Source organism: Pseudomonas sp. LBUM1676, assembly GCF_059695605.1.
The window spans coordinates 175,172-636,544 of record NZ_CP166777.1 but is presented as its reverse complement, the minus strand read 5'-3'; the positions used below and the strand labels follow the sequence as shown (position 1 = coordinate 636,544).

394 protein-coding genes, 4 tRNA genes, 12 pseudogenes and 1 riboswitch (2 of these 411 only partly in view) are annotated in these 461,373 nt (G+C 59.8%); of the genes and pseudogenes, 192 read left to right on the top strand and 218 right to left on the bottom strand.

The window, feature by feature from the left end:
- The 3 genes from purD to ACA041_RS02855 all read left to right on the top strand — a co-directional run.
- Positions 1–572, top strand: partial view of a phosphoribosylamine--glycine ligase gene (gene purD / locus ACA041_RS02865; RefSeq protein ID WP_497439802.1) — the final stretch only. The gene continues 724 nt to the left of window position 1, outside the view; only the last 572 of its 1,296 coding nucleotides appear in the window; the start codon falls outside the window, past its left edge; it ends in the stop codon at positions 570–572.
- 99 nt (positions 573–671) lie between these two features.
- Positions 672–3,449, top strand: a complete 2,778-nt coding sequence (locus ACA041_RS02860) for a hybrid sensor histidine kinase/response regulator (protein WP_497439801.1) — start codon at positions 672–674, stop codon at positions 3,447–3,449.
- A 63-nt stretch (positions 3,450–3,512) separates the two neighbouring features.
- On the top strand, positions 3,513–4,109 hold the full coding sequence (locus ACA041_RS02855) for a MarC family protein (RefSeq protein WP_497439800.1): 597 nt from the start codon (positions 3,513–3,515) through the stop codon (positions 4,107–4,109).
- Between the two features lie 68 nt (positions 4,110–4,177).
- Here ACA041_RS02855 and ACA041_RS02850 read toward each other — a convergent pair whose 3' ends face one another.
- The 6 genes from ACA041_RS02850 to cobG form a co-directional block, all read right to left on the bottom strand.
- Positions 4,178–4,786, bottom strand: a complete 609-nt coding sequence (locus tag ACA041_RS02850; protein WP_497439799.1) for a hypothetical protein — start codon at positions 4,784–4,786, stop codon at positions 4,178–4,180.
- 56 nt (positions 4,787–4,842) lie between these two features.
- The gene (locus ACA041_RS02845; RefSeq protein WP_497439798.1) at positions 4,843–5,655 is read right to left on the bottom strand and encodes a hypothetical protein; all 813 of its coding nucleotides are present in this window, start codon (positions 5,653–5,655) and stop codon (positions 4,843–4,845) included.
- A 185-nt stretch (positions 5,656–5,840) separates the two neighbouring features.
- Positions 5,841–7,544 carry a precorrin-3B C(17)-methyltransferase gene (gene cobJ / locus ACA041_RS02840; RefSeq protein ID WP_497439797.1) on the bottom strand — a complete coding sequence of 568 codons (1,704 nt, stop codon included), beginning with the start codon at positions 7,542–7,544 and terminating at the stop codon, positions 5,841–5,843.
- Positions 7,544–8,275 carry a precorrin-2 C(20)-methyltransferase gene (locus tag ACA041_RS02835; protein WP_497441997.1) on the bottom strand — a complete coding sequence of 244 codons (732 nt, stop codon included), beginning with the start codon at positions 8,273–8,275 and terminating at the stop codon, positions 7,544–7,546. The genes cobJ and ACA041_RS02835 overlap by 1 nt, the downstream gene beginning before the upstream one ends.
- A complete protein-coding gene (locus tag ACA041_RS02830) occupies positions 8,275–8,901 on the bottom strand; it encodes a precorrin-8X methylmutase (RefSeq protein ID WP_497439796.1) in 627 nt (208 codons plus the stop codon). The genes ACA041_RS02835 and ACA041_RS02830 overlap by 1 nt, the downstream gene beginning before the upstream one ends.
- Positions 8,894–10,201 carry a precorrin-3B synthase gene (gene cobG, locus ACA041_RS02825; RefSeq protein WP_497439795.1) on the bottom strand — a complete coding sequence of 436 codons (1,308 nt, stop codon included), beginning with the start codon at positions 10,199–10,201 and terminating at the stop codon, positions 8,894–8,896. The genes ACA041_RS02830 and cobG overlap by 8 nt, the downstream gene beginning before the upstream one ends.
- A gap of 131 nt (positions 10,202–10,332) precedes the next feature.
- Here cobG and cbiE point away from each other — a divergent pair, with 131 nt between their 5' ends.
- The 18 genes from cbiE to ureC all read left to right on the top strand — a co-directional run bounded on the left by cbiE (position 10,333) and on the right by ureC (position 27,163).
- The gene (cbiE, locus tag ACA041_RS02820; protein WP_497439794.1) at positions 10,333–11,544 is read left to right on the top strand and encodes a precorrin-6y C5,15-methyltransferase (decarboxylating) subunit CbiE; all 1,212 of its coding nucleotides are present in this window, start codon (positions 10,333–10,335) and stop codon (positions 11,542–11,544) included.
- Positions 11,537–12,634: a cobalt-precorrin-5B (C(1))-methyltransferase gene (locus ACA041_RS02815; RefSeq protein ID WP_497439793.1), complete on the top strand. Its 1,098-nt coding sequence runs from the start codon at positions 11,537–11,539 to the stop codon at positions 12,632–12,634. Before cbiE ends, ACA041_RS02815 begins: the two co-directional genes overlap by 8 nt.
- Positions 12,631–13,350, top strand: a complete 720-nt coding sequence (locus tag ACA041_RS02810; protein WP_497439792.1) for a cobalt-precorrin-6A reductase — start codon at positions 12,631–12,633, stop codon at positions 13,348–13,350. The genes ACA041_RS02815 and ACA041_RS02810 overlap by 4 nt, the downstream gene beginning before the upstream one ends.
- 253 nt (positions 13,351–13,603) lie before the next feature.
- Positions 13,604–14,002 (top strand): DUF2946 domain-containing protein, encoded by a 399-nt coding sequence (locus tag ACA041_RS02805; protein ID WP_497439791.1) that lies wholly within the window; start codon positions 13,604–13,606, stop codon positions 14,000–14,002.
- A 48-nt stretch (positions 14,003–14,050) separates the two neighbouring features.
- Complete coding sequence (locus ACA041_RS02800) at positions 14,051–14,530, top strand: copper chaperone PCu(A)C (RefSeq protein ID WP_497439790.1); 480 nt, start codon at positions 14,051–14,053, stop codon at positions 14,528–14,530.
- A 21-nt stretch (positions 14,531–14,551) separates the two neighbouring features.
- On the top strand, positions 14,552–15,007 hold the full coding sequence (locus ACA041_RS02795; RefSeq protein ID WP_497439789.1) for a DUF2946 domain-containing protein: 456 nt from the start codon (positions 14,552–14,554) through the stop codon (positions 15,005–15,007).
- A 176-nt stretch (positions 15,008–15,183) separates the two neighbouring features.
- The gene (locus tag ACA041_RS02790; protein ID WP_497439788.1) at positions 15,184–16,557 is read left to right on the top strand and encodes a PepSY-associated TM helix domain-containing protein; all 1,374 of its coding nucleotides are present in this window, start codon (positions 15,184–15,186) and stop codon (positions 16,555–16,557) included.
- 326 nt (positions 16,558–16,883) lie between these two features.
- Positions 16,884–18,149, top strand: a complete 1,266-nt coding sequence (urtA, locus tag ACA041_RS02785; protein WP_497439787.1) for an urea ABC transporter substrate-binding protein — start codon at positions 16,884–16,886, stop codon at positions 18,147–18,149.
- Between the two features lie 164 nt (positions 18,150–18,313).
- Positions 18,314–19,816 (top strand): urea ABC transporter permease subunit UrtB, encoded by a 1,503-nt coding sequence (gene urtB / locus ACA041_RS02780; protein WP_497439786.1) that lies wholly within the window; start codon positions 18,314–18,316, stop codon positions 19,814–19,816.
- A complete protein-coding gene (gene urtC, locus ACA041_RS02775) occupies positions 19,816–20,895 on the top strand; it encodes an urea ABC transporter permease subunit UrtC (protein ID WP_497439785.1) in 1,080 nt (359 codons plus the stop codon). The genes urtB and urtC overlap by 1 nt, the downstream gene beginning before the upstream one ends.
- The gene (gene urtD / locus ACA041_RS02770) at positions 20,892–21,764 is read left to right on the top strand and encodes an urea ABC transporter ATP-binding protein UrtD (RefSeq protein WP_497439784.1); all 873 of its coding nucleotides are present in this window, start codon (positions 20,892–20,894) and stop codon (positions 21,762–21,764) included. Before urtC ends, urtD begins: the two co-directional genes overlap by 4 nt.
- A gap of 140 nt (positions 21,765–21,904) precedes the next feature.
- On the top strand, positions 21,905–22,603 hold the full coding sequence (urtE, locus tag ACA041_RS02765; protein WP_497439783.1) for an urea ABC transporter ATP-binding subunit UrtE: 699 nt from the start codon (positions 21,905–21,907) through the stop codon (positions 22,601–22,603).
- 30 nt (positions 22,604–22,633) lie between these two features.
- Complete coding sequence (locus tag ACA041_RS02760; RefSeq protein WP_497439782.1) at positions 22,634–23,473, top strand: urease accessory protein UreD; 840 nt, start codon at positions 22,634–22,636, stop codon at positions 23,471–23,473.
- Positions 23,474–23,632: 159 nt separating this feature from the next.
- Entirely contained in the window at positions 23,633–23,935 is a 303-nt protein-coding gene (gene ureA / locus ACA041_RS02755; protein ID WP_497439781.1) for an urease subunit gamma, read from the top strand.
- Positions 23,936–23,944: 9 nt separating this feature from the next.
- The gene (locus tag ACA041_RS02750) at positions 23,945–24,478 is read left to right on the top strand and encodes a GNAT family N-acetyltransferase (RefSeq protein WP_497439780.1); all 534 of its coding nucleotides are present in this window, start codon (positions 23,945–23,947) and stop codon (positions 24,476–24,478) included.
- Positions 24,479–24,484: 6 nt separating this feature from the next.
- Entirely contained in the window at positions 24,485–25,018 is a 534-nt protein-coding gene (locus tag ACA041_RS02745) for a GNAT family N-acetyltransferase (protein WP_497439779.1), read from the top strand.
- Entirely contained in the window at positions 25,018–25,323 is a 306-nt protein-coding gene (locus ACA041_RS02740) for an urease subunit beta (protein ID WP_007937136.1), read from the top strand. Before ACA041_RS02745 ends, ACA041_RS02740 begins: the two co-directional genes overlap by 1 nt.
- A gap of 139 nt (positions 25,324–25,462) precedes the next feature.
- Positions 25,463–27,163 carry an urease subunit alpha gene (gene ureC, locus ACA041_RS02735; RefSeq protein WP_497439778.1) on the top strand — a complete coding sequence of 567 codons (1,701 nt, stop codon included), beginning with the start codon at positions 25,463–25,465 and terminating at the stop codon, positions 27,161–27,163.
- Positions 27,164–27,227: 64 nt separating this feature from the next.
- Here ureC and ACA041_RS02730 read toward each other — a convergent pair whose 3' ends face one another.
- Positions 27,228–32,471 carry an NEL-type E3 ubiquitin ligase domain-containing protein gene (locus ACA041_RS02730; RefSeq protein WP_497439777.1) on the bottom strand — a complete coding sequence of 1,748 codons (5,244 nt, stop codon included), beginning with the start codon at positions 32,469–32,471 and terminating at the stop codon, positions 27,228–27,230.
- A 219-nt stretch (positions 32,472–32,690) separates the two neighbouring features.
- Between ACA041_RS02730 and ACA041_RS02725 the strand changes: the two genes are divergently transcribed.
- Positions 32,691–33,812, top strand: a complete 1,122-nt coding sequence (locus tag ACA041_RS02725) for a sensor histidine kinase (RefSeq protein WP_497439776.1) — start codon at positions 32,691–32,693, stop codon at positions 33,810–33,812.
- 184 nt (positions 33,813–33,996) lie between these two features.
- Positions 33,997–34,929 (top strand): RHS repeat-associated core domain-containing protein, encoded by a 933-nt coding sequence (locus ACA041_RS02720; protein ID WP_497439775.1) that lies wholly within the window; start codon positions 33,997–33,999, stop codon positions 34,927–34,929.
- Positions 34,930–35,000: 71 nt separating this feature from the next.
- On the opposite strand, the gene ACA041_RS02715 is transcribed toward ACA041_RS02720, so the two are convergent.
- On the bottom strand, positions 35,001–35,306 hold the full coding sequence (locus ACA041_RS02715) for a chaperone modulator CbpM (RefSeq protein ID WP_497439774.1): 306 nt from the start codon (positions 35,304–35,306) through the stop codon (positions 35,001–35,003).
- A 23-nt stretch (positions 35,307–35,329) separates the two neighbouring features.
- Positions 35,330–36,277 carry a DnaJ C-terminal domain-containing protein gene (locus ACA041_RS02710; RefSeq protein WP_497439773.1) on the bottom strand — a complete coding sequence of 316 codons (948 nt, stop codon included), beginning with the start codon at positions 36,275–36,277 and terminating at the stop codon, positions 35,330–35,332.
- A gap of 298 nt (positions 36,278–36,575) precedes the next feature.
- Between ACA041_RS02710 and ACA041_RS02705 the strand changes: the two genes are divergently transcribed.
- Positions 36,576–37,850, top strand: coding sequence for an Hsp70 family protein (locus tag ACA041_RS02705; protein ID WP_497439772.1), 1,275 nt, complete (start codon positions 36,576–36,578; stop codon positions 37,848–37,850).
- 114 nt (positions 37,851–37,964) lie between these two features.
- Here ACA041_RS02705 and ACA041_RS02700 read toward each other — a convergent pair whose 3' ends face one another.
- From ACA041_RS02700 to ACA041_RS02690, 3 genes are all read right to left on the bottom strand, one after another.
- A complete protein-coding gene (locus ACA041_RS02700) occupies positions 37,965–38,978 on the bottom strand; it encodes an AI-2E family transporter (protein WP_497439771.1) in 1,014 nt (337 codons plus the stop codon).
- Between the two features lie 247 nt (positions 38,979–39,225).
- Entirely contained in the window at positions 39,226–39,531 is a 306-nt protein-coding gene (locus ACA041_RS02695; RefSeq protein ID WP_497439770.1) for a PsiF family protein, read from the bottom strand.
- A 72-nt stretch (positions 39,532–39,603) separates the two neighbouring features.
- On the bottom strand, positions 39,604–40,392 hold the full coding sequence (locus tag ACA041_RS02690; protein ID WP_497439769.1) for an AraC family transcriptional regulator: 789 nt from the start codon (positions 40,390–40,392) through the stop codon (positions 39,604–39,606).
- 95 nt (positions 40,393–40,487) lie between these two features.
- Here ACA041_RS02690 and ACA041_RS02685 point away from each other — a divergent pair, with 95 nt between their 5' ends.
- Positions 40,488–41,375, top strand: coding sequence for a DMT family transporter (locus tag ACA041_RS02685; protein ID WP_497439768.1), 888 nt, complete (start codon positions 40,488–40,490; stop codon positions 41,373–41,375).
- A gap of 114 nt (positions 41,376–41,489) precedes the next feature.
- On the opposite strand, the gene ACA041_RS02680 is transcribed toward ACA041_RS02685, so the two are convergent.
- Positions 41,490–42,380, bottom strand: coding sequence for an esterase/lipase family protein (locus tag ACA041_RS02680; RefSeq protein ID WP_497439767.1), 891 nt, complete (start codon positions 42,378–42,380; stop codon positions 41,490–41,492).
- A gap of 293 nt (positions 42,381–42,673) precedes the next feature.
- Here ACA041_RS02680 and ACA041_RS02675 point away from each other — a divergent pair, with 293 nt between their 5' ends.
- The 5 genes from ACA041_RS02675 (at position 42,674) to ACA041_RS02655 (ending at position 46,635) form a co-directional block, all read left to right on the top strand.
- On the top strand, positions 42,674–43,204 hold the full coding sequence (locus ACA041_RS02675) for a ferritin-like domain-containing protein (protein WP_497439766.1): 531 nt from the start codon (positions 42,674–42,676) through the stop codon (positions 43,202–43,204).
- 162 nt (positions 43,205–43,366) lie between these two features.
- Positions 43,367–44,125: a hypothetical protein gene (locus ACA041_RS02670; RefSeq protein ID WP_497439765.1), complete on the top strand. Its 759-nt coding sequence runs from the start codon at positions 43,367–43,369 to the stop codon at positions 44,123–44,125.
- 206 nt (positions 44,126–44,331) lie between these two features.
- Positions 44,332–44,940, top strand: a complete 609-nt coding sequence (locus tag ACA041_RS02665; protein WP_497439764.1) for a hypothetical protein — start codon at positions 44,332–44,334, stop codon at positions 44,938–44,940.
- Positions 44,941–45,121: 181 nt separating this feature from the next.
- Positions 45,122–45,880: a hypothetical protein gene (locus tag ACA041_RS02660; protein ID WP_497439763.1), complete on the top strand. Its 759-nt coding sequence runs from the start codon at positions 45,122–45,124 to the stop codon at positions 45,878–45,880.
- A 74-nt stretch (positions 45,881–45,954) separates the two neighbouring features.
- Positions 45,955–46,635 carry a hypothetical protein gene (locus ACA041_RS02655; RefSeq protein ID WP_497439762.1) on the top strand — a complete coding sequence of 227 codons (681 nt, stop codon included), beginning with the start codon at positions 45,955–45,957 and terminating at the stop codon, positions 46,633–46,635.
- 83 nt (positions 46,636–46,718) lie between these two features.
- Here ACA041_RS02655 and ACA041_RS02650 read toward each other — a convergent pair whose 3' ends face one another.
- The gene (locus tag ACA041_RS02650) at positions 46,719–48,788 is read right to left on the bottom strand and encodes an AsmA family protein (RefSeq protein ID WP_497439761.1); all 2,070 of its coding nucleotides are present in this window, start codon (positions 48,786–48,788) and stop codon (positions 46,719–46,721) included.
- Positions 48,789–49,173: 385 nt separating this feature from the next.
- On the opposite strand from ACA041_RS02650, the gene ACA041_RS02645 reads away from it, so the two are divergent.
- From ACA041_RS02645 to ACA041_RS02615, 7 genes are all read left to right on the top strand, one after another.
- The gene (locus ACA041_RS02645) at positions 49,174–49,728 is read left to right on the top strand and encodes a WD40 repeat domain-containing protein (RefSeq protein ID WP_497439760.1); all 555 of its coding nucleotides are present in this window, start codon (positions 49,174–49,176) and stop codon (positions 49,726–49,728) included.
- Between the two features lie 172 nt (positions 49,729–49,900).
- Positions 49,901–50,533 (top strand): TetR family transcriptional regulator, encoded by a 633-nt coding sequence (locus ACA041_RS02640; RefSeq protein WP_497441996.1) that lies wholly within the window; start codon positions 49,901–49,903, stop codon positions 50,531–50,533.
- A 195-nt stretch (positions 50,534–50,728) separates the two neighbouring features.
- The gene (gene ureE / locus ACA041_RS02635; protein ID WP_497439759.1) at positions 50,729–51,229 is read left to right on the top strand and encodes an urease accessory protein UreE; all 501 of its coding nucleotides are present in this window, start codon (positions 50,729–50,731) and stop codon (positions 51,227–51,229) included.
- Positions 51,226–51,900, top strand: a complete 675-nt coding sequence (locus ACA041_RS02630) for an urease accessory protein UreF (protein ID WP_497439758.1) — start codon at positions 51,226–51,228, stop codon at positions 51,898–51,900. Before ureE ends, ACA041_RS02630 begins: the two co-directional genes overlap by 4 nt.
- 22 nt (positions 51,901–51,922) lie before the next feature.
- Positions 51,923–52,537: an urease accessory protein UreG gene (gene ureG, locus ACA041_RS02625; RefSeq protein WP_461961545.1), complete on the top strand. Its 615-nt coding sequence runs from the start codon at positions 51,923–51,925 to the stop codon at positions 52,535–52,537.
- A gap of 34 nt (positions 52,538–52,571) precedes the next feature.
- A complete protein-coding gene (locus tag ACA041_RS02620; protein WP_497439757.1) occupies positions 52,572–53,144 on the top strand; it encodes a HupE/UreJ family protein in 573 nt (190 codons plus the stop codon).
- A gap of 208 nt (positions 53,145–53,352) precedes the next feature.
- Positions 53,353–54,480, top strand: a complete 1,128-nt coding sequence (locus tag ACA041_RS02615) for an AGE family epimerase/isomerase (RefSeq protein ID WP_497439756.1) — start codon at positions 53,353–53,355, stop codon at positions 54,478–54,480.
- A gap of 137 nt (positions 54,481–54,617) precedes the next feature.
- On the opposite strand, the gene ACA041_RS02610 is transcribed toward ACA041_RS02615, so the two are convergent.
- From ACA041_RS02610 to amaB, 8 genes are all read right to left on the bottom strand, one after another.
- Positions 54,618–55,388, bottom strand: coding sequence for an SDR family oxidoreductase (locus ACA041_RS02610; protein ID WP_497439755.1), 771 nt, complete (start codon positions 55,386–55,388; stop codon positions 54,618–54,620).
- A gap of 843 nt (positions 55,389–56,231) precedes the next feature.
- Positions 56,232–56,948, bottom strand: coding sequence for an ABC transporter ATP-binding protein (locus ACA041_RS02605; RefSeq protein ID WP_497439754.1), 717 nt, complete (start codon positions 56,946–56,948; stop codon positions 56,232–56,234).
- Positions 56,945–57,817: an ABC transporter ATP-binding protein gene (locus ACA041_RS02600; RefSeq protein WP_497439753.1), complete on the bottom strand. Its 873-nt coding sequence runs from the start codon at positions 57,815–57,817 to the stop codon at positions 56,945–56,947. The genes ACA041_RS02605 and ACA041_RS02600 overlap by 4 nt, the downstream gene beginning before the upstream one ends.
- Positions 57,814–59,097 (bottom strand): high-affinity branched-chain amino acid ABC transporter permease LivM, encoded by a 1,284-nt coding sequence (livM, locus tag ACA041_RS02595; RefSeq protein ID WP_497439752.1) that lies wholly within the window; start codon positions 59,095–59,097, stop codon positions 57,814–57,816. The genes ACA041_RS02600 and livM overlap by 4 nt, the downstream gene beginning before the upstream one ends.
- Before the next feature lie 3 nt (positions 59,098–59,100).
- Positions 59,101–60,015, bottom strand: coding sequence for an ABC transporter permease subunit (locus ACA041_RS02590; protein ID WP_253435635.1), 915 nt, complete (start codon positions 60,013–60,015; stop codon positions 59,101–59,103).
- A 171-nt stretch (positions 60,016–60,186) separates the two neighbouring features.
- A complete protein-coding gene (locus tag ACA041_RS02585; protein ID WP_461961550.1) occupies positions 60,187–61,320 on the bottom strand; it encodes an ABC transporter substrate-binding protein in 1,134 nt (377 codons plus the stop codon).
- 364 nt (positions 61,321–61,684) lie between these two features.
- Positions 61,685–62,968, bottom strand: a complete 1,284-nt coding sequence (gene amaA / locus ACA041_RS02580; RefSeq protein ID WP_497439751.1) for an L-pipecolate oxidase — start codon at positions 62,966–62,968, stop codon at positions 61,685–61,687.
- Positions 62,969–63,110: 142 nt separating this feature from the next.
- Positions 63,111–64,601, bottom strand: coding sequence for an L-piperidine-6-carboxylate dehydrogenase (gene amaB / locus ACA041_RS02575; protein ID WP_497439750.1), 1,491 nt, complete (start codon positions 64,599–64,601; stop codon positions 63,111–63,113).
- Between the two features lie 175 nt (positions 64,602–64,776).
- Here amaB and ACA041_RS02570 point away from each other — a divergent pair, with 175 nt between their 5' ends.
- The 3 genes from ACA041_RS02570 to nadE all read left to right on the top strand — a co-directional run bounded on the left by ACA041_RS02570 (position 64,777) and on the right by nadE (position 67,985).
- Positions 64,777–65,688 carry a LysR family transcriptional regulator gene (locus ACA041_RS02570; protein WP_497439749.1) on the top strand — a complete coding sequence of 304 codons (912 nt, stop codon included), beginning with the start codon at positions 64,777–64,779 and terminating at the stop codon, positions 65,686–65,688.
- 229 nt (positions 65,689–65,917) lie between these two features.
- Positions 65,918–67,153, top strand: coding sequence for a nicotinate phosphoribosyltransferase (pncB, locus tag ACA041_RS02565; RefSeq protein ID WP_497439748.1), 1,236 nt, complete (start codon positions 65,918–65,920; stop codon positions 67,151–67,153).
- A 4-nt stretch (positions 67,154–67,157) separates the two neighbouring features.
- Positions 67,158–67,985 carry an NAD(+) synthase gene (gene nadE / locus ACA041_RS02560; RefSeq protein WP_497439747.1) on the top strand — a complete coding sequence of 276 codons (828 nt, stop codon included), beginning with the start codon at positions 67,158–67,160 and terminating at the stop codon, positions 67,983–67,985.
- Positions 67,986–68,148: 163 nt separating this feature from the next.
- On the opposite strand, the gene azu is transcribed toward nadE, so the two are convergent.
- Positions 68,149–68,595 carry an azurin gene (gene azu / locus ACA041_RS02555; RefSeq protein ID WP_497439746.1) on the bottom strand — a complete coding sequence of 149 codons (447 nt, stop codon included), beginning with the start codon at positions 68,593–68,595 and terminating at the stop codon, positions 68,149–68,151.
- Positions 68,596–68,936: 341 nt separating this feature from the next.
- Here azu and ACA041_RS02550 point away from each other — a divergent pair, with 341 nt between their 5' ends.
- Positions 68,937–69,524: a cytokinin riboside 5'-monophosphate phosphoribohydrolase gene (locus ACA041_RS02550; RefSeq protein WP_497439745.1), complete on the top strand. Its 588-nt coding sequence runs from the start codon at positions 68,937–68,939 to the stop codon at positions 69,522–69,524.
- Between the two features lie 68 nt (positions 69,525–69,592).
- Positions 69,593–69,781, top strand: coding sequence for a hypothetical protein (locus ACA041_RS02545; protein WP_128874310.1), 189 nt, complete (start codon positions 69,593–69,595; stop codon positions 69,779–69,781).
- A 218-nt stretch (positions 69,782–69,999) separates the two neighbouring features.
- Here ACA041_RS02545 and ACA041_RS02540 read toward each other — a convergent pair whose 3' ends face one another.
- From ACA041_RS02540 to ACA041_RS02525, 4 genes are all read right to left on the bottom strand, one after another.
- Entirely contained in the window at positions 70,000–70,890 is an 891-nt protein-coding gene (locus ACA041_RS02540; RefSeq protein WP_497439744.1) for a transglutaminase family protein, read from the bottom strand.
- Positions 70,890–73,376, bottom strand: a complete 2,487-nt coding sequence (locus ACA041_RS02535) for a circularly permuted type 2 ATP-grasp protein (protein ID WP_497439743.1) — start codon at positions 73,374–73,376, stop codon at positions 70,890–70,892. The genes ACA041_RS02540 and ACA041_RS02535 overlap by 1 nt, the downstream gene beginning before the upstream one ends.
- Positions 73,377–73,464: 88 nt before the next feature.
- Positions 73,465–76,740, bottom strand: a complete 3,276-nt coding sequence (locus tag ACA041_RS02530) for a transglutaminase family protein (protein WP_497439742.1) — start codon at positions 76,738–76,740, stop codon at positions 73,465–73,467.
- Positions 76,741–77,134: 394 nt separating this feature from the next.
- Complete coding sequence (locus ACA041_RS02525) at positions 77,135–79,438, bottom strand: YgiQ family radical SAM protein (protein WP_497439741.1); 2,304 nt, start codon at positions 79,436–79,438, stop codon at positions 77,135–77,137.
- 464 nt (positions 79,439–79,902) lie between these two features.
- Here ACA041_RS02525 and ACA041_RS02520 point away from each other — a divergent pair, with 464 nt between their 5' ends.
- Positions 79,903–81,747 carry a hypothetical protein gene (locus ACA041_RS02520; protein ID WP_497439740.1) on the top strand — a complete coding sequence of 615 codons (1,845 nt, stop codon included), beginning with the start codon at positions 79,903–79,905 and terminating at the stop codon, positions 81,745–81,747.
- Between the two features lies 1 nt (position 81,748).
- Positions 81,749–82,867, top strand: a complete 1,119-nt coding sequence (locus tag ACA041_RS02515) for an NEL-type E3 ubiquitin ligase domain-containing protein (protein ID WP_497439739.1) — start codon at positions 81,749–81,751, stop codon at positions 82,865–82,867.
- Positions 82,868–82,915: 48 nt separating this feature from the next.
- Here ACA041_RS02515 and dnaB read toward each other — a convergent pair whose 3' ends face one another.
- The 7 genes from dnaB to rnr form a co-directional block, all read right to left on the bottom strand.
- Entirely contained in the window at positions 82,916–84,310 is a 1,395-nt protein-coding gene (dnaB, locus tag ACA041_RS02510) for a replicative DNA helicase (RefSeq protein WP_033055553.1), read from the bottom strand.
- Between the two features lie 120 nt (positions 84,311–84,430).
- Entirely contained in the window at positions 84,431–84,877 is a 447-nt protein-coding gene (gene rplI, locus ACA041_RS02505) for a 50S ribosomal protein L9 (RefSeq protein ID WP_003197251.1), read from the bottom strand.
- Between the two features lie 19 nt (positions 84,878–84,896).
- Complete coding sequence (locus ACA041_RS02500; RefSeq protein ID WP_497439738.1) at positions 84,897–85,790, bottom strand: hypothetical protein; 894 nt, start codon at positions 85,788–85,790, stop codon at positions 84,897–84,899.
- A 36-nt stretch (positions 85,791–85,826) separates the two neighbouring features.
- Entirely contained in the window at positions 85,827–86,057 is a 231-nt protein-coding gene (gene rpsR, locus ACA041_RS02495) for a 30S ribosomal protein S18 (protein WP_002551829.1), read from the bottom strand.
- A 28-nt stretch (positions 86,058–86,085) separates the two neighbouring features.
- Positions 86,086–86,508, bottom strand: a complete 423-nt coding sequence (rpsF, locus tag ACA041_RS02490) for a 30S ribosomal protein S6 (RefSeq protein WP_003217491.1) — start codon at positions 86,506–86,508, stop codon at positions 86,086–86,088.
- 310 nt (positions 86,509–86,818) lie between these two features.
- Positions 86,819–87,586, bottom strand: coding sequence for a 23S rRNA (guanosine(2251)-2'-O)-methyltransferase RlmB (rlmB, locus tag ACA041_RS02485; RefSeq protein WP_497439737.1), 768 nt, complete (start codon positions 87,584–87,586; stop codon positions 86,819–86,821).
- A complete protein-coding gene (gene rnr / locus ACA041_RS02480) occupies positions 87,583–90,225 on the bottom strand; it encodes a ribonuclease R (protein WP_497439736.1) in 2,643 nt (880 codons plus the stop codon). The genes rlmB and rnr overlap by 4 nt, the downstream gene beginning before the upstream one ends.
- 226 nt (positions 90,226–90,451) lie before the next feature.
- On the opposite strand from rnr, the gene ACA041_RS02475 reads away from it, so the two are divergent.
- From ACA041_RS02475 to ACA041_RS02460, 4 genes are all read left to right on the top strand, one after another.
- Positions 90,452–90,538, top strand: a tRNA-Leu gene (locus ACA041_RS02475).
- A 167-nt stretch (positions 90,539–90,705) separates the two neighbouring features.
- Positions 90,706–90,792: transfer RNA gene (locus ACA041_RS02470), tRNA-Leu, on the top strand.
- A gap of 283 nt (positions 90,793–91,075) precedes the next feature.
- Complete coding sequence (locus ACA041_RS02465; RefSeq protein WP_497439735.1) at positions 91,076–92,086, top strand: iron ABC transporter substrate-binding protein; 1,011 nt, start codon at positions 91,076–91,078, stop codon at positions 92,084–92,086.
- A complete protein-coding gene (locus ACA041_RS02460) occupies positions 92,086–93,651 on the top strand; it encodes an ABC transporter permease (RefSeq protein ID WP_497439734.1) in 1,566 nt (521 codons plus the stop codon). Before ACA041_RS02465 ends, ACA041_RS02460 begins: the two co-directional genes overlap by 1 nt.
- Positions 93,652–93,770: 119 nt before the next feature.
- On the opposite strand, the gene ACA041_RS02455 is transcribed toward ACA041_RS02460, so the two are convergent.
- The 12 genes from ACA041_RS02455 to ACA041_RS02400 all read right to left on the bottom strand — a co-directional run bounded on the left by ACA041_RS02455 (position 93,771) and on the right by ACA041_RS02400 (position 108,752).
- Complete coding sequence (locus ACA041_RS02455) at positions 93,771–95,705, bottom strand: methyl-accepting chemotaxis protein (RefSeq protein ID WP_497439733.1); 1,935 nt, start codon at positions 95,703–95,705, stop codon at positions 93,771–93,773.
- A 138-nt stretch (positions 95,706–95,843) separates the two neighbouring features.
- Positions 95,844–97,133: an adenylosuccinate synthase gene (locus tag ACA041_RS02450; protein ID WP_497439732.1), complete on the bottom strand. Its 1,290-nt coding sequence runs from the start codon at positions 97,131–97,133 to the stop codon at positions 95,844–95,846.
- 54 nt (positions 97,134–97,187) lie between these two features.
- Positions 97,188–98,375 (bottom strand): ATP phosphoribosyltransferase regulatory subunit, encoded by a 1,188-nt coding sequence (locus ACA041_RS02445; protein ID WP_497439731.1) that lies wholly within the window; start codon positions 98,373–98,375, stop codon positions 97,188–97,190.
- Positions 98,376–98,674: 299 nt separating this feature from the next.
- Positions 98,675–99,544: a protease modulator HflC gene (gene hflC, locus ACA041_RS02440; protein ID WP_497439730.1), complete on the bottom strand. Its 870-nt coding sequence runs from the start codon at positions 99,542–99,544 to the stop codon at positions 98,675–98,677.
- Entirely contained in the window at positions 99,544–100,716 is a 1,173-nt protein-coding gene (gene hflK, locus ACA041_RS02435; RefSeq protein WP_497439729.1) for an FtsH protease activity modulator HflK, read from the bottom strand. Before hflK ends, hflC begins: the two co-directional genes overlap by 1 nt.
- A 96-nt stretch (positions 100,717–100,812) precedes the next feature.
- Positions 100,813–102,114 carry a ribosome rescue GTPase HflX gene (gene hflX / locus ACA041_RS02430; protein WP_497439728.1) on the bottom strand — a complete coding sequence of 434 codons (1,302 nt, stop codon included), beginning with the start codon at positions 102,112–102,114 and terminating at the stop codon, positions 100,813–100,815.
- 12 nt (positions 102,115–102,126) lie between these two features.
- The gene (hfq, locus tag ACA041_RS02425; RefSeq protein ID WP_497439727.1) at positions 102,127–102,393 is read right to left on the bottom strand and encodes an RNA chaperone Hfq; all 267 of its coding nucleotides are present in this window, start codon (positions 102,391–102,393) and stop codon (positions 102,127–102,129) included.
- A 95-nt stretch (positions 102,394–102,488) separates the two neighbouring features.
- Positions 102,489–103,460 carry a tRNA (adenosine(37)-N6)-dimethylallyltransferase MiaA gene (gene miaA / locus ACA041_RS02420; RefSeq protein ID WP_497439726.1) on the bottom strand — a complete coding sequence of 324 codons (972 nt, stop codon included), beginning with the start codon at positions 103,458–103,460 and terminating at the stop codon, positions 102,489–102,491.
- Positions 103,460–105,370, bottom strand: a complete 1,911-nt coding sequence (gene mutL / locus ACA041_RS02415) for a DNA mismatch repair endonuclease MutL (RefSeq protein WP_497439725.1) — start codon at positions 105,368–105,370, stop codon at positions 103,460–103,462. The genes miaA and mutL overlap by 1 nt, the downstream gene beginning before the upstream one ends.
- Positions 105,367–106,794, bottom strand: coding sequence for an N-acetylmuramoyl-L-alanine amidase (locus tag ACA041_RS02410; protein WP_497439724.1), 1,428 nt, complete (start codon positions 106,792–106,794; stop codon positions 105,367–105,369). The genes mutL and ACA041_RS02410 overlap by 4 nt, the downstream gene beginning before the upstream one ends.
- On the bottom strand, positions 106,795–107,265 hold the full coding sequence (tsaE, locus tag ACA041_RS02405) for a tRNA (adenosine(37)-N6)-threonylcarbamoyltransferase complex ATPase subunit type 1 TsaE (RefSeq protein WP_497439723.1): 471 nt from the start codon (positions 107,263–107,265) through the stop codon (positions 106,795–106,797). It abuts the gene before it with no gap.
- Positions 107,253–108,752, bottom strand: a complete 1,500-nt coding sequence (locus tag ACA041_RS02400; protein WP_497439722.1) for an NAD(P)H-hydrate dehydratase — start codon at positions 108,750–108,752, stop codon at positions 107,253–107,255. The genes tsaE and ACA041_RS02400 overlap by 13 nt, the downstream gene beginning before the upstream one ends.
- A 63-nt stretch (positions 108,753–108,815) precedes the next feature.
- Here ACA041_RS02400 and queG point away from each other — a divergent pair, with 63 nt between their 5' ends.
- The gene (gene queG / locus ACA041_RS02395) at positions 108,816–109,880 is read left to right on the top strand and encodes a tRNA epoxyqueuosine(34) reductase QueG (RefSeq protein WP_497439721.1); all 1,065 of its coding nucleotides are present in this window, start codon (positions 108,816–108,818) and stop codon (positions 109,878–109,880) included.
- A gap of 105 nt (positions 109,881–109,985) precedes the next feature.
- Here queG and ACA041_RS02390 read toward each other — a convergent pair whose 3' ends face one another.
- The gene (locus ACA041_RS02390) at positions 109,986–110,597 is read right to left on the bottom strand and encodes a trimeric intracellular cation channel family protein (protein ID WP_497439720.1); all 612 of its coding nucleotides are present in this window, start codon (positions 110,595–110,597) and stop codon (positions 109,986–109,988) included.
- Positions 110,598–110,831: 234 nt separating this feature from the next.
- Complete coding sequence (gene orn, locus ACA041_RS02385; protein ID WP_150743909.1) at positions 110,832–111,374, bottom strand: oligoribonuclease; 543 nt, start codon at positions 111,372–111,374, stop codon at positions 110,832–110,834.
- 107 nt (positions 111,375–111,481) lie between these two features.
- On the opposite strand from orn, the gene rsgA reads away from it, so the two are divergent.
- A complete protein-coding gene (rsgA, locus tag ACA041_RS02380) occupies positions 111,482–112,513 on the top strand; it encodes a small ribosomal subunit biogenesis GTPase RsgA (protein WP_497439719.1) in 1,032 nt (343 codons plus the stop codon).
- A gap of 88 nt (positions 112,514–112,601) precedes the next feature.
- Here the strand turns inward: rsgA and motB are convergent, their stop codons facing one another.
- Together motB and motA are read right to left on the bottom strand one after the other, a co-directional pair.
- Complete coding sequence (gene motB, locus ACA041_RS02375; RefSeq protein ID WP_497439718.1) at positions 112,602–113,624, bottom strand: flagellar motor protein MotB; 1,023 nt, start codon at positions 113,622–113,624, stop codon at positions 112,602–112,604.
- Between the two features lie 3 nt (positions 113,625–113,627).
- Positions 113,628–114,479 carry a flagellar motor stator protein MotA gene (gene motA / locus ACA041_RS02370; RefSeq protein ID WP_497439717.1) on the bottom strand — a complete coding sequence of 284 codons (852 nt, stop codon included), beginning with the start codon at positions 114,477–114,479 and terminating at the stop codon, positions 113,628–113,630.
- Positions 114,480–114,645: 166 nt separating this feature from the next.
- On the opposite strand from motA, the gene ACA041_RS02365 reads away from it, so the two are divergent.
- The 3 genes from ACA041_RS02365 to asd are packed head-to-tail and all read left to right on the top strand — an operon-like array spanning position 114,646 to position 117,928.
- Positions 114,646–116,190 carry an HDOD domain-containing protein gene (locus ACA041_RS02365; protein ID WP_497439716.1) on the top strand — a complete coding sequence of 515 codons (1,545 nt, stop codon included), beginning with the start codon at positions 114,646–114,648 and terminating at the stop codon, positions 116,188–116,190.
- Between the two features lie 43 nt (positions 116,191–116,233).
- A complete protein-coding gene (rhdA, locus tag ACA041_RS02360) occupies positions 116,234–117,049 on the top strand; it encodes a thiosulfate sulfurtransferase (protein WP_497439715.1) in 816 nt (271 codons plus the stop codon).
- A gap of 18 nt (positions 117,050–117,067) precedes the next feature.
- Positions 117,068–117,928, top strand: coding sequence for an archaetidylserine decarboxylase (gene asd / locus ACA041_RS02355; protein WP_497439714.1), 861 nt, complete (start codon positions 117,068–117,070; stop codon positions 117,926–117,928).
- A gap of 55 nt (positions 117,929–117,983) precedes the next feature.
- Here asd and ACA041_RS02350 read toward each other — a convergent pair whose 3' ends face one another.
- Positions 117,984–118,385 (bottom strand): lectin OAA family protein, encoded by a 402-nt coding sequence (locus tag ACA041_RS02350; protein ID WP_497439713.1) that lies wholly within the window; start codon positions 118,383–118,385, stop codon positions 117,984–117,986.
- A gap of 225 nt (positions 118,386–118,610) precedes the next feature.
- On the opposite strand from ACA041_RS02350, the gene ACA041_RS02345 reads away from it, so the two are divergent.
- Positions 118,611–120,398, top strand: a complete 1,788-nt coding sequence (locus ACA041_RS02345; RefSeq protein ID WP_497439712.1) for a cyclic-di-GMP receptor FimW-related protein — start codon at positions 118,611–118,613, stop codon at positions 120,396–120,398.
- 130 nt (positions 120,399–120,528) lie between these two features.
- Here ACA041_RS02345 and serB read toward each other — a convergent pair whose 3' ends face one another.
- Entirely contained in the window at positions 120,529–121,743 is a 1,215-nt protein-coding gene (serB, locus tag ACA041_RS02340; protein ID WP_497439711.1) for a phosphoserine phosphatase SerB, read from the bottom strand.
- A 134-nt stretch (positions 121,744–121,877) separates the two neighbouring features.
- Here serB and ACA041_RS02335 point away from each other — a divergent pair, with 134 nt between their 5' ends.
- A complete protein-coding gene (locus tag ACA041_RS02335) occupies positions 121,878–123,407 on the top strand; it encodes an AhpA/YtjB family protein (RefSeq protein ID WP_497439710.1) in 1,530 nt (509 codons plus the stop codon).
- 235 nt (positions 123,408–123,642) lie between these two features.
- On the opposite strand, the gene ACA041_RS02330 is transcribed toward ACA041_RS02335, so the two are convergent.
- From ACA041_RS02330 to ACA041_RS02290, 9 genes are all read right to left on the bottom strand, one after another.
- Complete coding sequence (locus ACA041_RS02330; protein ID WP_497439709.1) at positions 123,643–124,356, bottom strand: PqiC family protein; 714 nt, start codon at positions 124,354–124,356, stop codon at positions 123,643–123,645.
- Positions 124,357–124,532: 176 nt separating this feature from the next.
- Positions 124,533–126,800, bottom strand: coding sequence for a DNA topoisomerase IV subunit A (gene parC / locus ACA041_RS02325; RefSeq protein WP_497439708.1), 2,268 nt, complete (start codon positions 126,798–126,800; stop codon positions 124,533–124,535).
- A gap of 7 nt (positions 126,801–126,807) precedes the next feature.
- A complete protein-coding gene (locus tag ACA041_RS02320; RefSeq protein WP_497439707.1) occupies positions 126,808–127,332 on the bottom strand; it encodes a retropepsin-like aspartic protease family protein in 525 nt (174 codons plus the stop codon).
- A complete protein-coding gene (locus ACA041_RS02315) occupies positions 127,329–128,318 on the bottom strand; it encodes an esterase-like activity of phytase family protein (protein WP_497439706.1) in 990 nt (329 codons plus the stop codon). Before ACA041_RS02315 ends, ACA041_RS02320 begins: the two co-directional genes overlap by 4 nt.
- Positions 128,318–130,222, bottom strand: a complete 1,905-nt coding sequence (gene parE, locus ACA041_RS02310; RefSeq protein WP_497439705.1) for a DNA topoisomerase IV subunit B — start codon at positions 130,220–130,222, stop codon at positions 128,318–128,320. Before parE ends, ACA041_RS02315 begins: the two co-directional genes overlap by 1 nt.
- 42 nt (positions 130,223–130,264) lie before the next feature.
- On the bottom strand, positions 130,265–130,873 hold the full coding sequence (locus tag ACA041_RS02305; RefSeq protein WP_497439704.1) for a YqiA/YcfP family alpha/beta fold hydrolase: 609 nt from the start codon (positions 130,871–130,873) through the stop codon (positions 130,265–130,267).
- 215 nt (positions 130,874–131,088) lie between these two features.
- Complete coding sequence (cpdA, locus tag ACA041_RS02300) at positions 131,089–131,904, bottom strand: 3',5'-cyclic-AMP phosphodiesterase (RefSeq protein WP_497439703.1); 816 nt, start codon at positions 131,902–131,904, stop codon at positions 131,089–131,091.
- A 105-nt stretch (positions 131,905–132,009) separates the two neighbouring features.
- Positions 132,010–132,462 (bottom strand): DUF1249 domain-containing protein, encoded by a 453-nt coding sequence (locus ACA041_RS02295; protein ID WP_017336229.1) that lies wholly within the window; start codon positions 132,460–132,462, stop codon positions 132,010–132,012.
- On the bottom strand, positions 132,453–133,070 hold the full coding sequence (locus ACA041_RS02290) for an NUDIX domain-containing protein (protein WP_497439702.1): 618 nt from the start codon (positions 133,068–133,070) through the stop codon (positions 132,453–132,455). The genes ACA041_RS02295 and ACA041_RS02290 overlap by 10 nt, the downstream gene beginning before the upstream one ends.
- A 206-nt stretch (positions 133,071–133,276) precedes the next feature.
- Here ACA041_RS02290 and ACA041_RS02285 point away from each other — a divergent pair, with 206 nt between their 5' ends.
- On the top strand, positions 133,277–134,023 hold the full coding sequence (locus ACA041_RS02285) for an RsiV family protein (protein ID WP_497439701.1): 747 nt from the start codon (positions 133,277–133,279) through the stop codon (positions 134,021–134,023).
- Here the strand turns inward: ACA041_RS02285 and cytX are convergent.
- Together cytX and thiC are read right to left on the bottom strand one after the other, a co-directional pair.
- Positions 133,992–135,284 (bottom strand): putative hydroxymethylpyrimidine transporter CytX, encoded by a 1,293-nt coding sequence (gene cytX / locus ACA041_RS02280; RefSeq protein WP_497439700.1) that lies wholly within the window; start codon positions 135,282–135,284, stop codon positions 133,992–133,994. The two genes, ACA041_RS02285 and cytX, sit on opposite strands and share 32 nt — an antisense overlap.
- Before the next feature lie 151 nt (positions 135,285–135,435).
- The gene (thiC, locus tag ACA041_RS02275) at positions 135,436–137,325 is read right to left on the bottom strand and encodes a phosphomethylpyrimidine synthase ThiC (protein ID WP_497439699.1); all 1,890 of its coding nucleotides are present in this window, start codon (positions 137,323–137,325) and stop codon (positions 135,436–135,438) included.
- A gap of 163 nt (positions 137,326–137,488) precedes the next feature.
- Positions 137,489–137,594: riboswitch (TPP riboswitch) on the bottom strand.
- 190 nt (positions 137,595–137,784) lie between these two features.
- On the opposite strand from thiC, the gene ACA041_RS02270 reads away from it, so the two are divergent.
- A complete protein-coding gene (locus ACA041_RS02270; RefSeq protein ID WP_497439698.1) occupies positions 137,785–139,218 on the top strand; it encodes a TolC family outer membrane protein in 1,434 nt (477 codons plus the stop codon).
- A gap of 72 nt (positions 139,219–139,290) precedes the next feature.
- On the opposite strand, the gene waaA is transcribed toward ACA041_RS02270, so the two are convergent.
- Together waaA and ACA041_RS02260 are read right to left on the bottom strand one after the other, a co-directional pair.
- The gene (gene waaA, locus ACA041_RS02265; RefSeq protein WP_497439697.1) at positions 139,291–140,568 is read right to left on the bottom strand and encodes a lipid IV(A) 3-deoxy-D-manno-octulosonic acid transferase; all 1,278 of its coding nucleotides are present in this window, start codon (positions 140,566–140,568) and stop codon (positions 139,291–139,293) included.
- The gene (locus tag ACA041_RS02260; protein ID WP_497439696.1) at positions 140,561–141,481 is read right to left on the bottom strand and encodes a LysR family transcriptional regulator; all 921 of its coding nucleotides are present in this window, start codon (positions 141,479–141,481) and stop codon (positions 140,561–140,563) included. The genes waaA and ACA041_RS02260 overlap by 8 nt, the downstream gene beginning before the upstream one ends.
- A 103-nt stretch (positions 141,482–141,584) precedes the next feature.
- On the opposite strand from ACA041_RS02260, the gene ACA041_RS02255 reads away from it, so the two are divergent.
- The 4 genes from ACA041_RS02255 to ACA041_RS02240 all read left to right on the top strand — a co-directional run bounded on the left by ACA041_RS02255 (position 141,585) and on the right by ACA041_RS02240 (position 145,110).
- Positions 141,585–141,917 carry a DMT family transporter gene (locus tag ACA041_RS02255; protein ID WP_008027887.1) on the top strand — a complete coding sequence of 111 codons (333 nt, stop codon included), beginning with the start codon at positions 141,585–141,587 and terminating at the stop codon, positions 141,915–141,917.
- Between the two features lie 210 nt (positions 141,918–142,127).
- Positions 142,128–143,303 carry an NAD(P)/FAD-dependent oxidoreductase gene (locus ACA041_RS02250; RefSeq protein ID WP_497439695.1) on the top strand — a complete coding sequence of 392 codons (1,176 nt, stop codon included), beginning with the start codon at positions 142,128–142,130 and terminating at the stop codon, positions 143,301–143,303.
- Positions 143,300–144,112, top strand: coding sequence for an aldo/keto reductase (locus tag ACA041_RS02245; protein ID WP_497439694.1), 813 nt, complete (start codon positions 143,300–143,302; stop codon positions 144,110–144,112). The genes ACA041_RS02250 and ACA041_RS02245 overlap by 4 nt, the downstream gene beginning before the upstream one ends.
- A gap of 32 nt (positions 144,113–144,144) precedes the next feature.
- Positions 144,145–145,110, top strand: a complete 966-nt coding sequence (locus tag ACA041_RS02240; protein WP_497439693.1) for a metal ABC transporter ATPase — start codon at positions 144,145–144,147, stop codon at positions 145,108–145,110.
- A gap of 152 nt (positions 145,111–145,262) precedes the next feature.
- Here the strand turns inward: ACA041_RS02240 and hldE are convergent, their stop codons facing one another.
- From hldE to ACA041_RS02225, 3 genes are all read right to left on the bottom strand, one after another.
- Positions 145,263–146,684, bottom strand: coding sequence for a bifunctional D-glycero-beta-D-manno-heptose-7-phosphate kinase/D-glycero-beta-D-manno-heptose 1-phosphate adenylyltransferase HldE (gene hldE, locus ACA041_RS02235; protein WP_497439692.1), 1,422 nt, complete (start codon positions 146,682–146,684; stop codon positions 145,263–145,265).
- A 229-nt stretch (positions 146,685–146,913) separates the two neighbouring features.
- Positions 146,914–148,722, bottom strand: a complete 1,809-nt coding sequence (gene msbA, locus ACA041_RS02230) for a lipid A export permease/ATP-binding protein MsbA (RefSeq protein WP_497439691.1) — start codon at positions 148,720–148,722, stop codon at positions 146,914–146,916.
- 15 nt (positions 148,723–148,737) lie between these two features.
- A complete protein-coding gene (locus ACA041_RS02225; RefSeq protein WP_497439690.1) occupies positions 148,738–149,910 on the bottom strand; it encodes an O-antigen ligase family protein in 1,173 nt (390 codons plus the stop codon).
- A gap of 150 nt (positions 149,911–150,060) precedes the next feature.
- On the opposite strand from ACA041_RS02225, the gene ACA041_RS02220 reads away from it, so the two are divergent.
- The gene (locus ACA041_RS02220) at positions 150,061–150,627 is read left to right on the top strand and encodes a lipopolysaccharide kinase InaA family protein (RefSeq protein WP_497439689.1); all 567 of its coding nucleotides are present in this window, start codon (positions 150,061–150,063) and stop codon (positions 150,625–150,627) included.
- Here the strand turns inward: ACA041_RS02220 and ACA041_RS02215 are convergent.
- From ACA041_RS02215 to glnE, 16 genes are all read right to left on the bottom strand, one after another.
- Positions 150,622–151,719 (bottom strand): glycosyltransferase family 4 protein, encoded by a 1,098-nt coding sequence (locus ACA041_RS02215; RefSeq protein ID WP_497439688.1) that lies wholly within the window; start codon positions 151,717–151,719, stop codon positions 150,622–150,624. The genes ACA041_RS02220 and ACA041_RS02215 overlap by 6 nt on opposite strands.
- A 48-nt stretch (positions 151,720–151,767) precedes the next feature.
- Positions 151,768–152,529: a glycosyltransferase family 2 protein gene (locus tag ACA041_RS02210; RefSeq protein WP_497439687.1), complete on the bottom strand. Its 762-nt coding sequence runs from the start codon at positions 152,527–152,529 to the stop codon at positions 151,768–151,770.
- A 56-nt stretch (positions 152,530–152,585) separates the two neighbouring features.
- The gene (locus ACA041_RS02205) at positions 152,586–153,542 is read right to left on the bottom strand and encodes a glycosyltransferase (RefSeq protein ID WP_497439686.1); all 957 of its coding nucleotides are present in this window, start codon (positions 153,540–153,542) and stop codon (positions 152,586–152,588) included.
- Positions 153,539–154,969, bottom strand: coding sequence for a PIG-L deacetylase family protein (locus tag ACA041_RS02200; protein WP_497439685.1), 1,431 nt, complete (start codon positions 154,967–154,969; stop codon positions 153,539–153,541). Before ACA041_RS02200 ends, ACA041_RS02205 begins: the two co-directional genes overlap by 4 nt.
- Before the next feature lie 8 nt (positions 154,970–154,977).
- Positions 154,978–155,874, bottom strand: coding sequence for an antimicrobial resistance protein Mig-14 (locus tag ACA041_RS02195; RefSeq protein WP_497439684.1), 897 nt, complete (start codon positions 155,872–155,874; stop codon positions 154,978–154,980).
- The gene (locus ACA041_RS02190) at positions 155,874–157,004 is read right to left on the bottom strand and encodes a glycosyltransferase (protein WP_497439683.1); all 1,131 of its coding nucleotides are present in this window, start codon (positions 157,002–157,004) and stop codon (positions 155,874–155,876) included. The genes ACA041_RS02195 and ACA041_RS02190 overlap by 1 nt, the downstream gene beginning before the upstream one ends.
- Positions 156,988–158,745, bottom strand: coding sequence for a carbamoyltransferase family protein (locus ACA041_RS02185; protein WP_497439682.1), 1,758 nt, complete (start codon positions 158,743–158,745; stop codon positions 156,988–156,990). The genes ACA041_RS02190 and ACA041_RS02185 overlap by 17 nt, the downstream gene beginning before the upstream one ends.
- A 174-nt stretch (positions 158,746–158,919) precedes the next feature.
- Positions 158,920–159,255, bottom strand: a complete 336-nt coding sequence (locus ACA041_RS02180) for a YceK/YidQ family lipoprotein (RefSeq protein WP_497441995.1) — start codon at positions 159,253–159,255, stop codon at positions 158,920–158,922.
- A 241-nt stretch (positions 159,256–159,496) separates the two neighbouring features.
- Entirely contained in the window at positions 159,497–160,948 is a 1,452-nt protein-coding gene (locus ACA041_RS02175) for a lipopolysaccharide kinase InaA family protein (RefSeq protein WP_497439681.1), read from the bottom strand.
- Positions 160,948–161,700 (bottom strand): lipopolysaccharide kinase InaA family protein, encoded by a 753-nt coding sequence (locus ACA041_RS02170; protein WP_497439680.1) that lies wholly within the window; start codon positions 161,698–161,700, stop codon positions 160,948–160,950. The genes ACA041_RS02175 and ACA041_RS02170 overlap by 1 nt, the downstream gene beginning before the upstream one ends.
- A complete protein-coding gene (locus tag ACA041_RS02165; RefSeq protein ID WP_497439679.1) occupies positions 161,697–162,431 on the bottom strand; it encodes a lipopolysaccharide kinase InaA family protein in 735 nt (244 codons plus the stop codon). Before ACA041_RS02165 ends, ACA041_RS02170 begins: the two co-directional genes overlap by 4 nt.
- Positions 162,431–163,237, bottom strand: a complete 807-nt coding sequence (rfaP, locus tag ACA041_RS02160) for a lipopolysaccharide core heptose(I) kinase RfaP (RefSeq protein WP_497439678.1) — start codon at positions 163,235–163,237, stop codon at positions 162,431–162,433. The genes ACA041_RS02165 and rfaP overlap by 1 nt, the downstream gene beginning before the upstream one ends.
- Complete coding sequence (locus tag ACA041_RS02155) at positions 163,237–164,358, bottom strand: glycosyltransferase family 4 protein (RefSeq protein WP_497439677.1); 1,122 nt, start codon at positions 164,356–164,358, stop codon at positions 163,237–163,239. The genes rfaP and ACA041_RS02155 overlap by 1 nt, the downstream gene beginning before the upstream one ends.
- Entirely contained in the window at positions 164,358–165,419 is a 1,062-nt protein-coding gene (waaC, locus tag ACA041_RS02150) for a lipopolysaccharide heptosyltransferase I (RefSeq protein WP_497439676.1), read from the bottom strand. The genes ACA041_RS02155 and waaC overlap by 1 nt, the downstream gene beginning before the upstream one ends.
- Before the next feature lies 1 nt (position 165,420).
- The gene (gene waaF, locus ACA041_RS02145) at positions 165,421–166,455 is read right to left on the bottom strand and encodes a lipopolysaccharide heptosyltransferase II (protein ID WP_497439675.1); all 1,035 of its coding nucleotides are present in this window, start codon (positions 166,453–166,455) and stop codon (positions 165,421–165,423) included.
- Positions 166,456–166,504: 49 nt separating this feature from the next.
- The gene (gene glnE, locus ACA041_RS02140) at positions 166,505–169,444 is read right to left on the bottom strand and encodes a bifunctional [glutamate--ammonia ligase]-adenylyl-L-tyrosine phosphorylase/[glutamate--ammonia-ligase] adenylyltransferase (protein WP_497439674.1); all 2,940 of its coding nucleotides are present in this window, start codon (positions 169,442–169,444) and stop codon (positions 166,505–166,507) included.
- Positions 169,445–169,827: 383 nt separating this feature from the next.
- Here glnE and aceE point away from each other — a divergent pair, with 383 nt between their 5' ends.
- The 5 genes from aceE (at position 169,828) to msrA (ending at position 179,832) form a co-directional block, all read left to right on the top strand.
- Positions 169,828–172,473, top strand: coding sequence for a pyruvate dehydrogenase (acetyl-transferring), homodimeric type (gene aceE / locus ACA041_RS02135; RefSeq protein WP_497439673.1), 2,646 nt, complete (start codon positions 169,828–169,830; stop codon positions 172,471–172,473).
- A gap of 11 nt (positions 172,474–172,484) precedes the next feature.
- A complete protein-coding gene (aceF, locus tag ACA041_RS02130) occupies positions 172,485–174,443 on the top strand; it encodes a dihydrolipoyllysine-residue acetyltransferase (protein WP_497439672.1) in 1,959 nt (652 codons plus the stop codon).
- A 280-nt stretch (positions 174,444–174,723) separates the two neighbouring features.
- Positions 174,724–176,118, top strand: a complete 1,395-nt coding sequence (locus tag ACA041_RS02125) for an alkaline phosphatase D family protein (protein WP_497439671.1) — start codon at positions 174,724–174,726, stop codon at positions 176,116–176,118.
- Positions 176,119–176,309: 191 nt separating this feature from the next.
- Positions 176,310–179,003, top strand: coding sequence for a sensor domain-containing phosphodiesterase (locus tag ACA041_RS02120; RefSeq protein ID WP_497439670.1), 2,694 nt, complete (start codon positions 176,310–176,312; stop codon positions 179,001–179,003).
- Positions 179,004–179,184: 181 nt separating this feature from the next.
- The gene (gene msrA / locus ACA041_RS02115) at positions 179,185–179,832 is read left to right on the top strand and encodes a peptide-methionine (S)-S-oxide reductase MsrA (RefSeq protein WP_497441994.1); all 648 of its coding nucleotides are present in this window, start codon (positions 179,185–179,187) and stop codon (positions 179,830–179,832) included.
- Between the two features lie 149 nt (positions 179,833–179,981).
- On the opposite strand, the gene ACA041_RS02110 is transcribed toward msrA, so the two are convergent.
- The 3 genes and pseudogenes from ACA041_RS02110 to putP form a co-directional block, all read right to left on the bottom strand.
- Entirely contained in the window at positions 179,982–180,821 is an 840-nt protein-coding gene (locus ACA041_RS02110; RefSeq protein ID WP_497439669.1) for a 23S rRNA (adenine(2030)-N(6))-methyltransferase RlmJ, read from the bottom strand.
- A 122-nt stretch (positions 180,822–180,943) separates the two neighbouring features.
- Positions 180,944–182,902, bottom strand: a pseudogene (locus ACA041_RS02105) (RHS repeat-associated core domain-containing protein); the annotation flags it as partial.
- A gap of 279 nt (positions 182,903–183,181) precedes the next feature.
- A complete protein-coding gene (gene putP / locus ACA041_RS02100) occupies positions 183,182–184,666 on the bottom strand; it encodes a sodium/proline symporter PutP (RefSeq protein WP_497439668.1) in 1,485 nt (494 codons plus the stop codon).
- Positions 184,667–185,130: 464 nt separating this feature from the next.
- On the opposite strand from putP, the gene putA reads away from it, so the two are divergent.
- Together putA and ACA041_RS02090 are read left to right on the top strand one after the other, a co-directional pair.
- Positions 185,131–189,084 carry a trifunctional transcriptional regulator/proline dehydrogenase/L-glutamate gamma-semialdehyde dehydrogenase gene (gene putA, locus ACA041_RS02095; RefSeq protein ID WP_497439667.1) on the top strand — a complete coding sequence of 1,318 codons (3,954 nt, stop codon included), beginning with the start codon at positions 185,131–185,133 and terminating at the stop codon, positions 189,082–189,084.
- A 260-nt stretch (positions 189,085–189,344) separates the two neighbouring features.
- Positions 189,345–191,147 carry an acyl-CoA dehydrogenase gene (locus tag ACA041_RS02090; protein ID WP_497439666.1) on the top strand — a complete coding sequence of 601 codons (1,803 nt, stop codon included), beginning with the start codon at positions 189,345–189,347 and terminating at the stop codon, positions 191,145–191,147.
- A gap of 121 nt (positions 191,148–191,268) precedes the next feature.
- On the opposite strand, the gene ACA041_RS02085 is transcribed toward ACA041_RS02090, so the two are convergent.
- The 4 genes and pseudogenes from ACA041_RS02085 to ACA041_RS02070 all read right to left on the bottom strand — a co-directional run bounded on the left by ACA041_RS02085 (position 191,269) and on the right by ACA041_RS02070 (position 193,851).
- On the bottom strand, positions 191,269–192,000 hold the full coding sequence (locus ACA041_RS02085; protein WP_497441993.1) for a methyl-accepting chemotaxis protein: 732 nt from the start codon (positions 191,998–192,000) through the stop codon (positions 191,269–191,271).
- A 132-nt stretch (positions 192,001–192,132) separates the two neighbouring features.
- Positions 192,133–193,176, bottom strand: a pseudogene (locus tag ACA041_RS02080) (HAMP domain-containing protein); the annotation flags it as partial.
- A gap of 145 nt (positions 193,177–193,321) precedes the next feature.
- Positions 193,322–193,624: a cell division protein ZapA gene (locus tag ACA041_RS02075; protein WP_497439665.1), complete on the bottom strand. Its 303-nt coding sequence runs from the start codon at positions 193,622–193,624 to the stop codon at positions 193,322–193,324.
- Positions 193,621–193,851 (bottom strand): hypothetical protein, encoded by a 231-nt coding sequence (locus tag ACA041_RS02070; RefSeq protein ID WP_095127466.1) that lies wholly within the window; start codon positions 193,849–193,851, stop codon positions 193,621–193,623. The genes ACA041_RS02075 and ACA041_RS02070 overlap by 4 nt, the downstream gene beginning before the upstream one ends.
- A 324-nt stretch (positions 193,852–194,175) precedes the next feature.
- On the opposite strand from ACA041_RS02070, the gene ACA041_RS02065 reads away from it, so the two are divergent.
- Genes ACA041_RS02065 through selO form a run of 3 tightly spaced genes read left to right on the top strand, consistent with a single transcriptional unit; the run spans position 194,176 to position 200,815 of the window.
- Positions 194,176–195,918 (top strand): potassium/proton antiporter, encoded by a 1,743-nt coding sequence (locus ACA041_RS02065; protein ID WP_497439664.1) that lies wholly within the window; start codon positions 194,176–194,178, stop codon positions 195,916–195,918.
- Between the two features lie 34 nt (positions 195,919–195,952).
- Complete coding sequence (gene mscK / locus ACA041_RS02060; protein ID WP_497439663.1) at positions 195,953–199,303, top strand: mechanosensitive channel MscK; 3,351 nt, start codon at positions 195,953–195,955, stop codon at positions 199,301–199,303.
- Positions 199,304–199,351: 48 nt separating this feature from the next.
- On the top strand, positions 199,352–200,815 hold the full coding sequence (gene selO / locus ACA041_RS02055; protein WP_497439662.1) for a protein adenylyltransferase SelO: 1,464 nt from the start codon (positions 199,352–199,354) through the stop codon (positions 200,813–200,815).
- A gap of 6 nt (positions 200,816–200,821) precedes the next feature.
- Here the strand turns inward: selO and ACA041_RS02050 are convergent, their stop codons facing one another.
- Positions 200,822–201,223: a helix-turn-helix domain-containing protein gene (locus tag ACA041_RS02050; protein ID WP_497439661.1), complete on the bottom strand. Its 402-nt coding sequence runs from the start codon at positions 201,221–201,223 to the stop codon at positions 200,822–200,824.
- Positions 201,220–201,516: a type II toxin-antitoxin system HigB family toxin gene (locus ACA041_RS02045; RefSeq protein ID WP_497439660.1), complete on the bottom strand. Its 297-nt coding sequence runs from the start codon at positions 201,514–201,516 to the stop codon at positions 201,220–201,222. Before ACA041_RS02045 ends, ACA041_RS02050 begins: the two co-directional genes overlap by 4 nt.
- 198 nt (positions 201,517–201,714) lie before the next feature.
- Here ACA041_RS02045 and trxC point away from each other — a divergent pair, with 198 nt between their 5' ends.
- Entirely contained in the window at positions 201,715–202,149 is a 435-nt protein-coding gene (trxC, locus tag ACA041_RS02040) for a thioredoxin TrxC (RefSeq protein WP_497439659.1), read from the top strand.
- A gap of 114 nt (positions 202,150–202,263) precedes the next feature.
- Here trxC and ACA041_RS02035 read toward each other — a convergent pair whose 3' ends face one another.
- The gene (locus ACA041_RS02035) at positions 202,264–203,034 is read right to left on the bottom strand and encodes a ParA family protein (protein WP_497439658.1); all 771 of its coding nucleotides are present in this window, start codon (positions 203,032–203,034) and stop codon (positions 202,264–202,266) included.
- Positions 203,035–203,387: 353 nt separating this feature from the next.
- Between ACA041_RS02035 and ACA041_RS02030 the strand changes: the two genes are divergently transcribed.
- From ACA041_RS02030 to ACA041_RS01940, 19 genes are read left to right on the top strand one after another with little or no spacing between them, the layout of a single operon-like run.
- A complete protein-coding gene (locus tag ACA041_RS02030; protein WP_497439657.1) occupies positions 203,388–204,113 on the top strand; it encodes a beta-ketoacyl synthase chain length factor in 726 nt (241 codons plus the stop codon).
- The gene (locus ACA041_RS02025; RefSeq protein WP_497439656.1) at positions 204,089–204,898 is read left to right on the top strand and encodes a lysophospholipid acyltransferase family protein; all 810 of its coding nucleotides are present in this window, start codon (positions 204,089–204,091) and stop codon (positions 204,896–204,898) included. Before ACA041_RS02030 ends, ACA041_RS02025 begins: the two co-directional genes overlap by 25 nt.
- Positions 204,879–205,139: a phosphopantetheine-binding protein gene (locus ACA041_RS02020; protein ID WP_497439655.1), complete on the top strand. Its 261-nt coding sequence runs from the start codon at positions 204,879–204,881 to the stop codon at positions 205,137–205,139. Before ACA041_RS02025 ends, ACA041_RS02020 begins: the two co-directional genes overlap by 20 nt.
- A 9-nt stretch (positions 205,140–205,148) precedes the next feature.
- The gene (locus ACA041_RS02015) at positions 205,149–205,403 is read left to right on the top strand and encodes an acyl carrier protein (protein WP_497439654.1); all 255 of its coding nucleotides are present in this window, start codon (positions 205,149–205,151) and stop codon (positions 205,401–205,403) included.
- On the top strand, positions 205,400–205,945 hold the full coding sequence (locus tag ACA041_RS02010) for a COG4648 family protein (protein WP_497439653.1): 546 nt from the start codon (positions 205,400–205,402) through the stop codon (positions 205,943–205,945). Before ACA041_RS02015 ends, ACA041_RS02010 begins: the two co-directional genes overlap by 4 nt.
- On the top strand, positions 205,942–207,624 hold the full coding sequence (locus ACA041_RS02005; protein WP_497439652.1) for an ApeI family dehydratase: 1,683 nt from the start codon (positions 205,942–205,944) through the stop codon (positions 207,622–207,624). Before ACA041_RS02010 ends, ACA041_RS02005 begins: the two co-directional genes overlap by 4 nt.
- A complete protein-coding gene (locus ACA041_RS02000; RefSeq protein ID WP_497439651.1) occupies positions 207,617–208,351 on the top strand; it encodes a glycosyltransferase family 2 protein in 735 nt (244 codons plus the stop codon). The genes ACA041_RS02005 and ACA041_RS02000 overlap by 8 nt, the downstream gene beginning before the upstream one ends.
- Complete coding sequence (locus tag ACA041_RS01995; RefSeq protein WP_497439650.1) at positions 208,348–209,289, top strand: lysophospholipid acyltransferase family protein; 942 nt, start codon at positions 208,348–208,350, stop codon at positions 209,287–209,289. Before ACA041_RS02000 ends, ACA041_RS01995 begins: the two co-directional genes overlap by 4 nt.
- Entirely contained in the window at positions 209,270–210,814 is a 1,545-nt protein-coding gene (locus ACA041_RS01990; protein ID WP_497439649.1) for an HAL/PAL/TAL family ammonia-lyase, read from the top strand. The genes ACA041_RS01995 and ACA041_RS01990 overlap by 20 nt, the downstream gene beginning before the upstream one ends.
- The gene (locus tag ACA041_RS01985; protein WP_497439648.1) at positions 210,807–211,232 is read left to right on the top strand and encodes an acyl-CoA thioesterase; all 426 of its coding nucleotides are present in this window, start codon (positions 210,807–210,809) and stop codon (positions 211,230–211,232) included. The genes ACA041_RS01990 and ACA041_RS01985 overlap by 8 nt, the downstream gene beginning before the upstream one ends.
- Positions 211,229–211,831 (top strand): outer membrane lipoprotein carrier protein LolA, encoded by a 603-nt coding sequence (locus ACA041_RS01980; RefSeq protein ID WP_497439647.1) that lies wholly within the window; start codon positions 211,229–211,231, stop codon positions 211,829–211,831. The genes ACA041_RS01985 and ACA041_RS01980 overlap by 4 nt, the downstream gene beginning before the upstream one ends.
- Positions 211,815–214,154, top strand: a complete 2,340-nt coding sequence (locus ACA041_RS01975) for an MMPL family transporter (RefSeq protein ID WP_497439646.1) — start codon at positions 211,815–211,817, stop codon at positions 214,152–214,154. Before ACA041_RS01980 ends, ACA041_RS01975 begins: the two co-directional genes overlap by 17 nt.
- On the top strand, positions 214,151–215,311 hold the full coding sequence (locus ACA041_RS01970) for a cation:proton antiporter (RefSeq protein ID WP_497439645.1): 1,161 nt from the start codon (positions 214,151–214,153) through the stop codon (positions 215,309–215,311). The genes ACA041_RS01975 and ACA041_RS01970 overlap by 4 nt, the downstream gene beginning before the upstream one ends.
- Complete coding sequence (locus ACA041_RS01965; RefSeq protein WP_497439644.1) at positions 215,298–216,545, top strand: NAD(P)/FAD-dependent oxidoreductase; 1,248 nt, start codon at positions 215,298–215,300, stop codon at positions 216,543–216,545. The genes ACA041_RS01970 and ACA041_RS01965 overlap by 14 nt, the downstream gene beginning before the upstream one ends.
- Positions 216,546–216,600: 55 nt before the next feature.
- Positions 216,601–217,083, top strand: a complete 483-nt coding sequence (locus tag ACA041_RS01960) for a hypothetical protein (RefSeq protein WP_497441992.1) — start codon at positions 216,601–216,603, stop codon at positions 217,081–217,083.
- Positions 217,080–218,276, top strand: coding sequence for a beta-ketoacyl-[acyl-carrier-protein] synthase family protein (locus ACA041_RS01955; protein ID WP_497439643.1), 1,197 nt, complete (start codon positions 217,080–217,082; stop codon positions 218,274–218,276). Before ACA041_RS01960 ends, ACA041_RS01955 begins: the two co-directional genes overlap by 4 nt.
- A complete protein-coding gene (locus ACA041_RS01950) occupies positions 218,273–218,737 on the top strand; it encodes a hotdog family protein (protein WP_497439642.1) in 465 nt (154 codons plus the stop codon). The genes ACA041_RS01955 and ACA041_RS01950 overlap by 4 nt, the downstream gene beginning before the upstream one ends.
- Positions 218,730–219,458, top strand: coding sequence for a 3-oxoacyl-ACP reductase FabG (gene fabG / locus ACA041_RS01945; protein WP_497439641.1), 729 nt, complete (start codon positions 218,730–218,732; stop codon positions 219,456–219,458). The genes ACA041_RS01950 and fabG overlap by 8 nt, the downstream gene beginning before the upstream one ends.
- Complete coding sequence (locus tag ACA041_RS01940; RefSeq protein WP_497439640.1) at positions 219,458–220,684, top strand: beta-ketoacyl-ACP synthase; 1,227 nt, start codon at positions 219,458–219,460, stop codon at positions 220,682–220,684. The genes fabG and ACA041_RS01940 overlap by 1 nt, the downstream gene beginning before the upstream one ends.
- Before the next feature lie 173 nt (positions 220,685–220,857).
- Here ACA041_RS01940 and ACA041_RS01935 read toward each other — a convergent pair whose 3' ends face one another.
- Positions 220,858–221,760 (bottom strand): LysR family transcriptional regulator, encoded by a 903-nt coding sequence (locus tag ACA041_RS01935; protein WP_497439639.1) that lies wholly within the window; start codon positions 221,758–221,760, stop codon positions 220,858–220,860.
- Positions 221,761–221,912: 152 nt separating this feature from the next.
- Here ACA041_RS01935 and ACA041_RS01930 point away from each other — a divergent pair, with 152 nt between their 5' ends.
- The 3 genes from ACA041_RS01930 to ACA041_RS01920 all read left to right on the top strand — a co-directional run bounded on the left by ACA041_RS01930 (position 221,913) and on the right by ACA041_RS01920 (position 225,139).
- On the top strand, positions 221,913–223,157 hold the full coding sequence (locus ACA041_RS01930; protein WP_497441991.1) for an MFS transporter: 1,245 nt from the start codon (positions 221,913–221,915) through the stop codon (positions 223,155–223,157).
- Between the two features lie 78 nt (positions 223,158–223,235).
- Entirely contained in the window at positions 223,236–224,501 is a 1,266-nt protein-coding gene (locus ACA041_RS01925; RefSeq protein WP_497439638.1) for an AAA family ATPase, read from the top strand.
- Entirely contained in the window at positions 224,498–225,139 is a 642-nt protein-coding gene (locus tag ACA041_RS01920; protein WP_497439637.1) for a retron system putative HNH endonuclease, read from the top strand. The genes ACA041_RS01925 and ACA041_RS01920 overlap by 4 nt, the downstream gene beginning before the upstream one ends.
- A 102-nt stretch (positions 225,140–225,241) precedes the next feature.
- Here the strand turns inward: ACA041_RS01920 and ACA041_RS01915 are convergent, their stop codons facing one another.
- The 23 genes and pseudogenes from ACA041_RS01915 to ACA041_RS01805 form a co-directional block, all read right to left on the bottom strand.
- On the bottom strand, positions 225,242–225,673 hold the full coding sequence (locus ACA041_RS01915) for a type II secretion system protein M (RefSeq protein WP_497439636.1): 432 nt from the start codon (positions 225,671–225,673) through the stop codon (positions 225,242–225,244).
- Positions 225,670–226,776, bottom strand: a complete 1,107-nt coding sequence (gene gspL / locus ACA041_RS01910; protein WP_497439635.1) for a type II secretion system protein GspL — start codon at positions 226,774–226,776, stop codon at positions 225,670–225,672. The genes ACA041_RS01915 and gspL overlap by 4 nt, the downstream gene beginning before the upstream one ends.
- Positions 226,773–227,624 carry a type II secretion system protein GspK gene (locus ACA041_RS01905; RefSeq protein ID WP_497439634.1) on the bottom strand — a complete coding sequence of 284 codons (852 nt, stop codon included), beginning with the start codon at positions 227,622–227,624 and terminating at the stop codon, positions 226,773–226,775. Before ACA041_RS01905 ends, gspL begins: the two co-directional genes overlap by 4 nt.
- On the bottom strand, positions 227,621–228,163 hold the full coding sequence (locus ACA041_RS01900) for a type II secretion system protein GspJ (protein ID WP_497439633.1): 543 nt from the start codon (positions 228,161–228,163) through the stop codon (positions 227,621–227,623). Before ACA041_RS01900 ends, ACA041_RS01905 begins: the two co-directional genes overlap by 4 nt.
- Positions 228,156–228,539 carry a type II secretion system minor pseudopilin GspI gene (gene gspI / locus ACA041_RS01895; protein ID WP_497439632.1) on the bottom strand — a complete coding sequence of 128 codons (384 nt, stop codon included), beginning with the start codon at positions 228,537–228,539 and terminating at the stop codon, positions 228,156–228,158. Before gspI ends, ACA041_RS01900 begins: the two co-directional genes overlap by 8 nt.
- Positions 228,532–228,999: a type II secretion system minor pseudopilin GspH gene (gspH, locus tag ACA041_RS01890; protein ID WP_497439631.1), complete on the bottom strand. Its 468-nt coding sequence runs from the start codon at positions 228,997–228,999 to the stop codon at positions 228,532–228,534. Before gspH ends, gspI begins: the two co-directional genes overlap by 8 nt.
- A gap of 3 nt (positions 229,000–229,002) precedes the next feature.
- Positions 229,003–229,457, bottom strand: a pseudogene (gspG, locus tag ACA041_RS01885) (type II secretion system major pseudopilin GspG).
- A 3-nt stretch (positions 229,458–229,460) separates the two neighbouring features.
- On the bottom strand, positions 229,461–230,672 hold the full coding sequence (gene gspF, locus ACA041_RS01880; RefSeq protein ID WP_497439630.1) for a type II secretion system inner membrane protein GspF: 1,212 nt from the start codon (positions 230,670–230,672) through the stop codon (positions 229,461–229,463).
- A gap of 3 nt (positions 230,673–230,675) precedes the next feature.
- Complete coding sequence (gspE, locus tag ACA041_RS01875; protein WP_497439629.1) at positions 230,676–232,157, bottom strand: type II secretion system ATPase GspE; 1,482 nt, start codon at positions 232,155–232,157, stop codon at positions 230,676–230,678.
- Positions 232,154–234,082 (bottom strand): type II secretion system secretin GspD, encoded by a 1,929-nt coding sequence (gspD, locus tag ACA041_RS01870; protein WP_497439628.1) that lies wholly within the window; start codon positions 234,080–234,082, stop codon positions 232,154–232,156. Before gspD ends, gspE begins: the two co-directional genes overlap by 4 nt.
- Before the next feature lie 8 nt (positions 234,083–234,090).
- Positions 234,091–234,615: a type II secretion system protein N gene (locus ACA041_RS01865; RefSeq protein ID WP_497441990.1), complete on the bottom strand. Its 525-nt coding sequence runs from the start codon at positions 234,613–234,615 to the stop codon at positions 234,091–234,093.
- A gap of 176 nt (positions 234,616–234,791) precedes the next feature.
- Positions 234,792–236,258, bottom strand: a complete 1,467-nt coding sequence (gbpA, locus tag ACA041_RS01860; RefSeq protein ID WP_497439627.1) for an N-acetylglucosamine-binding protein GbpA — start codon at positions 236,256–236,258, stop codon at positions 234,792–234,794.
- A gap of 298 nt (positions 236,259–236,556) precedes the next feature.
- The gene (hemE, locus tag ACA041_RS01855; RefSeq protein ID WP_123366933.1) at positions 236,557–237,624 is read right to left on the bottom strand and encodes a uroporphyrinogen decarboxylase; all 1,068 of its coding nucleotides are present in this window, start codon (positions 237,622–237,624) and stop codon (positions 236,557–236,559) included.
- A gap of 251 nt (positions 237,625–237,875) precedes the next feature.
- The gene (locus ACA041_RS01850; RefSeq protein ID WP_497439626.1) at positions 237,876–239,294 is read right to left on the bottom strand and encodes an FAD-dependent oxidoreductase; all 1,419 of its coding nucleotides are present in this window, start codon (positions 239,292–239,294) and stop codon (positions 237,876–237,878) included.
- 33 nt (positions 239,295–239,327) lie between these two features.
- Positions 239,328–243,773, bottom strand: coding sequence for a glutamate synthase large subunit (gene gltB / locus ACA041_RS01845; protein ID WP_497439625.1), 4,446 nt, complete (start codon positions 243,771–243,773; stop codon positions 239,328–239,330).
- Between the two features lie 349 nt (positions 243,774–244,122).
- Complete coding sequence (locus tag ACA041_RS01840) at positions 244,123–245,709, bottom strand: SPOR domain-containing protein (protein WP_497439624.1); 1,587 nt, start codon at positions 245,707–245,709, stop codon at positions 244,123–244,125.
- 9 nt (positions 245,710–245,718) lie between these two features.
- Positions 245,719–246,819: a 3-dehydroquinate synthase gene (aroB, locus tag ACA041_RS01835; protein WP_497439623.1), complete on the bottom strand. Its 1,101-nt coding sequence runs from the start codon at positions 246,817–246,819 to the stop codon at positions 245,719–245,721.
- Positions 246,820–246,969: 150 nt separating this feature from the next.
- Positions 246,970–247,488, bottom strand: coding sequence for a shikimate kinase AroK (gene aroK / locus ACA041_RS01830; protein WP_222589435.1), 519 nt, complete (start codon positions 247,486–247,488; stop codon positions 246,970–246,972).
- Positions 247,489–247,492: 4 nt separating this feature from the next.
- Positions 247,493–249,571: a type IV pilus secretin PilQ gene (locus ACA041_RS01825; RefSeq protein ID WP_497439622.1), complete on the bottom strand. Its 2,079-nt coding sequence runs from the start codon at positions 249,569–249,571 to the stop codon at positions 247,493–247,495.
- A gap of 13 nt (positions 249,572–249,584) precedes the next feature.
- Positions 249,585–250,112, bottom strand: a complete 528-nt coding sequence (locus tag ACA041_RS01820; protein WP_497439621.1) for a pilus assembly protein PilP — start codon at positions 250,110–250,112, stop codon at positions 249,585–249,587.
- Complete coding sequence (gene pilO / locus ACA041_RS01815; protein WP_497439620.1) at positions 250,109–250,732, bottom strand: type 4a pilus biogenesis protein PilO; 624 nt, start codon at positions 250,730–250,732, stop codon at positions 250,109–250,111. The genes ACA041_RS01820 and pilO overlap by 4 nt, the downstream gene beginning before the upstream one ends.
- The gene (locus ACA041_RS01810) at positions 250,729–251,292 is read right to left on the bottom strand and encodes a PilN domain-containing protein (protein WP_497439619.1); all 564 of its coding nucleotides are present in this window, start codon (positions 251,290–251,292) and stop codon (positions 250,729–250,731) included. The genes pilO and ACA041_RS01810 overlap by 4 nt, the downstream gene beginning before the upstream one ends.
- Positions 251,292–252,356, bottom strand: a complete 1,065-nt coding sequence (locus ACA041_RS01805) for a pilus assembly protein PilM (protein ID WP_497439618.1) — start codon at positions 252,354–252,356, stop codon at positions 251,292–251,294. Before ACA041_RS01805 ends, ACA041_RS01810 begins: the two co-directional genes overlap by 1 nt.
- Positions 252,357–252,573: 217 nt before the next feature.
- Here ACA041_RS01805 and ACA041_RS01800 point away from each other — a divergent pair, with 217 nt between their 5' ends.
- Positions 252,574–255,018 (top strand): penicillin-binding protein 1A, encoded by a 2,445-nt coding sequence (locus ACA041_RS01800; RefSeq protein WP_497441989.1) that lies wholly within the window; start codon positions 252,574–252,576, stop codon positions 255,016–255,018.
- A 72-nt stretch (positions 255,019–255,090) separates the two neighbouring features.
- Here the strand turns inward: ACA041_RS01800 and ACA041_RS01795 are convergent, their stop codons facing one another.
- The 3 genes and pseudogenes from ACA041_RS01795 to rpmE form a co-directional block, all read right to left on the bottom strand.
- Entirely contained in the window at positions 255,091–256,359 is a 1,269-nt protein-coding gene (locus tag ACA041_RS01795; protein WP_497439617.1) for a malic enzyme-like NAD(P)-binding protein, read from the bottom strand.
- Between the two features lie 225 nt (positions 256,360–256,584).
- Positions 256,585–256,687 (bottom strand): annotated as a pseudogene (locus ACA041_RS01790) (thermonuclease family protein); the annotation flags it as partial.
- A 14-nt stretch (positions 256,688–256,701) separates the two neighbouring features.
- The gene (rpmE, locus tag ACA041_RS01785) at positions 256,702–256,935 is read right to left on the bottom strand and encodes a 50S ribosomal protein L31 (RefSeq protein WP_071552309.1); all 234 of its coding nucleotides are present in this window, start codon (positions 256,933–256,935) and stop codon (positions 256,702–256,704) included.
- 292 nt (positions 256,936–257,227) lie between these two features.
- Here rpmE and ACA041_RS01780 point away from each other — a divergent pair, with 292 nt between their 5' ends.
- The 10 genes from ACA041_RS01780 (at position 257,228) to ACA041_RS01735 (ending at position 270,293) form a co-directional block, all read left to right on the top strand.
- A complete protein-coding gene (locus ACA041_RS01780; RefSeq protein ID WP_497439616.1) occupies positions 257,228–259,447 on the top strand; it encodes a primosomal protein N' in 2,220 nt (739 codons plus the stop codon).
- A 239-nt stretch (positions 259,448–259,686) separates the two neighbouring features.
- Positions 259,687–261,423, top strand: a complete 1,737-nt coding sequence (gene argS, locus ACA041_RS01775; protein ID WP_497439615.1) for an arginine--tRNA ligase — start codon at positions 259,687–259,689, stop codon at positions 261,421–261,423.
- Between the two features lies 1 nt (position 261,424).
- A complete protein-coding gene (locus ACA041_RS01770; RefSeq protein ID WP_497439614.1) occupies positions 261,425–262,132 on the top strand; it encodes an SPOR domain-containing protein in 708 nt (235 codons plus the stop codon).
- A 289-nt stretch (positions 262,133–262,421) separates the two neighbouring features.
- Entirely contained in the window at positions 262,422–262,952 is a 531-nt protein-coding gene (hslV, locus tag ACA041_RS01765) for an ATP-dependent protease subunit HslV (protein WP_305447873.1), read from the top strand.
- Between the two features lie 55 nt (positions 262,953–263,007).
- Positions 263,008–264,348: an ATP-dependent protease ATPase subunit HslU gene (hslU, locus tag ACA041_RS01760; protein WP_497439613.1), complete on the top strand. Its 1,341-nt coding sequence runs from the start codon at positions 263,008–263,010 to the stop codon at positions 264,346–264,348.
- Positions 264,349–264,490: 142 nt separating this feature from the next.
- Positions 264,491–264,868 carry a gamma-butyrobetaine hydroxylase family protein gene (locus tag ACA041_RS01755; RefSeq protein ID WP_497439612.1) on the top strand — a complete coding sequence of 126 codons (378 nt, stop codon included), beginning with the start codon at positions 264,491–264,493 and terminating at the stop codon, positions 264,866–264,868.
- Between the two features lie 258 nt (positions 264,869–265,126).
- Positions 265,127–266,806: a class II poly(R)-hydroxyalkanoic acid synthase gene (gene phaC, locus ACA041_RS01750; protein WP_497439611.1), complete on the top strand. Its 1,680-nt coding sequence runs from the start codon at positions 265,127–265,129 to the stop codon at positions 266,804–266,806.
- A gap of 155 nt (positions 266,807–266,961) precedes the next feature.
- Entirely contained in the window at positions 266,962–267,816 is an 855-nt protein-coding gene (gene phaZ / locus ACA041_RS01745) for a poly(3-hydroxyalkanoate) depolymerase (protein WP_497439610.1), read from the top strand.
- A 114-nt stretch (positions 267,817–267,930) separates the two neighbouring features.
- Positions 267,931–269,613, top strand: a complete 1,683-nt coding sequence (phaC, locus tag ACA041_RS01740) for a class II poly(R)-hydroxyalkanoic acid synthase (protein WP_497439609.1) — start codon at positions 267,931–267,933, stop codon at positions 269,611–269,613.
- Positions 269,614–269,672: 59 nt separating this feature from the next.
- The gene (locus ACA041_RS01735) at positions 269,673–270,293 is read left to right on the top strand and encodes a TetR/AcrR family transcriptional regulator (protein ID WP_497439608.1); all 621 of its coding nucleotides are present in this window, start codon (positions 269,673–269,675) and stop codon (positions 270,291–270,293) included.
- 176 nt (positions 270,294–270,469) lie between these two features.
- On the opposite strand, the gene ACA041_RS01730 is transcribed toward ACA041_RS01735, so the two are convergent.
- From ACA041_RS01730 to ACA041_RS01720, 3 genes are all read right to left on the bottom strand, one after another.
- Positions 270,470–271,306, bottom strand: coding sequence for a phasin family protein (locus ACA041_RS01730; RefSeq protein ID WP_497439607.1), 837 nt, complete (start codon positions 271,304–271,306; stop codon positions 270,470–270,472).
- 10 nt (positions 271,307–271,316) lie between these two features.
- Positions 271,317–271,739 carry a phasin family protein gene (locus tag ACA041_RS01725; protein WP_497439606.1) on the bottom strand — a complete coding sequence of 141 codons (423 nt, stop codon included), beginning with the start codon at positions 271,737–271,739 and terminating at the stop codon, positions 271,317–271,319.
- Positions 271,740–271,983: 244 nt separating this feature from the next.
- Positions 271,984–272,259, bottom strand: a complete 276-nt coding sequence (locus ACA041_RS01720) for a polyhydroxyalkanoic acid system family protein (RefSeq protein ID WP_497439605.1) — start codon at positions 272,257–272,259, stop codon at positions 271,984–271,986.
- Positions 272,260–272,414: 155 nt separating this feature from the next.
- Here ACA041_RS01720 and ubiE point away from each other — a divergent pair, with 155 nt between their 5' ends.
- The 9 genes from ubiE (at position 272,415) to ACA041_RS01675 (ending at position 278,476) form a co-directional block, all read left to right on the top strand.
- Positions 272,415–273,185, top strand: a complete 771-nt coding sequence (gene ubiE, locus ACA041_RS01715; protein WP_007948968.1) for a bifunctional demethylmenaquinone methyltransferase/2-methoxy-6-polyprenyl-1,4-benzoquinol methylase UbiE — start codon at positions 272,415–272,417, stop codon at positions 273,183–273,185.
- A complete protein-coding gene (locus ACA041_RS01710; protein WP_497439604.1) occupies positions 273,185–273,808 on the top strand; it encodes a ubiquinone biosynthesis accessory factor UbiJ in 624 nt (207 codons plus the stop codon). Before ubiE ends, ACA041_RS01710 begins: the two co-directional genes overlap by 1 nt.
- Entirely contained in the window at positions 273,805–275,409 is a 1,605-nt protein-coding gene (gene ubiB / locus ACA041_RS01705) for a ubiquinone biosynthesis regulatory protein kinase UbiB (protein ID WP_497439603.1), read from the top strand. The genes ACA041_RS01710 and ubiB overlap by 4 nt, the downstream gene beginning before the upstream one ends.
- Positions 275,410–275,490: 81 nt before the next feature.
- Positions 275,491–275,892 (top strand): phosphoribosyl-AMP cyclohydrolase, encoded by a 402-nt coding sequence (hisI, locus tag ACA041_RS01700; protein ID WP_497439602.1) that lies wholly within the window; start codon positions 275,491–275,493, stop codon positions 275,890–275,892.
- A complete protein-coding gene (locus ACA041_RS01695) occupies positions 275,885–276,217 on the top strand; it encodes a phosphoribosyl-ATP diphosphatase (RefSeq protein ID WP_007899279.1) in 333 nt (110 codons plus the stop codon). Before hisI ends, ACA041_RS01695 begins: the two co-directional genes overlap by 8 nt.
- A 25-nt stretch (positions 276,218–276,242) precedes the next feature.
- A complete protein-coding gene (locus ACA041_RS01690) occupies positions 276,243–276,521 on the top strand; it encodes a twin-arginine translocase TatA/TatE family subunit (RefSeq protein ID WP_150796909.1) in 279 nt (92 codons plus the stop codon).
- A gap of 10 nt (positions 276,522–276,531) precedes the next feature.
- Positions 276,532–276,981 (top strand): Sec-independent protein translocase protein TatB, encoded by a 450-nt coding sequence (tatB, locus tag ACA041_RS01685; protein WP_497439601.1) that lies wholly within the window; start codon positions 276,532–276,534, stop codon positions 276,979–276,981.
- Positions 276,978–277,772, top strand: coding sequence for a twin-arginine translocase subunit TatC (tatC, locus tag ACA041_RS01680; RefSeq protein WP_150796907.1), 795 nt, complete (start codon positions 276,978–276,980; stop codon positions 277,770–277,772). The genes tatB and tatC overlap by 4 nt, the downstream gene beginning before the upstream one ends.
- Complete coding sequence (locus ACA041_RS01675; RefSeq protein WP_497439600.1) at positions 277,769–278,476, top strand: 16S rRNA (uracil(1498)-N(3))-methyltransferase; 708 nt, start codon at positions 277,769–277,771, stop codon at positions 278,474–278,476. Before tatC ends, ACA041_RS01675 begins: the two co-directional genes overlap by 4 nt.
- 107 nt (positions 278,477–278,583) lie before the next feature.
- Here ACA041_RS01675 and ACA041_RS01670 read toward each other — a convergent pair whose 3' ends face one another.
- From ACA041_RS01670 to pip, 7 genes are all read right to left on the bottom strand, one after another.
- The gene (locus ACA041_RS01670; protein WP_497439599.1) at positions 278,584–279,318 is read right to left on the bottom strand and encodes an amino acid ABC transporter ATP-binding protein; all 735 of its coding nucleotides are present in this window, start codon (positions 279,316–279,318) and stop codon (positions 278,584–278,586) included.
- Positions 279,311–280,270 (bottom strand): amino acid ABC transporter permease, encoded by a 960-nt coding sequence (locus ACA041_RS01665; protein ID WP_497439598.1) that lies wholly within the window; start codon positions 280,268–280,270, stop codon positions 279,311–279,313. Before ACA041_RS01665 ends, ACA041_RS01670 begins: the two co-directional genes overlap by 8 nt.
- Before the next feature lie 131 nt (positions 280,271–280,401).
- Positions 280,402–281,199, bottom strand: coding sequence for a transporter substrate-binding domain-containing protein (locus ACA041_RS01660; RefSeq protein ID WP_497441988.1), 798 nt, complete (start codon positions 281,197–281,199; stop codon positions 280,402–280,404).
- 314 nt (positions 281,200–281,513) lie between these two features.
- Positions 281,514–284,084: a glucans biosynthesis glucosyltransferase MdoH gene (gene mdoH / locus ACA041_RS01655; RefSeq protein WP_497439597.1), complete on the bottom strand. Its 2,571-nt coding sequence runs from the start codon at positions 284,082–284,084 to the stop codon at positions 281,514–281,516.
- Positions 284,077–285,897: a glucan biosynthesis protein gene (locus ACA041_RS01650; protein ID WP_497439596.1), complete on the bottom strand. Its 1,821-nt coding sequence runs from the start codon at positions 285,895–285,897 to the stop codon at positions 284,077–284,079. Before ACA041_RS01650 ends, mdoH begins: the two co-directional genes overlap by 8 nt.
- 318 nt (positions 285,898–286,215) lie before the next feature.
- Positions 286,216–286,653 (bottom strand): D-aminoacyl-tRNA deacylase, encoded by a 438-nt coding sequence (dtd, locus tag ACA041_RS01645; protein WP_497439595.1) that lies wholly within the window; start codon positions 286,651–286,653, stop codon positions 286,216–286,218.
- Entirely contained in the window at positions 286,650–287,621 is a 972-nt protein-coding gene (pip, locus tag ACA041_RS01640) for a prolyl aminopeptidase (protein ID WP_497439594.1), read from the bottom strand. The genes dtd and pip overlap by 4 nt, the downstream gene beginning before the upstream one ends.
- 109 nt (positions 287,622–287,730) lie before the next feature.
- Between pip and ACA041_RS01635 the strand changes: the two are divergent.
- Positions 287,731–287,817: pseudogene (locus ACA041_RS01635) on the top strand (outer membrane lipoprotein carrier protein LolA); the annotation flags it as partial.
- A gap of 26 nt (positions 287,818–287,843) precedes the next feature.
- Here ACA041_RS01635 and hutG read toward each other — a convergent pair.
- The 11 genes from hutG to hutC form a co-directional block, all read right to left on the bottom strand.
- Complete coding sequence (gene hutG, locus ACA041_RS01630) at positions 287,844–288,644, bottom strand: N-formylglutamate deformylase (protein ID WP_497439593.1); 801 nt, start codon at positions 288,642–288,644, stop codon at positions 287,844–287,846.
- A complete protein-coding gene (hutI, locus tag ACA041_RS01625) occupies positions 288,637–289,860 on the bottom strand; it encodes an imidazolonepropionase (protein ID WP_497439592.1) in 1,224 nt (407 codons plus the stop codon). The genes hutG and hutI overlap by 8 nt, the downstream gene beginning before the upstream one ends.
- A gap of 101 nt (positions 289,861–289,961) precedes the next feature.
- A complete protein-coding gene (hutH, locus tag ACA041_RS01620) occupies positions 289,962–291,494 on the bottom strand; it encodes a histidine ammonia-lyase (protein WP_497439591.1) in 1,533 nt (510 codons plus the stop codon).
- A 117-nt stretch (positions 291,495–291,611) separates the two neighbouring features.
- Entirely contained in the window at positions 291,612–293,135 is a 1,524-nt protein-coding gene (gene hutH, locus ACA041_RS01615) for a histidine ammonia-lyase (protein ID WP_497439590.1), read from the bottom strand.
- Between the two features lie 154 nt (positions 293,136–293,289).
- Positions 293,290–294,120: a quaternary amine ABC transporter ATP-binding protein gene (locus ACA041_RS01610; RefSeq protein WP_497439589.1), complete on the bottom strand. Its 831-nt coding sequence runs from the start codon at positions 294,118–294,120 to the stop codon at positions 293,290–293,292.
- Positions 294,117–294,968, bottom strand: a complete 852-nt coding sequence (locus ACA041_RS01605; RefSeq protein ID WP_030129253.1) for an ABC transporter permease — start codon at positions 294,966–294,968, stop codon at positions 294,117–294,119. Before ACA041_RS01605 ends, ACA041_RS01610 begins: the two co-directional genes overlap by 4 nt.
- 70 nt (positions 294,969–295,038) lie before the next feature.
- The gene (locus ACA041_RS01600) at positions 295,039–296,007 is read right to left on the bottom strand and encodes an ABC transporter substrate-binding protein (RefSeq protein WP_497439588.1); all 969 of its coding nucleotides are present in this window, start codon (positions 296,005–296,007) and stop codon (positions 295,039–295,041) included.
- Between the two features lie 69 nt (positions 296,008–296,076).
- On the bottom strand, positions 296,077–297,549 hold the full coding sequence (locus tag ACA041_RS01595; protein ID WP_497439587.1) for a purine-cytosine permease family protein: 1,473 nt from the start codon (positions 297,547–297,549) through the stop codon (positions 296,077–296,079).
- Between the two features lie 165 nt (positions 297,550–297,714).
- Positions 297,715–299,397, bottom strand: coding sequence for a urocanate hydratase (gene hutU / locus ACA041_RS01590; protein WP_403103351.1), 1,683 nt, complete (start codon positions 299,395–299,397; stop codon positions 297,715–297,717).
- A gap of 522 nt (positions 299,398–299,919) precedes the next feature.
- Positions 299,920–300,489, bottom strand: coding sequence for a HutD/Ves family protein (locus tag ACA041_RS01585; RefSeq protein WP_497439586.1), 570 nt, complete (start codon positions 300,487–300,489; stop codon positions 299,920–299,922).
- Positions 300,490–300,498: 9 nt separating this feature from the next.
- Complete coding sequence (hutC, locus tag ACA041_RS01580) at positions 300,499–301,167, bottom strand: histidine utilization transcriptional repressor HutC (RefSeq protein WP_497441987.1); 669 nt, start codon at positions 301,165–301,167, stop codon at positions 300,499–300,501.
- Between the two features lie 200 nt (positions 301,168–301,367).
- On the opposite strand from hutC, the gene ACA041_RS01575 reads away from it, so the two are divergent.
- Entirely contained in the window at positions 301,368–302,732 is a 1,365-nt protein-coding gene (locus ACA041_RS01575; RefSeq protein ID WP_497439585.1) for a formimidoylglutamate deiminase, read from the top strand.
- Positions 302,733–302,851: 119 nt separating this feature from the next.
- On the opposite strand, the gene ACA041_RS01570 is transcribed toward ACA041_RS01575, so the two are convergent.
- Together ACA041_RS01570 and bamE are read right to left on the bottom strand one after the other, a co-directional pair.
- Positions 302,852–303,421 (bottom strand): lipocalin family protein, encoded by a 570-nt coding sequence (locus ACA041_RS01570; protein WP_497439584.1) that lies wholly within the window; start codon positions 303,419–303,421, stop codon positions 302,852–302,854.
- A gap of 31 nt (positions 303,422–303,452) precedes the next feature.
- Positions 303,453–303,707, bottom strand: coding sequence for an outer membrane protein assembly factor BamE domain-containing protein (bamE, locus tag ACA041_RS01565; RefSeq protein ID WP_497439583.1), 255 nt, complete (start codon positions 303,705–303,707; stop codon positions 303,453–303,455).
- 284 nt (positions 303,708–303,991) lie between these two features.
- On the opposite strand from bamE, the pseudogene ACA041_RS01560 reads away from it, so the two are divergent.
- Positions 303,992–305,026 (top strand): annotated as a pseudogene (locus ACA041_RS01560) (HAMP domain-containing protein); the annotation flags it as partial.
- A 93-nt stretch (positions 305,027–305,119) separates the two neighbouring features.
- Positions 305,120–305,884 carry a methyl-accepting chemotaxis protein gene (locus tag ACA041_RS01555; protein WP_497441986.1) on the top strand — a complete coding sequence of 255 codons (765 nt, stop codon included), beginning with the start codon at positions 305,120–305,122 and terminating at the stop codon, positions 305,882–305,884.
- Between the two features lie 117 nt (positions 305,885–306,001).
- Here the strand turns inward: ACA041_RS01555 and ACA041_RS01550 are convergent, their stop codons facing one another.
- From ACA041_RS01550 to ACA041_RS01530, 5 genes are all read right to left on the bottom strand, one after another.
- Positions 306,002–306,604: a DUF924 family protein gene (locus ACA041_RS01550; RefSeq protein WP_497439582.1), complete on the bottom strand. Its 603-nt coding sequence runs from the start codon at positions 306,602–306,604 to the stop codon at positions 306,002–306,004.
- A gap of 2 nt (positions 306,605–306,606) precedes the next feature.
- The gene (locus ACA041_RS01545; RefSeq protein ID WP_497439581.1) at positions 306,607–307,617 is read right to left on the bottom strand and encodes a class 1 fructose-bisphosphatase; all 1,011 of its coding nucleotides are present in this window, start codon (positions 307,615–307,617) and stop codon (positions 306,607–306,609) included.
- Between the two features lie 239 nt (positions 307,618–307,856).
- Complete coding sequence (locus ACA041_RS01540) at positions 307,857–309,224, bottom strand: DUF3999 domain-containing protein (protein WP_497439580.1); 1,368 nt, start codon at positions 309,222–309,224, stop codon at positions 307,857–307,859.
- Positions 309,221–312,442 carry a DUF2339 domain-containing protein gene (locus ACA041_RS01535; protein ID WP_497439579.1) on the bottom strand — a complete coding sequence of 1,074 codons (3,222 nt, stop codon included), beginning with the start codon at positions 312,440–312,442 and terminating at the stop codon, positions 309,221–309,223. The genes ACA041_RS01540 and ACA041_RS01535 overlap by 4 nt, the downstream gene beginning before the upstream one ends.
- A gap of 203 nt (positions 312,443–312,645) precedes the next feature.
- Positions 312,646–315,096, bottom strand: coding sequence for a glycogen/starch/alpha-glucan phosphorylase (locus ACA041_RS01530; RefSeq protein WP_497439578.1), 2,451 nt, complete (start codon positions 315,094–315,096; stop codon positions 312,646–312,648).
- A gap of 259 nt (positions 315,097–315,355) precedes the next feature.
- Between ACA041_RS01530 and ACA041_RS01525 the strand changes: the two genes are divergently transcribed.
- A complete protein-coding gene (locus tag ACA041_RS01525; protein ID WP_123596660.1) occupies positions 315,356–315,796 on the top strand; it encodes a YkgJ family cysteine cluster protein in 441 nt (146 codons plus the stop codon).
- Positions 315,797–316,015: 219 nt separating this feature from the next.
- Here ACA041_RS01525 and typA read toward each other — a convergent pair whose 3' ends face one another.
- Positions 316,016–317,836 (bottom strand): translational GTPase TypA, encoded by a 1,821-nt coding sequence (typA, locus tag ACA041_RS01520; RefSeq protein ID WP_149416752.1) that lies wholly within the window; start codon positions 317,834–317,836, stop codon positions 316,016–316,018.
- A gap of 139 nt (positions 317,837–317,975) precedes the next feature.
- Positions 317,976–319,430, bottom strand: coding sequence for a tRNA uracil 4-sulfurtransferase ThiI (thiI, locus tag ACA041_RS01515; RefSeq protein WP_497439577.1), 1,455 nt, complete (start codon positions 319,428–319,430; stop codon positions 317,976–317,978).
- Positions 319,431–319,762: 332 nt separating this feature from the next.
- Here thiI and glnA point away from each other — a divergent pair, with 332 nt between their 5' ends.
- From glnA to ntrC, 5 genes are all read left to right on the top strand, one after another.
- Positions 319,763–321,169 (top strand): glutamate--ammonia ligase, encoded by a 1,407-nt coding sequence (gene glnA, locus ACA041_RS01510; protein WP_497439576.1) that lies wholly within the window; start codon positions 319,763–319,765, stop codon positions 321,167–321,169.
- A gap of 298 nt (positions 321,170–321,467) precedes the next feature.
- Entirely contained in the window at positions 321,468–321,983 is a 516-nt protein-coding gene (locus ACA041_RS01505; RefSeq protein WP_497439575.1) for a DUF4124 domain-containing protein, read from the top strand.
- Entirely contained in the window at positions 321,980–322,600 is a 621-nt protein-coding gene (locus ACA041_RS01500; protein WP_497439574.1) for a DUF4124 domain-containing protein, read from the top strand. Before ACA041_RS01505 ends, ACA041_RS01500 begins: the two co-directional genes overlap by 4 nt.
- Before the next feature lie 230 nt (positions 322,601–322,830).
- Positions 322,831–323,916, top strand: coding sequence for a nitrogen regulation protein NR(II) (glnL, locus tag ACA041_RS01495; RefSeq protein WP_497439573.1), 1,086 nt, complete (start codon positions 322,831–322,833; stop codon positions 323,914–323,916).
- The gene (ntrC, locus tag ACA041_RS01490) at positions 323,913–325,349 is read left to right on the top strand and encodes a nitrogen regulation protein NR(I) (RefSeq protein WP_497439572.1); all 1,437 of its coding nucleotides are present in this window, start codon (positions 323,913–323,915) and stop codon (positions 325,347–325,349) included. The genes glnL and ntrC overlap by 4 nt, the downstream gene beginning before the upstream one ends.
- Positions 325,350–325,967: 618 nt before the next feature.
- Here the strand turns inward: ntrC and ACA041_RS01485 are convergent.
- Complete coding sequence (locus ACA041_RS01485; protein WP_497439571.1) at positions 325,968–326,408, bottom strand: hypothetical protein; 441 nt, start codon at positions 326,406–326,408, stop codon at positions 325,968–325,970.
- On the opposite strand from ACA041_RS01485, the gene ACA041_RS01480 reads away from it, so the two are divergent.
- The gene (locus ACA041_RS01480) at positions 326,407–326,862 is read left to right on the top strand and encodes a tRNA (cytidine(34)-2'-O)-methyltransferase (protein ID WP_007949025.1); all 456 of its coding nucleotides are present in this window, start codon (positions 326,407–326,409) and stop codon (positions 326,860–326,862) included. The genes ACA041_RS01485 and ACA041_RS01480 overlap by 2 nt on opposite strands.
- A 128-nt stretch (positions 326,863–326,990) precedes the next feature.
- Here ACA041_RS01480 and secB read toward each other — a convergent pair whose 3' ends face one another.
- Genes secB through ACA041_RS01465 form a run of 3 tightly spaced genes read right to left on the bottom strand, consistent with a single transcriptional unit; the run spans position 326,991 to position 328,185 of the window.
- Positions 326,991–327,476, bottom strand: coding sequence for a protein-export chaperone SecB (gene secB / locus ACA041_RS01475; protein ID WP_064675449.1), 486 nt, complete (start codon positions 327,474–327,476; stop codon positions 326,991–326,993).
- 39 nt (positions 327,477–327,515) lie between these two features.
- On the bottom strand, positions 327,516–327,770 hold the full coding sequence (grxC, locus tag ACA041_RS01470) for a glutaredoxin 3 (RefSeq protein WP_008149430.1): 255 nt from the start codon (positions 327,768–327,770) through the stop codon (positions 327,516–327,518).
- Position 327,771: 1 nt separating this feature from the next.
- Positions 327,772–328,185: a rhodanese-like domain-containing protein gene (locus tag ACA041_RS01465; protein ID WP_497439570.1), complete on the bottom strand. Its 414-nt coding sequence runs from the start codon at positions 328,183–328,185 to the stop codon at positions 327,772–327,774.
- Positions 328,186–328,339: 154 nt separating this feature from the next.
- On the opposite strand from ACA041_RS01465, the gene gpmI reads away from it, so the two are divergent.
- The 5 genes from gpmI (at position 328,340) to ACA041_RS01440 (ending at position 335,020) form a co-directional block, all read left to right on the top strand.
- Positions 328,340–329,869: a 2,3-bisphosphoglycerate-independent phosphoglycerate mutase gene (gene gpmI, locus ACA041_RS01460; protein WP_497439569.1), complete on the top strand. Its 1,530-nt coding sequence runs from the start codon at positions 328,340–328,342 to the stop codon at positions 329,867–329,869.
- 228 nt (positions 329,870–330,097) lie between these two features.
- Positions 330,098–331,390, top strand: coding sequence for a murein hydrolase activator EnvC family protein (locus ACA041_RS01455; protein WP_497439568.1), 1,293 nt, complete (start codon positions 330,098–330,100; stop codon positions 331,388–331,390).
- Between the two features lie 34 nt (positions 331,391–331,424).
- A complete protein-coding gene (locus ACA041_RS01450) occupies positions 331,425–332,744 on the top strand; it encodes a S41 family peptidase (RefSeq protein ID WP_497439567.1) in 1,320 nt (439 codons plus the stop codon).
- Position 332,745: 1 nt separating this feature from the next.
- On the top strand, positions 332,746–333,522 hold the full coding sequence (locus tag ACA041_RS01445) for a divergent polysaccharide deacetylase family protein (protein ID WP_497439566.1): 777 nt from the start codon (positions 332,746–332,748) through the stop codon (positions 333,520–333,522).
- A gap of 115 nt (positions 333,523–333,637) precedes the next feature.
- The gene (locus ACA041_RS01440; RefSeq protein ID WP_497439565.1) at positions 333,638–335,020 is read left to right on the top strand and encodes a Vps62-related protein; all 1,383 of its coding nucleotides are present in this window, start codon (positions 333,638–333,640) and stop codon (positions 335,018–335,020) included.
- Here ACA041_RS01440 and ACA041_RS01435 read toward each other — a convergent pair.
- The 6 genes from ACA041_RS01435 to hisB all read right to left on the bottom strand — a co-directional run bounded on the left by ACA041_RS01435 (position 335,001) and on the right by hisB (position 338,883).
- The gene (locus ACA041_RS01435; protein ID WP_497439564.1) at positions 335,001–335,756 is read right to left on the bottom strand and encodes a substrate-binding periplasmic protein; all 756 of its coding nucleotides are present in this window, start codon (positions 335,754–335,756) and stop codon (positions 335,001–335,003) included. The two genes, ACA041_RS01440 and ACA041_RS01435, sit on opposite strands and share 20 nt — an antisense overlap.
- Positions 335,757–335,833: 77 nt before the next feature.
- On the bottom strand, positions 335,834–336,604 hold the full coding sequence (gene hisF / locus ACA041_RS01430) for an imidazole glycerol phosphate synthase subunit HisF (RefSeq protein ID WP_007972752.1): 771 nt from the start codon (positions 336,602–336,604) through the stop codon (positions 335,834–335,836).
- A gap of 9 nt (positions 336,605–336,613) precedes the next feature.
- The gene (gene hisA, locus ACA041_RS01425) at positions 336,614–337,351 is read right to left on the bottom strand and encodes a 1-(5-phosphoribosyl)-5-[(5-phosphoribosylamino)methylideneamino]imidazole-4-carboxamide isomerase (RefSeq protein ID WP_008041005.1); all 738 of its coding nucleotides are present in this window, start codon (positions 337,349–337,351) and stop codon (positions 336,614–336,616) included.
- Positions 337,352–337,393: 42 nt separating this feature from the next.
- Complete coding sequence (locus tag ACA041_RS01420) at positions 337,394–337,651, bottom strand: DUF2164 domain-containing protein (RefSeq protein WP_008005317.1); 258 nt, start codon at positions 337,649–337,651, stop codon at positions 337,394–337,396.
- Positions 337,652–338,290: an imidazole glycerol phosphate synthase subunit HisH gene (hisH, locus tag ACA041_RS01415; RefSeq protein ID WP_497439563.1), complete on the bottom strand. Its 639-nt coding sequence runs from the start codon at positions 338,288–338,290 to the stop codon at positions 337,652–337,654. It lies immediately after the preceding gene.
- Positions 338,290–338,883, bottom strand: a complete 594-nt coding sequence (hisB, locus tag ACA041_RS01410) for an imidazoleglycerol-phosphate dehydratase HisB (protein WP_007897437.1) — start codon at positions 338,881–338,883, stop codon at positions 338,290–338,292. Before hisB ends, hisH begins: the two co-directional genes overlap by 1 nt.
- Positions 338,884–339,331: 448 nt before the next feature.
- Between hisB and ACA041_RS01405 the strand changes: the two genes are divergently transcribed.
- From ACA041_RS01405 to ACA041_RS01390, 4 genes are all read left to right on the top strand, one after another.
- Positions 339,332–341,548 (top strand): AsmA family protein, encoded by a 2,217-nt coding sequence (locus ACA041_RS01405; RefSeq protein WP_497439562.1) that lies wholly within the window; start codon positions 339,332–339,334, stop codon positions 341,546–341,548.
- Positions 341,545–342,612: an A/G-specific adenine glycosylase gene (mutY, locus tag ACA041_RS01400; RefSeq protein ID WP_497439561.1), complete on the top strand. Its 1,068-nt coding sequence runs from the start codon at positions 341,545–341,547 to the stop codon at positions 342,610–342,612. The genes ACA041_RS01405 and mutY overlap by 4 nt, the downstream gene beginning before the upstream one ends.
- Positions 342,609–342,881 (top strand): oxidative damage protection protein, encoded by a 273-nt coding sequence (locus ACA041_RS01395; protein ID WP_064675437.1) that lies wholly within the window; start codon positions 342,609–342,611, stop codon positions 342,879–342,881. Before mutY ends, ACA041_RS01395 begins: the two co-directional genes overlap by 4 nt.
- Positions 342,882–342,984: 103 nt before the next feature.
- A tRNA-Phe gene (locus ACA041_RS01390) sits at positions 342,985–343,060 on the top strand.
- A gap of 111 nt (positions 343,061–343,171) precedes the next feature.
- Here the strand turns inward: ACA041_RS01390 and ACA041_RS01385 are convergent.
- A complete protein-coding gene (locus tag ACA041_RS01385) occupies positions 343,172–343,621 on the bottom strand; it encodes a carboxypeptidase regulatory-like domain-containing protein (RefSeq protein ID WP_497439560.1) in 450 nt (149 codons plus the stop codon).
- A 261-nt stretch (positions 343,622–343,882) separates the two neighbouring features.
- Here ACA041_RS01385 and ACA041_RS01380 point away from each other — a divergent pair, with 261 nt between their 5' ends.
- The 4 genes from ACA041_RS01380 to ACA041_RS01365 all read left to right on the top strand — a co-directional run bounded on the left by ACA041_RS01380 (position 343,883) and on the right by ACA041_RS01365 (position 346,894).
- Complete coding sequence (locus ACA041_RS01380; RefSeq protein WP_497441985.1) at positions 343,883–344,932, top strand: PDDEXK nuclease domain-containing protein; 1,050 nt, start codon at positions 343,883–343,885, stop codon at positions 344,930–344,932.
- Between the two features lie 77 nt (positions 344,933–345,009).
- Positions 345,010–345,981, top strand: coding sequence for an alpha/beta hydrolase family protein (locus ACA041_RS01375; RefSeq protein WP_497439559.1), 972 nt, complete (start codon positions 345,010–345,012; stop codon positions 345,979–345,981).
- Between the two features lie 37 nt (positions 345,982–346,018).
- Complete coding sequence (locus tag ACA041_RS01370; protein WP_497439558.1) at positions 346,019–346,435, top strand: hypothetical protein; 417 nt, start codon at positions 346,019–346,021, stop codon at positions 346,433–346,435.
- Positions 346,436–346,441: 6 nt separating this feature from the next.
- Positions 346,442–346,894, top strand: coding sequence for a hypothetical protein (locus ACA041_RS01365; RefSeq protein WP_497439557.1), 453 nt, complete (start codon positions 346,442–346,444; stop codon positions 346,892–346,894).
- A 74-nt stretch (positions 346,895–346,968) separates the two neighbouring features.
- On the opposite strand, the gene gabP is transcribed toward ACA041_RS01365, so the two are convergent.
- On the bottom strand, positions 346,969–348,360 hold the full coding sequence (gene gabP / locus ACA041_RS01360; protein WP_497439556.1) for a GABA permease: 1,392 nt from the start codon (positions 348,358–348,360) through the stop codon (positions 346,969–346,971).
- Between the two features lie 561 nt (positions 348,361–348,921).
- On the opposite strand from gabP, the gene ACA041_RS01355 reads away from it, so the two are divergent.
- From ACA041_RS01355 to ACA041_RS01325, 7 genes are all read left to right on the top strand, one after another.
- A complete protein-coding gene (locus ACA041_RS01355) occupies positions 348,922–349,695 on the top strand; it encodes an ABC transporter ATP-binding protein (RefSeq protein ID WP_007897462.1) in 774 nt (257 codons plus the stop codon).
- A gap of 13 nt (positions 349,696–349,708) precedes the next feature.
- Complete coding sequence (locus ACA041_RS01350) at positions 349,709–350,455, top strand: ABC transporter substrate-binding protein (RefSeq protein WP_497439555.1); 747 nt, start codon at positions 349,709–349,711, stop codon at positions 350,453–350,455.
- Positions 350,456–350,533: 78 nt separating this feature from the next.
- Positions 350,534–351,229 (top strand): ABC transporter permease, encoded by a 696-nt coding sequence (locus ACA041_RS01345; RefSeq protein WP_497439554.1) that lies wholly within the window; start codon positions 350,534–350,536, stop codon positions 351,227–351,229.
- On the top strand, positions 351,226–351,915 hold the full coding sequence (locus ACA041_RS01340) for an ABC transporter permease (RefSeq protein ID WP_497439553.1): 690 nt from the start codon (positions 351,226–351,228) through the stop codon (positions 351,913–351,915). The genes ACA041_RS01345 and ACA041_RS01340 overlap by 4 nt, the downstream gene beginning before the upstream one ends.
- Positions 351,896–353,125 carry a methyltransferase gene (locus ACA041_RS01335; RefSeq protein ID WP_497439552.1) on the top strand — a complete coding sequence of 410 codons (1,230 nt, stop codon included), beginning with the start codon at positions 351,896–351,898 and terminating at the stop codon, positions 353,123–353,125. The genes ACA041_RS01340 and ACA041_RS01335 overlap by 20 nt, the downstream gene beginning before the upstream one ends.
- Before the next feature lie 297 nt (positions 353,126–353,422).
- Complete coding sequence (locus ACA041_RS01330) at positions 353,423–354,664, top strand: nucleoside deaminase (RefSeq protein ID WP_497439551.1); 1,242 nt, start codon at positions 353,423–353,425, stop codon at positions 354,662–354,664.
- A gap of 129 nt (positions 354,665–354,793) precedes the next feature.
- A tRNA-Thr gene (locus tag ACA041_RS01325) sits at positions 354,794–354,869 on the top strand.
- Positions 354,870–355,051: 182 nt separating this feature from the next.
- On the opposite strand, the gene ACA041_RS01320 is transcribed toward ACA041_RS01325, so the two are convergent.
- Positions 355,052–355,693 carry a BRCT domain-containing protein gene (locus ACA041_RS01320; protein ID WP_497439550.1) on the bottom strand — a complete coding sequence of 214 codons (642 nt, stop codon included), beginning with the start codon at positions 355,691–355,693 and terminating at the stop codon, positions 355,052–355,054.
- A 136-nt stretch (positions 355,694–355,829) separates the two neighbouring features.
- Here ACA041_RS01320 and ACA041_RS01315 point away from each other — a divergent pair.
- Positions 355,830–356,174, top strand: a pseudogene (locus ACA041_RS01315) (tyrosine-type recombinase/integrase); the annotation flags it as partial.
- Positions 356,175–356,650: 476 nt separating this feature from the next.
- Here the strand turns inward: ACA041_RS01315 and ACA041_RS01310 are convergent.
- The 5 genes from ACA041_RS01310 to ACA041_RS01290 all read right to left on the bottom strand — a co-directional run bounded on the left by ACA041_RS01310 (position 356,651) and on the right by ACA041_RS01290 (position 359,292).
- Positions 356,651–357,007, bottom strand: a complete 357-nt coding sequence (locus tag ACA041_RS01310) for a hypothetical protein (RefSeq protein ID WP_497439549.1) — start codon at positions 357,005–357,007, stop codon at positions 356,651–356,653.
- Positions 356,973–357,371 carry a carboxymuconolactone decarboxylase family protein gene (locus ACA041_RS01305; protein WP_497439548.1) on the bottom strand — a complete coding sequence of 133 codons (399 nt, stop codon included), beginning with the start codon at positions 357,369–357,371 and terminating at the stop codon, positions 356,973–356,975. Before ACA041_RS01305 ends, ACA041_RS01310 begins: the two co-directional genes overlap by 35 nt.
- 293 nt (positions 357,372–357,664) lie before the next feature.
- Positions 357,665–358,375: an SDR family NAD(P)-dependent oxidoreductase gene (locus ACA041_RS01300; protein WP_497439547.1), complete on the bottom strand. Its 711-nt coding sequence runs from the start codon at positions 358,373–358,375 to the stop codon at positions 357,665–357,667.
- A gap of 42 nt (positions 358,376–358,417) precedes the next feature.
- Entirely contained in the window at positions 358,418–359,074 is a 657-nt protein-coding gene (locus ACA041_RS01295; protein WP_497439546.1) for a DsbA family oxidoreductase, read from the bottom strand.
- Positions 359,071–359,292, bottom strand: a complete 222-nt coding sequence (locus tag ACA041_RS01290; protein WP_138963756.1) for a tautomerase family protein — start codon at positions 359,290–359,292, stop codon at positions 359,071–359,073. Before ACA041_RS01290 ends, ACA041_RS01295 begins: the two co-directional genes overlap by 4 nt.
- A 603-nt stretch (positions 359,293–359,895) precedes the next feature.
- On the opposite strand from ACA041_RS01290, the gene ACA041_RS01285 reads away from it, so the two are divergent.
- The gene (locus ACA041_RS01285; RefSeq protein WP_497439545.1) at positions 359,896–360,189 is read left to right on the top strand and encodes a DUF3077 domain-containing protein; all 294 of its coding nucleotides are present in this window, start codon (positions 359,896–359,898) and stop codon (positions 360,187–360,189) included.
- A gap of 284 nt (positions 360,190–360,473) precedes the next feature.
- Here ACA041_RS01285 and ACA041_RS01280 read toward each other — a convergent pair.
- The 4 genes and pseudogenes from ACA041_RS01280 to ACA041_RS01265 all read right to left on the bottom strand — a co-directional run.
- Positions 360,474–360,703 (bottom strand): annotated as a pseudogene (locus ACA041_RS01280) (DeoR/GlpR transcriptional regulator); the annotation flags it as partial.
- Positions 360,704–360,708: 5 nt separating this feature from the next.
- Positions 360,709–361,023 (bottom strand): type II toxin-antitoxin system YafQ family toxin, encoded by a 315-nt coding sequence (locus ACA041_RS01275; RefSeq protein ID WP_497439544.1) that lies wholly within the window; start codon positions 361,021–361,023, stop codon positions 360,709–360,711.
- Entirely contained in the window at positions 360,989–361,279 is a 291-nt protein-coding gene (locus ACA041_RS01270; protein WP_497439543.1) for a type II toxin-antitoxin system RelB/DinJ family antitoxin, read from the bottom strand. Before ACA041_RS01270 ends, ACA041_RS01275 begins: the two co-directional genes overlap by 35 nt.
- A 323-nt stretch (positions 361,280–361,602) precedes the next feature.
- On the bottom strand, positions 361,603–362,889 hold the full coding sequence (locus tag ACA041_RS01265; RefSeq protein ID WP_497439542.1) for an OprD family porin: 1,287 nt from the start codon (positions 362,887–362,889) through the stop codon (positions 361,603–361,605).
- Between the two features lie 435 nt (positions 362,890–363,324).
- Here ACA041_RS01265 and ACA041_RS01260 point away from each other — a divergent pair, with 435 nt between their 5' ends.
- The gene (locus ACA041_RS01260) at positions 363,325–365,418 is read left to right on the top strand and encodes a TonB-dependent receptor (RefSeq protein WP_497439541.1); all 2,094 of its coding nucleotides are present in this window, start codon (positions 363,325–363,327) and stop codon (positions 365,416–365,418) included.
- A 190-nt stretch (positions 365,419–365,608) separates the two neighbouring features.
- Here ACA041_RS01260 and ACA041_RS01255 read toward each other — a convergent pair whose 3' ends face one another.
- From ACA041_RS01255 to ACA041_RS01240, 4 genes are all read right to left on the bottom strand, one after another.
- A complete protein-coding gene (locus ACA041_RS01255) occupies positions 365,609–365,821 on the bottom strand; it encodes a hypothetical protein (protein ID WP_497439540.1) in 213 nt (70 codons plus the stop codon).
- Positions 365,822–366,066: 245 nt separating this feature from the next.
- The gene (aguA, locus tag ACA041_RS01250) at positions 366,067–367,173 is read right to left on the bottom strand and encodes an agmatine deiminase (protein WP_497439539.1); all 1,107 of its coding nucleotides are present in this window, start codon (positions 367,171–367,173) and stop codon (positions 366,067–366,069) included.
- 5 nt (positions 367,174–367,178) lie between these two features.
- Positions 367,179–368,057, bottom strand: a complete 879-nt coding sequence (gene aguB, locus ACA041_RS01245; RefSeq protein WP_497439538.1) for an N-carbamoylputrescine amidase — start codon at positions 368,055–368,057, stop codon at positions 367,179–367,181.
- A 300-nt stretch (positions 368,058–368,357) separates the two neighbouring features.
- The gene (locus ACA041_RS01240) at positions 368,358–371,270 is read right to left on the bottom strand and encodes an aminotransferase (RefSeq protein ID WP_497439537.1); all 2,913 of its coding nucleotides are present in this window, start codon (positions 371,268–371,270) and stop codon (positions 368,358–368,360) included.
- 255 nt (positions 371,271–371,525) lie between these two features.
- Between ACA041_RS01240 and ACA041_RS01235 the strand changes: the two genes are divergently transcribed.
- The 3 genes from ACA041_RS01235 to ACA041_RS01225 are packed head-to-tail and all read left to right on the top strand — an operon-like array spanning position 371,526 to position 375,221.
- On the top strand, positions 371,526–373,334 hold the full coding sequence (locus tag ACA041_RS01235) for a sensor histidine kinase (protein ID WP_497439536.1): 1,809 nt from the start codon (positions 371,526–371,528) through the stop codon (positions 373,332–373,334).
- Positions 373,331–374,725 carry a sigma-54-dependent transcriptional regulator gene (locus ACA041_RS01230; protein ID WP_497439535.1) on the top strand — a complete coding sequence of 465 codons (1,395 nt, stop codon included), beginning with the start codon at positions 373,331–373,333 and terminating at the stop codon, positions 374,723–374,725. Before ACA041_RS01235 ends, ACA041_RS01230 begins: the two co-directional genes overlap by 4 nt.
- 40 nt (positions 374,726–374,765) lie before the next feature.
- Positions 374,766–375,221, top strand: a complete 456-nt coding sequence (locus tag ACA041_RS01225; protein ID WP_497439534.1) for a thioesterase domain-containing protein — start codon at positions 374,766–374,768, stop codon at positions 375,219–375,221.
- A 160-nt stretch (positions 375,222–375,381) separates the two neighbouring features.
- Here the strand turns inward: ACA041_RS01225 and cysQ are convergent, their stop codons facing one another.
- Both cysQ and nudE read right to left on the bottom strand, forming a co-directional pair.
- Positions 375,382–376,209, bottom strand: coding sequence for a 3'(2'),5'-bisphosphate nucleotidase CysQ (gene cysQ / locus ACA041_RS01220; protein WP_497439533.1), 828 nt, complete (start codon positions 376,207–376,209; stop codon positions 375,382–375,384).
- Positions 376,206–376,772, bottom strand: coding sequence for an ADP compounds hydrolase NudE (nudE, locus tag ACA041_RS01215; RefSeq protein ID WP_497439532.1), 567 nt, complete (start codon positions 376,770–376,772; stop codon positions 376,206–376,208). The genes cysQ and nudE overlap by 4 nt, the downstream gene beginning before the upstream one ends.
- 90 nt (positions 376,773–376,862) lie before the next feature.
- Between nudE and yrfG the strand changes: the two genes are divergently transcribed.
- A complete protein-coding gene (yrfG, locus tag ACA041_RS01210) occupies positions 376,863–377,525 on the top strand; it encodes a GMP/IMP nucleotidase (protein WP_497439531.1) in 663 nt (220 codons plus the stop codon).
- A 112-nt stretch (positions 377,526–377,637) separates the two neighbouring features.
- On the opposite strand, the gene lysM is transcribed toward yrfG, so the two are convergent.
- Positions 377,638–378,087 carry a peptidoglycan-binding protein LysM gene (gene lysM, locus ACA041_RS01205; RefSeq protein ID WP_497439530.1) on the bottom strand — a complete coding sequence of 150 codons (450 nt, stop codon included), beginning with the start codon at positions 378,085–378,087 and terminating at the stop codon, positions 377,638–377,640.
- 127 nt (positions 378,088–378,214) lie between these two features.
- Here lysM and ACA041_RS01200 point away from each other — a divergent pair, with 127 nt between their 5' ends.
- The 4 genes from ACA041_RS01200 (at position 378,215) to ACA041_RS01185 (ending at position 383,229) form a co-directional block, all read left to right on the top strand.
- On the top strand, positions 378,215–379,102 hold the full coding sequence (locus ACA041_RS01200) for a LysR family transcriptional regulator (RefSeq protein WP_497439529.1): 888 nt from the start codon (positions 378,215–378,217) through the stop codon (positions 379,100–379,102).
- A gap of 92 nt (positions 379,103–379,194) precedes the next feature.
- The gene (fdhD, locus tag ACA041_RS01195; protein ID WP_497439528.1) at positions 379,195–380,049 is read left to right on the top strand and encodes a formate dehydrogenase accessory sulfurtransferase FdhD; all 855 of its coding nucleotides are present in this window, start codon (positions 379,195–379,197) and stop codon (positions 380,047–380,049) included.
- Entirely contained in the window at positions 380,046–382,394 is a 2,349-nt protein-coding gene (locus ACA041_RS01190) for an FdhF/YdeP family oxidoreductase (RefSeq protein WP_497439527.1), read from the top strand. Before fdhD ends, ACA041_RS01190 begins: the two co-directional genes overlap by 4 nt.
- A gap of 355 nt (positions 382,395–382,749) precedes the next feature.
- Complete coding sequence (locus tag ACA041_RS01185) at positions 382,750–383,229, top strand: glycine zipper domain-containing protein (RefSeq protein ID WP_497439526.1); 480 nt, start codon at positions 382,750–382,752, stop codon at positions 383,227–383,229.
- Positions 383,230–383,297: 68 nt separating this feature from the next.
- Here ACA041_RS01185 and ACA041_RS01180 read toward each other — a convergent pair whose 3' ends face one another.
- The 3 genes from ACA041_RS01180 to ACA041_RS01170 all read right to left on the bottom strand — a co-directional run bounded on the left by ACA041_RS01180 (position 383,298) and on the right by ACA041_RS01170 (position 387,153).
- On the bottom strand, positions 383,298–383,717 hold the full coding sequence (locus ACA041_RS01180) for an acyl-CoA thioesterase (RefSeq protein ID WP_497441984.1): 420 nt from the start codon (positions 383,715–383,717) through the stop codon (positions 383,298–383,300).
- Between the two features lie 107 nt (positions 383,718–383,824).
- On the bottom strand, positions 383,825–385,051 hold the full coding sequence (locus ACA041_RS01175) for a 3-hydroxyacyl-CoA dehydrogenase (RefSeq protein ID WP_497439525.1): 1,227 nt from the start codon (positions 385,049–385,051) through the stop codon (positions 383,825–383,827).
- 167 nt (positions 385,052–385,218) lie between these two features.
- Positions 385,219–387,153 carry a RecQ family ATP-dependent DNA helicase gene (locus ACA041_RS01170; RefSeq protein WP_497439524.1) on the bottom strand — a complete coding sequence of 645 codons (1,935 nt, stop codon included), beginning with the start codon at positions 387,151–387,153 and terminating at the stop codon, positions 385,219–385,221.
- 267 nt (positions 387,154–387,420) lie between these two features.
- Here ACA041_RS01170 and ACA041_RS01165 point away from each other — a divergent pair, with 267 nt between their 5' ends.
- The 3 genes from ACA041_RS01165 to ACA041_RS01155 all read left to right on the top strand — a co-directional run bounded on the left by ACA041_RS01165 (position 387,421) and on the right by ACA041_RS01155 (position 389,625).
- The gene (locus tag ACA041_RS01165) at positions 387,421–388,494 is read left to right on the top strand and encodes a S8 family peptidase (RefSeq protein ID WP_497439523.1); all 1,074 of its coding nucleotides are present in this window, start codon (positions 387,421–387,423) and stop codon (positions 388,492–388,494) included.
- A gap of 271 nt (positions 388,495–388,765) precedes the next feature.
- Positions 388,766–389,098, top strand: a complete 333-nt coding sequence (locus tag ACA041_RS01160) for a hypothetical protein (protein WP_497439522.1) — start codon at positions 388,766–388,768, stop codon at positions 389,096–389,098.
- Between the two features lie 230 nt (positions 389,099–389,328).
- The gene (locus tag ACA041_RS01155) at positions 389,329–389,625 is read left to right on the top strand and encodes a hypothetical protein (protein ID WP_497439521.1); all 297 of its coding nucleotides are present in this window, start codon (positions 389,329–389,331) and stop codon (positions 389,623–389,625) included.
- Positions 389,626–389,693: 68 nt separating this feature from the next.
- Here the strand turns inward: ACA041_RS01155 and ACA041_RS01150 are convergent, their stop codons facing one another.
- The 3 genes from ACA041_RS01150 to ACA041_RS01140 form a co-directional block, all read right to left on the bottom strand.
- On the bottom strand, positions 389,694–390,275 hold the full coding sequence (locus ACA041_RS01150) for a PP2C family serine/threonine-protein phosphatase (protein WP_497439520.1): 582 nt from the start codon (positions 390,273–390,275) through the stop codon (positions 389,694–389,696).
- A gap of 83 nt (positions 390,276–390,358) precedes the next feature.
- On the bottom strand, positions 390,359–391,060 hold the full coding sequence (locus ACA041_RS01145) for a nucleotidyl transferase AbiEii/AbiGii toxin family protein (RefSeq protein ID WP_497439519.1): 702 nt from the start codon (positions 391,058–391,060) through the stop codon (positions 390,359–390,361).
- Positions 391,057–391,851 (bottom strand): MarR family transcriptional regulator, encoded by a 795-nt coding sequence (locus ACA041_RS01140; RefSeq protein ID WP_497439518.1) that lies wholly within the window; start codon positions 391,849–391,851, stop codon positions 391,057–391,059. Before ACA041_RS01140 ends, ACA041_RS01145 begins: the two co-directional genes overlap by 4 nt.
- A gap of 180 nt (positions 391,852–392,031) precedes the next feature.
- Here ACA041_RS01140 and ACA041_RS01135 point away from each other — a divergent pair.
- Positions 392,032–392,187 (top strand): annotated as a pseudogene (locus ACA041_RS01135) (DUF1493 family protein); the annotation flags it as partial.
- Positions 392,188–392,327: 140 nt separating this feature from the next.
- Here ACA041_RS01135 and ACA041_RS01130 read toward each other — a convergent pair.
- From ACA041_RS01130 to ACA041_RS01120, 3 genes are all read right to left on the bottom strand, one after another.
- The gene (locus ACA041_RS01130) at positions 392,328–393,869 is read right to left on the bottom strand and encodes a phosphoenolpyruvate carboxykinase (protein ID WP_497439517.1); all 1,542 of its coding nucleotides are present in this window, start codon (positions 393,867–393,869) and stop codon (positions 392,328–392,330) included.
- Positions 393,870–394,050: 181 nt separating this feature from the next.
- Positions 394,051–394,953: an Hsp33 family molecular chaperone HslO gene (gene hslO, locus ACA041_RS01125; RefSeq protein WP_497439516.1), complete on the bottom strand. Its 903-nt coding sequence runs from the start codon at positions 394,951–394,953 to the stop codon at positions 394,051–394,053.
- A 182-nt stretch (positions 394,954–395,135) separates the two neighbouring features.
- On the bottom strand, positions 395,136–395,543 hold the full coding sequence (locus ACA041_RS01120; protein WP_497439515.1) for an RNA-binding S4 domain-containing protein: 408 nt from the start codon (positions 395,541–395,543) through the stop codon (positions 395,136–395,138).
- 116 nt (positions 395,544–395,659) lie between these two features.
- Between ACA041_RS01120 and rimA the strand changes: the two genes are divergently transcribed.
- From rimA to rimK, 3 genes are read left to right on the top strand one after another with little or no spacing between them, the layout of a single operon-like run.
- A complete protein-coding gene (gene rimA, locus ACA041_RS01115; protein ID WP_497441983.1) occupies positions 395,660–396,439 on the top strand; it encodes a S6 modification regulatory phosphodiesterase RimA in 780 nt (259 codons plus the stop codon).
- Positions 396,440–396,455: 16 nt separating this feature from the next.
- On the top strand, positions 396,456–396,935 hold the full coding sequence (gene rimB, locus ACA041_RS01110; protein WP_064675392.1) for a retropepsin-like aspartic endopeptidase RimB: 480 nt from the start codon (positions 396,456–396,458) through the stop codon (positions 396,933–396,935).
- Positions 396,932–397,837, top strand: a complete 906-nt coding sequence (gene rimK, locus ACA041_RS01105) for a 30S ribosomal protein S6--L-glutamate ligase (RefSeq protein ID WP_064675391.1) — start codon at positions 396,932–396,934, stop codon at positions 397,835–397,837. Before rimB ends, rimK begins: the two co-directional genes overlap by 4 nt.
- A 157-nt stretch (positions 397,838–397,994) precedes the next feature.
- Here rimK and ACA041_RS01100 read toward each other — a convergent pair whose 3' ends face one another.
- On the bottom strand, positions 397,995–399,308 hold the full coding sequence (locus tag ACA041_RS01100; RefSeq protein ID WP_497439514.1) for an ATP-binding protein: 1,314 nt from the start codon (positions 399,306–399,308) through the stop codon (positions 397,995–397,997).
- Positions 399,309–399,422: 114 nt separating this feature from the next.
- Positions 399,423–400,163: an osmolarity response regulator transcription factor OmpR gene (gene ompR / locus ACA041_RS01095; RefSeq protein ID WP_007903084.1), complete on the bottom strand. Its 741-nt coding sequence runs from the start codon at positions 400,161–400,163 to the stop codon at positions 399,423–399,425.
- A gap of 360 nt (positions 400,164–400,523) precedes the next feature.
- Here ompR and ACA041_RS01090 point away from each other — a divergent pair, with 360 nt between their 5' ends.
- The 7 genes from ACA041_RS01090 to tauD all read left to right on the top strand — a co-directional run bounded on the left by ACA041_RS01090 (position 400,524) and on the right by tauD (position 408,820).
- Positions 400,524–402,848 carry a Tex family protein gene (locus ACA041_RS01090; protein WP_497439513.1) on the top strand — a complete coding sequence of 775 codons (2,325 nt, stop codon included), beginning with the start codon at positions 400,524–400,526 and terminating at the stop codon, positions 402,846–402,848.
- A complete protein-coding gene (locus ACA041_RS01085) occupies positions 402,848–403,231 on the top strand; it encodes a PaaI family thioesterase (protein ID WP_401356833.1) in 384 nt (127 codons plus the stop codon). The genes ACA041_RS01090 and ACA041_RS01085 overlap by 1 nt, the downstream gene beginning before the upstream one ends.
- A 289-nt stretch (positions 403,232–403,520) precedes the next feature.
- Complete coding sequence (gene gshA / locus ACA041_RS01080; protein ID WP_497439512.1) at positions 403,521–405,104, top strand: glutamate--cysteine ligase; 1,584 nt, start codon at positions 403,521–403,523, stop codon at positions 405,102–405,104.
- Positions 405,105–405,321: 217 nt separating this feature from the next.
- Complete coding sequence (tauA, locus tag ACA041_RS01075; RefSeq protein ID WP_497439511.1) at positions 405,322–406,299, top strand: taurine ABC transporter substrate-binding protein; 978 nt, start codon at positions 405,322–405,324, stop codon at positions 406,297–406,299.
- 16 nt (positions 406,300–406,315) lie between these two features.
- Positions 406,316–407,110 carry a taurine ABC transporter ATP-binding subunit gene (gene tauB / locus ACA041_RS01070; RefSeq protein ID WP_497439510.1) on the top strand — a complete coding sequence of 265 codons (795 nt, stop codon included), beginning with the start codon at positions 406,316–406,318 and terminating at the stop codon, positions 407,108–407,110.
- A complete protein-coding gene (tauC, locus tag ACA041_RS01065) occupies positions 407,107–407,940 on the top strand; it encodes a taurine ABC transporter permease TauC (RefSeq protein WP_497439509.1) in 834 nt (277 codons plus the stop codon). Before tauB ends, tauC begins: the two co-directional genes overlap by 4 nt.
- Positions 407,941–407,977: 37 nt before the next feature.
- Positions 407,978–408,820 carry a taurine dioxygenase gene (gene tauD / locus ACA041_RS01060; protein ID WP_497439508.1) on the top strand — a complete coding sequence of 281 codons (843 nt, stop codon included), beginning with the start codon at positions 407,978–407,980 and terminating at the stop codon, positions 408,818–408,820.
- Positions 408,821–408,964: 144 nt separating this feature from the next.
- On the opposite strand, the gene mgrA is transcribed toward tauD, so the two are convergent.
- Complete coding sequence (gene mgrA, locus ACA041_RS01055) at positions 408,965–410,002, bottom strand: L-glyceraldehyde 3-phosphate reductase (RefSeq protein ID WP_497439507.1); 1,038 nt, start codon at positions 410,000–410,002, stop codon at positions 408,965–408,967.
- 116 nt (positions 410,003–410,118) lie between these two features.
- Here mgrA and ACA041_RS01050 point away from each other — a divergent pair.
- Both ACA041_RS01050 and ACA041_RS01045 read left to right on the top strand, forming a co-directional pair.
- A pseudogene (locus ACA041_RS01050) lies at positions 410,119–410,328 on the top strand (SDR family oxidoreductase); the annotation flags it as partial.
- Positions 410,329–410,386: 58 nt separating this feature from the next.
- Positions 410,387–410,647, top strand: a complete 261-nt coding sequence (locus ACA041_RS01045) for a hypothetical protein (protein ID WP_497439506.1) — start codon at positions 410,387–410,389, stop codon at positions 410,645–410,647.
- A gap of 24 nt (positions 410,648–410,671) precedes the next feature.
- On the opposite strand, the gene betT is transcribed toward ACA041_RS01045, so the two are convergent.
- Both betT and epsC read right to left on the bottom strand, forming a co-directional pair.
- Complete coding sequence (gene betT, locus ACA041_RS01040; RefSeq protein WP_497441982.1) at positions 410,672–412,627, bottom strand: choline transporter BetT; 1,956 nt, start codon at positions 412,625–412,627, stop codon at positions 410,672–410,674.
- A gap of 425 nt (positions 412,628–413,052) precedes the next feature.
- A complete protein-coding gene (epsC, locus tag ACA041_RS01035; RefSeq protein WP_497439505.1) occupies positions 413,053–413,979 on the bottom strand; it encodes a serine O-acetyltransferase EpsC in 927 nt (308 codons plus the stop codon).
- A 191-nt stretch (positions 413,980–414,170) separates the two neighbouring features.
- Between epsC and ACA041_RS01030 the strand changes: the two genes are divergently transcribed.
- The 12 genes from ACA041_RS01030 (at position 414,171) to ACA041_RS00975 (ending at position 426,537) form a co-directional block, all read left to right on the top strand.
- Complete coding sequence (locus ACA041_RS01030; protein ID WP_497439504.1) at positions 414,171–415,163, top strand: D-cysteine desulfhydrase; 993 nt, start codon at positions 414,171–414,173, stop codon at positions 415,161–415,163.
- A 234-nt stretch (positions 415,164–415,397) separates the two neighbouring features.
- Positions 415,398–416,192, top strand: coding sequence for a cystine ABC transporter substrate-binding protein (tcyJ, locus tag ACA041_RS01025; protein ID WP_497439503.1), 795 nt, complete (start codon positions 415,398–415,400; stop codon positions 416,190–416,192).
- Positions 416,192–416,857: a cystine ABC transporter permease gene (gene tcyL / locus ACA041_RS01020; protein WP_497439502.1), complete on the top strand. Its 666-nt coding sequence runs from the start codon at positions 416,192–416,194 to the stop codon at positions 416,855–416,857. The genes tcyJ and tcyL overlap by 1 nt, the downstream gene beginning before the upstream one ends.
- A gap of 4 nt (positions 416,858–416,861) precedes the next feature.
- Positions 416,862–417,617: an L-cystine ABC transporter ATP-binding protein TcyN gene (tcyN, locus tag ACA041_RS01015; RefSeq protein ID WP_497439501.1), complete on the top strand. Its 756-nt coding sequence runs from the start codon at positions 416,862–416,864 to the stop codon at positions 417,615–417,617.
- A 484-nt stretch (positions 417,618–418,101) separates the two neighbouring features.
- On the top strand, positions 418,102–418,866 hold the full coding sequence (locus tag ACA041_RS01010) for a hypothetical protein (RefSeq protein WP_497439500.1): 765 nt from the start codon (positions 418,102–418,104) through the stop codon (positions 418,864–418,866).
- 379 nt (positions 418,867–419,245) lie between these two features.
- Positions 419,246–420,487 (top strand): SfnB family sulfur acquisition oxidoreductase, encoded by a 1,242-nt coding sequence (locus ACA041_RS01005; protein WP_497439499.1) that lies wholly within the window; start codon positions 419,246–419,248, stop codon positions 420,485–420,487.
- Positions 420,488–420,526: 39 nt separating this feature from the next.
- Positions 420,527–421,720: an SfnB family sulfur acquisition oxidoreductase gene (locus tag ACA041_RS01000; RefSeq protein WP_497439498.1), complete on the top strand. Its 1,194-nt coding sequence runs from the start codon at positions 420,527–420,529 to the stop codon at positions 421,718–421,720.
- Entirely contained in the window at positions 421,721–423,073 is a 1,353-nt protein-coding gene (locus ACA041_RS00995) for an LLM class flavin-dependent oxidoreductase (protein WP_497439497.1), read from the top strand.
- Between the two features lie 129 nt (positions 423,074–423,202).
- Positions 423,203–424,012, top strand: coding sequence for a MetQ/NlpA family ABC transporter substrate-binding protein (locus tag ACA041_RS00990; RefSeq protein WP_497439496.1), 810 nt, complete (start codon positions 423,203–423,205; stop codon positions 424,010–424,012).
- 2 nt (positions 424,013–424,014) lie between these two features.
- Positions 424,015–425,136 carry a methionine ABC transporter ATP-binding protein gene (locus ACA041_RS00985; RefSeq protein WP_497439495.1) on the top strand — a complete coding sequence of 374 codons (1,122 nt, stop codon included), beginning with the start codon at positions 424,015–424,017 and terminating at the stop codon, positions 425,134–425,136.
- The gene (locus tag ACA041_RS00980; RefSeq protein WP_134101297.1) at positions 425,126–425,770 is read left to right on the top strand and encodes a methionine ABC transporter permease; all 645 of its coding nucleotides are present in this window, start codon (positions 425,126–425,128) and stop codon (positions 425,768–425,770) included. The genes ACA041_RS00985 and ACA041_RS00980 overlap by 11 nt, the downstream gene beginning before the upstream one ends.
- A gap of 137 nt (positions 425,771–425,907) precedes the next feature.
- Entirely contained in the window at positions 425,908–426,537 is a 630-nt protein-coding gene (locus tag ACA041_RS00975) for a class I SAM-dependent methyltransferase (RefSeq protein ID WP_497441981.1), read from the top strand.
- A 40-nt stretch (positions 426,538–426,577) separates the two neighbouring features.
- Here the strand turns inward: ACA041_RS00975 and ACA041_RS00970 are convergent.
- The 4 genes and pseudogenes from ACA041_RS00970 to ACA041_RS00955 all read right to left on the bottom strand — a co-directional run bounded on the left by ACA041_RS00970 (position 426,578) and on the right by ACA041_RS00955 (position 434,154).
- Positions 426,578–428,836: pseudogene (locus ACA041_RS00970) on the bottom strand (glycoside hydrolase).
- 100 nt (positions 428,837–428,936) lie between these two features.
- Entirely contained in the window at positions 428,937–431,990 is a 3,054-nt protein-coding gene (locus ACA041_RS00965; protein ID WP_497439494.1) for an efflux RND transporter permease subunit, read from the bottom strand.
- Complete coding sequence (locus tag ACA041_RS00960; RefSeq protein WP_497439493.1) at positions 431,987–433,054, bottom strand: efflux RND transporter periplasmic adaptor subunit; 1,068 nt, start codon at positions 433,052–433,054, stop codon at positions 431,987–431,989. Before ACA041_RS00960 ends, ACA041_RS00965 begins: the two co-directional genes overlap by 4 nt.
- On the bottom strand, positions 433,051–434,154 hold the full coding sequence (locus ACA041_RS00955; RefSeq protein WP_497439492.1) for an efflux RND transporter periplasmic adaptor subunit: 1,104 nt from the start codon (positions 434,152–434,154) through the stop codon (positions 433,051–433,053). Before ACA041_RS00955 ends, ACA041_RS00960 begins: the two co-directional genes overlap by 4 nt.
- A 180-nt stretch (positions 434,155–434,334) precedes the next feature.
- Here ACA041_RS00955 and ACA041_RS00950 point away from each other — a divergent pair, with 180 nt between their 5' ends.
- Positions 434,335–435,495, top strand: a complete 1,161-nt coding sequence (locus ACA041_RS00950) for an AAA family ATPase (RefSeq protein WP_497439491.1) — start codon at positions 434,335–434,337, stop codon at positions 435,493–435,495.
- Positions 435,496–435,517: 22 nt separating this feature from the next.
- Here the strand turns inward: ACA041_RS00950 and ACA041_RS00945 are convergent, their stop codons facing one another.
- From ACA041_RS00945 to ACA041_RS00910, 8 genes are all read right to left on the bottom strand, one after another.
- A complete protein-coding gene (locus ACA041_RS00945; protein ID WP_497439490.1) occupies positions 435,518–436,612 on the bottom strand; it encodes an RHS repeat-associated core domain-containing protein in 1,095 nt (364 codons plus the stop codon).
- Positions 436,613–436,823: 211 nt separating this feature from the next.
- Complete coding sequence (locus ACA041_RS00940; RefSeq protein WP_497439489.1) at positions 436,824–437,606, bottom strand: MetQ/NlpA family ABC transporter substrate-binding protein; 783 nt, start codon at positions 437,604–437,606, stop codon at positions 436,824–436,826.
- A gap of 235 nt (positions 437,607–437,841) precedes the next feature.
- Positions 437,842–438,771: a sigma 54-interacting transcriptional regulator gene (locus ACA041_RS00935; RefSeq protein ID WP_497439488.1), complete on the bottom strand. Its 930-nt coding sequence runs from the start codon at positions 438,769–438,771 to the stop codon at positions 437,842–437,844.
- A gap of 67 nt (positions 438,772–438,838) precedes the next feature.
- A complete protein-coding gene (locus ACA041_RS00930; protein WP_497439487.1) occupies positions 438,839–439,420 on the bottom strand; it encodes an alpha/beta hydrolase in 582 nt (193 codons plus the stop codon).
- A gap of 179 nt (positions 439,421–439,599) precedes the next feature.
- Positions 439,600–440,895, bottom strand: a complete 1,296-nt coding sequence (locus ACA041_RS00925; protein WP_497439486.1) for an NAD(P)/FAD-dependent oxidoreductase — start codon at positions 440,893–440,895, stop codon at positions 439,600–439,602.
- A gap of 53 nt (positions 440,896–440,948) precedes the next feature.
- The gene (locus ACA041_RS00920; RefSeq protein WP_497439485.1) at positions 440,949–441,680 is read right to left on the bottom strand and encodes an amino acid ABC transporter ATP-binding protein; all 732 of its coding nucleotides are present in this window, start codon (positions 441,678–441,680) and stop codon (positions 440,949–440,951) included.
- On the bottom strand, positions 441,677–442,336 hold the full coding sequence (locus ACA041_RS00915) for an amino acid ABC transporter permease (RefSeq protein WP_497439484.1): 660 nt from the start codon (positions 442,334–442,336) through the stop codon (positions 441,677–441,679). The genes ACA041_RS00920 and ACA041_RS00915 overlap by 4 nt, the downstream gene beginning before the upstream one ends.
- A gap of 72 nt (positions 442,337–442,408) precedes the next feature.
- A complete protein-coding gene (locus tag ACA041_RS00910) occupies positions 442,409–443,167 on the bottom strand; it encodes an ABC transporter substrate-binding protein (RefSeq protein ID WP_497439483.1) in 759 nt (252 codons plus the stop codon).
- A 369-nt stretch (positions 443,168–443,536) separates the two neighbouring features.
- Between ACA041_RS00910 and ACA041_RS00905 the strand changes: the two genes are divergently transcribed.
- Positions 443,537–444,376: an IclR family transcriptional regulator gene (locus ACA041_RS00905; protein WP_497439482.1), complete on the top strand. Its 840-nt coding sequence runs from the start codon at positions 443,537–443,539 to the stop codon at positions 444,374–444,376.
- A gap of 383 nt (positions 444,377–444,759) precedes the next feature.
- Complete coding sequence (locus ACA041_RS00900; protein WP_497439481.1) at positions 444,760–445,071, top strand: hypothetical protein; 312 nt, start codon at positions 444,760–444,762, stop codon at positions 445,069–445,071.
- Between the two features lie 63 nt (positions 445,072–445,134).
- Here ACA041_RS00900 and ACA041_RS00895 read toward each other — a convergent pair whose 3' ends face one another.
- Positions 445,135–446,208, bottom strand: a complete 1,074-nt coding sequence (locus ACA041_RS00895; RefSeq protein ID WP_497439480.1) for a fatty acid desaturase — start codon at positions 446,206–446,208, stop codon at positions 445,135–445,137.
- Positions 446,209–446,308: 100 nt separating this feature from the next.
- Here ACA041_RS00895 and ACA041_RS00890 point away from each other — a divergent pair, with 100 nt between their 5' ends.
- Positions 446,309–447,313, top strand: a complete 1,005-nt coding sequence (locus tag ACA041_RS00890) for an AraC family transcriptional regulator (protein ID WP_497439479.1) — start codon at positions 446,309–446,311, stop codon at positions 447,311–447,313.
- Between the two features lie 146 nt (positions 447,314–447,459).
- Here ACA041_RS00890 and ACA041_RS00885 read toward each other — a convergent pair whose 3' ends face one another.
- A complete protein-coding gene (locus ACA041_RS00885) occupies positions 447,460–447,825 on the bottom strand; it encodes a response regulator (RefSeq protein ID WP_497439478.1) in 366 nt (121 codons plus the stop codon).
- Between the two features lie 70 nt (positions 447,826–447,895).
- Entirely contained in the window at positions 447,896–448,582 is a 687-nt protein-coding gene (locus ACA041_RS00880; protein ID WP_497439477.1) for a Crp/Fnr family transcriptional regulator, read from the bottom strand.
- An 84-nt stretch (positions 448,583–448,666) separates the two neighbouring features.
- Between ACA041_RS00880 and ACA041_RS00875 the strand changes: the two genes are divergently transcribed.
- Positions 448,667–449,185 carry an Mpo1 family 2-hydroxy fatty acid dioxygenase gene (locus tag ACA041_RS00875; protein ID WP_497439476.1) on the top strand — a complete coding sequence of 173 codons (519 nt, stop codon included), beginning with the start codon at positions 448,667–448,669 and terminating at the stop codon, positions 449,183–449,185.
- A 112-nt stretch (positions 449,186–449,297) separates the two neighbouring features.
- Here the strand turns inward: ACA041_RS00875 and ACA041_RS00870 are convergent, their stop codons facing one another.
- The 6 genes from ACA041_RS00870 to dibA form a co-directional block, all read right to left on the bottom strand.
- Positions 449,298–450,287: a sulfate/molybdate ABC transporter ATP-binding protein gene (locus ACA041_RS00870; RefSeq protein WP_497439475.1), complete on the bottom strand. Its 990-nt coding sequence runs from the start codon at positions 450,285–450,287 to the stop codon at positions 449,298–449,300.
- Between the two features lie 3 nt (positions 450,288–450,290).
- A complete protein-coding gene (cysW, locus tag ACA041_RS00865) occupies positions 450,291–451,160 on the bottom strand; it encodes a sulfate ABC transporter permease subunit CysW (protein WP_497439474.1) in 870 nt (289 codons plus the stop codon).
- A gap of 12 nt (positions 451,161–451,172) precedes the next feature.
- Positions 451,173–451,991 (bottom strand): sulfate ABC transporter permease subunit CysT, encoded by an 819-nt coding sequence (cysT, locus tag ACA041_RS00860; protein ID WP_462020291.1) that lies wholly within the window; start codon positions 451,989–451,991, stop codon positions 451,173–451,175.
- A 69-nt stretch (positions 451,992–452,060) separates the two neighbouring features.
- Complete coding sequence (locus ACA041_RS00855) at positions 452,061–453,074, bottom strand: sulfate ABC transporter substrate-binding protein (protein ID WP_497439473.1); 1,014 nt, start codon at positions 453,072–453,074, stop codon at positions 452,061–452,063.
- Positions 453,075–453,223: 149 nt separating this feature from the next.
- Positions 453,224–453,406 carry a sulfur starvation response protein OscA gene (oscA, locus tag ACA041_RS00850; RefSeq protein ID WP_007945260.1) on the bottom strand — a complete coding sequence of 61 codons (183 nt, stop codon included), beginning with the start codon at positions 453,404–453,406 and terminating at the stop codon, positions 453,224–453,226.
- A 330-nt stretch (positions 453,407–453,736) separates the two neighbouring features.
- Positions 453,737–455,656: a phosphodiesterase DibA gene (gene dibA, locus ACA041_RS00845; protein ID WP_497439472.1), complete on the bottom strand. Its 1,920-nt coding sequence runs from the start codon at positions 455,654–455,656 to the stop codon at positions 453,737–453,739.
- Positions 455,657–455,803: 147 nt separating this feature from the next.
- Here dibA and desA point away from each other — a divergent pair, with 147 nt between their 5' ends.
- Complete coding sequence (desA, locus tag ACA041_RS00840; protein WP_497439471.1) at positions 455,804–456,988, top strand: delta-9 fatty acid desaturase DesA; 1,185 nt, start codon at positions 455,804–455,806, stop codon at positions 456,986–456,988.
- 235 nt (positions 456,989–457,223) lie between these two features.
- Positions 457,224–458,213 carry a GGDEF domain-containing protein gene (locus ACA041_RS00835; RefSeq protein WP_497439470.1) on the top strand — a complete coding sequence of 330 codons (990 nt, stop codon included), beginning with the start codon at positions 457,224–457,226 and terminating at the stop codon, positions 458,211–458,213.
- A 48-nt stretch (positions 458,214–458,261) separates the two neighbouring features.
- Here ACA041_RS00835 and ACA041_RS00830 read toward each other — a convergent pair.
- The 3 genes and pseudogenes from ACA041_RS00830 to gabD all read right to left on the bottom strand — a co-directional run.
- Positions 458,262–459,474: pseudogene (locus ACA041_RS00830) on the bottom strand (HDOD domain-containing protein).
- A gap of 141 nt (positions 459,475–459,615) precedes the next feature.
- Complete coding sequence (gabT, locus tag ACA041_RS00825; protein ID WP_007899625.1) at positions 459,616–460,893, bottom strand: 4-aminobutyrate--2-oxoglutarate transaminase; 1,278 nt, start codon at positions 460,891–460,893, stop codon at positions 459,616–459,618.
- Between the two features lie 186 nt (positions 460,894–461,079).
- Positions 461,080–461,373, bottom strand: partial view of an NADP-dependent succinate-semialdehyde dehydrogenase gene (gabD, locus tag ACA041_RS00820; protein ID WP_497439469.1) — the end only. 1,149 nt of this gene lie beyond the right edge of the window; the window shows 294 of its 1,443 coding nt (coding positions 1,150–1,443); the start codon falls outside the window, past its right edge; its stop codon occupies positions 461,080–461,082.

Below are 461,373 nucleotides of genomic sequence, written 5' to 3'. Positions count from 1 at the left end.
TGCACCAGCGCGTCATGGACCTGGTGATCTGGCCGACCGTGCGTGGCATGGCCGAGGAAGGCAACGTTTACACCGGGTTCCTGTATGCCGGCCTGATGATCGACAAGGCAGGTAACCCGAAAGTCATCGAATTCAACTGCCGTTTCGGTGACCCTGAGACCCAACCAGTCATGCTGCGTCTGCAGTCGAGCCTGGTGCTGCTGGTCGAAGCGGCCCTGGCGCAGGCTCTGGACAAGGTCGAAGCACAATGGGATCCACGTCCGAGCGTCGGCATCGTGCTGGCCGCTGGCGGCTATCCTGGTGATTACGCCAAAGGCGCGGCCATCAGGGGTCTGGATGCAGCCGCGGCACTGGAAGGCAAAGTCTTCCATGCCGGTACTGCACTCAAGGACGGTCAAGTGGTGACGGCCGGTGGTCGGGTGCTCTGCGCCACGGCCATGGGCGCCAGCGTCGATGCGGCTCAGCAGCAGGCTTACTCGTTGGCGGCCAGGATCGAGTGGGAAGGCTGTTTCTATCGAAAGGACATTGGCTACCGTGCCATTGCCCGCGAGCGCGGCGAAAATCAGGAATAAGCCATCCATTCGGCAGGGCAAGGGCGTCAGGCCCTTGCCGGGCTGTTCCGGCGCCGCGCATAGTTATATTCTGGCATCAACCTACGAAGGGATTTCGCCGTGCGCTGGCTCAGGATTGCCATAGGTTTCACTGTCACTCTGCTGACTTTGCTCTGCCTGCTCCCGGCCATGGCCGCGCAAGGCAGTGGCTGGGCGGTATTGCTCGACGAACAGGGCGACCTGCAGCTGAGCGACATCCGTTCCACTCGCTATGCCAATCAATTCAGCCCCATCGAACTCGATCACATCACCGCGGCCGAGCCCGATGGTGCGATATGGCTGCGATTCAGGCTCGCGCCCGGCAAGCATGAACAGTTGCTGCGGGTGTTCGCTCCCGACCTTTCCGACCTCGATCTTTATGTACTGGACGGCGACACGCTGATCGAGCAGTTGGACAGCGGCTCGCAACAGCCTCAAGCTGAAAGGCCACTACCCAACAGCGACTTCATGTTGCCGTTGCCCCAAAGCGACAACCCCCTCGACGTCTACCTGCGCCTGGTTTCCGAACACCAGATGCGGCCCTACATCACCCTGCAATCGGCAATCATGACCGCGGCCAATCAGAGCCAGACCCTGATCTACGGTCTTCTGTTCGGCTGCCTCGGGATGCTTATCCTGCACAACCTGATCCGCTACGCCTATACCCGGTCCCGCAGCGGACTTTGGCTGGCTGGCTGTGAAGCATTGTTGATGCTCAGCCTGGTGCTGCTGCTGAACCTCGCAGGCCCCTGGTTGCCGGACTGGCATGCGGTACAAACGCCTGGCGCTTATCTTGCCCTGCTGCTGACAGCACCCTGCGGCCTGATGTTTGCGTATCGCTTCTTCGCCCCGCTCGGCCCGCACCCGCTGAACAAGCTGTTACTGGGCAACATTGTGTTCATCATCGTCTGCGGTCTGCTGCTGTTGTTCGTCAACACGCTGCCGCTGAACATCATCACCTACGCCCTGGTCGCTCTTGCTGGCCTGAGCATGTTGTTCGTCAGCGCCCACCACTGGCAAAAAGGCTATCGTCCCGCCCGCCTTTTCGTGCTGGCAATGGTGGTATTCAACGTCGGTACACTGATTATTCTGCCCGCGCTGCTGGGGCTGACCCTGGTAGAGCCGCAAGGTCTGATCACCGCCCTGCTGGTGTTCATCTGTATCAGCGGCCTGCTGATGAGCATTGCCTTGAGTGAGCGCCAGCGCAGCATCACCGAGGACCGATTCAGCCTCAGCCGCGATCTGGCCGCCAGCAACGCCGAGATTAACGCCAAGGCCGAGTTCCTGGCAAAGATCAGCCACGAAATCCGTACCCCGATGAATGGCGTGCTGGGCATGACCGAACTGCTGCTGGGCACGCCGCTCTCGGTCAAGCAGCGCGACTACGTGCAAACCATCCACAGTGCCGGCAACGAACTGCTGACGCTGATCAACGAGATCCTCGACATCTCCAAGCTCGAATCCGGGCAGATCGAGCTGGATGACGTTCAGTTCGATCTCAATGCGCTGATCGAAGACTGCCTGAGCATCTTCCGCGCCAAGGCCGAACAACAGAACGTCGAGCTGATCAGCTTTATCCAGCCGCAAGTCCCGCGGGTTATCAGCGGTGATCCGACGCGCCTGCGCCAGACGCTGCTGAGCCTGCTGGAAAACGCCCTGAAGAAAACCGATGAAGGCGAAATCCTGATCGTTGTCGCCCTCGATGAGCGCAGCGCCAAACCGCGCTTGCGCATTGCCGTTCAGGACAGCGGCGAGCCGATGGACACCGAAGAGCGCGACGCGCTGATGCACGCCGAACTGCACAGCAAAAACTTCCTCTCGGCGACCCGTCTGGGGGGAAATCTGGGGCTGGTGATCGCCCGTCAGTTGATCCGCTTGATGCAAGGGGAGTTCGGCATCAAGAGCGGCAGCACCCAGGGCAGTACTTTGTGGCTGACCTTGCCACTGGACGCCGACCGCCTCGAACACCCGACCTCCGACCTCGATGGGCCGCTGCAGGGCGCACGGGTGCTGGTGGTGGACGACAACGACACCTGTCGCAAGGTATTGGTGCAGCAGTGCACTGCCTGGGGCCTTAACGTCAGCGCCGTACCTTCCGGCAAGGAGGCCCTTGCGCTGTTGCGCACCAAGGCCCACTTGCGCGACTACTTCGACGTGGTCCTGCTCGACCAGAACATGCCCGGCATGACCGGCATGCAACTGGCGGCCAAGATCAAGGAAGACCCGAGCCTCAACCACGACATCCTGCTGATCATGCTCACCGGCATCAGCAATGCGCCGAGCAAGATCATCGCGCGCAATTCCGGGATCAAGCGCATCCTCGCCAAACCGGTAGCCGGCTACACCCTCAAGACGACACTCGCCGATGAGCTGAACCAGCGTGACAAGGGCCTCGTCGCTACGCATCACCTGCCTCCCGGCCCGACCCTGCCGGTCAAGGTGCCGAGCGACTTCCGCATTCTCGTGGCCGAAGACAACAGCATTTCGACCAAGGTGATCCGCGGCATGCTGGGCAAACTCAACCTGCAACCGGATACCGCCAGCAACGGCGAAGAGGCCTTGCAGGCGATGAAGGCTCAACGCTACGACCTGGTACTGATGGACTGTGAAATGCCGATCCTCGACGGTTTCTCCGCCACCCAGCAATTACGTGCCTGGGAAGTCGGCAACCAGCGAACTCGCACCCCCGTGGTAGCGCTGACCGCGCACATCCTCGCCGAGCACAAGGAGCGCGCACGCCAGGCCGGCATGGATGGGCACATGGCCAAACCGGTCGAGCTGTCGCAGTTGCGTGAACTGATCGAACATTGGGTTGCCGAGCGCGATCAGCAGAACCGGGCGGCGACGCAAACGTCCTGAGCCGACAGAGCCCGCAGTGCCTGATAGACTCCCCCCGACTTCCCTCGCCAGTGAGCTTGCACCATGCTCCACGTGTTGTTCAGCGTTTACCTGAAGATGCTGGTGCTTTACAGCCCATTCTTCGTATTGTCCTGCTTCATCAGTCTGACCCGCGGTTATTCGCGCAAGGAACAACGCCGGCTGGCCTGGAAAGTGGCGACTGCCACGCTGGTTTCCAGCGTCTTGCTGTATCTGTTCGGCAGGGTGATTTTCAATGTCTTCGGCATCACCGTGGACGCCTTTCGCATCGGCGCCGGCAGCGTGCTGTTCATCTCGGCGCTGGGCATGGCCCAAGGCAAGTCGGCGGTGCAGACCGACAACGTGCAACAGGACGTGACCATCGTCCCGCTGACCATCCCCCTGACGGTCGGCCCCGGTACTATCGGCGCATTGCTGGTCATGGGTGTGAGCCAGCCACACTGGGACGACAAGCTCACCGCCATCCTCAGTATTGCCTTGGCCAGTTTTACCGTCGGCGTGGTGCTTTATCTGTCCAATCGCATCGAACGTATTCTGGGTGATCAGGGCTTGCAGATTGTCAGCCGGTTGATGGGGTTGTTTGTGTGTGCCTTGGCGGCGCAGATTATTTTTACGGGGGTAAGAGGCTACCTGGTGCCTTAGTCGGCGTTGCGAAAAAAGACAGGGCCTTGTACTAAACCAAAGCCCTGCCTTGTCGCCCGGCCCCTGACTCAGAGCTTCAACTTCTGCACGAGAGCCTTTTCGGAGTAGGCATCAATTTTCTCGTGAATCCGTGCACGGTAGTTTTCGAACAGGTCTCGATCAAAAGCGAAAACCGCGCCATCCGGAATGATGACCACCTCTTTTTCGAAGTCGCTCCAGAAAAAGAAATCTTGCTCGACCACTGTGGTGCTGTAGCGCATCCCGTAAAGGCAGACAACCGTTTCACCAGAATCCAGACGTTCGCAGGGTGCGCACTTCAGAAGGCCTGAGCCAACCCGCGCAATATTGCCGCGAAAAAAGTCCCAGGCAAATTCGTCCAGCTTTAAAGCACTGTAAGCCTCCTCGATCAGCTGCCCCAACCGCTCGGCCCCCAACCGGCCGATAAGCGTATGACTGATTTTCATCAGTTGCTCGATATTCGACACTCTGAATGGCTCGGAGGGGACAATCGCTTTCAAAGTGAAACCCGCCTTTAATAATCGGCCCTGGTAATAATCAAACCAGCGTTTCCTGGATACCTGCTCTGGATACTTGTCATTTGCTGCCAGCTCTGCATATAGCAAGCAGTCTTGTATGTCCTGCTGTTCTTGTGAACGAACCGTTCGAGCAAAAGACAACAGGCACCCACCCACCACAACGGCATCGCCAAGTGCTGAAAAGTTTTCTCGCCGCCTCATAGCCCGGTTAGTTTTTTGAACGCGCCATCATCATTCTGATCAATAAAATCATAAACCTTCTGACGCTTTCGATCGAATGCCCGCTTATTGAACTTGCGAATTCCGGCTGCTTGAAAAAGGTGCACACCTTCCGTATTGAAAGTAAAAAACAGGAAGTCGCCATAAAAGTTTTTGCTATACACATCCAGACCGCCCATGACCATTGCCATCCCGCCACCTGGAGCGGCAATGCAAGGCACAGCCTTGAAGCTGACAACCTGGCTACTTTTGCTCCCTGCGTCCACAATTTTCAGCGCAGCCTTATCGCCCTTCAGCTTTTCCAGGCCGGCGGCCACCAAACTCAATACGTTGCCCGCCCCTGCGCTGACAACCGTTTCAAGCACCTGTAAAAGGGCATCGTTCATCGTCAACGTCAGCTTTTTGGAGTCATACTTTTTGCGGGTGTAGCTTTCCGTCACCCAGCCAATTGCCGACAGAGCCTCGTTATAGGCGGCATAGCGCTGTTCCTGTGAGGTTGCGCCAGGTAACTTGCGGACAATGGTTTCGGCGAAAGCCTGGCTATCCAATGCATCCTGCTTATCGTCTTCGCTGAGTTGTTCTTCAAACACAATAAGGGACTGACCAACGATCGAAGCATCATTGTCCCCTGTCGTCCGGTTAGCAACCAGGCTATCCGCTGCCGAAAACATCCTTATACGAGAACGTTCAGGCACTTCGGCCAGTTGGGTTTCGATGCACTCAAAGTATTTATCCTGCATCGCCTCGTCGAAAGGGAGATCCGGCACACTATTGACGATCTGGCTATCCATAAAAATTCCTTATAAAAAAAACCGCTCCATGCGGTACAAACAAACCTAAAATACATAAACCAAAGCGTCAATTCACAATCAAATAAACTTCATACCAACAATTACAACCTTACTTAAAACCACGTGCAGACTAATAGAGTTGCCCCCTCTGATTTTAAACGACCTCAGAACGAGGTCGCTGTTATTCAGGACACTGGCTTGGTGTCATACCAGCGCGGGGTATATACCCACTGCCCCCCATCGGCCCGGGGAAATACGCATGTCATGGATGAACCAATCAGCACCATGGTTCGCATATCGACCTGATCGGGGGTCAATTGCCCGAGTGTGGTAACGCGCAAGGTCTGACCCGGACGGCCGATGTCCCTGCCCAGCACCACCGGTGTTTGTGGCGTACGGTGCCGGGCGACGATGTCCAGTGCCTTAGCTAATTGCCATGGGCGTGAACGCGAAATCGGATTGTAGAAAGCCAGAGCCAGATCAGCCTGGGCGGCCAGATCCAGACGCTTCTCGATGATTGCCCATGGTTTCAGGTTGTCCGACAGCGACAGCACACAGAAGTCATGGCCCAACGGTGCACCGGCCTGGGCAGCTGTTGCCAATGAAGCAGAGACGCCTGGCAGAATCTCCAGATCAACGTCGTGCCACGCTGCATCGGTGGACTCATGCAAGGCTTCCAATACCGCAGCAGCCATGGCGAAAACCCCCGGGTCACCAGAGGAAACCACCACGACTGACCGCCCTTGCGCGGCCAGTTCAAAAGCATGCCGTGCCCGCTGCATTTCTTCGCGGTTATCGGTGCAATGCAGTATCTGATCGCTGCGAAATGGTCCAGCCATGCGCACATAGGTTTCGTAGCCCAGCACATCGCTGGCCTTGGCCAGCTCTGCCTTGACCGCCGGCACCATCAATTCGGCAGCACCAGGGCCGAGACCGATCACCGCCAGACGACCTCGGGGTCGACCTATCTGCGACGGATCCAGCGGCTGTTCGGCGACCGCGATAACTATCTCATCGTCGCCGAAGATAGAAACAGGCTGCCCGATGGCATTGGCAGCCAGCTTATCGACAGCGCCTGCATCGCCGGAAAAACGCAACGGCACGCCCAGTTCGAGCGCCGCTTCGCGCAATGTCGGGTTGGCCACCTCGGTATCGGCGGCCAGCAGACAGGCCACCGATTGCAGCGCTATTTTTGCCTGATGCAACGCGTGGCGAATGGCAACCGGCAAACTGGCCGTGGAGGCACCCACCGCAACTACAACATTGCGCGGATAGATCAACAGTTCATTATTTGCAGGCTGGCGCTCGGTATGCCCAACGTGAACGGTCAGCCGCGCTTGCGAATTTTCAGGTAATTGCGCGTGGGCCAACCAGGGCGCTGCACCTTCGATGCGCACCGATTCACCGGCCAGCAAATCGGAAACAAAGCGTTTGCCCTGTTCCAGGTCGCCCAAGGCATAACCACTGGGCGGATTGAGCAGGCACGTGCCGAAACGCAATTCACCGCTGGTGGTGATAGCCGCCGCTACATCCAGAGCAGCCGCCATCTCCCGCGCCATAACGTTCACGCCGCTCAATCCACCGAGCAGCGGCACCACCGCGCTGCCGTCTTCGGCAACGGCCAGCACCGGCGGTTCGACGCCCTTTGCAAGAAGCAACGGCGCCAGTGTGCGGATCACAATGCCAGCCGCGCACAGGGCAATGATCGGTGTGTCCTGTCCATAGAGTTCACGCAAGGTCGTGCCGAACTCGTCATAGACACGGTCCGCCCCCTCGACCCGCCCGGCCAGGCCATGGATCAGGGCGCCCGGGTACAACTGTTGAATGGTTTGCGCGGTAGCGAGGCTGCCGTTGCCGAGAATGACGATTGCCGGAGCTGGACGTGTCATCAGCCTTGCCACCTTTCACCAGGAACGATGATCAAAGAGAAGTATGGCGAGGACATCGGTTCGACTTGATCCATTGGAACGATCTTCTGATTGGCCATGGTCGCACGCTCTACATACAGCGCACGACCGGCCAGGCCAAGTTCCTCAAGTACTTGTCGGACCTTGGGGAAGTTGCGTCCCAGCTTCATGATCACCGCCGCGTCGGCATCGGCAAGACGGCGTTTGAGATCTTCGTGCGGCAGCACTCCGGACAACACCGAGAGGCTCTGGTTGCGGTACACCAGCGGTGCACCCAACACCGAGGCACCGCCGAGCATGGAGCAGACACCGGGCACGACTTCGGCTTCGTAGCGTTCGGCCAGGCGATCATGCAGATACATATAGGAGCCGTAGAAGAACGGATCGCCTTCGCAGATCACTGCCACGTCACGGCCGGCATCCAGATGCGCGGCCAGTTCTTCGCCAGCCGCATCGTAGAAGTCGCTGATGACCTGTTCATAGGACAACGGTGCAGGCAATGCCTCTGTGGTCACCGGGTAAACCAGCGGCAGCAAGGTTTGCGCATCCTGCAGATGCGCCTCGATGATACCGAAGGCATTACCCTTTTTTCCCTTGGCAACGAAGTATGCCACCACGGGCGATTCACGCAGCAGGCGCAGGGCCTTGACGGTAATCAGTTCGGGATCGCCAGGGCCAACGCCAAGGCCGATCAAACGTCCAGGTTGCTGCATCATTCGATCTCCGTGGCGAGGGCATTGACGGCGGCGGCGGCCATGGCGCTACCGCCCAGCCGGCCTTGCATGATGACGAAGGGCACACCGCGACTGTCAGCGGCGAGTGCGGCCTTGGATTCGGCGGCACCAACGAAGCCCACCGGAAAGCCGAGGATCAACGCCGGTTTCGGGGCACCGGCGTCGAGCATTTCCAGCAGATAAAACAGTGCAGTCGGCGCGTTGCCTATGACCACCACACTGCCTTCCAGGTGCGGACGCCACAGTTCCAGGGCGGCAGCGGAGCGGGTGTTGCCCAACTCCCGGGCCAGGTCTGGAACGCTTTCATCACGCAGGGTGCAGATGACCTGGTTGTTCGCCGGCAAACGGGTACGGGTCACGCCTTCGGACACCATCCGCGCGTCGCACAGGATCGCTGCGCCGCCAGCCAGCGCAGCGCGCCCGGCTTTGCCTGCACCTTCGGAGAATTGCAGGCCGTCAATCGCATCGACCATGCCGCAGGCGTGAATCACCCGTACCGCGAGTTTTTCCAGGTCAGCCGGAATCCGGTCGAGGTTGGCCTCTGCGCGAATGATCGCGAAAGAGTTGCGATAGATCTCCTGACCGTCGCGGATGTAATCAAGCATCAAGGGGGCTCCGTGAGCGGTCGTCGAGCAAGGCTGCGACCGCTTCAATAGTAAGGTTGCGTGCGTGCAGGGTGCCGAAACCGGGATGCCCTGCATCGCGAAAATAGAGGTCGTAGTGACCGGGGGCGACGGCCAGCAAAGTGACCGGCGCGATATGCGCGGCGGCACAGGATCGCGAGCAGCCGGATAAATGCACGTTCAGGACCTGACCATGACGTTGAAGCAACGCGGCCAGTTGCAGTGCATTGCCTTTGGTGTCAGCCAAGCCTCTGCCGCAGCCGGTCGAACCGGTGCAGGCGATCAGCCGTGACACTATCTGATCGGCATCACACAGCAGGCCCAGCCATTCAAGCTGTCGGATGACTTCGGCAACGTCCTCTTTGCGCACATTGGGCACCACCAGACTTTGCCAAGGCGTGAAACGCAGGCTCGTATCGCCGAACCTGGTCGCCAGGTGTGCCGCGCCTCGGAGCATCGCCGGGCTCAGCCGACCCAGTGGTGGCACGGCACCGACGTACAGGTGCCCGCTTTCGGCCTGCGGATGGACGCCAATGTGCAGTACACCCGGACTCGAGGAGCGTCGCCAATGGGTGATCGACTTCAAGTGCACGCGCTCAGCCAGACGTGCGAGAAACTCGGCGAGTGGGAACTCCGCCAGCAAATGACGCATGCGTGTCTGGTCGGGGCGTGCCAACTCAAGGAACAACTCAAGCACCGCGACCACCAACGCGTGGCCGTCCTCCGCTCGCACCGCGCTGGCTGGCGCATCGGTCGGGCAACCGGCCAGCCCGAAGGCCAGCCAACATTCGCCGTCTTGTTCAACAGCGCTCAACCACAAATCATGGGGGTGTTCGAGCATCGCCAATGCCTCACCGCCATCCAGTTGCACGGCGAACTTGGCGCTGAGCGCGTGGAAGCGCGCATGACTTTGCACAGTGGCAAGAATCTGTTCGGCCAAGGGTCGCGTATCGAAAATGCTCAGACGATCAATCCCGGCGCTTGGGCTGAGCATCAGATTGCGCACATCATCGCCAGCGGCGGTTTGTGGCCCCAGACCTGCGGCGAGCAGGTTGTCGATCAACGCCGCCTGTTCGCTGCCAATACCGCGTATCTGCAGGTTGGCGCGATTGGTCGCCTCGATCACGCCGCTGGCAAACCGTTCGGCGGCACCTGCCACCGCCTCGGCCTGAACGGCGCTGATCCAGCCACCGTTCAGTTTGATCCGACAAATACCGCCATCCAGCGCGGGAACGATCCGCAGCAACCCCGGACAAGCCGAGGGGCGTAAGGCGATGGACATCGGGCGTTCGTTCAAGAGGGCAACCAGCTGTGTGGGAAAGGCGCTTCGCGAGCGAAGGCGCGTTATTATGCCTGCTTTGTTCGACGGCATGAAAAGCCTGCCCGTCGGAACAGTATGTTTGAGGAATATAGATGTCGCGCTGGCTGACGGTAGTAGGGATCGGTGAAGACGGCTTCAAGGGCCTGGGCAAAAATGCCCGACGCGCCCTACTGGGTGCTTCGCGGATCATGGGCGGTCAGCGGCAACTGGATTTGCTGCCGGTATGCATTCGCGGCGAGCGGCAGTTGTGGCCCAGTCCTTTCTCCCTTGAGGCGGTATTGGCACTTCGCGGCGAGCCGACCTGCGTGCTGGCCAGCGGCGACCCGATGTTCTTCGGTGTAGGCGCCAGTCTCGCGCGACGTCTGCCCAGCGATGAAATGCTGATCCTGCCGGCGCCCTCTTCCTGCTCTCTTGCCGCCGCGCGAATGGGTTGGCCGTTGCAAGACGTGGTGACACTGTCGGTGGTCGCCCGCCCCATCGCTGCGATCAACGCACAATTATTCAGCGGTGTTCGTCTGCTGGTGCTCAGCAACGACGGTCGAACCCCGGTCGCCGTTGCCGCGCTGTTGCGCGAGCGCGGGTTCGGGCCGAGTCGCCTGAGCGTGCTGGAACATCTGGGTGGTGAAGCCGAACGGCGCATCGACGGTGTCGCGAACGAGTGGACTGATCCCGAAGTCGCCGACTTGAACCTGATCGCCATCGAATGCATTGCCGAATCAAGCACGCCGCGACTGTCACGATTGGCCGGGCTGCCGGATTCGGCCTTCAAGCACGACGGTCAACTGACCAAACGCGATGTGCGCGCCATTACCCTCGCCCGCCTCGCCCCGGCCCCCGGCGAGCTGTTGTGGGATGTCGGCGCCGGCAGCGGTTCGATCGGCATAGAGTGGATGCGCGCGCACCCCAGCTGCCGCGCATTGGCGATTGAAGCCGATGACGGCCGACAGCGATTGATCGAGTACAACCGCGATGTCCTCGGGGTGCCCGGCCTGCAATTGATTCGCGGCAGCGCACCGCAAGCCCTGGCCGGACTCGAACGTCCGGATGCGATTTTCATCGGCGGCGGCGTGACCCGCGAGGGCGTGCTGGACACCTGCTGGGCCCAGCTGAAACCTGGCGGCCGGTTGATCGCCAATGCGGTCACGCTGCAAAGCGAAATGACCCTGATGACCTGGCGCGAGCGGCACGGCGGCGAATTGACGCGCATCCATATCGCGCAGGCGCAGCCGTTGGGCGACTTCGACACTTGGCGCCAGGCGTTGCCGATTACCCTGCTGGATGTGGTCAAACCCTTCGATGCGTGACGAAACCGCCGAACAACCCGCCCCGTTGCGCAGCGGCCTGACCACTGGCAGCTGCGCCACGGCTACCAGCCTGGCAGCGGCTCGACTGCTGCTCGACGGAACGAGTACCGACGCCGTGGAAATCGTCCTGCCGAAAGGCAAGCAGGTGCGAATGCGCCTGGAATTCTGTCGGCTGCTGGATGGGGGCGCCGAAGCCGGAACCATCAAGGATGCCGGGGACGATCCGGACGTGACCCACGGCGCGCTGCTCTATTCACAGGTTCGACTCAATGCCGAGCCGGGCATTCGCTTCAGTGCTGGTCGTGGCGTCGGCACTGTCACTCGGCCCGGACTGGTGCTGGGCGTCGGGGAGCCGGCGATCAATCCGGTGCCACGCAAGATGATCAGCGACCACCTGACCCTGCTGGCCGAGGAACTCGATTACCGCGGCGGTTTCGAGGTCACGGTGAATGTCGAAGGCGGCGAGGCGCTGGCGTTGAAAACCATGAACCCGCGACTGGGGATTCTTGGCGGGCTGTCGATTCTCGGCACCAGCGGCATCGTCCGGCCGTTCTCCTGCGCCGCCTATATTGCCTCGATCCATCAGGGTATCGATGTGGCCAAAACCAACGGCTACCTGCACATCGCCGCGTGCACCGGCAACGCCAGCGAAGACACCATGCGCCGGGTTTACGACCTGCCGGAGATCGCCCTGATCGAAATGGGCGACTTCGTGGGTGCAGTGCTCAAACATTTGCGCAAGGTGCCGGTAGACAAGCTCAGCCTGTGCGGCGGCTTTGGCAAGATCAGCAAGCTGGCAGCCGGGCACATGGACTTGCACAGTCGGCATTCGAGCATCGACCTGCCGCAACTGGCCGAGTGGGCCGCTGCGGTTGGTGCCGATGGGGCGTTGCAGCAGGCGATCCGCGAGGCCAACACCAGCCAGCAAGCCCTGGCCATGGCCAGCGCCGCCGGGATCGCACTTGGCGATGCGGTGTGTCGACATGCGCTGAATTTCGCCCGTAGCGTGGTGCCGGCGCAGGTTCAGGTGGAAGTATTTGCCATCGATCGACAGGGCGGGGTCGTCGGCCACGCGGGAGCTTTTCAATGAAACGCATTTTGTTGCTGGGCGGTGTTACGGAAGCCTTGGCCATTGCCCGAACCCTTGGACCTGAACACATCTACAGCCTGGCCGGGGTCGGTCGCGTGCCGACGGATCTGACTTGCCAGGTTCGCGTCGGCGGCTATGGCGGAGCCGAGGGACTGGCGCAGTTCATCCGCGATGAAGGCATCGATCTGCTGCTGGACGCGACTCATCCTTACGCCGCACAAATCAGTCAGAACGCAGCGACCGCTGCTTGCTTGAGCGGTATTCCCTGCTGGGCGCTAAGGCGTCCGGCCTGGCAACCTCAAGCCGGGGATGACTGGCGCGAGGTCAGTGATTGGGCCGAGTTGATCGAAGCGCTCAAACCCTTCCGGCGACCGCTGTTCACCCTTGGCCGCGAACCCTTGCAACACCTGCATGAAATCCCGCCGGAGCAATTCTGGACCCTGCGCGCACTGGACGTTTATCCGGGCAACGAGCGCTGTGAAGTAATCGGTGCCCGTGGGCCCTTCCTGATCGATGATGAACGCGAGCTGTTTGAGCGACGGCGGATTGATGTGCTGATCAGCAAGAACAGCGGCAGCACGGCTACCGAGCCGAAGCTGGAAGTGGCGCGGGAGCGCGGGATGCCAGTGATTGTTTTGAAGCGGCCGGTGTTGACGGGGGTTGATCGGGAGTTTGGGTCGGTAGGTGAAATCGTGGCCGCACTGACGCGTCAATAATTGTGGCGAGGGAGCTTGCTCCCGCTGGGCTGCGAAGCGGCCCAAAAAAAGGGACTGCTACGCAGTCCAACGGGAGCAAGCTCCCTCGCCACAAGATCGTAGGCTAGCCACAACTCCTACCGGCGTTTCGAGTGACAGCCGCTACACTCATCTGAAACACGCTGCGACACCACACCGCACGCCGCTTTTTTACTTATCGGCCCTGATCAGGCTAAATAGCCGCGCCTGATCGCCCACCCACCGGATCTGTCCCATGTCCCGACAACGGCTCGCAATTGCCTGGATCGCCTGCTTTGCAGTGCTGTTCAACATGCTCGCCATGCCGATGACCGGAGCGATGGCGCAGACGGCGAAATCGCCAGCCGAACAATTGTTGTGGGGGAGTTTCTGTTCGTCCAGCGGCACGAAGCTGGTGGCGATTTCCCTGGGCGATATCGAGCAGAAAGCGCCGCACAGTAACGATAGTTCCACCATGCAACATTGCTGGTGCTGCTCCGGTTCCGCGCCACTGGTGGCGTTGCCCGGGCATGTGCCGCAGCTGTATTACACGCGATTCGAGGCTAATCGAAGCCGGCCCGATGCCACGCTTGAAACGCCCACTCCCCGCCAGCAATGGCCGAGCCTGAACCCCCGCGCTTCTCCTCTGGTGTGATTCCTTCTCGCAATTGACCTGCGTTTTGAATCGTTCCGGAGAACTGCCATGTTGAACAAACTTATCGTTCTGGCTGCGTTGCTGCTGCCTGCCTGCTTTGCCAATGCCCAAGACTACAGGGCCGGGGAGCTGGAAATCGCTCACCCCTGGTCGCAGGAGTTGCCGCCCAATGCCCCGACCGTCGCGGCTTACTTCGAGATTCATAACAGCGGTAAAACCGCTGACCGGTTGCTCAGTGTCGAGTCGCCCATTGCCGGCATTGCCCAGTTGCATGAGCATGTGAAACAGAACGACCTGATGAAAATGCAGCAGGTGCCGAGCGTCGAAATCCCGGCTGGCGGCACAGTCGTTTTCGCCCCGATGGCCTATCACGTGATGCTGCTGGAGCTCAAAGACCGCAGCCTGCTCAGCGATGGCAAACGCTTTGCACTGACGCTGCATTTCGAGAAGTCCGGTGACGTGACCGTCGAAGTCGCGGTGCAGAAAAAGGCACCCGATGGCCCGCAAACCCATGCGCATGTCCAGTAGTCAGAAGAGCTGAACACGCCCATGCGCCCGCTTAGCGCCAGGTTATCCACGAGCCGTCGTCAGCCTTTGAGCCTGACCCGCGGCCGCTGGATCGGCCTGTTCGCCATGTTGATGATCTTTATCGGCCCGCTGATTTCCCAGTCGATGCCGATGGATCAGCGCGCCTCGGCAGTGATGAAAATATCCATGAACATGTCGATGGACGTGAACATGGACATGTCGGTTATGGAGCACGCGCAGCCGGGTGCACACCCCGCCGAGCACTGTCCTCCGCAGGCAGAACATCATGCGCTGTGGGAAAAATGCGGCTATTGCAGCCTGCTGTTCAACTGCCCTGCGCTTACCGGCGGCCAGTCCTTCGTCGCATTCGACACACCAACAGCCACAACCTATGCCACCCACTCCACCCGCCAGGGTCATGCCCGCGCCACCGTCTTCCCCGGCGCCCGCACCCGCGCCCCGCCCCTCGTCGCGTAAACACCGCCTCCGATCTCCCACAGTCCAGAAGACAGCCGCAGGCTGCCGGCCATGTCGTTCACGACTGTTCGATGGGTTTGATGATGTCCTTGCCAGGAGCAAGGCTTGCCCGCGATCGGTTGCGCAGAAACCGCCTATAGACAACTAAAAGATCCAAGCCAAGCGGAGCACACGTGATGCAACAGCCCAAAGTGAATTTCTACAACCTGGCCTGGCGCTGGCATTTCTATGCCGGTCTGTTCGTCGCGCCTTTCATGGTGATGCTGGCCCTGACCGGTGTCATCTACCTGTTCAAGCCGCAACTCGATTCGCTGATGTACGGGAGCCTGCTGAACGTCCCGGCCGGGCATCACAGCGTCCCGGCCGACGATCTGCTCAAGCGTGTGAATAGCGCCTACCCACAGGGCCAGGTCACGCAATACCTGCCGCCGGTCAACGCCGGACGCAGCGCACAATTCGTCATCACCAATGCCGGCCAGGAGCTGAACGTATTCATCGATCCGTATCACGGCGACATCCTCGGCGAGCAAGACGCCAAGAAAAACCTGCAAGCGGTGGCTCGCGCCATTCACGGCGAGCTGATGATTGGCACCGTTGGTGATCGACTGGTGGAATTGGCCGCCGGCTGGGGCATTGTGCTGGTGGTCTCCGGGGTATTCCTGTGGTGGCCGCGAGGCCAGGCAGCCGGCGTCTTGTGGCCACGCCTGAGCAGTCGCGGACGCGTGCTTTGGCGTGACTTGCATGCGGTCACCGGGTTCTGGGGCGCCGCGTTTCTGCTGGTGATGCTGCTCAGCGGCATGACCTGGACCGGGTTCTGGGGCAAGCAATACGCCGGCGTGTGGAACGTGTTCCCGGATGCGATGTGGAATGACATGCCCAAGTCCGATGTCGAGGCGCGCAGCCTCAACAGCGCCACGCGCCAGACTGTGCCGTGGGCCATGGAAAACACGCCGATGCCGATGTCCGGAGACCACGCCGAACACATGGCCCACGATGGTGCGCAGGCCGGCCCTGCCGCCCCCACCATCAGCCTGCAAGATGTGCAGAATATCGCCGAGCAACGCAAGGTCGAGCCAGGCTACAGCATCACCTTCCCGACCACGGCCACCGGTGTATTCACCATCGCCGTCTTCGCCGACGACCCGCGCAACGACGCCACCCTGCACGTCGATCAATACACCGGCGACGTCCTCGCCGACGTACGCTGGGAACATTACGGCAACGTCGCCCGCGCCACGGAAATGGGCGTGATGCTGCACGAAGGCAAGATGTTCGGTGTGTTCAACCAGATCATCGTGCTGCTGATCTGCCTGATGATTCTGCTCAGCGCCGTCAGCGGTGTGGTGATCTGGTGGAAGCGTCGTCCCCAAGGCAAGCTCGGGGTTCCGCCCTTGCGTCACGATCTGCCGAAATGGAAAACCGCGACGGTCATCATGTTGGGGCTGGCGATCGCGTTTCCATTGGTGGGTGCTTCGCTGGTGGTGGTGTGGCTGCTGGATCGGCTGCTGTCGCGATTCAATCGGCAAACCGAACCTGCTTCTTCAACCTGAAACACCCCGGTCTCCCTGTAGGAGCGAAGCTTGCTCGCGAAGGCGCCGTGTCAGTCTGCATTGATGTCGACTGACACACCGCTTTCGCGAGCAAGCTTCGCTCCTACAGGAGATCAGGGATTGCGATTGCTACGCCCCAATCTGGCGCAACTGCCCGCACCCATGCGCCAGGCGCGGTCCTTCATGGTGCATTGCTAAAACCCGCAACCGCTCTAACACGACATTTCCCTGCCTTTTGCCGACCAGGCACAGCCCTTGCTAAAGACCCTTCAGTAGTCCGCATCTGCCAACCAAGAAAAATATCCAACGTTCATGGAGATCGCACAATGAAGCGTCGCAGCTTGATCAAGGCTTTCACACTATCGGCAAGCATTGCCGCGATGGGCATGACCTGGACTGTCCAGGCCGCCGAGACCATCAAGGTCGGTATCCTGCATTCGTTGTCCGGGACCATGGCGATCTCCGAGACCTCGCTCAAGGACATGGCGTTGATGACCATCGACGAGATCAACGCCAAGGGCGGCGTGAACGGCAAGAAACTCGAAGCGGTGGTGGTCGACCCGGCGTCGAACTGGCCGCTGTTTGCGGAAAAGGGCCGTCAGTTGCTGACCCAGGACAAGGTCGCCGTGGTCTTCGGCTGCTGGACCTCGGTGTCGCGTAAATCGGTGCTGCCGGTGTTCGAAGAACTCAACGGCCTGCTGTTCTACCCGGTGCAGTACGAAGGCGAAGAGATGTCACCGAACGTGTTCTACACCGGCGCCGCGCCGAACCAGCAGGCGATCCCGGCAGTGGAATACCTGATGAGCGAAGAAGGCGGCAGTGCCAAGCGTTACTTCCTGCTCGGCACCGACTACGTCTACCCGCGCACCACCAACAAGATCCTGCGCTCGTTCCTGCACGCCAAAGGGGTGGCGGACAAGGACATCGAAGAGGTCTACACCCCGTTCGGCCACAGCGACTATCAAACCATCGTCGCCAACATCAAGAAATTCTCCGCCGGTGGCAAGACGGCGGTCATCTCTACCGTCAACGGCGACTCCAATGTGCCGTTCTATAAAGAACTGGCCAACCAGGGCCTGAAAGCCACCGACGTTCCGGTCGTAGCCTTCTCGGTCGGTGAAGAAGAACTGCGCGGCATCGACACCAAACCGCTGGTGGGCAACCTGGCGGCATGGAACTACTTCGAGTCGGTGGAGAACCCGGCGAACAAGAAGTTCGTCGCCGACTGGAAAGCCTACGCCAAAAAACACAACCTGCCGGGCGCCGACAAAGCGGTGACCAACGACCCGATGGAAGCCACCTACGTCGGCATCCACATGTGGGCGCAGGCGGCTGAAAAAGCCAAATCCACCGATGTCGACAAAGTCCGCGAAGCCCTGGCCGGCCAGACCTTTGCCGCGCCGTCCGGTTACACCCTGACCATGGACAAGACCAACCATCACCTGCACAAGCCAGTGATGATCGGCGAGATCCAGGCTGACGGTCAGTTCAACGTGGTGTGGCAGACCGAAGGGCCGATCCGTGCCCAGCCGTGGAGTCCGTTCATCCCGGGTAACGACAAGAAGCCGGAGTATGCGGTGAAGAGCAATTAAGCCACCTGGATGTCGGGCCTGAACAATTCGTTCAGGGCTGACATAAATCCCTGTGGGAGCGAGCTTGCTCGCGATGGCGTTGGGTCAGGCAACATCCATGTTGAGTGATAGACCGCTATCGCGAGCAAGCTCGCTCCCACAACGTCCGTGCAAGGCGACTTTCCATGCCCACCGCCCTTTACCGCGTCATTCTCGCCATCGCATTGTTGTTACCGATGGCCGCCCACGCCAGTGACGCCGAAGACTTCGTCGCGGCCAATCCCGTGCAGCAAGCGAAACTGCTGGAATCCTGGGCCGCGCAGCCCGATCCGGCCCGTGTCGAACTGATCAACGCCCTGCAACAAGGCGAATTGACCATCGACGGCCAGCCGAAAACCCTGCGCCTGAACAATCGCCTGCGAGGTCTGATCGACACCGCACTGGCCAGTCACCAATTGCTCGCCGCCGACGCCAACATCCGATTGGCCGCCGCGCAGCAATTGCAGAAAAGCGCCAAACCCGCGCAGCTGGCATTTCTCGGCCAGCGGTTGGCTGGCGAACAAGACGAAAACGTTCATGCGGCGCTAAGCCTGGCCCTGGCCAGCCTGCAATTGGTCGATACCGACCCGGCGGTGCGTCTCGCCGCTGTGCGTCTGCTTGGCGAAACCGGCGACCCACTGGCCCGCACCCGCCTGGAAGGCTTGCTTGAACCCGGCGTCGAAGCCGATGCCACAGTGCGTACCGCAGCGGAGACCAGCCTGGCCCAGGTCAAGCGCAAACTGTTGATCGGCGAGGTACTCGGCCAGGCCTTCAGCGGCATGTCCCTCGGATCGATCCTGCTGCTGGCAGCCCTCGGCCTGGCGATCACCTTCGGCTTGCTCGGGGTGATCAACATGGCCCATGGCGAGATGCTGATGCTCGGCGCCTACTCGACCTACGTGGTGCAGTTGATGTTCCAGCGCTTCGCCCCGCAGGCCATTGAGTTCTACCCGCTGATCGCCTTGCCGGTGGCGTTTTTCGTCACTGCCGCGATCGGCATGGCGCTGGAACGCACCGTGATTCGCCACCTCTACGGCCGACCGCTGGAAACCCTGCTCGCCACCTGGGGCATCAGCCTGATGCTGATCCAGCTGGTGCGCCTGATGTTCGGTGCGCAGAACGTCGAGGTGGCCAACCCGGCGTGGTTGTCGGGCGGGATTCAAGTGCTGCCGAACCTGGTGCTGCCGTACAACCGCATCGTGATCATCGCCTTTGCTTTGTTCGTGGTGGTGCTGACCTGGTTGCTGCTGAACAGGACGCGCCTTGGCCTGAACGTGCGCGCCGTCACCCAGAACCGCAACATGGCGGCCTGCTGCGGCGTGCCGACTGGCCGCGTCGACATGCTCGCCTTCGGCCTCGGCTCGGGTATTGCCGGTTTGGGTGGCGTCGCATTGAGCCAGATCGGCAACGTCGGCCCGGACCTCGGCCAGAGCTACATCATCGATTCGTTCCTGGTGGTGGTGCTCGGCGGCGTCGGCCAACTGGCCGGTAGCGTGCTGGCCGCGTTCGGCCTGGGCATCGCCAACAAGATTCTCGAACCGCAGATCGGTGCGGTACTGGGCAAGATCCTGATCCTCGCGCTGATCATTCTGTTTATCCAGAAACGTCCGCAAGGCCTCTTCGCACTGAAAGGACGGGTGATCGACTGATGAACCAGCCTCTGATGCTCACTGCCAGCCAAAAGGCTGGCCCCAAAATCACGATCGCGGTCGGCGCGGTGGTCCTCGTTCTGCTGCTGACGTTGCCGCTGCTGTCGCTGTTGTCGTCCGACAACGCGTTTCACGTCTCGGCTTATACCCTGACACTGGTGGGCAAGATTCTTTGCTATGCCATCGTCGCCCTGGCGCTGGACCTGGTCTGGGGTTACGCCGGCCTGTTGTCCCTGGGCCACGGTCTGTTCTTCGCCCTTGGCGGTTACGCGATGGGCATGTACCTGATGCGCCAGGCCTCGGGTGATGGCTTGCCAGCGTTCATGACTTTCCTGTCGTGGACCGAATTGCCATGGTACTGGACCGGCACCAGCAGCTTCCTCTGGGCCATGTGCCTGGTGGTATTGGCCCCGGGACTGTTAGCGCTGGTGTTCGGCTTCTTCGCCTTCCGCTCGCGGATCAAGGGTGTGTATTTCTCGATCATGACCCAGGCCCTGACCTTTGCCGGAATGCTGCTGTTCTTCCGCAACGAAACCGGGTTTGGCGGCAACAACGGCTTTACCAATTTCCGCACCATTCTCGGTTTCGGCATCACTGAACCGGGCACCCGCGCAGTGCTGTTTTTCGCCACGGTGGTGTTGCTGGTGGCGAGCCTGTTCATCGGCTGGCGTCTGGCCCGGAGCAAGTTCGGCCGGGTCTTGACCGCCCTGCGCGATGCGGAAAATCGACTGATGTTCTGCGGTTACGATCCGCGGGGCTTCAAGCTGTTTGTCTGGGTGTTGAGTGCGGTGCTGTGTGGCCTGGCGGGCGCGTTGTATGTGCCGCAAGTCGGGATCATCAACCCGAGTGAAATGTCGCCGACCAACTCCATCGAGGCGGCGGTCTGGGTCGCACTGGGTGGTCGCGGCACCTTGATCGGTCCGCTGCTCGGCGCCGGGGTGGTCAACGGGATGAAGAGCTGGTTCACCGTGGCATTCCCCGAATACTGGCTGTTCTTCCTTGGCGCGCTGTTCATCGTCGTGACCCTTTATCTGCCCAAAGGCGTGATCGGGCTGTTGAAAAAGAGAGGTGAGCAATGAGAACCCTTGCGACGGCTGAATTCATGCTTGAGCCGGCCTTTTTTCCGCCGCTGGAACCCAACAGGGACGCCGGCAGCAGCCGCGACGCCATCGGCCTCGGCCAGAGCGCCGGCAAGGGCCTGAACACCCGCCACGGCACCATCCTGACGCTGGAAGACATTAGCGTCAGCTTCGATGGCTTCAAGGCCTTGAACAGTCTCAACCTGTACATCGGCGTCGGCGAACTGCGCTGCATCATCGGGCCCAACGGCGCGGGCAAGACCACGCTGATGGACGTGATCACCGGCAAGACCCGACCCAGTCACGGCAAAGCCTGGTTCGGTGAAACCCTCGACCTGACGCAGATGAGTGAAGTGCAGATCGCCCAGGCCGGCATCGGGCGCAAGTTTCAGAAGCCAACGGTGTTTGAAGCCTTGAGCGTGTTCGAGAACCTGGAGCTGGCGCAGAAAACCGACAAGTCGGTCTGGGCCAGCCTGCGGGCTCGTTTGAGCGGCGAACAGAGAGATCGCATCAGCGAAGTGCTGGATACGATTCGCCTGACCAGCTCGGTCAATCGCCCGGCGGGCTTGTTGTCACACGGTCAGAAGCAGTTTCTGGAGATCGGCATGTTGTTGATGCAAGACCCGCAATTGCTGCTGCTCGATGAACCGGTGGCGGGCATGACCGATGCCGAAACCGAGTTCACCGCCGAACTGTTCAAACGTCTGGCCGGCAAGCATTCGCTGATGGTGGTGGAGCACGATATGGGGTTTGTCGGATCGATTGCCGACCACGTCACCGTGTTGCATCAGGGCAGCGTGCTGGCCGAAGGATCGCTGGAACAGGTGCAGGATAACGAGCGGGTGATCGAGGTATACCTCGGTCGCTGAACCTGCCAACACGGTCACTGTGGGAGCTGGCCTGCCAGCGATAGCAGTGGGTCAGACAACATCAATGCGGGCTGTGCCGCCCCCATCGCTGGCAGGCCAGCTCCCACAGGGGTCCTGTTTGAAATTCAAGGAATTTGAACATGCTGCAAGTCGACAAGCTGCACCAGTACTACGGCGGTAGCCACATCCTGCGCGGCCTGACGTTTGAAGTGAAGGTCGGTGAAGTCACCTGCCTGCTCGGCCGTAACGGCGTCGGCAAGACGACCCTGCTCAAATGCCTGATGGGGCTGTTGCCGGCCAAGGAAGGCGTGGTGAACTGGGAAGGCAAACCGATCACCACGCTCAAACCGCACCAGCGGGTTCATGCAGGGATTGCCTACGTACCTCAGGGGCGCGAGATCTTCGGCCGGCTGACCGTGGAAGAGAATCTGCTGATGGGCCTGTCGCGATTTCCCGGTTCCGAAGCCAAGGAAGTTCCGGCATTTATCTACGAACTGTTCCCGGTGCTGCTGCAAATGAAACATCGGCGCGGCGGTGACTTGTCCGGTGGTCAGCAGCAGCAACTGGCGATAGGCCGGGCGCTGGCCAGCCGTCCAGGGTTGTTGATTCTCGACGAGCCTACCGAGGGCATTCAGCCGTCGGTGATCAAGGAGATCGGCGCCGTGATCAAGAAGCTTGCGGCCCGTGGTGACATGGCGATTCTGCTGGTGGAGCAGTTCTACGATTTCGCGGCCGAACTGGCCGATCAATACCTGGTGATGTCCCGGGGCGAAATCGTGCAGCAGGGTCGCGGCGAAAATATGGAAGCCGAGGGTGTTCGCGGTTTGGTTACGATCTAATCTGTAGCGTCCTGACGATAACTGGAAATCATGAACTTACCTGCCCCCACTGCGCTGTTTACACCGAGCTGGCACGCCGAGCTGGAACTGGGCTATGCCCGGTTCGGCGACTGCACGCGCCCGGTCCAGCGCCGGCACAAAGGCCCGCTGCGGGTGCAGAAGCACCTGTATGCCGAGGGACCGGAAGTTTGTCAGCACATCATCGTTCACCCCCCAGGCGGGATTGCCGGTGGTGACCGGCTGGACATCTCGGCCAGCGTCGGCAGCGATGCCTGGGCACAAATCACCAGCCCCGGTGCCGCCAAATGGTATCGCGCCGCCGGGCCCGCCTATCAGCAGTTGGACTTGAAAGTCGCGTGTGGTGCGACACTGGAATGGTTGCCCCAGGAGACCATCATTTTCAGTGCGGCGCAGGCCGAACTCAGCACATCCATCGACCTTGAAGGGGATGCCCGGTTGTTTTACTGGGACGTGGTGGCGTTGGGCCGGCCGGCCAGCGGCGAGCGCTTCGACCTCGGGCATTTTCAGGCGCAGCTCGATATCCGTCGCGACGGCCAGTTGCTCTGGCACGAACGTCAGCGCATTGTCGGGGATGATGGCTTGCTGGATTCGCCGATCGGCCTGGATGGGCAACCGGTGTTTGCGACGTTGCTGGTGACTGGTGAAATCGATAGCGACTTATTAGAGCGTTGCCGTTCGCTGCCCAATGAGGTGCGCGGGGATCTGACGCAGTTGCCGGGCTTGCTTGTGGCCCGGTGTCTGGCAAGCGAGGCGCTGTTGGCCCGCGGCTGGATGATCGAATTATGGCGGTTACTGCGCCCTGCACTGCTGGGCAGGGAAGCCGTCCCCCCCAGAATATGGAGCACCTGAAACGCGATTTAAAGGTGGGAGCGAGCCTGCTCGCGAAGACGGTGACACATCCGACATCCATGTGACTGATACACCGCATTCGCGAGCAGGCTCGCTCCCACAGGTAAGGCGTTCACAGATCTGAATGACTTTTTAACTGCCGATTATGGATTCCAAACGATGGACCTGACCCCACGCGAAAAAGACAAGCTGCTGATCTTCACCGCCGGCCTCGTGGCCGAGCGGCGTTTGGCTCGCGGCGTGAAACTCAACTACCCGGAAGCCATGGCCTACATTTCCGCGGCGCTGCTCGAAGGTGCCCGCGACGGCCAGACCGTGGCCGAACTGATGCACTTTGGCACCACCCTGCTGAGCCGCGAACAAGTGATGGAAGGCATCGCGGAGATGATTCCGGAGATTCAGGTAGAAGCGACCTTCCCCGACGGCACCAAACTGGTCACCGTTCACCAACCGATCGCCTGAGGTCGCGTCATGACTTACCACATCCGCGATGCAGCGCCTGCCGATCTGCCGGCGATTTGCGATATCTACAACGATGCCGTACTCAATACCACGGCGATCTGGAACGAACAGGCCGTGGACCTAGTCAACCGCCAGACCTGGTTCAGCGCCAGGCAAGCCCAGGGTTATCCGATCCTGGTGATCGTCGACAGCGATAACAGGGTGCTGGGATACGCTTCATTTGGGGACTGGCGGCCGTTCGACGGCTTCCGCCACACCGTCGAGCATTCGGTCTATGTACGCAGCGATCAGCGCGGCAATGGCCTGGGCCCACAGTTGATGGACATCCTGATCGAACGCGCCAGAGGTTGCGACAAGCATGTGATGGTTGCCGCCATCGAAAGCGGTAATGCCGCGTCCATTCGGCTGCATGAACGCGCCGGTTTCGTGACCACCGGACAGATGCCCCAGGTGGGCACCAAGTTCGGCCGCTGGCTGGACCTGACCTTCATGCAGCTGACCCTCAATCCTGGCGCGCAGCCACCTGCCGCCCACAAGGAGTAACGTCCGATGAACGCCGCCCAATTGCGCCGCGTCAATGCTGAAAGTTTTGCGCACTATCGTCAGGGTTTGATTGATCTATTGCTCGACGCCGTGGGTTATGGCGCCAGCGTCGGGTTCATGGCCAATCTGAACGCCACTGAAGCACGCGCCTACTTCGATGATGTTCAAGAGCACCTGAACAAGGGCAACGTGCTGCTGTGGGTGGTGGTCAAGGACGAACAGGTACAGGCCAGCGTGCAGCTGACCCTGTGCCAGAAAGCCAATGGCCTGAACCGTGCCGAAGTGCAGAAGATGCTGGTGCGCGAACACGCGCGTCGCCGGGGGTTGGGTCAACAGCTGATGAGTGCCCTGGAAACGGCCGCCCTCCAGCACAAGCGCGGCATGCTTTACCTCGACACCGAAGCCGGCTCCCCTGCCGAGGATTTCTACAAGGCGCTGGGATACACCCGCGCCGGTGAAATCCCCGACTACGCCTGCGACCCGAGCGGCCGCTACAAACCCACCGCGCTCTATTACAAGATCCTCCAGGGAGCCCATTGATGATTCCCGGTGAATACCAGATCCAGTCCGGCGACATCGAACTCAACGTCGGCCGCCGCACCCTCAGCCTGAAGGTGGCCAACAGCGGCGACCGGCCGATCCAGGTCGGCTCGCACTACCACTTTTTCGAAACAAACGACGCACTGACCTTCGACCGCGCCGCCAGCCGCGGCATGCGCCTGAACATCCCCGCCGGCACCGCCGTGCGCTTCGAGCCGGGGCAGAGCCGCGAGGTCGAGCTGGTGGATCTGGCCGGGCATCGCCGGGTGTTCGGGTTTGCCGGGCGGATCATGGGGGATCTGTAAGTAATACGGTGTCTGTTCTAGCTCCTTCGCGAGCAGGCTCGCTCCCACAGGGGAATGCGATCAACTGTGGGAGCGAGCCTGCTCGCGAAAGTGAGCGCAGCGAACGATTTCAAACTCAATTGAATCTCAAGGCGAATGAATGAAGATTTCCCGTCAGGCCTACGCCGACATGTTCGGCCCTACCGTCGGTGACAAGGTCCGCCTGGCCGACACCGAACTGTGGATCGAAGTGGAAAAGGACTTCACCACCTACGGCGAAGAAGTGAAATTCGGCGGCGGCAAAGTCATCCGCGACGGCCAGGGCCAAAGTCAATTATTGGCCGCCGAAGTCGTCGACACCCTGATCACCAACGCGCTGATCATCGACCACTGGGGCATCGTCAAGGCCGACGTCGGCCTCAAGGACGGGCGTATCGCCGGCATCGGCAAGGCCGGCAACCCGGACATCCAGCCCAACGTCACCATCGCGGTCGGCGCCAGCACCGAAGTCATCGCCGGTGAAGGCATGATCCTCACCGCCGGCGGCATCGACACCCATATCCACTTCATCTGCCCGCAGCAGATCGAAGAAGCGCTGATGAGCGGCGTCACCACCATGATCGGCGGCGGCACCGGCCCCGCCACCGGGACCAACGCCACCACCTGCACCTCCGGGCCTTGGCACCTGGCGCGCATGCTCCAGGCCGCCGATGCCTTCCCGATGAACATTGGCTTCACCGGCAAGGGCAACGCCAGCCTGCCAGAGCCGTTGATCGAACAGGTCAAGGCCGGCGCCATCGGCCTGAAGCTGCATGAGGACTGGGGCACCACGCCCGCCAGCATCGACAATTGCCTCAACGTCGCCGACCAATACGACGTGCAGGTGGCGATCCACACCGACACCCTCAACGAGTCCGGCTTTGTCGAAACTACCCTCGCCGCCTTCAAGGGCCGCACCATCCACACCTATCACACCGAAGGCGCCGGTGGCGGTCATGCGCCGGACATCATCAAGGCCTGCGGTTTGCCGAATGTGCTGCCAAGTTCCACCAACCCGACCCGGCCGTTCACCCGCAACACCATCGACGAACACCTCGACATGCTGATGGTGTGCCACCACCTGGACCCGAGCATCGCCGAAGACGTCTCGTTCGCCGAAAGCCGTATCCGCCGCGAAACCATCGCCGCCGAAGATATCCTGCACGACCTCGGCGCGTTCTCGATGATCAGCTCCGACAGCCAGGCGATGGGCCGGGTCGGCGAAGTCATCACCCGCACCTGGCAGACCGCCGACAAGATGAAAAAACAGCGTGGCCCGCTACCCGGTGATGGCGAAGGCAACGACAACTTCCGCGCCAAGCGCTACATCGCCAAGTACACCATCAACCCGGCGATCACCCATGGCATCAGCCATGAAGTGGGTTCGGTGGAGGTCGGAAAATGGGCGGATCTGGTGCTCTGGCGTCCAGCCTTCTTCGGCGTGAAACCGACACTGATCCTCAAGGGCGGCGCCATCGCGGCCAGTCTGATGGGCGACGCCAACGCCTCGATTCCGACGCCGCAACCGGTGCACTACCGTCCGATGTTCGCCAGTTACGGCGGCTCGCTGCACGCCACCAGCCTGACCTTTATCAGCCAGGCGGCGCAAGAGGCAGGCTTGCCGCAAGCATTGGGTTTGAGGAAGAAAATCGCCGTGGTCAAAGGCTGTCGCGACGTGCAGAAAACCGACTTGATCCACAACGATTATCTACCGAGCATCGACGTCGATCCGCAGACCTATCAGGTCAAGGCAGACGGTGTGCTGCTGTGGTGCGAACCGGCGGATGTGTTGCCGATGGCCCAGCGGTATTTCCTGTTCTGAATGCTGGGCATAAAAAGGCCTGGGTGCAAAAAATCCGCACCCCGGCCTTTGATTCAAAGACGATTCAACTGTTATCCGATTGCACCGTAAAAGGGATTTCGACTCTTTGAAGTCTGGCTCTATCGATAGCGTCCCGGGTCAATTTCTTCAGCAGGTTATTCCTTTCGGTATCGATCAAAACGAGCTCTGCCACGTACTCCTCATCCGTCATCACGCGACCGGGAGGGACATCGGACAGTTGTTTGCCGAGTAGCGCCGCGAGCGTCGTGATTTTTTTACGCAACAGGGTACGCGCTGATACCTCGGCGGTTGGCGTCCATTGTTCTTGTGCGACTTGCAGGTCTGACACAGCGTCGATTCTGCGCCGCAAGTTGTTGAACGCTTTGCGGTTGGCGCCCTGGATATACTGGCTCCAGAAACCCTGCTCGAGAATTGAATCGCTCAGAAGATCGCCTTCCTCAAGCGCGAGTACTCGCTTGCAGGCGGCCTCTATCATCAGCGGCGTGACATCCACCTCCTCGAACATCATGCTGCGCGACTGCCAAGGCAAATCCAGGCGCTCAGCCAGGGCAGTGACAAAGGCAAGATGAATTTCCACTTCATCAATAGACCTGACGAAGTTACCCTCCTCATCCCGCTGCGCCACCAAGTCGCCGTTGCGATCATATTCAGGAAATTTCCGGCCTTGCGCCAGCAGTTCCTTGACTCTCGCTCGGGCGATCCTGCCCAGTTCGTTCAACCGTGACTTGCCTCTGGCCAGACTCACCAGCTCCGATTCCACCAACCCCTTGTTTACAAGGCCGTAGGCCTCATAGACCAATACTTCAACGCCCATGGCGTTAAAAAGCTGCGCACCGGAATCGACACACGTGGAGGGAACAAGCGCGTCTTTGAAGAGCCTTTCGCGCAGTTCGGTGCTTTCAGCTACCGCCTCCAGCATTCGCCAGACCTTGCCGGCAAGGTCGGCTCTATAATCGGGAAAAGCATCCGAGGAGCTGGAGAGTTTTTTTATTTCAGCAAAAAATGCCTCGCAACCGAACTCGTCCGCAACCGCCCCCCAGAGATCACGTTTTGACGCTCGTAGTTGTGGTGTCGCTCGCTGCGCTGGCGGCAACGCCTTGATCCAGAAACTGCTGTCGGAAATCACCGAATTGGGCGATCGCCGGTCGGGATCGAGCCCTACCGATTCGATGTAGATCCTAAGCGCTGTGAGATTTTCTGATGACAGCCATTGCCGACCGCGACTGATCAGCGTGCGCGCCACTATTTCAGCCCGGTACGACCCCGGGGCTACCACAGGTATCCGGGTAAGGCGGTTATTGGTCAGTCTCAGATCGAAATGCCGGGGTCGGGGCAGGGAAAAGACCCCGGTAGGCCATACGGCGATGCCAGTATTCGATAAGTTCAGTATGTGCAAATCAGGCATTCGGCTGATATCGGGCGGCAAGGCCAGTGGATTGTTTTCCATCCCAAGGATCTTTAACCGGGTCAGGTTCCTGATGCGCTCGATGGCGGGGCCGGTCAGCGTGATCTGGTTATTGTTCAAGTGCAATTCAAGCAGATGCGGCATGTCATCAAGCGCTGCTGGAACGCGGGTCAGCTGGTTACTGGATAGATTCAGGGCGCGAAGTTGACGGAAGAGTCCAAGAAAACCCTCCACCTCATTGCTGAATCCCGAACGACTCAATCTCAGCCGGGTAACATGATCGAAATTCGCTTCCAGCGTCGGCAAGCTACGCAGCTGGTATTGCAACGAGGTATCACTCAGATCAATGTTCTGGCCACGATAATTGCCGTAGGCGTCATGGTCTTTTGGACCGGTCCTTTGCCAAGCCTGCTTGAGGGCTTTGACGATTTTAATCCTCGCACCCCACTCTCTGACGTACTGCGGGCTGTCTCTTATGCCTGACCACTCGTTCGGCGCCCTCAACCAGTTTTGCAGGCTGTCATCCAGTTGCTCGTACTCCCGCTCGAGCCGCTTGAGCTGGCGTTCTGGCGGGTCGTCTTGAGCATTCAGGTCCGCGACGAAATCGTCGAACTCCTCAGGGGTGAAATCGGGGTAGAGCGTTCTGACCCGCTCCTCGATATTGCGCTCCCATGCACTCTGACCACGACCGCTCAAAGGGTAGCCGCGCCGACCGTCGGGCAACAGCGTCAGTGGCTTGAAGAACGGTTTACGCTGCGCCTGCATTTTCAATACAGCGCGCAGTTCATCGCGTGTCAGTGCCTGTTCATTGATCAGCGCCTTGAGATCGGCACCCTGACTCACATGGGGTACGTTCAGCGCCCGCCGTCGAGCATCCGGTAACGCGTGCTGAAGGGCGGCGTACAGGCCATCCCTGCCATGCAGGTGATTGTCGCTGGCGTCGCGTGCCTCGTACTGGCCATCTCCTATACGAACCAGCACTTTGCGCTGAAGGGCATCCTCGGGGCCGACGCTGGCTCGCAGGGCTCCAGTGAATGAGCCATCCCGGACTTCGATGCGCAAATCGCCAGGTTTGCCGAGCAATTTTCCCAGTGTATGCAGAACCAGGCTTTCAGTGTCCGGCGACGCCAGCGCCTCCAGAAAAAGCCCCTCATAAGCTCGCGACAAGCGCACCTGCTGCTGCGCCAGGCGAGCTTTTTGCGCCAGTCGCAACGGAAGGCGCCTGGTGGTCTTCATTTGGCGCAGTTCGTTCGGCGTCGCATCATCCAACAGCTCGTTTGCGAGCCTGGTCGACACAGGGGAAAAATTGCGCTGGATCAGTTGAGTCCGGGGATTTCCCAATGCCTCCCGATCTTTGGACAAACTCTGGAATATCCGGGCCCTGGCCTGATCTGCCTGGTCCGCCAATCGAGCTCGCAAGGTCAGGGTTTGCTGGTCCGGCGCAACCTGTTGGCCGACCAGGCTGGTGATTTGCTGCTCGTCGAGTGACGACAGGACACGCTCCGGCAATTGCCCCGTCATCAGCTCGGTGCGGCTGACCTTGATGACGTCAGCAGGCGGTGCAGCGATATCACCATACTGAACTGACTTGCCGCTTGTATCAGAGCCCTCGAACGCCTCAATCGCTTTAGAACGAGGCCATCCTGGCAACTCGACCATCAAGGACGCGGCATAGGCACAAAGATCATCCTGAAGCTGCCCGGCACGAATCTGTGCCCCCACTTCGCCGGCATCGGCATAGGCTTGGAATCGCGTGATGGTGTCCGCCAGCAGTGCCGGCACCGGCTCACTTTCGACATGCATTCTGCGCAGCACGTCCTCATGGGTGCCGCTGACCTTGAGCATGTGTTCGCGCTCACTCTCGGTGAAGGCATCCACCGAGTGCCCCAGACGCCGTAACAAAGTGCGTTTGGGCCACTCCCGGGGTGCGTCTACCTCATGATTCCAGGCCCCGTTGCGGTTATGGTTCAGCTCCGGCTGGTAGGCATCCTCCCGACCAGGGTGCTGGATCCGGTATGTTCCGGAGTGCGGCTCCTCTTTCAAGACGTAATGCTTGCCCTCCAGCGGCAAAATGTTCTGACCGCCATGCTGATGCAGCCCCAACTTGTCGGGTCTGGAGTTGGCTGGCAACTTGATGCTGCGCTCATAGGGTTTGAGATCGGGCTTCCACAACCGCGTCTTGCCACTGGGCAGCGTGACGGACTTCAAGCCTTCGATGAAAGGCGAAACCGTGTAGTGAAACACCGGCGCCAGTGCCGCCATCGTCGCCAGGCTCTCCAGCACATCGGTGATGTGTGCCCAGCCCGCCTCCCTGTCGCCCTGACTCAACTCGCGAGCGCCCTCGATCGTCTCGAACAACAACTGATCCGCGGTGACCAGCAGCATGGCGGCACCTACCGGCGGCACAAAAAACGCGGCGATACCGATGACAGACAGGCCGATATTCAGGTAATTGGAGAGCCGACGGTCGCGGGTGATGCCATCTTCGGCGGCGGTGGAAACGGCAATGACCTGCGCATCCTCAAGCATATGCCGACGTTTCTGGCGGAACATTTCAGTCCAGATACCGGCCATGCCAACCCACTGAAAATTCAATGAAAGTTCGGCGTGCAAATCGATATTCTGCAGTGGGTCTCGCCGCCAGTGTCGATCCTCAAGGGGTCCCACCAGTCTTGAAGCCGGGCTCAAATACTTCAGATAACCGCGCACCTGGTCCTTCCAGTACATGCCGGACGGCGCATCCAGGACCTTCTGGGTAAATCGGAGAAAAAAACGGCCGCGGTCCTTCTCCGAAATGAAACGACTGAAGAAGCGTTGATAGTCGGTGAGCGCATCCTTGGCGCTGTCGATTCGGCTGCCAGCGGGTCGGTGCATCAATTGATGGGTCAGCTGCTCTTCGAAGTCAGCGAACGAGGCGTATTTTTTTATCGGATACTCGGGATCGTCGGGAATATAGGCGATGACATAGCTGCCATCGTAACGATTGGCGTGGGTTGGAAAGAACACCGCGCATTCGGCGATTTCGTAACCCATCAGCCGAAGCGGGCTGTAGCTGATTTGCCGATGGCTGGCGGCATCTTTGACGATAGGCTGTCCATTGATCAGCTCGACTAACGAATTGTAATGCGTCAGTTCGATATCAGCCTTCAGGAAGGCGGCATAAGCGGCGGCCTGCATGGCGGCTTTTTTGCTATCGATGAAAGCCTGACTTAACGCCTGCTGATGCGCTACGCCACCCTTATAAAGAAAGTCCTTGATGTATTTTTCATACTGACCACCGATATCCAGTTTTCGACAAATCATTACAAACTGCTGAATTTCCAGGTCGGGATCAAGAACTTCGAAGCGTCCCTGCGCATCGGGCTCGGTAATGAATGAAGAGTCTTTGTCAAAGTAACCCTCCTCGGACTCGAACACTTCGAAATTATGCAATGCCGCCTGCAGCAACGAAAAGGTTCTCGTGCGCACATCACCGGTGTTCACGCCTGTCGGGATGCCGAAGAATTTGTAATCTATCGGGTAATAGAGGCGCACCCAGGTTTTTTCGACATCGAGGTCGATGGCTTCTTTGGCCAAAGCCGCAATCAATAACGGCTTGGCATATTCAGTGACACTTGCCACAGTATCAATGGTTTTATCCCATGTATTTTGCCCATGACAATCAGCTTCCATTAACGCTTTCAGTACACTGCGCTGATCCATCGAGCTATTTTCATACCAGTGCGGGAGCGTGGGCCTGATATCTTTGAGTACCTTGCGTCGTTGCGGTGAGGCCTGGACAAGGCAGTCGGGGATCGTACTTTTTATAAAGTCGAAGTGACGGCCCTTTTCATGATCGCCAGGTTCGTCAATTGTAGTTTTTTCTTCAATAGATTCAGGCATGTCGCATATCCGTATGCAATTCGATCGAACTTGAATTTACTCACTGCAGATCACCGACAACAAATCAAAATTTCATCTGCTGATGTCCGAGCATAGCGTCATGACCATTCAATGAAGCAGCCTACGACGCTGCTTCATCGGCGCTTGCAGCAGGGCCACGACAAAGCCGTCAGGATGCGCCACACTCATTGGCTATCATTGCCATGCAGACGCCCAGCCATGCGTTTATCCGAATTCATCGTGCAGCACGTAGATCGCATTGTTGACGAATGGGAAAAATTCGCCGAAGCCATCAGCGCTGGCGAGCTGGACCGCACGACGTTGCGCGATCACGCAAAGTCGATCCTGCTGGCCTCGGCAGCCGATATGCGCACGGCACAGACCACCAGCGAGCAAGAGACCAAAGCCAAAGGCGAAGGCCCGGAGAAAACCCCAAGCCTGGACGTGGCCGCTTCCTGCCATGGCGAATTGCGCCACACCGTCGGTTTCGACCTGGTGCAAATGACGTCCGAATTCCGCCATTTGCGGGCCTGCGTGATTCGTTTGTGGGTCGACAGCCTGGAATCGCCGGACATGACCTATTTCCAGGACATGATCCGTTTCAATGAAGCGATCGATGAAGCCCTCGCCGAATCCACCGCCGCCTATGCCGAACAGGTCAATCGCTCGCGGGACATCTTTCTGGCAATCCTCGGCCACGACCTGCGGGCGCCGCTGCAAGCGGTGAGCATGTCCACCGAACTGCTGCTGCGCAAAGCGCCGCTCGAAGGCGATGCGCTGACCTGTGCGATCAACATCAAGCGCGGCGCGCGGCACATGGCGGTGATGGTCGGCGATTTGCTGGAGCTGGTGCGCAGTCGTCTGGGCAAAAGCCTGCCGGTCGAACCTGTGTCCATGGACCTGGCGGACGCGGCCCGTGCCGCGATTGCCGAAGCCTGTGCCGGCAACCCGGAATGCGACCCGACGCTGAACGTATCGGGGGATACCCGGGGTGTCTGGGATACCGGGCGGTTGGATCAACTCCTGCAAAACCTGATCGGCAATGCATTGCAGCACGGTTTGAACAAGCGCGATGTGACAGTCACCCTCAGTGGTGAACCAGACAGGGTTCGCCTCACGGTGCATAACTACGGCACACCGATTCCCGAGAATGCTATTGGCACCATCTTCGATCCACTGGTGCGCAGTGCCGACGAAGAACTCGGCCAGCCCTCCACCAGCCTCGGTCTGGGGCTGTTTATTGTCAAGGAAGTGGTCAATGCCCACTCCGGGACGATCGAAGTCAGTTCCAATGAGACCGATGGCACGCTGTTTGTCGTGGTGTTGCCCCGCAAGATCTAAAAATAATACCCGGTGCATTCAGGATTTGAGCGCGTTGTTCTCGGCCTGCAGTTGCTGGACCTTTCTCAGCAGATCCAGCATGGGAACGCCTCACTATCAGTTCTGCTAGTTCCCGACACTCAGCAGCAGCGTCAAACTGGGGGCGCTGATCAATGTCTCCCCTCTTACCAAGGAAGGCTCTGCCATGCCTCACTTACCTGCTGATAACCATGCCCGCTCATTGCCGTCACGCATTGTCCTGCTAACTACCGACAACAAAAATTCGATACTCGCCGAAGTCGCAGGAGCCGAGCCCAATTCTGTTGCTTATTCCGCGTACGGCCAGCAGTCCTCGCAGCAGGAAGTCGCTACGCACCTTGGTTTCAACGGTGGCCTGCGCGAAGCGCACCTCGGCTGGTATTTGCTTGGCAATGGCTACCGTGCTTACAACCCGACATTGATGCGTTTTCATAGCCCGGACAGTTGGAGCCCGTTTAATGGAGGTGGGTTGAACGCGTATATGTATTGCGTGGGCGATCCGGTGAATTTTTCGGACCCGACTGGGCATGTTCGATGGTTACCATCATGGAAAAAAATTAAGAATTTTTTCAGCAGGAAGGGTTCAACTTATAGCCCTTTACCTAACAGTCCATCCAGCGTCTCTGTCGCTTCCACAGCCAGCACAGCCAGCACCTTATCTCCACGGCCAAAGCAGTCGCAAACACAATTGCCTACGCATGTTCTCGTTCGTCTGCCCCCCGAACACAAAAAATTACTTGCGTCTAATGAACACTCACCATTTGTACGACCTCCGCGTGAAAGACAGGCAACAGCACCGTTCATAGATTCTTCTAGACAGACGCCAATGAACGCTCAAGGCCCTACCAGGATTAGCTCAACGCCAGCCTCTGATGGCTCGTCACCTCTTGGCCCACCCATCAACAGGGCTGTGAAGCCGACCAACCCTGCTAAATGGAATGTTCCCAGGCATCATCAAAAAAAAGCCGATTTGAATCCAGTCACACGCCCTCTTCCTCTAGCTCCCGGAGATCTTGAACTTGGCTTGAGTATTGATTCACAAAGAGATGTACGAGTAAACCTGGAAGTGTTCAGCACAAATGTGAGAAACGGAAACTAAGGCAACAAACAGTAAAAGTACGCGAAGCAGCTATCTAAGCTCCTTAGATTGCGGGGGCTTCAAACCTTCAACTATTCAACCACCAACCGCCCCAACCGCTGCTTGAGCATCCGATTCTCCGCCCTTAGCTGCTGGACCTCTTCAAGCAGGTCCAGCGCCAGGGCAACACCTTCCCACTCCAGCTCCAAATCGTGCCGCAATTTCGCGGCACGCTTGGCCAGCGCCAGCTCATAATCGTTGAAACGCCAATCCTTGGGCTCTTCGCCCTGAGGTTCGAGGATGCCGTGCTCGACGATTTCGATCACGTAGACGTCCGACAGGTCGGTCGCCTCACAGAATTCTGCCATGTCCAGTTGAACGATCAGGGGGTTGCTCATGATGGGCTACTCCGTCTCTTGGATCAGAAGTGTTCTCGCGGATTGAAAGCGGCTTTTTTCGCCAGTTCCTGCCACAACGCCTTGACCTCGTCATCCGGGGCCTTGGGCATGACGGCCTTGAGTTGCACGAACAGGTAACCGCGCTCGCCGGCCTTGTTCATCAGGCCGTGGCCCTTGGCGCGCATGCGCTGACCATTCTGGCTGCCGGCGGGGACCTTGAGGTTGATCTTGCCGGTCAGGGTCGGCACTGCGACTTCAGTGCCCAGCGCCAGCTCCCAGGGGGCGACCGGCAAGGTGATGATCAGGTTCTCGCCTTCGACGTCGAACTTGGGGTGCGGCGCAAAACGAATGATCAGGTACAAGTCGCCGTTGGCGCCGCCACCGACACCCGGCGCACCCTGGCCCTTGAGGCGGATACGCTCGCCGTCGGCCACGCCGGCCGGGATCTTCACGTTCAGGCTTTTGCTGGTATTGCTGACGTGCTGGCCGGCAGCGTTGTACTGCGGCACCTGGAAGGTGACCTTCTTCGACTCGTTCGAGAGGGTTTCTTCCAGAAAAACCGGTAGTTCCATTTCCACGTCTTGCCCTCGACGTCCGGTGCTGCGACGCGACTGTCCACCATTAAAACCAGGGCCACGGCCACCGAAGATCGAACTGAAGAAGTCCGAAAAATCGCCCGTGTCCTGACCACCACCGAAACCGCCAGCGCCACGCCCCTGCCAACCCGGCGGCCCCTGGAACGGTTGGCCGTGCTGGCCATATTTGCGCAAATCGTCGTATTCGGCGCGTTTGTCGGCGCTTTTCAACGCTTCATAGGCTTCCGAGGCATCCTTGAACTTGGCCTCGGCGTCCTTTTCCTTGCTGACGTCCGGGTGGTACTTGCGCGCCAGCTTGCGATAAGCCGCTTTAATCGTCTTATCGTCCGCGGTCGGCTCCACGCCGAGAATCTTGTAATAGTCTTTGAAGTCCATCGAGGGAATCACCGTCCGTTATCGATATCGCGCCACCACCGGCAGCATGCGCTCATTGGCCGCCGCCTGGTTGACCGATCTCTAGTGTTGTGACCGGGCAGCGCATCAGAAGTTTATCGGCAGCAGTGGACAGTTCTTGCGACCATCCCGTGCCTGCCAGGCTCAATGCAGACAAGTTTGGGGCATCCGGCCATCTTATCAAGCGCCAATCGCCGAGATTTAGCGGATAGTCGGCCTTCGAATCTGTGCCGCAGTGGCATACACTGCGCGGCCGTTTTTTAACCGGAACCTGAAAGACATGAAAAACGCATCTCCAGCCCGTGCCTGTGGTATCGACTTCGGCACGTCCAACTCCACTGTCGGCTGGCTGCGCCCCGGCATGGAAACGCTGATCGCGCTGGAGGACGACAAGATCACCCTGCCGTCAGTGGTCTTCTTCAACATGGAAGAGCGCCGCCCGGTGTACGGCCGGTTGGCGCTGCACGAGTACCTGGAAGGCTACGAAGGCCGGTTGATGCGCTCGCTCAAGAGCCTGCTGGGTTCCAAGCTGATCAAGCACGACACCAGCGTCCTCGGCACGGCCATGCCGTTCAAGGACCTGCTCGGGCTGTTCATCGGCCAGTTGAAGAAGCGCGCCGAGACTGCCGCCGGTCGCGAGTTCGATGAAGTGGTGCTGGGTCGTCCGGTGTTCTTCGTCGACGACGATGAAATGGCCGACCAGGAAGCCGAAAACACCCTGGTCGACGTTGCCCGCGCCATCGGCTTCAAGGATGTGTCGTTCCAGTACGAGCCGATTGCGGCGGCGTTCGACTACGAGTCGACCATCGAAAAGGAAGAGCTTGTCCTGATTGTGGACATCGGCGGTGGTACGTCGGACTTCTCCCTGGTACGCCTGTCCCCTGAGCGCCGCAACCACGACAACCGGCACGACGACATCCTCGCCACCGGCGGCGTGCATATCGGCGGGACCGATTTCGACAAACAGCTGAGCCTGCAGGGCCTGATGCCGCTGTTTGGCTACGGCAGCCGCATGAAGAGCGGCGCCTACATGCCGACCAGCCACCACATGAACCTGGCGACCTGGCACACGATCAACTCGGTGTACTCGCAGAAGTCGACCCTGGCCCTGGGCAGCATGCGGTACGACATCGAGGACACCGGCGGCATCGACCGTCTGTTCAAGCTGATCGAGCAGCGCGCCGGGCATTGGCTGGCCATGGAAGTGGAAGAAACCAAGATCCAGCTGACCCATGCCGACAGCCGCCATGTACCGCTGGACCGCATCGAGCCGGGCCTGAGTGTGGAATTGAGCCGGGCGCTGTTCGAAGCGGCCATCGACAACCTGCTCGAACGCGTGCGCAACAGCGTCACCCAGTTGCTCAACGATGCCAATGTGCGGGTCGACCAGGTGGATACGGTGTTCTTCACCGGCGGTTCGAGCGGGATTCCGGCGTTGCGCAACAGTGTTTCGGCGATGTTGCCGAACGCGCGGCATGTGGAAGGGAATATCTTTGGCAGCATCGGCAGCGGGTTGGCGATTGAAGCGATGAAGCGTTACGGCACGATGGATTGATCTGAAACCGCGGCGCGTCCTTCGCGAGCAGGCTCGCTCCCACATTGGAATGCATTCCCCTGTGGGAGCGAGCCTGCTCGCGAAGGCGTCAGCTCAGGCACTACATCTACCGGATCAAACCATCCCCACCTGCTTCAACTCACTCTTCAAATACGCATAATAAATCGGCCCCGCCACCACCCCCGGCAGGCCGAACGCGGCCTCGAACACCAGCATTGCCAGCAGCAACTCCCACGACTTGGCACTGATTTGCCCGCCGACGATGCGCGCATTGAGAAAGTATTCGAGCTTGTGGATAACGATCAGGTAACCCAGCGCCGCGACCGCCACCCAGATCGACAGTGACAAGCCGACGATGGTGATCAGGGTGTTCGACATCAGGTTGCCGATCACCGGCAACAAGCCGAGCAGGAAGGTCAGCACGATCAGGGTCTTGGTCAGCGGCAGCTTGATGCCGAACATCGGCAGCACCACCGCCAGGAAAATCCCGGTGAAGAAGGTATTGAGCAGGGAAATCTTGATCTGGGCGAACACGATGTTACGAAACGCCTGAACCAGCAGATGCAAACGATCGAACAGTGCGGCAGCCAGCGGCTTGCGTTTGGTCAAGTCCGGCACCCGTTGCAAGGCAATGATCGCCCCCAACACCATGCCGATCAGCAGCGTCACGAACATGTGGGCCGCGTCCTTGCCCACCAGTTGCAAATCACTCAAGTGCTTGCTCATCCACTCGCCAATCGCCACGCGGAATTCGGCAGCACTGGCTGGCAGATAGGCGTCGATGAACGGCGGCAATTGCCCGCGCGCCCGGTCGACGACCCCCATGAATTTGTCGAGGGAAGCGCCGGGGTTTTCCGCCTCGTGCAGCAGGAAGCTGATGGCGCCGGCGAAGATCAACGCCAGCACGCTGACCACTAAGGTGCCCAGCAACGCCACCGCCAGCCAGCGCGCACGCCGACCTTCGATCAGCCGCTGTAATTGTGGGGTAAGCATGTTGACCAGTTCGAACACCAGCAAACCAGCCAGGAGGCTGGGCAGTAACCGCAACGGGATCACCAGCAGCAAACCACCAAAGATGATGATCCAACTGATTACCAGCAAGACTTGGCGTTGAGAAAACGTTGGCATACAGCCTCAAAACGAACGGCGATAAAGGATTGGCAGTCTGCCAGCGTTCCGATGTCAGCACTAGGGAATGTGCAGGTCGAACTTTGTCGGGGCTCAGGCAACTTTTTGTTGTGCCTGGCCCGGCCTCTTCGCGAGCAGGCTCGCTCCCACATGGGGCGGTGGTGGACTGTAACGCCGCCAATCCACTGTGGGAGCGAGCCTGCTCGCGAAGAGGCCCTCACAGCCCCCACACATCCCAACCCAGTGTTTATTTATTTTTCAGACACTCACTCATGAATGCCTTGCGCGCATCGCCCTTGAGCGCCTGGGTCGTGGCCGTGGCATTACAGGTTTTCATCTTCTCTTGCTGAGGGGTCATGGCCTTGGCGTCATCCTTGGCCGGCGCCGCTTTCAAACAGTTACTCATGAAGGCTTTGCGCTCATCGCCCTTGAGGCTTTTGGCCGTGGCGTCGGCGTTGCAGGTGGTCATCTTGTTCTGCTGGGCAGTCTCGGCGAACCCCTGGGAACAGAGCAGCAAACCGATCATCAACAAAGGGACACGCAACATCTTCATGAAGTTTTCTCCTTGTTGCCGCAACGAGGGGCGCGGCCTCGCTCTGCAGTGTAGACAAAGGCTGTTACGCCATCATCTGCGCTCAAGAGTGCTACGCCGATACTGATCGGGCGTGCATCCGGCCTGGCGCTGAAACATTGCAATAAACGCCGAGCCGGTGCTGTACCCCATATCAAAGGCAATCTCCTGAATGCTGCGAGCGCTGTCCAGCGCTTCGATCGCTGCCAGAAACCGCAACCGCTGGCGCCACTCGCCGAAACTCATGCCCAACTCCCGTGCGAACTGCCGCGCCAGCGTGCGTTCGCTGACATGGATGTGCGCGGCCCAGTGTGCCAAGGGACGATGATCGCCGGGCTCGGCCTGCATGGCTTCCAGAATGCCGAGCAACGCCGGGCTGCTGGCGTAGGGCAGGTAACATTCATGTACCGGCGCCAGTTGCAGTTGATCGACCAGCACTTGTGCCAGTCGCTTGTCGGCGTCGCGCTCGGGAATCTTCACATCTCGCGCGGCGAAGTCTTTGAGAATCGCCTTCAAAATGTCGCTGATCGCCAGCGTGCAGGCCTGTTGCGGCAAATCACTGCACAGTGTCGGTGCCAGGCAGACCGCGCGATAGTTGATCGGCTGATGGCTGTAGAAACTGTGCTCGACCTGCGGCGGCACCCACACTGCGTATTGCGGCGGCGACATGAAGCGGATGCTGCCGATTTCCATGTGCAAGACACCATTGGCCGAATACTCCAGGGTGCCCCAGGGATGACGGTGGGCCGAGGCATATTCGTGGCCATTGAAATCGGCATAACGGAAGTAAACCGCGGCCGGCAGCTCGCTGAAATCGAGCAGATCGATGTGTTTACTGTTCATGCTGTCCGGAATCAGGGGTGGATTGTCTGGATCGAAGTATAGGCTTGTATCCAGACAGGCGATAATCACCCCTCATTAACGTTCTGGTTTTCCCGATGCAATACGCTTATCCCCTGCTGGCCATTTTCATCTGGGCTGGCAATACCGTGATCACCAAAATGTCAGCCGGGGCGATCTTCCCCGCCGAGATCGGTTTTTACCGATGGCTACTGGCCGGATTGCTGTTCACCCCATTCATGCTCAAACCGGTAATCGCCCATTGGCCGGCGATCCGCCCGAACCTGGGCAAGATTTTCATCCTCGGCGTATTGGGCATGGCGGTCTATCAGAGCCTGGCGTACTTCGCCGCGACGCTGACCACGGCCACCAACATGGGGATCATTTTGTCCTTGATGCCATTGATGTCGCTGGCCATGGCGATTGTCAGTCTCGGCCAGCGCCTGACCGCCGGCGCATTGGCTGGTGCGGTACTGTCATTTGCCGGCGTACTGGTGGTCGTTTCTTCCGGCAGCCTGGGCGCATTACTGGAGCACGGTGTGAACCTGGGGGACGCGATGATGCTGATCGCTACCCTGGCTTACGCCATCTACAGCACGCTGTTGAAAAAGTGGCAGTTGCGTCTGCCGCCGCTGGTGTTGCTGTATTTGCAGGTGCTGGTGGCAGTGGTGGTGCTGTTTCCGCTGTTTGTCGCATCACCGAAGATCGGCCCGACCCTGCAGAACATTCCGCTGGTGTTGTATGCCTGCCTGCTCGCCTCAATGATTGCGCCGCTGGCGTGGATGCAGGCCGTGGTACGCCTGGGGCCGAGCCGGACCACGCTGTTTTTCAATCTGCTGCCGTTGATTACGGCGTTGATTGCGGCGCTGGTGCTGCATGAGCAATTGGCGATGTATCACCTGGTGGGTGGGGTGTTGACCCTGGGTGGGGTGATTCTTTCGGAGCGCTGGACCACTGTGTTGGGCCGTAAGATCCGAGTTGCCTGAGCGGACGCTTTCGCGAGCACGCCCGCTCCCACATTTCGACCGCGCTCATCCAGGCAACGCCAATCAAATGTGGGAGCGAGCCTGCTCGCGAAGAACGATAACTAGGTGAACCTGCTAAACCCCGGCCGCCTTTAACCGCGCCGCATGCTCGACAAACAACCGCACCGGCTGCGCCCCCTTGCCCACCAACCCCAGCGATTGATTGACGATGTCAAAGTGATCCAGCGGGTATTCATCGCCAATCACCGTCCCGAGATGCGAGCTGTAACGCCCGACCATTCCGTCGCAATGCCCGACTTCACGCACGAACGTTCTGGCAAACAAGCGGCAACTTCGATTGGTACCGTCAAACAGATTACGTCCGCGATCGGTCTTGCCTGGCTGCAAGGTCCCTGACCATGAGTAATAGCGCACGCCGTTGACCTCTTCCGGCCCGTGCCCGCCCCAAGTCAGCGGCAACCCCTGTGGATAACGCTGATTGAACAGCGCCACGCCTTCAGTCGTCAGCGATTGATGCGAGGCCGGGATATCCACTGGCAGTTTCGGTCCACGATAGCCGGTTTCCAACAGGCTCATCAACGCGCCGATCAACCGCAGCACTACACTGAGCAACCGACCCTTGGCGCTGTCTGCGGGGTAATGCTTGTGCAAATAATCGGCCAGCTCCGAACCGTGATTGGGCCCGGCCACAGACGTGACCGAGGCAACCCGGTCCGGACGTTTGGCGGCGGCATATCGGGCGGTAAGCGAGCCCTGACTGTGGCCAATCAGGTTGACCTTCTCGGCCCCGGTTTCCAGCAGAATCTCCTCGATCCGTGTCAGCAGTTGCTCACCGCGCACCTCGGTTGAGTTGAGCGGCGAGACCTGCACCGCAATCACCGTTGCCCCATCCCGGCGCAGCGCCGAGATGATCCCATACCAGTACGGATAGAGCAGTAGACGGATAAACCCGAGCATTCCCGGAACGAGGACCAGCGGATAACGCGTGGCAGTACCTTGCGACATGGGTAAACATCCTTGTGATGGGTGAGATGAAGCAAGGCTGGATGCAAGACATCCGCCAAGCTTCGACATCGAAGATGACAACTCGACGACCAGTCTATGACATCCGCCCTGCTTCAACCCCACCACACCTGCTTGATAGGTAAGCGCAATGCTCTGCAAGGACTGTCGAAGCCTGCGGTCGCTGCAATTGATCATTTACATCAAACTTTTCTCCGCGCCCATCACTCACACCTTAAGTAGCGATCACGTCCCAGATGCGTGACGCAAACCGGATTAGCCTCCAGGAGATCGAGATGAGTGACATGCATTTGTCTGATGTAACCACCCTGCGCGAACGTGCCCGCAAGAATGTCGAGAACGGCGCAGTGACGGAAAGCTACAGCGCCGACCGCGAGGAAGTACTGCGTCTGCTCAACGAGTCGTTGGCCACCGAACTGGTCTGCGTGTTGCGCTACAAGCGTCATTACTTCATGGCCAACGGCTTCAAGGCCCAGGTCGCGGCCGACGAATTCCTCGAGCACGCAACCCAGGAAGCCCAGCACGCCGACCGTCTGGCCGAGCGTATCGTGCAACTGGGCGGTGAACCCGAGTTCAACCCTGACCTGCTGTCGAAAAACTCCCACGCCCAGTACGTGGCCGGCAATTCGCTCAAGGAAATGGTCTATGAAGACCTGGTCGCCGAGCGCATCGCCATCGACAGCTACCGCGAGATCATTCAGTACATCGGCGAACAAGACCCGACCACCCGGCGCATCTTCGAAGACATCCTGGCTCAGGAAGAAGAGCATGCGGATGACATGGCCGATATTCTGAAAGATCTGTAACGGCAAAACAGCCTTATTGCACTTGAGACAAGCAATAAGGCTGCCCCATTTATCACGGCAGCAAACTAAAGAAACAAAAGCCAAATAGACACCACACCACACTTACTTATACTCGACTTCACAACAAAACCGTTGTTTATATTCAAGCAAAGGAATACAGCTATGTACATGGAAGAACGCCTTGAGTTTGTTGATACGCTGCCGAAAATTGCAGTACCAGCAAAACGACCCCTCATCAACTTGAATGTCAAAATTGTAAACAATACCAACAAAGCATCGGCCTGCGTTTTCCCTAACAATATAAGCGTGCGCTTGCCGGGCGTACAACAACAGATTTTTGATGACGTAAACCTCTGCAAACTCGTGATGCAGACTGCTGCTGACAAACTATTCCCGGAACCTGAACAAATATTTGAGTGGTATAAATACTACACTTCCGGCCTGGGCAAATTAGGCTGGGTGCTGCAAGCCAGGGACTATGAAAGCACCACCATTGACCAAGCCGGATTGACACTGGAGACACTGGCCCTGCAGCTCGCGAAGCCTCATATGGGCGACAGGGCTACGGATATCACCACCTGCTTCAAACAGGCACTGGCCGCCGTTAAAAACACACCAATCGCCCTTGAAGTCTTTAATGTCAAGAAAGAAGTAAAGCAAAATCGGAAATACGACCTCGGGCCAGTCTGGTACGATGAGAAGGGCCAAGCGAACATGATCGTCAACTGCATATCCTTCGACTCCCGTGAAGACATCACCGACGTCCTAAACTGGACGTCGACCACGCAGTCGACCACGGTAAAAAGCGGTGCGACACATGCTTACCTGGATAACAACGTGTTCCCAAAACTGCGCAACACTTTAGTTGCGAAATACGAGACCATATTCAACAATTTTGTGCTAGGCATGCCCGACTTCTAAACCATGGCTAACGCTTAAAGCCTAATTGAAATCGGCTGCCATAGTCGATTTCAATTACCGCTTCGCACCAGCGTTATTTCGGAGATGCCATCATAAAGCAAACAATTGACACTTACCTTGTCAGTGGAAATATAACCGTTTTTTTCGGGCAACATACTGACGCTTTCAAACAAGACATATTGCACACTAGCTTGTGCGGCCATTTATTGTCTCAGAAACTCAACAACGGCCTGACATCATGGTCCACTTACACAAGCGCGGTAAAAGCTTTGGACTGGATCGGGGGTAGCTCGCAGCTAAATTTATTTAAATTTGAAAACAGCAAGCTCTCGAATATTATTGACCTGTGTATTGGCAAAACCCTGAAACACAATGAAAAAGCAGTAGTGGGCACAATACTCAAAAAACTGGCCAGACTTCCAAGCGACTCATCCGCTGCCAAGAGCGTGACCAACAGACTCGAGTCCAATGCTTCTGACGTCACCTACACGACGGCTTCTCGCCCCCCTTTCAAGCAGTCATACGCGACTTCAGTTGCACTAACCATCCTATCCGACAACAAAACCATTACAACTCTGCAAGTCTCGTTTAGAACTGATAATTTGAGTGGGCTCGACGTTCTGGATAACCCGACATTGAAAGCACTGAACGAGGTTTACAACAGGCGTTTGTTGATCAGCATTTTCAATGAACGCAAATACCATACCAAGCGCGCGCAGGTGTTGAAAAAGCTTGGCAACAAACCCCTGACCGAACTGCTTCGCATCACCGATTTTCTTCATATTGAAGCGCAAGGGACAAGGCAGACAACTTGATATTGTAAATAATAAAGCCGTATTGAATCAGCTCTCAATATGGCTTTTCATTTACCCATTACAACCACGCATTTCAACTAACAGCATACAGTTACAAAGACTCACTGGACGTCCTAACTCAATTCTTTATAGTCGATCTACAGGCACACTGTCTGATCACACACTATAAAGGATTATAGCCATGCATATTGAACAACGACTCGAATTTCTGGACTCTCTCCCATCCCTACCAAAAACCAATACGCCCTCCATTCGAACCTTTGCCCCTGAAACGCCGATTGATCCAAGCAAGCCAAGCGGTACTGTCGGGACAGAGATGGTCAATCTATTCATGGCGGACGTTTCTATACAGAACCGTAAAGACGTCAATAGTTGCAAGCAGTTAGTACAGAACGCTGCAACCAAACTTTATGACCCGCAAAAGGAACTGTACCAGTGGTACAAATACTATACAGATACATTGACAAAGCTCGGCTGGATTATTCAGGCCTCCCAACTAAAGGAGCAGACCATTAAACGTAGCGGCCTGACGATGGATATCGTGGCGCTCTATGTGATGCAAGGTTTTGTGGGGGCCAATGTTACAAAGCTGGGAGAATTGGCTGCCAAAGCGGTAGACGGCATCAAAAAAGACGACGGCCTGGTTAATATCTACAACCGTACAGCCAACGTCGGAAAGGACGCCAAATTTGATATGTCGCCAGTATGGCAGACCAAGGAAGGTTACCCGGCGATGATTCTTAACTGCAACAGCCTGGATGTAAGTGAAAGCAGTCGAGGCATTCTCTGGTGGAAGTCGACCACACAGGAAACACACATAAAAACAGCAGCGCAACTTGTCTATCTTAACGTCGACAATTACACCCCGATACGTGAAGGCATTCTTGCCAAAATTGCAAACACCGCCAAAAATGCGCTCGCCGAAATTCCGGACATGTAAAAAAATCTTAAGAAAGTAGCTCATCACCCATCATGAGCTACTTCTACAATCACAAATGACAAGCGAGAATTCGGATGACTGACACTTCACTGGACATGTACATCGTCGATGGAAATATTACTTGTTTTCTTGGCCAGCACTCAAACTCCTTCAAGCAGGATGTTTTGAACTCCAGCTTACTCGCAAACCTGGCTTCAATCTCGAACGGAATTGCCTCTGACGCTTGGTTCCACGCCTATATGAAACTTTTGGGATCCCTATACTGGACAACAAAAAGCCATGCCAGCCGATACCCCAAAATTAAATCGGTGAGCGTACTCAAGCTCGCCCAACTCGCGTTGTCCAATTACCTATCGACCGTTGAACAGGACCAACTGGCTAAATGCCTTGCCTTTATAAAAAAGTTGCCTGAGGACTCCGACGCTCGGTCCGCGCTGCTTCACAGGATTCAATCAACAGATATGGATAATGATCAACCACTGAACACGGTCTGCCCCCTGCTGACCATTGTCTGCGAAAACAAGATGATCATTTCATCGATTATCCGTTTCGAAACAGTTGATCCCGTCGACGTTACCATTCTCGACGAGGAGCTACCCTTGAAAAAAATAATCGGCGCGCCACAAATCAATCAATGGATCACTTATCTGGAAGAAAGCGATTATGCCGACGCCCGGAATCTGGTAATAGGAAAACTTGGTAGCAAGATCAAAACCAAACTGTTTCATCTGGATGCGACGCCACTGTCGCACTAGCTACTACGCAACATTCGTAGCGCACACTTGGCACTCAAGGCCAATAACGTGCGCCGCGAAACAATCGCCCGGCCCTTCAGACCTTAGCCTTTCACGGTCTTGGGTGCCTTGCCCGCCTTCATCTGCTCCAGCAACGGCGCACACTGATTCGGCTCGCCCCCGCTCGGCGCCACCAACGCCAGCAGCCCCGCCGCGGGCGCGGCAATCACACCCAGCGCAACCATCCCGGCGCCACGCAGTAACAGCGGCACGGCTTTCACACCGGCATCCGGCTTGATGAACTTGCCCCGCACGTACAGCGGCGAACGCAACGAAATCAGACGCCAGCCCTTGGATTCCGGAGAGATGGTCAGGTCCAGTTGCTCAGTCGCCATGTTTGCCGTGCCGTCGATATAGATGATGGCATTCTCGGTATCGAAGACGAACAACCGCGTAGTCGCCAGACCGGTCTTTATGTCGAAGTCGGCGGCTGCGCAGTTTATTTTTACTTCCTTGTCACCGAAGATTTTGCCGACCACGTAGTTGCCGACATTCAACCCGGCCAGCTCCATCAACTCGCGACTGATGGCGCCGTCATTGATCAGCATCTTCAGGTTGCCATTGGCAGTGCCCAGCAATTTGGCGACCGAGTTGCCGCGACCGGTGATGTCGGCATCGCCATTGAGCTCGCCGAAACTGGTTTTCATCGGTTCGAACGTCGGGAACAGCTGCTTGAGCTTGAATCCGCGTGCAGTCAGCTGTGCCCGGCCTTCCAGCGGATCGGTGTGACCGTTCAGGCGGATCTGCGCATCCAGCTTGCCACCTGCCACACCGAAGCGCAGGGGCTCAAGGCTGAGCACGCCGTCTGTCAGTACCAAATGGGTATAAAGGTCGTTGAACGGCAACTTTTCGCTGTGGACGATGCGCTTGCCGGTAAATTCGACGTCAGCATCCATGTCACGCCAGCGCTCGGTCTTGAACTCTTCGACCGGCAATACCTTATCCGCCGGTTGCTTGCTTTCGCCGCCACGGGCTTTTTGCTTGGCGTTGGAGTCTGCACCGATCAATGGCGCGAGGTCGGCAAACAGCAATTGATTGGAAACCAGCGAGCCGCTGAGTTTCGGTCGTGGCTGACTGGCGACATAGGCCAGGCTGCCGTGGATGTCGCTCGCGCCGATCTTGCCGTTGAATTCTTCATAGCGAAACGACGCGCCATCGGGCTCATGCAGCTTGGCGATCAAATGACCGTCGGTGGCATAGGGCGGCGTATCCGGCAGGGTCACGCCGGTCAAGGGGTAAAGATTGCCCAGGCTGGAGCCGGCCAGTTTCAGCCGCAAATCCAGAGCACCGAGGTTCAACGGATCGGTCAGGGTCCCGGCCAGTTCGATATTGGTGTCTGCGATCTTTACCTGAGCCTGGAGCGGAAACGGCCTGGCCGCATCCTGCAAGGCCAGCAGGCCACCAATCTTGCCTTCTCCTGCAAGCTTCTGGTTATGGTACTGACCTTTGACTTTCAGGGCGAACGCGTAATCCTGGGGCGCGGCGCCTTTCTCCTGGGCGACTTTCGCCGCTTTGTCGCCAACGATATCGCTGAACGGAATCGGTTTGCCCAGCGGGTCGATGATCAGATCGAGCTGAGTTTTCAGGCTCTGGTCGTCGAGGGTGACGTGGCCCTTGTCAAAGCCGATTGCGCCAATGTCCACCACCCAGCTTGAAGGCTCGGCGTCCGGGTCCTTGGGATCGAACTTGAAGGTCCAGTTGGCGCGACCGTCGGCCAGGCGCTGCAGGTCGGCATTGGGTTCGGTGAGGTCGATGCGCGGGATCACCACGCGCTGCGCCAGTAACGCCAGCGGTGAGAGGCGCAGTTCGACGCGTTTGAGCGTGACCATCTGCGGTTTTTTCGACCAGTCCGGATTACCCAGGCTCAGGTCTTCCGCCACCACGTGTGGCCAAGGCACCCAGGCCCGCCAGCCCCCTTCGTCGGGTTCGCGCTGCCAGATGACCGCCAGGTTGCCATTGATGGCAAACGGACGGTGCAGTTCTTCGGAAACTTTGGCGTTAAGCGGTGGTTTGATCCTGTTCCAATCGAAGAACACGATGATCAGCACCAGTACCGCCAGCAGGACAATAAGGCTGGCGAAGGTCCAGGCGAAAATTTTACGAGTGCGCGTCATTGCACAGGGCTCCTGATACGACTGAGCGCCCTGACTGCGACGCACGTGTGAAACGTTAGGCCAGAACTGGCCTGCCATGAAATCTACGACTGAAAAACGGCTCGCAGGTTTAATCCAAGACCGATTTCCTACGCAAATACTGTGTTGGTCGCCGAATCCCACTTCCTCAGCGTTACCGCACCCGCACTTTTGCGTCGCGCAAGTGAGTCGAAAATACCCACTCCGGTGCAAAAACCGCCGCCGGAAACGCCCGCGCTAGAGCCTTTTCAGCGAACAATCAATTCCGTTGATTATTACCATTGCGTTTATGAACTTTTATATCGACTTATCGAGAGTAGCATTGCCCTCGTACCCACTTTATCGCCCTCCTACGGAGCATCCAATCATGAAACGCCAATTACTGCTTAGCTTTACCCTCTCAATGCTGGCCAGCACTGCTTTTGCCCTGCCGGCTGCTGACCAGGCCACTCCGCAAGTGAAATCCAGCCACTCGGTGTTCAGCCAAACCGTCGCCGAAGGTGGCAATGATCGCCTGAAGGAAAAAGGCCTGATCACCCAGGATGGCTCGGACCGCACTCCACAAGGTCAAACCCTGGCCGCAGACGGTTCCGATCGTACCCCACAAGGTCAAACCCTGGCTGCTGACGGTTCCGACCGCACCCCACAAGGCCAGACCCTGGCTGCTGACGGTTCCGATCGCACCCCACAAGGTCAAACCCTGGCTGCTGACGGTTCCGATCGCACCCCACAAGGCCAGACCCTGGCTGCTGACGGTTCCGATCGCACTCCACAAGGTCAAACCCTGGCTGCTGACGGCTCCGATCGCACCCCACAAGGCCAGACCCTGGCTGAAGGTGGTTCCGATCGCACCCCACAAGGCCAGACCCTGGCTGAAGGTGGTGGTGACCGCGTCATCGAACGCAACAGCGCCTTGAGCTAAGCCCATGGCGGCCCTGAAAAAAAGCCCAATCCACGGATTGGGCTTTTGACTTTATAGCCTTCCACGTTTTACACGCCCCTCCTCCCCGCACGATCCCCCGATAGTCGTTCGACGCCGGTAAAGCCGATTTGCTAGAGTGCGCCGTCGTCCCTGTCTAGAAAACACCCTTGCGATGCTGCCCCGCGCCGAACAGAAACAACAGACCCGCAACGCCCTGATGGACGCTGCCCGCCACTTGATGGAATGCGGCCGAGGATTCGGCAGCCTGAGCCTGCGCGAAGTGGCGCGGACCGCCGGCATCGTGCCTACCGGTTTCTATCGGCATTTCGCCGATATGGATGAATTGGGCCTGGTGCTGGTCAGCGAAGTCGGTCAGACCTTCCGCGAGACCATCCGCCTGGTGCGCCACAACGAATTCGTCATGGGCGGCATCATCGACGCCTCCGTGCGAATCTTTCTCGACGTGGTCTCGGCCAATCGTTCGCAGTTCCTGTTTCTGGCCCGCGAGCAATACGGGGGCTCGCTGCCGGTGCGCCTGGCTATTGGTCGCTTGCGCGAAGACATCAGCTCGGACCTGGCGGCTGACTTGTCGCTGATGCCGAAATTGCAACACCTGGATATCGCCGCCCTCAGCGTGATGGCCGATCTGATCGTCAAGAGTGTGTTTGCGACCTTGCCGGACATCATCGATCCGCCGGCGCAGGCGCTGCCCGAACACCTGACGCCGCAGGCGAAGATCACCCAGCAGCTGCGGTTCATCTTTATCGGGTTGAAGCATTGGCAAGGTCTCGGAAGCACCGAGTAGTTCAGCCTGCACGTGCCCGATCCTTTTGAGTGCGCCGCAAATTGGTGCAGCGCCAACGCCCTCGCACCAAATTAATTCAGCTTTTCGCAAATCACAGAAACGTCCTACAGATTTCAGCGCCTATTTCCTACACATCGCGCCGTTGGCAAGCCCCTTGCTCTAGCCTGACTATTGTTCATTGCTGGAAGCCTACCGATGCTGGTGATTCATCGCAGAATCGACCCTCAACCCGTCTGGGCCGCCGAGTTGCACCTGACCTTCGATGCCCGGAGCAAAAGCCGCTTGCGCTGTTTCAGTGCCGAGGGTGAAGACGTCGGACTGTTTTTGGAGCGCGGTCAACCGCCACTGTATGACGGCGAATGTCTGCAGGCCGAAGACGGGCGCATCGTGCGTGTCTGTGCCCGGGCCGAATCACTGCTGCACGTCACCTGCGCCAATGCCTTCGAACTGACCCGCGCTGCCTATCACCTGGGTAACCGCCACGTAGCCCTGCAAGTCGGCGATGGCTGGTTGCGTCTGCTCGACGACTATGTGCTCAAGGCCATGCTCGAACAACTGGGTGCCAGGGTCGAGGACATCGAAGCGCCGTTCCAGCCGGAACACGGTGCCTACGGTGGTGGTCATCACCATTCACGCCATGGCGACGAAGATTTCAACTACCCGCCGAAACTGCACCAGTTCGGCGTGCGATTATGAACCCGGCCTGGGCGCTGCTGCGCCTGGCCAGTCCGCAATTGCCGATTGGTGGCTACAGCTATTCCCAAGGTCTGGAAATGGCTGTGGATAACGGTCGCGTCAATGATTCTGAGAGTGCGCGACGCTGGATCAGCGATCAGTTACTGCTCAACCTGGCGCGCTTCGAAGCGCCGCTGCTGCTCGCCCATTGCACGGCAGCGGCCGAGGAAAACTGGGCCGAACTGCTACAGCGTTGTGAAGAACACCGCGCGAGCCGGGAAACCCGCGAGCTGCATCAGGAAAGCCGGCAAATGGGTTATTCCTTGCAGCAACTGCTCAATGGCTTGCCGGAACTGGATGCCTCGGCCCGCGCCTTTCTCCAACAACAGCCCGAACCGCATCTGGCCCTCGGTTGGGCGCTGGCAGCGCGCGCCTGGCATATCAGTGCGCAGGACGCCCTGGCTGCCTGGCTCTGGAGCTGGCTGGAAAACCAACTGGCGGTGCTGATGAAAACCCTGCCCCTGGGTCAGCAAGCCGCGCAACGCCTGACCAGCGAACTGCTGCCGCTACTGCAACAGGCCCAGCAAGACGCTACCCGAATCCATCCCGAACACTATGGCAGCGCCACTTTTGGCCTGTCGCTGGCGTGCATGGCCCATGAGCGCCAGTACAGCCGTCTGTTCCGTTCCTAGGGCCTTTAATTTGGAGAATCACATGAACACACAACCTCTGCGAGTCGGCATAGGCGGCCCGGTCGGTTCCGGCAAAACCGCCCTGACCCTGGCCTTGTGCCTGGCCCTGCGCGACCGCTACAACCTGGCGGTGGTGACCAACGACATCTACACCCGCGAAGACGCCGACTTTCTGGTGCGCAATGAAGCACTGGCGCCGGAACGGATCATCGGCGTGGAGACCGGCGGCTGCCCGCACACCGCCATCCGCGAAGATGCCTCGATCAACCTGGAGGCCGTGGATCAACTGAACCGCCGCTTTCCAGGGCTGGACCTGATTCTGGTGGAGTCCGGTGGCGATAATCTTTCAGCGACGTTCAGCCCGGAACTGTCCGACCTGACCATCTACGTAATCGACGTCTCGGCCGGCGACAAGCTGCCGCGCAAGGGCGGGCCGGGGATCTGCAAATCCGATCTGCTGGTGATCAATAAAATCGACCTCGCGCCGCTGGTAGGGGCGTCGCTGGAGCTGATGGACAGCGACACCAAACGCATGCGTAACGGCAAACCCTTTGTGTTCAGCAACCAGAAAACCGGCTTGGGCCTGGAACAAATCATCGCCTTTATCGAACGCCAGGGCCTGCTGACCGCGGCCTGATCCTGCACAACGTGACCAACAAGGAAGCTTATCCATGACACTTGAACGCATTCTGGGCGCCATGGCCCTGCTGCTTACTCCGGCCATCGCCTTCGCCCACCCGGGTCATGGCGATAACGGTTTGATCGCTGGCATCAGCCACCCGATCGGTGGCCTCGATCATTTGCTGGCGATGGTTGCAGTCGGACTGTGGGCCGCGCAGCAGAAAGGTCCCGCGCGCTGGGTTTTGCCCTGCACATTCGTTGGCACCATGCTGCTAGGCGGACTGCTGGGTTTTGAAGGGCTGGACCTGCCGGCGCTGGAAAGCGGGATCGCGGCATCGGTGTTGGCGCTGGGTCTGGCGGTAGCCTTGGCGGTGCGTCCGCCGTTGAGCCTGGCGGTGGGTGCGACCGCGGTGTTCGCGCTGTTCCATGGCGTGGCACATGGTCTGGAATTGCCGGACATGTCGAATCCCTGGGCGTATGCGGCGGGGTTTGTGGGGGCGACAGCGGCTTTGCATGCGGCGGGTTATGGGGTGGTGCGGGTGTTGCCTCAGGCAGCGGCACCCCTGATTCGGCTGGTGGGTGCGGGTTCGGCGGCTACTGGAGTGTGGTTGTTGGCGGGCTGATATCTTTTTCGCCTGTGATGGCCTCTTCGCGAGCAAACCCGCTCCCACATGGAACTGTGTCGGTAACAAAATATATGTACACAGCAGATCCAATGTGGGAGCGGCGATGCGACGATTCGACTTGCTCGCGAACGCGGCCTTAAAGACACCGCCTCTCTCAGGCCTGCTAACATGTCGCGCAATCAACCTGCCGTGACGACGCCAGCCAATGCCGCCAGTTTCCCGCTCTACCTCCCAGCCTGAGTTGACCGCTTTGTTTGCCTGCGTGCAAGAGCACTTCCGGGACGTGATCGTGCCACTCTGGCTGGGCCCCGGCTGGAATGCCGACCTGGCGTTGCCCTATGAGGCGCTGGATGCCAGGCACAAACCTCTGCCACCACAGCGCTACCGCGCCATGGCGTGTGCGCGGCAGCTGTATCTGTTCTCAAGCCTGATCGGCCAGGTGTCAGGCGCTGAGGAGCGCGCCGCTGCGTTGTTCGACTCCTTGCAGCTGCATTTTCATGATGCCGAGTTTGGCGGCTGGTTCTACAGCATCGATCCACACGGGGCGCCGCTGGATCAGCGCAAAGACCTCTATACCCACGCCTTCATTCTGTTCGCTTGCGCCCATTACTGGGACAGGATTCGCGAGCCGCAGGTGGAGTCGGTGCTCAACGCGGCACTGGAAGTGATTGCACAGCGCTTCGCCACAGGTGACGGCCTGTACGAAGCGAGCCTTGATCGTGATTGGTCATCGCTCGACACAGGGCCGCTGCAGAATCCTTTGATGCACCTGGCCGAAGCCTTCCTCGCCACGCTGTCGGTGCGCGAAGACGATGCCGTGCAAGGCGCGCTCGTCGATTTATGCACAGCCATGCACAAGCGTTTTATCGATCCGCAGCATGATGTGTTGATGGAAAAACCACTGGGGGCTGTGGATAACTGGTTTGAACCAGGGCATCAGTTCGAATGGTATTTCCTGCTCGAGTCTTCACCACTGCTTCGTGGTTCGACACTGCACGGCTCGCTGGAACGTGCTTTTGCGTTCACCGAGCAACGGGGTGTCGATCAACAGACCGGTGCAGTGCAGGCGATGCTGGATCTGGATGGGCGCGCCAAGGATGCCACCCAACGAATCTGGGCCCAGGCTGAATACCTGCGGGCGCTGACACTGCGTCCAGGCAGTGAGGCCGCCGTGCTGCGCCAATTGCAGGCGTTGCAGCAGCGCGCGCTACATGCAGGCGGCTGGTATGAGTGCCGGGATGAGAGGGGTGAAGTGAGTCGTCAGGATATGCCCTCGACTACGCCTTATCACCTGGCGACCTGCTATCGCGGATTAGTCGACTATCTCGGCTGACTGTAAGGCCGCTTTCGCGAGCAAGGCCGCTCCCACATTGGATCTGCTGTGTTCACATATTTTGTTACCGACGCAGTTCCAATGTGGGAGCGGCGGTGCGACGATTCGACTTGCTCGCGAAGAACGATAACGCGGTCTTACGCCTTGCCACCATTACGCTCAATCGCAAACCCATTCCAGCTCTGGCTCACCGGCATCAGCTCCAGGCTGTTGATGTTGATGTGCGCCGGGGCGTTGAGTACCCAGAAGATCGTATCGGCGATGTCTTGCGGCTGGATCGGCTCGGCACCGGCGTAGGTCGCGTTGTAACGTTCCTGGTCACCGGCAAAACGCACCAGCGAGAACTCGCTTTCGCACAGGCCCGGCTCGATATTGCTGACGCGCACGCCGGTACCTTGCAGGTCGCAGCGCAGGTTCAGCGAGAACTGTTTGACGAACGCCTTGCTCGCGCCATACACGTGGCTGCCCGGGTACGGGTAGTTGCCGGCGACGGAGCCGAGGTTGACGATACCGGCACCGCGTCCATGGGCGATCAGGCGCGGCAACAGCAGGCGCGTGCTGTACATCAGGCCTTTGATGTTGGTGTCTACCATGGTGTCCCAATCGTCGAGGTCACACTTGGGCGCCGGGTCAACGCCCAGGGCCAGGCCGGCGTTGTTGATCAGCCCGCGCAGTTTGGCGAACGAGGGCGGCAAGCTGGCTATCGCTTCCTCCATGGCCTTGCGATCACGCACGTCGAGCACCAGGCCATGGACCTCGGTCTGCTTCGACAACTCGGCGCACAGGGCATTGAGGCGCTCTTCACGACGGCCTGTCAGCACCAGTTTCCAGCCGGCGTCGGCAAAACGACGGGCACAGGCTTCACCAAAACCGGAGGTCGCGCCGGTAATAAACAGGGTGTTGGACATCGTGTTCTCCTTGTTTCGGCTGGCGAGCAGCCAATGGGATGAATAATCAGCTGGCAGCATGCCCGGCCACGCTTCCACCGGCAACACGCGATCGCGTTTTTGTATGAAAAGTGATCAATCGTGGCCAAGCCTTGTCCAGCGTGGCTTCCAGCCATGTGCGCGCACCTTATCCACAGCCCCATCCACACATTCCGGGGGCAAGTGGAAAAGCTGAAACCCGCTGTGCACAAGGCTTGGCGAGCAGTTTTGAAATTTTTTTACTTGACCCTGGCCATCCCGCCGTGCAGCCCCAAGGCAATTTGCACGATTCGGGGTGGAACCGACGATGGCGCCAAGCCAGTAACTACGGCCTCCAGCTGAGTCTTTCCAGAGTTTAACCACAGACTTATCCACAGGCAGGCCCTGCTCATTTCAGCGCGTTTTCGTCATCATTAAAAGGGTTGACAACGGCGGCTTTGCACACGGCAAAAACACCTGATCAAAAAACAACCACATCTCTGCAGCCCACGAATTCAAAGGCTTGCAGCCAGCTACTCCCACGTTATTCACAGCCAGCTCCACAGCAAACGGGGACAAGTCAAAACTGTGACAAAACAACTATTTGCAGCGGCTTTATGTCGCGCTTTAAGAGGTCGTGAATATTGTTTTCCACAATTTCGCAAGAGCAGCCCGTAGGGGCTCGATTGTTCGCTGTGGCAAACAGGATAATGTGAGCATTCTGGATAAATGCGTCGTCCTGAAGACCTTCGCGAGCAAGCTCGCTCATACAGGGTATTGGGTGTATTGGAGATGTGAAAAAGCCCCGGCGATTACTCGCCGGGGCTTTTCATTGCGGTGCAGGACTCAGTGTCCGCCGAGGTAAGCGCTACGCACGTCTTCGTTGACCAGCAGCTCCTTGCCGGTGCCTGTGATGCGGATCTCGCCGTTGACCATCACATAGGCCCGATCCGACAGTCTGAGGGCGTGGTTGGCGTTCTGCTCGACCAGGAAGATGGTCATGCCGGTACGCGCCAGCTCCCGCAGGGTCGCGAAGATCTGCTTTACCACAATCGGTGCCAACCCCAGGCTTGGCTCATCGAGCAACAGCAACTTCGGCCGGCTCATCAATGCACGGGCGATGGCCAGCATTTGCTGTTCGCCACCGGACATGGTCATTGCCCGCTGGGTACGTCGCTCCTTGAGCCGTGGAAACAGCTCGAACATGCGTTGCATATCCTCGGTGGCGTACTTGTCACCAATAGGAATGGTGCCCATCAGCAGGTTTTCCTCGACGGTCATGTCGGGGAATACCCGCCGACCTTCCGGCGACTGGGCAATGCCGTGGGATGCGATGTAGTGGGACGACTTGTGAGTGATATCCACCCCTTGATAGACGATCGCCCCGCCTGCCGCCCGCGGCTGACCGAAAATCGACATCAGCAGGGTTGACTTGCCAGCGCCGTTGGAGCCGATCAGGCTGACGGTTTCACCTTCGTTGATGTGCAGCGAGACTTTCTTCAGGGCCTGGATCGGCCCGTAAAACACGTCCAGTTCCTTGAGTTCGAGGATGGGTTGGCTCATACCACCTCCTCTTCATCGGCGCCCAGGTAAGCGGCAATCACTTTTGGATCGTTGCGGATGGCCTCAGGCCCGCCTTCGGCGATGACGATGCCGTGGTCCAGCACCACGATGTGATCGGAAATGCTCATTACCATGCCCATGTCGTGTTCGATCAGCACCACGGTCAGATCGTGCTCGTCGCGCAGCAGCCGGATCATCGCGCTCAGCGCTTCGGTTTCCTGAGGGTTGAGGCCGGCGGCCGGTTCGTCGAGGCAGATGATCTGTGGCCGGGTACACATCGCCCGGGCGATTTCCAGACGGCGTTGCTGGCCGTAGGACAGTTCACCGGCCAGACGGTTGGCGCAGTCCACCAGGTCCACGACTTCCAGCCAGTAGAAGGCGTGGTCCAGCGCATCGCTTTCGGCCTTGCGGTAGCCCTTGGTGTTGAGGATGCCGGCCAACATGTTGCGGTTGACCCACATGTGCTGGGCCACCAGCAGGTTTTCCAGCACCGACATTTCCTTGAACAGGCGAATGTTCTGGAACGTACGCGCCAGCCCGGCACGGTTCACCAGGTGGGTGCCGCCGAACATCTTGTAGCGCATCCGGGTGATGAAGCTTTTCGGCGAAACGAAATCCGTGGCTTTGAACGATTCGCCCAGCAGCTGGATGACATCGGTGCGCTCGCCGCGGGTATTGAGTTCGATCTTGCCGCCGGAGGCCTTGTAGAACCCGGTCAGGCAGTTGAACACGGTGGTCTTGCCGGCGCCGTTGGGGCCGATCAGGGCGAATATCGAGTTGCGATGCACCTTGAGGCTGACATCGCTCAACGCCTTGATGCCGCCGAAGTGCATCATCAGCTTCTCGACCGAGAGTACGACTTCGCTCATGGCGCTACTCCTTTACGCGGGGTCACACCGGTACGGCTGATCCGAATCAGGCCGCGCGGTCGCCAGATCATCATCAACACCATCAACACGCCGAACAGCAACACGCGATATTCCGCAAAGCCGCGCAGCAGTTCCGGGGCAACGGTCAGCACGAAGGCTGCAATCACCACGCCGATGGTCGAACCCATGCCGCCGAGTACCACGATGGCGAGGATCAGGGCCGATTCAAAGAAGGTAAACGAGGTCGGGTTGACGAAGCCCTGGTAGGTGGCGAAGAACACCCCGGCCAGACCGGCCGTCGATGCACCGATGGTGAAGGCTGAGAGCTTGACCAGCACGTGGTTCAGGCCCATCGAGCGGCAGGCGATTTCGTCTTCGCGCAGGGCTTCCCAGGCGCGGCCGACCGGCATCTTGACCAGACGATGCTTGATGTACAGCACGGCCAGCACCACCAGGAACAACACCGCGTAGATGAAGTAATACTTCACGTCCGGGTTATAGGCGATGCCGAAGAACTCATGGAACGGGACACCGCCCTCCTTCGCGCGCTTGCCGAACTCGAGGCCGAAGAAAGTCGGCAACGGAGCCGCCATGCCATTCGGGCCGCCGGTCAGGGACAGCCAGTTGTTGAGGACCAGGCGAATGATTTCGCCGAACCCCAGGGTCACGATCGCCAGGTAATCACCGTGCAGCCGCAACACCGGAAATCCGAGGATGCAACCGGCCAGGCCAGCGACGATTGCCGCCAGCGGCAGCACCGTCCAGAAACCCAGTCCGAGGTATTGATAACCCAGCGCCAGGCCGTAGGCACCGATGGCGTAGAACGCCACGTAACCCAGATCGAGCAGACCGGCCAGGCCGACCACGATATTCAGGCCCAGGCCCAGCAATACGTAGATCAGCCCGAGGATCACCACGCCCAGCAGGTAGGAGTTGGAGAAGAACGGGAACACCACGGCAACGAGGATCAACAGCGGGATGATCCAGCGCAACCGGGATTTGTAATCAGGCGGCAGTACATGAACCCCGGAGCCGGTGCTTTCAAAGCCTTCAAGAATCTTCAGGCCCTTGGGCGTTTGCAGGAACAGGCTCAGGGCAAACCGGCCAGCCATGACGATGGCGACAATCCACGCCACCCGGGTCGTTTCCATATTGAAGCCGTAGCCGTCGAGGACCACGCCGACAATCGGGCCGAACACAATCAGGGCGACAAGGCCGGCAAGAATCGCGTCAACCAGGCTACTTTTGAGATCAATGGTTTTATGAGTGGTTGAAGACATCGCTTACACCTTCGACACAAGAGGACGGCCGAGCAGGCCTTGGGGCCGAAAGACCAGAACGAGAACGAGCAGCGAGAAGCTGAAAACGTCTTTGTAGTCCGAGTTGACCAAACCGGAGAACAGCGACTCGGAGATCCCGAGAATGATCCCGCCGAGCATCGCGCCAGGCAGCGAACCGATGCCGCCGAGTACCGCTGCGGTGAACGCCTTGATGCCGATGATGAAGCCGGCATAGAAGTCGAACGTGCCGTAGTTCATGGTGATCAGCACGCCGGCAAGGGCCGCCATCGCTGCACCGATGATGAACACGTAGGAAATCACGCGGTCGGTGTTGATCCCCAGGATCGAGGCCATCTTGCGGTCTTGCTGGGTGGCGCGGCACATGCGGCCGAGCTTGGTGTACTTGATGACGTAGGTCAGCAGGGCCATGCCGGCGAATGCGGCAATCAGGATGAATACCTTGGTGTAGGTCAACTGCACGAAACCGGTGCCGATTTCGACGCGCCAAGCTCCCGTCAGCAAGGTCGGAACACCTTGTTGCTTCGCGCCTTGGGCGATCTGGGCATAGTTCTGCAGGATCAGCGAAATCCCGATGGCGCTGATCAGCGGTGCCAGTCGAGTGGAGTTGCGCAGGGGCTTGTAGGCGACGCGCTCGATGACCCAGCCATACACCGCCGTAACCACGATGGTGAAGATCAAGGTGCCGAGCATCAGCAGCGGGAAGGATTCAATACCGAAGTATGCCAGCAGAGCCAGACTGATTGCCGCGAGGTAAGCGGAAATCATGTAAACCTCGCCGTGGGCGAAGTTGATCATGCCGATGATGCCATAGACCATTGTGTAGCCGATGGCGATCAGGCCATAGACCGACCCGAGGGTCAGGCCGTTGACCAGTTGCTGCAGGAAAATACCATCCATAACGCAATCTCACGCATTTGAGAGACTGCACAGAAGCCGGGTGCGACGGACCGGGGTTCAGCCGCCGAAGCAACTCGGTTATGTGCAGCTCTACGAGAAAAGACAGGTACTGCACGGACATGTTGTTTGATTGCCCGGTGCACAAGGCACCGGGCGAATCAGCAGTTCATATCACTTCTGCTTTTCCAGTTGGTGGTATTTGCCATCCTTGTCCCACTGGTAAACCACGTAGTCGGAGACTTTCAGGTCGCCCTTGGCGTCCCAGGTCTTCTCGCCCATCACGGTTTTGACCGGGTTTTTCTTCAGCCACTCGGCAGCCTTTTCGCCGCTGTTGGACTTGGCGCCGTTGAAGGCTGCAGCCAGGGTCTGAACCGAAGCGTAGGCGTACAGGGTGTAGCCTTCAGGCTCGGTGCCTTTCTTGCGGAACTCGTCCACTACAGTCTTGCTGTCTGGCAGCATGCGCGGGTCGGCGCCGAAGGTCATCAGCACGCCGTCAACGAATTGCGGGCCGCCAGCGGTGGTCACCAGTTCGTCGGTCACGATGCCGTCATCGGACATGAACTTGACGTCTTTGAGACCTTGCTCACGCAGTTGACGGACCAGAGGACCGGCTTCCGGGTGCAGACCGCCGAAGTAGACGACATCGGCGCCAGCGCCACGGATTTTGGTAACGATGGTGCTGAAGTCTTTCTCGCCACGGGTCAGGCCTTCATACAACACAGGCTTCACGCCGCGCTTTTCCAGCTGGGCCTTGGTAGCGTCCGCCAGACCCTGACCGTAGGTGTCCTTGTCGTGCAGGACGACGACTTTCTTGCCCTTGAGCACGTCGACGATGTAGTCACCGGCCACGATGCCTTGCTGATCGTCACGCCCGCACATACGGAACATGGCGCTCAGGCCGCGTTCGGTAACTGCCGGGTTGGTGGAACCAGGGGTGATTGCAATGATGCCCGCTTCGTCGTAGATCTCGGAGGCCGGGATGGTCGACGAGGAGCAGAAGTGACCGACTACGCCGGCGACTTTCTGGTTGGTCAGGTCCTTGGCGACCGTCACAGCCTGTTTCGGTTCGCAGGCGTCATCGCCCTTCACCAGGACGATTTTTTCCCCGTTTACGCCGCCCGCAGCGTTGACCGCATCGGCCGCCGCTTGTGCACCCTTCATGTACTGCTCGCCAAATGCCGCGTTGGCACCTGTCATTGGGCCCGCCACACCAATTTTTACGTCAGCCTGTGCAAACGCAGAAACACCCAACGCAGTTGCCACTGCGAGGGCCAGAAAGCCTTTCTTGTAAAACGTCTGGGACATGAGGTGGTGCTCCAAGGTTTTTTTTTAGTTGGCACTGCGACTTCACTGAATGCTCAGAGCAAGGGCCGTGCCATCGGTTTTTTATTCTGAGAAAAGTCGCTACCTTATTGTTCTTTCGACTGTTTCGATCCCATTTTCATTGGGCGTGCAACCGTCTAAACCGCGGAAGGTGAAACCATTTATTTTTAAAGGCGCAACCCGCATGCGCCATCATTGCAACCGCGGCGCCAAACGACGTGCAACCAGCCTGTAACAACGTGCGTCACCGAAGTGCACACTGCTGGTGCGGGACTGCTACAACCCGCACCACTACAGGCTAGTCGTTACGCGAAAAAACGCCGCTTTCAGCAACATATTTCAACAATCAAATAACGATCCGCAGGCACTGGCCTGCGTGATATAGCGAAAAACCGGCCTCGTATAGACAACTGCGCAATCCCACCCCCGACAATGGCTGCATGGGCGCGAACGGAATCGGCAAAGCATGAGGATTTCCGTTACACAAATAGTCGGCAAAAGCTTTGCCGACCACCGTGCCCGTGGTCACTCCCCGGCCGTTGTAGCCGGTGACTGCCACTAAACCGGGAGCAGGTTCGAACAGGCGCATCAGATGATCGGGAGTGAACGCTATGCACCCGGTCCAGGTGCACTCCCATTCCACCGGCTTCAGGTAGGGAAAATAGTGCTGCTGGACCCGGTCGGCCCAGGCCTTGAGGAACCAGGTCGGTTTCTGATTGCCATTGCCCAGGCTGCCGAGCAACAGGCGGCCGTCCTTGTCCCGTCGAATACTGCTGAGAACCTGACGGGTATCCCAGGAGCCCTGGCCACCGGGAAGAATTTGCCGGGCGGCGTCTTCAGTCAGCGGGGCCGAAGCCACCTGGTAATAGTAACCGGGGAAGAAATTGCGTCGCAGCTCGGTCCAGTCGCCTTCGGTGTAAGCGTTGGAGGCAATCACGACCTGTTCGGCAAGCACCGAACCCTGGTCAGTCTGCACCGACCAGCGCTGCCCCTGACGTTCGAGTCGGGTCACCGGGGAATGATCGAACAACTGACCGCCGAGGCCGATGGCCGCCTTGGCCAGGCCAGAGGTGTAGGCCATCGGGTTGAGGGTACCCGCACGCCGATCGAGCAGCGCGGCAGCGATTTTCTTGGTGCCCGTCGCTTGCTCACAGGCTTGACCGGTCAGCAGTTCGACCGGGGCTCCACGACGCTTCCATTGTTCTTCGCGACTGCGCAGGTCCGCTTCGCCACGGGCGTTATGCGCCATGTGCAGCGTGCCTTCGCGGCGCAGCTGGCAATCGATGTTGTATTTGTCGACCAGGCTGAACACCAGAGACGGCGCGGCACCCAGCATGCGATTGAGCTGGCTGCCGACCGCTTCGCCGAACCCGGCTTCGATCTCGTCCGGTGGAATCCACAACCCGGCGTTGACCAGCCCGACGTTGCGCCCCGAGCCCCCATGACCTGCCCGATGGGCTTCCAGTACACAGACACTCTTGCCTTGTTCCAGCAGATGCACCGCCGCCGACAGACCGGTGAAACCGGCACCGACGACGCAGACATCGACCTTCAACTCGCCTTTGAGCGCCGCATTGTCGGGTCTTTGCGGCGTCAGTTTTTCCCACAGACACTCTTCGCGTAACGGCATTGCCAGACTCCAACAGAAACCTAACCAACACACTGTTCAATTGTAGGAGCGAGCTTGCTCGCGAAAAACGTCATTGCAACGCGTTCACGCAGCAAACACGCGTCATCGTTAACGCTCATCGCGAGCAAGCTCGCTCCTCCAGTTAGTCGAATGTAATGCCCTGAGCCAATGGCAGCTCCAGCGAATAGTTCACGGTATTGGTCTGACGGCGCATGTACCCGCGCCAGGCGTCGGAGCCCGATTCACGACCTCCGCCGGTTTCCTTCTCGCCACCAAACGCGCCGCCGATCTCCGCACCGCTCGGACCGATGTTGACGTTGGCGATGCCGCAGTCGCTGCCCACCGCCGACATGAACTGCTCGGCTTCACGCACGTCGGTGGTGAAGATGCACGACGACAGACCTTGTGGCACGGCGTTGTTCAGGCGCAGGGCTTCGTCGAAATCCTTGTAGCCAACCACATACAGAATTGGCGCGAAGGTTTCGTTGCAGACCACATCGCTCTGCTCCGGCATTTCAACGATGGCCGGCGAGACGTAGTAAGCGTTGGGGAATTTGTCTTGCAGTTGACGTTCGCCGCCGAACACCCGGCCACCCTCGCTCAAGGCCTGCTCAAGCGCGTCCTGCATGTTTTCGAAGCTGTGCTTATCGATCAGCGGACCGATCAGGTTGCCTTCCAGTGGGTTGCCGATGCGCACTTTGGAGTAAGCGGCCTTGAGGCGGGTGACGATTTCTTCCTTCACCGATTCATGGGCAATCAGGCGACGCAGCGTGGTGCAACGCTGACCCGCGGTGCCGACGGCGCTGAACAGGATTGCACGCACGGCCATGTCCAGGTCGGCGCTTGGGCCGAGGATCATCGCGTTGTTGCCGCCCAGCTCGAGAATGCTGCGAGCAAAGCGTGCGGCGATTTTCGGTGCCACTTCGCGGCCCATACGGGTGCTGCCGGTGGCGCTGATCAGTGCGACACGCGGGTCATCGACCAGGGCTTCACCGGCATCGCGGCCGCCGATGATGACCTGACTCAGGTGCGGTGGCGCATCGCTGAAGTTTTTGAGTACCCGGTCGAACAGCGCCTGGCAGGCCAGAGCGGTCAGCGGGGTTTTTTCCGACGGTTTCCAGATCACCGGGTTGCCGCAGACCAGCGCCAGCGTGGTGTTCCAGGCCCAGACCGCGACCGGGAAGTTGAACGCACTGATCACACCGACGACGCCCAGCGGGTGCCAGGTTTCGCGCATGTGGTGGCCAGGACGCTCGGAAGCGATGGTCAAGCCGTACAACTGACGGGACAGACCGACGGCGAAGTCGCAGATGTCGATCATTTCCTGAACTTCGCCCAGGCCTTCCTGGGTGATCTTGCCGGCTTCCCAGGACACCAGCTCGCCGAGGTCAGCCTTGTATTCACGCAGGATGTCACCCAGCTGACGCACCAGTTCGCCACGGCGCGGCGCCGGAACCTTGCGCCACAGTTCGAACGCATGATCTGCGCGACTGATGTGCTGCTCGACCTCAGCGGCACCTTCCCAGTTCACGGCGGCGATCCGGCTGCCATCGATCGGCGAATGCACCGGCACTTTGCCGTTCTGGTACAGGGCCGGGTTCACACCAAGACGATCAAGCAATGCGGCAACCATGGGTCACTCCTCAAGCAAAAAACAGAAGGTTCGCAGCCGGAAAATCACGACTGATCAGACCTGTAGTTTTAGCGCTCCTGAGGTTAGCCAACAAACGACCTTTAAGAGAGATATCATTCCGTTTATTCATGCTGTGCATTGCTGGCAATAAAGAGACAAGAAGAAAGGACCGCCCATGCTGAACAAACGCTATCTGCCGTCGATTACCGCGTTGCAATGTTTCGAGGCTGTCACGCGGCATTTGAGCTTCACCCGGGCCGCCGAAGAGCTGAACCTGACGCAGAGCGCCGTCAGCAAACAGGTCGCGCAACTCGAAGAGTTGTTACAGCACCTGCTGTTCCGCCGGGTGCGCCGACGCCTGCAGATGACCCCGGCTGGTGATTTGTACCTGGTAGAGGTACGAAAAATCCTCACCCAAGTCGAGATGTCGACCCATTACCTGCGCTCCTATGGCGGCGAAACCGAAGTCTTGCGCGTCTCCACGCCTCCGACCTTCGGCGCTCGCTGGCTGGTGCCACGCTTGAAAGGCTGGCGCCTGCGCCATCCCTCGATCCATCTGGACCTGTGCAGCGAACAGGAAGCCGATGATCTGTTGCAAGGCCGTAGCGACCTGGCGTTCTACTTTGGCCAAGGCTCACGACCCGGTACCGAATGCCTGAAGCTGTTCGGCGAAGAGCTGGTGCCGGTCTGCGCACCGGGCAGCCTGCCGGACACGCCGTTCACCGATCCAACGCAGTTGGCCGACCTGGTCCTGCTGCAAAACGCTTCCCGCCCCCAGGCCTGGCACGACTGGTTCGACAGCCAGGGCTACCACACTGAACACAGCTACCACGGACCGCGTTTCGAAACCTTTTATATGTGCATCCGCGCAGCCCAGGTCGGCTGCGGCGTGGCGCTGCTGCCGAAGTTTCTGGTGGAAGAGGAATTGGCCGACGGCAAACTGGTCATACCCTGGCAGCACGCGATGCCCAGCACCGACGCCTATTACCTGGCGTATCCGGAGCATGCGGCGGAAGTGCCGAAAGTGCGCGATTTCGTGAAGTGGATGCTGGAGCAGATTGATAGCCCGGATGCGTTACCCATTTAGGGTTGCCCCCAATACCTGTGGGAGCGAGCTTGCTCGCGATAGCGGTGGTTCAGTCAATATCGATGTTGAATGTAATACCGTCATCGCGAGCAAGCTCGCTCCCACAGGAGTCTGCACCGTCTAAAAAATTGCTGGCAATACCCTGTGCTGATATGCCCCACTAGCCCCATTCATTGAAACAGCTGCAACGTCGCTGCCACGGGCCGCGCCCAGCCTGGAGAACCCCGTTATGAGCGAGAGTGTGTTTGCCGATCGCATCGTGCAGAACCTGCTCGACACCGACTTCTACAAACTGACGATGATGCAGGCGGTGCTGCACAACTACCCGAACGTGGAAGTCGAATGGGAGTTTCGTTGCCGTAACAGTGAGGATCTGCGCCCATACCTGGCAGAGATCCGCTTCCAGATCGAGCGACTGGCCGAGTTGAGCCTGAGCGCCGATCAGTTGAGTTTCATGGAACGCATCAGCTTCATGAAGCCGGACTTCCTGCGTTTTCTGGGTTTGTTTCGCTTCAACCTGCGCTACGTCCACACCGGGATCGAAAACGGCGAGCTATTCATTCGCCTGCGCGGGCCCTGGCTGCATGTGATCCTGTTCGAAGTGCCACTGCTGGCGATTGTCAGCGAAGTGCGCAACCGCTATCGCTACCGGGAAGTCGTGCTGGAACAGGCGCGCGAACAGCTCTATCGCAAATTCGACTGGCTGACTGCCAATGCCAGTGCGGACGAATTGTCCGAACTGCAGGTAGCCGATTTCGGTACTCGGCGACGCTTCTCCTTCCGTGTGCAGGAAGAGGTGGTCAACGTACTCAAGCACGACTTTCCCGGGCGTTTCGTCGGCACCAGTAACGTGCACCTGGCGCGCGAACTGGACATGAAGCCGTTGGGCACCATGGCCCACGAATGGATCATGGCGCACCAGCAACTCGGCCCAAGGCTGATAGACAGCCAGATCGCCGCCCTCGACTGCTGGGTTCGCGAATATCGCGGCCTGCTCGGGATCGCCCTGACCGACTGCATCACCACCGATGCCTTCCTCAGTGATTTCGACCTGTACTTCGCCAAGCTTTTCGACGGCTTGCGCCACGATTCCGGTGACCCGGTGCTCTGGGCGGAAAAAGCCATCGCTCACTATCACCAGCTGGGCATCGACCCGATGAGCAAGACGCTGGTGTTCTCCGACAGCCTGACGCTGCCCAAATCCCTTGAGATTTTCCGCGCGCTGCGTGGTCGGATCAATGTCAGCTTCGGTATCGGCACCAACCTGACGTGCGATATTCCGGGTGTCGAACCGATGAGCATCGTGCTTAAAATGACCGCCTGCAACGGCCAGCCGGTGGCAAAGATCTCCGACGAGCCGGGCAAGACTCACTGTAAAGACCCGAATTTCGTCGCCTATTTGCGACACGTTTTCCAAGTACCTGCCGCCCTTTCCAGCACATCAAATCTACCTAGCAAGGAGTGAATTCATGCAAGCCGTACAGCGTGAGATTGCTGAGCAGCTCAAGGTTCAACCGCCGTTCGCCGACCAGGCCGCCCTTGAGGCCGAAGTCGCCCGACGGATCACCTTCATCCAGGATTGCCTGGTCAATTCCGGGCTCAAGTCTTTGGTGCTGGGCATCAGCGGCGGCGTTGATTCCCTGACCGCCGGCCTGCTGGCCCAACGCGCCATGCGCGAACTGCGTACACGCACCGGTGACGACAGCTACAGGTTCATCGCGGTGCGCCTGCCCTACGAAACCCAATTCGATGAACACGATGCCCAGGCCTGCGTGGATTTCATTGCCCCGGACGAACGCCACACGGTAAACATCGGCCCGGCAGTCAAGGCCCTGGCCAATGAAGTCGCCGCCTTCGAAGGCAAGCATGCGGTTTCAGTGGATTTCGTGCTCGGCAATACCAAGGCGCGGATGCGAATGGTCGCCCAATACACCATTGCCGGCGCAGTTCAGGGCCTGGTGATCGGCACCGACCACGCGGCGGAAGCGGTGATGGGCTTTTTCACCAAGTTTGGTGACGGCGCGTGTGACCTGGCCCCGCTGAGCGGTCTGGTGAAAAACCAGGTTCGGGACATCGCCCGCAGCTTCGGCGCGCCGGAATCGCTGGTGGAAAAAATCCCGACGGCCGACCTTGAGGACTTGTCGCCCGGCAAGCCGGATGAAGCGTCCCATGGTGTGACCTACGCCGAGATCGACGCGTTCCTGCACGGCGAGCCTGTGCGTGAAGAAGCGTTCAAGATCATTTGCGACACGTACAAGAAGACTCATCACAAGCGAGTGATGCCGTTCGCTCCGTGATTTCATAAGTGTCTGTATCGACGCCTTCGCGAGCAGGCTCGCTCCCACAGGTACTCCGCGGTCCTTGTGGGAGCGAGCCTGCTCGCGAAGAACGATGACTCGGTCAATCGTCAGGCACAAAAAAGCGTCCTTCAAGGGACGCTTTTTTTATGACTCGATTCGCTTACTTCAGGGTAACCGTACCTTTCATCATCGAGATGTGGCCCGGGAACGAGCAGAAGAACCCGTACTTCTCGCCAGCATCAAGCTTCGCGACATCGAAGGTCACCGAGTCGGTTTCCTTGGCACCGATGATCTTGGTGTGAGCGATGATGCGTGCATCACCTTCTTTCAGATAGCTCTTGTCGATGCCTGCACCCAGACCGTCGGTGGCGATCGGCTGCATGTCAGCTTCCTTGCTCAGCACCCAGTTATGGCCCATGACATTTTTCGGCAGGTTGCCGGAGTGAGTCAGTTCAACGGTGAAAGTCTTGCAGCTTTTGTCGATTTCAATGGCCTTGGTGCTGAAGGTCATCTGATCTGTGGAGTCGACAGTGACCTTGCATTCGGCAGCCATCAATTGACTGCTGGCCAGCGTCAGCAGGGATACCGCAACTAGTTTGGCAAACATGGTGAATCTCCAAGGCAGGGTTAACAAAAGTGCGAATGGACTGAAGACTGCCTGAAAACTTCGCAAGTTCCTATGACCTGAAGCAAAAATTGTATACAACTTTCGAGCTATGACACCTATCGAGACAATCTACCAGCCAGAGGTCAAGGACGGCCCTATCATCAGGTCGTCATCACTCTGGAGCGTCTAACCATGTCCATCAATAGCCTTTTGTGCAGCTTGCTCGCCGCATACGCCTGTGGCGCCAGCGGCACCTGTGAAACATCCCCGCGCGGAGTTTAAACCTTGGAGCGTCGCTTGCCTGCCTTTACTCTGTGACCAACCTGACCATGGAGTAAGGCATGTCTTTAGCGTCTGTTTGTGTATTTTGCGGTGCCAGCACCGGCACCAACCCGGCTTATCGTGAAGCGGCCGTCGCCCTTGGGCGGGCATTGGCCGAGCGCAAGCTGACCCTGGTCTATGGCGGCGGTGCCGTCGGACTGATGGGAATTGTCGCCGATGCTGCGCTGGCGGCGGGTGGTGAAGTGATCGGAATCATCCCGCAAAGCCTCAAGGACAAGGAAATCGGCCACAGCGGCCTGACTCGCCTGGAAGTGGTCGACGGCATGCATGCGCGCAAGGCGCGGATGGCCGAGCTCAGCGATGCATTCATCGCCCTGCCCGGCGGCCTGGGCACCCTGGAAGAACTGTTCGAAGTCTGGACCTGGGGTCAACTCGGCTACCACGGCAAACCGCTGGGACTGCTGGAAGTGAACGGTTTCTACAGCAAGTTGACCGGTTTTCTTGATCATATCGTCGGCGAAGGCTTCGTTCGTGAAGCGCACCGTGACATGCTGCAAGTGAGCGAATCGCCACAAACCCTGCTCGACGCCCTGGATGCCTGGCAGCCGACAGTGGTGCCAAAGTGGATCGAGCGAAAACCCAGCTAACGGCTGGGCACCGATACAGGGCAGAATACGCGCCGCTCAACCTCACCTTCGACCCCAGAGGATCGCCCATGGCTAAACCCAATTATTCCTTCGCCAAACGTCAGAGAGACTTGGCCAAGGAGCAGAAGAAAGAGGAAAAGCTTCAGCGCAAGAAAGCTACCGCTGAAGAAGAAGCAGCAGCACTGAACCCGGATGCCGAAGGCGAAGTGGCTACAGACGAAACTGAAACACCGAAAGATCAGGCGCCCGACGCCTGAGACCCTCAGGGCCCGATGATCTGATCAGGCCCACCGGATCTGTGTCCAGGGTCAGCAGCGATGTTGCTGACCCTCACAGACCACTCTGAAATACCTTCCAAAAAACACTGCATATCCCCTGTGGGAGCGGGCTTGCTCGCGAAGGCGGTGTATCAGCTAAATAATATCGACTGACACTCCGTCTTCGCGAGCAGGCTCGCTCCCACATTGGATCTACGTCAATCCAGTGGCATCACGGTGACGCGCACCTCGGGGTCGTGACTGCCGCCCCCCAGAATCACCCCACGCAACGGCGAAACATCGGAGAAATCCCGGCCCCAGGCCAGGGTGATGTGTTCGAGCGCGGGTTGCACATTGTTGGTCGGATCGAAATCGACCCAACCCAGCACCGGGCAAAACACCGAAACCCAGGCATGGGAGGCATCGGCGCCGATCAGTCGCGGCTGGCCAGGCGGTGGCTGGGTCAGCAGGTAGCCACTGACGTAACGCGCCGCCAGTCCACGAGAGCGCACGCAAGCGAGCATCAGGTGAGCGAAATCCTGGCAAACCCCGCGCCGACGCTCCAGCACTTCCACCAGCGGTGTCGCCACTTGGGTCGCTTCGGCGTCGAACGTGAATTCGCTGAAGATTTTTTCCATCAACGCCTGAACACCCAGCAACAGCGGCCGGCCCGGAGGAAAGCAATTTTCCGAGAACTCGACGAAGTTGCGCTTCAAATGCACGTATGGCGATTCGAACCGGTAACGGCAAGCTTCAAGAATTTCGGGTGGCAGCGGCTGACTGCTGTAGGTCAGCGCATTGCGGGTTTCTTCCCACGGAGGGGATTGATTGAAATCCAGCGCTGGCCGGGACAGCACTTCGACGGTGAGCCGGGCATTGACCAACAACTCATCGTGCGGCCTCTCGAATGCCAGGCGGGTCAGCGGATTACCAAACACGTCGAGCTCATCCCGGCGCGATGTCGGATCAGGACTGATCTGCAACTGCTGCTCGGTGCAACGCTGCCAGGCACAGGCCCGCGGCCACAAATGGGCCAGTTGCTGGGCCAGGGACACCGGGCTGTCGTAGTGATAATGGGTGTCGTGGAGTATCTGGTAATGGGCACTCATCAGACGGACACCGTGCGCTGGCTGACATCATCGACATGGGCGAAATGGCGCAAGGCCAGGCGATCCGACACTTGCCCGCTGGCCTCGGCGATCTCTTGCAACAGATCGGCTAATCCGTCGATGGCGGCGCGAACACTGGCCTCGCCAAACAGCGGGTTTTCCAGGCAGCCCAGATCGAATCGTGTCAGTCGCGCCACTAACGGTGACAGACCGGCTTCGCGCGGCACGCCAAAGTCGTCATTCAAGCGCGTGAGCGTGCGGGTCACCAGCTTCAGCTGGAAGAGCACGGCGTGCGGATTCTGTTCATCCAGCAGCAACAGGTCCAGAACCGGTATCAACTGCGCCACCGCCAGATACCGCGAACGGTAGGTGATGCTGCTGTTACCCAATTCCAACAACCATTCCAGCCCGGCCTGGTCGAAAGCGCCGGCGCCGCGCAGAAATGCGGCAAGGCTGGCGCTGAGAAACTGTAATCGCTCGATCCGTCGACCGATCATCAGAAAGCGCCAGCCTTCGTCCCGGGTCATGTCGTCGAGAGCGAAACCGGACAACGCCGCCAGGGACATCACCAGACGATTGAGAAAATCCAGCAATTGGCCGAAATCCGCTTCATCGGTTTCCAGCTCCATGGCTTCGCGTTGCAACTCCACCAGCGCCTGCCAGTTTTCCCGCGAGAGCTTGCCGCGCACTTGCGAGGCCGCCCACTGCAGACGCTGCAGGTTGGAGCGCAGGCTGAATGGCCAGTCATCGCCGAGCAGTGCGGCCAACAAGCGCTCCGGCAACTCGCCTTCATCCGGCAACAGATTCAGGCGTTCACCAAGATTGACCGCCGCCTGCAAGGCTTGAGGATCGTCACCGTCGACATAGCGCGCCAGCATGATGCGCAGCAACCGTGCGCTGTCATCGCAGCGCTCGCAGTAACGGCCGAACCAGAACAGGTTTTCCACCACCCGTGACGGCAAATACGGATCGAGCCGCACCAGATCGCGCACGCCAATGTTGCGTTGGGTTTTCCATTGTTCGCCGCTCGGCGGTCGGTCCCCAAGCACCCAGGTGTCCTTGCTCGCTCCGCCGCGTTGCATCGACACCACTTCGGCGTCGGCTTCGGCGGCCACCCGGGTCAGGCCACCGGGCAGCACCCGATAACCATTGCGGCTGGCCACGGCGTAGACCCGCATGCCAATGGCCCGCGGTTGCAGCTGTCCGGTTTCAGACTGCCAGACCGGAGCTTGAGAAAGCTGCGCCAGTTCTTGCGCGACATAGGCGTAAGGCCGGGCCTGCATGCGCTCGGCCAGGTCCTGGCGCTGTTTTTCACTCAAGTCACGGCCAAACACAGGTGCGAAACTCTGGGACGGAAAAGCCGGTTTGATCAGCAGTTCCGGCAATTTTTCCAGAGCCTGGGCCAGCACTGACGCTTCGCCGCACCACCAGGTGGCGATGGAGGGCAGGATCAGATCTTCGCCGAACAGGAACTGATTGATTTTCGGTAAGAAGCCCAGCAGTCCAGGCGACTCCAGCACGCCACTGCCGAGGGCGTTGGCCACCAGCACTCGTCCTTGCCGTACGGCTTCGAGCAGGCCGGGCACGCCAAGTGCCGAGTCGGTACGCAACTCCAGCGGATCGCAGAAATCATCGTCAAGTCGACGCATGATCGCGTGAACCCGACGCAGGCCACTGAGGGTTTTCAGGTAGACCGTGGCATCGCGCACCGTGAGGTCACCACCCTCTACCAGCGGATAACCCAGTTGGCGAGCGAGATAAAGGTGCTCGAAGTAGCTCTCGTTGAATCGCCCCGGGGTCAGTAATACCACCAGAGGCGCTTCGTCATCGCTTGGCGCCTGGCGGGCCAGGGTTTCCTGGAGCGTGCGAAAGAACCCGGCCAGGTGCTGCACCTTCAGATCGCGGTACAGGTCGGGAAAGGCCCGGGACACGATGGTACGGTTTTCCAGGGCATAACCGGCTCCGGACGGCGCCTGGGTCCGATCCGCCGTCACCCACCAGCGCCCATCAGGGGTGCGCGCCAGATCCACTGCGTACAGGTGCAGAAAGGCTCCGTCTGGCGGCGAAATGTTCTGACAGGGCCAGAGGAAGTTGTTGTGGCCAAATACCAGCTCGGCGGGTAACAGGCCTTCGGCGATCAACCGCTGTGGACCGTACAGGTCCGCCAGCACGGCATTGAGCAATCGAGCCCGCTGGGCGATACCGGCCGACAAATGCTCCCACTCGTCAGCGGCGATCACGTGGGGCAGCAGGTCCAGTTCCCACGGCCGGTCAGCGCCCTTGGGGTCGGCGTAGACGTTGTAGGTCACGCCGTTTTCCTGGATTTGCCTGGTCAACAATGTCTGACGCTGCACCAATTGAGCTGGCGTGCTGCGTTGCAATTGATCGAACAACCGACGCCAGTGCGGGCGCACCGCGCCGCTGTCGTCGAGCAATTCATGATAGGTGCCCGCTGTCAGCGGGTAGCGGTCAAGCAGATCAGGCATGGAAAGCTCGGCAGACAGCTGGGAACGGTCAGACTAACGCAAGCTCATGACGCCCGGATAGACGAAAAATCCGAGCGTCGCGTGCAGTTTAGTAACGTCGTAAATCGAGTGTCATCGGTAGCTCGTCGTTAATTTCCATATTCGGTACAGGAAGTTTCCCAGGCGTGTGTCCGATGCGGAAAAAGCGCGCCATCCGCCGGCTCTCGGCTTCATTGGCGTTCACCGGCAAGCTGTCGTAGTTACGCCCGCCCGGATGGGCGACGTGATACTGACAGCCGCCCAGCGAGCGCTGCATCCAGGTGTCGAGCAAATCGAACACCAGCGGCGCATGAACCGGGATGGTCGGTTGCAGGCAGTTGGCTGGTTGCCAGGCGCGGAAGCGTACACCGGCGACGAACTCGCCGACCCGCCCGGTGGGCTGCAACGGCACTGGAATGCCATTGCAGGTCAGCAGATAACGCTGGGGCGGCAAACCCGTGAGCTTGACTTGCAAGCGCTCCAGGGATGAATCCACATAGCGCACCGTGCCGCCCACCGCGCCCTCCTCGCCCAACACATGCCAGGGTTCAAGCGCCTGGCGCAACTCCAGCTCGATGCCGCTGACCGAATAATCGCCGACCTTGGGAAAACGGAACTCCAGATGAGCCGCGAACCACTCGGCTCGCACCGGATAACCAGAGGCGTTGAGATCAACGATGACGTCGGCGAAATCCTGCTCGATAAAGTGCGGCAACAGAAACCGGTCGTGCAACTCAGTCCCCCAGCGCGCCAATTTCGGCGGCGCATAAGGATCCTTCCAGAACCGCGCGACCAACGCCCGCAGCAGCAACTGCTGCGCCAGGCTCATGCGCGCATGGGGCGGCATCTCGAACGCTCGCAGCTCAAGCAAGCCAAGGCGGCCGGTAGCACCGTCCGGCGAATACAGTTTATCGATGCAAAACTCGGCGCGGTGGGTGTTGCCGGTGACGTCGATCAGCAGATTGCGCAGCAGCCGATCCACCAGCCACGGCGCGCACTCTTCGCCTGGCGCAGGTATCTGGGCAAAGGCAATTTCCAGCTCGTACAAAGCATCGTTGCGTGCTTCATCGACTCGCGGCGCTTGCGAAGTCGGGCCGATGAACAGCCCGGAAAACAGGTAGGACAAGGAAGGGTGGTTGTGCCAATAGCTGATCAGGCTGCGCAGCAGATCGGGACGGCGCAGAAACGGTGAGTCAGCCGGCGTCGCGCCACCCAGTACGAAATGGTTACCCCCGCCGGTGCCGGTGTGCCGGCCATCGATCATGAATTTCTCGGTGGTCAGGCGGGTCTGGCGCGCTTCTTCGTACAGAAATTCGGTGCGCTCGACCAGCTCATCCCAGGTTGCGGATGGCTGTACGTTGACTTCGATTACGCCCGGGTCCGGGGTAATCCGGAAGTTGCTCAGACGTGGATCGCTCGGTGGCTCGTAGCCTTCCAGCAATACCGGGCAGCGCAGTTCCTCGGCTGTGGCCTCGATGGCGCTGACCAGCTCGAGATAATCTTCGACCCGCTCCAGCGGCGGCATGAACAGGTACAACCGCCCTTCCCGCGCTTCGGCGCAGAAGGCGGTGCGGGTCAGCCAGTCGGCGGACTCGTCGATCTTCGGCGTGCGTTCGTCAGCCACGGCTGAGGCGCCCTGGCTCTGCAATTGCGCGGTGTCTGGCAGTGGCGGGAAATCCTGGTTCGGATCCCGGGGATGGATGAAGGGATATTCTGCCGCTTTCACCCAAGGCTGCGAGCCGAGCGGCAAGCGATACCCCAAGGGCGAATCCCCAGGAACCAGACGGCAGTGCTCATCGCGCAGGTACCAGCGACCGCTCTGCCATTGATCGCCCTTGGCGGTGCGCGCCAGTGGCAGGACCTGCCCGATGACTTTGTCCAGGCCCTGACTGAAGACTTTGCGCAGGCGAGCACGCTCCAGCGGTTCTTCCAGGCGTGAGTCTTCGGCGCTGACGTTCTGCGGCAATGCTCCCTCACGCCAGAGGTAATAGAAATTGTCTTCGTAGGCCGGGAACACGAACCGTGTCGGAATTTTCAGGCGTTCAGCGACACTCGCCAGAAAACGCCCGGCCATCTCGCCATCGGCGCCATAGTCTTCCTGCTCATCGGCAATCAGCGCACTGTTGCGCCAGATCGGCACGCCGTCGCGGCGCCAGTAGCAGTTCAGCGACCAGCGCGGCAGTTGTTCGCCGGGGTACCACTTGCCCTGGCCGAAATGCACCAGCCCCTGGGGAGCGTAATGCTTGCGCATGCGCTGGAACAGTTCGGCGGACAGACGACGCTTGTCAGGCCCGAGCGCTGCGGTGTTCCACTCGGCGCCGTCCGGATCATCGATGGAGACGAACGTCGGCTCGCCGCCCATGGTCAGGCGAACGTCACCTTCGAGCAGGTCGGCATCGATCTGCCGCCCCAGTGTCTGGATCGCCCGCCACTGATCTTCGGTGTAGGGTTTGGTCACTCGCGGCGCTTCCCAGATCCGCTCCACGGACATTTCGTGGGTGAACTGGCACTCGCACGGTTCCACCAGGCCACTGATCGGTGCCGCAGAGCCCGGATCGGGGCTACAGGCCAACGGAATGTGTCCTTCGCCGGCGAACAGCCCTGAGGTCGCGTCCAGGCCGATCCAGCCGGCACCGGGCAAATAGACCTCGCACCAGGCGTGCAAGTCGGTGAAGTCCACGTCAGTGCCCGACGGGCCGTCGAGGCTTTTGACGTCAGCGGTCAGTTGAATCAGGTAGCCAGAGACGAAACGCGCCGCCAGACCCAGGTTGCGCAACAGTTGCACCAGCAACCACGCGGAGTCGCGGCAGGAACCGGAGGCATGTTCCAAGGTGTGTTCGGGGGTTTGCACACCTGGCTCCATGCGGATCAGGTAGCCAATGTCTTCGCTCAGATGCTGATTGAGTGCGACGAGGAAATCGACACTGGGCAGTGGCGTACGGTCGATGCCATCCAGGTACGCCTTGAATTTCGGCGTCAGGGGCAAGGTTTCCAGGTACGGCGCCAGCTCCTTGCGCTCATCCGCGGCGTAGGCGAACGGGATCTTTTCCGCGTAGGGCTCAAGGAAGAAGTCGAACGGATTAAAGACCGCCATCTCCGCCAGCAGATCGACTTCGATCCGCAGCTCATCGGTTTTCTCCGGGAACACCAACCGCGCCAGGTAGTTGCCTTGGGGATCCTGCTGCCAGTTGATGAAGTGCTGCTCGGGCGAGACCTTCAGCGCGTAGGACAGGATCCGCGTGCGACTGTGGGCGGCCGGGCGCAGACGAACGATCTGCGGGCCGAGTTCGACAGCGCGGTCGTAGCGGTAATGCGTGACGTGGTGCAATGCGACATGAATCGACACGGCGTGCCTCCTGCGAGCCTTGAGCGTATTGGAAAGCGCGCAAGACTTATGCCATCCAGCAAGCTGGCGCTTTCACAGAGTTACTTGAGGCAGTACAGCACCAAAATCGGGCGATGCGGGAAATTGGTTCGAAGGAGTTGCACAGAAATGTTGCGACCGGGGGTTGTCAGCCAGAATTTGCTGCGGCTGTACCGGCTCTTCGCGAGCAGGCTCGCTCCCACAGGTTTTTCTGTGGATGCGGAGTTTGTGAACGACAGAAATCTCTGTGGGAGCGAGCCTGCTCGCGAAAGGGCCAGTAGCCACACCCGATTATCTGGCGCTGAATACGTCGTTTGTTTGCCGTACACAAAAACGCCAACCCGAAGGTTGGCGTTCTGTTAACAGCGCTCAGCGTTTAGCGCGGTACAACCGGCTTGCGCGCAGGCTTTGGCCCTTTGCCTTTGGCCGCGTCCTTGCGCTCCTTGGCCGCCTGCTGGTTGCGGGCGAACGCCGCAGCCTTGGCCTGTTCACGTTTGTCCCACGGGTTACCGCCATCGCTGGCGCGCGGTGGCAGGCCAGTGTGCTGAGTCAGGATTTTGGTGGTCTTCTCCGCGGCCACTTTATGGCTGCCAGCCGGCGTCGAGTTCTTGCGACGGGCACTCTGGTAGCTGTCGGTGGCTGGCTGATGCAACGGAATCAACTGATTCTTGCCCGGCCCGATCAGGTCAGCGCGGCCCATGCGGGTCAGCGCTTCACGCAACATCGGCCAGCCCTTCGGGTCGTGATAGCGCAAGAACGCCTTGTGCAGGCGGCGCTGCTCCTCGCTCTTGACGATGGTCACGGCGTCGCTCTTGTAAGTGACCTTGCGCAGCGGGTTCTTGCCCGAGTGGTACATCGCGGTGGCGGTGGCCATCGGCGACGGGTAGAACGCCTGCACCTGGTCAGCACGGAAGCCGTTGCCCTTGAGCCACAGGGCCAGGTTCATCATGTCTTCGTCGGTGGTGCCCGGGTGGGCAGCGATGAAGTACGGAATCAGGTACTGCTCTTTCCCGGCTTCCTTGGAGTACTTCTCGAACATGCGCTTGAACTTGTCATAGCTGCCGATGCCCGGTTTCATCATCTGATTGAGCGGACCTTCCTCGGTGTGTTCCGGGGCGATCTTCAGGTAACCACCGACGTGATGGGTCACCAGCTCCTTGACGTATTCCGGCGACTCGACCGCAAGGTCGTAACGCAGGCCGGATGCGATCAGGATTTTCTTCACGCCAGGCAAGGCACGGGCGCTGCGATAGAGCTGAATCAGCGACGAGTGATCGGTGTTCAGGTTCGGGCAAATGCCCGGGAACACGCACGAAGGCTTGCGGCACGCGGATTCGATTTCCGGGGTCTTGCAGGCGATGCGGTACATGTTCGCGGTCGGGCCGCCGAGGTCGGAAATGACGCCGGTGAAGCCCGGGACCTTGTCGCGGATCTCTTCGATTTCGCGAATGATCGACTCTTCGGAACGGTTCTGGATGATCCGGCCTTCGTGCTCGGTGATCGAGCAGAAGGTGCAGCCACCGAAGCAGCCACGCATGATGTTCACCGAGAAGCGGATCATGTCGTAGGCCGGGATTTTTTCCTTGCCGTACGCCGGGTGCGGAATGCGCGCATAGGGCATGCCGAACACGTAGTCCATTTCTTCGGTGGTCATCGGAATCGGCGGCGGGTTGAACCAGACGTCGACTTCGCCGTGCTTCTGCACCAGCGCACGGGCGTTGCCCGGGTTGGTTTCCAGGTGCAGCACGCGGTTGGCGTGAGCGTAAAGAACGGCGTCGCCACGGACTTTTTCAACCGACGGCAGACGAATCACGGTCTTATCGCGGGTCATTTTCGGGCTGGCCAGAATCTGCACGACCTTGGCTTCGCTCGGATCCTCAACTGGCCCTTTCTCCTGCTCGATGGCGCAGGCCTGGGTGTCTTGCGTGTTCACGTACGGGTTGATGATCTTGTCGATCTTGCCCGGACGGTCGATACGCGTGGAATCGACTTCGTACCAGTCTTTTGGCGTATCGCGACGGATGAACGCGGTGCCGCGCACATCAGTGATGTCTTCGATCTTGTGACCGTAGGACAGACGCTGGGCGACTTCGACGATCGCGCGCTCGGCGTTGCCGTAGAGCAGGATGTCGGCGCAGGCGTCGATCAGGATCGAATTGCGAACCCGATCCTGCCAGTAATCGTAGTGGGCGATGCGGCGCAGGGAGGCTTCGATGCCGCCAAGCACGATCGGCACGTTCTTGTAGGCTTCCTTGCAGCGCTGGCTATAAACCAGGCTCGCGCGGTCCGGACGTTTACCCGCCAGGCCACCGGGGGTGTAGGCGTCATCGGAACGGATTTTCTTGTCGGCGGTGTAGCGGTTGATCATCGAGTCCATGTTGCCGGCCGCGACACCGAAAAACAGGTTCGGCTCGCCAAGCTTCATGAAGTCGTCTTTGGACTGCCAGTTTGGCTGGGCAATGATCCCGACGCGGAAGCCCTGGGACTCCAGCAGCCGGCCGATGATCGCCATGCCGAACGACGGGTGATCGACGTAGGCATCACCGGTAACAATGATGATGTCGCATGAATCCCAGCCGAGCTGATCCATCTCCTCCCTGCTCATCGGCAGGAATGGCGCTGGCCCGAAACATTCGGCCCAATATTTTGGATAGTCAAATAACGGCTTGGCTGCTTGCATGTCGATGACCGGTGTTGAGATGAAAAATCGCGGGCGCGGAATATAGCACAAAATTTAACCAATTCCGACGACAGTGGTCGGTTTCTATTTGAGCCGGTGCCTCACACCACCCGAACCGAACACTTACGCGCTTTGCAGAGACGTGAAGCGAAAAACCGGCAATGAAGCCAAATGGCCCTTCAGCCTCCCGTTTCCAGGTGCTGATGCGGCAACCATTCAAGGATGAAAAATTCATGTCGCCAAAACCGCCTCCCAGAGGCACAACCACAGCCGATATCCACACCCGCCCCACGCGACCGTCGGACGGGCACACACCGCAGGCCGACACTGTGCCACGTGTCGATTTTGGCCCGTCAACCGTGAGACTTCCTGAGAATCCCCCAGGGCCAGTCAAAACACCGGGGGACGCCGACCTTGATGCAATTACGCCTGCACCACCCGTAACGGTCAGCGAGACATCTTCCGTGCCTGAAACTGCCCCACCGCCTGCGCGACGGCCGCTGGAGCATTACTGGATCGCCTCGGCGTCTCAGCTCCCCGATGCCGACGCACAGGGTGTGAGAATCTTCAAGGGCCGTCAGTACGTCGACGTGTCCGGGGGCGGCATCGTGCATGTCGCAACAGATTCGCAGACCGGCCTGTATCGGGCCAGACTGCCAAACGAACTGCAGCCTTCAGGCCCGGTGCTGGTGCGGGACCCCGAAAGCAAGCTCTGGCACCCGCTGGATGACTTTGAGTCAACGACCTATCCATTGACCTCCACCCGCCTCGAAGCCTTCCGCACGAGTCTGGACTTCACCGGCGTCGACCCGGGCAGCGACGGGCTGCACCGATTCAATGGCAAGCTCTACATTGTCATTGAGCACCACGCCTATCAGGTCCTGCATGATCTTGGGGCATCGTCGCCGCAAACCCCCGTGATGCGCATCGTGCGGGCAGAGGATCCTGTCGCCCTGGACGACAACAACGTTTATGTCGCGACGCGCTCGGGAAGATCGGAGCCGATTGTTTTCGATCCTCAGGACGGCTGGGTGGGAACCCGTGTGCCCGGCGCGGGCGGGATGCAGGCGGGACTGAACAGTCCGTTGCAAAGGCAATTTGCCGAGCAGATCGGCCAATTGTATGCAGAGGCCGGCATGCTTGAGGCGACCAGACAGAGGAGACTCCAATTAACGTCTAGTTGGGAGAGCGCCGTTGGCACAGAAGGTGAAAGAACCGCCCTGATACTCCTGGAAGTGCAAATTCGAAGAGAACTCACGTTACTGGAAAATCTGGCCACCAAGTACGTGAACGAACGCGACTGGCTGATTCTTATCAAAGCAAACGGCGTTTATAGAAACGAACTGCATGAACTTCGGGAATTCAAAGTTGCAGGTTACAACCGTCTCATTGTTGTCAGCGATGCGCGCAAATTTCTGGAGATTCGGCCAATCAATGACGCGGCAACTGCCTATCAAGCGATCGCCGAACACCTGACGAATAAACGGAACATTCTGGAAAAGTGCCAGAAAGTTGCAAATGAGATCCAGACAAACTCGCGTTCCTCGGCGCTCGAGTTGGCCGAACTGGGTTATGACCCGACGGAGATTTATGAAGTAACTTCCGGTTGGGTCGAAGCCCGAAGCCGACTACTGACGGACGACCCAGGCAACAATGACTCCGAAGCGGCACAACTGGGCAGTTCTTTTTTGGAGACCACATCTGCATTCCGGGGGATCGAGCATATTCCCGAGGTCGCTCGCATCGCGGTGCTGACCGGTCTGCTCGACCAAAGCGCGGCAATCAGAGGCTCATACGAAGATCTCGACCTGCCGCCAGGCTCACCTCAAGCCAACTCTCGGCGTGAAATCACCGAGGCCATCCAGGCCTTCGAAACCGCACTGGAGACCCAGGTGGCGCGTTATCACCGAGACCAGACAAACACCTCGGCGCTACCGGCCCACGATCAGCCCATTGATTTCGACTTCATCCCCGCACAAGACAGAAGCGGGCCGGCACCGACGCCCAGACGAATCTTTCGCGTCAAACACCACGGAGTCTACAAAGTCAGTGTCGGTCAGCCGCGTCGCACCGTGACAAACGACGAGGTGATCGATGTCATAGACCCCAACAACCCGGCACGGGTCTTGCGAACCTACGAACGCAGGGACGGAGAATGGCGCCGGACGGTACCGGCACAAGACAGAGCCCTGCCCAGGCTGATTGCAGATGCCAATCAGCACCTGGAACAGTCGGAATCGCACCTCAACAGAGCCAGGCACGACGAGCGGGAAAGACGCAATGCCACCAATATCGTCGAGGATCAATAACGTGACCAATATATCCAGCAATCCCCTATCCAATGGCACCATGACGCAGTTGAGAAATTATGTCGCCCGCTTGATAGAAGCCGAAAATCCCATGACCGGACCGAACAATTTATTCATTACGTCTACACGCTCTCTGCACAGCAGCGCCCCCCAGGTACCAGTAGCAGAAGAACGGTTCGCGCGCTGGACCCAAGGGTTATCGGCCAGTGAAGTGTCAGCCCGACGCATTAAATGGAATGAATTGCGTAACCAAACTGGCTCGGACGGTCTGTTCAACACGCTTGCGAGGCTTGTTCACGACAGCAAAACCCATGCAGATCTTCAACGACGGGTTTGGGCGATGATCGATACCATTACCGAAAATAATCCGGACTCCGACAGTTTGCGCCGGGAATTGTTTAATCGGGCGGGCGATGCCGCCTGTGTTGATCGCGCAGCGTTCACATTCTCTAACCTGGAAACCAGGGCGATGATGCACAGCGCCCGCTCCAGAGCGAAAGATCAGACTGAAGGCCTTCAACTGTCGACGTTCTCCAGAGGTCTGTTCCGCTTGCACGAAGTCGACAAAATCGCATCGGCCGACATCGCTCAGAGCGAGGCAATAATCAACGATCCGAGGATCCCGGAAGCGGAGAAACACCCTCACCGTAATCGTTTGGCCGAGGAAGTCGAGATCAGGCTCGCCTATCGCTTCCAACTCAAGGACAGGCTGCAACTTCCGGGGCAACCCGAGAAAGCTGTCTTCATTGGCATGGGGCAAGTTTCAACGGCAGTGCTGGATGCCGCTTACAACAAAGTCGTGGCACTGGACAATTCGCCTGAAGAATTCCAGGCACTGGTGTCGAGAGAATTCTGGCAGGAATTCCTGGCCAACAAATACCAACTGCGATTCGAAGAACACCGCCAGCCGTTTCAGGATCGTATGGCGACGCTCGACGCGGCTCTTGAGGCAAGGCAACTATTGGAGGAAGCGCATGGAGCGCAAGCCAAAGACGTGCAAGTAGAGCTTGCGAAAGCTGAAGCCGTATTGATCGAAACGCTGACCAGGCAAGAACTGAGCGAGCCCCCCCTTGTTGATGTGCCGCTTGCCGGTCCTTCGGGTACGCCGCCCACGCAGTAACGATTTAAAGGGGCAGAAGGACAGCTGGCCGAATGTTTTCGGCCAGTTTTACTCGTCGTCGAAGTTGTAGCTGCCAGGCGCGAGGTTTTCAAAGCGGGTGTACTTGCCGATGAACGCCAGTCGCGACGTACCAATCGGGCCGTTCCGCTGCTTGCCGATGATGATTTCGGCGATGCCTTTATGCTCGGTTTCCGGGTGATAAACCTCATCCCGGTACACGAACATGATTACGTCGGCATCCTGCTCGATCGCTCCGGATTCGCGCAAGTCGGAGTTGATCGGGCGTTTGTTCGGCCGCTGCTCCAGGGAGCGGTTGAGCTGGGACAACGCCACCACCGGGCAGTTGAATTCCTTGGCCAGGGCCTTCAAGGAACGGGAGATTTCGGAAATCTCGTTGGTCCGGTTGTCGCCGCCCGAGCCCGGGATCTGCATCAACTGCAGGTAGTCGATCATGATCAGGGCGATGTCGCCATGCTCACGCACCAGGCGCCGGGTCCGTGCACGCATCTCCGACGGGCTGATACCGGCCGTATCGTCGATGAACAGCTTGCGATCGTTGAGCAAGTTGACCGCCGATGTCAGGCGCGGCCAATCGTCGTCTTCCAGGCGACCAGCACGGACCTTGGTCTGATCGATCCGGCCGAGGGACGACAACATACGCATGATCAGCGATTCGCCTGGCATCTCCAGCGAGTAAACCAATACGCATTTGTCGCTGCGCAGCACGGCGTTTTCCACCAGGTTCATCGCAAAGGTGGTTTTACCCATGGATGGACGGCCGGCGACGATGATCAGGTCAGACGGTTGCAGGCCACTGGTCATTCCGTCGAGGTCGGTGTAACCGGTGGACAGGCCGGTAATGGCGTTGTCGGTGTTGAACAAGGTGTCGATACGGTCGATGGCCTTGGTCAGCAGGTCGTTCACGCTCACCGGGCCGCCGGTTTTTGGCCGGGCCTCAGCGATCTGGAAGATCTGCCGTTCAGCTTCGTCGAGGATCTCTTCCGCGGAGCGACCTTCCGGATTGAAGGCGCTGTCAGCGATCTCGGTGGCAATGCCGATCAACTGTCGCAAGGTTGCCCGGGCGCGGACGATCTGCGCATACGCCTTGATGTTGGCGACGGACGGCGTGTTTTTTGCCAGCTCACCGAGGTAACCGAGGCCACCGACTTGCGAGGTCTGACCTTCCTTGTCCAATTGCTCGGCAAGGGTCACGACGTCGATCGGGGAGTTCTGGTCGGCGAGCTTGGCGATCGCGCGGAAGATGAGGCGGTGGTCATGCCGATAGAAATCGCCGTCGGAGACTTGATCGAGCACGCGTTCCCAGGCGTTGTTGTCCAGCATCAGACCACCGAGCACGGCCTGTTCGGCCTCGATGGAGTGCGGCGGCACCTTCAGGGCAGCGGTTTGCAGATCGTATTGCTCGGGAGCGGAGATATCGTTCATGGCCACTTGTTTGATTTATGAAAAGCAGGGGTTACAGAAAGACAAAGGGCACGACCTGTAAACAGGATCGTGCCCGATGTTACCGGCAAGCACCCGAGGGTGCCAGCCGACAAGTGCTGCTTAAGCTGCTACCACGACAACGCGTACGGTGGCTTCAACTTCGGCGTGCAGGTGCACGGCTACGTCGAATTCGCCTACGTTGCGGATAGTGCCGTTCGGCAGACGAACTTCGCTTTTTGCCACTTCAACGCCAGAGGCGGTCAGTGCATCAGCGATGTCGTGGGTGCCGATCGAACCGAACAGCTTGCCTTCGTCACCGGCGGTGGCAGTGATAGTCACTTCCAGCTCAGCCAGTTGGGCGGCACGGCTTTCAGCCGAAGTTTTACGGTCTGCTGCGGCTTTTTCCAGCTCAGCGCGACGCTCTTCGAACGCAGCCAGGTTGGCAGCGGTCGCAGCGGTAGCTTTGCCGTAAGGCAGCAGGTAGTTACGACCGTAACCAGCCTTAACGTTCACTTTGTCACCCAGGTTGCCCAGATTGGTGACTTTTTCCAGAAGGATCAGTTGCATGTGAAAATCCTCTTAACTTTTAACCTTCACCGTTCGCGCTATCGACGTCTTTCGGCGTCGATCGACCGCGAAAATCAATCAGGCTGTCGACGATGGCCAAGACCACCAGCAACGGATAGATCAGCTGCATGAACAGCAACAGCGTGACGTACAACCCCACCAGCCAGAACCTGGCCAGTCGCTTCTGCGCCACCAGCCCGTGAATCAGGGCCAGCCCGGCGAACACCAGCGGTACACTGCACAACGGCGTCAACATGGCCATCTGCGGACCGATGTTCGGCCCCAGAAGCATGAACGCCAGCAGCAACATCGCTGGTAAAAGCGGGAATCGGATGGCGCGAAACTCGCGACCAAAACCACCCGGGTTGTACAACAACGCCTGCCAGTAGCGCCCGACAATCAGGCTCAGCACACTGACGATTTGCAACAAAGCCGCAATCAGGCCGGTCAGGACCGGTGCAATCAGGGACGCAAAATGCGCTTGCTCGTCTACCGACAACTTCTGGTAGACATCACCGAGTAGCGACGGCATGACTTTTATCAAAGCCTGCGCCAGCATCTCGATCTGGGGACCAAAAGCCGTCCCCAGCACCACTGAAAACACCACTCCCATCGCTATGCTGACCAGCAGCACGCGGTTCCAGGATTCACTTGCGCGCAAAACCAACGCAAGGCTCCAAGACCCCAGCAGCACCAGAAGTGAGCGTGGGTCATCGGCGTAAAGCCACCAGATCAATGCCGGCAGCAATCCCAGAGCAAGTACGCTCGACGCGTCCTTCAATCCGCGCCGCAGGAGCACGAAGCATCCAGCGGCAGCACCCAACCAATACAACAACGGCAATGCAGCGCATCCGGCCACTACCAGAGTGGCCTGCATACGGCCGCGCATGATGAACTCAGCTAAGGCACGCATGCTTTCAATCCTTTGCTACGTGTCGACTGCCCGGTCTCAGCGGCCGTGGCTGTCGGTGTAGGCCAGCAGGGCCAGGAAGCGGGCGCGCTTGATAGCGGTGGCCAGCTGACGCTGATAACGTGCTTTGGTACCGGTGATACGGCTTGGAACGATTTTGCCGGTCTCGGATACATAAGCTTTCAGGGTGTTGAGATCTTTGTAATCGATCTCTTTCACGTCTTCAGCGGTGAAGCGGCAGAATTTACGACGACGGAAGAAACGTGCCATGTAATAGGCTCCTCAAAAGGTCCGTGGATTACTCGTCAGCGTTATCGCTGTTGTCGCTGTCATCACTATCAGCGCTTTCAGCGCCTTCGTGCTCAGGACGGTCGCGACGCTCACGGCGCTCACTGCGGTTTTCTTCAGCCTTGAGCATCTCGGATTGGCCGGTAACGGCTTCTTCGCGACGGATGACCAGGTTACGGATCACTGCATCGTTGTAGCGGAAGTTGTCTTCCAGCTCGGCCAGGGCCTTGCCAGTGCACTCAACGTTCAGCATCACGTAGTGAGCCTTGTGAACATTGTTGATTGCGTAGGCCAGTTGACGACGGCCCCAATCTTCCAGACGGTGGATTTTGCCGCCGTCTTCTTCGATCAGCTTGGTGTAACGCTCAACCATGCCGCCGACTTGCTCGCTTTGATCCGGGTGGACCAAAAAGATGATTTCGTAATGACGCATGAATGCTCCTTACGGGTTGTAGCCTGCCGCTCAAAAGCGGTCAGACAAGGAGTGAATGACACTTATGGACTTGCTTGCGATAGACACATGCGTGCCTGCCGTCACAGCAAGGGGCGCAATTGTAGAGAAGGGGCGGGAGAGGTGCAAGGCAATTGGTGATTATTTGAACAGTCACTGATCTTCGACCAAACACAAACCACTGTGGGAGCGAGCCTGCCCGCGAAGGGGGCATAACATTCAACATTGATGCTGAATGTTACTCCGCTTTCGCCGGCAAGCCGGTCTCGCTCCCACAGGGATTACAACTGGCTTAGGACTTCTTGGCGGTTCCGGCGGCTTTGACGCCGCGCTGGCGCAAGGCTTCGAACAGGCACACGCCGGTCGCCACGGAAACGTTGAGACTGCTGACGCTGCCCGCCATCGGCAGACGCACCAGATAGTCGCAAAGATCGCGGGTCAGGCGGCGCATGCCGCTGCCTTCCGCGCCCATGATCAGGATGGTCGGGCCGGTGAGGTCTTGCTGATACAGACTCTGCTCAGCCTCGCCCGCCGTACCGACAACCCACAAACCACGCTGCTTGAGCTTTTCCAGGGTGCGCGCCAGGTTGGTCACGGCCACCAATGGAATCACTTCCGCTGCGCCACAGGCGACTTTTCGTACCGTTGGAGTCAACGTGGCCGACTTGTCTTTCGGCACGATGACCGCCAGCGCGCCTGCCGCATCGGCAGAGCGCAGGCAAGCGCCGAGGTTGTGCGGGTCGGTCACGCCGTCGAGCACCAGCAACAGCGGCGCGCCTTCGGTGCGATCGAGCAGTTCGTCGAGCATCGCCTCGCCCCAGACCTGGCTCGGGCTCACTTCCGCCACTACGCCCTGGTGCACGCCATCGACCCAGGCATCCAGCTCGCGACGCTCGGCGTTGCCGACCGCTACGCGATTCTGGTTCGCCAGCTCGATCAGCGTCTGAACCCGCGGATCGCTGCGGCCTTCGGCCAGCCAGATCTGCTTGACGCGCTTGGGGTGGTGACGCAGCAACGCTTCTACGGCATGCACGCCGTAGATTTTTTCCAACTGACTCATGACTTGGCCTTAGGTTTACGTACCCCGCCGCTTTTGGCAGCTGGAGCGGAACCCGCTTTCGGCGGGCCCTTGCGGTGTTTACTCGGTTTGGCTGGTTTGCCGCCGGCAGCCTTGTCAGGCGCCGACCGTCCGGTCTTTCCCCCAGACGCCGCTTTACCGCCGCTTTTCGCTTCAGACAGCAAGGCCTGCTTCAATTCACGGCTTTTACGCAGCTCGGCATTTTTCGCCGCAGCATCGCTTGGGCGATAGGCTTCGACAGCCTTTTCCTTGGCAGGACGACGACCGGTTTTCGCCGGTGCAGGCTCAGCAGCGGTTTTAGCAGCCGTCTTTGCGGCTGGCTCGGTTTTTTCCGTTCCGCGCTTCTTGCGGCCGATCGGCGCGCTGATGGTTTTTTCAGCCATCTCGAAGTCGATCTTGCGTTCGTCGAGGTCGACGCGCATTACGCGCACTTCAACGGTATCGCCAAGGCGGAAGCTGCGGCCGGTACGTTCACCGGCCAGGCGGTGATGCACAGGATCGAAGTGGTAGTAGTCGCCCGGCAGCGCGGTGACGTGCACCAGGCCTTCGACGTAGATGTCGGTCAGTTCGACGAACAGGCCGAAACCGGTCACGGCGGTGATCACACCCGGGAACGACTCGCCTACGCGGTCTTTCATGAACTCGCACTTGAGCCAGTTCACCACGTCGCGGGTCGCTTCGTCGGCACGGCGCTCGCTCATCGAGCATTGCTCGCCGAGCTGCTCCAGGATCGCCTCGTCGTACGGATAGATCCGCGCTTTCGGAATGGTCATCGCACCGGCACGGCGAACGTGCGGGGTGTCCATTTTCGAATGGATGACGCTGCGGATCGCCCGATGCGTGAGCAAGTCGGGGTAGCGGCGGATCGGCGAGGTGAAGTGGGTATAGGCTTCGTAATTCAGGCCGAAGTGACCCTGGTTATCGGCGCTGTACACCGCCTGACTCAACGAACGCAGCATGACGGTCTGGATCAGATGGAAATCCGGACGGTCCTTGATGCTCGCCAGCAATGCCTGGTAATCCTTCGGCGACGGGCCGTCCTTGCCTTTGTGCAGGGACAGGCCGAGCTCGCCGAGGAAGGCGCGCAGTTTTTCCAGACGTTCCGGTGGCGGGCCATCGTGGACGCGATACAGCGCAGGAATTTCGTGCTTTTTCAGGAATTCGGCGGTGGCCACGTTGGCCGCCAGCATGCATTCCTCGATCAGCTTGTGCGCGTCGTTGCGAACGGTCGGGCGGATTTCGGCGATCTTGCGCTCGGTCCCGAAGATGATCCGGGTTTCCTGGGTTTCGAAATCGATCGCGCCACGCACGTGACGAGCGGCCAGCAGCACTTTGTACAGTGCGTAAAGCTGCTTGAGGTGCGGCAGAACGTCGTTGTACTCGCCGCGAAGCTGACGCGCCTCGGTGAGTTTCGGCGTTTCGAGCATGGCGCTGACCTTGTTGTAGGTCAGGCGGGCATGGGAGTGAATAACCGCTTCGTAGAAGCAGTAGTCGGTCATCTCGCCGGATTTGGAGATGGTCATCTCGCAAACCATGGCCAGGCGATCGACGTGCGGGTTCAGCGAGCACAGGCCGTTGGACAGCTGCTCAGGCAGCATCGGAATCACGCGCTCGGGGAAGTACACCGAGTTGCCGCGAACCTGGGATTCGTTGTCCAGGGCCGAACCGATTTTCACGTAGCTGGAAACGTCGGCGATCGCCACGTACAACTTCCAGCCACCGGAGAACAGGCGCAGCTTGCCTGGCTTGGCTTCGCAGTAGACCGCGTCATCGAAGTCGCGTGCATCTTCACCGTCGATGGTCACGAACGGCAGATGGCGCAGGTCGATGCGCTTCTCTTTGTCTTTCTCTTCGACTTCCGGCTTGAGCTTGGCGGCTTCTTTCAAGACCGCTTCAGGCCAGACGTGAGGAATGTCGTAGGTGCGCAGAGCGACATCGATCTCCATGCCCGGCGCCATGTAGTTGCCCACGACTTCAACCACGTCGCCTTGCGGCTGGAAGCGTGGCGTCGGCCAGTGAGTGATCTTCACTTCGACGAACTGACCGATCTTGGCGCTGGCATTGCGGCCCGGTGTCACCAGCACTTCCTGCTGGATCTTCGGATTGTCCGCCACCACGAAGCCAATACCGCCCTCTTCGAAGTAGCGACCGACGATGGTCTCGTGGGCACGGGAGACCACTTCGACGATCATGCCTTCGCGGCGACCGCGACGGTCCAGGCCGGAAACGCGGGCCAGGGCACGGTCGCCATCGAACACCAGGCGCATTTGCGCCGGGCTCATGAACAGGTCGTCACTGCCGTCGTCCGGGACCAGGAAGCCGAAGCCGTCACGGTGACCGCTGATGCGGCCGAGGATCAGGTCGAGCTTGTCCACCGGCGCATAGGTGCCGCGACGGGTATAGATGAGCTGAGCGTCGCGCTCCATGGCACGCAGGCGGCGGCGCAGGGCTTCGATCTGGTCTTCCGTGATCAGACCAAACTCTTCGACCAGCTGCTCGCGGTTAGCAGGCGAACCCCGATCAGCAAGGTGCTGAAGGATCAGTTCGCGGCTAGGAATAGGGTTTTCATATTTTTCCGCTTCACGAGCGGCCTCGGGATCGAGGGACTGCCAATCGGCCATTAGAGAGTTTTCACCTTGTCTATATGCGGGTTAGTTTGGCATAGGCGTAATGAAACGGGAAATTTCAGGCTATGACAGCCCATCTAAAGCCCTTTATCGACACCGCAACGCTGATTTAAATGCCACTGGTAAAATTTTCCAGGTTTTTTTGATGCCAGGGGTTTACAGTTAAAAAGACGCTCCGTATAGTGCGCGCCATCGACGACGCACTAGCGTTGCCGATACTGCCCAGATGGTGAAATTGGTAGACACGCCAGCTTCAGGTGCTGGTGACCGCAAGGTCGTGGAAGTTCGAGTCTTCTTCTGGGCACCAATTTCGAGCTTGAGATTAGATCAATTTCAAGGCTCGCACAAAAACCCGCGAAAGCGGGTTTTTTGCATTTGAGACTTTTGATTTATCAAAATCAAATCAGGGGTTTACAGATCAAAAAGCTCTCCGTATAGTGCGCCACATCAACAGCGGCAACGCTTGCGATGAATGCCCAGATGGTGAAATTGGTAGACACGCCAGCTTCAGGTGCTGGTGACCGCAAGGTCGTGGAAGTTCGAGTCTTCTTCTGGGCACCAATTCAAATTCAAGGTCAGTACCTTGAATTTCACAGAAACCCGCGAAAGCGGGTTTTTGCGTTTCTGCCATTCGAAAACGACACGCCCCCCCTGTAGGAGCGAGCTTGCTCGCGAAAAACCTGAGAGCGCCGCGGGGTATCAGGTTTACAGCGTTATCGTTCACGCCCATCGCGAGCAAGCTTGCCCCTACAGAAGTAATGTCCATCCCGCAAGCGCACTTGAGAAACAATATCGTTTATCATTGTTGCAAGATTTTGCAATGCGACAGTGAGGAACCCTGCGAATGATGTTTCGAAATACCCTGCGCCGCGGCCTGGCCCTTACCCTGCTTGGCCTGGCACTCGCTACCCCCCTCACCCAGGCCGCCGATCCAGTTTCCCTGACCCTCTATAACGGGCAACACAAGGAAGTCGGCGACGCCATCGCCAAAGCGTTCGAAGCCAAGACCGGCATTCACGTCAATGTGCGCAAGGGCAGCAGCAACCAGCTCGCCAGCCAGGTTGTCGAGGAAGGCGATCGCTCCCCTGCCGACGTGATCTACACCGAAGAATCACCACCGCTGAACAAACTCGGCGAACAAGGCCTGCTGGCACAGACAGACGCCACCACCCTCGCCGTTCTGCCCAAAGACTACGTCGCCGGCAATGGCACCTGGATCGGCATTACCGCGCGCGTTCGCGTGGTCGCCTTCAATCCGAAGCTGATCGATGAAAAAGACCTGCCCAAGTCGGTGATGGAATTCTCCGATCCAAAATGGCAAGGCAAGGTCGGCTTCGTGCCTACCAGCGGCGCCTTCCAGGAGCAGGCCGTGGCAATCATCAAGGTGCATGGCATGGATGCGGCCGAAGAATGGCTGACCGGTTTGCGTGCGTTCGGCAAAACCTACAGCAACAACATGGTTGCGCTGAAAGCTGTGGAAAACGGCGAAGTCGCTACCGTTCTGGTGAACAACTACTACTGGTTCGCCTTGCAGCGTGAAAAAGGTCAGCTCGATTCGAAACTGCACTATTTCACCGGTGGCGACGTCGGTGGGTTGATCACGGTTTCCAGCGCAGCCGTGTTGAAATCCAGCAAGCACCCAAAAGAAGCCCAGCAATTCCTCGCCTTCATGGCCAGCGAAGAAGGCCAGCGCGTGATCACCCAGACCACCGCCGAATACCCGCTGCACAAAGGCATGGAATCGGATCGCGGGCTCAAGCCGTTCAGCGAATTGCAGGCGCCGAAAGTCACCCCTGCCGACCTGGGCAATGCCGAAGAAGCCCTGGACCTGGAACGTGACGTTGGCTTGAACTGATGAGCGCATCGTTACCCGCCCCGGCCTTGCTCGGGGGTTATGTACCACGGCGCAAGCGGCCGTCGATCTGGCTGTTGCTGCCGGTCTTGCTGCTGGTCATGCTCAGCCTGCTGCCGCTGGCCTACGTTGGGCTCAAGACCTGGCAGGCCGGATGGGCCGAGGCGTTGCACCTGCTGTGGCGGCCCTATGTGTTCGGACTGCTGCGCAACACCTTGGCACTGATGGTCGGTGTCACGCTGGCCTGCGGCGTGATCGGCCTGTCGCTGGCCTGGCTGCTGGAACGCAGCAATCTGCCGGGGCGGCGCTTGTGGGGGGTGATCCTGTGCCTGCCGTTCGCGGTGCCGGCGTTCGTCAGCAGTTTTACCTGGGTGTCCCTGAGCGCGCATTTCGAAGGCTTGGGCGGGGCGATCCTGGTGATGACCCTGTCGAAGTATCCGCTGATCTTTCTGCCTGTCGCGGCGACCCTGCGCAATCTTGATCCGTCCCTTGAGGAGTCCGCACGGACCCTCGGGCAGAACCGCTGGGGCGTGTTTTTCAGAATCACCCTGCCGTTGCTCTGGCCGTCATTGCTGGCCGGCTCGCTGCTGATCGCCCTGCACATGCTGGTGGAATTCGGCGCCCTGTCGATCATAGGCCTGCAAACCTTCACCACCGCGATCTATCAGCAGTTCGAACTGGAATTCAGCAACGCCAACGCAGCGATGCTGTCGGCGGTGCTGCTGGCGCTCTGCCTGGTGTTGTTATGGCTTGAGCTGCGAGTACGTGGCAAAGGTCGGCACGTGCGCACCGGCCAGGGCGCAGCGCGGTGTGCGGAGCAGGTTCGTCTGGGACCGTGGACAGTCGCCGGACAGGTTTACTGCCTGGCACTGGCGATCATCGGCAGCGGTGTTCCGCTGGGGATGCTTGCGTACTGGCTGGCAGTAGGTTCGTCGGCGGCCTTCCCGGTGGCGGCGATCAGCGAAGCGCTGCTGTCCTCGCTGGCGCTGTCGCTGGGTGGCGCTGCGCTGTGCCTGGTGCTGGCGGTGCCGGTGGGATTGCTGGTGGTGCGCCATAAAGGCCGACTGGCGATCTGGGCCGAGCGCTTGCCGTATCTGCTGCATGCACTGCCAGGTCTGGTGATTGCGTTGACGCTGGTGTATTTCGCCCTGCACTACGTGCCGGTGCTGTACCAGACTTCGGCGTTGCTGCTGATTGCTTATGCGTTGCTGTTTCTGCCGCTGGCGCAGGCGCCGATTCGCACGGCACTGAACAAGGCGGCACCGCAACTGGAAGAGGCTGCACGCACGCTGGGGGCTTCGTCCTTCAGTGCATTTTGCCGAGTGACCCTACCGATCATCTTCCCGGCGCTGGGCGCGGCTTTTGCGCTGGTGTTCCTGGATGCGATGAAGGAACTCACGGCGACGCTGTTGCTGAGTCCGACCGGACTGAACACCTTGGCGACGGAGGTTTGGGCGCATACCGCGAACGTGGAGTTTGCGGCGGCGGCGCCTTATGCGGCGTTGTTGATAGTGGTGTCGGGGTTGCCGGTTTATTTGCTCACGACGCGGATGTATCTGAGCCGCTGACATTGCCTTCGCGAGCAGGCTCGCTCCCACAGTGTTTGTGGGTGGACACAAATTTGTGAACACCTCAAATCCAAGGTGGGAGCGAGCCTGCTCGCGAAGGGGCCAGCCCTGACAACAGATTACGCCCTGAACTGCCCCAGGCTCGCCTTCAACTGCGCCGCCAACCCATCCAGCACCTTGCCACTGGCCGTGGTTTCCACCACCGCCTGAGCCGCCTTCTCGGCTTGCGCATGAATGATCTCGACCCGCCCACGCACCGCTTGCGCCCCTTGCGCCTGATGCGCCGCCGCCTGAGTTGCCAGACCGATCGCCGCATGCACCTGCTCGACCGATGCCTGCACCGACTGCTGCAACCGCGCACTGTCACGCAACACCAGTAAACCTTCGCTGGCCTGGCGCCCGGCCTGACCGATCGCAGCCACCGCCTCACGCGCGCCCTCCTGCAGCGCGACGATATGCGCCTGGATGTCGCCCGTGGAACTCTGGGTCTTGCTGGCCAACGCCCGCACTTCGTCAGCCACCACCGCAAACCCTCGGCCGGTCTCGCCAGCCCGGGCCGCTTCGATGGCTGCGTTCAGTGCCAGCAGGTTGGTCTGCTCGGCGATCCCGTGAATCACCGTCAGCACCACTTCAATCTGTTCACTCTGCTGCGCCAGGCGCTCGATGACTTTCGAACCGGTATCGACCTGCCCGGCCAGTGCCTCGATCAGGCTGCCGACCTTCGCCGAAGTCCGGGTGTTTTCATCGGTGGCCGATCGAATGTCCACCACCTGCTGCAAGGCCGCCTGCATGGCATGGCTTTCAGACTGAGCGTCATCCGCCATCTGCGACAAGGCCCGCAAGCTCTCGGCCACTTCATCACGCTGCATGCCCGCCGCCGCATCAGCACCGGCATTGCGCAACGTCATGGCGCCGATTTCCACGCCGGTGCGCTGGGCCACATCGCCCGCCTCACGCACGATTGGCTGCAACTTATCCACAAAGCGATTGACCGCCGAGGCCATGTCGCCGATTTCGTCCTTGCTGTTGATCTGCACGCGCTTGGTCAGGTCACCCTCCCCTGCGGCCAGGTCGTCCATGGCGGCAATGAGCATTTTCAAGCGGTTGACCACTCGCCGGCCCAGCACCACCGCGAGCAGCAACAGCACAGCGAAACCTACGACCGCCAGGCCCATGCCGATGCGCCAGCGCAACGTCGTCGCCGCTTCCTGCACAGTGGCGGTGGTGTTGGATTTCATCTCGGACGCAGTGGACTGCGCCGACTGCAGCCGCGCGCGCATCGCCGTGGCGCTGTCAGCCGCCGCACCTTTGAGGCTATCGCCCACCAGCTCATCGCTGCTGGCGATCAATGCCAGGAAACGCTTGTCCAGCGCCGCCACGTCGGCCTCCACCGATGCAGTCGAGACGCCCATCAACACCTTGCCGATTTCCACGCCATTGGGGTTGATCGAGGCTTCGAGGTAGTAGACCGACGGATCGTTCTTCGCCGCGTCCAGCACCTTGTCCAGCGCGCGCTCACCCTGGCCTTTTTCCAGCAGGGCCTTGTTGATCGGGTTTTCCCGGTTGAGGTAGCGCGTCAGGTGCTGCCCCGTAGCATCGTCGTAGACCACGAACAGCACGTTGGGATTGCGCTGGGCGCGGCGGGCGAACTCGGACAGGGTCGGAACGTCGCTGTCCCACATGGCGCGAGGGGCGACCGAGGCCAGAAGCTGCGCCATATCATTGGCGGAATCCTTCAGATCCTTCTCCAGCGTCGCACGCAGTTGTACCTGCTCGTCCTTCAAGCGCGAGGACAAGCCGGCCGTAAGGCGCTGACGAGTGTTGGTCGAGAGGCTATCGAGGCTCGACGTGACTTCACGCCCTGCCTGTTCCAGTTCGCCGGAGAGTTTTTGACTGTCGGCACCCAGGCGCATGGCCAGGTCGGCCTCCAGCGCGGTCACCGTGCTCCGCGTCAGGGCGACAGCCACCAGCACCTGCACCAGAAGGGCGATACCAAGGGTAACGAACACAGGCCGCAATAGACGGCTTTGTAACAGTGAGAGAACGGCCGACACAGGAAATCCCTCTGCATTGACGCCATTAAATTGATGGCACGCCAGAAAGAATAATCACAGCAAAGGTCATGCCGTCTCACAGGCACAAACGACAAAGGGCCCAATCAAGGACCCTTTGTGTTTTACATCAACGACTTATTAAGCGAACGGATGACGCAGAACGATGGTTTCGTTGCGGTCCGGGCCCGTCGAAATAATGTCGATCGGCGCACCGATCAGCTCTTCAACGCGCTTGATGTAGGCACGTGCGTTGGCTGGCAGCTCTTCCAGGGATTTGGCACCCACGGTCGACTCGGTCCAGCCCGGCACTTCTTCGTACACAGGCTGCAGACCCACGTAGCTGTCAGCATCAGTCGGGGCAACATCCTTACCTTCTGCATCTTTGTAGCCGACGCAGATGTTGATGGTTTCCAGACCGTCGAGTACGTCCAGCTTGGTCAGGCAGATGCCCGAGATGCTGTTCACATCGATAGCACGACGCAGGATAACAGCGTCGAACCAGCCACAACGACGGGCACGGCCGGTCGTCGCGCCGAACTCGTGACCTTGTTTGGCCAGGTGCGCACCGACTTCGTCGAACAGTTCAGTCGGGAATGGACCCGAACCTACACGCGTGGTGTAAGCCTTGGTGATGCCCAGGATGTAGTCCAGGAACATCGGGCCAACACCCGAACCGGTAGCAACGCCGCCAGCGGTGGTGTTAGAGCTTGTCACGTACGGGTAGGTACCGTGGTCGATGTCCAGCAACGAACCTTGGGCGCCTTCAAACATGATGTCTTTGCCTGCGCGACGCAGGTCGTGCAGCTCGGCCGTCACGTCCAGCATCAGCGGCTTGAGCAGCTCAGCGTATGCTTTGCATTCGGCCAGGGTCTTGTCGAATTCGATGGCTGGCTCTTTGTAGTAACCAACCAGCATGAAGTTGTGGTAATCCACCAGTTCACGCAGCTTGTCTTCAAAGCGCGGCATGTTGAGCAGGTCGCCAACACGCAGGCCACGACGCGCAACTTTGTCTTCGTACGCCGGGCCGATGCCGCGACCGGTCGTACCGATCTTCAGCTCGCCACGGGCCTTTTCACGGGCCTGGTCCAGCGCTACGTGATAGGACAGGATCAGCGGGCAGGACGGGCTGATACGCAGACGCTCGCGCACCGGTACGCCTTTCTCTTCCAGCTTGATGATTTCCCGCAGCAGGGCGTCGGGTGCAACCACCACGCCGTTGCCGATCAGGCACTGCACGCCTTCACGCAGCACGCCCGACGGGATCAGGTGCAAGACGGTTTTTTCGCCGTCGATCACCAGGGTGTGACCCGCGTTGTGGCCACCCTGGTAGCGCACTACGGCGGCAGCATGTTCGGTCAGCAGATCAACGATCTTGCCTTTGCCCTCATCACCCCATTGGGTGCCCAGGACTACGACATTCTTACCCATAACACTTGTCCTCATTCGCGCAAACTTGGTGCCGGCCGCAGCCGGCGGGAAAACTCAAGAAGCCAGTGGCGATACTTGCCAAAGCCCGTTCTGCTGAATCAATTGCCGGTCGCAGTCCGCTTCACGGGCGGCGGCCAATGGTTGCCCAGGCAATGCCTGAACGACACGCTGACCCTCACTGCGCAACTGGCAAACCTGCTGCCAGAGTGCCGCATCCGTACTGTCCGGCATCCAGATACCGCCAGACGGTAACTCGATATCAGCACGCCCCAGGGTCACCAGGGTTTTCAAATCGGTAGAGAAACCGGTTGCCGGACGAGCACGACCGAAATCGGCGCCGATGTCGTCGTAACGACCGCCTTGGGCAATGGACTGGCCGACACCCGGCACGAACACCGCGAACACCACACCGGTGTGGTAGTGGTAACCGCGCAACTCGCCCAGGTCGAAGTACAGCGGCAGCTCCGGGAAACGCGTGGACAGTCGCTCGGCAATCGCCAGCAGATCGTCCAGGGCAGCCAGCACCGGGGCCGGCGCATTCGCCAGACGCTCGCGGGCAGCGCTCAATACTTCACGACCGCCACACAGGTCGACCAACGCTCGCAGCATGCCTGACAGATCGGCAGGCAAGCCTTCGGTCAAGGTAATGACCTCGTCGATGGCCTTGCGTTGCAATGCATCGAACAACTGTTGCTCGACCTCACCGGACAAACCGGCAGCGCGGGCCAGACCGCGATAGATGCCGACATGGCCAAGGTCCATGTGTACATCCGGCACATCGGCCAGTTGCAGCATGGCCAGCATCAGGCTGATGACTTCCACGTCGCTGCTCGGGCTGGCATCGCCATACAACTCGGCGCCCAGCTGAATCGGGCTGCGCGAAGACGATAATGCGCGCGGCTGAGCGTGCAGTACGCTACCGGCATAGCACAGACGACTCGGGCCTTCGCGACGCAGGGTGTGCGCATCGATGCGCGCCACTTGCGGCGTGATATCGGCACGGAAGCCCATCTGCCGGCCCGATTGCGGGTCGATGACCTTGAAGGTACGCAGATCGAGGTCCTGGCCCGCGCCGGTCAGCAGGGATTCCAGGTACTCGATATGGGGAGTCACGACAAACTCGTAACCCCAGCTCTGGAACAGATCCAACACCTGGCGACGCGCTACTTCGATGCGCGCCGCTTCTGGTGGCAGTACTTCTTCGATGCCATCTGGCAGCAGCCAGCGGTCTACCGTTGCCATTACGCCTTCCCCTGTGATCCGGGCGGCAAGCCTTTGGGCGAGCCTTGAGTGAAGCAGAAAATGATCGGCCATGTGCACAAACCACGCGCATGAACAACGTGGCGAAAAGCCTGACATCGGCTTCGCCAATCACTTTCCTCGAAAAACCTGTCGAGCCTGCAAAAAAACAACAATCAAACATGCAGACGCAAAAAAGCCGGGAATTTCCCGGCTGCCGCATCATACACACGTTTTCCCAAAGGATCACCCCGCCCGAGGCTTTAGCCGCCAGGCGGGGGATGATTCAGGTCAACGTGGTATCAAGGCTTGGCTTTTTCCAGGTAACGGAAGAAGTCGCTGCTTGGGTCCAGGACCATGACGTCGGATTTGTTCGCGAAGCTTTCACGGTAGGCACGCAGGCTACGGTAGAAACCATAGAACTCCTGATCCTGGCCGTAGGCCTTGGAGTAGATCGCAGCTGCCTGGGCATCACCGTCACCGCGAACCTCTTCGGATTCACGATAGGCTTCAGCCAGCAGCACGCGGCGTTGACGATCGGCATCGGCACGAATGCCTTCTGCCAGCTCGTTACCCTTGGCGCGGTGCTCGCGAGCTTCACGCTCACGCTCGGAACTCATGCGCTCGAACACGCTGCGGTTCACTTCTTTCGGCAGATCGATGGCCTTGACCCGAACATCGACCACTTCGATGCCCAGCTCTTTTTCCGCCATCTTGTTCAGTGAAGCCGTGATATCGGTCATCAGCGCATCGCGCTCACCGGAAACCACTTCGTGCAGCGTGCGCTTACCGAACTGGTCACGCAGGCCCGATTCCAGACGACGGGAAAGACGCTCGTCGGCAATCTGCTTGAGGCCGGAAGTCGCGGTGTAGAAGCGCTCGGCATCTTTCACGCGCCACTTGGCGTAGGCGTCGACCATGACGGCTTTCTTTTCCAGCGTCAGGAAGCGCTGTGTCGGTGCATCCAGCGTCATCAGGCGTGCGTCGAATTTGCGCACCTGGTTAACGTAAGGCACTTTCACATGCAAGCCAGGCTGCACATCGGTCTGGACCACACGACCAAATTGCAGGAGCACCGCACGCTCGGTCTGAGCCACGATGTAGAAGCAGTTCCAGGCAGCGATCGCCACGACGACGACCACTATTAGGGTGATCAGCGATTTATTGCTCATCAGCGACTCTCCCTGGTACGTGCTTGCTGTTGCTGCAGATCGGCTGCCGCACGTGCATTCGCTTCATTGCTGGTGGCTGCCGCGCCAGTCACTGGAGCACTGGTGTTACGACCACTTTCGACCATCTTGTCCAGCGGCAAGTACAGCAGATTGCTCTGGCCATTCTTGTTGCCGGTCACGAGCACCTTGCTGGTATTGCTGAAGACTTCCTGCATGGTGTCCAGATACAGACGCTCGCGGGTAACTTCGGGTGCCTTGCGGTACTCGGCGACCAGTTTGGTGAAGCGGTCGGCCTCACCCTTGGCGCGCGAGACGGTTTCGTCACGGTAACCATTGGCGTCTTCGATGATGCGCTGGGCCTGACCACGGGCTTCCGGCACGACGCCGTTGGCATAGGTTTCAGCCTGGTTGCGCGAACGCTGCTCGTCTTCACGGGCGCGGATCACGTCATCGAAGGCTTCCTGCACTTCACGCGGTGCCGCTGCGCTCTGTACGTTGACCTGAGTGACGGTGATACCGGTGCGATAGGTATCCATGAAGCGTTGCAGACGCTCCTTGATTTCGCTGGCCATCAATTCACGACCTTCGGTCAGCACCTGATCCATCGCGGTGGAACCCACCACATGGCGCAAGGCACTTTCTGTCGCGTGCTGCAGGCTGATTTCCGGCTGGTCGACGCTCAGTACGAAGTCCTGCAGATTGCTGATCTTGTACTGCACGGTCAGCGGCACTTCGACGATATTCTCGTCTTCAGTCAGCATTTGACCCTGCTTGGTATAGGCACGCTCACGCGTGACGTTTTCCAGGTACTTGCGATCAAGCGGCGGGAAATAGATGTTCAGGCCCGGGCCGACGGTTTCATAGTACTTGCCGAAGCGCAGCACCACGGCTTGCTCCTGCTCGTCGACTACGTAGACCGCGCTGTACAGCCAAACGGCCGCCAGCACGACAAGGCCGATGCCAAGAATGCCGCCGAAGCCGCCACTCCTGCCCGAACCACCGCCGTCATCACCGCGTTTCTTACCACCACCGAACAACCCGTTCAGGCTTTCCTGCAGCTTTCGGAAGGCCTCGTCGAGATCCGGTGGTCCCTTGCGGTCGCCGTTATTGCGGCGCTTGCCACCCCAAGGATCCTGATTATTCGAGTTGCCACCCGGCTCATTCCAAGCCATAGCGCTCTCCATCTGATAAAGCAAAGACGCACCCACGGCGCGCCGACCAATGCTACAGAATGCCTGCGACTGCGGCACAACCGCTTTCTCAGGCTTTTATTGCAAAGTGTGTTGCTCGATGAACTCTGTCGGCACAACGCCTTCACGGCTGACCAGCCGATTGAGCTCCGAGCGCGGCAATCGAACGGCCAGCAAGCTGACACCTTCTTCGTCGTGTTCTTCTTTCTGCACCGCTCCGAGTTCGAAAAACTGCGCACGCAGTCGAGCGAATCGTTGCGGCAAGCGCAAGGTACCGATAAACAACTCACTGCCCAGCAACTCGGCAATGGCTTGTTCAAGCAATTCCAGACCACTGCCATCACGCGCCGACAGCCAGACCCGCAGGGGCTTGCCGTTTTCGTCGCGCTGGATTTGCGGATCAACGCCTTCAAGCAAATCGAGTTTGTTATAGACCTCGAGGATCGGCAAGTCCTGGGCACCAATCTCGCCCAGCACCACCATCACCTGCTCGATCTGCAACATGCGATCCGGTTCGGCCGCATCGATCACGTGCAACAGCAGGTCGGAGTTGCTCGACTCTTCGAGGGTAGACCGAAATGCCTCGACCAGCTTGTGGGGCAAGTGACGAATGAAACCCACGGTGTCGGCCAGGACAATCGGCCCCAGATCGTCCAGTTCCAGACGGCGCAAGGTCGGGTCCAGCGTGGCAAACAACTGGTCTGCCGCATACACGTCGGATTTCGTCACATTATTGAAGAGCGTGGATTTACCGGCGTTGGTATACCCCACCAGGGACACGGTAGGGATATCCGCACGCGTACGGCCACGTCGCGACTGTTCGCGCTGGCTGCGCACTTTTTCCAGCCGGCCTTTGATCTGTCGCAGGCGAACCCGCAGCAAACGGCGGTCGGTTTCCAGTTGGGTTTCACCCGGGCCACGCATGCCGATACCGCCACCTTGACGCTCAAGGTGAGTCCAGCCACGAACCAGCCGGGTGCTCATGTGGTCAAGCTGGGCCAGTTCGACCTGGAGCTTGCCTTCATGGGTACGGGCGCGCTGGGCAAAAATATCGAGAATCAGACCGGTGCGGTCGATCACGCGACACTCGAAAACACGTTCGAGGTTACGTTCCTGACTGGGCGTGAGGATGTGATTGAAGATCACCAGGTCTGCCTTTTCGGCATGGACCAGGTCGCGCAGTTCCTCGACCTTGCCGCTGCCGATCAGGAATTTGGCGGTTGGCCGATGACGCGGCACGTTAAAAAACGCAACGGTCTCGGCGCCGGCCGAATTAGCCAATTCCTGAAACTCCTGCGGATCTTCGCGCGCCTCAGGGTCCTGTCCATCCAAGTGAACGAGGATTACTCGCTCACCACCACCGTGGCGCTCAAAGAACAAAGGAGACTCCTATTAGGCGTTACCAGGCGCAGGACCAGCTTCATCCTGGTCGGATTCGGTTGCGCTAGGCAGACGAATTGGACGTACCGGCACCACTGTAGAGATAGCGTGTTTGTAGACCATCTGGCTGACGGTGTTTTTCAGCAGGATAACGAACTGGTCGAAAGACTCGATCGTGCCTTGCAGTTTGATCCCGTTGACCAGGTAGATGGAGACCCCCACTTTCTCTTTACGTAAAGTATTCAAGTAAGGGTCTTGTAGCGAATGCCCTTTTGACATGTGCCGCACTCCTTTAAGGATTCAATATAAAAAAATAGGTAAACAAATGGCTTGTGGCCGTCACACCCCCAAGGATAGACGGCAATTGCAAGGACTCAGCTCAATATGGAGATGGTCCCCAGGTATTTCAAGGCGCGCGGCAGATTGTCGCAATCCAGGCTGTCCAACCAGTGTAAATCAGCCCAGCTGCGCAGCCAGGTGAACTGGCGCTTTGCCAACTGGCGCGTGGCAATGATTCCACGCTCCTGCATCTCGGCTTGCGTCAGCTTGCCATCCAGGTAGTCCCAGACTTGTCGGTAGCCTACTGCACGTATAGACGGCAACCCGGCATGCAGGTCACTTCGCTTACGCAGGGCTACGACCTCGTCAATGAACCCCTGTTCCAACATTAACGTGAATCTTTGTTTAATTCGCTCGTGCAATACCTGACGATTTGCCGGAGCAATGGCCAAGTTCGCGACAGTATAGGGCAATTGTTGCAGTCCAGAAGCGGCTGCTTCAGTACTTTGCGCAGATTGTCTGTGGCGCAGCGCAGTCATGCTCTGACCACTTACCCGATAAACTTCCAGCGCTCGACTGAGTCGCTGAGGATCGTTCGGATGAATACGTGCCGCAGATTCCGGGTCAATCACCGCCAATTGATCGTGCAGGGCTTGCCAGCCAAGGCGTGCAGCTTCTTCTTCGATCTGCGCGCGGACGTCGGGATCGGCTGCCGGCATGTCTGCCAGACCTTCAAGCAAAGCCTTGTAATAGAGCATTGTGCCACCCACCAGCAGCGGAATTTTTCCGCGCGCGGTGATGTCGGCCATGGCTTCGAGGGCGTCACGCCGGAAATCTGCAGCCGAATAGCTGTCTGCCGGGTCGAGAATATCGATCAGGCGGTGCGGAAATTCGGCCAGGAGCTCTTTCGAAGGCTTGGCGGTGCCGATGTCCATGCCCCGGTAGACCAGCGCCGAATCGACACTGATCAGCTCGCAGGGCAGGACTTTGGTGAGTTCGATCGCCAGGTCGGTCTTGCCGGCGGCGGTCGGCCCCATCAGGAAAATCGCAGGAGGGAGCTGGTTCATCAACGACCGCGCAAGAACAGTTTGTCCAGATCGTCCAGGCCCAGTTGGGTCCAGGTCGGTCGGCCATGGTTACATTGACCACTGCGTTCGGTGTTTTCCATGTCCCGCAGCAGGCCGTTCATTTCCGGCAGGGCCAGACGCCGATTCGCACGAATCGCACCGTGGCAGGCCATGGTGCCGAGCAGTTCGTTCAGGTGCGCCTGAATGCGGTCGCTGGTGCCGTATTCCATAAGGTCCGCCAACACGTCACTGACCAGTCGGTTGGCTTCTGCCTGTTTGAGCAGGGCCGGAATCTGCCGGATGGCCAGGGTTTCCGGGCCCAGGCGCTGCAATTCGAAGCCCAGCCGCTGGAACCAGGCTACGTTTTCTTCGGCGCAATCGGCTTCACGCTGGCTTACCGCCAATGACTCCGGCACCAGCAACGGCTGACCGCTCAGGCCTTCGCTGGCCATGGCGACTTTAAGACGTTCGTACATGATCCGCTCGTGCGCGGCATGCATATCCACCAGCACCAGGCCCTGGGCGTTTTCCGAAAGGATGTAGATGCCTTTGAGCTGCGCCAGTGCATAACCCAGCGGCGGAATATCGTCCTGCCCGGCTGGAAGCGCGACGGCGTTGGCTTCCGGCAGCGGTGCAAAAAACTCACGGTACGCTGCCTGGGCTTCAGCCGCAGGCACGCCCGACTGAGGTCGCGGCGTGTACTGGTATTGATAACCGGCACCAGCGCCCGTCCCGGCCGGCGTGCTGAACGACGGTTGTGCCTGAGGCTGCTCGAGCAGCGCATTGGCTGCCAGACGCATTTCACCCTGAGGGCCGAATTCACCAGCGTCGATGCCGGTCGGGCGAATGATCGCCGTTGCCACAGGTGCGGCCAGATGATCTTCCGGACGCACATCGCCCAAGGCTCGGTGCAAGGTGCCGTAGAGAAAATCGTGAACCATGCGCCCGTCACGGAAGCGTACTTCGTGTTTGGTCGGGTGCACGTTGACGTCGACGCCCGCCGGATCGACTTCGAAAAACAGCACGAAAGTCGGGTGACGGCCGTTGAACAACACATCGCGATACGCCTGGCGTACGGCATGAGCCACCAGCTTGTCGCGCACCGCACGGCCATTTACAAAGAAATACTGCAAGTCCGCCTGGCTGCGATTGAAGGTCGGCAAGCCAACCCAGCCCCAAAGATGCAGGCCATTGCGCTCGATTTCGATCGGCAGCGCCTGCTCCAGGAACCCCGGGCCGCAGATTGCCGCGACGCGCCGGGCACGGGCCGCATCATCGTGGGCCTCGTGCAGGCTGAGAATGGTCTTGCCATTGTGACGCAGATGGAACGCCACATCGAAACGTGCCAATGCCAGGCGCTTGATCACCTCTTGCAGGTGATCGAATTCGGTTTTTTCGGTCTTGAGGAATTTGCGGCGTGCCGGGGTGTTGAAGAACAGGTCGCGAACTTCCACCGAGGTACCGACCGGATGAGCGGCCGGCTGTACCCGCGGCGCCATGTCCCGCCCTTCGGTCTCAACCTGCCAGGCCTGATCCGCATCTTTGGTACGGGACGTCAGGGTCAGCCGCGCCACGGAACTGATCGATGCCAGGGCCTCACCACGAAACCCGAGGCTCATGACCTGCTCAAGGTCTTCCAGGTTGCGGATCTTGCTGGTGGCGTGACGGGCCAGGGCCAGCGGCAGGTCATCGGCGGAAATGCCGCTGCCATCGTCGCGCACCCGCAGCAGCTTGACGCCGCCCAGCTCGACATCGACGTCAATGCGTCTGGCTCCGGAGTCGAGGCTGTTTTCCAACAGCTCCTTGATCACCGAAGCCGGACGCTCGACCACTTCACCGGCGGCGATCTGGTTCGCCAGTCGCGGGCTGAGCAGCTCGATGCGAGCGCCGTTGATGACCACTTGATTCATTCTTTGGCCGCCAGCTCGGTGCCGGGAATGGTCAGATGCTGACCGGCTTTCAAGTCGTCGCTTTTCAGATTGTTAGCGCTGCGCAGCGTGGCCGCAGATACCTGATATCGCACGGCAATCATCGCCAGCGTCTCGCCAGGGTTCACCCGATGGTCTCGCGGACCTTGTGCGATCCCGCCGGAATCACGCAGCCAGGCGATGTAAGTGCCTGGTGGTGGGTTTTGCTGGAAGAACTGGCGCACGCCGCTGCTGATCGAACGGGCCAGCGCTTGCTGGTGGCTGGCGGCCGCCAGTTTCGAGGCTTCGTTGGCATTGGAGATGAACCCGGTTTCCACCAGGATCGACGGAATGTCCGGCGACTTCAGCACCATGAACCCGGCCTGCTCCACCCGTTGCTTGTGCAGCGGGGTGACCCGGCCGATATTGCTCAGGACCTTCTGGCCGACGTTCAGGCTGGACGTCAGGGAAGCGGTCATCGACAGATCGAGCAATACGCCTGCGAGCATGCGGTCCTTGTCGTCGAGGCTGACGTTGCCGGCACCGCCGATCAAGTCGGAACGGTTTTCACTGTCAGCCAACCAGCGGGCCGTCTCGGACGTGGCGCCGCGGTCGGACAGGGCGAATACCGACGCACCGAAGGCCGCGGTCGAAGGTGCGGCATCGGCGTGGATCGAGACGAACAGGTCGGCGCCCTTCTTGCGGGCGATTTCCGTACGCCCGCGCAGCGGAATGAAGTAGTCGCCGGTACGGGTCAGTTCGGCACGGAAACCTTTCATGCCGTTGACCTGGCGCTGCAGTTCGCGCGCGATGGCCAGCACCACGTCTTTTTCGCGCTGACCGCGAGAACCCGAAGCGCCCGGGTCTTCGCCGCCGTGGCCGGCATCGATGACCACGATGATGTCGCGCTTGCCGGCCGGCGCTGGCGGCAATTTGACTGGCGGCTCGACCGGAGTGACCGGCACCGGGGCCACTGTCGCGACGTTGGTCGGCGGCGGGATCGGCGCGGCGTCGGCGGGGTTGTCGAACAGGTCGACCACCAGTCGATTACCGTACTGGGCGTTCGGCGCCAGGGTGAAACTTTTCGGCGTGACGGCTTTTTTCAGGTCGATGACCACCCGCAGATCGGTCGGCGTGCGTTGGGCCGAGCGCATGGCGGTGATCGGGCTGTTCGCGCTATTGACGCTCAATGGCGCCCCGAGGCTCGCGCCATTGATGTCGATCACCAGTCGATCCGGTGCAGTCAGGGTAAACACGCTGTGCTGGACAGGCCCCGTCAGGTCGAACACCAATCGAGTGTTGTCCGGCGCCCGCCACAGGCGAACGCTGTTGACTTTCGTCTCGGCCACAGCATCGACGGTCACCGCCAAAAACAACAATCCTACGGCAGCTACCATCGCGCGAAAGCGCATACCTGACCCCATCATTTAATTGGATTCCAATGCCAAAGCGGCACACCACGACTCGCCACGCGAGCCCTGGGACAAAATTTTCAGCGAACGTCCGCTGTCTTGCGGGCTAATGGTAATGGTCAGGTCGGGCTTTGGCAAAAAGCCTGCGCCCTTGCGGGGCCATTCGATCAGGCACAACGCATCGTCTTCGAAGTAGTCGCGAATGCCGAGGTACTCCAACTCTTCCGGATCGACCAGCCGATACAGGTCAAAATGGAAGGCCCGGACATCGCCGATCTCGTACGGCTCGACCAGGGTAAAGGTCGGACTTTTTACCGCACCCACATGCCCCAGCCCCCGGATGATGCCTCGGGACAGCGTGGTTTTCCCCGCACCGAGATCGCCTTCAAGAAAGATCAGGCCATGGCCCTGAGTAGTCTTGGCGATACGCGCGCCAAAGTCGGTCATGGCCTGTTCATCGGCCAGGTACAGGGTTACTTCAGACACGGTGCTTGCTCCTCCAACAACTGACGAATGGCTGGTATCAGATCACTGGCCGCCAGCCCACGGCCCGATTTACCCTCTTGCGCGCCGGCATTGGCGTGCAGCCACACAGCCAGGCAGGCGGCATCGAACGCCTCCATGCCCTGGGCCCGCAGCGCGCCGACCAGACCGGCCAACACGTCGCCCAATCCTGCAGTGGCCATCGCCGGATGGCCCTGATGACAAACCGCCAGGCGCCCATCGGGGCTGGCGATCAGGCTGCCTGCGCCTTTGAGAATCACTACAGCTGCATATTTTTCGCTCAAGGCATGAGCGGCAGCAGGACGATCGGCCTGAACGTCGGCGGTGCTCAGCCCGAGCAAACGCGCCGCTTCGCCGGGATGCGGCGTGATCACACAGTCCTTGGGCAAGCTCACGTGCTCTTCAGCCAGGAGATTCAAGGCATCGGCGTCCCAGACTTGCGGCAGCGGTGCATTGGCGGCCACTGATAACAGGCTTCGCCCCCATGCAGCCTGCCCCAGTCCTGGACCCACCACCAGCACGGAAACCTTCTGCAGCAGCCCCATCAGCTGATTGGCCGACGAAGTGCCCAACACCATGGCTTCGGGAATCCTGGCCAGCGCGGCGGGAACGTGTTCACTGCGCGTCGCGATGGAAACCATGCCCGCACCGCTGCGCAACGCGGTTTGCGCACTCAGCAGGATCGCGCCGCCAACACCTCGATCACCGCCGATCAACAGCACGTGACCGAACGTGCCTTTATGGGAAGTGGCAGCGCGGCCGGCCAGACGCGGCACGTTGCCGGCCGTCAGGCGACGCGCACTGATATCGACGCCATTAAATGACTCGGGGGAGGCCTGCAGATCATTGAAGACCAACTCGCCGACCACGTCCGCCGCTTCGCCAGTGAACAGACCCAATTTCAAGCCGATGAAGCTCACGGTCAGATCAGCCCGGACGGCCACGCCAAGCCTGCGTCCCGTATCAGCGCAAAGACCCGAAGGGATATCCACGGCCGCAACTGGCAATCCGCTGGCATTGATCACGGCAATGACGCTGGCATAGGGTTCTCGCACTTCTCCCGTCAGGCCAGTGCCGAGCAAGGCGTCCACCACCACACCGCGCAATTCGGACTGCGCGCTCCAGGCTTGAACGGCAACGCCTTCGGCGATGGCCTCCGCGTGGGCCAAGCCTGCATCGCCCTGCAATCGCTGAGGATCACCCGCTGCCAGGACTCGCACGTGCCAGCCGGCACGCCTGGCCAGAACCGCTATCAAATAGCCGTCACCGGCGTTGTTGCCATGACCCGCCACCACACTCAGTTCGTTTGCAGCCGGCCAATGACGGACCAGCGCACGCCAGGTTGCACGCGCCGCCCGCTGCATCAGTTCGAAGCCCGGGGTGCCGGCCGCAATCAGGCCCGCATCGAGCCCTCGTACTTGCGCTGCGCTGTACAGCGCGTCGGGTAAATCATCTTTAGTCTGCGGCATGCGTCTTCGAGCTCCGATGTCTGGCAGAATTATACGCACCTCAGCTCCGGTTTCTCTCGCCTCATGCCTGCTATTACTACAGACCTCCCCGCCCTCGCCCAATCCATCAAGGATTGGGGCCGCGAGCTGGGCTTCCAGCAAGTCGGCATCAGCGGCCTGGACCTGGCCGAGCATGAACAGCACCTCGAGCGCTGGCTCGAAGCCGGCTACCACGGCGAAATGGAGTACATGGGCGCCCACGGCAGCAAACGCTCGCACCCGGAGGAACTGGTGCCGGGCACGTTAAGGGTGGTTTCCCTGCGCATGGACTACCTCCCGGGCGACACTGAAATGGCCAAACGCCTGGCCCAACCGGAAAAGGCCTACGTCTCGCGCTATGCCTTAGGCCGCGATTACCACAAATTGATCCGTAAACGCGTGCAACAACTGGCAGAAAAGATTCAAGCGGTTATCGGTCCGTTTGGTTACCGCGCGTTCGTCGACAGTGCCCCAGTGCTGGAAAAGGCCATTGCCGAAAAAGCCGGTCTGGGCTGGATCGGCAAAAACACCCTGGTGTTGAACCGCAAGGCCGGCAGCTACTTCTTCCTCAGCGAACTGTTTGTCGACCTGCCGCTGCCCGTGGACCCGCCCCACGCCACCGAACACTGCGGCCGCTGCACTGCGTGCCTGGACATTTGTCCGACCAACGCTTTCGTCGGCCCTTATGTGCTCGATGCCCGGCGCTGCATCTCCTACCTGACCATCGAACTGAAAAGCGCAATCCCGGAGGGTTTACGACCACTGATCGGTAATCGGGTATTCGGTTGCGATGACTGCCAGATCGTTTGTCCGTGGAACCGCTTTGCCCGTCCGTCCGGGGAAAGCGACTTCAAGCCGCGGCATAACCTGGACAACGCCGAACTGGCGGAATTGTTCATGTGGGACGAAGACAAATTCCTGAGCAGCACCGAAGGTTCGCCGCTACGCCGTGCCGGCTACGAGCGCTGGCTGCGCAATCTCGCGGTGGGCCTGGGCAACGCGCCGTCGAGCATTCCGGTGCTGGAAGCCTTGAAGGCGCGACGGGAATACCCTTCGGAACTGGTGCGCGAACACGTGGAATGGGCCCTCAAACAACACGGCCTCCTGTAGGAGCAAGCTTGCTCGCGATGGTCGTCAACGATAACGCTGAAAGCCTGACACCCCGCGGCGTTCTCAGGCTCATCGCGAGCAAGCTCGCTCCTACAGGGCCCGCGTTCAGGCTTCGTCGTTGTAGACGAACTTTGGCATTTCCCAGTGGAACCGGATCGCCAGCAAACGCAGCAGGAAGCCGCCGAACAGCGTGATCAGAATCGCCTGTTCGCCGGGGAGTTCCAGATAGATGCAGAGCATGTAGCACCAGGCTGCAGCAAACGAGACGCTGGCGTAGAGTTCACGGCGGAAGATCAGCGGGATGTCGTTACAGAAGATGTCCCGCAGGATGCCGCCAAACACTCCGGTGATCACTCCACTGACCGAAGCCACCAACATTCCATGGCCCATTTCCAGCGCGGTCATGCAGCCGATCAGGGTAAAGGCCACCAGCCCTACGGCGTCGAGTACCAGAAACAACGAGCGCAGGTGACGCATCCAGCGTGCGGCAAAGATGGTGAACATCGCTGCGATCGAGGTCAACACCAGGTACTCCGGATGCTTGACCCAGGTCAGCGGGTAGTGGCCGAGCAACACGTCACGCACCGATCCGCCACCCAGGGCAGTGACGCACGCGATCAGCACCACGCCAAACCAATCCATGCCGCGACGGCCGGCAGACAAGGCACCGGTCATGGCTTCGGCGGTAATGGCGATCAGGTAGAGCATCAGCAACATGGTGGCGGTCCTTGCAGGAAGGCGCGCAGTCTACTCACTTCACTGAAGCACCAAAAGAGGGCGCCGAAGCATTCACGTAGACCTGTGGCGAGGGGCTTGCCCCCGTTGGGTCGTGTAGCGGCCCCAAAACCAGACACCGTGTTTTGTCAGGCATACCGCGGCCGGCCGGTTTGCGACTGCTGCGCAGCCGAGCGGGAGCAAGCTCCCTCGCCACAAAAGCCCGCTCATGCCCAATCAGAACTTGATGAAGTTCTTGCGATAATGCTGCAGCTCGGCAATGGACTCACGGATATCGTCCAGAGCCAGATGCGTGCTGCCTTTCTGAAAGCTGTCGCGCACGTCCGGCGCCCAGCGTGCAGCCAACTCTTTCAGAGTCGACACGTCGAGGTTGCGGTAGTGGAAGAAGCTTTCCAGGGATTTCATGTGGGTATAAAGGAAGCGACGGTCCTGGCAGATGCTGTTGCCGCAGATCGGCGACTTGCCTTTCGGCACCCATTTCTCCAGGAAGGCGATGGTCTCGGCTTCGGCTTCGGCCATGCTGATGCGGCTGTCGCGAACCCGCTGGGTCAGGCCCGAGCCGCCGTGTTGACGGGTGTTCCACTCATCCATGCCGGCGAGGATTTCATCGCTGTGATGGATGGCGATCACCGGACCTTCGGCCAAGGTATTCAAATCACTGTCAGTGACAATGGTCGCCATCTCGATGATGACGTCGGTATCAGGGTTCAGACCGGTCATTTCCAGGTCGATCCAGATCAGATTCTGTGGGTTTTGCATGTGTCGGCTCCTAGGCAATGCTGCGCAGTTTAGCCTAGGCGACCGGCCGGGCGTGCTAAACTCGCGGCCGTTTTACCTAATCGCTGCATTCTTGATACGGAACACCCATGGCCAAACGCCAACTCAATCGTCGTCAAAACTGGCGCATCGAAAAGATTCAGGGCGAACGCGCAGCCCGCGCCGCCAAACGCGAGTCCTCGGCTGTCGAGGCACTTGAAGGTGGCGACCTGGGTCCGGAACAGACCGGCCTGGTGATCGCGCACTTTGGTGTGCAGGTCGAAGTCGAAGCGCTCGATGGCGAATTGGCCGGCCAGGTGTTCCGCTGCCACTTGCGCGCCAACCTCCCGGCGCTGGTGACCGGTGATCAGGTGGTCTGGCGTGCCGGCAACCAGGGTATCGGGGTGATCGTGGCGCAACTGCCGCGCAAAACCGAACTCTGCCGCCCGGACAGCCGTGGCCAGCTCAAACCCGTCGCAGCCAACGTCGACATGATCGTCATTGTCTTCGCTCCGCTGCCAGAGCCCCACGCCAACCTGATCGATCGCTACCTGGTCGCCGCTGAGCATGCCGGCATTCGTCCCTTGCTGCTGCTCAACAAATTCGACCTGATCGACGAGCAGAACGCCCCGGCGCTGAATGCCTTGCTGTCGGTATACCGCACGCTGGGCTATCCGGTGCTGGAAGTGTCGGCGCACCACGGCAACGGCATGGAGCAACTGCAGGAGCAACTGGACGGGCGCATCAGCGTGTTCGTCGGCCAGTCCGGTGTCGGCAAGTCGTCGCTGGTCAACAGCCTGTTGCCGGAAGTCGAAACCCGCGTCGGCCCGCTGTCCGAGCTTTCCGGCCAGGGCACCCACACCACAACCACCGCGCGCTTGTTCCACTTCCCTGGTGGCGGCGAGTTGATCGACTCCCCGGGTATCCGCGAATTCGGCCTGGGTCACGTCAGCCGGGCCGACGTCGAAGCCGGCTTCATCGAGTTCAACGACTTGATCGGCACCTGCCGCTTCCGTGACTGCAAGCACGACCGCGAACCGGGTTGCGCCCTGCTCAAGGCGCTGGAAGAAGGCCGCGTGCAGCAGCAGCGGATGAACAGCTATCGCTCGATCATCGCCAGCTTGTCGGATAGCAGCTATTAAGTAGCCTCAATCATTTTCGTGATGCCACGAAAATGATCAGCAAAGCCCATAAAAAAAGCCGCGATCATCTCGCGGCTTTTTTTGTGAGTCACGGTTTGGGCGGCTCACCCGGCTTCGGCGCCGCATCGTCAAACAGATTCAAACGCTCGCGCAGCTCATGCGCCGGCACCGGTTGCTTATCCGCCGGCAAAGCATCCGGATCGGCCGGTATGGCTGGCGCTTCGCCTGGAGCCCCCTGCCCCGGCATGGGCGCCGGATCGGCACTTTGTGCGCCTTCGATGGCGGCCTGGGCCTTCTTTGTCAGCACAACGATGTCGATACGGCGATTGACCGGGTTGAACGGGTTATCCCGATCAAACAGTACCGAGGAGGCATAGCCGACGACTCTCGCCACTTGCGACTCCGGGTAACTACCGGCCACCAACGCACGGCGGGCAGCGTTCGCGCGGTTGGCCGAGAGCTCCCAGTTGCCGAAATCGCCGGCGCCGGTATAGGGCTTGGCATCGGTGTGGCCGCTGATGCTGATCTTGTTCGGCACCGCCTTGATGGTGTCGGCCATGGCCAGCAAAATGTCTTCGAAATACGGTTGCAGACGAGCACTGCCGGAGTCAAACATTGGCCGGTTTTCCGCGTCCCTGATCTGGATACGCAAACCGTTGGGGGTGATCTCGAACAGGATCTGGTCCTTGAATTTCTGCAACTGAGGATTTTCATTAACCTTGTTCTGCAACTCTTGCAGCAGCAGCTCCAGTCGCTCCCGCTCGACCTGCTCGGCCACGCCTTCGGCCTGCTCGGTATTAACGGTTATCTTGTCCGGCTGAGGCTGGGATTTCTCCTCGGGATTGAGCGTTTGCTCCGGTGCCAGGGCCGGTGAGCCACCCAGGTCGATGATGTAGGGCGTGCCGCTTTCGGTAAAACCGATCGGGTCCTTGAAGTAACCGGCGATGGCGATCTTCTGCTCAGGCGTCGCATTGGACAGCAACCACAGCACCAGGAAGAACGCCATCATCGCCGTCGCGAAGTCGGCGAAGGCGATTTTCCAGGCGCCCCCGTGATGCCCGCCGGCGATGCGCTTGACGCGCTTGATGATTATCGGCTGGTTATTTTCCATGACTCAACGACCGCGAACCGCTTGTTCCAGCTCAGCGAAGCTGGGACGGTGCACCGGGTACAGCACCTTGCGGCCGAACTCTACCGCCAGCGATGGCGGCATGCCGGAAGCGGAGGCGACCAGCGAGGCCTTGATGGCTTCGTAGACGTTCAGTTCTTCCTTGGCATCGTGGGCCAGGGAGTGGGCCAGCGGGCCGAAGAAACCGTAGGCGGCAAGAATACCGAAGAAGGTACCGACCAGCGCCGCACCGACGTGCAGGCCGATGGATTGCTGATCGCCATCACCCAGGGACGCCATGGTCACCACGATACCCAATACCGCCGCGACGATACCGAAGCCGGGCATGGCGTCGGCGATGCCGTTCACTGCATGGGAGGGGTGATCCAGATCTTCCTTGAGGCTGTACAACTCCATATCGAACAGGCCTTCCAGCTCATGGGGTGCCATGTTGCCGGAAGACATGATGCGCAGGTAATCACAGATGTACGCCGTCATGCGTTCATCTTTCAGGACCGCCGGGTACTTGGCGAAGATCGGGCTCGCAGCGGCATCTTCGATGTCGCCTTCGATGGCCATCATGCCTTCGCGGCGGCTCTTGTTGAGGATCTCGTAGATCAGGCCCAGCACCTCCAGGTAGAAGGTGTGGGTGAAGCGCGAGCTGAACATGCTCAAGGACTTCTTGAACACGTGCATCGTCATGTAAGCGGGGTTGGCCTGCAGGAAGGCACCGAGGGCCGCCCCCCCGATAATCATCACCTCAAAGGGCTGGATCAAGGCGGCAATTTTGCCGTGGGAGAGCACGTATCCGCCGAGCACGCTCGCGAATACGACGATGATGCCGATTATTTTAGCCATAGGTTGGGGAGCACTTACTGAGTCGGGTTCAAGGTCATATTCGGAAGTTGAAAAATCTCTTCTTCTCCTTATCGGCAAAACTGCGCCAGACTATAGCCCGTTCAGGCGAAAAGCCAATTTGGCCCGCTCCGGGCATAGGTAATGCAGACGATGATCGCGTCCATTCATGGCTAACGAAACGAACGTTCCAACGCCAGAACCGAGCACACTCGACAGCTGGGTCAAGCTGCTCGATGACGTGCGCCTGCCCGTTGCGCAAGCCAGTCATGATCGGGTCTGCAAGGCCATCCGCGACCGCCGCAGTTCGTTGCGCGATATCGCCGAGTTGATGCAGGACAGCCCCGCCCTGGCCTTGAGCGTGATTCGCGAAGCCAACCGGCATGCCCTTGGCAGCATGGCCACACCCGCTGAAAACCTTGAAGTAGCGATCAATCGCCTCGGGCTCAAGCGCACTGAAGAACTGCTGGACCGCTTGCCCGCCGAGCCGCTGTCAAAGATCCCGGTCGCCCTGCGCCAGCTGCAGATGATCAGCCAGCACGCGACCCTACAGGCCAACGGTTTTTTCGCCAGTCGCCTGGCGCGACTGTGGCAGGACATCCATTGGGGCAGCTTGCTGTTTCTCGCTCCGTTGTGGCCGATGGCGTTGACCCATCCGCACTTGCTTGAAGAGTGGGAGCGGCGAGTTATCCACAAAGGCGAATCGGCACGTAAAGTCGAAAAGCAGTTGTTCGGCGTATCCCTGCTGGAAATCTGTCAGGCCCTGGTGAACCTCTGGCACCTGCCGATCTGGGTGCAGCAGGGTTATCGGCTATTGCTCAACGAACAACGGGAACTGGTCAAGGTCCTGCGCATCGCTCGCGACAGTGAGCATCCGTTGCGCCAGCAGAATCGCCTCGATGACGATCCGACCCTGCGCCGCTGGCTCAATCAACCGGCCAACACAGTGTTGCTGGCCAACGGCCTGGCACTGTCGGCGCAACAGGCCTGGGACAGTCCGCACGCTGAGCGCTGGCACTACCTGACCAGCCTTTACCTGCACCTGCCGATGGACGAAGTGCAGCAGCAGTTGCACCAACAGGCGGCCAACAGCGCCCGTCATCACGCCATGCCAGGCCTGTGGCACCCCGCCGTTGCACTGATCTGGCCACCTGGCATGAAGCGAGCTCACGCGAGTGTGCCGCCGCCCCCTACTCCGGCGCCGACCGCCGAAGACCTGGTGACCTGGCGCAGGCAATGCGCCGAATTGCTCATGGAGCCGAGTCGCTTCAACAATGCCATGCACTTGACCACCGCCGCCCGAGACGCGCTGGCCACGTGCGGCATGCGACGGGTGATGATTCTGATGGCCGACCGCACTCACTCCACTCTGCGGGTGCACCAGGCCTTCGGCCTGCCAAAGGAGGCCGCCGGCCTGAATTTTCCGGTCAGCCAAAGCACCGTGCTGCAACGCCTGCTCTCGCAACAGGCGCAGGTGCGCTTGAGCCCGGCCAACAATGCGCAATTCTCGGCCCTCCTGCCCGCCAGCCTGCGCTCACAGTTCGGCGGCGAACACCTGCTACTGCGCTCACTGGTCAACAACGGCCGGGTGATCATGATTGTGGTGGCGGATCAGGGCGGCGGGCCGTTCTCGGAAATCAGCGTGCAAGCCTTCGGCAAAACCGCGCAATGCATCGAAAAAGCCCTGCACAGCTTTAGCCACCGCGGCCAATGAAGGCTGCGCTACAATCCACCCCTTTGTGCTCTGGAGACCTCACATGTCTGACTTCTCTGGCTTGACCCTGGTGATCGAGCCGAGCGACCTGCTCGCCCGTCTCGAGTCCCGCGAACTGATCCTGGTGGACCTGACCAGCAGCGCCCGCTATACCGAAGGGCATATTCCCGGCGCACGCTTTGTCGACCCCAAGCGCACGCAACTAGGCCAGGCGCCGGCGCCAGGCTTGCTGCCGACTCACGCGGCGCTTGAAGCATTGTTCGGCGAACTGGGACACAACCCCAATGCGGTCTACGTGGTCTATGACGACGAAGGCGGCGGCTGGGCCGGGCGCTTTATCTGGCTGCTGGATGTCATCGGCCATGGCAACTACCACTATCTCGACGGCGGCCTGCAGGCCTGGCTGGCGGAAGGCATGCCCATGTCGATCCAGGTCCCGGCCGCGGTCGGCGGTCCGGTCCCACTGACCTTGCGCGACGAACCCATCGCGACCCGCGAGTACCTGCAAAGCCGTCTCGGTGCCGCTGACCTGGCGATCTGGGACGCCCGCGGCCCGCTGGAGTACTCCGGCGAGAAAGTATTGGCGGCCAAGGCAGGGCACATCCCCGGCGCGGTCAATTTCGAATGGACCGCGGGCATGGATCCGGCACGCAACCTGCGCATTCGCACGGACATGCCGCAGATCCTGGAGCAACTCGGGATCAGCAAAGACAAAGAAGTGATTACCCATTGCCAGACTCACCATCGCTCTGGCTTCACCTACCTGGTGGCCAAATCCCTCGGTTATCCGCGGGTCAAAGGCTACGCCGGCTCATGGGGCGAATGGGGCAACCATCCCGATACTCCCGTAGAGAATTAAGGTTTTTAAGGACAGTTAATGAATAAGCGTTTGTTTATCCTCAGCCAATACCTGCTGCCCCACCACTTGCTCTCGCGACTGGCCGGCTGCATTGCCGAATGCCGTGTGCGCTGGTTCAAAAACGCCTTTACGGCGTGGTTCGCCAAACGCTATCAAGTGGACATGTCCCAGGCACTGGTCGAAGACCTCACCGCCTACGAGCACTTCAATGCGTTCTTTACGCGCGCCTTGAAAGAGGGTGCCCGCCCGCTGGACCAGACGCCGGGCGCCATCCTCAGCCCCGCCGACGGTGCCGTCAGCCAACTCGGCCCGATCGAACACGGCCGTGTGTTCCAGGCCAAGGGCCACAGCTTCAGCGTGCTGGAGTTGCTCGGTGGTGACGCGGCCAATGCCGCCCCCTTCATGGGCGGCGATTTCGCCACCATTTACCTGTCGCCGAAAGATTATCACCGCGTGCACATGCCATTGGCCGGCACGCTGCGCGAGATGGTCTACATTCCGGGGCGGATTTTCTCCGTCAACCAGACCACCGCTGAAAACGTGCCGGAACTGTTCGCCCGCAACGAGCGCGTGGCGTGCATTTTCGACACTGAGCGCGGGCCGATGGCCGTAGTGCTGGTGGGCGCCATGATCGTGGCATCGATCGAAACTGTCTGGGCCGGCCTGGTCACGCCACCGAAGCGCGAGCTGAAAACCTTCCGCTACGACGAAGCTGCCCGTGCGCCGATCCATCTGGAAAAAGGTGCGGAGCTGGGTCGCTTCAAGCTGGGTTCGACGGCCGTCGTACTATTCGGGCCGGACCAGGTGAAGTGGGCAGAAGAACTGGCGGCCGGCTCACCGGTGCAGATGGGCCAGGGCATGGGCCTGCCAAAAGCCTGATGCTGATCCGAGCCCCGCGAACGTCTTCGCGGGGCCGGACATGTCGGCGGCGCCGCTACTCTATCTGACCACGAAAGCCGATCGGCCCTTCATTGGCGTAGGTATTGGTGCCACTGAGGTTTTTCCCTCCATCATTGGAGGTCACGCTCAACGCGACAACGTTCTGATTATCGCGGCCTCCGATGACCCATTTGCCACCCGGATGCCAGGGGGCATCGTTACCGCCCCACTGATTTTCAACGTTGTACTGGTTCTGGCCCGTGCGTTGAGCCTTGAAGCCAATGGGACCTTCGCCGGCGTAAGTCATGGTGCCGGTGAAGCTCTTGCCGCCATCGCCCGACTTGATGTCGATCGCGACAACCTTCTGGTTGTCCCGCGCGCCCAGTACCCAGTCTCCACCTGGATGCCAGGGTGCCGAACTACCGCCCCATTGATTTGCCACTACGTATTTAGACATGAACCTCATCTCCTTGAAGTTACGAAGAGACCTGCCCTGCGTCTGCAGCAGGCCGTACGACCGTGCGTATCCAGTCGCACGACTGTCAGATTAGTAGTACACCCGCAGGTCACCAGACTGACAGACAAACGGTAATCCCCAACCGGCCAACATTCCCCTGTAGGCTATTGCTGCTACAGTCATGTCGTTCACTGCCCATTTTCCCGGTTGGAGTTTGTCCACGGCATGAATGAAACCAGTCCCCACCTGTTGCTGCGCGCGCCGATCCCCAAGCAGTTGCGCCTGACGATCTGTGAAGCCACCCCGCGCGACCTCAAGCGCTGGATTGCCAATCTGCCTAAAGCCAACATCGGCGAAACCGCTCGCCTGCTCTATCAAGGCTTGAGTGAACTCAATCAGCTCCTGACACCCAGCGATAACCGCCTGCAACTGCTCGAGCTGCTGAGGCCCGAGGTGTATTACGTGTGCAAACACCTGGAGCGGCATTTCCTGCACCAGTCGATTGTCCTTGACGAGCGTTCGCGCAAGATCGCCAATCTCTGCCAGGCGCTGCAAAACCACCTGGCAATCGGCTATAAACAGATTGTCGTGCGCATCTCGCCGCGCTTCAGCAAGGACCGTGCGCCGCTGCTGACCCAGGCATTGCAACGGGCGATTCATTGCCTGAATGGTCCGCTGATTCGCGCCACCCAGCTTTATTGCCCGGTACCGGAAGGGCTGTGGCTGGAGCTGCATCAGCTGTACCGGATCGCCTGCTTGCATCAGCTGCAGCACCTGAGCCTGCGTGACGAACTGGCCAGCCAGATGCAAACCCTGAGCATCGAGCAAACGTATACAGTCGCGTTGCTGCTGGGCGCCTCCCGCTGCAATCAACTGCGCCAGAACCAGATCGCCCGAGTCGCCGAGGTGCTGGAGCCTTGGAGTAAATGGCTCAAGCTGCAACCCGGCAAAGCCTGCGATGGACTGTTTGCCATCGCGTCGGACATCGACACCGGGCCTCGTTATCGCTCCAGGTTTCGCCCCGAGCAGCAAGAGAGCCTGCTAGTGATTGATCCGCAGCCTCTGGTCGCTGCCATCGAAGCGCAATTGCAGAGAACCGACAGCTCGTCTCCCCTGCCAGTACCTGCCGGGTTGAGCCTCGATACGCTGCAACACCTGCATGCGGCCTGGGGCCAGACCGCCGAGCGCGGCTTCCAGCGCACGGTCGGCCAAGGCACCTTGACCTTGTGCGTCGGCATGAGCGCGCTGCACTTCTATCTGGGCGGGCAACGCTCTTTCAGCGAACTGCTGAAACATTCGGGCTCGCGGCTGGCGCAGTTCTCGGCAATATCGCCTGCCGGTCGAGTCAAAGACCTGTGGAGCCCTGCCATTGATGCGGTGTCCCATGGCAATGCGGGCGATCTGCTGCCCTACGAAGAAATCGAATACCCGCAGCTGCAGAACGACGACAGCCACGAGCCCTCCGATCGCAGTCGACGCTTCCCGACTTATGCCTTGCCGGTGATCAACCACAGTCCGGGCGGTTATTGCCTGGCCTGGCCAAACGCAGTGCCGGCCGAGCTGCAGGCGGGCGAAATGGTTGGCATCGAGGACTCCACAGGTCAGGGTTGGAGCGTCGCGGTGGTGCGCTGGATCCGTCAGGTGCGTGGCGGTGGTACGCAAATGGGGATCGAGCAGGTCGCGCCTTGCGCAGAGCCTTGCGGGCTGCAATTGCTGCGTACCGGCGAGGATCATAGCCAGTACCTGCGCGGCCTGCTGTTGCCGGCCATCAGCGCGATAGACCTGCCACCGACGTTGCTCGCGCCGCGCCTGCCCTTCCAGGAAGGGCATACGGTGGTGATCAACACCCACGGCGAGGAACGTCGGGCCGGACTGGATCGACGGCTGGTGAGCACCAGCAGCTTCAATCAGTTTGCCTATCATTCGCTTGAGGCGGTCAAAAATGAAGACGCCGCGGTGAGCGGCGTCGTGGGTATCGAGGAGGAGTTTGATTCGTTGTGGAGGACGCTTTGAGGGCGAATCTGTAACACCGCGGTGTAGCCATTCGCGAGCAGGCTCGCTCCCACATTTGATCTATGTCTGTAACACGATCAATGTGGGAGCGAGCTTGCTTGCGAAGAGGCCCAATCAGTCAATACAAGACTCAGAGCTGCCCGTCACGATCCCGGAAACCCAGCAGATACAGCACACCATCCAGCCCAAGGGTGGAAATCGCCTGCTTCGCCGACTGCTTCACCAGCGGCTTGGCCCGGAACGCCACGCCCAGCCCGGCAATCGCCAGCATCGGCAAATCATTGGCGCCGTCACCGACCGCGATAGTCTGCTCCAGGCGCAAACCTTCCTTCTCGGCCAGCTCCTTCAGCAGATCCGCCTTGCGCTGCGCATCGACGATCGGCTCAACCGCCACCCCGGTGACCTTGCCATCGACCACTTCCAGTTCGTTGGCAAACACATAGTCGATCCCCAACTTGACCTGCAATTGCTTGGCGAAGTAGGTGAAACCGCCTGACAGAATGGCCGTCTTGTAGCCCAGGCGCTTGAGTTCGGCGAACAGGGTTTCGGCGCCTTCGGTCAGGCGCAGGGAGGCGCCGATCGAATCCAGCACGCTAACGTCCAGGCCTTGCAGCAAGGCCAGGCGTTCTTTGAAACTGGCGCGGAAATCCAGCTCGCCGGCCATCGCCCGCTCGGTGATGGCCGACACCTGGTCGCCCACGCCGGCAGCCTTGGCCAGTTCGTCGATGACTTCGGCTTCGATCAGCGTCGAGTCCATGTCGAACACCGCCAGGCGACGGTTGCGGCGGAACAGTGAATCTTCCTGGAAGGCGATGTCGACGTTCAGCTCCTGGGCGACGCTGAGGAATTCGGCCCGCAGTGCCTGCGGATCAGCCGCTTCGCCACGCACGGAGAACTCGATGCAACCCTTGCCTTTATCGGCCGGAGTATCCAAAGGCATGCGCCCGGACAGGCGATCGATGTGGTCGATGTTCAGGCCATATTTGGCGGTGATCGAGCTCACGGCCTGCAATTGCCCGGCGGTCACTTTGCGAGTCAGCAGGGTCACGATGTGGCGTTTTTTGCCCTGGTTGCCGACCCACTGCTGATAATCCTCTTCCGACACCGGCGTGAAACGCACCTGTTGATCAAGTTCATAGCCCTTGAACAGGATGTCCTTGAGCACCGACTTGCCTTGTTCGGTATCAGGAATTTCAACCAGGATGCCGAACGACAGGGTGTCGTGGATTACCGCCTGACCGATGTCGAGAATGTTCACACCACCCTGGGCCAGAACGCCGGTAATGGCCGCAGTCAGACCCGGACGGTCGACTCCCGTGATGTTTATCAGGACGATTTCGCGCAAGGCGCACCCCCGCAGGTGGAAAAAAACCGCATTCTACCCACATTCAGTGACCATCGGGCACCGTCAGCGCTTTGCCGGTCCAGGGCCTGTCGCTATACTGCGCGTCAACTTCACGGACAAAGAGCCGAGCTCAAGTGAACCGGCCCACGCCAGTAAAAACCGATAACTTCTTTCTGCTGATCTTCCGTGCACTGCGCCACCGCCGTGTACCGATTGCATTGCGCATTGCCAGCCATAACGTGATCCTGGTCGCTCTGGCCCTGGTGATTTATGCCTGCGTGATGGGTTTGCAGTTCAAGCAGGCCATGCATGAGCAGGCGGATGCCCTGGGCGAAAGCCTGACCACCCAGACCGCCACCTCGGCCACGGAGCTGTTGGTGTCCAACGACATCCTCAGCCTTAACGTGCTGCTCAACAACCTGACCAAAAACAAGCTGGTGGCCCACGCCGCCATCTACAGCGTGGATAACCGCATCCTCGCCGAAGCCGGTCAGCGCCCAAAGCACAGTCTGCTGGGCGAAGCCGAGGGCATGTACCAGAGCAAGATCACCTTTCAGGACGTGACCGCCGGGCAACTGCGCATCAGCCTGGACATGGATCAATTCCAGCAGCCGATGACCATCAGCCTGCAAAGCATGGGCATTCTCAGTGCCATCCTGCTGGCGTTGTCGTTGGCCTTGAGCCTGCGCCTGGGGCGCAACCTCTCTACACCGCTGATGCAATTGCGCGTGTGGTTGCGCAATATCGACGAATACACGCCGGGCACCGATCGTCAGGACGAGATCGGCGACCTGGCTCGCCAGCTGCACGCGGACTTCGCACCGGAACCGGTTGAACCTGAGCCGGAGCCGGAGCCTGAGCTCGACGATGCCGATTACGACGAAGAGGCCGATCCGGCCTTTGAAGTGCGCAACCTGCGCGACCCCAGCTTTGACGAAAGTCGACCGGTAGCCGCCTTGAAACCTGCACCGCGGCGCATTGTCAGCACCGTCGAGGATGACGATGACGACGAAGACCCGTTTGCCGACCTGCGCGATGTCTCTGCGCAGAGTGCGCCGAAAGCGCTGGTAAAACCAAAGCCATCGAACGGGCCGCAACACAGTGCCGTGCTCGCCGTGCAACTGGGCGCCCAGGATCAACTGCGCCGTCTGCCCCGGGCGCGCCTGGAAGAACTGCTCAAACGCTACCGCGATTGCCTCGATCAGGCCGCTTCGCTCTACCAGAGTGAACTGCATACCCTGAACGACGGCAGCACGCTAATGCTGTTCCACAGCGAAGACAGCGGCGACGATTACCTGACCAACGCCATCTGCTGCGGTGAGTTGCTGCGAGCCCTGGGCCATCAGCTGCAGATCGAAGTCGCCGACAGCGGCATCACCCTGCAATTGCAGCTGGGCCTGACGTTGGGCGACGAACTGTTCGGCCTGAGCCAGATTGATTTGCTGCTGACCGAAACGGCCCAGGATGCCCTGGCCCTGTCGCAACACAGCCGCAACCTGTTGCTGGTGGAGCGCAAGATCAGTGACGACGCGCTGATCCGTCAGCGTGCGCGGATCCGGCCGATCGCCAGCCCTGAGGGTGCTTGTTGCGTAGAGCGGCTGATGGAGCCTTATCCGTCGATGCTTGAACGGCAACTGGCACGGATGCATGAGCGCCGGGCGTAAACCCTGGCCCAGCTGTAAAGAAGCCCGCAGACAAGTGATTGTCTGCGGGCTTTTTGTTGCCTGTCCCGGCCTCTTCGCGAGCAGGCTCGCTCCCACAGTGGATTTGTGGGTAGCCGAGATCTCCTGTGGGAGCGAGCCTGCTCGCGAAGGGGCCAGGACAGGCGCCAGAAAACTCCAGACTGCAGAAACAACAAAGCCCGCATCACGGCGGGCCTTGCTTTGAATCATTCCAGGCTTAGAACCTGAACACTTCCATATCCGTGCGGATCGGCGCAGCCATCGGGATCTTCGGCTGCTTGTCCTTCTCGGCCGTCGGTGCCGCAGGCTTGGCAGCGGGTTTGCGCGGCGCTTCAGCGATCGGCGGCTGGTTGGCCAACGGCTTGAGCGCGACCGACAACTGCTCGGCCAGACGCTGCAGCAACACACCCTGAGCCTGAACCTGCGCCGCGGTACCGCCGGCATGCTGTTCCTGCAGATGAATGATGCGGTTATCGCGCACCTGACCACGACGGTCGATCAAACGCCATTGCGCATCCAGGATAGCCGGCTGCGACTCGCCCGAATCCAGGCGGGTGATGGTCAGCAGAACCTGAACATCCGGCGTGAAACCCACTGTCGCCGGTGCCAGTACCACGCGCTGGCTATCCAGGTGACCGGCTACCTGACGCAACAACAGCTGGTCGATGTCCGAAGACAGGCTACCCGCCCAACGACCATCTTGCGAAGCTTGCAGGCTGCCATCCGGCTGACGCTGCAGCAAGGTTTCGCGTTGCAGATAATCGGCAACGGTCACAGGGCCAAGCAATACCGCCATGCCCGCGCTTTGCGCAGGCTGAGCCGGACTTCCGCTGTCCAGCTGATACAGCGACACCGGTTGGTGAACGGTGCAACCCGCCAGGCCAAAAACCCCGGCGAGCATCAAAATAAAAGGAAGGCGCAGAGCAGTCATCGTCCCATCCAGGTGGCTGCCACAAGGCTAACCACAGTGAAAATACTCAAAAAATATGAAGAACGCTCAGCCACGCCGGCGCTTGAAAGGCCATATCATCCGTGAATATGCGTTCCGACTCCAGCGCCAATGCGTCGATCTACGGGTTAAATCGTAGATCGAGCGCTCTGGGACGCTTAATTGAGGTTTTCGACGAGCAGCGCATCTACCCTCTGAAAGCCACGTGGCAACTTGTTACCACGACGTCCACGCTCACCCTTGTAATGTTCAAGGTCATCCGCTTTCAGTGACAAGGTACGTTTTCCGGCCTGGAGCACCAAGGTTGCACCTTCCGGTAGTACCGCGATGTCCGTGACATATTCTTCGCGACTGGCCACGCGCTCACCGGAGATGCCGATGATCTTGTTGCCTTTGCCCTTACCTAATTGTGGCAGATCGCTGATCTTGAAGATCAGCAGGCGACCTTCGGTGGTCACCGAAGCCAGCCAGTTATGTTCGCGATCGGCCACCGGACGCGGCAGAATCACCTTGGCGTTGTTCGGCAGGCTCAACAGCGCCTTGCCCGCCTTGTTCTTGGCTTGCAGGTCTTCACCCTTGACCACGAAACCGTATCCGGCGTCGGACGCGATGACGTACAGCGAATCATCTTCGGGCATCAGCACGCATTCGAAGCTCGCCCCTGGCGGCGGCGTCAGACGGCCGGTCAGCGGCTCGCCCTGGCCTCGGGCCGATGGCAAGGTGTGCGCGGCCACCGAATAACTGCGGCCAGTGGAGTCGATAAATACCGCAAACTGGTTGGAACGCCCGGGCGCCAAAGCCTTGAAACCATCCCCAGCCTTGTAGGAAAGCCCGGTGGCATCGATTTCGTGGCCTTTGGCAGAACGCACCCAGCCTTTTTCCGACAGCACTACGGTCACTTTCTCGTTCGGCAACAGATCGTGCTCGGTCAGCGCCTTGGCCTCGGCGCGCTCGACGATTGGCGAGCGACGATCGTCGCCGTAGGTCTCGGCGTCCTTGATCAGCTCGGTGCGCACCAGCTTTTTCAGCTTGGCTTCGCTGCCCAGCAGGGCTTGCAACTTGGCCTGTTCCTTGAGCAGTTCATCCTGCTCGGCACGCAGTTTCATTTCTTCCAGTCGCGCCAACTGACGCAAACGGGTATCGAGGATGTAGTCGGCCTGGATTTCACTCAGGGCGAAGCGCTCGATCAGTGCAGCTTTCGGATGCTCCTCGGTACGGATGATGTGAATCACTTCATCCAGGTTGAGGTAGGCAATCAGCAAGCCGTCCAACAGGTGCAGGCGGCGCTCGACCTTGTCGAGGCGGAACTGCAGACGACGACGTACGGTGTTGACGCGGAACGCCAGCCACTCGACCAGCAACGCCCGCAGATTTTTCAGCTGTGGCTTGCCGTCCAGGCCGATGATGTTGATGTTGACCCGGTAGCTCGACTCCAGCTCGGTGCTGGCGAACAGGTGTTGCATCAGCGCATCGTGGTCGAAGTTTTTGCGGGCGCCCGGGATGATCACGATCCGGCACGGGTTCTCGTGGTCGGATTCGTCGCGCAGATCGGCGATCTGCGGGGCCTTGGACGGCTTGGCCTGCATCATGGCCGCGATTTGCTCCAGCACCTTGGCACCCGAGACCTGATGCGGCAGCGCGGTGACGATGATGTCGCCGTCTTCGATGTGATACACGGCGCGCATGCGCACCGAACCCTTGCCGGTTTCGTACATCTTCAGCAGATCGGCGCGCGGCGTGATGATTTCCGCTTCGGTCGGGTAATCCGGGCCCTGAATGTGCTCGCAGAGCTGTTCGACCGTGGCTTTGGGCTCATCGAGCAAGCGCACGCAGGCGGTCGCGACTTCGCGCAGGTTGTGCGGCGGGACGTCGGTGGCCATGCCCACGGCGATGCCGGTGGTGCCATTGAGCAGGATATTGGGCAAACGCGCCGGCAACACCAGGGGCTCATCGAGGGTGCCGTCGAAGTTCGGGCCCCAATCCGCCGTGCCTTGGCCCAGTTCGCTGAGCAGCACTTCGGAGTAACGCGACAGCCGAGCTTCGGTGTAACGCATGGCGGCGAAGGACTTGGGATCATCCGGCGCACCCCAGTTACCCTGGCCGTCGACCAGTGTGTAGCGGTAGCTGAACGGCTGAGCCATCAGGACCATGGCTTCGTAGCAAGCCGAGTCCCCGTGCGGGTGGAACTTGCCGAGCACGTCACCGACGGTACGTGCCGACTTCTTGTGCTTGGAGTCGGCGTCCAGCCCCAACTCGCTCATCGCGTAGATGATGCGCCGCTGTACCGGTTTCAGGCCGTCGCCGATATGCGGCAACGCGCGGTCCATGATCACGTACATGGAGTAGTTGAGGTAGGCATTTTCGGTGAAGTCAGCCAGCGATCGGCGTTCTATGCCGTCTAAGCTGTCTGCAAGGATGTCGCTCATGCGGGCCTCATCGGTTCGTTGTCTGGCGCAGCAGCATGGTGCCACCGCGCTGGGTAAATTCAAGTTTGTTCAGCGCGCTCATTCCGAGCAGCACTTGGTTGCCGTCCAGGCCTGGCACGACGAGGGCGCGCACATCATGCAGCACAATGTCGCCCAGTTGCAGGCGCTCGATTCGGGTCCGGTAGCCCTCGGCACGACCGCTGGCCGTGCTCAAGGTCACCGGGAAGCCCTTCTCCAGCTTCAGCCGTTCGGCCATGCCGCCAGGGATTGCCACATCGGTTGCCCCGGTATCGAGCATGAAATCCACCGGTTGACCGTTGATCTGGCCGCTGGCGACAAAATGTCCCTGATTATTGCTGGCAAGCTTTACTTCGATAAAACCTTCGCCCTGCTCCGTGCTGACAACGGCGTTTGGATTTTGCTGGCGCTGCTCCCACTGCCCGAAAAACCGCGTGGCCAGAAACAGCGCGGCGCACCACGCCAGTACCATCAACACTCGGCCGATGCGCTTGCCCGGCGGTTGCTGGCTCATGACTTGGCACTCCAGCCACCTTCAGGTGCGGCAAAGCGCATGATGATCGGGCGTACCTCGCCGTCGGCGCGGATACCGTTGTTGTTGTCGATACCGATCCAGGCACCGTCGGCGTCCACGATCAACGCTTCTTCCAGGGCATAGGCCTGTGGATAACGCCGGTTTTCCTGTAACGCTTCTGCGGCATACGACCAGCAGCGCTCGACCTTGGCCGTCTGTGCATCACGGCGGCAGATCTCGAAGACATTGCGTTCAAGGGTAAACAGCTTGCCGTCGAACAATGACAGATCGGCAAAGTCCCGGGGCATCGCCCGTGCGCCGGGGAATTGTGGGGGCTGCATTTCCTGTCCGGCCTCGCTCAGCAGCACACAGCCGCCATCGCAGTCCCAGACGGTCTGCTGGCGCTTGATCAACAGCAGCCCGCGGCTTTCACGCTCGGCGGCCAGCCACAATTTGTCACCTTCGGTGCTGATCGCCAGGCCTTCGAACAGGGCGTTGAAGTGCAGCAACAGGCCGCTGGCCCGTGCCTCTCGAACCAGGATCGGAGAGATCTTCAGCCAGGCTGCGGGGCCCGTTGGCGGCACTTGCAGCACCGCCGCATGAGACTCGCTGACAATGTAGCGATTGCCGGCGTTGTCGCAGGTGATGCCTTCGAAATCCAGATCTCCGCCACGGGCAAACGAGGCCGCCCAGGTCCGCGAACGCAGCCCCCAGGGCAATCCGCTATCAGGCACCTCGGGGGCGTCGATGTGTACGGCTTCGGCTTGCCAGACTGGGTCTCGGGTATCGAGTCGGTAAATCTGATCGTCATCCCGGTCGGATACGGTCCACAAATCCTTGCCGCACTGGGCCAGCCCGGACAGGTTGCCGCCGCGCATGCCATCGACGGCATGTGCGGACAACAGGCGCAACTCGGGCGCCGACTGCGCAGCAACCGTCATCGAGGTCAGCAGCAACGCACACGCCAAGGCAAAGCCTCGGCGCATCAGCCCAGAACCTCCGCCAGGTTGCCTTTGGACTCCAGCCAGGACTTGCGATCACCGGCGCGTTTCTTCGCCAGCAACATGTCCATCATTTCCGAGGTCGCCTCGAAATCGTCCAGCGTCAGCTGCACCAGGCGCCGGGTGTTCGGGTCCATGGTGGTTTCGCGCAACTGAGGCGGGTTCATTTCACCCAGACCCTTGAATCGGGTGACCTGAGGCTTGCCGCGTTTCTTCTCGGCCACCAGGCGATCGAGAATGCCATCGCGCTCGGCCTCGTCCAGGGCGTAGTAGATCTCTTTGCCCAGGTCGATTCGGTACAGCGGCGGCATCGCGACATAGACGTGACCGGCATCCACCAACGGGCGGAAATGCTGGACGAACAACGCGCACAGCAAAGTGGCGATGTGCAAACCGTCGGAGTCGGCGTCGGCGAGGATGCAGATTTTGCCGTAACGCAGCTGGGCGATATCCGCCGAGCCTGGATCGACACCGATGGCCACTGCGATGTTGTGCACTTCCTGGCTGGCCAGCACTTCGCTGCCGTCGACTTCCCAGGTATTCAGAATCTTGCCGCGCAACGGCAGGATCGCCTGGAACTCTTTATCCCGCGCCTGCTTGGCCGACCCACCGGCGGAATCACCTTCCACCAGAAACAGTTCGGAACGCATCGGGTCCTGCCCGGCGCAGTCGGCGAGCTTGCCCGGCAATGCCGGACCTTGAGTGATTCGCTTGCGCTCGACTTTCTTGCTGGCCTTCAGACGACGGCCGGCGTTGTTGATCGCCAGTTCAGCCAGGAGCATGCCGGTTTCGGGGTGGGCGTTGAGCCACAGGCTGAAGGCGTCCTTGACCACACCGGAAACGAACGCCGCCGCTTCACGGGACGACAGGCGCTCTTTGGTCTGGCCGGAGAATTGCGGTTCCTGCATCTTCATCGACAGGACGAAGGCAATGCGCTCCCAGACGTCTTCCGGGGCCAGCTTCACACCGCGCGGCAACAGGCTGCGGAACTCGCAGAATTCGCGCATGGCATCAAGCAAGCCCTGGCGCAGACCATTGACGTGGGTCCCGCCCTGGGCCGTCGGGATCAGGTTGACGTAGCTCTCCTGAACGCTGTCACCGCCTTCCGGCAACCACAGCAGTGCCCAGTCGACCGCTTCTTTATTACCGGCCAGGCTGCCGCAAAACGGCTCGTCAGGAAGGCGCTCGAATTCGCTGACCGCGTCCACCAGGTAGGAGCGCAGACCGTCTTCGTAATGCCATTCGACTTTCTCGCCGGTGGCCTTGTCTTCAAAACTGACCAGCAGCCCCGGGCACAGGACGGCCTTGGCCTTGAGCACGTGCTTGAGGCGGCTGATGGAGAATTTCGGCGAATCGAAATACTTCGGGTCCGGTGAGAAGAACACGCTGGTGCCGGTGTTGCGCTTGCCGACGGTGCCGACCACTTCCAGCTCGGTTTTCTTGTAGCCGTCGCCGAACGTCATCTGGTATTCGTTGCCGTCACGCTTGACGCGCACCCGGACTTCGGTCGACAAGGCGTTGACCACGGAAATACCCACCCCGTGCAAACCGCCGGAGAACTGGTAGTTCTTGTTGGAAAACTTGCCGCCCGCGTGGAGCTTGGTAAGGATCAGCTCGACACCCGACACGCCTTCTTCGGCGTGGATATCCACCGGCATGCCACGGCCGTCATCGCTGACTTCCAGGGAGTGATCGGCGTGCAGGATGACCTGCACCGAGGTCGCGTGCCCGGCCAAGGCTTCGTCGACGCTGTTGTCGATGACTTCCTGGGCGAGGTGGTTCGGCCGACTGGTGTCGGTGTACATGCCGGGGCGTTTGCGCACCGGGTCGAGGCCCGAGAGGACTTCGATGGCGTCTGCGTTATAAGAGCTAGCGCTGGGAGTGGCCATGGGGTCTCGTCGTCAGTGTCCGTTGAAAATAGAGGCAAGGAGTCACAGTGTTGTGAAATCGATTGCCTGATACAAATCTGCGCCAATGCCGGCAAAACTCAGCAGGGCCGGCAGTTGCCCGGCAAAACCCTGGAAACCATGGTCGCCGCCGGCCTGGATGCGCAAGGCACAGGCGCGGTAATACTGCTGGGCGAGGCGATAATCCAGCGTTTCGTCGCCGGTCTGCAACCACACTTGATACCGCTGCGGGTCCTGGGGCGCCGGCACTTCCAGCTCGGCCAGGGCCGTCACATGGTCGTGGGTCAATTCCCAGGCTTCATCGGTGTACAGGTTTTTCTGCGACCCCAGGTACCCGTCGAACATCCGGTGCGGGCTGACGGCCGGATTGATCAACAGGGCCTTGAGGCCATGGCGTTCGGCCAAGTGAGTCGCATAGTAGCCGCCGAGTGAGCTGCCGACCAGCAATGGCCGTCCAAGCTCGGCAATCGCCTGCTCCAGCTGACCGATGGCCTCGCGGGGATGGTGATGCAGGTACGGGACGCGCAGTTGATCGCCCAGGCCCAGTCGGTCCATCACCTGGATCAACCGAGTGGCCTTGTTCGACGCCGGCGCGCTGTTGAAGCCGTGGATGTAAAGGATCGAACCGGACATTTGAGCTCCCTGTGCGTCGGGTAAAGAGGCGGAGTTTACAGCGTGTCGGGGGGATCGGGGATATCCGCAATAACTGGGTCGTCTGTGCGGACGCTTTCGCGAGCAGGCTCGCTCCCACAGGGAATCTGCTGCGAATCCGTAATATGTGGACACCAGCAATCAATGTGGGAGCGAGCCTGCTCGCGAAGGCAGCAACTCGGTCTTGCGGAATGACCCTAGTAGCCGTCGGAGCCGTAATCGACCTGAAAGTCGAACCCGGTGACACGCTCCACTCCGGTTTCCAGCTGGCCATCCGGCAACAATCTCAACCACCGATACCCCGGCGCCTGATCCCCCACCTTGAAATCCTCACTCCCCGGTTCGAACTGAATGCAGGTCGACGGCGAGGCAATCAGCCGCACGCCATTTCGCTCCCGGTCGATCTCTTGATGCACATGCCCCCACAACACGGCACGCACCTGCGGGAATCGATCCAGTACCGAAAACAGCGCCTCCGGATTACGCAACCCTATCGGCTCCATCCATGCACAGCCGATCGACACCGGATGATGGTGGAAGCACACCAGATGATGCCGATCAGGTGCCTCACTCAGCGAACGCGCCAGCAACTGCAACTGATCGTCCTGCAAATACCCCGGTACCGAACCCGGCACTGCCGAATCGAGCAAGGTGACCCGCCAGTTGCCGATGTCCACCACCGGCTCCAGCAACGCACTCTGCACCGCAGCCTCAGCCATGATCCGCGGCTCGTCATGATTGCCGGGAATCCAGCGCGCCGGCGCATCGAGTTGCCGGGTCAAGTCGCGAAACGACTGATAAGACTCCAGCGTTCCGTCCTGGGAAAGATCGCCACTGGCAATGATCAAATCGATCTGCAGCTGTTGCTGGCGCACCAACTCGATGACTTTTTGCAGGCTGTCACGGGTATTCATGCCCAGCAGCGTGCCATTCGCCTCGGCAAACAGATGACTGTCGGAGAGTTGCACCAGCAATGCCGAATCGGCGGGGGTCAATGTGGATACGCTTGGCAAGGCGTTCTCCCAAGGCTGAATCACGGGATTGGATGAGTGCCGCAATTATGCTGGGGGACGATCAAAAGAGGAAATCCGTGAACCTGACGCAGTTCACAATCAGCGTCAACGCACAACTTCGTACTCATGCCCCAACGCCAGGCAATGGCTCAACCACTCGCCCAGGAACATGTTCAGCTGGGCCTTTTCGTCAGGCTGGTGCATCGCGGCGTTCGGGTAAGGATAGATGCCGCGGAAGCGTCGTGCATGTTCGGCGCTGACCACCTCGGCCATGCAGGCATCGTGATAGACCTGAACTTCCAGTTGTGGCACCGGCAGCCACGGCAGGCTGTGTTCCTGGCGCACTTGCAGGGTCGTGGTGTACGGACAGACCTGCAGTACTTCGAGGGCCAGTACGCCGAGCATCTGTTCGCCATGGGTCACGGCAATGCGCCGTGCCGCCGGTTCGTTGCGCATGTCAGGCAGCAGTCGCATGAGGCGCGCGTAGTTTGCCTCGCAGGACGCTTGCAGCCCTACGAGGTCCACCCGATAGCGATCGCGCAGCTTGTTTACGACCATAACCCCCTCACTTCAGCGCGGTTCAAAGCTAACCATTGCAAGGCAATGATGCTGGCCGCGTTGGCAATCCGCCCGTCGCGTACGGCCTGCAGGGCATCTTCGAACGCCCAGACCGTGACGCGGATATCTTCTGCTTCTTCCTCCAGCCCATGCAGGCCGCCGACCCCGGTTGTCTCGCAACGCCCCAGGTACAAATGCACGAATTCATTGCTACCGCCCGGCGATGGAAAATATTTGGTCATCGGCCAGAGTGCCCCGAATACAAGCCCAGCTTCCTCCTGCGCCTCGCGGTGAGCAACTGCTTCCGGTTCTTCGTCCTTATCGATCAGACCAGCGACCAGTTCGACCAGCCACGGATTGTCGATCTTGCCCATGGCGCCGACGCGAAACTGCTCGATCAACACCACTTCGTCGCGCTGCGGATCGTAAGGCAGCACGCATACCGCATCGTGGCGAACAAACACTTCACGGCTGATCTCGCGGCTCATGCCGCCAGCGAACAATTCATGACGCAAGTGCACGCGATCGAGCTTGTAAAAGCCCTCGAAGCACTTTTCGCGCCGAACGATCTCAACGGCGGTCGGAATGGCGTTGGCAAAATCAGTCATGACAATCCTCGTTTCAACACCGAGGCTCCAGCCTCGACTTCGCGCCATCCTAACGCGCCCGCGACCTTTGATGCAGCCCCTTTCCAGTCAGCGGGATAGACGGTGAAGGCGAAACCAACTCTAATTAGCTTAGTGGCGAACTGATTACCCCGCTGACAGTCGAAGCGGGTAACTTTTCGCCTTTCCCTGTTTTATGAAGGACGCCCATGTCGCTTTTTAAAATCGCCTCCGTGGCTGCAATCGCCCTGACCCTGGGCGCCTGCCAGAGTCTGTTCCAGCCCAACTACCGGGCGCCGCTGGAAACCACCCGCGATGCCTCCGAGCAGCTGAAACCGGGCTGCAGCAACCAGGACTGCCCGTTGGTGAACATCGACACTTTGCGCTTCCCTGCCGAACCTGCACTGGATGGCATCATCGAAAAACGCCTGCTGCAAATGACCCGCACCTCGCCCGACGCGCCGGTGGCGCCGACGCTGGCGGCCTATCGCGAGCAATTTTTGAGCAGTGCCGGCCCGCGTCACAGCAGTTATCTGCAAGCCAAGGTACGTGAGCAGCATGACGGCTTGGTGATCGTCGAATTTTCCAGCTACCTGGACACCGGCGGCGCCCATGGCACACCGGGTCGCAGCTTCATCAACTATTCGCGCCAGCAACACAAGGTGCTGACCCTTTCTGACATGCTGGTTCCGGGTCAGGAAGAAGCGTTCTGGAAAGCGGCGCAGGTGGCGCACAACAGCTGGCTGATCAGCACCAAGCTCGATCAGGAACCGGAGTTCGTCAAGAGCTGGCCCTTCGTCAAAACCCAGAACGTTGCGCTGACCTACGGCGGGGTGATCCTCAAGTACGAAGTGAGCACCATCGCGCCTTACGCGCTGGGCCACGTCGAACTGAAGATTCCCTACCCGCGCCTGAACGGCATTATCAAGCCCGAGCTGTTTCCCGGCCGTAACTGAAGGCCCGGCCCAGCACCAGCTGCAGCAGCCCTGCCAGTACCAGCGCCGGCAGGGTTGCGCCGACATCCGGATACAAGTTGGCCAGCAAGTGATAAGTGCTCACCCCGCCCAACCAGGCGAGCAGCGCCGGCCAGCGCAATGCGGCTGACGCCACTTGAGCAGAACGTTTGCGCAAAATGAAGTGATCCACCAGTACCACGCCGAACAGCGGCGCAAACACCGAACCGATCAACAGCAGGAAGTTCTGGTACTGGGCCAATGGTGCCAGCAAGGCGATCAGCGTGCAGATCACCCCGATGGCCAGCGCCAGATGCTCGACTTTCAAGCGCAACAGAATCCCGCTGGACACGGCTGCCGAGTGAATGTCGGCGAAAGCGTTTTCAGACTCGTCCAGCAGAATCAGCAGCAGCGGAATTCCCAGGCCCGCACCGGCCAATGCCAGCAGCAAGGCATTCACTTCACCGCTCGGCGCGAACGCCAGGGTGTAGGCCACGCCCAGGCTCATCAGCCAAAAGTTACCGATGAAGAAACCGATCGCTGTACCGCCGAAAACGTTTTTAGCACGCTTGCCGAAACGCGAATAGTCGGCGATCAGTGGCAGCCAGGACAGCGGCATGGCGATCGCAATGTCGAAGCCCACGGCGAACGGCATCGAACCATCCCCGGCCTGCGCCCACAACGCGGCCAGATCAGCTTTGGCGAACAAATTCCAGGTCAGCCAGATGCACGCCGCCAGCAGCAGCCAGATGCCCCACTTGCGCAGGATCTGCCGTACGAATGTCAGCGGCCCGCTGACAGCCAGCAAGGTCGCCAGGCCACCAAAGAACAGGGTCCAGAGCAGCGGATTCGACAGCAGACTGCCTTCGCTGAACGCACGCGTACCCAACAGACTGGCGGCGTCGCGCATGACGATGATTTCGAACGAGCCCCAACCGATCAGTTGTAGCAGGTTCAGCACGGCCGGCAGGCTCGCGCCATGTTTGCCAAGGCTGAGCTTGAGCGCAGCCATCGACGACAGGCCGGTATCGCTGCCGATCACGCCGACGGCGGCCAGCAGCAAAACGCCGACCAGGGTACCTAGGAAGATCGCCAGCAACGAGCCGGACAGGCCCAGGCCTGGCGCGAGCAGGGCGCCGGTCTGCAACACCATCAGACCAATGCCGAGGGAGAACCACAGGGAAAACAGATCGCGGCCGCCGAAGACACGTTTGTCGCTCGGCACCGCGATGTCGGGGGAGTAGGTGCTGGGTTGAATGCTCAAGGGTGTTATCTCAGAGGGACATTTGTTGTTGTGTAGATCGCTATCGCCAGCAGGCTGGCTCCCACAGGGGACTTGTGAACAACACAAATCCAGTGTGGGAGCCAGCCTGCTGGCGATGGGGCCTGTGCAGGCCCCACCCTTTCAGGTCAGATCAAACCTTCTTGTACAGCTGACTGCCTTCCTGCTTGAACCGCTCGGCCTGTTCCGCCAATCCCTGGGCGACTTCGGCATCGACGGTTTCGATCCGCTGGTTGGCCGCGTATTCACGGACTTCCTGGGTGATTTTCATCGAGCAGAATTTCGGCCCGCACATGGAGCAAAAGTGCGCGACCTTGGCCGAATCCTTCGGCAGGGTTTCATCGTGGTACGAACGCGCGGTGTCCGGATCAAGGCCCAGGTTGAACTGATCTTCCCAGCGGAATTCGAAACGCGCCTTGCTCAAGGCATTGTCGCGAATCTGCGCACCCGGATGTCCCTTCGCCAGATCGGCGGCATGGGCGGCGATCTTGTAGGTGATGATCCCGGTCTTCACGTCATCCTTGTTCGGCAGGCCCAAGTGTTCCTTCGGCGTCACGTAGCAGAGCATGGCGCAGCCAAACCAGCCGATCATTGCCGCACCGATGCCGGAGGTGATGTGGTCGTAGCCCGGAGCGATGTCAGTGGTCAGCGGGCCGAGGGTGTAGAACGGCGCCTCGTCACAGCATTCCAGCTGCTTGTCCATGTTCTCTTTGATCAACTGCATCGGTACGTGGCCCGGACCCTCGATCATGCACTGCACGTCGTGTTTCCAGGCGATCTTGGTCAGTTCGCCGAGGGTTTCCAGCTCACCGAATTGTGCAGCGTCGTTGGCGTCGGCAATCGAGCCCGGACGCAGGCCATCGCCCAGCGAGAAGCTGACGTCGTAGGCCTTCATGATTTCGCAAATGTCTTCGAAATGAGTGTAGAGGAAGTTCTCTTTGTGGTGCGCCAGGCACCACTTGGCCATGATCGAACCGCCACGGGACACGATGCCGGTCACACGCTTGGCCGTCAGCGGCACGTAGCGCAACAGCACGCCGGCGTGGATGGTGAAGTAGTCGACGCCCTGCTCGGCCTGCTCGATCAGCGTGTCGCGGAACAACTCCCAGGTCAGGTCTTCGGCTGCGCCGCCGACTTTTTCCAGGGCCTGATAGATCGGCACGGTACCGATCGGCACCGGCGAGTTGCGGATGATCCATTCGCGGGTTTCGTGAATGTGTTTGCCGGTGGACAGGTCCATGACCGTGTCCGAACCCCAGCGAATACCCCAGGTCAGTTTCGCCACTTCTTCTTCGATGGACGAACCCAGGGCACTGTTGCCGATGTTGCCGTTGATCTTCACCAGGAAGTTACGGCCGATGATCATCGGTTCCAGTTCGGTGTGGTTGATGTTGGCCGGAATGATCGCGCGACCGCGGGCAATCTCTTCACGGACAAATTCGGGGGTGATGATCTTCGGCACGCTGGCGCCGAAGCTGTGGCCAGCGTGTTGCTGGTCCAGCAAGCCTGCGGCGCGGGCCACTTCCAGCTTCATGTTTTCGCGGATGGCGACGTATTCCATCTCGGCGGTGATGATGCCTTTGCGCGCGTAGTGCATCTGGCTGACGTTGGCCCCGGCCTTGGCGCGGCGCGGGTTGTTCACGTGGGCGAATCGCAGCTTGGTCAGTTCGGCATCGGCCAGGCGTTCCTGGCCGAAGTTCGAGCTCAGCCCCGGCAGGCGTTCGGTGTCGCCACGGGATTCGATCCACGGCGAACGTACATCAGCCAGACCTTTACGCACGTCGATGATGACGTTGGGGTCGGTGTACGGGCCCGAGGTGTCGTACACGACGACCGGCGCATTGATCTCGCCGCCGAAGTCGGTCGGTGTCACATCGAGGCTGATTTCGCGCATCGGCACGAGGATGTCCGGGCGCGAACCCTGGACATAAATTTTTTGCGAGCGGGTAAACGGCTGAACCGATTGCTGATCGACTTGGGCCGAGTCACTCAGGTTCGTTATGTTTTTTGGTTTTATCGTCATCACGGGCTCTCCGAACACATCCAGGCAGTGGATTTTTGTCGGAGCGAACCTGTAAACGAATGGACGCACGGGCGCTGGGGAAACCAGCCGTGCTGTGCTCGGTACTCGAGGGGTGTTCGATTGTCGAACAACATCCCGGACGAAGCACAAGAGGACTCGCCGGGTGACGAGAAATCTTGTTCCCTACGCAGGCGCTAACCTGATCAGGTTCAACGGGATCCGAAATTATTCGATCTCAGCCTCATAGCAAGGCACCCCGACAAGAACCCGGCCAGTCTAGACACAACTGGCAAAGAACGCCAACACCGCGGCAAGCACCAAGATGAATGGCGCTATTACAGGATTGTTGCCGCGCGTGTGCACAACTACACTCGCCAAGCCATGCCGCGCCTTGACGCTGTAGGGGCCGCGCCGTAGCCTTGGCGCTCAAATTATCAGTGTAATTTTAGGGATGGCCTCATGCTGCGCAAACTCTCACTGGCCCTTGCCGTGTCTTGTGCGTCCAATGGAATGGCCTGGGCAGCTGAAGCGCCCTTATCGACCTACACCGACCTGGTCAGCGTCTATCAGGAAGCGGTGGATAACAACGCCGACCTGGCCGCCGCCCGCGCCCAGTACGGCGCGCAAAAAGAAGTCGTGCCCCAGGCCCGCGCCGGTCTTTTGCCGAACCTCTACGGCGGTGCCCAGGTGGCCAACGTGCGCACCGATATCGATCAACCGTCAGCCGTTGCCAACCGCAGCGCCAACTCCTATCAGGCAACCCTGGCCCAGCCACTGTTCCGTGCCGATCGCTGGTTCCAGTATCAGGCCGCCAAGGACGTCAACGAACAGGCTGCGCTGCAGCTCTCGGCGACCGAGCAGAACCTGATTCTGCAAACGGCAGAAAGTTACTTCAACGTGTTGCGCAGCCAGGACAACCTGGCCTCGACCAAGGCCGAAGAAGCCGCCTTCAAGCGCCAGCTCGATCAGTCCAACGAACGCTTCGACGTAGGCCTGTCGGACAAGACCGATGTGCTGCAATCCCAGGCCAGCTACGACACGGCGCGGGCCAACCGAATCGTTGCGCAGCGCCAGGTGGATGATGCGTTCGAAGCCTTGATCACCCTGACCAACCGCCAGTACAACTCGATCCAGGGCATCGTCCATACCTTGCCGATCCTGCCGCCGGCACCGAACGACGCCAAGGCGTGGGTCGACACCGCCGCCAGGCAGAACCTGAATCTGCTGGCCAGCAACTACGCGGTCAGCGCCGCCGAAGAAACCCTCAAGCAGCGCAAGGCCGGTCACGCACCGACCGTGGATGCCGTGGCGAAGTACGAGAAGGGCGACAACGACGCCCTGGGTTTCAGCAACCCGAACGCCTTCGGCCAAGCGTACGGCGGTAACGTCGAGCAACGCACGCTTGCCCTGCAATTGAATATCCCGATCTACAGCGGCGGCCTGACCAGTTCACAGGTTCGCGAGTCTTACTCGCGCCTGAACCAGACCGAACAACAGCGCGAAGGCCTGCGTCGGCAAGTGGTGGAAAACACCCGCAACCTGCACCGCGCGGTGAACACCGACGTGGAGCAGGTGCAGGCGCGCAAGCAATCGATCATCTCTAACCAGAGCGCCGTGGAAGCGACCGAAATCGGTTATCAGGTGGGTACGCGCAACATCGTCGATGTGCTGGACGCCCAGCGTCAGCTGTACACCTCGGTGCGCAACTACAACAACACCCGCTATGACTACATCCTCGACAACCTGCGCCTGAAACAGGCCGCCGGCACCTTGAACCCGGGGGATTTGCAGGATCTGAAGCGCTATCTCAAGCCCGACTACAACCCGGACAAGGACTTCCTGCCACCGGATCTGGCCAAGGCTGCGGCGGATCAGCTCAAAGCACGGCCTTGAAAATCAAAAGACCGCATCTGCCCCCCTGTAGGAGCTGGCTTGCCAGCTCCTACAGGGGGGCAGCAACTCGGTCTAACGCTCGATCAACCGCCCCAACCCATCCAGCAATCGCTGCAACGCGCCCTGATTGCTGCGCATCACTTTCAACCCCGCCTCTGCGATCCGCTGCGCATCCCTGGGCAACTCGAACAGCCGCTGCACCGCCACCGCCAGGCCTTCAGCATCCTCCACTTCCTGCAACGCCCCCGCGCTGCGCAACTGCGCGGCGATTTCGAGGAAGTTGAACAGGTGCGGGCCGCTCAACACCGGTTTGGCCAACGCTGCCGGTTCCAGCAGGTTATGCCCGCCATTTGGCACCAGGCTGCCACCGACGAACGCACTGTCGGCCAGGGCATAAAGAAACAGCAATTCACCCATGGTGTCGCCCAGCAGCACTGAAGTACCCGCGCTCACCGGCTCGCCCGTGGAACGACGCACCGTCGCGAAACCCTGCTGCCGGCACAACTCGAACACCGCGTTGAAACGCTCCGGATGGCGCGGCACCAGGATCAGCAACGCATCAGGATGACGGGTGAGCAGTTGGCGATGAGCAGCCAGCACTACTTCGTCTTCACCGTCGTGGGTGCTGGCGGCGATCCACACCGGACGCTCTTGCGCCTGCCATTGCGCGCGCAACTCGGCGGCACGCTGCAGCAGCAGTGGGTCGATGGTCAGGTCGAATTTGATCGAACCGGTCACTTCAACGGTTTGCGCACGCGCGCCCAACTCACGAAAGCGTTGGGCCTCGGCCTCGGTCTGCACCGCGAACAAACTCATCTCGGCGAGCATCGGCTGGGTCAATTCCCTGAAACGGCCATAGCCCCTGGCCGAGCGCTCGGACAGGCGCGCATTGGCCAGCGCCACCGGAATCCCGCGCTTGGCGCACTGATGAATATGGTTCGGCCAGAGTTCGGTTTCCATGATCACCGCCAGTGTCGGCCGGACCCGATCAAGAAATCGCGCCGCCGCGCAGGGCAAGTCGTACGGCAAATAGCAATGCTGGATGCGCGGCTCATTGGCGAACAATGCGTGGATGCGTTCCGAACCGGTGGGGGTCATGCAGGTCACGGTAATCGGCAATGTCGGATAACGTAGCAGCAACGCGCGAATCATCGGCGCGGCGGCAATGCTTTCGCCCACGGATACCGCGTGCACCCAGATGCCACCGGGATTCATCACGGGCAGCCCGAAGGAGAAACGCTCGCCGATACGCCTGGCATACGCCGGCGCCTTGCGTGCCCGCAGCCACAGCCGAATCGCTACCAGTGGCAGCCCCAGGTAAAACAATGCGCTATAGAGTGTTCTATTCATGGCGGCGGAGTTTATCGGGTTTTTCGCCGATCGCCTGCAAGTGCACGGCAAATCGTTCAGCCAGCCAACGGGCCGCGGGCCCGAGGGGCTCGTCGCGACGCCAGACCAGCTCCACAACCAATGCCGGCGGGGTCCATTCGCTGACCAATTCGACCATCTGCCCTTGATAGGCCGGATATTGCACCACGTGTCGCGGCAGCCAGGCCCAACCGAGGCCGCGCACCAGCCATTCGGCCATCACGTAGAAACTGTCGGCGCGCCAGACTTGCGGACTGGCGGGTTCGCTGCCCGGGTACACGCTGGACTGGGTGGACATCAGCAATTGTCGATGCTGCGCCAATTGCTGGCAGTTGACCTGAGCCTGACTTGCCAGCGGATGCCCGACACCACACACCGTGACCATTTCAACACTGCCCAACACCCTCCGCTCGAGCGCTTCGGGGATCTGGTCGTGATAAAACAGCAAGCCCAGATCCGCCCGACGCTCCACCAGTTTGCGCGCCACATCGCCCTGGGCAGCGCTGGTCAACTGCACTTCCAGGCTGGGAAATTTTTCCGCCAGGGCTTCGAAGCTTTCGATGATCGGTTGATAGGGCATGGCTTCATCCTGAGCCAGGCACAGGCGCGCTTCCTGGCCCTGCATCATCGCCAGGGCCCGACCGTTGAGGCGCTCACATTGGCGCAGCACTTCCCGCGCCTCTTCCAGCAAGGCATTGCCTGCATCGGTGAGCTTGGGCTGGCGGCCGCTGCTACGGTCGAACAGGCTGACGCCCAGATCCTCTTCCAGCAGGGCAATCGAACTGCTCACTGCCGATTGCGCCTTGCGCTGATCCCGTGCCACGGCGGAGAACGATCGCTGCTCCGCTACGCTGACAAACAATCGCAGCTGATCCAGATTCCATTGCATGTTCATGGCTGAACCCATCTTCAAAACAGATAGGTAATGACTTTACCGCATCTGGAGAAACTCTAGAATGCCGAACTCAGAAAGCAACACTTCACATGAGGATGCACCTATGACCGCTTACTACTACCTGGCCATTGCCATCTGCGCCGAAGTGATCGCCACTGTTTCGATGAAAGCGGTCAAGGGTTTCAGCACACCGTTGCCGCTGATCCTGGTGATTGTTGGCTACGGCATCGCCTTCTGGATGCTGACCCTGGTGGTGCGCAGCGTGCCGGTGGGTGTGGCTTATGCGGTATGGGCCGGGATGGGGATTGTGATGGTCAGCGTTGCGGCGCTGTTTATCTATGGACAGAAACTGGATGTGCCGGCGATGTTGGGGATGGCGCTTATCGTGCTGGGCGTCGTAGTGATCCAGCTCTTCTCCAAAACCGCCGGGCACTAACTGACACCCCAATCCCCTGTGGGAGCGAGCTTGCTCGCGATGGCGACAGGACATTCAGCATCAACGTTGACTGACCCACCGCTATCGTCGGAACGCCGCCCGGAGCAAGCTCGCTCCCACAGGTTTTGTGTCCTCCCAAAGATCACCACCAAATCCCCTCCTCGGTGAGTCTGTATACTGCGCCCTCGTCTTGAACACTGAGGTCGCCGCATGCCATCCGTTATTTCCACCGACGTTCTGATTGTCGGCGCCGGTGTCGCCGGCCTCTGGCTGAATGCGCGCCTGCGCCGCCAGGGTTTTTCGACCGTGTTGGTGGAAAGCGCCAGCCTCGGCGGCGGGCAGAGTATGAAATCCCAGGGGATCATCCACGGCGGCGCCAAGTACGCGTTGCATGGCGCCCTGACCGGCGCCTCGGAAGCCATCGCCGATATGCCGCGTCGCTGGCGTGATGCGCTGGCCGGGGACGGCGAACTGGACCTGTCCGGCGTACGCCTGCTGTCCGAAGCGCATTACCTCTGGTCCCCCGGCACCCTCGCCGGCAACCTCACCAGCTTCTTCGCCAGCAAAGCCGTGCGCGGTCGCGTCGACCAGGTCACAGGCGAGCAGTTGCCACCGGCCCTGCAAGACAAGCGCTTCAAAGGCAAGGTCTATCGCCTGGCGGAACTGGTGATCGACGTACCAAGCCTGGTCCAGCGTCTGGCCGATCTGGCGGGTGACAGCTTGCTCGCCGGGCAGAAGATCGAGCCATTGCTGGAGGGTGGAAAACTGGTCGGGCTGAAGGTGGACGAGCGCGAGATCCGCGCCCAGCGCATCGTCTTCAGTGCCGGCGCCGGCACCGCGACCTTGCTTGAAACACTGGGGCTGACCCATCCCGCCATGCAACGCCGACCGTTGCACATGATCATCGCCAAAGGCCCGGGCCTCAAGCCGCTGTACGCTCACTGCCTGGGCGGTGGCACAAAACCGCGCATCACCGTGACCACGCATCCGGCTGCCGACGGACAATGGGTCTGGTACCTGGGTGGCGATATTGCCGAAGCCGAAGGTGTCGCCCGCGAACCCGCCGCGCAAATCGCCACGGCGCAGAAGGAGCTCGGCCAGTTGCTGCCATGGATCGACCTGAGCACGGCGCAGTGGGCGACCCTGCGCGTGGACCGCGCAGAGCCGCTACAATCCGGACTGACTCGCCCCGACAACGCGTTTCTTGCCGAAGAGGGCCGGTTGCTGGTTGGCTGGCCCACCAAATTGGCACTGGCGCCCGACTTCGCCGACCGCGTCATCAGTTCATTGCAACGGGACGGCATCCAGCCAGGCCATCCGGCACCGCTGCCTGAACTGCCAAAACCGCCAATGGGCATTCCTGCCTGGGAGCAACTGCTGCCATGAGTCAACCGACCCTGCACGAACTGCATCGCCCTTTGGGCAGTACCGGCCTGATGGTTTCGCCCCTGGGCCTGGGTACGGTAAAACTCGGCCGCGACCAAGGTGTGAAGTACCCCAACGGCTTCCAGATTCCCGGTGATGACGAAGCACGCATGCTGCTCAAACTGGCGCGCGACCTGGGTATCAACCTGATCGACACGGCCCCGGCCTACGGTCGCAGCGAAGAACGCCTCGGCCCGTTATTGCGCGGTCAGCGTCAGGACTGGGTGATCGTCAGCAAGGTCGGCGAAGAGTTTTCCGACGGTCAGTCCCGACACGATTTCAGCGCGGTGCATACTCGACTCTCGGTGGAACGCAGCCTGCAACGTCTGGAAACGGATTTCATCGACCTGGTGCTGGTGCACTCTGATGGCAACGACCTGGCGATTCTCAATGACAGCGAAGTCTATGCGACCCTTGCCGAGCTCAAGGCCGAAGGCAAGATTCGCGGCTTCGGCTTTTCCGGAAAAACCGTCGAGGGCGGTTTAAAGGCTCTGGAACAAGGTGATTGCGCCATGGTCACCTACAATCTGAACGAACAGAACGAGAAGCCGGTCATTGACTATGCGGCCGCCCACGGCAAAGCCATTCTGGTCAAAAAAGCCCTCGCCAGCGGTCACGTATGCCTGAGCCCGGGTGTGGACCCGGTGCGTGCCAGCTTCGAGTTGTTGTTTGAACATCCCGGTGTTGCCAGTGCTATTGTCGGGACCATCAATCCGCTGCACCTCGCCCACAACGTCGCGACCGCTGCCCGGGTCCTACGTAGAAACTGATGCCGCCCACGCGGCCTTAAGCAGGAGCCGACATGCCGCGTACGCTCATAAGAAAGAACCCGAGCAACTTCAAGACCCTGCCGTTATTCGTCGAAGCGACTCCCGAAGGCTTGAGCTATCAGAGCGTCGGGATGCCGCTCAATTTTTCCCAGACCTTGCAACGTCGCCGCCCGGTGGCGGTGCCCGACACTGAACGGTTTGCGCTGGAACTGGCCAATCTCGGGGTCTCGGTGCGCCTGACCCTGCATTGGCAGAATCGCGATTACTGGGTGTTGGTGCGTCAACGTCGCCAGGATCGCGGCGACGTGGTGCTCAAGCTGATCTCCGGTTACGTGCCGGCCCACGAGCTGAACCTGCCACTGCACACCGCGATTCAGGAGATTGCCGAAGAGTGCCTGCTGGAAACCCCGGAAGGCTGGCTCGGCGGGCGTTTCAACGACACCTGGCTGCCGGCGCCCTACTCTTCAGCCCTGCACTACCGTGAAGCCCTGCCTTTTCGCCTGACGCCGTTATCGGGCGCGGCGCGACCGGTGCGTTGCGCCAACCTGCAACTGATCGAACGTCCGCGGGCTTACGTGCACTTGCCGACGGCTTCGTTGCAATTGATCTATGACTTGCGCCTGGACGTGCCCAAGGAAGCCAAATCCCTGAGCCTGTTTCATGTCGATGAGCGGCTGGAAGGCGATCAGCTGGTGGCCCGGCTCGATCGCAAGCGCCCCGACCTGTACTTGATGCCACTGCAAGATGGCCAGCCGATGGCCGAGCTCTATACCTTGAAAAAGGATCAGTTGTACCCGGCGAGTACTCGCGGGTTGTACCTGGCGGAAAGCTTTGCCCGGCAGGAAGGCTGGCTGGTGCGCGATGAGCGGATTCGCTGGAAGGATTGGGTGCGACAGCAGGGGTTGAGCCCGCCGGGGAAGGATTCCGGTCTGGCGCGGTTGCGTGGGAAGGCCAAGCAATTGCTGAAAAAGATCGTGCCGCGTAAGGCATTGCGCTAGATCACTTGTGGCGAGGGAGCTTGCTCCCGCCCGGCTACGCAGTAGCCGCAACCGGAAAACGAGTGCTCCCTGATATCACGCGGTGTATGGTTTCAGGGCCGCTGCGCAGCCCAGCGGGAGCAAGCTCCCTCGCCACAGTGACCGCGCCATTTTCAGTTGTTTCGGATCTTCTCGACAATCGCCGTGGTCGAGCTGTTTTCCACCAGCCCCAGCACTTTCACGGTCCCGCCATAAGCGGTCACGATGTCCGCACCGACCACCTGCTCGATCCCGTAATCACCGCCCTTGACCAGCACGTCCGGCTTGACTTCGCGTAGCAGGTTTTCCGGTGTGCCTTCAGGAAAGCTGATCACCCAGTCCACAGCGCCCAGGCCCGCCAGTACGGCCATGCGCCGGTCGACGCTGTTGATCGGACGACCTGGCCCTTTCAGTCGGCTGACCGACGCATCGTCGTTGACCGCCACGATCAGACGATCGCCCTGGGCCCGCGCCTGTTCAAGGTAGGTCACATGACCGGCGTGCAGAATGTCGAAACATCCATTGGTGAAGACGATCTTCTCGTTGTGCGCACGCGCATCGTCGACCGCCAGCAACAGCTGTTCGAGCCCCAGTACTCCGCGCTCGGAACCTTCTTCACGCTGGATGGCACGACGCAGTTCCGGGGCGCTGATGGCCGCCGTACCGAGCTTGCCGACCACGATGCCCGCTGCCAGGTTGGCCAGGGCCACCGCGTGGGGCAATTCTTCGCCGGCGGCAATCGCTGCCGCCAGGGTGGAAATCACCGTGTCGCCGGCACCGGTCACGTCGAACACTTCACGGGCACGCGCCGGCAGGTGCAGCGCCGGATGATCCGGACGCAGCAAGGTCATGCCGTGTTCGCCGCGGGTCACCAGCAATGCACCGAGGTCCAGTTCATGCATCAACTGCGCGCCCTTGCTCACCAACTCGTGCTCATCGGCGCAGCCGCCGACGATGGTTTCGAACTCACTGAGGTTCGGCGTGATCAGGCTCGCACCACGGTAGATCGAGAAATCCTTGCCCTTGGGGTCGGCCAGCACCGGAATGCCACGGGCACGGGCGGCCTGGATCAGCACCTGATGGTTTTTCAGCGCGCCTTTGCCATAGTCCGACAGGACCAGCACCTTGATGCCTTCGAGCAGTTCGTCGACCTGCTCGCCCAACGCCAGGGCGTCGGTGGCAAACGGTTCTTCGAAGTCGATACGCAGCAGTTGCTGGTGACGACTCATGACCCGCAGCTTGACGATGGTCGGCTGGTGCGCGATGCGCTGGAACAATGCCCGCACACCAGCGCCCTTGAGGCTATTGACCAGGCTGTCGGCGGCTTCATCGTCGCCCGTGACGCCCACCAGCGACGCCGGAGCGCCGAGGGCGGCAATGTTCAACGCAACGTTGGCGGCACCGCCCGGGCGGTCCTCGATTTGCTCGACCTTGACTACCGGTACCGGTGCCTCAGGGGAAATCCGTGAGGTACCACCATGCCAGTAACGGTCGAGCATGACATCGCCGACCACCAAGACAGGGGCTTGATCGAATCGCGGCATGGACAACTTCATGGAGCAACCCACATACAAAATGAACAGGGGCGCGATATTAACACAGGGTTGGCGTGGGCTTGTGCGGCGGCTGCAACGGGATATTCGACCGGGTTTTCTACAATCAGGCCCGCGCTGCCCGGATATGGCCCGGTTTGCTCAACAAGCTCGAATTATCTGTATACAAATCACCGGGCGCATTGCACGCCAGGTGTTCGAGAGGGTGAGCCAGGCTCACCCTCTCGTCGGTTCAGGCGATACCGGCAGTGACCGGCTCGTCCAGGCCCATCGCATGCAGGCGCGAGTAGTAGCCATTTTGCGCCAGCAATTGGGCATGGGTGCCACGTTCGACGATTTCTCCATGGTCCATGACCAGGATCAGGTCGGCTTTCTCGATGGTCGACAAACGGTGAGCGATCACCAGTGTCGTGCGACCTTTCATGACGTGATCCAGCGCCGCCTGAATATGCCGCTCGGACTCGGTATCGAGCGCCGATGTCGCTTCGTCGAGAATCAGCAACGGTGCATTCTTCAACAAGGCGCGGGCAATCGCCAGACGCTGACGCTGGCCGCCGGACAGCAACACGCCGTTTTCCCCGACCTGAGTGTCCAGCCCCTGGGGCATCTCCGAAATGAAGTCCATTGCGTACGCGTCCGTGGCGGCCTTCTCGATATCGGCACGCGGTGCGCCAGCCAGGTCGCCGTAGGCGATGTTGTTGGCAATGGTGTCGTTGAACAGGGTCACATGCTGCGTCACTTGCGCTACATGCCGACGCAGGTTGCGCAGGCGATAGTCTTCGATTTCCACGTCATCGAGCATGATTTCGCCGATGTCGTGGTGATAGAAACGCGGAATCAGGCTGGCCAGGGTCGACTTGCCGCTCCCGGAACGACCGACCAGGGCGATCATTTGCCCCGGTGCCGCCGTGAAGCTGATGTTTTTCAGCACTTCCCGCTCGGTCCCCGGGTAGGTGAAACTCAGGTTGCGCACGTCCAGGTGGCCGCTGACGCGATCACGTTCGACGGTGCCGTTGTCGACCTCGGGATCGACATCCAGCTGCTCGAAAATGCTTTCGGCTCCGGCAACGCCTTTCTGGATGGTCGAACTGACTTCCGACAGCTGTCGAATAGGCTTGGGCAACAGGCCCGCCGCGGTGATGTAGGCCACCAGATCACCGGCCGTGGCGTCGCCACGCAGAAACAGCACCAGGAACATCAGCACGGCCATGGCGGTATAGATCACCAGTTGCAGCATCGGCGTGTACACCGCACCGGTCTTGGTCATGCGCAATTGTTTGTCGGTGTTGCCCTGACTGGCCTCGGCAAAGCGACGTTTTTCATAGCTCTCGCCACCGAAGCTGCGCACCACGCGATAGCCCTGGATGGTCTCGGAGGCCACATGAGTCACATCGCCCATCGCCACCTGGATCTTCTTGCTCTGCTTGCGGAATTTCTTGCTGGTATTGCCGACCATGAACGCAATGACCGGCAAGATCGCCAGCATCACGATCGTCAGCTTCCAGTTCATCCACACCAGATAGGCAAACAGGAACACCACGGTCAGGCCTTCGCGAATGACCACCTTGATGGCGTCCGTGGCAGCGCCGGTCACCATGGTTACGTTGAACGTGATGCGCGAGATCAGATGCCCTGAGTTGTGGGTATCGAAATAACGATTGGGCAGCACCAGCAGCTTGTTGAACAACTCGACACGCAGGTCGTGCACCAGCCCGAGGGATACTCTGGCCAGATAATAGTTACCCAGGAAAGACCCCAGGCCCTGCCAGGCAGCGATCAGGATGATCAGCAACGGCACGGCCATCAGCAACTGCAAGTCTTGCAGGTAAGGGACGTTGGGAAAGAGCACTGCCTCAGGGTTGCTCAGACCATCGACGAAGTATTTGAGAATCCCCGCCAGCATGGGCTGAGTGGAGGCAAAAATCACGAAGCCCACGATACTCAGCAGGAAAAGACCGGCATAGGGTTTTACATACCCCAGCAGCCGAAAATAGATTTTCAAGCTGGAATCCTGTCCCGCTTCGGGCGGTGCGTCACTCATCGTAGAGCTCACTGATTAGGAAGAACGCGGAATTTTATCACAAGCGTCGGAATCGGCCCGCGCCCATACCAATACAGCGGCCAGACCAACGGGCAACCAGCTGATGAACCACTCCGCCCTTGGCGTTCCGGTCAGGCTGGCCGCGTCGAATTGCATGGCCAGGGATGAGAACAGCCAGATGCCGATGACACCTTGGCCGTAGAGTGTTTCCCGGGCTTTCCAGGCCTCGCGCAAGATGGCAATCCATGCCGCGCACCACAACAACAGCCCCGGCAGGCCCAACTCGATCGCGACATGGGTGAACAGATTATGCGCATGATCAAAGTAAATGCCGTCGGCGAATACCTTGTAACCGCTACCCAGACCCAAGCCCCGCCATGGGTGCTCGGCAATCATTTGCAGGCTCGCCATCAGGATTTGCGGACGGTAGGAAACGCCGCGGGCCAATACCAGAGGCTCGAGAAACCAGAAAGCCAGCATGGCTATGGTCAACGCAGACACGGCAATGATTCGGCTGCGACGATCGCGGCACCAGATCGGCATGGCGAGCAACGTCAGAAACAGGGCCAACGCAGCACCACGGCTCTGGCTAAGCACTACGAATACCCCGAGCAACCCCATCGCGATGGCACAGGCTGCTTGCATCCAGCGGTTGCGTGGGACCCAATGAACCAGCCACACGGCCGCCAGCCCGATGACATACCCCCCCAGAATCGGGTGGGACAACTCGCCCAACCCCTCAAGACGCGCGTACCAGACGTTGCCATTGACCCCGTAGAACTTGACCATCGCCGCCAACGCAGTCAACGCCAAGCCTATGCCGCCCCATTGCATGACGCGCAGGACCCGCTCGGGTCGGGCGTTGGCAAAAACCGGAAAGAACAGCACAAACACGCCGATATACAGCAAACGCTTGGCTTCGCGACCCGGTTCCTCGAGGTTGGCCCACGAAAGACTGAGCAGCGACCAGACCAGCAGACCCAGCAGCGGTAAGTAGACCCAGCGTTGCTTATCAACCAGTTCCCCGAGCCTGGCCCGTGCTGACCAGGCGAACATCATGGCGGGCAGCCAGAGCAACGCAACCAACCCCTGCTGATAAAGTTTGTTGGTAGGCGCAACGGCAATAGCCAACAGAAACCACAGCAGACCTATCGTCATCCATGCTTGCGCCCAGCGTGTCTCTTGCATCAATTTGCTCCTTGGTACGTTCACCCCGCCTAACCCGGCATGGTTAAAACTCAAACTTTTCGGCATCATTGCCCGCCACAGTGCCACGCTATTCCAACAAGGCTTTCTACGATGCAATGCTCCCGACTTGCGCAAGACGCTTTAGATCAGATGATTGAAGGCGCCAGAATACTGGAGGCCGATAGTTTCGGCCCGAAAGTCTACCTGTTGCACGACGGGAATATCCTCAAACTGTTTCGGCGCAAGCGTATTTTTTCTTCCGCGCTGTTTCGTCCGTATTCGAAACGTTTCATCGACAATGCGATCGAACTGCAAAAACTGGGTGTGCCCACCCTTGAGGTCTTGCAGTTCTTTCGACTGCAGGCACCCGGCATGACGGCTGTGCTTTATCGGCCACTGCCGGGAAATACCCTGCGCCAGATCGCCGACAAGGAAGGCTTCAGCTGGCAGCAGACCCTGCCTGCTCTGGCGACGCTGATACGCAGTCTTCATTCGTCGGGGATCTACTTTCGTTCACTGCATCTGGGAAACATCGTGGTCACGCCCGACAATCGTATGGGCCTGATCGATGTGGCGGACATGCGTTTTCTGCGGGCACCGCTGCCCAGGCGTCTGATCAAGCGCAACTTGCAGCACTTCGCCCGCTATATTGCCCGAGAGAACCTGAACGAGAGCTTTCCAATGCGAGCGCTCGAACAAGCTGTTCTGTCGTCATGAGAGCAATTGGCGGGCGGTCTGACTGAAGTCCAGCCAAGCCTGGTCCGGCCCCAGCTCCAGATATTGCTGTGCAGCGACGTTTTTTGCAGAGACGCTGAACGCTCGCACGATGGCGTCGCTCCAGGCGTTGACATCATCTATGGCGGCGTACCAGCCCGTATGAGCCAGTTGCTCGCGAAACACTGCCAATTCGCTGGACATGACCGGCACGCCCGCCATCACCGCCTCCTGCATGATCAACCCCAGGCCCTCGCTCAGTGAAGGGATTGCGACCCAGTCGAAGGCGCTGTAAAGCTGCGCAGCCTCGTCCAGATGACCTGGCAAGGAGACGTGGGCACCCAATCCCAGTTGGTCGATGCGCGCTTGCAGCGCTCCCCGGGTCGATCCTTCACCGATGATCACCAGGCGCAAATCGGGCCGTTGCTGCAAAGCCGAAGCAAAGGCCTCGAACAGACACGCAAACCCCTTCTTGTCCTCGAATCGTCCGACCGCACCGAGCACCGGCGTATCGTCCAGAGGCAATCCCAGTCGGGTACGGGCATCCTGGCGCGAGAGCACCGCCGCGCGGAAGGTGGCGGGGTCGAACGCACTACGCATCGCCGTCACGGGCAATTCGAGGTCGTCGCTCAACTGGGTGGCCAAGGTATTCGACACGGCAACCAATGTCAGCTGGGAAGAAGCAATGAGCTGTTCAAAGAGCTCACGATCCGCAGCACGCAAACGCGTGGAACCATGAAAAATCACCACCGCGCGGATACGTGGCAATGTTTTGAGAAGAGGCAACAGCGTGCGCGCGACACCCAAGCCATCGAGCAGCAGGAGATGCGCCTCACTCTGCATGAGCGCCTTCTGAAAACCGGCCTGCATCCAGGGCTTCGCCAGTCGCCAGAAATGCCGACCTTTCAAGCGGGCGGATGAGAGTTTCCATTCCCGGGTGTCGCCAACGCTCAGCCCGCACTCGGACACGCTGCCTTGCAGTAACCAGGTCTTTACTGATGCAGTGGGGGCAGCCTGCGCGATGATTTGCTGATGAACCTTGTGAATCGATGCGTACGGAGCACCACCGGACCACATGACGTTAAGGATAGTCATAGAGCAACAAGCCAATGCATGGGTCCCGAGTGGCTAGCAGTGGTGCACTTAGTTGATGAACCAGCCAATGCAGACTCCCAGCAATAGTAACAATCCGGACTTCACATGTTCACGCCGACTGCGGCGTGCCTTGCGCTCACGTTCCGCCGACGTCTGTACATGGAGGCCAAATCCGGTATGCCGAACGGCATCTCCTTCCAGCGTCACGGCGCTCAGATCAAGCTGCGCGTAACGCATGGACAACGCTTTCTCGCCGCCGTGCTCGGCAAACGGGGCGCAGAGCCGGTATTCCTTCATACGACGCAAACCGGGATTGAGTGAAAAACTCTGCCACTCCGGTTTGTCTGAGATTAGCGGGTAACACGGCACACCACCGACAATTTCACGTGCTCCCAGATGGATGTAGGGGCTGTGCACGCACAGATCGTAAACATAGCTGCGCAACCACACCTGGAGAATGTTCGGGCGCAATTCAAGAATGCTCATGGAGTCTTCTACAAACCCCGGGCGATAGAATTCCCAGTCATCTTCGCAATGAAAGATGTACGGCGTGGTGACGTGCTCGTAGGCGAGATCGATCGACGCCAACTGGCCGAGTTTCGGGCGATTGACGAACACCGTGCAGTGATCTTTCCAACCGGCGGGAATGACCGAATGCACCTGATCATCGCCTGCATCTTCAGTGATGAAGACTTCGCGGATGGCGGCTGTATTGAACCGGTCAAAACTCTCGAGAGTTATTTTGAGCAGGTCCAGGCGGCCACAGCTGGTGACCACCAATGTAATGTTACTTTCTGTAGAAAACTGCACCTGATTCTCGATTAAAAGTCAAAGTGCCAGCCATCTCAACAGCTGACCAACCCTTGTCAAACGCCCAGTTTCAGACGCACCTTTTCCAGCAGACCCAACGGCGCGCGAGGGCGCAATGCAGGTTTGAGCTCTTCGACGATGCGCTGGCCGATCCGCGCAAAACTGAACTGACTGACCGCCAGTTCGCGACCATTGAAAGCGATGCGCTGCGCAAGCTCAGGGTCCGCCCGCAATATGGCCAGCTTCTGCTGGAGCTGGGGGACATCCTGATAGAGCACGACATTATGCATGTCCTGCAAACCCAGCGCGCTGCTTTCCGCCGAGCCCTGGTCGTAGGCCAGCAGCACACAACCACAGGCCATGGCTTCGAAATTCTTGATCATGAATTCGCCCATACCGACATCGGCGCTGACGAAGAAGCGAATCCGGTTGAGCGTGTCACAGTACTCTTCACCGGATTTGGTGCGAGTCACGATCATCGATTCCACGCGACCCAACTCATCGAGCAATGCCTTGCGGCCACTGTAGGCGACGCTGTTGGTACTGCCGACAAAGGCCAGCTCGATATCCCGCTCACGGCCCTGGTCTTGCAGCAATGTCTGGTCGTACCCTTTCGGAACGAAGACCGCGTCGAAGCCCTCTGCGCGCAAGCGCTCGCTGACCATGAAACCCGAGCTGATCACCCGCGCCCAGGGCAGTTTGCGGTAATGGGCACTGAATTTTCCGGTGTATTTGCAGGGGATGTAATTCTGGTAGGCATCGTGCTCAAGAATAACCAGGTTGGGCAGGGTCTGGATGAACCTCACCTGCCTGATTTCTTTTTTGAAACGCAGGAAAAACACGATACGGTCATACCGGGTCACATCGACATGCTGGCGAAAATACCCACGCAAATCGTCCTGCTCTTCACTGGTCAATTCGCGCTTGTCGCACTCGCAATGGTTGGCGATACCGTCATACAGCCGATCGAGAATCGCCCGCTGCTCTTTCTGCACCAGAAACAGGACTTTCAATTGGACTCCCTCTTCCCAGACAACTCTTGGACCCAGAACAACTCGTGGCGTCGTACCGTTTTGCGCACGAATTCGTTTTTACCGAATGCCGGCCAGCGTCGAGCGGCCAGGCAACGTTGAATCCCCCGGCGCAGTAGCCGCTTGAAGGGAAGCGGGGGCTGAAGGTCGTGCATCATGCCCAGCGCCATAGCCTTGCGCCACTGCTCTTCTGCCGACAGACACAGCGTCCAGGGCAGCAACGGTTCATGGGTACCGATCTGGGGTGGCAGTGCAACACCCGTACCGGCATCGCCCATTGGCCAGCGATCGTTGTCGTGTAAATGATTGGCGTAATGCAACAAGGTTTCGGGCTGCCACGCCGTGCCGCTCAATGCCTGCATCACCGCCTGCTGCGAACACAGGTGGTCGGGATGGGGATCGAAGCGCGGGTGTGGCAAGACGATGACCTGGGGCTGGATGCGTTCGATCAGCTCATGCAAATCGGCCAGCAGATTGTTCCAGGAGGGCTGGCCATCGACGTCGCTGCCCAAGGCAAAGGGATTGAATCGGCGGAAATATCGCGTATCGCCCAGCTGTGCCTCGCTGGATGCTACGGGCTCGGTCGGCGCGCTCTGCATGGTGGGCAACTGCAGGCAAAAGTAGCCCAGTTGAATACAGCGTTGCTGAGGCACGCCTCCCCACAACGGCACGCTGATACTGTCCCAGGCGCGCAGCGAGCCCTTCAGCCGAGACGCTTCGACACCTTCCAGCCCCATCTGCCGGTAATGCCCGGCCTCGATTTCACCCGCCGTGATGGTCACGATCCAGCTTTGTTCGGCGCCGCTGTACAAGCCGAATGCAGCCAGTTCGGCGTCGTCGGCGTGAGGCGCGATCACCATGACCCGCTGACGGCTGTAATCCGGATGTTCGAATGCCCAGAGCACCGGCTCGCCGAGCAACCGGCAGAATCGTACGCGCAGACGCAACTCACCTTGCGACAGCACAGCGGCCTGACCCGTGAGATTGAGATAACGCACACCATCGACTCCACGCTCGAAGGCCTGGCGGTCAGGATCGGCACCACCGGCCAGCTCGACAACAGGATCGATAAAGCGTCCCAGCCAGGTGCTTTTGATCCGCAGCGCCAGGATCAGGGTGGCGTTGTCGACCAGCATCACGCCCTCGTCCAGCCGCAACCGTTCACCGTCCAGGTGCACCTTGGGCTGCTGGGTAAACGGTGGGAAGCTGTACTGATAATCGTCTTTGGGCGAATAAAACAGATGATCGGCAAACCATGCCTCATGGGCAATCCAGCCCAGAACCGCGAGTACCACCGGCAGCCACCAGACTACCAGCAGCCCGCAGGCAATCAACAGCACCAGCGCAAGCAGCAGGCCGATACGTTTGTTGCGCCGATGGCGCTTGAGCAATTGCTGTTTGCGATTCATGGGCTGGCTCATACGGTGAACACCGGCACAGGATTGCACCAGCGATCCTTGTACTCACGGTCGGCGCGCCCGAAAGAAAAGCGCAGGGGCTTGTCCAGTGCCCGGGCATGCTCCCAGGCGCTTTGCGTGTTGAGAAAACTCAAGACGCTGCCGGGGCTGAATGCACGGGTTTCGGGATCGACGCCGCCATTGATGTACTCGACGCTGATCCACTGCGGTGTCTCCACACGGTAGACCAGTTGAATGGCTATCGGCGCATCGTTGAGGAAAATCACCGAGCCGATCAACAAGTCGCGCAGCAACTCGATAACCTCGGCCATGCGCTGCGCTCCGGTCGCCGGGAAACCCCAGCGCCGCTGGAACAGGTCGCAATAGATTGCCGCCAGCTCGCTGCTGGAAAATTCGCTGACCGGTCGCACCACCCCGCCCGCCTCTTCCAGCAAGCGCAATTCGCGGCGCTGGTTGTAGCGGAACTTCTTCGACAGCTCTTCGGGCGTGCGGGCCATCGCCAGTTGTTCGGCCTGCAACCTGATGCCGGTAAAGCGGCCTTCATTCAGCGCCGACAGGTAGCGTGCGCGATGGCGCAGCGGGGCTTGGGCGTCGGCAGCCGCCGGCAAGATGAATTCGGCATTGCCGAGGTCGAACAACCCCTTTTTACCCTGGCGCTTGAGCACATCCTTGGATAAGGCCAGGTCGCGGCCCCAGGTCGGGATTGCGGCTTTGACTTCACCGTCCTGCTCCCAGGCCAGGTAGCGCACCGGGATGTCGGCCAACTGCGCCAGCCGCTCGACCACCATGGGATGAGTCGCGACGCTGCCGCCATAACGTTGCCAGGCCCGGGCGTAGATCGAGGCATCGACTACCGTCCAGCCACGTTCACGCCAGCCTTGAAATCGGTTAAGCATCAGCCCCTCGGTGCCAGTTCGGTGATATGCGGCAGACGCCAGAAGGCATCGCGCACCGCGCGGTCGCAGAAGCGCTCTTGCAAGCGGTCGAGCATCAGCTCGGCACACTGATGACGTTGCTGCTCATCCATTGCGGCCAGATGTTGCAGCCCTTGGGCCAAACGCTGGGCATCGCCCAGCGGGAACAAAATGCCTACGCCTTCGACGACTTCCTTCGCTCCGCCACACGCCGTGGCGAGCAACGGCACACCGGCGGCCATGGCCTCCAGCAACACCATGCCGAACGGTTCGTGATCGGAGCTCAGGGCAAACACATCAAAGGCCCGGAAATAACGCCGTGCCTCGGGCACCTGACCGAGGAATAGCACGCGATCGCCGATACCGAGCTCACGGGCCAGGGCCTTGAGGTCCTGTTCCAGGCGACCGGCACCGAGAATCACCAACTGACTGTTAACCGGCAAGCCAGGTAACGCTACGGCGAAACCCTGCAATAAGGTGTCCTGGTCCTTGTCGGGGTGCAGTCGCCCGACGTTGCCGACTATCCAGGCATCCATCGACAGACCGAGTGTTTCCCGAGCTTCGCGAACCGACACCTGGCTCTCCTGCAAGGCCGGCACATCGATTCGGTTGTAGAGCGTTTGTATCCGCGCGGCCGGCCATTTCGGCAGGCAACTGCGCATATCGTCACGCACCGCATCGGAAACGCCAAGCAGGCTCAGGCGCTTGCGGAAAATATTGGCGAAGAGTTTGCGGGTGCCGCGCTTGTAATCGTCAAAGGCGTGATGCACGCCAATCACCGGCAGCGAAGTACCCAGCAAGGCGATATAAATCGGCTTGAAGCGATGAGCAATACAGAAACTGAAATTGCGCGAGGCGGCGATCTTGCGCAGATCACCAATGGCGCCCAGCTTCAGGCCACGAATGGCCTTGGAGCTGTATTCCATGAACAACACTTCGTCGGAAGCGCAACTCGCGGCGACGTCGGCATCGGCGGTCCCGGTGAGGAACACCGTGGTCACCCGATAGCCGGTCCCCGCGAAAAGGCTGGCGTACTGCCGGGCGCAGTCCAGAAACGGCCCGTCATAGCCGTGACAGAACTGCAGCACATGGCGTTCAGCCGAGCGTGTCATATGCGTTCGCGCCCTCTTTGACCACCAGGATGTCTTCCATGATCAGATACTGTAGATCGGAACCGAAAAACATGTTCAGGGCATCGGTCGGCGAGCAGATCATCGGTTCGCCACGACGGTTGAGCGAGGTGTTCAACGACACTCCATTACCGGTCAGCACTTCCAGCGCCTTCATCATGTCGTAGTAGCGCGGGTTGTATTCGCGCTTGAGCACCTGGGCCCGGGACGTGCCGTCTTCGTGGACGACTTCCGGCACGCGGGTCTTCCATTCCTCGGCCACTTCAAAGGTGAAGGTCATGAACGGTGCCGGGTGATCGATCTTGATCATCTGCGGTGCAACCGTATCGAGCATCGACGGGCAGAAAGGCCTCCAGCGCTCGCGGAACTTGATCTGGTGGTTGATGCGGTCAGCCACGCCAGTCGCACTCGGGCAACCGATGATCGAACGACCGCCCAGGGCCCGCGGACCAAACTCCATGCGCCCCTGGAACCAGGCCACCGGGTTGCCGTCGACCATGATTTTGGCGATATTTTCCGGCATGTTCGCGAGCTTGCGCCACACCGGCTTGCTCGGGTGACGGGCACACGCGGCGAGCACGTCTTCGTTGCTGTAGGACGGGCCGAGGTAGACGTGTTCCATCTTCTCGACCGGCACCCCGCGGGCGTGGGACACGTAAGCTGCCGCGCCCACCGCGGTGCCGGCATCGCCGGACGCCGGCTGGACGAACAGCTCCTTGACGTCATCGCGAGCGATGATTTTCTGGTTGAGCTTGACGTTCAACGCACAGCCGCCGGCATAGGCCAGCTTGCCGGTTTCCTTGAGCACATCGCCCAGGTAATGGTCGATCATCTGCAACGCCAGCTTCTCGAACAGCGCCTGCATGCTCGCGGCGTAGTGGATGTACGGTTCGTCGGCGATGTCGCCTTCGCGCTTGGGACCCAGCCACTCGATCAGCTTCGGCGAGAAATAGAAGCCCTTGCCTTTCTCTTTATAACGACGCAGGCCGATGACGTTGGCGTACTCAGTGTTGATCACCAGCTCGCCGTTCTCGAACGAGGCCAGCCGCGAGAAATCGTATTTGCTGGCATCGCCGTACGGTGCCATGCCCATGACCTTGAACTCGCCGTCGAGCATCTCGAAACCGAGGAACTCGGTGATCGCGCCATACAGGCCGCCGAGGGAGTCCGGATCGAAAAATTCCTTGATCTTGTGGATCTTGCCGTTTTCGCCGTAACCGAAGAAGGTCGTGGCGTACTCACCCTTGCCGTCGATCCCGAGGATCGCGGTTTTCTCCTTGAAGCCGGAGCAGTGGTAGGCGCTGGAGGCGTGGGCCAGGTGGTGCTCGACCGGCTCGATCTTGATCTTCTTCGGATCGAAGCCCAGCTGCTCGAGGCACCAGACAATTTTGTTGCGATAGCGCTTGTAGCGACGGTTGCCCATCAGGATTGCGTCGAGGGCGCGGTCCGGGGCGTACCAGTAACGCTTGGCGTACTGCCAGCGGGCCTTGCCGAACAGGCTGATCGGTGCGAACGGAATCGCTACCACGTCAACATCGGACGGCTTGATGCCGGCCTGCTCGAGGCAGAATTTCGCCGATTCGTAGGGCATGCGGTTCTTTGCATGTTTATCGCGTACAAAGCGCTCTTCTTCAGCCGCCGCGACCAGCTTGCCGTCGATGTACAGGGCTGCGGAAGGATCATGGCTAAGGGCGCCGGACAGGCCAAGAATCGTCAATGCCACAGGGGTCTAGCCTCTTTAGTCTGCATGCAGGCGCAAGGCGCCTCGAAAATTGATGTGCCTCTCGCAAGGAGCGAGAGGCAGCTAAAGGGCGGGATTATAGCGTAAACATGGCGGGAATGACCCTGCGGTTATTACCCCGGTGAAGATGGCCCGGACGAAAGCTTGCCGCATGGCTTATCCACGGCCGGCCCTCCAGTAAATACTGATATTGCCGTCCGCGGCCTGGCGGTAAATCGTATAAGGCAACGAAACCGTGTCGAAGACACCCGACAGGGCAAAGTCCATCAGAATGAACGGTACCAGGAAGCCCGTTGGATCGGGCGGCGCATTCAATACGCAAAAATCGTAGGCCAGGCCACTGTAGATCCGCGGGATGGATTGGCAGTAGGTTTTTTGTTTTCTGAGGCCTCGAGCCGCGTCTTCTTCAGCCTGCAGCACTGTTGAAACAGTCCCGCAGCCGGAGAGTGTCAGTGAGAATGCGCTGAGCATGACAGCCGTTTTTATAGTCAAAATCTGCCCTCCGAGAACGTCAGGCAAACTAGCATCGTGACTCTTCAGGGCACAGTTCATGGGGTCTGGAGATTATGTAGGACATTTCATAAGCGCTTGTCCTCTAGTGACACTCATGGCCTTTCGCTGGATGTGCCGGCCTCTTCGCGAGCAGGCTCGCTCCCACACTGGAGCTGTGTCGCACACATATTTTTGTACGACCGAGATCTACTGTGGGAGCGAGCCTGCTCGCGAAGGCGATTCAGGCAGCGCTGGAGATGTCTTTGGGAATACGCCGATCGATGACTTGATAAAGCGCACTACTCTCGGGCCAATTACGCATGAACCGCGCCCGATCCCGCGCATACGCCGGGGCAAAGCTGCCCACGGAGCCATGCTGACACATCGAATCCAGATCGATCAGCGCCCAGCGATCCTGCTGCCAGAATAGGTTATGCCCCTTGAAATCCCCATGACTGATCCGCTCGCGGATCAGTTCGGCAAACAAGTGATCCAGCGCCAGCAGCTCCGCCTCGGGCGCATCGCCGCTTTCAATAAAAGGCGCAAAGCGCTCGATGATGTCCGGCCCCGCCAAATGCTCGGTGACCAGATAAGCGCGACTGCGCAACCAGAAAAAACGCTTTTCGAGCAACGCCAGGGGCTTGGGCGTGGCGATACCGAGGAACGTCAGGCGATTGCCTTCGCGCCACGAGTGCCAGGCACGGCTTGGGCGCCAGAAGCGTTTGAGCCAGTGCGCAAAGCCTTTGATGTTGTAGCGCTTGATCACCAGCGCCCGACCATCAGCCTCGACTTTTCCTACGCTCGCCGCGCCGCCGGTCTTATACAGATGGCCCTGGTCGAGCAAGGCATCGGCCTGTTCCAGCACCGGCAACATCGCCGCTTCTTCCTCGCGACGAATAGCCCGCAGCCCAAATGCCCCACGCTGAACACTGAACAACGTGCATTCGCGGCCGACCTTGATCAGGTAATCCTTCAGGCGCCAACTGCGGACTTTATCGATCTGCTTCTGCAAGGCTTCCATGGGCAAGGCATGTTCGCCGTTGCTCAGCAGGTAATACACCAGCAACTCTTCGGTGAAGGGCTCCAGCGACTTGGGCAACTGAGCGAAAAACACCCCGAGGTTTTCCAGAACCTGCTGGCGCGACAGCGGTTTGCCGGCCGTCTCGACCCGAATACCCGCGCCATCGATCAAATACAGCCGACCGCGCTGGCGCAGCAGATTGTCCAGGTGCAGGTCCTCCTGCCACAGCCCTTTGCGGTGCAGCTGACCAATCGCGCCCAGCGCATCGGCCAGGACCGCCGATTGCTGATCCGCCAACACGGGCAATTGCTCGACCTGCTTCCAGGCCTCCCCCAGGCTCTCGGCGCCTTCCAGGAAATCAAACAGCAGCCAGCCACCCTCGCCCTCTTTCAGGCCGTCGGCCAGCAACTGCGGCGTGGTCAGGCCCTGGGCCGCGAGCAAACGCACGCCGTCCAGTTCACGCTGAAAATGCCGCGCCGTTTTGCTGCCAACCAACAATTTGGCCAGCACTGGCCGGCCGCGCCAGACACCAGCACCGACATAACGCTGCCCGGGCAAGACCCGCAACAGGCTCAGCAACTGCAACTCGGCGGGACCTGCAGCATCGGCCAGTGAAATGTTCAACGGCAGGGCGGGGCTGCGGCCAGCATTCTTCAGCTCGGACAAACGCATCAGCGCGTCTCCTTATGACTGCGTCGCGCGTGCAGGCGCGTAAGCCAGCTATCGATCAGCGAGCTGTCCTGAGGTTGATCCAGATAGGCGCCCAGTAGCTCGCGCAACTGCGCTTCGCTCCACGCGGGCGCTCGACGCAGTAGCGGCTCCAGGTCTTTGGCCCGGTCACGGGAACCAAACAGCAATGGCCGGGTTTTTTCCAGGTCGATCAGCTGCGCCTGGTAGCCGTCGCCGGTGGCCTGGAGAAAAATATGTTTGGGGTAGAAGCAACCGTGAACCTGACGCGCACCGTGCAGCCGTCGAGCCAGCTGTCCACAGGCCCGCAGAATCGCCGAGTGCTGTGTCGCGCTCAGGTCGGACCAGCGTTGCAACAGTGCATCCAGGTCATCCCAACCGTCCAGGGCCCGGGTCAGCAGAATCGCCCTGACCTCGCCGTTGACCTTGCGCTCGCCGAAAAACACCGCTTTCAAGGCAGGAATTCCGAATCGCTCATAGCGACTGATATTGCGGAACTCACGAGCAAAACTCGGCTCGCCAAAGGGCGCATGCAAAGTGTGCATCTGATAGTTGCTCTGGCGCTTGAGGTAATAGCCACGCCCTTCCAGCTCCAGCCGAAACACGCTGCTCCAGCCACCGCGAGCAGTGTTGGGCTCATCGACAGCGTCGAGCTGCCTGGCCCAGAGTGCGTCGAAAGTGCCGAGGCCATGACGTTCAAGCAGCGCCCGGTCTTCAGCGGCCAGAAAATCAGTCATTCGCGCCCCTCGAAAAATCTCACCACGTGCCGGATCCGTTTTTTGTCGGCGGCATCGAGCCGGGGCCGTTGGCGGTATTGCAGGTAAAAGCGCAGGCGCTGGGTGGCCGACAGTTGATACTTGGCGACCTTGTCCAGACAGGCCAGATCCTTGGTGATGCGATACTTGAGCCAGAAGCCGCGCCAGAAATCGCCGTTGGGGCAGTCGATCAGAAACAACCGGGCCTGATCGTCAATCAACAGGTTGCGCCACTTCAAATCGTTATGGGTAAAGCGATGATCGTGCATGGTCCGGGTGTAGTTGGCCAACTGTCGACTGACGGTGTCGACCCAGGCGCGGTCCGCCAGCTTCGGATCATGTCGTTCCGCCAGGGCGGACAAATCTTCAGTATTGGGCAGTTCACGGGTGATCATCGCGCCGCGATCGTAAGCCGCTCCGCGCCGCTCCAGGCCCCAGGCCACCACTTCGGCCGTGGGAATGCCCCACTTGGCGAAGCGCTTGAGGTTCTGCCACTCGGCCTTGACCCGGGGTTTGCCCAGGTAACGCCGCAGCCCTTTACCCGCACCGACATAGCGCTTGACGTAATAGTTGACGCCATTGCGCTTGACGCGAATGACCTCGGACAGCGGGTCGCGGGTCAAACGCTCGCCCTCAAGCGCAAACACGGCCTCAAGGCTGCCGAAGTCTTCTGCCAGATCGCTATAAGCAGGTTCCAGTTTCCAACCCGGCATCAGAGCGCGTCCCCGTATCGCTGTTTACGCTGGTAGAGCTTGTTGGCCTTGCCTTCGAGCCAGCTGAGCAACCCGGCCTCTTCGCCCAGGATCTGGCGCAGGGGCTGCTGAAAATAACCCTTGAGGAAACGCAGTTTGTCGCGCCGGGTCAGGCCGATGTCCAGCGCCGAAAAATACAACGCCGCCAGGTCCTTGTTGCGCCAGCGCTGGGTAATCGTCGGGCGGGTGTGGGCACGATGCAAGTCGATCACCGACAGCTTCAGGTCTTCTGCCGTCACCGGTTTATCGGTGTGCAGCAGAAAGTGGCAGATGTAACAGTCGCGGTGATTGACCCCGGCGCGGTGCATCATGCCGGTCATGCGCGCGACTTCGGCGATCAGCGCACGCTTGAGCTTTGGCAAGGGTGGCTGCCGGACCCAATTGATACTGAAATCTTCGAGACTGACGGTGGGCGCCAGTTCTTCGGTAATGATGAACGAGTGCTGATCCGCCGGGTTGCTGCCCTTCTCGCCGTAAGCGACGGCGGTCATGGACGGCACGCCGACTTCTTGCAGACGCTGGATGGCCTTCCATTCCTGGCCGGCACCGAGCACCGGCAGCTTGGCGGTGACCAGGTTCTTGACGATCTCGCCCCAGCCGATGCCGCGGTGGATCTTCACGAAAAACCCTTTGCCGTCGACAACGGTACGCAGGGTCCGGCGCGCTTCAAGCTCGCGGTACACCTCGCCCTCGAGCTTCTCGACTTCGGCGAACGGGTCGCGCCCGGCCCAGAGGCTCTTGAACGGTTCAGCCAGCATCAACTTCATTAAGCGTGCTCCGCCAGAATCACATCAGCCGCGTGCTGCGGCATGCTATAGAGGTCAGCCGTCTCGGCGAAGGCCAGGCCGTTGCGGCTCCAGGCCGCCCGTGCTTGAGCGTCATTCAACATGCCGGTCAGGTACTGGGTCAGTTGTGCCTGGTCGAAAGGTTCGTCCAGCACCAGGCCGGCGTCGGCCTCGGCGATGTAATGGGCATAACCACACACCGCGCTCACCAGCACCGGCAACCCGGCCACCAGGGCTTCGAGCAATACGGTCCCGGTGTTTTCGTTATACGCCGGGTGGATCAACAGGTCGGCACCGAGCAGGAAACGCGGGATATCGCTACGGCCCTTGAGGAACGTCACGTTGTCGCCAAGCCCCAATGCCGCACTCTGCATCTGGAATAACTTGGGGTCGTCCTGGCCAATTACAAACAGCCGGGTGCGTTTCTTCAGCTCGGCGGGCAAGGCGGCCAGCGCCTTGAGGCTGCGATCCACGCCCTTGGTCTTGAACCCGGAACCGATTTGCACCAGCAGCAGGTCATCGTCTTTCAAGTTAAATTCCGCGCGAAACCCGGCACGAATTTCATCCGCATCTGCCGGCCGACGACGGTCCTGGGCGATGCCCGGTGGCAGCAGGTGGAAGCGCTCCAGCGGCGTGTCGTAATGCTTGATGAACAGCGGCTGCTGGACTTCGGAAATCATCAGCACTTCGGTCTTGGCATCCCTGGCGAACACTGCGCGCTCGTACTCGGCGAAGTGCCGGTAGCGACCCCAGCGCCGGTATAGCGAGTTGCGCAGGTTCTGCGCCTTGTCTTCGAAGCAGCCGTCGGCAGCGTAGTAGACGTCCAGACCAGGCATCTTGTTGAAGCCGATCAGGCGATCTACCGGGCGCTTGGCCAGGTCCGCCTCCATCCATTCGCTGAGCTTTTCATTGCGTCGATGATTGAACAGCGCCTTGACCGGCGCTACCAACACCTCGAAACCTGGTGGAATGTCGCCTTCCCAGATCAGCGTGTAGACGCGAATCTGGTGGCCGCGCTGCTGACACTCCAGGGCGATGCGCATGAAATCGCGCTGCAAGCCACCAAAGGGAAAATACTTGTACAGGACAAAAGCCAATTGCATCAGCGCAGCTCCTCAGCCAGTAACAACGTGCTCAATCGGCTCGCGACACGCTCGGGGTTCAGACGCGTGAAGCACAGGGGCCACTCGCGTTTCAGGTCGAACTGACGGGCGTCTTCGGCCGTCGGTTGATAGGTGCATTTCTTTTGCAGGCACGGCGCGCAAGGGAAGTCGCTGGCCAGGTGGATCTGCGACTTGCCATAGGCACCCGTCAGGCCCGGGTTGGTCGGGCCGAACAGCGACAGCGTCGGTACGTCCAGCGCCGCGGCGAGGTGACCAAGACCGGTGTCCACCGCCACGCAGGCCTGCGCGCCGGCCAGCACCTTGCCAACGCCCGCCAGGTTCAGTTTAGGCAGCACTTCGACGTGCTTCATGTCTTTGGCGATGCGCTCGGCCCGGGCCTTCTCGACCGGATTGCCCCATGGCAGCTTTACCGCCACGCCGAGATAGCCGACCCGCTCGGCCAACTCGCGCCAGTAGGCTTCAGGCCAGTGTTTGGTGTCCCAGGTGGTGCCATGCAGGAACAGCACGTAAGGATTCTTGCGCGGCAATTCCACCAGGCGCTCGACATTCAGGCCGTAATCACCCAGCCCTTCGGGCAAATCGTAACCCAGGGCCACGGCAAACAGTTGACGCACCCGCTCTACGGCGTGCTGCCCGCGGGCCACGGCCAGGCGTCGGGAATAGAAGCGCGCGGCAATCGGCTCACGCGCCGAGTGCTTGTCCAGCCCGGCCACCGGGGCCTTGACGTAGCGGGTCAGCAACGCGCTTTTCAGCAGGCCCTGGGCGTCGATCACCAAATCGTATTCAGTGGCGCGAACGCTTTGCTTGAAGCGCTTCCACTCGCCACTTTTGATGGTCTGCCAGATGTTCTTGCGCCAGCGACGAATCGCCACCGGAATCACCTTGCCCACGGCCGGGTGCCAGGTCGGAATTTCGGCGAAGCCCTCTTCCACCACCCAGTCGAACTGGATGCCGGGGATTGCCCGAGCGGCATCGGTCAGCGCCGGCAACGCGTGAATCACGTCGCCCAGCGAAGAAGTCTTGATCAGCAGAACCCGCAAACTATTTGACCTCGACCACAGTGCCCTGCAACCGCTGCAAGGCTTCGTTCACCGCTTGCGGCATCAGCTGGCGCAGGCAGTTGTAATGGCCGAAGCGGCACGTGCGATCGAAGCACGGACTGCATTCGATGCCCAGGCGCACGATCTCGACGTGTTCGGCCAATGGCGGCGTGAAGCCCGGCGAGGTCGAACCGTAGACCGCCACCAATGGGCGGTTCAGTGCGGCGGCGACGTGCATGAGACCGGAGTCGTTGGAGACGACCGAGTCGGCGCAGGACATCAGGTCGATGGCTTCGGCCAGCGACGTGCCGCCGCTGAGGTTCACCGACTCTTCACGCAAACCGGGAATCAGCCGCGAGCGGATGTCTTCGCCGACGGCATGATCGTTCTTGGAACCGAACAGCCAGACTTGCCAGCCTTCGCGGATCTTCGCTTCGGCGACCTTGGCATAGTGCTCGGACGGCCAGCGCTTGGACTCACCGAACTCGGCACCGGGGCACAGCGCCAACACCGGACGGTCGAGGGCAAGACCGAATTTGGCCAGTGCCGCTTCGCGACTGACCGGATCGATTTGCAGGCTCGGCCGTGGATAGGGCTTGGGCAGATCGACGCCAGGCTCAAAGGCCAGAGCCATGAAGCGCTCGATCATCAGCGGGTAACGTTCTTTATCCAGAGTGCGCACGTCATTGAGCAGACCATAGCGGAACTCGCCACGCCAGCCGGTGCGTTTCGGGATACCGGCGAAGAACGGTACCAGCGCCGACTTCAGGGAATTGGGCAACAGGATCGCCTGGTCATACTGGCCGGCCAGGGATTTGCCGATGCGCCGACGGGTCGCCAGCTCCAGAACGCCGTGGCCGAGCGGAAAGCTCAAGGCCTGGCGCACTTCGGGCATGCGCTCGAGAATCGGCCGGCTCCATTCGGGGGCCAGTACGTCGATTTCGCATTGCGGGTGGCGTTGCTTGAGACACTGAAACAGTGTCTGCGCCATCACCATGTCACCGACCCAACTGGGCCCAACGATCAGAATTTTCATGTGGTTTCCATAAACGAACCGGGGAGGCATACGCCTCCCCGTTCGAGAATCAGCTTAACCCCAGCTCGCGCCAGATCCGCAATACCTGCCGTCGTTCGTCTACAAACTGGTCGCCGGGTATCACCCCGGGGTCCTTCTGCAAGGCCTGCCGGTGGGCGGCGGAGCGGTAGGCTTTATAGGCCTCACGCAACAGGCTGGCGTCTTCGGCGGGCATCAGCCCTTCCTCTTCCAACCCTTCCAGAATGCGGATGTTATCAGTCCAGCGCAGCAATGACGGGTGCGTTTGCGACCACGCCAGGGCCGCGTATTGCACCATAAATTCAATATCGACGATACCTCCGGCGTCCTGCTTGAGATCGAACGGCGCCGTGGCCTCGAAGGCATTTGCCCCGGTGCCGGCTGCGGTGCTCTTGGTGCCGAGGTTATCGCGCATCTTGGCGCGCATCTCGCTGACCTCCTGACGCAAGATCACCAGGTCTCGTGATTTGCCCAATACCGCCGCACGAACTTTTTCGAAGGCCTGGCCGACACCTTCGCTGCCCACCAGCACCCGCGCACGCACCAAAGCCTGATGCTCCCAGGTCCAGGCTTCATTTTCCTGATAACGGGCAAACGCCCCCAGGGAACTCACCAGCAACCCTGAAGCACCGGACGGACGCAGGCGCATATCCACTTCATACAGCTGGCCGGAGTTGGTCTGGGTCGTCAGCAAGTGAATGATCCGCTGCCCGAGCCGGGTAAAAAACTGGGCGCCATCGATAGGTTTGGGCCCGTCGGTTTCCGCCTGTGGATCGCCGTCATGGATGAACACCAGGTCCAGGTCCGAACCATGTCCCAGTTCCAGGCCACCGACTTTCCCGTAGCCGACAATGACGAATCCGGGATCGCACAGGGTGCCGTCGGTGCGCAACGGTGTACCGTATTTGGCCACGGTCTGGCGCCAGGCCAGGGCCAGCACCTGTTCAAGGATCGCCTCGGCGAGCCAGGTCAGGTAATCGCTGACTTTCATCAATGGCAGGCTGCCGACGATCTCCGAAGCGGCCACCCGCAAGCGGTGCGCCAGTTTGAAATTGCGCAGGGCTTCCATCTGCTGTTCGAGGTCATCCTCGGGAATCCTGGTCAGGCGCTCACGCAATTCGGCGGCCAGTTCCGGCGCCAGGGGCGGCTTGAACAGCCGGCCTTCATTGAGCAATTCATCGAGCAGCAGCGGAAAACGAGTGATTTGTTCGGCGATCCACGGGCTCGCGGCGCACAGGGTCAGCAAGCGTCGCAAAGCACCCGGGTTCTCGGTCAGCAACACCAGGTACGCAGAGCGGCGGGCCACGGCTTCAACCAGCGGCAACACCCGCTCCAATACCAGGTCGGGATTGGCGTGTTCCACGGCTTGAGCCAGCAATCGCGGGATGAAGGCATCCAGGCGCTCGCGCCCCAGACGCTGCATGGCACGCAACTGCGAGCTACCGCGCAGGCCAGCCAAGGCTTTCAGGGCCTTGGCCGCATCGGTGAAACCACCCTCTTCCAATTGGCGGCAGGCCGCTTCTTCGTTCTGGGCTTCTTCCCACAACGGCAGCCATTCACCGCCTACCACCACTTCGCTCTCGGTGCCTTCCTCTTCGTCGGGGTCGGCGATCACCTGACCGAAGTGCCATGCCACCCGGCCGCGCCAATGCATGAGTTGTTCATGGAAAGCCGGCCAATCGGCGAAGCCCAGCATAAAGGCAATGCGCGCCTGGTCCTCGGCGCCGTCCGGCAACATCTGGGTCTGGCGATCGGCAATCGCCTGGATGGCGTGTTCGGTGTAGCGCAGGAATTCATAGCCTTCGCGCAGTTCGCTCACCACCGCAGGCGGCAGGTACCCCTGACCTTCCAGCGTGCTCAGCACTTTCAATAGAGGACGTTGTTGCAGGCTCAGGTCGCGACCACCGTGGATCAGCTGGAAGGCCTGAGCGATGAATTCCACTTCACGGATGCCGCCGGAGCCGAGCTTGATATTGTCGGCCATGCCCTTGCGCCGGACTTCCTGCTGGATCAGTTGCTTCATGGTGCGCAGCGCTTCGATGGCCGAGAAGTCCAGGTAACGCCGGTAAACGAACGGCCGCAACAGGTCGATCAACTGGGCGCCGGCCACTTGATCGCCGGCCACCACCCGCGCCTTGATCATGGCATAGCGCTCCCAGTCGCGACCCTGATCCTGGTAATACTGCTCCAGCGCGTTGAAGCTCAGCACCAATGCGCCCGCCGAACCGTAGGGCCGCAGGCGCATGTCGACACGGAACACGAAACCGTCGACGGTCATCGGGTCCAGCGCCTTGATCAGGCGCTGGCCGAGCCGGATGAAAAATTCCTGGTTATCCAGCGAGCGCTTCACGCCAACGGTTTCACCGCCCTCGGGGTAGGCAAAGATCAGGTCGATGTCCGAGGACAGATTCAGCTCGACCGCGCCGAGCTTGCCCATGCCGAGAATGACCATCTGTTGCGGCTCACCACTGCGCCGTCCAGTGGGCACGCCGAATTGCTGACAATGCCGGGAATACAACCACTGATAGGCCTGATCGATGCTGGCATCGGCCATGTCCGAGAGGTCGCGGCAGGTCTGAACCAGATCGGCCTGGCGGTTCAGGTCGCGCCAGATGATTCGCACCTGGTGGCGATTGCGCTGGCGGCGCAGGGCGCGAGCGAGTTCATCGTCTGTTTCCACCGCACTCACTGCTGCAGCAATCTGCCCGCACAACTCACCGGGCGCAAAACTGCGGTCCAGTTCGCCGGACTGAACCAGCTCCAGCAACATGGCAGGGTCGCGCGTACTCTGTTCGACCACGAAGTCGCTGGACGCAGTGACACGGGCCCATTGCGCCCAGCGTTCAGGCGTCCAGCCGGACAGACCCTGGTCGTCGTCCAACCCGGCGACGGCCGCACGGAACGACTGCTCGGCGCGGATGACAAACGGCAGAAGAATGCCGGGCAGTTCGGCAAGCGAGGGGAGGCTCATGGTCTATCCTTGGTCGGCGTGTAGAAGGCTGCATGTAGTGATTTGTGAAAACGCACTACGTGATCGACTGTCGAACAAAGGTTAGAAATAGCTGATATTTGTTGATTTTTGGCAGTGAGCATCAAGCTTTCACCTTTTCTGATTGGCAAAAGACCAACCTTAACGATTATTCTCACAACGCAGCTGGAGGCCATAAGCCGCTCATCTGTAGTTTTACTACTCGTATATACATTCGGATAGCTGAAATGCCCGAAGATTTGTAGTAAAACTACACGCCGCCGGAACAACCTCTCGGCAATCCAAGAATTTATATCGTCTGCCCACAAGGCCAGTCGCAAACTCAGGCAACCGATTCTGGAAGCCTTTCCGCCCTGGAGCAAGCCATGCAAGACCTCGATCCCGTCGAAACCCAGGAATGGCTGGACGCCCTGGAATCGGTTCTCGACAAAGAAGGCGAAGACCGCGCTCATTATCTGATGACCCGTATGGGCGAACTCGCAACCCGCAGCGGTTCGCAATTGCCTTACGCCATCACCACGCCATACCGCAACACCATTCCCGTAACCCACGAAGCACGCATGCCTGGCGACCTGTTCATGGAACGCCGCATTCGCTCGCTGGTACGCTGGAACGCGATGGCCATGGTGATGCGTACGAACCTGAAAGATTCTGACCTGGGCGGTCACATCTCCAGCTTCGCCTCCAGCGCAACCCTGTATGACATCGGCTTCAACTACTTCTTCCAGGCCCCGACCGACGAACACGGCGGCGACCTGATCTACTTCCAGGGTCACACCTCGCCAGGCGTTTACGCCCGTGCGTTCATGGAAGGCCGTATCACTGAAGACCAGATGAACAACTTCCGCCAGGAAGTCGACGGCCAGGGCTTGTCGTCCTATCCGCACCCTTGGCTGATGCCTGATTTCTGGCAGTTCCCGACTGTATCCATGGGTCTGGGCCCGATCCAGGCGATCTACCAGGCACGCTTCATGAAGTACCTGGAAGCCCGCGGCTTCATCCCCGAAGGCAAGCAGAAAGTCTGGTGCTTCCTGGGCGACGGCGAGTGCGACGAGCCGGAATCCCTGGGTGCAATCTCGCTGGCTGGCCGCGAGAAGCTCGACAACCTGATCTTCGTCATCAACTGCAACCTGCAGCGCCTCGACGGCCCGGTTCGCGGCAACGGCAAGATCATCCAGGAACTCGAAGGCGTGTTCCGCGGTGCTCAGTGGAACGTGACCAAAGTCATCTGGGGCCGTTTCTGGGACCCACTGCTGGCCAAAGACGTCGACGGCATCCTGCAACGTCGCATGGACGAAGTCATCGACGGCGAGTACCAGAACTACAAAGCCAAAGACGGCGCGTTCGTGCGTGAACACTTCTTCAACTCGCCAGAACTCAAGGCGATGGTTGAAGACTTGTCCGACGACGAGATCTGGAAACTCAACCGTGGCGGCCACGACCCGTACAAGGTCTACGCGGCGTACCACGAAGCGGTCAACCACAAAGAACAACCGACCGTCATCCTGGCCAAGACCATCAAGGGTTATGGCACCGGTGCCGGCGAAGCGAAGAACACTGCGCACAACACCAAGAAAGTCGATGTCGACAGCCTGAAGTTGTTCCGCGACCGCTTCGACATTCCAGTGCGCGACGAAGAACTGGAAAACCTGCCGTTCTTCAAGCCGGAACCCAACAGCGCCGAAGCCCGCTACCTGAGCGAGCGCCGCACTGCACTGGGCGGTTTCGTGCCACAGCGTCGCGCAAAAAGCTTCAACATTCCGACCCCGGCACTCGATACCCTCAAGGCTATCCTGGACGGCTCGGGCGACCGTGAAATCTCCACCACCATGGCTTTCGTGCGGATCCTCGCGCAACTGGTCAAGGACAAGGAAATCGGCTCGCGCATTGTCCCGATCATTCCGGACGAAGCCCGTACCTTCGGTATGGAAGGCATGTTCCGCCAGCTGGGCATCTACTCTTCCGTCGGCCAGCTGTACGAGCCAGTCGATAAAGACCAGGTGATGTTCTACAAGGAAGACAAGAAGGGCCAGATCCTCGAAGAAGGCATCAACGAAGCGGGCGCCATGAGCTCCTTCATCGCTGCCGGTACTTCGTACTCCAGCCACAACCAGCCAATGCTGCCGTTCTACATCTTCTACTCGATGTTCGGCTTCCAGCGTATCGGCGACCTCGCCTGGGCTGCTGGCGACAGCCGCACCCGTGGCTTCCTGATCGGCGGCACCGCAGGCAGAACCACGCTGAACGGCGAAGGCCTGCAACACGAAGACGGTCACAGCCACATCCTGGCTGCCACCATCCCGAACTGCCGCACCTTTGATCCAACCTACGGCTACGAGCTGGCGGTGATCATCCAGGACGGCATGAAGAAGATGACCGAAGAGCAGCAGGACGTTTTCTACTACATCACCGTGATGAACGAGTCCTACCAGCAACCAGCCATGCCGGCCGGTGTTGAAGAAGGCATCATCAAGGGCATGTACCTGCTCGAAGAAGACACCCGCGAAGCGGCGCACCACGTTCAGCTGATGGGCTCCGGCACCATCCTGCGTGAAGTGCGTGAAGCGGCGAAGATCCTGCGTGAACAGTTCAATGTCGGCGCTGACGTCTGGAGCGTTACCAGCTTCAACGAACTGCGTCGCGATGGCCTGGCCGTCGAGCGCACCAACCGTCTGCATCCGGGCCAGAAGCCTAAACTGAGCTATGTCGAAGAGTGCCTGAACGGCCGTAAAGGTCCGGTCATCGCGTCTACCGACTACATGAAGCTGTTCGCTGAACAAATTCGTCAGTGGGTCCCGTCCAAGGAATTCAAAGTCCTGGGCACCGATGGTTTCGGCCGCAGTGACAGCCGCAAGAAGCTGCGTCACTTCTTCGAAGTCGACCGTCATTTCGTGGTGTTGGCAGCCCTGGAAGCCTTGGCTGACCGTGGCGACATCGAACCCAAGGTGGTCTCTGAAGCCATCGCCAAGTTCGGTATCGACCCGGAAAAACGCAACCCACTGGACTGCTGAGGAGACACTCTGTGAGCGAACTCATTCGCGTACCTGACATCGGCAGCGGTGAAGGTGAAGTAATTGAACTGTTTGTAAAGGTCGGCGACCGTATCGAAGCCGAGCAAAGCATCCTGACGCTTGAGTCGGACAAGGCGAGCATGGAAGTTCCTGCTCCCAAGGCCGGCATCGTCAAAAGCCTGAAAGTAAAACTTGGCGATCGCCTGAAGGAAGGCGACGAGCTGCTGGAGCTGGAAGTCGAAGGTGCCGCAGCTGCGGCCCCTGCCGCTGCGCCGGCTGCCAAGGCTGAAGAGAAACCGGCTGCTCCTGCTGCCGCCGCGGCTCCGGCTCCAGCAGCCGCGCCTGCTGCCGCTTCGGTTCAGCAAGTGCACGTGCCGGATATCGGCTCGTCCGGCAAGGCCCAGATCATCGAGATCCAGGTCAAGGTCGGCGACACCGTCGAGGCTGATCAGTCGCTGATCACCCTGGAATCCGACAAGGCGAGCATGGAAATTCCATCGCCTGCCGCTGGCGTGGTCAAGGCCATCAGCGTCAAGCTCAACGACGAAGTCGGCACCGGCGACCTGATTCTGGATCTGGAAGTGGCAGGTGCCGCAGCACCGGCTGCTGCCGCGCCAGCTCAGGCAGCTGCTCCGGCAGCCGCTGCTCCAGCACCAGCCGCTGCAGCCCCGGCTGCACCGGTTGCCGACAGCGTTCAGGACATTCATGTCCCGGACATCGGTTCGGCAGGCAAGGCCAAGATCATCGAAGTCCTGGTCAAGGCCGGCGACACCGTTGAAGCCGACCAGTCGCTGATCACCCTGGAATCCGACAAGGCGAGCATGGAAATTCCATCGCCTGCCGCTGGCGTGGTGGAAAGCGTTTCCATCAAGCTGGATGACGAAGTGGGTACCGGCGACCTGATTCTGAAGCTGAAAGTCAAAGGCGCTGCGCCTGCTGCTGCCCCGGCTCCCGCTGCTGCTGCACCAGCACCTGCGGCTGCCAAGGCTGAAGCCGCTCCGGCCGCCGCTGCGCCTGCCGCACCGGCTGCTGCAGCGGCCAAGCCGGGCGCCAAGGTTCATGCAGGCCCGGCTGTTCGCCAACTGGCCCGTGAATTCGGCGTCGAGCTGAATGCAGTCGGCGCCAGCGGTCCGCACGGTCGCATCCTGAAGGAAGACGTTCAGGTCTACGTCAAAGCCATGATGCAGAAGGCCAAGGAAGCACCGGCCGCTGCGGCTGGCGCAACCGGCGGCGCGGGCATCCCGCCGATTCCGGTCGTGGACTTCAGCCGCTTCGGTGAAATCGAAGAAGTGCCGATGACTCGCCTGATGCAAATCGGCGCGTCGAGCCTGCATCGCAGCTGGCTGAACATTCCGCACGTGACTCAGTTCGATTCGGCTGATATCACCGACCTGGAAGCGTTCCGTGTCGCTCAGAAAGCCGTTGCCGAGAAGGCTGGCGTCAAGCTGACCATCCTGCCGCTGCTGCTTAAATCCTGCGCGCACCTGCTCAAGGAACTGCCGGACTTCAACAGTTCGCTGGCACCAAGCGGCAAGGCGATCATCCGCAAGAAGTACGTGAACATTGGCTTCGCCGTCGACACCCCTGATGGCCTGCTGGTACCGGTCATCAAGAACGTCGACCAGAAGAGCCTGTTGCAACTGGCAGCCGAAGCCGCCGTGCTGGCCGCCAAAGCCCGCGACAAAAAGCTCACCGCTGACGACATGCAAGGTGCCTGCTTCACCATTTCCAGCCTCGGCCACATTGGCGGCACCGGCTTCACGCCGATCGTCAACGCACCGGAAGTGGCGATCCTCGGTGTTTCCAAGGCAACCATCCAGCCTGTCTGGGACGGCAAAGCCTTCCAGCCGAAACTGATGCTGCCACTGTCGCTGTCCTACGATCACCGTGTGATCAACGGCGCCGCTGCTGCACGCTTCACCAAGCGTCTGAGCGACCTGCTGGCGGACATCCGCACCATCCTGCTGTAACACCGGCCGGCCCTCCTTCACCGGAGGGCCTGTTGCGTTCCACGTTTTCCGAGCGCCACGCTCGTACCTCAACCCCGCCCATTTGGCGGGGCTTTTTTTGTCTGAAGCTTTTTTCCTGAAGAGAATGCTTCCTACATTTGTAGCTGACACCACCTACAACTCGAGTCCATTTCGGCTGAATATTTTTTAGGGTCCAATCAATAGGATTAGTTATACGGTTTTTCAATTCAACCGTTGAACATTAACTTTCCCGATTAATAAAAGTCGAATGGACTCGATCATGTTAAAGCCAACTGTCGGCCCTATTATTGGCCACACTACAACTAACCATGCGCGCATCTTCTTACGTGGTGATTTACAGAAAGAGGCTTCGGTGTTTGCGGGCGTGCGTTTTCGACGTGCGGGTGAAGAGCACTGGTCCGCCGGTGTTTTCGCAAAACTCGAGAGCAAGCGTGACATGTCTGAAGTCATCGCGCTCAACGACCTTGTAGCCGATACCCGTTACGAGTATCAGGCCGGCTGGTTCAGCGCGACAAGTGCGGCCCATACCACGCAGACGATCCAGGAGCTGGCACTGCAATGGCCGCCCCGGATCCATCGCTTCCGCACCCGATCCAACCAGACCACGCTACCACGGGCCTACATCACAGGGTCTTGCCGTTACCTGCGCATGACCGCAGGCGTTGCCGCTGCGCCGCATCAGGGTGACAGGATTTTTGCGTCTATATCAAGTTTGACGGAGCAGGCCGACCCGCCTGTCAGCGCCATGCTGATGACGGGCGACCAGATCTATGTCGATGACCTGAACTTCATTGCCCCTGACCGCGAACTTAAGGAGATTCTGAGCAAGTACCGCACGGCTTTTTCGCAACCCAACATTGCCAACTTGATGTCCAACCTGCCTGTTTATATGATCCTTGATGACCATGAGATCGAAGACAACTGGCCCGCCAAGAGAAGCAAGGCCGATGATGTTTTATATACCAACGCAATAGGCGCGTATGAGTTATATCAGGCCAGCCATAGCCCGGCGCACGACTTGTCCAGCAACGGACAAATAAACAAACACCTCGATAGGTATTGGTATCAATTTACCGAAGGTGATATCGAATGGTTTGTCACCGACACTCGAACCCGACGCAATCTCTCGAACAATGACCGGCGCATCCTCGACGACGCCCAGGAGCAGGCTTTATGTGACTGGTTGATTCACAGCCCGGCCCGGGTCAAATTCGTAGTGACCAGCGTGATGTTCTACCCCGACCGTAAACGCCAGGGCGATGATGCGTGGCAAGCCTTTCCCGAGCAGCGGCTACGGCTGCTTGAGACTATTCGTACACAGGGTATCCAGAACGTCTTCTTCATTTCCGGGGATATTCACGGTTCACTGACCAGTCGGCTGACCCACAGCGAAGACCCGGATTTCGAGGTTCACACCATCGTGTCTTCGCCATTGTGCAATAGCAAAATGCTGCCCTATGCCAATGCCTCCACCTTCATCCTCGATCAACCATTGGCCCGAACCGCCGAGGGAGACTTTCTACATGAACTGACCAGCAAGGTCATCAGCGAGGACAACTTCGCGCACCTGATCGTCGATGCAGAACAGATTCGCGTCAGTTATCACGACCGGGACGGCAATCTGCTGCAAACCACCATTATCGAATTGCGCTGAGCCCGACGCACATCACATTACTTTTGCCTGTTGACTGGAGAAATCCTCTCTCCTGCCGACATATTCTTATAGCACTTGGCCTTCATGTCTCTTGTCAGTCGGTGCCGCAATGATGCAACCTTGCCGCAGACAACAGTAAAGAGGGCGAGAGCCCGGCGCGATCAGCATATTCGAAGTGAGTTTCCCTCCCTATGAAAAGCCAACCCGATGCCGCCAGCCGTATGGTGGCCGAGGTAGTGACGCAGTTGCCTGTGCCCTCGCGGCTGGGCATGCTGCGTTTCGAACGGCTGAATGAACCGAGCTGGGCGCTGCTGTTTCTCGATCCCAATTGCGAACGACAGTTTGGTCAGCCGGCCACGCAGCTTTGTGCCCTGGTCGACTCACCGTACGCCAGCCTGATGGAGCCCCAGGCGCGCTATCAATTGCACGATGCGATTCAGCAGCAACTCAGCGCCAGCCCGCATTACCTGATCCGCTACAACCTGCACACCGCCAACGGCTCCCTGAGCCTGCTCGAACTGGGCGAAGCCTACCGACAGCACAATCGACATCTGCTGCGCGGCTACCTGATGGTCGTGGACGGATTATTCGAGGACGGACAACGGCCCCCGACGCTGGACCTGGAAACCCAGAACTCGCGCCTGCAGATCGCCCTGGAGCTCAATCAGCGCGCCCAGCAGGACCAACTCCTGCACCTGGACCGGGTGCGTGCCCAGCAAGACCTGATCCTGCTGCTGACCCGCCAACGCTACAGCACCAACAACTCCCTGCATGAAGCTGCCCAACTGATCACCCGCAGCGCTTGTGACATCTACGAAATCGACTGCGCCAGCCTGTGGAACCTCGAAGGGTCACAGCTCTCGCCGATCTCGGCCTATCACCGTGCCACCCAGGAATATCAGCTGCCGGAGTCGATCGACGTCAGTGACTTCCCCGATTACATGGAAGCCCTGCATGGCAGCCGCGCCATTGACGCCCACAACGCCATGCGCGACCCGCGTACCCGGGTAATGGCCGAAAGCCTGCGCCCGCGCGATGTGAACGCCATGCTCGATGCCAGTATCCGTGTCGATGGTCAGGTCGTCGGCGTGCTCTGCCTGGAACAGACCGGTACGACCCGTGCCTGGCAGTCTGATGAAATCGCCTTCGCCGGCGAGTTGGCGGATCAGTTCGCCCAGGTCATCAACAACCACAAACGCCGCACCGCCACCAGCGCTTTGCACCTGTTCCAGCGTGCGGTGGAACAAAGCGCCAACGCCTTCCTGCTGGTCAACTGCGACGGCGTGGTGGAGTACGTCAACCCGAGCTTTACGGCGATCACCCAGTACACCACCGACGAGGTCCACGGCCAGCGACTGTCGGAGCTGCCGGCCCTGGAAAACCTCAGCGAATTGTTGTTTGACGCGCCCTCGGCGCTGACCATGAGCAACAGTTGGCAGGGCGAATTCAAAAGCCGGCGCAAAAACCTCGAACCCTACTGGGGTCAGTTGTCGATTTCCAAGGTCTATGGCGACAACCGTGAGCTGACCCATTACATCGGCATCTACGAAGACATCACCCAGACCAAGCTCGCCCAGCAACGCATCGAGCGCCTGGCCTACACCGACAACCTGACCAACCTGGGCAACCGCCCGGCGTTCATCCGCAACCTCGACGAACGCTTCGCCCGGGACAGCGATACGCCGATCAGCCTGTTACTGGTGGACATCGACAACTTCAAGCGGATCAACGACAGCCTCGGCCATCAGACCGGTGACAAGTTGCTGATCAGCCTGGCCCGGCGGTTGCGCAACAGCCTGAGCCCGAGCGGCAGCCTGGCGCGCTTTGCCAGTAACGAGTTCGCGGTGTTGCTGGACAACACCGATATCTGCGCTGGCCAACAAGTCGCCAACCAGTTGCTGGCGACCCTCGACAAGCCGATGTTCGTCGACAACCAATTGATCAGCGTCACCGGGTCCGTGGGCCTGGCCTGCGCGCCTTTGCACGGGCGAGATCCGCAGACCCTGATGCGCAACGCCGGGCTGGCGCTACACAAGGCCAAGGCCAATGGCAAACATCAGGTACAGGTCTTCACAGAAGCGCTGAACGCCGAAGCCAGTTACAAACTGTTCGTCGAGAACAACCTGCGCCGCGCCCTGACCCAGAACGAACTGGACGTGTTTTATCAGCCCAAGCTCTGCCTGCGCAGCGGTCGCCTGCTGGGGATGGAAGCCTTGCTGCGCTGGAACCATCCGGAAAAAGGCATGATTCGCCCGGACCAGTTCATCAGTGTGGCCGAAGAAACCGGTCTGATCATTCCCATCGGCAAATGGGTCGCCCGCCAGGCCTGTCGCATGAGCAAGGACCTGACCGCCGCAGGCCTGGGCGATCTTCAGGTGGCGATCAATCTGTCGCCCAAACAGTTCTCCGACCCGGACCTGGTGGCGTCCATCGCCAACATCCTCAAGGAAGAAACGCTGCCGGCGCACCTGCTGGAGCTTGAGTTAACGGAGGGCCTGCTGCTGGAAGCCACCGAAGACACCCACTTGCAGCTCGACAAACTCAAGCGCCTGGGCCTGACCCTGGCCATGGACGATTTTGGGACCGGTTACTCGTCGCTCAGTTACCTGAAAAAATTCCCGATCGACATCATCAAGATCGATCGAAGCTTCATTCATGAGATTCCGGACAACCAGGACGACATGGAAATCACCTCCGCGGTGATCGCCATGGCCCACAACCTGAAACTCAAGGTCGTGGCTGAAGGCATCGAGACGGTCGAGCAGTTGGCCTTCCTGCGCCGCCACCGCTGCGACGTCGGCCAGGGCTACCTGTTCGACCGACCGATTCCGGGCTCCGAACTGATCGAAAAGCTCAAACGCTACCCGCGCGGTCCGATCGCCTGAGCACACCGCAATCCCTGTGGGAGCGAGCTTGCTCGCGATAGCGGTGTGTCAGTCAGTATCCACGTCACTGACACTCCGCTATCGCGAGCAAGCTCGCTCCCACAAGGGTAGTGCGTAACTGGCCGGCATTGGGCACACTGGCGGTCTGATTTACATCCCAACCTGACTGAGAGGACTGATGATGGTTCTGCGCTCGGAAACTCTGGTAAACAAAAACGTGCTCCCTACCAAAGAACAAGCTCTGCCCGGCCGCGAAACCCCCATGACCGTGCCGGAAAAACACTTTGTCCACGACGCCCCGCTGCTGGGCCCGTTCGTCACCGACGTGGATTTCGCGATCTTCGGCCTTGGCTGCTTCTGGGGCGCGGAACGCAAGTTCTGGCAGCGTGACGGCGTGGTCAGTACGGCGGTGGGTTACGCTGGCGGCTTCACCCCGAACCCGACTTACGAAGAAGTCTGCTCGGGCCTGACCGGTCACAGCGAAGTGGTACTGGTGGTCTACGAGCCGGCAAAAGTCAGCTACGAAGAGCTGCTGAAAATGTTCTGGGAACTGCACAACCCGACGCAAGGCATGCGCCAGGGCAATGACATCGGCACTCAGTATCGCTCGGTAATCTATGCCACCAACCCGACCCAGCTGGACGCGGCCAAGGCCAGCGGAAAAGTGTTCCAGGCTGAGTTGACCAAAGCCGGGAAAGGCGAAATCACCACTGAAATCGACGAAGCGCCGACGTTCTACTTCGCCGAGGCGTATCACCAGCAGTACCTGGCGAAGAACCCTGAAGGGTATTGCGGGATTGGCGGTACGGGCGTGACCTGCCCGATCTGATTTCAGATCGCCAAAAGCTTTGCGGGCAAGCCTCGCTCCTACAGGGATTATGTCGATCACAAAATTGTGCTTAGACATAAATCCCCGTAGGAGCGAGGCTTGCCCGCGAAGGCGTCCGATAAGACGCCATCAATCCATCTGATCAGCCATCAACTCTCAGCAATCAACCAATCCATCTGCCACCCACCCTGGGTCTGCCCAAGCTTCTTCGACAACCACGGCAGCAACTCACGCAACTCCTCTTCCAAACCCCAAGGCGGATTGGCAATCGCCAGACCCGAACCATTGAGACTGCTCGGCGTATCCAGCGGATGCACCAGCAACTCTACCCGCAACAACTTCGGCGCGCCGGTGCCAGCCAGGTCCTGATAAAAACGCCGCAACATGCGCTGGTCCTTCACCGGGTACCAGATCGCCACCACGGTCTGGCGCATCCGGCCGATCGCCTCTTTCAGCGACGCCGCGCAACGCTGCATTTCATCGAGCTGCTCGAACGGCGGATCGATCAACATCACCGCGCGTTTCTCCGGTACCGGCAACATCGCCCGGGGAACATGCCAGCCTTCGCCCAGATGCACCTTCACCCGACGATCGCCCTTCATGTTGTCCTTGAGCAACACACCATCCTGCGGGTGCTTCTCATTGAGCAACACCCGATCCTGCGCCCGGGTCAGGCGCCGCGCCAACTCCGGCGAACCCGGGTAATAGCGCAGCTGACCATCGGGGTTCATGTCGTGCAGCACCTTCATGTAATCCGCGGTCAACGCCGGCAGATCCGGCTGATCCCACAAACGCGCAATGCCTTCCAGGTATTCACCGGTACGGCCCGCCTCATCGCCCTGCAGGTCATACAGGCCAATACCGGCGTGGGTGTCGAGATAGGCAAACGGCTGCTCCTTGCGCGACATCAAGGCGATGAGGCGGGTCAAAGTCAGGTGTTTGAACACGTCGGCGTGATTGCCGGCATGGAAGGCGTGACGATAATTCATGGCTGCTCCTGCGAAGGGCGGGAAGTTTACCCTGTACGGGGCTGGACGTCAGGGGTTCGCAGCCGAGCGGGAGGTTGCGAAACCCCTCCACGAGCAGTGTACGCACCCTTGTACGCACCCTTCCCTGCGGGCCATGGCTGGCAAGCCACCCCCAACGGATCAATCCAACCCGTCGGGTTCGGCGCGTATTGGTACGGGTTCAACCCTTGCACCAAACTGCCCGGGGCGGGCGTAAGGTAGCGTCCGATATCCGGGCTGTAGTAGCGATGCCGACAGTAGTGCAGGCCACTCTCGGCATCGAAATACTGCCCCGGGAAACGCAAGGGCTGATCGAACGGCTGCGCCCCTGCGAACGACAGGTGAATGACTTTGCCGTAGGCGTCGTACCTGGCCGACCAGACTATCTCGCCAGCGCAATTGGTCAGCTCCTGCGGTGTACCGAGGTGATCGAGCTGGTAGTAAAACGCGCAGGCCAGACCTGGGTCTTTACCGTCGAGCATGACCAGCGGGCGGAAGCTGCCGGGTTCGTAGAGATAGCTGCGCTGGTGAGCCTGGCTCTGTTCAGCGACAAGGTGGTCGCCCTGCCAGAAGAACTCGGTGGTTTTGCCGTCGACGGTTTTGCCGATGCGACGGCCGAAAGCGTCGTAGCGGTAGCTGACGCATCGGCCATCCGCGAGGAGGATGCCGATCAACCGGTGCTGGCAGTCGTAGCGGTATTCAGTGATCTGATTTTGTCCGACGCCGTGGCGTTCCCGGATCAGGTTGCCGAAGGCGTCATAGTCGTACTGGCGATCGCCATTGCTCAACAGGCGATTGCCTTTGTCGATGACCGAGCCTGGACGATCCTGCATCAACAGGTTGCCCGCCGGGTCGTGAACGAAGCTTTGCGCGGCGTCGTCGCGGGAATGGCGGACGCGGGTCAGACGATTGCGCGCATCGTAGTAATAGCTGCGTTGACCATGGCGGCTGTCAGCAATCGAGGCGAGGTTGCCGTTGACGGTGTAGCAGTAATGACGCATGTACCCCGGCCGGGTTGGCTGGTTAACCGCATGGACTTGCAACCGCCCATGCTCGTCATAGTGGTACTGGCTGGTCAGCTGACCTTGCTGGCGCTGCTGTTCCCGGCCGAAGACGAATTCGTGGGTGGTGAGCCGTGTGCCGTCAAGGTCGATGGTCGTCAGTACGCCGCCTTTGGCGTATTGATAATCAAGTCGGCGGTTGTCGGGCAGCTGCAAGTGGCTGAGCTGGCCGCAGGCGTTGTAGCCATAGCTCAGCGTACCCCGCCCCTGGTGTTCGGTGATCAGGCGGCCCTGCGTGTCGTACTCCAACTCCAGCCGATGAGCGTGTCCGTCATCGACGCTGAGCAGTCGGCCGAGGTGATCGTAGTCGTAGTCGACCTTTATGCCATCGGGCAAGGTCTTGACCAGCAATCGCCCTGCTGCGTCACGCTGGAAATGGGTGATCAGCTGCATGCCGTCATCGCCACACTCGGTTTTTTCCAGCAGGTGGCCATCGGGATCGTAGGCGTAGACGGTGCGGCGGCCGTCGAAGCCGGTTTCCTGGCGGATCAGGCCGCTGGGCGTGTAGTCCAGCCGATAGTGTTCGCCGGATTCGTTTTCGAGCGCCGTGAGCAGACCCTGCGCGTTGTCGTAGCGATAGCACAGCTGGGTGCCGTCGGGATTAATCCGGCGACTGACCTGTTGCAGATCGTCGGTGTATTCGTAGCGCGTGATATGGCCGAGCTCATCGCGTTCGGCGGTGATCTTGCCGTCGGCGTTGTAACTGAAGGCGCGGCTGGCGCCGTTGGGGAGCGTTGTCTGAATCAGGCGACCGACGTCGTCCCATTGGTACCGGGTGACGGCACCGTGCTCGTCCTGTCGAGCAATCAGCCGCCCCGACGAGTCGTGGGAATAACGCCGCTGACCTCCGTGCGCCAGCGTTTCTTCGACCAGCTGGGCCGGGCCATTCCAGACGAACACATGCTGACTGTTGTCCGGGTAGTGGATCGACTGCAGTTGACCGCTTTCGTCGTAGTGACAGCGGCTGACAGAACCATCGGGATCGGCCGCTTCGATGAGGTCGACGCGGTCGATCGGTAACGTGAAAGGCGCTCGATTAGCAGGAACGAACATCCGCTGTGTCTCTGCAGAGTGAAGTCGAGCGATTCTGCATGAGTGACAAGGGGTGTTGAGGAGGAGCCAGGAAATTCAGACTTATCCTGCTTATTTAGGGAAACCTCCTTCAACAAACGGAACAATTGACTACAGACATTGCGATGCGCCAATAAAAAACGGCCCGCTTCCAACTGGGAGCGGGCCGTTTTCCTGTATTTGAAAGGTCAGAGCCTCAGCTCATCCCGATCACTTGTTCAGACGGAAATCTGCCTCGGCAGCAGCGAAACGCTGGAGCATACCGGCAGTCGGCGCGCCCAGTTTGCTGACGATGTAGATCGCCAGGCTGGCGAAGATGAAGCCCGGGATGATTTCGTACAGGCCCAGCAGCTCGAAGTGTTTCCACACGATCACGGTGATCGCGCCGACCAGGATACCGGCCAGTGCGCCGTTGCGAGTCATGTCTTTCCAGATCACGGAGATCAGGACTACTGGGCCGAACGCAGCACCGAAACCGGCCCAGGCGTAGCTCACCAGACCCAGTACACGGTTTTCCGGGTTGGCTGCCATCGCGATGGCGATCAGGGCAACCAGCAGCACCATGGCGCGACCGACCCAGACCAGTTCAACCTGGGAAGCGGTTTTACGCAGGAAGGTCTTGTAGAAGTCTTCGGTCAGGGCGCTCGAGCACACCAGCAACTGGCAGCTCAGGGTGCTCATTACGGCAGCCAGAATGGCCGACAGCAGTACACCGGCAATCCACGGGTTGAACAGGATTTTCGCCAGCTCGATGAACACACGTTCGTGGTTTTCGGTCACAGGACCGGCCAGATCAGGGTTCGCCGAGAAGTAAGCGATACCGAAGAAACCAACCGCGACGGTGCCGCCCAGGCACAGGATCATCCAGGCCATGGAGATGCGGCGAGCGTTAGCGATCGACTTGACCGAATCCGCCGCCATGAAACGCGCCAGGATGTGCGGCTGGCCGAAGTAACCCAGGCCCCAGCCCATCAGCGAGATGATGCCGATGAAGGTGGTGTTTTTCAGCATGTCGAAGTTGCTTGGATCTTGCGCTTCGATGGCCAGGAACGTGGTGTCGACGCCGCCAGTGGCCAGCAGCACGATGATCGGCGTCAGCAACAGGGCAAAGATCATCAGCGTGGCTTGTACGGTGTCAGTCCAGCTCACTGCCAGGAAACCGCCGACGAAGGTGTAGGCAATCGTTGCCGCAGCACCGGCCCACAGTGCAGTCTCGTAGGACATGCCAAAGGTGCTTTCGAACAGACGGGCGCCGGCCACGATGCCGGATGCGCAGTAGATGGTGAAGAACACCAGGATCACGACGGCAGAGATGATCCGCAGCAGGCCGCTTTTGTCTTCAAAACGGCTGGAGAAGTAATCCGGCAGGGTCAGTGCATCGCCGTTGTGCTCGGTCTGCACGCGCAGACGGCCGGCGACGAACAGCCAGTTCAGGTAAGCACCGATGATCAGGCCGATGGCGATCCAGCTTTCGGACAGGCCGGACATGTAGATGGCACCCGGCAGACCCATCAACAACCAGCCGCTCATGTCGGAAGCGCCGGCGGACAATGCAGTCACGACGCTGCCCAGGCTGCGACCGCCCAGAATGTAGTCAGAAAGGTTATTGGTGGAGCGATAGGCCATGAAACCGATCAGCACCATTGCTGCAATGTAGATCACGAATGTGATCAGGGTTGGATTGCTTACGCTCATTTTAAGTGACGCCCTGGCTTTGTTGTTATGTAGCGGCGGCTGGTGAACCGCTCGCAAACGATGACGTTTGACAGACGATCCTGGATCCCGCGCATTTATGACTGATGTTTCCCCAGGAAAGCCATCAGCCGGTACACCGGACTTTTATGGCCGGTTGCACCTTGGGCGCGAATGCTATTCAACAAAGCAAATAAGGTGCAACCAGTTTCTTGGGAATAAGTTGCACCTAGTCGGATTTATCTGAAAAAGCCCTGTTTTTGCTCCGTTTTAGGGCAGTCAGGGGGCATTACTAGAAGTAAAAGCATCAAGCGCGGGCGGTACGTGCGTACCGGAATTTATTTCCTGACGAGCTGCGTAACATTCCGACAAAAAAAGGGTTGCACCCGGTTGCACCTCGCCAGTTGCGCAGCTAATCTTGCCGCCAGCTGATGCCACGCGGTCGTGGCAAACATGAGGATAAAAATATGGCTACCACCACCCTTGGGGTCAAACTTGATGACCCGACCCGCGAGCGCCTCAAGGCCGCTGCGACCTCGATTGATCGCACGCCGCACTGGCTGATCAAGCAGGCAATTTTCAATTACCTGGAAAAACTCGAGGGTGGTGCAACCCTGACCGAGCTGAGCGGCATGATCAGCAAAGACGCTGAAGATGCCGGTGAAGTCCACGCTGACCACGCGCACCAATGCTTCCTGGAATTCGCTGAAAGCATCCTGCCGCAATCGGTACTGCGTGCTTCGATCACCGCCGCCTACCGTCGCCCTGAGCCGGAAGTGGTGCCGATGCTGATCGAGCAGGCTCGCTTGCCGGTCGCCATGGCCGAAGCCACCAACAAGCTCGCCGCCTCGATTGCCGAGAAATTGCGCAATCAGAAGAGCGCTGGCGGCCGTGCCGGGATTGTTCAGGGCCTGCTGCAGGAATTTTCCCTGTCGTCCCAGGAAGGCGTGGCACTGATGTGCCTGGCCGAAGCGCTGCTGCGCATCCCGGACAAGGGCACCCGCGACGCACTGATTCGCGACAAGATCAGCACCGGCAACTGGCACCCGCACCTGGGCAACAGCCCGTCGCTGTTCGTCAACGCCGCCACCTGGGGCTTGCTGCTGACCGGCAAACTGGTCGCCACCCACAATGAAGCCGGTCTGACTTCGTCCCTGAGCCGCATTATCGGCAAGAGCGGCGAGCCGATGATCCGCAAGGGCGTCGACATGGCCATGCGCCTGATGGGCGAGCAGTTCGTCACCGGCGAAACCATCGCCGAAGCCTTGGCCAACGCCAGCAAGTTCGAAGCCAAGGGCTTCCGCTATTCCTACGACATGCTGGGTGAAGCCGCACTCACCGAGCACGATGCCCAGAAATACCTGGCCTCGTACGAACAAGCCATCCACTCGATCGGCAAAGCGTCCCACGGTCGTGGGATTTATGAAGGCCCGGGCATTTCCATCAAGCTCTCGGCACTGCACCCGCGTTACAGCCGCGCGCAGTACGAGCGTGTGATGGACGAGCTGTACCCGCGGCTGCTGTCGCTGACCCTGCTGGCCAAGCAATACGACATCGGCCTGAACATCGACGCCGAAGAAGCCGACCGCCTCGAGCTGTCGCTGGATCTGCTCGAGCGCCTGTGCTTCGAGCCGCAATTGACTGGCTGGAACGGCATCGGTTTCGTGATCCAGGCTTACCAGAAGCGTTGCCCGTATGTGATCGACTACGTGATCGACCTGGCTCGCCGCAGCCGTCATCGCCTGATGATCCGCCTGGTAAAAGGCGCGTACTGGGACAGCGAAATCAAGCGCGCCCAGGTCGAAGGCCTGGAAGGCTATCCGGTCTACACCCGCAAGGTGTACACCGACGTGTCCTACATCGCTTGCGCCCGCAAGTTGCTGTCGGTGCCGGAAGTCATCTACCCGCAGTTCGCCACGCACAACGCCCACACTCTGTCGGCCATTTACCACATTGCCGGTCAGAACTATTACCCGGGTCAGTACGAGTTCCAGTGCCTGCACGGCATGGGCGAACCGCTGTACGAGCAGGTTGTAGGCAAAGTTTCCGAAGGCAAGCTGAACCGTCCTTGCCGCGTTTATGCGCCGGTCGGTACTCACGAAACCCTGCTGGCGTACCTGGTACGTCGTCTGCTGGAAAACGGCGCGAACACCTCGTTCGTCAACCGCATCGCCGACCAGTCCATTTCGATTCAGGAGCTGGTGGCCGATCCAGTGGCCAGCATCGAGCAGATGGCGACGCTGGAAGGCGGCTTCGGCCTGCCACACCCGCGTATCCCGCTGCCGCGTGATCTTTATGGTGCCGAGCGCGCCAACTCCAGCGGCATCGACATGGCCAACGAACATCGTCTGGCTTCCCTGTCGTGCGCCCTGCTGGCCACCGCTCACAACCACTGGAAAGCCGCGCCGATGCTCGGTTGCGCCTCCAGCTCCGAAACCCCTGCACCAGTCCTCAACCCGTCCGATCTGCGTGACGTGGTCGGTCATGTACAGGAAGCCACCGTCGAAGACGTCGACAACGCGATCCAGTGCGCCCTGAACGCCGCACCGATCTGGCAGGCCACCCCGCCCGCCGAGCGCGCCGCGATTCTGGAACGCGCCGCCGATTTGATGGAAGGCGAGATCCAGCCGCTGATGGGCCTGCTGGCTCGCGAAGCCGGCAAGACCTTCGCCAACGCCATTGCCGAAGTGCGCGAAGCCGTGGACTTCCTGCGTTATTACGCGGTGCAGGCGCGCAACGATTTCACCAACGACGCCCATCGCCCGTTGGGCCCGGTGGTCTGCATCAGCCCGTGGAACTTCCCGCTGGCGATTTTCAGTGGTCAAGTCGCTGCTGCACTGGCCGCCGGTAACCCGGTATTGGCCAAGCCTGCGGAACAAACCCCGCTGGTGGCCGCTCAAGCCGTGCGCCTGATGCTCGAAGCCGGTATTCCCGAAGGCGTACTGCAACTGCTGCCGGGCCGTGGCGAAACCGTTGGCGCCCGTCTGGTCGGCGACGATCGGGTCAAAGGCGTGATGTTCACCGGTTCCACCGAAGTCGCTCGTTTACTGCAACGCAATGTCGCGGGTCGTCTGGATGCCCAAGGTCGTCCGATTCCGTTGATCGCCGAAACCGGTGGCCAGAACGCGATGATCGTCGATTCCTCGGCGCTGACCGAACAGGTAGTGATCGACGTCGTATCGTCGGCGTTCGACAGCGCCGGTCAACGTTGCTCGGCGCTGCGTGTACTGTGCTTGCAGGAAGATTCCGCTGACCGTGTCATCGAAATGCTCAAGGGCGCCATGGCTGAATGCCGTCTCGGCAACCCTGAGCGGCTGTCCGTGGACATCGGCCCGGTGATCGACGCCGAAGCCAAGTCGGGCATCGAAAAACACATCCAGGCCATGCGCGACAAAGGTCGCAACGTGTACCAGGTTGCGATTGCCAATAGCGAAGAAGTCAAACGCGGCACCTTCGTGATGCCGACCCTGATCGAACTGGAAAGCTTCGACGAACTGCAGCGTGAGATCTTCGGTCCGGTGCTGCACGTGGTTCGCTACAAGCGCAAGGACATCGATCAACTGATCGGTCAGATCAACGCTTCCGGCTACGGCCTGACCCTGGGCGTGCACACCCGCATCGACGAGACTATCGCCAAGGTGATCGACAACGTCAACGCCGGTAACGTCTATGTAAACCGCAACATCGTGGGTGCCGTGGTCGGCGTGCAGCCGTTCGGCGGCGAAGGCCTGTCGGGCACCGGCCCGAAGGCTGGTGGTCCGCTGTATCTGTACCGCTTGCTGTCGACACGTCCTACCGATGCGATCGAACAATCCTTCGCTCGCGGTGACGCCATCGCAGCACCGGACGTTCGTCTGCGTGACGCCATGAGCAAGCCGCTCACCGCCTTGAAGGCTTGGGCCGGCAGCAACAAGTTCGCTGACCTGAGCACCCTGTGCGTGCAGTTCGCGGCGCAATCGCAAAGCGGGATCACCCGTGTTCTGGCAGGCCCGACTGGCGAGCGTAACAGCTACGCCATCCTGCCCCGCGAACACGTGCTGTGCCTGGCGGAAGTCGAGGGTGATCTGCTGGCTCAACTGGCGGCGGTATTGGCCGTCGGCGGTTCGGCGGTGTGGCCGGAAGCGGAATTGACCAAGGCATTGTTCGCTCGTTTGCCGAAGGACGTTCAGGCGCGGATCAAGCTGGTTGCCGACTGGAACAAGGACGAAGTGGTGTTCGATGCGGTTCTGCATCACGGCCATTCCGATCAGCTGCGTGCGGTGTGCCAGCAGGTGGCCAAGCGTGCCGGTGCGATTGTTGGGGTTCACGGGTTGTCCCAGGGCGAAACCAACATTGCGCTGGAGCGTCTGGTGATCGAGCGGGCGCTGAGTGTTAACACTGCTGCGGCGGGTGGTAATGCGAGCTTGATGACGATCGGCTAAATCGCAACAAAGCCAGGCGCCCGCAATGGGTGCCTAGAATGCAAAAAACCTTGTGGGAGCGAGCTTGCTCGCGATAGCGGTCTGTCAGTCACATCCGTTTTGGATATGCCGCCGCCATCGCGAGCAAGCTCGCTCCCACATTTGTTTTGTGGCGTCTGCTAAGTCGTTGCGCTGCTACACCATCACGCTCATCAATCATCCTGTTCACCCCGCCCCGCCCACGCCTAGACTCGGCCCATTCCAAAAAAAGGTAGGCCGCCATGTCCGAGACGTTGCTCAGTTCCCGCAATCTGGCTTTCGAGCTGTATGAAGTCCTCGATGCCGAGGGCTTGACCCAGCGTGAGCGTTTCGCCGAGCACAACCGCGAGACTTTCGACGCCGCCCTTGGCACCGCCCGCAACATCGCCGAAAAGTTCTTCGCCCCGCATAACCGCAAGAACGATGAGAACGAGCCGCGCTACGAGGACGGTCAGGCGATTCTGATTCCGGAAGTGAAGCCGGCGGTGGATGCTTTCCTCAAAGCCGGCTTCCTCAATGCGGCGCGCAGTTTCGATGCGGGCGGCATGCAGCTCCCTACCCTGCTGTCCCAGGCCTGTTTCGCGCACTTTCAATCGGCCAACGCGGCATCGACCTCCTACCCGTTCCTGACCATGGGCGCGGCCAACCTGATTGAAAGTTTCGGCACCGATGAGCAGAAGCAGCGCTTCCTGCAGCCGATGATCGACGGCCGCTTCTTCGGCACCATGGCCCTGACCGAACCCCATGCCGGCTCGTCGTTGTCGGATATTCGTACACGCGCCGAGCCGGCGTCCGACGGCACCTATCGACTCAAGGGCAACAAGATCTTCATCTCCGGCGGCGATCACCCGCTGTCGGAAAACATCGTGCACATGGTCCTGGCCAAATTGCCGGATGCACCGGCCGGTGTGAAGGGAATCTCTCTGTTTATCGTGCCCAAGTTCCTGGTCAACGATGACGGCAGCCTGGGCCAACGCAACGACGTGCTGCTGGCCGGGCTGTTCCACAAGATGGGCTGGCGCGGCACGACTTCCACCGCGCTGAACTTCGGCGACAACGGCGAGTGCGTCGGCTACCTGGTGGGCAAGCCGCACCACGGTCTGAGCTATATGTTCCAGATGATGAACGAGGCGCGGATCGGCGTTGGCATGGGCGCGGTCATGCTCGGCTACGGCGGTTACCTGTACTCGCTGGAATACGCCCGCGAACGTCCCCAAGGTCGCGTCCCGGACAGCAAAGACCCAAACACCGCACCGGTGGCGATCATTCAGCACGCCGATGTCAAACGCATGCTGCTGACCCAGAAAGCCTACGTCGAAGGCTCGTTCGATCTCGGGCTGTATGCGGCGCGACTGTTCGATGACACCACGACCCTTGAGACTGAAGCCGAGCGCAAACAGGCTCACGAACTGCTGGATTTGCTGACCCCGATCGTCAAATCCTGGCCGTCGGAGTTTTGCCTGAAGGCCAACGAACTGGCGATCCAGGTTCTTGGCGGTCATGGTTATACCCGTGAATACCCGGTGGAGCAGTATTACCGCGACAACCGCCTGAATCCGATCCATGAGGGCACTCACGGCATTCAGTCGCTGGATTTGCTGGGACGCAAACTGGCGCAGAACGGTGGTGCGGGGCTCAAGCAGTTGATCCGCTTGATTGCCGGCACTGCCGAACGGGCGCAGGCACACGAATCGCTGACCGCACTGCGTGAACCATTGGAGAAACTGGTGGCGCGCCTGCAAACCGTGACCATTGGCCTGTTGACCGATCTCGGCCAAGGCAAGGTCAACAGCAGCCTGGCGAATTCGGCGCTGTACCTGAAAGTGTTCGGGCACACGGTAATTGGCTGGCGCTGGCTGGAACAGGCGATTCGTGCCGAGGAAGGGTTGGCCAAAGGCAATGCGGCGGATGTGAGCTTTTATAAGGGCAAGCTGCAGGCGGCGCGGTATTTCCTGACGTGGGAAGTGCCGGGTTGCCACCATGAACTGGCGATTCTAGAGGCGCGGGATGATGTGTGTCTTGGGATGCAGGATGAGTGGTTTTGATCAGGATTTTTTGCTGCTGCAGAAATCCAATCGCGAGCAGGCTCGCTCCCACAGGGTCAAGTGTTCACAGATCCAATGTGGGAGCGAGCCTGCTCGCGAAGGCGTCAGCCCAGACAACACATCAACTCAGTTTGAACCCACCCATCTGCCGCGCCAGATCATCCGCCAACCGCTGCAACATCTGACAATCCTCACGGCAAGCCCTGACTTCCCCGGCAGTCGCCCGGGCCAGATCAGAGATCCCCTGCACATTGCGGTTGATCTCTTCCGTCACCGCCGACTGCTCTTCCGTCGCCGTGGCCACTTGATGGTTCATATCGCTGATGCGCTCGACCTGCCCGGTAATCGCCGCCAACGACGCCCCGGTCCGCTGGCTTGATTCAACACCCGTGCCGGTTGCCGCTTGCCCGCTGTGCATCGACGACACTGCATTCTCAGCGCCTTGCTTGAGGCTGCCGATCATCTGCTGGATTTCATCGGTGGACGACTGAGTCCGCCGCGCCAATGTGCGCACCTCATCGGCAACCACCGCAAACCCGCGCCCCATGTCCCCGGCCCGCGCCGCTTCGATGGCCGCGTTCAGCGCCAGCAAATTGGTCTGCTCGGAAATCCCGCGAATCACCGCCAGCACCTGGTCGATGGAGGCGACCTGAGTGGCCAATTCGCCCACGGCATTGGCAGCGAGGCCAATTTCATCCGACATGCTTTCGATATGGCGGATGGATCCGCCGACCACCTCCCGCGCCTGCATCGCCTCGTCCCGAGCGCTTTGCGAAGCAACGGCGGCATTGCCGGCGTTCTGGGCGATGTCCTGCACGGTCAGGTCCATTTCGTGAACGGCGGTGGCAACCATGTCGGTCATCTCCTGCTGCCGGCCGGAGCGTTCGGCGGTGTTGTCCACCACTCGCGCCACTTGGCCGACGGCCGTACGCAAGCGATCGCTGGTGGTCAGCACTTCGCCGATCATCTCGCGCTGACTGTCGAGGAATCGATTGAAGCCGCGCGCCAGGTCACCCAGTTCATCAGCGCGACTGGAATCTAACCTGTGGGTCAAATCTCCACCACCGCTACCGATGGCTACCAGCGCCGCTGTTACCTGACGGATCGGCCGCACCAATCCACGGGCCAGCAGCACCACCAGCAACAGGCAGACCAGCGCCACCGACAGACCGATGCCACCGCTCATCCACATGGCGCGACGGGCTTCGGCGTAGATCTGCGACTGTGGCACTTCGGCCACCAGGGTCCAGCCCAGGTCACGCAATGGCAGGCTCAACGCCAGATAATCTTCGCCTTCGCGCGCAAAGCTGCCAGTGGGGGCGGACGCGGTGGCGGTAGCGAGTTGACCCATGACCGCCTGCGCCGCCGGGGCGCCGATCTGTTCGGCCAAGGTGCGCTTGCCGCTCAACTGCGCCTCGGGATGGACCTGAATCAAACCATCGGAACGCACGAGATAGACCTTGCCGCGCTCACCGAACCTGAAATTGTGAATCAGCTCTGACAGCTCTTTCATACTCAGGCCAAGCCCGGCGACGCCCACGACTTTACCGGCCTGCTCGACCTTGAGGTCGATGAACAGCGCCAGTTCGCCGGTCGCGGTGTCATGGTCGATATTGAGGGTGCGCGGCTGGTTGCTGTCGAGGAACGAATAGAACCAGGCGTCTTTCGGGTTGGAACGGCTGAGGGTCCGATCCAGACCTTTTTCTGTGTAGTAGTGGCTGGAAGCAGTACCGACCATCAACGCGGTAAAGGCCTTGTGCTCGGCACGGATGCCTTCCAGATAGGTCACGAAACTCTCGGTCTGGGCACTGCTTTCACCCCCGGCCAACCAGTCGCGCACCATGCTGTTGCTGGCGATATCCTTGGCGGCGGTGAGGGGTTGCACGAGGATGCGCTCGATGTCGTTGCGCATCGCTTCGATACTCGACGGCAGCGCTTGTTCGACCAGATAGTTCTGGGCGAGACGATTGACCACCAGGGTATAAATGCCAACCACGATCAGAATGCTGACCAGCAGGGCAGTGCCCATGCTCAGGATCAACTGCCACTGAATACTGCGTCGCCAGAACTGCATGGAGCACCCCCAAAGAATAAGAGGCTGAAACACTGCAACAGCCGTGCCGATTGTATACAACTCAAACGACAATTTATTCTTTGGTTGTGCGCAAAGCCGATCAGGCCTGATTGATCGTCTTGGAGATTACTTCAACCGTGGCGCTGACTTGCTCTTGGAAACGGTCGAGTTCCTGCTTGTGCTGTTTCTGCATGTCAATCTGCTGGGAGCACAAATTCATCGCGGCCAGCACCAGCAACCGGTCACCGATCAGCGTCGGGTACTTCCTTTTGGTGTCGGCCAGGGCAGCCTTCAACATCAACGCGGCGTCCAGCAGGGTTTGCTCTTCCCCGTCCGGCGCCCTGATCGAATAGTCCTCCCCCAGGATCGAGACGACCTTTACCCCTGCGGCGCCGTGGTTCATGCGCTGACAGGGCCAGCGCTAACGCGCTCGACCAGGGCCTGAATACGGGCCGTGGTGGCACCTTGTTTTTCTTCCTGTTCCATCAGGCTCAATTGCAGGCTTTCGTTTTCATCCTTGGCCTGGGCCAGTTCTGCGCTCAGGGTCTGGTTAGTGCCAAGCAAGGTCTGGTTCTGTTGCACCAGATCGCTGACGAGCTGTTCCAATTGACTTAGGGATGCTTCCAACATTTTGATATTCCAGGCATTTTCAAAGGGCGCGTACGATAAAGAAAAGTCACCACGGATGCCAGGGTTATTCCGGCGCAAAGCCTTGATTTTGCTGGCGGATGACCTTCCTCGCGAACTTTACAGACTGTGATTGGCGAATCTGGTTCCTGCACTTCGTCGCCGGGAGGGTTGTGCGACAAAAAATTCCGGGAACGATCTTCCGCCTTGAGCCACCCCTGCGGCAAAACCTTTTTGACAGCATCACATTTCAACAGGTTAGAATCGCTGGCACGCAGACTGCATGGTCAGTTTGTGCCCGCCTTTCTGCTTTCCGGAGTACTGCCTTTGAATGCGACGACCATCAACAGCCTGTTCTTGATCGGCGCGTTGCTGGTAGGTGCGAGCATTCTAGTGAGTTCACTTTCGTCCCGCCTGGGCATCCCGATTCTGGTGATTATCCTGGCCGTGGGCATGTCGGCTGGCGTCGATGGCGCAGGCATCATTTTCGATAATTACCCGACGGCTTATCTGGTCGGCAACCTCGCGCTGGCGGTGATCCTGCTCGATGGCGGGTTGCGCACACGGGTTTCCAGCTTCCGCGTGGCGTTGTGGCCTGCGCTATCCCTGGCCACGGTTGGGGTGTTGATCACCACCGGGCTGACCGGCATGGCGGCAGCCTGGTTGTTCGACCTTAATCTGATTCAGGGTTTGCTGATCGGCGCTATCGTGGGTTCTACCGACGCCGCCGCAGTGTTTTCGCTGCTGGGCGGCAAGGGTTTGAACGAACGGGTGAGCGCGAGCCTGGAGATCGAATCCGGCAGCAACGACCCGATGGCGGTGTTCCTGACCGTGACCCTGATCGACATGCTCGCCAGTGGAGAGACCGGTCTGCACTGGAATTTGCTCGTGCACCTGGTGCGCGAGTTTGGCATAGGCGGCGTCATCGGGCTGGGCGGCGGCTGGGTCATGTTGCAGCTGGTCAACCGCATCCACCTGGCCGCCGGCCTCTATCCGATCCTGGTGATTGCTGGCGGCCTGTTTGTTTTCGCCCTGACCAACGCCCTGCACGGCAGTGGCTTCCTCGCGGTTTACCTCTGCGGTCTGGTGATCGGCAACCGCCCGGTGCGCAGCCGCCATGGCATTCTGCACATGCTCGACGGCATGGCCTGGCTGGCCCAGATCGGGATGTTCCTGGTGCTGGGCCTGCTGGTGACGCCCCACGACTTGCTGCCGATCGCCCTGCCCGCCCTGGGCCTGGCGTTGTGGATGATTCTGTTCGCCCGGCCACTGTCGGTGATGGTCGGCCTGTTACCGTTCAAGGCGTTCCATGGCCGCGAAAAGGTGTTCATCTCCTGGGTAGGCCTACGTGGCGCCGTTCCGATCATTCTGGCGGTGTTCCCGTTGATGGCGGGCCTGCCGAACGCCCAGCTGTACTTCAATCTCGCCTTCTTTATCGTGCTGGTGTCGCTGCTGGTACAGGGCACGAGCCTGCCTTGGGTGGCGAAACTTCTGAAGGTGACCGTACCGCCGGAGCCGGCACCGATCTCCCGGGCCGCCCTGGAAGTCCATGTCACCAGCGAGTGGGAACTGTTCGTGTATCGCCTCGGCGCCGAAAAATGGTGCATCGGCTCTCCCCTTCGCGAACTGAAAATGCCCGAAGGGACCCGGATCGCGGCACTGTTCCGGGGTCAACAACTGCTCCATCCGTCGGGTAGTACGGTGCTCGAAGTCGATGATTTGCTCTGTGTCATCGGCCATGAACACAACCTGCCGGCCCTCGGAAAACTCTTCAGCCAGGCACCGCAACGAGGCCTCGATCTGCGCTTTTTCGGCGACTTCGTACTTGAAGGAGACGCCCAGCTGGCCGCGGTTGCTGCCCTGTATGGGTTGAAAGTCGAAGGCATCGATCCGGACATGACTCTGGCCAGCTTCATTGCCCATAAAGTGGGGGGTGCACCGGTAGTCGGTGACCAGGTGGAATGGAACAACACCATCTGGACTGTCGCGGTCATGGAAGGGAACAAGATCGGCAAAGTGGGCGTCAGATTCCCCGAAGGAAGTCGCCCAGGCCCGGGCTTGTTCCTCTAAACTCCATTCTTCGTCTTGTTTTCGATCGGTCTCTATGTCAACCCTGCGCACCTTTTTCGTCACGGCCCTGCTGGGCTTGAGCCTTTCTGTCGGTACGTTGCAAGCGGCCGAACCGCCGTCCAGCGAAGCCGTGCAGGCAAACCTGGACAAGATCGCCGAGCGCAAACTGCCGGAAGCCGATCAAAAAGCCCTGCAGAGCATTCTGCAAAGCACGCTGACCCAGCTCACCAGCAAGCGTGATTACGAGCAGAAGCTGGTTGATCTCAAGCAACAACTGGCCACCGCGCCAAAGCAGAACATCGAGAATCAGCGTGAACTGACTCGCCTCAAGGCCACCAGCGTGGTGCCGGTGGCGCAACGCTATGCCAAGGAGTCGATTCAGCAGCTCGAGCAGTTGCTGACCGAACGCTCGACCCAGCAAAGCGATCTGCAAAAAGCTTTGGCCGATGCCAACAGCCTGGTCATTACCGCCCAGACCCGCCCCGAGCGCGCCCAGGCGGAAATTTCTGCCAGTCAGACACGCATCCAGCAGATCAACAACATCCTCAAGGCCGGCAAAGACAACGGCAAGACCCTGAGCGGCGAACAGCGCGACCAGCTCAACGCCGAACTCGCGGCGCTCAATGCCTTGATCCCCCTGCGTCGCCAGGAACTGGCCGGCAACAATCAGCTGCAGGATCTGGGCAACAGCCAACATGACCTGCTCTCGGAAAAATCCGACCGTCTGGAGCGCGAAATCCAGGAACTGCAAAACCTGATCAGCCAGAAACGCCTGGCCCAGTCCCAGGAGACGGTGACCCAGCAGTCCATCGAAGCGCAGAAGTCCGGGGGTAGCGTGCTGCTGGCCACCGAAAGTGCGGCCAACCTGAAACTCTCGGACTACCTGCTCAAAACCACCGACCGTCTCAACGAAGTCACCCAGCAGAACCTGCAGACCAAACAGCAGCTGGATAACGTGACCCAGAGCGATTCAGCCCTGGACGAACAAATCAACGTGCTCAAGGGCAGCCTGCTGCTCTCCAAGATTCTCTACAAGCAGAAACAAGGCCTGCCGCACCTCAAGGTCGACCGCGACCTGGCCGACCAGATCGCCGACATCCGCCTGTATCAGTTCGAAGTCAGCCAGCAGCGGGAACTGCTGAGCAATCCGGCAACGTACGTCGATAATCTGCTGGCAGCCCAGCCGCCCGAGCAAGTCACCCCGCAGCTGCGCAAGAGCCTGATGGAACTGGCCCTCACTCGCGCCGACCTGCTGGAGCGACTGAACCGCGAACTGAGCGCGGTGCTCAACGAATCCATCACGCTGCAACTCAATCAAAAACAACTGCTCAGCACCGCGCAAAGTCTCAGGGCTACGCTGGATGAACAGATGTTCTGGATTCCCAGCAACAAGCCGCTTGATCCTGAATGGATGCGCGGCGTCCCAGAACGCCTGCAACGCCAGGTGACCACGCTACCGTGGGCTTCGAGCCTGAGTGAACTGGCCGACGGCCTGACCCAGCGGCCGCTGCTGTTCCTGCCGCTGGCGCTGGTGATCGGCGCATTGCTGTGGCGGCGCAAGAGCTTGTACGCCCGTTTGAACAAGGTTCACCAGGACATTGGTCACTTCAAGCGCGACAGCCAGTGGCACACTCCGCAAGCGATCCTGATCAATATTTTGCTGGCGATGCCGGTCGCCCTGGGCCTGGCTTTGTGCGGCCTGGCCCTGCAGATCGACGCTCGCGGGCAGAACGCCAACATGGGCGCGGCACTGTTGCAGATGGCCCAGGCCTGGCTGGTGTTCTACACCGCCTACCGGATCCTCGCCCCGGGCGGCGTGGCCGAATTGCATTTCCGTTGGGAAAAGCCCCAGGTCGAATTCCTCCAGGGCTGGATTCGCCGGCTCGGGCTGGTGGTCATGGCCCTGGTGGCGGTGGTAGCCGTCGCCGAGCTGCAACCGGCGGCGCTGGCCGATGACGTACTCGGCATGCCGGTGGTGCTGACCTGCTACGCGTTGATGACCTGGCTGCTCAGTCGTCTGCTGGTCAGCAGCCCGACCCACGAGAACGCCTCGCTGTTCCGCAAGGCCGTGGCCATCATGTTCACCGCTCTGCCGGTCGCGTTGTTCGTGGCGGTGTGCTTCGGCTACTACTACACCGCACTCAAACTCAGCGACCGGCTGATCAACACCCTGTACCTGCTGATGTTCTGGCTGGTAATCGAGGCCACTTTCGTGCGCGGCCTCAGCGTTGCAGCCCGACGCCTGGCGTATCAGCGCGCCCTGGCCAAGCGCCAGGCCGCCAAGGAGGCAGGTGACGGCGAAGCAGTGATCGAAGAGCCGACCCTGGACATCGAGAAGGTCAATGAACAGTCCCTGCGCCTGATCCGTCTGGCGCTGCTTGGCGGGTTCATGGCAGCGCTGTACTGGGTCTGGTCCGACCTGATCTCGGTGTTCTCGTACCTGGATAACATCACCCTCTACGAATACACCAGCGGCACCGGCGCCAACATGAGCATGGTGCCGATCAGCATCGGCGACATGCTCGGCGCGCTGATCATTATCGGCATCACCTTTGCGCTGGCTCGCAACCTGCCGGGTTTGCTCGAAGTGTTTGTGCTGTCGAAGCTGAACCTGGCCCAGGGCAGCGCCTACGCCACCACCACCTTGCTGTCGTACGTGATCGCCGGGATCGGCTTCGTCTCGACCCTGTCGACCCTCGGCGTGAGCTGGGACAAGTTGCAATGGCTGGTGGCGGCGCTCTCGGTAGGCCTGGGTTTCGGCATGCAGGAGATCTTCGCCAACTTCATCTCCGGGATCATGATCCTGTTCGAGCGCCCGGTGCGGATCGGCGACACCATCACCATCGGCAACCTGTCGGGCACGGTGAGCAAGATCCGCATCCGCGCCACGACCATCACCGACTTCGACCGCAAGGACATCATCGTCCCGAACAAGACGTTCATTACCGGGCAATTGATCAACTGGTCGCTGACCGACACCATCACCCGGGTGACCCTCAAGCTCGGTGTCGACTACGGTTCGGACCTCGACCTGGTCAAGGAACTGCTGCTCAAGGCCGCCCGGGAGAACCCGCGAGTACTCAAGGAGCCAGAGCCGCATGTGTACTTTCTGAACTTCGGTGAAAGCACCCTCGACCACGAGCTGCGCATGCATGTGCGCGACCTCGGTGACCGCAACCCGGTGCTCGACGAGGTCAACCGCTTCATCAACCGTGAGTTCAAGAAACAGCACATCAACATCTCGTTCCGGCAGATGGAGGTCTACCTCAAGAACGTTCAAGGCCAGGAATACAAAATGGTGCCGATCGACGCGGAAAACAAAACCATCGTGCCGATGACCGATAGCAAAGCGGTGCCGGAGCCGCCGGCCGCCAAGCTCGACTAACCGGCCTATCCCTAGCAGAATGCTCGGACATTCTGCTGGAGATGGCCCTTGAAAGCCCTCGACGAACTGACCTTCGATAATCGTTTCGCCCGCCTGGGCGACACGTTTTCCGTCCATGTGCTGCCCGAGCCCATCGACAATCCGCGCTTGGTGGTGGCCAGCCCCGCCGCCATGGCGCTGCTCGACCTCGACCCGGCCGTGGCCGAAACCCCTGAGTTCGCCGAATTGTTCAGCGGCCATAAGCTATGGGCCGATGCGGTACCCAGGGCAATGGTCTATTCCGGGCACCAGTTCGGCTCCTACAACCCTCAGCTGGGCGACGGTCGCGGCTTGTTGCTGGGCGAGGTGTACAACGAAGCCGGTGAACATTGGGACCTGCATCTCAAGGGTGCCGGCCAGACGCCCTTTTCGCGCATGGGCGATGGACGCGCGGTATTGCGTTCATCGATCCGCGAATTTCTCGCCTCCGAAGCGCTGAATGCCCTGAACATCCCGACCACCCGGGCACTGTGTGTGATCGGCTCTGATACCCCGGTCTGGCGCGAGACGCAGGAACGCGCGGCCATGGTCCTGCGCATGGCACCCAGCCATGTGCGCTTTGGGCATTTCGAATATTTCTACTACACCAAACGCCCCGAGAAACAAAAAGAACTCGGCGACCACGTGCTGGCCATGCACTTCCCGCAGTGCCTGGAACAGCCGGAACCCTATCTGGCGATGTTCCGCGAAATCGTCGAGCGCAACGCCGAGCTGATCGCCAAGTGGCAGGCCTATGGCTTCTGCCACGGGGTGATGAACACCGACAACATGTCGATCCTCGGTATCACCTTCGACTATGGCCCCTTCGCCTTCCTCGACGATTTCGATGCCCACTTCATCTGCAATCACTCCGATGACCAGGGCCGTTATTCCTTCAGCAACCAGGTGCCGATCGGCCAGTGGAACCTCAGCGCCCTGGCCCAGGCCCTGACGCCATTTATCAGCGTCGAAGCCCTGCGCGAAACCCTCGGCCTGTACCTGCCGCTGTACCAGGCCCACTACCTGGACCTGATGCGCCGCCGCCTGGGCTTCACCAGCGCCGAGGACGATGACCAGAAATTGCTGGAGCAACTGTTGCAACTGATGCAGAACAGCGGCGTCGACTACAGCCTGTTCTTCCGCCGCCTGGGGGATGAATCACCTGAGCAGGCGCTGGCCCGTTTGCGCGATGACTTCGTCGACATCAAGGGCTTCGATGCCTGGGGTGAACGCTATGTCGCGCGGGTTGCCCGTGAAGGCGAGGTAGATCAGCAACAGCGCCGCAATCGGATGCATGCGGTCAACCCCATCTACATCTTGCGCAATTACCTGGCGCAAAAAGCCATCGATGCCGCGCAAAGTGGCGATTATTCAGAAGTTCGTCGACTGCATACGGTGCTGAGCAATCCATTCGAGGAGCAGCCTGGAATGGAGTCCTATGCAGAGCGGCCACCGGAGTGGGGCAAGCATCTGGAGATCAGTTGTTCGTCGTGAGGCTAGTTAGATAAAGGTCTCCACCGACACACCGAAGCGCTCGGCCAGCCAGCGAATCTGGCGCAGGTTGAGCTGGCGCTTGCCACTCAAGATCTCGGAGACTACCGACTGGGTGCCCACGCCGGGCAGTCCGCTCTGGCTCAGGCCATGTTCGCGCATCAGGTAGCGAAGCACGTCAACGCCACTGGCCACTGGCATCGGGTGATGTTTGCGATCCCAGTCCTCAATCCAGTCACCGATGATATCCACCAGACTCATCAAAGGATGTGACTCATCCTCACCGGTCATCTCGAGCAACTCGTCGAGAGCCTGAACCAATGAATCGTAGTCGTCTTCGTTTTTTGGTTTGCGCAGCACCGGCGACACAAACTCCCAGTGCTCAGCAGCCTTCTTGATCAGTGCACTCATTCTCTCCCCTCCTTCCATTTACCCCTGTCATATTCGCGGTGGTCCAGCACATGTTTGATGTACAGCTTCTGCACCTGATACCTCGCAACAGCAATTAATCGCAGTTTGTTTCCTCCAATGTCGAACACATGAAACTCGCCGACCTTATCGGTTGCAGGAAAAAGCGCTTTCATCGCAGCAAAGTCGCCAGGCTTGTTTCGCTTGACCAATCGATACCATTGATCGAGCGCACTCGCTGCCTTTGGCCATTTTTCCTTGGATTCCCATATTCGTTTTTCCGAGAACACATGCATGCAATCTGCTTATCGCATTTTGCTATGGGTCAGTTAATCACAAATCGCAAATATCGCAAGTTGCGATATTCGTAAATAGACAGGTGGTGCGCGATCAGCGCTCTCTCAGCCTAGCCAGACCGCGCCCATTCGCCTGATTGAAAATGTGAGCAGAAGTCTCCACATAGGAGGGATCGGCTTCTCTACAGGACATTCTCCATGACCGACCCACTGCTTATCCCCTGCCCCCATTGCAACGGCCTCAACCGCATACCTGCCGAGCGTCTCAGTGACCACCCAAAATGTGGGCGCTGCAAGGCCGAGGTCTTGCTGAACAAGCCTTTCGAGTTGAAACAAGGCGATTACGCCAGCCAGATCAAGGGCGATCTGCCGTTGCTGGTGGACGTGTGGGCGGAATGGTGCGGGCCGTGCAAATCGTTTGCCCCGGTGTTCGAGCAGGCGGCGGGGCAATTGGCGGGCAAGTGCAGGCTGGCCAAGCTGGATAGCGAAGCGAATCAGCAGTTGTCGGCGCAGTTGGGGATTCGCTCGATTCCGAGCCTGATCCTGTTCAAGAACGGCCGGGAAGTGGCACGCCAGAGCGGGGCTTTTCCGTTACCACAGTTGATGAGCTGGTTGCGCAGTCAGGGGATCTGAAGTTCGCCGCAAATCACTGTGGGAGCGGGCTTGCTCGCGAAAGCGGCCTGACAGTCGACATTGCTGGTGACTGACAGTCCGCTTTCGCGAGCAAGCCCGCTCCCACATCCGTCATCAGGTGTTTTCGAGAAGGCTGTGCAGTTCGACGAACTGCTGGGTCAGCTTATGCCGCGGATCAAGATGAATCAGCGGCGTGTTCGCCTGATGCGACTCGCGCATGCGCACCGAGCTACCCAGATAAACCGGCAACACCGGCAGACCTTCGGCGATCAGTTCGTCGAGAATTTGCTGGGGCAGGCTCGCACGGGCCTGGAACTGATTGACGACGATCCCTTCGACCTCCAGACCTTCGTTATGGTCGTCCTTCAACTCTTCGATCTCCGCCAGCAGGCCATACAGCGCCTGACGCGAGAAGCTGTCACAATCGAAGGGAATCAGCACACGGTCAGCGGCGATCAATGCCGAAACCGCATAAAAATTCAGTGCTGGCGGCGTATCGAGATAGATGCGGTCGTATTCGCCGTCCAGCTCTTCGAGCAATTTACGAAGCTTGTTGATCTTGTGTTTGGCCTCGAGCTTGGGCTGCAAGTCAGCCAACTCGGCCGTGGCGGTGATGACATGGAGGTTATCGAACGGAGTCTCGTAGATATCGACCCGGGTTTTTTTCGAGAACGGCCCGGACGACAGCGTCTGCTTGAAGAAATCGGCGATGCCCATCGGGATGTCATCGCCGGTGAGCCCTGTCAGGTACTGAGTGGAGTTGGCCTGGGCATCGAGATCCACCAATAAGGTGCGATAACCCTCGCTGGCACTGACCGCCGCCAGATTGCAGGCAATGCTCGATTTGCCTACGCCACCTTTCTGATTGAACACCACGCGCCGCATGTCAAAACCTCCGTGTATCAAAGAATGACCGAGTGTAGTAGTCCATGGCGCTGCTTAGCTACCTCATCGGTAAAGGGACTACATAGTCAGGTGCGATCTCTTGATGAAAAAGCCGCAGAGTCATCCAGTGATTGCAAAAAGAGCCGACAGACATACCTGCCGCAACATGGATAATGGCCATACGACAGGTCGATGCAAACCAACCGGTACGTTTGTTGAGCAAAATGTAACCAGCATTTGCTACGGACTCGCCGCACCGCGATAATGCGCGCCACTCGGCGCGAAGCGCCTCGTAGGGTCTGTCGCTGTTTTTGCGATTCACTGCGTCAAGTAAGCCCGCAGGGGCGGGATGAATGTCTGTGATCAACTTCAACATCGCCCAATGGCGCGCGTGGGCCCCAGGGCTCGAAAGCGTGGACGATTGGCAGGCCTGGTGCCGACAACCGGTCGTGCTCCAGGGCAGCGATGGCGCCCCCGACGTCTCTTTTCTGCCAGCCATGCAGCGCCGGCGACTCAGCCGCCTGGCACGGATGGCGTTCAGTGTTGGCTGGCCATTGGCGGCGGGTCGGCAGGACTTACCGTTGGTCTTTATTTCCCGCCACGGCGAAACCCCGCGTACCTTTGAAATACTCCGCGACCTGGCAGCCGATCAACCGCTGTCGCCTACCCAGTTCAGTCTGTCGGTGCACAACGCAGTCATCGGCCTGTGGTCGATACTGCGCGGCGAAACCAGTGAAATGACGGCTCTCGCGGCAGCCGGCGACGGCCTTGAAAACGGCGTGCTAGAGGCGGCGGCATTGCTTGCCGAGGGTGCGTCGGCGGTCCTGTTGGTGGTCACCGAAGAGCAGCCGCCCGAAGCCTATTCCACTTGGATCGACGATGTGCCGTTCCCTTACGCAGTCGGTCTGCTGATTACCCCCGGCAATGACTGGCAGCTGTCCCTGAACAGCATCCCGGATGAGTTGTCCAAAGCCCGCTGGCCCCATGCCTTGAATCTCTTGCGTACCCTGCTCGGCCAGCAGACTACCTGCCAACATGCCTGGAAAAATCGTGTATGGACCTGGCAACGCAACCTGTAACAAATAAAAACCGCGACGCCTATTACTGGCGTCTGCTGGCTACCGCGGCAAGCTTCACCCTGTTCGGGTTGGGCGGGCTGTGCCTGCGCCTGGTGGTTTTCCCGCTGCTGGGCTACCTGCCCGGCGACGCCCAGGCGCATCGATTGCGGGCACGGCAAACCGTCAGTCGCTGTTTCTGGTTTTTTGTGCGGTTCATGGCTCGCACCGGCGTGCTGACCTACGACATCCAGGGCGCTGAAAAACTTGGCCGGCCGGGGCAGATGATCATCGCCAATCACCCGTCGCTGATCGACGTGGTATTCCTGATCGGCCTGGTGCGCCATGCCAACTGCGTGGTCAAACAAAGCCTCTGGAAGAACCCTTTTACCCGCGGCCCACTGCGCCGCACCGAATACATCAGCAATGATGGCAGTATGGACATGCTCGATACTGCTGCTGACGCGCTGAAAAGTGGTCAGACCCTGATCATCTTTCCCGAAGGCACTCGCACCCAGCCAGACGAAGCGCCGGCCTTTCATCGGGGCGCCGCGGCGATCGCACTGCGCGGTGCGAAAATTCTCACCCCGGTGATCATCAAGGTCAGCCCCACCACATTGACCAAGGCCGAACCCTGGTATCGGATCCCCAAACGTCGCGTGCACTTCAGTTTCCGTGTCGGGGCCGATATAGACCCACAAGCCTTCGCTGCGCTGGGACCTGCTCCACAGGCTTCGCGCAAGCTCAACGATTATCTGCATCATTACTTTATCAAGGAGCTCGCCGAAGATGAGCGATCTACACCGTGAAATCAAAGAACTGATCATCGAAGCCCTGGGCCTTGAAGACATCAGCGCACAAGACATCGACGACGACCAGACACTGTTCGGTGAAGGTCTGGGCCTGGATTCGGTCGACGCCCTGGAACTCGGCCTGGCCATCCAGAAAAAGTACGGCATCAAAATCGACGCCGACGCCAAGGACACGCGCAATCACTTCAGCAACGTGGCGAGCCTTGCGGCGTTCGTCACTGCAAAACAGGCAGCTTGAGACCGGACCATGCAAACTCGTGACGACATTTTCAACACCCTGCGCGATGCCATGGTCGAACTCTTCGAGTTGGACCCCGAGCGTGTGAACCTCGAATCCAACTTGTATCAGGACCTGGAAATCGACAGCATCGACGCGGTCGACCTGATCGACCACATCAAACGCCAGACCGGCAAGAAAATCGCCGCCGAAGAATTCAAATCGGTGCGTACCGTCAGCGACGTGGTCGAGGCGGTCTACCGTCTGGTTCAGCCGGCCGCATGAGTCGATTGATCGGCCTTGGCCTGCTGCTGGCAGGCCTGCTGTACCCCTTTGCGGTGTATTTCGGCATGGAACACTTCGCACCAAAGCAGTTTGGTCTGCTGCTGGGCAGCCTGTGGCTGGCCCGGGCACTGTTAGGTGCGCGCAAGCCTGGCAGTCTGTGGATGGCAGTCACCGCGATGGTTTTTTGCCTGCTGCTGGCGCTGTTCGACAGTCCGCTGTTGCTGCGCTGGTACCCAGTACTGATCAGCGTATTCATGCTCGGGCTGTTCGGGCTGAGCCTGAAATACGGTCCGCCGATGGTCGAACGCCTGGCGCGTATGCGTGAACCGCAACTGCCCGCCAGGGCGATCGTCTATACCCGGCAAGTGACGATCGTCTGGTGTGTGTTTTTCTTCTGTAACGGATTGCTCGCCGCCGCCCTGACCCTCTGGGCGCCGCTGAAGTGGTGGATGTTGTACACCGGCCTGATTTCCTACGGATTGGTAGGCCTGCTGTTTGCCATTGAATGGCTCATACGACAACGGGTACGAGGCCACCCATGAATTGGATAAAACTTGAGCACCTGTTGCTCAAGCATCAGCCGGAACGTGCCGTAACGGCGGGGCCGGCGCTGAATCACGCACAACTGTGCGAGCAGGCGTTGCGCCTGGCCGCCAGCCTGCAAGCCCAGGGTGTGCGGCGCATTGCCGTGCACCTCGAAGACGCCGCCGACCTGGCGATTGCCCTGCTCGGCGCCTGGCGTGCCGGGGTCAGCGTGCTGCTGCCTGCCGACTTGCAAGCCCGCACGCGCCAGCGCTGGTCGAGCGAGGTCGATGTGTGGCTGACCGATCAGGCCGAGGATGCGCACCTGAGCGATTATCGACATTCGCCCCTGATCGCCGCCACGCTGGACCTGGATCGCTGTCAGCTGAGCCTGTGCACCTCCGGCTCCAGTGGCGAACCCAAACGCATCGACAAAAACCTGCGCCAACTGGCCAATGAAGTCCAGGCACTGGAGCATCTATGGGGCGCCGATCTGGGTGAAGCCTGCATAATCGGCAGCGTCGCCACCCAGCACATCTACGGCTTGCTGTTCCGGGTGCTGTGGCCGCTGTGTGCCGGACGCTCGTTCGTGCGCAAGCAATTGGCCTTCCCGGAAGATTTGCAGCGCGCCAGCCGTGAACACCCGGCGTTCGCCTGGGTCGCCAGCCCGGCGCTGCTCAAGCGCATGGGCGACAATCTCGACTGGTTGGCCCTGAGTGCCGTTCGGCGAGTGTTTTCCTCCGGCGGCGCGCTGCCGGCCGAGGCCGCTCAAAGCCTGCACCAGCGCCTGAATCAGTGGCCAACGGAAATCTTCGGCAGTTCGGAGACCGGTGGCATCGCCTGGCGGCAGGCACAGGATCTCTGGCAGCCCTTTGCTGACATCGAACTGAGCCAGGACAGCGACGGCGCGCTGCTCATCGCCTCGACCTACTTGCCGCCCGGCCATATCGAACACACTGCGGATGCCGCGCGAATCGCAACCGATGGCCGTTTCGAATTGCTGGGGCGGCTGGACCGGATCGTTAAACTGGAAGAAAAACGTATCTCGCTGCCGATGTTGGAAAAGGCTTTGTTGGATCACCCATGGGTTGCCGAAGCGCGCCTTGGCGTCATTCAGGAAAACCGTGCCTCATTAGGTGTGTTGCTGGTGCTCAGCGAACAGGGGTTGCATGCCCTGCGCAATCAAGGCCGGCGCACCCTCACGCAAGCATTGCGTCAGCACCTGGGCCAGCATTGCGAAGCAATCGCCCTGCCACGCCGCTGGCGCCTGCTGCGGCAGCTGCCGTTGACCGCCCAGGGCAAACTGCCCCAGGTCGACGTTGAAGCCCTGCTCCTGGCACCGCGACCGAAGGCGCCAGAGGTGCTGGAACAGGTTGAAGTCGACGGCGAGTGGAGCCTGCAACTGGCGGTGCCACCGGACCTCGCCTATTTCAGCGGCCATTTCCCCCAGGCACCGGTATTGCCGGGCGTGGTGCAGATGGAGTGGGCGCTGAACCTGGGCCAGCAATTGATGGACCTGCCGGCGAAATTCGCTGGCATGGAGGTGCTGAAATTCCAGCAACTGGTGCGCCCGGGCGATGAAGTGCAACTGCACCTGCGGTTCGATCCCGCCCGCGGCAAGTTGTATTTCGCCTATCGCAATGAGACCGCCACCTGCTCCAGCGGGCGGATTTTGCTGGAGGCTGCAGGTGATGCATAACCCCTGCGCCGTGATCCCGGTCTACAACCACGAAACCGCCATCACCACGGTAGTCGATGCCGTGCTCGCCAGCGGCTTGCCGTGCCTTCTGGTGGATGATGCCAGCGATAAGGCCTGCGCCGCGGTATTGGACCGACTGGCCCAGCGCGACAAAGTGTTCCTGATCCGGCTCGCCACCAACCAGGGCAAGGGCGCCGCCGTCATGACCGGTTTCCGTGAAGCTTCGCGCCTGGGGTTCAGCCATGCCTTACAGGTGGATGCCGACGGCCAGCACGACCTGCAGGACGTCGCGACCTTCATCGAACAATCCCGCCTGCATCCCGAGGCAGTGATCTGTGGCTATCCGCAGTACGACGAGAGCGTGCCCAAAGGTCGCTTGTACGCCCGTTACCTGACTCACGTCATGGTCTGGATCAACACGCTGTCATTGCGGATTCGCGACTCCATGTGCGGCTTCCGCGTTTACCCGTTGCCACCGACCCTGGCGCTGATCGACTCGGCGAAGATCGGCAAACGCATGGATTTCGACTCCGACATTCTGGTGCGTCTGGCCTGGCGCAACCTCCCGATGCAGTGGCTGCAAACCAGAGTCCATTACCCGCTGGATGGCGTCTCGCATTTCCGCATGTTCCACGACAACGTGCTGATTTCAAGCATGCACACCCGCCTGTTCTTCGGCATGTTAGTGCGAGCCCCTGCGATCCTCTGGCGACGGTGGCGAACATGAACACAGACAGCCAACACTGGGCCGATCGCAAGGAACGCGGCAGTTTCTGGTTGATGAAGCTCACGGCGTTCGGCGCCAAAGTGCTCGGCCGTCGACTGCTGAGCCCGCTGTTGTACGGCATCGTGCTGTACTTTTTCCTGTTCGGGCGCAATGCCCGCCACAGCGCCTGGCAATACCAGCAGCGGCTCGCCGACTGGAGCGGGCGCAGCGAATTGCGTCCGACCCATTGGCGCGTGTTCGGCCAGTTCATGGCCTTTGCCGATTCCATGCTCGACAAGCTTGACGTGTGGAACGGCAAACTGAGCATCGAGCAGATCGAAATCATCGACCCGGCACTGCTGCGCAAGCAATTGCGTGGTACTCGCGGGCAAATGCTGGTGGGGGCGCACCTGGGCAATCTCGAGGTCTGCCGCGCACTGGCGGAGATCGGTGAGAAAGTCACAATGAACGTGCTGGTACACACCAAACACGCCGAGCAATTCAACCGTCTACTGGGCGAAGCCGGCGCGACCAACCTGCGGCTGATCCAGGTCAGCGAGCTGGACCCAGTGATCATGCTGCAACTGCATGAACGCCTGGAGCGCGGCGAGTGGCTGGCGATTGCCGGCGACCGCGTGCCGCTGCACGGCGGGCGCAGCGTAACGGTGGATTTCCTCGGCCATCTGGCCGCGTTTCCGCAAGGGCCGTGGCTGCTGGCCGGCTTGCTGAAATGCCCGATCCACCTGCTGATGTGTCTGAAGAAACCGACAGGCCAATATCAAGTAACCCTCGAACCGTTTACCGAGGCTGTGGTGTGGAAACGCAGTGACCGCGAACAGGTCATTCATCAGTGGGCTTCCCGCTACGCCGAACGCCTGGGTCACTATTGCCTGCAAGCGCCCCAACAATGGTTCAACTTTTACCCTTTCTGGAAGACCGATGACGACGTCAACGCTTGAGCCGGTAACCTTCGGCGAACTCCCCTTGCGCATCGAAGACGTGCTGGCCCTGGCCAACCGTCAGGTGCCGACGCAGCTGCAGGACGACCCTGCGTACCGCGAGCGCATCGCCAAGGGTGCGCGATTCCTCGATTCCCTGTTGGACAAGGAAGGGGTGATCTACGGCGTGACCACCGGTTACGGCGATTCTTGTGTGGTCGCGGTGCCGCTGCATCACGTCGAGGCCCTGCCTCGTCATCTGTACACCTTCCACGGCTGCGGCCTGGGCAAACTGCTCGACGCCCAGGCCACGCGCGCGGTGCTGGCGGCGCGTTTGCAGTCGCTGTGCCACGGGGTCTCCGGGGTTCGCGTGGAACTGCTGGAGCGCCTGCAAGCCTTTCTCGAACACGACATCCTGCCGCTGATCCCGGAAGAAGGTTCGGTCGGCGCCAGCGGTGATCTGACGCCGTTGTCCTATGTCGCCGCGACCTTGTCCGGCGAACGCGAAGTGATGTTCCGTGGCGAACGCCGACAAGCTGGCGATGTACATCGCCAGCTTGGTTGGGCACCGCTGGTGCTGCGTCCAAAAGAAGCCCTGGCGCTGATGAACGGCACCGCGGTGATGACCGGCCTCGCCTGCCTGGCATTCGCTCGTGCGGATTACTTGCTGCAACTGGCCACGCGCATCACTGCGCTGAACGTTGTCGCCCTGCAAGGCAATCCGGAACACTTTGACGAGCGCCTGTTCGCCGCCAAACCCCATCCGGGGCAGATGCAAGTCGCGGCGTGGTTGCGCAAGGATCTGGCGATCGATGCGCCGACCGCGCCGTTGCATCGCCTGCAGGACCGTTATTCCCTGCGTTGCGCGCCCCATGTGCTCGGCGTGCTGGCCGACAGCCTTAACTGGTTGCGCTCGTTCATCGAGATCGAGCTCAACAGTGCCAACGACAACCCGATTATCGATGCCGAAGCCGAGCGCGTGCTACACGGCGGGCACTTCTACGGTGGCCACATCGCGTTCGCCATGGACAGCCTGAAAAACCTGGTGGCCAACGTCGCCGACCTGCTCGACCGTCAACTTGCCCTGCTGGTGGACGAGCGTTACAACCACGGCTTGCCGAGCAACCTGTCCGGCGCCACAGCCGACCGGGCGATGCTTAACCACGGTTTCAAGGCGGTGCAGATCGGCACCAGCGCCTGGACGGCCGAGGCCCTGAAAAACACCATGCCGGCCAGCGTCTTCTCGCGCTCCACCGAGTGTCACAACCAGGACAAGGTGAGCATGGGCACCATCGCCGCCCGGGACGCGATACGCGTACTGGAGCTGACCGAACAGGTCGCCGCCGCCACGCTGCTGGCGGCCAACCAGGGCGTCTGGCTGCGCAGCAAAGCCGAGGATGCGCGCCCATTGCCACCGGCCCTGGCCGCCATGCATGAGGAACTGGCCGGGGACTTCCCGCCCGTCATCGAAGACCGTGCCCTGGAAGGCGAATTGCGCCTGTGCCTGAAGCGTATTGCCGAGCAACACTGGAGGCTGCATGCGTAGCAAGGGAGTGCTTCATGCCGATACGGAAATCCTCGTGCCGTTCTTTGACGTCGACACCATGAACGTCGTCTGGCACGGTCATTACGTCAAATACCTGGAAGTCGCCCGCTGTGCGCTGCTGGACAAGATCGGCCACAACTACGACGCCATGGTGGCGTCGGGTTACGCCTGGCCGGTGATCGACCTGCAGCTGCGTTATGTACGCGGCGCGGTGTTCGGTCAGAAGCTGAACGTGCGCGCCAATCTGGTGGAATGGGAGAACCGTCTGAAGATCAATTACCTGATCAGCGATCTGCAAACCGGTGAACGCCTGACCCGCGCCAGTTCCGTGCAAGTCGCGGTCGACATGAGCAGCCGCGAAATGCAATTGGCCTCGCCCAAGGTCTTCACCGACGCCGTTGAAAGGACGCTGGCATGAACGCGCTCTGCAAATGCCTCGCTACCCTGGTGCTGCTCGGGTTGTCCTCGTTGGCCAACGCCTTCGATCTGCAGCAGCTCAGCGATCAGCTGGCCAGACCGGATGTGATCCACGGCAACTTCATCCAGGAAAAACACTTGCGCGCGCTGCCGCAGCCGCTGACCAGCAAGGGCACCTTTGTCCTGGCGAAAAACCACGGCCTGCTCTGGCTGTTGAAAACCCCGCTGCAACAGGATTACCGCATCAGCGCCAAAGGCATTGCCCGACGTGATGCCAACGGTTGGCAGATGCTGCCGAGCAAGAGCGCCGGCGCCGAGCAGAACCGGTTGTTCCTCGCCGTGTTGCAGGGCGACAGCAGCGGGCTGCAACGGGATTTCGAGCTTTCGCTGAGTGGCGAAGCCCAGAACTGGAAGCTCACACTGGTCCCGCGTTCGATGCTGCTCAAGCAAGTGTTCAATCAAATCAACATCACCGGCGGCGACCTTGTGCACAGCATCGAACTGCTGGAAACCCAGGGCGACAGTACCCTTTTGCGCCTGCAGGACAGTACCAGCGACCAACCGTTGAGTGATGCGGAGCAACATGACTTTGCCGAGTGAACGGATGCTGCCGCGGCTGTTTCTGATCCTGCTTGTGGCAGTGCTCGCGCTCGCCGGTTGGCAATGGCGTGACGGCGCTCCGCTGTCGGCCAACCTGATGGAACTGGTACCAGGCACGGCGCCGGACGCGCTGGAACTGCGCGCCGAACAACGCATGCAAGAGCCGCTGAACCGCGAAATGCTGGTATTGGTCGGGCACAAGAACCGTGAACAAGCCATTGCCATGGCCCGCAAACTCGGTGATCAGTGGCAGGCCAGCGGCCTGTTCGAAAAGGTCCAGTGGAACCTGCAAGCCGACTTGCCAGCACTGCGCACGCAACTGCTCAACGGTCGCCTGGCGATGCTCGCGCCAACGGACCGACAGCAACTCATCGAACATCCCGACGCCTTCATTCAGCAACGGGTACAAGCGCTGTTCGACCCCTTTACCGGTTTCAGTCTGGTCCCGAGTCAGGATGACTGGCTGGGCCTGACCGGGCGCATCCAGAATAGCCAGCCGCAGCACGGCGCCGTGCAACTCGATATCGGCAGCGGCGCGCTGATCGCCGATGCCGACGGCCAGAGTTGGGTACTGCTGCGCGCGCAGACCACCGGTAATGCTTTCGACATGAACCTGCCGCTGCAAGTGGCGGACCTGCTGGCAATCAGTCGTGAAGAAGCCGCTCAGGCCGACGTGCAGCTGCTCGCGGCCAGCGGCCTGCTCTACGCCGCCGCCGGACAGCAGCAGGCCACTCGGGAGATGACCTGGGTCGGTGGCGGTGCCACGGCGGGGGTTCTGTTGCTGCTGTTGCTGGCCTTCCGGCGTTGGCGCGTATTGCTTGCCTTCGTTCCGGTGCTGGTGGGCATGTTGTTTGGCGCCGTGGCGTGTGTGGCGCTGTTCGGTCACATGCATGTGATGACGTTGGTGCTGGGTTCGAGCTTGATCGGCGTCGCCGTCGATTACCCGCTGCATTACCTGTCCAAGAGCTGGAGCCTCAAGCCCTGGCACAGTTGGCCAGCGTTGCGCCTGACCTTGCCGGGCCTGACGCTGAGCCTGATCACCAGTTGCATCGGCTACCTGGCCCTGGCCTGGACGCCGTTCCCGGCGCTGACCCAGATTGCCGTGTTCTCCGCCGCCGGCCTGCTCGGCGCCTACTTGTCCGCCGTGTGCCTGCTGCCGGCCCTGCTCAAAGGCGCAGACCTGCGCCCCGCGCAATGGCCGCTGCGCGTCGCCGAGTTTTTGCTGGGCCTGCGTGAAGCACTGCTCAAAGTGGCAAGTACCCCGGTGCTGCTCGCGCTGCTGATTGCCTTCTGCGTCGGCGGTCTGTTGCAGCTCGATACCAGGAACGATATTCGCCAATGGGTCGGCGCGCCGCAGCAATTGACGGACGAAGCGCAGACCATTGCCCGCATCACCGGGTATCAGCCCACCAGCCAATTCTTCCTGGTGCGGGGGGCCAATCAGCAAGAATTGCTGGAGCGGCAGACCGCGCTGAGCGAACGCCTGGATCAGTTGGTCAATCTGGAAAAACTCCACGGCTACCTGTCACTCAATCAATTGGTCAGCCAACCCAGCGAACAGCGCAAAGTACGCGAAGCGTTGAACAAATTGCCGCAGTATTGGCAACCGCTGCTCGACGTCGGCGTGCCGGCAGAAGCGCTGCATGCCGAACTGGCGAAGTTGCAGGCGTTGCCCACCGAAGACATTGACGCGTCACTGGCCGGTCCTTTGGCCGAGCCCTATCGCGCCCTGTGGCTGGGCCCGACGAATGACGGCGTCGCCGCGATGGTCAGCCTGCAAGGGCTGAACAACCCTTCCCTGCTGCGGGTTCAGGCGCTGGATTTACCGGGGGTGGAGCTGGTCGATCGCCTGGGTGAATTGAACAACGTTTTTGCCCAGACCCAGATCAGCGCCGCTGAATTGAAACTCGCCTCTTGCGTGCTGATCGTGCTGGTGCTGATCCTGCCGTTCGGCCTCGGCGGCGCGTTGCGCGTCGTTGCCCTGCCGTTGCTGGCCGCCCTGTGCAGCCTGGCCAGTCTCGGCTGGCTCGGTCAGCCACTGACGTTGTTCAGCCTGTTCGGCTTGTTGCTGGTGACAGCGATCAGCGTCGACTACGCGATCCTCATGCGCGAACAAATCGGCGGCGCGGCGGTGAGCCTGCTGGGCACCTTGCTAGCGGCGGTAACCACCTGGTTGTCATTCGGGTTGCTGGCGGTGTCCAGCACGCCGGCGGTGAGCAACTTCGGTCTGTCGGTAAGCCTGGGGCTGGCCTTCAGCTTCATTCTGGCACCCTGGGCCGGACGCCAGGTTCACGCCGTCCCCGTCACGGAGTCGGCCGCATGATGATCGTCCTGTTCTGGCTGATGGCCCTGGCGTTGTTCGCCGTGGCAACCCGCGTCGGCCGTCACTTCGGTGTGATCCCGATCGTCAGCCAACTGCTACTGGCGACCTTCGGCCTGCCGCTGCTGATGTACTTCTGGATCGAACCCGGCTGGCAACTCAGTGGTGCCGACCTGATCTCGCCGGTGTGGCTGAAAAACCTCTACAGCCTGAGTTTTGCCTTGCTGCTGGGGCACATCCTCAGCGACGTGATCGACCTGCGACTGGACCGCCAGAGCCTGAAAATCGCCCTGCCGAGTTTCTGCATTCCATTCGCCTGCGGGCTGGCGACTGCGGTGTGGTTGCTGCCTGCGCAGTCATGGATCAGTTCGCTGGCGGTCGGCCTGGTGTTCGCCATCACCGCCATTCCGGTGCTGTATCTGTACCTGCGGCACATCAACTACCCGCCCACCGCGACCCGGCGGCTGGTACAGACCGCAATCCTCATCGACCTCACCTGCTGGACCCTGTTCGGTTTCGCTCAAGGCAGCCTGCACGCGAGTAGTCTGCTGCTGCCGCTGGCGGGCGCCTGTCTGCCGTTGCTGCTGCGCCTGATCGGTTTGCGCCAACCGCTGCTGTACAGCGGCTGCTTCTTCGCGCTGCTGGTGGTCGCCGAACACTTCAAACTCAATGCGCTGATTTTCGGCATCGGTTACCTGCTCTGCATGGCCGCGCGCAAGGTGCCGCTGGTACTGCCATTGCCGGTGATCCTGATGAGTCGCTTGCAAACCTACATCGCCATCCCGCTGATCCTCACCTTCGGCATCGTGCAGATCAATGTGCACAGCGCCATGGCCAGCCTCGGCTGGGTGCAATTGGTGGCACTGCTGCTGCTTCCGATTGCCAGCAAACTGCTCGGCAACTGGCTGGGTCTCGGCTGGGCCGGCGCTTCGTTTGAAGGCGCCAGCCGCTGGCGGGAAAGTATCCTGCTGAACATCCGCGGCTTGAGCGAGATCGTCTTTCTCAACCTGCTGCTGCAACAACAGCTCATCAGTGCGGCGCTGTATTTCGCGCTGATGGTGATGGGCCTGATCGCGACACTGCTGCCGGCCCTTGCCGGCATGCAACGAACCCCCATGAACATCGCCGTCCCGGCAAGGAGCTCACGTGCCAACAATTGAAATGGAACGTCGCCAGGTAGTAGTGATCGGCGCAGGCCCCTCGGGCGCCATCGCTGCCGCGCTGCTCAAGCGCAATGGCCACGACGTGCTGATGATCGAACGCCAGCATTTTCCACGGTTTTCCATCGGCGAAAGCCTGCTGTCCCACTGCCTGGACTTCGTCGAAGAAGCCGGCATGCTCGACGCGGTAAACGCCGCGGGGTTTCAGCTGAAAAACGGTGCTGCATTCGCTTGGGGCGAGCAGTACAGCGCCTTCGATTTCGGTGACACCTTCAGTAAGGGCAAGCCGACCACTTTCCAGGTCCAGCGCGCCGATTTCGACAAGTTGCTGGCCGATCAAGCAGCACTGCAAGGCGTGGAAGTCCGTTACGGTGAAGCCATTGTCAGCGTCGACTTCAAACTGCCGAAACCGCAACTCGATGTGCTGCGCGAGGATGGCAGCCAGTACGGCGTCGAAGCCGATTTCGTGCTCGATGCCAGCGGCTACGGTCGCGTGCTGCCTCGTCTGCTCGATCTTGAAGCACCGTCGAATTTCCCGGTGCGCCAGGCGGTATTCACCCACGTCGAAGACCATATCGACAACCCGGCTTTCGAGCGGGAAAAAATCCTCATCACCACCCACCCGATCCACCGCGACATCTGGTTCTGGACCATTCCGTTCAGCAACGGTCGTTGCTCGGTCGGGGTGGTGGCGGCCGCTGAACATTTCGAAGGTCGCACCCATGATCTGGACGAATGCCTGCGCGGTTTCATAGCCGAAACCCCGAGCCTGGCCGGCGTGCTGAACAACGCGGTGTGGGATACGCCCGCACGGACCATCGGTGGCTATTCGGCCAACGTCAAAACCCTGCACGGCCCGGGCTTTGCCCTGCTGGGTAACGCGGCGGAATTTCTTGATCCAGTGTTCTCCTCCGGCGTGACCATCGCCATGCGCTCGGCGAGCATGGCCGCTGCTGTTCTGCACCGCCAACTGCAAGGTGAAAGCGTTGATTGGCAAACCGAGTTCGCCGAACCGCTCAAGCGCGGCGTCGACACCTTCCGTTGCTACGTCGAAGGCTGGTACACCGGCACCTTCCAGGACGTGATTTATCATGAGGGCGGCTCGCCCGATATTCGCCGCATGATCAGCTCGATCCTCGCCGGTTATGCCTGGGACGAACGCAATCCGTTTGTCAGCGAACCCAAGCGCCGTTTGCGAATGCTCTCGGAACTGTGTGCAAGGGATGACACGTGAGTCTTGGAAGGTGCTGTGTGATGGTACTCTCGCTATACCCACAGGGTGTGCAATGGTGATGCGATTTCTGCTACTTGGCGCAGTCCTGTTGCTGAGCGCCTGCGCCAGCCAGGTGCCGCTGCCCGAGCACACCCCGAACCTGCCGTTGCCGCAACAATTACACATTCAGCGACTGCTGGATGGTCAGCGTCAGGACTGGGTGCTGGTGATTGCGCGTGAAGGCCCGGGCATTCGCTGGTCGATGATGGACTTGCTGGGCATTCCACAGGCGCGTCAGAAACTGATCGACGGCCAATGGCAGGCTGACGGGCTGCTGCCGCCCAATCCGGAAGCCCGCGAGCTGTTCGCCGCGTTGCTGTTTGCGCTGACGCCCAAAGATCAATTGCCCGGCAACTACCCCGATGCCTGGCAGCATGGTGCGCGACGATCCCTGCCCTCGCACTGGGAAATCCGCTACTCACAACCGTTGAGCTTTGAATTGAATCTACCCAAAGGTCCGAAGTACCTGATTTCGCCTCTGACCGGTGAGACGCCATGACCGCCTACCTCAATGCCCTCGGGGTGATCTGCGCCCTGGGTCGTGACAAACATGAAGTCGCCCGCAACCTGTTTGCCGGCGATTGCTCCGGCATGCGCAGCGAGGCCGACTGGGTGCCTGAGCGGTCGTTGCCGGTGGCGGCGGTGCGTGTCCAACTGGCGCCGATTCCGGCTGAACTGGCCGGGCACAACAGCCGCAACAATCAGTTGTTGATGGACGCCGCGCTGCAAATTCGCGACGACATTGATCATGCGATCCAGACCTACGGCCGTGACCGCATTGGCGTGATTCTGGGCACCAGCACGTCTGGCATCGACGAAGCCAGTCGCGGCCTCGCGCACTACATCCGTGAGCATGAATTTCCCGCCGATTACGACTATCAGCAACAGGAACTCGGCGCGCCGGCCAACTTCCTCGCCGATTGGCTGCAATTGAGCGGTCCGGCTTATGTGATCTCCACCGCCTGCACGTCCAGCGCACGGGCACTGATGAGTGCCCAGCGCCTGCTGGACCTGGGCTTGTGCGACGCGGTGTTGTGCGGCGGTGTCGACACTTTGTGCAAATTGACCCTCAACGGTTTCTCGGCTCTGGAAGCGCTGTCCGGGCAACGCTGCAATCCGTTCTCGGTCAACCGCAGCGGTATCAACATCGGCGAAGCCGCCGTGCTGTTTCTGATGAGCAAAAAGGCTGGCGAAGGCCATTCGATTGCCCTGCTCGGCAGCGGCGCCAGCTCCGATGCGCATCACATTTCCGCACCGGAACCGACCGGCCGTGGCGCCCTGCAAGCGATGCGCAAGGCCTTGAGCCGTGCGGGCCTGCAGCCGCAGCAAATCGATTATCTGAATCTGCATGGCACCGCTACCCAACATAACGACGCGATGGAAAGCCTGGCGGTGTCGACGCTGTTCCCCCAAGGCGTGCCGTGCTCGTCGAGCAAACCGATGACCGGTCACACCCTCGGCGCCGCCGGTGCCCTGGAAGCGGCGTTCTGCTGGTTGAGTCTGAGCGCCATCAACCACGACCATGCCCTGGCGCCCCACGTCTGGGACGGTCAACTGGACCCGGCGTTACCGGCCCTCAATTGGGTGACCCCGGCCGATCGCCTGACGTCCATTGCACCTCGCTACCTGATGAGCAACTCCTTCGCCTTCGGTGGCAACAACGTCAGCCTGATTATCGGAGACGCCCCATGATTGACTGGCCGCTCGCCGAATTGCTGCCGCACGCTGGCGACATGATCCTCATCGAGCAGATCCTGTCGTTCGATGACGAGCAGATTCACACCCGCCTCACCGTCAGGCCCGATGGCCTGTTCAGTCGCCCCGACGGCGGCCTGCCAGCCTGGGTCGGCATCGAACTGATGGCGCAGAGCGTCGCCGCCTATGCCGGCTGCCACGCGCGCCAGCGTGGTGATGCGGTGGCGTTGGGGTTTCTGCTCGGCACCCGCAAATTCGAATGCAACGTCGAACACTTCCCCGCCGGTACCGAGCTGACCATCCACGGGATCCGATCGCTGGAAGACGACAACGGCATGGGCGTGTTCGAATGCCACATCAACGCCCCCGGCATTCACGCCACCGCCCGTCTGAACGTGTTCCGTCCGCCTCAGGCCGCTCAATACCTTCATGAAACCCAAGGAGCCAGTCATGACTGAATCCGTATTGGTCACCGGTTCCAGCCGTGGCATCGGCCGCGCCATCGCGTTGCGCCTGGCCCGGGCCGGGCATGACATCGTGCTGCATTGCCGCAGCGGCCTTGCTGACGCCGAAACGGTGCAGGTTGAAATCGAGGCCTTGGGCCGCAACGCACGCATCCTGCAATTCGACGTGTCCGACCGCGCCAGCTGCAAAGCCATTCTCGAAGCCGATGTAGAAGCTCATGGAGCCTATTACGGCGTCGTGCTCAACGCCGGCCTGACACGCGACGGTGCTTTTCCGGCCCTGAGCGAGGATGATTGGGATGTGGTGATGCGCACCAACCTCGACGGTTTCTACAACGTGCTGCACCCGGTGATGATGCCGATGATCCGTCGTCGCGCCGCCGGGCGGATTGTCTGCATCACCTCGGTTTCCGGGTTGATCGGTAACCGTGGCCAGGTCAACTACAGCGCGTCCAAGGCCGGTTTGATCGGCGCGGCGAAGGCGTTGGCGGTCGAACTGGGCAAGCGCAAGATCACCGTCAACTGTGTCGCACCCGGCCTGATCGACACAGCCATGCTCAATGAAAACGTGCCGGTGGAAGAACTGATGAAAATGATCCCCGCACAGCGCATGGGCACCCCTGAAGAGGTGGCCGGCGCGGTGAATTTCCTGATGTCGGCGGAAGCCTCGTACATCACCCGGCAGGTTCTGGCCGTCAACGGAGGCCTGTGCTGATGAAGCGCGTCGTCGTCACCGGCATGGCCGGCATCACCTCACTGGGCAGCGATTGGGAGACCATCGCCGGCAACTTCGCGGCTAACCGCAGCGGTATTCGCCGGATGGATGAGTGGGACCGTTTTACCGAACTCAACACGCGCCTGGCTGGGCCCATCGATGACTTCAAGGTGCCGAGCCACTGGACCCGCAAGCAACTGCGCAGCATGGGTCGCGTCTCACGGCTGGCGGTCGGTGCTGCGGAACAGGCTCTGGCCGACGCCGGATTGCTGGGCAACGCGTTGATCAAGGACGGGCGCATGGGTGTGGCCTGCGGCTCTTCCACCGGCAGCACCGACGAGATCAAGGCATTCGGCAACATGCTGCTCAACTCGGTGGCCGAAGGCCTGAACGCCAACTCCTACGTGCGCATGATGCCGCACACCACCGCGGCGAATATCAGCATCTTCTTCGGCCTGACCGGTCGACTCATCCCGACTTCCAGCGCCTGCACCAGCGGCAGCCAGGGCATCGGCTACGCCTACGAATCGGTCAAGTTCGGCCGCCTGCCGCTGATGCTCGCCGGCGGCGCCGAAGAGCTGTGCCCTACCGAAGCCATGGTCTTCGACGCGCTCTACGCCACCAGCCTGAAAAACGATGCCCCGCAGACCAGCCCTCGTCCTTACGACACCGGACGCGATGGCCTGGTGATCGGTGAAGGCGGCGGAATGCTGGTCCTCGAAGAACTGGAACACGCATTGGCACGCGGTGCGCATATCCATGCCGAACTCGTCGGTTTCGGCAGCAATGCCGACGGCCAGCACGCCACCCGTCCAGAGCGGTCCACCATGCGCCGGGCGATGGAACTGGCCCTGGAAGACGCGGGCTTGCAGCCCTCGGACATCGGCTATGTGAACGGTCACGGCACGGCCACCGAGCAGGGCGATATCGCTGAAACACTGGCGACCAGCAGCCTGTTCGGCGAGCACATGCCAATCAGCTCGCAGAAGAGCTTCCTCGGCCACACCCTGGGCGCCTGCGGCGCGCTGGAGTCCTGGTTCAGCATCGAAATGATGAACCGCGACCTGTACGCACACACCTTCAACCTCGACGAGGTCGATCCGAACTGCGGCAAGCTCGATTACCTGCGTGGCGAGTTTCGGCAGATGAGTAATCAGTATGTGATGAACAACAACTTTGCGTTTGGTGGGGTTAATACTTCGCTGATTTTTCGGCGGTGGTCGTAACGCCAGAAACGACAAAAGGCGCCTTTCGGGAACACGGATAGTATTGCCCTCGGACGCTTTCGCGGGTAAGCCCGCTCTCACAGGGGGCGGCAGTGTGGGGAAAATCGTGTTCACATCGCAGAACTGTGTGGGAGCGGGGCGCGATTGACTCGGGCCGCGTCCGGACGCAGCAGTCACGGCTCCAACGTCTCAACCTTACGCGTCAGCAGTTCCACAAACGCCTTGGCCATCGGCGACTTCTGATCCTTGCGCTGCACCAGCCACACCGCTGACACCGCTTCCGGATCCAGCAACGGCCGATAGATCACGCCGTCGATGCGCATCCGTTGATAAGACGCCGGCAGCACTGATACCCCCAATCCCGCCGCGACCAGACCGATAATGGTCATCGCCTCCCCAGCCTCTTGCGCGAAGTGCGGGCTGAAACCGGCATCCCGGGCCAGGCTGAGTAATTGTGCGTACAGGCCGCTGCCGTAGCTGCGTGGAAAAAATACGAAAGGCTCCAGGGCCAGGGCGGACAGAAATAATCCTTCCTCGCTACCGGCCACCAACGGATGCTTGGAACTGAGCACCGCCACCAGTGGCTCACGCATCAGTTCCACCACGCTGAGCGAGTCCGGCAAGCCCAGCGGCCGCATGATTCCGACTTCGATCGATTCTTCCACCAGTGCATCGGCCACCTGGGTGCTGCTCATTTCCCGCAGGTTCAAATGCACAGCAGGAAAGCGCTGGCGAAACGAAAAAATCGCCTGGGGGATAGTCGAGTTGAATGGTGCGGACGAGGTGAAGCCAATCTTCAGTTCACCCAACTCACCCAGCTGTGCCCGCCGAGCCACATCCGCCGCTTTATCGACCTGCGCCAGCACCAACCGCGCCTCCTCCAGAAACAGCCGACCGGCCTCACTCAACTCGACCCGACGATTGGTCCGTTCGAAAAGCCGCGCCCCCACTTCCTGCTCCAGCGCCTGGATCTGCTGGCTCAACGGTGGTTGTGAGATGCCCAGCACCTGGGCCGCGCGGCCGAAATGCAGTTCTTCAGCAACGGCGATGAAGTAGCGCAGGTGACGCAATTCCATGAAAACTCCCATTAGGTCGCAAAACCTCTCAAACAGATCGAACAATATATTGGATTGAATCATTAGGCAGCTATATGCTTTTTCCATTGCCTGACCGGCTGCGCTCTCCGAGGTCTGAAGTGAAAACTGTTGTCGCCCCACTCGCCCATGAAATTCCCCCCGCCGCGCTGGACGATGTCGTCGCCGAACTAAAGGAGATTTACATCGAGAAAGGCACCCCGATGTTCATGCGCACGGTGCTGGCACTGTTCTGCGGCGGCTTCGCGACCTTTGCCCTGCTCTACTGCGTGCAGCCGATGATGCCGCTGCTGTCCCACGAGTATTCCATCAACGCGGCCCAGAGCAGCCTCATCCTCTCGGTGGCCACTGGCATGTTGGCCATCGGCTTGTTGATCACGGGTCCCCTCTCCGACCGCGTAGGGCGTAAACCGGTCATGGTGGCGGCGCTGTTCGCCGCGGCCCTGTGCACCATCGCCAGTTCAATGATGCCAAGCTGGCACGGCGTGTTGCTGATGCGCGCGCTGATAGGTTTGTCGTTGAGTGGTCTGGCAGCGGTTGCCATGACGTACTTGAGCGAAGAAATCCACCCGCAGCACATCGGGCTCGCCATGGGTCTCTACATCGGCGGCAACGCCATCGGCGGGATGAGCGGGCGCCTGATTACCGGGGTGTTAATCGACTTCGTCAGCTGGCACATGGCGATGCTGGTGATCGGCGGCCTGGCGCTGATCGCGGCGGCGGTGTTCTGGAAAATCCTTCCAGAATCGCGCAACTTCCGCCCTCGCTCGCTACACCCGCGCAGCCTGCTGGACGGCTTCACCATGCACTTTCGCGATGCCGGCCTGCCGCTGTTGTTCCTCGAAGCCTTTGTGCTGATGGGCGCGTTTGTCACCCTGTTCAACTACATCGGTTATCGCCTGCTGGCCGAGCCGTATCACATGGACCAGGCCTTCGTCGGGCTGCTTTCGGTGGTGTACCTGTCGGGCATCTACAGCTCGGCGAAAGTCGGCGCCCTGGCCGACAGACTCGGCCGGCGCAAAATGCTCTGGGCCACCATCGCGCTGATGATCGCCGGCCTCGCCCTGACCCTGTTCACGGCGTTGCCGATGGTAATCATCGGCATGCTGATTTTCACCTTCGGCTTCTTCGGCGCCCATTCGGTGGCCAGCAGCTGGATCGGCCGCCGTGCGCTCAAAGCCAAGGGGCAGGCGTCGTCGCTGTACCTGTTCAGCTATTACGCCGGGTCGAGCATTGCCGGCACGGCGGGTGGGGTGTTCTGGCACTTGGGCGGGTGGAACGGGATTGGGCTGTTTATCGGCGCGTTGCTGGTGGTGGCGCTGGTGGTGGCGTTGAAACTGTCAAAGCTGCCGCTACTGCCGGGCATCGCACAGGTTTAGCCACAACTGCGCCCTAGCGGTAATCGCGAGCCAAGGTACACTGACGACATTCGTCAGTCTTGGTAAAGGGAAGCCAGAATGCGCCTGGACCGTCTTCACATTCAGAATTTTCGTTGCTACGAAGATGCCACTTTCGACTTTCAGCCGGGCTTCAATCTGGTGGTGGGGGTTAATGGGAGCGGGAAGACTTCGTTGTTGCAGGCGGTGGCCCTTTGTTTCAGAAATTTTGTTGGTTCCTTAGGGAGACCCGCTCCACCGCTAGCAGATGAAGATGTGCGATCGGTTATCCAAAAATTCGAAGATCGGCTTCGATTTGAAAGAGCTTACCCGCTGCAGGTAAATGCTACTGGAGCTGCATTTGGCTTTAACACTTGGGACGTGTCTAAAGATCGCAATGGTGTATCAGCAAGCTTTGACGTAAATATTAATATAGCTATTACGAAGCACCTTGAGCTTATAGACTCAGGAAACACTCTTGATCTCCCGATAATTGCCGTATACCAAGCAAATCGCAGATGGCTATCGGGCAAATCTTCAGTGGAGTCTGCTATTAAGCAGCAACCTTCACGGCTTGATGCTTATATAAATTGGTTTGATGCAGCCGCAAACATACAAGAGTTCGAAAACTGGGTTATAGGAAAGACGCTTGAACGGCTTCAGAGAATGTCGCGATCAGGCCCTCGAGAATATTTTGATGACGAATTGCAATGGGTAAATTCGACATTGAAAATTGCAATACCTGAGTCACAAGGTATTGAATACGATTTAGATTTGCGCAACTTAGTCGTAACCATCGAAAACAAATCAATTATTTTCAGCGATCTAAGTGATGGTCAACGGGGAATGATTGCCCTCGTAGCTGATATTGCACGACGTATTTGTCTCCTAAACCCACAAATGGGAAGCAAAGTGCTGGCGCTAACTACTGGCGTGATCATCATTGATGAACTGGACATCCACCTTCACCCTGCATGGCAACGCAGCATAGTGTCGGTGCTCAGAAATGCTTTTCCAAAAGTCCAGTTCATCACGGCCAGTCACTCACCACAAATCATCGGCAGCCTGAAACCCGAAGAAGTCATTATCCTGAATGATGGCGATCCCTCTCATCCTCGGGTCACCTACGGTCTCGACTCAAGTCGCGTCCTCGAGGAGGTTATGGACGTACCACAACGTGAGCCGGAGGTTGAAGTTCTGCTCTTGGAGCTATTCTCCACGCTGGAAGATAACGACCTTGCAAAAGCCAAACTACTGCTTCAGGCACTCAAGAAAAAAGCTCCAGATCTGCCCGAGTTTCTAAGAGCTGAAGCATTGCTCAAGCGTAAGGAGATCATTGGCCGATGAAGCGAGTGATCAAAGGAACTGAGCCCGCATCATTTCTTCAGTGGAAAGCATTAGCGAATGAAGAGTGGACACCTTCTTACTCTGTGCTGCGTAACCCAGAGAAACAAACCCTGCACGAGAGCCTGCTCCGCGAACAAGGTTATGTCTGTTGTTACTGCGGAAATAAAATCAGCCTGCAATCCAGCCATATAGAGCATTTCCGCCCCCAAAATCCCTTCGATCATTTGGACCTGGAGTACACCAATCTCCATGCTTCCTGCCAAGGTGAGACCGAAGACCCAAAACCCGCCCACTGCGGACACAGCAAGGGAAACAGATTCTCCGAGCACTCTCACATATCGCCGTTAGAAGAGGACTGTGAGAGCCAATTCAGATTCACGCTGATTGGCCAAATAGAAAGCGCGCACGCCGATACACCCGCCAAGAACATGATCAACCTACTCGCACTCGACATCAGTTTTCTTAACAACCGACGTAAAGAAAAGCTGGAGGGCATCTTCGATGACGACTTTCTGGCTGACTTTGCCGTCGAAGAACTTGAAGCGATCATTCATCGATACCGTCATCCGCAATATGGCCAGCATGACGCCTTCGACCACGTCATCGCCCGCTATGCAGAACAATTACTAGGTCGGTAAAAAACACAACCTGCTTATCGGCGCGCTGCGGGTTGTGGGTTGTGGGTTGCTGGTCGCGTTGAAGCTGGCGCGTCTGGCCCTGCTTCCGGGGAAGTAGCTCGCCTACCTGAGCACTACCCGCGCCTCGAGTACGGCGTCTCGCTTTTCCAGGGTCAGCGATTGCAGGGCAACGCCGTCCCGCTCGACACGGTCCAGCCATTGCAGCAAAGCCTTCGCGTCCCCGCTAAGGGTCAGGCGCAGCAAGTCGTTGTCGGTATCCATCTGGTGCAGTTCGAGACCTGCCGCCGTGACGCTTTCACTGACGCGCAATGACAAGGGGCGGTCAGTAACGACGGGAATGGTGTCCCGGGGTTGCGCCTGTTGCACTTGCGCCGCCAGGGTCAATTGCTGCTGATATTGGCGCTCGACTGTTTCAAGCCGCTGGCGGGTCGGCTGCCAGACCAAACTGAATGCCGCGACGGCCAGAATAAAAACCCCCATGACCGACACCAGCCGTTGCTCGCGAGTGGACATGCGCTGCCATGCTGCCTTCATGTGTCTTCCTCCACTATCAATGTCGCCCGCACGCTATTGCGCTCTTTGCTCGCACTGTCGAGCCTGACGGGCAAGCCTTGCTGTCGCCCACGTTCTCGCAGCTGCTCGAGCTCGGCGAAGCTGTTGGCGGTCAGCTGGATTTTCCAGCCGCTGCCCTGGCGAAACTCGATGCGCTGGACTTCGACATGGCTGGCGCCGATGACCTGCTCGGTCAGATTGACCAGGCTTGCGATACGCGTGTTCTGCGGTTGCGCGCGCTGACTCTGGAGCGCTTTGAGCTGCGTTGCCAGGTCGACGATACGGCCCTGTTCAGGGTAAAGCGCCTTGAACCGTTGTTCGTTCCGGGAATAGAGCTGGCGGGTTTCGTTATCCAGAAAACGGATTCGCATTTCACTGGTGCCCCAGCTCAGCATCAACAGCATCAGCAGCGCCAAGCCACCGAGACGCCAGGGCAGAGGCTTTCCACGCGAGGCGAATGTCCCCTGCAGCAGGTCGATGGCTTGCGAGGGGCGGTTTGCCAGCCATTGATCGACAGCGACCGAGTCCTGTCGCTCGTCGAACCATTGAATGTCCGCAGGCAAAGCCGTCCTGAGCAAAGTCAAACTGTCATCCGACACGGCCACCCGCGCCGGCATGCCGCCCCCCAACAGCCATCGACCAAACCACCACACACCCAACGCCTGATCTCCAGGCAATACGTCGGCATCGACGTAGACCGAACGCACCGCGATACCGGACGCGGCCAGCAACGCGAGCACTTCGGCGAATCGCGCCTGGTCGATCACCATCACCGGGTAGTGCCCCTCTCGGTCACGAGCGCCGACGCTCAAATGCAGCAGCTCCAGCGCCTCGCTCAGTTGATCCTCAACCGCAAACGCAACGGCCTGCGCTCCGGGCTGGCGCCTGGAGGGCCATGGATCGCTGCGTACCCAACTGCATAATTCCATGGGCAGCAGCAGATCGACCGCCTGCCTGTTCAGTGCCTGCGCAGCTTGATGCAAGGGCATGGGCTGTCGTTGGCCCGTGGAGGACCATACACAGCAGGGCCAGTCAGCCGAGGGAGCGGCAAGACCTTGCGCAGTCAGGTATAGCCAGGTGTTCATCGCGGCATCTCGTTGGCACTCGAAGGAAGAAAACGTCTTTGCAGGATGCTCAATTGGCGAGTATCGGGGTCGCGCTCGACGTCGGTGGCCAGCCGCAGGGAGCCCTGTCCCCGGGTAACCTGAACCGTGATCCGGTACCAGCGACTGCTGACGCCAAGACCGTGACTGCTCAGGCCCGATCCGGACAGCAAGGGGTCTTGGGTGAAGGCCTGGACACTTGCCCATGCAGTCGTCGAGCGCTGACGAAGCAATGCGTCGGCAGTCGCGGCTTCCATACCATCGAGCATCCTCAACACCAACGCCGGTGCAGTATTGATGTTCAGGACGGCGTCCTTGGGTAACAACGCCACCCAGGGTTCCAGTCGACGCAGTGATGGACCGTCCATACCCGGCAACAGGCGCAATTGACTCAACTCGCGCAACGCGCCCACTTGGCTCAGCTCCAGCGGTGGCAGTTCAAGCAAGGCCAACAAGCGTGCCCAGCGGTTAAGAGTGACCTGGTCGACCTGGCCCTGAGTCAACAACGCATTGAGATTGAAGCGCCCGGCCAAGTCCTCGATGACCACGCGAATCAGCGTGTCTTCAATGTCGAAATCGGGGGCCAATCGGGCCCAATCCTGGGTCAGATCGACGGTCTTTTGCGGGTCCCGCGCAGCTTCCTGCAACTGCAACAGCGCCCAGGTTTCCCCGGCTACACCGAGTTGACGCAGGTGTAACTGCTGCAATTGTTGTCCACTGCTTTGCAACAACAAGCGGTGGTTGTGCAGTAAACCACCCGTGATCAACAGCGCCAGGCTCATGACCAGCAGGACGCTGATCAACGCAATACCCCGTTGCCGCCCGCTCACGGCAGCGCGCCCGGCAATAGCAACACTCGGCGAATCGACTCGAAACGCCCCGCCGAAAATTGCGCTTCCACCGCCAATGGTGCTTTCACGCCCTGCCCGGTCGGCCAATCACTGCGCCAGCCGGACTGGCTATCGAACAGCCGCCAGCTCAAGGCTCGAACATCGTCGAGCAGTTTTTGCCGCTGTACGATCGGCGAACCCTCCCCTTGGCTGTCGCGCCACAGCGCACCGTCGTCGAGACGATAGGTCAGCGTCTGGCGCTCGCTGCGAGGTTGGTCCAGCGGGTTGCGCCAGTTGCTGCGTTGCCACTGCAACCGCGTCTGCGTGAGTGCCACCGGTTGCTCGGTGATGTGCAACAGGTCCCGTTCGATCGTCGCTATCGCCCGTTGCAGGCTTCTGAATTCACGTTCGTGCGCCGCCGTGCCCTGCTGCACACGCACCACGCCATCGAACAGCCCCCAACTGGCAAGGCCCAGCAACGCGAAAATCGCCATGGCAATCACCAGCTCCAGCAAGGTGAACCCGCTCTGGTTACTCATGACGATTGGGTATCCAGCCGTTGGCACGGTGCAAGGTCTGCTCGCCACCGGATAGGCTGACGAGAATCTCGACCTGGAGCAGGCGCGGGTCGTTCGCGACACTGAGGTGCTGGCGCAGTAACCAGTCGCGGCGATCCATGTGCACGACCTGTTGCTGTTGTCCGGCAGCCACCCCGGTTTGCAGGCGCAGTTCATTCAACCGGTTATCCGCCAGCCATGCCGCGAGCAGTCGTTCTTCGACCCCGCCGGTTTGCTTCAAGACGTATTGGCTGGCGGACAGTACGGCCGCTGCCAGGGTCGCGAAGATTGCCAGGGCCACCATGATTTCCAGCAGCGTGAACCCGCCCATGCGCGCGACAAAGCGCCGACTAGCCATCGATCACAGGTTCCCCTATGCCGTCGCTGGACAGGCTCAGCCAGGTCGCGTCCTGAGAGGCGAAGGTCAGTGTGAAGGCGCTGGTCTCGTCGCTGCTGAGCATCAACAACTGCGGCGGACCCTCGTCGGCACCGAGGCTTACAGGATGCCCGTCCTGTTCAAGCCGCAGCCGCAGGTTTTCGGGCCATGGATACAAGGCCGTCACCGGTTCCCAGCCCCGGACATCGAGCCGCATCGCCCGATAGCCGTCGGAACTCAGCCGCAGGCCATGCTCTTGGCCTGCGAGTACCGCCCTCTCACGCAATTGATGAATCATCCGCACGATCCCGTCCGCTTCCTGCCGGGCCTGACGCATCGGATTCGGCCCGGTGGCAAAGCTCACCATGCCCAGCAGCACGCCGATCAAAACGATCACGATCATCAGCTCGAGTAAGGTAAACCCCCGGCAATGGCAGCGCATCTGTCAACCGCCCCAGTTACCGATGTCTGCCGCATGCCCTTCGCCTCCGGCCACACCGTCGGAACCCAAGGAGTACAGGTCGAAGTTGCCGTCGGCCGATCGCACCCCCGGATTGAGGTATTGATAGGGCGTGCCCCAAGGGTCCACAGGCAGGCTTTTCAGGTAACCCTGAGGGTTCCAGTTCCTCGCTGCAGGTGTGCCGGACGGACGCTTGACCAGGGCGTCCAGACCTTGCTGAGTCGAGGGGTATTGGAAATTGTCGAGGCGATACATTTCCAGCGCCGTAGAGATCGCTTGAATATCAATCTTGGCGGCAGTGACCTTGGCCTGATCCGGACGGCTCATGAACTGCGGACCACGATGGCCCCCAGGATGCCGATGATGACCACCACCACCATGATTTCGATCAGGGTAAAACCGCGCTGGGCGGCAGGAGCATTTTTGCGTACAGGTTGCATGGGTTAATTCACCAATTGGTTGAGGCTCAGAATCGGCAGGAGGACGGCCATGACGATCAGCAGCACGACGCCGCCCATCAGCACCAGCATGGCCGGCTCGAACAGGCTCACCACCAGGGCGATGCGCGCGGCCAGGCTGCTTTCCTGTTGCTCGGCGGCGCGGGCCAGCATGCGATCGAGCTCACCGGCCCGTTCGCCGCTGGCGATCATGTGCAGCATCATCGGCGGAATGTCGCCGCTCTGTTCCAGGCCGCGAGTCAGGGTTCCGCCTTCGCGGACCGAGCTGGCAACATCGAGCATCCGCGCGCGAATGGTCAGGTTGCCGATGACGGCGGCGGCGATTTCCAGCGCGTCCACCAGGGGCACGGCGCTTTGGCCGAGAATGGACAGGGTGCTGGCGAACCGCGCCGCTTCCATCGCTCGCAATACTTCGCCGATCAGCGGAATGTTCAAAGCCAGGCGATGCCAGCGCAGACGCAAGGTCGGTTGGCGCAGGCTCCAGCGCCAGAGACCGACCAGCGATGCCAGCGCCCCCAGTAACAGCAGGCCATGGTGACGCAGGGCATCGCTCAGACCGATCAGCGCCCGGGTCAGCCAGGGCAGCTGCTGGCCGCTGTCGACGAAAATCTTCACCACGTCCGGTACCACGTAACCGAGCAGAAAGCCGACGATCGCCACGCTGGCCAGCATCAGGATCAGCGGGTACACCAAGGCCATCTGGATTTTTTGCCGCGAAGCCTGGCGGGCCTGGGTATAGGCCGCCAGTTGTTCCAGCACATGGCCCAAGTGGCCGGAACGCTCCCCGGCGGCGACGGTGGCGCGGAACAATTCGGGAAAAGCCCTGGGGAACAGGCCCAGCGCCGTTGCCAGGGCATGACCTTCCATCACTCGGCTCCTGACCGCCGATAACAAGCCGGCAACCCTGCGCCGCGCACTCTGTTTCGCCATCGCCTCGAGCGCTTCTTCCAGGGGCAAACCGGCCTGCACGAGGGTCGACAGTTGCAAGGTCAGCAGCGCCAGTTCCGCCGCTTTCAGTCGCCCGCCACGAGGCTGGGTATTGCAACCGCCCCCCGTCGTTGCGACCTCGCTCAATGTGCGTGGCCACAAGCCGCGGTCTCGCATCAGTTGTCGGGCATGACGAGGGCTGTCGGCTTCCAGTCGGCCCTTGCAAGGACGTCCCCGGGCATCGTCAGCGCGATAGTCGAAAGTCGGCACTGGCTAGTCCTCCTGGGTTACGCGCAATAACTCGTCAAGGCTGGTCAAGCCATCGAGCACCCGTTGTCGGCCGTCCTGGAACAGGCTGCGCGATACCTTGCGCGTCTCGTCTGCCAACGCCTGCTCGCTGGCGCCCTGGTGGATCAACGCCGACACCGCCGGCGTGACGCTGATGAGCTCGTAGATGCCGAGCCGTCCGCGATAACCGTGCTGACACTGCTCACACCCCACAGCTTTGAACAGTGCCGGTGGCATTGTCGCGTCGAGCCCAAGGCGCTCGCAGGCCGCCGCATCCGCGATGTACGGAGCCTTGCAATGAGGACACAAGGTACGCAGCAAGCGCTGGGCCAGAATGCCCACCAGCGATGACGCCAACAGGTAGGCATCGACGCCCATGTCCACCAGCCGTGTCACCGCGCCGATGGCGCTGTTGGTGTGTAATGTCGAGAGCACCAGATGCCCGGTCAGGGAAGCCTGGACGGCAATCTCCGCCGTCTCCCGGTCACGAATCTCACCGACCATCACCACGTCAGGATCCTGGCGCAGGATCGCCCGCAGGCCTCGGGCAAACGTCATATCGACTTTCGGGTTGACCGGCATCTGACCGACGCCAGGAAGGTGGTATTCGATGGGGTCTTCGACGGTGAGGATGTTGCGGGTCTGGTCATTCAGACTGCTCAGCGCGGCATACAGGCTGGTGGTCTTGCCGGAACCGGTGGGACCGGTGACCAGCAGAATGCCGTGAGGTTTGCCCAACAGTTGGCGCAGGGAGGCGAGGGTGTCGTGCGGCATGCCCAGTCGCGCCAACTCCAGGCGCCCGGCCTGTTTGTCGAGCAGGCGCAGCACCACGCGCTCACCGTGTGCCGATGGCAGGGTCGAGACTCGCACATCGACTTCGTGCCCGGCCAGTCGCAGGGCCATCCGACCATCCTGAGGGACTCGCTTTTCAGCAATATCCAGACGCGCCATGACCTTGATCCGCGACACCAGCAGCGTTGCCAGTTCACGCCGGGGCTTGAGCATTTCCCGCAGTTGGCCGTCGACCCGCATGCGCACCGACACAGAGTGCTCGAAGGTTTCCAGGTGCACGTCCGACGCTTGTTCGCGCACCGCTTCGCTGAGCAGTGCGTTGATCAGCCGGATGATCGGCGCATCGCCCTGCTGCTCCAGCAGATCGGCGGTCTGCGGGACCTGATCCACCAGGCTGAGCAGGTCCAGTTCTTCGTCCAGCCCCTGGGCGACCTGCTCGGCCGCGCTCTGACCTTCGCGGTAGGCAGCCGCCAGGCGCGCAGCAAACACGCCGGGTTCGAGCATTCGCACCGGCAGGTCCCGGCCACACACCCGGCGCGCTTCCGCCAGGGCCGTGAGCGGTGTATCGGCACGCAGGGCCAGGCTCACCGCAGATCCTTCGTGTTCCAGCAGCACGCCAAATCGTCGGGCGAAACCGAAGGGCAATTGCTCGCACAGCTCAGCCGGTCGGGTCATGGCTTGACCGGCGTTGGCTTGCGCAAATCGAACACAGGCGCGTCGGTTGCCGGCTCGAACAACTGTCGCGATTCGGCTGGCAGCAGCAGCGAGTTGTTCTGACCCACGCCCGGTTGACTCAGTTCGCGCAACGCGTTGTAACGCTGCTGGCTGATATCGACCAGGTCTTCCTTGCTGCGAACGATGGTGGGCCGCAGGAAGACCATCAGATTACTTTTGGTCTGGGTGTCCCGGCTCCAGCGAAACAGCGCGCCCAGGTAGGGAATGTCGCGCAGCAGCGGCACCCCGCTCTTTTGCGTGCGCACGCTGTCGCGGATCAGGCCGCCGATCACGATGATCTCGCCGTCATCAGCCAGAATGGTGCTCTTGAGCGCGCGTTTGTTGGTGATCAGGTCCGAGGAGTCGACGCCCGACACCGAGGGCGCGACGTCCGACACCTCTTGTTCGACCTCCAGCCGCAACGTCGAACCGTCATTGATGTAGGGCTTGATCTTCAGGCTGATGCCTACATCCTTGCGTTCGACGGTGGTAAAGGGGTTTTCTGCGCCGTTGCTGTTGGTGGCATAGGAGCCGGTCTTGAAGGGCACGTTCTGGCCGACAATGATTTCCGCTTCCTGATTGTCCAGGGTCAACAGGCTCGGCGTAGAGAGCAGGTTACTTCGCGTGTTGCTGGCCAGGGCTGAAATCAATGCGCCGAAACGGTCACCGCCCAACTGCAGGATCGCGCCTTCGGGCGCCGCTTTCTTCTCGTCGAAATTCAGCCCGCCGACGATCGGGATGTCGGTACCGGGGAAGTTGATGAAGCCTTTGGCATCACCGGTACTCACGCCCCACTGAACGCCCACGGCTTCGGCAATGTCCCCGGAAATCTCGACGATGGCGGCATGGATCAATACCTGCGCCCGAGGCTGGTCCAGCTGGCGCACAATGTTTTCAATGGTCCTGAGTTGCGCCGACTCGGCAATCACCACCAGTGCATTCTGGCTTTCGTCGGCCTTGATCATGAATGTCGTGCCAGACGAGCTCTCCTTGGCGCCGCCAAGGGCCGGCGCCTGTTTTCTGCCCTGCCCCATCGTTTCCAGTACTTCGGCCAATTGCTTGGCATCGCTGTGGCGCAGCCGGATCACTCGGGCATTGTCGAGGGTCGCGGTGGCCGGGATGTCGAGACGGCCGGCCAGGTCGACCAAACGTTGGCGAACCGTCGGCGGGCCGATGAAGATCAGGCGGTTGGTTCTGGCGTCGGTCAGTACCTGGATCGCGGTATCGGCGTTTCGTTTGCCCAGGGAAGCTTCAATGACGGGAGCCACGTCTACGGCCTGGGCGTGACGCAGTTGCACCACGGCATGCAGGTTGTTCTGCCCGGAATCCAGCTGTCGGACCACCCGATCAATGCGTTTCACATTGGCCGCCGTGTCGGTGACCACCAATGCATTGGCCGACACTGATGGGCCGACATAACCATTGGCCGACACCAGTGGCCGGACCAGCCCGGCGATATCGGCGGCGCTGCCGGTATTGAGTTCGATCACGCGGGTGATGAACTGCGAGGCCGTGGCGTTCTTCGCAGCGTCTTGTCCGGCCCGGGTCTTGGCTTCCGTCACCGGGGTAATCAGGATCCGGTCGCCCTCGTCGATCACCGTAAAGTTGTGGGCATTGAGCACCGAGTAAAACAACCGGCGCACACCCTCACGGTCAAGGGCCTGATGGGATATGACGGTGATACGCCCGGACACCCTGGGATCGAGCACCACGGTGGTCCCGAGAATGCCGGAAAATTCTTCGACGATGTCGCGCAACTCAGCGTTGTTCATCGCCAGCTGCCATTTTTCTTCCTCAGCCCGAAGCGCGCCATGGAAAAACGCAATAGCCAGGACAACGAGAAGAAACAAGGAGCGCAGGGCGTGCGCGCCAATGAAGCTGTTCATGGATCTGATCACTCTGGCTGCCCCGAGAGCGGGCGTAGATAACGCGAGGAAATAGCGGGTAGTTGCGGGTCGGCTGGCGATTCGAACCTGCGCAGCAATCGCGTGGCACCTGGCTGCAGCGTCAATAGTTCTTCCCGGCCCTTGTTCCAGAGCACCACTTGGTTCGACTCGACCCGACGCAGGACACTGCCGCCAGGCAAGCGTTCGCCCACCTGGTAAATTCGCGAGCCTTGGGAATCGGCCAGCAGCGCCTTGGACAAACCTGTGCCGAGGATAAAACTCGCCTGCAAGGTCAGCGGTTCAGCGCTGGGCAACAACGCGGTTTCAGCCGTCAGACCGAGCACCGTTGCAACCGCTGTTGTATCAATGGGCGCACGGGACGGCGGCGTTATGGTTGCTGCAACCGTGGGCAACGGTGAAGCCAGACTTTCCCGAAAGCGCCACTCTTGCCACACCAGGAACGCCCCGCAGCCGATGGGCAATAGCAGCAGGCCGCCTTTGCACAGGCGCATCCCGAGCCCCGCCCTGTCCATCGACGAAAACTTCACGAGCCGCTCATGCCAGGTCGTGATGGCTACCGCTGACAACCAGTGCAGCCAAACGCGTTGTCTGGAGTCACCCGAAACAGTCATCTTCAACTCGATTTCAACAGAGGAAGGAAGCTTCAGGCGATCGATCGAAGATCGCCTGAAGTGTTACAGAGGGGGGCTTAGAGTTTGTTCCACGCCATGTGCCAGTGAGCACCTTCACCTGGTTCATATCCGTTGGCGCTTGGGCTGTATTGCTTGCAATAGCCGGATTCGGGGAACGGCTTGCACTCGAAGACTTCATTGGTTTTAGGTTGCAGCACCTTCGTACCGGCGGTGTAGTCGCTGATGCCTTCAGGGAATACGAAGTCATATTCCACGCCCGCGCCTTCACCCGTCATGTTGGTGGGCTGGGTATCCTGGCGAGTGGTCCGGCCATCCAGGGTGGTACCGACCAATGTCAGGGTGTGTTTACCGGGATTGCTGCGAACATCCAGGGTCAGTGACGTCGAGCCGCTGTCCACCTGCGCAGAGGTGGAGCCAACCTGCTTGTTGTTCTCGTCGAACAAGGTCGCTTCCACGTTCATTTTACGGTTCGAAATCATGCCGAACTGGACCTTGGCCAAGCCTTTTTCCAGCACGTATTCTGCTTGCTGAGAGGCCACCGACATGCGAGCCGCAGTGTCTTCCTTCATGTCCAGTTGTACTTCGTAACGGGTTACGCCGCTTTCTTTCTGCGCGTACAGACTGTTCTTGCCCTTGACCGGTTCGATGTTTCCGCTTTCGTCACGGACACCGGCGCGGATGAGCGTTTGGGTCGCGTTGATTTTTTCGGCCAGCTTGAATGCCCAATTGTCCGGCAAGCCTTGTTCAGCGTTGTCGATGGAGATTTCGACGCTGTAATCCGGGCTCTCGCCATTGGCCGAGAATGCGCGGGCCTTGACCTTGTCACCGACCAACAATCCGGTGGATGGCGCTATGCCGCCAACGGAAGACCAACCACCAGGCAGTGACGGCTCTGCAAGGATGTTCACATCGGCCGGGTTATAGAACGCCGCGTCGGTGTCACCGACTGTCCAGACCGCAAGAATGACATGGTGACCTGACTTGTCTTCGGGAATGGTGCAGCTGTGCTTGGCGCCGGAAACCGGCATTTGGTTACCGCCATCGACTGTGCAGAAAGGGGTACTCTCAAATGAGGCGCGTTTCAGCGATTCGTTCGGATTCCAGCCGTTACGAGTGATGAAATATTCATGCTTGGTCGCAGGATGAATTGCCTTGTAGTGCCACTGGAAATCGATGTTGCGGTCCTTGATTTCGGTCATCTGCCAACGTGTGGCGGACTGAGCATCCAGAGCCGAGAACAAGGAGTGGCCGCCACTGGCGATCTTGCCATCGACCGGCCCCTGCAATGGAGCGCCGCCGACGCCTGCCGGGAAGCCTTTGAAGGTCTCACCGACGCTTTGTGGTTCGTATTGCGCGCCACCACAGTTGGTGTTTACGCCTTTCTGGCAAAGCAATGCCCGCGACGGTGGTACGTCCAAATAACCGTGAGCGGAAACGGTTTGTGATGCCAGCATCGCCGATAACAGGATCATTGAAGAAGTGCAGGCGGTTAACGCACTTCTCTTTTCGAAATTGATTTTCATGATGTATTCCAGACTGCTTATCGAAGTTACGGCGCACGCATAGCGCCAATGTTTGCGATATCGCTCAGCGTTGACTGCGCCGAGCTCGGGGACTGGAACCTTACGGGGATATGGGAAATTTCTATGTAGGACTAATCTTTAACAATCGCAAGAAAGTTCTCTGCACTCATCTATCTGACACAGAGCGAAAACATTCTTACCGATAGAAACACTCCAAGTAGTAATCATCATTTCAACATGCATAAAAAAGCCTGTCCGACACACGTCCGGACAGGCTTTAAAATAACTTCAGATACAGTTATTCGTGATATTGCGCCGACAACTCATGCACCGCGCGCAAGAATGCACCGGCGTGTTCCGGATCGACCTCCGGGGTGATGCCATGGCCGAGGTTGAACACGTGGCCACTGCCCTTGCCGTAACTGGCGAGGATGCGGCCGACTTCAGTGCGAATGGCTTCCGGTTTCGCGTAGAGCACGGTCGGGTCCATGTTGCCTTGCAGGGCGACTTTGTTGCCGACGCGATCACGGGCGCTGCCGATGTCGCAAGTCCAGTCCAGTCCCAGCGCATCAGCGCCAGCGTCGGCGATGCTTTCCAGCCACAGGCCGCCGTTTTTGGTGAACAGGATGACCGGCACTTTTCGGCCTTCGTGTTCGCGGATCAGGCCGCTGACGATTTTGCGCATGTAGGCCAGGGAGAATTCCTGGTACGCCGCCGCCGAGAGGCTGCCGCCCCAGCTGTCGAAGATTTGCACCGCTTGCGCGCCGGCCATGATCTGGCCGTTGAGGTAGCTGGTGACCGTCTGCGCGAGTTTGTCGAGCAGCAGGTGCAAGGCTTGCGGGTTGTCGTAGAGCATGGTTTTGGTCTTGCGGTAGTCTTTCGACGAACCGCCTTCGACCATGTAGGTGGCCAGGGTCCATGGGCTGCCGGCAAAGCCGATCAGCGGCACACGGCCGTTCAGTTCGCGGCGAATGGTGCTGACCGCGTCCATGACGTAGCCGAGGTCTTTGTGCGGATCAGGAATCGGCAGGGCTTCGATGTCGGCCATCGTGCTGATGACTTTCTTGAAGCGCGGACCTTCACCGGTTTCGAAGTACAGGCCTTGGCCCATGGCATCGGGGATGGTGAGGATGTCGGAGAACAGGATGGCCGCGTCCAGTTGTGGGTAGCGGTCGAGCGGCTGCATGGTGACTTCGCAAGCGAACTCCGGGTTCATGCACAGACTCATGAAGTCGCCGGCCTTGGCGCGGCTGGCGCGGTATTCCGGCAGGTAGCGACCGGCCTGACGCATCATCCAGACAGGCGTGACGTCTACGGGTTGCTTGAGCAGGGCACGAAGGAAACGGTCGTTCTTCAGGGCAGTCATGTCGGCATCCGGAAAAAAAGTGCGGGCATTTTCTCAGAGCGCGACGCAAAAGGCACGGTAAGAGCCGTGCCTTTTGTCTATCGGGTCAATTTGTCGCGGTGAAACTCGTTCTTCGCAACACCACAAAACCAATGTGGGAGCTGGCCTGCCAGCGATGCGGACACCTCGGTGTGTCAGTCAGTCCGAGGTGATGCTATCGCTGGCAGGCCAGCTCCCACAGGGTTATTGCATGTCAGGTCTGGATCGGGGGTTTAGACGCCCAGGTAATCCAGGATCCCTTCAGCGGCATTACGCCCTTCGAAGATCGCCGTCACCACCAGGTCAGAACCACGAACCATGTCGCCGCCGGCGAAGATTTTCGGGTTGCTGGTCTGGTGCTTGTACTGACCTTGCTCCGGCGCCACAACGCGGCCCTGGCTGTCAGTCTGGATGCTGAACTGCTCGAACCACGGCGCCGGGCTCGGACGGAAACCGAAGGCGATGACCACGGCATCGGCCGGGATGATCTCTTCGGAACCCGGGATCGGCTCGGGGCTGCGACGGCCACGGGCGTCCGGTTCGCCGAGACGGGTCTCGACCACTTTCACGCCTTCGACCTTGTCTTCGCCAACAATGGCGATCGGCTGGCGGTTGTAGAGGAATTTCACGCCTTCTTCCTTGGCGTTCTTCACCTCTTTACGCGAGCCCGGCATGTTCGCTTCGTCACGACGATAGGCGCAGGTCACCGACTTGGCGCCCTGACGGATCGACGTACGGTTGCAGTCCATCGCCGTGTCGCCACCGCCGAGCACCACCACCTTCTTGCCTTTCATGTCGACGAAATCTTCCGGCGACTTTTCAAAGCCCAGGTTGCGGTTGACGTTGGCGATCAGGAAGTCCAGCGCGTCATAGACGCCCGGCAGGTCCTCGCCGGCAAAGCCGCCCTTCATGTAGGTGTAGGTACCCATGCCCATGAACACGGCATCGTATTCTTCGAGCAGTTGCTCGATGGTCACGTCCTTGCCCACTTCGGTGTTCAGGCGGAACTCGATGCCCATCCCGGTGAAGACTTCGCGACGATTGCTCAACACGGTCTTTTCCAGCTTGAACTCGGGGATGCCGAAGGTCAGCAGACCACCGATTTCCGGGTTCTTGTCGAACACCACCGGAGTCACGCCGCCACGTACCAGTACGTCAGCACAGCCCAGGCCTGCAGGGCCCGCGCCGATAACGGCAACACGCTTGCCGGTCGGCTTGACCTTGGACATGTCCGGGCGCCAGCCCATGGCGAACGCGGTGTCGGTGATGTACTTCTCGACCGAACCGATGGTCACCGCGCCGAAACCGTCGTTGAGGGTGCAGGCACCCTCGCACAGACGATCCTGCGGGCACACCCGGCCGCAGACTTCCGGCAGGGTGTTGGTCTGGTGCGACAGCTCGGCGGCCTGGAGGATGTTGCCCTCGGCCACCAATTTCAGCCAGTTGGGAATGAAGTTGTGCACCGGGCACTTCCATTCGCAATACGGGTTACCGCAGCCCAGGCAGCGGTGGGCCTGATCGGCCGACTGCTGGGGTTTGAAGGGTTCGTAGATTTCCACGAACTCTTTCTTGCGTTGACGCAACAGTTTCTTCTTCGGATCCTTGCGCCCGACATCGATGAACTGGAAGTCGTTATTCAGACGTTCAGCCATTGTTAAAACCTCATCAAACTCTTCAGGCGCATATCACTGCGGGTTGGCACGGGTGCTGGAAAGCAACGACTTCAGGTTGGCAGCCTTGGGCTTGACCAGCCAGAAACGACGCAGATAGTCATCGAGGTTTTCAGCGAGGTTACGACCCCACTCGCTGTCGGTTTCCTCGACGTATTCGTTCAGCACGCGTTGCAGGTGGCTGCGATAGGCTTCCATCGCCTCACCGCTGATCCGCTGGATTTCCACCAGTTCGTGGTTGACCCGGTCAACGAAGCTGTTGTCCTGGTCGAGCACGTAGGCGAAACCACCGGTCATGCCTGAGCCGAAGTTGTAACCGGTCTTGCCCAATACGCAGACGAAACCACCGGTCATGTACTCGCAGCAGTGATCGCCCGTGCCTTCTACCACGGTGTGGGCACCGGAGTTACGCACCGCGAAACGCTCGCCCGCAGTACCCGCAGCGAACAGCTTGCCGCCAGTGGCGCCATACAGGCAGGTGTTGCCGATGATGGCACTGTCCTGAGTCTTGTAGATGCTGCCTTTAGGCGGAACGATGACCAGTTTGCCGCCGGTCATGCCTTTGCCGACGTAATCGTTGGCGTCGCCTTCAAGGTACATGTTCAGGCCGCCAGCGTTCCACACACCGAAGCTCTGACCGGCCGTCCCTTTGAAGCGGAAGGTGATCGGCGCGCTCGCCATGCCCTGATTGCCGTACTTACGTGCGATTTCACCGGAGATCCGCGCGCCGATGGAACGGTCGCAGTTGCAGATATCCAGAGCGAACTCGGCACCGCTCATGTCGTTGATGGCCGAGGTAGCCAGGCCGACCATTTTCTCGGCCAGCAGGCCTTTGTCGAACGGCGGGTTGCGGTCGACCTGGCAGAACTGTGGCTTGTCTGCCGGGATGTGATCGCTGCCGAGCAACGGGGTCAGGTCAAGGTGGTTCTGCTTGGCGGTCTGGCCTTCGAGGATTTCCAGCAGATCGGTACGACCGATCAACTCCTCAAGGGAGCGCACGCCCAGCTTGGCCAGCCACTCTCGGGTTTCTTCGGCGACGTAGGTGAAGAAATTCACCACCATGTCGACGGTGCCGATGTAGTGATCCTTGCGCAGCTTCTCGTTCTGAGTCGCGACGCCGGTGGCGCAGTTGTTCAGGTGGCAGATGCGCAGGTATTTGCAGCCCAGGGCGATCATTGGCGCGGTGCCGAAGCCGAAGCTTTCAGCGCCGAGAATGGCGGCCTTGATCACATCGAGGCCGGTTTTCAGGCCGCCATCGGTCTGCACCCGGACTTTGCCGCGCAGGTCGTTGCCGCGCAGGGTCTGGTGGGTTTCGGCCAGGCCGAGTTCCCACGGTGCGCCCGCGTATTTGATCGAGGTCAGCGGCGATGCACCGGTGCCGCCGTCGTAGCCGGAGATGGTGATCAAGTCCGCATAGGCCTTGGCCACACCGGCGGCGATGGTGCCGACGCCTGCTTCTGCTACCAGTTTCACCGAGACCAGGGCCTTCGGGTTGACCTGCTTGAGGTCGAAAATCAGTTGCGACAAGTCTTCGATGGAATAGATGTCATGGTGCGGTGGCGGTGAGATCAGGGTCACGCCCGGCACCGCGTAACGCAGCTTGGCGATCAGGCCGTTGACCTTGCCACCTGGCAATTGACCACCTTCGCCGGGCTTGGCACCCTGAGCGACTTTGATCTGCAGCACTTCAGCGTTGACCAGGTATTCCGGGGTCACACCGAAACGGCCGGTCGCGACTTGTTTGATTTTCGAGCTCTTGATGGTGCCGTAGCGCGCCGGGTCTTCGCCGCCTTCGCCGGAGTTGGAACGCGCACCGAGGCGGTTCATGGCTTCGGCCAGGGCTTCGTGGGCTTCCGGCGACAGAGCGCCCAGGGAGATGCCTGCGGAGTCGAAGCGTTTGAGCACCGACTCCAGCGGCTCGACTTCGCTGATGTCCAGCGGCGTATCGAGGGTCTTGACCTTGAACAGGTCGCGAATCATCGACACCGGACGGTTATCCACCAGCGCCGTGTATTCCTTGAACTTGCTGTAGTCGCCCTGCTGCACAGCGGCCTGCAGGGTGTTGACCACGTCCGGGTTGTACGCGTGATATTCGCCGCCGTGGACGAACTTCAGCAGGCCGCCCTGCTGGATCGGCTTGCGCGGGCTCCAGGCTTCGGCCGCCAAGGCTTTCTGCTCGGCTTCGATGTCGACGAAACGCGCACCCTTGATCCGGCTTGGCACGCCACGGAAGCTCAGGTCGCAGACTTCTTCGGACAGGCCGATGGCTTCGAACAGTTGCGCACCGCGATACGAGGCGATGGTCGAGATGCCCATCTTCGACAGGATCTTCAACAGGCCCTTGGTGATGCCTTTACGGTAGTTCTTGAACACCTCATAGAGGTCGCCCAGCACTTCACCGGTGCGGATCAGGTCACCCAGCACTTCATAGGCCAGGAACGGATAGACCGCCGAGGCGCCGAAACCGATCAACACTGCAAAATGGTGCGGATCGCGAGCAGTAGCGGTTTCCACCAGTATGTTGGAGTCGCAACGCAGGCCTTTTTCGGTCAGGCGGTGGTGCACCGCGCCGGTGGCCAAGGATGCGTGGATCGGCAACTTGCCCGGGGCAATGTGACGGTCACTCAACACGATCAGGGTACGGCCGGCGCGCACGGCTTCTTCAGCCTGATCGGCGACGTTGCGCACAGCGGCTTCGAGGCCGACGCTCTCGTCGTAGTTGAGATCGATGACCTGGCGTTCGAAGCCCGGACGATCGAGGTTCATCAGCGAGCGCCACTTGGCCGGGGAAATGACCGGCGAGCTGAGGATTACGCGCGAGGCGTGTTCCGGCGACTCCTGGAAGATGTTGCGCTCGGCACCGAGGCAGATTTCCAGCGACATGACGATGGCTTCGCGCAGCGGATCGATCGGCGGGTTGGTGACCTGCGCGAACTGCTGGCGGAAATAGTCGTACGGCGTGCGCACGCGCTGGGACAGCACGGCCATCGGCGTGTCGTCGCCCATGGAGCCTACGGCTTCGTAACCTTGCTCGCCGAGCGGACGCAACACCTGGTCGCGCTCTTCGAACGTGACCTGGTACATCTTCATGTACTGCTTGAGCTGGTCGACATCATAGAAGGCCGAACCGTGGTCGTTGTCTTCCATGGTCGCCTGGATGCGCAGGGCATTCTTGCGCAGCCATTGCTTGTACGGATGACGGGACTTCAAGCGGTTGTCGATGGCGTCGGTATCGAGGATCTGGCCGGTTTCAGTGTCCACGGCAAAGATCTGACCCGGACCCACCCGACCCTTGGCGATCACGTCTTCAGGCTGGTAGTTCCAGACACCGATTTCCGAGGCCAGGGTAATAAAGCCGTTCTTGGTGGTGACCCAGCGCGCCGGACGCAGGCCGTTACGGTCGAGCAGGCACACCGCGTAACGACCATCGGTCATTACCACGCCGGCCGGGCCGTCCCACGGTTCCATGTGCATCGAGTTGTATTCATAGAAGGCGCGCAGGTCCGGGTCCATGGTCTCGACGTTCTGCCACGCAGGCGGAATGATCATCCGCACGCCACGGAACAGGTCGATGCCACCGGTGACCATCAGCTCGAGCATGTTGTCCATGCTGGAGGAGTCGGAACCGACGCGGTTGACCAGCGGCCCGAGTTCTTCCAGATCCATCAGATCGTTGGTGAACTTGGTGCGACGGGCCTGGGCCCAGTTGCGGTTGCCGGTGATGGTGTTGATCTCGCCGTTGTGGGCGAGGAAGCGGAATGGCTGGGCCAGCGGCCATTTCGGCAGGGTGTTGGTGGAGAAGCGCTGGTGGAATACGCAAATCGAGGTTTGCAGGCGCTCGTCACTGAGGTCTGGATAAAAGGCGGTCAGATCCGCCGGCATCATCAGGCCTTTATAAATGATGGTCTTGTGGGAAAAGCTGCAGATGTAGTGATCGACGTCGGCGGCGTTGGCCACGGACGAGCGACGACGGGCGCTGAACAGCTTGATCGCCATGTCCTGATCACTCAGGCCGGCACCGCCGATGTAGACCTGCTCAATCTGTGGCAGGCGCTCCAGGGCCAGGCGGCCGAGGACGCTGGTGTCGATCGGCACTTTGCGCCAGCCAACCAGGGTCAGGCCTTCGGCCAGGATCTCGCGGTTCATGTTCTCGCGAGCGGCTTCGGCTTTGACCGGGTCCTGGTTGAAGAAGACCATGCCCACTGCATATTGCCTGGGCAGTTCGACGCCGAAGGTTTCCTGGGAGATCGCACGCAGGAACACATCCGGCTTTTGAATCAGCAGACCGCAACCGTCACCGGTCTTGCCGTCGGCGTTGATCCCACCGCGGTGGGTCATGCAGGTCAGGGCCTCGACGGCCGTTTGCAAAAGGGTATGACTGGGCTCGCCCTGCATATGGGCTATCAGGCCGAAACCGCAGTTATCCTTGAATTCATCTGGTTGGTACAGACCTGCTTTCATAGACACTTTCTCACCAGGCTGCCCCTTATCGAGGCAAATTTCTTTTCAATTCAACCACTTGCCATCCGCGCCGAACGTACGCCAGCTTTGCGGGGGCAAAAGGGAGGTCATTGTACACACCGACACAGAGGCTCACAAATTTGACGACGAAATGTCGCAAATCCATGTCGCATTTGTGAAAGGTTTAAAGCTATCTACTGTGCTAGTCAAAACTTTTTTAATTTTGACCGCTACGACTCAAAGACTACTGTAACGCAGACACCACAAGGCACGCGGCCTGGAGGGCAGCGCGCACTTGCGGAAATTTTGAGGTGCCTGGAGTGGCGGCCTGGGTAAGGCCGCCGAATCTTCAGCGGGTTGCTGCCAGTTCCTGTTGGACGCTGGCGACAGTGCGAGGCCAAGGTTTACCAGCCTGAACCTTCGCTGGCAAGGCCTTGATGGCGCTAAGGGCTGCATCGCGGTTGGCGAAGCTCCCGTAGGTGATGACGTAAAGCGGTTTGCCGTTGAGCACTTTCTTGAAATAACGGTACTCGCCGCCCTGCTCCTTGACGAAGTTTTGCGCGGACGCTTCCGAGCTGGTGCCGAGGATCTGCACCACGTAGTTGCCTGGAGCTTGCCCTGCGTACCAGGTGCCACCGGCGGCCTTGGCCACAGTGGCTGGCTTCTCCGCAGGCTTGGCGGCAGTGGCCGCGGCAGGTTTGGCTGGCGCCGGAACCGGTTTCGCAGCAGGCGTCGGCGCTGGCTTGGCCGTCGCCACCTGAGTCGGAGCCGGTGTCGGCTTGGCAGCCGCAGTCGGCGCCGGACCTGGCTGGATGCCGGCAGGCGGTGCAGTCGTCGTAACGGTCGGCGGCGTGGCGCTGGAACCTTCTACCGGCACGCCATCGTCGCCTTCGGTGATGCCGCCGGCCTCTTCGGCCAGAGGACCGCGCATCACCGGCTGCGAGTTGCCGACCAGCGGCAATGGCATCGGTTGCGAATTCCCGTTGAATTCCACGGCCGGAGCACCGCCGCTGTCAGGTTGCGCCTGGCCGGGCGGCAGTTGCGCCTGCTCGTTGGCAGGAGCGCCAGTGGTCGGTGCTTTGCTGCGACCCGGCATCAACCAGGCGGCAGCTACCGCGACCACGACTACGGCGGAAATCGCCAATACGTGTTTCTTCGGCATATTGAACCCCATACTTGGACGCTTGACCGCTGAGCGGCTGGCAATCATGGCTTCGATCATTGCATCGCGGGCGACCTGGTTGATGGTGCCAGGCCAACCGTCGGAGCTTTCGTGAATATCAGAGATCTGATTCGCGGTGAAAAGTTCGATACCCCGACCAGCGCCCTCGAGCCGCTGGTCCAGATATTCCCGTGTTTCCTCTTCGGTGTACGGTTGCAACTCGATGACGTGGAAACGCTCTTCCTCAAGGCTTAACGCATCAAGCTGCGCAATCAGCGAGGACTCGCCGAACAGGAACACATGGGGACGACCTTCCGGCGCACCCGCGGCCAGGGCCATCAAGGCCTCCAGCGCGGACTCGTCGAGTTGCTCGGCATCATCCACCAGCAAATAGACTTCCTGCCCCGTGAGCGCCAGTTGCACCACTTGCGCCAGAATCGCACCGATCTCGGGCTGCGCAACGTTCAGTGCCTGAGCCACCTGTTGCAGCACGCCGGTCGCATCGCCGGCGCCACGGGCGGAAACCACCACACTCTGCACCGACTGCTTGTTGGTACTGGCTACCAGGGCCTGACGCAACAGGGTCTTGCCACTGCCTTGCGGGCCGGTGACCACCAGCAGCAACTGGCTGTAGCGTGCAAGGTGATGCAGCTGTCCCAGCACCGGTTTGCGCTGAGCCGGGAAAAATTTGAAGCCAGGCACCCGCGGAGCGAAAGGGTCATGGCTCAACTGGTAATGGCCGAGGAAAGCCTCGTCGGCATGCAAACTAGTCATTGGTATCTATTAACCCTTAAGCTGAGCCAGGGCGCGGTAATCCGCTCCCAGCGTGGCCTGTAAAACCTCTTTCGGATAATCGTCGGTCACCACTGCTTCGCCCATGTGGCGCAGCAGCACCAGGCGCAAACGACCGTCGATCACTTTCTTGTCAATTGCCATGTGTTCGAGAAAATCGGCTTCAGTCATCTCTTCAGGCGGGATGACCGGCAGACCGGCACGCTGGAACAGGCGGATGCCGCGATCGCGCTCCTGCTCGCTGATCCAGCCCAGGCGTGCGGACATTTCCAAAGCCATTACGGTGCCAGCAGCGACCGCCTCACCATGAAGCCAGACACCATAGCCCATATGGGTTTCGATCGCGTGGCCGAAGGTATGACCCAGGTTCAAAGTGGCACGAACGCCGGTCTCCTTCTCGTCGGCACCGACCACCGCCGCCTTGGCCGCGCAGGAGCGCTCGATGGCGTACGTCAGCGCGACCTGGTCCAGGCCACGCAAGCGATCGACGTTTTCTTCAAGCCAGGTCAGGAACGGCTCGTCGCAGATCAGCCCGTATTTGATGACTTCCGCGAGTCCGGCGGACAGTTCGCGGGCCGGCAGGGTATTGAGGGTGGCGGTATCGATCAGCACCACGTTCGGCTGATAGAAGGCGCCGACCATGTTCTTGCCCAGCGGGTGATTGATCCCGGTCTTGCCGCCCACCGAAGAGTCGACCTGCGACAGCAGGGTAGTCGGGACCTGGATGAAATCGACACCGCGCTGATAGCAGGCGGCAGCAAAACCGGCCATGTCACCAATGACGCCGCCACCGAGGGCGATCACCGTGGTGCGGCGATCGTGCCGTGCGGTCAGCAGACCGTCGAAAATCAGTTGCAGGGTTTCCCAGGTCTTGAAGGCTTCGCCGTCGGGCAGCACCACGGAAATGACCGAGAACTGCGCAAGGCTGCGGGTCAGACGTTCGAGATAGAGCGGCGCAACGGTCTCGTTGGAGATGATCGCCACTTGCCGTCCGCGAATGTGCGGGGCCAGCAGCTCAGGCTGATCCAACAAACCTTCGCCAATATGAATCGGGTAGCTGCGCTCGCCTAGATCGACCTTGAGTGTCTGCATGTGTCCCCACAGTGAAGATGGAATCAGGCGTCCTGCCTGGAATGAACGAATATCCACGGCGTCCGTTGGTGTGACGCCGTTTGGTAGCCATCCGCCACAACCTTGAGCGGCCATGACAGGGCCCGAGGATAGCGCATTTCGCGCCTCGCTTTAACGGGGAGGCAGCTGTTGCAAGCGCTCGAGAATATCGAGCACCACCATCCGCGGCGGGCGCTCATCGGTTTCCACCACCAGATCGGCGATTTCCCGATAAAGCGGATCGCGAATCGCCAGCAAGTCCCGAAGGGTCTTGGCCGGATCGGCGGTACGCAGCAGCGGCCGGTTGCGGTCGCGCGAGGTACGACCGACCTGTTGCTCGACGGAGGCATGCAGATAAACCACCCGACCACCGGCACGCAATGCCCGACGATTGGCTTCGCGCATCACCGCGCCCCCACCGGTAGCCAGCACCACGCCATCGCAGCCGCACAGCTCGGCAATCATTGCCTGCTCGCGATCACGAAAGCCCGGTTCGCCTTCCTTATCGAATATCCACGGGATATTGGCGCCCGTGCGCAATTCAATTTCCTTATCGGAATCTTTGAATGGCAGGCGCAGCTCTTTGGCCAGCAAACGGCCGATGGTGCTTTTTCCAGCCCCCATCGGTCCAACAAGAATCAAATTTCGCACAGAATCAATGACTCACAGCAATCGCCTGATTGTTCATGATACGCGGAGTGAGAAATACCAGCAGCTCGGATTTTTTCTCCGAAACCACGTCACGCCGGAAAAGGCGGCCAAGATACGGCACATCACCGAGAAATGGCACCTTATCTACAACCTTGCTCTGAGTATTTGAGAAAACCCCGCCGATGACGATGGTCTCGCCGTCGTTGACCAGTACCTTGGCATTGACCTCGTTTTTCTTGATCGGCGGTACATCCTGGACCTTGTTCAGGTAATCCGGCTCATCCTTGGTCACCTTGACCTCCATGATGATCCGGTTGTCCGGGGTGATCTGTGGCGTTACTTCCAGCGACAGCGAGGCCTCCTTGAACGACACCGAAGTGGCGCCGCTGGAACTGGCTTCCTGGTAGGGGATTTCAGTACCCTTGAGGATTTTCGCGGTTTCCTTGTCGGACGTGACCACCTTGGGCTGCGAGACGATTTCGCCGTTGCCGGTCTTCTCCATCGCGGTCAGCTCCAGGTCCAGCAACACATTGTCGGTGATGAATGCAATGCCAAGCCCCGAGGTATTGCCGGTGGTACCCATGTCGACAAACGGCGAGTTGGTGCTGGTGCTGCCCGGCGTGCCAATGGTGGTCGACGAGCCGTTGCTGACCCCGGACGTGTTCCAGTTGCCTTTGTTCTGTACCGAACCGCCCCAGCGCACGCCGAGGCTTTTGTCGTAATCGACATTGGCTTCGACGATTCGCGCCTCGATCATCACCTGCCGTACCGGGATATCCAGTTGCGCGACGATACGGCGAAGCTCGTCAAGGCGGTCCTGGGTCTGGTAGGCAATGATGTTGTTCGTGCGCTCATCCACGGTAATCGAACCCCGCTCGTCCGTTTCCGCCTGCTTGTTGGTCACTGACTTGAACAGCTCGGCAATGTCCTTCGCCTTGGCGTAGTTGACCTGCAACAGCTCACGTCGCAGCGGCGCCAGTTCAGCGATCTGCTTCTGCGACTCCAGCTCCTGGCGTTCACGCGCGGCAATCTCGTCAGCGGGCGCTACCAGCAGCACGTTGCCGATCTTGCGTTTATCCAGGCCCTTGGTTTTCAGCACCAGGTCCAGCGCCTGGTCCCATGGCACGTTCTGCAAACGCAGGGTGATGCCGCCCTGCACAGTGTCGCTGGCCACCAGATTGAGGTTGGTGAAGTCGGCGATCAGTTGCAGCACCGAGCGCACGTCGATGTCCTGAAAATTCAGCGAGAGTTTTTCGCCGGTGTAGGCAAAACGCTCGGCATTGCGTTTTTGCAGGTCGTCGACGGTCATCGGCCGGATGCTGACCGTCAGCTTGTTGTCGGTCTGATAGGTCGAATAGTCAAAAGCACCGCTGGGTTCAATGCTGATCGTGGCCCGATCGCCGGTGGCGCTGGCATTGACGAACTGCACTGGAGTGGCGAAGTCCTTGACGTCCAGGCGCACCCGCAATGGCTCGGGCAGTTGTGTTCTGGCGAAACCGAGAATGATCTTGCCGTCGCGCTCCTGTATATCCGGGGCGATGGAGGGGTCCGACAGGTCGATGACCACATTGCCTTCGCCCTGGGTGCCGCGCTGGAAATCCACACCCCGGATGGCCTTGCCCACCGGCGCATACGTTTTCGCCGGGGCGGGCGATGCAGTGGCAGCGCGTGGCGCACTGGCGGGCCGCGGCGGGGTCTTCGCGGCTCCTTGCCCGACCACCACGAACAGATAGTTGCCCTCGACCCGCGCGTCATACGGCGTCAACTGGGTCAGATTGATGATCAGCCGCGTGCGGTCCTTGGCCTCCACCACCGTGGCGCTGCGGGCATTACCGCCGCCCAGCTCACGATTCTTGCTTTTCAGCTGACTGACCACGCCAGGCAGATCCAGCGCAATCCGTGCCGGCGATTCCGTCGTGTAGCCACGGGGCGTCGGGGGCGGCCCATCGAAGGACAACTTCAACTCGACGCGGTCGCCCGGTAACGCCGCGACATCCAGCGCTTTGAGGTTGGCCGCTAGTACCATCGGCGACAGCAGCGCTATCCATAGCGAAATACCGAGGGTGGAGAAAATCCTGTTCATTATTCGAGTTCCACTATGAGTGCTCTTTCAAAGGGATGGTCCGCGGCCGTTCCAACCAGGCACCCTGGCCATCTGGAACGATTTCGACCACATCGACCTGCGAGCCGCTGATAGCGACGATCCGCCCATCGTTACGTCCCAGGTAATCGCCGACTTTCAGCCGATGCACACCGCCCGCTCCGCGCAGCAGCGCAAACGAACCCGTCACATTGGAGAGGGTGCCGACCATTTCAAACTGCTCGATGTTGAAACCTTCGAGGTATTGCTTGACCCGATCAGGGTCGGGCTTGACGTTGCGCGAGCCATGTTTCTGACCCGCCAGATCGACTCTGACCTGCTTGGAAAAAGGACTCCGCAGGTTGGCGGCGCTGTAGGTGAATGTGGGGTAAGACCGGAATATCGGGGTTGGTTCAATCTTGCCCGGTGGTCGCAGACGGACCTCGTTCATGTAGGCATCGAGGTCGCTGACGTCATTGTCGCTGCCGCAACCAGCCAGGCTGGCGGTTATTACGATCATCGATAAACAGCGAATCGGGCTCATTTTTGCAGCCCCTTGTCGTTGTAGCGGTAGGTCTTGGCCAGGATGCTCATACGCAACTTCGGCCCGCCCTCCGGGTTGGCTGGCGCAATATCGAAGTCATGCAGGGTGACGATTCGGGGCAGCCCCGCTACGCCACTGACGAAGGTGGCCAGGTCGTGATAGGCGCCGGTGACGGTGATCTGGATCGGCAGTTCGATGTAGAACTGCTGGGAAGCCTCCGGCAGCAACTTGATCTCCTCGAACTCCAGGCCACTGCCCAGGCCGGTGCGGGTGATGTCCTCCAGCAAGCCGGGCACTTCGGTGTCACTGGGCAATTGCCGCAGCAGCACGCCGAAAGAGTTCTCCATTTCCTTCATCTGCTGGGTATAAAGCTCCAGATTCGCCGCCATGTGGGCCTTGGCGGCGAATTGCTCCTTGAGTGTCGACTCTTCCTCGCGCTTGAGGTCGAGGTGATCCTCCTGATCACTGACGTAAAAGCTGTACCCCAGCGCCAGCACCATTGCCATCAGCAGGACGCCCGCCAAGGCCTTGATCGCCGGCGGCCAGGATCCCATGTTGTTGGTATCCAGATCGTTGATATCGATCTTGCGCAGGCCTTCGAACCATTCGGACAACCTCATTTGGCGTTCTCCACGGCCGGCTGAGTCTGCCGAACGGTCAACTGAAAGACGTTGGCCTGATCCAGCTGACCGGCGGTGGTCGCCTTGACTTCCGTGAGGTTGGGCGCGTCGAACCAGTCGGACGCATCCAGATTGCGCATCAGGTCTGAAACCCGATTGTTGGAATCTGCCGCGCCTGCAATGGACAAGGTCTTGCCGGCCATTGTCACTTCGGTGAAGTAAACGCCATCCGGCAGGGTCCGCGCCAACTGATCGAAGATGCGCCCGCTGATGGGGCGATTGCCTTGCAGATCCTGGATGATGCGCATGCGCTCGACCAGCTGCTGGCGACGGGCCTTGAGGTCGCTGATCTGCTTGATCCGCTCATCGACCACGGCAATCTGCTTGCCGATATAGTCGTTACGGGCGATTTGTCGATCAATGGCGCCCTTGATGATCTGGTCTGCAATCAGCACCGCCCCCACCGAGCCCACCAGCACACCGACCAGCGCGAGCAAAAAACGCTTGCGACGCGCTTCACGCAGCTCCTCGCGCCAAGGTAAAAGATTGATCCGCGCCATCAGTCGAAACTCCTGAGGGCCAGCCCGCAGGCAATCATCAGTGCCGGGGCATCGGCGGCCAGGGCCCCGGCGTTGACTTTGCTGCCCAGGGTCATCTCGGAGAACGGGTTGGCCACTTGCGTCGGCGTGCCCAATCGCTGCTCGATCAACCGATCCAGCCCCGGGACCGAAGCGGTACCGCCGGCCAGCAGAATGTGATCGACCGAGTTGTACTGGCCGGAGGCGAAGAAAAACTGTAATGAACGGGACACCTGCTGCACCAGCGCATCGCGAAATGGCTGCAGTACCTCACTGACGTAATCGTCCGGCAAACCGCCCTGTTTCTTCGCCAGCCCTGCCTGCTCGAGCGTCAGCCCATAACGCCGCTGGATTTCTTCGGTCAGTTGGCGACCGCCGAACAATTGCTCGCGGGTATAGATGATGCGCCCGTTGTGCAGCACGCTCAGCGTGGTCATGGTGGCACCGATATCGACTACCGCAACCGTCAGGCGCTCCTGAGAGGCCGCCAGATGACGCGTCAGCAAACCATACGAGCGCTCCAGCGCGTAGGCCTCGACGTCGACTACCCGCGCCGTCAGGCCGGCCAGAGCCAGCGCTGCCTCGCGGACTTCGACGTTCTCCTTGCGACACGCCGCCAGCAGCACATTGACCCGTTCGGGGTTGCGCTCCGATACGCCCTGGACTTCAAAGTCGATGGCAACTTCGTCCAATGGATAAGGGATGTATTGATCGGCCTCGATCTTCAGCTGGTTTTCCATCTCGTCGTCGGAAAGACCGGCATCCATCTCGATAGTCTTGGTGATCACCGCCGAACCGGCCACGGCCACGGCGACGTTCCTGAGGTTGGTCTTGGCCTTGAGCAACACGCGTGAGAGGGCCTGACCCACGCCTTCAAGTTCGGCGATATTTTTCTCGACCACCGCGCTGGAGGGCAGCGGTTCTACCGCATAGGCCTCGACACGGTAGCGATCGCCCTGACGGCTCAGCTCCAGAAGCTTCACCGACGTGGAACTGATGTCGATCCCCAGCAGCGTATTGGCCTTTTTGTTGAAGAGTCCTAGCACTACCAATTCCCTATGACTATCCGTGAGTTACGGACTCCGCAATATGCATTGCGTTCAAACCACCCGTCTTGACAGCAGCGCAAATGACGCCCGCGACGGAAAAATGCTTATAATGCCCAGCGTTTTTTTCCGCTTTTACTTCAAGCGCGGGCCGTTCCCTGTTTAGCTGAACCCTGTTGCCTAATTCATTCTTTGCCCTGGATATCCAAAAGCCTTGATTCGTCTGCTGAAATTTTTCGGATGGTCCATCCTCGCCGTCTTCTGCGGGCTGCTCCTTGGTCTGAGCGGCGCGTTTCTATACCTTAGCCCCGGATTGCCATCCGTGGAGGCATTGAGAAGCATTCAGTTGCAGATTCCGTTGCGGGTGTACAGCAGCGACGACAAATTGATCGCGGAATTTGGCGAAATGCGCCGCACGCCGATCCGTTTCGCCGACATCCCCCCCAATTTCATCAATGCCTTGCTCAGCGCTGAAGACGACAATTTCGCCAACCACTACGGCGTCGATCCCGGCAGCCTGATGCGCGCCGCCACCCAGTTGATCAAGAGCGGACACATCCAGTCCGGCGGCAGCACCATCACCATGCAGGTGGCGAAGAATTTCTTCCTGACCAGCGAACGCAGCTTCTCGCGCAAGACCACCGAAATCCTCCTGGCCCTGCAGATCGAACGGCAACTGACCAAGGACGAAATCCTTGAGTTGTACGTGAACAAAATCTATCTGGGCAACCGCGCCTACGGCATCGAGGCGGCGGCGCAAGTCTACTACGGTAAATCGATTCGTGACGTCAGTCTGGCACAGATGGCGATGATCGCGGGCCTGCCCAAAGCGCCGTCGCGTTTCAACCCGCTGGCGAACCCGGCCCGCAGCAAGGAACGTCGGGACTGGATCCTGGGGCGCATGTACAAGCTGGGCAAAATCACCGAGGCCGACTACACCGCTGCGATCAACGAGCCGCTCAACGCCAGTTATCACGTACCGACCCCGGAAGTGAACGCGCCGTACATTGCTGAAATGGCCCGGGCCGAAATGGTCGGGCGCTACGGCAGCGGTGCCTATACCGAAGGTTTCCGCGTGACCACCACGGTGCCGAGCAACCTGCAGGAAATGGCCAATACCGCGGTCCACGAAGGCTTGATGAGCTACGATCAGCGTCATGGTTATCGCGGCCCCGAGTCACGCCTGCCGGGCAAGACCCGCGAGGCCTGGGCTACCGAACTGACCAAACAGCGCACCATCAGCAGCCTTGAGCCGGCGATCGTCATCCAGGTCGACAAGACCGGCCTGCAAGTGCTGACCCGCACCGGTGAAGAACACGTGAGCTGGGACACCATGAAATGGGCGCGTCCGTTCCTCAACACCAACAGCATGGGCGCCAATCCGAAGCAGCCGTCGGATGTGGCTCAGGTCGGCAATCTGATTCGCGTCCAGCGCCAGCCGGACAACTCACTGAAGTTCAGCCAGATCCCGCAAGCCCAGGGCGCACTGGTGTCCCTCGACCCGCAGAATGGTGCCATTCGCTCGCTGGTTGGCGGCTTTGCTTTCGAGCAGAGCAACTACAACCGCGCGCTGCAGGCCAAGCGTCAGCCAGGTTCGAGCTTCAAGCCGTTCGTCTACAGCGCCGCACTGGATAACGGCTACACCGCCGCCAGCCTGGTCAACGACGCCCCTATCGTGTTCGTCGACGAATACCTGGACAAGGTCTGGCGTCCAAAGAACGACACCAACACCTTCCTCGGCCCGATCCGCATGCGCGAGGCGCTCTACAAGTCGCGCAACCTGGTGTCGATCCGCCTGCTGCAAGCGCTGGGTGTCGACCGCACCATCGACTACATCAGCAAGTTCGGCTTCAACAAACAGGACCTGCCGCGCAACCTGTCCCTGGCGCTCGGCACCGCGACCCTGACACCCATGGAGATCGCCACCGGCTGGAGCACCTTTGCCAACGGCGGCTACAAGATCACCCCGTACATCATCGACAAGATCGAAAGCCGCAACGGCGACACGCTGTTCCTCGCCAACCCGCCAAGCGTTCCGAAAGGTGATGTCGTCAGCGACGGCATCGCTGCCCCGGCTCCGGCTGCCGACGCCATCACCGTCAGCGCAACGCCAGGCGATACCCTGACTGCCCAGCCAGCGCCACCAACACCGGCCGTGGCCGAACGCATTGTCGATGGCCGCACCACGTACATCCTCAACAGCATGCTTGAAGATGTGATCAAACGCGGCACCGGCCGCCGCGCCCTGGCGTTGGGTCGTAGCGACATTGCGGGCAAGACCGGTACCACTAACGAATCCAAGGATGCCTGGTTCTCCGGCTATAACGCCGACTACGTGACCACCGTCTGGACCGGCTTCGACCAACCTGAAAGCCTGGGTCGTCGGGAGTTCGGCGGCACGGTCGCGCTGCCGATCTGGATGAGCTACATGGCTGCCGCCCTCAAAGACAAGCCGCCCCACACACAGCAGGAACCGGAAGGCATCCTCAGCCTGCGGGTTGACCCGATCAGTGGCCGTGCAGCCACCCCAGGCACGCCAGGCGCCTACTTCGAACTGTTCAAGGCCGAAGACACGCCACCCTCGGGCAACGAGCTGGGCAACGGGAATGCGCCGGGCAGCCCGCTGCCGGCAGATGAAGGGGCGCCGATCGATTTGTTCTGATTGCGTAGCCACACGCAAAAGCCCCGCCTTCGAAAGAAGTGCGGGGCTTTTTGTTTGAAGCGCTACAACGGCTTAGCCGTTGAACACATCATCCACGCTTTTGAGCGGGTAGTTCTTCGGATACGGCAGGGTTGCCACACCGGTCTCGATTGCAGCCTTGGCGACAGCATCGGAGATCAGCGTGATCAGGCGGGCATCCATTGGCTTCGGAATGATGTACTCACGACCGAATTCCAGCTTGATGCCGCCGTAGGCGTCGCAGACTTCCTGAGGCACTGGCAGCTTGGCCAGTTCACGCAGGGCGTTGGCCGCAGCCACTTTCATTTCTTCGTTGATGCGCTTGGCGCGTACGTCCAGGGCACCACGGAAGATGAACGGGAAGCCCAGTACGTTGTTGACCTGGTTCGGGTAGTCCGAACGGCCGGTCGCCATGATCACGTCGTCACGGGTGGCGTGAGCCAGTTCCGGGGAGATTTCCGGATCCGGGTTCGAGCAGGCGAACACGATCGGATTCGCGGCCATGGACTTCAGGCCTTCGGCGCTCAGCAGGTTCGGACCGGACAGACCAACGAACACGTCAGCGCCTTCCAGCGCGTCAGCCAGGGAGCGCTTCTCGGTCGCGTGAGCGAACACCGCCTTGTACTGGTTCAGGTCGTCACGGCCGGAGTGGATCACGCCGGTGCGGTCAACCATGTAGATGTTTTCGATGTTGGCGCCCATGCTCACCAGCAATTTCATGCAGGAGATGGCGGCAGCACCGGCACCCAGGCAGACGATCTTAGCGTCCTGCAGGGTTTTTCCAGCGATTTCCAGGGCGTTGATCATGCCGGCCGCGGTCACGATTGCGGTGCCGTGCTGGTCATCGTGGAATACCGGAATGTCGCACTGCTCGATCAGAGCGCGTTCGATCTCAAAGCACTCAGGTGCCTTGATGTCTTCCAGGTTGATGCCGCCGAAGGTAATGGAGATGCGCTTGACGGTGTCGATGAAGGCTTGCGGGCTCTCGGAGTCGACTTCGATGTCGAATACGTCGATGCCGGCGAAGCGCTTGAACAACACGCCTTTACCTTCCATCACTGGCTTGGAAGCCAATGGGCCGAGGTTACCCAGGCCGAGAATCGCGGTGCCATCGGAAATGACTGCAACCAGGTTGCCTTTGCCGGTGTACTTGTAGGCCAGTTCAGGATCGCGGGCGATTTCGCGTACTGGTTCGGCTACGCCGGGGCTGTAGGCCAGCGACAGGTCGCGGGCGGTAGCGGTGGCCTTGGTGAGCTCGACACTCAGCTTCCCTGGACGAGGATGGGCGTGATATTCGAGAGCGGCAGTTTTCAAATCAGACATGTGGGCATTCCGCTTTTTACTGTTGGACAGACGGACCGCCGAGGATACGCGTGTCGCAAAGTCCCCACAAGACTGACCAGTCACCCCTGTCAAGCGGACCGCCCTACGACTTTGGGCCAAGAGCCACGGAACACAAGGGATATACTGTTCACAATCAGAAGAAAAAATGTCTACAATTTTTTATCGAGGCAACGCTTGAAGCATCATTCCGCGACCCGAGGACACGTTGGGCGCCGGGCAGAAGGCCTGGGCCAGCGCAAAGCCAAATCGCAGACACAAAAAAGGCGCCCGCAAGGGACGCCTTTTTCATCAGCAAGGAAAAGCCCAGGGGGCTTTGCAACCTTACTCTGCAGCAGCAGGAGCCTTGGCTTTGCCAAAAGCACCGAAACGGTCTGCGAAGCGCTGTACACGACCGCCAGTATCCAGAGTCTTCTGCTTACCGGTGTAGAACGGGTGGCACTCGTTGCATACGTCGATCGCCAGAGGCTTGGCCAGGTTCGAACGAGTTTCGAACTTGTTGCCACAGCTGCAGGTAACTGCGGTGATTTCGTATGTTGGATGGATATCGGCTTTCATGGTGAATTCCTCAGGCTAGCGTGCCGCCACTCAACACCATTGTTGAATACCGCACGTAATTAGGCCGCGGATTCTACCAGACAACGCCAATCACGCAAGCTGTCCCTTAAACCGACCGTCTGCTAGGCTCCCGACCCAATACGCGATCCCTTGTGGGAGCGAGCTTGCTCGCGATAGCGGTGTGCCAGACGATGTAAATGTTGACTGACACGCCGTCATCGCGAGCAAGCTTGCTCCCACAAGGGATGTACGACCCCGCTTTTTTATAGCCTGTTGATCGAGATCCCCCCGCGTGCCCGACGCCATTCTGCGCCTCGCCCTGCCCTCGCCTCTGCGCCGCCTGTTCGATTACCGTGCACCGGCTGGCGTCCTGCGCGCCCAGTTGCATCCGGGCATGCGCCTGCGGGTGCCGTTCGGTCGACGGGAGATGATCGGGATTCTGGTGGAGGTCACCGACACCAGCGAAGTCCCGGCGGAAAAACTCAAACCGGCCCTGGCCCTGCTCGACGCCACGCCGCCGTTGCCGCCCGCGCTGTTCAAGCTGTGCCTGTGGACTTCCCAGTATTACCAGCACAGCCTCGGCGACACCTTGAGCTGGGCACTGCCGGTGTTGCTGCGCCAGGGCGAACTGGCCGAAGCACGCCAGGAACGCTTCTGGTCCGCTGCGCCGGGCGCCCGCCTCGATGACCCGCGCATCGCCCGCGCTCCGCGCCAGCGTGAAGCCCTGGCGACCCTGGCCCAGCATCCCCATGGCGTCGCCCATCAGTTGTTGAGCAAACTGATGCTGAGCAAGGACAGCCTCGATTTATTGCTGGCCAAAGACCTGGTGCAGGTGGAAATCCGCCGGCACGCCCCTGGCGCGCGCCACGAACACTGGCTGGCGCAGCCGGAACTGCCACTCAACCCGGAACAGCGGGCGGCTTATGAAGCGATTCGCGCCGGTTTTGACAGTTATCATGCGTTCCTGCTGGCCGGCGTCACCGGCAGCGGCAAGACTGAAGTCTATTTGCAGCTGATCCGCGAAACCCTCGAAGCGGGCAAGCAGGCACTGGTGCTGATCCCGGAAATCAACCTCGGCCCGCAGACCCTGGCGCGCTTCGAGCAACGTTTCAATGCACGCATCGCGCTGATCCACTCGGCGGTCAATGATCGCGAACGCCTGGACGCCTGGCTGGCCGCCCGGGACGGCGAGGCCGACATCATTATCGGCACCCGTTCGGCGCTGTTCACCCCGATGAAGAACCCCGGTCTGATCATCATCGACGAAGAGCACGACGGTTCCTATAAACAGCAGGAGGGCCTGCGCTATCACGCTCGCGACCTCGCGCTGGTACGCGCACGGCAGGAAAACATTCCGATCGTCCTCGGCTCCGCCACGCCGTCACTGGAAAGCCTGCACAATGCCTACACCGGCCGGTACGGACTCCTGCGCCTGAACGAACGCGCCGGCGGCGCCAAGCAGCCACGCTTCCTGCGCCTTGACGTGAAAAGTCGCCCGCTGGACAGCGGTATTTCCGGGCCGATGCAGCAAGCCATCGGACAGACCCTGGCTGCCGGGCAACAGGTTCTGGTATTCCTTAACCGCCGCGGTTTTGCGCCGACGCTGTTGTGTCATGACTGCGGCTGGATGTCCGAGTGCCAACGCTGTGATGCACGAATGACCGTGCACCAGCGCTCCGGCGAACTACGCTGCCACCATTGCGGTTACGTCGAACGCGTGCCCCGGCATTGCCCCAAGTGCGGCAAAGTTGACCTGCGCCCCGTAGGTGCCGGTACCGAGCGCGCCGAAGAACGCCTGGCGATTCTGTTCCCCGACGTCCCGGTGCTGCGGGTGGACCGCGACAGCACTTCGCGCAAGGACGCGATGAATCAGTTGTTCGCCACCATCCAGAAAGGCCATCCATGTATTCTGGTGGGCACGCAGATGCTTGCCAAAGGGCACCACTTTCCACGCGTGACCCTGGTGTCGATACTCGATGCGGATGGCGGGCTGTTTTCCGGCGATTTCCGCGCCAGCGAGCGCATGGCGCAGCTGATCGTCCAGGTCGCAGGCCGCGCGGGCCGGGCTGAAGAGCCGGGCAAGGTCATCATCCAGACGCATCTGGCAGACCATCCGCTGTTGGTGCAGTTGACCGAACAGGGCTATTTCGCCTTTGCCGAGCAGGCCTTGAGCGAACGTCGCTCGGCAGGGCTACCGCCATTTGCCCATCTGGCACTGCTACGGGCCGAAGCACACAAGCCGGGGCAGGCCGAAAGCTTTCTTGACGAGGCGTGCAGTGAGGCGGAGCGCTTGCTGGCTGAACAGAACCTGACCGGGATCGAGTTGCTCGGGCCGGTGCCGGCGCCAATGGAACGCCGGGCCGGGCGTTATCGTGCGCAGTTGTTGTTGCAAGCCACGGCCCGGGCTCCGCTGCATCGGTTGCTTGCCAGTTGGTTGCTGGTGCTGGAGCAGATGCCGAGTGGGCGGGCGGTGCGTTGGTCTTTGGATGTTGATCCCGTAGATTTATATTGATTTCGAAATCGCTTTCGCGAGCAGGCTCGCTCCCACAGAGGTTTTGAGCCAGGTCCAAAATTGTTGTACACCGCCGATCCCCTGTGGGAGCGAGCCTGCTCGCGAAGGCGTCCGATTTGTCACCACATATCCATAACCTGCCCGCTATAGTTGGCAAGCCCGCCTTCGCAACGGATAATGCCCAGTTTTTCCACCAGCGCATTGAAGCGCCGCCGCGCTTGCGGTCGAAAGAGAAGACCATGAAAGACACCATTCGCCAGCTGATCCAACAAGCCATCACCCAACTCGTCAACGAAGGTGTGTTGCCTGAAGGCCTGTCGCCGGCGATCCAGGTGGAAAACTCCCGCGACAAGAAGAATGGCGACTTCGCCAGCAATATCGCGATGATGCTGGCCAAACCCGCCGGCATGAAGCCGCGCGACCTGGCGGAGAAAATCATCGCTGCGCTGCCGGCCGACGAAAACGTCTCCAAAGCCGAAATCGCCGGCCCTGGTTTCCTCAATTTCTTCCAGAACACCCAAGCCCTGGCCACTCGCCTGGATGCCGCCCTGGCCGACGATCACATCGGTGTACGCAAGGCGGGCCCGTTGCAGCGCACCGTGGTCGACCTGTCGGCGCCGAACCTGGCCAAAGAGATGCATGTCGGCCACTTGCGCTCGACCATCATCGGCGACGGCGTGGCCCGCGTGCTGGAGTTCCTCGGCGACGAAGTGATCCGTCAGAACCACGTTGGCGACTGGGGCACCCAGTTCGGCATGCTGATGGCCTACCTTCAGGAAAACCCGATCACCAGCGACGAGCTGTCGGACCTGGAAAATTTCTACCGCGCCGCCAAGCAGCGCTTCGACGAATCCGAAGAATTCGCCGACCGCGCCCGTGGCCTGGTGGTCAAGCTGCAGGCCGGTGACCCGGATTGCCTGGCGCTGTGGACCAGGTTCAAGGACATCTCCCTGTCCCACTGCCAGAAAATCTACGAACTGCTGAACGTCAAACTGACCATGGCCGACGTGATGGGCGAAAGCGCCTACAACGACGACCTGATCAACGTGGTCAACGACCTCAAGGCCGCCGGCATGCTGGTCGAGAGCAACGGCGCCCAGTGCGTGTTCCTCGATGAATTCAAGAACGCCGACGGCGACCCGCTGCCGGTGATCATCGTCAAGGCGGGCGGCGGCTACCTGTATGCCACCACCGATTTGGCGGCAGTGCGTTACCGCAGCGGCAAGCTCAAGGCCGATCGCGCGCTGTACTTCGTCGATCAACGTCAGGCTTTGCACTTCCAGCAAGTGTTTGCCGTGGCGCGCAAGGCCGGCTTCGTGACCCATCCGATGGAAATGGAACACATGGGCTTCGGCACCATGAACGGCGCCGATGGCCGCCCGTTCAAGACCCGTGACGGTGGCACCGTGAAGCTGATCGACCTGCTGACCGAAGCCCAGGAACGCGCCTACACCCTGGTGAAGGACAAGAACCCGGAACTGGCCGAAGCCGAGTTGCGCAACATTGCCAAGGTTGTGGGCATCGGCGCGGTAAAATACGCCGACCTGTCCAAACACCGCACCAGCGACTACAGCTTCAACTTCGACCTGATGCTGAACTTCGAAGGCAACACCGCGCCGTACCTGCTGTACGCCTACACCCGTGTGGCCGGAGTGTTCCGCAAGCTCGGCAAGGACTTCAGCGAAGTTGAAGGCCAGATCGTCCTTGAAGCACCACACGAACACGAACTGGCAGCGAAACTGGCGCAATTCGGTGAAGTGTTGAACAACGTGTCTGACAAAGGTACACCGCACATCCTGTGCACCTACCTGTACGATGTCGCCGGCCTGTTCTCCAGTTTCTACGAGAACTGCCCGATCCTCGGCGCCGACACCCCGGCGCAAATGCAGAGCCGCCTGCGCCTCGCCGCGCTGACCGGCCGCACTCTCAAGCAAGGCCTGGAACTCTTGGGTCTGGAAACTCTGGAGCGTATGTAAGTTGGCTGCCAAGAAAAAACCTGCACCCAAGCGTGGCGCCAGCCGTTACCAAGCTCCTGCAAAGCAACCGATCCCGGGTTGGCTGTGGATGGCCATCGGCCTGACGGTCGGTGCGTTCATCGTATTCCTGATGAAGCTGGAACCGGGCAAGGGCAGCGAGAGCGTCAAGCGCGAGAAAATCGAGCAACAGAAAGCCACCAGGATCGCCGAGGCCAACAAGACCCCGCCGAGCCCGACGCAACCGGTGAAGCCGAAATACGACTTCTACACGCTGCTGCCGGAATCGGAAGTCATCGTGCCAGCGGATGCCGTACCGGAGAAGACCCTGCCGACGCCACAAGTGCCGGCCATTCCGACGACGCCGGTAACGCCTGAACAAGCGGCGAAGATCGACACCGCGCGAGCTCAGGCGGCGTTGGCGGGCATTACGCCGCCACCGGCACCGCCAGTGGCCAAAGCGGCGCCTGTCACCAAGTTCTTCCTTCAGGCTGGCTCATTCCGCAAGGAGGCTGACGCCGACAAGGTTCGGGCGCAGATCATCCTGCTCGGCCAGGCCGTGGCGGTTGAATCGGGCACGGTGAAAGACGAGACCTGGTACCGGGTGCTGGTTGGCCCGTTCAGTAACCGCGAGCAACTGACTACGGCCCAGAAACAACTGGCCGGCGCAGGATTCAGCAACCTGTTGTTACAACAACGCCAGAACCGCTGATTTCGTCAGAAACACCGAGTCATCGTTATTCGCGAGCAAGCCTCGCTCCTACAGGCCATGCATCGTTCACGATATTGTGAACGCCGTAAAATGCACCGTTCACCTTATTTTTGAACGGTGCACCACCTGTAGGAGCGAGGCTTGCCCGCGAAGGCGTCAGAACAGACAACACCCCCCTCCGCGCCAAACACCGCTCGTCCCCCGCCAAGTCCAACAGTTGAAATACGCGTCACCACCCCCATATGAGTTGGCATAAGGCATTTTCGCCCCGCTGCGTGGAGACTCTCCCTTGACCACCATCGTTTCAGTTCGCCGCCACGGCAAAGTCGTCATGGGCGGCGACGGCCAGGTTTCTCTCGGCAATACCGTGATGAAAGGCAACGCGAAGAAAGTTCGCCGCCTGTATCACGGCCAGGTGATCGCCGGTTTTGCCGGGGCCACCGCTGACGCCTTCACTCTTTTCGAGCGTTTCGAAGGCCAGCTCGAGAAACACCAGGGTCATCTGGTTCGCGCCGCCGTCGAACTCGCCAAGGAATGGCGTACCGACCGCACCCTCAGCCGCCTCGAAGCCATGCTCGCGGTCGCCAACAAAGACGCCTCCTTGATCATCACCGGTAACGGCGACGTGGTCGAACCTGAACAAGGCCTGATCGCCATGGGTTCCGGCGGCGGTTACGCTCAGGCCGCTGCCAGCGCCCTGCTGAAGAAAACCGATCTGTCGGCCCGGGAAATCGTCGAGACTGCCTTGGGCATCGCCGGCGACATCTGTGTATTCACCAACCACACCTTCACCATTGAGGAGCAGGACCTCGCCGAGTAAGCCTGTTCCGGCCTTGGTGCCACGGCTCACTTTTGCTTGAGGACCGCCAATTACTATGTCCATGACTCCCCGTGAAATCGTCCACGAACTCAATCGCCATATCATCGGCCAGGACGATGCCAAGCGCGCCGTCGCCATCGCGCTGCGTAATCGCTGGCGCCGGATGCAGCTGCCTGAAGAGCTGCGCGTTGAAGTCACCCCCAAGAACATCCTGATGATCGGCCCGACCGGTGTCGGTAAAACCGAGATCGCCCGTCGCCTGGCCAAACTGGCCAACGCGCCGTTCATCAAAGTCGAAGCGACCAAGTTCACCGAAGTCGGTTATGTCGGTCGCGACGTTGAATCGATCATTCGTGACCTGGCTGACGCGGCCATCAAGCTGCTGCGCGAACAGGAAATGACCAAGGTCCGCCATCGCGCCGAAGATGCCGCCGAAGAGCGTATCCTCGATGCCCTGCTGCCACCGGCACGTATGGGCTTCAGCAACGATGACGCCGCACCGTCGGCGGACTCCAATACTCGTCAGCTGTTCCGTAAGCGTTTGCGCGAAGGCCAGCTGGACGACAAGGAAATCGAAATCGAAGTCGCCGAAGTGGTCGGCGTCGATATCTCCGCGCCACCGGGCATGGAAGAGATGACCAACCAGTTGCAAAGCCTGTTCGCCAACATGGGCAAGGGCAAGCGCAAGAGCCGCAAGATCAAGGTCAAGGAAGCGCTGAAGCTGGTGCGTGACGAAGAAGCCGGCCGCCTGGTCAACGAAGAAGAGTTGAAGGCCAAGGCCCTGGAAGCGGTCGAGCAGCACGGCATTGTGTTCATCGACGAAATCGACAAGGTGGCCAAGCGCGGCAATTCCGGCGGCGTCGACGTGTCCCGCGAGGGCGTCCAGCGCGACTTGCTGCCGCTGATCGAAGGCTGCACTGTCAACACCAAACTGGGCATGGTCAAGACCGACCACATCCTGTTCATCGCCTCCGGTGCGTTCCACCTGAGCAAGCCAAGCGATCTGGTACCTGAGCTGCAAGGGCGTCTGCCGATCCGTGTCGAACTCAAGGCACTGACTCCGGAAGATTTCGAGCGCATTCTCAGCGAGCCGCATGCGTCGCTAACCGAGCAGTACTGCGCCCTGCTGAAAACCGAAGGCCTGGTCATCGAGTTCCAGCCGGACGGCATCAAGCGTATCGCCGAGATCGCCTGGCAGGTCAACGAGAAGACCGAGAACATCGGTGCCCGTCGCCTGCACACCCTGCTCGAGCGTCTGCTCGAAGAGGTGTCGTTCAGCGCCGGCGACCTGGCCAGTGCCCACGATGAAAAGGCGATCCTGATCGATGCCGACTACGTCAACAACCACCTGGGCGAATTGGCACAGAACGAAGACCTGTCCCGTTATATCCTGTAAGAAACTCTTACAGTGATGGAGGACCTGTGGGAGCGAGCTTGCTCGCGATGACGGCGGTACATTCACACAATGCGTTGAATGTCACACCGCTATCGCGAGCAAGCTCGCTCCCACAGGGTTCTACCCAAAACGGAATGCAGTCATGACCCAACTCCCCACCGATATCAAACTGCACAAAGCCTCGAAAACCCTGTCGCTGAAATACGCGTCCGGCGAGGAGTTTCACCTGCCCGCCGAATTCCTTCGCGTGCACTCCCCCTCTGCCGAGGTCCAGGGCCACGGCAAACCCATCCTGCAATTTGGCAAGATCGGCGTAGGCCTGACCAAGGTCGAACCGGCTGGCCAGTACGCACTGAAATTGACCTTCGACGATGGCCACGACAGCGGCCTGTTCACCTGGGAGTATCTGTACCAGCTGGGCGTGCGCCAGGAGGATCTCTGGAACGATTATCTTGGCGAACTCAAAGCGGCTGGAAAAACCCGTGATCCGAGCGAATCCATCGTCAAGCTGATGCTCTAAATCGGGCCTTTTGCTCTTTAGAAGGCATTTTCTAATTTCATCTGTTTGAATGCTCGGCTTCCGGGCCGTCGATTGGCCTGCTTGCGAAAAAAATTAAACTCGGGTAACCAATGGAGCTGGCAAGGTCCCTGCAGTGCTCTCTGAACTAAAAAGCAGAGATGCAGAATTATCGGTCACCCGAGCAGTAGTACCCGGCATTGGCTGTGAGACTGCACAGCTGGACCCGGGTACTCGTCTCAGGACAATGGAGCGTCGTAGATGAGTAACAAGAATAACGATGACTTGAAGTATCAAGCCTCGGAAAACACCTTGGGGCTGAATCCTGTCGTTGGGTTGCGTGGAAAAGATCTGCTGGCCTCTGCTCGAATGGTGCTCAGGCAAGCCATCAAACAACCGATTCACAGTGCCAAACATGTCGCCCATTTCGGTCTTGAACTGAAGAACGTGCTGTTTGGCAAATCCGAACTGCAACCGACAAGCGATGACCGTCGCTTCGCGGATCCGGCCTGGAGCCAGAACCCGCTCTACAAACGTTATCTGCAAACCTATCTGGCGTGGCGCAAGGAACTCCACGACTGGATCGACAACAGCAATCTGCCGCCCAATGATGCCAGCCGCGGACACTTCGTGATCAACCTCATGACCGAAGCCATGGCGCCGACCAACAGCGCGGCCAATCCGGCGGCGGTCAAACGTTTCTTTGAAACCGGCGGCAAAAGTCTGCTCGATGGCCTCTCGCATCTGGCCAAGGACCTGGTGCACAACGGCGGCATGCCGAGCCAGGTCAACATGGGCGCATTTGAAGTCGGCAAAAGCCTGGGCGTTACCGAAGGCGCAGTGGTTTTCCGCAACGACGTACTGGAGCTGATTCAGTACCGGCCGACCACCGAGCAGGTGCACGAGCGCCCATTGCTGGTGGTGCCGCCGCAGATCAACAAGTTCTACGTGTTCGACCTGAGTCCGGACAAGAGCCTGGCGCGTTTCTGCCTGCGCAATAACGTGCAGACCTTTATCGTCAGCTGGCGCAACCCGACCAAGGAGCAGCGCGAGTGGGGTCTGTCGACCTACATCGAAGCGCTCAAGGAAGCGGTCGACGTGGTTACCGCGATCACTGGCAGCAAAGACGTGAACATGCTTGGCGCCTGCTCCGGCGGTATCACTTGCACCGCTCTGCTGGGCCACTACGCGGCGATTGGCGAGAAAAAGGTCAACGCCCTCACCTTGCTGGTCAGTGTGCTGGATACCACCCTGGACAGCGACGTTGCGCTATTCGTCAACGAACAAACCCTCGAAAGCGCCAAGCGCCACTCTTATCAGGCCGGTGTGCTGGAAGGCCGCGACATGGCGAAAGTCTTCGCCTGGATGCGTCCCAATGATCTGATCTGGAACTACTGGGTCAACAACTACCTGCTGGGCAACGAGCCGCCGGTGTTCGACATCCTGTTCTGGAACAACGACACCACACGGTTGCCTGCAGCATTCCACGGCGACCTGATCGAATTGTTCAAAAATAACCCGTTGATCCGCGCCGATGCACTGGAAGTGTGCGGTACGCCGATCGACCTGAAGCAGGTGACTGTCGACATCTTTTCCCTGGCCGGCACCAACGATCACATCACGCCGTGGAAGTCCTGCTACAAGTCGGCACAACTGTTTGGTGGCAACGTGGAATTCGTGCTGTCCAGCAGCGGTCATATCCAGAGCATCCTGAACCCGCCGGGCAATCCGAAATCGCGCTACATGACCAGCCTCGAAATGCCGGGCACGGCCGAGGACTGGCAAGAAAACTCCACCAAGCACACCGATTCCTGGTGGCTGCACTGGCAGGCGTGGCAAGCCGAGCGTTCGGGCAACCTGAAAAAGGCCCCGACGAAACTGGGCAATAAGGCTTACCCGGCGGGCGAGGCGGCGCCAGGCACTTACGTACACGAACGGTAACCGACACACCTCGCTCTACCTGTAGGAGCGAGCTTGCTCGCGAAGGACGTCAACGATAACGCGTGCTGCCTGGTCAACGCGTTACCCTCACGTTTTTCGCGAGCAAGCTCGCCCCTACAGGGGCCGGGGACGAATTAACCCACAGGGCCTGAAGCATGCCGCAACAGTTCATCTTTCGTACCGTCGACCTGGATGGCCAGACCCTCCGCACGGCGGTACGCCCCGGCAAGCCTCATTTGACGCCCTTGCTGATTTTCAACGGCATCGGCGCCAACCTGGAGCTGGTGTTTCCGTTCGTCGCGGCGCTGGACCCGGACCTGGAAGTCATCGCCTTCGACGTACCCGGTGTCGGCGGCTCGTCGACGCCAAGCCGGCCCTATCGTTTTCCGGGCCTGGCGAAACTCACGGCGCGAATGCTCGATTATCTCGACTATGGGCAAGTCAATGTGATCGGCGTGTCCTGGGGCGGCGCCCTCGCCCAGCAGTTCGCCTACGACTACCCCGAACGCTGCAAAAAACTCGTCCTGGCAGCCACGGCAGCTGGCACAGTGATGGTACCGGGCAAGCCAAAAGTGCTGTGGCTGATGGCCAGTCCGCGACGCTATATCCAACCGTCTCACGTGATCCGTATTGCGCCGATGATCTACGGCGGCGCGTTCCGCCGCGATCCAACCCTCGCCGCCAGCCATGCCGCCAAGGTCCGCTCGGCGGGCAAGCTCGGTTACTACTGGCAATTGTTCGCCGGTCTCGGGTGGACCAGCATTCACTGGCTGCACAAGATCCATCAGCCAACCCTGGTATTGGCTGGCGACGACGACCCATTGATCCCTCTGATCAACATGCGCGTACTCGCCTGGCGGATTCCCAATGCCCAGTTGCACATCATCGATGACGGGCATCTGTTCCTCATTACCCGGGCCGAAGCCGTGGCACCGATCATCATGAAATTCCTCGAGGAAGAACGGCAGCGCGCGGTGATGCATCCGCATCCGGCGCCATTGGGCAGTTAACCGACTCATCGTCGGTCGGCAGGACGCCGCGCCGCGCAACAATCCGCAACAGCGTCTATGGTGTTCTGGTTCGGTGTATATGTATTTGGCCTGAAGACGAAGGAGTGTTGATTCATGCGCGAAAAACCAGCGAGGGATTTTTTACCGACTCCCGCCGCGTTCATCAATGCACAGAGTGCGATCACCGGTCTGCGCGGCCGGGATCTGTTTTCAACGCTGCGCAGCGTTGCCGCCCATGGCTTGCGCAACCCGGTGCACACCGCCCGACACGCCTTGAAACTGGGCGGCCAGTTGGGTCGCGTGCTGCTGGGTGAAACCCTGCACCCGACCAATGCGCAGGACAGTCGCTTTGCCGACCCGGCCTGGAGTCTCAACCCTTTTTACCGCCGCAGTCTGCAGGCATACCTGAGCTGGCAGAAGCAGGTCAAAGGCTGGATCGACGAGAGCAACATGAGCCCGGACGATCGCGCCCGCGCCCACTTCGCATTCGCCTTGCTCAACGACGCCATGGCGCCTTCCAACAGCCTGCTCAATCCGTTGGCGATCAAGGAGATTTTCAACTCCGGCGGCAACAGCCTGGTGCGCGGAATCGGTCATCTGGTCGATGACTTGCTGCACAACGACGGTCTGCCCAGACAGGTCACCAAACAGGCTTTCGAAGTCGGCAAGACGGTCGCCACCACCACCGGCTCCGTGGTCTTTCGCAACGAACTGCTGGAGCTGATCCAGTACAAGCCGATGAGTGAAAAGCAGTATTCCAAACCACTGCTGGTGGTGCCGCCGCAGATCAACAAGTACTACATTTTCGACCTGAGCCCACACAACAGCTTCGTCCAGTTTGCGCTGAAGAACGGCCTGCAAACCTTCATGATCAGCTGGCGCAATCCCGATGTGCGCCATCGCGAATGGGGGCTGTCGACCTACGTTGAAGCCGTGGAGGAAGCAATGAACGTCTGCCGGGCGATCACCGGCGCCCGCGAAGTCAACCTGATGGGCGCCTGCGCCGGTGGCCTGACCATCGCCGCCCTGCAAGGGCACCTGCAGGCCAAGCGGCAACTGCGACGGGTATCCAGCGCGACATACCTGGTAAGCCTGCTCGACAGCCAGATGGACACGCCAGCGACCCTGTTCGCCGATGAGCAAACCCTCGAAGCGGCCAAGCGTCGTTCCTATCAGAAAGGCGTGCTGGACGGACGCGACATGGCCAAGGTCTTTGCCTGGATGCGCCCCAACGATTTGATCTGGAGTTACTTCGTCAACAACTACCTGTTGGGCAAGGAGCCGCCGGCGTTCGACATCCTCTACTGGAACAACGACAACACACGCCTGCCGGCAGCCTTGCATGGTGATTTGCTGGACTTCTTCAAACACAACCCGCTCAGTCATCCGGGCGGCCTCGAAGTGTGCGGCACGCCGATCGACTTGCAGAAAGTCACGGTCGACAGCTTCAGCGTGGCCGGCATCAATGATCACATCACGCCATGGGACGCGGTGTATCGCTCGACCTTGCTGCTGGGTGGCGAACGGCGCTTCGTGTTGTCCAACAGCGGGCATGTGCAGAGCATTCTCAACCCGCCCTCCAATCCGAAAGCCAATTTCGTCGAAAGCACGAAGCTGAGCAGTGACCCACGGGCCTGGTATTACGACGCTCAGCAAGTCGATGGCAGTTGGTGGACTCCGTGGCTGGGCTGGATTCAGGAGCGTTCAGGCGCACTAAAAGAAACCCGGATGACGCTCGGCAACCCGAATTATCCACCGATGGAGGCAGCACCCGGTACTTACGTGCGCGTGCGCTGACGCTCAACAAACCACGGCCGGAGTTGGCCGTGGCATGACTCGACCATTAAGAAGACTGGATGAAAACCCGCGACCGGATCCTCGAATGTGCCCTGCAGTTGTTCAATCAGAAGGGCGAACCGAACGTCTCCACCATGGAAGTTGCCAATGAAATGGGCATCAGCCCAGGCAATCTCTACTACCACTTCCACGGCAAGGAGCCGCTGATACTCGGGCTCTTCGAGCGCTTTCAGGCCGAACTTGCGCCATTGCTCGATCCGCCCGCCGATGTTGAACTGGCGCCCGAGGATTACTGGCTGTTCCTGCACCTGATCGTCGAGCGCCTGGCGCACTATCGATTCCTGTTCCAGGACCTGTCGAACCTGGCGGGGCGCCTGCCGAAACTGGCCAAGGGCATCCGCAACCTGCTCAATGCGCTCAAGCGCACACTGGCTTCATTGCTGGCGCAGCTGAAGGCTCAGGAGCAGTTGGTGAGTGACACTCAGGCGCTGGGCCAGCTGGTGGAGCAGATCACCATGACACTGCTGTTCTCGCTGGACTATCAGCGGATTCTGGATCGGGAGGGCGAGGTGCGATTGGTGGTGTATCAGATCATGATGCTAGTGGCACCGCATCTGTTGCCGCCGATCAAGGTGGCGACCGAGCGGTTGGCTCTGCAATACCTCGAAGAACACGAATAACCCATGTGGGGGCGAGCCTGCTCGCGAATGCAATTTGTCAGTCGGCATATGCGCTGACTGACACAGCGCTTTTGCGAGCAGGCTCGCTCCCACAATGGCTCCGCGGTGCTCATAAATCGGTGCACAAACAAAAACGCCCGACCTTTGCAGGCCGGGCGTTTTCTTGAGCCCTGAAATCAGGACTGACTGGTTGGCGTCGATGGAGCTGGCGCGACAGTCGGAGTTACAGCAGGTGTCGGTGCGGCAGCGGAGTTCGAAGTGCTGACCGGGGCTGCTGCCGGCTTGGCGGCAGCCTCTGCTGGTTTTGGTGCAGCGGCTTTCGGCGCTGCCGGTTTTTTCACGGCCGGCTTCTTCGCTGCGGCAGGTTTCGCCGCAGGCTTGGTTGCCGGTTTGGCTGCTGCGGTTTTGGCAGCAACCGATTTGGCCGCTGTCTTGGCTGCTGCAGGTTTAGCGGCGGCGGTCTTAGTCGCCGACTTGGCTGCGGACGCGACTTTCGCTGCGGCTTTGGCGACCGGTTTAGCGGCAGCCTTGGCCAGTGGCTTGGCCGTCGATTTTGCTGCAGGTTTGGCCGCTGCGGTTTTCGCCGCAACAGGCGCAACCTTGGCACCGGTGAGTTTTTCGATTTGCTTGGTCAGGGTATCGACCTTGCTGTGCAGCGCCTTGACTTCATTACGGCTCGGCACGCCGAGACGCGAAATGGCGCTGTTCAGACGCTTGTCGAAAGCCCCTTCCAGCTCATCCCATTTGCCCATTGCGCGATCTTTCACACCGCTGATGCGCGACTTGGCCGACGAAGCGGAGTCCTTGGCAGCATCGACTTTCTTGTCGACAGCGTTCTTGGTGAGCTTCTCGGCTTTCTCACCGTCTTTGACCAATGCATCGAAGAGCTTGCTGCCGTCAGTGTCGATCTTCGAGTACACGCCTAAACCAGCCAGCCAGATTTTGCGGGAGTAGTCTTCGACTTTCCCGATCCACGAGCTGCCTTCTTTGTCAGTATTCTTTTTACCAGCCATCCCGTTCTCCTTAAGATTTACGCGCGACGCGTTCGAGCAATGCCGTCAGCTCATCGAGCTTGGCAGAGAGTGTCTCCACGTCATGTTTAGACGGAATGCCGATACGATTCAAGGTACTTGCAACACGCGAGTCAAAAGCCCTCTCGACTTTGTCGAGTTGAACTTCGACCTTGCCTTTGAACGTGCTGACTTCAGCCTTGGCTTCATCAATCTCGGCGTTAGCCGCTTCAAGTTTCTCGGCAACGGCTTCTTTGCCTTTCTTTTCAACAGCTTGACCGGCCACGATCAGCTCTTGAAAGTACTCGCTACCCTCTTGGCCGACCCTGGCGTAAGCCCCCAGGCCTGCCAGCCAGATCTTGCGAGCATAAGATTTGACGTCGCTCAGAGCGGTTGTCGAAGCGTCGATTTTTTTCTTCAAAATAACTTTGGCCATGGTGCACCTCACGCGCAGAAGGTTTGAGGAACTGCCCGCGAAAGCGTCGGGCTCAGGCACAAAGTAGTGAGAATAATTAGAAACGGCACCCTAACAACTGGCATGAAAGCTCGAGCGCACTTTAAAACAAATGTGGGAGCCAGCCTGCTGGCGATAGCGATTTATCCATCAACATCAATGTTGACTGATGCACCGCCATCGCCAGCAGGCTGACTCCCACAGGGGATGTGGTTCGACTCGCAAATCAGACCAGGGCTTTATCCAGCGCCTTTTCGATTTCCGATTTGATCATGCTGCTCATGGCCGACATCATCAGGCCCAGTTCCACTTCGACCTTGATCGAGTCGTCACTGACATGCACCGCGCCTTTCACACCGGAGCGCTTCAGGTTCAAGGTGTCACCGGACCATTGCGGCTCCAGGCCATACTGATCATAGAGTTTCTGCGCCAGCTTGTCGGCCTTCTCGCGAGCCGCTTCCTTACCCAGGCCATGGGCACGTTCAACACTGATATGGGCCATCAAATGACTCCTGCTTTATGGATACTTTCCTGAAGCATCTTGACCGCTGCTGCGGCAAAACGTCCCGGCGGTTACCTATCTTACCTGCAGCCTTGCCAAGACAAAGCAGGCCACCGGGATTAGAATGTCCCGCATTCTCTTCTGGTGACAGCGATATGACTGATCAGCGCAAAGGCAGCGATGCCGAACCCACCACTCACTTCGGTTTCAAAAACGTTCCGGAAAGCCAAAAAGCGGAAAAAGTCGCTGAGGTTTTCCACTCGGTAGCCGCCAAGTACGACTTGATGAACGACCTCCTGTCGGGCGGCATGCACCGTTTGTGGAAGCGTTTCGCGATCGAACTGTCGGGCGTGCGCACCGGTAACCGTGTGCTGGATATCGCTGGCGGCACGGGCGATCTGACCAAGAAGTTCTCGCACCTCGTTGGCCCGACCGGCCAGGTCGTGTTGGCCGACATCAACGAATCCATGCTCAAGGTCGGTCGTGACCGCCTGCTGGATCTGGGGGTGGCCGGCAACGTCGAATTCGTCCAGGCCGACGCGGAAAAGCTGCCATTCCCGGATAACCATTTCGACTGCGTGACCATCGCCTTCGGCCTGCGCAACGTGACCCATAAAGAAGACGCCCTGCGCTCGATGCTGCGCGTGCTGAAACCGGGCGGCCGCTTGCTGGTGCTGGAGTTCTCCAAGCCGACCAACGCGCTGATGTCCAAAGCCTACGACGCCTACTCGTTCGCCTTCATGCCACTGATGGGCAAGCTGATCACCAACGACTCGGAAAGCTATCGCTACCTGGCCGAATCGATCCGCATGCACCCCAATCAGGAAACCCTGAAGTCGATGATGGTCGAGGCCGGTTTCGACCGCGTGACCTATCACAACATGACCGCAGGCATCGTCGCCCTGCACCGCGGCATCAAACCCTGATGTTGCTGGCCGGCCTGCTCGCCAGTGTCGAACTCGGTCTGAACCGGGTGCTGCGTCTCGACAGCACGGCGCTGCCGCGGCTGGCACATTTGAGCGGCAAGGTGATTGCCGTCGACTGCCGCAGCCCGGCGCTGCAACTGTTCATCCTGCCCAGCGACGAAGGCCTGATGCTCGCCTCCCACTGGGAGACCGGCGCCGACTGCACCTTGCGTGCACCGGCTTCAAGCCTGCTGAAGCTGGCGATGAGCAAGGACAAGGCTTCGGTCCTGCATGGCCCTGAAGTCGAACTCGACGGTGACAGCGGTGTGCTGCTGGAGCTGGCGGCGATCCTTCAAGACCTTGAGCTGGATTGGGAGTACGAACTCTCGCGCTGGTTGGGACCTGTGGCCACGCAACTGGTCGGTGGTCACCTGCGCAGTCGCGCACGCTGGTATCAGCAAGGGTTCGCCAGCCTGAACCAGAACCTGGGCGAATACCTGGCCGAAGAGTCGCGCACCCTCGTCGGCCAGCGCGAAGCCGAAGCCCGCTTCAGTGAACTGGACCAGATCAAACTCGATCTGGAACGTCTCGAGGCGCGCTTCGAGCGCCTTTCCCGATCCCTCGACCCAAGCGATAACGCATGAAGCTGCTTGCCGTCCGCCGTTTGTTGCGCATCCAGCGCGTTGTGATTCGCTACCGCCTCGATGACCTGCTGTTCGCCCTGCCATTGCCCTGGTTTCTCCTGGCGCTGCGCTACGCCTTGCCGTGGCGCTGGTTCCCGCGCAAGACACTGGACTTGAGCCGTGGCGCGCGATTGCGCCTGGCGTTGCAGGACCTGGGGCCGATTTTCATCAAGTTCGGGCAGATTCTCTCCACCCGTCGCGACCTGCTGCCGGAAGACATCGCCGATGAACTGATGAAGCTGCAGGACCGCGTACCACCGTTCGACTCGCAAGTGTCGATCAAGCTGATCGAAGAGCAGCTCGGTAAAAAGATCAGTGAAGTGTTCAGCCGCTTCGACGTCGAACCGCTGGCCTCGGCCTCGGTGGCGCAGGTGCATGCCGCACAACTGAAAACCGGCGAAGAAGTCGTGGTCAAGGTCATCCGCCCGGGCCTGAAACCGATCATTGCCCAGGACCTGGCGTGGCTGTTCATTCTCGCCCGCACCGCCGAAAAGCTCTCGGCCGATGCGCGCCTGCTGCACCCGGTGGATGTGGTCCAGGACTACGAAAAAACCATCTACGACGAGCTCGACCTGTTGCGCGAGGCGGCCAACGCCAGCCAGTTGAAACGCAACTTCGACGGCTCGCCGCTGCTGTACGTGCCGCAAGTCTATTGGGACTGGTGCCGGCCCAAAGTGCTGGTGATGGAGCGCATCTACGGGATCCAGGTCACCGACCTCGCGACCCTGGCCGACCAGCGCACCGACATGAAGATGCTCGCTGAACGTGGCGTGGAGATCTTCTTCACCCAGGTGTTCCGCGACAGCTTCTTCCACGCCGACATGCACCCGGGCAACATTTTCGTCAGTACCGTGAACCCATGGAGTCCGCAGTACATTGCGATCGACTGCGGCATCGTCGGCAGCCTGACCCCGGAAGACCAGGATTACCTGGCACGCAACCTGTTCGCCTTCTTCAAGCGTGACTACCGGCGTGTGGCGCAGCTGCACATCGATTCGGGCTGGGTGCCGGCGGAAACCAAGCTCAACGAATTCGAGGCGGCGATCCGCACCGTGTGCGAGCCGATCTTCGAAAAACCGTTAAAAGATATTTCCTTCGGTCAGGTGCTGATGCGCCTGTTCCAGACCGCTCGACGCTTCAACATGGAAGTGCAACCGCAGCTGGTGCTGCTGCAAAAAACCCTGTTGAACATCGAAGGCCTGGGCCGTCAGCTGTACCCGGATCTGGATCTGTGGAACACCGCCCAGCCGTTCCTCGAACGCTGGATGCGCGAGCGGGTCAGCCCCAAAGCCCTGCTCGGCAACGTGCAGAGCCAGTTCGAGCAACTGCCGCACCTGGCCAATATGGCTCGCGACCTGCTCGAACGCATGTCCCAGCCCCACGCCTACGACCCACCACCACCGTGGCATCGACGCAAGGATGACTGGCTTCTGCGCCTGCTGGGTTGTGCGCACCTGGCTGGCGGCACGATACTCGCCGCGGGTGGGCCGCTGCACGAACTCGGCCATTGGCCGGCCGGCATCATGGTGGCCGTCGGCTTGTATCTGGTCGTTCGCCGATAGCCAGAGCCCCCGCACGCTGGCACACTGTTTCAATGCCTGTGCCCGACTAATGAAGTGTCGGGCGCGCTGTCGGAGTCGATAATGAAAAACTGGCTGGACGAGATCAAGTGGGACGCCGATGGCCTGGTGCCGGCGATTGCCCAGGATCACAAGAGCGGACGCGTCCTGATGATGGCCTGGATGAACCGTGAAGCGCTGGAACTGACCGCTGCCGAAAATCGCGCCATTTACTGGTCACGTTCCCGCGGCAAGCTGTGGCGCAAGGGCGAAGAGTCCGGCCACGTGCAAACGCTGCATGAGATGCGCCTGGACTGCGATGCCGACGTGATTATCCTGATGGTCGAGCAGGTCGGCGACATCGCTTGCCATACCGGCCGCCAGAGCTGCTTCTATCGGATTTTCGAGAACGGCGACTGGAAAACCGTCGATCCGGTGCTGAAAGACCCGCACGCCATCTATAGCGCAGGACACACCCATGAGTGATACGTTGACCCGTCTGGCCCAGGTGCTGGAAGAGCGCAAAGGCGCCGCCGCCGACAGCTCGTATGTCGCCAGCCTGTACCACAAGGGCTTGAACAAGATTCTGGAAAAAGTCGGCGAAGAGTCGGTCGAAACTATCATTGCCGCCAAGGATGCCGCCATCAGCGGTGACTGCAGCGATGTGATCTACGAGACCGCCGATTTGTGGTTCCACAGCATGGTCATGCTCGCCCAACTGGGGCAACATCCACAGGCTGTGCTCGATGAACTGGACCGTCGCTTCGGTCTGTCCGGACACGCCGAGAAAGCCTCGCGTCCGTCCGCCTGAACATCTATTTGAGAGGAGCTGCACCATGGGCATTTTTGACTGGAAACACTGGGTCGTCATCCTGGTTGTCGTTGTGCTGGTGTTCGGCACCAAGAAACTGAAGAACCTCGGCACCGACGTGGGCGAATCGATCAAGGGCTTTCGCAAGGCCATGAACGATGAAGACAAACCGGCTGACCCGACGGTAACCCCGCAACAACCGGTTCCACCTGCTCAACCACAGACCGCACAGTCCGTGAACCCGCCGCACACCATCGACGTGCAGGCGCAAAAAGTCGAAGAGCCGATTCGCAAAGACGTGTGAGCACTGACTAATGTTTGGTATCAGCTTCTCTGAACTGCTGCTCGTCGGCCTCGTGGCCCTGCTGGTGCTGGGCCCCGAGCGTCTGCCGGGTGCTGCGCGCACCGCCGGCCTGTGGGTCGGGCGCCTCAAGCGCAGCTTCAATGCGATCAAACAGGAAGTTGAACGTGAAATCGGTGCCGACGAGATTCGTCGGCAACTGCACAACGAGCACATTCTGTCGCTGGAGCAGGAGGCGCGGAAGATTTTCACGCCGACGCAGCAGGAGCCGACACCCGTTCAGCCGGTGGCGGAGCAGACCATTCATTCTCCGACTGCAGCAGCGCCTGCTGCTACCCCGACGGAAACGGTGACAGCCGTTGAACCGCCGTCGGTTGCAGCTCCCGTAGAACCCGTTGCACCTGCGGCTGCGCCTGTTGCGCCGGCCCCTCATGACCCAACACTGCCGCCGCGAGCCCCATGAGCGATCTCCCTGAAAACGACCAGCACATGCCGCTGGTTTCGCACCTCACCGAGTTGCGTACCCGTCTGCTGCGCTGCGTAGCGGCGATCTTCATCATCTTCGCCGGGCTGTTCGCCTTCACCCAGCAGATCTACACCTTCGTCTCCACACCGCTGCGCCAGTACCTGCCAGTGGGTGCAACGATGATCGCCACCGACGTGTCGTCGCCGTTCCTGACGCCGCTGAAACTAACCATGATGGTTTCGCTGTTCCTGGCGATCCCGGTGATCCTGCATCAGATCTGGGGCTTTATCGCGCCGGGGCTGTACAAGCATGAGAAGCGCATCGCAGTGCCATTGCTGGTGTCGAGCATCATGTTGTTCTACACCGGCATGGCGTTCGCCTATTACCTGGTGTTCCCGCTGATCTTCAAGTTCTTCGCCGCCGCCACCCCGGCCGGCGTGGAAATGATGACCGACATCAGCAGCTACCTCGATTTCGTCATGACGCTGTTCTTCGCCTTCGGCGTGGCGTTCGAGATCCCGGTGGCTGTGGTGCTGCTGGTGTGGATCGGCGTGGTCAACGTCGCCTACCTGAAGAAAATCCGCCCGTACGTGATCATCGGCTGTTTTGTGGTCGGCATGATCCTCACCCCGCCGGACATCTTCTCGCAGACCCTGCTGGCTGTACCGATGTGGTTGCTGTTCGAGATCGGCATCCTGTTCAGCGGCCTGATCAGCAAACGCGGCGAGCACCCGGACGACCAACCGGTTGACGATCACAACGACCAGCCGCCAGCGACCCAACCGTGAACCTGTTGCTACTCGAAGAGGCCGATTTCATTGCGGCCGACCGCGTGATCCTGCGCGATCGCCGGTTGACCCACATGCAGGAAGTCCATCGCTCGGTAGTCGGTGACAGCCTGCGGGTCGGGCGTATCGGTGGTTTGATGGGCTCGGCCGAGGTGCTGCGTCTGGACGCCGATGAAGCGGAACTGCGTATTACCCTAGACCAGCCGCCGCCGGCCAAGCTGCCACTGACCCTGGTTTTGGCCCTGCCAAGGCCCAAAATGCTGCGCAGGGTGTTTCAGACCGTGGCGGCCATGGGTGTGCCGCGCATCGTGCTGGTGAACAGCTATCGCGTCGAGAAGAGCTTCTGGCAAACACCCTTCCTGGAACCGGAAGCGATTCGCGAGCAACTGATCCTCGGCCTGGAACAGGCGCGGGACAGTGTGTTGCCGCAAATCACCATCGAAAAGCGCTTCAAGCCCTTTGTCGAAGATCGCCTGCCAGCGATCACCGAAGGCACCCTCGGCCTGGTCGGTCATCCCGGCAACTACCCGCCCTGCCCCCGTGGACTGGACGAACCGGTGACCCTGGCCATCGGCCCCGAAGGTGGCTGGATCCCCTACGAGATCGACCTGCTGGGCAAGTCCGGCCTGCAACCGGTGCAGCTGGGCGAGCGCATCCTGCGGGTCGAAACCGCCGTTACCGCGCTGCTCGCCCGCCTCTTCTAGCCATAACACGCTCCCACATTGATCGGCGGCGTACACGAAATTTGCGTCTGACGCCTTACCCTGTGGGAGCGAGCCTGCTCGCGAAAGCGGTATCTCCGACGATGGGATTATAGAACCTGGCGCAAGAAGGCCTGGGCCCGCGGATCTTTCGGCGCATCGAAGAATTTGGCCGGCGCAGCATCTTCCAGCAATTTGCCATGATCAAAGAACAACACCCGATCCGCCACTTCCCTGGCAAAGCCCATTTCGTGGGTCACGCAGACCATGGTCATGCCTTCCAGCGCCAGGGCTTTCATCACGTCCAGCACTTCGCCAACCATTTCCGGATCAAGCGCCGAGGTCGGCTCATCGAACAGCATGACCTTCGGTTCCATCGCCAGCGCGCGGGCAATCGCCACCCGCTGCTGCTGACCACCGGAAAGGCGCGACGGAAATTCGTTGGCCTTTTGCGCAATGCCGACCTTCTCCAGCAACGCCAGCGCCTTGGCCTCGCGCTCCTTCTTGCCGCGCTTGCGCACGACCTTCTGGGCCAGGCAGAGGTTTTCCAGCACGGTCATGTGCGGGAACAGGTTGAAGTGCTGGAACACCATGCCGACTTCGCGGCGGTAGGCGTTGACGTCGGTTTTCGGGTCGGCTAGTTGCAGGCCGTCGATGCTCACCGAACCCGAATCGAATTCTTCCAGGCCGTTGAGGCAGCGCAGGAAAGTCGATTTGCCGGAGCCGGACGGACCGATCACCACCAGCACCTCGCCCCTGGCCACGTGCGTCGTGACGTTGTCCACCGCGCGAACCACCTGGCCGCGGGTGTCGAAGACTTTTACCAGATCGCGAACTTCAATCACTTTGCGCGAGCCTCCGCTCAAGCCGGCTGGCGATTTTCGACAGCGGCAGGTTGATCAACAGATAAAGGCCGGCCACGCAGAACAGGATTTCGAACGGCGAGAAAGAAGTGGTGATGACTTCGCGACCGCTTTTGAGCAGCTCGGTAATCGCAATCACCGATACCAGCGAGGTGTCCTTGACCAGACTGATGAACTGCCCGGCCAGCGGCGGCAATACGCGCTTGAAGGCTTGCGGCAGCACCACGTGACGCATCGACTGGCCAGCGCTCAGACCCAGGGAGCGCGCGGCTTCGTTCTGGCCACGGGCGATCGACTGCACGCCGGACCGAATGATTTCCGCCACATAGGCGCCGGTGAACAGCGACAGCGCGGCAATCCCGGCGAATTCCCGGGACAGGTTCATCACGGTACCGATGAAGAAGTAAAAAATGAATATCTGCACCAGCAGCGGCGTGCCACGCACCAGTTCGACGTAGATCGTCGAAAGGTCGCGCAGAGTCGGGTTGTTCGACAGACGGCACAGGCCGGTGACCAGGCCAATCAGCAAGCCGAGCACACCGGACACCAGGGATAACCACAAGGTGGTCCAAAGGCCCCACATCAGGGGTCCTGCGGCCCAGTGCCGAGTGACGCCAATCACGTCGCCTTCGGCCACGTCATCGCCCTGGGCGACTTGCAGGCTGTTGTCGTCGACGGTCAGGCGTTGCTCGTCGCCAGTATCATTGCGCAGGGTGACTTCAGCCTTGTCGCCCTTGCGCACCAGTTCGCTGACGGTGGAAATGTCGGCGGCGCGCTGGGATTCTTCGGCGTGGTAGGCGAAGTATTGCGGTACGCGGTTCCAACGCCATTCGTAAGACATCAGCGAGGTGGCGTAATACAAAGCGCCGGCCAGGCCGATCAACACCAGCACGGTCAAGACGTGCCAGGGCCATTGGGCTTTTTTCTGTTTCATTGCAGGTTCCGGAATGTGTGTTGCCTTGGAGGCCGTCATCGCCAGCAGGCTGGCTCCCACCGGGGAATGCATTTCATTGTGGGAGCCAGCCTGCTGGCGATGGGGCGCGACGCGGTCTATCTGACCGGGCCTTACTCCATGTCCTTCTGCCAGGCAGTGTCCTTGAACCACTTGTCATGGATGCGATCGTAGGTGCCGTCTTCGTGGATCTGGTGCAGGAAGTTGTTGATGAAGTTGATGCTGTCGTAATCACCCTTCTTCAGACCGAAGGCCAGCGGCTCGTAGGTGAAAGGCTTGTCGAGGAACACCAGCTTGCCGGCACCGACCTTGTTCACGGCGACAACGTTGTAGGGCGCGTCGTAGATGAACGCGTCGGCCTTGCCGTTGACCACATCGAGTACGGCTTCCTGCTCGTTGTCGTAGCCGTGGTACTTGGCTTTGGAGATCAGCTTTTTAGCGACCATTTCACCCGTGGTACCGAGCTTGGAGGTGATGCGGTAGTCGGCGGTGTTCAGGTCTTTGTACGACTTGATGGTGCCTTCCAGTTCCTTGCGGATCAGCAGGGTCTGGCCGACCACGATGAAGGGGTCGCTGAAGTTCAGGCGCAGGTTGCGCTCCTGGGTCAGGGTCATGCCGCTGCCGATCATGTCGAACTTGTCAGTGAGCAATGCCGGGATGATGCCGTCGTAACCGGTGGACACCAGCTCCAGCTTGACGCCCATGGCCTTGGTCATGGCTTTGAGGATATCGACTTCGAAACCGATGATCTCGCCGCGTTTATTGGTCATTTCGAACGGCATGTAGGTCGGGTCCATGCCGACTTTCAGCGTGCCGCGCTTGACCGCGTCATCGATGGCACCCGCCTGCGCCGTGCTGACTGCAACCAATGCCGTGACGCCGACCAGCAGCATCGAGAGATACTTCTTCATCATCAAGTCCCCAAAACCATTGCGTTGTGAGGCGCGCAAACCGCAGGTTTCCCTTGAGAAACCGGCAGATACGAACAGAAAATTGTCCGGGCGCACCAATTCGGGGACGGATGCTAACGCACTCGCACGTTTGCACAAGGGTCTACACAGGATTTGTTGGTGTTTTGATCGTTCCCACGCTCCCGCGTGGGAATGCCTCAACGGACGCTCCGCGTTCGCTCTTGGGACGCGGAACGTCCCGGGCTGCATTCCCACGCGGAGCATGGGAACGATCGGCGACGAAAAAAAAGCCCCGCTATCAGGCGGGGCTTTGTTTACGCCAACTGAGGCTGCACGCTCAGCGGTTTGAGCGGCAACAGCGGCGCATGGGGATCGGCCTTCACCGATTTGCGCCATGCCTGCAGCCATTCAGGATGGCTCTCGTCCCAGATCTGCTCATGCAAGCGACCCAGGGCCACCGGATCACTCAGCAGCTCCACACGCTCTTTGTTGCTCAGCCCGTCCGGCCCGACTTTCATTGCATGGCGGACCCGCTCGATCCGCAGCCATTCGATCGGCTCGGCCTGACGGTGGCGCGAAGTCGCCAGCGAGCACGCCAAGGCGTTCTGCTGCGGATCGACCACTGCCCGGACGAAGCCGTCGTTCAGCGCATGCCAGCGGTTTTCATGGGTGTACTGGTCGGTTGCCAGCAACGCCTGTGGCGGATTGTATTCCTCAGGGATCAGGAACAGGCTTTCGTCACGGGACTTGAGCCCCAAGCCGACGCGACTGGAGATCACCGACACCGGGATCGACAGCATCAGTGAACCGACGATCGGCACCAGCCACCAGAGGAAGCTCGGGTTCAGCCAGATCACCAACAGTGCCCAGAAGAAGCCCAGCAAGGTCTGCGGACCGTGGCGTTTGACCGCTTCGCTCCAGGGCGTGGAGTCGTCGTCACGCTGCGGCGAGTTCCAGGTCGCGGCCCAGCCGAGGAACGCGGCGAGCACGAAGCGGGTGTGGAAAATCATCCGCACCGGCGCCAGCAGCATGGAGAACAGCATCTCCAGCAGCATCGACAGGGTCACCTTGAACTTGCCACCAAACTCTTTCGCGCCCTTGGCCCAGATCAGGATGATGCTCAGCAACTTCGGCAGGAACAGCAGCACGATAGTTGTCGAGAACAGCGCGATCGCCTTGTCCGGGTGCCATTGTGGCCACAGTGGATATAGCTGGCGTGGTTCGAGGAAGTACTGCGGCTCCATCAGCGTGTTGACCGCCAGCAGCGCCGTCGACAACACAAGGAAGAAGAACCAAAGCGGAGCCGACAAGTACGACATCACGCCAGTGAGGAACACCGCCCGGTGTACCGGGTGCATGCCCTTGACCAGGAACAGCCGGAAGTTCATCAGGTTGCCGTGGCACCAGCGACGGTCACGCTTGAGTTCATCCAGCAGGTTCGGCGGCAGTTCTTCATAGCTGCCGGGCAAGTCGTAGGCAATCCACACGCCCCAGCCGGCACGGCGCATCAGCGCTGCTTCGACGAAGTCGTGGGACAGAATCGCACCGGCGAACGCGCCTTTACCGGGCAACGGCGCCAGCGCGCAGTGCTCGATGAACGGCTTCATGCGGATGATCGCGTTGTGGCCCCAATAGTGCGATTCGCCCAACTGCCAGAAGTGCAGGCCGGCAGTGAACAGAGGACCATAGACACGGGTCGCGAACTGCTGCATGCGTGCATACAGGGTGTCCATGCCCGATGCACGGGGCGCGGTCTGGATGATCCCGGCGTCCGGCGTGGCTTCCATCAAGCGCACCAGACTGGTCAGGCATTCGCCGCTCATCACGGAGTCCGCGTCGAGCACTACCATGTACTTGTAGTCACCGCCCCAGCGACGGCAGAAGTCGTCGAGGTTGCCGCTTTTGCGTTTTACACGACGACGACGGCGGCGATAGAAGATCTTGCCAAAGCCTTTGGCTTCGCGGCAGACGTCCAGCCAGGCTTGTTGCTCGGCGACGCAGATGTCGGCTTCGTTACTGTCACTGAGGACGAAGAAGTCGAAGCGATCCAGGTCACCCGTAGCTGCAACCGACTCGAAAGTCGCCCGCAGACCGGCAAACACCCGCGGCACATCTTCGTTGCAGATCGGCATCACCAAAGCGGTGCGCGCATCCCTGGCGATCGGCTCATTGCCGGCGCTTTTACCGGAAATGCGATATTTGTCGTGACCGGTGAGCAACTCGAGAAAGCCCATCAGCGCTGTCCAGAAACCGGCCGACACCCAGCAGAACAGAATCCCGAACAGAATCAGGATGCTGGTTTGCAGCGCATAGGGCAGCACTTGCGTGACGGTTTGCAGGAATGGCTGGTGCAGGACTTCGTCCAGGTCGACGAACGACCAGCCCTGGTACGGCATGATGCCTTTCATGTACCAGCCGGCGACGATGGTCTGACCGAGCATCAACACCAGCAGAATGTAGCGTCGGATCGAACCGACGGTGCGCCAGCGAGCCGCCGGCAGCACGTTCTCGTCCTTCGGCGGGGCCGGCGGATTGGTGCGACCGGTCAGACGGCGCCAGCCGCGCACCAGGATGTTGGTGCGCCACGGCTCCGGCACGACTTTGGTCCGCCGAATCGGCGGTGTCGCCCGCAGACAGACCCGGCCACTGGCGTCGAGCACCAGCATTTCGGCGTCGGCCAGTTCTTCGGCGGTGTTCAGGGTCAGGCGACGACCCACCGAAGCTTGAGCAGCCTCGGTCGGCGCGTCGAACGTCGAGGACGACAGGCGTTCGTGCAACTCGCTGAACGACTTGCAGCCCGCGAGTTCCGCGCGTTGTTCGTCGGTCATCGGCAGATGCGCCAGGTACTCGGCAAGAGTCTCTGGCTGTACTTGAGAATTACTCATCGGCAGGCAACTGGTAGCTCCAGGTCTCGGTCAGGACTTCTTCAGTCGGTGCCGATTCCGGTGTGGCTGGGACCGCGTCGGCAGCTGCAGGCTGCTGGGCGTCTTTGTTGTCCTTATCCTTGGAATCCGCGACAGGCTTGGCTTCGGCCTGTTTGGCCTCCACTTGCTTGGCTTCCTTGGCTTCCTTGTCCAGCTTCTCCTGCTGCCTGGCGGCGACCTTGTCGGCCTTGGCAACGGAAGAGTTGGAGGCAGGTACGGCCTTGGCCAGATCGGCAGTCACGATGTTCTTGACCAGTGCGGCACGCATTTCCGTGGCCTTGCTCGGGTCTTTGATTTTCATGCGCAGGGTCAGGCGCCAGCCCTTGGTTTCAGGGTTGTAGCGCACGCTGTTCTCGACCAGCTCGGCATTCTCGCCAACGCTGACCTGGCTGCGAACCTCGGTATCGGCCGGCAAGGCCAACAGGGACGGGCCTTCGAAGTCCACCAGGTAGGCCACGCTGCCATCCGGCTGACGAATCAGGTTGGACTGTTTCACGTCACCGGTGGAACGCAGGGTCTGTTGTACCCAGGCGCTGTCCGGCGCGTGAAGTGCGGCTTCGTCGATGGTCCAGTGCATGCGGTAGGCGACGTCGAGAGGCTGGCCAGGTTCAGGCAGCTTTTCCGGGCTCCAGAAAGCCACGATGTTGTCGTTGGTTTCGTCGGCGGTCGGAATTTCGACCAGGTCTACAGAACCCTTGCCCCAATCGCCTTTCGGTTCGATCCAGGCACTCGGGCGCTTGTCGTAGCGGTCGTCGAGGTCTTCATAGTGGCTGAAGTCACGGCCACGTTGCAGCAGACCGAAACCACGCGGGTTCTCGATGGAGAAGTTGCTGACAGCCAGGTGTTTCGGGTTGTTCAGCGGGCGCCAGATCCACTCGCCGTTGCCGGCATGGATCGACAAGCCGCTGGAATCATGCAGTTCGCGGCGGTAGTTCAGCACTTTCGACGGCTGGTTGGCGCCGAACAGGAACATGCTGGTCAATGGCGCTACGCCAAGCTTGGTGACCTTGTCACGCAGGAACATCCTGGCCTTGACGTCGACAACGGTATCGCTGCCCGGACGCAGGGTCAGGCGGTAGGCACCGGTGGCACGTGGCGAATCCAGCAAGGCGAAAATCACCAGGTGCTTGTCACCCGGCTTCGGCTGCTGAATCCAGAACTCGGTGAAACGCGGGAATTCTTCACCGGACGGCAAAGCGGTATCAATGGCCATGCCACGGGCGGACAAGCCATAGGTGTGACCCTTGCCGACAACGCGGAAATAACTCGCGCCGAGCATCGTCATGATTTCGTCTTGCTTGTCGGCCTTGTTGATCGGGTACAGCACACGGAAACCGGCATAACCCAGCTGCTCGGTGGCCTTAGGATCAAATTTCACGTCGCCAAAATCAAACCGGTTCGGGTCGTATTTGATCTCTTCGACGGTGTTAGCGGTGATTTCGTTGATTTTCACCGGGGTATCGAAGTGCATGCCCTGGTGATAGAACGAAAGCTTGAACGGGGTTTTCTGATCGGCCCACTCGGCTTTCTCGGTGAGGAAACGAATTTTCTGATAGTCCGCGAATTTCATTTCGCGGAATTCGTTCGGCAGGTTACTGCGCGGGGCTTCGTATTTCTGCCCGGCCAGCTCTTTTGCCTTGACCGATACATCATCCAGATTGAATGCCCAAAGCTGGCCGGCGCTGAGCAGGCAGAGCAGTGCAGAGCCCGCTACCAGAGCGCTTCGGAACCGTTTGGCAGACAATTTTGGTGCATTACAGGGACTAACAATCACGAGCAACCCTCGCCGAAAACAGATCAAAAAACCAACGGCCAGTTAAAGTGCCAGCATGGTGTGCGGTGTAAAAAACCGACCCTGCGACCACTCTTGCCAAGTTGGCGAGCATTGTTCCGACTCCTCCAGGGCTAAATGATTCCCCAACAGGTCCCGGACAAGTCTCTACCTAAGTCAAAATGGGCCAACGAACGCTGATCCCCGTAACGCGCGATTATCTAGTAAGCCGCGTTACAAGGCATCAGGGGCAACCAAGTATTATCGCGAAAAACCCCTGTCTTCAGGCGAAAAGCGCTTAAAAACATGTTTCAAGCGCTTTCAGGTCTGTAACAAGAAGGTGACCGGGCCGTCGTTGACCAGGTGCACCTGCATATCCGCGCCGAATCTACCTGATGCCACAGTGCCATGCACCTGTTTTGCCTTGTCTAATAGATAGTCGAAAAGCTCCTCTCCCAGGGCTGGAGGGGCAGCGGTCGAAAAACCCGGACGCAACCCGCTCCTGGTGTCGGCGGCCAGGGTGAACTGAGAGACCAGCAGCAACCCGCCGTCGATATCCGCCAGGGACAGATTCATCTTGCCCTCGGCATCGCTGAACACTCGATAGTTAAGCAGCTTATGCAGAAGTTTGTCGGCACTGGCCCGAGTATCCTCGGGCTCGACAGCCACCAACACCAGCAAACCCTGGTCCACCGCGCCAACCACCTCCCCCGCTACCTCGACTCGCGCGCCTCGCACGCGTTGCAGCAAGCCCTTCATGCTTCCTCAGGCGTCAGATCGAGCAGACGTCGGGCCATGAGATCGGCGGCGCGCACCAGGGCATCGGTAATGCCAGGCTCGGAAGCGGCGTGGCCAGCGTCACGGATTACCTGCAGTTCACTGTTCGGCCAGTTCTGATGCAGTTCCCAGGCATTGTCCAGCGGGCAGATCACGTCGTAGCGACCGTGGACGATCACGCCAGGCAGATGGGCGATCTTGCCCATGTCGCGGATCAGCTGGTTCGGTTCAAGGAACGCATTGTTGCTGAAGTAATGACATTCGATGCGGGCGATGGACAACGCGCGCTGTGGCTCGGAAAAACGATCGACCACCAGCGGGTTCGGACGCAAGGTCGCCGTCCGTCCTTCCCACATCGACCAGGCCTTGGCGGCATGCATCTGGGCGATCTGGTCGTTACCGACCAGGCGCTTGTGGAAAGCCGAGAGCAGATCGTCGCGCTCATCCAGCGGGATTGGCGCGATGTAATCCTGCCAGTAGTCGGGAAACAGACGGCTGGCACCGGCCTGGTAGAACCACTGGATCTCCTGCGGGCGACAGAGAAAAATCCCGCGCAGGATCAGACCGTGTACACGCTCCGGGTGGGTTTGCGCGTAGGCCAGCGCCAGGGTCGAACCCCAGGAGCCGCCGAACAACACCCATTTGTCGATTCCCAGGTGCTTGCGGATCCGCTCAAGGTCGGCGACAAGATCCCAGGTAGTGTTGTTTTCCAGGCTGGCGTGGGGGGTGGAGCGACCGCAACCGCGCTGGTCGAAGGTCACAATGCGATACAGGTTCGGATCGAAATACCGGCGGCTCTGGGCATCACACCCTGCGCCTGGGCCGCCGTGGATAAACACTACCGGCAAACCTTCCGGTGAACCGCTTTCGTCGACATATAGCGTGTGAGTTGCATCGACGGCCAGATCGTGCCGGGCGTGGGGTTTGATCTGCGGGTACAAAGTCTGCATTGCGCGCTCCGTAAGGTGTCGAGGTCATCCCTGGGGGGACTTCTATTATTCTGCCGTCCGGCATCATAAACCCGATTTACGTCAGAGCACGATCCCTGTAGGAGCAAGCTTGCTCGCGAAGGTCGTTAACGATAATGCGTCAAGTCAGACACCCCGCGGCGCTCTCAGGTTTTTCGCGAGCAAGCTCGCTCCTACAGGGATCGGTGATCGCGGCGAACCGTATTATCCGTAGTGCTTTTCGCCCCAGGCCAACAACCCTTGCAACAATTCCCTGAGCACAACCTGCGTCGGTTCTGCCAGATCCGGGCAATAGCGGAACGGCTCGAACTCTTCCATGTAGGTGCACTGGCCCAGTTCCAGTTGCACCGCATGAATGTTCTCTGCAGGAGCGCCGTAGTGGCGAGTTATATGGCCGCCTTTGAAGCGACCGTTGAGCACATGGCTGTAGTTGTCGTGACGCGCACAGATCGCTTCCAATTGAGTAGCAAGCTGAGTATCGCAACTGGCACCGTTGAAGGTGCCGAGGTTGAAGTCCGGCAGCTTGCCGTCGAACAGATGCGGAATGATCGAGCGAATCGAGTGTGCATCGAACAGAAGTGCATAGCCAAATTCGGCTTTCAAACGCGCCAATTCGTTCTGCAAGGTGCTGTGATACGGCGTCCAGATCTGCTCGAGATAAGTCGCCCGTTCCGCCGCCGACGGCTCCATGCCCTCCCGGAACAATGGGATGCCATCGAACAGGGTCGCCGGGTACAGACCGGTGGTAGCGCCGACATACAGAGGCTTGTCATCGGACGGCCGGTTCAGGTCGATGACAAACCGCGAGTACTCGGCTGCCAACGTACTGGCGCCCAACTCGGCGGCAAATTCGTAAAGCCTTGGAATGTGCCAGTCGGTGTCCGGCAGGCTTTTCGCGTCGGGGATCAACCCGGCTTCGACCGCCGGGGTCAGGCGCAGGCCGGCGTGGGGCATGCTGATGAGCAGCGGCACGCGGCCTTGTTTGAAGTTCAGAACCTTATCCACGTTTGCTCTCCTGCATGCTCGTTTCAACGCCGTGTCGCACGACGCGTTTTTCCAGGTCACCGCCCAGCCAGTACGCCAGGTCGGCAGGACGATCGATCTGCCAGGCGACGAAGTCCGCGACCTTGCCGACTTCCAGCGAACCGTGGGTTTGAGCCATGCCCAGCGCGGTCGCGGCATGAATCGTCGCACCGGCGAGGGCTTCTTCCGGGGTCATGCGAAAACAGGTGCAGGCCATGTTCAGCATCAAGCGCAACGACAGCGCCGGGGAAGTGCCGGGGTTGAGGTCGCTGGCGATGGCGATTTTCACGCCGTGCTTGCGCAGGGCCTCCATCGGCGGCAATTGGGTTTCGCGCAGGAAGTAGAACGCCCCTGGCAGCAACACTGCGACGGTGCCGGATTCGGCCATGGCGATGGCATCGTCTTCGGTCATGAATTCCAGGTGATCGGCCGACAGTGCGTGGTAGCGCGCCGCCAGGCTCGAACCGTGCAGGGACGACAATTGCTCGGCATGCAGCTTCACCGGCAGGCCCAGTTGCTGTGCGGTGATGAACACGCGCTCGACCTGCGCTGGCGAGAACGCCAGGTATTCGCAGAAGGCATCCACCGCATCCACCAGCCCTTCGGCGGCCAGGGCTGGAAGCATTTCAGCGCAGATGTGATCGATGTAGTCGTCGGCGCGATCCGCGTATTCCGGTGGCAAAGCGTGGGCAGCCAGGCATGTGCTGCGCACGCTGACCGGCAGTTCGGCGCCCAGGCGCTTGATCACCCGCAGAATCTTGCGCTCGCTGGCCAGATCCAGACCGTAGCCGGATTTCATCTCGACCGTGGTCACGCCATCGCGGATCAGGCTTTTCAGACGCTTGGCGGCGCTGGCGAACAGTTCGTCCTCGGTCGCCGCGCGGGTGGCGCGCACGGTGCTGGCGATGCCGCCGCCAGCCGCGGCAATTTGCGAGTAGCTGACGCCTTGCAGACGCTGTTCGAATTCGCCACTGCGGTTGCCGCCGAATACGGTATGGGTGTGGCAGTCGATCAGGCCCGGGGTAACCCAGGCCCCGTTCAAGTCGTTGACGGCCGGGTATTCGCCGGACGGCAGTTCAGCGCCTGGGCCGATCCACTCAATGTGCGCACCGGACGTCACGATGGCCGCATCCTCGATGATCGAGTAGACGCCTTGCGCCATGGTTGCGACGTGGCAGTGTTGCCAGAGAGTTTTCATCCCGTAGTCTCCACATTATTCAAAATCGAATCGCCAGCAGGCTGGCTCCCACAGGGATGCGCATTACAACTGTGGGAGCCAGCCTGCTGGCGATGAGTACATCACAGGCTCGGCAAAAGCTTGGCCGACACCAGACCATTCAGACACTGCGTCGCCAACAACTCAGTCGCCGCATTGATATCCGGCGCAAAGAACCGGTCTTTCTCATAAAACGGCACTTCTTTACGCAGGATCGCCCGAGCCTTCTCCAGCTTCGGCGAAGTTTTCAAACCTTCACGCAGATCCAGACCCTGGCACGCAGCCAACCACTCCACGGCGAGCACCCCGCGAGTGTTTTCCGCCATTTCCCACAAACGCTTGCCAGCGGCCGGCGCCATCGACACGTGGTCTTCCTGGTTCGCCGACGTCGGCAGGCTGTCCACCGAATGCGGATGGGACAGCGCCTTGTTCTCGCTGGCCAGCGCCGCTGCCGTCACCTGGGCAATCATGAAGCCGGAGTTCACCCCGCCATTGGCCACCAGGAACGGCGGCAGTTGCGACATGTGCTTGTCCATCATCAGCGAGATACGGCGCTCGCTCAGCGAACCGATTTCAGCGATGGCCAGGGCCATGTTGTCGGCGGCCATGGCCACCGGTTCAGCGTGGAAGTTACCCCCGGAGATCACGTCGCCTTCCGCGGCGAACACCAGCGGGTTGTCGGAGACCGCGTTCGCCTCGACTGCAAGCACTTCGGCGGCTTGACGGAACTGGGTCAGGCACGCACCCATGACTTGCGGCTGGCAGCGCAAGGAATACGGGTCCTGGACCTTGTCGCAGTTCTGGTGCGAATCGGAGACTTCACTGCGCTCGCCCAGCAAATCACGGTAAGCGGCAGCGGCGTCGATCTGGCCTTTCTGACCACGTGCGGCGTGAATGCGTGCATCGAACGGCGAGCGCGAGCCCAATACCGCTTCGACGGTCAGGGCACCCAGCGCCACGGCACCGGCGAACAGATCTTCACCTTCGAACAGACCACGCAGCGCGTAAGCAGTGGACACCTGAGTACCGTTGAGCAGCGCCAGACCTTCTTTTGCAGCCAAAGTCAGCGGCTTGAGACCGGCGACGTGCAGCGCTTCGGTCGCTTCCAGCCATTCGCCCTTGTAGCGAGCCTTGCCTTCGCCCAACAGCACCAACGACATATGGGCCAATGGCGCGAGGTCACCGGATGCACCGACCGAACCTTTCAACGGAATGTGCGGATAAACCTCGGCGTTGATCAGCGCGATCAGCGCGTCGATGACCACACGGCGAATGCCGGAGAAACCACGACTCAAACTGTTGACCTTGAGCACCATGACCAGGCGCACCAGTGCGTCGCTGATCGGCTCGCCGACACCGGCGGCGTGGGACAGCACCAGCGAGCGCTGCAGGTTTTCCAGGTCTTCGCTGGCGATGCGGGTCGAGGCCAGCAGGCCGAAACCGGTGTTGATGCCGTAGGCGGTGCGGTTCTCGGCGAGGATCTGTTCCACGCAGGCAACGCTGGCTTCGATCTGGGCCGAAGCGCTGTTGTCGAGGGTGATTTTGACCGGCTGCTGATAGATATCACGCAGTTGGGCAAGGCTCAGTTGGCCGGGAATCAAATTAAGCGCAGTCATTTTTTGCTCCTTTTGAGAGTGTTATTAACTACCAGACGCTCCGGAGATATCCGTTGTCCGTCGCTTCCCGCCTTTTTGAGGGGGCTGGCGCCTTGGCACGCTGGTTTTGTATTGAAATCAGTTCACATTCGGCAAGGCTTTTTGCAGCAAGACCGGGTCTTTCAAAACACCCGCGGCGGCGGCGATGTCCGGCGCCAGCCAGCGGTCCTGATCGTACGCCGGAACCCGTTCGCGCAGCAGACGCCATGCGGCATCGGTGCCGGCGCCAAAGCGTTGTTCCTTGAGGAATTCAAACGCCTGGGCCGCCAGAAGATATTCGATGGCGAGGATCTGCGTGCAGTTTTCCAGCGCGCGGTGCAGCTTCAACGCCGCGTTGGTGCCCAGGCTCAGGTGGTCTTCCTGCAGGCCCGAGGTGACGTAGTTGTCGAGCACGGCCGGTTGCGCCAACTGGCGGTTTTCCGCGCACAGGGAAGCGGCGACGTACTGAACGATCATCATCCCGGAGTTCACCCCCGGGTTGGCCACCAGAAACGCTGGCAGACCGCTGACATGCGGGTTGATCAAACGGTCCAGGCGCCGTTCGGCGATGGAGCCGATTTCTGCCATGGCGATGGCCAGCAGGTCGGCAGCCATTGCCACTGACTGACCGTGCGGGTTGGCCTGGGACACGATACGGAAATTGTCCGGCGTGCCCAGCAGCATTGGGTTGTCCGTGACAGAGTTGAGTTCGGTTTCGATCTGTTTGATGGCGTGCTCAAGCTGATCGCGCGCAGCGCCATGGACTTGCGGGATCGAACGGATGCTCAGCGCATCCTGGGTACGAATGCCCTTGCTCGAAGCGATCACTTCACTGCCATCAAGCAACGCCCGCAGGTTGATACCGACCTGTTGCATGCCCGGATGCGGCTTGAGTGCAATGATTTCGGCATCGAACGCCGCGATCTGGCCACGCTGGGCTTCGAAGCTCATGGCACCGATCACGTCGGCCCACTGCACCAGACGCGTCGCATCGGCAAGCGCCAGGCAGCTGAGGCCGCTCATGCATGGCGTACCGTTGACCAGGCACAGGCCATCTTTGGCGCCGAGCTGGACGGGTTGCAGACCTTCTTCGCTTAAGGCTTGTTGCGCGGAAACGATTTGCCCGCGATAGCTGACATTGCCGACACCCAACAGCGCAATGCCGATGTGGGCCATGTGAGTCAGGTAACCGACCGAACCCTGGGACGGCACTTGCGGGGTGATGCCGCGATTGAGCAGCGCCAGCAGGGCTTCGACTACTCGGCGATGGATGCCGGACTTGCCGTGGCTGTAATTGCGAATCGCCGCACACATGATTGCGCGAGTCTGCTCATCGGTCAGTGGAGCACCGACGCCACAGGCGTGGCTGAGCAAGGTGTTGCGCGACAGTTGGCTGAGCTGTTCGTCCTTGAGCGAGACATTGCACAGCGCGCCGAGGCCGGTATTGACGCCATAGGCGCGCTCGCCGCTGGCGACGATGCGCTGGACGATGGCCTGGGCATTCTCGATACTCGCCCAGGTCTGGCTCGACAGCTCGAGCTGTGCGCCATGGCGGGCAACGGCAACCACATCCTGCCAACGCAACGGGGCGTCGGCGATAACGATTTTTTCAGCCTGGGACATCTTTAACCTCATACAAAATTCATGGACATGTGACATCTGTGGCGAGGGAGCTTGCTCCCGCTGGGCTGCGTAGCGGCCCCAAAATTTTGCGACCGCTGCGCGCTCGAGCGGGAGCAAGCTCCCTCGCCACAAAAGCGGTCCCGCCACAAACCTCTTAAACCACCGCCGCCCGACGCTGCACGAACCGGTCGACATACTCATCCGCCGGCGAATGCAGGATCTCGCGCGGCGTACCCACCTGAATCAGGCGCCCGTCCTTGAGGATCGCAATGCGGTTACCAATGCGCACTGCCTCATCAAGGTCATGGGTGATAAAGACGATGGTCTTGTGCAGGGTCTTTTGCAGCTCCAGCAACTGATCCTGCATCTCGGCACGGATCAACGGATCAAGGGCGCTGAACGCTTCGTCCATCAGGATGATGTCGGTGTCCGCCGCCAATGCCCGGGCCAGGCCCACGCGCTGGCGCATGCCGCCCGACAGCTGATGCGGATATTTGTTCTCGTAGCCCTTGAGGCCCACGGTGTTGATCCAGTGCAGCGCGCGCTCGGTGCACATCTGCTTGCTCTCGCCGCGCACTTTCAGGCCATAGGCGACGTTATCCACCACCGTCTTGTGCGGCAGCAGGCCGAAGCTCTGGAACACCATGCTGATCTTGTGCCGGCGAAATTCGCGCAGGGCTTCCATGTCGTATTGCAGGATGTCCACGCCGTCCACCAGGATTGCGCCGCTGGTCGGGTCGATCAGGCGGTTGAAGTGGCGCACCAACGTGGATTTGCCCGAACCTGACAAGCCCATGATCACGAAGATCTCGCCAGTGCCGATACTCAGCGACAGGTCGTTCACGCCGACCACGCAGCCGGTTTCGGACAGCACCTGGTCCTTGGTCTTGCCCTGGCCGACCATGGCCAACGCTTCCTTGGAACGGTTGCCGAAAATCTTGAAGACGTTTTTGACTTCGATTTTGCTGATGGCTTCGTTGTTCATTTGCTCACCTCATGCCGTGGCCGACCATACGCCTGAGTAATGCGGTCTATGACCACTGCCAGAATCACGATCGCCAGACCGGCTTCAAGGCCACGTCCGACGTTGAGGGTCTGAATCCCCACCAACACATCTTCACCCAGGCCACGGGCACCGATCATCGAGGCAATCACTACCATCGACAGGGCCATCATGGTGGTCTGGTTGATACCGGCCATGATGCTCGGCAGGGCCAGCGGCAGTTGCACGCCAAACAGTTGCTGCCAGCGGTTGGCACCGAAAGCGTTGATCGCTTCCATCACTTCACCGTCGACCTGACGAATACCCAGATCGGTCAGGCGGATCAGCGGTGGCGCGGCGTAGATCACGGTGGCGAAAATCGCCGGGACCTTACCCAGGCCGAACAGCATCAGCACCGGGATCAGGTACACGAAACTCGGCATGGTCTGCATGATGTCCAGCAACGGCATCAACACCGAACGCAGGCGATTGCTGCGCGCCGAGAGAATGCCCAGCGGAATGCCGATCAGCACCGAAATGACCGTGGCCACCATCATCAGCGCCAGGGTCTGCATCAGCTTGTCCCAGAGGCCGACGGCGCCCACCAGGAACAACAGGCCGACGATTACCGAAGTGGTCACGACTTTGCGGGTTGCGTGCCAGGCAACGCCCGCCACGATCGCCAGCATCAGCCACCAGGGCGCCGCACGCAGCAGGCCTTCAAGATTGACGATGGCCCACAACAGGGTGTCGGAGATGCTGCGGAACACATCGCCGTAGTTGGTGACCAGCGAATCGACCCAACTGTTGACCCAGTCGGCGATGGAAAAGGTAAAGCTTTCGGGAAACATAAGAGACTCTCAATCAAGGGGTTGCGATCAAGCACCCGACTGCCGCTGACGGCAGTCGGAAAAGCTCAACCTACAAGGCCGCGTCGATCTTTTTGGCTGCGTCTTCGCTCACCCATGCGTGCCAGACTTCAGGATGTTCCTTGAGGAAGATTTTCGCCAGTTTTGGTGACTCGATCCGCTCTTTGGCCATACGTCCGAGGTTCTGGTTGAGCAGGTCGATCGGCAGGTTGATCTTTTCCAGCACGGCCACCAGTTCCGGGGCTTGCTCGTGGAAGGTCTTGGACAGGCCGACCTTGATGGTCACGCTCTTGTCCACGCCTGGTTTCTCTTCAAGCTTGACCAGGTCGACCTGGCCCATCAGCGGCGTAGGCGACCAGTAGTAGAACAGGATCGGCTCGCCGCGCTTGTAGCTCGACAGCACCGCCGCGTCCAGCGCCGGGCCGGTACCCGGGCGGAAGTTGGTGTAGGTGCTTTCCAGGCCGTAGCTTTTGAGCATTTCGCTGTTGTCCAGCTCACAGGTCCAGCCGGCCGGGCAGTTGTAGAAACGGCCCTTGGCTGGCTCTTCCTGGTCCTTGAACACGCTGGCGTATTTGCCCAGATCGGCGATCGCCTTCAGGTCCGGGGCTTTTGGCTCCAGCTTGCGCTTGGCATCGCCTTCGATGACGTAGCGCGGCACGTACCAGCCTTCGATCGCGCCAACGACCGGGGCGCCGACACCGACCACCTTGCCGGCCTTCTCGGCCTTGTTCCAGACTTCGCTGCGGCCGACCCACTCTTCGGCGAACACTTGAATGTCGTTGCTGCTCAGGGCGTTTTCCATGGTGATGGAGTTGCCCGGCAGGCTGTCAGTCTTGCAGTCGTAGCCCTTCTCCAACACGATTTGCATCACGTCGGTCAGCAGCATGCCGCTTTCCCAGTTCAGGCCGGCGAATTTCACCGGTTTGCCCGACTCGCACCAACCGGCGGCCTGAGTGGCGCCGGCGCTGGCGAGCAGGCCCATGGAAAGTAATGTGGTCAGCAGGGTCTTGTTCGATTTCATTGTAGTGACGCTCCTAATCATGAATTGGCTTACGGCAGTCAAGAGGCATCCAGCCCTGTCCACGTCCAATCAGGCCTGCGCCGCAGCGCGACCAGCCCCACTTGTTTTTTGTTCTACAACGCTGTCCTGCTCAACCGGCAGAATCAGGTGATCGGGTACCGAGCCGTGCCATTTTTTTGCGCACACGTAATACAGGGCTGCGGGAAGCACCAGACCGATGATCCAGGAAATATCCACACCACCCAGGGCGTCTACCAGCGGACCGGTATAGAACTTGGTGGCGATGAACGGCAGCTGCACAAGCACACCGAAGACATAGACGCTGATACCGAGGGCGTTCCAACGGCCGTAGCGACCGTTCGGATCGGCCAGTGCCGGCACGTCATAGCGCTCGCGGGTGATGCAGTAGTAGTCCACCAGATTGATCGCGCTCCATGGCGTGAAGAACGCCAGCAAGAACAGGATGAAGGACTTGAACGCACCGAGGAACGAGTGCTGACCGAGCAACGCCATCAGGGTCGCAGCACCGACGATGACCAGCACGAAGACCAGACGCTGCAAGCGCGTGACCTTCAGCTCACCACGGAAACCGCTGATGATGGTCGCAATGCACATGAAGCTGCCGTAGGAGTTGAGCGTGGAAATGGTGACCTTGCCGAACGCGATGCTGAAATACAGCAGCGCTGCGGTGGCACCGGTACCGCCCAGACCGACTATGTAGGCGACTTCGTGGCCGGCGAATTGGCCGTTGGCCGATGCCGCGGCAAACACGCCGAGGACCATCGCTACCTGCGCACCAATGACCGAACCTGCGCCTGCGGCAAAAAAAGTTTTCACCGAGGAAATCTTGCTCGGCAGGTAGCGAGAGTAGTCAGCCACGTAAGGGCCGAAAGCGATCTGCCAGGACGCCGCGAGCGAAACCGCGAGCAAGAAACTGCTCCAGCTGAAATGGCGGATTTGCAACAGTGCGCCAACATCAACCTGGCTCATCAGACGGCTAAACAGATAAACGAAGGCAATAACGCCAATGACACTGGCAACACGGCCGATCCAGTGGATCACCCGATAACCGAGCACCGTGACCAGCACGATGACACTGGCGAAGATGAGGATACCGACGCTGTCGCTGACGCCAAACAACTGGCCCAGCGCCTGGCCGGAAAGCACGGTGCCCGTTGCGGTGAAGCCGAGGTACATCAAACACACCAGTACGATCGGAATCGCCGCACCATAAACGCCGAACTGCACGCGGCTGGAGATCATCTGCGGCAGTCCGAGCTTGGGCCCTTGCGCGGCATGCAGCGCCATCACGCCACCGCCGATCAGTTGCCCGATCAGCAAACCGATCAACGACCAGAACACATCACCGCCCAGTACGACGGCCAGAGCGCCGGTCACAATCGCGGTGATTTGCAGGTTGGCACCCATCCACAGGGTGAACTGGCTCAAGAGACGACCGTGTCTTTCCGCTTCCGGGATGTAGTCGATCGAACGTGTCTCGATCAACGGTTTACTGCCTGCACGATCGTCATTAACAGCCATGATTCAACCTCTGTGGATTGTTCTGGAAATTGCCGTCTGGTGGGATCCCTGTGGGAGCGAGCTTGCTCGCGATGGGGCCGGCACATTCAACATCTGTACTGACTGACACATCGCTATCGCGAGCAAGCTCGCTCCCACAGGTAAAGCGGTCCCACAGTTACTGCGTTATTTACCGGTAATCATCGGCAGGTTCAGCCCCTGTTCCTTGGCGCAGTCGATCGCGATCTGGTAACCCGCGTCGGCGTGACGCATGACACCGGTAGCCGGGTCGTTGTGCAGCACGCGAGCGATACGCTCGGCCGCTTCGTCAGTACCGTCGCAGACAATCACCATGCCCGAGTGCTGGGAGAAGCCCATGCCGACGCCGCCGCCGTGGTGCAGGGAAACCCAGGTCGCGCCGCTCGCGGTGTTCAGCAGAGCGTTGAGCAGTGGCCAATCGGACACGGCGTCGGAACCGTCCTGCATCGATTCGGTTTCGCGGTTCGGGCTGGCTACCGAGCCGGAGTCCAGGTGGTCGCGACCGATCACGATTGGCGCGGACAATTCACCGCTGCGCACCATTTCGTTGAATGCCAGACCCAGCTTGGCGCGCAAGCCCAGGCCAACCCAGCAGATACGGGCCGGCAGACCCTGGAAGCTGATGCGCTCACGGGCCATGTCCAGCCAGTTGTGCAGGTGGGCGTCGTCCGGGATCAGTTCTTTGACCTTGGCGTCGGTCTTGTAGATGTCTTCAGCGTTGCCCGACAGTGCAGCCCAACGGAACGGACCGATGCCGCGGCAGAACAACGGACGGATATAGGCCGGTACGAAGCCCGGGAAGTCGAATGCGTTTTCCACGCCTTCTTCCTGCGCCATCTGACGGATGTTGTTACCGTAGTCGAAGGTTGGAATACCCATTTTCTGGAATTCGAGCATCGCTTTAACGTGCACCGCCATGGATTGCTTGGCAGCCTTGACCACGGCAGCAGGCTCGGTCTTGGCGCGAGCGCGGTACTCTTCCCAGGTCCAGCCAGCCGGCAGGTAACCGTTGAGCGGGTCGTGGGCGCTGGTCTGGTCGGTGACCATGTCCGGGCGCACGCCGCGCTTGACCAGTTCAGGCAGGATTTCCGCCGCGTTGCCCAGCAGAGCGATGGAAATCGCTTTGCCTTCCTTGGTGTATTTGGCGATGCGTGCCAGCGCGTCGTCGAGGTCGGTGGCTTGCTCGTCGACATAACGGCTGTTCAGGCGGAAATCGATGCTGACCTGCTGGCATTCGATGTTCAGCGAGCAAGCGCCAGCCAGGGTCGCGGCCAGAGGCTGCGCGCCACCCATGCCGCCCAGACCTGCGGTCAGGACCCAACGACCTTTCAGGTCATCGTTGTAGTGCTGGCGACCGGCTTCGACGAAGGTTTCGTAGGTGCCTTGGACGATGCCTTGGCTGCCGATGTAGATCCAGCTGCCGGCGGTCATCTGGCCGTACATGGCCAGGCCTTTGGCGTCGAGTTCGTTGAAGTGTTCCCAGCTCGCCCAGTGTGGCACCAGGTTGGAGTTGGCAATCAGGACGCGCGGTGCATTGGTGTGAGTCTTGAACACGCCGACCGGCTTGCCGGATTGCACCAGCAGGGTCTCGTCGTCGTTCAGGTTGGTCAGGCTTTCGACGATCTTATCGTAGCATTCCCAGTTACGTGCAGCACGACCGATACCACCGTAAACCACCAGTTCTTTAGGGTTCTCGGCGACTTCCGGGTCGAGGTTGTTCATCAGCATGCGCAGCGGCGCTTCAGTCAACCAGCTCTTGGCCGTCAGCTTGTTACCGCGGGCAGCGCGGATTTCAACGTCACGAAACTTTGTAGGTTTATTGTCAGTCACGAAAAAGACTCCTCAGCGATCAATCCAAACCAACCCTGGCGGTGGGCAAGCCAGCCTGTGCGCATCGTTGCGCCACAAGCGAATCAGTGAACGTTGCGAGGAGTCTCGATCGACTCATACGCATACGTCTTTACTTGTACATACAAGCATATGCAATCGAGCGGCCAACTTGTTGGATAGGTGTTCAAGAAAAATGCTTCCAGTGCTGGAAAGCCTGTAGATCAAGGCTTCTACGTCACATGAAATTTTTCGAAAGGGTTTTTCGGAGGGGGTGGAGGCTTGTTACTTTCGCGTGGTTTTGCGCCACGCTGGGGCATTCGGTAACAAAGTGGTGCGCTGAGGGAAACGGGATTTGGGAGGGAAACGACATCGCGGGCAAGCCCACCCTCTGTAGGAGCGAGCTTGCTCGCGAAGGTCGTGAACGATAACGCGTAAAACCAGATGCCCCGGGGTGCGTTGAGGTTCTTCGCGAGCAAGCTCGCTCCTACAGAGGGCCATGTTTGCCCGCAAAAGGGTAATGGATCAGCGTGCAGTCAGTTCGATGACGCAGCAGGTGCCGTTGCTGGAGACTTCCTGCATGCCGACGTTACCGTCGAGCTGCAGGCAATCATGACGACCCAACTGTACATCGCTGTTACCGACCTTCAGTTCCAGCGCTTCGGTAACACTGAACACCACCACGGTCCCGGCCGAACTGAAAAACCGCTGCTCACCCGCCAGCCATTGCAACCGTGCGCTATAACGCTGCGGTGCATAAATCAGATTGAAATCGCGAATCGGCCCGCCGAGCAGTGTGCAGGACACCTGGCTCTCACCGCTGAAGGCAAACGGGTCCAGCGGTAACAATCGCCGCGTGTCCTGGCCATCGACGCGCAGGGTCATGCCCTCGCCCTGCAGCACGGTGATCACTCGCTCATAGCCGGCGAACGTCGAGAAGCCGCCCGACTCGCCAATGTCGGCAATCGACAGGCGCCAGCCGAAACCATCAAGGCCGGTGCCCGCATCGCGGGTGATTTCTTCGGTGCTGCCGCCGCCGTTTTTCCACGGCATGCGCGGGTAATCGGCCGCGCGTAGAACCTTCAACTGACTCATCTGTGCCTCTTACTTGTGAAAGCGCCCTTCCAGACGATGGCGCGAACCAGGGTGGATCAGGCGAGCGGCAGTCACCGGCTGACGACCGGACCAGGTCCGGCGACGAATCAGCAGGCACGGCTCGCCTTTTTCAATCTGCAGCAATTTGCATTCGGTCGACTCGGCCAGGATCGCCTCGACCACGTGTTCGCCTTCAGTCAGCGGCGCGACCTGGTTCAGGTAGGCATAAGGCGTTTGCAGGGTGAAATCCTGCTTGAGGTAGTCCGGCGCCACCAGTGCGTTGACGAAACGGTCTTCTATTTGCACCGGGATATCGTTTTCGAAATGCACGATCAGCGAATGGAAAACCTTCTGTCCTTCGCGCATGTCCAAGGCCAGGGCGCGCTCGGAACCGGCGGCCTCTTCTTCGAGGATGATCACCTTGCAGGTATGGCGATGGCCACGGGAGGCGATCTCGTCGGCGATGTTGTGCACTTCAAACAGGGCGGACTGGCTTTTCGGCTCGGCGACAAAAGTCCCGACGCCCTGCATGCGCACCAGCAGACCGTCGGCGGTCATCTCGCGCAGCGCGCGGTTGATGGTCATGCGGCTGAAACCCAGCTGACTGACCAGCTCGCTTTCCGACGGAACGCGGTAGTGCGGCGGCCAGTTTCCACTGTCGATCTGCTGGGTGATCATTTGTTTGACGCGGGCGTACAAGGGCGCCGGACTGTCGCCCAGATTGGCGCTCAGATTGGCATTCGGCGGCAATGTGGCAGGCGGAGTCGGCACGGTTGATCCTTGTTCATCTGAAAGAGATTGCTAGCTTGCCGGAGTTTACCCAGCAGGCAAACGTCTGTATATGTATATACAAATAACACACGATGGGGTGCTGAACCATGTCCGCCTTCTTTGCCGAACGCGCGCTGCTGCCTAACGGATGGGCCAACAATGTACGTCTTGAGGTCAGCGCCGACGGCGTCTTGACTCATGTCCAGGCCGATTCCCACGCAGATGGCGCCGAACGGTTAAGCGGTCCGCTGCTGCCGGGTATGCCCAATTTGCACTCTCACGCGTTCCAGCGGGCGATGGCCGGGCTGGCGGAAGTGGCGGGCAATCCGAACGACAGTTTCTGGACCTGGCGCGATCTGATGTATCGCCTCGTCGGAAAAATCAGCCCGGATCAACTCGGCGTCATCGCACGACAGCTGTACATCGAAATGCTCAAGGCCGGTTACACCTCGGTTGCGGAATTTCATTACGTGCATCACGACAGCAATGGCCAGCCGTACGCAGACCCGGCCGAACTGGCCTTGCGCGTCAGCCAGGCGGCCAGTTCCGCCGGTATCGGCCTGACACTGCTGCCCGTGCTGTACAGCCATTCCGGTTTCGGCGGCCAGGCTCCGAACGACGGTCAGCGCCGCTTCATCAACAGCACCGAAAACTACCTCAAGCTTCAGTCGCGCTTGCAACCGGTCCTGGCGCAGCAGCCGGCACAGTCCCTGGGGCTGTGTTTCCACTCGTTGCGTGCGGTAACACCGCAGCAGATCAACGAAGTGCTGGCCGCCAGCGACGAGCAGTGCCCGGTACACATTCACATCGCCGAACAGCAGAAGGAAGTCGATGACTGCCTGGGCTGGAGTGGCCGTCGTCCGCTGCAGTGGCTGTATGAAAACACCGAAGTCGATCAACGCTGGTGCCTGGTCCACGCCACCCACGCCAACCCGGAAGAAGTCACGCTGATGGCCAAGAGTCGCGCCATCGCCGGCCTGTGCCTGACCACCGAAGCCAACCTTGGCGACGGCATTTTCCCGGCAGTGGAATTCCTTGCCCAGGGCGGGCGCATGGGCATCGGCTCCGACAGCCATGTGTCCTTGAGCGTGGTGGAAGAATTGCGTTGGCTGGAATACGGTCAGCGCTTGCGCGATCAACGACGCAACCGGTTGTATGGCGCGGAACAGCCAATGGTTGGCCGCACGCTGTACGACGCGGCACTCGATGGCGGGGCTCAGGCGCTGGGGCAGCCGATCGGCGCATTGGCCGTTGGCAAGCGTGCGGACTGGCTGGTGCTGGATGGCAATGATCCGTACCTGGCGACGGCCAGTGGCGACGGGATTTTGAACCGGTGGTTGTTTGCCGGTGGCGATCGCCAGGTGCGGGATGTGCTGGTCAACGGCCAGTGGGTCGTGCGCGATGGGCGGCATGCTGACGAAGAAGAAAGCAACCGCGCGTTCACTCAGGTCCTGCGCGATCTCCTGGGCTGACCCCAAAACAAATGTGGGAGCGAGCCTGCTCGCGAGGGGCCGTCTAATTCAACTCAGATGTTGACTGACAGTCCGCTTTCGCGAGCAGGCTCGCTCCCACATTGGATCTTCAGTGATCGTCAGTTCGACGTTTTGGCCATCTTCGTATCGGACGCACGCCAGATCAATCGCGTGGTGTCGTAGCCCTGCTGACGCGCCTTGCTCAGCAGTTCTTCACGCACTACACCGTTGACCGTCGGAGTCCGCGACAGCAGCCACAGATACTTGCGGCTCGGGTCGCCAACGATCGCCGTCTTGTAGTCTTCACTGACGTACAACACCCAGTATTCCCCCTTTGCCACACCCGGCAGCAAACGCGAGAACCAGGTATCGAATTCGACCCACAGCTTGTCGGTCTTGCCCGGAATCTGTGGGTACGCCGTGCCCTTGGCCTCTTCCCATTGCCAGTCCGACGTCAGGCAGCGGTTCAACACCAGCACGTTGCCGTCAGGCTTGAGGGTGTAACGGGCTTCGGACTGTGCGCAGTTGCGCTGGAAGTACATCGGTAGACGAGCCAGCTCGTACCAGGTCCCCTGGTAGCGCTTGAGATTGACACTGTCGACGGTCTTGGGCGCCAACGGGTCTTCGCCAGAAGTGGCGCAGCCGGCCAATACCAGGCCGGCAAAAAGTAAAATCAGTAACCGCTTCATTGTTTTTCTCCCGTGGGCGTATCGCCCCGGATTACTTCAGACCTTGGCCGGAAAACATCAGCACTTTGTCAGCGGCGTACTGCACGCTGATAAAGCTGTTTTTGTCACCCCAGGTGCAACTGGACATGCCGAGCGCGCCCGAGCAGTCGGTGGGTTTGCCCAGCAAGGTTTCAACCTGGGCCTTGGGCATGCCTGTCTCCAGTTTCGAGTAGTTTTCCTGATTGACCTTGCTGCACGCAGCCAGCAACACGCAGAACGAAATCAGGGCGATAGAACGCAGCGACATGGTGAAGCTCCTGGGGCGAAGGGGAATGGCATGTCTGCCAAGCAGAAGCTTAGAAGAGAAAACCCACTTCTGGTTCCCTGACCGTCCGGCTATTTGTTTGGCGGCTGGTCTTCCTTTTTCCCGAGAAATATCCAGGTTCTTTGGTTGTTGAGTATTTCGTCGGTTTTGACGAAAGACGCCTAATCTTTGGCGCCGACCAGTCGACATAGAAGCAACGCAAAGCCAGTTCCTCTGGCAACTTGCCGCCCACTTTTGTTGACCAGCCCTCCGCGGTAGATCATTTAATGACCAGAAACATGAAATTCAGCCACAAGATTTTGTTGGCTGCCGCCCTCGTGGTGGCCGTTGCATTCGCTTGTTTCATCCTGTTCAACGACTATCGTCAGCGCCAGACCTTGCGCAGCAGTACCGAATCCTCGATGCAGGAACTCGGCAGCCTGACCACCAGCAACATCCAGACCTGGCTGGAAAGCCGTATCCAGCTGCTGCAATCGCTGTCCCAGCAGATCGCAGTGGATGGCAGCGCCCAAGCCAACCTCAAGCGCGCCATCGACCTGCCGGCTTACACCGGCAATTTCCAACTGAGTTACTTCGGCGGTGCAGATGGCGTGATGTTCTCGATCCCGGCCGGCAATCGCGCGGCGGATTATGATCCCCGCGCCCGTGGCTGGTACAAGGCGGCCAATACTGCGCAGCAGACTATCGTCACCGAACCCTACATCGCCGCCTCGTCCGGCAAATTGGTGATCACCGTTGCCACCCCGGTGAAACATCAGAACCAGATGATCGGCGTCGCCGGTGCAGACATCGATCTGTCCAGCGTCAGCGCCATCATCAACTCGCTGAATTTCGGCGGTCACGGCCACGCGTTCATTGTCAGCGCCGACGGCAAGATCCTGATCCACCCGGACAGCAATCTGGCGCTCAAGAGCCTGGCCGACGCTTACCCGAACGGTACGCCAACCGTCAGCCCTGGCATGAAGGAAGTCGAGATCGCCGGCAAGCGCCAGTTCATCTCCTTCACCCACGTCAACGGCGTGCCGTCGGCGGACTGGTATGTCGCGCTGGTCCTGGACCAGGACAGCGCCTTCGCAATGCTCAGCGAATTGCGCACCTCGGCGATCATCGCCATGGTGATCGCGGTGGTGTTCATCATCGCGTTGCTGGGCATGTTGATCCGCTTCCTGATGCAGCCGTTGCTGACCATGGGCCGCGCCATGCATGACATCGCCGAAGGCGAAGGTGACCTGACCAAACGCCTGACCATCCACGGCCATGACGAATTCGGCGCGCTGGGTACCTCGTTCAACCGTTTTGTGGAACGTATTCACAGCTCGATCCGCGAAGTGGCCTCGGCCACCGGCCAGGTCAACGAAGTCGCCTTGCGTGTAGTGGCCGCTTCGAACTCGTCGATGTTCAACTCCGACCAGCAGGCCTCACGTACCAGCAGCGTCGCTGCGGCCATCAACGAACTGGGCGCCGCCGCCCAGGAAATCGCCCAGAACGCCGCACTCGCCTCCCAGCACTCGAGCGATGCCCGCAGCATGGCCGAGGATGGTCAGCAAGTGGTGGATAGAACCATCGCGGCGATGCAGCAGCTCTCGGCGAAGATCAGCGACTCGTGCGCAAACATCGAGACGCTCAACAGCAACACGGTCAACATCGGACAGATCCTGGAAGTGATCACCAGCATCTCGCAGCAGACCAACCTGCTGGCGTTGAACGCTGCCATTGAAGCGGCCCGTGCCGGTGAAGCCGGACGTGGGTTTGCCGTGGTTGCCGACGAAGTGCGCAACCTCGCCCACCGCACGCAGGATTCGGCGCAGCAAGTGCAGAAGATGATCGAGGAACTGCAGGTCGGTGCCCGGGAAGCCGTCAGCACCATGACCGACAGCCAGCGCCAAAGCGAAAGCAGTGTCGGCATTGCCAATCAGGCCGGTGAACGCCTGGGCAGCGTGACCCAGCGCATTGGTGAGATTGACGGGATGAACCAGTCGGTGGCGACGGCGACTGAAGAGCAGACGGCGGTGGTGGAGTCGATCAATGTCGACATTACCGAGATCAATACGCTGAATCAGGAAGGGGTGGAGAATTTGCAGTCGACGTTGCGTGCGTGTGCGGATCTTGAGCAGCAGGCGGCGCGGTTGAAACAGTTGGTCGGCAGCTTCCGGATATAAGCTGCTTTCACTGGCGCCATCGCCAGCAGGCTGGCTCCCACAGGGGATTTGTGAACGACACAAACCAAATGTGGGAGCCAGCCTGCTGGCGATGGCGGCATCAGCTACAGCAGAAAACTAAAAGCGAGAACCAGGCCCCGAAAGAAACGCCAGTTCCTCAGCCGTCGACTCCCTTCCCAGTACCGCATTCCTATGCGGGAACCGTCCAAACCGCGCAATCACCTGGCGATGCTTCTCGGCATAATCCAGATAATCGGTAAACAATGCTCGATCGGCCCCCGGCTGTTGCGCAACCAGATCGATATAGCGTGAAACGGCTTCATTCTGCACCGCCAGATTCTCGCAATGCTCGAACACCAGGTAGATAAACACCCGCTGGATCGGTCGCAACTGCCGGTCGAAATCCGCAGCAATGCCTTGCGCTACCAGTGCCTGAGCCCTGAGATCGCCTGAATAGGATTTGGGGGAGTCGCGAAAGATCATTCGCGGGAGTTGATCGAGCAGCAGCACCAGGGCCAGCCAACCTTCGGGGCGTTGCGCCCAGTCAGTCAATCCGCCGGCCAGTGCCTGCTCGACCCAGTCCCCGAAACGCGTCTGCGCTTCGAGGTCCTGGCTGTCGCGCTTGCCGAACCATAACTTGCCCTTGTCAGCCGCTATGTCGTGTGGGGATTCGAGGGTTCCGAACCACCATTCGAGCAACGGCTGCCAGGGCGCGGTCATGTTTATTCCTTGTGATAAGCCGTGACGCGTGCGACTTCTTCTTTCGAGCCGAGGAACACTGCTACGCGCTGGTGCAGGCCTTCCGGTTGAATGTCGAGGATACGCTGATGGCCGTCGGTGGAGGCGCCGCCAGCCTGTTCAACCAGGAACGACATCGGGTTGGCTTCGTACATCAAGCGCAGTTTGCCCGGCTTTGATGGCTCGCGGCTGTCGCGTGGGTACATGAACAGGCCGCCACGGGTCAGGATACGGTGCACGTCGGCAACCATCGCGGCAACCCAGCGCATGTTGTAGTTCTTTTTCAGCGGGCCTTCTTCGCCAGCCAGCAATTCGCCGACGTAGCGTTGTACAGGCGCTTCCCAGTGACGCTGGTTGGACGAGTTGATCGCGAATTCCTGAGTGGAATGCGGGATCTTGATGTCTTCATGGGTCAGCACGAAGCTGCCCATTTCGCGGTCGAGGGTGAAGCCTTTCACGCCGTCGCCCAAGGTCAGGATCAGCATGGTCTGTGGACCGTAGATCGCGTAACCGGCGGCAACTTGCTGGGTGCCTGGCTGCAGGAAGGCTTTTTCGCTCAGGGATTCGTTCTGGCTCAGGTGCTCGTTCGGGCAACGCAGTACCGAGAAGATGGTGCCGACCGGCGCGTTGATATCGATGTTCGACGAACCGTCCAGCGGGTCAAATACCAGCAGGTACGCGCCTTTCGGGTATTTGCCCGGAATCTGGTAGGCATTGTCCATTTCTTCGGACGCCATGCCGGCCAGGTGACCGCCCCATTCGTTGGCTTCGAGCAGGATCTCGTTGGAGATCACGTCGAGTTTCTTCTGCACTTCGCCTTGGACGTTTTCGGTGCCCATGCTGCCCAGTACACCACCGAGGGCGCCTTTGGACACGGCGTGGCTGATTTCCTTGCAGGCGCGCGCCACCACTTCGATCAGGAAACGCAGATCGGCAGGGGTGTTGTTGCTACGGGTCTGCTCAATCAAATAGCGACTCAGGGTAACGCGGGACATGGAAGGCTCCGGTGGAATGGGGGGGCTAAAAACCCGCGCAGTTTAACGCGAGTCGGGGCGCATTTCCTCCTATCAGACGTGTTACACCCGATAGAGTTCATGCACCCCGTTGAGCGTAGTTCGAAACCGGCTTTTTTACCGACAGATAAATCGCCTTCGCGAGCAGGCTCGCTTCCACATGGAATGCGCACATCTGTGGGAGCGGCTTGCTCGCGAATGGCGCGTAGCGCCAGCGATTCTCAGGATCTGGCAGCAGGCTTGCGCAACAGACTGAACGCCATCGCCGCCAGGAACAAAACACTCAGCAACAACACCGCCCACAACCCGAACTTTTTCCAGTTCGTGTCAGTCGCCGCCGGGACTCCAGCCGCCAACACCGGTGCAACAACCGCCCCGCCATCAACCGTAGCCGTGCCCAACGTCGCCAGCTTCGCCGCACTGTAATCCGGTATCAGCGTCGACAACGGCAGGTTCGCCGCCTTCACTGTCGCATTCCCCAGCGCCAGCGTATAAGGCCCGGCCCCGCGAGCCAGGAACACCAGTTGCGTGGCGCGCACGGCAAACTTCACGGTCGGCGCCTGCTCACCCAGTCCGCCGCCACGCTCATCCACTGTCAGCTTGAGTTCTTGCACAATTTGGCCAGGCAGCAGCAATTCATCCTGCACCACATCATGGCCATTCTGGGTCAGGCGATAGAGCAATCCACCGCCCAGCGGCTGCCACGGCAAGCTGCTTTCCCGACGACCGGACAAGGTCACGGGCGCCAGGCTGTTGGGTTGATTGAGCTCGATCTGCAAACGCTCGACATTCAAGCGCATCGGCAATTGCCAGGTGTATTCGCCCGCCTTCACGCGGCTGCCAGCCAAAGGTTGCGACCAGACCAACGGCGTCGGCAAACTCCGGGCACTTCCCAGTTGTGCCGAAGTCAGGATCGGCGCCGATTGCGGAGTGTTCCACAGCAAGCGCAGATAACGCGCCGACTGACCCGGCAGGCCGACTTCATGCTGCTCGACCCGTTCGTCGGCAAACGTCAGCCGCGCTACCTGCCCTTCACCCCAGGATTGCCAATGCTGCAAATCGTCACTGGCCTCGATAGTGAAACGCTGGAAGCCGTCGCGCTCGCTGGCCCAGTCGAGGATCAATTGCTGCAACGGCGCCTTGATGCCGCTGGCATCGAGCAACCAGCCGCGCAGCACTTCTTCGCCCGCCTCCAGCTGACTGGACGGCTGCACTTGGACCAATGTGCCATTGGCAGTCGATTGCACCCGTACATTCGGCGCACGCCGGGTGTCATCCGCCGAGTCGTACAGCGGGAACCATTTCACGTCGGTCAGGGTGCGATCTTCAGCCGACTGTGCGGGGACTCGAGCCAAGGCGTAGGCCTGGGCTTCACCGGCGGCATTGAACACCCTTACATCGCCAAGGTCGGTTTGCCGTGCATTCAGTTGCACGGCCAGGGGCAATTCGAGGCGATACCACGGCCCTTCCCCGCTGACGGTCAACGGTAATTGCGTGGCGAAGTCCCCCGGTTTTTCCTGGGCAGCGGCCGACAGCGCCACACTCATCGCAAAAGCGGCCAACCAGATCAGGTTCAGCTTTTGACTCAAGACGACACTCCTTGGGTTTGCGGGGCCGGCTTTCCAGGATCCGGCACAGGCTCGGCGCGCTTGGGAGGCAAAGGGGCAAAATAGCCCACCACCAACAGCAAGACGCCGACGCCGATAAACGACACGATCCGCGCCAGCCCGCCCCGGTTACTCAATTCGACAAAGAACAGCTTGGCCACCACGATGCCAATCAATGCCGCACCGATCAGCCACACCTCGCGGCGATGACGCAGATGACCGCCGATCATCAGACTCAGGGCCATCAAGGTCCAGACGATGGAAAGGCCGGCCTGAACCAGCATGGATTCGAGCAAGGCATCCAGTTCGAACGGCACATCGCCCCAGTGGTGGGCGGTGCGCATCACCAGCGCAGTAAAGAACGCAAACAGCGAAATCCCGGCGATCAGCTGCGTGGCATGCGCGGCGTAATCCTGGCGAATCGCCAATGCCGTCACCGCACTGCGGGACCAGACGTAGACGCCAAACAGCGCGAACAGCAGGCCCAACTCCAGCGGATTGATCAGCGGCACATAGGGCAGCGGCTCGGCGGTGCCATCGCTGACGATGTTCGCCAGCCAGAACCAGCCGAGCATCAGCAACGCCAAGGGCGCTGCCGCATACACACGGTATTCCCGGAAATAAGCCGACACCGGCCATGGCCAGGCACGGGGCGCGGCTGCGAGCACCAGATAAAGGCTTGGCAGAATCGCCAAGCCCAACCAGCGCCAGGCGTTGTATTGCTCGGACCACAACAGCAAGCCGTAACGCAGCTCCAGCGCCAGCACACCGATCAGTAGCCAACATCCGAGCACATGCGCGGCACTCCGGGGACGCGCCGGCAGCATCGGCGCCAGACGTCGCAGCGAGATGAAGTGCACAACGAACACCATCACCCAGGCCAGCCAACCGAAATCGGCGGCCGGGTGATAACGCGAATGCCAGGCCGCCAGCAACACCAGGCCGGCAGCGGGCATCAGACAGGTGCAGAGCACCGCCAGCGACGGCCATTCAAGACGCAACGCCAACACTGCCCACAAGACGACACTGACCGCTGCGATCATCAGCAACAACGTTGCTTGCATTTCCCCAGGGGCAAAACGCAGCACTTCACTGATCCAGGCCAGCGCCCACCAGCCCGCCCCCCACACCAGCAGCACGTCGGACAAACGCTGCAAACTCAGGGCATCGATCGCCGCGGCAGGGTTGCCGAGCTGCAGACGCCAGGCCCCGAACAGCGCGGCCAGCCCCAGCAGCATCGGGGTCCAGAAACCACCGTGAGCCAAGGGGCGCAAACCTTCACCGGCCAATGACCCGAGCAGATCAGATCCGGCCAGCAGGAATGCCGCGCCACCCAGTAGCTGCACGGCAAAGGCGGTGAACAGGAACGTGCGCGATTGCAGACGCAGGCCGACAAACAGCGTCGCCAACCCGGCCAGCGCCCAACTGATTGCCGTGCCCTGAATGAAGAAGAACAACGGCGCCAGCAAGTAGAGGAAGGCCAGGCCGAGGCAGGCCAACGCCGGCAACCCTCTACGTTCCCAGTGCGATGCCTGATCAGGCGAAGCCCTGTGTAATTGATAGAAGCTGAATAACAACGCCATGCCGAGCATCAACGCGCCCAGCGGCGACCCTTCCAGCAGGCTGCTCTCGCCGGTTCGCAGCTCACTGAGGAACGTCAGCGCCGAGCCCAGTTGCAGCAGCAAGGCGAAGGCCCGGGCCAGCGGTCGTTGCTGACGCAAGCCAAGCCAGAAAATCCCCGCGCCTTCCACTGCCCAGGCGGCAGCCGTCCAGCGGGCATCGAGCCCCAGCGGAATCGCCAGGCTGGCGAAGATCACCCCCAGCGCCAGACAGGTTTCGGCCAACAACAAGGCTCCACCACCCGCCAGCAATCGGGCGAGCCCCATGTAGATCATGCCCAGCGCCAGCGCACTGAATGCAGCGGCGAACTCCAGGTGCTGGACCAGCGCAAATTGCAAACCGAAACCCACCAATGGTGGGCCGAACAGCAAGGTGCCATCGACATAATCGCTCTTGCGCGCCGACCAGCGCAGCAGCGACGCGTGGCCATCGTCCTCGGGCGCGTCGCTCCTGTGCAGCAGCTTGCGCCGGGCGAACAGCAGGCCGATGGCCAGGTACATCAGGAAAAACACAATCAGGAAGGGTTCAGTGCTCCACAACAGGTCGGGCGTATAGGAACGCAGCCCCCAGGCGAAGCCGATGCCGAAGGTGCCGACAAAACCGATCAGGTTGAGCAAACGCCAGGCCTTGAACCAGGCGATGGCGAGGATACCGGCGTTGAGCAAGGCGAAGTAACTGAACAGCGCAACATGATTGCCGGCGCCGGTGGAGGTCAGGAGCGGTGCGGCGAAACCGCCGAGTGCCGCCGCGGCCGCCAGCCCCAAGGCGTCCTGGGTAATGGCAAGAATCGCCGAGAACACCGTCACTGCAACCAGCAGGCCTAACGCAGCCGTTGGATCGAGCAGCGGGTGCAGGCGCATCGCGGCAAACACGGTCAGGTACAGCACCGCGATCCCGGTGCCTTGCAGCATCAAGGCGTAATGGCTGTTGCGTGCTCTGAGCCACCAACCCAGCCCCAGAAGGCCCAACGCTACCGCCGCGACACCGGCGTAACGCAATTCAATCGGCAGCACCATGCCTTCGGTGGCGTAGCGCAGCAGAAACGCGAGGCCGAGGAACAATAGCACTACGCCGATACGCAACACGGTGTTGCCGCCGAACAGCCAGGCGCGGACGCCGCCGATAGCGCGCTCGATGAAATCGGGGTCGCGAGGGATGGCCGATTGTTGCGGTTCGCGGGCAAACGGTTTGGGTTTCCAGGCATCGACGGGAGGTGGGCGACTGGTTTCGGTTGTCGTAGCGGCTACGGGTTCGAACTCCGGCGGGAGCTCCCAGATCAATTCGGGGGTTTGCTCAGGGACTGCATCGGGAGCCACTTCAGGGGGCGGGGAAAGCTCGCTGGCCGCAGGCGATTTGACGCCTGACATTTCCAGCAATGCCAGACGTTGCTCGACTGCATGCAGTGCAACCTTTGACTGCTCAAGCAGCAGGCGCTGCGCGGCAGCCTGCGAACCCAAACGGCCGATGCAAATGGCCTGGCCGATCCCCAACCCAAGCAGTGCGCCCAACAGCGCATCGCTGAACGACTCGTCGAGCATCCAGCCCAGCACCAGCCCAATCAGCATGAACATCCATTGCATGGTCGATATCCCTAAGCGGCCCATTGCCTTGTGGTGTCTGTGCTGACGCCATCGCGGGCAAGCCTCGCTCCTACAGAAGACAGTGATCCCTGCAGGAGCGAGGCTTGCCCGCGATTGAGTGCGCAGCACCCACTGAAACTGGTGCTGAGTATATCGATCAAGCCCAACAACGGTCGGGCCTGGCGCTCAATTATCGTTAAAAGTTATTCCAGCGCTTTCCAGATATCCGTGGCGTATTCGCGAATGGTCCGGTCGGAAGAGAACCAGCCCATCCGGGAGGTGCTCAATACCGCCGAACGCCACCATGCTTGAGAGTCGTGCCAATGGGCTTCAACGCGCATCTGCGCGTCCCAGTAGGAATCGAAATCGGCGCAGACCAGGAAGCGGTCGTAGTCGATCAGCGAATCGATCAAGCCGGTATACCGGGACGGATCATCCGGCGAGAACACCCCGCCGCGAATCGCCTGCAGCACGTCATTGAGGCGGTGCGACGCGGCAATATCCGGCGTGGCGTTGAACTCATGGTTCTGCTTGCGCGCCTCGACCTGCTGGGCGCTGAGGCCGAAGATGAACATGTGTTCGGCGCCGATGCGCTCGCACATTTCCACGTTGGCCCCGTCCAGGGTGCCAATGGTGAGCGCACCGTTAAGGCCGAACTTCATGTTGCTGGTGCCCGAAGCTTCGAAGCCCGCGGTGGAAATCTGCTCCGACAAATCCGCCGCCGGAATAATGCTCTCCGCCAGGCTGACGTTGTAGTTGGGCAGGAACACCACTTTGAGCAAGCCACGCACGGTCGGGTCGTTGTTCACCACCCGGGCAATGTCGTTGGTCAGCTTGATGATGAGCTTGGCCTGGTGATAACTCGCGGCAGCCTTGCCGGCGAAGATCTTCACCCGCGGCACCCAGTCGATTTCCGGCTCGGCACGGATCGCCTGATAGAGCGCGACGGTGTGCAGCAGGTTGAGCAACTGACGTTTGTACTCGTGGATCCGTTTGACCTGCACGTCGAACATCGCCGCCGGGTTGACCGCCACCCCCAGTCGCTCGTGGATGATATACGCCAAGGCTTTCTTGCTGTGCAGGCGCTGCTCGGCAAACGCCTTGCGGAAGGCGGCTTTCTCGGCAAACGGCTCCAGGTCCTGCAAGCGTTCTTCGGGGTTATTGAGCAGATCCGGGCCGAGGGCATCGACCATCATCGAGGTCAGTTCAGGGTTGGCTTGGTAGAGCCAGCGGCGGAAGGTAATGCCGTTGGTCTTGTTGTTGATCCGCTCCGGGTAAAGCTTGTGCAATTCGGAAAACACCGTCTTGCGCATCAGCTGCGTGTGCAGCCCGGATACACCGTTGACACTGTGGGAACCGAGAAACGCCAGGTTACCCATGCGCACACGACGGCCGTTGTCTTCCTCGATCAGCGACACCGCACGCAGCACTTCGAAGTCGTGGACACCCTTGGCCCGCAACGAGTCGATGTGCTGGGCATTGATCAGGTAAATGATCTGCATGTGCCGCGGCAACATGCGCTCCATCAATCCGACCGGCCAGGTTTCCAGCGCTTCCGGCAACAGCGTGTGGTTGGTATAGGAGAGCGTGTCGACCGTGACCTGCCATGCGGCGTCCCACGCCACGTCGTACACGTCAACCAGCTGACGCATCAGCTCGGCCACGGCAATCGAAGGGTGAGTATCGTTGAGCTGGATCGCTGCGTGGTCGCCCAGGGTCAGGACCGAGGTGTGCATGTTGCGATGACGGCGCAGCAAGTCCTGCAGGGACGCGGCGACGAAGAAATATTCCTGGCGCAAGCGCAGTTCCTGACCGGCTTCGGTGCTGTCGGCCGGGTAGAGCACGCGGGAAATACTTTCGGCCCGGGCGACTTCCGCCACGGCACCCAGGTGGTCGCCGGCGTTGAAGCGCTCCAGGTGCAAATCTTCCACGGCACGGGCACGCCACAGGCGCAGGGTGTTGACGCTCGCCCCGCGCCAGCCGACGACTGGAGTGTCGTAGGCAATCGCGCGCACGGTTTCCGCCGGGGTCCAGACTTGCTTGGACTTGCCGGTTTCGTCGGTGACGGTTTCGACGCTGCCACCAAAACCGATCGGGTACACGACCTCCGGCCGTTCGAACTCCCACGGGTTACCGAAATCCAGCCAGCGTTCGGTTTGCTCCTGCTGCCAGCCGTCGACGATGGCCTGACGGAACAAGCCGTGCTCATAACGAATGCCGTAGCCATGCCCGGCGATGCCGAGGGTCGACATGCTTTCCATGAAACAGGCGGCCAGACGACCGAGGCCACCGTTGCCCAGGGCCGCATCGGGCTCCAGCAGGCGGATGCGTTCAAGATCGACGCCGAGCTCGGTCAGGGCCTCGCGGGCCACATCCAGCAGGCCGAGGTTGCTCAGGCTATCGTAGAGCAGCCGGCCAATGAGAAATTCCAGGGAGAGGTAGTAAACCCGCTTCTGACCTTTGCGGTAGATCTGCCGGGTGTGATCCATCCAGTGCTCGACCATGTGATCGCGCGCCGCCAGGGCAATGGCTTCGAACCAGTCGTGGTCGAAGGCGTGATCCGGGTCTTTGCCCACCGCATAGGTGAGTTTGGTCAAGACGGCGTCGCGAAATGCGGCCACCTCTGCTTCGCGAACAAGTGGTTCTTGAGTCATCGATAAGACCTCGAGCGAGCGTGGAATTGTTGAGCCTAGACGGTCAGACAGGCCGTTGGAACTCTGGTTCGGCAGTTTTTCCCGATAGTGCGAGATAGATCGACATTACCTTGTCGCGCACCGGAAAGAATGCAGGGCCCGTGCCGGAATACAGCCGTTATTAAAGGTTTCCTGAAAAAATCTGGCGAAAGGTTGTTCAAAAATCCACCAGTCCCGGTATGATCGCGCGCCCTGATGCACACGCTGGTAACAACCGATGATGAAGTCCAACCTGATCGCCGCCGCTGAGATCGATCGCCTCGATACCTGGGCCAAGTACTCTGCGCCGATGTGCGGTTCCTGCGTGTCCAGTTGCTGCACATTGCCGGTCGAGGTCAAGATCAAGGATCTGATCCGTATCGGTATTGTCGACGAATTCGAACGCGGCGAGCCAGCGAAGAACATCGCCAAGCGCCTGCAGAAGGAAGGGATCGTCGAGCGTTACAGCCAGAAGACCGAGATTTTTACCCTTCAGCGCATGAGTAACAACGACTGCCTGTACCTGGATCGTAAGAGCCGTCTGTGCACTATTTATGAAAAGCGCCCGGACACCTGCCGCAATCATCCGAAAATCGGGCCGCGGCCGGGGTATTGCGCTTACAAGCCGAAGGAAGTGGCGCGTGAGACCAGCGCTAGCCGTCGGACGCTCGAGAAGTTCTGATCCGCAATCTCGCTGCCTGACCGGGCCTCTTCGCGAGCAGGCTCGCTCCCACAGTGAATTGTGGTGTTCACAAAATTTGTGTTCAGCGCCGCCCCCCCCTGTGGGAGCGAGCCTGCTCGCGAAGGGGCCGGCACTAACACCGCATAAACCCCAGACAAACAAAAACGCCCCCGACCTTACGATCGGGGGCGTTTTTTTAGCTGCTAACTAAGTCGAAACTCAGTTACCGGCTTTCTTGGCAGCGCGGGTACGCTCGCTTTCGCCCAGGATCTTCTTACGAAGACGGATGGACTTAGGAGTGACTTCGCACAATTCGTCTTCTTGAACGAATTCCAGAGCCTGCTCCAGGGTGAAGCGGATAGGCGGAACCAGAGCGATGGTTTCGTCTTTACCCGAAGCACGCATGTTGTCGAGCTTCTTGCCTTTGGTTGGGTTGACGCCCAGGTCGTTGTCGCGGCTGTTGATGCCGACGATTTGACCTTCGTACACGTCTTCACCGTGACCCAGGAACAGTTTGCCGCGAGCTTGCAGGGTTTCCAGCGAGTAAGTCAGCGCCTTACCGGTAGCAACCGACACCAGCACGCCGTTCTGACGGCCGGACATGTCGCCGGACTTCATCACGTCGTAACGGTCGAAGATCGAGGTCAGGATGCCTGCGCCGGAGGTCAGGGTCAGGAACTCGTTACGGAAACCGATCAAGCCACGAGCCGGGATGTTGTACTCAAGGCGCACACGGCCCTTGCCATCCGGAACCATGTTGGTCAGGTCGCCTTTACGGATACCGATCTGTTCCATGATCGAACCTTGCGATTCTTCCGGCAGGTCGATGGTCACGTTTTCGTACGGTTCGTGCTTCACACCGTCAACCAGACGGATGATCACTTCCGGACGACCAACACCCATTTCGAAGCCTTCGCGACGCATGGTTTCGATCAGTACCGAGAGGTGCAGTTCACCACGGCCGGAGACCTTGAACTTGTCGGCGGTGTCGCCTTCTTCAACGCGCAGGGCAACGTTGTAGAGCAGTTCCTTGTCCAGACGCTCTTTGATGTTACGGCTGGTGACGAACTTGCCTTCACGACCGCAGAACGGCGAGTCGTTAACCTGGAAGGTCATGGAAACGGTTGGCTCGTCAACGGTCAGCGGCTTCATCGCTTCGACGTTCAGTGGGTCGCACAGAGTGTCGGAGATGAACAGCTGGTCGAAGCCGCTGATGCAGACGATGTCGCCGGCAGCTGCTTCGTCAACGTCGATACGGTGCAGACCGTGGTGACCCATCAGCTTCAGGATACGACCGTTGCGGCGCTTGCCGTCGGCGTCGATAGCCACAACTTGAGTGTTCGGCTTGACGCGACCACGAGCGATACGACCAACGCCGATAACACCCAGGAAGCTGTTGTAGTCCAGTGCCGAGATTTGCATCTGGAACGGGCCGTCACGGTCAACTTTCGGAGCTGGAACGTGGTCGACGATCGCCTGGTACAGCGGGGTCATGTCTTCCGCCATGGCGGTGTGTTCCAGACCGGCAATACCGTTCAGGGCCGAAGCGTAAACAACCTGAAAATCAAGCTGTTCTTCGGTAGCACCCAGGTTGTCGAACAGGTCGAAGATCTGGTCCAGAACCCAGTCCGGACGCGCGCCTGGACGGTCAACCTTGTTGATGACCACGATTGGACGCAGGCCGGCTTCGAAAGCCTTCTTGGTCACGAAACGGGTTTGCGGCATAGGGCCGTCTTGAGCGTCAACCAGCAGCAGAACGGAGTCAACCATCGACATAACGCGTTCAACTTCGCCGCCGAAGTCGGCGTGGCCCGGGGTGTCCACGATGTTGATGTGGTAGCCGTTCCAGTTGATGGCGGTGTTTTTCGCCAGAATGGTAATACCGCGCTCTTTCTCCTGGTCGTTGGAGTCCATCACGCGCTCGTCGTTGAGCTCGTTGCGCTCCAGGGTGCCGGATTGACGCAAGAGTTTGTCTACCAGGGTGGTCTTACCATGGTCAACGTGAGCAATGATGGCGATGTTGCGTAGATTTTCGATCACTTGTGTATCTCGATCAGAGGATTCGGTGTGCTGACAAGTCTTGGCAGCGATTTACAGTAGAGTCAGGCCTTGCCGTTACAGCTTGACGGCAGAGTCGGGGGGCCGGTGACGCAGGCCACAGGCATACAGCCCCGGGCTCTTAGCTCGGTCGATAAACGCGCACATTGGCATGCCCCTCACTGAGCAAATGGTGGGCATGCAGGCGACTCATCACGCCTTTGTCGCAATACAGCAGGTACTGGCGAGTAGGGTCCAGTTCCTTGAAACGAGCGTTCAATGCATAAAACGGCATCGTCTGTACCTCAATGCCGGCGAGTTCCAGCGGCTCGTCTTCAGCGGCATCCGGGTGACGGATGTCGATGATGATCTGGCCCGCCAGTGCTTCGCTGACTTCTTCGATTTGCAAGTCCTGGCCCAATTCGTCGATCACGCGATCGATCGGCACCAGTTTGGCGTTCTCGAGCGCACGCTCGAGTACCGCCATGTCGAATTCTTTCTCTTCATGCTCCACGCGTGGACGTTTGGCGTGGGTCTTGGGGTTCACCGAGATGACCCCGCAATATTCCGGCATGTGCTTGGCGAAGTCGGCAGTGCCGATTTCGTTGGCCAGGTCGATAATGTCCTGCTTGTGACTGGCGATCAGCGGACGCAAGACCAGCTTGTCGGTCACGCAGTCGATCACGGACAGGTTCGGCAACGTCTGGCTCGACACCTGGGAAATCGCTTCGCCGGTGACCAGCGCTTCGATCTCCAGCCGATCGGCAATACGGGAAGCAGCGCGCAACATCATACGCTTCAAAACCACACCCATATGACTGTTATCGACTTTACCGAGAATTTCTCCCAGTACTTCCTCGAATGGCACACTCACAAATAACACGCGCTGGGAGCTTCCGTACTTCTTCCAGATGAAGTGCGCGACTTCCATGACGCCCAGTTCATGGGCTCTTCCGCCCAGATTGAAGAAGCAGAAATGGCTCATCAGGCCGCGGCGCATGATCTGGTAGGCGGCAACGGTGGAATCGAAGCCGCCGGACATCAGCACAAGCGTCTGTTCCAGGGCACCCAGCGGATAACCGCCGATGCTGTTGTGCTGGCTGTGGATCACAAACAACCGTTTGTCGCGAATTTCGATGCGGACTTCGATTTGCGGCTCTTTCAGCGAGATTCCAGCGGCGCCGCACTGACGACGCAGTTGACTGCCGACGTATTTCTCGACGTCCATCGAGCTGAATTCATGCTTGCCGGCCCGCTTGCAGCGCACCGAAAAGATCTTTCCGGACAACGCTGCGCCGAAGTGCTGCTTGCACTTGGCAACGATGTCGTCGAAGTCACCCAGCGGGTATTCGTCAACCTGCAGGAAATGCGCGATGCCCGGCATGCAACTCAGGCGCTCGGTCATCTCCTTCAGGGCCTTGGGCTCGCTGACGCGGGTTTCCAGCTCGAGATTGTCCCACACACCGTTCACCACCACAGCCGGGTCCAGGTCACGGAGCACGGTACGGATGTTTTTGGCCAACTGGCGGATGAAACGCATCCGTACCGGGCGGCTCTTGATGGTGATCTCTGGAAAGACTTTTACGATTAGTTTCATGAAAACAGCGCGCGCTGGGCCAGCCGAAAAAGGGGGGCGCGGATTATAGCGGAAATTGCTCAAGGTTTAACCAGTTAATGTGCAGAAGGTTTTGCACGCACCAAAACAGGTCATTTGTCGATTTGCACGCCACATTACAGGGCGAGAATTTCGCCTTTGCTGCGTATTTGGCCTTTATTAGCGTGATATTGGGGCAAAAAACCCATGGTGGGGCACTGGCATGCAATTTGCTCCCTTGTGAGGCAGGTTGCCTTGGCAGAGTATTCGCGCCGGCATCACCCACATTCCAAGGGCCTTCCACTACCAAAGCCCGAATCCACCCGGAGGACACTATGTCGAAGTCGGTTCAACTCATCAAAGATCATGACGTCAAGTGGATTGATCTGCGCTTCACAGACACCAAAGGCACTCAGCATCACGTGACCATGCCGGCTCGCGACGCGCTGGATGAAGCTTTCTTCGAAGAAGGCAAAATGTTCGACGGTTCCTCCATCGCTGGCTGGAAAGGCATCGAAGCCTCCGACATGATCCTGATGCCGGACGACAGCACTGCCGTACTCGACCCGTTCACCGAAGAGCCGACCCTGATCCTGGTCTGCGACGTGATCGAGCCTTCGACCATGCAAGGCTACGACCGTGACCCACGTGCGATCGCCAAGCGTGCCGAGGAATACCTGAAGTCGACCGGTATCGGCGACACCGTATTTGTAGGTCCGGAGCCTGAATTCTTCATCTTCGACGAAGTGAAGTTCAAGTCCGACATCTCCGGTTCCATGTTCAAGATCTACTCCGAGCAAGGTTCGTGGATGTCCGACCAGGACGTGGAAGGCGGCAACCGTGGCCACCGTCCAGGCGTCAAAGGCGGCTACTTCCCTGTTCCGCCGTTCGACCACGATCACGAGATCCGTACCTCCATGTGCAACGCCATGGAAGAGATGGGCCTGGTCATCGAAGTTCACCACCACGAAGTGGCGACTGCTGGCCAGAACGAAATCGGTGTGAAGTTCAACACCCTGGTGGCCAAGGCTGACGAAGTTCAGACCCTGAAATACTGCGTACACAACGTTGCTGATGCATACGGCCGCACCGCGACCTTCATGCCTAAGCCTCTGTACGGCGACAACGGCTCGGGTATGCACGTTCACCTGTCCATCGCCAAAGATGGCAAGAACACCTTCGCTGGCGAAGGTTATGCCGGCCTGTCCGATACCGCCCTGTACTTCATCGGCGGCATCATCAAGCACGGTAAGGCGCTGAACGGCTTCACCAACCCGTCGACCAACTCCTACAAGCGTCTGGTCCCAGGTTTCGAAGCTCCGGTAATGCTGGCCTACTCGGCTCGCAACCGTTCCGCTTCGATCCGTATTCCTTACGTGTCCAGCCCTCGCGCTCGCCGTATCGAAGCCCGCTTCCCGGATCCGGCAGCCAACCCGTACCTGGGCTTCGCTGCACTGTTGATGGCTGGCCTGGACGGCATCCAGAACAAGATCCACCCAGGCGACGCCGCTGACAAAAACCTGTACGACCTGCCGCCTGAAGAGGCCAAAGAGATCCCACAAGTTTGCGGCAGCCTGAAAGAAGCCCTGGAAGAGCTGGACAAAGGTCGTGCGTTCCTGACCAAAGGCGGCGTTTTCAGCGACGACTTCATCGACGCTTACATCGCCCTGAAAAGCGAAGAAGAAATCAAGGTACGTACCTTCGTACACCCACTGGAATATGAGCTGTACTACAGCTGCTGATCCGGTAGCGCCTGCGCAAGCAGCGTGAAAAAAAGAGGCCTCCTTCGGGAGGCCTTTTTTATACCCGCGATTCAATGGCTGACACTAAACCCCTGTGGGAGCGAGCTTGCTCGCGATGACGGTTGATCATCCAACATTGATGTCGTCTGCCACGCCGCCATCGCGAGCAAGCTCGCTCCCACATAGTTTTGTGGTGTTTGGGAGGTTGCGATAAATCATCGCCGAATGTTAACAACTTGGGTCAACCGCCACCCCTGACCTATGCTGCACCCCAACGCTTTCGTTTCTGGTCGATTTTATGGGTCGTGGTTTTCCAATCATCCTGCTGCTGATCGCCCTGCCCGCCGCAGCGCAGATCTATAAGTACACGGACGCCAACGGCAACATCGCCTACAGCAATCAACCGCCCGATGGCGCCAACGCGCAGCCGGTCGAGTTGCCGCCGCTCAACAGTGTCGAGCCCCTGACGCCGAGCGCACCCGCGCCAGCTGCCAGCACCAACGATCGCGAGCAATCGCGCAGCGCCTACGAGGTGCTGGAATTGACCGGCCTGCCCACCACCGAAGCCCTGCGGGCCAACAATGGCACCTTCACCGTCAACGTGCTGATCAAACCACGCCTGCAAGGCCCACATTCGTTCAGGCTGCTGCTGGACGATCAACCTTACGGCCAACCGAGCAACGTGCCGATTCTGCAATTGGTCAACATTGATCGCGGCACGCACAGCCTCGCGGTACAGGTCATCGCCGGGGAAAACATCGTGCAACAGAGTCCGACCGTGACCTTCACCGTGCAACGGGTGCATACACCGTGAAGTCCTGGCTGTTGATCGCTTGCCTGATCGCCCTGCCCGCGTCGGCCGAAGTCTTCACCTACGTCGACGCCCAGGGCAATCGAGTCTTCACCGATCAGCCAGGCACCAGCAATGCCAAGCGCGTGCCGCTGGCGACGAGCAACCGCATGTCCGCTCATCCGACCGGCGCAGCCGCAGCGATGACCGGGAAAAAAGCCGAAGCCAAACCCCTCTTTCGCTACGACATGCTCAGAGTACTGATACCGGAGCCTGACGCGACCATGCGCAGCAGCGCTGGCGAATTGATCGTCAGCGTCACCAGCGAGCCCGGCCTGCAACGCGGCCATCGCTTGCGCCTGTTGCTTGACGGCCAGCCCACAGCCGAACCTGGCACCAGCCCGGTCTTCCCGTTGAGCAACGTCGACCGCGGCAGCCATCACCTGTCCGTGGAAATCATCGACGAACAGGGCCGAATCGTCGAACGCACGGCCAATCAACCGTTCCACATGGTGCGCATATCCCTCGCGCAGAAGCGACAGGTCAAGCCTTGCACGCTGGATGACTACGGCCAACGACCTGAATGTCCACTCAAAGACAAACCGGAAGAAGAGAATAATTCCATCCTGCCTTTCTTCTAACCTCGCCTCGCTTGTCGCACTATATTGGTGCGACGAGTTGCACTCTACCCATATCGCAACCCATTTTGGTTCGAAAATACCCGCGAAAGCTGGCAGAACGCCACGCAAACGAGCGTCAAACGCCTGTTTCAGGCCTTAAACGCTTCTTTTCGGAGCCTTGGTTTGGTTTTTGCATTTTCCCTGTATCAACGCTTGTTTCCTGCGCACGCTCCGCTCCAAAAGAGGTCCTGATGACCATAAGCGACGCACTACACCGTTTGCTACTCGATAACCTGACCACCGCTACCATCCTGCTCGACGCCGAACTGCGTCTGGAGTACATGAACCCGGCGGCGGAGATGCTTTTGGCCATCAGCGGCCAGCGCAGCCATGGGCAATTCATCAGCGAGTTGTTCACCGAATCCCCCGAAGCGCTCAATTCCCTGCGCCAGGCGGTCGAGCAGGCGCACCCTTTCACCAAGCGCGAGGCGATGCTCACCGCCCTCACCGGCCAAACCCTCACCGTCGACTACGCGGTCACGCCGATCCTGGCCAACGGCGTCACCATGCTGCTGCTGGAGGTCCATCCCCGTGACCGCTTGCTGCGGATTACCAAGGAGGAGGCGCAGTTATCCAAGCAGGAAACCAGCAAGATGCTGGTGCGCGGCCTTGCCCATGAAATCAAGAACCCGCTGGGCGGGATTCGCGGTGCGGCCCAATTGCTTGCCCGCGAGCTGCCGGAAGAAAGCCTGCGCGATTACACCAACGTCATTATTGAAGAAGCCGACCGGCTGCGTAACCTGGTCGATCGCATGCTCGGTTCGAACAAACTGCCATCGCTGGCCATGTGCAATATTCATGAAGTGCTCGAGCGCGTCGGCCAACTGGTCGAGGCCGAAAGCCAGGGCTGCATCACTTTGGTGCGCGACTACGATCCGAGCATTCCCGATGTGCTGATCGACCGCGAACAAATGATCCAGGCCGTGCTGAACATCGTGCGCAACGCGATGCAGGCCATCAGCACCCAGAACGAGCTGCGCCTGGGACGCATCAGCCTGCGCACCCGCGCCTTGCGTCAGTTCACCATCGGCCATGTGCGCCATCGCCTGGTGACCAAGATCGAAATCATCGACAACGGTCCCGGCATACCTGCAGAGCTTCAGGAAACCATCTTCTTTCCCATGGTCAGCGGCCGTCCGGACGGTACCGGGCTGGGCCTGGCCATTACCCAGAACATCATCAGCCAGCACCAGGGCCTGATCGAATGTGACAGCCACCCAGGCCACACCACCTTCTCGATCTTTCTGCCACTGGAACAAGGAGCCACATCGACATGAGCCGTAGTGAAACCGTGTGGATCGTCGATGACGACCGTTCTATCCGTTGGGTCCTGGAAAAAGCCTTGCAGCAAGAAGGCATGACCACGCAGAGTTTCGACAGCGCCGATGGCGTGATGAGCCGCCTGGCGCGCCAGCAGCCGGACGTGATCATCTCCGACATCCGCATGCCGGGCGCCAGCGGTCTGGACCTTCTGGCGCGGATTCGCGAACAACACCCACGGCTGCCAGTGATCATCATGACTGCGCACTCCGACCTGGACAGCGCTGTCGCGTCCTATCAGGGCGGAGCGTTTGAATACCTGCCAAAGCCATTCGACGTTGACGAAGCCGTCTCCCTGGTCAAGCGCGCCAACCAGCACGCCCAGGAACAGCAAGGCCTGGAAGTCCCGGTTGCCCTGACCCGTACGCCAGAAATCATCGGCGAAGCGCCGGCGATGCAGGAAGTGTTTCGCGCCATCGGGCGCTTGAGCCATTCCAACATCACCGTGCTGATCAACGGCGAATCCGGTACCGGTAAAGAACTGGTCGCCCACGCCCTGCACCGTCACAGCCCGCGTGCAGCTTCGCCGTTTATTGCGCTGAACATGGCGGCGATCCCGAAAGACCTGATGGAATCCGAGCTGTTTGGCCACGAGAAAGGCGCGTTCACCGGCGCGGCCAACCTGCGGCGCGGGCGCTTCGAACAGGCTGATGGCGGCACGCTGTTCCTCGATGAAATCGGCGACATGCCGGCCGACACCCAGACCCGTTTGCTGCGCGTACTGGCCGATGGCGAGTTCTACCGCGTCGGTGGCCACGTGCCAGTGAAGGTCGATGTGCGAATCATTGCCGCGACTCACCAGAATCTGGAAACCCTGGTGCACGCCGGGAAATTCCGCGAAGACTTGTTTCACCGCCTCAACGTGATCCGCATTCATATCCCCCGGTTGTCGGACCGTCGCGAAGACATCCCGACCCTGGCCAAACACTTCCTCAGCCGCGCCGCGCAAGAGCTGGCGGTGGAGCCGAAGCTGCTGAAAAGCGAAACCGAGGAATACCTGAAAAACCTGCCGTGGGGCGGCAACGTACGTCAGCTGGAGAACACTTGCCGCTGGATCACAGTGATGGCTTCGGGTCGCGAAGTGCACATCAGTGACCTGCCGCCAGAACTGCTGAGCCTGCCGCAGGATTCGGCACCGGTGACCAATTGGGAGCAGGCGCTGCGGCAGTGGGCTGATCAGGCATTAGCGCGCGGTCAGTCGAACCTGCTCGACAGCGCGGTGCCGGCCTTCGAGCGGATCATGATCGAGACTGCCCTCAAACATACCGCCGGCCGCCGCCGCGATGCCGCCGTGTTGCTGGGTTGGGGGCGTAACACCCTGACGCGCAAGATCAAGGAGTTGGGGATGAAGGTTGATGGTGGGGATGATGATGAAGGGGAAGAGGGTTAAGCAGCCTTTAGTTCTTTACTGACAGTTACATTGCCATCGCGAGCAGGCTCGCTCCCACAGCGGATTTTCAGTGTTTTCACCATCGAGTGAACACCAATGAACCCTGTGGGAGCGAGCCTGCTCGCGATGGGACCATTACATCCAACATTGATGCTGGCTGAACCACCGCTTTCGCGAGCAGGCTCGCTCCCACATTTCGGGGTTCCGTGCACCGACTCAATGCACCCTGAACCGCAATCGCGCACAAACACTGATCTCGAATCCCGCCATTTTTCGCAATCGAACCCCTACCGAAAAAACACGAAAGCCCCGAATCTCGGGGCTTTCAGCTTTCCAAAGCGGCTTTCTGTATCAACTTGTTAAAACCTGGCACGCCCCCTGCAATAGTCCATTCAGTGATTCAGTTCACTACCCGGTTTCGGGGACCTTGGTACAGGCAGGCCGGGGATTCCCCTCTTTACATCGGGCTCACACCGCACAAGCGACGAGCCCTGCCAGTTTGGGGTCCTTGGTACAGGCAGGCCGGGGATTCCTTCTTTACACCGGGCTCAGACCGCAATAGCGATGAGCCCTGCCGCTTTGGGAACCTTGGTACAGGCAGGCCGGGGATTCCCTCTTTTATTGCTCTCGGAGATGGATCTCCATCCGCCAGCGGTCATCGACCTCGCTACCGGCCCACTCGCCCTGCAGTGGCCGGGCCGCCACCACCGTCAGCAACAATCCCCCATCACTCAAACGCACACGCCAGTTGACGCTCTTGTCGTTGAGCTTGAACTGACCTTTCTGCGCCTTGCCTTGGGCCTTGAACAACAGCGCAAGGCTGCCGTCGACCCACTCGCCGTGGGTCTCAGGCTCGTTGTTGAACCACACCACCAGCCCGTCGTTCGTCAACTCGACCTGCTGCAGTTCGCTGGGGTCGGGGGTGGTCAAACGGCCGATCATCAGCCCCACCATCACCCCGACAATCGCCAGCGAAGCCATCACTCGCAGGAATAGTTTCGAACGGTTGTCCACTGGCGGCGTAGAATGCCGGTCATCTTTACCTTCGGAGCCGTGCATGTTTCACGTCATCCTTTTCCAACCAGAAATTCCGCCGAATACCGGCAACGTTATCAGGCTGTGCGCCAATAGTGGCTGCCACCTGCACTTGATCGAGCCGCTGGGCTTCGAGATGGACGACAAGCGCCTGCGCCGGGCCGGCCTCGACTACCACGAGTATGCCACCCTGCAACGCCATGCCGACCTCGCCAGCTGCCTGGAAAGCCTCGGCCATCCTCGACTGTTCGCCTTCACCACCAAGGGCTCGCGGCCGTTTCACGATGCCAGCTTCGCCGAGGGTGATGCGTTCCTGTTCGGCCCCGAAAGCCGTGGCCTGCCGGCAGAAGTGCTCGACGCCCTGCCCGGTGAACAACGCCTGCGCCTGCCGATGCGCGAAGGCTGCCGCAGCCTGAACCTGTCGAACACCGTGGCGGTTGCCGTCTACGAAGGCTGGCGTCAGCTCGGGTTCAAATAACACCCAAGCAAATGTGGGAGCGAGCCTGCTCGCGAAAGCGGTGTGTCAGGCGACATTGATGTCTCTGACACTCCCATTCGCGAGCAGGCTCGCTCCCACATTGAAACTGCTTTGGTGCCTGAAACTGATTACTGAACGGTGGGAGTCTCGCCCGCCGCCTGCATGCGCTGCAGCTCTTGCGCGTACAGCGCGTCGAAGTTCACCGGAGCCAGCATCAGGGCCGGGAACGAACCGCGGGTCACCAGGCTGTCCAGGGTTTCGCGAGCATACGGGAACAGGATGTTCGGGCAGAACGCGCCCAGGGTGTGGCTCATCGAAGCGTCGTCCAGATTCTTGATCAGGAAGATCCCGGCCTGTTGCACTTCAGCGATGAACGCCACTTCGTCACCGTTTTTCACGGTCACGGACAAGGTCAGCACGACTTCGTGGAAGTCGTTTTCCAGCGCCTTTTGACGGGTATTCAGATCCAGACCGACGCTCGGTTCCCACTGCTGGCGGAAGATCGCCGGGCTTTTCGGGGCTTCGAAGGACAAGTCACGTACGTAGATGCGCTGCAAGGAGAATTGCGGTGCGGTTTCTTCTTCGCTAGCTGCAGTGTTCTGTTGGTCAGTCATCTCAGATCCTTTCTGATCTTGGGTCTTATAGGGAAGGCATTAGGCCTTAAGCATCGCGTCGAGCTTACCGGCGCGCTCCAGGGCGAACAAATCATCACAACCGCCAACGTGAGTGCTGCCGATCCAGATCTGTGGCACGGACGTACGTCCGGCCTTCTGGGCCATGGCGGCGCGCACCTGCGGCTTGCCATCGACCTTGATCTCTTCGAAGGCCACGCCTTTGTTCTCGAGCAGGTACTTGGCGCGCGAGCAGTAAGGGCAGTAATCGCTGGAATAGACGACGACGTTGCTCATTTCACTTCACCAGCGGCAGGTTGTCGCCCTTCCAGCTGGAAATACCGCCGGAGAGCTTGGCCGCGGTGTAGCCGGATTTCACCAGTTCGCGGGCATGGGTGCCAGCCGTCTGGCCCATGGCGTCGACCAGGATGATGGTCTTGGCCTTGTGCTTTTCCAGTTCGGCAACGCGAGCGGTCAGTTTGTCGTGGGGAATATTCAACGCGCCGACAATGTGACCGGCGGCGAAATCCTTGACCGAACGAATGTCGATCACAACGCCCGCGTCCTTGTTGACCAGCCCGGTCAGTTCACCGGTGCTCAGGCTGCGGCCGCCGCCTTGCATCTGATAAGCGATCAGCAACGCCAGCAGTACGACGAAGATACCGACGAGCAGATAGTGGTTAGTGGCAAATTCAATCAGGTGAGCAACCATCGAAGGAGGTTCCAGGGCGTTAAAATGTCGGCCAGTATACACAGCCACTATGGTGGGCCAAACCCCGTCCGGCGGTGACGTGGCCGGAACTTCGCTTTAAACTGCCACTCCCTTTTCCATCGCCCTCTTTTTAACTCAGCCACGAGTGGAATCCATGACTACCACGCCTAAACCTTTGGTCCTGATTATTCTCGACGGCTTCGGTCACAGTGAGAGCCCTGAATCCAACGCCATCTTCGCCGCGAAGAAGCCCGTACTGGACCGCTTGTGGGCCACCGTGCCGAATGGCCTGATCTCGGGCAGCGGCATGGACGTCGGCCTGCCGGACGGCCAGATGGGCAACTCCGAAGTCGGCCACATGAACCTTGGCGCCGGCCGAGTGGTGTATCAGGACTTCACACGTGTAACCAAATCGATCCGCGACGGTGAGTTCTTCGAGAACCCGACCATTTGCGCCGCCGTGGATAAAGCCGTTGCCGCCGGCAAAGCCGTGCACTTCATGGGCCTGCTGTCCGATGGCGGCGTTCACAGCCATCAGGATCACCTGGTTGCCATGGCTGAACTGGCCTACAAGCGCGGCGCTGAAAAAATCTACCTGCACGCCTTCCTCGACGGTCGCGACACGCCGCCGAAAAGCGCCCAGTCGTCCATCGAACTGCTCGACGCGACCTTCCAGGCCCTGGGCAAAGGCCGGATCGCCAGCATCATCGGCCGTTACTTCGCCATGGACCGTGACAACCGTTGGGATCGCGTGTCCCAGGCTTACAACCTGATCGTCGATGGCAACGGCGAATTCAACGCCGCCACCGCTCAGGAAGGCCTGCAAGCCGCGTATGAACGTGGCGAGAGCGACGAGTTCGTCAAGGCCACTTCCATCGGCGAGCCGGTGAAAGTCGAGGACGGCGACGCCGTGGTGTTCATGAACTTCCGTGCCGACCGCGCTCGTGAACTGACCCGCGTGTTCGTCGAAGACGATTTCAAGGAATTCGAACGTGCCCGCCAGCCGAAACTGGCCGGCTTCGTCATGCTGACCCAATACGCCGCCAGCATCCCTGCGCCGTCGGCCTTTGCCGCGGGCAGCCTGGACAACGTGCTGGGCGACTACCTGGCGAAAAACGGCAAGACCCAGCTGCGCATTGCCGAAACCGAGAAGTACGCCCACGTGACCTTCTTCTTTTCCGGCGGTCGTGAAGAGCCCTTCCCGGGCGAAGAGCGCATCCTGATCCCGTCGCCAAAAGTCGCCACCTATGACTTGCAGCCGGAAATGAGTGCGCCGGAAGTCACCGACCGCATCGTCGACGCCATCGACAATCAGCGTTATGACGTGATCGTGGTCAACTACGCCAACGGCGACATGGTCGGCCACAGTGGCGTGTTTGACGCCGCCGTCAAAGCCGTTGAATGCCTGGACCTGTGCGTCGGGCGAATCGTCGACGCGCTGGAAAAAGTCGGCGGCGAAGCGTTGATCACCGCCGACCATGGCAACGTCGAGCAAATGTCCGATGAATCCACTGGCCAGGCGCACACCGCCCACACCACCGAGCCAGTGCCGTTCATTTATGTCGGCAAGCGTGACTTCAAGGTTCGTGATGGTGGTGTGCTGGCAGACGTGGCACCGACCATGTTGATGTTGCTGGACCTGGAAAAACCGGCGGAAATGACTGGCAAATCGATATTGGTGTAACCGGTCCTTAAAACACCACCAAACCCTGTGGGAGCTAGCCTGCTAGCGAATGCGGAGTGTCAGCCAACATCAATGTTGCCTGACCCACCGCATTCGCTAGCAGGCTAGCTCCCACATTAGTTTTCAGTGTTTTGCAGGCCGGTTATCACACAGCCCCAATTGGGCGTTTTTTTTGCAGCGCTTGGCGGGCATACTAGGGCGTCCCTTTCCCTGGTATCACCCGCCTCTATGCTTCGCGTCCTGATAGCCCTCGCCCTGACTTGCCTGCTCCAACCGGCCTTCGCTGACGAGCGCGCGCAAACCCAACAACAGTTGGACGCCACGCGTCAGGACATTGCCGAGCTGAAAAAACTGCTGAACAAGTTGCAGGAAGAAAAATCAGGGGTGCAGAAAGACCTCAAGGGCACCGAGACCGAGATGGGCAAGCTCGAGAAGCAGGTCGATGCCCTGCAAAAAGAGCTGAAGAAAAGCGAGTCCGAGCTGGAACGACTCGATGCCGAGAAAAAAAAACTCCAGAGCGCGCGCATTGAACAGCAACGACTGATCGCCATGCAGGCCCGCGCGGCCTATCAGAACGGCCGCCAGGAGTACCTGAAGCTGCTGCTCAACCAGCAGAACCCGGAAAAATTCGCCCGCACCCTCACCTATTACGACTACCTGAGCCAGGCCCGCCTGGAGCAGCTGAAGAATTTCAACGAAACCTTGCGCCAACTGGCCAATGTCGAAAAAGACATCGCCCTGCAGCAGGCGCAACTGCTGGTGCAGAAAAGCAGCCTCGACAGCCAGCGCGACGAACTCGACAAAGTACGCAAGGAGCGCCAGCAAGTCCTGGCCAAGCTCAACAGCGACGTAAAGGCGCGCGATCAGAAACTGGCTGCTCGTGAGCAGGATCAGGCGGATCTGTCTAAAGTCCTTAAAACCATTGAAGAAACCCTGGCGCGCCAGGCTCGTGAGGCAGAGGAAGCGCGGCAAAAAGCGCTGATCGCCCAGCAGGAAGCCGAAAAAAAGCGTTTACGTGAGGCTCAGGCACAAGCGGATGCCACTGACGCCCCACGCAAACCCGCCAGACCGACCCCCGGCGCACTGGTTTCCAGTTCCGGCGAAACCTTTGGTGGCCCTTTTGCCTCAAGCCGGGGAAAACTTCCCTGGCCAGTTGATGGTCGACTGCTTGCCCGCTTTGGCGAATCCCGTGGCGACGACACCCGCACCAAGTGGGACGGCGTGATGATCAGCGCCTCCGCCGGCAGCCAGGTACACGCCGTGCACGGCGGACGCGTGGTGTTCGCCGACTGGTTGCGCGGTGCAGGGCTGCTGGTGATCCTCGACCACGGCAACGGTTTCTTGAGTCTTTACGGTCACAACCAGACGTTGCTCAAGTCTGCGGGTGACGTGGTAAAAGCCGGTGAGTCCATTTCCACCGTCGGCAACAGTGGCGGGCAAGACACGCCAGCGTTGTATTTCGCTATTCGTCAGCAGGGTCACCCGAGTGATCCGGCGCAATGGTGCCGCGCGCAAGGATAGGCGCTGAATCACCTACATTAGGAGTTCGTTCGACATGCTGCATTTGTCCCGCCTTACCTCGCTGGCCCTGACGATCGCCCTGGTGATCGGCGCGCCTCTGGCGTTCGCCGCTCAACCTGCTCCGGCGGTCGCACCTGCGGGCACTGCTGCGACCACCAAGGCGCCATTGCCGCTGGAAGAGTTGCGCACCTTTGCCGAGGTCATGGACCGGATCAAGGCCGCCTATGTCGAACCGGTGGACGACAAGACCCTGCTGGAAAACGCGATCAAGGGCATGCTCAGCAACCTTGACCCGCACTCTGCCTACCTGGGCCCGGAAGACTTCGCTGAGTTGCAGGAAAGCACCAGCGGCGAATTCGGCGGCCTGGGTATCGAAGTCGGTGCCGAAGACGGTTTCATCAAGGTGGTCTCGCCAATCGATGACACCCCGGCGTCCAAGGCTGGCATTCAGGCCGGCGATTTCATCGTCAAGATCAACGGCCAGCCAACCCGTGGCCAGAGCATGACCGAAGCCGTGGACAAGATGCGCGGCAAGATCGGCCAGAAAATCACCCTGACCCTGGTGCGCGACGGCGGCACGCCATTCGACGTGACCCTGGCCCGCGCCATCATTCAAGTCAAGAGCGTGAAGAGTCAGCTGCTGGAGTCCGGCTACGGCTATATCCGCATTACCCAGTTCCAGGTCAAGACCGGCGAAGAGGTTTCCAAGGCCCTGGCCAAGTTGCGCAAGGACAACGGCAAGAAGCTCAACGGCATCATCCTCGACCTGCGCAACAACCCGGGTGGCGTGCTGCAGGCGGCGGTGGAAGTGGTCGACCACTTCATCACCAAGGGCCTGATCGTTTACACCAAGGGCCGCATCGCCAATTCCGAGCTGCGCTTCTCCGCCACCGGCAAGGACGAAAGCGAAGCGGTGCCAATGGTCACGCTGATCAACGGCGGTAGTGCCTCGGCTTCGGAGATCGTCGCCGGCGCCTTGCAGGATCAGAAACGTGCGGTGGTCATGGGCACCACCAGTTTCGGCAAAGGCTCGGTCCAGACCGTGCTGCCGCTGAACAACGAGCGCGCGCTGAAGATCACCACGGCGCTGTACTACACGCCGAACGGCCGCTCAATCCAGGCCCAGGGCATCGTTCCGGACATCGAAGTGCGCAAGGCCAAGATCACCAGCGAGCAGGACGGCGAGTACTTCAAGGAAGCCGATCTGCAAGGTCACCTGGGCAATGGCAACGGCGGCGCCGACAAGCCTACCGGCTCCGGCGGCAAGGCCAAGGCGATGCCACAGGATGATGATTACCAGTTGGCCCAGGCCTTGAGCCTGCTCAAAGGGCTGAGCATCACCTCAGGCCGCTGAGATGCGCTTGCGGTTTTACCTCGGTCTGTTGTGCTGTCTGGCGGGTGTTGCTCACGCAACGCCCGTTGCGACGGCACCTCAAAAAGCCTATCTGAGCCTGATCATCGATGACCTGGGACAGAACCTGTCCCAGGATCGCCGCGTGCTGGCCCTGCCCGGCCCGGTCACCGCGGCAATCATGCCCGACACGCCCCACGCTACCGAGTCCGCTCGTGAAGCCCATCGTGCCGGCAAGATCGTCATCCTGCACATGCCCATGGCTCCGGCCACCGGACCGTTCGCCTGGCATCCGGACCTGCCCCTCGAAGAACTCGAGAAGCGCCTGAACGCGGCGTTCAAAAGGGTGCCGTATACCGCCGGCATCAACAATCACATGGGCAGCCGCATGACCGCTCAGCGACCGGCCATGGCTTGGCTGATGGCGGACTTGCAGCGTCGGCACAAGCTCTTCGTCGATAGCCGCACCAGTGCGCAGACCGTGGCGGCCGCCGAGGCGCAGAAGGTTGGCCTGGCGAGTGTTTCGCGGGACGTGTTTCTGGATGACGAGCCCACCGAGGCAGCGATTTTCACCCAGTTGCAGACCGCAATCCGCCTGGCACGCGAGCAGGGCTCGGCGGTGATGATCGGACACCCGTACCCACAGACCCTGGCAGTGCTGGAGCGCGAATTGCCCAAGCTCAATGCTCAGGGTATCGAGTTGATCGATATCAAGCAGATGATCAGCGTGCGCGGCAATCGCGCCATGATCGCTCATGGCAAAGACGGCATTTATCGGTAACGCCCGGTCACAAGCAATACATAGTTACCGCCAGATGCCTCGCCAGTCCCTGAATAGTGAGACCCGCAACAGGTCGCGACTCCCCCGAGTCGCCTTTCAACTATCAGGATTGACCATGAACACAGATGACAACGTGACATTGGCCGCGAGGCAAATGGAATCGATAAAATCCGACAACCTGCTGATCAACTTTACAACGCAATTCCAACGTATTTGGGACAACCGAGGCTCGAATTCCAAACCCATAACCTTTTGGCGCCCGACCCCTGCCGCTGATTTGCTGCCGGGGTTTTTCCCACTAGGCGATCTCGCTTCTTACGGACACGACAGCATCAACGAGAAAAGAGTGGTCGCGGTTGTCTGCGAGGGCGCACCGCAGAGTGGCGATAGCACCAAAGGTAAAGCTCTCAGCCCGCCTACCGACTTTGAACAAGTCTGGAGAAGTGCAGGCTCAAGGGCCAATGCGGACTGTACGATATGGCGCCCGATCCCTCCCGATGGCTATGTTGCGCTCGGGCTGGTGTGCTCCGACCGCGACAAACCTTTACTCAGCGCCGTTCGTTGTGTCCGCAGAGATCTGGTAGTTTCTTCATTGATCAGCGACTTGATCTGGGATGACAGGGGCAGTGGCGCCAAACAGGACTTCAGCGCCTGGAGTGTCATCACCCCGGCAGCCGCGGAAGGAGAGATCTACCTTGCACCAGGTACCTTTGTCGGCACCAAAGGTTATTCCGGAGCTACGACTCCTGTCCCCGCTTATTCATTACGAATGCAGATCCCCCTCCAGGTCAATTCCCAGCCAGCGGCTCCGACACTCGCCGCAGAGGGGCAACCCTCCCCTGTCGAGCCGGCCAATGTCACTCATATTGCCAAACTCCCCTGGTTCACTATCAAAGATCCCGATCTGACACCTCTTGAACAATTTCGCGCGTCACCGTTCTACTTCCTGGAAAGGGCAGACCAGTATTTGCTCGTCGGGTACGGCCATAACTCAGACAATGTGAGCCAGCCTCTCAAGTGGACAGCGCCCCGGGTACAGCGTGAAGAAAGCCTGAAGTCATTCGCCGACATCACCTCTATCGAGATCGGAAGCCAATGGCCGATCAACAGGCTGGCGTCTCCATTCATTTTCTCGGCGAGACTGAGCAATAGTCTTGCTCACACCGAAATATCCTCCAACGAATGGTATAACCCGACAGCAAAAGAGGTCATCACCATCGTTGCGAAAAACAAAACCGTGGCGGTTTATCAGGTGCAGAGCGACTACCGATTGCTACGCGAAAACGGCACTCAATTGGCGAACAGCATCAGCTACACCGATAGCAGTAGCCTGTACATAACCGAATATCCGCCTGAAAAATCCAGTGAAGTCGGGGCTATCCCTGCGCCGGGAACAGACATAACCGCGGCGCGGGATGACCTGGAGGTAAAACGTGAAGTCACCGCCACCCCTTTGCCGGCGGCAGATTCGTCAACAGCTATAGATACCGCGACATGATCTCGTCGACCACGCCGTCCTTGCGCATCTGATCCAGCGCAGCCTGCAACCTCGCAACCGCATCGTCCGATACGTTCTTGTTCAGTGCCAGGTACAGCTCTGCGCTGTTGAAGCGCAGAACGGTCTTCAGACCGGTCACCCCGTCCTGGCGCGCCAGATAGCGCCCGGCCGGGTCACCGGTGGCCCAGAGGTCGATCTGGCCATTGACAAGTTTTTTGGCATTATCCTGATCGCGTAGTACCACTACCGGTTTCAAGCCTTGTTTGGCCAGAGTCTCGGCAATCGCATCGCCCTTGTACGCACCGATCTTGTACTTGCGCGCGTCATTCAGGGTTTCGAGGGTGATCTTGCTGTCAGCCTTGGCCAGCATGATCCAGTCATCCGGGCCGATCGGGCCGACCCACTTGAACAGCTTCTCGCGATCCGGCAATCGCGCCATCACAAATACGCCGTAACCGGGCTTTTCCAGCGTGAGCTTGTAGATTCGCTCCCAAGGGAAACGTAGCGTCAGGCTGTAGGTGATGTCGGCGCGCTTGAACATCTCGCGGACGATGTCCACGGCAATGCCATGGATATTCTCGTCCTGAGCGAAATTCTTGCCGTTCCTTGCCATGTTGTAGGGCGGGAAATTTTCCGTCAGCAACACCAGGTCGGTGTCGAGACTTTCTGCAGCGTGCGCGCCGTTGACGAGCAATAGAGAAGCACTGGCGAGGGCAAGAAGAAGACGTTTAAGCATGTCTGGCTACCGAAATCCATGGCGTACCCAAGAGTGCCCTGAGCCCGCCATGATGTCCACTGGCCTGTACCGGTTGTTTAGCGCATCACGATGCCGCGGTGGGCCATGTAGGCCTTGGCTTCCTGCACGGTGTATTCGCCGAAGTGGAAAATGCTCGCCGCCAGCACCGCACTGGCGTGGCCTTCGATAATGCCGTCGGCCAGATGCTGCAGGTTGCCGACGCCGCCGGAGGCGATAACCGGAATGCCCAAGGCATCGCTGATGGCACGGGTGACGCCCAGGTCGAAGCCGTTTTTCATGCCGTCCTGGTCCATACTGGTCAGCAGGATTTCACCGGCGCCCAGGCCTTCCATTTTCTTCGCCCATTCAACAGCGTCGAGACCAGTAGGCTTGCGACCGCCGTGAGTGAAGATTTCCCAGCGCGGAGTTTCGCCGGGGCCGGAGACTTTCTTCGCGTCGATGGCGACGACGATGCACTGCGAGCCGAAATGCTGCGCTGCTTCGCCAACGAATTCCGGATTGAACACAGCCGCGGTGTTGATCGAGACCTTGTCCGCACCGGCATTCAGCAAGTTGCGAATGTCCTGCACGGTGCGCACGCCACCGCCGACAGTCAGCGGGATGAACACCTGGCTGGCCATGCGCTCGACGGTATGCAGCGTGGTGTCGCGACCATCGACGCTGGCGGTGATGTCGAGGAAGGTAATCTCGTCGGCACCCTGCTCGTCGTAACGACGGGCGATTTCCACCGGGTCGCCTGCGTCGCGGATGTTCTCGAACTTGACGCCCTTGACCACCCGGCCGTTATCCACGTCCAGGCAAGGGATGATGCGTTTGGCCAGCGCCATGGTCAGTCCTCAGCCTTTGTACGAATCGCAGAAAGCTTGCGCTTCAGCGACATCGAGGGTGCCTTCGTAGATCGCCCGGCCGGTGATCGCGCCGATGATGCCTGGCGCCTTGGCGTCGAGCAGCGACTTGATGTCACCCAGATTGTGGATACCGCCGGAAGCGATCACCGGGATCTTGGTTGCAGCGGCCAGCGCAGCGGTGAACGGTACGTTGCAACCCTGCATCATGCCGTCTTTGGCGATGTCGGTATAAACGATCGCGGACACGCCGTCGGCTTCAAACTGCTTGGCCAGGTCGATCACCTGAACGGTGCTGATTTCAGCCCAGCCGTCGGTGGCAACGAAGCCGTCTTTGGCGTCCAGACCGACGATCACTTTACCCGGGAACGCGCGGCAGGCTTCAGCCACGAAGGCCGGATCTTTCACGGCTTTGGTGCCGATGATCACGTAGCTCACGCCGGCCTTCACGTAGTGCTCGATGGTTTCCAGGGAACGGATACCGCCACCGATCTGGATCGGCAGGTTCGGGTAGCGCTTGGCGATGGCGGTGACCACTTCGCCGTTGACCGGCTGGCCTTCGAAGGCGCCGTTCAGATCGACCAGATGCAGACGACGGCAACCGCCCTCCACCCACTTGGCAGCCATGCTCACCGGGTCATCGGAGAACACCGTGGAATCTTCCATGCGGCCCTGGCGCAGACGAACACAGGCACCGTCTTTAAGATCGATAGCGGGAATAATCAGCATCTGGCAAACCTTCAAATTCGATTGTTCAGCTTCGCTCGAAAATCAGTTTTTCTCGAGCGCCCACAGGTCGCTTTCGATGCTTTCGAACCTTTCTTTAAGGTGCGTCTGCACATCGAAAATCGCCCTGTTGTAATAGTGCGGAGCAATTTCGCGGGTAAACAGCTCAAGGATTTCGGCCGCTTCGAACGAACCCAGGTCCAGTTCGAAGCGATCCTCCATGAAGCGCTTGATCTTGTGATTGGCCTCGCTCTCCTGTTCGGGAGTGAGGGTCAGGATCGGCGGCTTCTTCTTGACGGCCATTTACCAGCGACCATCCCACGCGGCGAAGTTCTGCAGCAATTGCAGGCCATGGGTATGGCTCTTCTCCGGGTGGAACTGCACGGCGAAACGCGAGCCATCGGCCAGCGCGGCGGCGAAATCGACACCGTAGTGACCGCCACCCACCACCTGCCGCGCATTGCCGGCAGCGATGTAGTAGCTGTGCACGAAGTAGAAACGCGCCAGGTCCGAAATGTTGTGCCACAGCGGGTGAGTCACCGTCTGCTTCACTTCGTTCCAGCCCATGTGCGGGACTTTCAGGTGCTCGCCGTCTTCGTGCAGGTCCTTGCCGAAGAACTTCACCTGGCCCGGGAACAGGCCGATGCAGTCGACGCCATCGTTCTCTTCACTGCTGTCGAGCAAGGCTTGCATGCCCACACAGATGCCGAGGAACGGACGGTCCTGGCTGACTTCACGCACCAGCGAGTCGAAACCCAGGCGACGGATCTCCGCCATGCAATCGCGAATCGCGCCGACGCCGGGAAACACCACCCGGTCGGCTTCGCGAATCACGGCGGCATCGCTGGTGATCAAGACCTTGCCGGCACCGACGTGCTCGAGGGCCTTGGCCACCGAGTGCAGGTTGCCCATGCCGTAATCGATAACCGCGACCGTCTGCATTACAGAACGCCTTTGGTCGATGGCATCTGACCGGCCATGCGGTCATCGAGCTCCACGGCCATGCGCAGGGCGCGGCCGAAAGCCTTGAACACGGTTTCGATCTGGTGGTGGGTGTTGGTACCACGCAGGTTGTCGATGTGCAGGCTGACGAGGGCGTGGTTGACGAAGCCCTGGAAGAACTCCTGGAACAGGTCAACGTCGAAGCCGCCAACGGTGGCGCGGGTGTAGGGCACATGCATCTGCAGGCCAGGACGGCCGGAGAAGTCGATCACCACACGCGACAGGGCTTCATCGAGCGGCACGTAGGCGTGGCCGTAGCGACGGATGCCCTTTTTGTCGCCGATCGCTTTGGCGAAAGCCTGACCCAAAGTGATACCGACGTCTTCCACGGTGTGGTGGTCGTCGATATGCAGGTCGCCCTTGCTGACGATATCCAGGTCGATCAGCCCGTGACGGGCGATCTGGTCCAGCATGTGCTCAAGAAAAGGCACACCGATATCAAATCGGGCCTTTCCGGTGCCATCCAGGTTGATCGAGGCTTTGATCTGGGTTTCCAGAGTGTCGCGCTCGACAGACGCCATACGTTCGGCCATCACCAGCTCCGCAAAAATCATTGGGCGAAAAAGGCAACCATTATAGGGGCGCGGGCGCGAAACAGAAACACGGGAGGTGATATGACTGACGGAGTGAATTCAGTAGCGGCGGCGATAGACATGTCCATACAAGCCATTTGGATGGAACACAAAACAAATATGGGAGCGAGCCTGCTTGCGAAGGGGCCATCACATCCCGTTATGCAAGATGAGCTCCATCTGGCGTGACATCACATCGCGGAAGGACGGACGAACTGGCGGAGGTTACCATTTGCATATGACAGACGAACCAAAGTGATATCACCTTTTTGCATGTCGTCTGTTCTCGTACCACTGGCGGAACCAGCCGCTGGATGGACTGCCTACATGATCGCTGACCGGTCGTGCGCTTCGGAGCGCTATACTCCCCGGCTAAATTTCGAATTCGACTGACTACAAGGACTCGCCCATGAAAGCGTTCGGCAAAATCCTGGGCCTGGTACTTCTCGGGCTGTTGCTGATCATTGTGGCGCTGGGCTTTGCCCTGACCCACCTGTTTGATCCCAACGACTATAAAGACGAGATTCGCCAGATTGCCCGCGACAAGGCCCACATCGAGCTGACGCTCAATGGCGATATCGGCTGGAGCCTGTTCCCGTGGCTCGGCCTGGAATTGCACGAAGCCAGTGTCGCGACCCTGGCCAAGCCCACCGAGCCGTTCGCTGACTTGCAAATGCTGGGCCTCTCGGTTCGCGTGCTGCCGCTGCTGCGCCGTGAGGTGCAGATGAGTGACGTGCGTGTCGAAGGCTTGAACCTGCGCCTGAACCGCGACAAGGACGGCCACGGCAACTGGGAAGACATCGGCAAGGCTCCGACGCCTGCCACGCCACCCGCCACTACTGAAGCTTCAGCTCCAGAAACCACCGCCCAAGCGGAAAAACCGGCACAGCCGATCCGCCTGGACATCGACAGCCTCACCGTCAACAACGCCCGCGTTGAATACAGCGACGAAAAAACCGGCAAGCTGTACAGCGCCGAAAGCATCCAGCTGAGTACCGGCCCGGTGCATGACTCCACTAACATCCCGGTCAAACTCACCGCGTTCCTGGGCACCAACCAGCCGGTTCTGCGAGTTCGCACCGAACTCAATGGCGAACTGCGTTTCGAGCGCGCGCTACAACGCTACAAATTCGAAGACTTGAAGCTTTCGGGTGAAGTCGCCGGTGATCCGTTGCAAGGCAAGACCATCACCTTCGCCGCTCAAGGGCAATTGCTGCTGGATAAAGCGGCTAACGTCGCCGAATGGACCGGCATCAAGCTATCTGCCAACCAACTGCGCGCATTGGGAGAACTGAAGGTCAACGACCTCGACAAGACCCCGCAAATCAGTGGCGGTCTGTCGATTGCCCAGTTCGACCTGGCGAAATTCGTCGACAGCATTGGCCAGAAACTTCCGGCCATGGCTGAAGGCAGCCTGAGCAAAGTCGAACTGGTCAGCCGTCTTGCCGGCACACCGAGCAGCGTGGTGTTCGATGGCATCAACCTGAAAGTCGATGACAGCACTTTCAGCGGGCGCATCGCCGTCGAGGACTTCGCCAAGCAATCGCTGCGGGCGAGCCTCAAGGCAGACACCTTCAACGTCGACCGTTACCTGCCACCAAAATCCGCCGAAGCCAACAGCGCGACCCAGGTGCGTCAGGCCGAAGTCGCCGACACCGAGGCCAATGCCATGGGCGGTGCGGGCAGCACACCACTGCCGCCGTCACCGACCAAAGGCCCATGGAGCACGACACGCCTGCTGCCGGTGGAACGCCTGGCCAAACTCGATGTGGACGCCGACCTGACCTTCGGCCAGCTGACCCTCGACAAGCTGCCGATCCAGAACGCCGTGCTCAAGGCCACCGGCCAGGGTGGCCTGCTGACCCTGGAGAACCTGCGCGGCGACCTGTACGACGGCAACTTCGAAGCCAAGGGCACCCTGGACGTGCGCCAGCCGGTGCCGGCGCTGAACATGCAGACGCGCATCAGCCGGGTGCCGGTGGAAAAAATCCTTGAAAGCCAGGGGAAAAATCCGCCCGTCAAAGGCCTGGTCACGCTCAACAGCAGCCTGACCGGCAGCGGCAACAGCCAGAGCGCGCTGATCGAGAGCCTCAACGGCAATGCCAGCTTCGTCATCAATAACGGCGTGTTGCTCAACGCCAATCTCGAGCAGCAGCTGTGCAAAGGCATCGCCACCCTGAACCGCAAAACCCTCAGCGGCGAGCCGCGGGGCAAGGACACGCCGTTCCAGGAACTCAAGGGCAACCTGACCTTGCGTAATGGCGTAGCCAGTAATCCGGACTTGAAAGTGCGCATCCCGGGCATGACCGTCAACGGTGACGGTGACGTCGATCTGCGGGTGCTGGGCATGGATTATCGCGTGGGCATCGTCGTCGAGGGCGACAAGAGCGACATGCCGGACCCTGCCTGCCAAGTGGGCGAGAAGTTCGTTGGCATCGAGTGGCCACTGCGTTGCCGTGGCCCGCTGGAATTGGGCGCCAAGGCTTGCCGCCTCGACAATGAACGCATGGGCCAGGTCGCGAGCAAGCTGGCCGGCGAGAAAATCAGCGAAAAAATCGACGAGAAGCTGGGCGACAAGGTCAGTCCAGAATTGAAAGACGCATTGAAGGGGCTGTTCAAGCGATGAGAGCCGAGCAGTTTTCTTCGGCAGTGCTGGATTGGTACGACCGCCACGGCCGCCACGACCTGCCCTGGCAACAGGGCATCACCCCGTATCGGGTGTGGGTCTCGGAGATCATGTTGCAGCAAACCCAGGTCAGCACCGTGCTGAATTACTTCGACCGGTTCATGGCTTCATTGCCGACGGTCGAAGCCCTGGCCGCCGCGCCGGAGGACGAGGTGCTGCACCTGTGGACCGGCCTGGGGTATTACACCCGCGCGCGCAATTTGCAGAAGACCGCGAAGATCGTTGTCGCCGAATATGGCGGCGAGTTTCCGCGGGATGTGGAAAAGCTTACGGACCTGCCGGGCATCGGCCTGTCCACGGCGGGCGCCATCGCCAGCCTGAGCATGGGCCTGCGGGCGCCGATCCTCGATGGCAACGTCAAACGCGTGCTGGCGCGTTTTACCGCGCAAGAGGGTTATCCGGGCGAACCCAAGGTCGCCAAACAGCTGTGGGCCAACGCAGAGCGCTTTACGCCGCATGATCGGGTCAACGCCTACACCCAGGCCATGATGGATCTGGGCGCCACGCTCTGCACCCGCAGCAAGCCGAGCTGTCTGCTCTGCCCGCTGGAGAAGGGCTGCGAAGCGCATATGCTCGGCCTCGAGACCCGCTACCCGATCCCCAAGCCGCGCAAGGCCGTGCCACAGAAGCGCACGCTGATGCCGATGCTCGCCAACGGCGAGGGCGCGATCCTGCTTTACCGGCGCCCTTCCACGGGCCTGTGGGGCGGTCTCTGGAGCCTGCCGGAACTCGATGACCTCGACGACCTGCAGCATCTGGCGGCGCAACATTCGCTGGAGCTGGGCAGCCAGCAGGCATTGCCGAACCTGATCCACACCTTCAGTCATTTCCAGTTGGCTATCGAACCCTGGCTGGTTCAGGTCCAGGAGGCTGGCCATCACGTGGCCGAGGCCGACTGGCTCTGGTATAACCTCGCCACCCCGCCGCGCCTGGGCCTTGCCGCCCCGGTCAAAACCTTGCTCGAACGCGCGGCCGCCGTATTGAACGCAGGAGAGTCGTCATGACCCGCACCATCATGTGCCGCAAGTACAAAGAAGAATTGCCCGCCCTGGAACGCGCTCCATTCCCGGGCGCTAAAGGTCAGGACATTTTTGACCACGTCTCGGCCAAGGCCTGGGCCGACTGGCAGAAACACCAGACCCTGCTGATCAACGAAAAACGCCTGAACATGATGAACGCCGAAGACCGCAAATATCTTCAGGGCGAGATGGACAAGTTCTTTTCCGGCGAGGATTACGCCAAGGCTGACGGCTACGTTCCACCGGCTGAATAACCCAGCTTTCTCGGGGGTCGGATCGTAAGCGACGGTAATAATTAAATATTTTTTGAAAACTTGCTTGACGACCCCCTGAAAAACCCGTTTAATGCGCCCCGTTGCCCAGATAGCTCAGTCGGTAGAGCAGGGGATTGAAAATCCCCGTGTCGGCGGTTCGATTCCGTCTCTGGGCACCAAATACCGAAAACCCTGAATCGCAAGATTCAGGGTTTTTTTATGCCTGGGATTTGATGGGGCCCAATTTTCATCGCCAGGCTTGCAACGCTTTTGCCTCTTTTCATTCGCAACTATTCGCTGCTGCTCCAATGAAAAACCAGATTGAGAGCTGCCCCGCTTCCCACATCCGCGGTGTCCCGTCGCTCCTCGCCATTGCGCGTCGCGACAACGGTGTACTGACCGGGCGGCAGCTGAACGTAAACCAGCGGGCCAGCCTGCCTCAGGGTCAGCACGGTTTGCCCCTGGGCTTTTTGAATGACCACATCCACATCGGGCACGTATTTGTTTTCTGGCCCGATAGCAAAAGTCATGTGCAGGTTGTAGCCGGCGGCCTGCTGGATGGCCTTCGCCTCATCCTCGCCAACTCCACCGGAGAGGTATTTAATCCCGTTTTGCTCCTGCCGTTGAACTTGCACGCCGGAACTGTGGATCGGTTCAAGGCTGGCTGCCTGCAACATGACGGGAAACATCAACAGCCCCACCGCAGCGAGCGGCAAAATGAATGCATGGACGTGTTTCATGATGGGCACTCCCGGGCTCCACAGAGCCCAATCGTTACCTTGTCTTTGACTTCCCTGTGCCTGACCGAGTTTTAGATTGATTCGTCCTTGGGCTCACTGCGCGATGGACTACAGGCTGTATTGCTCAAGCATGGATTGCCGTGGGAGCGATCCCGCAAAACCAGTCGGACTTTCCTTCTCATTTACCAGCCTTGTCCGGCATCGTCGACCCACCTGTCTTTGCAAGACTCTTCTGCCTGTTCAACCATTTGCGGAAGACTCATGAGCGCTCTCAGACCCAGTAACACTCAAGACCCACAACTCGTCTCGCTACTGGGCAATCTTGGCGAACTGATCCGCGATGCACGACAGAAGGTGCAACGAGCGGTCGATACGGTCCAGGTGCAGACCTGTTGGCAGATCGGAAGGCATATTGTGGAGTTCGAGCAGGAGGGGGCTCGGAGGGCGGCATACGGCAAGCGATTGTTACCAACACTGGCGAAAGTTCTTACCACCGATTTCGGAAAAGGATTTGATGAGCGAAACCTGCGGTATATGCGCGATTTTTATCAGACCTTCCCAATTTGGAACGCAGTGCGTTCCGAATTGAGCTGGACCCACTATCGCCGATTGCTGCGCGTCGATAACGAGCACGCTCGCCATTGGTACATGAATGAATCAGCCATCCAGAACTGGTCAAGTCGCGCTCTGGAACGTCAGATCAACACCCTCTACTACGAACGCCTGCTGACCAGCCGCGACCGTCCGGCCGTAGAGCAGGAAGCCGCCACCCATATCCAGAAAATGAACGCACACCCGCGTGATTTCATCAGGGACCCGGTAATGCTGGAGTTTCTTGGAATGCCCAACGCGGGCTTGACCCAGGAAACCAATCTCGAACAAGCACTGATCAACCAACTCCAGGCCTTCCTGCTCGAACTGGGCAAAGGCTTCGCCTTCATCGCCCGCCAACAACGCATCAGCACTGACAGCAAAGATTTCTACATCGACCTGGTGTTCTACAACTACCTGCTCAAGTGCTTCGTCATCTTCGACCTGAAACGCGGCGAACTGACCCATCAGGATGTGGGCCAGATGGACATGTACGTGCGCATGTATGACGACCTCAAACGCGGCGCGGAGGACGGCCCGACTGTTGGCATCATTCTCTGCGCGCAAAAAGACGAGTCAGTCGTGCGCTACTCGGTGCTGCAGGGCAACGAACAACTGTTCGCCAGCAAGTACAAGCTGGTGCTGCCGAGCGAAGAGGAGCTGCGTGCGGAACTGGATAGGGAACGGGCGGCAATTGAAGAGCGACTGCTCGATCGATAACCCGATCAACACAGATGGATTGTTCATAAGCGACGTGAAGACTATCGTTGGCAGCTACCCGCAAAGGTCCGAAGTCGATGAATTTGCAAGACATGTCATTGGCCCCAGTACAAATCGAGTCGCCACTGCCCTCCTCCACCGCGGGCGAGCCCTTCAGGGAGCCCGCCGCAGACGGCTTCATGCTTGGCGGTTTTACTTGGCGGCAGTCTTCTGCGGACATCGCACGCCCGGTCGTCATCATCAACGCCGCCACCTCGGTTCGCTGCCGGCATTACTCGCGCTTTGCCGATTACCTGTTCACCAACGGCTTCGACGTCATCACCTATGACTATCGCGGCATCGGCGAATCTCGACCGGCTTCACTGAAAGGCCTGCAAGCCACGTGGTCCGACTGGGGAGCACTGGATTTCGAGGCGATGCTCAAGCGCGCCCAGCGAGAGTTTCCGGGGCAGCCCATCGATGTCGTCGGTCACAGCTTTGGAGGCTGTGCAGCGGGCCTGGGAGCCTCCGGGCATCTGATCCGGCGCCTGGTGACCGTGGGTGCGCAATTCGCTTACTGGCGCGACTATGCGCCCGCTCATCGCTGGCGGATGTTCGGCAAGTGGCACCTGGTGATGCCTTTGCTGACGACGCTCTGCGGCTACTTCCCCGGCAAACGCCTCGGCTGGCTGGAAGACACACCTGCCGGCGTGGTCCGCGACTGGAGCACACCCACCACCCGATATGAAACGCGCCCCAGCGGTCGCGCCCTGGCCGCAAGAAACGGCTCGCTACCCTTCGCGACAATGACCGCCAAAACCCTGGCGATCAGCATTAGCGACGATCCTTACGGCACGATCCCGGCCATCGAACGCCTGCTCGGCTATTTCACCGGCAGCACGAACAGTCACCTGCGAATCGCCCCCGAAGACATTGGCGAAGAAGAAGTCGGACATTTCGCCTTTTTTCGCAGCGCATACCAAGCCACACTATGGCCCATTGCATTGTCCTGGCTGCAAAGCGGCGAACTGGCCCCCGATACCCCCGGGCGGCTGGTGCCACTCAGCTGATCGACTTGCCCCCTCAACGAAATACGGAACGACGCCCATGGCCTCCGCCAACAAGCAGCAGAAACGCGCCACCCGTGCCAAGGCCAAAGCCAAGCAGAACCGCAGCCAACGGGCCGCCGCGCCGGTCGAACTGGACCCGAACGACGATCGCATCGACTTCGACTCGGTCGACCTGACCGACCTGTTCAAAGAAATGATCGAAGCGCAAAAGATCAGCCAACAAGCCATGTGCGCGGCTTTTCTTGAACACCCGCTGCTCGCGCTGGTGCTCGAGCAGGAAGGCGAAGAAACAGCGACAGACTTCATCATCGGCGCGCTGATCGAGTACCGCCAATGGTCCACCGAAGTGGATGAAGCCGGCGCCCTGGCGTGGATCGAATCCCCCGCCTTCCAGGCAGACTACGTGGCCGCGTCCGAAATCATCGCAGCCCAAAACCAACAGAAACCGGACTGAGTTCCCATGGCCTCCCTGAACAAGCAGCAAAAACGCGCCAAACGCGCCAAGATCAAAGCCAGGCAAATCAACATCCACGGCAGAAAACCCGCCGCACTGGACGATGACCTGGGCGAAATCGGCGAGCCGATCCCGGAATACACCCTGGCGATGTTCAGCAAAATGCGCGATGCGGAAGCCACCAGCCGCGACGACATGCTGCAAACCCTGTTGTCGAACCTCGCCGAAATCATCAGCGACCACCCAGACCTGCTGGACATGGAAAACGCCGACAACGAAGCCATGGCCGCCACCCACCTGGCCGCCGACATGCTGATTGACTACCGCATGTGGGCCGACGGCATGGACCGTGAAACTGCCCAGGCCTGGCTGACCGAACCACAGTTCATCACCGACTTCGGCAATGCGCTGGACACCTATCGCCAGTCGCTGGATGCGCAGGAAGAAAAGGGCGAGTAACACTCACCCCTTCAGAAACAAAAACGGCCGCTTGTCATCTCTGACAGCGGCCGTTTTGCGTCACAGGGTACGAATCAGTTCAGCACCGCCGCACCCAGCTTCTGCAGCTTGCGACGACGAGCCACAAGCAATCCGGTCGCCACCACCAATACACTCAACAGGCCGGTCGCGAGGATTTCCACGCGATGGGCCTCCTGGAACAGCATGATCGTCAGGATGCCAACGATGAACACGATCACCGCATAGGTCAGGCCAGGGAACAGCCACATCCGGAAGGCAATCTTCTCACCGGCAGCTGCGCGCTTCTGACGCATGCGCAGCTGCGACACCGCAATCACCAGGTACACCAGCAACGCGATAGCGCCGGAGCTGGCCAGCAGGAATTCGAACACCGCGGCCGGAGCCACGTAGTTGGCGAATACCGCGAGGAAGGCGGCTGCGGTGGACAGGATCACGGCCCAATACGGCGTGCCGCTGCCGTTGGTGCGCGTGGAGACAGCCGGTGCATCACCGCGTTTGCCCAGGGAGAACAGCATCCGCGAGGCGGTGTAGAGCGCCGAGTTCAGGCAGCTGGTCACGGCAACCAATACCACGATGTCGACGATCAGCTTGGCATTCGGGATGCCCATGCGCTCAAGCACGGTCTGGTAGGAACCGACCGCTGCCAGTACCGGGTCATTCCAGGGCACCAGCGCCACGACGATGAAGATCGATACGAGATAGAACAAGCCAATCCGCCAGATCACCGAATTGGTGGCCTTGGAGATCTGCTGGCCCGGGTTCTTCGATTCCGCGGCCGCGATGGTCACGATCTCGGTGCCCATGAACGAGAACATGGTGGTCAACATCGCTGCCAACACTGCGCCCATGCCGTTTGGCAGGAAACCCTGGGTATCGAACAAGTGCGACACGCCGCTGACCTGGCTGGTCGGCAGGAAGCCGAAGATCGCCAGAACGCCGAGGACAATGAAACCGATGATCGCCAGGACCTTGACCAGGGCGAACCAGAATTCGAATTCACCGTAGTTCTTCACGCTGAACAGGTTGGTTACCGTCAGCAGCAAAGTGATGACCAGGGTAAAGGCCCAGATCGCCACGTCGGGGAACCAGGCGTGCAGGATGGTGGCGGCGGCGTTGGCTTCCAGCGGGATAACCAGCACCCAGAACCACCAGTAGAGCCAGCCGATGGTGAAGCCAGCCCAGTGACCGATCGCGCGATCGGCATAGGTCGAGAAGGAGCCAGTGTCCGGCGAAGCGACGGCCATCTCGCCGAGCATGCGCATCACCAGCACCACCAGGGTACCGGCGGCGGCGTAGGCCAACAGCACAGCCGGTCCCGCTGCAGCGATAGCGTGGCCGGAGCCGACGAACAGGCCGGCACCGATAACCCCGGCGATCGACAGCATGGTCACATGACGCGGTTTGAGCCCCTGTTCGAGGCCATTGGAGCTTGGGGAACTGCTCATTGAAACTACCTTTGTAAGGAAAAGCGAATGCGTACATCCCGCCAGGCATTCTTTCTTGTAAAAAGAAACCAACGGAGCGTTCCTTATTCTGCACGCAATAATTGCGCCAAAATGTTACAAACTCCCCAAACCCGGGGCTTGTAGCGCGAGTGGATTCTAATCGCAAGTCATTGAAATGTATGGCACTTCGCCAGAACGTTACCCTGCCACCCATTTCAAGAACGAAACAGCGCACCGGAAACACACCCGAAAAATACCGACGCACAATTAAAGTGCAGATCCGCAACGTTTGGGCGGTTAGCGCTTCCAACCCCCTGCCAAAGCTGGCAACATCGCGCCCTTTTTGTGGCACCCCGCCCGGCTTTTTATTTAAAAGCAGAGTTCAAACGGCCGTTTGGTTGATAGCAGCGCGACAGTCTGCTGTACCAATGCGACAACCTGCCACACGCCACCCGTTTACCGCCCGTAGCGCTGTTGGCTGCCATTCAAACGCTATGCTAGCTTGGCCGCCTCGCCAGGAAGGCAACCAACAGCAGGAGCGAAACACTATGAGGAACGCACATGGCTGAGGCCACGCCCGCGCTTGAAATCCGCAACTTGCATAAACGCTACGGACAGCTTGAGGTGCTCAAAGGCATCTCGCTGACCGCCCGCGACGGCGATGTGATCTCGATCCTGGGTTCCTCCGGCTCCGGCAAGTCCACGTTCCTGCGTTGCATCAACCTGCTGGAAAACCCGCACCAGGGCCAGATCCTGGTGGCTGGCGAAGAACTCAAGCTCAAAGCCGCGAAGAACGGGGAACTGGTCGCTGCCGACGGCAAGCAGATCAACCGCCTGCGCAGCGAGATCGGTTTTGTATTTCAAAACTTTAATCTGTGGCCGCACATGAGCGTGCTCGACAACATCATCGAAGCTCCACGCCGGGTGCTCGGCCAAAGCAAGGCCGAAGCCATCGAAGTCGCCGAAGCCCTGCTGGCCAAGGTCGGTATTGCCGACAAGCGCCACGCCTACCCGGCGCAACTCTCCGGCGGTCAACAGCAACGCGCGGCCATCGCCCGCACCTTGGCGATGCAACCCAAGGTGATCCTGTTCGACGAACCCACCTCCGCCCTTGACCCGGAAATGGTCCAGGAAGTACTTAATGTCATCCGCGCATTGGCCGAGGAAGGCCGCACCATGCTGTTGGTCACCCACGAAATGGGCTTCGCCCGTCAGGTGTCCAGCGAGGTGGTGTTCCTCCACCAGGGCCTGGTAGAAGAGCAAGGATCGCCACAGCAGGTGTTCGAAAACCCGCTTTCGGCGCGCTGCAAACAATTCATGTCCAGCAACCGCTAACGGAGCTACCCGCATGCAGAACTACAAAAAAATCTTCCTGGCTGCCGCCGTCACCCTGGCCTTCAGCGCCGGTGCCGCCGCCGAAACCTTGAAGATGGGCATCGAAGCGGCCTACCCGCCGTTCAACAACAAAGATGCCAGTGGCAATGTCGTCGGCTTCGACAAAGAAATCGGCGACGCCCTGTGCGCCAAGATGAAAGTCGACTGCACCGTGGTTACGTCCGACTGGGACGGCATCATCCCGGCCCTGAACGCCAAGAAGTTCGACTTCCTGATCTCCTCGATGTCGATCACCGACGAGCGCAAGCAAGCGGTGGACTTCACCGACCCGTACTACTCCAACAAACTGCAATTCATCGCACCAAAAAACGTCGACTTCAAAACCGACAAGGCTTCCCTGCAAGGCAAAGTGATCGGCGCGCAACGTGCGACCCTCGCCGGCACCTGGATGGAAGACAACATGGAAGGCGTTGAAGTTAAACTCTACGACACCCAGGAAAACGCCTACCTCGACCTGACTTCCGGTCGTCTGGACGGCATCCTCGCGGACAAGTACGTCAACTACGAGTGGCTGAAAAGCGATGCCGGTCGTTCGTATGAATTCAAGGGTGACCCGGTGGAAGAAAGCGACAAGATCGGTATCGCTGTACGTAAAGGCGACACCCTGCGCGCGAAGCTGAACCTTGCCCTGAAAGAAATCGTCGAGGACGGCACTTACAAGAAGATTAACGACAAGTACTTCCCGTTCAGCATCTATTGATTCTGACTTGCCTGGCCGGCGCCGTTCTCTAACGGCGCCAGTCCCTGGCATTGCCTGCTGCAAATAGAAAAGAAATCCATGACTATCGATCTCTACGGATTCGGCCCGGCGCTCGCCGCTGGCGCGCTGATGACTGTGAAACTGGCACTCTGCGCCTTGTGCGTGGGGCTGGTGCTCGGTCTGTTCGGCGCCTTGGCCAAAACTTCCCCGTACAAGCCGCTGCAATGGCTTGGCGGCACTTATTCGACCCTGGTGCGCGGCATCCCGGAATTGCTCTGGGTGCTGTTGATCTACTTCGGCACCGTCAACCTGATGCGAGCCCTTGGTGAGTTCTTCGGCAACCCCGACCTCGAACTCAATGCCTTCGCCGCAGGTGTGATCGCGCTCGGGCTATGCTTCGGCGCCTACGCCACGGAAGTGTTTCGCGGCGCGATCCTGGCGATTCCCAAAGGCCACCGTGAAGCCGGCGTGGCCCTGGGCCTGTCGAAATTGCGCATCTTCACCCGGTTGATCATGCCGCAGATGTGGCGGATCGCCCTGCCGGGCCTGGGCAACCTGTTCATGATCCTGATGAAGGACACGGCGCTGGTGTCGGTGATCGGCCTGGAAGAAATCATGCGCCACGCGCAAATCGGCGTGACCGTGTCCAAGCAACCGTTCACCTTCTACATGGTGGCCGCCTTCATGTACCTGGGCCTGACCATTCTGGCCATGACCGGTATGCACTTCATGGAAAAACGCGCCGCTCGCGGCTTCGCGAGGAGCACCCAATGAACTGGGAAGTCATCATCAAATGGCTGCCGAAACTGGCTCAGGGCGCGACACTGACCCTGGAACTGGTGGCCATCGCCGTGATCGCCGGGTTGCTGCTGGCAATTCCGCTGGGCATCGCGCGCTCGTCGCGCCTGTGGTGGGTGCGGGCATTTCCCTACGGCTATATTTTCTTTTTCCGTGGCACGCCGTTGCTGGTCCAGCTGTTCCTGGTCTATTACGGCCTGGCGCAGTTCGACGCGATCCGCAACAGCTCGATGTGGCCCTACCTGCGCAACCCGTTCTGGTGCGCCACCGCGACCATGACCTTGCACACCGCGGCCTACATCGCCGAGATCCTGCGCGGTGCCATCCAGGCGATCCCACCGGGCGAGATCGAAGCGGCGCGGGCGCTGGGCATGTCCCGGCCCAAGGCGCTGTTCTACATCATTCTGCCCCGGGCCGCGCGCATCGGCCTGCCGGCCTACAGCAACGAAGTGATCCTGATGCTCAAGGCCAGCGCCCTGGCCAGCACCGTGACCCTGCTGGAACTCACCGGCATGGCCCGCACCATCATTGCCCGGACCTATCTGCCGGTGGAGATCTTCTTCGCCGCGGGCATGTTCTACCTGCTGATGGCTTACGTGCTGGTCCGCGGCTTCAAGCTGCTGGAGCGCTGGTTGCGCGTCGATGCCTGCCAGGGGCGTTGATTCCTGCGTGCTGACGGGCGAGGACTTGTTCGCCCGTTTCGCCGCGCTGGATGCTTTCCTGATCGAGCATCAGGCGCTGTGGAAACCGCGACCCTTTACCCATCTGCAACTTCCCTGGGAAGCGTCCTGTCCGGAATTGGCACTTTGGCTACGGGGGCGGTCGCTGGAAGACGCGGAAAACAGCCATAACCAACCTTGCTTGCTGGATGCGCCGGAGCCGTTTGCTTCATTGGCGGCGTTGTCGCTTGAGTTGAGCGCAGTGGATGAATTGCCGGCGCATACGCTTGAAGCGGCCGGGCGTCGCTTGAATGTCGATGTGCCAGGGCGCAAGTGGCAGCAGATTGAGGCGTTCGCCAGTCGGCTCGCATTTGCGTCTCCCCCGCAGCATTGGCTGGATTGGTGTTCCGGCAAGGGCCACTTGGGGCGACGGTTATTGCGAAGCGGTCAGCAACTCACTTGCCTGGAATATGACCCGGCGTTGGTCGCCAGCGGCCAGGCTCTCAGCCAGCGTCATCAACTGCATGCGCTTCACGTCGAGCAAGACGTGCTCGCGCCGGGTGTCGCTTCATTATTGAACGCTGCTCACACGCCGGTCGCGCTGCACGCCTGCGGTGATCTGCATGTACGGCTGATGCAACTCGCCAGCGCGAAAGGTTGCAAACAACTGGCCATCGCACCTTGCTGCTACAACCGGATCAGTGCCAACGAATACCAGCCGCTCTCGGTCACGGCCAAGAGCTCTGACCTGCACTTGTCACTCGATGATCTTTCGCTGCCGATGAGCGAAACCGTCACCGCCGGCGCTCGGATCCGACGACAGCGCGACACTTCAATGGCCCGGCGCCTGGCCTTCGACCTGCTGCAACGGCAACTGCGCGGCGTTGACGAATACCTGCCCACCCCTTCCCTGCCCATTGCCTGGCTGGATAGATCCTTCGCCGATTACTGCCATCATTTGGCCGTGCTTAAAGACTTATCCACAATCGCTGCGCAGGACTGGTCAGCCCTGGAAGCGGCCGGATGGCAGCGGTTGGCCGAAGTGCGCAACCTGGAACTGCTGCGCGGACTTTTCCGACGTCCATTAGAGATGTGGCTGAACCTTGATCGGGCACTTTTCCTCTCCGAGCAGGGATACATCGTTCACCTCGGTACCTTCTGTGAGACCGCGCTCACACCGCGTAATTTCCTGCTCCTCGCCGAGCGTTCTTAAACGCGTCAGCCTGTGGATAACTCTGTTGATGAAATTTTCCTGGATCCAATATATACGGTTGTTTCGGGGCTGAAACACAACTGTTCAAATTTCGTACACCTGTAAAAAAACCGGGAAAACAGGCATTTGCGAGTAAACGAGAACGGATCCGTAATTTTACCTCTAAGCAGGTGTGGGAAAGATCCCGTTGTGCATAAGCGCTACGCCAAATGAACATAACCCCCGCGCAAAACCTCAACTATCTTTGCCAAGCGCCAGAATTCTCTGGCGATCAATCAGCAAGGAGCTGGGAAAAACATGAGCACATTGAACAGTGCACAGGAAGCCGTCGACGCCGTCGCCAACCAGGCCATCGAGGCTGCGCTGCAGCAAACCTTCGCCGTGGGCGGCGCCATCATCAACAATGCCACCGGCGAAGTCATCGCCGCGCTGCATAACAACGTGCTGATGCCTTTTCCCGGCGGTGGCACCCCCTACTTCCTGCCCCATGACCCGACCGCCCACGGTGAACGACAGCTGGTGGACTGGTACTACGAAAACGTCGCGCCACTGAACCTGCCGCCACCCAGCCAATTGACCGTCGTCACTACGCTGGACCCGTGCGCCATGTGCGCCGGTTCGCTGCTGACCGCCGGCTTCAACGTCGCCGTCAGCGCAATCGATGACTACGCCGGTATCAACTACAACAGCCAGTTCACCTTCCCGTCGCTGCCGCCGCAGATCCGCCAGCAAGCGCAGGCCACCTGGGGTTACTACGCGATTGAAGCGCCGGTCAGCCGTGCCTATCAGGGCTCGAACAGTCCGGTGTTTGCGGGCGAGACCATCGACTCGGCCGCTTATTTCCTCACCAGTTCGATCTTCTCCGCCAGCGTCAACACCGTGCGCGAGGCCAGCAACAACAGCGGCCTGCCACCGGATCAACTGCAAAACCCGGCAAACCTCCCGGCCAACAGCAAAGTACGCCAGGCACTGACGGCACTCAGCCCGTTCGCGCTGACGGTCCAATCGGCCAACCCCCGCGACCCCGGCGCAGAAATCGCGCCGCCGCTACTGAAGACCGCGCAGCAAGGCACGGTATTCAACTCGGTGGCGCTCATCGACCCGTTCGGCAACCTGCTGGTGTGCCAGGCCGGCGTCGAGAACCAGTCGCCGATTCGCACAGCCTTCATGGAAACCACCCGCACCTACGCACTCCTGCGCTGGACCCTGATGAACGACCCCGACCCGGCAGTACGCGCCCAGGCCGAGCAATACCTGACCCATCCGAAGTACGGCACCTTCGTCTTCCTCTACGCCCCGGACCCCACCACACCGCAGGCCGTGATGACCTTCGGCGCCTACGGCTCGACCATGGAAGGCCCCGTGCCACAGAGCTATCCCTCCAACCTGCAATACGTGCTGCTACCGGGCGCCACCACCGCACAGGCGTTGTCGACCCTGGCCCAGAACCTGCCGCCGTTCTACACCCAAAGCGTGCAAGTGGCGCCCGCGCAGGTGCTCAGCCAGGACCTGATCAACGCCGTCAAAAACGGCGTCTAAGGCGCTAAAGCAATCCCATTGGCCAGTCCCGCGAAAGGGTTCGCGGGACTGGCCTGACGCCTGCACAAAAATAGTCTGAATTCAGGGGTTTACAGAACCAACCCAATCGCTATAATCGTCGCCCAACACGCCGGTATAGCTCAGTTGGTAGAGCAACTGACTTGTAATCAGTAGGTCCCGGGTTCGACTCCTGGTGCCGGCACCATACAAAACGAAGCCCTCGTAGAAATACGAGGGCTTTGTTGTTTCTGGAACGTCCACTTTTTGTCCACCCCCCGGAAACACGTGGGAGCGAGCCTGCTCGCGATGAGGCCGTCAAACCCACCGACGATCCACTGGCCAAGACAAATGGCTGCCTTTTCCCAAGACACCAACAACGAAGCAACCTCAACCAAACAGCATCCTTTGCCAGTGATCCTCACCCACAATGGCAATCGAAGCTCCCGCCTCCCGCAACTCCACGGCCTTCATGATCTTCGTTCCATAAGTACTGTGGCGCCACTGCTCATTACCCACGCTACCGACCACCAGGTAATGCACCTTCTTGCTCACACTGCCCCCAATCAAACCACCTCGTTCTTCGACCAACGCCTGACAATCCTTACGCGGCCCAAAGGCCATGACCCCCGTAAATACAAACATCCGGCCGTCCCACACCAAATCAGGGGTCGGTGAATTGAAAGGAAGGTCCGTAGGAGCAACGGCAACAACACCGCCGACCTTCGGTCTTTCAATGCCGACTCCAGAAAAACCACGCAAAATGTTAAGCAGCTCCAGGGACTCGTCCTTGTCTAGAGCATTATCCTGAAGCATGCACGCCAAACGCGAATACAGCAGATTGATCACCGGATCGTTCAGATGCGCGAGATTATTTTCCAGCCATTGCTTTAGAAAAACCGCTTCTGTGATGTTCACAACACCATCCGCCGTAACCCCAGCGGCCAACCCCACTAAGGCATCGGCGGCGCGTCGATCTATACGGGCGCGGTGGAAGAATTTGCTGCTCTCGAACTCGTGGTGTAGATCCATTACGGGTTTTCCTTGGGTGGGTACTAGCTGGCTACCGAAGCACTATGTAGGTAAATAGTGTGTTGAACGCTAGCACTACTACGCGCATACGCCCCATCTTTAGTCAGAACAATAGATCCGCCCCCACTTTCCCGTGATGCCTAAAAACACGGTGAACAGCGCACTCAGAAAGATGGGATACGACACCAAAACCGATATCTGCGGACACGGGTTTCGTTCGGTGGCCTGCAGCGCACTTATCGAGTCAGGATTGTGGTCGGCGACAGCTATTGAACGGCAGATGAGCCACAAGGAGCTCAACAACGTCCGCGCCGCTTACATCCACAAGGCAGAGTTTATCGAGGAGCGTAGGCTGATCATGAACTGGTGGCGCCGGTACCTGGAAGCCAACCGGCAGGAGCATGTCACTCCACACGAACTCGCGAACCAGACCGGAGCAAACGTCACTCGCCTTAAAGCAAAACGTGGCGCAACTGTGTAAGTGCTCGGCCTTCATAGCTCAGCGATCCGCTTGTCCACACGGGTCCATCCAAACAGGGCTGCAAAGCCACCCTGCTTGGATTGGACCTCACTTAAAAAATCTAAAGGCCACGCAACTATCTGTGGAAAACCACGGATTTTCACTGTGGATAATTTCATCCACAGCCGCAACCCCCCTAAAATTCGAGCACTGACTCGAGTTATCCACAGGGATAAAAACGATCGTTCAAAGCGCTATCGTTGACAGCAACCCAGGTAGCCAGAACCCTTAAGCTACGCCACACCGTGGTGGTTCTCCCAAAGTGCGATTAGCGTCCGGCGGCTCGCACGGTCACAGCGATGTGATGGACGCCTACTTTTACCAGTACGCCCACTGCGGCAACTCACCCCCTTTCATAGAGGGAAAGGAAGAGGGAAAGGGGACAGATTTATTTGGGGACGGAAGATCAGGGGGCGCTGTGATTCAGTTCAGATCAATCACTGCGACTCCTTTGGCCCTATCCACTTCTCAGAGGCTCCTTTGCCGAGAAAGGGGGCGGTTTCCACTTCCAGCATCAACAACACCATTTCCGTCAACTCGGCGTCGGACTTCTGTCCCGCATAGAGGTCATGGAGTGCTTTGGCGAAAGGAATACGCAGGTCTTGGCTTTCTTCGCGGGCGGTATCGCTGTATTGCATTAGTTCGCCGATGGCTCTCAACACAGCCGCTTGCCACCGAGCGGTGGTCCTCGGACCATCGCTGGTGATTGCAATCAACTTATCCTTCGTCAGCTGGCGAAGGGCTGGTTCCCGCAACGGTTTAAGCGGCTTTGGATTGCGAGTGATCTTTGACATACCGGATGATACTCAGCGTTTCCTGCCGGAACTGCTCGTAGTCGATCTGCTGGGCGTTAATAAAGGTGCTGCCCATCATGGTCAACGCCCCCATAAAGCCGGCTTCGGAAATTTCCTCGTCGCTCGCGCCAAACAAGCGCGCGGCTTCGGTATGGAACAGGGCGCAATACTTACAACGGGTCGCCCCGGACACCGCCAGACCTATCAACTCCTTGTACTTATTAGGAATTTTGGTATCCGCCAGCCAGAAGTCCCGGGCCACACCCCAGAATCCGCTCGCCCCGCCTTCCGGCATTTGCTTAATCCACTCTGGTACCTGACCTAGGGTCTGTTCAATTTCACGATAGGTATCTTGAATGGCCATTTGACACCTCCTGCCTCTATAGAGACGTCTGCTCTAGAGATACAACCAGTTTAGTTCGCTGGCGGCCATACCAGAGCAGGCAGCAGGACGACTTCAGCAATGAATTCTTAAACGTCGTAGAAACAACAGGATGGATTTAGATTTTTTTGGCGTACCACTAAGTTCCTGGAGTTATCAAACTTGGCGGGTGGGCTCAGATACGATGCAGGGGCGTAGTGATTCGGCACCATACAAAACGAAGCCCTCATAAAAATACGAGGGCTTGTTGTTTTTGCCGTTTGGAAAAATTCAGATTAGTGACCCGCGCTCTGCCCACCATCGACGTGTAAGATTTCACCAGTGACAAAATTGGCGCTGTCCAGATACACAACCGCCTGAGAAATGTCGCTGATCTCCCCCATGTGCCCAACCGGGTGCAAGTTCCCCAGCGCTTCGTGCGTTTCCTCGCCATGCATCGGTGTCTTGATGATGCCAGGAGAAACCGCATTCACCCGAATCCCGCGCTTGGCGTATTCGATGGCCAAGGATTTGGTTGCCGCATTCAGGCCACCTTTGGTCAACGAAGCCAGTACCGACGGCACGCCGTCGATGGCATGGTCCACCAGGCTGGTGGTGATGTTGACGACGTGGCCGCTGCCTTGTTTTTCCATCTCGGTGATGGCGAGTTGGGTGATGTAGAAGAAGCCATTCAGGTTCACCGAGAGCACGTTGGCGTAGTCTTCGGCGGTGTAGGCGGTGAACGGTTTGGCGACGAAGATCCCGGCGTTGTTGACCAGGGTGTCGATGCGGCCGAAACGTTCGATCGTTTCGCGGATCACTTGTTGAGCGACTTCCGGGTTGCCGATGTCGCCCGCCACAGTGAGGATGTCCGGGTCGGTGGACGGTTTGATCGAACGCGATGTGGCGACGACTTTGTAGTCCAGGTCACGGAAGGCCTTGACCATGCCTGCGCCGAGACCTTGGGAGGCGCCAGTGATAACGATGACTTTTTTCGAATTGCTCATGATGAACCTCTACTAATAAATGATGGTTTAAAAAACAAGTAATCAGGCTTCGGCGGGGGCCTTCGCCATTTGTCTCAACATCTGTTCGTAGTACTCGACCGACTGCGAACCGGACACCAGGTGACGACCGTTGAGGATCATGGCCGGTACTGAATTGATGCCGTGCTGGTGGTAAAACGCTTCAAGCTCTCGCACTTCGTTGGCAAAGGCTGTGGAGGCCAGCACTTCACGCGCCCTGTCCGCATCCAACCCTGCTTCCTCCGCCAGGCTTACCAGCGTCTCGTGATCGCTCGGGTTCTGGCCGTCAGCGAAGTAGGCGCGCAGCAGGATCTTTTTCAGCTCGACCTGCCGCCCTTCCTGCAATGCCCACGTCAGCAGCCGGTGCGCATCGAAGGTGTTGTAGAAGTGGCTGCGCTTCTCCAGATCAAACGTGAAGCCGATGGCCTCACCGCGAGCGATCTGCATCGCTTTGCCGGCGGCGACGTCTTCGGCGGTGCGCCCGTACTTGCGCATCAAGTGCTCTACTGCCTTCTCCCCTTCCGCCGGCATGTTCGGGTTCAGCTCGAAGGGCTTGTAGGTCAGCTCCACCGAGACTTCACCTGCCACGTTCCCGATGGCTTGTTCCAGCGCGGTTGCACCCAGGGCGCACCACGGGCATACCACGTCAGAGATGAAATCGATGGAGACGGACGGCGTCACGACTTCCCCTCCTCTTCAGCCAGTTGCTTGCGGTACTGGGTGGTGGTGATTCCGGCATAGCCCCAGTTATCGGTGTCGACTTCTTCGATCACGATGTGGGTCAGGTGCGGATCCTTCTTGAGCACGCGTTCCAGTGTTTCAGTGATTTCGGCGATCACCTGAGCTTTCTGCTCAGAGGTAACGCCATCGCGGGTAATGCGTACGCTTACGAAAGGCATGAGGAAGATCTCCAGTGACCTGCTCATCGGGATGATGGGTAGGTGTTGGAGTTCAATGTATGAGGTTGGCTGCGGGGGATAAAGGTGGGGGCGGGAACATCATTAGTTACGTGATGTAATGATTAAGCATGTATCCAAGTTTGCGATATCTGAGCTCTCCGCTTTTTTTACTTACAACTATTTGATTTTAATCTATTAATTTTCAGCATCGATTCGTCCTACATAAAAATGAGACGATTCCATGATTGAAATTTGTACATCGGATCACTAGCCTTCCTGTTGTCGCTGCCAATTCAGCGACCGGGCCTGAGAACCCGGGTAATATGTAGGCGCACGAGCGCCCCCAAATCACGATTGTCGGCGTTTTTTTGTGCCTGCATTTCCGTGTAATGGCGGCTGTGCGTGGGAGACCTTCGGGTCTGCCGGTTTCCTACATTTCCGGTTCTCAGCCTGCGCACAGCTGTCACCCATTCGCCTGAGAACGAACGTGGTAGCGCTCACTTAATGTAGGAGTTTGCTAATGCCCGCTATCGATCCGTCCAAAATTTGCGTTACTGCTTCACTGGTCAACAGCCACCACCGCCCAAAAAACGGAGGTGTCTTATGACCAACCCCCAAGACCTGAAAACCATCGGCCTCACCCCCTTCTCCTACCACGCCAACGAACCGCTCTTCCGCATCAACCCCGGTGTCCCGGTAATCCAAGCCCTCTCTCACGCCTCGGACCTGCTCCACGTCGCCAAACTGCTCGCATCCGATGCAGCCATGGTTCGCGACACCGACCGGCATGCCTGGGCGTCGCATTACTTGCAGGATATGAGTAAGGCGATCATTGATGATGTGGTGAAGGTGTTGGACGCTCCGTGTAACAACCGAGCCAGCAACGTCGTATCGTGATCTGAATCGCACGCGTGAAAATGCCCCGAATCAATCGGGGCTTTTAGCGTTACGACTCGAACCCTGTGTGGTGGATGAAGCCATAACGTGTCGCAATTTTTCACTTTTTGCGACACGTCCTGGGAACATGTCGCCGCGGACGACATGTTGGCGACACGTGTTACCGAAATGGGATTTTGACGACATGAGCGCGCAATCGCTTTTCGTAGGAGTCCGGCTTGCTGGCGATGGCGTTTTTGAGGACGCCATCGCCAGCAAGCCGGCTCCTACATTAGTTCGGTGTTCTAACCGATGATTACGGTTTCCACGGTGATTTGCTTTAGGGCGTAAACGGCGCAAGTGCTGCTTCATCAGCCGAGGCACCGGTAGTCAACCGCCACTCCCGCTCAATCGGCGTCCAGTACTGTTGCCGCGCACGGCCGAGTTTATCGGTGTCGGCAAGGACGACGATTTGCGCTGCCCGCTTGATGATGCATTCCTTGAGATACGCCTGCTGCGCACTCGCTTCGCACAGTGGTGTTACTTGAACAGTTCGGAATGGCTTCCGAGATCAACAAATGTGATCAGATCGGCACGCGTGTGCTCATAAATCATCAAAAAATCACCGCCTATATGACACTCTCGAAACCCTGCCCAATCCCCCGTCAGAGCATGATCCACATACTCGGCCGGCAACGGTTCCCCCAGAAAGAGCATGACCATCACCTGACGAATTTCATTCATATCACGGCGACCAGCACGCTTGTAGCGTTCCCACGACTTCTTGAATTCTGACGTTTGTGCGCACTGCTTGGGCAAATCAGCGCGTTTTTGTTTTTTCTCCGGTTTCGCCATCAGCGTCCCTCAGCATGTCGTCTATCGAGTCGAACCGCTGGCGAATTTCTCGTGCTTGCATCATGGCGCGGGCCGTTTTCTCCGAAGGGACGCGAACTTCAAAAGGAAGGCCCTGAGTCGCTACGACCTGACGCAAAAAAAGACGCATGGCATCACTGATGCTCAAACCGCACGCACTCAAGACTTCAGTGGCACGCGCCTTTAAATCCTCATCAATGCGGCAACGCACGTCTGTGGTTTTCAGCAATGCACCCATGGTAATAACCTCATCGTTAATTTGTAGCTACATTGGCGCTACCTCGCTTCATTGTGGGTGAGCAGAGTCTTTCTGGTCAACTTCCGGTTGATGGTCGGCTTCAATGCCTAGGGACGGATGCATCAGCTGGACCGATATTTCAATCGTTCAAGCACGAGATGACTATCAGCCTGGTCCCTTTTAACGCTCTAGAATCGTCCCGATTCAATGCAGGAAATATCTGATAGCGCTGAGCTCTGAATCGCGCCCACAAAAAAGCCCCGAACCAGTCGGGGCTTTTCTCTTCACAGCCTTGAATCAGGCCTCGATACTGCAACCGATCATCAGAAAACGTTGATCGGGTAATCCACAAACACCCGCAATTCGTTGCCGCTGACGTTGTATTCGCTGGATTTCTGCGACACGCGCAGGATCGAGCTGCGCAGGCGCACGCTCAGGTCTTTGGCCGGGCCGCTTTGTACGACGTACTTGAACTGGTTGAAGATTTCGCGCTCGGTGCCGCCTTCGCTGGTGGAGGTGGTGATGTTGTCACCGCGCACGTAGGCGAAGTTGTAGGTCAGGCCTGGCACGCCGAAGGTGGTGAAGTCCAGGCCGTAGCCCAGCTGCCAGCTGCGTTCGTCTTCGGCGTTGAAGTCGGACCAGTAGGAGTTCGCCAGATAGATGGTGTTGCCGCCATCGCCGACGCGACCTTGATCCTTCTGGTAGCCACCGTAGGCGTAACCCAGGTTGCTTTCGCCAGTGCTGCGCTGGTGCGCGAGGGTGAACGAGTGCGGGCCGGTGGCGAAGGTGGCCGCCAGGCTCCATATCTTGTTGTCATCGCCGGTGGCACCGCTTTCGCGGACGTAGGAATCCTCCAGCTTGGTGCGGTAGCCGTTGAAGTCCAGGGTCAGGGACTGATCCTTGTCGATCGGGAACACGTAGTTGGCGTTCACGTATTGTTTCTTCAATACGTCTTCGACGTCGGAAGCGTACAAGGCGGCCTTGAACTGTTCGGTGAACTGGTAGCTACCGCCCAATACGTTGATCGATTTCAAACCACCGCTGTCACGGCCTTCTGCGCTTTTGCGCGATTCGGCGGTGAAGCGACCGGCGTTCAGCTCCAGGCCTTTGATCTCCTTGGAGGTGATCAGGGTGCCGGTGTAGCTTTCCGGCAGCAGGCGGCCATTGTCGTGGCTCAACACCGGCAGGACCGGCATCTGGTCGCCGTAGGTCAGCGTCGTGCTGGAGAGACGGAATTTGACGGCTGCGCCGCCCTTGGACAGGTCGTCAGCCGCGCTGCCGCTGTCGCCCTTTTTAAAGAAGTCGATGCCTTGTGCGCCAGTGCGACCTTTGCCGCCATCCAGACGCAGTGCGTACAGACCGAAAGCATCCACACCCACGCCGACGATGCCTTGGGTGAAACCGGATGAGAAAGTACCGATGGCCGCTTGGCCCCACTCGGCTTTGTCCGGGTTGCCGTCTTTGTAGTCACGATTGATGTAGGCATTGCGCAGCAGCACCTTGAGGCTGCTGTCTTCAACAAAACCCTTGGATTCGGCCTGGTCGTTAGCCATGGCCTGTGTGGCGCTCAACATCCCCAGAGCGATCAGGCTGATTCGCTTGTTCAACATTTTGTTCTTTTCCTTATTACGGGTTGATACGCGCTGCGTCGAACGGCTGAAATGGCGCTATCGCACTCTTTTTTCACCCCAAAACAAAAAGGCCCGCCCACGAGGAAATCGCGGCGGGCCTTTTTATTATTTTATGAGTCATGGCGGTTAGCCACAGGCGTTGGGCGGAATCGTAGCCGCGCCCTTAACCCTGTGTCAATTTCATGAATCGTCTGTGAATAGGCCGAAATCGTCTAAGAAATCGCTTATGGGCTATGGCGAATTTCCTGGGGGATTTCAACGACTGGCCAAATCAAGGCTTGCAGCGACAAAGACACAACTTGAAACAATCAAATGGATGGACTTTTCACGAATAATTAACGGAAGTAAATAGTACGCATTATCATTCGTACCCTCCACGTTACAACCTAAAAAATCCTACGGATGCGTTCTTAAATGCCTGCCCCCTTTCGTCTTGCGCCCTTCAGCCTTGGGCTCTCTGCTTTGCTGTCTGCCGGTTTTTCCCATGCTGCTCCTACGACCCTGCCTGCGACATCCATCAGCGCCGAAACCGAAGCCGATGACCCACGGGTGAAAGAAACCAGTACCGCGACCCGCACCACTACGCCGGTGCGTTATGTGCCACAAGCCATCGACTCGGTCAAAACCGCGAACGTCGTGGATTACGGCACCAATGATCTAGGCACGGCGTTGAGTGGCATGCCCAACGTCAGCAGCGGCGCCGACACTCGTTTCGACAGCCTGCGCATCCGGGGTTTCGACGCCAGCAACGACTTCTACCTGGATGGCATCCGGGACGACAGCCAGTATGTGCGCGACTTGCATAACATCGAACGCATCGAAGTCCTCAAGGGCCCGGCCGCTGTACTGTATGGCCGCGGCAGCCAGGGCGGGATCGTCAATCGGGTGAGCAAACTGCCAGAGTTCGGCCGTCGCTCAACCCTCGAAGCCCAGGGCGGCAGCGACGACCTGCGCAGTCTGTATGCGGACCTCAGCACCGATCCCGGCGAGAACATAAGCCTGCGTTTGAACATGGGCAACATGGACCAGAACAGCTTCCGCGATGGCGTCAGTGGCAACCGCCAGCTGTTCGCGCCGTCGATGAGCTGGCAACTGACACCCGACCTCAACTGGTTGGTGCAATACGAATACAGTCGCTACAACCGGACGCCGGATCGCGGCATCCCCGGTGTCAACGGACGCCCGGCGGACGTGGATCGGGATACGACCTATAGCAGCGAGCACGATTTCATCGACGACAAGTCGCAATCACTGCGTTCGAAACTCAGCTATGAGCTCAGCGACAACTGGCAGCTGCGTCACACCCTGGGCGTGTTCAAGCTCGACAGCGATTTCGACAACACCTACCTGACCGGCTACACCCCGGCGACCAACCAGGTCACGCGCCAGCACTGGCAACAAGACCTGACCACCCGCAACGTCTACAACAACGTTGAACTGGAAGGCGGTTTCGATACCTTCGGCCTGGAACACCGCCTGTTGACTGGTATCGAGATCGGCAGTCAGCGCCGTGACCCGACGCTGTACACCGCCGCCACTACCGGGCCTGGCAGCCAGCCGGTACCCGCGCTGGATCTGAACAACCCGAATCGCGACCTGCGCCACACCGGGCGCATGCAGGTCTCCAGCGACAACCACACGGAAGTCGAAAGCCGTGCGGTGTACGTGCAGGATCAACTGCACCTGAACGATCAATGGCAATTGCTGGCCGGTCTGCGTTACGACACCTTCGACATCGAGTCGACCAACAAGCTGCGAGGTATTTCCGAAGACCGTGACAGCCACAGCACCAGTCCGCGCTTAGGACTGGTCTGGACGCCACTGCAGGATCATTCGTTCTACGCCTCCTGGACCAAGACCTTTTCCCCGGTCGGCGGCGGTCTGATCGGCATCACCCCAGGCGCGGCCGGTAACAGCAACGACCTGAGTCCCGAGCTGACCAAGCAGAAAGAAATCGGGGTGAAGAGCGACTGGCTCGATGATCGCCTGAGCACCACGTTGGCGATCTACGAACTGGAACTCTACAACCGCCGCACCAGCGATCCGAACAACCCGACCATTACCTTGCTCTCCGGCCTGCAACGTTCCCGCGGGATCGAACTGACGGGCACCGGCAAGATTGCCGGCAACTGGTATGTCCGCGGTGGCGTAGGCGTGCAGGACGCGACAGTCGAGAAAGACAACAACGGCTTTGAAGGCAAGCGCGTCAGCAATGTGGCCAAGCGCAACGGCAGCCTGTTCCTGACCTGGAAGCCGGAAATGGGCTGGTATGCCGAAACCGGTTTGACCCTGGTGGGTGACCGTTATGCCGATAGCCTCAACACCACCGTGCTGCCGGGGTATGGCCGTTGGGATGCACTGGCCGGATTCCGGCAGAAGGACTGGGACTTGCGCGCGGCGTTGAACAACATCAGCGACAAGACTTATTACTCGTCGGCCACCAGTGCGGCGCAGATCCAGCCGGGTGCACCGCGTAGCCTGGTCGTGACCGGTACCTACAGCTTCTAGACACCGCAAAACCTGTAGGAGCTGGCTTGCCAGCGAAGAGGCCATCACGTCCGACATTGATGTTGGATGTCATTACGCCTTCGCTGGCAAGCCAGCTCCTACAGGGTCCTGCGTGATTCCCAAAAAATCTTCAGGCAAAAAAAAAGCGCCGCCATCCCGGCAGCGCTTTTACCAATCCTTTGTTGTTCTTTTATCCTTCCATCACATCCCACAACGCTTCCAGTTCCGCTTCGCTGAATAAACCAGCGGGGTAGCGCTCGATCATCGTCCGGCGCGGATCGGTTGCTCTGATCTGACGCGTTCCATTGGACTTCAACCAGTGCGCCAGGATCTGGAGCGATTCGCTGTTTACTGCCAGGGGATGCAACGCCCGCTCGCTCACTACGTTCATGTCGGCGTTCATTTCAACGCTCTCTCCTGGTATGTGAGCGGCTAACTTATCCAAGCTTTATGACAGAACATCGAAGTTCTCCCCCTCCTGCTATACACCAGGACTGATACAAGAGCTGTGCCAAGGTGTCGCAAGTGTCGCCGGGCGCAGATAAAAAAGCCCGCGGTCCTGATGGGCTGCGGGCTGTCTGCAAGGTGCTGGGGTAGAAACCATCGCCTGATCGAATTTCCAGGCAACTCAAGCTGTTACAACCACACTCACTCCTTGTGCGGCGCCGGCTGTTGTTGGGTAAGGCAGTGGATGTTACCGCCCCCCAGTAACAGTTCACGACCCGGTACCATCACCACTTCGTGCTGCGGGAACAGCGCCTGCAAGATCTCTTTTGCCGGACCGTCCAGGGGATCGTCGAAACTCGGCGCGATGATGCCACCGTTGACGATCAGGAAGTTCACATAGGAGCCGGCCAGACGCACCGTCGGATTTCGTTCCTGGGTGCCGTCCACCGGGTCGACACCCGCGCACTCTTCTTCGGTCGCATACAGCGGACCCGGAATCGGCATCTTGTGCACAGTGAATGGGCGACCCTTGGCGTCGGTGCTGCTTTGCAGCACTTTCATCGCGGCCTGGCAGCGCGGGTAGTTCGGGTCTTGCGGATCATCGGTCCAGGCCAACAACACTTCACCCGGACGGACGTAGCAGCAGAAGTTATCCACATGGCCATCGGTTTCGTCGTTGAACAAACCGTCCGGCAACCAGATGATTTTATCCACAGCCAGATTCGCGCTGAGCACCGCTTCGATTTCCGCCCGGTTCATGTGCGGATTACGGTTGCGGTTGAGCAGGCACTCTTCGGTAGTGATCAGCGTACCTTCACCATCCACGTGAATCGAGCCACCTTCAAGCACGAAGCCCTCGGTGCGGTAGCGCTGGCTACGTTCGATCTCAAGGATCTTGCCGCCGACTTGCGAGTCGCGGTTCCATGGCGAATACAGGCCGCCGTCGAAGCCGCCCCACGAATTGAAGTCCCAGTTCACACCACGGACTTCGCCGCCGTTATTGATGACGAACGTCGGGCCGGTGTCGCGAACCCAGGCGTCATCGCTGGACATCTCGACCACACGAATATTCGGCACGTCGAGACGGGCGCGAGCGTTTTCATATTGGCCGGCCGATACCGCCACGGTTACCGGTTCGAAACGGGCGATGGCTTTGGCCACCGCCACGTGTGCGGCTTGCGCCGGTTTGCCACCCAGGCGCCAGTTGTCCGGCCGCTCGGGCCAGATCATCCAGGTCTGGGTTTGTGGCGCCCATTCGGCCGGCATGTAAAAGCCGTCAGCGCGAGGGGTGCTGTTCAAAGTGGTCATGGCGATCAGGACTCCAGGGTACCGTCGAGGGTTTTCAGCGCGCCGTACAGGTTCGGGCGACGATCACGGAACGACCCCCACGCGCTGCGAATGTGCTCGAGCTCGTCGAGGTCGAAACTGTGCACCAGAATACCTTCTTCGGTTTTGTCGAGCTCTTGAACTTTGTCGCCAAACTGGTTGGCGATGAACGACGAGCCGTAGAACGTGATGTCGTAGCCGTCCTGCTCTTCGTTGCCGATGCGGTTACTGGCGATCAGCGGCATCAGGTTGGCGCCGGCATGGCCCTGTTGAACGCGCTGCCAATGGTCACGGGAGGAAATGCTCTTGTCGTGTGGCTCGCTGCCGATGGCGGTCGGGTAGAAAAGGATTTCCGCGCCTTGCAAAGCCATGCTGCGCGCGCACTCCGGGAACCACTGATCCCAGCAGATGCCCACGCCGATTTTCGCGTAACGGGTGTTCCAGACTTTGAAGCCGGTATCGCCCGGATTGAAGTAGTACTTTTCGTGGTAGCCAGGGCCGTCCGGGATGTGGCTTTTGCGATAAATTCCGAGGTTGCTGCCGTCGGCATCGATGATCGCGATGCTGTTGAACCGCGCGCGGCCGGCCAGCTCGTAGAAGCTGATCGGCAACACCACTTGCAGTTCCCTGGCGACTTTCTGGAAGTGCTTGATGGCGACGTTGTCTTCAACAGTCGTGGCCAGTTGCAAGTAATCCGGGTTGGGCTTCTGGCAGAAGTACGGAGCCTCGAACAACTCCTGAATCAGGATGATCTGCGCGCCTTTGGCCGCGGCCTCACGGACCAGCTTCTCGGCGGTCTCGATGTTGGCTTCGAGGTCCCAGGAACAAGCCATCTGGGTAGCGGCGACGGTAACGATACGGCTCATGAATCGGCTCCTGAGCAAATGCTTGAGGGTCGAGTGTGGCATCGACCGATGACAGAAATGGGAAGACCGGGCGTGACGAGGCACACCGTGGGCGACGACGACTTTATAGCCGATAAATATCGGCTTTTAAAGGCGCCGATCTTCCATCCGTCTAAATTTTTTGTTTATTAACCCGATAATAATCCAATTTAAGTCGAGTGTGGGAGCGAGCCTGCTCGCGAAAGCGGTGGGTCATTCAACACATATATTGAATGGTTGATCGCCTTCGCGAGCAGGCTCGCTCCCACAGTGGGTATGTGTTTACAGGCCCTCTGCGAGTACCTTCTCCAACATATCGACAAAGAAATCCACACTCCGGCGCGAGGTAACCATCGGCGGTTTGATCTTGAGAATGTTCAGGTGATCACCCGTCGGCTGCATGAAAATCCCCAGCTCACGGAGCCGATCACACAGCGCTGTGGTCTCTTCGGTCGCCGGCTCCAGGGTTTCACGGTTGCGAATCAACTCGACGCCCAGATAGAAACCGGAACCATGTACGGCACCCACCAGCGGATGAATATCGATCAGCGCCTCAAGACGCTCTTTGAAATATCCACCCACGACCTGAGCGTTTTCCCACAGTTTTTCTTCTTCCATCACATCCAGCACCGCCATGCCAATCTGACAACTGACCGGACTGCCCCCGGCCGAGGAGAAGAAGTAGCCCTCGGCCTCCAGCGCTTCGGCGATTTCCCGGCGGGTGATGACCGCGCCCAGCGGCTGGCCGTTACCCATGCCCTTGGCCATGGTGATGATGTCCGGCACCACGCCCTGCTCTTCGAAGCCCCAGAAGAACTTGCCCATGCGCCCGTAACCGACCTGAACTTCGTCGGCGATGCACACGCCGCCCTGAGCGCGAACCAGCGCGTAGACCTGTTTCAGGTAGCCCGGCGGCAGCGAGATCCCGCCGGCGTTGCCATACACCGGCTCGCAAATGAAACCGGCGAGCTGACGGTTCTGCCCGGCGATTTTGGCCAGGTTGTGTTCGACGCTGCGCACATACTCCGGAGCGCTGTCGGCGCCGCGGAATTCACCGCGATAGATGTTCGGCGCCGTCACCGGATGGACCCAGTCCGGGCGGCTGCTCAACGCCTTGGGGTTGTCGGCAATCGAGGTCGAGACCGCGTCCGCTCCCACTGTCCAGCCGTGATAGGCTTCCAGCACGCTGAGCATGTCGCGCCCGCCGCTGTAGGCCCATGCCAGGCGAATCGCCAGGTCATTGGCTTCGCTGCCGCTGTTGACCAGGAACACCCGGTCCATGGAGTCCGGCGACAGCTTCAGCAAGCGCTCGGAGAACTCGGCAATCGCCGCATAGTTGAACCGCGAGTTGGTGTTGAGCAGTGACCACTGACGGCTGGCCACCGCGGCCATGCGCGGGTGGCCGTGGCCGAGCACCGCGACATTGTTGAGCATGTCGAGGTAGGACCGGCCCTGCATGTCGATCAGGTGATTGCGCCAGCCGCGTTCAATGCGCGGCGGGTCGACGTAATAGTGTTTTTGCGTGCGTGCGAAACTGGCCTCTCGGCGCGTCAGCAAGGTCTGCGAATCAAGCTCCTCTTGCGCATCACAGGCCAACCCCAGCAACACCGCCGGCGATGGGCACAACGCTTGCCAGGCGGCGGCGCGCGAGGGTGTGCAAAATAGCGGAGCATCGAACGAAGTGCCGCGGCACAGCTGCACCACCAACGGCCCGCTGACCGCGCCCAGCACCTGGCCTTTGACCAGCGCCGCACCGGTGTGCAGCGACGGCGTCACCCCCCACAACCGCACGCTCAATTGCGGGCCGTCCAGTTGCAACACGCCTGGCGCCGGCTGATGAACCATCCCGGCAAACGGCGATTCCACCGCCGTGCCCTGGGGCACGCGCAACTCGACGTGCAACGGGCAAGTGTCCGGCTCGGTGGCGCTGTCGGGTCGGGTACGAGACAGTCGGTATTGCCCATAACGGCTGGCCGCCAGACCGTGAGTCGCAGCCGCCTCGCTCAACAGGCGTTGATCGATGCCCTCCTGCTCCCAGTTTCCAGCCTCGAAATGCGGGCTGAGAACCCCCAGGTCGATCAATGCAAATTCGCATCCCACCAGGCTCGGCAGCAGCGGGGCGAAACCTTCGCTGCCAATGCTCGGCAAGCTCTGACCGACCGCGGCAAGAATCGCCGCCTCCATCAGCTCCAGCGGCACCGACGTGGCAACGCGGAAAATTTCCCACTCATGGGTCAGGTTGTCGCGACTGTATTCATTCCCCGGATCGATACTGATCTGCTGCTCGCCGCTGAGCACCAGCACCGCCGCCCGCGCGACAATCAGCGGCCACAACGCCCGCAGCTCCGCAGGCTGCAACGGGTTGACCGCGTGATAGGCCTGGACCGCCGGCAGGATATGGAAAGGATCACCACCGGCGTGATGCAGCAGCGCCGCGCACGTCACCGACAGATCGGTGATGCGCCAGGTGCGAACCAGGTCGCCGAAATCGATCACACCCTGCAATTGCCATTGACGCTGCGAATCCCGCTGCCAGACCACGTTGTCGTCGGTGATGTCCATGTGGATGGCCTGCACCGGCAACTTATCCACAAGCGGCTGTAAATGGCGCTCGGCGCGTCCAGCCGCGTCGGCGATAAGGCGCCGTTGCTGGTCGTCCTTGATCACCGGCAGCAAATGGGCGATCAATGCGTTGGCATGGCGAGCGTCCCATTGCAGCGTGCGTTCTAGGCCGGGATGGTCGAAACCGGCCAGCGCCAGATCCATTTCGCCGCAGAGCCGTCCGAACCCGGCCACCACCGATCCGGGCAGATGGTCCAGGTGCGTGAGCGACCGGCCTTCGATGTAATCGAGCAGGCGCACATGCACCGATTGGCCGCCGACTTCCAGGGTCAGCAGGTCTGCACCGTTTTTCCCAGGGATCACCCGTGGCACCTGCACTTCGGGATGTTCAGCCAGATGCCTGAGCCCTGCATGCTGGGCCTGCAGCTCCAGCGCTGAATAATCGCCACGGCACATTTTCAGGACGAACCGCCCCTGGTCACTGTCGAGGCGATAGTTGAGGTCCTGCTGGCTGCCGAGGGCCTGCAACTTGCCGCTCAGCCCATAATGCTCTTCGAGCAGCGCCAGCGCTTGCTCCATGGACACTTGCGGGCTGGGCAAACTGGCACGATGAATCAACGTGGCGAGCGGCATACAACGACCCCTGAAAAATTATTAGGCGCTTATATCGCCACTGCCGGGGACGATACGCAACCCCCTTCAACGGCTCGCAATGACCAACTGGACTATTCGGGCAAAGATCAGGCCGCCGCGTTCTTCAAGGACGCTGACGTCTTTTCCTGAAACGCCGTGTGAATTTTCATCCGGGCACACTTCTGACCCGCGGTGCGCAGACTGCGCCCGCAAGCCTAGGCATAATGCGCCTGTACCCACAGGCGTTTGATGCTGATGACCTCGACCCTCCCTCGCAGACCTCGTTGGCGTAGCCTGGCACTGCTCGCGCTGTGCCTGGCGCCATTGCTGTGGCCGCTGCAGCATCTGGCCGAGCGCTATTACCGCAGCGAACTGGCCGGGCAGAACCGTCAGACCCTCGATCTCTACGTTGCCAACCTGCTGGGCACCTTGCACCGGTATGAAGTACTGCCGCAGATCCTCGGCGAACTGCCGGCCCTGCGAGCCGTCCTTGGCGCACCCGACGATGGTGTCACCCAGGGCAACGCCAACCGTCTGTTGAAGAACATCAGCGCCCAGACCGGTGCCGAAGTCATGTACCTGATGGACACCACGGGCAAGACTCTGGCCGCGTCCAACTGGGATAAACACGACAGTTTCGTCGGACGTAACTTTTCCTTCAGGCCCTATTTCAGCGAAGCCATGGCCGGACGGCTGGGACGCTTTTTCGGTCTGGGTACCACCTCGGCCAAACGCGGTTACTTCTTTGCCGCGGCAGTGCGCAATGGCGAGAAAATTCTCGGCGTGCTGGTGGTCAAGGTTGACCTGGACCATACCGAAAGCCTCTGGGGCAAAACCCCGGAACAACTATTGCTGACGGACCATAACGGCGTTGTCATTCTCACTTCACGGCCTGAATGGCGATTCCGCTCGACCCGTCCATTGAGTGAAGAAGAGCGCAAGGCCATCATCGCGATCCAACCCTACCCGACGCGCGATCCAAAACCGCTGAATCTCAACCCCGACGCCTGGCTGACCCAGACACAACAGATCGAAGAAACCGGCTGGAACGTCAATATTCTCGCGCCACGGACCCTGATCGATCGCCCGGTGCGCACCGTGGTCGCCATCGGTGGCGCGACACTGCTGGTGTTGATGCTGCTGCTCGGCCTGATGATGCAGCGCCGGCGCCATTACCTGGAGCGGATCGCTTTCGAAGCCAAGGCCCGTCACGAACTGGAAGGCCGGGTGGCCGAACGGACCAGCGACCTGGAAGGCCTCAACCGACGCTTGAAAGAGGAAGTGCTCGAGCGCGAACAGGCCCAACAGGAACTGGTCCGCGCCCAGGATGATCTGGTGCAGGCTGGCAAGTTGTCGGCACTTGGCACGATGTCGGCGAGCATCAGCCACGAACTCAATCAGCCGCTGGCAGCGATCCGCAGTTACGCGGAGAACGCCGAAGTCCTGCTCGATCACCAGCGCACCGACGATGCCCGCGGCAACCTCAAGTTGATCAGCGAACTGACCGGGCGCATGGCCTCGATCATTGCTCACCTGCGCGCCTTCGCCCGGCGTGATCGCCACGCGCCGGAAAGTGTCGCCCTGCAACCGGCGCTGGACGATGCCCTGGCGCTGCTGGCCAAGCGCCGACGCAGCATGGAAGTCGAACTGATTCGTGATCTGCCGGCTGCCACGCTGTGGGTCGAGGCCGGGGAAACCCGTCTGCGCCAGGTGCTCGGCAATCTACTGGCCAATGCCCTCGACGCCCTGACGGAAAAAGGCCCACCGCGTAAACTCTGGTTGAGTGCCCAATCCACCGATGACGGCGTCACCCTGTACATTCGCGACAATGGCCCCGGGTTCTGCCTGGAGGCACTGGGTCGCGCCAGTGAGCCCTTCTATACCACCAAGACCCGCACCCAGGGGCTTGGCTTGGGACTGGCGATCTGCGAAACCCTGATGCGCGCCTTTGGTGGTGAACTGTCGTTCTCCAACCACAAGGAAGGCGGCGCCCTGATTACCCTGAAGCTGCGCCCAGGCGCACCGGGCGTGAGCCTGCAACCGTCCGAGGACCGAAGTGCATGACCATCGACAACCGCATCCAGGTCGTGTTGATCGACGATGATCCGCATCTGCGTCAGGCCCTGAGCCAGACCCTGGATCTGGCCGGCCTGAAAATCCTGCCACTGGGCGAAGCCAAGGGTCTGGCCGGACAACTGGAGCGAGACTGGCCAGGGGTGGTGGTCAGTGACATCCGTATGCCCGGCATGGACGGTATCGAACTGCTGACCGAGCTTCACGCCCAGGACCCGGAGCTGCCGGTGCTGCTGATCACCGGTCACGGCGATGTACCACTGGCGGTGCAAGCCATGCGCGCCGGAGCCTATGATTTTCTGGAAAAACCCTTCGCCAGCGATGCGCTGCTCGACAGCGTACGTCGCGCGCTGGCCTTGCGCCGATTGGTGCTGGACAACCGCAGCCTGCGTCTGGCGCTGAGCGATCGCAATGAGCTGAGCGCGCGACTGGTCGGGCAGTCGGCGCCGATGCTGCGTCTGCGCGAACAGATCGGCGCATTGGCGGCGACCAAGGCCGACGTGCTGATTCTTGGCGAAACCGGTGCCGGTAAAGAAGTCGTGGCCAGGGCGCTGCATGACCTGTCGAGTCGACGCAACGGTCCATTCGTGGCGATCAACGCCGGGGCCCTGGCCGAGTCGGTGGTGGAAAGCGAGCTGTTCGGCCACGAGCCGGGCGCCTTCACCGGCGCGCAGAAGCGCCGCATCGGCAAGTTCGAATTTGCCAACGGCGGCACGCTATTCCTCGATGAAATCGAAAGCATGAGCCTGGACGTTCAGGTGAAATTGCTGCGCTTGCTGCAGGAGCGAGTGGTCGAGCGCCTGGGCGGCAATCAGCTGATCCCGCTGGACATCCGCATCATCGCTGCGACCAAGGAAGACCTGCGCCAGTCCGCCGGCCAGGGGCGCTTCCGTGCCGACTTGTATTACCGCCTGAACGTCGCGCCGTTGCGTATTCCGCCGCTGCGTGAACGCGGTGAGGATGCGTTGGTGTTGTTCCAGCATTTCGCCGATGAAGCCAGTACCCGCCACGGTTTGCCGCCCCACGAACTGCAGCCTGGACAACGCGCCGTGCTGCTGCGCCACACCTGGCCGGGTAACGTGCGCGAACTGCAGAACGCCGCCGAACGCTTCGCACTCGGCCTGGAACTGGCCCTGGACAACAGCGTGCCGGACGGCGCCGCTGGCAGGACGGTAGAGGTGGTGAGCGGAGGTCTCAGCGAGCAAGTGGAGAACTTCGAAAAGAGCCTGATTGCCGCCGAACTGGGGCGTTCTCACAGCTCCGTGCGCAGCCTCGCAGAAGCCCTGGGCATTCCACGCAAAACCCTGCACGACAAACTGCGCAAGCACGGGCTGAGCTTCGCCGACAGCGGCGCCCACCCCTCTGCCGACGAACTTGATTGAGCTACCGTCAAATCATCATCTTTCTGCCTGAGGCCCGTAAATGAACCGCGACAGTCGTCACCTGGAATCGATCCTTCACCACGACATTCCCCTGACGCGGGACATGGGCCTCAAAGTGCTCGACTGGCACGACCAGCAACTACGACTGCACCTGCCGCTGGAAGCCAACGTCAACCACAAGAGCACCATGTTCGGTGGCAGCCTGTATTGCGGCGCGGTGCTGGCCGGTTGGGGCTGGCTGCATTTGCGCCTGCGTGAAGTCGGGGTCGAGGACGGGCATATCGTGATTCAGGAAGGGCACATCAGCTACCCGCTGCCGGTCACCAGCGATGCCACGGCGATTTGCCAGGCGCCGAGCGCGGCGGTATGGAAGAAGTTTTTGGCGATGTATGAGCGTTATGGTCGGGCGAGGTTGACGCTGCATTCAAGGATAGTGAATGCCGGGAGTGAGGAGGATGCGGTGACGTTTACCGGGCAGTACGTACTGCACCGGTAAGAACCGGCTAACCAAAACCTGTGGCGAGGGAGCTTGCTCCCGCTCGGCTGCGCAGCAGGCGCCAATCAGGCACAGAACTGGGTTGATACTGCGTAATGGCTTTGGGGCCGCTTCGCGACCCAGCGGGATCAAGCTCCCTCGCCACAATATCCTGCACAGCTCAGGACCGAGCCAGCTCCAACAGTTTTTCGCGCCAGGCAGCCTTCGCCGGCAGCGCCAGGAAAAACTCATTCAGTAGAGACTCTCGCGCCGGATAGCAGAACGGCTGACCACTCAAATCCAGCACTTCACCCCCCGCCCCTTCCAACACGCCTTGCGCGGCTGCCGTGTCCCACTGCGAAGTCGGCGCCAGACGCGGATAACAATCCGCAGCCCCTTCCGCCAACAAACAAAACTTCAACGAGCTGCCAATATTCGCCAGTTGCAATTCACCCAGACTGCCACTCAACCCGGCCAACAGGCGTTCCTGCTCAGGGCTGGAATGCCGGCGACTGGCGACTACGGTGAACGCTTCGCCCGGTGCCGGAACAGTGCGAACCTGAATCGGCAGCGGCTCGGCATCATTGTCACCGCGCCACGCACCGAGGCCAGCACCACCGACATAAAAGCGCCCGTTTGTCGGCATCGACACCACGCCAAACACCACCCGCCCCTGCTCGATCAACGCGATGTTGACGGTAAATTCTTCGCTGCCGGCGATGAATTCCTTGGTCCCGTCCAGCGGGTCCACCAGCCACCAGCGCTGCCAACCGGCACGTACACTGTGCGGGATGTTGGCGTCTTCTTCAGACAACACTGGAATAGTCGGATCCAGCGCGGTCAGCCCGGCCAGAATCAAATGGTGGGCGGCCAGGTCTGCGGCAGTGACCGGCGAGTCGTCAGCCTTGGCGGTCACGGCAGTGCCTGTGCGCCAGAACGGCAGGATCGATTCACCTGCCTTCAATGCCAGCTCGACCACCGGCGCCATCAACGGATGGGGGAAGTTCATGGCACAAACACTCCGCGCTGGGTCAGCAGATCACGGGCCAGGTACAGCGACGCCAAGGCACGGCCCTCGGTGAATCGCGGATTCTGCGCCAACGCCGACAATTCGCGCAGGTTGATCTTTTCCACACCCATTGGCTCAGGCTCGTCGCCTTCAAGACGCTCTTCATACAGTTCGGTGGCCAGCACCACCTGGATCTTCTGGCTCATGTAACCGGGCGATAACGACAACTCGGTCAGATGCTCCAGTTGCCGCGCGCCATACCCGGCCTCTTCCTTGAGCTCACGCTCGGCCGCCGCCAACACGTCCTCGCCCGGCTCGATCAAGCCCTTGGGCAAGGACAATTCGTATTCATCGGTGCCGCCGCAATACTCTTCGACCAGCACCGCGTGGTCCGCATCCAGCATCGCCACGATCATCACCGCGCCATACCCGGCACCCTTGCCCACCAGTCGTTCATAAGTGCGCTCCACGCCGTTGGAAAAGCGCAACTGCAACTCTTCGACGCAGAATAAACGGCTGGTGGCGACGATCTCGCGGGCGAGGATGGTGGGTTTCTGGCGCATGAGCGGCTCCTGGGTGATAGCGGGTTACTATACCCGGCCTATCCTGATTGTTTACCCCGGATATCTTTTTTACCGCTGGAGAAGTTTTTTATGTCCCTGCTGCCCTGGCACGACATCGACACCGTTCTGCTGGATATGGACGGCACGCTGCTGGACCTGCACTTCGACAACCATTTCTGGCTGGAGCACCTGCCCCAGCGCTACGCCGAGCTGCACGGGGTAAGCCGGGCCATGGCCGAGATGGAATTGCAGCCGCTTTTCGAACGCCATGCGGGCCAGTTGCAGTGGTATTGCCTGGATTTCTGGAGCGCCGAGCTGAAACTGTCGGTGCGCAAACTTAAACTGGAAACCGCTCACCTGATCGCCCTGCGACCGGACGCGGACACGTTCCTGGCAGCGATCAAACAGGCCGGCAAACGCGTGGTGCTGATCACCAATGCCCACCGCGATTCACTGTCACTGAAGCTGGAAAGAATTGAACTGGCACCGTATTTCGAACGGTTGATCAGTTCTCATGATTACGGCTTCGCCAAGGAAAATCCGCAGTTCTGGGATGCCTTGCAGGCGGATATCGGTTTTGATCCGGCGCGCAGTCTGTTTATCGACGACACCTTGCCGATCTTGCGCAGCGCGCGGGATTTTGGTGTGGCGCATCTGTTGGCGGTGAGTGAGCCGGACAGTCGCAAAGGGCCCAAGGACACGGCTGAGTTTGCGGCGGTGGGGGATTATCGGGAGCTTATTGCAGGGCTTTAGACCGGGTCGCTCCCTTCGCGGGCAAGCCTCGCTCCTACAGGTGCGCGTTGTACGCACTTTGTGTCCTGTAGGAGCGTGGCTTGCCCGCGAAGGCCATCACACGGACCTGAGCTTACTCAGGAATCCGCAACGACTGCCCCGGATAGATCTTGTTCGGATCCTTGAGCATCGGCTTGTTGGCTTCGAAGATTTTCTGGTACTTGTTCGGATCGCCATACACACGCTTGGAAATGGCACTGAGCGTGTCACCTTTCTCGACCGTGACAAACTTCGCCGGCGTCGCCACGGGTCCAGTCACCGTGATCTGGTCGTCAACACCGCTGATACCGGCCACGTTACCGAGCGCCAGCAGGATTTTTTCTTTCTCTTCCTGACTGGCGGCTTCGCCGGTGGCAATGATTTTCTCGCCCTCGACTTTCACCTGGATTTTAGAAGTGTCGATTCCCGTCAGTGCATCCTTGACGTGTTTGGTCAACGCTTCGCTGTTGGCCTCGGCCTTGTCGGGCGTCAGCGCGTCGAGGATTTTTTCACCGGCATCTTTCAAAAAGCTGAAAAGGCTCATCGTGTTCTCTCCTTGGGATTGGGTGTCCAGACGCAAAAGATTAGACCACGGCGGTCAATCGCGATTGCCACCCGACCAATGACGCCGCTTGCTAGAATCCGGACCTTCACCGCGCTCTGGAGCGAAGATGGACATCAAACAGCTGAAATTCCTCATCGCCCTCGACGAAACCCGACATTTCGGCCAGGCCGCCGCGCGCTGTCACATCACTCAACCGACCCTGTCCATGCGCCTGCGCAGCCTTGAAGAAGAACTCGAACTGCCCTTGGTCAACCGTGGCCAGCGTTTCGAAGGCTTCACCGCACCGGGCGAGCGAGTGCTGGCCTGGGCCCGCACCGTGCTGGCAGCCTGCGACGGCCTGAAGGCCGAAGCCGCAGCCTGCCGCGGCAATCTGGTCGGTACCCTGCGCCTGGGCGTCGTACCGCTGTCGAGTTTCGATCCCCTGCCACTGATGCACCGGCTGCACGCCGATCACCCCAACCTGCGCTTCGAACTTTCGTCCCTGAGCTCCGAACAGATCCTCGAACAACTGGCGAACAATCGCCTGGACATCGGCGTCTCATACCTGGAACGCCTGGACGGGGAGCGTTTCGATTCCCTGGCATTCAGCGAAACCCGCATGGGCCTGCTCTACGATCAACGCTTCTACAATTTCGGCGAAGCAGCGTTGAGCTGGGAATCGTTGATCGAATTGCCGCTGGGCATGCTCACCAGCGGCATGCATTTCCGCCAGTCCATCGACCACAACTTCCATAGCCGCGGCCTGACCCCGCAACCCTTGTTACAGACCGACGCCGTGCATCAACTCATACAAGCCGTGCACGGGGGCCTGTGCTGCGCCGTGATGCCGCTGGATGGCGGCCTGGAAAACCTCACGGATCATTTGCGCCTGCAGCCCATTGAAAACGCACAGACCCTCGGCAAGCTGGGGTTGATCATGCGTCGCAGCGCGCCACGTTCGGCATTGGCAGAGGCTTGTTTTGCGATCTATCAAAAATCGCCGACAGCGTCTTGATCGACGCCATCTATCGGCAGATCAGTAATAGCGATTAGACGCGACAAGTTGACGCGCATAGGCTTAAAGCTGACCAAACCGTCGGTGATGCCATGAACGCCAAGCGCCCTGTCTGCGCGGCGCCCGCCCTCGAAACGCCCGCGCCCGCTGCCAGCCAGACTTACAGTTACAGTAATCTTCGTCAAACCGAAACGGACAGCTCCGATTCGGACAGCACCGCGCTGGCCGAGGAAGTCGCGCTGGCGATTGCCTACAACGGCATCAGCCAGGCAGTGATGCTGGTGACGCCAACGGACCTGGAGGACTTCATCGTCGGCTTCAGCCTCGGCAGCGGCATCATCGAAGACGTCTGCGACATCTACGACATGCAACTCAGCGGCTCGGGCTCGGCGCAATACGCGCAAGTGACCATCGCCAACCGCGCCTTCTGGAATCTCAAGCAGCAACGTCGTCAACTGGCCGGCACCAGCGGTTGCGGGCTCTGCGGTGTGGAGGCGGTGGAGCAAGCGTTACCCGACCTGAAAATTTTGCCCGGCGCACCATTGCCGCCAGTGGAATGGCTTGACGGTCTGCGCCAGCGAATCGGCGCGTTCCAGCCCCTGGGCCAGCATAGCGGCGCGGTGCATGCGGCGGTGTTCATGAACGCCAAGGGCGAATTGCTCCTGGGCCGTGAAGACATCGGCCGGCACAACGCCCTCGACAAGCTGATCGGCGGTTTGATCCGGCAAAAGATCCTGACCACTGGCGGCCTGGCGATTGTCACCAGCCGTTGCAGCCTTGAATTGATCCAGAAAGTCTTGCGCGCAGGCATCCAGACCCTGGTCAGCCTGTCGTCGCCCACCGGCCTTGCCGTGCAATGGGCCCGCCGCCATAACCTCAATCTCATCCACCTGCCGCAAAAAAGTGCGCCGCGGGTCTACAGCCCCGCATTGGAGAATCAAGCGTGAGCCTACACCGTCAAGCCGACCAGAAACCCGTCCCCCGCTACAAGCCCTATAAAGGCCCGGCGGGTGGCTGGGGCGCGCTGATCAGCGTTGCCCAGGCGTGGTTGACCAGCGATAACGCGCTGAAGAACTTGCGCATCATGCTCAAGACCAACCAGAACGGCGGTTTCGACTGCCCCGGTTGCGCGTGGGGCGATTCCCCGGAAAAGGGCATGGTAATGTTCTGCGAGAACGGCGCCAAAGCGGTGAACTGGGAAGCGACCAAGCGTCGTGTAGACCCTGCATTCTTCGCCAGACACAGCGTCACCTCGCTACTGGAACAGAGCGACTACTGGCTTGAATATCAGGGCCGCCTGACCGAGCCGATGAGCTACAACGCCGAAACCGATCGCTACCAACCCATCAGCTGGGACGCAGCCTTTGCCCTGATCGCCAAGCATCTGCGCGGTTTGTCGAGCCCCGATCAAGCCGAGTTCTACACCTCGGGACGTGCCAGCAACGAAGCGGCTTTTCTCTATCAATTGTTCGTGCGCGCCTATGGCACCAATAATTTCCCTGACTGCTCGAACATGTGCCACGAGGCCAGCGGTGTGGCACTGGCGCAAAGTGTCGGCGTCGGCAAAGGCACTGTGACGTTCAACGATTTCGAACATGCCGATGCGATTTTCGTCTGGGGCCAAAACCCCGGCACCAACCACCCACGGATGCTCGAGCCGCTGCGCGAAGCGGTGAAACGCGGCGCACAAGTGGTCTGCATCAACCCGCTGAAAGAGCGTGGCCTGGAACGTTTCCAGCACCCCCAGCATCCGTTCGAAATGCTCACCAACGGCGACAAGCCGACCAACACCGCGTTCTTCCGTCCGGCCCTTGGTGGCGACATGGCGATCCTGCGTGGCATGGCGAAATTTCTGCTGCAATGGGAACGCGATGCGCAGAAGGCTGGCGCACCCGCCGTGTTCGATCACGACTTCCTCAATGAACACAGCGTCAACGTACTGGAGTACCTCGGGGCCATCGACGACACGTCCTGGGAGCAAATCGTCGAGCAGTCCGGCCTGACCCTGGTGGAGATCGAGCAAGCCGCGCGCATGTACGTCAAGGGCAAGAACGTGATCATGTGCTGGGCCATGGGCATCACCCAGCATCGCCATTCGGTGTCGACCATCCAGGAAATCGCCAACCTGATGTTGCTGCGCGGCAATATCGGCCGGCCCGGCGCCGGCCTGTGCCCGGTGCGTGGTCACAGTAACGTGCAAGGCGACCGGACCATGGGCATCAATGAATGTCCGTCGGTGGCATTTCTCGACGCTCTGGAGCGCCGCTTCCCGTTCAAGGTGCCGCGCAAGAACGGCCACAATGTGGTCGAGGCGATTCATGCCATGGCCGATGGCCGTGCAAAAGTATTCATCGGCCTGGGCGGCAACTTCGCCCAGGCTACGCCAGACAGCGCTCGTACCTTCCAGGCCCTGAGCAATTGCGATCTCACCGTGCAGATCAGTACCAAGCTCAACCGCAGCCATCTGGCTCATGGTAAAGAAGCGCTGATCCTGCCGTGCCTGGGCCGTACCGACATCGATATCCAGACCGAAGGCGCTCAAGCGGTGACCGTGGAAGATTCGTTCAGCATGGTCCACGCCTCCCATGGCCAGCTGCAACCGCTGTCGAACCAGATGCGGTCGGAACCGGCGATCATCGCCGGTATCGCCGCCGCGACCCTGGGCAGCAAACCGGTGGACTGGAACTGGCTGGTGGCCGATTACGGCCGCATCCGCGACCTGATCGCCGATACCATCCCGGGGTTCCGGGACTTCAATGAGAAGGTCAAGAACCCGGGCGGCTTCTACCTGGGCAACAGTGCCGGTGCTCGTCGCTGGAACACGGCGTCGGGACGTGCCAATTTCCGTCCGAACATCCTGCCCAAGGATCTGGTGCACGAGCGCACTCGGGCTACGGGTGTGTTGCCGGACCTGATCATGCAGTCGATGCGCTCCCATGATCAGTACAACACCACCATTTATGGCCTCGATGACCGTTATCGCGGAGTAAAAGGCCAACGGGATGTTTTGTTTGTGAACGAGGCGGACATCATTCGCCTGGGATTCAAGCCGGGGCAGAAGGCTGACATCGTTTCGATCTGGGATGATGGCCGCGAGCGTCGGGTCAAAGGGTTTACGCTGTTGGCGTTTGATATCCCCGCGGGGCAGGCGGCGGCCTACTATCCAGAGGTGAATCCGCTGGTTCCGCTGGAAAGCGTCGGGGATGGCAGCCATACGCCGACGTCGAAGTTTGTGGCGATTCGGTTGGAAGCGGCGAGTGAGAGTGGGTTAATCATGGCCAAGTCGGCTTGACACTCAACCTGATCTGCCGTCTTCGCGAGCAGGCTCGCTCCCACATTGAATTTGCAGTGGCCACAGCATTTCTGTTCGACGAAGATCCACTGTGGGAGCGAGCCTGCTCGCGAAAGCGGTCGGACATTCACCAATTCTTCCGGATCCGCCACTTTGCAAACGCCCACAAAAAAGGCCGTTTTTTCACAAAAACGGCCATTCCGAAGTAACTAAAGACCGGCAAAAAACAGTTAAGTTCCGCCTATAAAACAGTAACTTATAGAAATGTGTTGAAGTCGTGTTACTCGTCGGATTTCGATTGTCACAACCATGACACAGCCTCAGGATCGCGCCGTCATCCCCTTGAGGTTTCTCTATGAAGTTCTCCTCGATTCTCTTGTTGTCCCTTGGCCTGGTCAGTGGCTTCGCTTCTGCCGGCGGCACCACCGAAGCAGGTGTGGGCGGCGCATTGGGCGGGGTTTTGGGCTCGGTCGTCGGTCAGTCGTTAGGCGGCAGTACAGGTTCCACCATTGGCGCGGCCCTGGGCGGCGCGGGTGGTAGCGCAGTCGGCGCAGACAAACGCAGCCGTGGCGAAGCCGCCATCGGTGGTGCGTTGGGCGCAGCGGGCGGTAACGTGGTTGGCCGCAGCATGGGCGGCACCACCGGCAGCCTGATCGGCTCCGCAGCAGGCGGCGGCGCTGGTGGCGCGCTGGGTAACTACATGGGCAACAAGAGCGATGACGACGATGATGATCGTCGTAGCCGTGGTGATCGTCGCTACCGTGGCGACCATCATGATCGTGGTAACCACTACGGGCATCGCAAGCATCATCACAAGAAGTATCGCCGTCACTGAGGCCCGCATGGCCTCGTAGACAGCAGATGAAAAAATCGCAGCCCGGAGGCTGCGATTTTTTTTGCCGGTCAAATCACCAGTCGCTCCAGCGCCCCGCGCAACCCGGCAGGAATCGCCACGGGTTGATTCGATGCGCGATCAACGAACACATGCACAAAGCGCCCCGCCGCGCAGGCTTCGTCTTCGCCTGCCTTGAACACCGCCAGTTCGTACTGCACAGAACTGTTGCCCAGCTTGCCCACGCGCAAACCGATCTCGATCCGGTCCGGGAAAGCGATAGAGGAAAAATAATCACAGGCCGAACTCACCACAAAACCCACGACTTCGCCGTCATGGATATCCAGGCCGCCGACTTCGATCAAGTAGGTGTTCACTGCCGTGTCGAAGAAGCTGTAGTAGGTCACGTTGTTGATATGGCCGTAGGCATCGTTGTCATGCCAGCGGGTGGTGACGGGCTGGAAGTGAGGATAGTCGGTGCGTTCGGGCATTGGAGTAGACATCAGTGTCGGTTCCTGGAGTTGGATTGCCAGTTTAAGGCGAATAACCGCGTTATCGTTCTTCGCGAGCAAGTCGAATCGTCGCACCGCCACATCAATCACATGTCAGCAAACCCTTTCCCCTGCGCCACCAATTCACCCATCAACCGCGCCGGCCGCCAGTGATCACCTTGCCGGGTCTCAAGCGCCAACAACCGCTGATGGATATCCGCCAACCCCTGCTGGTCCGCCCAGGCCATCGGCCCGCCCTTGTCCATCGGGAAACCATAACCGTTGAGGTAAACCAGATCGATGTCGTGTGCAGACCCGGCAATGCCTTCCTGAAGAATCTTCGCCCCTTCATTGACCAGTGCCAGCAAGCAGCGCTCCAGGACCTCCTCAGGCCCGATCTCGCGACGATGGAAGCCCAGCTCCTCGCTGATCTGCAGCACCAGCGCATCGACCGTCACATCGTGCTCAGCCTGCCGACTGCCCGGTTCATAGTGGTAATACCCGTCACCACTTTTCTGACCAAACCGTCCCAGCTCGCACAAACGGTTGTCTACCTGCACCTGCGGCGCATCCTGCCCCTTGCCCGCGAGCTGCCGGGCACGCCATTCCAGATCGATGCCGACCACGTCGTACATGCGAAACGGCCCCATGGCGAAGCCGAACGCTTGCAGTGCCGCGTCGACCTGATAGGGATAAGCACCTTCGAGCAACATTTTGCGCGCTTCGAGTACATAGGGACGAAGCATGCGATTGCCGATGAACCCGGGACAGTTACCCGACACCACACTGACCTTGCCCATGCGCTTGCCCAGCTCCAGCGCCGCAGCCAGCACTGCCGGCGACGTCTGCCCGCCGCGGACAATTTCCAGCAGTTTCATGATGTGCGCCGGGCTGAAAAAGTGCAGGCCCAGGACCTGTTGCGCACGGCGAGTGGCTGCAGCAATGGCGTCGATATCCAGCGCCGAGGTGTTGCTGGCCAGAATGGCTTCGGGTTTGAGCAGGCCATCCATTTCGGGGAAGATTTTCTGCTTGAGCTCGAGATTTTCGTAAACCGCTTCAATGACCAGATCGACATCGTGGATTGCCGCATACCCGACCGCCGCTGTCACCCGCGCTACACGCGCATGTGCCTCGCCCTGATCGAGACGACCCTGGCGCACGTGCTGGGCGTAGGTGTCAGCCACCGCAGCCAGCGCCTGCTCAAGCATCCGCGGATCGTTGTCGAGCCATTGCACGGGCACCCCGGCGTTGGCCAGGCACATGACAATGCCACGGCCCATGGTGCCCGCGCCGATGACGGCTGCGCGCTGAATGTCGAACGGCGTCTGGCTCATGATTGTTCTCTTGTTGGCGATCCGAAGACAGCCCTCACCATAGTCAGCCGCCGGAGCTTTTTGAAATTTATTCCTGTGATGAGCGACATTCAGCGGATGGATATGGTCAGGCCAGACACCGAGATCCCTGTGGGAGTGGGCTTGCTCGCTCCCACATCGACCGGATTTCAACCTGACAAATGCGCCTCGGCCCACTCCCGCACTTGGGCATACGGATAATCCTCCAGCGTCGCAAACCCCGAAATCGACTTGACCTTGAGCTTGGTAAACAGCGGAACGCTGATCCCGCACAGAAACCGCGTCACGCGCTCAGCCGATGGCGCGCTGCCGGTGTGCTGCTCATGCCTGTGGATAAAATCACTGCACAGCACTTCGAAATTTTTATCCACAAGCGCCGGTAACGCCGGTGGTGCCGGCAGTCGCGCTACCTGCCCGTGACACACCGAGCAATGCCCGCATTGCCGGGGCGCATTCTCGTCGCCGAAGTACGCGGCCAGCCGATAACCCAGGCAGTGGTCGGTGGCGAACAGCTCCAGCATGGCGTGAATCCGCGCGATTTCGGTGCGTTCATGCTGGGTGAAACAAGCGTGCAGCTCGGCGCTCAGGGCCTGACTGTCGAAATCCGTTTGCAGCAAGCTGTAGACCTCGGTCATCTGCTTGCTTTCAAGCTCCACCCACCCCTTCTCCTGGAAATAGTCCAGCGCCCTGACCACCCGATTGCGCTCGGCTTGATGCTGCTCGTACAGCGCATCGAAGTTCACCGTAGCCCAGGTTCGCGCACGGGGGGAGGTCTGGATGATCGCCGCGACGAAATCCCTGCGCTCACCCTCGAAACGAGCCAGCAAGACTTCGGGTTCCTGCAAATACTTGAAGCGATATTCGGCGTAATAGGCGTAGCGCGGCGCGATGATCCTTCGCAGCTCCAACTGCACCAGCAAGGTTTTGAGCGGCAGCTGGCGAATGTTGCTCTGATCCGCGAGCGGGCCCAACAGAAACTCCCACTGCCCTTCGGGTGCCGCGGTCTGCAACTCATCCAGCACGCGGCGGATGCCGTCCAGTTCCGGTGTGTCGCCGTAGACGAAGTTTTCCAGCACGTTGAGGCTGTCGCGGTTGGCCAAAACCAGGCAGTCGGATGGCTGTCCGTCGCGCCCGGCGCGACCGATCTCCTGGCTGTAGTTTTCGATGGATTTGGGCAGGTCGAAATGCACTACGTTGCGGATGTCACTCTTGTCGATACCCATGCCGAAAGCGATGGTGGCGACGATGCAATTGGACTGGCCGCCCATGAATCGTTTCTGGATCGCTTCTCGTTGTTCATGGGGCAGACCGGCGTGGTAGGCCTCGGCTTGAATGCCATTGCGACCCAGGTGTTCAGCAATGTGTTCGGCGGTTTTCTGCAGAGTGATGTAGACGATGCTCGGCTGGCCGGGACGCTGGCTCATCCATTCGACAAGGCGTCTGCGTTTGTCCTGACCGCGCACCGGTTCTACCCATAGATTGAGGTTGGAGCGGTAGAAACCGGTGGTCACCACATCTTCGGGGGCGATGGCGAACTTTGCCTCCATATCGGCAATTACCTTGGGGGTCGCCGTGGCGGTCAGCAGCAGCGCCTGCGGGATGTTGAACTGGCGCTGATAGTCAGGAAGCTTGAGATAGTCGGGGCGAAAGTTGTGGCCCCACTCGGAAATACAGTGCGCCTCGTCCACCACCAGCAGCGAGATCGGCACTTGCTGCAAGAAATTGCGGAAACGTTCGTTTTTCAGGCGCTCCACGGAAATCATCAAAATCTTCAGCTCGCCGGACTTCGCCCGGGCCATCACATCGCTGGCGTCCTCGCGGCTCTGGGCCGAATCGATACTGCCCGCCGCAATGCCATGGCGTTGCAGGAAGGCCAGTTGATCCTGCATCAGCGCCAGCAGCGGCGAAACGACCAACGTCAGGTGCGGCAGCAACAGGGCCGGCAATTGATAACAAAGAGATTTGCCCGAGCCGGTCGGAAAAATCGCCGCCGCCGAGCGCCCGGCTAACACAGCGCTGACCGCCGCTTCCTGGCCGGGCCGAAACTGTGGATAACCGAAAACCTGTTCCAGGGTGTTGTGCATAAGCTGTCACTCCGTTGACTGCTGCGATGCCAAAAGCCTAGCCGGCGATCGCAGCGAGTCGAGAAAAGGTCTGGGGTAAAAACGATACGGGATGATACAGCGTCCATCGGGTCAACCTTCGCCATAGGCTGAAACAAACGGGGCACTTTGCCTCCATCACATGTGCTCATTTCCACCGGTAAGGTTCACCTTCGAAAGAACCCTTCTGCGCGGAACCTCATCACGGCAGGACATCCGAAGCGCGCAGATATTCATCAAGGAACGACCATGCTTCAACGACCCAGTTTTTCGCTCGCCTCTGCGCTTGCACTGCCATTGCTGTTGAGTGGCTGCCTGACAACCCCTGTGCAACCGGCCATCGATCCGACCCGCTTCGAAACACCGGAGTACCAAGCCCAGAAGGGCCTGGCAATCATTCATGCATCAACCCTTTATGCCCGCGGCGGCACCGGCCAGGGCGTGGCCGTAGCGCTGGTTGACTCCGGTTTGAATACCAGCCTGCCGCAATTCCAGGGACGAATCCGTGATCCGGGCTTTGACTATGTCGAGAACAAGCCCGGCACTTTCGACCGGATCGGTCACGGCACACAGATGGCCGGCATACTTGCAGCCAACAAGGATGACCAGGGCATGCACGGTGTTGCGTTCAATGCACAACTGATCCCCTTTCGTTTCGGCGACGACAACGAGCCATTTTTCTTCGACAGTGAAATTGCCCAATCCTGGCAAGCCGGTTTCGACAAGGGCGCGCGCATTCTCAACAACTCGTGGGCCAATGCCATCCCGGCGACGGAGATCAACGAGGCACGCTACAACCAGGTCATGCCAGAGTCCTTGGTTACCGCGCGTAAATTGGTCCAGGACGGCGCGGTATTTGTGTTCCCGACTGGCAACGAACTGAAACGAGAACCGCTGGCCGAACCCGGCTTACCGCTCGCCCTACCCGAACTGGAAAAGGGCTGGATCGCTGTGGTGGCACTGAAGAACGACGGCAGTGCCATCAATGCAAAGTCCAATTACTGCGGCGTGGCGGCAGCCTGGTGCATCGCCGTACCGGGTGGCGATTCCGGCGCGGGGCAAGGCCTGCTGACCACCAGCAAGGACGGCAACTACGTGCAGACTGCCGGCACCTCTCCCGCTGCCGCGCTGGTCAGCGGTGCCCTGGCGGCATTGCACAGCCGCTATCCCGAGCTTACGGCCCAGCAAGTCCGCGAACGCCTGTTGGCAACGGCGAACCGCACTGGCATCTATGCCAACAGTGAGGCGTACGGTAGAGGATTGATGGACCTTGAAGCGGCCTCGCGCCAGGCCCCGTCCAGCAATCCCGACACGACACCTTAGAAAAATCCTACACAATCTGGCGCGCACCATACCGGGGGGTGTCGCGCTTCGCCTGACAAACCAGTGGGATTTTTTACCTTCAGGGACTCTGCTGTAAAAAACCTCGCAAGCGCGTAGGCCGAATCCCAAAAAGCCGGTAAACCCCCTACAAAACCTGTCCATCGCGGCTGTCTTGTCCCATCGAGCCTCACCCTTCTATAGTCTCCGGCGAGGCTGAAACGTGTGTCGGCCTGCCGGCGAGACTGCCCGACTTCCCACAGGACTGACCTCGATGAACAACCCCGATCTACTTACAGACCGCTACCGCCCGCTAAGAACCAGCTACAGCGACACCCCCGTGCTGGTCATCGACACCGAGGCCGACCCTCACGAAATCCTCGACGCCGCCCGCCAACGCATCCGCGCCGCCAGCGACCTGCTCGAAACGCTGTACTGCCTGTGCTTCAAACAGGCCGACGCGAGCGACATCCCCAACATCGTCAGTGCCCTCTACCTGCTGACCCAGGATGGCAACGAACTGCTCGAAGTCGCCCGACAGCGATTACCAAAAACCGCCGCCGGTCGATGTCCCTGTGGGAGCGAGCCTGCTCGCGATAAACGATAACGCGGTGCGCCTGATGCCAATCAATTCGCAAGAAATTCCGCGCTGAACAAACCTGTAGGCAACGCCCTATGAAAGCTTCATCCCGGGACTACAACTGAAAATGCCTTGTCTTCTATCGCAGCCCGGGAGTTCACTTCTATAGTCGAACAGTCGCTGCCAAATCAGCGACTCGAGTTTGGTCACTCGAAAAAGAGACGCACATTTTTCCATTTAGATAGAGGTGTCCCTCAGTGACCACATTAAATCCGTTCGTAAATCGCTATCGTCCACTCCAAACCAACCTCACCGATTCCCCGCCCCTGATCATCGACACAGAAGCCAACCCCCAAGACATCCTCGAAGCCGCCCTCCAGCGCATCCGAGCCTCCAGCGAGCTGCTCCAAACCCTGCACTGCCAATGCTTCAAGCACGGTGACGTCGAAGACATCCCCCACATCACCCACGCGCTCTACCTCTTGACCCAGGACGGCTGCGACCTGCTAAAAGTCGCACAGCAACGCATGGTGAACTGGAAAGCGCCTGCCTGACATCACGCACTAACCGGCAAGCCGCGCTTTTGTGAAGGCTGGCTTGCCTGCGATGAACGCACCGCCTACTAACGAACGTCGATCCAGGTCACGTCGTCGTCCACGTCAGTGATAGCAATATCAGGTTTCCTTAGGGCCTCAGCCTGAAGAAACTCGCTCATGTCGGCCCAGAAGCCGTCCGTAGCAAACACTAACCGTTCACCAGCGAACGCAGTTCGGATCGTAATCTCCGGATCAGGCACTTTGCCGATCTTGTAACTTCGAGTAATTCGGTTACGTGCTGGATCGCACGCCAGTTCACGGTGCGATCGATCGCGCTTCCAATTAGCCAGGCAGTGAGGCGTCGTTATCCAATCAATTCCCATCTCTGCATCAACTATCCCGCAGCCGCAGTCACCCTCGTAAGCAATCGTCAGCAAGTCGTTTGCGACAACCGCCACCAAGTAGCTTGTTGATCCTGAGAGTTCGGAAAATAATGGGGCATGCAGATCAGTGAGCACCGACCGAATCAACTGCGCAGCCAATTCATGAGTAGCATCGCCGATTCCCTGCCTGACTCTCGACTGATAGGCGTCCATCAGTTTCTGAGCCAACCCTTGGGCAAGTTGGCCGCTACCGGGCTTTGAGGTGCCATCGACGATGACAAACAAGCCCCTGACCCCATCGAATATTGCGCCAGCGTAATCACGATTTTCATCCCTCGCCTGCCCTTTTACGGATCTGGTCGCGTATATCATCCTAGCTGGCTCAACTCTTTCATACGTTGAAAAATGAGCTTGCCGCGTTCCGGGTTGGCTCTCACAGAACTTGAGCTTTGAATCGCATAATCAATGCCGTTGAGTTTCGTCAGGCCCCGAACACCACTGGCTATGAACTGCACTAGTTCAGCATCAGCGCTCAAAACCTCTTCCAGTAGCCCTGGCCGACCGTCGATCAAAATGACGATATCCTCAACGTCCTTGTGATACGGATCCCCTTCACCACGACCGCTGAAGGCTTCAAGCTTGGTAGCAAGAAAGTAGGGCGGCTCGAAAATCTTGATTTCAGTCCCACCTGGTAACGCGAACTTCACCGCGTGAGCGAGCCCCTCAACGAACCAGCGGTTTGCATAGCCAAGCACAGCCGCATCTGACGGCATCACATCAACGATGATGTCGTTGAACCGGAATCGGCAATTGACCTCATCCTCTCCTGTGATCTTGAATCCCTTCGCAAACAAGCGCTGCGTCAACTTTTCCCAAGCTGGAATACCCGCAAGTTCGATTACCAAATCAACGTCATCAGTGAAACGGATGTCGTCGAGCACAGCGTCATCGGTGACCAGCATCGCGGTTGTGCAACCGCCGACGAAGGCAACCTCCGACAAAAACTCATCCCCCAATCCCTGCGCGACGAACTCAATCATCTCGTAGTTGTGGTCAGCATTCGTGCTCACAAGCCCATACCTGCCTTCAATAAATTAATGGCCACATTGCTCTCCCTCGGCCCCCCCACCCTTACCGCATCGGCAAGCGCCAAATAGTGATAAAGCGTCCGATCTTTCTTCACGGCATCAGGAACGGTTTTGTACAGAGGCTCAATGGCTTGCCCTCTCTCACTGCCGATCGGGTCAGGCCAGACGGGTATCAGATCACCTGCGCTTTTCAGGTGCTTAGATAACGCTGGCGCGGCAAAACCTGTCGGGATACCACGGACAATGGCGCCCAGCTTCACAGGGAAAAAGTATTTGAGCGCATGCTCTGCAATGCCCAGCAGCGCTCGACGATTGACCTGCGGCAGATGGGTTTCAAAATCATTTGTCAGAAGACCTGCTTCACGGCAACGAGCGATCGAGTTCGATATTTCGCTCTTGCTTAGGCCTAGCGAGGACGAAAGAGCTCTGAGCGAGTAACACTCCGCCCAACTGGTAATTGGAGTTTCCGGCTCAGGATCATCCCACCCCTCCCAACCTGCCAGGGTCTGTTTACCCCATTCGGTGGTGTTCGAACCGAACAACCCCCAATCTGGGTATTGCTCCTGCTCTATAAATGTTCCGGCAGTAACAACCTCGTTTTTTGAATCAGCGAAGGTGGCATGCCCAATTTCAGATACATTCTTCAGGGCAAAACCCGGTGCCGGCGCACCACCGATAATTGCCCCTGAGACTGAGCCGCCCATTTGGAACCCTTCCTCCTGAGCACGCAGACTGGTCATCTTGAATAGAAGAAAAATATCTTGACTCTTCATGAACTACAAAACCCAAAATGTCCACATTCCATAAAACGTGGACATTTGTCGCATGCATAAACTTTTGTTGTCAAGGACTTTTAAAGCGCATTGGCTGCGGTAGGCAAACCTCGATCTAAAAGCGAAAGCTCATTCGAATTCGAAACACTCCGGCTCATGCAATCATCCCCGTCCCAAACGTACGACGCCTATCGCTACTTCCAGCCCGAAGGCTTTGACGTATTCCTCAAGCACCGGGCCAAGGGGCATGGCGACAAGGTCCCGCTGACCATCGGAATGATTTACCAAGCGATCAAGTTGCAACGATGGGATACACAGGAATCGGAAGGGATCTAGCTGAGCCCGTAAGTGCCATTATTCTGGCCGTTTGAGGCCTTTTCAGTTGGAATAATGGCAGTTGTATCTTTGATGACCCGAATTGCGCCCACAAAAAAGCCGCCCCTAAAGGCGGCTTTCTCATTACATCAAACCAACGCTTACAACTTAGGCCCAGCAGCCTTGATCGCGTCGCTCACTTCGAACTTCTTGAAGTTCTCAACGAACAACCCAGCCAATGCCTTAGCAGCCTCATCGTAAGCAGCCTTGTCAGCCCAGGTGTTACGTGGGTTCAACAGGCCAGTCTCAACGCCCGGCACAGCCAGTGGCACGTCGAGGTTGATGGTGTCGAGGTGTTCGGTTTCAGCACCGATCAACGCGCCGCTCTGGATCGCTGCGATCACGCCACGAGTGGTCGGGATGTTGAAGCGTTTGCCGACGCCGTAGCCGCCGCCGGTCCAGCCGGTGTTGACCAGGTAGACCTTGGAGCCGAAGCCGCGGATGCGCTTGATCAGCAGCTCTGCGTATTCGCCGGCCGGACGCGGGAAGAACGGTGCGCCGAAGCAGGTGGAGAAGGTCGACTTGATGCCGCTGCCGGAACCCATTTCGGTCGAGCCCACCAGTGCGGTGTAGCCGGACAGGAAGTGATAGGCCGCTTGTTCTTCGCTGAGAATCGACACTGGCGGCAGCACGCCGGTCAGGTCGCAGGTCAGGAAGATCACAGCGTTTGGCTCGCCACCGAGGTTCTTCTCGGAACGCTTGGCAACGTGCTCCAGCGGGTAGGCGGCGCGGCTGTTCTGGGTCAGGCTGACATCAGCGTAATCGGCGTGCTTGGCGTCGTCGATCACGACGTTTTCCAGGACTGCGCCGTGCTTGATGGCTTTCCAGATGACCGGCTCGTTCTTCTCGGACAGGTCGATGCACTTGGCGTAGCAGCCGCCTTCGATGTTGAAGACAACGCCTTCGCCCCAGCCGTGCTCGTCGTCACCGATCAGGTAACGGCTTTCGTCGGCGGACAGGGTGGTCTTGCCGGTGCCGGACAGACCGAAGAACAGGGTCACGTCGCCCGCTTCGCCAATGTTGGCGGCGCAGTGCATTGGCAGCACGTCGGCGGCCGGCAGCAGGAAGTTCTGCACCGAGAACATGGCTTTCTTCATTTCACCGGCGTAACGCATGCCAGCGATCAACACTTTCTTCTGAGCGAAGTTGAGGATCACGCAACCGTCGGAGTTGGTGCCGTCACGCTCTGGCACGCACTCGAAGTTGGCAACGTTGAGCACTTGCCACTCATCACGGCCAGCCGGGTTGTACTTTTCCGGGTTGATGAACAGGCAACGACCGAACAGGTTCTGCCAGGCAGTCTGGGTAGTCATCTTCACGGCCAGGTAGTGGTCTTCAGACGCACCTACATGCACGTGGGAAACGAAATGCTCTTGCGCATTGTTGAACGCTTCAACGCGGTTCCACAGGGCATCGAACTTGTCGGCCGGGAACTTGCGGTTGATCGGGCCCCAGGCGATGGCGTCCTGGGTGGTCGGCTCTTCAACGATGAAACGATCGACTGGCGAGCGGCCGGTACGGTGACCGGTGCGAACAACCAGCGCGCCGGTATCGGCAAGCTCGCCTTCACCGCGATTCAGGGCTTCTTTAACCAGATCATCAACACTCAGATCGGTGTACACGGCGTTATTGGCTTGCGTCATGAGGTTCCCCGTCGGCCATTGGCCGAGTGTGCTCCAAACGTTTTGTAGTAGAAAGTCGTGCACTACTACCGCGAAAAAAGTGGGCCGGATTATGCCAGAAAAGCCCAAAAATAGTAGGGCCCTCCCGTCGTAACGGCGTTATTCCGGCACTAACCAGTGAATTTACCTGCGCTGAACCGTTTTAGTGACGGGTATCTGACGGCGTCTCGACGCCCGCTCCGGCGAACAATTGAACGATATCGGCGGCGTCGAACAGGTAGCGTTCGTTGCAGAACTGGCAATCGATCTCGATTTTGCCACCGTGTTCGATGACCAGTGCCTGCGCGTCTTCAAGTCCCAAACTGACCAGGGCATTGGCAGAACGTTCGCGCGAGCAGCTGCAACGAAAGCGTAGTTTCTGCACATCGAACAGACGAACCTGCTCTTCATGGTAGAGGCGATGAAGTACGGTTTCGTTGTCAAGACCAAGCAATTCATCGGCGGTCAGGGTGCTGGCCAGCGCGGTGATGTGCTGCCAGCTGGCGGCGCGCTCTTCTTCATCTTTCAGACGGTCGGCAGGCAACTGCTGCAACAACAGGCCACGGGCACGACGGCCATCGGCGTACAGCCAGAAGCGCGTGTTCACCTGCTGGGACATGACGAAATAGTTGGTGAAACAGTCGGACAGGGTTTCACCGTCGAGATCGACGATGCCTTGGTAGCGCTGGCCCTGGGTCGGGTCGACGGTCAGCGCCAATACGCCGTTGGGCATCAGGTCGGCGAGGGTCGCATCAGGTGCGATTCTGTCGGCCTCATAACGGGCCAGGCCGCGGATTTCACGCTCGCTGGAGCACTCGATCATCAGCAGCGGCACCGGGCCATCAGAACGTGCCTGAAGAATCAGCAAACCGTCGAACTTCAAAGTGCCGACCAGCAACGACGCTGCCGCCATCAGTTCGCCGAGCAGCTGCGCGACCGGCTCCGGATAGGGATGTTTGGCCAGGGCTTCGGCGTAGCTTCGCTCCAACGTAACCAGCTCGCCGCGGGTGTCGCTGTCATCGAAGATGAAGCGTTGGGTGTAGTCGGTATCCGTCAGGTCGGTCATAGGTCTGGGTATCTGAAGTAATGGCAAGGGTTACAAGCGTAGAAAATTGCCTCGGTTGCGTGGTGCGCAACGTTCAGCCAAGGGTGGCATTTTATGAACAATCCGCGGTTTGTTCCAAGCGAGGTGCAATTTGCGCCCGATTGCTTCGTGCAAGTCGCCCGAATCACACAGATACAACAGGATCACTCGTCGTTGCTACTGCCACGAAACTTGAACAAATCCCGTCGCTGTTTCTTGCTCGGCTTGCCATCGGTGCTCACGCCCAGCGAACCGGCCTTGCGCATGGCCGCTGCCGCTTCGCGCTTGGCGATGCTGGCTTCGGTTTCAGCGTAGAGCGCCTGAGCCTGCGGAGCGCCACGGCGCACGATGGATAACGCCTGGACGACCACCGTGCGTTCCTCGAAGCCTTGGCGAATCTGAAACTCGTCGCCGATCCTCGGTTCCTTGCCCGGCTTGCAGCGCTCGCCCCGGCAATGCACCTTGCCGCTTTCAATCGCCGACTTGGCCAAGGCACGTGTTTTATAGAAACGCGCGGCCCACAACCATTTATCGAGACGGACCTTGTCGTCCTCTTCCTGTTTTTGTGCCACTTGAATTCCTCATTCAGCTCATAGTCGGAACTGTACTACCGTTTCTGTCGGGCGCAAGAACCCGGCCCTCCAGATAGAATGTGATCAAGGCCGGTTCACCGGCATGGAGTGATCGAGTGACTATATTTCCGTCTTCATTGACCTCGCCCAAGGTCGGCTGCCAGGGTTGCCAACAGAGCGAGCCATTGGGCTTTGATTTTGCCTTCGCCTATCAACCGATCGTTGATCTGCGCGACCGGTCGGTTTTCGCCCATGAAGCATTGGTACGAGGCGTTGCCGGAGAGGGTGCGCTGTCGGTGCTCGATCAGATCACGGACCAGAATCGCTACCGCTTCGACCAGCTCTGCCGGACCCGGGCCATTGAAGGCGCGGCAAATTTAAATATGCAGACACACTTGTCGATCAACTTCATGCCTAACGCCGTGTACCGTCCAGAGCTGTGTATTCGCAGCACCCTGGAGGCGGCAAAAAAACACGATTTCCCCATCGAGCGGCTGATTTTCGAAACCCTGGAAAGCCAGCACGTAGATAACTATCGCCATTTGACTAATATTCTGCGTGAATACCGCGAATTCGGCTTCAAGACCGCCATCGACGATTTCGGGGCGGGCTACTCGGGGCTCAATCTGCTGGCTGATTTCCAACCGGACCTGATCAAACTCGACATGGCACTGATCCGCGATGTCGACCGCGATCGTGTTCGTCAGGCTATCGTTCGGGGGGTTGTCACAATGTGTGCGGAGTTGAACGTTACAGTCATCGCCGAAGGCATTGAAAGCGCTGGAGAACGGGATTTCCTGGCGGACTGTGGAATTTTTCTGATGCAGGGTTACTGGTTCGCCAAACCTGCATTCAAAGCGTTGGCCCCAGTGAATCCCGGGGCCTGGACGCGTTAATCGCCGGTTTTTCCTATTGAAGACATTTGACCATTTGACCGTTGTCGGTCTGCGCGAGTGGGTGGCGCTCCCTGATTTGGGAGTCGCGGGCCTGCGGGCAAAAATCGACACCGGCGCCAGCACTTCCAGCCTGCACGCCACCGACATCGAGCCGTTCGAGCGCGAGGGCGAACAGTGGGTTCGCTTTACCGCGCACCTGGGCACGGTGGTGCAACTGCGTCACCGGCGCTGCGAAGCACCACTGGTGACGAGAAAGACCATCAAAAGCTCCAATGGCCACGCACAGATGCGTTACGTGGTCAGCACCACCCTGGCCCTCGGCGATCGGGTCTGGCGGGTCGAGTTCACCCTCGCCTGCCGCAAGTCCATGCGTTATCGCCTGTTACTCGGCTCCAAAGCCCTGATCGACGGCCAGTTGGTGGTCAATCCAGGCATCAAATATGTTCAAGACAAGCCGGTGTTCCCGGTATCTACCTCTTCCACAGGTGTTGCATGAAGATCGCTGTGCTGTCGCGGAACCCGCGTCTGTATTCCACTCGTCGTCTGGTCGAAGCCGGGACCGAGCGTGGCCATGAAATGGTGGTGATCGACACCCTGCGCGCCTACATGAACATTGCCAGCCATAAACCGCAGATCCACTACCGCGGCAGGCCGCTGGAAGGTTTCGACGCGGTGATTCCGCGGATCGGTGCGTCGGTGACGTTTTATGGCTGTGCGGTGTTGCGTCAGTTCGAAATGATGGGCGTGTTTCCGCTCAATGAATCGGTGGCCATCGCTCGCTCGCGGGACAAGCTGCGTTCGTTGCAGTTGCTGTCCCGCCGTGGGATCGGTTTGCCGGTCACCGGTTTTGCCCACTCCCCGGACGACATTCCCGATTTGATCGCGATGGTCAATGGTGCGCCGCTGGTGATCAAGGTGCTGGAAGGCACCCAAGGCATCGGCGTGGTGCTGTGCGAAACCGCGACGGCGGCGGAGTCGGTGATCGAGGCGTTCATGGGCCTCAAGCAGAACATCATGGTTCAGGAGTACATCAAGGAAGCGGGCGGTGCGGACATTCGCTGCTTTGTGGTCGGTGACAAGGTGATCGCGGCGATGAAACGCCAGGCCAAGCCCGGGGAGTTTCGCTCCAACCTGCACCGGGGCGGCAGCGCCAGCCTGATCAAGATCACACCGGAAGAACGCATGACGGCATTGCGTGCGGCAAAGGTGATGGGTTTGGCGGTGGCCGGTGTAGATATCCTGCGATCCAATCATGGGCCGCTGGTGATGGAAGTGAATTCGTCGCCGGGGCTGGAGGGGATCGAGACCACCACCAGCAAGAACGTGGCGGGGATCATCATTGAGCATCTTGAGAAGAATGGTGGGCCGAATATGACGCGGACCAAAGGTAAGGGCTGATTCCTGATCTTTGCGGTAGCAGTGATGCCGCCTTCGCGAGCAGGCTCGCTCCCACAGATGATCTGCGGTGGATGAAGATCTCACATCCGGCGCAAATTCAGGTGGGAGCGAGCCTGCTCGCGAAGAGGCCGTCCGCCGCAACAAAGGTGTTAGCCCTTTAAACCGCATCCCGGGGCAACATCAACCCCAACGGCAACCGCACCCGCGCTTCCAGCCCGCCCCCGGAACGGTTGCGCAACTCGACATTGCCGCCATGCATCGAAGCAATCCGTTTCACGATCGCCAGGCCCAGCCCGGTGCCCTTGCCACCTCGGGCACGGTCACCACGAGTGAACGGGTTGAAGATCGCCTCAAGCTCCGACGGATCAATCCCCGCGCCACGGTCCATGACGCTCAGCACCACATACGGCGCGCTGACATCCCCGGATACATAAGCCGCCACCTCGACCCCGCTGCCAGCGTGATGCAAGGCGTTGCCGATCAGGTTGTTCAGCAGACGTTTCATCGACACCCGACGTAGCGGGAAGGGTTGGATCGGTTCCAGGCGCAGCCGCACTTTTTCTTCATTCTGGTTATACGGCGAGGCAACTTCACGCACCAGGTCGGTCAAGTCCACCTCTTCCACCGACTCGTCACGGCCATCGCGGATGAAGGCCAGGAACTGATCGAGAATCGCGTCCATGTCTTCGATGTCGCGGACCATGTCGTCCGTCAGGTCGCTGTGGTCGCCCATCAATTCCAGGGACAGGCGCAAACGGGTCAGGGGCGTGCGCAGATCGTGGGACACCCCGGCCAGCATCAACTCGCGCTCGCGGCCAGCTTGTTCGACGTCTTCGGCCATCTGGTTGAAGGCACGGTACACCTCGGTCATTTCACTCGGCGTATCGCTGATCGGCAGGCGCACGCTGCGGCCCTGACCGAGTTGCCGGGCGGCATAGACCAGACGTTTCAGGGGTTGGTTGAGCTGGCTGACAAAGATCCACGCCGAGGCGGTGGACAGTAGACCGATGGCGAGAAACCAGCCGAGCACGTTCCAGATTTTCTGGCCGCGCAGCGGATGCGGGTAAAGCGGTACTTTCAGCCAGCCATCACCCAGGCTGGGGGCTCGAACCCACAGTGCCGGCGGGGAGTGCATGCGTAATCGCACTTCGGTGTCTTCCCCCAGTTCGGCCTGCATCTGTCGCTGGTAGATCTCGCTGTAAGGCCAGTGCTGTTCACCTTCCGGCACACCGGCGCCCACCACCCTGATCAGGGTGGCGGCATCGGCGATCTTCTCGCGGTTTTCTTCATCCGCCGCCCAATAGGCGCGCAGCGTCAGGGCGACGCCGTGGCTGTATTGGCGGTCCACCAGCACGTCTTCGTTCATCAACAGGTAAACCAGGGTCAGCGCCTTGGAGAACAGGACGACGATCAGCACCAGCCAAAGGGTGCGTGAAAAAAAGCTCTGGGGGAACCAAACGGGGGTTTTCATTGATAACCGCTACATACATGCAGAAGCGAGCGATGCTCGCATATTGCAGATCGCGAGTCTGCGGGCAAGATCATCTGATCGTCGCCCGCTCGACTCGCCCCTACAAATCGCCGATCACTTGGTGGCGGCGCCATCCGGAACGAACACGTAACCCACGCCCCAAACCGTCTGGATGTAGCGTGGCTTGGACGGATCAGGTTCGATCATCCGGCGCAGACGGGAAATCTGCACATCGATGGAACGCTCCAGCGCATCCCACTCGCGACCACGGGCCAGGTTCATCAGTTTGTCGCGGGTCAGTGGCTGGCGGGCGTTCATCACCAGCGCCTTGAGCACCGCGAACTCACCGGTGGTGAGCATGTGCACCTCGTCACCGCGCTTGAGCTCGCGAGTGGCCAGGGACAGCTCGTAGTCACCGAAGGTCACGCTTTCGTCTTCGCTGCCCGGCGCGCCCGGCACCGGTGCTGCCTGACGCCGCAAGACAGCTTTGACCCGAGCCATCAGCTCGTCCGGGTTGAACGGCTTGGCCAGGTAATCGTCGGCGCCCAGCTCCAGGCCCTTGATGCGGCTCAGCTCATCGCCCTTGGCGGTGAGCATGATGATCGGAATCTGGTTGTTCGCGGTGCGCAGCCGGCGGCAGGCGGTCAGGCCGTCTTCGCCGGGCAGCATCAGGTCGAGGACGACCAGGTTGAACACTTCACGTGCCAGCAGACGGTCCATTTGTTCAGTGTTCGGGACGGCGCGGGCGCGGTAGCCCTTGCTGACGAAAAAGCGCTCCAGCAGGCTGCTGAGCCCCGGATCGTCGTCAACGATAAGAATTTTTTCGCCTTCAGCAATGTTTGCAGTGCTGCTCATTGGATGCTCCTTTGATCTCGGCGCGCATTATGGCGTAGCTGCCGTTATACGCACCGTGTGCATTGTTAGCAGATTTTTCCTTCACCGCCAGGAATCCAGGCATTGTGCCTGCGGCCTCTGTTGCCCCCGAATCACAGAACGCTGGTTATAATGCGCGGCCTTTTGTGTCAGGCAACGTCTGATCATTCCTGCGGCGACCGCTATTTATTTTCATGGCGCAGGCAGTAATTGTTCGATTTCACGGGTCAACGGGATGCCTGTTGATCCAGGTAGCGGCGCAGGCCAGGCCGCTCAACCAGTCTCGCCGAGCCTTTGACTTTGCGCCTGCGAGCCTGCTTTCACAATTTGTCAGGTGGTTTTATGGACAGCATCAACAGCCGCATCGCCGAGGAACTCGGTGTCCGCCCACAACAGGTCGAAGCGGCCGTCGCGCTACTCGATGAAGGCTCCACGGTGCCCTTCATCGCCCGTTACCGGAAAGAAGTGACCGGCAGCCTCGATGACATCCAGTTGCGTCATCTGGAAGAGCGTCTGCGCTACCTGCGAGAACTCGACGAACGGCGCATCAGCATCCTCGCCAGTATCCAGGAGCAAGGCAAGCTGACACCTGCGCTTGAGCGCGACATCAAGCTCGCCGACACCAAGACCCGCCTCGAAGACTTGTACCTGCCGTACAAGCAAAAGCGCCGCACCAAGGGCCAGATCGCTCTGGAAGCCGGCCTCGGCGAGCTGGCCGACGGCTTGTTCAACGACCCGACCCTGACGCCAGATGCTGAAGCCGCGCGCTTCGTCGACGCCGAAAAAGGCGTGGCCGATGTGAAAGCCGCCCTCGAAGGCGCCAAGTACATCCTGATGGAACGCTTCGCCGAAGACGCGGGCCTGCTGGACAAGCTGCGCAGCTACCTCAAGCAGGAAGCCACCCTCAGTGCCCGCGTCATCGCCGGCAAGGAAGAGGAAGGCGCCAAGTTCCGCGACTATTTCGAACACGACGAACCGCTCAAAAGCATGCCGTCGCACCGCGCCCTCGCCATTTTCCGTGGCCGCAACGAAGGCATTCTCAGCTCCGCGCTGAAAGTCGGCGACGAATTGCCCGGCGCCATGCACCCCTGCGAAGGCATGATCGGCCAACAATTCGGCATCCAGAACCAGAACCGCGCCGCCGACAAATGGCTGGGCGAGGTGGTGCGCTGGACCTGGAAGGTCAAGCTCTACACCCACCTGGAAACCGATCTGCTGGGCGAACTGCGCGATGGCGCGGAAACCGAAGCGATCAACGTGTTCGCCCATAACCTGCACGACTTGTTGCTGTCGGCGCCGGCTGGCCCGCGCGCCACGTTGGGCCTCGACCCGGGCCTGCGCACCGGTTGCAAGGTCGCGGTGGTCGATTCCACCGGCAAACTGCTGGATCACGCCACGGTTTACCCGCACGTGCCGCACAACAAGTGGGACCAGACCCTCGCGATTCTCGCGGCCCTGTGCGCCAAGCATGCAGTGGACCTGATCGCTATCGGCAACGGTACCGCCAGTCGCGAAACCGACAAGCTGGCCGCTGAACTGATCAAAAAATACCCAGCCATGAAGATGACCAAAGTCATGGTGTCCGAAGCCGGTGCTTCGGTTTACTCGGCGTCGGAACTGGCCTCCAAGGAGTTCCCGGACCTCGACGTGTCGATCCGTGGCGCGGTGTCGATCGCCCGTCGTCTGCAGGATCCGCTGGCCGAGCTGGTTAAAATCGATCCGAAATCCATCGGTGTCGGCCAGTACCAGCACGACGTGTCGCAGCTGAAACTGGCACGCGGCCTGGATGCAGTGGTTGAAGACTGCGTGAACGCCGTCGGTGTGGATGTGAACACCGCCTCCGTGGCGCTGCTGGCCCGTATCTCCGGTCTAAACGCGACCCTGGCGCAAAACATCGTCAGCCACCGCGACGAGCACGGTGCATTCAAGACTCGCGCCGCGTTGAAGAAAGTCGCGCGCCTGGGTGAAAAAACCTTCGAACAGGCCGCCGGCTTCCTGCGCGTGATGAACGGCGACAACCCGCTGGATTCGTCCGCCGTCCACCCGGAAGCCTATCCGCTGGTCCAGCGCATTGCCGCCGAGACTGACCGCGATATCCGCTCGCTGATCGGCGACGCCGCGTTCCTCAAGCGCCTCGATCCGAAGAAGTACACCGATGAAACCTTCGGTCTGCCAACGGTCACCGACATCCTGCAAGAGCTGGAAAAACCTGGCCGTGACCCGCGTCCCGAGTTCAAGACCGCTGAGTTCCAGGAAGGCGTCGAAGACCTCAAGGACCTGCAACTGGGGATGATCCTCGAAGGCGTGGTGACCAACGTGACCAACTTCGGCGCGTTCGTCGACATCGGCGTGCATCAGGACGGTTTGGTGCATATCTCTGCGCTTTCGGAGAAGTTCATCAAGGATCCGCGTGAAGCGGTGAAGGCCGGTGACGTGGTGAAAGTGAAGGTCATGGAAGTCGACATCCCGCGCAAACGCGTTGGCCTGTCGATGCGCATGAGCGACACCCCGGGCGAGAAAATCGACGGTGCCCGTGGTGCGCGTCCGGGGTCGGCACCGCGCCAGTCACAGAACACTGCACCGCGCAAGGAAACCACGGCGGCGGCTCCGGCCAACAACGCCATGGCTTCGCTGTTCGCCAACGCCAAGCAGTTGAAGAAACGCTGATGGACATTCCTGCCGGGCTGACCGAAAGCGCGTTTTTCAAGCTGCTGGGGTGCCGCTTGCACAGCCTCGAGACCGGGGTGGCGCAAGTCGCCCTCGGGCTTTCGCCAGAGCTGCGCAATCGCGGCGGCAAGCTGCACGGCGGGGCCTTGTTCAGTCTGGTGGACATTGCCATGGGGCTGGCCTGTTCCAGTACCCACGGCTTTGACCAGCAGAGTGCGACCATCGAGTGCAAGATCAACTACATTCGCGCCGTCGCCGACGGTGAAGTGATGTGTACGGCACGGGTGATCCACCCGGGCCGACGCACGCTGGTGGTCGAAGCGGATGTGATGCAGGGCGACAAACTGGTCGCAAAAGCACAAGGCACGTTCGCTGTCCTGTAGCTAGAAGCCATCAATTTGAGTTAATTTCAGCGCTGTGACCGCAGCGCCGAAATTCCCTGTGGGAGCGAGCCTGCTCGCGAAGGTTTGTCAGGTGACTTAAATATCAACTGACAGTCCCTCTTCGCGAGCAGGCTCGCTCCAACAGGGATTGCGGCGATCACTCCCTGGCTGGCTGCCACCCGTCCAGTGCGATCCGAAAACCAGGCGAAAACGCCAGTTTCAACTTCACCCTTGTAGACCGTCTTGCCCACCCCCATATTGGGGCGACTGACGCGTGAAGGAATCCAACTTGAGCGAACTTCTCAACCGCCGCCTGGCTCTGCTCGGCGAGCGCGCTAACCTCTCTCTGCTCGAACAGTGTCTTCACGGCATCGAACGTGAATGCCTGCGCGTGACCGGCGAAGGTCGCCTGGCGCAAACGCCGCACCCGGAAGAATTGGGTTCCGCGCTGACCAACGAACAAATCACCACCGACTATTCCGAGTCGCTGCTGGAGTTCATCACGCCCGCCCTGCCCGACCCCGCCGATACGCTGGCGAGTCTGGACAAGATCCACCGTTTTGCCTACAGCAAGCTCGGCAGCGAGTACCTGTGGAGTCCATCGATGCCGTGCCCTTTGCCGGCCGAGGAAGATATCCCGATTGCCTACTACGGCACCTCCAACATCGGCCAGCTCAAGTATGTCTATCGCAAGGGCCTGGCCCTGCGCTATGGCAAGACCATGCAGTGCATCGCCGGGATTCACTACAACTTTTCCCTGCCGGAAAAACTCTGGCCGCTGCTCAAGGAATCTGAAGGTTTTGTCGGCACCAACCGGGATTTCCAGTCGTCGTCCTACATCGCGCTGATTCGTAACTTCCGCCGCTACAGCTGGCTGCTGATGTACCTGTTCGGTGCCTCACCAGCGCTGGATGCCGGTTTCCTGCGTGGTCGTGCGCACCAGCTGGAGCAACTGGACCCGGACACCCTATACCTGCCCTACGCCACCAGCCTGCGCATGAGCGATCTGGGTTACCAGAGCAACGCTCAGGCCGGTTTGACGCCGTGCTACAACGATCTGGCCAGCTACACCGACAGCCTGCGCAAAGCGGTGGCGACACCGTATGCGCCGTATGTCGAAATCGGCACGCATCAGGATGGCGAGTGGGTTCAGCTCAACACCAACATCCTGCAGATCGAAAACGAGTATTACTCCAACATCCGCCCCAAACGCGTGACTTACACCGGCGAACGGCCGATTCAGGCCCTGGTGGCCCGCGGCATCCAGTACGTCGAAGTGCGTTGCCTCGACATCAACCCGTTCCTGCCGATGGGCATTGACCTGCCGGAGTCGCGGTTCCTCGATGCGTTCCTGCTGTATTGCGCGCTGAACGACAGTCCGCTGCTGACCAATACCTCGTGCGGCAACGCGACCTCGAACTTCCTCAGCGTGGTCAAGGAAGGTCGTCGTCCGGGGCTGCAACTGCAGCGCGACGGGCAACCGGTCGACCTGAAGGAATGGGCCGGCGAATTGCTGGAAAAAATTGCTCCGCTTGCCGCGATGCTTGATCAAAGCCATGGCGGCGATGCCCACAGCAAGGCATTGGATGCGCAACTGGCCAAGGTCAAGGACGCGTCCCTGACGCCATCGGCCCAGGTGCTGGCGGCGATGGCCGAGCACAAGGAGAGCTTTGCCCAGTTCTCCCTGCGCCAGAGCCAGGCGCATGCGGAGTTTTTCCGCAGCGAGCCGTTGAGTACCGAGGAGCAAGCGACGTTTGAAGAGCGGGCGCGTTTGTCGCTGGCTCAGCAGGTGGAGCTGGAGCAGAACGAAGTCGGCGATTTCGATGTGTTTGTCGGGTCGTATCAGGCGAGCATTCTGGCCATCAGCAACTAATCTTTGAAGGTCCTTCGGACCTTATCGCGAGCAGGCTCGCTCCCACAGGATTTATGCGATCCCTGTGGGAGCGAGCCTGCTCGCGAAGGTCGCGCCACGGTCTCCCTTAGAATTTTCCGCTCATAAGCTCATTCGAAAAAGTTATTTATTTTCGGATTCTTAGATCATTTAGTCTCCTTTCTCGCCGACATCCGGTCGCCTGACAAGGAGCTTCTCAATGAAACTGAATTTCCCCCTTCGCCTCCTGGCGGCCGCGTCCCTGGCGGCGGCGAGCTTCTTTGCCCAGGCGGCTGACGTCACCGTCGCCTACCAGACCACCGTTGACCCGGCCAAAGTCGCCCAAGCCGACGGTGCATACGAAAAAGCCACCAACGCCAAGATCGACTGGCGAAAATTCGATAATGGCGCCGACATCATCGCCGCCATCGCTTCCGGCGACATTCAGATCGGCTACCTCGGCTCCAGCCCCCTGACGGCTGCAATCACCCGCAAGGTACCGGTAGAAACCTTCCTCATCGCCACCCAGATCGGCGCCGCCGAAGCACTGGTCGCCCGCGACGGTTCCGGAATCAAGACCCCGCAGGACCTGGTCGGCAAGAAAATCGCCGTGCCGTTCGTTTCCACCGGTCACTACAGCCTGCTCGCCGCGCTGAAACACTGGAACATCGACCCGTCGAAAGTCACCGTACTCAATCTCGCACCGCCAGCGATCATCGCTGCGTGGAAACGCGGTGACATCGACGCCACTTACGTGTGGGATCCCGCGCTCGGTGTGGCCAAGGAAAACGGCAAAGTGCTGATCACCTCCGGCGAATTGGCCAAGTTCGGCGCACCGACCTTCGATGCCTGGATCGTGCGCAAGGATTTCGCCGAGAAGCACCCTGAAATCGTCACCGCGTTCGCCAAAGTGACCCTGGATGCCTACGCCGATTACCGCAAAGACCCGAAAGCCTGGCTCGCCAATCAAAGCAACGTCGACAAGCTGGTCAAACTGTCTGGCGCCAAGGCCAGTGACATCCCGCTGCTGCTGCAAGGCAACGTCTACCCACTGGCGGCTGATCAGGTGATCTCCCTCGGCGCGCCGACCACCAAGGCCATCACCGACACCGCTGTGTTCCTCAAGGAACAAGGCAAGGTCGAGGCCGTGCTGCCGGATTACGCCCCGTACGTCAGCGCCAAGTTCATCACCAATTGATCGGGAGTTAACCGCGATGGCTTTGCTACAGCTGGAGCGCATCAGCGCACAGTACCCGGGCAGCCCGGAACCGGTGCTGGCGGACATTTCCCTGAGTCTGGGCCCCCAGCAACTGCTGGTCGCCCTCGGCCCGTCCGGCAGTGGCAAGACTTCGCTATTGAACCTGATTGCCGGCTTCGTCGAGCCCAGCGCCGGACGCATCACGCTGGATGGCGTGCCAGTCAAAGGCCCCAGCGCCGAACGTGGCGTGGTGTTCCAGGACGACGCCCTCCTGCCCTGGCAGGACGTGCTGGCCAACGTCGGATTCGGTCTGGAACTGGCCGGTGTGTCCCGGGACAAACGCGAAATTCGCGCCCGGGAAATGCTTGCGCTGGTGGATCTCTCCGGTTTCGAAAACCGTCGAATCTGGCAGCTCTCGGGCGGCCAGAAGCAACGTGTCGGCCTGGCCCGTGCGCTCGCTGCCGATCCTCGCGTGCTGCTGATGGACGAACCCTTCGGCGCCCTTGATGCCTTCACCCGCGAACAGATGCAGGAGCTGCTGCTGCAAGTCTGGCAACGCACCGCCAAACCGGTTTTTCTGATCACCCACGACATTGAAGAAGCGGTATTTCTCGCCACGGATCTGATTCTGCTGGCGCCGAACCCAGGCCAAATCGTCGAACGCCTGAGCCTGGATTTCGGCCAGCGTTACGCCGCCGGTGAATCGGCACGGTCCATCAAGTCCGATCCGCGCTTTATCGAAACCCGCGAACACGTACTCGCCAAGGTGTTCTCGCAACGCAGCGCCGCCACGCGGCAGGAGCGCGCATGAGCAGTTATGAAATTCCCGCGGCGGCGGTGAAACCGGGTTCGACGGTAACGCCCCTGCGCCGCAGCCTGAGTACTCGCTGGATCAGCGTGCTGACACTGGTGGCGCTGGTGTTCATCTGGTGGGCCGTGACTGCCACTGGAATGATCGAACCGCTGTTCCTGCCGCCACCGTCCGCCGTATTGCAAAAAGGCTGGCTGCTGGTGACCACCGGCTACATGGATTCGACCTTGTGGCAGCACCTGGGCGCCAGCCTCAGCCGTATCGGTCTGGGCCTCGGGTTCGCGGTGCTGACCGCTGTTCCCGTTGGCATTGCCATCGGCCACAACCGCATTGCTCGCGGCATTCTCGATCCATTGATCGAGTTCTACCGCCCGATCCCGCCGCTGGCCTACCTGCCGCTGATCGTGATCTGGTGCGGCATCGGCGAGTTGTCGAAAGTCCTGCTGATCTACCTGGCGATCTTCGCCCCAATCGCCATCGCGACCGCGACCGGCGTACGTACCGTCGACCCGGCCAAGTTGCGCGCCGCACAGTCGCTGGGCGCAACCCGGGCGCAGTTGATCCGCCATGTGATTCTGCCGAGCGCGTTGCCGGACATCCTGACCGGTGTGCGCATAGGTCTGGGTGTGGGTTGGTCGACCCTGGTCGCCGCTGAGTTGATCGCCGCCACCAGCGGCCTGGGCTTCATGGTGCAGTCAGCCGCACAGTTCCTGGTCACCGATGTGGTGGTGCTGGGGATTCTGGTCATCGCCCTGATCGCCTTCGCCATGGAAATGGGCCTGCGCGCCCTGCAACGCAAGCTGGTGCCGTGGCACGGCCAGGCCCACTAATTTAACCCTGTGGCAACCCGGATTGAAGAGAAAGACCATGAGCAACCTGACCATCGTCCCCTTAAGCTCCGCCCTCGGCGCGCAAATCAGCGGCGTCGACATCAGCCAGCCGCTGAATCAGCAACAACGCGACGCCATCGAGCAGGCGCTGCTCAAACATCAGGTGCTGTTTTTCCGCGACCAGCCGATCGAGCCGCAACAGCAGGCGCGTTTCGCTGCTTATTTCGGTGACCTGCACATACACCCGATTTACCCCAATGTACCGGAACAGCCGGAAGTGCTGATCCTCGATACCGCCGTGACCGATGTGCGTGACAACGCGATCTGGCACACCGACGTGACCTTCCTGCCGACCCCGGCCATGGGCGCGGTGCTCAGCGCCAAGCTGCTGCCGGAGTTTGGCGGCGATACGCTGTGGGCCAGCGGCATTGCGGCCTATGAAGCGCTGTCCGCGCAGCTGAAAACCTTGCTCGAAGGACTGACCGCCACCCACGACTTCACTCGCTCGTTCCCGCTGGAGCGTTATGGCAACACGCCCGAAGCGCTGGCCCAATGGGAAGAAACGCGCCGGAAGAATCCGCCGCTGTCACACCCGGTGATTCGCACACACCCAGTGAGCGGGCGACGGTCATTGTTCGTCAATGAAGGTTTCACCTCGAAGATCAACGAGCTGTCCGACACCGAAAGCGAGACGATCCTGAAGTTTTTGTTCGCCCATTCGACTCGGCCGGAATTCACCATTCGCTGGCGCTGGCAGAAGGATGACGTGGCGTTCTGGGATAACCGTGTGACGCAGCACTATGCCGTCGATGATTACCGGCCGGCGCGGCGGGTGATGCAGCGGGCTACGGTGTTGGGGGATGTGCCGTTTTTCCGCTGAACCCGACCTATTTATTGACTGTAATGGCCCCTTCGCGAGCAGGCTCGCTCCCACAGGGATTTGTGCTCGATGCAAATCCACTGTGGGAGCGAGCCTGCTCGCGAAGGGGCCGTAACTGACGCCGGAAAACCCGGCGCCAAACACTTATTCGGCAGTCGACGGTTTCTCCCAAAGATTGACCCCGCCCTCCTGGGCAAACCGGTCAATCTCCGCCAACTCCTCCGAGCTGAAGCTCAGATTTTTCAAAGCCCCGACATTCTCGATAATCTGCTCCGGCCGGCTAGCGCCGATCAACGCCGAGGTCACCCGCGGGTCTCGCAACGTCCAGGCCAACGCCAACTGCGCCAGGCTCTGACCACGACGCCGGGCAATCTCGTTCAAGCCACGCACATGAGCGATGTTGGCTTCAGACAGATGCGACGCCTGCAACGAACCGCCACCCGGACGATTGACCCGCGCATCCGCCGGTACCCCATTGAGGTACTTGTCAGTCAGCAATCCCTGAGCCAGCGGGGTGAACGCAATCACCCCCGTGCCAAGCTCATCGGTGGTGTCCAGCAGGTCCTTTTCCACCCAGCGGTTGAGCAGATTGTAAGCGGGCTGGTGAATCAGCAACGGTACTTTCCACTCTTTCAACAGCGCCGCCATTTCACGGGTTTTCACCCCGGAGTACGACGAGATGCCGATGTACAGCGCCTTGCCCTGCTGCACGGCGGTGGCCAGTGCGCTGGCGGTTTCTTCCAGTGGGGTGTCCGGGTCGAAGCGGTGGGAATAAAAGATATCCACATATTCCAGGCCCAGGCGCTGCAGGCTCTGATCGAGGCTGGCCAGCACGTACTTGCGCGAACCGCCGCCCTGGCCGTATGGACCAGGCCACATGTCCCAGCCGGCCTTGCTGGAGATGATCAGCTCGTCGCGGTACTGCTTGAAGTCTTCGCGCAGCAATCGACCGAAGTTGATCTCGGCGCTGCCGTACGGCGGGCCGTAGTTGTTGGCCAGGTCGAAGTGGTTGATGCCCAGGTCGAACGCGGTGCGCAACAAGGAGCGCTGGGTGTCGATCGGCGTGCTGTCACCGAAGTTGTGCCACAGGCCCAGGGACAGTGCAGGCAGCACCAGGCCACTGCGACCCACGCGGCGGTAAGGGATGGAATCGTAGCGGTTTTCGGCAGCGGTGTAGGTCATCGAATCCTCTCTTGTGTGTCTTGAAGTTGGTATCGACTGCTTCGCAAGTTGCCCAGCATACGCCGAGAAAAACGCCGATAAACCTCGGATTCGAGAAAAGGCTGAAACGTTTCACAGATTTCAACGCCGTTGCGCCGGGGCCGGTAGCTACTGACCTGTTCCTGCACGGCAAGAGCGAAGAGCAGATCCAGAACTTCGCCAGGATGGCCCCGCTGGAGCGCCTGGGACAGCCGGAAGATATTGCCCGTGTCGTGTCCTTTCTGGCGGGTCCGGACTCGGGTTGGGTCAATGGGCAGATTTTTCGGGTTAATGGCGGGTTGGTTTAACTATGCTCGATGTGTGGGGTGAAACAGGCAACACACATCCGCAGGGAGGAAACTCACCATGCACACCACCATCATCATCTTCTTCGGCCTGGTCCTGCTGGCACTGATGCTGCTCATCGGCGAGAAAATCGGTTTCAGTCGCCAGACCCTGACCTACAGCTTCATCGTGCTATGGCTGGCACTGTCGATGATCAACGGCGCCGTCGGCGTAGTCACCGCCGGCCAGTCCGTCACGACAGAACTGGTGGTCGGCAGCATTGTGTTCGGTGTGCCGGTGGCGGCGCTGGTCTTGTTCATGGTGCTGAGCACCGAGACCTGAAAAAAACCAGCCCCACCCTTGCGCTCAACGCACCAGGTGCAAGAACTGCATGTGCCGCTCGTACTGGTCGAGGATGTCGTTGATGACCTGCTCCTTGGTGTAACCCACCAGATCGTAATCCTGACTGCCTTCGCTCAAATGCACTTCGGCCCGATAGTAACGACGGTTATTGAGCTCCTTGGACCCCATCCCGCCACGGGCGAAGGACGGCGTGAAGTAGCCACGCATTTGCACCTGGTAGATGAACGGATGCTGCTCGCCATGGCCGATTTCCAGGCTGACGCTGTCGTTGGCCGGATCTGGCTGAGCGACGACGTTCAAACCCTTCTCGACGAACACCGCCGTCACTTCTTCAATCGCCGGACGTACCGTCGTTTCGAGGAAGCGGTAAACCTCATCCCGCGACGGGAAATGCACCGCCTGACTCAAACGCTGACGCCAACCGCCACGACGAGAGCCGGAGACCGGTGCCAGGGAATGCAGCTGCGCGATCTGTTTCTGGGACTCCAGATAGAACGCCTTGTGCAGTCCCCACATCATCAACAGCAGAATCAACGAGAACGGCAAGGAGGTCAGCACCACCGCTGACTTCAGCGCATCGATACTGCCGGAGAACAGCAGCGCACTGGTTATCAGCGCGGTCATCGCGCCCCAGAACACCCGCAACCATTTCGGCCCGTCTTCATCCGGATTGCCGCCCTTGGCGGACAGCGTCGACAACACCACCGTGCCGGAGTCGGCCGAAGTGACGAAGAACACGAAGCTGATGAACACCGTCACCGCGATCACCGTTTTACTCCACGGATAGGTTTCCAGCAGCAGGTAGAGGGTCATCGAAGGGTTATCGATGGCCGACATGCCCAGCGCGCTCATGCCGTGGTTGAGCACTTGATCGATGGCGCTGTTGCCGAAGATCGACATCCAGGCCAGGGTGAAACCTAGCGGAATCAGCAGCACGCCGAAGACGAATTCGCGGATGGTCCGGCCACGGGAAATCCGTGCGATGAACAGCCCCACGAACGGCGACCATGCAATCCACCAGGCCCAGTAGAACACTGTCCAGCCGCCCAGCCAGTCGCTGGGTTTGTCGTAGGCGTAGAGGTCGAAACTCTTCATCGGCAAGGCGCCGAGGTAGTCGCCGATGTTCTGGATCAGGGTGTTAAGCAGGTGCTGAGTCGGCCCCGCGAACAACACGAACAGCAGCAGCGCGCAGGCCAGCAGCATGTTGATGTCGGACATCACCCGCACGCCTTTATCGACGCCGGACACGGCCACGATGATCGCCGCGCCCATCATCAGCGTGATCAGGCCGACCTGAATCCACTGGGTATGAGCGATGCCGAACAGGTAGTCCAGGCCGGAATTGAGGTGCAACACGCCAAAGCCCATGTCGGCACCGAGGCCGAACACCGTGGCGATGATGCCGAAGCCATCCACCGCGTAACCGATCGGACCGTTGATGCGCTTGCCGATCAGCGGATAGAGCGCCGAGCGCAGGGCAAGCGGCAGGTTGTGGCGATAGGCGAAGTAAGCCAGGGCCATGCCGACGAAGGCGAACACGCCCCAGCCGTGCAGGCCCCAGTGCAGAAACAGAATCTGCATCGCCTGACGCGCCGCATCCGCTGTGCCGGCCTCGCCTTGAGGCGGTTGCGCCAGATGGGTCAGCGGTTCGGACACGCAAAAGAAAAACAGCGTGATGCTGATCCCGGCGGCGAATAGCATGCCGGCCCAGGACAGGTAACTGAATTCGGGCTCGTCGTGGTCGGCACCGAGCTTGATCTTGCCGTAGCCGGACAAGGCGGTGACCACCACGAAGACCAGATACAGGGTCATCGCGAGCATGTAGTACCAGCCGACCGTATTGGCCGCCCAGTTTTGCGCTGCCAGTAACCAGGCACCGGCCTGTTCGGGCATGGCGATCACGACAATGCCGAACAACAGAATGAAACTCGCCGCAAAGTAGAACACCGGCGGATTCATGCGGACCTGGCCGCTTGGAGGGAGGGACGATGCACTCATGAAAGGTGCACCTCGAGGGGGTGAAACAGGGCAATCAGAAACGGACTCGGCAAAGGCAAGCCTCCTGTTGTGAGCGGGCAGCAAACCGGCGGTTTAACTTGAATGAGCGTTCAAGTTAAACATAAATAGCCTGCTAAGGACTAATCGCAGGGCTCGGCGGTCCCTTTCCTACGCTAGCTCAAGGAAGGGTATGACGTGGGGTTTGGGGGATTCGTTCAGTGGATAATTGGCTGAACGCCATTATCCTGGTTCGGCTTGAAACCATTCGCGAGCAGGCTCGCTCCCACAGGAGAAGTGTCGTGCACAAATCCGTGTCCAATATCCATCCACTGTGGGAGCGAGCCTGCTCGCGAAGAGGCCGGGTCAGTTAACCGAGAATTCGGGCCTTACTTCTGCGTCCCATCATCATGCTGCAAATTCGCCTGAGTCAGGTTGCTCCCCGCCGGCACGCTGCGGGTCAGCCAGACGTTACCGCCTATGGTCGAACCCTTGCCGATGGTGATCCGCCCCAGAATCGTCGCCCCGGCATAAATCACCACGTCATCCTCGACAATCGGATGCCGCGGCTGACCCTTCTGCAGCTGGCCGTCCTCATCCGCCGGGAAGCGCTTGGCCCCCAGGGTCACGGCCTGATAAATCCGCACCCGCTCGCCGATGATCGCGGTCTCGCCGATCACCACACCCGTCCCATGATCGATGAAGAAGCTGCGCCCGATCTGCGCGCCCGGATGAATGTCGATACCGGTGGCCGAGTGGGCGATTTCCGCGCTGATCCGCGCGAGCAGCGGCAGCCCGGCGCGGTACAAGTGATGGGCGAGGCGATGGTGAATCACCGCCAGAATGCCCGGGTAGCAGAGCAACACTTCATCGACGCTGCGAGCTGCCGGGTCGCCGTGGTAGGCCGCCAGCACGTCGGTGTCCAACAGACTGCGCAAGCCTGGCAGGGCGAGGGCGAAGTCCTGGATGATCTGGAGGGTCCTGGCCTCGACTTCAGTCTCGGCCTGGGCGCCGTGGCGGGCGGCGTAACGAAGTTCCAGTCGCGCCTGAGCCAGCAACGCATTCAACGCAACGTCCAGCGTGTGGCCGACATAGAAGTCTTCACTCTCCTCACGCAAGTCGACCGGCCCCAGGCGCATCGGAAACAACGCACCGCACAGCGCTTCAAGAATTTCCGCCATGGCTGCTCGGGAAGGCAACTCGCGACCGCCCTGCTCGCCGCTGACGCGGCCGTTTTGTGCACGCCATTCATCCCGCGCCGAACGTAGCTGGCTGACGATGGTCTGCAATTGCCAATGGCTGGAACGCTCGCTCACGGTAAAAACTCCTCACGGGCGGCCGGACTGTCTGGCCGCGTTGACGGCGATTACTTTACGGCAAGGTCCGGACGCGGAATTAAGAACCAATTGTGCTGTGTTAAACACTTTTGGCTATAAGCGATTCCCGGTTGCCCCGGTAAATCGGCGTGCCTATAGTCCTGACATCTTTTTGTACCAGTACGGAAATCATGATTAAACAACAGCTCGCCCGTTTTGACCGCCTCGACCTGCTTGGCCACCCCACGCCACTGGAAAAACTCGAACGCCTGTCGACTTGGCTGGGCCGCGATATCTATGTCAAACGCGATGACCTGACGCCGTTGGCAATGGGTGGCAACAAGCTGCGCAAGCTCGAGTACCTGGCCGCCGATGCATTGGCGCAAGGTGCCGATACCTTGATCACCGCTGGCGCGCTGCAGTCCAACCATGTACGCCAGACCGCCGCCGTGGCGGCCAAACTTGGCCTCGGCTGCGTCGCACTGCTGGAAAATCCGCTGGGTACCGATGACGCCAATTATGTCGGCAACGGCAATCGGCTGTTGCTGGATTTGTTCGATGCCAAGGTTGAGTTGGTGGAAAACCTGGATAACGCCGACGAGCAATTGGAGGCGTTGGCCGCGCGACTGCGCAATAACGGTAAGAAGCCGTATCTGGTGCCGATTGGCGGCTCCAATGCCTTGGGCGCCCTGGGATATGTGCGCGCCGGACTGGAACTGGCCGAGCAGATCAAGGACACCGGCCTCACGTTCGCCGCCGTGGTCCTGGCCTCGGGCAGCGCCGGCACTCACAGTGGCCTGGCGCTGGCATTGAGTGAAGTCCTGCCGGATTTGCCAGTGATTGGTGTCACCGTTTCACGCAGCGATGAAGATCAACGGCCGAAGGTCCAGGGCCTCGCCGAGCGTACGGCACAATTGTTGAATGTGAGCCTGCCGTCGAGTTTCAACGTCCAATTGTGGGACGAGTACTTCGGCCCGCGCTATGGCGAACCGAACGCCGGGACGCTGGCGGCGGTGAAGCTGCTGGCGGGCCAGGAAGGCTTGCTGCTCGACCCGGTTTATACCGGCAAGGCGATGGCCGGGTTGTTGGACGGGGTGGGTCGTCAACGTTTCGATGAGGGACCGATAGTCTTCTTGCACACCGGCGGGGCGCCGGCGTTGTTTGCCTATAAAGATTTTCTGTAGGTTGATTGTTCCCACGCTCCTGCGTGGGAAACATCTTGAAGCTATATTCGATAAATGAATAATAAAATCAATATTTATTATTTTCCAATCTAAAACCGTCGACATATAGTCTCGCCGCAGGCGAATTTGAAACAAGACGCATAGACTGCTTTAGGGCAGGATATCGCAGTCGTTCAAATCCCGATTTTGCCAACTTTCCTAAAGCGTCTTCATAAGAAAACACAGGGGCTTGTCATGAATTTTTCCGCACTACGTCGAAATCTGCTGGTAGGTTCGTTGGGCCTCGCGCTCAGCGCCGGCCTGCTGGGGCAAGCAGTTGCCGGTGAGCAACTGCAAAAAATCAAGGACGCCGGCGTAATCAACGTGGGTCTGGAAGGCACTTACCCACCGTTCAGCTTCGTCGACGCCGATGGCAAACTGGCCGGCTTCGAAGTCGAATTCTCCGAAGCCTTGGCCAAAGAGCTGGGCGTGAAGGTCAAACTGCAACCGACCAAATGGGACGGCATCCTCGCGGCACTGGAATCCAAGCGTCTGGACGCGGTGGTCAATCAAGTGACCATCTCCGAAGAGCGCAAGAAGAAATATGACTTCTCCGAGCCGTACACCGTTTCCGGTATTCAGGCGCTGACCCTGACCAAGAACAAAGACACCATCAAGACCGCCGCCGATCTGGCCGGCAAGAAAGTCGGCGTCGGTCTGGGCACCAACTACGAACAGTGGGTGAAAGAAAACGTGCCGAAGGCAGACATCCGCACTTACGAAGATGACCCGACCAAGTTCCAGGATCTGCGCGTCGGCCGCATCGACGCCATTCTGATCGACCGCCTCGCCGCGCTGGAATACGCCAAGAAGGCCAAGGACACCACCGCCGCCGGCGAAGCGTTCTCCCGTCAGGAAGCCGGTATCGCCTTGCGCAAAGGCGAACCTGAATTGCTGGCAGCGGTAAACAAGGCCATCGAAAAACTGCGCGCCGACGGCACCCTCGCCAAGCTCTCGCAGAAATACTTCAACGCCGACGTCACTAAATAATGGAAGAAGCTTTCCAACTCGCACTGGATTCCGTGCCCTTTCTGCTCAAGGGCGCGTATTACACGGTGATCCTCAGCCTGGGCGGGATGTTCTTCGGCCTGGTGATGGGGTTTGGCCTGGCATTGATGCGCCTGTCGCGCTTCAAACTGGTGAGCTGGATCGCCCGCATCTACGTGTCGTTCTTTCGCGGCACGCCGTTGCTGGTGCAGCTGTTCGTGATCTATTACGGCTTGCCGCAATTGGGCATCGAACTTGATCCGCTGCCAGCGGCCCTGATCGGCTTCTCGCTGAACATGGCTGCCTACGCCTGCGAAATCCTGCGTGCCGCGATCAGCTCCATCGAACGCGGCCAGTGGGAAGCTGCTGCCAGTATCGGCATGACCCGTGCACAAACCTTGCGTCGGGCCATCCTGCCGCAAGCGATGCGCACGGCATTGCCACCACTGGGCAACAGCTTCATTTCGCTGGTCAAGGACACGGCGCTGGCCGCCACCATCCAGGTGCCGGAACTGTTCCGTCAGGCGCAGCTGATAACCGCCCGCACCTTCGAAATCTTTACCATGTACCTTGCCGCCGCGCTGATCTACTGGGTTCTGGCCACGGTGCTTTCGCACCTGCAGAATCAGTTGGAAGCACGGGTCAATCGGCACGACCTGGAGTCCTGACCCAATGATTGTCGTGGAAAAACTGACAAAGCAGTTCAAGGGTCAAGTGGTGCTCAACGGCATCGACCTGCAGGTGAAGGAAGGAGAAGTGGTGGCGATCATCGGGCCCAGCGGCTCGGGCAAGACCACCTTCCTGCGTTGCCTGAACTTTCTGGAGGAGCCCACCAACGGCCGGATCAAGGTCGGTGACATCGAAATCGATGGCAGCCGCCCGTTGAACCAGCAGCAGGGCCTGGTACGACGGTTGCGCCAGCATGTGGGTTTCGTGTTCCAGAACTTCAACCTGTTCCCCCACCGCACCGCCCTGGAAAACGTCATTGAAGGGCCGATCATCGTAAAGAAGATGCCGCACGCCGAAGCCGTTGCCTTGGGTAAAAAGCTGATGGCCAGGGTCGGCCTGGCGGGCAAGGAAGACGCTTACCCGCGTCGCCTGTCTGGCGGTCAGCAACAGCGCGTGGCAATTGCCCGCGCGCTGGCGATGGAGCCGGAGGTGATTCTGTTCGACGAACCCACCTCAGCCCTCGACCCGGAGTTGGTGGGTGAAGTGTTGGCGACCATTCGCAGTCTGGCCGAAGAGCGACGCACCATGGTCATCGTCACTCACGAAATGGGTTTCGCCCGGGACGTGGCCAACCGTGTGGTGTTTTTCGACAAAGGTGTGATCGTCGAGCAAGGCGAAGCCAAGGCATTGTTTGCCAACCCGAAAGAAGAACGGACAAAACAGTTTCTCAGCAAGTTTCTGAATAACGCCAACCACTAAAATACCCGCGCAATACGGGTCAACTTCCATGGATGGAAGTCCCTCCCCTTTCTATTACGCCCTCCCCATATTTAGTTAAATTTATCCGCACGATATACAACTTCTTGTCAGCGTGCGCGGTACATATATATGCGCTTCCACCGCTGGGCGCCCTCTAATACTCTCGAATCTGAAATTTGGCGAGAAGCGAAGAACCTTCGCCTCATCACGGGTGAAACCGCCTGACTTGGCAGATTTGTTCGACACATCGCCAAGGTTTATTAACCTCAACGCGTAGGAATTTTCTGAATAACACTGAATCTTGTATTTAACTAACCTGCTCTATTGACACTTATTCAAGCTCGCTCTTATCTAGTCTGCAGCCATTGATACCCATCACACTCAGGCAATATTTCAATTCAAAGTAATGAACGGTTCGCTGTTCGGACTTCGTATTTTTGATTTTCCAGAAATGGACTTCGTTGCAAGACTTCAAGGAGAACCCATGAAAAGCATCTCGCACAAACCCGAACTGGCGGCGCCGTCCCTCGCGCAATCAAACAAGAATGGCATCAACATCACCTCGGCGGCTCATCTGCTGGTCGACGTGGCGCCCTATCCCGGTATGGATGAAGGCGACCTGATCGAACTGTTCTGGGACAACTGCTATGTGGCTTCCCGGGTGCTGAGCGCCCATGAGGTCGGCAACATCGTCAGCCTGCGAGTGCCGGAAAGTTTCATTGCCAATGGTGCTGCACGCGTCCACTACCGGATCATGCAAGTCGGGCGGGGAGCAGCCCTGTCAGCCCCTGTGCGCGTCCAGATCAAACTCGACTGCCCGGGTGGTCAACCCTCTGCACTGTTCGGCGACGAAAACCAGAACCTGGCGCCAGTGACCATTCCCGGGACCATTCGCCGTCAGGGGGTCAATCCGAACCAGATCAAGCGCGGCGTTCCGTTGACCATCGAGCCGTACCTGAACATGGCCGCCGAAGACGAAATCACCCTGCGCTGGGGCGATGTGCGCATGGACCTGCCCAAGCTCATGCCTGGCGACGTCGGCCAGCCGATCCAGGTCTGGGTGCCGCCGGCGATCATTCTCGAAGCCGGCGAAGACCTGCGGCTGGAAGTGACTTACTGCATCCTCGATCGGGTTGGTAACAACTCGCGCTGGGCACCGGCTCGTATGCTGAAGATTGGTTGCGCCAATCCGTATCTCAAAGTCCCGCCGAAGAAGGAACTGAAAGCGGCAGAACCCCACAACCATTGACGGCGCGCAGGATATTTGTGGCGAGGGAGCTTGCTCCCGCTGGGGTGCGAAGCGCCCCAAAAACCGCAAATACGTGTTTGTCCGTCCAAGCATGATGACAAGTCTTGACGACTGCTGCGCAGCCGAGCGGGAGCAAGCTCCCTCGCCACAGGGGTGGTATTCGCCAATGCAAGACCCCTTCTATGTATATTCCTAAAAGTTAGTTTATTTATTTTTTATACACGCTTAGGGTATATAGACCGGACCACCGGACATTCTTGTTTTCGTTCGTCGCACTGATCGCGGCGTTTTTCATGAGATGTGAGGTAGGTATGGTCCGGAACACAATCACCCCAGTGCAAATCGCCAGGGCATTGCGTGCAGCCAAGGAGCGGCACTGATGTCCAGTCTGGCAGATGCAATCGTCCAGAGTGATCTGGATATCGCCCCCTTGTTGTTGCCCGCGCAAGTCTTGCGCAACGATGCACAAGCCATCAATGCCGCCCGGGAGCTGGCGCAAGTCGCCCGCCTGCAAGCGGCCAAACGTGACCGGCAGCGCAAACTGCCGTGGTCGGAAATCGAACAGTTCACTCGCAGCGGCCTGGGCAGCATCGCCATCCCGCGCGAGTACGGTGGCCCACAGGTTTCATTCGTCACCCTGGCCGATGTGTTCGCGATCATTTCCGCGGCCGACCCGGCACTGGGACAGATCCCGCAGAACCAGTTCGGCATCCTCAACCTGGTACTCGGCAGCGCTACCGAATCACAGAAAAAGCAGCTGTTCAAAAGCGTGCTCGAAGGTTGGCGGATCGGGAATGCCGGGCCGGAACGCGGCACCAAAAACACCCTGGAACTCAAGGCACGGATCACCGCCGATGGTGACGGCTTTGTCATTAGCGGGCAGAAGTTCTATTCCACCGGCGCCCTGTTCGCCCACTGGGTCGCGGTCAAGGCACTGAACGACGACGGCAAGCAAGTGCTGGCCTTCGTCCGTCGTGGAACACCGGGCCTGCGCATCGTTGATGACTGGTCCGGTTTCGGTCAGCGCACCACCGCCAGCGGCACGATTTTGCTTAACAACGTGCGGGTCGACGCCGAGTTGGTGGTGGATAACTGGAAGATCAACGACAAGCCGAACATCCAGGGAGCGGTCTCGCAGTTGATTCAAGCGGCCATCGATGCCGGCATCGCCCGGGGCGCCATCGACGATGCCATCGAGTTCGTGAAAACCCGTGCCCGGCCATGGATCGATGCCAAGGTCGACCGGGCCAGCGATGACCTCTACGTGATCGCCGACATCGGCAAACTGAAAATCGAACTGCACGCCGCCGAAGCGCTACTGCGCAAGGCCGGGCAGGTGCTTGATCAGGTCAACGCCGCGCCGCTCACTGCCGAGTCCGCCGCGCGCGCCTCGATTGCCGTGGCCGAAGCCAAGGTCCTGACCACCGAGATCTCGCTACTGGCCAGCGAAAAACTCTTCGAGCTGGCCGGCAGCCGCGCAACGCTTGCCGAATTCAACCTCGACCGCCACTGGCGCAACGCTCGCGTGCACACGCTGCATGACCCGGTGCGCTGGAAATATCACGCCGTGGGCACGTATCACCTCAACGGCACTTTGCCGGCTCGCCATTCCTGGATTTAACGACCAGAACACTTTTTGACCAGTTCTCTGGAGAAACACATGACTCTTTCTCACCACGTCGCGGTCATAACCAGCGATGAGCAAGCCCTTATTGTCGCCAGTGACCTGGCCGAGGATTTCAAACGCGACAGCGCCCTTCGTGACCGCGAACGCCGTTTGCCACACCCGGAGCTGGAAGTGTTTTCCCGTTCGGGCTTGTGGGGCATCAGCGTGCCAAAGGAATACGGCGGTGCCGGCGTTTCCAACGTCACGCTGGCCAAGGTGATCGCACTGATCGCTCAGGCTGACGGCTCTCTCGGGCAAATCCCGCAGAACCATTTTTATGCCCTGGAAGTGCTGCGCGTGAACGGCAGCGCCGAGCAGAAAAAACGCCTCTATGCAGAAGTGCTGGCCGGTCAGCGCTTTGGCAATGCGCTTGCCGAGCTCGGGACCAAAACCGCCCACGACCGCGTCACCCGCCTCACCCGCGACGGTGATGGTTACCGGATCAACGGCCGCAAGTTCTACGCTACCGGCGCCATCTACGCCCAGCGCATCCCTACGTCAGTTGTGGATGAAAACGGCGTTCAGCAACTGGCTTTCGTCCCTCGTGACGCCAAGGGCCTGACGGTGATTGACGATTGGAGCGGCTTTGGCCAACGCACCACCGGCAGCGGTTCGGTTGTATTCGAAGACGTCTACGTCGCCGCGCAAGACGTGATTGCGTTTCAGAGCGCTTTCGAGCGCCCGACCACCGTCGGTCCGCTGGCGCAGATTCTTCACGCCGCCATCGACACCGGCATCGCCCGCGCCGCGTATGAAGATGCGCTGCACTTCGTGCGTACCAAGACCCGACCGTGGATCGATGCCGGCAACGACAAAGCCACGGAAGATCCCCTGACCATCAAGAGCTTCGGCCACTTGAGCATCCGCCTACATGCGGCCGAAGCCCTGCTGGAACGCTCCGGTGAATTCCTCGACAAAGCCCAGGCCGACACCAACGCACAGACCGTCGCCGCCGCTTCGATCGCCGTTGCCGAAGCCCGGGCCATCAGCACCGAAATCTCTCTCGCTGCTGGCAGCACGCTGTTCGAACTGGCCGGTAGCCAGGCAACGCTGGTCGAGCACGGTCTGGATCGTCACTGGCGCAACGCTCGGGTACATACCCTGCACGACCCGGTGCGCTGGAAGTATCACGCGGTAGGCAACTACTACCTCAACGATGAAAACCCGCCGTTGCGGGGGACCATCTGAATGGCAAAGAAAAAGATCCTGCTCAATGCCTTCAACATGAATTGCATCGGGCACATCAACCATGGCCTGTGGACACATCCACGGGACACGTCGACTCAATACAAAACCATCGAGTACTGGACTGAACTGGCACAACTGCTGGAACGCGGGCTGTTCGACGGTTTGTTCATCGCCGATATCGTGGGCGTGTACGACGTCTACCAGAATTCGGTGGACGTGCCGTTGAAAGAGTCGATTCAGTTACCGGTCAACGATCCGCTGCTGCTGGTCTCGGCCATGGCCGCCGTCACCAGAAACCTCGGCTTCGGCCTGACCGCCAACCTGACTTATGAACCGCCGTACCTGTTCGCCCGACGCATGTCGACCCTCGATCACCTGAGTCGCGGCCGGGTCGGCTGGAACATCGTCACCGGCTACCTCGACAGTGCCGCCAAGGCCATGGGCCTGAGCGAGCAGGTCGAGCACGACCGTCGCTACGACCAGGCCGATGAATACCTGCAAGTGCTCTACAAACTCTGGGAAGGCAGCTGGGAAGACGGCGCGGTGCTCAACGATCCGCAGCAACGGGTCTACGCCCAACCGGAAAAAGTGCACAAGGTCGAGCACAAGGGCGAGTTCTATCAGGTCGAGGGTTATCACCTGTGCGAACCGTCGCCGCAACGCACGCCGGTGCTGTTCCAGGCCGGCAGTTCCGATCGCGGCTTGCTGTTTGCCGGGCGCCATGCCGAGTGCGTGTTCATCAGCGGCCAGAACAAACCGGCGACCAAAGTTCAAGTGGACAAGGTTCGCGCCAGCGCCATCGAGGCAGGACGCAACCCCGAGGACATCAAGGTGTTCATGGGGCTGAATGTGATTGTCGGCGCGACCGAAAAACAGGCCTGGGCCAAGCATGCCGAGTACCTGAGCTACGCCAGTGCCGAAGCCGGGGTGGCGCATTTTTCGGCGTCTACCGGGATCGACTTCTCTGAATACGAGATCGATGAACCGATCCAGTACGTGAAGAGCAACGCCATCCAGTCCGCCACCAAGAACCTGCAAAACAACGACTGGACCCGGCGCAAATTGCTCGAGCAACACGCCCTCGGCGGACGGTACATCACGGTGGTCGGTTCGCCTGAGCAAGTGGCGGATGAGCTGGAATCGTGGATCGCGGAAACCGGGCTCGATGGCTTCAACCTGACGCGGATTGTCACCCCGGAAAGTTATGCGGATTTCATTGAGCTGGTGATTCCAGAGTTGCAGCGTCGAGGGTCGTACAAGACGGCTTATGACGATGGCAGCTTGCGGGAAAAGCTGTTTCACGGCGGAGCGCATTTGCCTGAGCAACATACCGGATCGGCGTTTCGCCGCTAAAAGCTTCGCGAGCAGGCTCGCTCCCACAGTGGATCTTCGGTGTTCACGCAATCCCTGTGGGAGCGAGCCTGCTCGCGAAGAGGTCGGACCAAACACCCAAAAATTCATGCACTGACTGGAAAACTCATCATGACCAAGAACTACTTCTCGCACCCAGTCAAAGCACTGGCCCTGGCCCTCGGCCTCTTCAGCTCCATCACCTTCGCCGCCGACGCGCCGCTGAAAGTCGGCACCACCGCCGCCTTCGCCATTCCCCTGGAAGCCGCCGTCGAAGAAGCGAAAAAACAAGGCCTCCAGGTCGACCTGGTGGAGTTCAGCGACTGGATCGCCCCCAACGTCAGCCTCGCCGCCGGCGACATCGACGTGAACTACTTCCAGCACATCCCGTTCCTGGAAAACGCCAAGGCCGCCGCCGGTTTCGACCTGGTGCCATTCGCCCCGGGCATCATCAACAACGTCGGCCTCTACTCGAAAAAATACAAAAGCTTCGACGAGCTGCCCGAAGGCGCGAGCGTCGCCATCGCCAACGACCCGATCAACAGCGGGCGTGGCCTGCAGCTGCTGGCCAAGGCAGGCTTGATCACGCTCAAACCGGGTGTTGGCTACAAAGCCACCGAAGAAGACATCATCGCCAATCCAAAGAAAATCAAAATCCTGCAGGTCGAAGCGGTGCAACTGGTGCGCGCCTATGACGACGCCGATCTGGTCCAGGGTTACCCGGCCTACATTCGCCTGGCGAAGACCTTCGACGCCGGTTCCGCCTTGCTGTTCGATGGCCTCGATCACAAGGAATACGTGATTCAATTCGTGATCCAGCCGGACAGCAAAACCGACCCGCGCCTCATCAAATTCGTCGACATCTACCAGCACTCGCCCGCCGTTCGCGCCGCCCTGGATAAAGCCCACGGCAAGCTTTATCAAGCTGGCTGGGAAAGCTGAGCATGACGGCTGCTATCCAACGGCGACTGGAGTTTCCAGAGCCGCATAAAGTCGAACAGACCGAACTGCACCCACAGCTCAACAACGCCCATGTGCGCTTCATCGGCCTGGGCAAAACCTACAACGGTCAGCAAGGTCCGGTGGCGGCCCTGCACGGCATCGACCTGGCAATCCAGCGTGGTGAAGTGTTCGGCATCATCGGCCGCAGCGGTGCCGGCAAGTCGTCGCTGATCCGTACCATCAACCGCCTCGAACAACCAAGTACGGGCCGCGTGCTGATCGATCAGGTGGACATCGGCGAGTTCGATGAAGACCGATTAGTCGCGCTGCGTCGACGGATCGGCATGATCTTCCAGCACTTCAACCTGATGTCGGCCAAGACGGTTTGGCAGAACGTCGAGTTGCCGCTGAAAGTCGCCGGAGTGCCCAAGGAGAAACGCGAGCAGAAGGTCCGTGAACTGCTGGAACTGGTAGGCCTGCAAGAGAAGCACAAGGCCTACCCGGCGCAGCTGTCCGGCGGGCAGAAACAGCGCGTCGGCATCGCCCGGGCGCTGGTACACGACCCGGCGATTTTGCTGTGCGACGAAGCGACTTCAGCGCTCGATCCGGAGACCACGCAATCGATTCTTGGCCTGCTGCGCGAGATCAATCAGCGCCTGGGTTTGACCATCGTGCTGATCACCCACGAGATGGCAGTGATCCGCGATATCTGTGATCGGGTCGTGGTGCTGGAACACGGACGAATCGTCGAACAAGGGCCGGTCTGGGAAGTCTTTGGCAACCCGCGGCACGAGGTCAGCAAAACCTTGCTGGCGCCGTTGCAACACGGTTTGCCGGAAGAATTGCAAAGCCGCTTGCAGCCACACCCACAATCCTCGGACGCCGCTGTTGTGCTGCGTTTGCAGTTCACCGGCAGCGCCAGCGATGAACCGGATCTGGCCGCGCTGTTCGCCGCCCTCGGCGGCCGTGTGCGCTGGCTGCAAGGTGGTGTGGAACGGATTCAGGGCCATGCCCTCGGTCAATTGCTGCTGGCGGTGACCGGCTCGTCCCTCGGCGCAGAGGAATTGCGTCAACGCGCCGGCAACTGGGCGCAACAGGTGGAGGTGCTGGGTTATGTGGTTTGATCGCTTGCTGCAAGGCTTCATCGACACCTTCCTGATGGTCGGTGTGTCGTCATTGATCGCACTGCTGGCGGGCATTCCGCTGGCGGTGATTCTGGTCACCAGCTCCAAGGGCGGTATCTATGAAGCGCCGGCGCTGAACCGCGCATTGGGTGCATTCGTGAACCTGTTTCGCTCGATTCCGTTTCTGATTTTGATGGTGGCGCTGATTCCGTTTACGCGGTTGATCGTCGGCACCACGTACGGCGTTTGGGCGGCCGTGGTGCCGCTGACCATCGCCGCCACACCGTTCTTTGCACGCATTGCCGAAGTCAGTTTGCGGGAGGTCGATCACGGGTTGATCGAAGCGGCGCAGGCGATGGGTTGCCGGCGCCGGCACATCGTTTGGCATGTGTTGCTGCCTGAGGCGTTGCCGGGGATTGTCGGCGGTTTCACCATCACCCTGGTGACCATGATCAACTCATCGGCCATGGCGGGGGCGATTGGTGCGGGTGGACTGGGGGACATCGCCTATCGGTACGGGTATCAGCGGTTTGATAGCCAGATCATGTTGACGGTGATTGTGTTGCTGGTGGTGTTGGTGGCGGCGATTCAATTGGGCGGGGATCGGTTGGCGCGGGGGCTCAACAAGCGTTGAGCCTGGCTGAAGTTATTGGTTGTCAGTGATATCGCTATCGTCGGAACGCCGCCCGGAGCAAGCTCGCGATGGCTGCGCAGCAGCCTTCTGCCTCATGGCGTATATTCGGCGAACTCACATTGCCTGCGCAGCCGACCATGAAACAGACCCCCACCGACCTCGAGCAGATCACCGCCACCACCCTGGGCCATTACAACTCGGTCGCTGAAAGTTTTCGCGAAGGGACTCGCGATCATGATGTCAGCCAGAACATTGCTGCGCTGCTGCGGCATATTCAGGGCGAGGCGCCGTTCGACATTCTCGACTTTGGCTGCGGGCCGGGTCGTGATTTGCAAACCTTCACGCGCATGGGCCATACCGCTGTCGGGCTTGATGGCTCGGAGAAGTTTGCGCAGATGGCGCGCGAAGACAGCGGCTGTGAGGTCTGGCAGCAAGATTTTCTGAAGCTGGATTTGCCGGCTGAGCGCTTTGACGGGATCTTCGCCAATGCGGTGCTGTTTCATATTCCGCGTCAGGAATTGCCTCGGGTGTTGAAGGAATTGCGCGGGGCTTTGAAGCCGGGCGGGGTGTTGTTCAGTTCCAATCCGCGTGGCGAGAATCAGGAGGGGTGGAATGGGCCGCGTTATGGGGCGTACCACGATCTTGAGACGTGGCAGCAATTGCTGACGGCGGCGGGGTTTGTGGAGTTGGAGCATTACTACCGGCCGGCGGGACTGCCGCGCGAGCAGCAGCCTTGGTTGGCGAGTGTTTGGCTTAAGCCGGCGTAGCCTGTCAGGACGCAATCGCGAGCAAGCTCGCGAAGGTTTTCTAACGTTGCACAGCGACTTGATAGGTTGCCACTCCGCCATTCACGTCAAACGCGGTGATGCTTCGATCGGCCAGCTGTCGCCCATCAATCTCACGTTCGCGTAAATCAAAATTCGCCACCAGTCTGGTGCCGTCGGCGAACGTTGTCTGCTGTACCTGACGATCCTCAGTCAGCCAACGGAAATCTGTCATCGCCTGAGTCGCCAGACGCTCATGCAGCGGGCGGAAGAAAACATCCTGACGAGCAATCACCGGTAACCGCTGCTTCAGCGTCGCCGCACTCAGGTGATACAGCGGCGGCACGTTGTAGAGCAATTGAGTCAGCTCATTCTCGGCGCGCACATTGCTCAACTTAAGGCTGTCGAACAGCCAATGATGGGTGGTGATCACCGAGCCATGGAACACCGCCTGATAAAGCGGCAAGCGCGTTTGCGGAGCAAAGTGAACCGTGCGGTAGGGTTCCTTGAGTGGCACGGTTTTGAAGAAAACCTGCGGCTGTTCATTAGGAAACCAGCGGCCCAGGTAATAGGGCGACTTCGGATTCTTGCTCATATCCGAATCCCCCCAGCCGATCACCGGTGTCTGCATCCCATGGGCAAACAGTACACCTTGGGCCGTGGTGGCGTTGCCATCCTCGGAGCCGGTCGGTAGCTTCAACGTCTCGTTGACCCAGCGCGAGGCATCGATGTTGCCCTCGGCATTTTGCACCTGAGTCATGGTCGCTCCCACGCGGTAGCTGTCGAACAGCATGCCGGTGGCGTAGGCATCCAGAAACCAGCTATTGAACCCGGCTTTGCTATGGACAGCCCTGATGCGCGCCTCAAGCAATGGCCGAACACAACGCGGCTCGGTGTAATGCCCCGATTGCTAAAACCCGCTTTTGAACGCCCCGGTTTCCAACACGATCGCACATTCCTGATTGGCTCTGGAGCCCAGATGCGCGGTGGTCCAGTCCGGGTTTTCAGTGATGGTCAGTGCCGTCTCATAGGAATCATAAGGCGCCACCAGGTATCCTGCGGCAACACCTTGACGCACCGTTTCAGGGTGCCAGAGACCACCTTCCCAACCCTCGCCAAGGCCTAACCATAATCGCGACAAGCCCGCAGCTTTCAGTTGTTCGATAGTTGTTGGTGACAAGGTATTGCCCCAGCGTTCCGGTATTGCCGTCACAGCATCGGAGAACGCCACGGCCAGCTCTGCACGTAATAAGCCGTAGCCGTCTGCCAATTTTTGCATGTCCGGTTCGACGACAGACTGCCAGCCGCTGCGTGCCTTCTTGTTGAGCGCAGCATTGAGGCTGCGTAGCAACGTGACTTGCTGGTAACGATCAAGCGGTGGCTCAGCCCGGGCCATTAACTGCGTACTTTCAGCGTCAAAACCGGTACGTAACTCGCTGGCCAGTACACCGTTGCCACGCAACCCTTTCAGCAAGGCTGGCCAGCTTCGAACATCGTCCGGTCCGAGCAGGTCGTTACCCCACAGATAAACATGACTGGCTCCCAGGAGCTTTTTGGCTTCAGGAATCTTCAGCAGTTTGTCGCTCAAGGTTTCGTATTGCCCGCTGTCGACCAACCATTTCCGATAGCGCTTGGCACCCGCCAACAGATCGACATCACCCAATGACAGCTTGAACGTTAGTGGTGCATTGGGCTCAAGGGAGGTGAATTGATGATGGACAGTCAGAGCAAGGGTGTTGTCGTTTTCGGCGCTGAAGATCAGGCGATTGTTGTAAGGGTTGGTCATCAGCCAGTTCAGCGTGAAGCCACCGTGATCAACGCCCCACAGCGGCAAACTCAGGTCTTGGGTGGTATTGAACGCCCCCTGATCGAGCAGAAAGGTTTGCCACAGCGGATCACCGGCAGGCACGTAACGCCCCTCGGCCAACGGCCAGATCAGTCCTTTGCCCATAGAACTGCCTGGCTGTTTTAGAAAGCTCAGCTCACCGGGATCACGGGCCGTGATGGACAGGGACAGGTCACGCTGATCGAGGGAGGCACTCAGCGTCCAGGCGCCGTCATCCCACTGCCAGTCCATGCGATTGGCACTTTGCTTGAGGTTGCTGACCTTATACCCAGTAACGCCCGACGAGGCTTGCACTGGCGAATTTTGTGCGGGGATGACGCGGATCGCCAGCGTGGCGGGATCGAGTTCGACGCGCCACAGCGAATTTTCCAGCACACTGCCGGCCAGCGTCGGGGGTGAACACAACAGAGCGCCGAGCAACAGCCCATAGCGCAGACAATAGGTCATCGGTGACATCGAAGTCCCTCCTCCATTTGGAAAGGGACCGTACAGCAACGCACCACCCATGTAAGTAGGACCGTTCCCAATCGTCACTCGGGAACGATCAACACATCAATTACTGCACCTCTTTCTTCGGCTCGCGAATCTTGTACCAGGCCACATACAGCGCCGGCAAAAACAGCAGCGTCAGCAAGGTGGCGATGATGATCCCGCCAATCATTGCGTAAGCCATCGGCCCCCAGAACACTTCCCGGGCAATCGGGATCATCCCCAGGCTCGCCGCTGCCGCCGTCAACAGAATCGGCCGGCGCCGATGCTCAGTCGCTTGCAGCACCGCGTCCCACGGCGCGTAGCCATCCTTCTCGAACGACTCTATCTGAGTCACCAGGATCACCGAGTTGCGGATGATGATGCCGATCAGCGCCAGAATCCCCAGGATCGCCACAAAGCCCATGGGCGTGCCGGTCGGGATTAGCGCCAGCACTACGCCGATCAACCCCAGCGGCGCGACGCTGGCCACCAGGAACAGTTTCTGCACGCTGTGCAGCTGGATCATCAGAAAGGTCGCCATCAAGAACAGCATCAAGGGCACGACCTTGGCGATCGGCCCCTGGGCCTTGCCGCTTTCTTCGACCGTACCGCCGGTGGCGACCTTGTAGCCTACCGGCAAACTGGCGGCAAATTTCTCGATGTCCGGTTTCAACTGTTTCACCAGATCGGTTGGCTGGATCTCGTCACGCACCGCGGCCTTGATGGTGATGGTCGGCTTGCGGTCGCGACGCCACACCAGTGGCTGCTCGAGTTCATAGCGCACGGTGGCGAACGCCAGCAGCGGAATCGAAGTGCCGCCCGGTGTGACGATCTGCAGGTTCTGCAGGGTTTCCGGCGTACCGCGCTCCGCGTCGATCGCGCGCCCCACGACGTTGATCAGATAGATGTCGTCGTCGACCTGGGTTACCGGCGAGCCGACCACGATGCTGTTCATCAGGTTGGCCACGTCTTCCGACGACAGCCCCAGTTGCCGCGCCTTGTCCTGGGCGATGTCGATGCGCAGGACTTTGCCCGGCTCGTTCCAGTCGAAAATGATCTCGCCGATGTGCGAGTTGTTATCCAGCTCGGTGGCCAGGGCAATCGCATGCTTGCGCACCTGATCGATGTCCTTGCCGCTGACCCGGTACTGAATCGGCCGTCCCACCGGCGGGCCCATTTCCAGTGCCTGGACATAGCTGCCGATGCCGACGAAGTCCTTGCGCAGCCGTTCACGCAGGCGCTGGCTCAAGGCCTCGCGCGACTCCAGGCCTTTGCTGACGATGATCAATTGCGCGTAGTACGGGTTCTGCAATTGCTGGTCCAGAGGCAGGTAGAAACGGATCGCACCTTCGCCGATGTACGTGCTCCAGCGTTCGATGTCCGGATCGTCCTTGAGGGTCGCTTCGAGCTTGTCCACCGCCTTGCGGGTTTCGGCGATCGAGGCGTTTTGCGGCAGGTTGAGGTCGACGAGGATTTCCGGACGGTCCGAGGACGGGAAGAACTGGTTCTGCACAAACTGCATGGAGAACACCGACGCCGCGAACAGTGCAACGGTGATGCCGATGGCCCACCAGCGATTGCGCATCGCCCAGAGCATGCCGTAATTGAACGTGCGGCCGATGCGACCGGGTTCCGCGTCGTGGGGTTTCACGTTGGCGCTGAGGATGTGCACGCCGATGACCGGCGCGAACAACACCGCAACAACCCATGACACCAGCATTGCCACGGCGATCACCGCAAACAGGGTGAAGGTGTACTCGCCCGCCGAACTGGCGTTCAGCCCGATGGGCACGAAACCGGCCACCGTCACCAAGGTACCAGTGAGCATCGGGAACGCGGTCGAGGTGTAGGCGAAGGTGGCCGCCTGCTCTTTGGTTTCCCCCATCTCCAGCCGGGTGACCATCATCTCCACCGTGATCATCGCGTCATCCACCAGCAGGCCGAGGGCGATGATCAGCGCGCCGAGGGAAATCCGCTGCATGGTGATGCCGCTGTATTCCATGAAGATGAAGACCATCGCCAACACCAGCGGAATCGAGCACGCCACCACCAGCCCGGCACGCACACCAAGACTGATGAAGCTGACCACCAGCACGATCACCACCGCCTCGAACAACGCACTGGTGAAGCCGCCGACAGCTTTTTCCACCACGGCGGCCTGGTCGGACACGTTGTGCACGCCGACGCCCACCGGCAGGTCGGCGGTCAGATCATTCATGCGCTGATGCAGGGCTTTACCGAATTCCTGGATGTTGCCGCCCTTTTTCATGGCAATCGCCAGGCCGATGGCGGGTTGGCCGTTGAAGCGAAATTGCGGGGTGGCCGGGTCGACATAACCGCGGCTGATGTCGGCGATGTCGGCCAGGCGATAAAAGCGATCGTTGAGTCGCAGGTTGACGTTGGCCAGGTCTTTCTCGGAAGCAAACTGCCCCGTGGTACGCACGGAAATCCGCTCGGGGCCGGCTTCGATCACCCCGGCCGGGGTCACCGCGTTTTGCGATTGCAGGCTCTGCACCACCTGGCGCTGATCAATGCCCAGCGCCGCCAGTTTGCGGGTGGAGAAATTCAGGTAGAGCACTTCGTCCTGCTCGCCGACCATCTCGATCTTGCCGAGCCCCGGCACCTCGCGGATTTCGGCGCGGACTTGCTCGACGTAATCGCGCAACTGGCGCATCGACAAGCCGTCGGCGGTAAAGGCGTAGACCGAACCGAACACATCACCGAATTCGTCGTTGAACCCCGGCCCTTGCAGGCCCTTGGGGAAGTCGCCGCGAATGTCGTTGATCTTCTTGCGCACCTGGTACCAGATCTGCGGAATGTCCTTGGCGCTAGTGGTGTCGCGCAGGTAGACGAAGACCGTCGACTCGCCAGGCCGGGTGTAGCTTTTCACATAGTCGAGGGAGTCGAGTTCTTCGAGCTTTTTCTCGATGCGGTCGGTGACCTGCTTGAGGGTTTCTTCCTGGGTCGCACCCGGCCAGCGGGTCTGGATCACCATGGTTTTGATGGTGAACGAGGGGTCTTCTTCGCGGCCGAGGTTCATGTACGAGAACACGCCCATCAGCAGCGCGACGAACATCAGATACCAGACAAACGACTGATGCTTGAGGGCCCATTCGGATAAGTTGAAACTCCCTTTCATTGCGGGCTGTCCTCGTCGATTTTCACTTTTTGCCCCGGTTTGAGACTGTGCACTCCCGCACTGACGACCCGCTCGCCGGACTTCACGCTGTTGGTCAGGACCACCGTGCTGTCAGTGCGGCTGACCAGGATGACGTCCCGCGGGGAAACGGTTTGCGTCTGTGGATCGACGACCCAGATCCGCGATTTGCCATCCACCTCTTGCAGCACGCTCACCGGCAGTTCGATGCGCGGTTTGATCGCGGAGCTGAGGGTTACGCTGATCGCCGTACCGAGACGAAAACCCGCTGGCGTGTCGGTCAGGCTCAGGCGGGCGCGCCGGGTACGGGTCGCACTTTGCGCCTGGGGTTCGATTTCGCGAACGATGGCGGTGGTGGTGATGCTCGGGTCCAGTTGTGCAGCAACCTGAAACACCACGTCCGTCGGCAATTGATCGACCAGGGTGTCGGGCAGGTCGATCACCGCTTCCTTGATGTCCGGCTGCGCCAGGGTCACCACTTGCTGGCCGGCGGTCACCACTTGTCCGGCTTCGGCGTTCCACGCGGTCACGATGGCTTTGTGGTCGGTGCGCAGTTCGACGTAATCGAGCTGGTCCTTGGCCTGATCGACGGCCGCCCTGGCCTGGTCGAGGGAAGCCTGAGTGGTTTTGAGGTCGGTCTGGGCGATGTCCAGCTGGGCCTGCGCACCGACTCCGCGATCGAACAGTTCCTGCTGGCGGCGGGCGTTGGCCTGGGCGTTGATCAACTGCGCCTGGACCCGCGCCAGATCGCCCTGGGCCGAGCGCAACTGGTTTTGCTGATCCGTGGGGTCAAGCGTTGCCAGCAAGGCGCCCTTCTCGACTTCGGCACCGACATCGACGTTTCGGCTGGCGATGCGACCTGGTACGCGGAACCCCAGGTTGCTTTCATAACGGGCCTGGATGCTGCCGGCGAAGCGGCCGAGCGTTTCCTCGCCCAGCGCCTGGACCTTGATCGACAGCACCGGGCGTATCGGCTCCGGTGGCGGTTCTTTTTTCGAGCAGGCCACCAGCATCACACCGGCGAAAACCAGTAACAGACGCTTCATGGCTGGGCTCCCGCGCCTAGGTCCTTATAAGTGTTTTCGGCAATTTCCACCTTCACTCCCGGGTGCAGCAGCTGGCCGCCAGCGATGACGACTTTTTCGCCACCCTTGAGGCCAGCGCTGATCACGACATTGCCGGTGAGGTAACGGCCGACCGTGACGGTATGCAGTTGCGCCTTGCCCTCGTCGTCCACCAACCACACGGCCGGGTCGCTGAGGTTTTTGGTCAACGCCGACCAGGGCAGTTCCACGGCGGATTTACCCGGTGTCTTGGCCGTGGCGCTGACCACCGAGCCGAGTTGCATGCCTTGCGGCAGGCCAGCGAGGCTGACTTTGACCTGCACTGTACCGGTCTGCGCCGACACCGCCGGGGTGATTTCGCGCACGGTGCCGGTGGTTTTGATCGCCGGATTTTCGAGCAGGCTGACCACCACCGATTTATCCGACGGCGGTTCGGACAGCAGCGATTCATAGACGTTGAATACCGCGTCGCGCTCACCGTCACGGGCCAGGCTGAAAATCGGCACCGTGGCCTGCACCACCTGGCCGACTTCCGCCTGGCGGGCGGTAATCACCCCTGGCGCGTCGGCAATCAACGCGGTGTAGCTCAGTTGTTCACGGGCGTTGGCCAATTGTGCCTGGGCGGCCGTCAGGGCGCTTTGACTGCTGCGCAAGGCGGCCTGGGCCGAATCGAATTCGCTTTGACTGGTGTAGCCCTTGGGCAGGAGTTTTTGCTGGCGCACGAAAGCCGCGGCGGTCTGTTTGACCCGGGCCTGCTCGGCAACCACCTGCGCCTGGGCCGAATCAACATTGGTTTGCAGGTCTTTCGGGTCGAGCCTGGCAAGGACCTGTTTGGCCGAAACCCGGTCACCGACATCGACCGTGCGCTGGATGATCTTGCCGCCGACACGAAACGACAGTTCGGTCTGTACGCGCGCCTGGACATCACCCGTGAGGGTCACCGAGGCTGCGTAGTCGGCCGACTTGACCTCTTGCACGAAAACCCGTGGGCGCTCCTTTTCGACCTGGGGCTTATCGCCGCAGGCGGTCAGCAAAGCCAGGAAACTCAGGCCAACCACTGTTTTCAATCCGGGACCAGCCATGCAGACTCCTTTGCGTTGTACGGACGTGCCAGTTCGATACGACTGTGAGCTTATAACAGGGTTCCACCTTCGCCTACGCTGACATGCATTTCCTCCTATAGGGGTTGCAGATAGATCCTACAAGTCAAATTCACCAACGCGGTTATCCTGATACCGTTTCGGGACCACAGAGAAAGTCCTATGCTCAAAACCCTCGCAGTGGCCAATTACCGCTCGATCAATAAATTGGTGATCCCGTTGGGTCGGTTGAACCTGATCACCGGTCCCAACGGCAGCGGCAAATCCAACCTCTACCGCGCGTTGCGCCTGCTGGCGGAAACCGCCCAGGGTGGCGTGGTCAACGCCTTGGCCCGCGAGGGTGGGCTGGATTCGACCTTTTGGGCCGGCCCGGAAAACATCACTCGGCGCATGCGCAACGGCGAAGTTCCGATCGAGGCATCTGTGCGGCACGGCGCCAAGCGCCTGCGCCTGGGGTTTGCCGGTGAGGATTTCAGCTACTCGATCGCATTGGGCCTGCCGGAGCCGAGCCTTTCCGCGTTTTCCCTGGACCCGGAAATCAAAAAGGAATGCATCTGGAGCGGGCCGTTCTATCGCCCGGCCAGTCTGCTGGTGGATCGCGACGGTCCGATGATTCGCACCCGTGACGGTCGCAGCTGGGAAGTGCTGGCCCAGCACACGCCGAATTTCGACAGCCTGTTCGATCAGGTCGGCAGCTTTCGCACCTCGCCGGAAGTCATGCAGCTGCGTGAGTTCATCCGTCGCTGGCGCTTCTATGATCATTTTCGCAGCGACGCCGACGCCCCGGTGCGCCAACCGCAACTGGGCACCCGCACGCCGGTATTGCACCACGATGGTCGTGATCTGGCGGCGGCGTTGCAGACCATCCGTGAAATCGGCGACCCCGAGGCTTTGCAGGCCGCGGTCAGCGATGCGTTCCCCGGCGCGAAGTTGAACATAGCGCCGTTGCAGGGCGGGCGGTTTGCCATTGAATTTTATCAGGAAGGGTTGCTGCGACCGTTGTCGGCGGCCGAGCTGTCGGACGGGACATTGCGCTACTTGCTGCTGGTTGCAGCACTGCTGACACCTCGGCCCCCGTCGCTGATGGTGCTGAACGAGCCGGAAACCAGTTTGCACCCGGACCTGTTGCCGGCGTTGGCGCGGTTGATTATCCGTGCGTCGCAGCAGTGCCAGGTGTGGGTGGTGTCCCATGCCCGGCGATTGATTTCGGCGTTGCAGGAGGATGAGCAGTGCAATTGCATTGTGTTGGAGAAGACTCTGGGGCAGACCGGGATTGTCGGGCAGCGGATGCTGGATGAGCCGGCGTGGTATTGGTCGGACTGAAGGGTCGGTATTGCGCGCAGCTCTATATGGAATGACGAATGCTTTTCTTATTCTTCACAAAGTTGAACACTTCAAAACCAATCGGATCAGGAGTCGGTAATGGAGCTGACGCTTGAGGTGAGCCCGGCATCGGTGACGGGGGAGGTGAAGGTGGAGGAGCGGATGGTGCAAAAGTGTCTGACTTCGCGAAGGGATTCTTATATTTTCCGGGTTTCGGCCCGCTGTAAGCACCGCCCAACGCACCGGCCTTGTTCAACTTGTGAGCACGAAAGTTGTAAGCCACCGAGGCGCCTGAAGCAGCCAAAGACAGCATGCTCAATGCAGCCATAGCGATAAGCAGAGAATCCTGTGCGGAATTATCCGGATCCGTGGCGTTCATGATGGATCTCGCCCCTCCCACCCCGGCACCTATAAAACCCGACACTGCCCCCGCAGCCCCTAAGTATTTGGAAACTTTCGCGAGCGATGCAGAGGCCGCAGTACTTGCGGTTTTCAAACCCGCTATGGAGAGACCTGCAGAGAAAAGCCCAACACCACCCGAAACAAGACCAAGGAGACTTATCCCAACGAGCATCCACGGCTGCCAGGCTTCTCGTCCCGTCGGGTCACTGAAATTCACCGGGTCCCCCAGACAATACGCATAAGGATTCAAGCCGCCCCTCGCGAAAGGACTCAACCTGTCCGGGCTGTTGAAGCGCATCAGCACCGGATTGAATGCCCGATGACCATTGCCCAGTAAATAATGGCCGGTGATCGGGCTGACCGCTTCGCCATTGAAACCTAGAAGACTGCCAAGGCCACTTTCACCCCGGCGATGACCGTAAGGCGTATAGACCTGCTGCACAGATTCCCCAGTGCCAGTGACACGCAAGACAGAACGCGGCTGATCGGTGGCCAGCAATTGACTATTGATGGCATTGCCTTCGCGCGATTGCAGTGCGAGCAGTTGAGTGCCCTGCTGCAATACGCTCTGACTGGAGAGACCTTGAATCTCGGTTGCCAGATGCTCGAGACGGTAAAACCTTCGCAATGTTGCTTGCCCTTCCGGCTCAAGCCCAGTCAACTGATCCAGTGCGTCGTAGCGATAGCGACACGAACCGGAATTGAACTTTTTCATTGCACAATCCCCTCATCGCATGCGCGTAGTGTGCACCAACGACGGCACCACGCCACCTGACAGAAATACCAGTCAGGCGGGCGAAGAATCGCTGCGTCTCAGGTCAATCACCTGTGCCGTAGCGACTGATCTTTTGATCTTCTGCATAAAAAACGCCGACGCTATTGAAAGCCGTCGGCGTTGAAACATTGAAGGGGGTTTACCTCGCGAATCAGAACGCCGGCAGTACCGCACCGCTGTATTTCTTGGCGATGAAAGCCTTCACTTCCGGACTGGTCAAAGCCTTGGCCAGTTTCTGGATGGCGGCGCTGTCCTTGTTGTCTGGACGAGCCACCAGGAAGTTCACGTAAGGCGAATCGGCACCTTCGATCACCAGCGCGTCTTTAGCCGGGTTCAGGCCCGCTTCCAGTGCGTAGTTGGTGTTGATCAGATCCAGGTCGACCTGATCCAGCACGCGCGGCAACATCGCGGACTCGAGCTCCTTGAACTTGAAGTTATGCGGGTTCTTGGCGATATCTTTCGGGGTAGCCAGGGCATTTTTCGGGTCTTTCAACTCGATCAGGCCAGCCTTCTGCAGCAGAAGCAGGGCACGGCCGCTGTTGCTGCCTTCGTTCGGCAGAGCGATGGTCGCGCCGTTTGGCAGCTCGGCCAGGGTTTTGTATTTCTTCGAGTAGCCACCGAACGGTTCAACGTGGACGCCGATCACGGTCACCAGGTTAGTGCCTTTGCCCTCGTTGAAGTTCTTCAGGTACGGAAGGGTCTGGAAGTAGTTGGCGTCCAGACGCTTCTGGTCGACCTGCACGTTCGGCTGAACGTAGTCGGTGAAGACTTTGATTTCCAGGTCCACGCCTTCTTTGGCGAGGGTTGGCTTGATCAGGTCCAGAATCTCGGCGTGCGGCACCGGAGTCGCTGCAACCACCAGTTTCTCGCCAGCCTGGGCCAGGCCCGCAGTCAGGGCAGCCGCCAGTGCGGTGAACAACAGAACCTTTTTCATGCAGTGTCCTTATCGAAAATCACGGTCGTCATCGACGACGGCTTGTTTAGTACGAGTGCCAGTGAAGTGCTACTGCTGGCGTGAAGCGGACAATACCGGGATTTTTTATTCCCGAACAATATCTTTTATTCACTTTCATATTCCATTTTGTTCATACACCCGTAGGAGCGAGGCTTGCCCGCGAAGGCGTCCTCCCTGACCATCGCGGCGCCTGGTTCGCGAGCAAGCTTCGCTCCTACAACAGCGCGGCGTTTTTCAAGAGGTGTTTCAGCGCTGCTTGCTCGCTGGCAGTGCCTTTGCTGAGGATGTGCTTCAGTTGCCGCTCGATTGCTACCAGCGAGGCAGGTAACTCAGGCAAATTCAAATGCTCGGGCAGAATCTCATCGCCGGTACTCACCAGCAACGCAAAGTGAATGACGTTTTCCAGCTCCCGGGTATTGCCCGGCCAACTGTGCTGTTCCAGTAAATGTTGCGCGGCTTCGCTGATCAATGGCACCGGCAAATCGAGGCGCTGGCTGTAGATACCGAGGAAATATTCGGACAGCGACAGGATATCGCCCACCCGTTCGCGCAACGCCGGCAGTTCGAGCTGGCCTTCGCTGAGGTAGTGATAAAGCCGCTCATGAAACTTACCGGCGGCAACCGCTTGGGCCAAATCGATGCTGGTGGCGGCCACCAGGCGCACGTCCACCGGGCTCGGTTGCAGAGCACCGACGCGGGTGACCTCATGGTTCTCCAGAGCGGCGAGTAATTTGATCTGGATCGGCAACGGCAGGTCGCCGATCTCGTCCAGATAGAGCGTCCCGCCATTGGCCGAACCGAACCAGCCGGCGCGGCTACTGGCCGAACCGCTGTAGCTGCCGGCGGCGTAGCCGAACAATTCGGCATCGGCGTAAGTGGGGCTGATCGCACCGCAATTGACCGACACGAACAACCCCCCGCGATCACTGGCCCGATGAATATGCCGCGCCAGCAATTCTTTACCGCTGCCGGTTTCGCCACGGATCAACACGGAGATCGAGCGCGGCGCCAGTTGTTCCAGTTCCTGGCGCAACTGTCGCGAGCGCGGATCGACGAACACCAACGCCTTGGCGCGGATGCTCAGGGGACTTTTTTCTGCATCGGGGAAGGTCAGCAGCGGCTGACCGAACGTTTCGAAACTCATGACAGACTCCCGCCCAAAACCGCCGGGAGGCGGGGGCTGATTCTAAAAAAAAAACAAAAAAGAAAATTCAGGCGCGGCGCAGGGCGTGATGTTCCATGCGGTTTTGCAGACGATAAAGATAGGCGAAACCCTGCTCCCAGCGCTGGTGACCGGACTTCACATTGATATGCCCTGCCCCCGACAAAATCCCCGCCTCGGCCCCCCAGTTGCGAGCCAGTTCCAAAGCACGCGGCGCGCTGACGGCACTGTCATTGTCGGAACTGACGACCTGACTCGGAAATGGCAAAAGGTGGGTCGGGATCGGTGCGAAATTGCGCAGTGCCGGCGCGCAGGCCGGACGTTCGACATCCGCAGGCGCCACCAGCAAGGCACCGCGAACCTGACGCAAGCACTGCAAGGGCGCAGTGGCGGCCCAGTGGGCAACAGTGATGCAACCCAGGCTATGAGCGATCAGGATCACCGGCGTGCTGTCGGCGGTAACCGCCTCAGCCAGCGCCGCGACCCAGTCTTCACGACGCGGAGTCAGCCAGTCGGCCTGCTCGACCCGTGCGCTATTCGGCAGGCTGTTCTGCCAGTGGCTTTGCCAATGATCCTCTGGCGATCCTTGCCAGCCCGGCACAATCAGGTAGCGAATTGATTCGTTGCGCATGGGGAGCTCTCCTGCTGCGTGTCTGTTCCTGAGCAAGTATAGGGAGGAGAGTTATATTCGTTAAGGAATAAGAAGCTATTTGTTAAGACCTATAAAGAATATAAAAAACTGGATTCACGGCCTGTGACTGCTGTTACAGGCTGCGACCCGTCGAGGCAAGAAAGCAAAAGACCGGCACTCTAGGCGGGATACCCGAGCGAATCCCGCAATCGATACCAGCTGATCGCCAAAGCGGCACCGAGCTGGCGGGCGGGGTACAACGGCAGCCGTGAGACCGGGGTGACGGGAAACTCCAGTTGCGCGGTGTCGCTACCACGCACAGCCTGCGCAAGCACGCGACCCAAGGCGGTCCCCATCGCCACGCCACGACCGCAATAGCCATAGGCGGTCCAGACACCTTCTGCCAGTTGATGCAGGCGCGGCAGATCATCGATGGTCATACCGACGCGACACGCCCAACCGTGTACCCAGGCCACACCCGCGAGCTGCGGAAAGCGTTCGATGGCGGCGGCCTGAAGTTGCGCCCGTGTGGCGGGATCGAGTGTGTCGGCCGAATGCCCACGGCCCCCGATGACAAAGCGGCCGTCGGGATCGATCCGACAGTAGTAGGTGATTTTACGCGTCTCCGATACGCCCGCCCCGCGCGACATGATGCGATCACGCAAGGCAGCCGGAAGCGGGTCGGTTGCGATCTGCGCGCTCGACACGGTGACATACGATTGCGCCACGGCAGGCCACAGCCGATCGGTATAGGCGTCCGTGGCCAGGATTACCTGCTTCGCGCGAATGATGTGGCCATTCACAGTCAGCTCGACACCGCCCGCAACAGGCGTAATTGCACTCACGTGCGAGTGTTCATGAATGGCCGCCCCGCAAGCCAGCGCAGCGTCCGCGAGCCCCCGGGCATAAGCCAGCGGATGCACCGCGCCGGCACGGCGCTCAAGCAAGCCAGCCGGCCAGAATGTCGAACCGGTCGCCACGGCCATCGCGTCGCGGTCGAGGTATCGGGCGTCACCGCCATGATTGTTGATTGCCCGCGCCCGCGCCCGCAGATACTCGGCGGATCCTTCGGAGAACGCACCCTGGATCCAGCCATCACGGGTCGGTGAACAATTGATCTTGTAGCGCTCGACGAGCTCGAACAATTCATCCGCGCTGTGATACCCGAAACGAATCATGCGCGTCGCGGTCTCTGCACCAAACCGTTTGATCAGTGCCGCCGGTGTCGGTTTAAAGCCCGGCACCACCTGGCCACCGTTGCGGCCGGAGGCTCGGTGGGCGATTTCGGACGCCTCGAACAGGGCGACGTTGACACCCGATTCAGCAAGATGGAGAGCGGCGGACAATCCGGTGAAGCCCCCACCGATCACGGCGACATCGACGCTCAGTGGCCCGGTGATCGAGGGTGTCGCGCTACGTGCAGCAGTGGTCGCCGCCCAAAGTGTGGACGTCGGGAAGTGCATATTCGCTGTCATGGGAAAGCCTATACGGTATGCGAGTACGGATACGGCAAGCGCCGCAGTGCGGCTCAACTTGCGTGCGTGACACGGCGCAGGAAATCGCGCATACGTTCGTTGCTCGGCGCAGTCAGCACCTCCCGGGACGGCCCCTGCTCGGCAATGCGTCCGCCATCGAGAAACAGCACTCGGTCGGAGACGTCGCGGGCGAAGCCCATCTCGTGGGTGACGATGATCATGGTCATCCCTTTCTCGGCCAGCCCACGCATGACTGCCAACACCTCGCCGACCAGTTCCGGGTCCAGCGCAGAAGTGGGCTCATCGAACAGGATGGCTTCGGGTTGCATGGCCAACGCGCGGGCGATTGCCACTCGCTGCTGCTGGCCTCCGGACAACTGATGCGGAAAGTGCTCAACTTTTTCAGCGAGGCCCACGCTGGCAAGCAATTCGCGTCCACGCTCGGCGGCTTCACGGGGATCTTCACCTTTCACATAAACCGGGCCCTCGATCACGTTCTCTAGCGCGGTGCGATGGGGGAAAAGATTGAATCGCTGGAACACCATGCCGACACGTTGCCGTACCTGGCGAATGTCCGATCGAGCAGCGTCAACCCGCAGGCCTTCGACCGATACGCTACCGGCCTCGTAACGCTCCAGGCCATTGATACAGCGCAGCAGTGTCGACTTGCCCGAGCCAGAAGGCCCAATCAGGCAAACCACTTCGCCAGAATGGATTTCGGCATTGATGCCGCTTAGCACATGGTGCGTGCCGAATGACTTGCTCAGGTTTTCGATCTTGATCATTTCTTGGTCCCCATGCGTTTTTCGAGACGGCCGATCGCGAACATCATTGGCAGGCTCATCGCGAGGTACATCAGCGCGACAAGGGTAAAGACCGTCGAACTCTTGAAGGTGGCGGCTGCGATCAGTTTGCTTTGCATCGACAGCTCGACCACGGTGATGACAGCGGTCTGGGAAGAGTCCTTGAGCATCATCACCACGTTGTTGCCATAGGGCGGCAATGCGATTCGCAGCGCCTGCGGCAGCACCACTCGACGCATCAACTTTGCGCGCGACATGCCAATCGACTGGGCGGCTTCGAACTGCCCGACATCCACTGCGTCGATACCGGCGCGAAACACTTCTGCCATATACGAGGAGTAGGCGATGCCCAGGCCCAGGGAACCGGCCTGAAACGCAGTCAGGCTGATGCCGATCTCGGGGATCACGAAGTACATGTAGAACAGCACCACGATGATCGGGATGCCGCGGATCACGTTGGTCAGCACGCGGCTTGCGTGGGCCAGCGGAGCAATACCGCTAACCCGCAGAAGGGCCCAGAACAGGCCGAGTACGGTAGCGATCACCAGCGCGGTGGCGGTGATGTAGATCGTGGTCAGTGCGCCCTGCAGCAGCATGGGCAGGTAATCCACTGCATCAGTCAGGAATGAATCGAACATCTGCAACCTCCGGAGCGTGTGCACGCGCCTTCCCGGACTAAGGGACCGCGTGCGGGTTAGGAGAAGAAACGATCAGGAGGCAACGGCCCACTTCGCGAGAATGGTGCGCAAAGTGCCGTCCTGGCGAAGCTTGTCGATGGCCGCGTTGAGCTTGGCGACGGTCGCGCTATCGCCCTTCTTCACGGCCAGCGCGATGTCGGTTGCGATCACCGGTTTGTAGGTGTCGACCAGACGCACCTTGGCGCCGACCTGGCGCACCTGGTACGCGACCACCGGGCCATCGCCGAACGCAGCGTCCAGGCGACCGAGCGCGATGTCGCGAACCATATCGGCCATCGTGTCGTAGAGTTTCACTTCCTTGAAGCCGCCCACCGCCGTCACCGGCTCGACATATGACGTACCGACTTGCACGCCGATGACCTTGCCTTTCAGGTCCGCAAAACTGAGATAGGGAGTGGCATCGGTTGCGGGGACGATCAACCCCTCGCCGTAGCTCACGACGATGTCCGAGAAGTCGACGACCTCGGCCCGGGCCGGCGTGCGGGCGAACGCCGAGGCTATGATCTGGATCTTGCCGGTCTGCAAGGCGGGGACGAGGGACGTGAACGGAATCGGCACGATCTCGGGCGTGAAGCCGACTTCCTTACCGACGGCAGCGGCAATGTCGATCATCAAGCCCTTGAGCGTATTGCTCTGCGGGTCCAGATAGTTGAACGGCACCGCACTTGGTGTGGCGCCGACCTTCAGTACCGGAAGTTCGGCGTGGGCCGTCGACAGCAAGGCAACGGTGGAGACAACGGCGACCAACGATTTTATTGTTTTGTGCAACATGTGGAATCCCCTTGTGAGATCGCCTCTGGAAGCGCGCGGACTGTGCCGACGAAAATCGTTCAGAACGGAATTTCAGGCCCTTTATCGTATCGTATAGCGATACGCATGTATTGCATGCAGATTCGATCCTGCATCAGCAGCCCATTATCGTCAATAGTCAAAAACTGCTGGCACGATGAGATATCCACCACCCGCGTTTTTCTCACGGGCCAGCGCCTACTGGACTGATGGGGTTGTTTGAACAGACTTATGAGGGAGTCGGGCAGCGACTTGACGCCTATGATCTATCGATATACGGTCTGCCCATATCGAAATGCAGTCTCTATAAATTGATCATCGGGCGGCTAGATCGCCAGGCCACGGACTACCATGAACCCCGCAGACTCGACCCTGTATGTGCAATCTCTCGCCACCGGCATCGCCGTGCTGGATGCTTTCGATCCGCAGCATGCGTCGATGAGTTTGCCGGAGATCGCCGCTGCTGCCGGCATCAGCCGTAGCGCCGCGCAGCGATTCGCCTTCACGCTGGAAGCGATTGGCCTGTTGGTCAAAGACCCGGTCAGCAAGCGCTATTCGTTGTCGTCGCGAACCCTCGATGCGGGCTGTCACTACCTGCAGTCGCATTCGCTGCTGGATCGAGCGAATCCTTATTTGCTCGAACTGAATCGAAACGCCGGCGAGACGGTCAACCTGGCAGAGCCGGTGGGTACGGACATGATTTACATCGGCCGGTTTCCAAGTCCGGTACGCCTCCTGGTGCACATGCCGGTCGGGCGTCGAATTCCGATGTATTGCTCTTCAACCGGGCGCGCCTATCTTTCGTGTTTGCCTGAAGAGCAGGCCATCGAAATCCTGGAAAGCACCCAGCGGATTCGTTTCACGCCCAATACCGTGGTCGATCTGGAGGAACTGCTCGGTCGCCTTCAACTAGCGCGGCAAGAGGGCTACGCCTACTGCAATGAGGAGTATTACCGGGGAGATCTCGCGCTGGCCGTGCCGGTGTTCGACCTCAATCATCACGTGGTGGCCAGCCTGCAGATGTCCGTGCCAGTGTCCAAGTGGTCACTCAAGAAAGCCGTCTCGCGCTTCGTTCCGATGATGCAGGACACGGCGCGATTGATCTCGACCACGCCACCGACACAGCGGCCGCTGACATCATTCCTTGGGCCCAATATCGAACAGCCGGTGGCGCCGGCAAAATCGCGCTAAACCGAGGGAGCCTGGAACGCCTGCCTGCGATTGAACCAGTCGCTTGCGGCAAAAGAACAAAAAAAGGGGCCGCACCCTGCCAAGGAGACGGCCCCGGAAAATCGATAAATTCAGTGGAGACACTCGCAAGGTAGCGCGGTGAGCTCTGTGTAACCGTTTTAGCGTGTAGAGGTTGCGGTTTGATGAATACCGCCGCTGACTGAAGTATTGACCGAAACTATTATTCTTTAAAAGAATATTTAGACTTATTTATAGATTAAAACGTAATTAAACACATTCCCCCTTACAACAACATCCTTGCAGGAGATGCGATAGACGCATTACATCTTCAGTGTTTTACCAGGACAGTGCAGCCGCACTTCAACTACTCAGGAAGAGTACTTATGCATTCAATTATCAAGCCGCTGGTTTACACGGCATTACTATCAGCGCCGTTGGCGCTCTTGGCTGCGTCACCGGGTGACGCAGCCAAGGTTGAGCTTGAGATCAAAAACAAAACCAGCTTTCCTCTGCAGGTTTTTCAAGGACAGTGGAGAGGCGTCGTATTGCCGGATAAAAGCTTTCAAACCCAGGACTACAAAGACGCCACCATCACAATCTCCACGTCCACTCCCGACGCCGCGATCAAGTTCGTTACGCTGAGCAATGCCAAGGGCTGCAAAGCACAAACCTGCGTACTGATCACAGGCAACTGAGCAGGCGGTTCCTTGAACAACGCCCGCAAAAAATCCTGTTCCCACGCAGAGCGCGGGAACAGCCTAGGCTTGTGCCGTCCGAACACCAGCAGTTGTCTGCCGTTCCTTGCGCACAAACCGGTTCGCCCGCCCGAATGTTCCGAAATCGTTAAACCGCACACCCATCTCGCGCATGACCTTATGCGCCACCGGCACGGTCATCTGGCGGATGTAGAACGGCTCCTTCACCACAAAGTGATGGATGCCGTGGCTGCTGCCGAAGTTGAAGCAGAACGTTTGCAACGGCCATAGCCACCACCGGTTCAGCACCTGCGTCTGCTGGATCACGTTGCCCGGTTCCACATCCCCGTAGTAGTGCATGTTCGAGCTGATGAAATGCAGGCAAAAGGTGCGCAATACGTTCGGGCCGATGATCACCACCGCCGCGATGTCGATCACCTGCATCACTGACAACGTTGTCGCCGACCATTCGATAGAAATCCCCATCAGCGACGCGATGCCGTTTGCCGCGTGAAAACCGAGAAACACATACCACGCGCCCCAATGCACCAGCGCCAGTGGCGCGTAAACCTTCAGGGTGCGCTTGATGATGCTCAACTTATGGGCCCAGGTCCTGGCTCGCAGCATGCGGATAAATGCCGACATGACGTTGTCGCCAACCATCAGCAGCCGCGCAAAACCCCAGGGTTCGCCGTTGGTGATCGCACGCTCCTCCATGTCGGCCTCTGTACCGGAGACCTTATGGTGGTTGAGGTGCAGATGGCGCCGAATCCACGGGTTGATCGTGCTTGGCCGCGCCAGCCAGACCAGGAGCATCATCAGGTTGTGCGGCACACGTTGTTTGCGATAGTACATACTATGTATCAGATCGTGCTCCAGCTCGTGGGTCAGCGAGGCAAAGAACGCGTTGAGCAACAGGCACACCCACCACGCCATGTGCCCTGTGATGTAGAGCGTTGCCGAGCCGATCATTCCAGCCAGGGCGAAGGCCAGAATGCCCGCGCCCAGGGCGTCCTGATGATTGAGAATCGGGTAGCGCCGACGCAGCTCGACGCCCCTGGCCAGCACCACCTGACGTATATGCGCCGATCGCTGTGCTGCATTCAGTCGCTGGGGACTTGCAGAAGTACCGTCCATGCTTCCATCCTCTGGTTATTGATGTTCGCATCCTGCCTTGTGAACCCTCGCAATGCGGTAGCCATGAACGCCAACCTGTTGACCGGAAGCGCCAATCAGCATGACTGAACCGACCTCCCTCGCCAGCTGGACCCGCGCCCTGCGCAAGCAACTCGATGCGCTTGGCCTCGACAGCACCGCCCTGTGCCAACAGGCGGGGCTCGATCCGCAACTGATGGACGACCCGAACGCCCGCTACCCGTTGTCCGGAACGACGCGCCTGTGGGAAATCGCGGTGCAGGTCAGTGGCGACCCGGCGATCGGCTTGCGGGTATCGCGTTTTGTCAGCCCGACCACGTTTCATGCGCTCGGTTATGCGCTGGTGGCCAGCGGCAGTCTTCGTGAAGTGTTCGAGCGTATCGTGCGCTATCACCAGGTCGTCAGCGACGCCTTGGAACTGGAACTGATCCGCGGCGAAGACCGCTACCGCTTCCGTCTGAAAATCCCGCCCGGCAATCCGGCACCGGCTTTCGAAGCCATCGATGCCTTCGCGGCGATTTACGTGCGCACCTGTCGCAATCGTCTTGGGCGCGACTACGCGCCACTGGCGGTGTATCTGCGGCGCCCGGAACCCAGCGATTCACATCAATGGCACAAGGTCTTTCGCTCGCCGGTGTTCTTCGCAGCCGATGAAGACCGACTGGAATTTGCTTTGATGGATTTCGACAGCCACCTGGACGACGCCAACCCGGAACTGGCCGAGCACAACGAAGCGGTGCTCAAGCGCACGCTCGCGCAACTCAAGCCCCTGACCTGGGAGCGCAAGGTGCGCGATGCCATTGAAGAGCAATTGCCCGAAGGCGAGCCCAGCGCCGAACGCATCGCCCAGGCCCTGCATCTGAGCTTGCGCAGCCTGCAACGGCATCTGGCGGACGAAGGTTGTCGGTTCGACACGCTACTCAATGAAAGTCGCGAAAACCTGGCGCTGCTGCACCTGCGTGATCCGCAGTGTTCGTTGAGCGAGATCAGCTATTTGCTGGGGTTTGCCGATACCAGCAGCTTCAGTCGCGCGTTCAAGCGCTGGACGGGGATGACGCCGGGGCAGTTTCGGGAGGGGTTGCGGTGACATGAATTCGGGAGGTGTGCTGCCTGGTCGGACCTCTTCGCGAGCAAGCCCGCTCCCACATTTGACCGAGTTCTTCCTGTAGAAATGCGTTTGAATGTGGGAGCGGGCTTGCTCGCGAAGGCGATAGCCCATTCGCTGCAAAAACTTCAGCGCCCGCGATCCCGTCGCAACACCTTGCGCACCCGCTTCACCAACTCGCTCACCGCAAACGGCTTGAGCAGGTAATCATCTTCATGCAGCTCCAGCCCGCGCAGACGATCCTCGATTCCATCCTTGGTCGTCAGGAGCAGCACCGGCGTATCGCCGAGCTTGCGGATCTGTTGTAGCAACTGCCAGCCGTTGAGCCCTGGCAGCATGACGTCGAGGATGATCAGCTCGTACTCGCCGGACTCGATAAAGCGACGGCCAGCCATCCCGTTGACGGCCACATCCATCGCAAAACTCGCCTCGCTCAGGCCTTTGGCCAGGAGCTTGGCGAGTTCGGGTTCGTCTTCCACTAACAGCACACGCATGGCACACCTCAATTAACGTCAGCACAGGCTAGGCGCCTTCGCGCCCAAAGCCCACTACTACCGACAGGTTTCAGATAATTGCCAACGCCCGCAATCGTTCGGCATCCAATATCTCAATTTCGCCATACCTTAAATTCACTATCCCCTGCCCCTGCAAATCCTTGAGGATCTGGTTGGTGGTCTGGCGCGACAGCGACAACATTGAGGCAAGCTGTTCCTGTGGCAGTTGCAACAAACGCCGTGGCGAGTCGATTTCGCCGTAACCCTGGGCGATCATCAGCAAGCGGTGGGCCAGGCGTGCCGGGGCCGGCATCAGGCTCAGCTGTTCGAGGTTGATGAAGGTCAGGCGCAGCTTGTGGCTCATCAGCAATGCCAGTTGCCGCCAGTACACCGGCTGATCATTAAGAAGCGCCAGCAATACGCCCTGCGGAATGTGCAACAGCACGCAATGACCCAGGCTGGACGCATCGTGGGTCCGCGGCTGGCCGTCGAACAGGCAGATTTCGCCGAACCAATGGGGCTGCTCCACCAGGCTCAGCAACGCGTCCTTGCCCTGCCCGCTCACCGCCCCGATGCGCACCGATCCTTCGAGCACCGCGTACAACCCGCACGGCGCATCACCGCGCTGGAACAGCCGCTGCCCCGGCAACAGGCGCCGGACACGGGCGGCAGACAGCAGACTATCCTGTAGGGAAACAGGTAAATGGCTGAACCACTGACCGCGCATCAGGCGTGGACGCCAGACCTGCTTATCCATGAAAACTCCTTGAGATTGTCGCCTGGCTGACAGAGCGAGATGCGAACCCGGGGCATGATCCATCACCCTACAGGAGGAACAACAATGAAAAGCCTCGTCGACCATCTCAGTCAATACGCCACCTACCACCGTGACCCGCGCAATATTGCCACGCACTTTGTCGGCATTCCTCTGATTGTACTGGCGGTGGCGGTGCTGCTGTCGCGTCCGCAATGGGCCGGGGGCTGGCTGTCACCGGCGGTGTTGGTCGCGCTGGCCTCGGCGTGGTTTTACCTGCGCCTGGAACTGCGCCTCGGGGTGCTGATGAGCGTATTGCTCGGGCTGTGCCTCTGGGCAGGTCAAGTGCTGGCAGAGCAAAGCACACTGGTCTGGTTAGCGAGCGGCGTCGGGATGTTTGTAGTCGGTTGGGCGATTCAGTTTGTCGGTCATCACTACGAAGGGCGCAAACCGGCGTTTGTCGATGATGTGACGGGGTTGATTGTCGGGCCGTTGTTTGTGGTGGTTGAGTTGGCGTTTTTGCTGGGGATGCGGCGGGAGCTGAAAGAGCAGATCGAGGCGAGGGCGGGAGGTGTGCGTTTGCGTCAGAAAAAAGCTGCGGCGTAGGACGCCTTCGCGAGCAAGCCCGCTCCCACAGGGTTTTAGGTAGGTTGACCACCTATTTTGTGTTCAACACCGAACCACTGTGGGAGCGAGCCTGCTCGCGAAGCTTTTGATCTTAGAGGTTAGCGACTTTCTGCCAGACCTTCGGCTTGAAGAACAGCGTCTCGCCCTTTGCCAGGCCGGTCAAACTGTCGTGATCCTTCACCACTTCCGCTTCGATCAACTCACTCTGGCCTTCGACCTTCAACGTCACCCGAGTCGTCGCGCCCAATGGACGGATATCGCGCACCTCGGCCGCGTGATGATCTTCCAGTTCGTGGCGCGACAGCGACACTTCGTGAGGACGGAACAGCACGTGGTTGTCTTCACCCAAATGCAGGCGGTTCGAGTCGCCGAGGAAGTGATAGACAAAATCGCTGGCCGGGTTTTCATAGACGTCGCCCGGTGAGCCGATCTGCTCGATCACACCCTTGTTCATCACCACGATGCGGTCGGCGACTTCCATGGCTTCTTCCTGGTCGTGGGTCACGAACACCGAGGTCAGGTTGATGTCTTCGTGCAGCCGTGCGAGCCAGCGGCGCAGTTCTTTGCGGACCTTGGCGTCGAGGGCGCCAAACGGCTCGTCAAGCAACAGGACCTTGGGCTCCACCGCCAAGGCGCGGGCCAGGGCAATACGCTGACGCTGGCCACCCGACAGTTGCTCAGGATAGCGATCCGCCAACCAGTCCAGTTGCACCATGTTCAGCAGCTCGTGGACTTTCACCGCGATCTGGCTTTCGCTCGGGCGCTGGTTTTTCGGCTTCATGCGCAGGCCGAACGCGACGTTGTCGAACACGGTCATGTGGCGGAACAAGGCGTAGTGCTGGAACACGAAACCGACATTGCGATCGCGCACGTCGTGGCCGGAGACGTCTTCACCGTGGAACACGATGCTGCCCTGATCCGGCGTTTCCAGGCCGGCGATAATCCGCAGCAGCGTGGTCTTGCCGCAACCTGAGGGGCCGAGCAGGGCCACGAGTTCGCCGCTCTGAATGTCCAGGCTGATGTTGTCCAGCGCCTTGAACGCGTTGAAATTTTTGCTGACGTTACGCACTTCGATCGACATGAATTATTCCTCCGCGGCGCTGGTGCGCAGGCGGTTAATACGGTTTTCGCTCCACTGCTTGAGCAGCAGGATGAAGAGCGCCATGATCAGCAACAGGCTCGCTACCGCGAACGCGGCCACGTGGTTGTATTCGTTGTAGAGGATCTCGACGTGCAACGGCAAGGTGTTGGTCACCCCGCGAATGTGCCCGGAAACCACCGACACCGCACCGAACTCACCCATGGCCCGCGCCGTACACAGCACCACGCCGTAGATCAGACCCCACTTGATATTCGGCACGGTGACATGCCAGAACATCTGCCAGCCATTGGCCCCGAGCAGGCGCGCGGCCTCTTCTTCCTGGGTGCCTTGCTCCTGCATCAGCGGGATCAGCTCTCGGGCCACGAACGGCACGGTGACGAAGATCGTCGCCAGCACGATGCCCGGCAAGGCGAAGACGATCTGGATGTCGTGATCCTGCAGCCACGGCCCGAACAGCCCCTGGGCACCGAACATCAGCACGTAGACCAGACCGGCGATCACCGGCGAGACCGAGAACGGCAGGTCAATCAGGGTCACGAGGATACTTTTACCGCGAAATGAATACTTGCTCACGCACCACGCCGCGCTGACGCCGAACACCAGGTTCAGCGGCACCGAAATCAGCACGGCGATCACCGTGAGCTTCAGGGCCGACAGTGCATCCGGTTCAAAAATCGCGGTGAAGAATGCACCGATACCCAACTTCAGGCCTTGGGACACCACGATAACCAGCGGCAAGAGCAGGAACAGCGCAAAAATCAGCCAGCCAAGGCCGATCAGCAGTCGCCTCGATGAAGCGCTGCCACGGCGGGAGGCATTCGAGGAAGCAGCAGCAATAGACGATTGGGACATTTGTGCGCCTCCTTATGGGGTTTCGATGCGCCGCTGCAGCAAGTTGATCAGCAGCAACAGGATGAAGGAAACCACTAGCATCAGTACACCAATGGAGGTAGCGCCGGTGTAATCGTACTGGTCGAGCTTGACCATGATCAGCAGCGGGAGGATTTCGGTTTTCATCGGCATGTTGCCGGCGATGAAAATCACCGAACCATACTCGCCGACCCCACGGGCAAAGGCCAAGGCGAAGCCGGTCAACCAGGCTGGCAGCAAGGCAGGCACCAGAATGTGGCGGAAAACCTGCAACGGTTTTGCACCGAGGCACGCCGCCGCTTCCTCCACTTCACGGGGGATATCGGCCAATACTGGCTGTACTGTACGTACCACGAATGGAAGCGTTACAAACGTCAGTGCCAGCGTGATGCCGAGGGGGGTATACGCGATCTTGAACCCCAGGTCGGCCGCGAACTGCCCCACCCAGCCGTTCGGCGCGTAGAGCGCGGTCAACGCGATACCGGCAACGGCAGTGGGCAATGCGAACGGAAGGTCGATCATCGCATCGATGATTTTTCGTCCCGGGAACGTGTAGCGAACCAGCACCCAGGCCAGCAATGTACCGATGATGCCGTTGATGATCGCAGCGTAGAGGGCGGTGCCGAAGCTCAGCTTCAACGCCGCCAGCACTCGCGGCGCCGAGATAATCGCCCAGAACTGGTCCCAGGTGAGTTGAGCGGCATGCACGAACATCGCCGCCAGTGGAATGAGCACAATCAGGCTGAGGTACACCAAGGTGTAGCCCAGCGTCAGCCCGAAGCCGGGTATGACGGGGGAGATACGACGCGACATAAAAGTCCTTGGTTGAGAACGCGCAAAGCCCCGACGGTTTAATCGGGGCTCGTTATGACCTGGTGCAGATTACTGCGCCTGGTAAATCTGGTCGAATACGCCACCGTCATTGAAGAATTTCGGTTGCGCAGCTTTCCAGCCGCCGAAGTCCTTGTCGATGGTCACCAGGTCCAGTGTCGGGAACTGCTTGGTGTACTTGGCGGCCACATCCTTGTCACGTGGACGGTAGAAGTTTTTCGCTGCAATTTCCTGACCGGCCGGGCTGTAGAGGTGCTTGAGGTACGCTTCAGCGATCTCGGTGTTGCCCTTTTTCTCGGCGTTCTTGTCGACCACAGCCACCGGTGGTTCGGCGAGGATCGACAACGAAGGCACGACGATTTCGAACTTGTCGGCGCCGCCGTCTTCTTTCAGGGCCAGGAACGCTTCGTTTTCCCAGGCCAGCAACACGTCGCCCTGGCCGTTATTGACGAAAGTGATGGTCGAACCACGAGCACCGGTGTCCAGTACAGGCACATGCTTGAACAGGGTTTGCACGTATTCCTTGGCCTTGGCTTCGTCACCGCCGTTGGCTTTCAGACCGTAGGCCCAGGCAGCCAGGAAGTTCCAGCGTGCGCCGCCAGAGGTTTTCGGATTCGGGGTGATGACCGACACATCGTTCTTGACCAGGTCGCCCCAGTCCTTGATGCCTTTAGGGTTGCCCTTGCGTACCAGGAACACGATGGTCGACGTGTATGGCGTGCTCGCCTCCGGCAGACGCTTTTGCCAGTCGGCCGGCAGGGTCTTGCCGAGTTTGGCGATCTCGTCGATGTCACCGGCCAGGGCCAGGGTCACGACGTCCGCGCGCAGACCGTCGATGACCGCCCGTCCCTGTTTACCCGAACCACCATGGGATTGCTGAATCTTCACGTTGTCGCCAGCGTGGTCTTTCTTCCAGAAGCTGATGAATTCGGCGTTGTAATCCTGATACAGCTCACGGGTCGGGTCGTATGACACATTGAGCAGTTCGTAATCCTTGGCAACCGCGGAACCAGCAAAAAGGGCACTGGCCAGGGCGGCCAAAGCGAATTGACGAATCGACGACATGGTGAAAGCTCCTGGAATTCTGTTGGTGGTGCTTTTCTTATGGGATTTAAGGATCGCGGTTGCCGGTTAAAAGATCGCAGCCTTCGCCAGTTCCTGCACACATCCCCCCGCAGGAGCTGCCGCAGGCTGCGATCTTTTGATCTGCAGTTTCAGCTCGGTTTGTTGCTCGGGTTCTGCAAACGGAATTTTTCTTTGCGTTCGATCTGGACCACCTGAGCGTTGTGCACGGTGATTTCCACAGCGCCGAACCGCAGGTCGCGCAATGCACTCTGGATTTCACGCAAGATGGTGGCTTCGTCTTGCCCGTCAACGCTACGCAGGGATGCGCTCATGGTGCTGCTCCTTCAACTGAGAGGTTGCCTGGCAGTGGGCGGCACTGCTTGCGGCGTGAGACCAATAGTAGATAAGCGCGGATATTCTTAAAAAGACTATTTAAGAATGTTTATATAACTAAATAAATTTGTTTGGTGGGGCGAGGGTTTGCGTCCGGGTGACGAATGGAAGATCCAAAAATAGCGATCTTCGTCAGCCCCTACACAACCCCTGTAGGAGCTGGCTTGCCGGCGAAGGCGTCTGCATGGGCGCTGCAAGGCTCTAAGCCGCCTCGGCTTGGGCGAGTCCATTCAATTACAGGATTTGTGCTTGGCGGAGATTTTTTGTGTCTAGTGAATTTCAGGTGCCCTCATCCAGTCCAGCTGCCCAGCCGGAACAGGGCGCCCGAACCAATATCCCTGCCCCAGATCGCAACCGTGCTCGAGCAGGAAACCCGCCTGCTCGACCTGTTCGATCCCCTCGGCATGCACCTGCATCCCCATGCTCTGCGCCAGGGCAATGATCACCCGTACAATCGCCGCGTCATCCTCATCCCACGGCAACCCGGCGACGAAGCCCTGATCGATCTTGAGTTTCTGCACCGGCAATCGCTTGAGACGCAGCAACGATGAATAGCCCGTGCCGAAGTCATCGATGGCCAGGCGAACCCCCAATTCGCGCATTCGATGCATCTGCTCCAGCGCCACTTCCGGATCGTCCATTACCGCACTTTCAGTGACTTCCAGCTCCAGACAGGCCGGGTCGAGCCCGGTTTCGTGCAGCACTTTCGCCACCTGCTGAAACAGCTCCCGACGAGCGAACAACCGAGACGAAACATTCACCGCGACAAACGCTAACGCCGCACCGGCCTGCTGCCATCGGCACATTTGCTGACAAGCCTGCCGCATCACCCAGGCATCGATGTCTGCTATCAATCCGGTGCGCTCGGCAATGGGTATGAATTCCGCTGGCGGCACCAGCCCACGCTGCGGATGCTCCCAGCGCACCAGAGCCTCGACGCCAACCAACCGACGGGTCTTGAGGTCGTGGACCGGCTGGTAATAAACGCGCAACTCCTGCTGTTCCAGCGCACGGCGCAGTTCAACGGCAGTCTCGACCCGCTGTTGGGCGTGGGCAGTCAGCTCTTCGGTGTAAAGGGCATAGCCATCACGACCAGCACTTTTGGCTTTGAACAGCGCCGAGTCGGCGTTGCGTAACAGCTGTTCGGCACTCAAGGCATCGCCGGGAAACAGGCTGATACCGATGCTGGTGTTGATGAACAACTGATGTCCGTCGATCAGGAACGGCTCCTTGAGGCCATCGATGATCCGCTGCGCCAGCGCCGCGGCCTGCATCAGCTGCGCACAGCTCTCGGCCAGCACGGCAAACTCATCACCGCCCAGGCGCGCCAGGGTTATTCCCGGGTCGAACATGGCCTGCAAACGCTCGGCCACGACCTTGAGCAGTTGGTCTCCGACCGTGTGCCCGAGGCTGTCGTTGATCATCTTGAAATGATCCAGATCGATCAGCAATAGCGCACAGCCACGCTTGTGCGTCTGTGCCGAAGCCAGTGCCTGCTCAGTGCGGTCGGTGAACAGCAGGCGGTTGGGCAGATCGGTCAGCGGGTCGTGATGAGCCAGGTGCTTGAGTTCATATTCAGAATTCTTGATCGCGCTGATGTCGGAAAACACCGCTACATAGTGGCTAAGCCGCCCCTGATCGTCGTGAATGATGCGTATCGTCTGCCATTGCGGGTAGATCTCGCCGCTTTTTCGTCGGTTCCAGATTTCCCCGCTCCACTCGCCGATGATATTGAGTGTTGCGAACATCGCCTGGTAGAAATCCGGCGGGTGATGACCTGACTTGAACAGGCTCGGGCGTTGGCCCAGCACTTCCTCACGCGGGTAACCGGTGATCGCCATGAATGCCCGGTTCACATGAACGATCAGCCCATTGCTGTCGGTGACCAGCACACCTTCACGGGTGCAATCGAACACCGCGGCCGCCTGACGTAAACGCTCTCGGTCCTCGCCCCGCTCACGCAGTCTGGCGCCGATCCCCAGGCAGCGGAACAATCGCGCCCGAGCCAGGAATATCAACCCGGCGCTGAACACGACCCAGACGTAACCGTTGATCAGTTGCCATCGCTGCAACGCCTCGGAGCTATCGAAGAAACTGCTCAATAAATGACCACTGAATTGCATCCAGCCTATTGAAAACAGCAGGTAGAGCAGCGCAGCGTACAGAGCATCGCGATAAGTAGCAGACATTCGGTCGTCCATGTCCCTTCTAAATGGATGGGATTATAGGTTAAAGAAACATCCAGCCACTCTTATCTGAAAGGGTGACTGGTTTTATCTGTCGGCTCAGTGATAATGCAACGGCTGTTTTTTTCTTTATCGAGGGCCCAATAGACTATGTGGTACGAAGGTTTTCTCGGCTTGTCGCCATGGTCACTGGTGGCAGTCACCCTGTTGATGACCCACGTGACGATCATTGGCGTCACGGTCTATCTGCATCGTTATTCAGCCCATCGCTCGCTTGAGCTCAATGCCGGCCTGAAACATTTCTTCCGCTTCTGGCTGTGGCTGACCACGGCGCAGAACACCCGCGAGTGGACCGCTATCCACCGCAAGCATCACGCCAAGTGCGAAACAGAAGATGACCCGCACAGCCCGGTCATCAAGGGGCTGTCCACCGTCCTGCGCAAAGGTGCCGAGTTGTACCGCGCCGAAGCGGAAAACCCCGAGACCCTGCGCATCTACGGCAAGAACTGCCCGGAAGACTGGATCGAACGTAACCTCTACAGCCGCTTCCCGCTGCTGGGTGTGGCGATCATGGGCGTTATCGACCTGCTGCTGTTCGGCACCATCGGTATCACCATCTGGGCTATCCAGATGATGTGGATCCCGGTCTGGGCCGCTGGCGTGGTCAATGGCCTGGGCCATGCCATCGGCTACCGCAACTTCGAATGCCGCGATGCGGCGACCAATCTGGTGCCATGGGGCATCCTGATCGGTGGCGAAGAACTGCACAACAACCATCACACCTACCCGAACTCGGCGAAATTGTCGGTGAAGAAGTGGGAATTCGACCTCGGCTGGGCCTGGATACAAGTCTTCAGCTTCCTGCGTCTGGCCAAGGTCCAGCGAGTCGCGCCGATTGCCCACCGGGTCGAAGGTAAAGGCAACCTGGACATGGACACCGCCATGGCCATCCTCAACAACCGCTTCCAGATCATGGCCCAGTACCGCAAGCTGGTTATCGCCCCGCTGGTCAAACAAGAGCTGGAAAAGGTCGATCACTCGGTCCGCCACCAGTTCCATCGGGCCAAACGCCTGCTCTCTCGGGAAACCAGCTTGCTGGATGAAAAACACCACATTCGCATCCAGACCATGCTCGAGCACAGTCAGGCGCTCAAGGTCATTTACGAGAAACGCCTGGCCTTGCAGCAGATATGGGCCAAGACCAGCTCGAATGGTCACGACATGCTGGCCGCCATCAAGGAGTGGGTACACGAAGCCGAAGCCAGCGGGATTCAGTCCTTGCGCGACTTCGCCGATCAGTTGAAAACCTACTCCCTGCGCCCTGCCGCTGTCTGACTGTGGCGAGGGGGAGCTTGCTCCCGCTCGGCGGCGAAGCCGTCGTAAACCTGACGACGCGTTTTAACTCATAAAACGCGTCGCCAGTACCGCCCGACGGGAGCAAGCTCCCTCGCCACGAAAGGCGGGAACTTCATTCAAAATCTCCTATCTCAAAGACACTTCGCCACCCGGCGGGCTTAGATGTGGCCGCTTTCGAACATTGAGCGGCGCACGCCCCTTGAGATTTGTCCCGATGGCCCATGAAAACCTGCAAGACCCGTCCCTTCCGCAGTGGCCCGAGGCCGCGCAAACCCTGATGGCGCTGATGCATGCCCAGGGCGAAGTGGCGCGCCTGAGCGAACGTGAACAACTGTTCAGCACCTTGCTGGTGAGCGTCAATGCGGTGCTTTGGGCCTTCAACTGGGAAACCCGCCAGATGCTCTATGTCAGCCCGGCCTATGAGCGGATCTTCGGCCGTTCCGCTGGCCTTTTGCTGTCCGACTACAACCAGTGGCGCGACAGCATTTACCCCGATGACCTGGAATACGCCGAGCGCAGCCTGGCCGAAGTATTGGTCAACGGCGCCGTTGAAGACCGTGAGTACCGCATCATTGCCGCCAATGGTCAGGTGCGCTGGCTGAGTGACAAGTGTTTCATCAACCGCCTGGCCGAACCGGGACAGCCGGTGATCATCGTTGGTATTGCTGAAGACATTACCGACAAGAAGCAGCTCCAAACCGAGCTGCAACGCCTGGCCACAACGGATGGACTGACCCAGAGCAGCAACCGTCGGCACTTCTTCGAATGTGCCCACCGCGCATTCGAACAGGCGCAAAATCAAGACGGGCAACTGGCGTTCCTGCTGCTCGATATTGATGATTTCAAGGTGATCAATGACACCTACGGCCACCAGGCGGGCGATATCGTGTTGCAACGGATCGCCGAAAGCGGTCGAGGTGCCCTGCGCCGTGGCGATGTATTCGGCCGAATAGGCGGCGAGGAATTCGCAGCCGTCTTCCCCGGTTGCGCACCGGCAATCGCCCTGCAAGTCGCCGAGCGCTTGCAGCGGGAGATCCAGCGGTTGAGCTTCAGCCATGAGGACCAGTCGTTCGGCATCACTGTCAGCCAGGGCGTGACCAGCCTCACGGCCGAGGACGAAAGCCTCGACAGCCTGTTTGCGCGGGCGGATGCGGCGATGTACGAGGCCAAGCGCCAGGGCAAGAACCGCATCATCTGCGGCTGACGCCAACCTCAGGCTAAACACAAAACCAAATGAACAACGATGGTGAATTCACTTCTTGCGTAAACGCATCAACTCCGGCAACCCGATCTTGAGCAATCGCGCCGTACGGCTCCTGGCCAGCTCCTCAACACCCTCATGCTCGGACAGGCGCGCCATCTGCGCGGCCATGTTCATCACCAGCGCCTCACGGGAGTAAACGCCGCCACCGAGCTGATAGACCGCCGCAATCAACTCTCGCAACTCCAGCGGCAGACGCCAACGGGTACGCAGTGACGAACCATAGGCGGCGCCAAACTCAGCCAACGCATTGCCGATCTCTTCCCAATTATCCAGCTCTCCGCCTGCCTGCTTCCACTCCTGCAAACACCGCAACAACGCCAGGTCGCCCAGGCAATGGAGCATGCCGGCGCAATAACAGCGCTCCTGATCCAGGTCCAGCAGGCGTGCCAGGGTCCGCGCGTATTCGGCGGTGTGCAGCGACAGCTGCCAATAACGCTCGGCATAGTCCGCCAGGCACGGATCGCTGAGCCGCGCACTGTGCTTCAGGGCCATACCCAGAATAAGGTTCATGCTGTGCCCGATGCCGAGGCGGTGCAACGCCTGGGACAGGGTTTGTACCCCAGCGCCATGATGCTGGGCCGCGCTGTTGGCGGCGGCGATGAGCACGGCGGTGATCTGCGGATCGGTTCGAATTTCATCCTCCAGCCGCTTCAAATCAAGACCACCGGGATCGAGGTTGCGCTTGACCGCCAACTGCACGCCAGCCATCAAAGGCGCACCGTCCGCCAACTGACGACGCTGCTCCAGGTATCCCGAGAGCGACATCCCCGGTGTCAGTGCCGGCACCTCGCAAGACACCTCCTCGCCGGCATCCAGCAGCAGATGCTGCAATCTGGAAGTGAGAAGTTCTATATTCAGAGGCTGGGTCAGGTATGCCGCAGGCGCCAAGGGCAAGGCTTCGCGCACGCTGGCGCTGTCGTTGCGGCTGCTCACCAATATGAACGGCAGCGGCGGGTTGCGTTTGCGCTGACGGACATTGCGCAGAACATTTACCATCGACACCGGGCAACTCCCGGTCAACGATCGCCAGGTCGTATGGATTTTCCGCCAACAGGCGCACCGCTTCCTGGCCATCGGCACACAGGTCCAGCCGTGCATCGCAGCGCACGCTCAACAACACCTGCTTGAGCAGGTCACGAGACCAGGGGTCGGCCTCGGCAATCAGCACACGCGGTACAGCGGGTAACACCACAGCATTCATCTGCACACTCCATTGGCAATGCGTGCACCTTAGTCAATGCTGATTGCTCGATACAGTTAGATGTGTTCCGGGGAGACGAAAAAACCCGCCGAAGCGGGTTTTTTTGTCGATCAGTTCACACTTTCATCAGAGCACTTTAAATCAAAGCTCCGAGAAGCACTCTTCGATGATTGCCAGACCTTTGTCCAATTGCTCGTCCGGCGAAGTCAGCGGTACCAGGACGCGCAGAACGTTGCCGTAGGTACCGCAGGACAGCAGGATCAGGCCCTTGTCGCGAGCCTTGGCCACCACCGACGCTACTGCTGCAGCGTTCGGCTTGTGGCTGTCGCCGTCAACAAACAGCTCGACTGCGATCATCGCGCCCAGGGCACGGACTTCGCCGATCACCGGGTACTTGGCCTGGATAGCTTTGAGGCCGGTCACCAGACGCTCGCCGACAGCCTTGCAGCGGTCCAGCAGGTGCTCTTCTTCGAACACTTCCATCACGGCCAGGGCCGCGGCGCAAGCGATCGGGCTACCGGCGTAGGTGCCGCCCAGGCCGCCTGGAGCAATGGCGTCCATGTATTCGGCCTTGCCGCACACACCGGCCAGCGGGAAGCCGCCAGCGATGGATTTGGCGAAGGTGGTCAGGTCGGCAGCAACGCCCATCTGTTCCATGGCGAAGAAAGTGCCAGTACGGCCAGCGCCAGTTTGCACTTCGTCAGCGATCAGCAGGATGCCGTGCTGATCGCACAGCGCGCGCAGACGCTTCATGAACTCTTTCGGCGCGACGTAGAAACCACCTTCGCCCTGAACTGGCTCGATGATGATGGCAGCGATGTCACGTGGCTCGGCGTCGTTCTTGAAGATGCGCTCAATGCTGGCGATCGAATCGTCGATGCTCACACCGTGCAGTTCGTTCGGGTACAGCGCGCGGAAGATGCCGCCTGGCATCAGGCCCATGCCGGCCGAGTAAGGCACGACTTTACCGGTCAGGCCCAGGGTCATCATGGTGCGACCGTGATACGCGCCGGTGAAGGCGATCACGCCTGCGCGGCCAGTGGCGGCACGGGCGATCTTGATGGAGTTTTCCACGGCTTCGGAGCCGGTGGTCACCAGCAGGGTTTTCTTGGCGAAATCACCCGGCACCTTGGCGTTGATTTTTTCGCACACTTCCACGTACGGTTCGTAAGCCAGCACCTGGAAGCAAGTGTGGGTCAGCTTGTTCAGCTGCTCGGTCACTGCGGCGATGATTTTCGGGTGTACGTGACCGGTGTTCAGCACGGCGATACCGCCGGCGAAGTCGATGAACTCGCGACCTTCAACGTCGGTCACGGTGGCGTTCTTCGCGGACTCGGCGAAGATCGGGTGAATCTGGCCAACACCGCGTGGTACAGCGGCTTCGCGGCGTTTCATCAGGGATGCGTTAGTCTTGCTCATAAAGTCCTCATTCACCGCTCATCGGGCGGCGTGGTTCAAGGAAAATGCGGCGGGGAGGCAACTACGGCAGCATGCGATGATCGACTGCCACAGCTTTCCCGGCCACAGAGAAAATTGCGTTTGATGCGCACAAAGGGACAGCGCTCTCGTGCCCTTTGTGCTTGAAGCAATGCCTTGCCGGGCTTATCAGATGCCCAGGCAGAGGTATTTAATTTCCAGGTAATCTTCGATGCCGTACTTGGAGCCTTCACGGCCCAGGCCCGAGGCCTTGATGCCGCCGAACGGCGCGACTTCGTTGGAGATCAACCCGGTGTTGACGCCAACCATGCCGTATTCCAAGGCTTCAGCCACACGGAACACACGACCCAGGTCACGGGCATAGAAGTACGAAGCCAGACCGAACTCGGTGTCGTTGGACATCGCGATCACTTCGGCTTCGTCCTTGAAGCGGAACAGCGGCGCCAATGGACCGAAGGTTTC

Excerpts from the sequence above, each read along its gene's own strand:
- phaC (WP_497439611.1), top strand. The coding sequence starts at position 265,127 with ATGAGTAACAAGAATAACGATGACTTGAAGTATCAAGCCTCGGAAAAC.
- ACA041_RS00930 (WP_497439487.1), bottom strand. The coding sequence starts at position 439,420 with ATGCGCAACGAATCAATTCGCTACCTGATTGTGCCGGGCTGGCAAGGA.
- ACA041_RS00890 (WP_497439479.1), top strand. The coding sequence starts at position 446,309 with ATGACTGAACCGACCTCCCTCGCCAGCTGGACCCGCGCCCTGCGCAAG.
- hflK (WP_497439729.1), bottom strand. The coding sequence starts at position 100,716 with ATGGCTTGGAATGAGCCGGGTGGCAACTCGAATAATCAGGATCCTTGG.
- ACA041_RS01710 (WP_497439604.1), top strand. The coding sequence starts at position 273,185 with ATGTTGCTGGCCGGCCTGCTCGCCAGTGTCGAACTCGGTCTGAACCGG.
- ACA041_RS01900 (WP_497439633.1), bottom strand. The coding sequence starts at position 228,163 with ATGAGTAACCAGAGCGGGTTCACCTTGCTGGAGCTGGTGATTGCCATG.
- tauA (WP_497439511.1), top strand. The coding sequence starts at position 405,322 with ATGAAACTGAATTTCCCCCTTCGCCTCCTGGCGGCCGCGTCCCTGGCG.
- ACA041_RS02585 (WP_461961550.1), bottom strand. The coding sequence starts at position 61,320 with ATGTCCCAGACGTTTTACAAGAAAGGCTTTCTGGCCCTCGCAGTGGCA.
- hisA (WP_008041005.1), bottom strand. The coding sequence starts at position 337,351 with ATGCTGATTATTCCCGCTATCGATCTTAAAGACGGTGCCTGTGTTCGT.
- ACA041_RS02540 (WP_497439744.1), bottom strand. The coding sequence starts at position 70,890 with ATGAGTGCCCATTACCAGATACTCCACGACACCCATTATCACTACGAC.
- ACA041_RS02010 (WP_497439653.1), top strand. The coding sequence starts at position 205,400 with ATGAGTCGATTGATCGGCCTTGGCCTGCTGCTGGCAGGCCTGCTGTAC.
- aceE (WP_497439673.1), top strand. The coding sequence starts at position 169,828 with ATGCAAGACCTCGATCCCGTCGAAACCCAGGAATGGCTGGACGCCCTG.
- ACA041_RS02570 (WP_497439749.1), top strand. The coding sequence starts at position 64,777 with ATGCTGAACAAACGCTATCTGCCGTCGATTACCGCGTTGCAATGTTTC.
- ACA041_RS01175 (WP_497439525.1), bottom strand. The coding sequence starts at position 385,051 with ATGAGCCAGACGCCGTTCGACATTCAGCGCGCAGCCGTCATCGGCGCG.
- ACA041_RS01330 (WP_497439551.1), top strand. The coding sequence starts at position 353,423 with ATGAGCACATTGAACAGTGCACAGGAAGCCGTCGACGCCGTCGCCAAC.
- ACA041_RS02215 (WP_497439688.1), bottom strand. The coding sequence starts at position 151,719 with ATGACTATCCTTAACGTCATGTGGTCCGGTGGTGCTCCGTACGCATCG.
- ACA041_RS02710 (WP_497439773.1), bottom strand. The coding sequence starts at position 36,277 with ATGGACTTCAAAGACTATTACAAGATTCTCGGCGTGGAGCCGACCGCG.
- ACA041_RS02545 (WP_128874310.1), top strand. The coding sequence starts at position 69,593 with ATGGCTAAACCCAATTATTCCTTCGCCAAACGTCAGAGAGACTTGGCC.
- ACA041_RS02465 (WP_497439735.1), top strand. The coding sequence starts at position 91,076 with ATGATGTTTCGAAATACCCTGCGCCGCGGCCTGGCCCTTACCCTGCTT.
- ACA041_RS01980 (WP_497439647.1), top strand. The coding sequence starts at position 211,229 with ATGAACGCGCTCTGCAAATGCCTCGCTACCCTGGTGCTGCTCGGGTTG.
- ACA041_RS02255 (WP_008027887.1), top strand. The coding sequence starts at position 141,585 with ATGACCGCTTACTACTACCTGGCCATTGCCATCTGCGCCGAAGTGATC.
- nudE (WP_497439532.1), bottom strand. The coding sequence starts at position 376,772 with ATGCGCCAGAAACCCACCATCCTCGCCCGCGAGATCGTCGCCACCAGC.
- ACA041_RS01690 (WP_150796909.1), top strand. The coding sequence starts at position 276,243 with ATGGGCATTTTTGACTGGAAACACTGGGTCGTCATCCTGGTTGTCGTT.
- hisB (WP_007897437.1), bottom strand. The coding sequence starts at position 338,883 with ATGGCCGAACGTATGGCGTCTGTCGAGCGCGACACTCTGGAAACCCAG.
- ACA041_RS02705 (WP_497439772.1), top strand. The coding sequence starts at position 36,576 with ATGAAAAACGCATCTCCAGCCCGTGCCTGTGGTATCGACTTCGGCACG.
- ureE (WP_497439759.1), top strand. The coding sequence starts at position 50,729 with ATGCTGGTGATTCATCGCAGAATCGACCCTCAACCCGTCTGGGCCGCC.
- ACA041_RS01865 (WP_497441990.1), bottom strand. The coding sequence starts at position 234,615 with ATGGACAGGGCGGGGCTCGGGATGCGCCTGTGCAAAGGCGGCCTGCTG.
- ACA041_RS02800 (WP_497439790.1), top strand. The coding sequence starts at position 14,051 with ATGTTGAACAAACTTATCGTTCTGGCTGCGTTGCTGCTGCCTGCCTGC.
- fdhD (WP_497439528.1), top strand. The coding sequence starts at position 379,195 with ATGAACGCCAAGCGCCCTGTCTGCGCGGCGCCCGCCCTCGAAACGCCC.
- ACA041_RS01130 (WP_497439517.1), bottom strand. The coding sequence starts at position 393,869 with ATGACGCAAGCCAATAACGCCGTGTACACCGATCTGAGTGTTGATGAT.
- ACA041_RS01665 (WP_497439598.1), bottom strand. The coding sequence starts at position 280,270 with ATGAAACAGAAAAAAGCCCAATGGCCCTGGCACGTCTTGACCGTGCTG.
- parE (WP_497439705.1), bottom strand. The coding sequence starts at position 130,222 with ATGGCCACTCCCAGCGCTAGCTCTTATAACGCAGACGCCATCGAAGTC.
- hslU (WP_497439613.1), top strand. The coding sequence starts at position 263,008 with ATGTCCATGACTCCCCGTGAAATCGTCCACGAACTCAATCGCCATATC.
- ACA041_RS02075 (WP_497439665.1), bottom strand. The coding sequence starts at position 193,624 with ATGAACCACGGCGCCGCAGGGGTAAAGGTCGTCTCGATCCTGGGGGAG.
- ACA041_RS00940 (WP_497439489.1), bottom strand. The coding sequence starts at position 437,606 with ATGAAAAAGGTTCTGTTGTTCACCGCACTGGCGGCTGCCCTGACTGCG.
- ACA041_RS02745 (WP_497439779.1), top strand. The coding sequence starts at position 24,485 with ATGAACGCCGCCCAATTGCGCCGCGTCAATGCTGAAAGTTTTGCGCAC.
- ACA041_RS01100 (WP_497439514.1), bottom strand. The coding sequence starts at position 399,308 with ATGAAAACCCCCGTTTGGTTCCCCCAGAGCTTTTTTTCACGCACCCTT.
- ACA041_RS01165 (WP_497439523.1), top strand. The coding sequence starts at position 387,421 with ATGCTTCAACGACCCAGTTTTTCGCTCGCCTCTGCGCTTGCACTGCCA.
- ACA041_RS01985 (WP_497439648.1), top strand. The coding sequence starts at position 210,807 with ATGCGTAGCAAGGGAGTGCTTCATGCCGATACGGAAATCCTCGTGCCG.
- ACA041_RS00900 (WP_497439481.1), top strand. The coding sequence starts at position 444,760 with ATGCATTCAATTATCAAGCCGCTGGTTTACACGGCATTACTATCAGCG.
- ACA041_RS00855 (WP_497439473.1), bottom strand. The coding sequence starts at position 453,074 with ATGTCGTCGATTCGTCAATTCGCTTTGGCCGCCCTGGCCAGTGCCCTT.
- ACA041_RS02810 (WP_497439792.1), top strand. The coding sequence starts at position 12,631 with ATGAAACGCATTTTGTTGCTGGGCGGTGTTACGGAAGCCTTGGCCATT.
- cobG (WP_497439795.1), bottom strand. The coding sequence starts at position 10,201 with ATGTCCATCGCCTTACGCCCCTCGGCTTGTCCGGGGTTGCTGCGGATC.
- ACA041_RS02390 (WP_497439720.1), bottom strand. The coding sequence starts at position 110,597 with ATGTTGCTGATGCTCTACCTGATCGCCATTACCGCCGAAGCCATGACC.
- gltB (WP_497439625.1), bottom strand. The coding sequence starts at position 243,773 with ATGAAAGCAGGTCTGTACCAACCAGATGAATTCAAGGATAACTGCGGT.
- ACA041_RS01255 (WP_497439540.1), bottom strand. The coding sequence starts at position 365,821 with ATGAACGCCGACATGAACGTAGTGAGCGAGCGGGCGTTGCATCCCCTG.
- ACA041_RS02615 (WP_497439756.1), top strand. The coding sequence starts at position 53,353 with ATGCCGCCAGTTTCCCGCTCTACCTCCCAGCCTGAGTTGACCGCTTTG.
- ACA041_RS01575 (WP_497439585.1), top strand. The coding sequence starts at position 301,368 with ATGTCCGCCTTCTTTGCCGAACGCGCGCTGCTGCCTAACGGATGGGCC.
- rhdA (WP_497439715.1), top strand. The coding sequence starts at position 116,234 with ATGTCTGACTTCTCTGGCTTGACCCTGGTGATCGAGCCGAGCGACCTG.
- ACA041_RS01795 (WP_497439617.1), bottom strand. The coding sequence starts at position 256,359 with ATGTCTGATTTGAAAACTGCCGCTCTCGAATATCACGCCCATCCTCGT.
- ACA041_RS01480 (WP_007949025.1), top strand. The coding sequence starts at position 326,407 with ATGTTTCACGTCATCCTTTTCCAACCAGAAATTCCGCCGAATACCGGC.
- tauB (WP_497439510.1), top strand. The coding sequence starts at position 406,316 with ATGGCTTTGCTACAGCTGGAGCGCATCAGCGCACAGTACCCGGGCAGC.
- ACA041_RS02020 (WP_497439655.1), top strand. The coding sequence starts at position 204,879 with ATGAGCGATCTACACCGTGAAATCAAAGAACTGATCATCGAAGCCCTG.
- hfq (WP_497439727.1), bottom strand. The coding sequence starts at position 102,393 with ATGTCAAAAGGGCATTCGCTACAAGACCCTTACTTGAATACTTTACGT.
- ACA041_RS02240 (WP_497439693.1), top strand. The coding sequence starts at position 144,145 with ATGCCGCGTACGCTCATAAGAAAGAACCCGAGCAACTTCAAGACCCTG.
- ACA041_RS01465 (WP_497439570.1), bottom strand. The coding sequence starts at position 328,185 with ATGGTTGCTCACCTGATTGAATTTGCCACTAACCACTATCTGCTCGTC.
- ACA041_RS02410 (WP_497439724.1), bottom strand. The coding sequence starts at position 106,794 with ATGATGGGGTCAGGTATGCGCTTTCGCGCGATGGTAGCTGCCGTAGGA.
- glnA (WP_497439576.1), top strand. The coding sequence starts at position 319,763 with ATGTCGAAGTCGGTTCAACTCATCAAAGATCATGACGTCAAGTGGATT.
- mutL (WP_497439725.1), bottom strand. The coding sequence starts at position 105,370 with ATGAATCAAGTGGTCATCAACGGCGCTCGCATCGAGCTGCTCAGCCCG.
- hldE (WP_497439692.1), bottom strand. The coding sequence starts at position 146,684 with ATGAAGTTGTCCATGCCGCGATTCGATCAAGCCCCTGTCTTGGTGGTC.
- ACA041_RS02195 (WP_497439684.1), bottom strand. The coding sequence starts at position 155,874 with ATGCTTAACCGATTTCAAGGCTGGCGTGAACGTGGCTGGACGGTAGTC.
- ACA041_RS00955 (WP_497439492.1), bottom strand. The coding sequence starts at position 434,154 with ATGGCTGGTCCCGGATTGAAAACAGTGGTTGGCCTGAGTTTCCTGGCT.
- cysT (WP_462020291.1), bottom strand. The coding sequence starts at position 451,991 with ATGTCGCGTCGTATCTCCCCCGTCATACCCGGCTTCGGGCTGACGCTG.
- mutY (WP_497439561.1), top strand. The coding sequence starts at position 341,545 with ATGAGAGCCGAGCAGTTTTCTTCGGCAGTGCTGGATTGGTACGACCGC.
- ACA041_RS01445 (WP_497439566.1), top strand. The coding sequence starts at position 332,746 with ATGCGCTTGCGGTTTTACCTCGGTCTGTTGTGCTGTCTGGCGGGTGTT.
- ACA041_RS02600 (WP_497439753.1), bottom strand. The coding sequence starts at position 57,817 with ATGAGCGAAGTCGTACTCTCGGTCGAGAAGCTGATGATGCACTTCGGC.
- ACA041_RS02525 (WP_497439741.1), bottom strand. The coding sequence starts at position 79,438 with ATGCAAGCAGCCAAGCCGTTATTTGACTATCCAAAATATTGGGCCGAA.
- ACA041_RS01335 (WP_497439552.1), top strand. The coding sequence starts at position 351,896 with ATGCCTGCCAGGGGCGTTGATTCCTGCGTGCTGACGGGCGAGGACTTG.
- ACA041_RS02165 (WP_497439679.1), bottom strand. The coding sequence starts at position 162,431 with ATGCCGGGTTGGAAACTGGAACCTGCTTATAGCGATCTGGCAGAAGAC.
- ACA041_RS01940 (WP_497439640.1), top strand. The coding sequence starts at position 219,458 with ATGAAGCGCGTCGTCGTCACCGGCATGGCCGGCATCACCTCACTGGGC.
- waaF (WP_497439675.1), bottom strand. The coding sequence starts at position 166,455 with ATGAAAATTCTGATCGTTGGGCCCAGTTGGGTCGGTGACATGGTGATG.
- ACA041_RS02605 (WP_497439754.1), bottom strand. The coding sequence starts at position 56,948 with ATGAGCCAACCCATCCTCGAACTCAAGGAACTGGACGTGTTTTACGGG.
- hisF (WP_007972752.1), bottom strand. The coding sequence starts at position 336,604 with ATGGCGCTGGCCAAACGCATCATCCCTTGCCTGGACGTGGATAACGGC.
- ACA041_RS01695 (WP_007899279.1), top strand. The coding sequence starts at position 275,885 with ATGAGTGATACGTTGACCCGTCTGGCCCAGGTGCTGGAAGAGCGCAAA.
- ACA041_RS00835 (WP_497439470.1), top strand. The coding sequence starts at position 457,224 with ATGGCCCATGAAAACCTGCAAGACCCGTCCCTTCCGCAGTGGCCCGAG.
- phaZ (WP_497439610.1), top strand. The coding sequence starts at position 266,962 with ATGCCGCAACAGTTCATCTTTCGTACCGTCGACCTGGATGGCCAGACC.
- ACA041_RS00960 (WP_497439493.1), bottom strand. The coding sequence starts at position 433,054 with ATGAAGCGTCTGTTACTGGTTTTCGCCGGTGTGATGCTGGTGGCCTGC.
- ACA041_RS02670 (WP_497439765.1), top strand. The coding sequence starts at position 43,367 with ATGTACATGGAAGAACGCCTTGAGTTTGTTGATACGCTGCCGAAAATT.
- ACA041_RS02835 (WP_497441997.1), bottom strand. The coding sequence starts at position 8,275 with ATGCAGCAACCTGGACGTTTGATCGGCCTTGGCGTTGGCCCTGGCGAT.
- ACA041_RS02090 (WP_497439666.1), top strand. The coding sequence starts at position 189,345 with ATGTCCGAGACGTTGCTCAGTTCCCGCAATCTGGCTTTCGAGCTGTAT.
- livM (WP_497439752.1), bottom strand. The coding sequence starts at position 59,097 with ATGTCTTCAACCACTCATAAAACCATTGATCTCAAAAGTAGCCTGGTT.
- ACA041_RS02675 (WP_497439766.1), top strand. The coding sequence starts at position 42,674 with ATGAGTGACATGCATTTGTCTGATGTAACCACCCTGCGCGAACGTGCC.
- gbpA (WP_497439627.1), bottom strand. The coding sequence starts at position 236,258 with ATGAAAATCAATTTCGAAAAGAGAAGTGCGTTAACCGCCTGCACTTCT.
- ACA041_RS02535 (WP_497439743.1), bottom strand. The coding sequence starts at position 73,376 with ATGCCTGATCTGCTTGACCGCTACCCGCTGACAGCGGGCACCTATCAT.
- hisI (WP_497439602.1), top strand. The coding sequence starts at position 275,491 with ATGAAAAACTGGCTGGACGAGATCAAGTGGGACGCCGATGGCCTGGTG.
- ACA041_RS02855 (WP_497439800.1), top strand. The coding sequence starts at position 3,513 with ATGCTCCACGTGTTGTTCAGCGTTTACCTGAAGATGCTGGTGCTTTAC.
- ACA041_RS00945 (WP_497439490.1), bottom strand. The coding sequence starts at position 436,612 with ATGAAAAAGTTCAATTCCGGTTCGTGTCGCTATCGCTACGACGCACTG.
- mgrA (WP_497439507.1), bottom strand. The coding sequence starts at position 410,002 with ATGACCTACACCGCTGCCGAAAACCGCTACGATTCCATCCCTTACCGC.
- tauD (WP_497439508.1), top strand. The coding sequence starts at position 407,978 with ATGAGCAACCTGACCATCGTCCCCTTAAGCTCCGCCCTCGGCGCGCAA.
- ACA041_RS01240 (WP_497439537.1), bottom strand. The coding sequence starts at position 371,270 with ATGCCGCTCGCCACGTTGATTCATCGTGCCAGTTTGCCCAGCCCGCAA.
- ACA041_RS02295 (WP_017336229.1), bottom strand. The coding sequence starts at position 132,462 with ATGGTCGTAAACAAGCTGCGCGATCGCTATCGGGTGGACCTCGTAGGG.
- hutI (WP_497439592.1), bottom strand. The coding sequence starts at position 289,860 with ATGAAAACTCTCTGGCAACACTGCCACGTCGCAACCATGGCGCAAGGC.
- pncB (WP_497439748.1), top strand. The coding sequence starts at position 65,918 with ATGAGCGAGAGTGTGTTTGCCGATCGCATCGTGCAGAACCTGCTCGAC.
- gspI (WP_497439632.1), bottom strand. The coding sequence starts at position 228,539 with ATGGCTAGTCGGCGCTTTGTCGCGCGCATGGGCGGGTTCACGCTGCTG.
- ACA041_RS00995 (WP_497439497.1), top strand. The coding sequence starts at position 421,721 with ATGGCAAAGAAAAAGATCCTGCTCAATGCCTTCAACATGAATTGCATC.
- ACA041_RS01305 (WP_497439548.1), bottom strand. The coding sequence starts at position 357,371 with ATGGCCATTCAAGATACCTATCGTGAAATTGAACAGACCCTAGGTCAG.
- asd (WP_497439714.1), top strand. The coding sequence starts at position 117,068 with ATGAATAAGCGTTTGTTTATCCTCAGCCAATACCTGCTGCCCCACCAC.
- ACA041_RS02330 (WP_497439709.1), bottom strand. The coding sequence starts at position 124,356 with ATGACTGCTCTGCGCCTTCCTTTTATTTTGATGCTCGCCGGGGTTTTT.
- ACA041_RS01530 (WP_497439578.1), bottom strand. The coding sequence starts at position 315,096 with ATGACTCAAGAACCACTTGTTCGCGAAGCAGAGGTGGCCGCATTTCGC.
- nadE (WP_497439747.1), top strand. The coding sequence starts at position 67,158 with ATGCAAGCCGTACAGCGTGAGATTGCTGAGCAGCTCAAGGTTCAACCG.
- ACA041_RS02740 (WP_007937136.1), top strand. The coding sequence starts at position 25,018 with ATGATTCCCGGTGAATACCAGATCCAGTCCGGCGACATCGAACTCAAC.
- ACA041_RS01820 (WP_497439621.1), bottom strand. The coding sequence starts at position 250,112 with ATGAGCCCGATTCGCTGTTTATCGATGATCGTAATAACCGCCAGCCTG.
- desA (WP_497439471.1), top strand. The coding sequence starts at position 455,804 with ATGTGGTACGAAGGTTTTCTCGGCTTGTCGCCATGGTCACTGGTGGCA.
- hutC (WP_497441987.1), bottom strand. The coding sequence starts at position 301,167 with ATGATCACCCAGCAGATCGACAGTGGAAACTGGCCGCCGCACTACCGC.
- ACA041_RS01725 (WP_497439606.1), bottom strand. The coding sequence starts at position 271,739 with ATGGCCAAAGTTATTTTGAAGAAAAAAATCGACGCTTCGACAACCGCT.
- rpmE (WP_071552309.1), bottom strand. The coding sequence starts at position 256,935 with ATGAAAGCCGATATCCATCCAACATACGAAATCACCGCAGTTACCTGC.
- ACA041_RS01405 (WP_497439562.1), top strand. The coding sequence starts at position 339,332 with ATGAAAGCGTTCGGCAAAATCCTGGGCCTGGTACTTCTCGGGCTGTTG.
- ACA041_RS01385 (WP_497439560.1), bottom strand. The coding sequence starts at position 343,621 with ATGAAACACGTCCATGCATTCATTTTGCCGCTCGCTGCGGTGGGGCTG.
- ACA041_RS02000 (WP_497439651.1), top strand. The coding sequence starts at position 207,617 with ATGCATAACCCCTGCGCCGTGATCCCGGTCTACAACCACGAAACCGCC.
- ACA041_RS01450 (WP_497439567.1), top strand. The coding sequence starts at position 331,425 with ATGCTGCATTTGTCCCGCCTTACCTCGCTGGCCCTGACGATCGCCCTG.
- ACA041_RS01825 (WP_497439622.1), bottom strand. The coding sequence starts at position 249,571 with ATGAACAGGATTTTCTCCACCCTCGGTATTTCGCTATGGATAGCGCTG.
- ACA041_RS02365 (WP_497439716.1), top strand. The coding sequence starts at position 114,646 with ATGGCTAACGAAACGAACGTTCCAACGCCAGAACCGAGCACACTCGAC.
- ACA041_RS01000 (WP_497439498.1), top strand. The coding sequence starts at position 420,527 with ATGACTCTTTCTCACCACGTCGCGGTCATAACCAGCGATGAGCAAGCC.
- ompR (WP_007903084.1), bottom strand. The coding sequence starts at position 400,163 with ATGAGCAGCACTGCAAACATTGCTGAAGGCGAAAAAATTCTTATCGTT.
- ACA041_RS01340 (WP_497439553.1), top strand. The coding sequence starts at position 351,226 with ATGAACTGGGAAGTCATCATCAAATGGCTGCCGAAACTGGCTCAGGGC.
- ACA041_RS00950 (WP_497439491.1), top strand. The coding sequence starts at position 434,335 with ATGCTCAAAACCCTCGCAGTGGCCAATTACCGCTCGATCAATAAATTG.
- ACA041_RS02630 (WP_497439758.1), top strand. The coding sequence starts at position 51,226 with ATGAACCCGGCCTGGGCGCTGCTGCGCCTGGCCAGTCCGCAATTGCCG.
- urtA (WP_497439787.1), top strand. The coding sequence starts at position 16,884 with ATGAAGCGTCGCAGCTTGATCAAGGCTTTCACACTATCGGCAAGCATT.
- ACA041_RS02750 (WP_497439780.1), top strand. The coding sequence starts at position 23,945 with ATGACTTACCACATCCGCGATGCAGCGCCTGCCGATCTGCCGGCGATT.
- ACA041_RS00965 (WP_497439494.1), bottom strand. The coding sequence starts at position 431,990 with ATGAAAGGGAGTTTCAACTTATCCGAATGGGCCCTCAAGCATCAGTCG.
- cysW (WP_497439474.1), bottom strand. The coding sequence starts at position 451,160 with ATGTCCCAATCGTCTATTGCTGCTGCTTCCTCGAATGCCTCCCGCCGT.
- ACA041_RS02610 (WP_497439755.1), bottom strand. The coding sequence starts at position 55,388 with ATGTCCAACACCCTGTTTATTACCGGCGCGACCTCCGGTTTTGGTGAA.
- ACA041_RS02445 (WP_497439731.1), bottom strand. The coding sequence starts at position 98,375 with ATGGCAACGGTAGACCGCTGGCTGCTGCCAGATGGCATCGAAGAAGTA.
- azu (WP_497439746.1), bottom strand. The coding sequence starts at position 68,595 with ATGTTTGCCAAACTAGTTGCGGTATCCCTGCTGACGCTGGCCAGCAGT.
- ACA041_RS00905 (WP_497439482.1), top strand. The coding sequence starts at position 443,537 with ATGAACCCCGCAGACTCGACCCTGTATGTGCAATCTCTCGCCACCGGC.
- bamE (WP_497439583.1), bottom strand. The coding sequence starts at position 303,707 with ATGTCGCTGCGTTCTATCGCCCTGATTTCGTTCTGCGTGTTGCTGGCT.
- rpsF (WP_003217491.1), bottom strand. The coding sequence starts at position 86,508 with ATGCGTCATTACGAAATCATCTTTTTGGTCCACCCGGATCAAAGCGAG.
- oscA (WP_007945260.1), bottom strand. The coding sequence starts at position 453,406 with ATGAGCGCATCCCTGCGTAGCGTTGACGGGCAAGACGAAGCCACCATC.
- urtE (WP_497439783.1), top strand. The coding sequence starts at position 21,905 with ATGCTGCAAGTCGACAAGCTGCACCAGTACTACGGCGGTAGCCACATC.
- ACA041_RS00920 (WP_497439485.1), bottom strand. The coding sequence starts at position 441,680 with ATGATCAAGATCGAAAACCTGAGCAAGTCATTCGGCACGCACCATGTG.
- mscK (WP_497439663.1), top strand. The coding sequence starts at position 195,953 with ATGTCAACCCTGCGCACCTTTTTCGTCACGGCCCTGCTGGGCTTGAGC.
- ACA041_RS01435 (WP_497439564.1), bottom strand. The coding sequence starts at position 335,756 with ATGCTTAAACGTCTTCTTCTTGCCCTCGCCAGTGCTTCTCTATTGCTC.
- ACA041_RS01270 (WP_497439543.1), bottom strand. The coding sequence starts at position 361,279 with ATGGGTGCATTGCTGAAAACCACAGACGTGCGTTGCCGCATTGATGAG.
- ACA041_RS02175 (WP_497439681.1), bottom strand. The coding sequence starts at position 160,948 with ATGCGTTTGTCCGAGCTGAAGAATGCTGGCCGCAGCCCCGCCCTGCCG.
- ACA041_RS01380 (WP_497441985.1), top strand. The coding sequence starts at position 343,883 with ATGAGCGCTCTCAGACCCAGTAACACTCAAGACCCACAACTCGTCTCG.
- ACA041_RS02035 (WP_497439658.1), bottom strand. The coding sequence starts at position 203,034 with ATGCGGCGCGTGGTGTTCAATCAGAAAGGTGGCGTAGGCAAATCGAGC.
- ACA041_RS02315 (WP_497439706.1), bottom strand. The coding sequence starts at position 128,318 with ATGCGCCGAGGCTTTGCCTTGGCGTGTGCGTTGCTGCTGACCTCGATG.
- glnL (WP_497439573.1), top strand. The coding sequence starts at position 322,831 with ATGACCATAAGCGACGCACTACACCGTTTGCTACTCGATAACCTGACC.
- ACA041_RS01370 (WP_497439558.1), top strand. The coding sequence starts at position 346,019 with ATGGCCTCCGCCAACAAGCAGCAGAAACGCGCCACCCGTGCCAAGGCC.
- ACA041_RS02645 (WP_497439760.1), top strand. The coding sequence starts at position 49,174 with ATGAAACGCCAATTACTGCTTAGCTTTACCCTCTCAATGCTGGCCAGC.
- ACA041_RS01160 (WP_497439522.1), top strand. The coding sequence starts at position 388,766 with ATGAACAACCCCGATCTACTTACAGACCGCTACCGCCCGCTAAGAACC.
- ACA041_RS01925 (WP_497439638.1), top strand. The coding sequence starts at position 223,236 with ATGCGCCTGGACCGTCTTCACATTCAGAATTTTCGTTGCTACGAAGAT.
- gabT (WP_007899625.1), bottom strand. The coding sequence starts at position 460,893 with ATGAGCAAGACTAACGCATCCCTGATGAAACGCCGCGAAGCCGCTGTA.
- ACA041_RS01420 (WP_008005317.1), bottom strand. The coding sequence starts at position 337,651 with ATGGCCGTCAAGAAGAAGCCGCCGATCCTGACCCTCACTCCCGAACAG.
- putA (WP_497439667.1), top strand. The coding sequence starts at position 185,131 with ATGGCTACCACCACCCTTGGGGTCAAACTTGATGACCCGACCCGCGAG.
- ACA041_RS01730 (WP_497439607.1), bottom strand. The coding sequence starts at position 271,306 with ATGGCTGGTAAAAAGAATACTGACAAAGAAGGCAGCTCGTGGATCGGG.
- ACA041_RS01955 (WP_497439643.1), top strand. The coding sequence starts at position 217,080 with ATGACCGCCTACCTCAATGCCCTCGGGGTGATCTGCGCCCTGGGTCGT.
- ACA041_RS00980 (WP_134101297.1), top strand. The coding sequence starts at position 425,126 with ATGTGGTTTGATCGCTTGCTGCAAGGCTTCATCGACACCTTCCTGATG.
- ACA041_RS01185 (WP_497439526.1), top strand. The coding sequence starts at position 382,750 with ATGAAGTTCTCCTCGATTCTCTTGTTGTCCCTTGGCCTGGTCAGTGGC.
- ACA041_RS02795 (WP_497439789.1), top strand. The coding sequence starts at position 14,552 with ATGCGCCCGCTTAGCGCCAGGTTATCCACGAGCCGTCGTCAGCCTTTG.
- ACA041_RS01810 (WP_497439619.1), bottom strand. The coding sequence starts at position 251,292 with ATGGCGCGGATCAATCTTTTACCTTGGCGCGAGGAGCTGCGTGAAGCG.
- ACA041_RS02805 (WP_497439791.1), top strand. The coding sequence starts at position 13,604 with ATGTCCCGACAACGGCTCGCAATTGCCTGGATCGCCTGCTTTGCAGTG.
- ACA041_RS01225 (WP_497439534.1), top strand. The coding sequence starts at position 374,766 with ATGAACCGCGACAGTCGTCACCTGGAATCGATCCTTCACCACGACATT.
- ACA041_RS02005 (WP_497439652.1), top strand. The coding sequence starts at position 205,942 with ATGAATTGGATAAAACTTGAGCACCTGTTGCTCAAGCATCAGCCGGAA.
- ACA041_RS02725 (WP_497439776.1), top strand. The coding sequence starts at position 32,691 with ATGCGTTTATCCGAATTCATCGTGCAGCACGTAGATCGCATTGTTGAC.
- ACA041_RS01200 (WP_497439529.1), top strand. The coding sequence starts at position 378,215 with ATGGACATCAAACAGCTGAAATTCCTCATCGCCCTCGACGAAACCCGA.
- gspD (WP_497439628.1), bottom strand. The coding sequence starts at position 234,082 with ATGAACAGCTTCATTGGCGCGCACGCCCTGCGCTCCTTGTTTCTTCTC.
- glnE (WP_497439674.1), bottom strand. The coding sequence starts at position 169,444 with ATGAGCCTCCCCTCGCTTGCCGAACTGCCCGGCATTCTTCTGCCGTTT.
- ACA041_RS02225 (WP_497439690.1), bottom strand. The coding sequence starts at position 149,910 with ATGCAAGAGACACGCTGGGCGCAAGCATGGATGACGATAGGTCTGCTG.
- ACA041_RS01840 (WP_497439624.1), bottom strand. The coding sequence starts at position 245,709 with ATGACTAGTTTGCATGCCGACGAGGCTTTCCTCGGCCATTACCAGTTG.
- ACA041_RS00875 (WP_497439476.1), top strand. The coding sequence starts at position 448,667 with ATGAAAAGCCTCGTCGACCATCTCAGTCAATACGCCACCTACCACCGT.
- hisH (WP_497439563.1), bottom strand. The coding sequence starts at position 338,290 with ATGCAGACGGTCGCGGTTATCGATTACGGCATGGGCAACCTGCACTCG.
- ACA041_RS02070 (WP_095127466.1), bottom strand. The coding sequence starts at position 193,851 with ATGTTGGAAGCATCCCTAAGTCAATTGGAACAGCTCGTCAGCGATCTG.
- rlmB (WP_497439737.1), bottom strand. The coding sequence starts at position 87,586 with ATGAGTCAGTTGGAAAAAATCTACGGCGTGCATGCCGTAGAAGCGTTG.
- ACA041_RS01585 (WP_497439586.1), bottom strand. The coding sequence starts at position 300,489 with ATGAGTCAGTTGAAGGTTCTACGCGCGGCCGATTACCCGCGCATGCCG.
- ACA041_RS02460 (WP_497439734.1), top strand. The coding sequence starts at position 92,086 with ATGAGCGCATCGTTACCCGCCCCGGCCTTGCTCGGGGGTTATGTACCA.
- ACA041_RS00910 (WP_497439483.1), bottom strand. The coding sequence starts at position 443,167 with ATGTTGCACAAAACAATAAAATCGTTGGTCGCCGTTGTCTCCACCGTT.
- hutH (WP_497439591.1), bottom strand. The coding sequence starts at position 291,494 with ATGACTGCGCTTAATTTGATTCCCGGCCAACTGAGCCTTGCCCAACTG.
- tatB (WP_497439601.1), top strand. The coding sequence starts at position 276,532 with ATGTTTGGTATCAGCTTCTCTGAACTGCTGCTCGTCGGCCTCGTGGCC.
- ACA041_RS02305 (WP_497439704.1), bottom strand. The coding sequence starts at position 130,873 with ATGTCCGGTTCGATCCTTTACATCCACGGCTTCAACAGCGCGCCGGCG.
- urtD (WP_497439784.1), top strand. The coding sequence starts at position 20,892 with ATGAGAACCCTTGCGACGGCTGAATTCATGCTTGAGCCGGCCTTTTTT.
- ACA041_RS01525 (WP_123596660.1), top strand. The coding sequence starts at position 315,356 with ATGAAGTCCAACCTGATCGCCGCCGCTGAGATCGATCGCCTCGATACC.
- msbA (WP_497439691.1), bottom strand. The coding sequence starts at position 148,722 with ATGAGTGACGCACCGCCCGAAGCGGGACAGGATTCCAGCTTGAAAATC.
- ACA041_RS01915 (WP_497439636.1), bottom strand. The coding sequence starts at position 225,673 with ATGAAGGCAGCATGGCAGCGCATGTCCACTCGCGAGCAACGGCTGGTG.
- ACA041_RS01535 (WP_497439579.1), bottom strand. The coding sequence starts at position 312,442 with ATGCAATGGATGTTCATGCTGATTGGGCTGGTGCTGGGCTGGATGCTC.
- ACA041_RS01950 (WP_497439642.1), top strand. The coding sequence starts at position 218,273 with ATGATTGACTGGCCGCTCGCCGAATTGCTGCCGCACGCTGGCGACATG.
- parC (WP_497439708.1), bottom strand. The coding sequence starts at position 126,800 with ATGAGCGACATCCTTGCAGACAGCTTAGACGGCATAGAACGCCGATCG.
- dnaB (WP_033055553.1), bottom strand. The coding sequence starts at position 84,310 with ATGAACGATATCTCCGCTCCCGAGCAATACGATCTGCAAACCGCTGCC.
- ACA041_RS01975 (WP_497439646.1), top strand. The coding sequence starts at position 211,815 with ATGACTTTGCCGAGTGAACGGATGCTGCCGCGGCTGTTTCTGATCCTG.
- ACA041_RS02830 (WP_497439796.1), bottom strand. The coding sequence starts at position 8,901 with ATGCTTGATTACATCCGCGACGGTCAGGAGATCTATCGCAACTCTTTC.
- ACA041_RS02715 (WP_497439774.1), bottom strand. The coding sequence starts at position 35,306 with ATGAGCAACCCCCTGATCGTTCAACTGGACATGGCAGAATTCTGTGAG.
- ACA041_RS02250 (WP_497439695.1), top strand. The coding sequence starts at position 142,128 with ATGCCATCCGTTATTTCCACCGACGTTCTGATTGTCGGCGCCGGTGTC.
- betT (WP_497441982.1), bottom strand. The coding sequence starts at position 412,627 with ATGAATCCGCCGGTGTTCTACTTTGCGGCGAGTTTCATTCTGTTGTTC.
- amaB (WP_497439750.1), bottom strand. The coding sequence starts at position 64,601 with ATGGTTGCCGCATTGCTTGATCGTCTTGGTGTGAACCCGGCCCTGTAC.
- ACA041_RS01030 (WP_497439504.1), top strand. The coding sequence starts at position 414,171 with ATGATTAAACAACAGCTCGCCCGTTTTGACCGCCTCGACCTGCTTGGC.
- secB (WP_064675449.1), bottom strand. The coding sequence starts at position 327,476 with ATGACTGACCAACAGAACACTGCAGCTAGCGAAGAAGAAACCGCACCG.
- ACA041_RS01275 (WP_497439544.1), bottom strand. The coding sequence starts at position 361,023 with ATGGCGAAACCGGAGAAAAAACAAAAACGCGCTGATTTGCCCAAGCAG.
- ACA041_RS00880 (WP_497439477.1), bottom strand. The coding sequence starts at position 448,582 with ATGGATAAGCAGGTCTGGCGTCCACGCCTGATGCGCGGTCAGTGGTTC.
- ACA041_RS02155 (WP_497439677.1), bottom strand. The coding sequence starts at position 164,358 with ATGCAATTGGCTTTTGTCCTGTACAAGTATTTTCCCTTTGGTGGCTTG.
- trxC (WP_497439659.1), top strand. The coding sequence starts at position 201,715 with ATGACCGACCCACTGCTTATCCCCTGCCCCCATTGCAACGGCCTCAAC.
- ACA041_RS01235 (WP_497439536.1), top strand. The coding sequence starts at position 371,526 with ATGACCTCGACCCTCCCTCGCAGACCTCGTTGGCGTAGCCTGGCACTG.
- rimK (WP_064675391.1), top strand. The coding sequence starts at position 396,932 with ATGAAGATCGCTGTGCTGTCGCGGAACCCGCGTCTGTATTCCACTCGT.
- ACA041_RS01365 (WP_497439557.1), top strand. The coding sequence starts at position 346,442 with ATGGCCTCCCTGAACAAGCAGCAAAAACGCGCCAAACGCGCCAAGATC.
- ureG (WP_461961545.1), top strand. The coding sequence starts at position 51,923 with ATGAACACACAACCTCTGCGAGTCGGCATAGGCGGCCCGGTCGGTTCC.
- ACA041_RS02450 (WP_497439732.1), bottom strand. The coding sequence starts at position 97,133 with ATGGGTAAGAATGTCGTAGTCCTGGGCACCCAATGGGGTGATGAGGGC.
- miaA (WP_497439726.1), bottom strand. The coding sequence starts at position 103,460 with ATGAACCAGCTCCCTCCTGCGATTTTCCTGATGGGGCCGACCGCCGCC.
- ACA041_RS02345 (WP_497439712.1), top strand. The coding sequence starts at position 118,611 with ATGAATGAAACCAGTCCCCACCTGTTGCTGCGCGCGCCGATCCCCAAG.
- tcyJ (WP_497439503.1), top strand. The coding sequence starts at position 415,398 with ATGAATTTTTCCGCACTACGTCGAAATCTGCTGGTAGGTTCGTTGGGC.
- ACA041_RS00925 (WP_497439486.1), bottom strand. The coding sequence starts at position 440,895 with ATGACAGCGAATATGCACTTCCCGACGTCCACACTTTGGGCGGCGACC.
- aguA (WP_497439539.1), bottom strand. The coding sequence starts at position 367,173 with ATGACCACTTTGAACAGCACCCCTCGCGCTGACGGCTTTTACATGCCG.
- ACA041_RS00915 (WP_497439484.1), bottom strand. The coding sequence starts at position 442,336 with ATGTTCGATTCATTCCTGACTGATGCAGTGGATTACCTGCCCATGCTG.
- aroB (WP_497439623.1), bottom strand. The coding sequence starts at position 246,819 with ATGCAGACACTCAAGGTCGATCTAGGCGAGCGCAGCTACCCGATTCAT.
- hutH (WP_497439590.1), bottom strand. The coding sequence starts at position 293,135 with ATGTCCCAGGCTGAAAAAATCGTTATCGCCGACGCCCCGTTGCGTTGG.
- ACA041_RS01545 (WP_497439581.1), bottom strand. The coding sequence starts at position 307,617 with ATGTCCCGCGTTACCCTGAGTCGCTATTTGATTGAGCAGACCCGTAGC.
- ACA041_RS02200 (WP_497439685.1), bottom strand. The coding sequence starts at position 154,969 with ATGAATCGCAAACAGCAATTGCTCAAGCGCCATCGGCGCAACAAACGT.
- ACA041_RS01990 (WP_497439649.1), top strand. The coding sequence starts at position 209,270 with ATGACGACGTCAACGCTTGAGCCGGTAACCTTCGGCGAACTCCCCTTG.
- tcyL (WP_497439502.1), top strand. The coding sequence starts at position 416,192 with ATGGAAGAAGCTTTCCAACTCGCACTGGATTCCGTGCCCTTTCTGCTC.
- ACA041_RS01265 (WP_497439542.1), bottom strand. The coding sequence starts at position 362,889 with ATGTTGAACAAGCGAATCAGCCTGATCGCTCTGGGGATGTTGAGCGCC.
- orn (WP_150743909.1), bottom strand. The coding sequence starts at position 111,374 with ATGCAAAACCCACAGAATCTGATCTGGATCGACCTGGAAATGACCGGT.
- ACA041_RS02730 (WP_497439777.1), bottom strand. The coding sequence starts at position 32,471 with ATGCCTGAATCTATTGAAGAAAAAACTACAATTGACGAACCTGGCGAT.
- ACA041_RS02170 (WP_497439680.1), bottom strand. The coding sequence starts at position 161,700 with ATGACTGATTTTCTGGCCGCTGAAGACCGGGCGCTGCTTGAACGTCAT.
- ubiE (WP_007948968.1), top strand. The coding sequence starts at position 272,415 with ATGACTGATCAGCGCAAAGGCAGCGATGCCGAACCCACCACTCACTTC.
- dibA (WP_497439472.1), bottom strand. The coding sequence starts at position 455,656 with ATGTCTGCTACTTATCGCGATGCTCTGTACGCTGCGCTGCTCTACCTG.
- ACA041_RS02685 (WP_497439768.1), top strand. The coding sequence starts at position 40,488 with ATGCAATACGCTTATCCCCTGCTGGCCATTTTCATCTGGGCTGGCAAT.
- ACA041_RS02700 (WP_497439771.1), bottom strand. The coding sequence starts at position 38,978 with ATGCCAACGTTTTCTCAACGCCAAGTCTTGCTGGTAATCAGTTGGATC.
- motB (WP_497439718.1), bottom strand. The coding sequence starts at position 113,624 with ATGGAAAATAACCAGCCGATAATCATCAAGCGCGTCAAGCGCATCGCC.
- ACA041_RS01970 (WP_497439645.1), top strand. The coding sequence starts at position 214,151 with ATGATGATCGTCCTGTTCTGGCTGATGGCCCTGGCGTTGTTCGCCGTG.
- ACA041_RS01605 (WP_030129253.1), bottom strand. The coding sequence starts at position 294,968 with ATGTTTCCCGAAAGCTTTACCTTTTCCATCGCCGACTGGGTCAACAGT.
- ACA041_RS00895 (WP_497439480.1), bottom strand. The coding sequence starts at position 446,208 with ATGGACGGTACTTCTGCAAGTCCCCAGCGACTGAATGCAGCACAGCGA.
- hflC (WP_497439730.1), bottom strand. The coding sequence starts at position 99,544 with ATGAGCAATAAATCGCTGATCACCCTAATAGTGGTCGTCGTCGTGGCG.
- ACA041_RS02270 (WP_497439698.1), top strand. The coding sequence starts at position 137,785 with ATGCTGCGCAAACTCTCACTGGCCCTTGCCGTGTCTTGTGCGTCCAAT.
- ACA041_RS01735 (WP_497439608.1), top strand. The coding sequence starts at position 269,673 with ATGAAAACCCGCGACCGGATCCTCGAATGTGCCCTGCAGTTGTTCAAT.
- ACA041_RS01720 (WP_497439605.1), bottom strand. The coding sequence starts at position 272,259 with ATGGCCCATATCAGTGTTGAACGTGCCCATGGCCTGGGTAAGGAAGCG.
- ACA041_RS02030 (WP_497439657.1), top strand. The coding sequence starts at position 203,388 with ATGTCTGTGATCAACTTCAACATCGCCCAATGGCGCGCGTGGGCCCCA.
- ACA041_RS01345 (WP_497439554.1), top strand. The coding sequence starts at position 350,534 with ATGACTATCGATCTCTACGGATTCGGCCCGGCGCTCGCCGCTGGCGCG.
- ACA041_RS02400 (WP_497439722.1), bottom strand. The coding sequence starts at position 108,752 with ATGCCGCAGACTAAAGATGATTTACCCGACGCGCTGTACAGCGCAGCG.
- ureC (WP_497439778.1), top strand. The coding sequence starts at position 25,463 with ATGAAGATTTCCCGTCAGGCCTACGCCGACATGTTCGGCCCTACCGTC.
- ACA041_RS02260 (WP_497439696.1), bottom strand. The coding sequence starts at position 141,481 with ATGAACATGCAATGGAATCTGGATCAGCTGCGATTGTTTGTCAGCGTA.
- pilO (WP_497439620.1), bottom strand. The coding sequence starts at position 250,732 with ATGAGGTTGTCCGAATGGTTCGAAGGCCTGCGCAAGATCGATATCAAC.
- motA (WP_497439717.1), bottom strand. The coding sequence starts at position 114,479 with ATGGCTAAAATAATCGGCATCATCGTCGTATTCGCGAGCGTGCTCGGC.
- ACA041_RS02590 (WP_253435635.1), bottom strand. The coding sequence starts at position 60,015 with ATGGATGGTATTTTCCTGCAGCAACTGGTCAACGGCCTGACCCTCGGG.
- ACA041_RS01045 (WP_497439506.1), top strand. The coding sequence starts at position 410,387 with ATGCACACCACCATCATCATCTTCTTCGGCCTGGTCCTGCTGGCACTG.
- ACA041_RS01285 (WP_497439545.1), top strand. The coding sequence starts at position 359,896 with ATGACCAACCCCCAAGACCTGAAAACCATCGGCCTCACCCCCTTCTCC.
- ACA041_RS01180 (WP_497441984.1), bottom strand. The coding sequence starts at position 383,717 with ATGCCCGAACGCACCGACTATCCTCACTTCCAGCCCGTCACCACCCGC.
- ACA041_RS01005 (WP_497439499.1), top strand. The coding sequence starts at position 419,246 with ATGTCCAGTCTGGCAGATGCAATCGTCCAGAGTGATCTGGATATCGCC.
- ACA041_RS02320 (WP_497439707.1), bottom strand. The coding sequence starts at position 127,332 with ATGAGCCAGCAACCGCCGGGCAAGCGCATCGGCCGAGTGTTGATGGTA.
- ACA041_RS02760 (WP_497439782.1), top strand. The coding sequence starts at position 22,634 with ATGAACTTACCTGCCCCCACTGCGCTGTTTACACCGAGCTGGCACGCC.
- ACA041_RS02650 (WP_497439761.1), bottom strand. The coding sequence starts at position 48,788 with ATGACGCGCACTCGTAAAATTTTCGCCTGGACCTTCGCCAGCCTTATT.
- ACA041_RS02025 (WP_497439656.1), top strand. The coding sequence starts at position 204,089 with ATGGACCTGGCAACGCAACCTGTAACAAATAAAAACCGCGACGCCTAT.
- ACA041_RS01485 (WP_497439571.1), bottom strand. The coding sequence starts at position 326,408 with ATGCACGGCTCCGAAGGTAAAGATGACCGGCATTCTACGCCGCCAGTG.
- ACA041_RS02290 (WP_497439702.1), bottom strand. The coding sequence starts at position 133,070 with ATGACTGATTTTGCCAACGCCATTCCGACCGCCGTTGAGATCGTTCGG.
- rnr (WP_497439736.1), bottom strand. The coding sequence starts at position 90,225 with ATGGCCGATTGGCAGTCCCTCGATCCCGAGGCCGCTCGTGAAGCGGAA.
- ACA041_RS01090 (WP_497439513.1), top strand. The coding sequence starts at position 400,524 with ATGGACAGCATCAACAGCCGCATCGCCGAGGAACTCGGTGTCCGCCCA.
- grxC (WP_008149430.1), bottom strand. The coding sequence starts at position 327,770 with ATGAGCAACGTCGTCGTCTATTCCAGCGATTACTGCCCTTACTGCTCG.
- ACA041_RS01455 (WP_497439568.1), top strand. The coding sequence starts at position 330,098 with ATGCTTCGCGTCCTGATAGCCCTCGCCCTGACTTGCCTGCTCCAACCG.
- ACA041_RS02085 (WP_497441993.1), bottom strand. The coding sequence starts at position 192,000 with ATGGTTGCCACCGCCGTTCACGAAATGGACCTGACCGTGCAGGACATC.
- cobJ (WP_497439797.1), bottom strand. The coding sequence starts at position 7,544 with ATGACACGTCCAGCTCCGGCAATCGTCATTCTCGGCAACGGCAGCCTC.
- ACA041_RS02245 (WP_497439694.1), top strand. The coding sequence starts at position 143,300 with ATGAGTCAACCGACCCTGCACGAACTGCATCGCCCTTTGGGCAGTACC.
- thiI (WP_497439577.1), bottom strand. The coding sequence starts at position 319,430 with ATGAAACTAATCGTAAAAGTCTTTCCAGAGATCACCATCAAGAGCCGC.
- rsgA (WP_497439719.1), top strand. The coding sequence starts at position 111,482 with ATGGCCAAACGCCAACTCAATCGTCGTCAAAACTGGCGCATCGAAAAG.
- ACA041_RS02050 (WP_497439661.1), bottom strand. The coding sequence starts at position 201,223 with ATGAGTGCACTGATCAAGAAGGCTGCTGAGCACTGGGAGTTTGTGTCG.
- ACA041_RS00990 (WP_497439496.1), top strand. The coding sequence starts at position 423,203 with ATGACCAAGAACTACTTCTCGCACCCAGTCAAAGCACTGGCCCTGGCC.
- dtd (WP_497439595.1), bottom strand. The coding sequence starts at position 286,653 with ATGAAGGGCTTGCTGCAACGCGTGCGAGGCGCGCGAGTCGAGGTAGCG.
- gpmI (WP_497439569.1), top strand. The coding sequence starts at position 328,340 with ATGACTACCACGCCTAAACCTTTGGTCCTGATTATTCTCGACGGCTTC.
- ACA041_RS02640 (WP_497441996.1), top strand. The coding sequence starts at position 49,901 with ATGCTGCCCCGCGCCGAACAGAAACAACAGACCCGCAACGCCCTGATG.
- ACA041_RS01300 (WP_497439547.1), bottom strand. The coding sequence starts at position 358,375 with ATGAGCAATTCGAAAAAAGTCATCGTTATCACTGGCGCCTCCCAAGGT.
- ACA041_RS01600 (WP_497439588.1), bottom strand. The coding sequence starts at position 296,007 with ATGAAATCGAACAAGACCCTGCTGACCACATTACTTTCCATGGGCCTG.
- putP (WP_497439668.1), bottom strand. The coding sequence starts at position 184,666 with ATGAGCGTAAGCAATCCAACCCTGATCACATTCGTGATCTACATTGCA.
- ACA041_RS01170 (WP_497439524.1), bottom strand. The coding sequence starts at position 387,153 with ATGCACAACACCCTGGAACAGGTTTTCGGTTATCCACAGTTTCGGCCC.
- ACA041_RS00885 (WP_497439478.1), bottom strand. The coding sequence starts at position 447,825 with ATGCGTGTGCTGTTAGTGGAAGACGAACCCGAACTCGCCAAGCTCCTG.
- ACA041_RS00935 (WP_497439488.1), bottom strand. The coding sequence starts at position 438,771 with ATGAGTTTCGAAACGTTCGGTCAGCCGCTGCTGACCTTCCCCGATGCA.
- ACA041_RS02045 (WP_497439660.1), bottom strand. The coding sequence starts at position 201,516 with ATGCATGTGTTCTCGGAAAAACGAATATGGGAATCCAAGGAAAAATGG.
- rplI (WP_003197251.1), bottom strand. The coding sequence starts at position 84,877 with ATGCAACTGATCCTTCTGGAAAAAGTCACCAATCTGGGCAACCTGGGT.
- ACA041_RS02120 (WP_497439670.1), top strand. The coding sequence starts at position 176,310 with ATGAAAAGCCAACCCGATGCCGCCAGCCGTATGGTGGCCGAGGTAGTG.
- ACA041_RS01395 (WP_064675437.1), top strand. The coding sequence starts at position 342,609 with ATGACCCGCACCATCATGTGCCGCAAGTACAAAGAAGAATTGCCCGCC.
- ACA041_RS01555 (WP_497441986.1), top strand. The coding sequence starts at position 305,120 with ATGTTCAACTCCGACCAGCAGGCCTCACGTACCAGCAGCGTCGCTGCG.
- ACA041_RS02350 (WP_497439713.1), bottom strand. The coding sequence starts at position 118,385 with ATGTCTAAATACGTAGTGGCAAATCAATGGGGCGGTAGTTCGGCACCC.
- ntrC (WP_497439572.1), top strand. The coding sequence starts at position 323,913 with ATGAGCCGTAGTGAAACCGTGTGGATCGTCGATGACGACCGTTCTATC.
- ACA041_RS01850 (WP_497439626.1), bottom strand. The coding sequence starts at position 239,294 with ATGGCTGAACGTCTGAATAACGACTTCCAGTTCATCGATGTCGGGCGC.
- ACA041_RS01290 (WP_138963756.1), bottom strand. The coding sequence starts at position 359,292 with ATGCCTTTCGTAAGCGTACGCATTACCCGCGATGGCGTTACCTCTGAG.
- cysQ (WP_497439533.1), bottom strand. The coding sequence starts at position 376,209 with ATGAACTTCCCCCATCCGTTGATGGCGCCGGTGGTCGAGCTGGCATTG.
- ACA041_RS01660 (WP_497441988.1), bottom strand. The coding sequence starts at position 281,199 with ATGAAGAAGTATCTCTCGATGCTGCTGGTCGGCGTCACGGCATTGGTT.
- hemE (WP_123366933.1), bottom strand. The coding sequence starts at position 237,624 with ATGACTGCCCTGAAGAACGACCGTTTCCTTCGTGCCCTGCTCAAGCAA.
- ACA041_RS01310 (WP_497439549.1), bottom strand. The coding sequence starts at position 357,007 with ATGTCAAAGATCACTCGCAATCCAAAGCCGCTTAAACCGTTGCGGGAA.
- ACA041_RS02660 (WP_497439763.1), top strand. The coding sequence starts at position 45,122 with ATGCATATTGAACAACGACTCGAATTTCTGGACTCTCTCCCATCCCTA.
- ACA041_RS02285 (WP_497439701.1), top strand. The coding sequence starts at position 133,277 with ATGTCGCTTTTTAAAATCGCCTCCGTGGCTGCAATCGCCCTGACCCTG.
- cbiE (WP_497439794.1), top strand. The coding sequence starts at position 10,333 with ATGTCGCGCTGGCTGACGGTAGTAGGGATCGGTGAAGACGGCTTCAAG.
- ACA041_RS02815 (WP_497439793.1), top strand. The coding sequence starts at position 11,537 with ATGCGTGACGAAACCGCCGAACAACCCGCCCCGTTGCGCAGCGGCCTG.
- msrA (WP_497441994.1), top strand. The coding sequence starts at position 179,185 with ATGGTTCTGCGCTCGGAAACTCTGGTAAACAAAAACGTGCTCCCTACC.
- ACA041_RS02550 (WP_497439745.1), top strand. The coding sequence starts at position 68,937 with ATGTCTTTAGCGTCTGTTTGTGTATTTTGCGGTGCCAGCACCGGCACC.
- ACA041_RS01595 (WP_497439587.1), bottom strand. The coding sequence starts at position 297,549 with ATGGCTGTTAATGACGATCGTGCAGGCAGTAAACCGTTGATCGAGACA.
- hslO (WP_497439516.1), bottom strand. The coding sequence starts at position 394,953 with ATGACCGACCTGACGGATACCGACTACACCCAACGCTTCATCTTCGAT.
- ACA041_RS01505 (WP_497439575.1), top strand. The coding sequence starts at position 321,468 with ATGGGTCGTGGTTTTCCAATCATCCTGCTGCTGATCGCCCTGCCCGCC.
- ACA041_RS02695 (WP_497439770.1), bottom strand. The coding sequence starts at position 39,531 with ATGAAGATGTTGCGTGTCCCTTTGTTGATGATCGGTTTGCTGCTCTGT.
- ACA041_RS01350 (WP_497439555.1), top strand. The coding sequence starts at position 349,709 with ATGCAGAACTACAAAAAAATCTTCCTGGCTGCCGCCGTCACCCTGGCC.
- ACA041_RS01550 (WP_497439582.1), bottom strand. The coding sequence starts at position 306,604 with ATGACCGCGCCCTGGCAGCCGTTGCTCGAATGGTGGTTCGGAACCCTC.
- fabG (WP_497439641.1), top strand. The coding sequence starts at position 218,730 with ATGACTGAATCCGTATTGGTCACCGGTTCCAGCCGTGGCATCGGCCGC.
- ACA041_RS01920 (WP_497439637.1), top strand. The coding sequence starts at position 224,498 with ATGAAGCGAGTGATCAAAGGAACTGAGCCCGCATCATTTCTTCAGTGG.
- argS (WP_497439615.1), top strand. The coding sequence starts at position 259,687 with ATGAAAGACACCATTCGCCAGCTGATCCAACAAGCCATCACCCAACTC.
- ACA041_RS02690 (WP_497439769.1), bottom strand. The coding sequence starts at position 40,392 with ATGAACAGTAAACACATCGATCTGCTCGATTTCAGCGAGCTGCCGGCC.
- ACA041_RS01230 (WP_497439535.1), top strand. The coding sequence starts at position 373,331 with ATGACCATCGACAACCGCATCCAGGTCGTGTTGATCGACGATGATCCG.
- ubiB (WP_497439603.1), top strand. The coding sequence starts at position 273,805 with ATGAAGCTGCTTGCCGTCCGCCGTTTGTTGCGCATCCAGCGCGTTGTG.
- tcyN (WP_497439501.1), top strand. The coding sequence starts at position 416,862 with ATGATTGTCGTGGAAAAACTGACAAAGCAGTTCAAGGGTCAAGTGGTG.
- rfaP (WP_497439678.1), bottom strand. The coding sequence starts at position 163,237 with ATGAAGTTGATGCTGGCTGAACCGTTCAAGAGCCTCTGGGCCGGGCGC.
- ACA041_RS01755 (WP_497439612.1), top strand. The coding sequence starts at position 264,491 with ATGACCCAACTCCCCACCGATATCAAACTGCACAAAGCCTCGAAAACC.
- ACA041_RS01375 (WP_497439559.1), top strand. The coding sequence starts at position 345,010 with ATGAATTTGCAAGACATGTCATTGGCCCCAGTACAAATCGAGTCGCCA.
- thiC (WP_497439699.1), bottom strand. The coding sequence starts at position 137,325 with ATGACGATAAAACCAAAAAACATAACGAACCTGAGTGACTCGGCCCAA.
- gspE (WP_497439629.1), bottom strand. The coding sequence starts at position 232,157 with ATGACCCGACCGGCTGAGCTGTGCGAGCAATTGCCCTTCGGTTTCGCC.
- ACA041_RS01935 (WP_497439639.1), bottom strand. The coding sequence starts at position 221,760 with ATGGAATTGCGTCACCTGCGCTACTTCATCGCCGTTGCTGAAGAACTG.
- ACA041_RS02110 (WP_497439669.1), bottom strand. The coding sequence starts at position 180,821 with ATGAATTATCGTCACGCCTTCCATGCCGGCAATCACGCCGACGTGTTC.
- tauC (WP_497439509.1), top strand. The coding sequence starts at position 407,107 with ATGAGCAGTTATGAAATTCCCGCGGCGGCGGTGAAACCGGGTTCGACG.
- ACA041_RS01140 (WP_497439518.1), bottom strand. The coding sequence starts at position 391,851 with ATGAAGAGTCAAGATATTTTTCTTCTATTCAAGATGACCAGTCTGCGT.
- ACA041_RS02720 (WP_497439775.1), top strand. The coding sequence starts at position 33,997 with ATGCCTCACTTACCTGCTGATAACCATGCCCGCTCATTGCCGTCACGC.
- amaA (WP_497439751.1), bottom strand. The coding sequence starts at position 62,968 with ATGCCGTTACGCGAAGAGTGTCTGTGGGAAAAACTGACGCCGCAAAGA.
- ACA041_RS02790 (WP_497439788.1), top strand. The coding sequence starts at position 15,184 with ATGCAACAGCCCAAAGTGAATTTCTACAACCTGGCCTGGCGCTGGCAT.
- ACA041_RS01355 (WP_007897462.1), top strand. The coding sequence starts at position 348,922 with ATGGCTGAGGCCACGCCCGCGCTTGAAATCCGCAACTTGCATAAACGC.
- yrfG (WP_497439531.1), top strand. The coding sequence starts at position 376,863 with ATGTCCCTGCTGCCCTGGCACGACATCGACACCGTTCTGCTGGATATG.
- gspL (WP_497439635.1), bottom strand. The coding sequence starts at position 226,776 with ATGAACACCTGGCTATACCTGACTGCGCAAGGTCTTGCCGCTCCCTCG.
- ACA041_RS02680 (WP_497439767.1), bottom strand. The coding sequence starts at position 42,380 with ATGTCGCAAGGTACTGCCACGCGTTATCCGCTGGTCCTCGTTCCGGGA.
- ACA041_RS01610 (WP_497439589.1), bottom strand. The coding sequence starts at position 294,120 with ATGAACAACGAAGCCATCAGCAAAATCGAAGTCAAAAACGTCTTCAAG.
- ACA041_RS02845 (WP_497439798.1), bottom strand. The coding sequence starts at position 5,655 with ATGGATAGCCAGATCGTCAATAGTGTGCCGGATCTCCCTTTCGACGAG.
- ACA041_RS01440 (WP_497439565.1), top strand. The coding sequence starts at position 333,638 with ATGAACACAGATGACAACGTGACATTGGCCGCGAGGCAAATGGAATCG.
- gspH (WP_497439631.1), bottom strand. The coding sequence starts at position 228,999 with ATGCGCTGCCATTGCCGGGGGTTTACCTTACTCGAGCTGATGATCGTG.
- ureA (WP_497439781.1), top strand. The coding sequence starts at position 23,633 with ATGGACCTGACCCCACGCGAAAAAGACAAGCTGCTGATCTTCACCGCC.
- ACA041_RS02500 (WP_497439738.1), bottom strand. The coding sequence starts at position 85,790 with ATGCGTGCCTTAGCTGAGTTCATCATGCGCGGCCGTATGCAGGCCACT.
- urtC (WP_497439785.1), top strand. The coding sequence starts at position 19,816 with ATGAACCAGCCTCTGATGCTCACTGCCAGCCAAAAGGCTGGCCCCAAA.
- queG (WP_497439721.1), top strand. The coding sequence starts at position 108,816 with ATGCCTGCTATTACTACAGACCTCCCCGCCCTCGCCCAATCCATCAAG.
- ACA041_RS02125 (WP_497439671.1), top strand. The coding sequence starts at position 174,724 with ATGTTAAAGCCAACTGTCGGCCCTATTATTGGCCACACTACAACTAAC.
- ACA041_RS02190 (WP_497439683.1), bottom strand. The coding sequence starts at position 157,004 with ATGACACGCTCGGCTGAACGCCATGTGCTGCAGTTCTGTCACGGCTAT.
- ACA041_RS02015 (WP_497439654.1), top strand. The coding sequence starts at position 205,149 with ATGCAAACTCGTGACGACATTTTCAACACCCTGCGCGATGCCATGGTC.
- ACA041_RS01320 (WP_497439550.1), bottom strand. The coding sequence starts at position 355,693 with ATGGATCTACACCACGAGTTCGAGAGCAGCAAATTCTTCCACCGCGCC.
- ACA041_RS01570 (WP_497439584.1), bottom strand. The coding sequence starts at position 303,421 with ATGAAGCGGTTACTGATTTTACTTTTTGCCGGCCTGGTATTGGCCGGC.
- mdoH (WP_497439597.1), bottom strand. The coding sequence starts at position 284,084 with ATGAGTAATTCTCAAGTACAGCCAGAGACTCTTGCCGAGTACCTGGCG.
- ACA041_RS01085 (WP_401356833.1), top strand. The coding sequence starts at position 402,848 with ATGGACATTCCTGCCGGGCTGACCGAAAGCGCGTTTTTCAAGCTGCTG.
- ACA041_RS02620 (WP_497439757.1), top strand. The coding sequence starts at position 52,572 with ATGACACTTGAACGCATTCTGGGCGCCATGGCCCTGCTGCTTACTCCG.
- ACA041_RS00975 (WP_497441981.1), top strand. The coding sequence starts at position 425,908 with ATGAAACAGACCCCCACCGACCTCGAGCAGATCACCGCCACCACCCTG.
- ACA041_RS00985 (WP_497439495.1), top strand. The coding sequence starts at position 424,015 with ATGACGGCTGCTATCCAACGGCGACTGGAGTTTCCAGAGCCGCATAAA.
- ACA041_RS01010 (WP_497439500.1), top strand. The coding sequence starts at position 418,102 with ATGAAAAGCATCTCGCACAAACCCGAACTGGCGGCGCCGTCCCTCGCG.
- lysM (WP_497439530.1), bottom strand. The coding sequence starts at position 378,087 with ATGAGCCTTTTCAGCTTTTTGAAAGATGCCGGTGAAAAAATCCTCGAC.
- pip (WP_497439594.1), bottom strand. The coding sequence starts at position 287,621 with ATGCAGACTTTGTACCCGCAGATCAAACCCCACGCCCGGCACGATCTG.
- urtB (WP_497439786.1), top strand. The coding sequence starts at position 18,314 with ATGCCCACCGCCCTTTACCGCGTCATTCTCGCCATCGCATTGTTGTTA.
- ACA041_RS02220 (WP_497439689.1), top strand. The coding sequence starts at position 150,061 with ATGATTGAAGGCGCCAGAATACTGGAGGCCGATAGTTTCGGCCCGAAA.
- aguB (WP_497439538.1), bottom strand. The coding sequence starts at position 368,057 with ATGAGCCGTATCGTTACCGTCGCCGCTACCCAGATGGCTTGTTCCTGG.
- waaA (WP_497439697.1), bottom strand. The coding sequence starts at position 140,568 with ATGAATAGAACACTCTATAGCGCATTGTTTTACCTGGGGCTGCCACTG.
- ACA041_RS02655 (WP_497439762.1), top strand. The coding sequence starts at position 45,955 with ATGACTGACACTTCACTGGACATGTACATCGTCGATGGAAATATTACT.
- phaC (WP_497439609.1), top strand. The coding sequence starts at position 267,931 with ATGCGCGAAAAACCAGCGAGGGATTTTTTACCGACTCCCGCCGCGTTC.
- ACA041_RS01260 (WP_497439541.1), top strand. The coding sequence starts at position 363,325 with ATGCCTGCCCCCTTTCGTCTTGCGCCCTTCAGCCTTGGGCTCTCTGCT.
- tatC (WP_150796907.1), top strand. The coding sequence starts at position 276,978 with ATGAGCGATCTCCCTGAAAACGACCAGCACATGCCGCTGGTTTCGCAC.
- gabP (WP_497439556.1), bottom strand. The coding sequence starts at position 348,360 with ATGAGCAGTTCCCCAAGCTCCAATGGCCTCGAACAGGGGCTCAAACCG.
- rpsR (WP_002551829.1), bottom strand. The coding sequence starts at position 86,057 with ATGGCACGTTTCTTCCGTCGTCGTAAATTCTGCCGCTTCACCGCTGAA.
- ACA041_RS01995 (WP_497439650.1), top strand. The coding sequence starts at position 208,348 with ATGAACACAGACAGCCAACACTGGGCCGATCGCAAGGAACGCGGCAGT.
- ACA041_RS00870 (WP_497439475.1), bottom strand. The coding sequence starts at position 450,287 with ATGTCGATCGAAGTGCGTAACGTCAGCAAAAATTTCAACGCGTTCAAG.